This is a genomic window from Burkholderia sp. BCC0405 (assembly GCF_902833075.1).
Taxonomy (GTDB): Bacteria; Pseudomonadota; Gammaproteobacteria; order Burkholderiales; family Burkholderiaceae; genus Burkholderia.
Genome location: NZ_CADFEO010000001.1, coordinates 1 through 461,373, shown reverse-complemented (window position 1 = coordinate 461,373; position 461,373 = coordinate 1). Strand labels below are relative to the sequence as shown.

Annotated in this window: 395 protein-coding genes and 9 pseudogenes (1 of these 404 only partly in view); 207 read left to right on the top strand and 197 right to left on the bottom strand. The window is 66.6% G+C overall.

The features are described 5' to 3' along the window. The 7 genes from HWX36_RS02025 to HWX36_RS01995 all read left to right on the top strand — a co-directional run. Positions 1-576: the 3' portion of a hypothetical protein gene (locus HWX36_RS02025; RefSeq protein WP_175950608.1), read on the top strand. 6 nt of this gene lie to the left of the window's left edge; 576 of the gene's 582 nt are visible here — the last part of the coding sequence; its start codon lies beyond the left edge, outside the window; the stop codon is at positions 574-576. 32 nt (positions 577-608) lie between these two features. Then, complete coding sequence (locus tag HWX36_RS02020) at positions 609-1,568, top strand: chemotaxis protein CheX (RefSeq protein ID WP_175950607.1); 960 nt, start codon at positions 609-611, stop codon at positions 1,566-1,568. A gap of 40 nt (positions 1,569-1,608) precedes the next feature. Further along, entirely contained in the window at positions 1,609-1,974 is a 366-nt protein-coding gene (locus HWX36_RS02015) for a response regulator (RefSeq protein WP_011355572.1), read from the top strand. Positions 1,975-2,344: 370 nt separating this feature from the next. Further along, positions 2,345-2,929, top strand: coding sequence for a hypothetical protein (locus tag HWX36_RS02010; protein ID WP_175950606.1), 585 nt, complete (start codon positions 2,345-2,347; stop codon positions 2,927-2,929). Between the two features lie 10 nt (positions 2,930-2,939). Next, the gene (locus HWX36_RS02005) at positions 2,940-3,392 is read left to right on the top strand and encodes a DUF3592 domain-containing protein (RefSeq protein WP_175950605.1); all 453 of its coding nucleotides are present in this window, start codon (positions 2,940-2,942) and stop codon (positions 3,390-3,392) included. A 133-nt stretch (positions 3,393-3,525) separates the two neighbouring features. Beyond that, a complete protein-coding gene (locus HWX36_RS02000; protein WP_175950604.1) occupies positions 3,526-4,470 on the top strand; it encodes a hypothetical protein in 945 nt (314 codons plus the stop codon). A gap of 315 nt (positions 4,471-4,785) precedes the next feature. Further along, positions 4,786-5,580, top strand: a complete 795-nt coding sequence (locus HWX36_RS01995; protein WP_175950603.1) for an enoyl-CoA hydratase — start codon at positions 4,786-4,788, stop codon at positions 5,578-5,580. A 151-nt stretch (positions 5,581-5,731) separates the two neighbouring features. Here the strand turns inward: HWX36_RS01995 and alr are convergent, their stop codons facing one another. After that, positions 5,732-6,856, bottom strand: a complete 1,125-nt coding sequence (gene alr / locus HWX36_RS01990; protein WP_175950602.1) for an alanine racemase — start codon at positions 6,854-6,856, stop codon at positions 5,732-5,734. Between the two features lie 414 nt (positions 6,857-7,270). Here alr and HWX36_RS01985 point away from each other — a divergent pair, with 414 nt between their 5' ends. Both HWX36_RS01985 and HWX36_RS01980 read left to right on the top strand, forming a co-directional pair. After that, positions 7,271-8,584, top strand: a complete 1,314-nt coding sequence (locus HWX36_RS01985) for an acyltransferase (RefSeq protein ID WP_175950601.1) — start codon at positions 7,271-7,273, stop codon at positions 8,582-8,584. A gap of 463 nt (positions 8,585-9,047) precedes the next feature. Continuing rightward, positions 9,048-9,419: an MAPEG family protein gene (locus HWX36_RS01980; RefSeq protein ID WP_175001537.1), complete on the top strand. Its 372-nt coding sequence runs from the start codon at positions 9,048-9,050 to the stop codon at positions 9,417-9,419. 27 nt (positions 9,420-9,446) lie between these two features. Here the strand turns inward: HWX36_RS01980 and HWX36_RS01975 are convergent, their stop codons facing one another. After that, a complete protein-coding gene (locus HWX36_RS01975; RefSeq protein WP_175950600.1) occupies positions 9,447-10,403 on the bottom strand; it encodes a LysR family transcriptional regulator in 957 nt (318 codons plus the stop codon). 119 nt (positions 10,404-10,522) lie between these two features. On the opposite strand from HWX36_RS01975, the gene HWX36_RS01970 reads away from it, so the two are divergent. From HWX36_RS01970 to HWX36_RS01935, 8 genes are all read left to right on the top strand, one after another. After that, positions 10,523-14,062, top strand: coding sequence for an ABC transporter ATP-binding protein (locus HWX36_RS01970; RefSeq protein ID WP_175950599.1), 3,540 nt, complete (start codon positions 10,523-10,525; stop codon positions 14,060-14,062). Positions 14,063-14,713: 651 nt separating this feature from the next. Beyond that, positions 14,714-15,466: a glutamine ABC transporter substrate-binding protein GlnH gene (glnH, locus tag HWX36_RS01965; protein WP_175950598.1), complete on the top strand. Its 753-nt coding sequence runs from the start codon at positions 14,714-14,716 to the stop codon at positions 15,464-15,466. Positions 15,467-15,532: 66 nt separating this feature from the next. Continuing rightward, positions 15,533-16,189: a glutamine ABC transporter permease GlnP gene (glnP, locus tag HWX36_RS01960; protein ID WP_059607785.1), complete on the top strand. Its 657-nt coding sequence runs from the start codon at positions 15,533-15,535 to the stop codon at positions 16,187-16,189. Then, the gene (gene glnQ, locus HWX36_RS01955) at positions 16,186-16,914 is read left to right on the top strand and encodes a glutamine ABC transporter ATP-binding protein GlnQ (protein WP_059237091.1); all 729 of its coding nucleotides are present in this window, start codon (positions 16,186-16,188) and stop codon (positions 16,912-16,914) included. The genes glnP and glnQ overlap by 4 nt, the downstream gene beginning before the upstream one ends. Positions 16,915-16,934: 20 nt before the next feature. Then, a complete protein-coding gene (locus HWX36_RS01950) occupies positions 16,935-17,984 on the top strand; it encodes a C45 family peptidase (protein ID WP_175950597.1) in 1,050 nt (349 codons plus the stop codon). A 15-nt stretch (positions 17,985-17,999) separates the two neighbouring features. Beyond that, positions 18,000-19,334, top strand: coding sequence for an aspartate aminotransferase family protein (locus HWX36_RS01945; RefSeq protein WP_175950596.1), 1,335 nt, complete (start codon positions 18,000-18,002; stop codon positions 19,332-19,334). A gap of 32 nt (positions 19,335-19,366) precedes the next feature. Then, entirely contained in the window at positions 19,367-19,921 is a 555-nt protein-coding gene (locus HWX36_RS01940; protein ID WP_175950595.1) for a carboxymuconolactone decarboxylase family protein, read from the top strand. Positions 19,922-20,080: 159 nt separating this feature from the next. Then, positions 20,081-20,818 carry an extensin gene (locus tag HWX36_RS01935; protein ID WP_175950594.1) on the top strand — a complete coding sequence of 246 codons (738 nt, stop codon included), beginning with the start codon at positions 20,081-20,083 and terminating at the stop codon, positions 20,816-20,818. Between the two features lie 95 nt (positions 20,819-20,913). On the opposite strand, the gene ahpF is transcribed toward HWX36_RS01935, so the two are convergent. The 5 genes from ahpF to HWX36_RS01910 form a co-directional block, all read right to left on the bottom strand. Continuing rightward, positions 20,914-22,512, bottom strand: coding sequence for an alkyl hydroperoxide reductase subunit F (gene ahpF, locus HWX36_RS01930; RefSeq protein ID WP_175950593.1), 1,599 nt, complete (start codon positions 22,510-22,512; stop codon positions 20,914-20,916). 128 nt (positions 22,513-22,640) lie between these two features. After that, positions 22,641-23,204 (bottom strand): alkyl hydroperoxide reductase subunit C, encoded by a 564-nt coding sequence (gene ahpC, locus HWX36_RS01925; protein ID WP_175950592.1) that lies wholly within the window; start codon positions 23,202-23,204, stop codon positions 22,641-22,643. A 385-nt stretch (positions 23,205-23,589) separates the two neighbouring features. Continuing rightward, entirely contained in the window at positions 23,590-23,955 is a 366-nt protein-coding gene (locus HWX36_RS01920; RefSeq protein ID WP_175950591.1) for a type II toxin-antitoxin system VapC family toxin, read from the bottom strand. After that, the gene (locus HWX36_RS01915; RefSeq protein WP_175950590.1) at positions 23,949-24,167 is read right to left on the bottom strand and encodes a ribbon-helix-helix protein, CopG family; all 219 of its coding nucleotides are present in this window, start codon (positions 24,165-24,167) and stop codon (positions 23,949-23,951) included. Before HWX36_RS01915 ends, HWX36_RS01920 begins: the two co-directional genes overlap by 7 nt. Positions 24,168-24,284: 117 nt before the next feature. Further along, positions 24,285-25,181, bottom strand: a complete 897-nt coding sequence (locus HWX36_RS01910) for a LysR substrate-binding domain-containing protein (protein ID WP_175950589.1) — start codon at positions 25,179-25,181, stop codon at positions 24,285-24,287. Between the two features lie 181 nt (positions 25,182-25,362). Here HWX36_RS01910 and HWX36_RS01905 point away from each other — a divergent pair, with 181 nt between their 5' ends. Genes HWX36_RS01905 through HWX36_RS01895 form a run of 3 tightly spaced genes read left to right on the top strand, consistent with a single transcriptional unit; the run spans position 25,363 to position 28,363 of the window. After that, entirely contained in the window at positions 25,363-26,529 is a 1,167-nt protein-coding gene (locus HWX36_RS01905; protein ID WP_175950588.1) for a branched-chain amino acid ABC transporter substrate-binding protein, read from the top strand. A 54-nt stretch (positions 26,530-26,583) separates the two neighbouring features. Next, a complete protein-coding gene (locus HWX36_RS01900) occupies positions 26,584-27,105 on the top strand; it encodes an L-2-amino-thiazoline-4-carboxylic acid hydrolase (RefSeq protein WP_175950587.1) in 522 nt (173 codons plus the stop codon). After that, positions 27,098-28,363 (top strand): Zn-dependent hydrolase, encoded by a 1,266-nt coding sequence (locus HWX36_RS01895; protein WP_175950586.1) that lies wholly within the window; start codon positions 27,098-27,100, stop codon positions 28,361-28,363. Before HWX36_RS01900 ends, HWX36_RS01895 begins: the two co-directional genes overlap by 8 nt. A 91-nt stretch (positions 28,364-28,454) precedes the next feature. On the opposite strand, the gene HWX36_RS01890 is transcribed toward HWX36_RS01895, so the two are convergent. The 11 genes from HWX36_RS01890 to HWX36_RS01840 all read right to left on the bottom strand — a co-directional run bounded on the left by HWX36_RS01890 (position 28,455) and on the right by HWX36_RS01840 (position 42,919). Next, entirely contained in the window at positions 28,455-28,934 is a 480-nt protein-coding gene (locus HWX36_RS01890; protein WP_175950585.1) for a GNAT family N-acetyltransferase, read from the bottom strand. Positions 28,935-28,968: 34 nt separating this feature from the next. After that, positions 28,969-29,805: a cytochrome c gene (locus tag HWX36_RS01885; RefSeq protein ID WP_175950584.1), complete on the bottom strand. Its 837-nt coding sequence runs from the start codon at positions 29,803-29,805 to the stop codon at positions 28,969-28,971. 271 nt (positions 29,806-30,076) lie between these two features. Continuing rightward, entirely contained in the window at positions 30,077-31,345 is a 1,269-nt protein-coding gene (locus HWX36_RS01880; RefSeq protein ID WP_175950583.1) for a hypothetical protein, read from the bottom strand. Next, on the bottom strand, positions 31,342-33,165 hold the full coding sequence (gene glmS, locus HWX36_RS01875; RefSeq protein WP_175950582.1) for a glutamine--fructose-6-phosphate transaminase (isomerizing): 1,824 nt from the start codon (positions 33,163-33,165) through the stop codon (positions 31,342-31,344). Before glmS ends, HWX36_RS01880 begins: the two co-directional genes overlap by 4 nt. Before the next feature lie 115 nt (positions 33,166-33,280). Further along, complete coding sequence (locus HWX36_RS01870) at positions 33,281-33,769, bottom strand: Biofilm PGA synthesis auxiliary protein PgaD (RefSeq protein ID WP_175950581.1); 489 nt, start codon at positions 33,767-33,769, stop codon at positions 33,281-33,283. Continuing rightward, positions 33,747-35,018 (bottom strand): poly-beta-1,6-N-acetyl-D-glucosamine synthase, encoded by a 1,272-nt coding sequence (gene pgaC / locus HWX36_RS01865; protein WP_175950580.1) that lies wholly within the window; start codon positions 35,016-35,018, stop codon positions 33,747-33,749. Before pgaC ends, HWX36_RS01870 begins: the two co-directional genes overlap by 23 nt. Continuing rightward, complete coding sequence (gene pgaB / locus HWX36_RS01860) at positions 35,015-37,108, bottom strand: poly-beta-1,6-N-acetyl-D-glucosamine N-deacetylase PgaB (protein WP_175950579.1); 2,094 nt, start codon at positions 37,106-37,108, stop codon at positions 35,015-35,017. The genes pgaC and pgaB overlap by 4 nt, the downstream gene beginning before the upstream one ends. Before the next feature lie 15 nt (positions 37,109-37,123). Beyond that, entirely contained in the window at positions 37,124-39,820 is a 2,697-nt protein-coding gene (gene pgaA, locus HWX36_RS01855) for a poly-beta-1,6 N-acetyl-D-glucosamine export porin PgaA (RefSeq protein ID WP_175950578.1), read from the bottom strand. Between the two features lie 98 nt (positions 39,821-39,918). Further along, positions 39,919-40,719, bottom strand: coding sequence for a hypothetical protein (locus HWX36_RS01850; protein WP_175950577.1), 801 nt, complete (start codon positions 40,717-40,719; stop codon positions 39,919-39,921). A gap of 63 nt (positions 40,720-40,782) precedes the next feature. After that, the gene (locus HWX36_RS01845) at positions 40,783-41,220 is read right to left on the bottom strand and encodes a hypothetical protein (protein WP_175950807.1); all 438 of its coding nucleotides are present in this window, start codon (positions 41,218-41,220) and stop codon (positions 40,783-40,785) included. A gap of 700 nt (positions 41,221-41,920) precedes the next feature. Beyond that, complete coding sequence (locus HWX36_RS01840) at positions 41,921-42,919, bottom strand: LysR substrate-binding domain-containing protein (RefSeq protein WP_175950576.1); 999 nt, start codon at positions 42,917-42,919, stop codon at positions 41,921-41,923. Positions 42,920-43,518: 599 nt separating this feature from the next. Between HWX36_RS01840 and HWX36_RS01835 the strand changes: the two genes are divergently transcribed. The 8 genes from HWX36_RS01835 to HWX36_RS01800 all read left to right on the top strand — a co-directional run bounded on the left by HWX36_RS01835 (position 43,519) and on the right by HWX36_RS01800 (position 55,725). Further along, a complete protein-coding gene (locus HWX36_RS01835) occupies positions 43,519-44,934 on the top strand; it encodes a circularly permuted type 2 ATP-grasp protein (protein WP_175950575.1) in 1,416 nt (471 codons plus the stop codon). Positions 44,935-44,998: 64 nt separating this feature from the next. Beyond that, the gene (locus HWX36_RS01830; protein ID WP_175950574.1) at positions 44,999-45,940 is read left to right on the top strand and encodes an alpha-E domain-containing protein; all 942 of its coding nucleotides are present in this window, start codon (positions 44,999-45,001) and stop codon (positions 45,938-45,940) included. An 8-nt stretch (positions 45,941-45,948) separates the two neighbouring features. Then, on the top strand, positions 45,949-46,926 hold the full coding sequence (locus tag HWX36_RS01825; protein WP_175950573.1) for a transglutaminase family protein: 978 nt from the start codon (positions 45,949-45,951) through the stop codon (positions 46,924-46,926). Between the two features lie 96 nt (positions 46,927-47,022). After that, positions 47,023-50,439, top strand: a complete 3,417-nt coding sequence (locus HWX36_RS01820) for a transglutaminase family protein (RefSeq protein WP_175950572.1) — start codon at positions 47,023-47,025, stop codon at positions 50,437-50,439. A gap of 214 nt (positions 50,440-50,653) precedes the next feature. Then, positions 50,654-53,260, top strand: a complete 2,607-nt coding sequence (locus HWX36_RS01815; RefSeq protein WP_175950571.1) for a circularly permuted type 2 ATP-grasp protein — start codon at positions 50,654-50,656, stop codon at positions 53,258-53,260. Then, entirely contained in the window at positions 53,254-54,288 is a 1,035-nt protein-coding gene (locus HWX36_RS01810; RefSeq protein WP_175950570.1) for a transglutaminase family protein, read from the top strand. The genes HWX36_RS01815 and HWX36_RS01810 overlap by 7 nt, the downstream gene beginning before the upstream one ends. 178 nt (positions 54,289-54,466) lie before the next feature. Continuing rightward, complete coding sequence (locus HWX36_RS01805) at positions 54,467-54,739, top strand: hypothetical protein (RefSeq protein WP_175950569.1); 273 nt, start codon at positions 54,467-54,469, stop codon at positions 54,737-54,739. A gap of 83 nt (positions 54,740-54,822) precedes the next feature. Next, positions 54,823-55,725: a hypothetical protein gene (locus HWX36_RS01800; protein WP_244136287.1), complete on the top strand. Its 903-nt coding sequence runs from the start codon at positions 54,823-54,825 to the stop codon at positions 55,723-55,725. Between the two features lie 10 nt (positions 55,726-55,735). Here the strand turns inward: HWX36_RS01800 and pip are convergent, their stop codons facing one another. Then, entirely contained in the window at positions 55,736-56,668 is a 933-nt protein-coding gene (gene pip, locus HWX36_RS01795; protein ID WP_175950568.1) for a prolyl aminopeptidase, read from the bottom strand. Positions 56,669-56,812: 144 nt separating this feature from the next. Between pip and HWX36_RS01790 the strand changes: the two genes are divergently transcribed. Next, positions 56,813-60,070 carry an AAA domain-containing protein gene (locus HWX36_RS01790; protein ID WP_244136286.1) on the top strand — a complete coding sequence of 1,086 codons (3,258 nt, stop codon included), beginning with the start codon at positions 56,813-56,815 and terminating at the stop codon, positions 60,068-60,070. Positions 60,071-60,224: 154 nt separating this feature from the next. Next, on the top strand, positions 60,225-61,376 hold the full coding sequence (locus tag HWX36_RS01785) for an acyltransferase (RefSeq protein WP_175950567.1): 1,152 nt from the start codon (positions 60,225-60,227) through the stop codon (positions 61,374-61,376). Positions 61,377-61,411: 35 nt separating this feature from the next. Here the strand turns inward: HWX36_RS01785 and HWX36_RS01780 are convergent, their stop codons facing one another. Beyond that, entirely contained in the window at positions 61,412-62,236 is an 825-nt protein-coding gene (locus HWX36_RS01780; protein ID WP_175950566.1) for a multidrug ABC transporter ATPase, read from the bottom strand. Between the two features lie 259 nt (positions 62,237-62,495). After that, a complete protein-coding gene (fabF, locus tag HWX36_RS01775) occupies positions 62,496-63,764 on the bottom strand; it encodes a beta-ketoacyl-ACP synthase II (RefSeq protein WP_175950565.1) in 1,269 nt (422 codons plus the stop codon). A gap of 179 nt (positions 63,765-63,943) precedes the next feature. On the opposite strand from fabF, the gene HWX36_RS01770 reads away from it, so the two are divergent. Further along, entirely contained in the window at positions 63,944-64,975 is a 1,032-nt protein-coding gene (locus HWX36_RS01770) for an AraC family transcriptional regulator (protein ID WP_175950564.1), read from the top strand. Positions 64,976-65,125: 150 nt separating this feature from the next. Here HWX36_RS01770 and HWX36_RS01765 read toward each other — a convergent pair whose 3' ends face one another. Genes HWX36_RS01765 through HWX36_RS01735 form a run of 7 tightly spaced genes read right to left on the bottom strand, consistent with a single transcriptional unit; the run spans position 65,126 to position 72,338 of the window. Continuing rightward, complete coding sequence (locus tag HWX36_RS01765) at positions 65,126-66,190, bottom strand: 2-aminoethylphosphonate aminotransferase (protein WP_175950563.1); 1,065 nt, start codon at positions 66,188-66,190, stop codon at positions 65,126-65,128. After that, positions 66,190-67,371, bottom strand: coding sequence for a phosphonopyruvate decarboxylase (gene aepY, locus HWX36_RS01760; RefSeq protein WP_175950562.1), 1,182 nt, complete (start codon positions 67,369-67,371; stop codon positions 66,190-66,192). The genes HWX36_RS01765 and aepY overlap by 1 nt, the downstream gene beginning before the upstream one ends. Continuing rightward, a complete protein-coding gene (gene aepX, locus HWX36_RS01755; RefSeq protein WP_175950561.1) occupies positions 67,368-69,056 on the bottom strand; it encodes a phosphoenolpyruvate mutase in 1,689 nt (562 codons plus the stop codon). Before aepX ends, aepY begins: the two co-directional genes overlap by 4 nt. After that, entirely contained in the window at positions 69,053-69,820 is a 768-nt protein-coding gene (locus tag HWX36_RS01750; RefSeq protein ID WP_175950560.1) for a phosphocholine cytidylyltransferase family protein, read from the bottom strand. The genes aepX and HWX36_RS01750 overlap by 4 nt, the downstream gene beginning before the upstream one ends. A gap of 36 nt (positions 69,821-69,856) precedes the next feature. Further along, a complete protein-coding gene (locus tag HWX36_RS01745; protein WP_175950559.1) occupies positions 69,857-70,858 on the bottom strand; it encodes an HpnL family protein in 1,002 nt (333 codons plus the stop codon). Further along, entirely contained in the window at positions 70,855-71,661 is an 807-nt protein-coding gene (locus HWX36_RS01740; protein ID WP_175950558.1) for a 2OG-Fe(II) oxygenase, read from the bottom strand. The genes HWX36_RS01745 and HWX36_RS01740 overlap by 4 nt, the downstream gene beginning before the upstream one ends. Next, positions 71,658-72,338: a CDP-alcohol phosphatidyltransferase family protein gene (locus tag HWX36_RS01735; protein WP_175950557.1), complete on the bottom strand. Its 681-nt coding sequence runs from the start codon at positions 72,336-72,338 to the stop codon at positions 71,658-71,660. The genes HWX36_RS01740 and HWX36_RS01735 overlap by 4 nt, the downstream gene beginning before the upstream one ends. Positions 72,339-72,991: 653 nt before the next feature. Here HWX36_RS01735 and HWX36_RS01730 point away from each other — a divergent pair. Continuing rightward, on the top strand, positions 72,992-74,506 hold the full coding sequence (locus HWX36_RS01730) for an acetyl-CoA hydrolase/transferase family protein (protein WP_175950556.1): 1,515 nt from the start codon (positions 72,992-72,994) through the stop codon (positions 74,504-74,506). 79 nt (positions 74,507-74,585) lie between these two features. Here HWX36_RS01730 and HWX36_RS01725 read toward each other — a convergent pair whose 3' ends face one another. After that, entirely contained in the window at positions 74,586-76,115 is a 1,530-nt protein-coding gene (locus tag HWX36_RS01725) for a DHA2 family efflux MFS transporter permease subunit (RefSeq protein ID WP_175950555.1), read from the bottom strand. A gap of 135 nt (positions 76,116-76,250) precedes the next feature. Between HWX36_RS01725 and HWX36_RS01720 the strand changes: the two genes are divergently transcribed. Continuing rightward, the gene (locus HWX36_RS01720; RefSeq protein ID WP_124473897.1) at positions 76,251-76,691 is read left to right on the top strand and encodes a MarR family transcriptional regulator; all 441 of its coding nucleotides are present in this window, start codon (positions 76,251-76,253) and stop codon (positions 76,689-76,691) included. A 257-nt stretch (positions 76,692-76,948) separates the two neighbouring features. Here HWX36_RS01720 and HWX36_RS01715 read toward each other — a convergent pair whose 3' ends face one another. After that, the gene (locus HWX36_RS01715; protein WP_175950554.1) at positions 76,949-77,446 is read right to left on the bottom strand and encodes a DUF2938 domain-containing protein; all 498 of its coding nucleotides are present in this window, start codon (positions 77,444-77,446) and stop codon (positions 76,949-76,951) included. 140 nt (positions 77,447-77,586) lie between these two features. Here HWX36_RS01715 and HWX36_RS01710 point away from each other — a divergent pair, with 140 nt between their 5' ends. Continuing rightward, positions 77,587-78,012, top strand: a complete 426-nt coding sequence (locus HWX36_RS01710; protein ID WP_175950553.1) for a helix-turn-helix domain-containing protein — start codon at positions 77,587-77,589, stop codon at positions 78,010-78,012. A gap of 237 nt (positions 78,013-78,249) precedes the next feature. Here the strand turns inward: HWX36_RS01710 and HWX36_RS01705 are convergent, their stop codons facing one another. Then, positions 78,250-79,152, bottom strand: coding sequence for a helix-hairpin-helix domain-containing protein (locus tag HWX36_RS01705; RefSeq protein WP_175950552.1), 903 nt, complete (start codon positions 79,150-79,152; stop codon positions 78,250-78,252). A gap of 181 nt (positions 79,153-79,333) precedes the next feature. Continuing rightward, complete coding sequence (locus tag HWX36_RS01700; RefSeq protein WP_175950551.1) at positions 79,334-80,869, bottom strand: sigma-70 family RNA polymerase sigma factor; 1,536 nt, start codon at positions 80,867-80,869, stop codon at positions 79,334-79,336. Positions 80,870-81,164: 295 nt separating this feature from the next. On the opposite strand from HWX36_RS01700, the gene HWX36_RS01695 reads away from it, so the two are divergent. Beyond that, entirely contained in the window at positions 81,165-81,593 is a 429-nt protein-coding gene (locus HWX36_RS01695) for a hypothetical protein (protein ID WP_175950550.1), read from the top strand. A 39-nt stretch (positions 81,594-81,632) separates the two neighbouring features. Beyond that, a complete protein-coding gene (locus tag HWX36_RS01690) occupies positions 81,633-82,388 on the top strand; it encodes an SH3 domain-containing protein (RefSeq protein ID WP_175950804.1) in 756 nt (251 codons plus the stop codon). Between the two features lie 141 nt (positions 82,389-82,529). On the opposite strand, the gene ilvD is transcribed toward HWX36_RS01690, so the two are convergent. The 5 genes from ilvD to HWX36_RS01665 form a co-directional block, all read right to left on the bottom strand. Then, on the bottom strand, positions 82,530-84,389 hold the full coding sequence (gene ilvD, locus HWX36_RS01685; protein ID WP_175950549.1) for a dihydroxy-acid dehydratase: 1,860 nt from the start codon (positions 84,387-84,389) through the stop codon (positions 82,530-82,532). A gap of 266 nt (positions 84,390-84,655) precedes the next feature. Next, positions 84,656-85,678 carry an Ldh family oxidoreductase gene (locus HWX36_RS01680; protein WP_175950548.1) on the bottom strand — a complete coding sequence of 341 codons (1,023 nt, stop codon included), beginning with the start codon at positions 85,676-85,678 and terminating at the stop codon, positions 84,656-84,658. After that, positions 85,671-87,263: an aldehyde dehydrogenase (NADP(+)) gene (locus HWX36_RS01675; protein ID WP_175950547.1), complete on the bottom strand. Its 1,593-nt coding sequence runs from the start codon at positions 87,261-87,263 to the stop codon at positions 85,671-85,673. Before HWX36_RS01675 ends, HWX36_RS01680 begins: the two co-directional genes overlap by 8 nt. 75 nt (positions 87,264-87,338) lie before the next feature. Then, the gene (locus HWX36_RS01670) at positions 87,339-88,964 is read right to left on the bottom strand and encodes an APC family permease (RefSeq protein WP_175950546.1); all 1,626 of its coding nucleotides are present in this window, start codon (positions 88,962-88,964) and stop codon (positions 87,339-87,341) included. Between the two features lie 232 nt (positions 88,965-89,196). Continuing rightward, on the bottom strand, positions 89,197-90,117 hold the full coding sequence (locus HWX36_RS01665; protein ID WP_175950545.1) for a dihydrodipicolinate synthase family protein: 921 nt from the start codon (positions 90,115-90,117) through the stop codon (positions 89,197-89,199). A gap of 251 nt (positions 90,118-90,368) precedes the next feature. On the opposite strand from HWX36_RS01665, the gene HWX36_RS01660 reads away from it, so the two are divergent. The 4 genes from HWX36_RS01660 to HWX36_RS01645 are packed head-to-tail and all read left to right on the top strand — an operon-like array spanning position 90,369 to position 93,920. Beyond that, entirely contained in the window at positions 90,369-91,301 is a 933-nt protein-coding gene (locus tag HWX36_RS01660; RefSeq protein ID WP_175950803.1) for a 4-hydroxyproline epimerase, read from the top strand. After that, positions 91,298-92,425: an FAD-dependent oxidoreductase gene (locus HWX36_RS01655; RefSeq protein WP_175950544.1), complete on the top strand. Its 1,128-nt coding sequence runs from the start codon at positions 91,298-91,300 to the stop codon at positions 92,423-92,425. Before HWX36_RS01660 ends, HWX36_RS01655 begins: the two co-directional genes overlap by 4 nt. Further along, positions 92,422-92,655, top strand: coding sequence for a 2Fe-2S iron-sulfur cluster-binding protein (locus tag HWX36_RS01650; RefSeq protein ID WP_011355492.1), 234 nt, complete (start codon positions 92,422-92,424; stop codon positions 92,653-92,655). The genes HWX36_RS01655 and HWX36_RS01650 overlap by 4 nt, the downstream gene beginning before the upstream one ends. Further along, on the top strand, positions 92,652-93,920 hold the full coding sequence (locus tag HWX36_RS01645) for an FAD/NAD(P)-binding oxidoreductase (protein ID WP_175950543.1): 1,269 nt from the start codon (positions 92,652-92,654) through the stop codon (positions 93,918-93,920). Before HWX36_RS01650 ends, HWX36_RS01645 begins: the two co-directional genes overlap by 4 nt. A 162-nt stretch (positions 93,921-94,082) precedes the next feature. Here HWX36_RS01645 and HWX36_RS01640 read toward each other — a convergent pair whose 3' ends face one another. Then, entirely contained in the window at positions 94,083-95,027 is a 945-nt protein-coding gene (locus tag HWX36_RS01640; protein ID WP_175950542.1) for a LysR substrate-binding domain-containing protein, read from the bottom strand. A gap of 168 nt (positions 95,028-95,195) precedes the next feature. Here HWX36_RS01640 and gtdA point away from each other — a divergent pair, with 168 nt between their 5' ends. The 5 genes from gtdA to HWX36_RS01615 all read left to right on the top strand — a co-directional run bounded on the left by gtdA (position 95,196) and on the right by HWX36_RS01615 (position 100,364). Continuing rightward, entirely contained in the window at positions 95,196-96,242 is a 1,047-nt protein-coding gene (gene gtdA / locus HWX36_RS01635) for a gentisate 1,2-dioxygenase (protein ID WP_175950541.1), read from the top strand. An 88-nt stretch (positions 96,243-96,330) separates the two neighbouring features. After that, positions 96,331-97,029 (top strand): fumarylacetoacetate hydrolase family protein, encoded by a 699-nt coding sequence (locus HWX36_RS01630; protein WP_175950540.1) that lies wholly within the window; start codon positions 96,331-96,333, stop codon positions 97,027-97,029. Positions 97,030-97,054: 25 nt separating this feature from the next. Beyond that, positions 97,055-97,696: a maleylacetoacetate isomerase gene (gene maiA / locus HWX36_RS01625; protein ID WP_175950539.1), complete on the top strand. Its 642-nt coding sequence runs from the start codon at positions 97,055-97,057 to the stop codon at positions 97,694-97,696. 19 nt (positions 97,697-97,715) lie between these two features. Continuing rightward, complete coding sequence (locus HWX36_RS01620; protein WP_175950538.1) at positions 97,716-98,924, top strand: 3-hydroxybenzoate 6-monooxygenase; 1,209 nt, start codon at positions 97,716-97,718, stop codon at positions 98,922-98,924. Between the two features lie 78 nt (positions 98,925-99,002). After that, positions 99,003-100,364 carry an aromatic acid/H+ symport family MFS transporter gene (locus HWX36_RS01615; protein ID WP_175950537.1) on the top strand — a complete coding sequence of 454 codons (1,362 nt, stop codon included), beginning with the start codon at positions 99,003-99,005 and terminating at the stop codon, positions 100,362-100,364. A gap of 208 nt (positions 100,365-100,572) precedes the next feature. On the opposite strand, the gene HWX36_RS01610 is transcribed toward HWX36_RS01615, so the two are convergent. Next, positions 100,573-100,923 carry a hypothetical protein gene (locus HWX36_RS01610; protein ID WP_175950536.1) on the bottom strand — a complete coding sequence of 117 codons (351 nt, stop codon included), beginning with the start codon at positions 100,921-100,923 and terminating at the stop codon, positions 100,573-100,575. A 203-nt stretch (positions 100,924-101,126) separates the two neighbouring features. On the opposite strand from HWX36_RS01610, the gene HWX36_RS01605 reads away from it, so the two are divergent. Beyond that, positions 101,127-102,611 carry a PLP-dependent aminotransferase family protein gene (locus tag HWX36_RS01605; protein WP_175950535.1) on the top strand — a complete coding sequence of 495 codons (1,485 nt, stop codon included), beginning with the start codon at positions 101,127-101,129 and terminating at the stop codon, positions 102,609-102,611. An 81-nt stretch (positions 102,612-102,692) separates the two neighbouring features. Here the strand turns inward: HWX36_RS01605 and HWX36_RS01600 are convergent, their stop codons facing one another. The 3 genes from HWX36_RS01600 to HWX36_RS01590 form a co-directional block, all read right to left on the bottom strand. Then, positions 102,693-102,968, bottom strand: a complete 276-nt coding sequence (locus HWX36_RS01600) for a hypothetical protein (protein ID WP_175950534.1) — start codon at positions 102,966-102,968, stop codon at positions 102,693-102,695. A gap of 97 nt (positions 102,969-103,065) precedes the next feature. Then, positions 103,066-104,388, bottom strand: coding sequence for a cytochrome c peroxidase (locus HWX36_RS01595; RefSeq protein WP_244136312.1), 1,323 nt, complete (start codon positions 104,386-104,388; stop codon positions 103,066-103,068). A 68-nt stretch (positions 104,389-104,456) separates the two neighbouring features. Further along, positions 104,457-105,920: a metallophosphoesterase gene (locus HWX36_RS01590; RefSeq protein ID WP_175950532.1), complete on the bottom strand. Its 1,464-nt coding sequence runs from the start codon at positions 105,918-105,920 to the stop codon at positions 104,457-104,459. 199 nt (positions 105,921-106,119) lie between these two features. Between HWX36_RS01590 and HWX36_RS01585 the strand changes: the two genes are divergently transcribed. Beyond that, a complete protein-coding gene (locus HWX36_RS01585) occupies positions 106,120-106,968 on the top strand; it encodes a class I SAM-dependent methyltransferase (protein WP_175950531.1) in 849 nt (282 codons plus the stop codon). Between the two features lie 99 nt (positions 106,969-107,067). Here HWX36_RS01585 and HWX36_RS01580 read toward each other — a convergent pair whose 3' ends face one another. The 5 genes from HWX36_RS01580 to HWX36_RS01560 form a co-directional block, all read right to left on the bottom strand. Continuing rightward, positions 107,068-107,379 carry a hypothetical protein gene (locus HWX36_RS01580; protein ID WP_175950530.1) on the bottom strand — a complete coding sequence of 104 codons (312 nt, stop codon included), beginning with the start codon at positions 107,377-107,379 and terminating at the stop codon, positions 107,068-107,070. A gap of 61 nt (positions 107,380-107,440) precedes the next feature. Further along, on the bottom strand, positions 107,441-109,462 hold the full coding sequence (locus HWX36_RS01575; protein ID WP_175950529.1) for a BCCT family transporter: 2,022 nt from the start codon (positions 109,460-109,462) through the stop codon (positions 107,441-107,443). 314 nt (positions 109,463-109,776) lie between these two features. After that, entirely contained in the window at positions 109,777-110,964 is a 1,188-nt protein-coding gene (locus HWX36_RS01570; protein ID WP_175950528.1) for a porin, read from the bottom strand. Between the two features lie 112 nt (positions 110,965-111,076). Continuing rightward, positions 111,077-113,497, bottom strand: a complete 2,421-nt coding sequence (locus HWX36_RS01565; RefSeq protein ID WP_175950527.1) for a glycoside hydrolase family 31 protein — start codon at positions 113,495-113,497, stop codon at positions 111,077-111,079. Between the two features lie 27 nt (positions 113,498-113,524). Next, positions 113,525-114,796: an MFS transporter gene (locus tag HWX36_RS01560; protein ID WP_175950526.1), complete on the bottom strand. Its 1,272-nt coding sequence runs from the start codon at positions 114,794-114,796 to the stop codon at positions 113,525-113,527. 472 nt (positions 114,797-115,268) lie between these two features. Between HWX36_RS01560 and HWX36_RS01555 the strand changes: the two genes are divergently transcribed. The 8 genes from HWX36_RS01555 to HWX36_RS01520 all read left to right on the top strand — a co-directional run bounded on the left by HWX36_RS01555 (position 115,269) and on the right by HWX36_RS01520 (position 124,598). Then, positions 115,269-116,213 (top strand): MurR/RpiR family transcriptional regulator, encoded by a 945-nt coding sequence (locus tag HWX36_RS01555; protein ID WP_175950525.1) that lies wholly within the window; start codon positions 115,269-115,271, stop codon positions 116,211-116,213. Further along, the gene (locus tag HWX36_RS01550; RefSeq protein ID WP_175950524.1) at positions 116,210-117,205 is read left to right on the top strand and encodes an isoaspartyl peptidase/L-asparaginase; all 996 of its coding nucleotides are present in this window, start codon (positions 116,210-116,212) and stop codon (positions 117,203-117,205) included. Before HWX36_RS01555 ends, HWX36_RS01550 begins: the two co-directional genes overlap by 4 nt. A gap of 29 nt (positions 117,206-117,234) precedes the next feature. Continuing rightward, on the top strand, positions 117,235-119,142 hold the full coding sequence (locus tag HWX36_RS01545; RefSeq protein WP_175950523.1) for a dipeptide ABC transporter ATP-binding protein: 1,908 nt from the start codon (positions 117,235-117,237) through the stop codon (positions 119,140-119,142). Positions 119,143-119,237: 95 nt separating this feature from the next. Then, complete coding sequence (gene gsiB, locus HWX36_RS01540; RefSeq protein WP_175950522.1) at positions 119,238-120,800, top strand: glutathione ABC transporter substrate-binding protein GsiB; 1,563 nt, start codon at positions 119,238-119,240, stop codon at positions 120,798-120,800. Between the two features lie 79 nt (positions 120,801-120,879). Further along, positions 120,880-121,800, top strand: a complete 921-nt coding sequence (gene gsiC / locus HWX36_RS01535; RefSeq protein ID WP_175950521.1) for a glutathione ABC transporter permease GsiC — start codon at positions 120,880-120,882, stop codon at positions 121,798-121,800. 7 nt (positions 121,801-121,807) lie between these two features. Continuing rightward, the gene (gene gsiD / locus HWX36_RS01530) at positions 121,808-122,701 is read left to right on the top strand and encodes a glutathione ABC transporter permease GsiD (protein ID WP_175950520.1); all 894 of its coding nucleotides are present in this window, start codon (positions 121,808-121,810) and stop codon (positions 122,699-122,701) included. Next, entirely contained in the window at positions 122,701-123,774 is a 1,074-nt protein-coding gene (locus HWX36_RS01525; RefSeq protein ID WP_175950519.1) for a P1 family peptidase, read from the top strand. Before gsiD ends, HWX36_RS01525 begins: the two co-directional genes overlap by 1 nt. After that, positions 123,771-124,598: a M55 family metallopeptidase gene (locus HWX36_RS01520; RefSeq protein WP_175950518.1), complete on the top strand. Its 828-nt coding sequence runs from the start codon at positions 123,771-123,773 to the stop codon at positions 124,596-124,598. Before HWX36_RS01525 ends, HWX36_RS01520 begins: the two co-directional genes overlap by 4 nt. Positions 124,599-124,636: 38 nt before the next feature. Here HWX36_RS01520 and HWX36_RS01515 read toward each other — a convergent pair whose 3' ends face one another. After that, the gene (locus HWX36_RS01515; RefSeq protein ID WP_175950517.1) at positions 124,637-125,416 is read right to left on the bottom strand and encodes an alpha/beta hydrolase; all 780 of its coding nucleotides are present in this window, start codon (positions 125,414-125,416) and stop codon (positions 124,637-124,639) included. A gap of 139 nt (positions 125,417-125,555) precedes the next feature. Between HWX36_RS01515 and HWX36_RS01510 the strand changes: the two genes are divergently transcribed. Then, on the top strand, positions 125,556-126,335 hold the full coding sequence (locus HWX36_RS01510; RefSeq protein WP_175950516.1) for a helix-turn-helix transcriptional regulator: 780 nt from the start codon (positions 125,556-125,558) through the stop codon (positions 126,333-126,335). 458 nt (positions 126,336-126,793) lie between these two features. Here HWX36_RS01510 and pcaG read toward each other — a convergent pair whose 3' ends face one another. From pcaG to HWX36_RS01495, 3 genes are all read right to left on the bottom strand, one after another. Continuing rightward, positions 126,794-127,387 carry a protocatechuate 3,4-dioxygenase subunit alpha gene (gene pcaG / locus HWX36_RS01505; RefSeq protein WP_175950515.1) on the bottom strand — a complete coding sequence of 198 codons (594 nt, stop codon included), beginning with the start codon at positions 127,385-127,387 and terminating at the stop codon, positions 126,794-126,796. A gap of 3 nt (positions 127,388-127,390) precedes the next feature. Next, positions 127,391-128,098: a protocatechuate 3,4-dioxygenase subunit beta gene (pcaH, locus tag HWX36_RS01500; protein WP_175950514.1), complete on the bottom strand. Its 708-nt coding sequence runs from the start codon at positions 128,096-128,098 to the stop codon at positions 127,391-127,393. Positions 128,099-128,371: 273 nt separating this feature from the next. Then, positions 128,372-128,938, bottom strand: coding sequence for a YiiX/YebB-like N1pC/P60 family cysteine hydrolase (locus HWX36_RS01495; RefSeq protein ID WP_175950513.1), 567 nt, complete (start codon positions 128,936-128,938; stop codon positions 128,372-128,374). Positions 128,939-129,058: 120 nt separating this feature from the next. Between HWX36_RS01495 and HWX36_RS01490 the strand changes: the two genes are divergently transcribed. The 4 genes from HWX36_RS01490 to HWX36_RS01475 all read left to right on the top strand — a co-directional run bounded on the left by HWX36_RS01490 (position 129,059) and on the right by HWX36_RS01475 (position 131,716). After that, a complete protein-coding gene (locus HWX36_RS01490; RefSeq protein ID WP_175950512.1) occupies positions 129,059-129,796 on the top strand; it encodes a helix-turn-helix transcriptional regulator in 738 nt (245 codons plus the stop codon). 77 nt (positions 129,797-129,873) lie between these two features. Next, positions 129,874-130,860 carry a pca operon transcription factor PcaQ gene (gene pcaQ, locus HWX36_RS01485; RefSeq protein WP_175950511.1) on the top strand — a complete coding sequence of 329 codons (987 nt, stop codon included), beginning with the start codon at positions 129,874-129,876 and terminating at the stop codon, positions 130,858-130,860. Between the two features lie 127 nt (positions 130,861-130,987). Then, positions 130,988-131,347, top strand: coding sequence for a type II toxin-antitoxin system RelE/ParE family toxin (locus HWX36_RS01480; RefSeq protein ID WP_175950510.1), 360 nt, complete (start codon positions 130,988-130,990; stop codon positions 131,345-131,347). 72 nt (positions 131,348-131,419) lie between these two features. Next, positions 131,420-131,716 (top strand): XRE family transcriptional regulator, encoded by a 297-nt coding sequence (locus tag HWX36_RS01475; RefSeq protein WP_072436606.1) that lies wholly within the window; start codon positions 131,420-131,422, stop codon positions 131,714-131,716. A gap of 277 nt (positions 131,717-131,993) precedes the next feature. On the opposite strand, the gene HWX36_RS36935 is transcribed toward HWX36_RS01475, so the two are convergent. After that, on the bottom strand, positions 131,994-132,215 hold the full coding sequence (locus HWX36_RS36935) for a hypothetical protein (protein WP_244136285.1): 222 nt from the start codon (positions 132,213-132,215) through the stop codon (positions 131,994-131,996). A gap of 190 nt (positions 132,216-132,405) precedes the next feature. Here HWX36_RS36935 and HWX36_RS36930 point away from each other — a divergent pair, with 190 nt between their 5' ends. From HWX36_RS36930 to HWX36_RS01420, 11 genes are all read left to right on the top strand, one after another. Beyond that, entirely contained in the window at positions 132,406-133,329 is a 924-nt protein-coding gene (locus HWX36_RS36930; RefSeq protein ID WP_244136284.1) for a TolC family protein, read from the top strand. An 11-nt stretch (positions 133,330-133,340) separates the two neighbouring features. After that, a complete protein-coding gene (locus tag HWX36_RS36925) occupies positions 133,341-133,763 on the top strand; it encodes a TolC family protein (RefSeq protein WP_244136283.1) in 423 nt (140 codons plus the stop codon). Beyond that, a complete protein-coding gene (locus tag HWX36_RS01460; RefSeq protein WP_175950508.1) occupies positions 133,763-135,559 on the top strand; it encodes a type I secretion system permease/ATPase in 1,797 nt (598 codons plus the stop codon). The genes HWX36_RS36925 and HWX36_RS01460 overlap by 1 nt, the downstream gene beginning before the upstream one ends. Then, on the top strand, positions 135,556-136,935 hold the full coding sequence (locus HWX36_RS01455; RefSeq protein ID WP_175950507.1) for an HlyD family type I secretion periplasmic adaptor subunit: 1,380 nt from the start codon (positions 135,556-135,558) through the stop codon (positions 136,933-136,935). Before HWX36_RS01460 ends, HWX36_RS01455 begins: the two co-directional genes overlap by 4 nt. Positions 136,936-137,090: 155 nt before the next feature. Continuing rightward, the gene (locus tag HWX36_RS01450; protein WP_175950506.1) at positions 137,091-137,885 is read left to right on the top strand and encodes a hypothetical protein; all 795 of its coding nucleotides are present in this window, start codon (positions 137,091-137,093) and stop codon (positions 137,883-137,885) included. Positions 137,886-137,896: 11 nt separating this feature from the next. Continuing rightward, complete coding sequence (locus tag HWX36_RS01445) at positions 137,897-138,508, top strand: hypothetical protein (RefSeq protein ID WP_175950505.1); 612 nt, start codon at positions 137,897-137,899, stop codon at positions 138,506-138,508. A gap of 247 nt (positions 138,509-138,755) precedes the next feature. Beyond that, positions 138,756-139,544 (top strand): hypothetical protein, encoded by a 789-nt coding sequence (locus HWX36_RS01440; RefSeq protein ID WP_175950504.1) that lies wholly within the window; start codon positions 138,756-138,758, stop codon positions 139,542-139,544. A gap of 18 nt (positions 139,545-139,562) precedes the next feature. Next, on the top strand, positions 139,563-140,174 hold the full coding sequence (locus HWX36_RS01435) for a hypothetical protein (RefSeq protein WP_175950503.1): 612 nt from the start codon (positions 139,563-139,565) through the stop codon (positions 140,172-140,174). Positions 140,175-140,421: 247 nt separating this feature from the next. Then, on the top strand, positions 140,422-141,213 hold the full coding sequence (locus HWX36_RS01430; RefSeq protein ID WP_175950502.1) for a hypothetical protein: 792 nt from the start codon (positions 140,422-140,424) through the stop codon (positions 141,211-141,213). A gap of 11 nt (positions 141,214-141,224) precedes the next feature. Beyond that, on the top strand, positions 141,225-143,948 hold the full coding sequence (locus HWX36_RS01425) for a hypothetical protein (protein ID WP_175950501.1): 2,724 nt from the start codon (positions 141,225-141,227) through the stop codon (positions 143,946-143,948). A gap of 97 nt (positions 143,949-144,045) precedes the next feature. Then, on the top strand, positions 144,046-144,408 hold the full coding sequence (locus HWX36_RS01420) for a hypothetical protein (protein ID WP_175950500.1): 363 nt from the start codon (positions 144,046-144,048) through the stop codon (positions 144,406-144,408). 816 nt (positions 144,409-145,224) lie between these two features. Here the strand turns inward: HWX36_RS01420 and HWX36_RS01415 are convergent. The 3 genes from HWX36_RS01415 to HWX36_RS01405 form a co-directional block, all read right to left on the bottom strand. Further along, positions 145,225-146,496, bottom strand: coding sequence for an amino acid permease (locus tag HWX36_RS01415; protein WP_175950499.1), 1,272 nt, complete (start codon positions 146,494-146,496; stop codon positions 145,225-145,227). Between the two features lie 134 nt (positions 146,497-146,630). After that, positions 146,631-151,211 carry a DEAD/DEAH box helicase gene (locus HWX36_RS01410; RefSeq protein WP_175950498.1) on the bottom strand — a complete coding sequence of 1,527 codons (4,581 nt, stop codon included), beginning with the start codon at positions 151,209-151,211 and terminating at the stop codon, positions 146,631-146,633. A gap of 234 nt (positions 151,212-151,445) precedes the next feature. Further along, positions 151,446-151,970, bottom strand: coding sequence for a metal-dependent hydrolase (locus tag HWX36_RS01405; protein ID WP_175950497.1), 525 nt, complete (start codon positions 151,968-151,970; stop codon positions 151,446-151,448). 396 nt (positions 151,971-152,366) lie between these two features. Here HWX36_RS01405 and ggt point away from each other — a divergent pair, with 396 nt between their 5' ends. Further along, positions 152,367-154,088, top strand: a complete 1,722-nt coding sequence (ggt, locus tag HWX36_RS01400; RefSeq protein ID WP_175950496.1) for a gamma-glutamyltransferase — start codon at positions 152,367-152,369, stop codon at positions 154,086-154,088. 86 nt (positions 154,089-154,174) lie between these two features. Here ggt and HWX36_RS01395 read toward each other — a convergent pair whose 3' ends face one another. After that, complete coding sequence (locus tag HWX36_RS01395) at positions 154,175-155,098, bottom strand: alpha/beta fold hydrolase (protein ID WP_175950495.1); 924 nt, start codon at positions 155,096-155,098, stop codon at positions 154,175-154,177. Between the two features lie 353 nt (positions 155,099-155,451). On the opposite strand from HWX36_RS01395, the gene HWX36_RS01390 reads away from it, so the two are divergent. Next, on the top strand, positions 155,452-155,901 hold the full coding sequence (locus HWX36_RS01390) for a helix-turn-helix domain-containing protein (protein ID WP_069251376.1): 450 nt from the start codon (positions 155,452-155,454) through the stop codon (positions 155,899-155,901). A gap of 21 nt (positions 155,902-155,922) precedes the next feature. Here HWX36_RS01390 and HWX36_RS36920 read toward each other — a convergent pair whose 3' ends face one another. Beyond that, on the bottom strand, positions 155,923-156,036 hold the full coding sequence (locus tag HWX36_RS36920) for an ANTAR domain-containing protein (RefSeq protein ID WP_226195266.1): 114 nt from the start codon (positions 156,034-156,036) through the stop codon (positions 155,923-155,925). Between the two features lie 72 nt (positions 156,037-156,108). Next, positions 156,109-157,394: pseudogene (locus HWX36_RS01380) on the bottom strand (TolC family protein). A gap of 407 nt (positions 157,395-157,801) precedes the next feature. On the opposite strand from HWX36_RS01380, the gene HWX36_RS01375 reads away from it, so the two are divergent. The 7 genes from HWX36_RS01375 to ppk2 all read left to right on the top strand — a co-directional run bounded on the left by HWX36_RS01375 (position 157,802) and on the right by ppk2 (position 165,397). Next, positions 157,802-157,978 carry a hypothetical protein gene (locus tag HWX36_RS01375; RefSeq protein WP_006479216.1) on the top strand — a complete coding sequence of 59 codons (177 nt, stop codon included), beginning with the start codon at positions 157,802-157,804 and terminating at the stop codon, positions 157,976-157,978. Positions 157,979-158,202: 224 nt separating this feature from the next. Continuing rightward, a complete protein-coding gene (locus HWX36_RS01370) occupies positions 158,203-158,388 on the top strand; it encodes a hypothetical protein (RefSeq protein WP_021159490.1) in 186 nt (61 codons plus the stop codon). A gap of 144 nt (positions 158,389-158,532) precedes the next feature. Then, a complete protein-coding gene (locus HWX36_RS01365) occupies positions 158,533-160,653 on the top strand; it encodes a peptidase domain-containing ABC transporter (protein WP_175950494.1) in 2,121 nt (706 codons plus the stop codon). Further along, positions 160,650-161,654: a hypothetical protein gene (locus tag HWX36_RS01360; RefSeq protein WP_175950493.1), complete on the top strand. Its 1,005-nt coding sequence runs from the start codon at positions 160,650-160,652 to the stop codon at positions 161,652-161,654. Before HWX36_RS01365 ends, HWX36_RS01360 begins: the two co-directional genes overlap by 4 nt. A gap of 12 nt (positions 161,655-161,666) precedes the next feature. Then, entirely contained in the window at positions 161,667-162,962 is a 1,296-nt protein-coding gene (locus HWX36_RS01355; protein WP_175950492.1) for an HlyD family efflux transporter periplasmic adaptor subunit, read from the top strand. A 4-nt stretch (positions 162,963-162,966) separates the two neighbouring features. Further along, positions 162,967-164,358, top strand: coding sequence for an OmpW family outer membrane protein (locus HWX36_RS01350; protein WP_175950491.1), 1,392 nt, complete (start codon positions 162,967-162,969; stop codon positions 164,356-164,358). Between the two features lie 88 nt (positions 164,359-164,446). Beyond that, positions 164,447-165,397 (top strand): polyphosphate kinase 2, encoded by a 951-nt coding sequence (gene ppk2, locus HWX36_RS01345; protein WP_175950490.1) that lies wholly within the window; start codon positions 164,447-164,449, stop codon positions 165,395-165,397. Between the two features lie 63 nt (positions 165,398-165,460). Here ppk2 and HWX36_RS01340 read toward each other — a convergent pair whose 3' ends face one another. The 4 genes from HWX36_RS01340 to HWX36_RS01325 all read right to left on the bottom strand — a co-directional run bounded on the left by HWX36_RS01340 (position 165,461) and on the right by HWX36_RS01325 (position 170,827). Continuing rightward, positions 165,461-165,751, bottom strand: coding sequence for an H-NS histone family protein (locus tag HWX36_RS01340; protein ID WP_175950489.1), 291 nt, complete (start codon positions 165,749-165,751; stop codon positions 165,461-165,463). Positions 165,752-166,011: 260 nt separating this feature from the next. Beyond that, positions 166,012-166,599, bottom strand: coding sequence for a YigZ family protein (locus tag HWX36_RS01335; RefSeq protein ID WP_175950488.1), 588 nt, complete (start codon positions 166,597-166,599; stop codon positions 166,012-166,014). A 362-nt stretch (positions 166,600-166,961) separates the two neighbouring features. Continuing rightward, a complete protein-coding gene (locus tag HWX36_RS01330; RefSeq protein ID WP_175950487.1) occupies positions 166,962-169,163 on the bottom strand; it encodes a glycoside hydrolase family 3 C-terminal domain-containing protein in 2,202 nt (733 codons plus the stop codon). A 485-nt stretch (positions 169,164-169,648) separates the two neighbouring features. After that, complete coding sequence (locus HWX36_RS01325) at positions 169,649-170,827, bottom strand: polysaccharide biosynthesis/export family protein (RefSeq protein ID WP_175950486.1); 1,179 nt, start codon at positions 170,825-170,827, stop codon at positions 169,649-169,651. 653 nt (positions 170,828-171,480) lie between these two features. Here HWX36_RS01325 and HWX36_RS01320 point away from each other — a divergent pair. The 13 genes from HWX36_RS01320 to HWX36_RS01260 all read left to right on the top strand — a co-directional run bounded on the left by HWX36_RS01320 (position 171,481) and on the right by HWX36_RS01260 (position 188,103). Further along, positions 171,481-172,527, top strand: a complete 1,047-nt coding sequence (locus HWX36_RS01320; protein ID WP_175950802.1) for a dehydrogenase — start codon at positions 171,481-171,483, stop codon at positions 172,525-172,527. Continuing rightward, positions 172,524-173,105, top strand: a complete 582-nt coding sequence (locus HWX36_RS01315; protein WP_175950485.1) for a D-sedoheptulose 7-phosphate isomerase — start codon at positions 172,524-172,526, stop codon at positions 173,103-173,105. The genes HWX36_RS01320 and HWX36_RS01315 overlap by 4 nt, the downstream gene beginning before the upstream one ends. Beyond that, positions 173,102-173,833: a sugar phosphate nucleotidyltransferase gene (locus HWX36_RS01310; protein ID WP_244136281.1), complete on the top strand. Its 732-nt coding sequence runs from the start codon at positions 173,102-173,104 to the stop codon at positions 173,831-173,833. Before HWX36_RS01315 ends, HWX36_RS01310 begins: the two co-directional genes overlap by 4 nt. Then, a complete protein-coding gene (gmhB, locus tag HWX36_RS01305; protein WP_175950483.1) occupies positions 173,823-174,395 on the top strand; it encodes a D-glycero-beta-D-manno-heptose 1,7-bisphosphate 7-phosphatase in 573 nt (190 codons plus the stop codon). The genes HWX36_RS01310 and gmhB overlap by 11 nt, the downstream gene beginning before the upstream one ends. 235 nt (positions 174,396-174,630) lie before the next feature. Next, complete coding sequence (locus tag HWX36_RS01300; protein WP_175950482.1) at positions 174,631-176,853, top strand: GNVR domain-containing protein; 2,223 nt, start codon at positions 174,631-174,633, stop codon at positions 176,851-176,853. A 24-nt stretch (positions 176,854-176,877) separates the two neighbouring features. Beyond that, a complete protein-coding gene (locus tag HWX36_RS01295) occupies positions 176,878-178,059 on the top strand; it encodes a glycosyltransferase (RefSeq protein WP_175950481.1) in 1,182 nt (393 codons plus the stop codon). A gap of 11 nt (positions 178,060-178,070) precedes the next feature. Beyond that, positions 178,071-179,504, top strand: coding sequence for a DUF6418 domain-containing protein (locus HWX36_RS01290; RefSeq protein ID WP_175950480.1), 1,434 nt, complete (start codon positions 178,071-178,073; stop codon positions 179,502-179,504). Further along, positions 179,501-180,739, top strand: coding sequence for a hypothetical protein (locus HWX36_RS01285; RefSeq protein WP_175950479.1), 1,239 nt, complete (start codon positions 179,501-179,503; stop codon positions 180,737-180,739). The genes HWX36_RS01290 and HWX36_RS01285 overlap by 4 nt, the downstream gene beginning before the upstream one ends. A 118-nt stretch (positions 180,740-180,857) precedes the next feature. Continuing rightward, the gene (locus HWX36_RS01280) at positions 180,858-182,066 is read left to right on the top strand and encodes a glycosyltransferase (protein ID WP_175950478.1); all 1,209 of its coding nucleotides are present in this window, start codon (positions 180,858-180,860) and stop codon (positions 182,064-182,066) included. A 247-nt stretch (positions 182,067-182,313) separates the two neighbouring features. Next, positions 182,314-184,104: an alpha/beta fold hydrolase gene (locus tag HWX36_RS01275; protein ID WP_175950477.1), complete on the top strand. Its 1,791-nt coding sequence runs from the start codon at positions 182,314-182,316 to the stop codon at positions 184,102-184,104. Positions 184,105-184,274: 170 nt separating this feature from the next. Continuing rightward, complete coding sequence (locus HWX36_RS01270) at positions 184,275-185,441, top strand: acyltransferase (RefSeq protein WP_175950801.1); 1,167 nt, start codon at positions 184,275-184,277, stop codon at positions 185,439-185,441. Between the two features lie 150 nt (positions 185,442-185,591). After that, positions 185,592-186,806: a glycosyltransferase gene (locus HWX36_RS01265; protein ID WP_175950476.1), complete on the top strand. Its 1,215-nt coding sequence runs from the start codon at positions 185,592-185,594 to the stop codon at positions 186,804-186,806. Positions 186,807-186,819: 13 nt separating this feature from the next. Further along, the gene (locus HWX36_RS01260; RefSeq protein WP_175950475.1) at positions 186,820-188,103 is read left to right on the top strand and encodes a hypothetical protein; all 1,284 of its coding nucleotides are present in this window, start codon (positions 186,820-186,822) and stop codon (positions 188,101-188,103) included. Positions 188,104-188,127: 24 nt separating this feature from the next. Here the strand turns inward: HWX36_RS01260 and HWX36_RS01255 are convergent, their stop codons facing one another. Together HWX36_RS01255 and HWX36_RS01250 are read right to left on the bottom strand one after the other, a co-directional pair. After that, on the bottom strand, positions 188,128-189,684 hold the full coding sequence (locus HWX36_RS01255) for a mannose-1-phosphate guanylyltransferase/mannose-6-phosphate isomerase (RefSeq protein WP_244136279.1): 1,557 nt from the start codon (positions 189,682-189,684) through the stop codon (positions 188,128-188,130). Then, entirely contained in the window at positions 189,681-190,346 is a 666-nt protein-coding gene (locus HWX36_RS01250; protein ID WP_244136278.1) for a drug:proton antiporter, read from the bottom strand. Before HWX36_RS01250 ends, HWX36_RS01255 begins: the two co-directional genes overlap by 4 nt. Before the next feature lie 1,358 nt (positions 190,347-191,704). Between HWX36_RS01250 and HWX36_RS01245 the strand changes: the two genes are divergently transcribed. Further along, on the top strand, positions 191,705-193,096 hold the full coding sequence (locus HWX36_RS01245) for a sigma-54 dependent transcriptional regulator (protein ID WP_175950474.1): 1,392 nt from the start codon (positions 191,705-191,707) through the stop codon (positions 193,094-193,096). A gap of 46 nt (positions 193,097-193,142) precedes the next feature. On the opposite strand, the gene HWX36_RS01240 is transcribed toward HWX36_RS01245, so the two are convergent. The 6 genes from HWX36_RS01240 to HWX36_RS01215 form a co-directional block, all read right to left on the bottom strand. Then, positions 193,143-195,626 carry a glycoside hydrolase family 2 protein gene (locus HWX36_RS01240; protein WP_175950473.1) on the bottom strand — a complete coding sequence of 828 codons (2,484 nt, stop codon included), beginning with the start codon at positions 195,624-195,626 and terminating at the stop codon, positions 193,143-193,145. Then, positions 195,623-196,681 carry a DUF1839 family protein gene (locus HWX36_RS01235; protein ID WP_175950472.1) on the bottom strand — a complete coding sequence of 353 codons (1,059 nt, stop codon included), beginning with the start codon at positions 196,679-196,681 and terminating at the stop codon, positions 195,623-195,625. The genes HWX36_RS01240 and HWX36_RS01235 overlap by 4 nt, the downstream gene beginning before the upstream one ends. Continuing rightward, positions 196,678-197,643 carry an amino acid--[acyl-carrier-protein] ligase gene (locus tag HWX36_RS01230; RefSeq protein ID WP_175950471.1) on the bottom strand — a complete coding sequence of 322 codons (966 nt, stop codon included), beginning with the start codon at positions 197,641-197,643 and terminating at the stop codon, positions 196,678-196,680. Before HWX36_RS01230 ends, HWX36_RS01235 begins: the two co-directional genes overlap by 4 nt. Further along, positions 197,640-198,836: an acyl-CoA dehydrogenase family protein gene (locus tag HWX36_RS01225; RefSeq protein ID WP_175950470.1), complete on the bottom strand. Its 1,197-nt coding sequence runs from the start codon at positions 198,834-198,836 to the stop codon at positions 197,640-197,642. Before HWX36_RS01225 ends, HWX36_RS01230 begins: the two co-directional genes overlap by 4 nt. Continuing rightward, positions 198,833-199,084 carry an acyl carrier protein gene (locus HWX36_RS01220; protein WP_089497115.1) on the bottom strand — a complete coding sequence of 84 codons (252 nt, stop codon included), beginning with the start codon at positions 199,082-199,084 and terminating at the stop codon, positions 198,833-198,835. The genes HWX36_RS01225 and HWX36_RS01220 overlap by 4 nt, the downstream gene beginning before the upstream one ends. A 180-nt stretch (positions 199,085-199,264) precedes the next feature. Continuing rightward, the gene (locus HWX36_RS01215; protein WP_175950469.1) at positions 199,265-200,047 is read right to left on the bottom strand and encodes a Crp/Fnr family transcriptional regulator; all 783 of its coding nucleotides are present in this window, start codon (positions 200,045-200,047) and stop codon (positions 199,265-199,267) included. 922 nt (positions 200,048-200,969) lie between these two features. Between HWX36_RS01215 and HWX36_RS01210 the strand changes: the two genes are divergently transcribed. The 4 genes from HWX36_RS01210 (at position 200,970) to polX (ending at position 205,897) form a co-directional block, all read left to right on the top strand. Beyond that, positions 200,970-201,752 (top strand): Crp/Fnr family transcriptional regulator, encoded by a 783-nt coding sequence (locus HWX36_RS01210; RefSeq protein WP_175950468.1) that lies wholly within the window; start codon positions 200,970-200,972, stop codon positions 201,750-201,752. A 2-nt stretch (positions 201,753-201,754) separates the two neighbouring features. Further along, a complete protein-coding gene (locus HWX36_RS01205) occupies positions 201,755-203,170 on the top strand; it encodes an undecaprenyl-phosphate glucose phosphotransferase (protein WP_244136277.1) in 1,416 nt (471 codons plus the stop codon). A gap of 409 nt (positions 203,171-203,579) precedes the next feature. After that, positions 203,580-203,972: a TraR/DksA family transcriptional regulator gene (locus HWX36_RS01200; protein ID WP_175950467.1), complete on the top strand. Its 393-nt coding sequence runs from the start codon at positions 203,580-203,582 to the stop codon at positions 203,970-203,972. A gap of 155 nt (positions 203,973-204,127) precedes the next feature. Next, the gene (polX, locus tag HWX36_RS01195) at positions 204,128-205,897 is read left to right on the top strand and encodes a DNA polymerase/3'-5' exonuclease PolX (RefSeq protein WP_175950466.1); all 1,770 of its coding nucleotides are present in this window, start codon (positions 204,128-204,130) and stop codon (positions 205,895-205,897) included. 54 nt (positions 205,898-205,951) lie between these two features. Here the strand turns inward: polX and ald are convergent, their stop codons facing one another. Further along, positions 205,952-207,067 (bottom strand): alanine dehydrogenase, encoded by a 1,116-nt coding sequence (ald, locus tag HWX36_RS01190; RefSeq protein ID WP_046547648.1) that lies wholly within the window; start codon positions 207,065-207,067, stop codon positions 205,952-205,954. A gap of 338 nt (positions 207,068-207,405) precedes the next feature. Between ald and HWX36_RS01185 the strand changes: the two genes are divergently transcribed. Then, positions 207,406-207,819 (top strand): DUF3995 domain-containing protein, encoded by a 414-nt coding sequence (locus HWX36_RS01185; protein ID WP_175950465.1) that lies wholly within the window; start codon positions 207,406-207,408, stop codon positions 207,817-207,819. 12 nt (positions 207,820-207,831) lie between these two features. On the opposite strand, the gene HWX36_RS01180 is transcribed toward HWX36_RS01185, so the two are convergent. After that, positions 207,832-208,416: an RNA 2'-phosphotransferase gene (locus HWX36_RS01180; RefSeq protein ID WP_175950464.1), complete on the bottom strand. Its 585-nt coding sequence runs from the start codon at positions 208,414-208,416 to the stop codon at positions 207,832-207,834. 601 nt (positions 208,417-209,017) lie between these two features. On the opposite strand from HWX36_RS01180, the gene HWX36_RS01175 reads away from it, so the two are divergent. The 4 genes from HWX36_RS01175 to HWX36_RS01160 all read left to right on the top strand — a co-directional run bounded on the left by HWX36_RS01175 (position 209,018) and on the right by HWX36_RS01160 (position 214,880). Continuing rightward, entirely contained in the window at positions 209,018-209,755 is a 738-nt protein-coding gene (locus HWX36_RS01175) for a gluconate 2-dehydrogenase subunit 3 family protein (protein WP_175950463.1), read from the top strand. Beyond that, positions 209,755-211,533 carry a GMC family oxidoreductase gene (locus tag HWX36_RS01170; protein ID WP_175950462.1) on the top strand — a complete coding sequence of 593 codons (1,779 nt, stop codon included), beginning with the start codon at positions 209,755-209,757 and terminating at the stop codon, positions 211,531-211,533. Before HWX36_RS01175 ends, HWX36_RS01170 begins: the two co-directional genes overlap by 1 nt. Then, entirely contained in the window at positions 211,530-212,945 is a 1,416-nt protein-coding gene (locus tag HWX36_RS01165; protein ID WP_175950461.1) for a cytochrome c, read from the top strand. The genes HWX36_RS01170 and HWX36_RS01165 overlap by 4 nt, the downstream gene beginning before the upstream one ends. 216 nt (positions 212,946-213,161) lie before the next feature. Continuing rightward, entirely contained in the window at positions 213,162-214,880 is a 1,719-nt protein-coding gene (locus HWX36_RS01160; RefSeq protein ID WP_175950460.1) for a cation:proton antiporter, read from the top strand. Between the two features lie 78 nt (positions 214,881-214,958). Here HWX36_RS01160 and HWX36_RS01155 read toward each other — a convergent pair whose 3' ends face one another. From HWX36_RS01155 to HWX36_RS01140, 4 genes are all read right to left on the bottom strand, one after another. Continuing rightward, entirely contained in the window at positions 214,959-215,723 is a 765-nt protein-coding gene (locus HWX36_RS01155; protein WP_175950459.1) for an SDR family oxidoreductase, read from the bottom strand. A gap of 19 nt (positions 215,724-215,742) precedes the next feature. Next, positions 215,743-216,720 (bottom strand): arabinose ABC transporter substrate-binding protein, encoded by a 978-nt coding sequence (locus HWX36_RS01150; RefSeq protein WP_244136309.1) that lies wholly within the window; start codon positions 216,718-216,720, stop codon positions 215,743-215,745. 257 nt (positions 216,721-216,977) lie between these two features. Then, a complete protein-coding gene (locus tag HWX36_RS01145; protein ID WP_175950457.1) occupies positions 216,978-218,876 on the bottom strand; it encodes a penicillin-binding protein 2 in 1,899 nt (632 codons plus the stop codon). 421 nt (positions 218,877-219,297) lie between these two features. After that, a complete protein-coding gene (locus HWX36_RS01140) occupies positions 219,298-219,642 on the bottom strand; it encodes a DUF3564 family protein (RefSeq protein WP_175950456.1) in 345 nt (114 codons plus the stop codon). Between the two features lie 650 nt (positions 219,643-220,292). Between HWX36_RS01140 and HWX36_RS01135 the strand changes: the two genes are divergently transcribed. Next, the gene (locus HWX36_RS01135; RefSeq protein WP_175950455.1) at positions 220,293-221,504 is read left to right on the top strand and encodes an SDR family oxidoreductase; all 1,212 of its coding nucleotides are present in this window, start codon (positions 220,293-220,295) and stop codon (positions 221,502-221,504) included. 55 nt (positions 221,505-221,559) lie between these two features. Here HWX36_RS01135 and hpaR read toward each other — a convergent pair whose 3' ends face one another. Further along, positions 221,560-222,000 carry a homoprotocatechuate degradation operon regulator HpaR gene (gene hpaR, locus HWX36_RS01130; protein ID WP_175950454.1) on the bottom strand — a complete coding sequence of 147 codons (441 nt, stop codon included), beginning with the start codon at positions 221,998-222,000 and terminating at the stop codon, positions 221,560-221,562. Between the two features lie 152 nt (positions 222,001-222,152). Between hpaR and HWX36_RS01125 the strand changes: the two genes are divergently transcribed. From HWX36_RS01125 to HWX36_RS01080, 10 genes and pseudogenes are all read left to right on the top strand, one after another. Continuing rightward, positions 222,153-222,842: a fumarylacetoacetate hydrolase family protein gene (locus HWX36_RS01125; protein WP_175950453.1), complete on the top strand. Its 690-nt coding sequence runs from the start codon at positions 222,153-222,155 to the stop codon at positions 222,840-222,842. Beyond that, positions 222,839-223,603, top strand: coding sequence for a fumarylacetoacetate hydrolase family protein (locus HWX36_RS01120; protein WP_175950452.1), 765 nt, complete (start codon positions 222,839-222,841; stop codon positions 223,601-223,603). Before HWX36_RS01125 ends, HWX36_RS01120 begins: the two co-directional genes overlap by 4 nt. 22 nt (positions 223,604-223,625) lie before the next feature. Further along, the gene (gene hpaE / locus HWX36_RS01115; protein WP_175950451.1) at positions 223,626-225,089 is read left to right on the top strand and encodes a 5-carboxymethyl-2-hydroxymuconate semialdehyde dehydrogenase; all 1,464 of its coding nucleotides are present in this window, start codon (positions 223,626-223,628) and stop codon (positions 225,087-225,089) included. A gap of 161 nt (positions 225,090-225,250) precedes the next feature. Then, complete coding sequence (hpaD, locus tag HWX36_RS01110; RefSeq protein ID WP_175950450.1) at positions 225,251-226,099, top strand: 3,4-dihydroxyphenylacetate 2,3-dioxygenase; 849 nt, start codon at positions 225,251-225,253, stop codon at positions 226,097-226,099. A 33-nt stretch (positions 226,100-226,132) separates the two neighbouring features. Continuing rightward, positions 226,133-226,525, top strand: coding sequence for a 5-carboxymethyl-2-hydroxymuconate Delta-isomerase (locus HWX36_RS01105; RefSeq protein WP_175950449.1), 393 nt, complete (start codon positions 226,133-226,135; stop codon positions 226,523-226,525). 20 nt (positions 226,526-226,545) lie between these two features. Next, positions 226,546-227,349: a 2-oxo-hept-4-ene-1,7-dioate hydratase gene (gene hpaH / locus HWX36_RS01100; RefSeq protein WP_175950448.1), complete on the top strand. Its 804-nt coding sequence runs from the start codon at positions 226,546-226,548 to the stop codon at positions 227,347-227,349. Positions 227,350-227,361: 12 nt separating this feature from the next. Then, entirely contained in the window at positions 227,362-228,168 is an 807-nt protein-coding gene (gene hpaI / locus HWX36_RS01095; RefSeq protein ID WP_175950447.1) for a 4-hydroxy-2-oxoheptanedioate aldolase, read from the top strand. Then, positions 228,165-228,381 (top strand): annotated as a pseudogene (locus HWX36_RS01090) (excisionase family DNA-binding protein); the annotation flags it as partial. The gene hpaI and the pseudogene HWX36_RS01090, both read left to right, overlap by 4 nt. Before the next feature lie 204 nt (positions 228,382-228,585). Next, a pseudogene (locus HWX36_RS01085) lies at positions 228,586-229,775 on the top strand (DUF6402 family protein). Continuing rightward, positions 229,772-230,272, top strand: a complete 501-nt coding sequence (locus HWX36_RS01080) for a hypothetical protein (RefSeq protein ID WP_244136276.1) — start codon at positions 229,772-229,774, stop codon at positions 230,270-230,272. The pseudogene HWX36_RS01085 and the gene HWX36_RS01080 overlap by 4 nt, the downstream one beginning before the upstream one ends. Before the next feature lie 114 nt (positions 230,273-230,386). Here the strand turns inward: HWX36_RS01080 and HWX36_RS01075 are convergent, their stop codons facing one another. Then, complete coding sequence (locus tag HWX36_RS01075) at positions 230,387-231,184, bottom strand: helix-turn-helix transcriptional regulator (protein ID WP_175950446.1); 798 nt, start codon at positions 231,182-231,184, stop codon at positions 230,387-230,389. Positions 231,185-231,279: 95 nt separating this feature from the next. On the opposite strand from HWX36_RS01075, the gene HWX36_RS01070 reads away from it, so the two are divergent. Beyond that, positions 231,280-231,531 carry a hypothetical protein gene (locus HWX36_RS01070; protein ID WP_175950445.1) on the top strand — a complete coding sequence of 84 codons (252 nt, stop codon included), beginning with the start codon at positions 231,280-231,282 and terminating at the stop codon, positions 231,529-231,531. Between the two features lie 46 nt (positions 231,532-231,577). Next, a complete protein-coding gene (locus HWX36_RS01065) occupies positions 231,578-232,543 on the top strand; it encodes a zinc-binding alcohol dehydrogenase family protein (protein ID WP_175950444.1) in 966 nt (321 codons plus the stop codon). Positions 232,544-232,718: 175 nt separating this feature from the next. Here the strand turns inward: HWX36_RS01065 and HWX36_RS01060 are convergent, their stop codons facing one another. From HWX36_RS01060 to HWX36_RS01040, 5 genes are all read right to left on the bottom strand, one after another. Then, entirely contained in the window at positions 232,719-233,810 is a 1,092-nt protein-coding gene (locus HWX36_RS01060; RefSeq protein WP_175950443.1) for a porin, read from the bottom strand. A 158-nt stretch (positions 233,811-233,968) separates the two neighbouring features. Next, positions 233,969-235,036 carry an ABC transporter ATP-binding protein gene (locus HWX36_RS01055; protein ID WP_175950442.1) on the bottom strand — a complete coding sequence of 356 codons (1,068 nt, stop codon included), beginning with the start codon at positions 235,034-235,036 and terminating at the stop codon, positions 233,969-233,971. Continuing rightward, positions 235,029-236,801: an iron ABC transporter permease gene (locus HWX36_RS01050; protein ID WP_175950441.1), complete on the bottom strand. Its 1,773-nt coding sequence runs from the start codon at positions 236,799-236,801 to the stop codon at positions 235,029-235,031. Before HWX36_RS01050 ends, HWX36_RS01055 begins: the two co-directional genes overlap by 8 nt. Before the next feature lie 100 nt (positions 236,802-236,901). Further along, the gene (locus HWX36_RS01045) at positions 236,902-238,002 is read right to left on the bottom strand and encodes an ABC transporter substrate-binding protein (protein WP_175950440.1); all 1,101 of its coding nucleotides are present in this window, start codon (positions 238,000-238,002) and stop codon (positions 236,902-236,904) included. Positions 238,003-238,218: 216 nt separating this feature from the next. Next, positions 238,219-239,706, bottom strand: a complete 1,488-nt coding sequence (locus tag HWX36_RS01040) for a PLP-dependent aminotransferase family protein (protein ID WP_175950439.1) — start codon at positions 239,704-239,706, stop codon at positions 238,219-238,221. Between the two features lie 102 nt (positions 239,707-239,808). Between HWX36_RS01040 and HWX36_RS01035 the strand changes: the two genes are divergently transcribed. The 4 genes from HWX36_RS01035 to HWX36_RS01020 all read left to right on the top strand — a co-directional run bounded on the left by HWX36_RS01035 (position 239,809) and on the right by HWX36_RS01020 (position 244,137). Further along, the gene (locus HWX36_RS01035) at positions 239,809-241,047 is read left to right on the top strand and encodes a multidrug effflux MFS transporter (protein WP_175950438.1); all 1,239 of its coding nucleotides are present in this window, start codon (positions 239,809-239,811) and stop codon (positions 241,045-241,047) included. A gap of 124 nt (positions 241,048-241,171) precedes the next feature. Continuing rightward, positions 241,172-241,852, top strand: a complete 681-nt coding sequence (locus HWX36_RS01030; protein WP_175950437.1) for a response regulator — start codon at positions 241,172-241,174, stop codon at positions 241,850-241,852. A gap of 181 nt (positions 241,853-242,033) precedes the next feature. After that, on the top strand, positions 242,034-243,449 hold the full coding sequence (locus tag HWX36_RS01025) for a sensor histidine kinase (RefSeq protein WP_175950436.1): 1,416 nt from the start codon (positions 242,034-242,036) through the stop codon (positions 243,447-243,449). Between the two features lie 178 nt (positions 243,450-243,627). Beyond that, on the top strand, positions 243,628-244,137 hold the full coding sequence (locus HWX36_RS01020) for a hypothetical protein (protein WP_175950435.1): 510 nt from the start codon (positions 243,628-243,630) through the stop codon (positions 244,135-244,137). A gap of 378 nt (positions 244,138-244,515) precedes the next feature. Here HWX36_RS01020 and HWX36_RS01015 read toward each other — a convergent pair whose 3' ends face one another. The 8 genes from HWX36_RS01015 to HWX36_RS00980 form a co-directional block, all read right to left on the bottom strand. Next, positions 244,516-245,382 carry an MOSC N-terminal beta barrel domain-containing protein gene (locus tag HWX36_RS01015; RefSeq protein ID WP_175950434.1) on the bottom strand — a complete coding sequence of 289 codons (867 nt, stop codon included), beginning with the start codon at positions 245,380-245,382 and terminating at the stop codon, positions 244,516-244,518. 88 nt (positions 245,383-245,470) lie between these two features. Beyond that, positions 245,471-246,424, bottom strand: a complete 954-nt coding sequence (locus HWX36_RS01010; RefSeq protein ID WP_175950433.1) for an ABC transporter substrate-binding protein — start codon at positions 246,422-246,424, stop codon at positions 245,471-245,473. Positions 246,425-246,461: 37 nt separating this feature from the next. Further along, positions 246,462-247,646 carry a cytochrome c gene (locus HWX36_RS01005; RefSeq protein ID WP_175950432.1) on the bottom strand — a complete coding sequence of 395 codons (1,185 nt, stop codon included), beginning with the start codon at positions 247,644-247,646 and terminating at the stop codon, positions 246,462-246,464. Between the two features lie 50 nt (positions 247,647-247,696). After that, on the bottom strand, positions 247,697-248,521 hold the full coding sequence (locus tag HWX36_RS01000; RefSeq protein ID WP_175950431.1) for an ABC transporter ATP-binding protein: 825 nt from the start codon (positions 248,519-248,521) through the stop codon (positions 247,697-247,699). After that, on the bottom strand, positions 248,515-249,609 hold the full coding sequence (locus tag HWX36_RS00995) for an ABC transporter permease subunit (RefSeq protein ID WP_175950430.1): 1,095 nt from the start codon (positions 249,607-249,609) through the stop codon (positions 248,515-248,517). The genes HWX36_RS01000 and HWX36_RS00995 overlap by 7 nt, the downstream gene beginning before the upstream one ends. A 4-nt stretch (positions 249,610-249,613) precedes the next feature. Further along, positions 249,614-250,648: an ABC transporter substrate-binding protein gene (locus HWX36_RS00990; protein WP_175950429.1), complete on the bottom strand. Its 1,035-nt coding sequence runs from the start codon at positions 250,646-250,648 to the stop codon at positions 249,614-249,616. A gap of 33 nt (positions 250,649-250,681) precedes the next feature. Then, positions 250,682-251,521 carry a class II aldolase/adducin family protein gene (locus HWX36_RS00985; protein ID WP_175950428.1) on the bottom strand — a complete coding sequence of 280 codons (840 nt, stop codon included), beginning with the start codon at positions 251,519-251,521 and terminating at the stop codon, positions 250,682-250,684. Positions 251,522-251,544: 23 nt separating this feature from the next. Continuing rightward, positions 251,545-252,630 (bottom strand): LLM class flavin-dependent oxidoreductase, encoded by a 1,086-nt coding sequence (locus HWX36_RS00980; protein ID WP_175950427.1) that lies wholly within the window; start codon positions 252,628-252,630, stop codon positions 251,545-251,547. A gap of 295 nt (positions 252,631-252,925) precedes the next feature. On the opposite strand from HWX36_RS00980, the gene HWX36_RS00975 reads away from it, so the two are divergent. Then, entirely contained in the window at positions 252,926-254,314 is a 1,389-nt protein-coding gene (locus HWX36_RS00975; RefSeq protein ID WP_175950426.1) for an acyl-CoA dehydrogenase family protein, read from the top strand. 61 nt (positions 254,315-254,375) lie between these two features. Here HWX36_RS00975 and HWX36_RS00970 read toward each other — a convergent pair whose 3' ends face one another. Beyond that, positions 254,376-255,350 (bottom strand): LysR family transcriptional regulator, encoded by a 975-nt coding sequence (locus HWX36_RS00970; RefSeq protein WP_175950425.1) that lies wholly within the window; start codon positions 255,348-255,350, stop codon positions 254,376-254,378. 17 nt (positions 255,351-255,367) lie between these two features. Here HWX36_RS00970 and HWX36_RS00965 point away from each other — a divergent pair, with 17 nt between their 5' ends. Together HWX36_RS00965 and HWX36_RS00960 are read left to right on the top strand one after the other, a co-directional pair. Then, positions 255,368-255,934, top strand: coding sequence for a cysteine dioxygenase (locus tag HWX36_RS00965; RefSeq protein ID WP_175950424.1), 567 nt, complete (start codon positions 255,368-255,370; stop codon positions 255,932-255,934). A gap of 90 nt (positions 255,935-256,024) precedes the next feature. Further along, positions 256,025-257,653, top strand: coding sequence for a rhodanese-related sulfurtransferase (locus HWX36_RS00960; RefSeq protein WP_175950423.1), 1,629 nt, complete (start codon positions 256,025-256,027; stop codon positions 257,651-257,653). Positions 257,654-257,710: 57 nt separating this feature from the next. Here the strand turns inward: HWX36_RS00960 and HWX36_RS00955 are convergent, their stop codons facing one another. Further along, positions 257,711-258,853 (bottom strand): glycerophosphodiester phosphodiesterase, encoded by a 1,143-nt coding sequence (locus HWX36_RS00955; protein ID WP_175950422.1) that lies wholly within the window; start codon positions 258,851-258,853, stop codon positions 257,711-257,713. Between the two features lie 374 nt (positions 258,854-259,227). Between HWX36_RS00955 and HWX36_RS00950 the strand changes: the two genes are divergently transcribed. Together HWX36_RS00950 and HWX36_RS00945 are read left to right on the top strand one after the other, a co-directional pair. Further along, the gene (locus HWX36_RS00950; RefSeq protein WP_175950421.1) at positions 259,228-260,292 is read left to right on the top strand and encodes a phytoene/squalene synthase family protein; all 1,065 of its coding nucleotides are present in this window, start codon (positions 259,228-259,230) and stop codon (positions 260,290-260,292) included. A gap of 489 nt (positions 260,293-260,781) precedes the next feature. Then, positions 260,782-262,002 (top strand): porin, encoded by a 1,221-nt coding sequence (locus tag HWX36_RS00945; RefSeq protein ID WP_175950420.1) that lies wholly within the window; start codon positions 260,782-260,784, stop codon positions 262,000-262,002. A gap of 232 nt (positions 262,003-262,234) precedes the next feature. Here the strand turns inward: HWX36_RS00945 and HWX36_RS00940 are convergent, their stop codons facing one another. The 8 genes from HWX36_RS00940 to HWX36_RS00905 form a co-directional block, all read right to left on the bottom strand. Beyond that, the gene (locus HWX36_RS00940) at positions 262,235-263,734 is read right to left on the bottom strand and encodes an efflux transporter outer membrane subunit (RefSeq protein ID WP_175950419.1); all 1,500 of its coding nucleotides are present in this window, start codon (positions 263,732-263,734) and stop codon (positions 262,235-262,237) included. A gap of 10 nt (positions 263,735-263,744) precedes the next feature. After that, positions 263,745-264,899, bottom strand: a complete 1,155-nt coding sequence (locus HWX36_RS00935) for an ABC transporter permease (protein ID WP_175950418.1) — start codon at positions 264,897-264,899, stop codon at positions 263,745-263,747. Beyond that, on the bottom strand, positions 264,896-265,855 hold the full coding sequence (locus tag HWX36_RS00930; RefSeq protein ID WP_175950417.1) for an ABC transporter ATP-binding protein: 960 nt from the start codon (positions 265,853-265,855) through the stop codon (positions 264,896-264,898). Before HWX36_RS00930 ends, HWX36_RS00935 begins: the two co-directional genes overlap by 4 nt. After that, a complete protein-coding gene (locus HWX36_RS00925) occupies positions 265,852-266,817 on the bottom strand; it encodes an HlyD family efflux transporter periplasmic adaptor subunit (protein WP_175950416.1) in 966 nt (321 codons plus the stop codon). The genes HWX36_RS00930 and HWX36_RS00925 overlap by 4 nt, the downstream gene beginning before the upstream one ends. Continuing rightward, positions 266,814-267,512 carry a TetR/AcrR family transcriptional regulator gene (locus HWX36_RS00920; protein ID WP_175950415.1) on the bottom strand — a complete coding sequence of 233 codons (699 nt, stop codon included), beginning with the start codon at positions 267,510-267,512 and terminating at the stop codon, positions 266,814-266,816. Before HWX36_RS00920 ends, HWX36_RS00925 begins: the two co-directional genes overlap by 4 nt. A gap of 258 nt (positions 267,513-267,770) precedes the next feature. Further along, a complete protein-coding gene (locus HWX36_RS00915; protein ID WP_175950414.1) occupies positions 267,771-268,196 on the bottom strand; it encodes a cupin domain-containing protein in 426 nt (141 codons plus the stop codon). A gap of 10 nt (positions 268,197-268,206) precedes the next feature. Then, the gene (locus HWX36_RS00910; protein ID WP_175950413.1) at positions 268,207-268,644 is read right to left on the bottom strand and encodes a carboxymuconolactone decarboxylase family protein; all 438 of its coding nucleotides are present in this window, start codon (positions 268,642-268,644) and stop codon (positions 268,207-268,209) included. Between the two features lie 93 nt (positions 268,645-268,737). Next, positions 268,738-270,222: a PLP-dependent aminotransferase family protein gene (locus HWX36_RS00905; protein ID WP_175950412.1), complete on the bottom strand. Its 1,485-nt coding sequence runs from the start codon at positions 270,220-270,222 to the stop codon at positions 268,738-268,740. Between the two features lie 114 nt (positions 270,223-270,336). Between HWX36_RS00905 and HWX36_RS00900 the strand changes: the two are divergent. From HWX36_RS00900 to HWX36_RS00880, 5 genes and pseudogenes are all read left to right on the top strand, one after another. Then, positions 270,337-270,858: pseudogene (locus HWX36_RS00900) on the top strand (SDR family oxidoreductase); the annotation flags it as partial. Between the two features lie 482 nt (positions 270,859-271,340). Then, positions 271,341-272,027, top strand: coding sequence for a type 1 glutamine amidotransferase domain-containing protein (locus HWX36_RS00895; RefSeq protein ID WP_175950411.1), 687 nt, complete (start codon positions 271,341-271,343; stop codon positions 272,025-272,027). Positions 272,028-272,168: 141 nt separating this feature from the next. Continuing rightward, positions 272,169-273,278: an NADH:flavin oxidoreductase/NADH oxidase gene (locus HWX36_RS00890; protein ID WP_175950410.1), complete on the top strand. Its 1,110-nt coding sequence runs from the start codon at positions 272,169-272,171 to the stop codon at positions 273,276-273,278. 128 nt (positions 273,279-273,406) lie between these two features. Continuing rightward, positions 273,407-274,477 carry an AI-2E family transporter gene (locus HWX36_RS00885; protein WP_175950409.1) on the top strand — a complete coding sequence of 357 codons (1,071 nt, stop codon included), beginning with the start codon at positions 273,407-273,409 and terminating at the stop codon, positions 274,475-274,477. Positions 274,478-274,688: 211 nt separating this feature from the next. Beyond that, positions 274,689-275,063 carry a hypothetical protein gene (locus HWX36_RS00880; protein ID WP_175950408.1) on the top strand — a complete coding sequence of 125 codons (375 nt, stop codon included), beginning with the start codon at positions 274,689-274,691 and terminating at the stop codon, positions 275,061-275,063. 24 nt (positions 275,064-275,087) lie between these two features. Here HWX36_RS00880 and HWX36_RS00875 read toward each other — a convergent pair whose 3' ends face one another. Further along, the gene (locus tag HWX36_RS00875; RefSeq protein ID WP_175950407.1) at positions 275,088-275,882 is read right to left on the bottom strand and encodes an SDR family NAD(P)-dependent oxidoreductase; all 795 of its coding nucleotides are present in this window, start codon (positions 275,880-275,882) and stop codon (positions 275,088-275,090) included. 169 nt (positions 275,883-276,051) lie between these two features. Here HWX36_RS00875 and HWX36_RS00870 point away from each other — a divergent pair, with 169 nt between their 5' ends. Next, on the top strand, positions 276,052-276,897 hold the full coding sequence (locus tag HWX36_RS00870; RefSeq protein WP_175950406.1) for an AraC family transcriptional regulator: 846 nt from the start codon (positions 276,052-276,054) through the stop codon (positions 276,895-276,897). Positions 276,898-276,907: 10 nt separating this feature from the next. Here HWX36_RS00870 and HWX36_RS00865 read toward each other — a convergent pair whose 3' ends face one another. From HWX36_RS00865 to HWX36_RS00835, 7 genes are all read right to left on the bottom strand, one after another. After that, complete coding sequence (locus HWX36_RS00865; protein ID WP_089442578.1) at positions 276,908-277,495, bottom strand: LysE family translocator; 588 nt, start codon at positions 277,493-277,495, stop codon at positions 276,908-276,910. 96 nt (positions 277,496-277,591) lie between these two features. Beyond that, positions 277,592-279,031, bottom strand: a complete 1,440-nt coding sequence (locus HWX36_RS00860) for a heavy metal sensor histidine kinase (RefSeq protein ID WP_175950405.1) — start codon at positions 279,029-279,031, stop codon at positions 277,592-277,594. Then, entirely contained in the window at positions 279,028-279,723 is a 696-nt protein-coding gene (locus tag HWX36_RS00855) for a heavy metal response regulator transcription factor (RefSeq protein ID WP_175950404.1), read from the bottom strand. The genes HWX36_RS00860 and HWX36_RS00855 overlap by 4 nt, the downstream gene beginning before the upstream one ends. 28 nt (positions 279,724-279,751) lie before the next feature. Beyond that, positions 279,752-281,254: an efflux transporter outer membrane subunit gene (locus HWX36_RS00850; RefSeq protein ID WP_175950797.1), complete on the bottom strand. Its 1,503-nt coding sequence runs from the start codon at positions 281,252-281,254 to the stop codon at positions 279,752-279,754. Positions 281,255-281,259: 5 nt separating this feature from the next. Then, complete coding sequence (locus HWX36_RS00845) at positions 281,260-282,489, bottom strand: efflux RND transporter periplasmic adaptor subunit (protein WP_175950403.1); 1,230 nt, start codon at positions 282,487-282,489, stop codon at positions 281,260-281,262. Between the two features lie 36 nt (positions 282,490-282,525). Beyond that, positions 282,526-285,693, bottom strand: a complete 3,168-nt coding sequence (locus HWX36_RS00840) for an efflux RND transporter permease subunit (RefSeq protein ID WP_175950402.1) — start codon at positions 285,691-285,693, stop codon at positions 282,526-282,528. A gap of 228 nt (positions 285,694-285,921) precedes the next feature. Beyond that, the gene (locus HWX36_RS00835; protein ID WP_175950401.1) at positions 285,922-286,677 is read right to left on the bottom strand and encodes a Crp/Fnr family transcriptional regulator; all 756 of its coding nucleotides are present in this window, start codon (positions 286,675-286,677) and stop codon (positions 285,922-285,924) included. Positions 286,678-286,845: 168 nt separating this feature from the next. Between HWX36_RS00835 and HWX36_RS00830 the strand changes: the two genes are divergently transcribed. Continuing rightward, on the top strand, positions 286,846-288,501 hold the full coding sequence (locus tag HWX36_RS00830) for an acyl-CoA synthetase (protein WP_175950400.1): 1,656 nt from the start codon (positions 286,846-286,848) through the stop codon (positions 288,499-288,501). A 36-nt stretch (positions 288,502-288,537) separates the two neighbouring features. On the opposite strand, the gene HWX36_RS00825 is transcribed toward HWX36_RS00830, so the two are convergent. The 4 genes from HWX36_RS00825 to HWX36_RS00810 all read right to left on the bottom strand — a co-directional run bounded on the left by HWX36_RS00825 (position 288,538) and on the right by HWX36_RS00810 (position 293,116). Continuing rightward, positions 288,538-290,520: a methyl-accepting chemotaxis protein gene (locus HWX36_RS00825; protein WP_175950399.1), complete on the bottom strand. Its 1,983-nt coding sequence runs from the start codon at positions 290,518-290,520 to the stop codon at positions 288,538-288,540. 158 nt (positions 290,521-290,678) lie between these two features. Next, positions 290,679-291,110 (bottom strand): YqaA family protein, encoded by a 432-nt coding sequence (locus HWX36_RS00820; protein ID WP_175950398.1) that lies wholly within the window; start codon positions 291,108-291,110, stop codon positions 290,679-290,681. A 53-nt stretch (positions 291,111-291,163) separates the two neighbouring features. Continuing rightward, complete coding sequence (gene kch / locus HWX36_RS00815) at positions 291,164-292,339, bottom strand: voltage-gated potassium channel protein (protein WP_175950397.1); 1,176 nt, start codon at positions 292,337-292,339, stop codon at positions 291,164-291,166. Between the two features lie 120 nt (positions 292,340-292,459). Continuing rightward, positions 292,460-293,116, bottom strand: a complete 657-nt coding sequence (locus HWX36_RS00810) for a LysE family translocator (protein ID WP_175950396.1) — start codon at positions 293,114-293,116, stop codon at positions 292,460-292,462. A 281-nt stretch (positions 293,117-293,397) separates the two neighbouring features. On the opposite strand from HWX36_RS00810, the gene HWX36_RS00805 reads away from it, so the two are divergent. Further along, positions 293,398-293,880 (top strand): Lrp/AsnC family transcriptional regulator, encoded by a 483-nt coding sequence (locus tag HWX36_RS00805; protein WP_031402108.1) that lies wholly within the window; start codon positions 293,398-293,400, stop codon positions 293,878-293,880. 824 nt (positions 293,881-294,704) lie between these two features. Here the strand turns inward: HWX36_RS00805 and HWX36_RS00800 are convergent. Next, a complete protein-coding gene (locus HWX36_RS00800; RefSeq protein WP_175950395.1) occupies positions 294,705-296,354 on the bottom strand; it encodes an IclR family transcriptional regulator C-terminal domain-containing protein in 1,650 nt (549 codons plus the stop codon). A gap of 177 nt (positions 296,355-296,531) precedes the next feature. Between HWX36_RS00800 and HWX36_RS00795 the strand changes: the two genes are divergently transcribed. The 3 genes and pseudogenes from HWX36_RS00795 (at position 296,532) to HWX36_RS00785 (ending at position 299,175) form a co-directional block, all read left to right on the top strand. Next, positions 296,532-297,491, top strand: coding sequence for an MBL fold metallo-hydrolase (locus tag HWX36_RS00795; protein ID WP_089427583.1), 960 nt, complete (start codon positions 296,532-296,534; stop codon positions 297,489-297,491). Between the two features lie 178 nt (positions 297,492-297,669). Then, positions 297,670-297,942, top strand: a pseudogene (locus tag HWX36_RS00790) (MFS transporter); the annotation flags it as partial. Between the two features lie 222 nt (positions 297,943-298,164). Next, a complete protein-coding gene (locus tag HWX36_RS00785) occupies positions 298,165-299,175 on the top strand; it encodes a helix-turn-helix transcriptional regulator (RefSeq protein ID WP_175950394.1) in 1,011 nt (336 codons plus the stop codon). A 421-nt stretch (positions 299,176-299,596) separates the two neighbouring features. Here the strand turns inward: HWX36_RS00785 and HWX36_RS00780 are convergent, their stop codons facing one another. From HWX36_RS00780 to HWX36_RS00665, 22 genes are all read right to left on the bottom strand, one after another. Further along, entirely contained in the window at positions 299,597-300,151 is a 555-nt protein-coding gene (locus HWX36_RS00780; protein ID WP_175950393.1) for a hypothetical protein, read from the bottom strand. A gap of 16 nt (positions 300,152-300,167) precedes the next feature. After that, positions 300,168-300,632 (bottom strand): glycoside hydrolase family 19 protein, encoded by a 465-nt coding sequence (locus HWX36_RS00775; RefSeq protein ID WP_244136275.1) that lies wholly within the window; start codon positions 300,630-300,632, stop codon positions 300,168-300,170. A 245-nt stretch (positions 300,633-300,877) separates the two neighbouring features. Continuing rightward, positions 300,878-301,393, bottom strand: a complete 516-nt coding sequence (locus tag HWX36_RS00770; RefSeq protein WP_175950391.1) for a hypothetical protein — start codon at positions 301,391-301,393, stop codon at positions 300,878-300,880. A 3-nt stretch (positions 301,394-301,396) separates the two neighbouring features. After that, entirely contained in the window at positions 301,397-302,557 is a 1,161-nt protein-coding gene (locus HWX36_RS00765) for a hypothetical protein (RefSeq protein WP_175950390.1), read from the bottom strand. Between the two features lie 15 nt (positions 302,558-302,572). Further along, on the bottom strand, positions 302,573-303,112 hold the full coding sequence (locus HWX36_RS00760; protein ID WP_175950389.1) for a hypothetical protein: 540 nt from the start codon (positions 303,110-303,112) through the stop codon (positions 302,573-302,575). Positions 303,113-303,121: 9 nt separating this feature from the next. Then, positions 303,122-303,886, bottom strand: a complete 765-nt coding sequence (locus HWX36_RS00755) for a hypothetical protein (RefSeq protein ID WP_175950388.1) — start codon at positions 303,884-303,886, stop codon at positions 303,122-303,124. A gap of 8 nt (positions 303,887-303,894) precedes the next feature. Then, entirely contained in the window at positions 303,895-304,524 is a 630-nt protein-coding gene (locus HWX36_RS00750) for a putative phage tail protein (RefSeq protein WP_208457785.1), read from the bottom strand. Continuing rightward, complete coding sequence (locus tag HWX36_RS00745; RefSeq protein ID WP_175950386.1) at positions 304,515-305,627, bottom strand: baseplate J/gp47 family protein; 1,113 nt, start codon at positions 305,625-305,627, stop codon at positions 304,515-304,517. The genes HWX36_RS00750 and HWX36_RS00745 overlap by 10 nt, the downstream gene beginning before the upstream one ends. 10 nt (positions 305,628-305,637) lie before the next feature. Beyond that, positions 305,638-306,078 carry a phage GP46 family protein gene (locus HWX36_RS00740; RefSeq protein WP_175950385.1) on the bottom strand — a complete coding sequence of 147 codons (441 nt, stop codon included), beginning with the start codon at positions 306,076-306,078 and terminating at the stop codon, positions 305,638-305,640. Between the two features lie 3 nt (positions 306,079-306,081). Beyond that, positions 306,082-306,669: a phage baseplate assembly protein V gene (locus tag HWX36_RS00735; RefSeq protein WP_175950384.1), complete on the bottom strand. Its 588-nt coding sequence runs from the start codon at positions 306,667-306,669 to the stop codon at positions 306,082-306,084. A 2-nt stretch (positions 306,670-306,671) separates the two neighbouring features. Beyond that, entirely contained in the window at positions 306,672-307,736 is a 1,065-nt protein-coding gene (locus HWX36_RS00730) for a phage baseplate assembly protein (RefSeq protein WP_175950383.1), read from the bottom strand. Positions 307,737-307,750: 14 nt separating this feature from the next. Beyond that, positions 307,751-309,067, bottom strand: a complete 1,317-nt coding sequence (locus tag HWX36_RS00725; RefSeq protein ID WP_279613371.1) for a DNA circularization N-terminal domain-containing protein — start codon at positions 309,065-309,067, stop codon at positions 307,751-307,753. Continuing rightward, positions 309,064-311,094 carry a lytic transglycosylase domain-containing protein gene (locus tag HWX36_RS36805; protein ID WP_208457784.1) on the bottom strand — a complete coding sequence of 677 codons (2,031 nt, stop codon included), beginning with the start codon at positions 311,092-311,094 and terminating at the stop codon, positions 309,064-309,066. Before HWX36_RS36805 ends, HWX36_RS00725 begins: the two co-directional genes overlap by 4 nt. Before the next feature lie 128 nt (positions 311,095-311,222). Further along, on the bottom strand, positions 311,223-311,483 hold the full coding sequence (locus HWX36_RS00710) for a phage tail assembly protein (protein ID WP_175950380.1): 261 nt from the start codon (positions 311,481-311,483) through the stop codon (positions 311,223-311,225). 40 nt (positions 311,484-311,523) lie between these two features. Next, entirely contained in the window at positions 311,524-311,898 is a 375-nt protein-coding gene (locus HWX36_RS00705) for a phage tail tube protein (RefSeq protein ID WP_175950379.1), read from the bottom strand. A gap of 10 nt (positions 311,899-311,908) precedes the next feature. Continuing rightward, positions 311,909-313,387: a phage tail sheath subtilisin-like domain-containing protein gene (locus tag HWX36_RS00700; protein ID WP_175950378.1), complete on the bottom strand. Its 1,479-nt coding sequence runs from the start codon at positions 313,385-313,387 to the stop codon at positions 311,909-311,911. Between the two features lie 264 nt (positions 313,388-313,651). Next, positions 313,652-314,341, bottom strand: coding sequence for a hypothetical protein (locus tag HWX36_RS00690; protein WP_175950376.1), 690 nt, complete (start codon positions 314,339-314,341; stop codon positions 313,652-313,654). A 19-nt stretch (positions 314,342-314,360) separates the two neighbouring features. Beyond that, positions 314,361-314,696, bottom strand: a complete 336-nt coding sequence (locus HWX36_RS00685) for a hypothetical protein (protein ID WP_175950375.1) — start codon at positions 314,694-314,696, stop codon at positions 314,361-314,363. 1 nt (position 314,697) lies between these two features. Next, positions 314,698-315,888, bottom strand: coding sequence for a major capsid protein (locus HWX36_RS00680; RefSeq protein ID WP_244136274.1), 1,191 nt, complete (start codon positions 315,886-315,888; stop codon positions 314,698-314,700). After that, positions 315,810-316,481, bottom strand: a complete 672-nt coding sequence (locus HWX36_RS00675) for a head decoration protein (protein WP_175950374.1) — start codon at positions 316,479-316,481, stop codon at positions 315,810-315,812. Before HWX36_RS00675 ends, HWX36_RS00680 begins: the two co-directional genes overlap by 79 nt. A 15-nt stretch (positions 316,482-316,496) precedes the next feature. After that, the gene (locus tag HWX36_RS00670) at positions 316,497-317,159 is read right to left on the bottom strand and encodes a hypothetical protein (RefSeq protein WP_175950373.1); all 663 of its coding nucleotides are present in this window, start codon (positions 317,157-317,159) and stop codon (positions 316,497-316,499) included. Positions 317,160-317,172: 13 nt separating this feature from the next. After that, complete coding sequence (locus HWX36_RS00665) at positions 317,173-318,048, bottom strand: S49 family peptidase (RefSeq protein WP_244136273.1); 876 nt, start codon at positions 318,046-318,048, stop codon at positions 317,173-317,175. A gap of 90 nt (positions 318,049-318,138) precedes the next feature. Here HWX36_RS00665 and HWX36_RS00660 point away from each other — a divergent pair, with 90 nt between their 5' ends. Then, positions 318,139-319,029, top strand: coding sequence for a hypothetical protein (locus tag HWX36_RS00660; RefSeq protein WP_175950372.1), 891 nt, complete (start codon positions 318,139-318,141; stop codon positions 319,027-319,029). A 9-nt stretch (positions 319,030-319,038) separates the two neighbouring features. Here HWX36_RS00660 and HWX36_RS00655 read toward each other — a convergent pair whose 3' ends face one another. The 14 genes from HWX36_RS00655 to HWX36_RS00590 all read right to left on the bottom strand — a co-directional run bounded on the left by HWX36_RS00655 (position 319,039) and on the right by HWX36_RS00590 (position 330,539). Then, the gene (locus HWX36_RS00655; RefSeq protein ID WP_175950371.1) at positions 319,039-320,736 is read right to left on the bottom strand and encodes a phage portal protein; all 1,698 of its coding nucleotides are present in this window, start codon (positions 320,734-320,736) and stop codon (positions 319,039-319,041) included. Between the two features lie 9 nt (positions 320,737-320,745). Beyond that, positions 320,746-321,021, bottom strand: a complete 276-nt coding sequence (gpW, locus tag HWX36_RS00650) for a gpW family head-tail joining protein (protein WP_175950370.1) — start codon at positions 321,019-321,021, stop codon at positions 320,746-320,748. A 2-nt stretch (positions 321,022-321,023) separates the two neighbouring features. Continuing rightward, a complete protein-coding gene (locus tag HWX36_RS00645; protein WP_175950369.1) occupies positions 321,024-323,129 on the bottom strand; it encodes a terminase gpA endonuclease subunit in 2,106 nt (701 codons plus the stop codon). After that, positions 323,065-323,631, bottom strand: coding sequence for a hypothetical protein (locus tag HWX36_RS00640; RefSeq protein ID WP_175950368.1), 567 nt, complete (start codon positions 323,629-323,631; stop codon positions 323,065-323,067). Before HWX36_RS00640 ends, HWX36_RS00645 begins: the two co-directional genes overlap by 65 nt. Positions 323,632-323,839: 208 nt before the next feature. Beyond that, entirely contained in the window at positions 323,840-324,292 is a 453-nt protein-coding gene (locus HWX36_RS00635; RefSeq protein ID WP_244136272.1) for an antirestriction protein, read from the bottom strand. Between the two features lie 107 nt (positions 324,293-324,399). Beyond that, positions 324,400-324,741, bottom strand: a complete 342-nt coding sequence (locus HWX36_RS00630) for a hypothetical protein (RefSeq protein WP_175950367.1) — start codon at positions 324,739-324,741, stop codon at positions 324,400-324,402. Between the two features lie 19 nt (positions 324,742-324,760). Next, positions 324,761-325,444 (bottom strand): hypothetical protein, encoded by a 684-nt coding sequence (locus HWX36_RS00625; protein WP_175950366.1) that lies wholly within the window; start codon positions 325,442-325,444, stop codon positions 324,761-324,763. Positions 325,445-325,457: 13 nt separating this feature from the next. Next, the gene (locus HWX36_RS00620; protein ID WP_208457783.1) at positions 325,458-326,021 is read right to left on the bottom strand and encodes a ParB N-terminal domain-containing protein; all 564 of its coding nucleotides are present in this window, start codon (positions 326,019-326,021) and stop codon (positions 325,458-325,460) included. Beyond that, positions 326,002-327,213: a DUF3440 domain-containing protein gene (locus HWX36_RS00615; protein WP_175950365.1), complete on the bottom strand. Its 1,212-nt coding sequence runs from the start codon at positions 327,211-327,213 to the stop codon at positions 326,002-326,004. Before HWX36_RS00615 ends, HWX36_RS00620 begins: the two co-directional genes overlap by 20 nt. Continuing rightward, positions 327,210-327,968 carry a cupin domain-containing protein gene (locus HWX36_RS00610; RefSeq protein ID WP_175950364.1) on the bottom strand — a complete coding sequence of 253 codons (759 nt, stop codon included), beginning with the start codon at positions 327,966-327,968 and terminating at the stop codon, positions 327,210-327,212. Before HWX36_RS00610 ends, HWX36_RS00615 begins: the two co-directional genes overlap by 4 nt. Then, positions 327,950-328,549 carry a hypothetical protein gene (locus HWX36_RS00605; protein WP_175950363.1) on the bottom strand — a complete coding sequence of 200 codons (600 nt, stop codon included), beginning with the start codon at positions 328,547-328,549 and terminating at the stop codon, positions 327,950-327,952. Before HWX36_RS00605 ends, HWX36_RS00610 begins: the two co-directional genes overlap by 19 nt. Continuing rightward, positions 328,550-329,347, bottom strand: coding sequence for a phosphoadenosine phosphosulfate reductase family protein (locus HWX36_RS00600; RefSeq protein WP_175950362.1), 798 nt, complete (start codon positions 329,345-329,347; stop codon positions 328,550-328,552). It lies immediately after the preceding gene. Next, positions 329,320-330,054 carry a ParB/Srx family N-terminal domain-containing protein gene (locus HWX36_RS00595; protein ID WP_175950361.1) on the bottom strand — a complete coding sequence of 245 codons (735 nt, stop codon included), beginning with the start codon at positions 330,052-330,054 and terminating at the stop codon, positions 329,320-329,322. The genes HWX36_RS00600 and HWX36_RS00595 overlap by 28 nt, the downstream gene beginning before the upstream one ends. After that, positions 330,051-330,539, bottom strand: coding sequence for a hypothetical protein (locus HWX36_RS00590; RefSeq protein ID WP_175950360.1), 489 nt, complete (start codon positions 330,537-330,539; stop codon positions 330,051-330,053). Before HWX36_RS00590 ends, HWX36_RS00595 begins: the two co-directional genes overlap by 4 nt. Positions 330,540-331,123: 584 nt before the next feature. On the opposite strand from HWX36_RS00590, the gene HWX36_RS00585 reads away from it, so the two are divergent. From HWX36_RS00585 to HWX36_RS00550, 8 genes are all read left to right on the top strand, one after another. Then, positions 331,124-331,615 carry a hypothetical protein gene (locus tag HWX36_RS00585; protein ID WP_175950359.1) on the top strand — a complete coding sequence of 164 codons (492 nt, stop codon included), beginning with the start codon at positions 331,124-331,126 and terminating at the stop codon, positions 331,613-331,615. 7 nt (positions 331,616-331,622) lie between these two features. Further along, positions 331,623-331,949, top strand: a complete 327-nt coding sequence (locus HWX36_RS00580) for a hypothetical protein (RefSeq protein ID WP_175950358.1) — start codon at positions 331,623-331,625, stop codon at positions 331,947-331,949. A gap of 153 nt (positions 331,950-332,102) precedes the next feature. Next, positions 332,103-340,673 (top strand): filamentous hemagglutinin N-terminal domain-containing protein, encoded by an 8,571-nt coding sequence (locus HWX36_RS00575; protein ID WP_244136270.1) that lies wholly within the window; start codon positions 332,103-332,105, stop codon positions 340,671-340,673. Next, positions 340,670-341,236, top strand: a complete 567-nt coding sequence (locus HWX36_RS00570; protein WP_175950357.1) for a hypothetical protein — start codon at positions 340,670-340,672, stop codon at positions 341,234-341,236. The genes HWX36_RS00575 and HWX36_RS00570 overlap by 4 nt, the downstream gene beginning before the upstream one ends. A gap of 139 nt (positions 341,237-341,375) precedes the next feature. Then, positions 341,376-341,696 (top strand): hypothetical protein, encoded by a 321-nt coding sequence (locus HWX36_RS00565; protein ID WP_175950356.1) that lies wholly within the window; start codon positions 341,376-341,378, stop codon positions 341,694-341,696. A gap of 111 nt (positions 341,697-341,807) precedes the next feature. Continuing rightward, positions 341,808-343,886: a filamentous hemagglutinin N-terminal domain-containing protein gene (locus tag HWX36_RS00560; protein WP_175950355.1), complete on the top strand. Its 2,079-nt coding sequence runs from the start codon at positions 341,808-341,810 to the stop codon at positions 343,884-343,886. A gap of 169 nt (positions 343,887-344,055) precedes the next feature. Continuing rightward, positions 344,056-345,789 (top strand): ShlB/FhaC/HecB family hemolysin secretion/activation protein, encoded by a 1,734-nt coding sequence (locus tag HWX36_RS00555; protein WP_244136269.1) that lies wholly within the window; start codon positions 344,056-344,058, stop codon positions 345,787-345,789. A 101-nt stretch (positions 345,790-345,890) separates the two neighbouring features. Next, on the top strand, positions 345,891-346,727 hold the full coding sequence (locus HWX36_RS00550; RefSeq protein WP_175950354.1) for a peptidylprolyl isomerase: 837 nt from the start codon (positions 345,891-345,893) through the stop codon (positions 346,725-346,727). Positions 346,728-346,873: 146 nt separating this feature from the next. Here HWX36_RS00550 and HWX36_RS00545 read toward each other — a convergent pair whose 3' ends face one another. The 6 genes from HWX36_RS00545 to HWX36_RS00520 form a co-directional block, all read right to left on the bottom strand. Continuing rightward, positions 346,874-347,101 (bottom strand): hypothetical protein, encoded by a 228-nt coding sequence (locus HWX36_RS00545; RefSeq protein ID WP_175950353.1) that lies wholly within the window; start codon positions 347,099-347,101, stop codon positions 346,874-346,876. Between the two features lie 27 nt (positions 347,102-347,128). Next, the gene (locus tag HWX36_RS00540; protein WP_175950352.1) at positions 347,129-347,977 is read right to left on the bottom strand and encodes a hypothetical protein; all 849 of its coding nucleotides are present in this window, start codon (positions 347,975-347,977) and stop codon (positions 347,129-347,131) included. Between the two features lie 87 nt (positions 347,978-348,064). Beyond that, positions 348,065-348,442, bottom strand: a complete 378-nt coding sequence (locus HWX36_RS00535; RefSeq protein ID WP_175950351.1) for a DnaB-like helicase N-terminal domain-containing protein — start codon at positions 348,440-348,442, stop codon at positions 348,065-348,067. A 146-nt stretch (positions 348,443-348,588) separates the two neighbouring features. Then, positions 348,589-348,891 (bottom strand): hypothetical protein, encoded by a 303-nt coding sequence (locus HWX36_RS00530; protein WP_175950350.1) that lies wholly within the window; start codon positions 348,889-348,891, stop codon positions 348,589-348,591. Further along, on the bottom strand, positions 348,872-349,663 hold the full coding sequence (locus HWX36_RS00525) for a hypothetical protein (protein ID WP_175950349.1): 792 nt from the start codon (positions 349,661-349,663) through the stop codon (positions 348,872-348,874). The genes HWX36_RS00530 and HWX36_RS00525 overlap by 20 nt, the downstream gene beginning before the upstream one ends. A 7-nt stretch (positions 349,664-349,670) precedes the next feature. Continuing rightward, positions 349,671-350,576, bottom strand: coding sequence for a hypothetical protein (locus HWX36_RS00520; RefSeq protein WP_175950258.1), 906 nt, complete (start codon positions 350,574-350,576; stop codon positions 349,671-349,673). Between the two features lie 760 nt (positions 350,577-351,336). On the opposite strand from HWX36_RS00520, the gene HWX36_RS00515 reads away from it, so the two are divergent. The 3 genes from HWX36_RS00515 (at position 351,337) to HWX36_RS00500 (ending at position 353,270) form a co-directional block, all read left to right on the top strand. After that, a complete protein-coding gene (locus tag HWX36_RS00515; protein ID WP_175950348.1) occupies positions 351,337-352,368 on the top strand; it encodes a hypothetical protein in 1,032 nt (343 codons plus the stop codon). Positions 352,369-352,371: 3 nt separating this feature from the next. Beyond that, positions 352,372-352,626: a hypothetical protein gene (locus HWX36_RS00510; RefSeq protein ID WP_175950347.1), complete on the top strand. Its 255-nt coding sequence runs from the start codon at positions 352,372-352,374 to the stop codon at positions 352,624-352,626. A 365-nt stretch (positions 352,627-352,991) separates the two neighbouring features. Next, positions 352,992-353,270: a hypothetical protein gene (locus HWX36_RS00500; protein ID WP_175950345.1), complete on the top strand. Its 279-nt coding sequence runs from the start codon at positions 352,992-352,994 to the stop codon at positions 353,268-353,270. A gap of 3 nt (positions 353,271-353,273) precedes the next feature. Here the strand turns inward: HWX36_RS00500 and HWX36_RS00495 are convergent, their stop codons facing one another. Beyond that, on the bottom strand, positions 353,274-354,965 hold the full coding sequence (locus tag HWX36_RS00495) for a recombinase family protein (RefSeq protein WP_175950344.1): 1,692 nt from the start codon (positions 354,963-354,965) through the stop codon (positions 353,274-353,276). A gap of 30 nt (positions 354,966-354,995) precedes the next feature. Here HWX36_RS00495 and HWX36_RS00490 point away from each other — a divergent pair, with 30 nt between their 5' ends. Then, positions 354,996-356,111, top strand: coding sequence for an MFS transporter (locus tag HWX36_RS00490; protein ID WP_244136268.1), 1,116 nt, complete (start codon positions 354,996-354,998; stop codon positions 356,109-356,111). Positions 356,112-356,132: 21 nt separating this feature from the next. On the opposite strand, the gene HWX36_RS00485 is transcribed toward HWX36_RS00490, so the two are convergent. From HWX36_RS00485 to HWX36_RS00475, 3 genes are all read right to left on the bottom strand, one after another. Further along, positions 356,133-356,429, bottom strand: a complete 297-nt coding sequence (locus HWX36_RS00485; RefSeq protein ID WP_175950343.1) for a hypothetical protein — start codon at positions 356,427-356,429, stop codon at positions 356,133-356,135. A 115-nt stretch (positions 356,430-356,544) separates the two neighbouring features. Next, positions 356,545-358,365: a sensor domain-containing diguanylate cyclase gene (locus HWX36_RS00480; RefSeq protein WP_244136267.1), complete on the bottom strand. Its 1,821-nt coding sequence runs from the start codon at positions 358,363-358,365 to the stop codon at positions 356,545-356,547. Between the two features lie 327 nt (positions 358,366-358,692). Then, on the bottom strand, positions 358,693-359,493 hold the full coding sequence (locus tag HWX36_RS00475; RefSeq protein WP_175950342.1) for an SDR family oxidoreductase: 801 nt from the start codon (positions 359,491-359,493) through the stop codon (positions 358,693-358,695). Positions 359,494-359,629: 136 nt separating this feature from the next. Between HWX36_RS00475 and HWX36_RS00470 the strand changes: the two genes are divergently transcribed. Further along, positions 359,630-360,589: a GlxA family transcriptional regulator gene (locus HWX36_RS00470; protein ID WP_175950341.1), complete on the top strand. Its 960-nt coding sequence runs from the start codon at positions 359,630-359,632 to the stop codon at positions 360,587-360,589. Positions 360,590-360,676: 87 nt separating this feature from the next. On the opposite strand, the gene HWX36_RS00465 is transcribed toward HWX36_RS00470, so the two are convergent. Further along, the gene (locus tag HWX36_RS00465) at positions 360,677-361,168 is read right to left on the bottom strand and encodes a 2,4'-dihydroxyacetophenone dioxygenase family protein (RefSeq protein ID WP_175950340.1); all 492 of its coding nucleotides are present in this window, start codon (positions 361,166-361,168) and stop codon (positions 360,677-360,679) included. 168 nt (positions 361,169-361,336) lie between these two features. On the opposite strand from HWX36_RS00465, the gene HWX36_RS00460 reads away from it, so the two are divergent. Genes HWX36_RS00460 through HWX36_RS00450 form a run of 3 tightly spaced genes read left to right on the top strand, consistent with a single transcriptional unit; the run spans position 361,337 to position 363,415 of the window. Next, a complete protein-coding gene (locus tag HWX36_RS00460) occupies positions 361,337-361,807 on the top strand; it encodes a MarR family transcriptional regulator (protein ID WP_175950339.1) in 471 nt (156 codons plus the stop codon). 37 nt (positions 361,808-361,844) lie between these two features. After that, positions 361,845-362,180, top strand: a complete 336-nt coding sequence (locus HWX36_RS00455; protein ID WP_175950338.1) for a hypothetical protein — start codon at positions 361,845-361,847, stop codon at positions 362,178-362,180. Then, entirely contained in the window at positions 362,177-363,415 is a 1,239-nt protein-coding gene (locus tag HWX36_RS00450; protein ID WP_175950337.1) for an MFS transporter, read from the top strand. Before HWX36_RS00455 ends, HWX36_RS00450 begins: the two co-directional genes overlap by 4 nt. Positions 363,416-363,563: 148 nt before the next feature. On the opposite strand, the gene HWX36_RS00445 is transcribed toward HWX36_RS00450, so the two are convergent. Further along, on the bottom strand, positions 363,564-364,514 hold the full coding sequence (locus HWX36_RS00445; protein ID WP_175950336.1) for a LysR family transcriptional regulator: 951 nt from the start codon (positions 364,512-364,514) through the stop codon (positions 363,564-363,566). 105 nt (positions 364,515-364,619) lie between these two features. Between HWX36_RS00445 and HWX36_RS00440 the strand changes: the two genes are divergently transcribed. Beyond that, positions 364,620-365,978, top strand: a complete 1,359-nt coding sequence (locus HWX36_RS00440) for an aspartate aminotransferase family protein (RefSeq protein ID WP_175950335.1) — start codon at positions 364,620-364,622, stop codon at positions 365,976-365,978. 50 nt (positions 365,979-366,028) lie between these two features. Next, positions 366,029-367,546: a CoA-acylating methylmalonate-semialdehyde dehydrogenase gene (locus HWX36_RS00435; protein ID WP_175950334.1), complete on the top strand. Its 1,518-nt coding sequence runs from the start codon at positions 366,029-366,031 to the stop codon at positions 367,544-367,546. A 150-nt stretch (positions 367,547-367,696) separates the two neighbouring features. Here the strand turns inward: HWX36_RS00435 and HWX36_RS00430 are convergent, their stop codons facing one another. Both HWX36_RS00430 and HWX36_RS00420 read right to left on the bottom strand, forming a co-directional pair. Continuing rightward, positions 367,697-368,071, bottom strand: a complete 375-nt coding sequence (locus HWX36_RS00430) for a hypothetical protein (RefSeq protein ID WP_175950333.1) — start codon at positions 368,069-368,071, stop codon at positions 367,697-367,699. 453 nt (positions 368,072-368,524) lie between these two features. Then, a complete protein-coding gene (locus tag HWX36_RS00420) occupies positions 368,525-369,460 on the bottom strand; it encodes a helix-turn-helix domain-containing protein (RefSeq protein WP_175950332.1) in 936 nt (311 codons plus the stop codon). 87 nt (positions 369,461-369,547) lie between these two features. Between HWX36_RS00420 and HWX36_RS00415 the strand changes: the two genes are divergently transcribed. The 4 genes from HWX36_RS00415 (at position 369,548) to HWX36_RS00405 (ending at position 372,632) form a co-directional block, all read left to right on the top strand. Further along, a complete protein-coding gene (locus HWX36_RS00415) occupies positions 369,548-370,978 on the top strand; it encodes a cytochrome P450 (RefSeq protein ID WP_175950331.1) in 1,431 nt (476 codons plus the stop codon). A 61-nt stretch (positions 370,979-371,039) separates the two neighbouring features. Beyond that, complete coding sequence (locus HWX36_RS37555; protein ID WP_279613370.1) at positions 371,040-371,174, top strand: hypothetical protein; 135 nt, start codon at positions 371,040-371,042, stop codon at positions 371,172-371,174. A 35-nt stretch (positions 371,175-371,209) separates the two neighbouring features. Next, positions 371,210-371,515 (top strand): panthothenate synthetase, encoded by a 306-nt coding sequence (locus HWX36_RS00410; RefSeq protein ID WP_175950330.1) that lies wholly within the window; start codon positions 371,210-371,212, stop codon positions 371,513-371,515. Between the two features lie 265 nt (positions 371,516-371,780). Continuing rightward, complete coding sequence (locus HWX36_RS00405; RefSeq protein WP_175950329.1) at positions 371,781-372,632, top strand: dienelactone hydrolase family protein; 852 nt, start codon at positions 371,781-371,783, stop codon at positions 372,630-372,632. A gap of 29 nt (positions 372,633-372,661) precedes the next feature. Here HWX36_RS00405 and HWX36_RS00400 read toward each other — a convergent pair whose 3' ends face one another. Both HWX36_RS00400 and HWX36_RS00395 read right to left on the bottom strand, forming a co-directional pair. Then, on the bottom strand, positions 372,662-373,045 hold the full coding sequence (locus HWX36_RS00400; RefSeq protein WP_175950328.1) for a hypothetical protein: 384 nt from the start codon (positions 373,043-373,045) through the stop codon (positions 372,662-372,664). Positions 373,046-373,191: 146 nt separating this feature from the next. Next, positions 373,192-373,992, bottom strand: a complete 801-nt coding sequence (locus HWX36_RS00395) for a helix-turn-helix transcriptional regulator (protein WP_175950327.1) — start codon at positions 373,990-373,992, stop codon at positions 373,192-373,194. Between the two features lie 132 nt (positions 373,993-374,124). Between HWX36_RS00395 and HWX36_RS00390 the strand changes: the two genes are divergently transcribed. Then, positions 374,125-375,531, top strand: a complete 1,407-nt coding sequence (locus tag HWX36_RS00390) for an APC family permease (RefSeq protein ID WP_175950326.1) — start codon at positions 374,125-374,127, stop codon at positions 375,529-375,531. 60 nt (positions 375,532-375,591) lie between these two features. Then, positions 375,592-376,701, top strand: coding sequence for a P1 family peptidase (locus tag HWX36_RS00385; RefSeq protein WP_175950325.1), 1,110 nt, complete (start codon positions 375,592-375,594; stop codon positions 376,699-376,701). Between the two features lie 129 nt (positions 376,702-376,830). Here the strand turns inward: HWX36_RS00385 and HWX36_RS00380 are convergent, their stop codons facing one another. Both HWX36_RS00380 and HWX36_RS00375 read right to left on the bottom strand, forming a co-directional pair. Continuing rightward, on the bottom strand, positions 376,831-377,043 hold the full coding sequence (locus HWX36_RS00380; RefSeq protein WP_175950324.1) for a hypothetical protein: 213 nt from the start codon (positions 377,041-377,043) through the stop codon (positions 376,831-376,833). 137 nt (positions 377,044-377,180) lie between these two features. Continuing rightward, the gene (locus tag HWX36_RS00375) at positions 377,181-379,364 is read right to left on the bottom strand and encodes an FUSC family protein (protein ID WP_175950323.1); all 2,184 of its coding nucleotides are present in this window, start codon (positions 379,362-379,364) and stop codon (positions 377,181-377,183) included. A 200-nt stretch (positions 379,365-379,564) separates the two neighbouring features. Here HWX36_RS00375 and HWX36_RS00370 point away from each other — a divergent pair, with 200 nt between their 5' ends. Next, positions 379,565-380,512 (top strand): LysR family transcriptional regulator, encoded by a 948-nt coding sequence (locus tag HWX36_RS00370; RefSeq protein ID WP_175950322.1) that lies wholly within the window; start codon positions 379,565-379,567, stop codon positions 380,510-380,512. A 126-nt stretch (positions 380,513-380,638) separates the two neighbouring features. Here the strand turns inward: HWX36_RS00370 and HWX36_RS00365 are convergent, their stop codons facing one another. Together HWX36_RS00365 and HWX36_RS00360 are read right to left on the bottom strand one after the other, a co-directional pair. Next, entirely contained in the window at positions 380,639-380,941 is a 303-nt protein-coding gene (locus tag HWX36_RS00365) for a DUF4148 domain-containing protein (RefSeq protein ID WP_175950321.1), read from the bottom strand. Between the two features lie 214 nt (positions 380,942-381,155). Then, positions 381,156-382,298 carry a porin gene (locus HWX36_RS00360; RefSeq protein ID WP_175950320.1) on the bottom strand — a complete coding sequence of 381 codons (1,143 nt, stop codon included), beginning with the start codon at positions 382,296-382,298 and terminating at the stop codon, positions 381,156-381,158. Positions 382,299-382,721: 423 nt separating this feature from the next. On the opposite strand from HWX36_RS00360, the gene codA reads away from it, so the two are divergent. The 4 genes from codA (at position 382,722) to HWX36_RS00340 (ending at position 387,923) form a co-directional block, all read left to right on the top strand. After that, positions 382,722-383,963, top strand: a complete 1,242-nt coding sequence (gene codA, locus HWX36_RS00355) for a cytosine deaminase (protein ID WP_175950319.1) — start codon at positions 382,722-382,724, stop codon at positions 383,961-383,963. Positions 383,964-384,127: 164 nt separating this feature from the next. After that, positions 384,128-385,462, top strand: a complete 1,335-nt coding sequence (locus HWX36_RS00350; RefSeq protein ID WP_175950318.1) for a chloride channel protein — start codon at positions 384,128-384,130, stop codon at positions 385,460-385,462. Positions 385,463-385,746: 284 nt separating this feature from the next. After that, entirely contained in the window at positions 385,747-386,478 is a 732-nt protein-coding gene (locus HWX36_RS00345) for a class I SAM-dependent methyltransferase (protein ID WP_175950317.1), read from the top strand. A gap of 224 nt (positions 386,479-386,702) precedes the next feature. Continuing rightward, the gene (locus tag HWX36_RS00340; RefSeq protein ID WP_175950788.1) at positions 386,703-387,923 is read left to right on the top strand and encodes a glycosyltransferase; all 1,221 of its coding nucleotides are present in this window, start codon (positions 386,703-386,705) and stop codon (positions 387,921-387,923) included. A 28-nt stretch (positions 387,924-387,951) separates the two neighbouring features. On the opposite strand, the gene HWX36_RS00335 is transcribed toward HWX36_RS00340, so the two are convergent. Further along, positions 387,952-389,370: a cytochrome c peroxidase gene (locus tag HWX36_RS00335; RefSeq protein ID WP_175950316.1), complete on the bottom strand. Its 1,419-nt coding sequence runs from the start codon at positions 389,368-389,370 to the stop codon at positions 387,952-387,954. Positions 389,371-389,464: 94 nt separating this feature from the next. Next, on the bottom strand, positions 389,465-391,144 hold the full coding sequence (locus HWX36_RS00330; RefSeq protein WP_175950315.1) for an alkaline phosphatase family protein: 1,680 nt from the start codon (positions 391,142-391,144) through the stop codon (positions 389,465-389,467). Positions 391,145-391,492: 348 nt separating this feature from the next. Between HWX36_RS00330 and HWX36_RS00325 the strand changes: the two genes are divergently transcribed. Next, a complete protein-coding gene (locus tag HWX36_RS00325; protein WP_175950314.1) occupies positions 391,493-392,404 on the top strand; it encodes an EamA family transporter in 912 nt (303 codons plus the stop codon). Between the two features lie 179 nt (positions 392,405-392,583). Here the strand turns inward: HWX36_RS00325 and HWX36_RS00320 are convergent, their stop codons facing one another. From HWX36_RS00320 to HWX36_RS36915, 3 genes are read right to left on the bottom strand one after another with little or no spacing between them, the layout of a single operon-like run. Beyond that, complete coding sequence (locus HWX36_RS00320) at positions 392,584-392,919, bottom strand: hypothetical protein (protein WP_175950313.1); 336 nt, start codon at positions 392,917-392,919, stop codon at positions 392,584-392,586. Continuing rightward, complete coding sequence (locus HWX36_RS00315) at positions 392,916-393,548, bottom strand: type VI secretion system amidase effector protein Tae4 (protein WP_175950312.1); 633 nt, start codon at positions 393,546-393,548, stop codon at positions 392,916-392,918. Before HWX36_RS00315 ends, HWX36_RS00320 begins: the two co-directional genes overlap by 4 nt. A gap of 3 nt (positions 393,549-393,551) precedes the next feature. Further along, a complete protein-coding gene (locus HWX36_RS36915) occupies positions 393,552-394,130 on the bottom strand; it encodes a PAAR domain-containing protein (RefSeq protein ID WP_244136266.1) in 579 nt (192 codons plus the stop codon). Positions 394,131-394,273: 143 nt separating this feature from the next. Between HWX36_RS36915 and HWX36_RS00305 the strand changes: the two genes are divergently transcribed. Then, positions 394,274-394,429 (top strand): hypothetical protein, encoded by a 156-nt coding sequence (locus tag HWX36_RS00305; RefSeq protein ID WP_175950311.1) that lies wholly within the window; start codon positions 394,274-394,276, stop codon positions 394,427-394,429. 18 nt (positions 394,430-394,447) lie between these two features. Here the strand turns inward: HWX36_RS00305 and HWX36_RS00300 are convergent, their stop codons facing one another. Beyond that, positions 394,448-394,921 (bottom strand): Lrp/AsnC family transcriptional regulator, encoded by a 474-nt coding sequence (locus HWX36_RS00300; protein WP_039367332.1) that lies wholly within the window; start codon positions 394,919-394,921, stop codon positions 394,448-394,450. A gap of 318 nt (positions 394,922-395,239) precedes the next feature. On the opposite strand from HWX36_RS00300, the gene HWX36_RS00295 reads away from it, so the two are divergent. The 6 genes from HWX36_RS00295 (at position 395,240) to HWX36_RS00270 (ending at position 399,648) form a co-directional block, all read left to right on the top strand. Then, a complete protein-coding gene (locus tag HWX36_RS00295) occupies positions 395,240-396,625 on the top strand; it encodes an amino acid permease (protein ID WP_175950310.1) in 1,386 nt (461 codons plus the stop codon). Between the two features lie 46 nt (positions 396,626-396,671). Beyond that, the gene (locus HWX36_RS00290) at positions 396,672-397,874 is read left to right on the top strand and encodes an amino acid aminotransferase (protein WP_175950309.1); all 1,203 of its coding nucleotides are present in this window, start codon (positions 396,672-396,674) and stop codon (positions 397,872-397,874) included. A 161-nt stretch (positions 397,875-398,035) separates the two neighbouring features. After that, a complete protein-coding gene (locus tag HWX36_RS00285; protein ID WP_175950308.1) occupies positions 398,036-398,434 on the top strand; it encodes a DUF488 family protein in 399 nt (132 codons plus the stop codon). A gap of 161 nt (positions 398,435-398,595) precedes the next feature. Next, positions 398,596-398,886: a DUF1488 domain-containing protein gene (locus tag HWX36_RS00280; protein WP_175950307.1), complete on the top strand. Its 291-nt coding sequence runs from the start codon at positions 398,596-398,598 to the stop codon at positions 398,884-398,886. Positions 398,887-398,902: 16 nt separating this feature from the next. Continuing rightward, on the top strand, positions 398,903-399,142 hold the full coding sequence (locus HWX36_RS00275; RefSeq protein ID WP_175950306.1) for a UDP-glucose 4-epimerase: 240 nt from the start codon (positions 398,903-398,905) through the stop codon (positions 399,140-399,142). 155 nt (positions 399,143-399,297) lie between these two features. Continuing rightward, positions 399,298-399,648 (top strand): metal ABC transporter ATPase, encoded by a 351-nt coding sequence (locus tag HWX36_RS00270; protein WP_175950305.1) that lies wholly within the window; start codon positions 399,298-399,300, stop codon positions 399,646-399,648. A 53-nt stretch (positions 399,649-399,701) separates the two neighbouring features. Here HWX36_RS00270 and HWX36_RS00265 read toward each other — a convergent pair whose 3' ends face one another. The 3 genes from HWX36_RS00265 to lhpI form a co-directional block, all read right to left on the bottom strand. Next, positions 399,702-400,481, bottom strand: a complete 780-nt coding sequence (locus HWX36_RS00265) for a helix-turn-helix domain-containing protein (protein WP_175950304.1) — start codon at positions 400,479-400,481, stop codon at positions 399,702-399,704. 16 nt (positions 400,482-400,497) lie between these two features. Next, a complete protein-coding gene (locus tag HWX36_RS00260) occupies positions 400,498-400,902 on the bottom strand; it encodes a response regulator transcription factor (protein WP_175950303.1) in 405 nt (134 codons plus the stop codon). 151 nt (positions 400,903-401,053) lie between these two features. Further along, positions 401,054-401,989, bottom strand: coding sequence for a bifunctional Delta(1)-pyrroline-2-carboxylate/Delta(1)-piperideine-2-carboxylate reductase (gene lhpI / locus HWX36_RS00255; protein WP_175950302.1), 936 nt, complete (start codon positions 401,987-401,989; stop codon positions 401,054-401,056). A 263-nt stretch (positions 401,990-402,252) separates the two neighbouring features. On the opposite strand from lhpI, the gene HWX36_RS00250 reads away from it, so the two are divergent. From HWX36_RS00250 to HWX36_RS00225, 6 genes are all read left to right on the top strand, one after another. After that, positions 402,253-402,990 (top strand): GntR family transcriptional regulator, encoded by a 738-nt coding sequence (locus HWX36_RS00250; RefSeq protein WP_175950301.1) that lies wholly within the window; start codon positions 402,253-402,255, stop codon positions 402,988-402,990. A gap of 120 nt (positions 402,991-403,110) precedes the next feature. Next, positions 403,111-404,232 (top strand): branched-chain amino acid ABC transporter substrate-binding protein, encoded by a 1,122-nt coding sequence (locus tag HWX36_RS00245; RefSeq protein WP_175950300.1) that lies wholly within the window; start codon positions 403,111-403,113, stop codon positions 404,230-404,232. 65 nt (positions 404,233-404,297) lie between these two features. Continuing rightward, entirely contained in the window at positions 404,298-405,305 is a 1,008-nt protein-coding gene (gene lhpH / locus HWX36_RS00240; protein ID WP_175950299.1) for a trans-3-hydroxy-L-proline dehydratase, read from the top strand. Positions 405,306-405,481: 176 nt separating this feature from the next. Further along, on the top strand, positions 405,482-408,052 hold the full coding sequence (locus HWX36_RS00235) for a transglycosylase domain-containing protein (RefSeq protein ID WP_175950298.1): 2,571 nt from the start codon (positions 405,482-405,484) through the stop codon (positions 408,050-408,052). A 79-nt stretch (positions 408,053-408,131) separates the two neighbouring features. Then, a complete protein-coding gene (locus tag HWX36_RS00230; RefSeq protein WP_175950297.1) occupies positions 408,132-409,013 on the top strand; it encodes a PilZ domain-containing protein in 882 nt (293 codons plus the stop codon). Between the two features lie 224 nt (positions 409,014-409,237). Further along, positions 409,238-409,564 carry a DUF4148 domain-containing protein gene (locus HWX36_RS00225; protein WP_175950296.1) on the top strand — a complete coding sequence of 109 codons (327 nt, stop codon included), beginning with the start codon at positions 409,238-409,240 and terminating at the stop codon, positions 409,562-409,564. A gap of 131 nt (positions 409,565-409,695) precedes the next feature. Here the strand turns inward: HWX36_RS00225 and HWX36_RS00220 are convergent, their stop codons facing one another. From HWX36_RS00220 to HWX36_RS00210, 3 genes are read right to left on the bottom strand one after another with little or no spacing between them, the layout of a single operon-like run. Then, positions 409,696-410,589 carry a DMT family transporter gene (locus HWX36_RS00220; RefSeq protein ID WP_175950295.1) on the bottom strand — a complete coding sequence of 298 codons (894 nt, stop codon included), beginning with the start codon at positions 410,587-410,589 and terminating at the stop codon, positions 409,696-409,698. 8 nt (positions 410,590-410,597) lie between these two features. Further along, entirely contained in the window at positions 410,598-411,386 is a 789-nt protein-coding gene (locus tag HWX36_RS00215; RefSeq protein WP_175950294.1) for a DUF2182 domain-containing protein, read from the bottom strand. A gap of 23 nt (positions 411,387-411,409) precedes the next feature. Beyond that, positions 411,410-412,012, bottom strand: a complete 603-nt coding sequence (locus tag HWX36_RS00210) for a DUF1326 domain-containing protein (RefSeq protein WP_175950293.1) — start codon at positions 412,010-412,012, stop codon at positions 411,410-411,412. A 346-nt stretch (positions 412,013-412,358) separates the two neighbouring features. On the opposite strand from HWX36_RS00210, the gene HWX36_RS00205 reads away from it, so the two are divergent. Then, positions 412,359-412,763, top strand: a complete 405-nt coding sequence (locus HWX36_RS00205; RefSeq protein WP_175950292.1) for a lysozyme inhibitor LprI family protein — start codon at positions 412,359-412,361, stop codon at positions 412,761-412,763. A 75-nt stretch (positions 412,764-412,838) separates the two neighbouring features. On the opposite strand, the gene HWX36_RS00200 is transcribed toward HWX36_RS00205, so the two are convergent. Then, complete coding sequence (locus HWX36_RS00200; protein WP_006483707.1) at positions 412,839-413,486, bottom strand: response regulator transcription factor; 648 nt, start codon at positions 413,484-413,486, stop codon at positions 412,839-412,841. Then, entirely contained in the window at positions 413,483-415,594 is a 2,112-nt protein-coding gene (locus HWX36_RS00195) for a PAS domain-containing sensor histidine kinase (protein ID WP_175950291.1), read from the bottom strand. The genes HWX36_RS00200 and HWX36_RS00195 overlap by 4 nt, the downstream gene beginning before the upstream one ends. A 322-nt stretch (positions 415,595-415,916) precedes the next feature. On the opposite strand from HWX36_RS00195, the gene HWX36_RS00190 reads away from it, so the two are divergent. From HWX36_RS00190 to HWX36_RS00170, 5 genes are all read left to right on the top strand, one after another. Beyond that, positions 415,917-416,387, top strand: coding sequence for a universal stress protein (locus HWX36_RS00190; protein ID WP_175950290.1), 471 nt, complete (start codon positions 415,917-415,919; stop codon positions 416,385-416,387). 364 nt (positions 416,388-416,751) lie between these two features. After that, positions 416,752-417,264 (top strand): cupin domain-containing protein, encoded by a 513-nt coding sequence (locus HWX36_RS00185; protein ID WP_175950289.1) that lies wholly within the window; start codon positions 416,752-416,754, stop codon positions 417,262-417,264. A gap of 185 nt (positions 417,265-417,449) precedes the next feature. Then, entirely contained in the window at positions 417,450-418,475 is a 1,026-nt protein-coding gene (locus tag HWX36_RS00180; RefSeq protein WP_175950288.1) for a DedA family protein/thiosulfate sulfurtransferase GlpE, read from the top strand. A 428-nt stretch (positions 418,476-418,903) separates the two neighbouring features. Beyond that, on the top strand, positions 418,904-420,286 hold the full coding sequence (locus HWX36_RS00175; RefSeq protein ID WP_175950287.1) for an amino acid permease: 1,383 nt from the start codon (positions 418,904-418,906) through the stop codon (positions 420,284-420,286). Positions 420,287-420,504: 218 nt separating this feature from the next. Continuing rightward, a complete protein-coding gene (locus HWX36_RS00170) occupies positions 420,505-421,440 on the top strand; it encodes a universal stress protein (RefSeq protein ID WP_175950286.1) in 936 nt (311 codons plus the stop codon). A gap of 550 nt (positions 421,441-421,990) precedes the next feature. Here the strand turns inward: HWX36_RS00170 and HWX36_RS00165 are convergent. Continuing rightward, positions 421,991-422,425, bottom strand: coding sequence for a hypothetical protein (locus tag HWX36_RS00165; protein WP_175950787.1), 435 nt, complete (start codon positions 422,423-422,425; stop codon positions 421,991-421,993). A gap of 553 nt (positions 422,426-422,978) precedes the next feature. Here HWX36_RS00165 and HWX36_RS00160 point away from each other — a divergent pair. Further along, on the top strand, positions 422,979-423,233 hold the full coding sequence (locus HWX36_RS00160) for a DUF3562 domain-containing protein (protein WP_175950285.1): 255 nt from the start codon (positions 422,979-422,981) through the stop codon (positions 423,231-423,233). A gap of 364 nt (positions 423,234-423,597) precedes the next feature. After that, positions 423,598-425,397, top strand: a complete 1,800-nt coding sequence (locus HWX36_RS00155) for a methyl-accepting chemotaxis protein (protein WP_175950284.1) — start codon at positions 423,598-423,600, stop codon at positions 425,395-425,397. A 33-nt stretch (positions 425,398-425,430) separates the two neighbouring features. On the opposite strand, the pseudogene HWX36_RS00150 reads toward HWX36_RS00155, so the two are convergent. Beyond that, positions 425,431-426,468 (bottom strand): annotated as a pseudogene (locus tag HWX36_RS00150) (sigma-54 dependent transcriptional regulator). 361 nt (positions 426,469-426,829) lie between these two features. On the opposite strand from HWX36_RS00150, the gene HWX36_RS00140 reads away from it, so the two are divergent. Continuing rightward, positions 426,830-428,821: an ATP-binding protein gene (locus HWX36_RS00140; RefSeq protein WP_175950282.1), complete on the top strand. Its 1,992-nt coding sequence runs from the start codon at positions 426,830-426,832 to the stop codon at positions 428,819-428,821. A 99-nt stretch (positions 428,822-428,920) separates the two neighbouring features. Further along, positions 428,921-429,532 (top strand): DUF4142 domain-containing protein, encoded by a 612-nt coding sequence (locus HWX36_RS00135; protein ID WP_175950281.1) that lies wholly within the window; start codon positions 428,921-428,923, stop codon positions 429,530-429,532. Positions 429,533-429,544: 12 nt separating this feature from the next. Here the strand turns inward: HWX36_RS00135 and HWX36_RS00130 are convergent, their stop codons facing one another. From HWX36_RS00130 to HWX36_RS00120, 3 genes are all read right to left on the bottom strand, one after another. Further along, on the bottom strand, positions 429,545-430,060 hold the full coding sequence (locus tag HWX36_RS00130) for a PRC-barrel domain-containing protein (RefSeq protein WP_175950280.1): 516 nt from the start codon (positions 430,058-430,060) through the stop codon (positions 429,545-429,547). 59 nt (positions 430,061-430,119) lie between these two features. Beyond that, a complete protein-coding gene (locus HWX36_RS00125; RefSeq protein ID WP_175950279.1) occupies positions 430,120-430,551 on the bottom strand; it encodes a CBS domain-containing protein in 432 nt (143 codons plus the stop codon). A 332-nt stretch (positions 430,552-430,883) separates the two neighbouring features. Then, positions 430,884-431,132: a hypothetical protein gene (locus HWX36_RS00120; protein ID WP_175950278.1), complete on the bottom strand. Its 249-nt coding sequence runs from the start codon at positions 431,130-431,132 to the stop codon at positions 430,884-430,886. 142 nt (positions 431,133-431,274) lie between these two features. Between HWX36_RS00120 and HWX36_RS36910 the strand changes: the two are divergent. From HWX36_RS36910 to HWX36_RS00100, 5 genes and pseudogenes are all read left to right on the top strand, one after another. Continuing rightward, positions 431,275-431,578 (top strand): annotated as a pseudogene (locus tag HWX36_RS36910) (hypothetical protein); the annotation flags it as partial. 334 nt (positions 431,579-431,912) lie between these two features. Beyond that, positions 431,913-432,224 (top strand): hypothetical protein, encoded by a 312-nt coding sequence (locus tag HWX36_RS00115; protein ID WP_175950277.1) that lies wholly within the window; start codon positions 431,913-431,915, stop codon positions 432,222-432,224. Positions 432,225-432,430: 206 nt separating this feature from the next. After that, the gene (locus HWX36_RS00110) at positions 432,431-433,309 is read left to right on the top strand and encodes a MipA/OmpV family protein (protein WP_175950276.1); all 879 of its coding nucleotides are present in this window, start codon (positions 432,431-432,433) and stop codon (positions 433,307-433,309) included. Positions 433,310-433,404: 95 nt separating this feature from the next. After that, complete coding sequence (locus tag HWX36_RS00105; RefSeq protein ID WP_175950786.1) at positions 433,405-435,099, top strand: VRR-NUC domain-containing protein; 1,695 nt, start codon at positions 433,405-433,407, stop codon at positions 435,097-435,099. After that, entirely contained in the window at positions 435,096-437,396 is a 2,301-nt protein-coding gene (locus tag HWX36_RS00100) for an ATP-dependent DNA helicase (protein WP_175950275.1), read from the top strand. Before HWX36_RS00105 ends, HWX36_RS00100 begins: the two co-directional genes overlap by 4 nt. Before the next feature lie 283 nt (positions 437,397-437,679). Here HWX36_RS00100 and HWX36_RS00095 read toward each other — a convergent pair whose 3' ends face one another. Beyond that, positions 437,680-438,450 carry an IclR family transcriptional regulator C-terminal domain-containing protein gene (locus tag HWX36_RS00095; protein ID WP_175950274.1) on the bottom strand — a complete coding sequence of 257 codons (771 nt, stop codon included), beginning with the start codon at positions 438,448-438,450 and terminating at the stop codon, positions 437,680-437,682. A gap of 297 nt (positions 438,451-438,747) precedes the next feature. Here HWX36_RS00095 and HWX36_RS00090 point away from each other — a divergent pair, with 297 nt between their 5' ends. Beyond that, positions 438,748-439,359: a hypothetical protein gene (locus tag HWX36_RS00090; protein ID WP_175950273.1), complete on the top strand. Its 612-nt coding sequence runs from the start codon at positions 438,748-438,750 to the stop codon at positions 439,357-439,359. An 85-nt stretch (positions 439,360-439,444) separates the two neighbouring features. On the opposite strand, the gene HWX36_RS00085 is transcribed toward HWX36_RS00090, so the two are convergent. Both HWX36_RS00085 and shiA read right to left on the bottom strand, forming a co-directional pair. Then, positions 439,445-440,746: a UDP-N-acetylglucosamine 1-carboxyvinyltransferase gene (locus tag HWX36_RS00085; RefSeq protein ID WP_175950272.1), complete on the bottom strand. Its 1,302-nt coding sequence runs from the start codon at positions 440,744-440,746 to the stop codon at positions 439,445-439,447. Between the two features lie 220 nt (positions 440,747-440,966). Further along, the gene (gene shiA, locus HWX36_RS00080; protein WP_175950271.1) at positions 440,967-442,274 is read right to left on the bottom strand and encodes a shikimate transporter; all 1,308 of its coding nucleotides are present in this window, start codon (positions 442,272-442,274) and stop codon (positions 440,967-440,969) included. A 357-nt stretch (positions 442,275-442,631) separates the two neighbouring features. Here shiA and HWX36_RS00075 point away from each other — a divergent pair, with 357 nt between their 5' ends. After that, the gene (locus HWX36_RS00075) at positions 442,632-443,759 is read left to right on the top strand and encodes a VOC family protein (protein WP_175950270.1); all 1,128 of its coding nucleotides are present in this window, start codon (positions 442,632-442,634) and stop codon (positions 443,757-443,759) included. Positions 443,760-444,337: 578 nt separating this feature from the next. Beyond that, on the top strand, positions 444,338-445,555 hold the full coding sequence (locus HWX36_RS00070; protein WP_175950269.1) for a DUF2252 family protein: 1,218 nt from the start codon (positions 444,338-444,340) through the stop codon (positions 445,553-445,555). A 69-nt stretch (positions 445,556-445,624) separates the two neighbouring features. Here HWX36_RS00070 and HWX36_RS37550 read toward each other — a convergent pair whose 3' ends face one another. The 3 genes and pseudogenes from HWX36_RS37550 to HWX36_RS36905 form a co-directional block, all read right to left on the bottom strand. Next, positions 445,625-445,927, bottom strand: a complete 303-nt coding sequence (locus tag HWX36_RS37550) for a hypothetical protein (protein WP_279613369.1) — start codon at positions 445,925-445,927, stop codon at positions 445,625-445,627. Then, complete coding sequence (locus HWX36_RS00060) at positions 445,872-446,537, bottom strand: cation diffusion facilitator family transporter (protein WP_175950268.1); 666 nt, start codon at positions 446,535-446,537, stop codon at positions 445,872-445,874. The genes HWX36_RS37550 and HWX36_RS00060 overlap by 56 nt, the downstream gene beginning before the upstream one ends. A gap of 93 nt (positions 446,538-446,630) precedes the next feature. Beyond that, positions 446,631-446,744: pseudogene (locus tag HWX36_RS36905) on the bottom strand (LysR family transcriptional regulator); the annotation flags it as partial. Between the two features lie 387 nt (positions 446,745-447,131). Here HWX36_RS36905 and HWX36_RS00055 point away from each other — a divergent pair. Further along, positions 447,132-448,154, top strand: coding sequence for a DNA-binding protein (locus HWX36_RS00055; RefSeq protein ID WP_175950267.1), 1,023 nt, complete (start codon positions 447,132-447,134; stop codon positions 448,152-448,154). A 118-nt stretch (positions 448,155-448,272) separates the two neighbouring features. Here HWX36_RS00055 and HWX36_RS00050 read toward each other — a convergent pair whose 3' ends face one another. Beyond that, positions 448,273-449,844, bottom strand: a complete 1,572-nt coding sequence (locus HWX36_RS00050; protein WP_175950266.1) for a hypothetical protein — start codon at positions 449,842-449,844, stop codon at positions 448,273-448,275. Between the two features lie 306 nt (positions 449,845-450,150). Between HWX36_RS00050 and HWX36_RS00045 the strand changes: the two genes are divergently transcribed. The 8 genes from HWX36_RS00045 to HWX36_RS00010 all read left to right on the top strand — a co-directional run bounded on the left by HWX36_RS00045 (position 450,151) and on the right by HWX36_RS00010 (position 460,076). Then, a complete protein-coding gene (locus tag HWX36_RS00045) occupies positions 450,151-450,771 on the top strand; it encodes a TetR/AcrR family transcriptional regulator (protein ID WP_175950265.1) in 621 nt (206 codons plus the stop codon). 234 nt (positions 450,772-451,005) lie between these two features. After that, a complete protein-coding gene (locus HWX36_RS00040) occupies positions 451,006-452,064 on the top strand; it encodes an NADP-dependent oxidoreductase (RefSeq protein ID WP_175950264.1) in 1,059 nt (352 codons plus the stop codon). A gap of 93 nt (positions 452,065-452,157) precedes the next feature. Continuing rightward, positions 452,158-452,457: a putative quinol monooxygenase gene (locus HWX36_RS00035; protein WP_175950263.1), complete on the top strand. Its 300-nt coding sequence runs from the start codon at positions 452,158-452,160 to the stop codon at positions 452,455-452,457. A gap of 140 nt (positions 452,458-452,597) precedes the next feature. Further along, positions 452,598-453,053: a (2Fe-2S)-binding protein gene (locus tag HWX36_RS00030; protein WP_175950262.1), complete on the top strand. Its 456-nt coding sequence runs from the start codon at positions 452,598-452,600 to the stop codon at positions 453,051-453,053. A 1-nt stretch (position 453,054) separates the two neighbouring features. Next, on the top strand, positions 453,055-455,277 hold the full coding sequence (locus tag HWX36_RS00025) for a xanthine dehydrogenase family protein molybdopterin-binding subunit (RefSeq protein WP_175950261.1): 2,223 nt from the start codon (positions 453,055-453,057) through the stop codon (positions 455,275-455,277). A gap of 15 nt (positions 455,278-455,292) precedes the next feature. Then, complete coding sequence (locus HWX36_RS00020) at positions 455,293-456,591, top strand: cytochrome c (protein ID WP_175950260.1); 1,299 nt, start codon at positions 455,293-455,295, stop codon at positions 456,589-456,591. A gap of 163 nt (positions 456,592-456,754) precedes the next feature. After that, positions 456,755-458,200, top strand: a complete 1,446-nt coding sequence (locus tag HWX36_RS00015) for an NAD-dependent succinate-semialdehyde dehydrogenase (protein ID WP_069748211.1) — start codon at positions 456,755-456,757, stop codon at positions 458,198-458,200. Between the two features lie 397 nt (positions 458,201-458,597). Further along, the gene (locus HWX36_RS00010) at positions 458,598-460,076 is read left to right on the top strand and encodes a diguanylate cyclase (protein ID WP_175950785.1); all 1,479 of its coding nucleotides are present in this window, start codon (positions 458,598-458,600) and stop codon (positions 460,074-460,076) included. 54 nt (positions 460,077-460,130) lie between these two features. Here HWX36_RS00010 and tagH read toward each other — a convergent pair. Then, positions 460,131-461,138: pseudogene (gene tagH, locus HWX36_RS00005) on the bottom strand (type VI secretion system-associated FHA domain protein TagH); the annotation flags it as partial. Between the last annotated feature and the right edge of the window lie 235 nt (positions 461,139-461,373).

Here is a 461,373-nt window from a genome sequence, read left to right as displayed (position 1 = left end):
GGCGCGCAGGCGAAAGCCGGCTTCGAGCGGATCTTCTTCGATGCGGCGCGCACGCGGCTCGCATCCGGTGGGGCGTGCGACATCCGTCCGGCCGCGGGCCCCGCACGCGACGGGCGCGATCATGCGCACGGGAAGTCGCGTGCGAAGCCGAAGGTGACCGAGCATGTCGCGGTGCTGACGATCTCGGCGTTGCATTTCCGGCTGCTGCTCGCGCTGCGCTTCAGCGACGACGAGGCGACGCGCCGCCATTTCGCCGGCGCGACGGCGGGCACGAGCAGCCAGCGGCCGCTGCCCGAAGCGTTCATGGAAGTCGCGAACCTGTGCTGCGGCGCGATCAACCAGGCGCTGACCGCACCGTTTCCCGACCTCGGGATGTCGACGCCGTATCTGCTGAGCGGATCGAGCATCGACTACTTGCCAGCGCTGGCGCCCGACCACGTGGCCGCGTACGACCTGACGCTCGACGGCGGCGTGCGGGTCGGCGCGACGTTGTGCGTGTGTGCGAATGCGCCGGTCGATTTCCATGTGCCGGAGACGGCCACGGTGGATACCGGCGGCGAGCTCGAACTGTTCTGATCGACCTGGACCGACCATGAGGAATTCTTGAGATGACCCTGGACAAACCTGTCAGCAAGGTGCTCGTGCTCGATGACAGTCGCGCGCACGCCGACGCGATCAAGCGTTTCTGCGACGAGCACAACCTGATTGGCCTGACCGTGCGGCGCAACCGGCTGCTGAAGGTGCTGCGCTCGAACATCGATCTCGGCGCGATCCTGCTGGCCGAGGATTACGGCGGTTCGCCGGCCGAGAGCGCGATCGTCGCGACGCAAATCGATGCGCTGCGCCCCGAGCTGCCGATCATCCTGCGCCGCGAATCGCTCGCGTCGCGCGACGGGCTGCCGGCGGCGCTCGCGCGCGTCGCCTGCGCGGCCTACGTCGCCGACGACATGACGCCGCTCAAGCGCGCGATCGACGAATACCTGTTCGGCCGCGATTACCCGAACGCGCTCGTGCGCGGCATCTCGGAGATCACCGAGGCGCGCATCGACAGCCTGTTCCCGGGCATGACGATCGAGCACGAAACGCCGTGCATCGTGCGCGACCAGATCATCTTCGGCGAAGTGTTCAGCCTGATCGCGCTCGAAAGCGCATGGTGCCGCGGCTACATGCTGCTGCAGACGAGCGAGCAGCCGCTGCTCGACATGCTCGGCGGCACGCGCGACACCGGCCGCGCGCCGGATTTCCGCGACGTGAACAGCGTGCTCGGCGAGCTGACCAACCTCGTGTGGGGCGCGTTCAAGAACCGTTACCTCGGCGACGCCGAGGCGCTGGCGCGCCATCCGGTGCAGGTGCCGCTCGTCGTCAATCACAAGCAGAAGTTCATCTCGTTCGGCGGCGATTGCCCGCAGCTCTGCTTCAAGTACCGGATGACCGACCCGGCGTCGGGGCGCTCCGTCTGCCTCGATCAGCGCTTCGTGTTCAGCCTGAGCTGGTCGCCGGAGGACTTCCGCGAATCGGTGCAGGACGTGGGGCCGATGGTCGAATCGGGCGAGCTCGAACTGTTTTGACTATTGAAGTCAGCAACAACGAAAGGAAGGGGAATACGACATGGCAAAGATTCTGGTGGTCGACGATTCGGGCACGGTGCGCGACGAGGTCGCGGGCTTCCTGCGCAATCACGGGCTCGACGTCGCGACGGCCGTCGATGGCAAGGACGGCCTCGCGAAGCTCAAGGCGACGCCCGGCGTGCGCCTCGTGATCAGCGACGTGAACATGCCGAACATGGACGGCCTGACGATGGTCGAGAAGATTCGCGGCGAGCTGGCGAACTCGACGGTCAACGTCGTGATGCTGACGACCGAAAGCAGCCCGGCGATGAAGGAGCGCGGCAAGGCCGCCGGCGTGAAGGGCTGGATCGTGAAGCCGTTCAAGGGCGACGCGGTGCTCGACGCGCTGAAGAAGCTCGCGGGCTGACGTACACCGGGCGGCAGCGCGGCCGCTGCCGCCCGCGCATTCAGCGTTGCGGTTCGGGTTGTGCGGGCGCCGCGTCGCCGGTCGTGGCCGGCACGCGTGGCGCGGGCGCCTGCCATGCACACCGATCATCCCCGCGAAGATCCGCGCGACGCCCTCGATGCGGCCGGGTGTCGCGAGCCCCATCAGCCCGTAGTGGTCGATCGGCAGCGACGCGAGCGGCGAGTCGCCGCGCGGCGTGGCCGGCTGCGCGCGCAATTTACAGCGTGCCGCGATGTCCGTATCCTGCCGGATGCCGATGGCGGCGTGCCTGCGCGACCTGCGCAGCACGCACGGCATTCAGGACAAACATTCAGGAACGGGACACCATCCGATGAAAATCAAAATCGATCGGGCAGCGCTCATACGCGGCGCATGCGCGACGCTGGTGGCCGTGCTGGCAGGCGGGTGCGTCGGCACGGGGCAGCAGAATCCGCAACAGGCCGCCGTCGGCGACGGTTCGTCGTACACGTGCCACCCCGTGCAGGTCGACGGGCAGGCAACGGCCGGCAGGGGCGTCAACGGGTGCTACTTCGTGCTGCACGACCCCGCGACGAAGCAGCCGCTGCCGAACACGCGCTATGCGTTCGCGCTCTACACGAGCGGGGCCCAGGACAACCGGGAACTCGAAGTCGAAGGCACGACCGACGCGCAGGGGCGCACGATCTACCTGCGTTCCGCCGCGCCGATCGATGCGTCGCGCATGGTGCTCGTCCGCACGATCGGCGACGGCCCGACGGGGCGCATCCCCGTGCTGGTCCGGCCGCAGGACGGCAAGCGCGTTCCGTTCGCGGAGTACAAGGTCACCGGCTGCAACGGCCCGTACGAAGGCGTGACCGACGAAACGGGGCGCGGCGTGATGTATCGCTGCAAGACGCAGTCGAAGATCGACGTGTCGTTCTATCGGTCACGCTCCTAAGGTGAGCGGGATGGCATCCGGATCCGGCCGTACCGCCGCGCAGCAGACGGAGACGCTGATCGCGAAGGGCGTCGTCTTTACGGTCGCGGGCACGTGCCTGCTGATCGCCACCGCCCTGTACGCGCAGTCGACGCGCGAATTCCTGCGAACCTCGATCGTCGTGCCGGGGCGCGTCATCAAGCTGAACGCGGGTCCGCATCATCCGGAGATCGCGTTCACGACGCTCGCGGGCGAGCGGGTCGAATACGCGCAGGGCGGCGAGGTCAGCGTGCAGGACGGCGCGACCGTCGAGGTGCGCTATACGCCCGACGAGCCCAGGATGAGCGCGCGGATGAATACGTTCGGGGCGATCTGGGGTGGCGTGCTGACCTTTGGCGGAATGGGTGTCGCCTTTTTGCTGGGCGGCGTCGGTCAACTGCGGCTGGGCGTGCGCGCGTGGCGCAGCGGGCGCAAGCGCGCATGACCGCTTGCGCCGCACTGAATTCCGTCGAATCGTTTATCGCAGAACATCATGGAACTCATACACGAGACTGCCGGGCCGATCGCATGCGCGACGTCGCGGCAGGTTGTCTCGTCACTTCACAGGACCTTCCAGCATGACAATCCGCTTGATACCGTGGCTGATCACGATCAGCACTGCGTGCTCGGGCCTGGCCGCACACGCGGCGGGCACTGCACATTCGCTTGACCAGGTTCCCGGGAAATTCAGTTCGCCCGACGCACGCGCAGCGTACGCGCGCGACATGAGCGGCGGGCCCGAGCAGGACGGTTTTGGCGTGCGCCTGCCGCCCGGCTTCACGAAGGAGGCGCTGGTTGCGCAGCTTGCCCCGGGCCAGCCGCTTGAGCGCGTCGTGCTGGTCGGCGCGAAGCCGTGGCCGCAGCGCCCGGGTGCGTTTGTCGCGATTGTCTGCGCGGCCCCGGCCGACGGCCTTGCGCGCGAAGTGCTGAAATTCAATGCGCCCACCGATTGTGAAGGCTTCGACCGCCACCCCGATGCCGATGAAACGAAGGAACTGGTCTGGCTGGGCGTGTTCGAGCGTGGTCCGGACGGTGCGCCGCGCCTCGTCGCGCGTACCGAACAGCCGCTCGACCAGGGGATCGACTGGAGCCAGACGAATATCGAGAGTCCCGACTCCCGAAGGAAAGCGAACGATTTCTCAATACGGCCCGAACGGTGGTTGCGGTTTGACCTCGCGCCCTATGCGCTGCGGCCCGGAGATGCGGCATTCGGCGTGCGGGCGGGCTGGTCGATCGGTTATGCGGGCGGTGGCGCATCGTTCGAGGCGTTGTACCTGTTCCGGATCGACGGCAAGGTACTGCGCATCGTATTCGCGCAGCCGATGATGTCCTACCAGGATATCGCCGGCGACTGGCATCGTGACGGCACGCGCGATCACGACATCTCGGAGAGCAGCAATACGCTGAACGTGCTGTCGACGTCGACGGAGGGTTTCCACGATCTGCAGCTGCGCCAGCGCGGCGGCAAATGGCGCCAGACGTTTCGCTGGTCGGCTGCCGACGGCGAGTATCAGCCGCGCTGAAGCGGCACGGTGCTGCTGGTCTTCGCGGTCTTCGATTTCCAGTCGCCCCGGAATTTCACGCGTGAGTCGATCGTCGTGCCGGGGCGATGACGCTGGGTTTGGCGGGCCCGCGCTTCGTATTGGCCGGCCTGGGTGAAATCCGGCCGCCGAGGTCTCGCGCGAAGCGGGTCGGCGGGAAGCTGCGCGGATGACGCCTGGCGGTGGCGCACGATTCCTGCGGCCGATCCTCGGCAGCGCGCCGGCCGCCCCCGGTGCCCGGATTGGACTATATTGAACCGCGAGCGTATCGCGTTCCTGTTCTTTGGGTGAACCATCATGGATTCGAATGCCTCATCATCGGAACCCGTTTTGAAGCGTGACGACCGCGACGGCGTCGTCACGCTGCGGCTGAACCGCCCGCAGCAGTTCAACGCATTGTCCGAGGCGATGCTCGCGAGCCTGCACGATGCATTTGCGTCGCTCGCGGCCGATCCGGGCGTGCGCTGCGTCGTGCTGGCCGCCGAAGGCAAGGCGTTCTGCGCGGGCCACGACCTGCGGCAGATGCGCAGCAAGCCCGGGCTCGACTACTACCGCACGCTGTTCGCGCAATGCAGCCGCGTGATGCTCGCGATGCGCGCGTTGCCGGTGCCGGTCATCGCACGCGTGCACGGCATTGCGACGGCGGCCGGCTGCCAGCTCGTCGCCGCGTGCGACCTGGCGATCGCGGCCGATACCGCGCGCTTCGCGGTATCGGGCATCAACGTGGGGTTGTTCTGTTCGACGCCGGCCGTTGCGTTGAGCCGCAACGTCACGGCGAAGCGTGCGTTCGACATGCTGATGACCGGGCGCTTCGTCGATGCGGCGACGGCCGCCGCGTGGGGGCTCGTCAACGAGGCCGTGCCCGAGGACGCGCTCGATGCGGCCGTTGCACGCAAGGTTGCGGAGATCGTCGAGAAGAGCCCGGCCGCGGTGCGTTACGGCAAGCAGATGTTCTATCGCCAGCGCGAGTTGCCGCTCGACGAAGCCTACGCGTATGCGGGCGACGTGATGGCGCGCAACATGATGGAAGAGGATGCGGGCGAAGGCATCGATGCGTTCCTCGAGAAGCGCAAGCCGACGTGGCGTTCGTAGTGCTTCGCTGGATGGTGTCTGCCGAACGGAGCCGAAGGGCCATCACCCACGCCGTTCCCGCACACCGGAAAGCAAACGAGCCGCCCGAGGCGGCCCGCAACCGAAGTGGTATGCAAGGCAACGCGATAGCACGCCGCCCCATCGACGCCGGTCAGCGCCCGTAGCTTCCAGTCCGCAGCGTCGTCGGCTGTACGCTCGACGCACCGGGCGGCACGATCACGACCGGCACGCGGCGCGCGAGGGCGCACATCAGCTCGTAGCCGATCGTGCCGCTGGCTTCCGCCACGTCATCCACCTTCACCTGGTCGCCCCACAGCTCGACGCTCGACCCGATGCCCGCGTTCGGGCACGGCGTCAGGTCGACGGTCAGCATGTCCATCGACACGCGGCCGACGACGCGCGTCATCACGCCGTCCACCGCGATCGGCGTGCCGGTCGGTGCGTGGCGCGGATAGCCGTCCGCATAACCGCATGCGACCACGCCGATCCGCATCGGCCGGTCGGCCGTGAAGCGGCGGCCGTAGCCGACGGTTTCTTCCGGCGCGATCGTCTGCACGCCGATGATCTTGCTGGTGAGCGTCATCGCGGCCATCAGCGGCGTGTCGGCGATATCCCGCGCTACACCCGTCGGCGATGCGCCGTACAGGATCGTGCCGGGCCGCACCCAGTCGCGGTGCGCACGCGGATGCCACAGCACGGCGGCCGAATTCGACGTCGAGCGCTCGCCCGGAATCCCCGCCGTGGCCGCATCGAACTGGTCGAGCTGCCAGTCGACTTCGCCTTCGTCGGCGTTCGCGAAATGCATCATCAGCGTGATCTTGCCGATCGACGGCGCGTTGGCCGCGCGTTCCCACGCGGCACGGAAAGCGGCAGGCCGGTAGCCGAGCCGGTTCATCCCGGAGTTCATCTTGAGCTGGATGTCGATCGGCTGCCGCGGCTTCGCCGCGATCAGCAGGTCGAGTTGTTCGTCGCAGTGCACGGCGACCGTCAGGCGGTGGCGATCGGCGAGATCGATGTCGGCCGGCTCGAAGATCCCTTCGAGCAGCAGCACGGGCTTGTCCCAGCCGAGCTCGCGCACGCGCACGGCTTCGTCGAGATCGAGCAGCGCGATGCCGTCGGCGGCCGCGAGGCCCGGGTAGATCCGCTCGATGCCGTGGCCGTAGGCATCGGCCTTGACCACGCCCCACACGCGCGATTGCGCGGCGGTGCGGCGGATGAAGTCGAGGTTGTGGCGGACGGCGTCAGGGCGGATATGGGCGACGATGGGACGGGGCATGGCGATGTCTCGGATCGGATGTCGTTCGGCGCGCGCGGCGGCGCGAGTTCGGCAGCCTGGCGCGACAACGCGCCGGGCCAGTGTCGAACGCTATCTTATTGGTGTTCGACCAGTTTTATTTAACGTTTTTGTCGATGATTCGGTGGAAATTGTGGGGACAAGGCAGGCGCATTGCGGTCGTCTGTGGCCAACGCTTGTCTGAGCAATGGACAATTGTCCCGACACGCATCTCTGCAGATGCCGGACAATATTCGTCGAAGATGCCGAGCGAGCGGTACGTCGAACCCGGTGCACCAATGGAGGTGCCAGGATAGCGTGGCTCGGCGGTCCGATGATGGAGGGCGAGATCTGTTCAAGCGCGCGGACGGTGGCGGTCCAGTGTATCGAGGGAGGGACGTCGACAACTGACTCATAATGCGCGTGGGCGATGGACGGAGGATTCTGACTTCTTGGGCACCGAAGTCGCGCCTGGATAGTCGACCGGACGATATCGACTACTCCGACGGACCGTCGATCGAGCCTTGTCGGGTTCTGTTTTTTTTGCCTTGCATCGCTCACCCAAAGCGAAAAACAAGGCAAATCCAAACGATTTCGCTGAACTGCTTCCTTATGGCCTTTGCTAGCACGTCGCCTCAAAACAACGATATCCAGATCTTGCGAGCCGTGGCGATTACGCTCGTGGTGTTGCAGCACTACTGGCGACTTCCCGAGCCCGCTTTGCTCACGTCGATCAGGGCGCACCATGCATTGTGGGCGGGCGTCGACGTATTTCTGGCGATATCCGGATTTCTGATGTGCCAGGCGTGTCTCCGATATATTGATGGGCCGCTTTCGCCGCTGGCAGCTTTGCTGACATTTGCGACGCATCGGGCCCGGCGCTTGATACCGGCGCTGTTGGGCGCTTTGCTCTTTTCCGTTGTTGTTGCGGCAGCGCTGAATTCGTTCAATGTCCACGCAACCTGGTTGGCCTTGCGCGGAGCGATCGTCGCCCTATTGGGCGTTTCGAACTTCTACTGGCACGACTGTTTCAACAGCGCGATCAACACGTGCGGAAGTGGTGATTTCAACGGCGTTACCTGGTCCCTCTCTCTCGAGTGGCAACTCTATGCCGTACTTGCGATCGCAATGTTTTTTGCGGGCCGGCGTGTGGCAATGGGCGTTCTTGTCTTGGCTTCCATCGCGCTCTCGAGTTTTCCGCCAGTCATGTTTTCGCTGCCGTGGGTATTGCGCCCGGGCGCATTCACGCTCGGCTGCCTTGTTTATCTGGTTTATGCTCGACGCCCCACTGCGGTATTGCGGTATCCCAGGTGGGTTTGCCGCATCGCACTGATTGTCGGGGTTCTGATCTGCGTTGGCTCGACGCAGTGGTTGCCGCCCCATTGCGCCTTCCTGGGTATGGCTGCGGGTGCAGCGATCGCGCTCTGTGCCGCGCTTCGAGGGGATTGCTTCTCGGGAGGATGGCTTGGAAAGCTCGGATTGTGGATCGGGGCCCGATCCTACTCTATCTACCTGTTTCATCTGCCGGTGATGGTCGTCGTGCAGTCGGCAATTGCCCGGAGTGGCGCAGCGATGTCTCGCTACGACGTGATGATTGCCGCGACGCTTTGCTTCGCAGGTGTCACTGCGCTTCTATCGGATCGGTCCTACCGGTTCATCGAGGTGCGATTCAACCGGAAGAGCCCCCTGTCCGACCAGGCTGGTCGAATGACATCTGCCGAACCTACCTGATCGGCAGACCTCGCGGCCAAAGCTTGGCTCGGATTGTTCTGGGTAGGCAAGAAACTCAAAGTGACTCCCAGCCCGCGCGCTGACGGGGCCGGCCGGACATCGGCTGCCCCCGTTAAATTGGGCGAAGCATTTCACGACGCCTTGATGCCTGGCGGTTCCCGGCGGACTGCGCGACGGGCGTCGATGAGACGGGGCATGGCGGTGGTCCGTCCGACATTGCGCGGCGTGCGGTGGGCTGTAAAGACCGGCGAGAGCGACCACATCGGCATTTCCCGGGTTGCAATTGACGGACTTGCCGGCAAGCAGGCAGGCATGGGAGATGAAGCAGACGAACGACGAATGCTCGCGGCCCATGCAGCCGAGTCTCCCGTCTAGAAAACCGGTGCGCGAACGGCACGGCGCAATGCTAAGCTCTCGGCGATCTTGTCATTGATCAATGTAATCATAAAGGAGGAGACTTTTGATGACGACGTCCCAGCTGTGCCTGTTCATCGTGGCGCTGTTGCCGTTCCCGATGACGTTTCTCGCGAAGGCCCGCAAGGGCTACGACAACCGCACGCCGCGTGACTATCTTGCAAAACTCGAAGGCTGGCGCGCCCGCGCGCAAGCCGCGCACCAGAACGCGTGGGAGGCGCTCGCGCTGTTCACGGCCGCGCTGGTGGTGGCGTGGCACAACGGCGCGAACGTGCATCGCGTCGACCAGCTTGCGATGGCATTCGTCGCGATCCGCATCGTCTATATGCTGATGTACCTGCTGAACTGGGCGTCGCTGCGTTCGCTCGTGTGGTTCGGCGGGATGGCGTGCGTGGTCGCGCTGTTCTTCGCTGCGCCGTAAGCGGCGCATGCGTGCGTGGCCGGCGCGTTACTTGCCGGTCGCGCCGCCCGTGCCGCGCACGAGACTGTCGTTGGATGCGGGCGCAACGATCTGGCCCGCGATCGGCGCCGCTTCCGCTTCGCGGCGCAGGAACTCGATCAGCGGATCGAGCAACCGGTGCCGCGTCGACGGGTTGCGGCGCAGCACGAAGCGCCACGACGCAGCGCGTTCGATGCCCGGCTTCAACGGCACCAGGCGGCCGCTGCGCAACTCCGGCTCGATCAGCGGCATGCGGCCGAGCGCGATGCCCGCGCCGCCGACCGCCGCGCCGATCACCTGGCTGAAACTGCTGTAACGGACGATCTTCGTCTCGAAGTCGCCCGGCAAGCCGAATTCGGATGCCCAGTTGCGCCAGTCGATCTCGGGGCTGTCCTCGTGCATCTCCTGCAGCAGCCGCGAGCGGCACACGTGCCCCGATGCGTACGGAAACAGCTCGGGGCTGCATACCGGGAACACCGTCTCCCGTATCAGCACGTCGTCGTCGGCCTGCAGCCGGTGCGCGGGCACGTGCACGATCGCCAGATCGACGCCGCTGCGCGCGTAATCCGGTTCGTCGTCGAGCACGACGGCATGCAGCGGCGTTTCGGGATGAAGCGACGAGAATTCCGCGAGGCGGCGTGCGAGCCACATCGCCGAAAACGGCGCGTTGGCGGAGACGGTGAGCCGTTGCGCGGTGCCGCGAATCTCGGCACAGGCATCGGTCAGCCGCGACAGCGCATCGCTGACGGCCGGCAGCAGGCGTGCGCCGGCCGGCGTGAGGCTGATGCCGCCGAGCCCCGTGCTGCGTTCGAGCAGCCGCGCGCCAAGCGATTCCTCGAGCGTGCGGATCTGGTGACTGACCGCGCTCGTCGACACGTTCAGCTCGACCGCCGCGCGCGCGAACCCGCCGAGGCGGACGGCCGCCTCGAAAGCCCGCAATGCGCCGAGGGGAGGGAGGTGCGACATGCGGGGTATTGTAGTTGACTCAACACCCGTTGAAAAATCATCTTTTGCCGCGCGTGGGCCGCGCGGGTAGCCTCGATCCGGTCAAGAAAAAACGTCATCGGACACGACTGGAGGGCTTCATGTATTTCGACCGGCGACTATGGGCAATGATGGCGGGACTGCGCTGGCGGGTCGCCGCGGCCGTCGCGCTCGGCCTGCTCGCGATGGGTGTCGGGATCCTGCGCTTCGTCTTTCTCGGCCGCGTGCTGGCGCTGGTGTTTTCCGGCGCGCCGGCGCGCAGCATCGGCGAAGCCGTCGTTGCGACAGCGGCCTGCGTGCTGCTGCGTGCATGGCTCGACCATCGCCGCACGGTGCTCGCGCAGCACACGGCCGGGCGCGTGCAGGCCACGCTGCGCGCGCGGCTGTTCGACCGGATCGCGGCGCTCGGCCCCGCATGGTTCAGCGGTGAACGCACGGGCGGCGTGATGCTGGCCGTCGTCGACGGCGTCGAGCAGCTGCAGACCTTTTTCGGCACCTACCTGCCGCAGCTCGTGATCGCCGCCTGCGCGCCGGTGATGATCTTCGCGGTGCTCGCGTGGTGGGACGTGCCGACGGCCGCGATCCTGCTGGTCGCGGCGCTCGTCACGCTCGCGCTGCCGCAGCTCGTGCATCGCGCCGACAAGCGTGCGGCGCTCGCGCGTTCGGCCGCGTTCAAGGCTTTCGGCGAGGAGTTTCTCGACGCGGTGCAAGGCCTGCCGACGCTGAAGGCGTTCGGGCAAGGTACGGCATACGGCGCGAAGCTGGCCGCGAAGGCGCGCGCGCTGTCCGGCAGCACGTTCTGGGTGCTCGCACTCGGCCTGCTGACGCGGCTCTTTACCGATCTCGGCACCGGCCTCGGGGCGGCCGCTGCCATCGCGGTCGGCGCGTGGCGCGTGCGGCACGGCGACATGAGCCTCGAGGCGCTGCTGATCGTGCTGATGGCCGGCAGCGAAATCTTCCGGCCGCTGCGCGACCTGCGTTCCGTGCTGCACCAGGGGATGATCGGCCAGTCGGCGGCGAATGCGATCCACGCGCTGCTCGACGCCGGCAGCCATGCGCCGGCCGCCGATGCGCCGCGCGTGCCGGGCCTGCGGCCGGAGATCGGGTTCGACGCCGTCAGCTTCGCGTATCCGGGGCGCCGCGCCGGCGCGCATGCGGCGCTGAGCTTCTCGGTGCGCGAGGGCGAGACGGTGGCGATCGTCGGGCCGAGCGGCGCGGGCAAGTCGACCATCGTGCGCCTGTTGCTGCGCCAGCACGATGCGCAGGGCGGCGCGATCCGCATCGGCGGTCACGACGTGCGCACGCTCGATGCCGGCCAGGTGCGCGAGATGATCGCGGTCGTCGCGCAGGATGCGACGCTGTTCGACGGCAGCGTCGCCGACAACCTGCGGCTCGGCCGCCCCGATGCGAGCGACGCGGACATGATCGCCGCGGCGCGCGCCGCCAACGCGCACGATTTCATCTCGGCGCTGCCCGACGGCTACGCGACGCGCATCGGCGAACGCGGGCTCATGCTGTCGGGCGGCCAGCGCCAGCGCCTCGCGATTGCCCGCGCGCTGCTGCGCGATGCGCCGATCCTGCTGCTCGACGAGGCGCTGTCGTCGGTCGACGCGGAGAACGAAGCGCTGATCCAGCAGGCGCTCGACCGGCTCACGCGCGGGCGGACCACGCTCGTGCTCGCGCACCGGCTGTCCAGCGTGATCGGCGCCGACCGCATCCTGGTGCTCGACCAGGGGCAGGTGGTCGACGAGGGCACGCACGCGGCGCTGATCGCGCGTGACGGCCCGTATCGCCGGCTGATGGGGCCGCAACTGGAAGCGGCCGCCGAATCGGTCGGCGTGGCGACGACGGCCGGCGCGACCGCGCACGCGTCGTCGGGGCCGCAGGTGCGGCCGCTGAACGACGATGCGGCGGAGATCGGCTGGCCGGAAACCCTGCGGACGCTGCTGCGCTTCGTGCGGCCGTGGCCGGGCAAGGTCGTGCTGACGGTGTTGTTCGGGATCGGCCGCGTGCTCGCGTTCATCGGCGTCGGCGTGATCGGCGCGCGGGTGGTCGGCGCGGTGCCGGGCGGCCACGTGAGCCCGGCGCTCGTCACCGCGCTGCTCGTGATCGCGCCGGTGGCGGCCGTGCTGCACTGGCTCGAATCGTGGCTCGCGCACGACATGGCGTACCGGCTGCTCGCGGAAATGCGCATCGCGCTGTTCGGGACGCTCGAACGCCTCGCGCCGGCCGGGCTGCTGCGCCGCCGTTCCGGCGATCTCGTGTCGCTCGCGACGCAGGACGTCGAGACCGTCGAGTATTTCTATGCGCACACGCTGGCGCCCGCATTCGTCGCGGTGCTCGTGCCGGCCGCCGTGCTGGTGCTGCTCGCGTCGGTGGCCTGGCCGCTCGCGCTCGTGCTGCTGCCGTTCCTGTCGTGGGCCGGGCTCGCGCCGGTGCTGGCGCGGCGCGATGTCGACCGGCTCGGCACCGGCGCACGCGAAGCGCTTGGCCAGCTCGGCGCGCACCTGACCGAAACGATCCAGGGGCTCGCGGAGCTGACCGCGTTCCAGGCCGTCGCGCGCCGGCGCGCAGCGTTCGTGGCCGAAGTCGATGCGTACCGCAAGCAACGCGCGAAGCTGCTCGACGACCTGTCGGCGCAAAGCGCCGCGCTGGAGATCGCGAGCGGGCTCGGCGGGCTGGTCGTCGCGGCGCTCGGCGCGCTGCTGTGCGCACGCGGCTGGTTTCCGCGCGAGTCGTTGCCGCTGCTGGTGCTGGTGGCGGTGGCCGCCTTCATGCCGGTGGCCGAAATCGGCCAGGTCGCGCGCCAGCTTGCCGACACGATCGCGTCGACGCGCCGCTTGCGCGCGCTGGAAAAGGAGCCGGTGCCGGTGACGGACGGCACGCATGCGATGCCTGCCGATCCGGCGGTGCGCTTCGAGGCCGCGTCCTTCACGTACCCGGGCCGCAGCGTGCCCGCGATCGACCGCGTGAGCTTCGAGGTGCCGCCCGGCAGCACGATCGCGCTGGTCGGCGCGTCGGGCGCCGGCAAGTCGACGGTCGCGAGCCTGCTGCTGCGCTTCTGGGATCCGCAGCAGGGCCGCGTGACGCTCGGCGGCGTCGACCTGCGCGACTTGCGGCTCGACGACCTGCGGCAGCACATCGCGCTGGTTGCGCAGGATACCTACCTGTTCAACGACACGCTCGAAGCGAACATCCGGCTCGCCGCGAACGACGCGTCCGACGCGGACGTGCGGCGCGCGATCGACCATGCGGCGCTCGGCGAATTCGTCGCGAGGCTGCCGGACGGGCTCGCGACGCGCGTCGGCGAGCGCGGTGTGCAACTGTCGGGCGGCCAGCGCCAGCGTGTCGCGATTGCGCGCGCGTTCCTGAAGGATGCGCCGGTGCTGGTCCTCGACGAAGCGACGTCCCATCTGGACACGATCAGCGAGCAGCAGATCCGTGCGGCGCTGGAAGACCTGATGACGCAGCGCACGTCGATCATCATCGCGCACCGGCTGTCGACCGTGCGCAATGCCGACCTGATCCTCGTGATGGAGCACGGCAGCGTGATCGAAGCCGGACGGCATGCCGACCTGATCGCGCGGCAGGGCGCGTATGCGCGGCTCGTGTCGCATCAGGCGAGCGGGGTAGCGGCGTAAACGACGCTGCATCGGCGCTGTATCGGCGCGCGGCCGGCTGGGCCGCGCGCATTCCGCAACATTCGCTGAGCCGCACCGGCGATTGCCGGCATCGCGCGGGCGGCCGCCCGGCACGACGCCGCGCGTCGAAACGCTGACGATCCGCGCTGATAGACGGGCCGACAGACGGGCTGACAGACGGGCTGACAGACGGGCTGACAGACGGGCTGACAGACGGGCCGACAAGCAGGCCAACAAGCAGGCCAACAAGCAGGCCGACAAGCGCGCAGGCGGCGGCAATCGGCGTCGCGCGGTTGCGCCGCCATTCTCCTCTCGCGCGTGATGCCCGGCGCGGCAAACCTGCCCGTCCGGGCCAGTCACCGCCAACGGCTCGTCAGACATCGCCATCGGCCCGAGCGGCATGATTCGGCCCAGCCCGGCCGCTTCGCCCCCGGGCCGCAATCCCTTTCCCCCGATTTATCCGCCCCGCACGCCGCGGGTTTGTCTCGATGCATTTATCCGTTGCGGACTTTTTTGTTGTCGTAGTATCGCCGTTGACAACACATGTTGCACTAAGGTCTAATTCGACACCGCATGTTGCGGTGCGGCTTGATGTCGTCGTTCCGCCGGCCGCCCGGCCGGTCACATCGCTCAATCATGCGGAGAGAAACCATGAGTCGCCGTTCCTTCCTGAAAGCCGTCGCGGTCGTTGCCCCGCTCGGCGCAAGCCTCGCACACGCGGATACCAGGACGCTCGTCGTCGGCACCGACACGTCGTTCATGCCGTTCGAGTTCAAGCAGGGCGACAAGTACGTCGGCTTCGATCTCGACCTGTGGGCGGAGATCGCGAAGGACCAGGGCTGGAAATACTCGATCCAGCCGATGGATTTCGCGGGCCTGATCCCGGCGCTGCAGACGCAGAACATCGACGTCGCGCTGTCGGGGATGACGATCAAGGAAGAGCGCAAGAAGGCGATCGACTTCTCCGCGCCGTACTACGACAGCGGTCTCGCGGCGATGGTCCAGACCGGCAACACGACGATCAAGTCGATCGACGACCTGAACGGCAAGGTGATCGCCGCGAAAACCGGCACGGCGACGATCGACTGGATCAAGGCGCACCTGAAACCGAAGGAGATCCGCCAGTTCCCGAACATCGACCAGGCGTACCTCGCGCTCGAAGCCGGCCGCGTCGACGCGGCGATGCACGACACGCCGAACGTGCTGTTCTTCGTGAACAACGAAGGCAAGGGCAAGGTGAAGGTCGCGGGCCAGCCGGTCAGCGGCGACAAGTACGGGATCGGCTTCCCGAAGGGCAGCCCGCTCGTGCCGAAGGTCAACGCGTCGCTCATGAAGATCCGGGCCGACGGCCGCTACGCGCAGATCTACAAGAAGTGGTTCGGCGCCGAGCCGCCGAAGATGTGAGCGTGACGCCGCAACAGCGCGCGGCCGTGCGGCCGCGCCGGTCTTGAATCGAACGGGGAGCGACAAGTGAATTTCGATTGGTCGGCGATCTGGGCGGCGTTGCCGGACCTGATGGACGGGGTCCGGTTGACGGTGTTCATCGCATTTTTCGGGCTGGTGGGCGGCTTCGTCGTCGGGATGATCGCGGGCATGTTCCGCGCATACGGACCGAAGGCGATGAACGTGCTCGCACAGGTTTATATTGAATTGATCCGCGGCACGCCGATCGTCGTGCAGGTGATGTTCCTGTATTTCGCGCTGCCGTTGCTCGCGCATATCCGCATCGACGGCCTGACGGCCGCGATCATCGCGATCACGGTGAATTCCGGCGCGTATCTCGCGGAAGTGGTGCGCGGCGCGCTGCTGTCGATCCCGAAGGGGCTGACGGAAGCGGGGCTCGCGATGGGCTTGTCGATGCCGCGCGTGCTGCTGAAGGTGGTCGGGCCGCTGGCGTTCCGGCGGCTGATCCCGCCGCTCGGCAACCAGTGCATCGTGAGCCTGAAGGACACGTCGCTGTTCATCGTGATCGGCGTCGGCGAACTGACGCGCAAGGGGCAGGAAATCATCGCGGGCAATTTCCAGGCGGTCGAGATCTGGACGGCGGTGGCCGTCATCTATCTGCTGCTGACCGGCGCCATGACGCTGACGCTGCGGCTCGTCGAGAAGAGGATGCGCATCCTATGAGCATGATCGAATTCCAGAACGTGTCGAAGAGCTTCGGCCACGTGCCGGTGCTGAAGCACATCGACCTGAAGATCGACGCGGGCGAGGTGGTCGTCGTGATCGGCCCGTCCGGCTCGGGCAAGTCGACGATGCTGCGTTGTATCAACGCGCTCGAGAAAATCACCGGCGGCGAGTTGCTCGTCGACGGCCAAAGCGTGCGCGGCAACGCGACGACGATTCGCAACATCCGGCTCGAGGCCGGCATGGTGTTCCAGCAGTTCAACCTGTTTCCGCAGATGACCGCGCTCGAGAACGTGATGTTCGGGCCGATCCAGGTACGCGGCGCATCGCGTGCCGACGCGCGCGACCAGGCGATGGCGCTGCTCGACAAGGTCGGCCTCGAATCGCGCGCGAATCATTATCCGTCGGAGCTGTCGGGCGGCCAGCAGCAGCGTGTCGCGATTGCGCGCGCGCTCGCGATCCGGCCGCGGCTGATGCTGTTCGACGAGCCGACGTCGGCGCTCGATCCGGAATTGCGCCACGAAGTGCTGAAAGTGATGCAGGATCTGGCTACCGAAGGGATGACGATGATCGTCGTCACGCACGAGATCGGCTTTGCGAAACGGGTCGGCACGCGCCTGCTGTTCATGGATCAGGGCGGGATTGCCGAGGACGGCCATCCGGTCGACCTGATCGACCGGCCGCCGACGCCGCGCCTGAAGGAATTCCTGAAACACGTGTCCTGAACGATATCGAAACATCCGACATGCCGCTTTCCCTTTCTCCCGTCATCGCCGGCGCGCCGTTCGACATCGGCGTGCGCCTCGGCGAGCTCGCCCGCCCCGTGTTCGATGCATACATGCAGCAGAGCAGCGCGTGGCAGGCCGTGCGGCGCTGGCGCGGCCATCCGTTCGTCGCTGCGCTGCGGCAGGCCGCGCTGGCCGCGTACCCCGATCTCGTCGCGGAACTGGACGGGATCGCGGCAGGCATCGGCTGGCCGGCCGAGGACATCTTCCTCTGGAATTGCCGCGGCGAGCTGATCCACAACGCGCCGGACGGCTGCACGACGCTTGCCGCGCGCGGCGCTGACGGCACGCGCTGGATCGCGCACAACGAGGACGGCGATCCGTTCCTGCGCGAGCGCTGCCTGCTCGTCGACGTGCAGCCGGCGGGCAAGCCGGGCTTCGTCAGCTTCTACTACCCCGGCTCGCTGCCGGGCCATACCTTTGCGGCGAACCGGGCGGGCATTGCGCAGGCGATCAACAACCTGCGGATCCGCACGCCGGCAGCGGGCGTGCCGCGCATGATCCTCGCGCGCGCGGTGCTCGATGCGACGTCGCTCGACGCGGCGGCCGACGTGCTGCGCGGTCATGCGCGCGCAAGCGGCTTTCATCACACGATCGGTGCGATCGGCGATGAACGCTTGCTGAGCATCGAGGCGAGCGTTGCGCGCTGTTCGGTGATCGACGTCGCGCGGCTCGCGGGGCATGCGAACCATCTCGTGCATCCGGGCTGCGACGCGGAGGCGCAGGTCATCACGCAATCGTCGGCCGACCGCCAGCGCCGCGTCGATGCGCTGACGCCCGCCATCGACGCGATCGACGAAGCCGCGCTGCGGCGCGTGCTAGGCGATCGCGCGCCGGAAGGGTTGCCGATCTACCGCGACGATCCGGCCGACCCCGACGACGAGAACACGCTGGCCACGGCCGTGTTCGCGATCGGCGCGGCATCGATCGATTTCACCATTCACCAACACGGCACGCCGCGTTTCGCGACGCGCATCGTGCCGTCCGGGCGCGCGCACGACGCGTCCTGATCCATGAGGCAACGCATGACGACCGTTTTCCATCGCGCTCCGCGCGCCACCTTGCCCGTTGCCGTCGCAGGCGACGGCATCGAGATCATCGACTCGACCGGCAAACGCTATATCGACGCCTGCGGCGGCGCGGCCGTTTCGTGTCTCGGCCACAGCAACCAGCGCGTGATCGACGCGATCAAGCGGCAGGCGCAGCAACTGGCGTACGCGCATACGTCGTTCTTCACGACCGACGTGGCGGAGGAGCTGGCCGACCGGCTCGTCGACGCCGCGCCGGCCGGCCTCGAACACGTGTATTTCGTGTCGGGCGGCTCCGAGGCGGTCGAGGCCGCGCTGAAGCTCGCGCGCCAGTATTTCGTCGAGAAGGGCGAGCCGCAGCGCCGCCATTTCATCGCGCGGCGCCAGAGCTATCACGGCAACACGCTCGGCGCGCTCGCGATCGGCGGCAACGCATGGCGGCGCGAGCCGTTCCTGCCGCTGCTGATCGAGGCGCACCACGTGAGCCCGTGCTATGCGTATCGCGACCAGCAGGCGGGCGAAACCGACGAAGCGTATGCGCAGCGCCTGGCGGACGAGCTCGAGCAGAAGATCGTCGAGCTCGGCGCGGACAACGTCGCTGCGTTCGTCGCGGAGACGGTGGTGGGCGCAACGGCCGGCGCGGTGCCGCCGGTGCGCACGTACCTGAAGAAGATTCGCGCGGTGTGCGACAAGTACGGCGTGCTGCTGATCCTCGACGAGATCATGTCGGGGATGGGCCGCACGGGCTACCTGTACGCGTGCGACGAAGACGGCGTCGCGCCCGACCTGCTGACGATCGCGAAAGGGCTCGGCGCGGGCTACCAGCCGATCGGCGCGACGCTTGTCAGCGACCGGATCTACCGGACGATCGTCGACGGTTCGGGTTTCTTCCAGCACGGCCACACGTACCTCGGCCATGCGACCGCATGTGCGGCGGCGCTCGAAGTACAGCGCGTGATCGCCGAAGAGAAGCTGCTCGACAACGTGAAGGCGCGCGGCGAGCAGCTGCGCGCATCGCTGCGCGAGCATTACGGCGCGCATCCGCATATCGGCGACGTGCGCGGCCGCGGGCTGTTCGTCGGCGTCGAGCTCGTGCGCGATCGCGGCAGCAAGGCGACGTTCGATCCCGCGCTGAAGCTGCATGCGGCGGTCAAGCGCGAAGCGATGCAGCGCGGGTTGATGGTGTATCCGATGGGCGGCACGATCGATGGCGTTCACGGCGATCACATCCTGGTCGCGCCGCCGTTCATCTGCACCGCGCAGCAGATCGATACGATCGTCGAGCGGCTGTCGGGCGCGATCGGTGCGGCGCTTGCTGCGGCCGGGGCGTGAACGCATTCATCGAACCTTGTTCGGACATCGCCATGACCAACAGATTGCCTCCGTTCGATTCCGCGTCGGCCACCGATGAGCAGAAGGCCGTACTGGCCGACATTCTCAGCGGCCCGCGCGGCAACCTGAACGGGCCGTTTCTCGGCTGGATCGCAAGCCCCGAGCTGGCGCAGCATGCGCAGAAGCTCGGCGCGTTCTGCCGCTACCGTACGGGCCTGCCACTGCGCCTATCGGAACTCGCGATTCTCGTGACGGCCGCGCGCTGGCGCTCGCAGGCCGAGTGGCACATCCACCATCCGATCGCGCTCGACGCTGGCGTGCCGGCCGCGACTGCAGAGGCGATCCGGCGCGGCATCGAACCTTCATTCGAGTCGGACGACGATGCGCTGATCCATGCATTCGCGAGCGAACTGTACGACACGCGGCGCGTGAGCGACGCGACGTTTGCCCGGGCGCAAGCGCGCTTCGGCCACGAAACCGTCGTGAATCTCGTTGCGTTGCTCGGCTATTACGCGCTCGTCGCGATGACGCTGAACACGTTCGGCATGCGCGCGGAAGGGCAGACTGAATTGCCGTTTCCTGAGTAACGGCGGCGCGTCGAAGGTGCCGGAGCAGGGCGGCGATACGTCTGACGAACGCCGCGCCGACCTGTTCCGGCACAATGCAACCAAATGTATTCGCGCGGGATCGACGGCCGATCGCCGCGTATGATGGCTTGTTCACGTCGATATGAGCGGTGAGCAAGCATGACGAGTACCCGCAAAACCTTGATGATCGCCGGTGGGCTCCTGGTCGCCGCAGCCGGCACTGCCTACGTGATGCTCCTGCGTGCGGATCACCGCGCGATCGAAGAGGCCGGCATCGGCGATTCGGCCGCGCCGGTTGCCGCGGCACCCGCGAACAACGATCACGCGGTGCAGGGCGCCATCGCGCCGCCAGCCCCGGCAGCCCAGGCCGATACGGCATCGAAGCAGGCAGCCGTTCCGCCGCCTCCACCCGCACCCGTCCCGGCAGCACCCGCGCGTGTCAGCGCCGCACCGGCTCCCGTTCCCGTCGTCAGCGAGAAAGCGCAGCCGAGCGCGCCGCCGCCGAAGGTCAACGTCGTGACCGTCGATGCACAGGATTCGACCCCGCCGCCCGCACCCGCGCAGGTCACGCAACGCGCGCCGCGCAAGCGTGACGGCCTCGAACGCCACGCGGCCGCGGCACCCTCCGCAACGCAATCCGAAACGCCGGAGACGGCCGCCCTCGTCAGGGAATCGGCGAAGCTCGATCCGTCGCTGCCGCCGCCGTCGATGTCGTCGACGTCATCGATGCCGTCGATGTCGGCGGGCACCGGTTCATATCGGCAGGGAAGGGCGTCGTCCGGCGCGAATCCGGTGGCCGCCGCGATGACCGAGCAACTGGTCAGGCAGTCGAGTAGTTTCAAGCCGCAGGCGCCTGCGCCCGTGCCGGCGAACGACGGCCCGACCGCGCCCCAGTAAGCGCCGATGTCTTCCGCATAAAAAGGGCCCCGCACGCCGACCAAAGCATGCGGGGCCAAGAGAGACAAATTGTTGCGCCGACGGGCTGACGCGCATTACGCGGCGACCGCTTCCTCGGCCTGCGGCTGCGCGGCGGCAACCGGTGCAACGTCCTGCCGGATCAGGTGATCGAACGCGCCGAGCGATGCCTTCGCGCCTTCGCCCACGGCGATCACGATCTGCTTGAACGGCACCGTCGTGACGTCGCCGGCCGCGAACACGCCGGGCACCGACGTCGCGCCGCGCGCATCGACGACGATCTCGCCGTGCTTCGACAGTTCGACCGTGCCTTTCAGCCATTCGGTGTTCGGCACGAGGCCGATCTGCACGAACACGCCTTCGAGATCGATGCGCTGCGTTTCACCTGAGCGCAGATCCTTGTAGACGAGCCCGTTCAGCCTGCTGCCGTCGCCGGTCAACTCGATCGTTTGCGCCTGCGTGACGATCGTCACGTTCGGCAGGCTGCGCAGCTTGCGCTGCAGCACTTCGTCCGCACGCAGTTGCGCGCCGTATTCGATCAGCGTGACGGCCTTCACGATGCCGGCGAGGTCGATCGCGGCCTCGACACCCGAGTTGCCGCCGCCGACCACCGCGACGCGCTTGCCCTTGAACAGCGGGCCGTCGCAGTGCGGGCAGTACGCGACGCCGCGATTGCGGTATTCGCGCTCGCCCGGCACGTTGATTTCGCGCCAGCGCGCGCCGGTTGCGAGGACGATCGTCTTCGCCTTCAGCACCGCGCCGTTCGCGAGGCGGATCTGGTGCACATCGCCCGGAATCAGCGCGTCGGCGCGCTGCACGTCCATGATGTCGACGTCGTACTGCTTCACGTGCTGCTCGAGCGCGGTCGCGAATTTCGGCCCTTCGGTTTCCTGCACCGACACGAAGTTCTCGATGGCCATCGTGTCGAGCACCTGGCCGCCGAAACGCTCGGCGACGACGCCCGTCGCAATGCCCTTGCGCGCCGAGTAGATCGCCGCCGCCGCGCCTGCCGGGCCGCCGCCGACGATCAGCGTATCGAACACCGGCTTGTTCTCGAGCGACTTCGCGGCACGTGCGCTCGCGCCCGTATCGAGTTTCGCGAGGATTTCCTTCACGCTGCTGCGGCCCTGGCCGAACGATGCGCCGTTCAGGAACATCGTCGGCACGGCCATGATCTGGCGCGACTCGACTTCATCCTGGAACAGTGCGCCGTCGATCGCGACGTGACGGATGCGCGGGTTGATCAGCGACATCACGTTCAGCGCCTGCACGACTTCCGGGCAGTTCTGGCACGACAGCGAGAAGTACGTCTCGAACGCGTAGTCGCCGTCGAGCGCGCGAATCTGTTCGATCACGTCGTCGTCGAGCTTGATCGGATGGCCGCCCGTCTGCAGCAGCGCGAGCACGAGCGACGTGAATTCATGGCCCATCGGGATGCCGGCGAAGCGGATGCCGGCCGGCTTGCCGGGCTCGCCGATCGAGAACGACGGCTTGCGCTCGGCGTCGTCGCGGCGTTCGGTCACGGTCACGCGATCCGTCAGCGAAGCAATCTCGTTCAGCAGCGCCAGCAGTTCCTGCGATTTCGCGCTGTCGTCGAGCGAGGCGACGAGTTCGATCGGGCGCGTGATCTTTTCGAGGTACGCTTTGAGTTGGTTCTTGAGATTGGCGTCGAGCATGGCGTTTCGGATTCCGTATTGATGATTCTGGTCGGGCACGTCGTGCCGGAGGAGGGCGCGGGCCGCATGCCGCGGCGGCCCGGGATCGGGTGTCTCGCGCGCCTCGTGCGAGGCGCGCGGAGCGATCGTCAGATCTTGCCGATCAGGTCGAGCGACGGGGTCAGCGTTTGCGCACCCGGCGTCCACTTGGCCGGGCAGACTTCACCCGGGTGCGCCGCGATGTATTGCGCCGCCTGCACCTTGCGCAGCAGTTCGCCTGCGTCGCGGCCGATGCCGTTGTCGTGGATTTCGCACAGCTTGATCTCGCCTTCCGGGTTGATCACGAACGTGCCGCGCAGCGCCATCCCTTCTTCCTCGATCAGCACGTCGAAGTTGCGCGACAGCGTGAGCGTCGGGTCGCCGATCATCGGGTACTTGATCTTGCCGATCGTGTCCGACGTGTCGTGCCATGCCTTGTGCGTGAAGTGCGTGTCGGTCGACACGCCGTAGATTTCGACACCCAGCTTCTGGAATTCCGCGTAACGGTCGGCGAGGTCGCCCAGCTCGGTCGGGCAGACGAACGTGAAGTCGGCCGGGTAGAACACGACGACGGACCACTTGCCCTTGAAGTTCTCTTCCGAGACGGGCACGAAATCGCCATTGTGGTAAGCGGTTGCCTTGAACGGCTTGATTTGGGTGTTGATGATCGGCATCTGGAGAATTCCTTTGCTTCAGTGGTGAGTGGAGTGTTGCCAGTATCCGGGTTCACCCTGGCTTTGTGAAATTGCTTGTTTCAATCCGGGGCATCGGGAATTTCTATCTGCTTCCGGCCCTCGTTTGCGTGGGGTGCGCGGAGGGCGCTCGAGAAAGTGCGCGCGCGGGCGCTCGTTCGATGCAAGCGTGAGGGGAGAGGGGGCGCGGTCGCGAGGATCGATGCCTTTTCAATCCCGATGCGAAGTGGCGTGACGAGCGATTCGGTTACGCCGTGTTCGGCGAGCGGGCCGATCTTCTGGCGAGGCACACGCGACACTTCTTTCAGGAGAGGTTTGGGGCAAATGCGTCGCACGGCGCATTTGCATCGCCGCCGCGCACATCGGCTCAGACCTGATAGGGCACGCGAACGCCGGGTTCCGTGGCGGGAAAGTCTTTCGTGTTGCGCGACACGAGCAGCAGCCCGTTCACTTGCGCCGACGCCCAGACGATCGCGTCGGGCAGGCGTATGCGGCGTTCCTTGCGAATGATCACGGCGCGATTCGCCACCGTGCTGTCGAGCGCAATGACCTCGAATGACGAGAGCCATGCGCGGATCGGGGCTTCGTCGCGTGCGGACGCGCCGACCAGGACTTCCATCCACGAGATCGTGCTGATCGCACGATAGTCGTAGCGGCCCAGTTCCGCGCGGGCGGATTCCATGCCGCCCAGATAGTCGATCAGGATGTTGGTGTCGAAGAGCGCTTTTACCATTCCGAGCGCATTTCCTCCTGATACGCGAGCCCGTCGACCTTGCGATCTTTCCAGAGACCGAATACGTCGTCGGCGAGCGGGCGCTTGTGCAGGGCAATGTAGGCACTGATCGCGTCGCGAATGATGGCGGCGCGGGGACGATGTTCAGTCTCGACGATGGCGGCCAGCTCGTCGAGCTGGCCATCCGGCAGATCAACCAGAATCCGGCTCATGACAGCCTCCGATATATGATATGCATATCATATATATTTGATTGAGCGCATGCAACTCTCGGGCGGGCGCGGCGTCTTCGCGTAAGCCGCTGTCCGGCAACGCGGGAGGCGAGCCGCTCAAATCCCCGCCATCTTCCTCAACCACGCCGCCAGCCGCCTGGCTCCGTCCGGCATGTCCGCGTCGTCGCGCGTGCACAGGTAGTAATCGCGCCCGTCGTCGAGCGTGTGATCGAACAGCTTCACGAGCTCGCCATTCGCCAGCTCGCGTTCGACCAGCGGCGCGCGCAGCAATGCCGCGCCGAGATCGGCGCGCGCGGCGCTCAGCGTGAGCTGGCCATCCTCGAACATCGGCCCCACCGCGTGCGACACGTGCCGCACGCCGGCGCCTTGCAGCCAGTTGACCCACGTGCTGCGATCCTCGTCGTGCACGAGCGGTGCGCGCGCGAGATCGGCCGGCGTGCGAAACGGCCCGTGGCGCTTCAGGAACGACGGGCTGCACATCGGCACCATCGCGCCCGGCAGCAGCCGCTCGCAGCGGTAGCCGGGCCAGTCGCCGGTGCCGAAGCGGATCGACAGGTCCGATGCATCGCTGCGGTAGTTGCGGTGATGCGCGTACAGCACGGTCACGTCGACGTCCGTGTTGTCGGCCAGGAACGCGTGCAGCCGCGGAATGAACCAGCCGATGCCGAGCAGCGGAATCAGGCTGACGGTGATCTGCCGCAGCGACGAGCGGTCGCGCACGAAACGCGTCGCGCTGCGCAGCACCGAGAACGCGGCGCTGATCGAGCGGTAGTAGTCGCGGCCTTCGTCGGTGAGCGCGAGCAGCCGGCCCTCGCGCACCGTCAGCGGCGTCTGGATGAACGCCTCGAGCAGCTGCAGCTGATGGCTGACCGCCGACGGCGTGATGTCGAGCTCGCCTGCCGCCGCGGTGACCGACCCGAGACGCGCGAACGCTTCGAACGCACGCACCGCGCGCAGCGGCGGATCGTGCGGTAATTGTTCGATATTTTTCATGTATCGAATTTTATCGAAAAGTCAGGGTAAGCGACAACATGAAAATATCCTGTATTTACAGTGACATGGGCTAATGTGTTGGGAACGGCATAAGCATCCAACAATTGGGTATTTAGGGTTTGGGTGCGGAATATTTAATATTTTTCATGTTTTGATCCGATTCCCCGATCCATCCCCGCACATGAAAATCGCTTTTCTCCACGCCAGCCTCGCTTTCTCGGCGGCCGCCCTGGTCGCCTCCGTTCCCGCGTTCGCGCAATCCGCGCCGCAGACGATCCTGATCGGTCTTGCCGCGCCGCTCACCGGCCCGTCCGCGCGGATCGGCAAGGATCTGCAGAACGGCGCGCAACTCGCGATCGACGACGCGAACGCGAAGCATCCGGCCATCGGCGGCAAGCCGGTGGTCTACAAGCTCGTCGCGGCCGACGACCAGTCCGATCCGCGCACGGCCGTCGCGGTCGCGCAGCAACTCGTCGACAAGCACGTGATCGGCGTCGTCGGCCACTGGAACACGGGCTGCAGCGTGCCGGCGTCGCGCGTCTACCGCGATGCGGGCATCCCGCAGATCGCGCCGGCGTCCACCGGCCATCAATACACGCAGCAGGGCTATGCCACAGCCTTCCGGATCATGGGTCACGACGATGCGGGCGGCCATTTCACCGGCGCGTACGCGGTGAAGACGCTGAAAGCGAAGCGCATCGCGGTGATCGACGATCGCACGTCGTTCGGCTCGGGCCTGGCCGACCAGTTCATCAAGGGCGTGCAGGCGAACGGCGGCGCGATCGTCGATCGCCAGTATGTGAACGACAAGACGACCGACTTCAGCGGGGTGCTGACCGCGATCAAGGGCAAGCGCGCGGATCTCGTGTTCTTCGGCGGCCTCGATGCGCAGGCTGCGCCGATCGCGCGCCGGATGCGCCAGCTCGGCGTGAACGCGCCGCTGCTCGGCGCGGGCGGCTTCGTGAGCCAGACCTTCCTGTCGCTCGCGGGCAAGGACGGCGATGGCGTGACGGCGCTCGAACCGGGCCTGCCGCTCGACCGGATGCCGGGCGGCAAGGCGTTCGACACGCAATACCAGGCGCGCTTCCGCGCCCCGATCGAACTGCATGCGCCGTTCGCGTACGACGCGGCCGCCACGTTGATCGCGGCCGCACAGAAGGCCGGCACGACGCAACCGGCGAAGCTGGTCGCGGCAGTGCGTGCGATCGACCGGCCCGGCGTGACGGGGCGGATCGCGTTCGATGCCGAAGGCAACCTGAAGGACCCGGCCTTCACGATCTACCAGGTGCGCGGCGGCAAATGGGCCGTCGTCGACGTGCTCGGCGGCTCGCGCACCGCGACCAAGTAAACGACATAGCGCGATACAGCGCGACACAGCGACCAAGCGACCAAGACGATCCCCATGACCGACACCACCCATCCATCCGCCGCCGCCGAGGACTCGCGCCTCGGGATCCTCGCGCGGCGCCGCATCGAAGCGGAAATCATCAAGCCCATCTACGAGATCATGAAGCGCGAGTTCGGCGTCGAGCGCGCGCAGGCCGTGATCGCGGAAGCCGTGCGCGGCGCGGCGGTCGACGCCGGCCGCACGTTCGCCGCGCAGGAGCCTGGCGGCACGAGCGTGAAATCGTTCATCGCGCTGCAGGTGTTGTGGGAGAAGGACGATGCGCTCGACGTCGAGGTGCGGCGCGCGGACGACGCGCATTACGACTACGACGTGCATCGCTGCAGCTACGCGGAGATGTATCACGCGATGGGGCTCGGCGAGATCGGGCACCTGCTGAGCTGCGCGCGCGACAGCCATTTCATCCAGGGCTATGCGCCGGACATCGCGCTCACGCGTACGAGCACGATCATGCAGGGTGGCAAGCGCTGCGATTTCCGTTACGCGCGGCAAGCCGCGCCGGAGAACGGCGATGCGTGACGACAACGCAATGGCCGAGCGCGTGAGCGTGCCGCGCGTCGACGGCGACCGCCTGTGGGCGTCGCTCGACCGGATGGCGCAGATCGGCGCGACGCCGAAGGGCGGCGTCTGCCGTCTTGCGCTGACCGATCTCGATCGCGAATCGCGCGACCTGTTCGTGCAATGGGCGCAAGACGCCGGCTGCACGGTGCGCGTGGACCAGATGGGCAACGTGTTCGCGCGCCGCGCGGGGCGCAATCCCGACGCCGCGCCGGTCATGACCGGCTCGCACGCCGATTCGCAGCCGACGGGCGGCCGCTACGACGGCATCTACGGCGTGCTCGGCGGGCTCGAGGTCGTGCGCGCGCTGAACGACGCGGGCATCGAGACCGAGCGCCCGATCGACGTCGTGATCTGGACCAACGAGGAAGGCTCGCGCTTCGCGCCGGCGATGGTGTCGGCCGGCGTGTTTTCGGGCGTCTATACGCTCGAATACGGGCTGTCGCGCACCGACGGCGCGGGCCGGACGATCGGCGAGGAACTGGCGCGGATCGGCTATGCGGGCGCGGAGCCCGTCGGCGGCTATCCGGTGCATGCGGCGTACGAGTTGCATATCGAACAGGGCGCGATTCTCGAGCGGGCCGGCAAGACGATCGGCGTCGTGACGGCCGGGCAGGGGCAGCGCTGGTACGAGGTGACGCTCACCGGTGTCGATGCGCACGCGGGCACGACGCCGATGGAATTCCGTCGCGATGCGCTGGTTGGCGCCGCGCGGATGATCTCGTTTGTCGAGGTGCTCGGCCGCCGTTACGCGCCGTACGCGCGCGCGACGGTCGGGATGATCGAGGCGCGGCCGAACTCGCGCAATACCGTGCCGGGCGGCTGCTTCTTCACGGTCGAATTCCGTCATCCCGACGACGCGGTGCTCGACGAACTGGACGCGGCGCTGCGCGCGGAACTCGCGCGTGTGGCCGACGAAACGGGCCTCGGCGCGCAGATCGAGCAGATCTTTACGTATGCGCCGATCCCGTTCGCGCCGCGCTGCATCGACACCGTGCGTGATGCGGCACGGGCGCTCGGGCTGTCGCACATGGATATCGTGTCCGGCGCGGGTCATGACGCGTGCTATGTGGCGCGCGTCGCGCCGACGGGGATGATCTTCGTGCCGTGCGTCGACGGGCTGAGCCACAACGAGGCCGAAGCGATTACGCCCGAGTGGGCGGCGGCAGGCGCCGACGTGCTGTTGCGTGCGGTGCTGCAAAGCGCGCAGGAAACCTGAGCCTGGGTGCGGCGGCGGTGGTCCGGCGGAGGTGTGTTCTCCGGGCGGGCCGCGCCGGTTTGCGCCTGACGACGCGAGCGCGTGGTTCGGGTCACGCCCCGGGCGGTTGCCGATCGATATATCGCCGCATCACATGGAATGCCGTATCGGCGCGCCCCGGCATCGCCACCGTCGCACCGTCGGCTGCGAAGCCGAGCTTTTCATAGAACCGGTACGCGGCTTCGCGTGCCGTGCACCACACGAGCGCGGCCCCGCGTGCTTGCGCGTGCCGCACGCAAACCTGCACCAGCACGCGCCCGAAGCCCATTCCGCGAACGGCAGGATGGACGGCCATCCCCCGAAGCCGCCACGCCGGCCGCGCATGATCGTCGTCGCGCAACTCCTCGCAGAGCGACGCAACGGCGACGATGCCCGACGCGTCGCGTACGCCGACATGCAGTGTCGTCGGCGCATGGTCGCCGGCCAGTTCGCACGCGCCCAGATCGCCATTCAGCAGGATCGTCGCCCGGAGCGGGTGCGTCTGCGCGGCGTCGATCGGTGCGATGGTGAACAGCGTGTCGCCTGGCGTCATCAACGTTCCTTGAGTGATTCGATTCGGCCGCGCGTTACCGGCCGGCCTTGCGCCGCGCCATATACGCGAGATACGCGACGATCTGGTCGAGTTCGCGGTCGCTCAACTGGTCGGGCGGAAACGCCGGCATGCTGCGGCCGGGCCAGTCGCGCACCGATGCCGGGTTGCGGATATAGCGGCGCAGCGCGGCGGGCTGGAAGTAGTCGACCGGGTTCATCGGCGTATTCAGGTCGGGGCCGGCATGGCTGCTGCCCGCACCGTCGAGGCGGTGGCATGCGAGGCATTGCGTGACGAACAGGCGCTGGCCCGCGCGAGCCGGATCGTTCGCCGGCAACGCGGCATCGACGGCGAGCGACGGCCAGCGCGCGAGCGGCGACGACTCGATCGTGATGCGCACGATCTGGTATGGCCACTGCTCGCCGCGCACCGACGACGCGTCCGGCCCGAGCCAGACCAGATAGAACGGCCCGGCGCTGACCTGCTTGCCTGGCAGCTTCGGCCACGGATGCACGGGATCCTCGATCGCGAGCCACGGGACGGCGCCGGCCGGCGTGCGCCGGCGCACGAGATCCAGCGGCAGTTGCGCGGCGAAGCCGTCGGCCGCGCGGGTTTCGAGCACCCCGTCGGCCGGCAGCGGCGTGTCGCCGAGCAGTGCGGCGAACGGCACCGCGCGGAACGTCATCGGCCGGCCGTATGCGATGTCGCGCGGCACGTGGATGTCGGTGGCGTCGGGGCGCGCGAGCAGCGTCTGCCGGGTGAGGGCGCGGGCCGTGCCGTCCGTCTCGAGTTCAAGCGCGGACTGCGCCGACGCGCGTTGTCCGATCAGGCATACCGTCAGCAGCAAAAGCGAAAACCACCGGCGCTTCAGCATTCGTTCTCCGGAAAAGGGCGTTCCGGCCGCGACAGGAGGCGCACGCCGCGGCCGATGGAAGGAATCGGGCGACAGTCTATCCGGTACGCGCGGCGCTGGCGACTGCGGCGCGGGAAGGGGCGGCCGCGACCGGACGGATCGACCACCGCGTGCGCGGCGATCGGGGGGCGGGACGGATGGGGCGTCGCGCGGCGCGGCCCGGGCGCGACGGGGCGGATGAGCCGGGGCGCAGGCCCGCCGCGTTCACGGCGATCCCGTTACCGGGCCGCCGTCAATGGCTCGAACAACGCACTTCGCGCTTCGGCAACGGCGTTTCATGCTCCGGTTCGAAATCGGCTTCGCGCGTGCCCGACGGCGTCAGCGACACGAAATGCATCGCGGTGCCGGGTGTCGGGAAGCCGGCGATACCGGTCGAGCCCCACGGAATCGGCGAACGCTGCGCGCCGCTGACCGACATGTCCGCCGGCCCGAGCGCCAGCGTCAGCAGCCGCCCGTCGCGGAGCGGCACGTAGGCATGCGTGCCGGACACGCCGATGCCGGATTCGCGCACCGACGCCGGCAGGCAGTCGAGCGTCGCCGTGCGGCGGCCGTCCGGCGCGATCAGCATCGCGACGCCGCGATCGTCCGCCGTCGTCGTGACGACGATGAAGCGGTCGATCCCGGGCACATAAGCCGACGCGTACACGTAGTACTGGATCGCGTCGTTCAGCGTCCCCAGTTTGTCCAGCTTGGCCGTGACCGGGTCGAACATCGCGTATTCGAGCGTCGCGTTCGTGCTGCCGTCGATGTATTTCTGCCACACGAGCAGCGCGATATGCGGCGAGCCCGCGACGACGGGCCACCACTCGCGGCGGTGCGGCGCGACCGCCACCTGGTTCAGCACGCGTCCGGCCGCGTCGTAGGTTTTCACGTAGACGCCGTTGCCGGTGCCGAGATTGTCGACGCCGCCGCCGTCGATCCAGTCGGCGGAATAGAACACGACGAAACGGTCGGCCGCCGTGGCGACATGCCCCGAGTGGCCGCCCGATTCGACGTCGTTCGGGTAGGGCTTGATCGGCTTCAGGTCACGGCGATAGACGCCGTAGCGCTGGCTGACCTCCTGCGGCGCGTTCCAGCCGTCCTCGAACGTGACGAAGATATCGCCGCGCGCGTTCTGCGCGATCGATACGGGCTCCTGCGCTTCGGGGCGGCTGATGAACGTATGGACGTGCAGCAGGTGCGGCTTGCCAGGCAGCCATTCGCCGACGTACACATCGTGCGGCCAGTTGCCGTTGCGCATCGCGCCGTGCGGCACGATGCCCGAGCTGCTGAAGAACACCCAGCGCTTGCCGTTGCCGGCGTCGGCCACGCCGATGCCGTGCATGAAGCTGCGCGGATCGACGCTCGGGCGGGGCGACGGGGCGTCCTGCACGGTGACCGTATGCACGGCCTGCGTGGCGGCGCAGGCCGGCGGCGGCGCCGTGACGATGCCGCATGCGCCGCACAGCGCGGCCGCGACGCACCGCGCGACTACGCGCACCGGGCGCGCTCGGCCCATCATTCGACGGTCACCGATTTCGCGAGGTTGCGCGGCTTGTCGACGTCGGCGCCGCGCGCGCAGCCGACGTGATATGCGAGCAGTTGCAGCGGAATCACGTTGACGATCGGCGACAGCAGGTCGCCCGATTCGCGCACGCGGATCAGGTGCGTGTCGCGGTCGGCGTCGATCCCGAGACGGTCGCCGGCCAGCACGTAGAGCCGCCCGCCGCGCGCGCGTACCTCGGCCATGTTGGATTTCAGCTTCTGGAACAGGCGGTCGTCCGGTGCGATCGTGACGACCGGCATCGCGCTCGTGACGAGCGCGAGCGGGCCATGCTTCAGTTCGCCGGCCGCGTAGCCTTCCGCGTGGATGTACGACACTTCCTTGAGCTTCAGCGCACCTTCCATCGCGATCGGGAAATGAATGCCGCGCCCGAGGAACAGCGCGTTCTCGGTGCGCGCGAACTTCGCGGCCCAGCCCATGATCTGCGTTTCGAGGGCGAGCGCGTGGCCGATGCGCTCGGGCAGCGCACGCAGCTGCTTCAGGTGCTGTGCGACCTGCGCCGCATCGAGCCGGCCGCGCAGCTGCGCGAGCGTCAGGTTCAAGACGAACAGCGCGACGAGCTGCGTCGTGAACGCCTTGGTCGACGCGACGCCGAGCTCGATGCCGGCCCGCGTCAGGAAGCGCAGCGGCGCGTTGCGCGCGATCGTGCTGGTCGCCACGTTGCAGATCGCCATCGACAGCGCCTGGCCCCTGTCGCGCGCCCGCTCGATCGCGCCGATCGTGTCGGCCGTCTCGCCCGATTGCGAAATGCCGACGACGAGCGTGCGCGGATCGGCCACCGTATCGCGGTAGCGGAATTCGCTGGCGATCTCGACCTGGGCGGGCACGCCCGCGATGGCCTCCAGCCAGTACTTCGCAGTCAGGCCCGCGTAGTAGCTGGTGCCGCAGCCGAGCAGCAGCACGCTCCTCACTTTCGACAGCCGCGCGCGTGCGCCGTCGGTCGCGTCGAACAGCGCCGGCGAGATCGTGTCGATGCCGTCGAGCGTGCTGTCGATCGCCTTCGGCTGCTCGAAGATTTCCTTCTGCATGAAATGCTGGTACGGGCCGAGCGCGGCGTCGCCTTCGCGTGCCTTCACCTGGCACAGCGGGCGCTGGGCTTCGTGCCCGCCCGAGTCGACCACGGCGATGCGATCCGGCGTGATCAGCGCGACGTCGCCGTCTTCCAGGTAGACGAAGCGGTCGGTCAGGTCGCCGAGCGCCGCGCAGTCCGACGCGAGGTAGTTCTGTTCCGCGCCGATGCCGATCACGAGCGGCGAACCCGCGCGCGCGGCGACGAGGCGCTGCGGCTCGCGCGCGCTCAGCACCGCGATCGCGTACGCGCCGTGCAGCCGCTTGACGGCGCGCACGACCGCGTCGAACAGGTCGTCGCGATAGAGGCTGTGGATCAGGTGCGCGATCACCTCGGTGTCGGTCTGGCCGCGAAACGTATAGCCGCGCTCCCGCAACTCGACGCGCAGCGTGTCGTGGTTCTCGATGATGCCGTTGTGCACGACCGCGATCGTGTCGCCGGACATGATCGGATGCGCGTTCATTTCGGACGGTGCGCCGTGGGTCGCCCAGCGCGTATGCGCGATGCAGGTCTGCGCCTCGAGGCCCAGCGTCAGCACGCGAGCCTGCAGGTCGGTCACGCGCCGCAACGTGCGTTCGCTGCGCAGGCGGCCATCGTCCTGTACGGCAATGCCGCACGAATCGTAGCCGCGATACTCGAGCCGGCTCAGCGCATTGACCAGTTGCGGCACCTGGTTGTTCAGGCCGCTTGCTCCGACGATTCCGCACATGATTCACCTCGTCCATAAAAGGTTGCCGCGCTGCCCAGGCACGGCAGCACGGTGTCGGGAGCGGCGCCGCGCGGCACCGATGCGGTCCCGTGCGCGGCGGCGCGTCTGCGCCGACCTACTCGCGGGGCTGCGGCCCCGCGTGGGTTACCCATTCGATGCCGGATATCGAGCCGTTCGCGTCGTGCGACGCGACGAGAATGCGCGTGGTGCGCCGCGCGCCGCGCCGGTGGGCGCCGGCCAGCGCGTTCGCCGGCACCGAGCGCACCTTTGCGCTGGCCGAGCGGCGCAGCATCTTCGACACCCGCAGCCGGTACGCCAGCGGATGCACGACGCGCCCCGCGATCAGCCACGTGACGATGGTGCCGGCGATGATCGCGATGCCGGTCGCGTAGAACACGATCTGTTCGATCGGCATCTCGGCCGGGTTGAACGGCAGCAGGTAGCGGTACGTATAGATGCAGATCGATGCCCATACGGCGCCCACGAGCGCCGGCCGCAAGAGCCGGAACCAGATGATCAGCACGGACCCGACGATGCGGCCGCGCTCGGCGATCATTTCGCGCGGCGCGCGCAGGGAAAGGTCAATAATCGGCGCGTTCTTCATGTTGAATGCCTCGGTCGGGGCTGACCCATACGGCCCGCTTGCCGCGGCCCCGCAGCACGATGGCGGGCAGGGCGACGACGGTGGTGATCATGCTGATCAGCCAGAAGGCGACGGGATACCAGACGGTGTCAAGGAAATACATCAGGAGTTTTTCGTCGTAACGACGATCGATCATGCTGCCGATGATCAGTTGCATGATGCAGGTGGCGACCAGCAGCATGCCGTGCCAGTGCGGCACGACCGATACGTGCCAGCTTTGCGGCAGCGGGTACACGACACCGATGAGTGCGAGCAGCAGGATGAACGACATCGCGTAGGCCCACGCAATGCCGATCAGGTACTCCGCGAACAGCGGCCACATCATCATCTGCGTTGGCCGCGCGAGCGTGCCCGCGTACTTCATCAGCACCTGGATGCCGCCCTTCGACCAGCGCAACCGCTGCCGAAACAGGCCTTTCACCGTCTCCGGCATCAGGATCCAGCTCAGCGCGTGCGGCTCGTACACGACGCGCCAGTCGCGACACTGCAGCTTCCAGCTGATGTCGATGTCCTCGGTCAGCATGTCCGAACTCCAGTAGCCGACGTCGGCGAGCGCGGTCTTGCGGAACATCGTGATCACGCCGGATACCGTGAAGATGCGGCCGTACACCTGCTGTGTGCGCTTGATCAGCCCGACGATCGACGAGAATTCGCCGACCTGCATGCGGCCGAGCAGCGACGTGCGCGTGCGGATGCGCGGGTTGCCGGTCACGGCGCCGACGCCCGGATCGGTCAGGAAATGCTCGAGCATCCAGCCGATCGCGTCGTGCGCGAGCAGCGCATCGCCGTCGATGCACAGCAGGTATTCCGCGTTCGACACGGCCGCCGCGGTCGTGAGGCCGACCGCCTTGCCCTCGTTGCGCGCGTGATGGATCACGAGCAGCCTCGGGATCTCGACGGCGAGCTCGTTGAGGATCTCGCCGGTGCGATCCTGGCTGCCGTCGTTGACCGCGATGATGTCGTAGTTCGGATACTGCATCCGGTCCAGGTGGCGGATCACGCTGCGCGCGTTCGCGGCTTCGTTGAAGCAGGGCACGACGATCGAGATCTTCGGGATCCCGCTCGACGCGATCGTCCGCGTGGACAGCTCGCGGCCTTCCTCGAGGAGGAAGTAGTGCACGACGCCGCCGATCATCCACAGGTACGACATGAAGAACGGATAGTAGAAGACGAAATCCTGCAGGCGCTGGATGAGGCTGTGGGTGGTCATGGCGTCCTCGTCCCCGGTGTTTTCTGCATCTGCATCAGTGCGTTGATCGAGGTCGGGTCGAGGCGCGACTGCAACGACATCACGTCGCGCATCGCGTCGAGATCCGGCCGGTCGTTCAGGAAGTTGTCCGGGTAGTAGCCGAAATTCACCGCACCCTCGCTGCGCAGCCGCCGCATCTGGGCGAGCAGCGTGCCGGCCGCCACGTCCTTGTGCGCGTGCCAGTCGTACGACTGCAGTTCGAACACGGTGCGCTGCAGTCCGGGCTTCTTCGCACGGACGGCCTGCACGAGCTGGTCCATCCAGCCTTCGGGATCCTTCGCCTGCTCCATGTACGGCATCGCCATCAGCGCGACGTAGTCGTACGTGGCGAGGAAATCGTCGTAGTTCTGCGCATACCATGCTTCCGATTCGGGCTTGAGCACCGGCATCGCGAAGATGTTGCGCGCGGTCAGCACGTCGCCCGCGTTCTGGTGGGCCAGCACGATCTGTTCGAGCTGGCGGGTCAGGTCGATCAGGTAGCGCGACTTCTGCCGGGTCCAGCGTTTCATCAGGTCGGGGTTCTCGCGGATCTTGCCGACGTCGGCCGGCAGCCCCCACTGCGCGTAGGTGCGCAGCGCGTGCCGGCCCGCATCCTCGTAGTCGTCGAGCACGGCGTCGTCGCTGAACAGGATGCCGCTGAACGATGCGTGCTTGCTGAGATCCTCGTAGATCTGCTGGATCATCAGCCGCGCGTCCGGATCGAACGGGCTCAGGCGGAACGTGCGTGTGCCGTTCTCGCGGGCCGGCGCGCCGCCGTAGGCGCTCACGGCCTCGAGCCCGCGCTGCTTGTCGGCCGGCGGCCGGAACGCGAGCACCGGCATCCATGCGTACACCTGCACGTTGGAACGCGTGTTGAGCTGCCACGCGGCACGCGAGAACAGGTCGGCGCGCATCGGCAGGTGCCGGTTCGGGAAATACACGGATTCGGCCACGCCCGTGCCTTTCGGGTCCGCATACGCCTGCAGGTACACCGATTTGGGCTGCATCCGGTAGATGCGTTCGATCAGCTTGCCGAGATTCGCTTCCTGCCGCGCGGGGTCCGGATCGTAGACCTGGTCCAGGTCGACCTGCACGGTGCGCTCGGGCACGTCGACGTCGCCGCGGTTCGAAGCCGGCTCGCGCATCGAGCGCTCGAACCCGCCGATGTCGACGTCGTACATCATCAGAATCCGCCGCAGCCGGTCCAGCGGCACGTCCGGCGTATTCGGGCCGGCATCGAGGCTGAACTGGATGTCCATGCCGAGTGACGTCGATATCTGGCGCACGGGCTGGTTTTCCGCGCCGTATGGCCACACCATCGAGCGTGCGACGATGCCGGTATGTTCGTGGATCTGGCGCACGCATGTCTGCAGGTCGTCGTGCACGCGCGCTTCGAATTCGGCGTCGGTTTCATAGCGCTTCTCGTCTTGCAGGTAGAGGTGCGACGTGGTCGCCGGCAACTCGTTGCCTTGCGGATTCGCGACCGCGCCGTGATGGAGGTTGTGCGTGTGGCAGCCGAGCTCGACGAGCGGCGACTGGCCGACCTGCTTCACCTCGTCCCACGACATGAAGTAGTCGCGCGGCACCTGGACCGTGTCGCTGAGGCGGATCGGCGTATCCGGCGGTGTATCGATCCACGCGGTGACGATGCCCATCACGGCCGGATACTTGAACCGCTCGAGCAGCGGCAGCACCTTCGTGTAGTGGCTGCGAAAGCCGTCGTCGAACGTGAGGAGCACCGCGCGCGGCGGCAGCGGCTGGCCGCCGTGCCGCGACTCCTCGATCTGCCTGACCGTGACGGTGTGGTAGTTGTTGGTCTGCAGCCACGAGAAGATCGCGGTCAGCGTACCGGTATCGACCGCGAACGGGTCGACCAGCGACGACGCCGACGAAAACGACGCCATCAGGTTGTCGCGCACGTCATGCATGCAGATCACGCGAAACGTCTTGCCGTCGGCCGGATCGGAAGGCGGCAGCAGGTCGATCATCCTGGCGTTGGTCACGCCGGGAAACAGCGAACAGGCGGCAAACGTACCGAGGCATCCGCACATGAAGGTTCGTCTGGATTGCATGACTCGATCTCCTTGCTAGAACGGCAGGTTGACCGACATGAAGCCGGTTTCGGAGCGTTCGTGCTCGCCGTCGTACGCGTGGCTGCTGACCTCGACGCCATAGCTCAGCGTGATGTCGTGCCTGAACGTCCACGCATGCTCGAGGCGCGCGCTCCACAGGGGGCTGGTGCCGAAGCCGCGCTCGTTGTACACGCCGCCGGACACCGAGACGCGCTGCTGCAGCCCCATGTCGCCCTGCTTCCACAGGGTCAGCTGGTGCATGACGGTCGCCGCGGCCGCATAGTCGCGGCCCGGGTTGAAGTAGGGCGCGTCCTGGCGCGTGTTGCTGTCGGTGCCGAGATCCAGCGATACGTTGACCTGCTGGTTGGCGCTCGTGTACACGCGCTGCGTGGCGGTTGCCGAGATCTCCTGGTGCAGGTTCGAATCGCTGTAGCGGCTCACGCCGTAGCTCAGCTTGACCTCGCGACGGTCGTTCTGGCGATACACGACCGAGACGTTCGCCGAGCGGCCCCAGATGTGCGCGACATACGCCTTCCACGGCAGCGAGTTGTCGTTGGTGTCGAGCTCGCCGCTCACCGTCCAGTAATCGTTCAGCGCGTAAGCGACCGACCCGCGGCCGCCGGTTCGGCCGTCCGTGCCGAACGAGCGCGTGACTTCGCCCAGGACCGTGAGCGGCCCGTGCCGGTAGTCGCCGCCGACGCCCGTACGCGTGCGGCTGACGTTGCCGGAGTCGGTCTGCGCATAGCCGAAGAACGTGTGCGAGAAGACGCGCCAGTTGTCGCCGAACGGTTGCGAATACACATAGCTGTCCGACGTGAAGCTGTTGTCGGCCAGTGCGCTGTTGCCGTGCTCGTAGCTCAGGTCGGTCGTGAACACGGGGCTGCGATACGCGTTGTAGTCGCGCTTGAATCCGCGCACGGCGCCGCTGTCCGGGAACGTGTTGTCCAGGGTCTGGTCGACGCTCTTCGCGGTCGCGTAGTCGTCGGCCGTGAGCGCCGCGCGGCCGAGGCCCGCGAGCATCTCGACGCTGTCCGGGTGGTCGGTCAGCGACGCGCGATACATCGCGATCGCCTGGCGCGGATGCGACTGGCCGGACACCGCGTCGGCGTGCGCGGCACGGATCTCCGCGTTGAACGGCACCTGCTTCTCGAGCGCTTCGAGCGCGGCGATCCCCTGGTCGACGTGGCCCGTGTAGATCAGGTATTGCGCGCGCAGCCGGTAGTAGCGCAGATAGTCGCCTTCCTCCGGGCCGTAGGCGCGGACCTCCTTGACCGGCGGCAGCGACGCGCCCATTTCGTCGAGCACCTGCTTCGCGTCCGCCGCGCGCCCCTGGTCGACGTACGACCAGAACAGCCCTTCGCGCAGTTCGATCGGGCGCGTGCGTGCACCGTACTGGAAGCCGCGGGTCGCGCGGTCCGTCGGCGATGCGGTTGCCTGCTTCAGCGCGCGCTGGTACACGGCGTTCGCCTTGGCCGGTTCGCTCAGGTACAGGTAGGCGTCGCCGACGGCCGACAGCGCATCGATCGAGATCTCCGCGTTCGACGGAATGGTCTCGAACGTCGTGACGGCCGTCTCCATGTCGCCGCGCGCCGCGTAGGCGACCGTGCGGTCGCCCGCGAGCGCCGTCCGGACCGGCATGTACTCGGGCGTGGCCGGCATCCGCTTGTCGAGATCGTCGGCCGCGCGCAGCGCGTTGTCGATGCCGTCGAAACGGTCGGAACTCGTCATCGCGCGCGACTTGTCGCGTCCGCCGCGCACCTGCTGGCGAATCGACAGCTCCTCGAGTTGCGCGATGTCGACGGCCGAGAACGCATCGGGCCGCGCCTTCGCTTCGTCGAGCGCCTTGATCGCGCCGCCGCTCGCCGCGAGGCCGAACACGTCGTTGCGCACGGTCTCGACGTCGGCGGTACGGAGATTCGGCGCCTGGGCGTTCGGGGCCTCGACGTCGGGGCCTTGCGAGGGTTGTGTCGGTTCGCTGGGTAGCTGGGCGCCGGGTGTCCGGGCGTTCGGCGCCGGGGACGACGGCGGTGGCGAGCCCGGCATCCGGGGAACGGGCGCAGGCGAGGTCGGCATCGGGGTGCCGGAGGCCTGCGCGGTCTGCGTCGGCGCATTCGACGGCGCGGCGGGGGCGGCTTGCGCGACCTTCGCCGGGATGTCCGAAGCCGGCACGACCGGCGCCGGCGAAGCGGGGGCAGACGTGTCGGGCGTCGTCGAGGCGGGACGCGCCGATGCATCGGGCGGCCGGGCGATCTCGGCCTGCGCAAGCAGCATCGGCGCTTCCGGTGTTTGCGCGACCGGCGCCGGCGTATTCGGTGTATCCGGCGCTCGCGCGCCCGCCACCGGGGTGCTCGAGCGCGGCGCCTCCGGTTCCACCACGACCGTGGTCGGCACGGCCGGCTGCGGGTTCGACGCCTGCGCGATCTGCATCGACGCATCCGAAGCCTGCGCGATCGGCGTCGGCGCATGCGGGGGCGGGGCGCCCGCCGCGTCGGCGATCGGGATCGACACGACCGTTGGCTGCATGCCGGGCGGTGGCGCGTCCGGCGCGCCGTTGGCCCCGGCGATTTCGTTGACGCGGCCCGCTTCCGTATCGCCGTCGGCGGAGAAGCAGGGGCCGGACGCGACGAGCAGCAACACCAGCGGCGCATGCAGGAGGATCCGCCGGTTGGACGGCGTGACGGTGGTGCATTGTTGTTGACGATTGCTGTCCACGAGGGGTCCTCCTTTCGAAACGACCACATCGGTTGCTTGCCAGGCGACGCACGCCGTCGCGCGGCCGGGCTGCGAGTGCCCGGCGATGCGGGCCCGGCTCAGAGCCGGTTGCGGACCGCCTGACCCAGCAATGCCCGCGATTCGCTGTTCGTCGGGTCGATCGCGAGCGCCCGGCTCGCGTTGTGTTCCACGCAGCGCCATTCGTCGATCACCGCGCACGAGCGCGCCTTTGCCAGCGCTCGCGCGCTTTCCAGTTCCGCATGCGTGATGCTTGCCGTCTGCAGGTGCACGATGTCGGCGCCATACGGCCGGGGCTTGGGCGCGAAGTCCATGCGCCGGCTCGTGCCTGCCAGCGTTTCGGCACGCTGCGCACGATGCTCGGCACCGTGTCGCGTGGCGATACGACCGTAGGCCGATGTCGCATGCGTACCGGCCGCGAGCGTCACGGGCGGGGCAAGCGGTTGCTGCCGGTGTTGCGCGACGGCACGGGGCGCGGGCCGCGGCGCAGTTTCCTGCTCGGCCGCGAGCGTGACGGGGGGCGCCGTCGCGCTCGCGGGGGCTTCCGAAGCGGACGGCTGCGGTGTGAAGGAGGGCGCGGCCTTTGCGAGTGCCGGCGCCGGCTCGGGGGCAGCCGAAGCCATGGGGCCGCCGGACGCGCCCGTGGCGCGCGCGGTTGCGGCCACGATCGCCTTGCGGGTCTTCCCGACGGCGGTTCCGATCATCCCGGAGATGCCGTGCGCTACGCTCGCATGGCCGACCGTCGTGCCCCGTTCGGCGTAGGCGAAGATGCCGAAGATCGCGGCGAAGGCAACGAAGCTGAGCGCCGCGTTCTTTCCAGGGCCCCAGGTGGGTTTCGGCTGGCGGGCGGGCGAATCGTCCTGTCGTTCTGCACGAGTCATTCAAAGCTCCTCGATTCGATACGTTGCGGTGAAAGTCGCGATCCGGGCGGGGGCGGGTGGTGCTCACCATCGCAACTGCGTGGTCATCGCACCCGTTTCGACGATCGCGAACTGGGTGGCGCCCTGATAGGTGCCTTCGACCCGGTAGCTCGCATCCGGCACGCTGAACAGGCAACGCGACCCCGAGGCATTGAATTCGACGAGGACGCGACCATGTCGCCGCAGGCGCACCTGGACGTTGGCGAGTGGCTGCCCCGTTTTGGCCGACGCAAACGACACGCCCAGGTTGTACGGCCGGCCGTCGGGCGGAAGCGGTGCGGTACCGTCGATCCGCGCATCGCCGCAGATATACGAAATGACGTAGCGGCCCGCACCCGGATCGGGAGCGGGGGCAGGAGCCGGTGGCTGGGACGCGAGCGTCTGGGCGGTCGCGTTCATGCAGAGCACGGAGAGCGTGGCGCTCAGGAAGGGGCGAGCATGCTGTCGAAACGAGGAAGACATTGCAACCTCCCGTCCGGAATCAATGACGAGCATTTATTCGGAGTCAGATTTGCCAGCGTTCTTTTTGCGACATGCTATTGATACACGATGGACTTTTAACCAACAACCGCGTGTGGCCGGAATGGGACGTGGCTAAATATCCTATTTAAATAGGATAACGTCGGATTCGCGTGACTCTCTTAACGCTGAAGAAAGTCGATATTGCCGAATATGACTATTTCCGTCCGGTAGCGATGATCCAGTACGCATTGAATCACGTCGGATGTATCGACTTTCGTGCCGAAAAATAACGACTGATAAAAGAAATTTTTGCGGCTGTGTTCCAGTCGAATTGATTTGGATCCGGATACAGGTCGCGCGATATGAAATGGCCGTACGACGTTTTGGATTGTTAAATGAAAATCGAAAACGTTATTTTTTCTGTAACAGGGTGTTTCTTTCATGATAATCAGACGGAATATGCAGGCATGCCATGTTCGACGTAAAGAAACCATTCCGGAAACGCAAACGATTGCGATTCCTCTGGTAACGATGACGGGTCTGGCGTGGTGATTTCTCAGGCTATCGGGATCGCTGTTTGCTGCCGGGGAGAGGATCGCGTTCGCCGGGAAACGGCGCGACGCGCATGCATGCGCACACAGGATTGCCACGATCCGTACTCGCGTTCGCGTCGTCTGCGGGAGCGACGCGAACGCGAAGATCAGCGGCTGCCGCCCGCGCTGCGCCGCGCGATGCGCATCGCCGGCGCGGCCGCCGGTGCGGCCGCGTCAGCCGCGCCTTCGACCGCCGCGCGCGGCCGGTTCATGATGTAGGTCCACAGCTGCTCGGCCGCGAGCCCGCGCTTGCGGGCCGACCGGTACAGGCGGATCTCGAGCTCGGTGATCCAGTCGCCGGCACCCGCGCACACGAGCGTGCCTTCCGCGAGTTCCTTCGCGACGCAGCTTTCCGGCAGCCAGCCGATCCCGTGCCCGGCCACGACCATGCCCTTCAGGGCCTCGGACATGTGCGTCTCGAAGCACCGGTGCAGCACATACGGCTCGGTGGCGTTCAGCAGCAGCATCTCGACGATGTTGCCGAGAAACGCGCCCGACGAATACGCGAGCAGCGGCAGCGGCGCATCGGCGGTGCCCGGCAGCTGGAACACCGGCTTGCCGCGCGCATCCGGCGTCGATACGGGCAGGATCCGTTCGACGCCGAGGCTGACGAACGGGAAGTGGTTCGGGTCGAGCACGATCGGCAACTGCGGGTGGTGATAGCCGAGCAGCAGGTCGCATTCGCCTTCGACGAGCTGCTGCACGCCTTCCGGGACATTGACCGCATTGACGCGCGCGGTCACGTGGCCGACCTCGCCGTTGAGCTGCTTCAGCCATTCGGGAAACAGCGTGAAGACGAGCGTGTGGGCGACCGCGAAACGCACGACCTGATCGCTGGCCGCGAACTGGTCGTAGCCGTTCACGAGATTGCGCGCCGCATACATGCTGCGCAGGATGTCCGCGGCAAGCCCGCGGAACATCTGGCCGGCCGGCGTCAGCGTGATCGGGTTGATGCTCCGGTCGACCAGCTTCGCGTCCATCCAGGTTTCGAGTGCGGCAATTCGTCTGCTGAATGCCGACTGCGTGAGGTGCCGGTTACGCGCGGCCCGGGAAAAGCTCTTGGTATCCGCAAGGCTCAGGAAATCTTCCAGCCACTTTGCTTCCATGTCGATCTTCGCTTTTTATCGTCGGGCGCCTGAAAGGCGGCGGCACCGTTTGCTGCACGAACTTTCTAGCGTACCGCGCCTCGCGCCAGTCGGCCCGATGTTTTTTTTCGATGGGTGTCAGTCGAAATATGCATGGGCGTTGTCGGCGGGATTACGGCTGCATAGCGTTGAGGTGCCGGACCCGGCTAACCGGACAGTTCATCGCGTCGAACTGCCGGTGCGGCCGCAGACGGTACTTCCCCCAGGGCCGGTTGCGCCGTGCGCGTGCCGGCCCGCCTTCCGATCCTTTCGTTCCGGTGGTATGGCGCCCGGGCGGCCCGTTTTTTGTGCAGTGCAGATTGCACATTCGTGACACGCGGGGGAACTATGTTCGAAAGACGCGGCGCAGCATCGGCCGTGCGCGTTCGCGGCGCACCGCGGTCGCCCGTCGCGTCAGGGGTTGCACCGTTGTGGTGCGCAATGCCGCGCGGGCGGGCCCGGCGCGGCGCGAAAACGGGGGGATATCGAGGGATCGCGCAAGGCACGTTCCTTGCAAAGCATTCATTACGCCGGTCCGGCATGCGCAATGCCGGGGAAAACGATCGATGGAGAAAAGATCGATGAAGCCATTCGATGAAATGCTGCAATCCGGCGACATGGTAAGGGCGCCCTACGCGCGCCTGAAGCAGTGGCTCGACACGCAGAATCCCGCGAGCCTCGCCCAGAAAGCCCACGACGCGGAAGGCGTGTTCCGCAAGACGGGCATCACGTTCGCCGTCTACGGCGATGCGGAGGCCGCCGAGCGGCTGATTCCGTTCGACATCGTCCCGCGCATCATTTCGGGTGCCGAATGGAGCCGGCTGTCGCTCGGCATCGAGCAGCGCGTGATGGCGCTCAACGCCTTCCTCGACGACATCTATCATCGCCAGGAAATCGTGCGCGCGGGCATCGTGCCGAAGCACCTGATCGCGCACAACGAAGCGTTCATTCCGGAGATGATCGATTTCCGGCCGCCCGGCAACGTTTACACGCACATCATCGGCGTGGACATCGTGCGCACCGGCGAGAACGCGTTCTACGTGCTGGAGGACAACGCGCGCACGCCGTCCGGCGTGTCGTACATGCTGGAGAACCGCGAGACGATGATGCAGCTCTTCCCGGAGCTGTTCCAGCAGGTGAAGGTGCGCCCGGTCGAGACCTATCCGCAGATGCTGCGCCAGTCGCTCGCGGCCGTGTGCCCGCCGGGCGGCAACGCCGACAACCCGACCGTCGCCGTGCTCACGCCCGGCATCCACAATTCCGCGTACTACGAACATTCGTTCCTCGCCGACCAGATGGGCGTGCACCTCGTCGAGGGCAGCGACCTGCAGGTGATCGACGGCCGCGTCGCGATGCGCACGACCGAAGGCTTCCAGCCGATCGACGTGCTGTACCGCCGCGTCGACGACGCGTTCCTCGATCCGCTCACGTTCCGCCCCGATTCGGTGCTGGGCGTCGCGGGGATCATGGACGTGTACCGCGCGGGCAACATCACGATCGCGAACGCGCCCGGCACGGGCATCGCCGACGACAAGGCGATCTACTCGTACATGCCGGAGATCGTCGAGTTCTACACGGGCCGCAAGGCGCTGCTGGAGAACGTGCCGACCTGGCGCTGCGGCGAAGCCGACAGCCTGAAATACGTGCTCGACCATCTCGACGAACTGGTCGTGAAGGAAGTGCACGGCTCGGGCGGCTACGGGATGCTGGTCGGTCCGTGCGCGTCGAAGGCCGAGCTCGAGGCCTTTGCCGCGAAGCTGCGCGCGCGCCCCGCGAACTACATCGCGCAGCCGACGCTCGCGCTGTCCACGACGCCGATCCTGACCGAAGCCGGCCTCGCGCCGCGCCACGTCGACCTGCGGCCGTTCGTGCTGGTGTCGGACCGGATCCGCATCACGCCGGGCGGGCTCACGCGCGTCGCGCTGAAGGAGGGATCGCTCGTCGTCAACTCGAGCCAGGGTGGCGGCACCAAGGACACCTGGGTGCTGGCCGACTGAGCCGGACGCGACCCCGTGCGCCGGAGCCGGCGCGCGAACCGAATGAAGACGGAGTGGACACGAGATGCTTCTGGGACGTACTGCAAGCGGTCTCTACTGGATGTACCGCTATATCGAGCGCGCGGAGAACATCGCGCGCATCGTCGATGCCGGGCTGCGGATGGCGCTCACGCGCACGTCCGACGCGCCGGCCGAATGGTCGTCGGTGCTCGTCAGCTCGGGCACGGACGACGGCTACCGGCAGAAATACGACGCGTATGCGGCCGATACCGTAACCGACTACCTGCTGCGCGACCGCGACAACCCGTCGAGCGTGCTGTCGTGCATCGAGGCCGCGCGCTCGAATGCGCGGATGGTGCGCACGGCGCTCACGCGCGAGGCGTGGGAGAGCGTGAACGGCGCGTGGCTCGCGCTGCGCCGCGCGCTCGCCCAGCCGGTGCCGGAAAGCGAGGTGCCGGCCGTGCTCGACCAGGTGAAGCGCGAAACCGCGCTGATCCTCGGCAGCTTCTACAGCACGATGCTGCGCAACGAGATCTTCGATTTCGCGCAGATCGGCGCGTTCGTCGAGCGCGCGGACAACACCGCGCGGATCATCGACGTCAAATACCACCTGCTGCTGCCGTCGGTGTCGCACGTGGGCACGATCCTCGACAACTACCAGTGGGAGACGATCCTGCGCTGCGTCGCCGCGCACCGTTCGTACCGCTGGGTGTACGACGTGCAGTACAAGCCGATGAACATCGCCGACTACCTGATCCTGAACGGCCGCATGCCGCGTTCGCTGCGCTATTGCTACGGGCGCGTCGTGTCGAGCCTGAACCTGCTCGCGAAGGATTACGGCGTGACACATCCCTGTCACGACACGGCCACGAAGATCCTGCAAATGCTGTCCGATACCTCGGTCGAGCGGATCTTCAAGAGCGGCCTGCACGAGTTCCTGACCGACTTCATCGGCCGCAACAACAGCCTCGGGCTCGAAATCGCCCAGGCCTACAACTTCGACTGAGACTTGCCATGCGACTCGCCATCCGACACATCTCGCGTTATCAGTTCGACGATCAAGCCACCCATGCGCTGCAACGGCTGCGGTTGCGCCCGCAGTCGGGCCCCGGGCAGACGGTGCGCGCGTGGCAGGTCACGATCGACGGCGTCGAGCCGACGCTGTCCTATGCCGACGGGCTCGGCAACCGGATCGACCTCGTGCGGCACGACCGCGGCGCGAAGGCCGAGATCGTCGTCATCGCGGCCGGCGTCGTCGAGACGCAGGACCGCTCGGGCATTATCGGCAATCCCGAAGGCTATGCGCCGCCGTGGATCTTCGAGCGCGAGACCGCGCTCACGAAGGCGGGCGACACCGTGCGCGCGCTCACGCAGGCGCTGCCGATCGAGCCGCGCAGCCTCGATGCGCTGCACTGGCTGATGACGGAAGTGCACGACCGCATTGCGTATGCGCCGAACCTGGCCGCCGACGCGCCCGTCGATGCCGAAACGGCGCTGCAAAGCGGCGAGGGCACGAGCCGCGACCATGCGCATGCGTTCATCGCGGCCGCGCGCGTACTGAAGATTCCCGCACGCTATATCTCGGGCTACGTGCTGGCGGACAGCGCGATGCAGCGCATCGCCGACGCGAAGCAGAGCGCGGGCGACGTCGAGGAGGAAGAGGCGCTCGCGCTGCAGAGCGGCGAGGGCATGCAGCAGGCGCTCGGCGCGTCGCATGCCGCGCAGTCGCAGGGGCTGCCGCAGCCGGCGCTCGGCGCGCAGCAGCAAGCGGCCGGGCTGATGCAGCAACCGGCCGGCCATGCGTGGGCCGAGGCCTATGTCGAAGGGCTCGGCTGGGTCGGGTTCGATCCGTTCATGAATCGCTGCCCGGACGAGCGCTACGTGCGCATCGCGGTCGGCCTCGACTATCGCGACGCGCAACCGGTGACGGGGCTCGGCGCGACGGCCGTCGGCGTCGAGATCAGCGTCGTGCAGACGCCCGAGCTCGTCTGACCTCGCGCACGCTTTCGCCGAATCCGCCAGGCCGGGCCGCCGCGTCGCATCGAGCGCGACGCGGCGCGCGGCCGGCCCAACCCGAACCGAGCTCCCATGTCCATCCACGTCGCGCTGCATCACACCACCCGCTATCGCTACGACCGGCTCGTCAACCTCGGCCCGCAGGTCGTGCGTCTGCGTCCCGCGCCGCACTGCCGGACGCCGATCCTCGCGTATTCGATGACGGTCGAGCCCGCGCAGCACTTCATCAACTGGCAGCAGGACCCGTTCTCGAACTATCTCGCGCGGCTCGTATTCCCGGAGCGCACCGAGCACTTCGAGATCACGATCGACCTCGTCGCCGAGATGTCGGTGTACAACCCGTTCGACTTCTTCCTCGAAGCCAGCGCGGAGCAGTACCCGTTCCGCTATGACGACGCGCTGAAGACCGAACTCGCGCCGTATCTCGCGTGCGATCCGCAGACGAGCGCCGCGCCGCTGTTTCGCGCGTATGTCGACGGCGTCGACCGCACGCCGGCCGGCACCGTGAACTTCCTCGTCGCGCTGAACCAGCAGCTGCAGCGCGACATCGGTTATCTCGTGCGGATGGAGCCGGGCGTGCAGACGCCCGAGCAGACGCTCGAACTGGCCTCGGGCTCGTGCCGCGACAGCGCTTGGCTGCTCGTGCAGCTGTGCCGCCATCTCGGCATCGCCGCGCGTTTCGTGTCGGGCTACCTGATCCAGCTCACGCCCGACGTGAAGTCGCTCGACGGCCCGAGCGGCACGTCGGTCGACTTCACCGACCTGCACGCGTGGTGCGAGGTGTACCTGCCCGGCGCCGGCTGGATCGGCTTCGACCCGACCTCGGGCCTGCTTGCCGGCGAAGGCCACATTCCGCTGGCCTGCACGCCGCAGCCGACGAGCGCCGCGCCGGTCGAGGGGCTGATCGACGAGTGCGAGGTGTCGTTCGAGCACGAGATGGCCGTGACGCGCGTGTACGAATCGCCGCGCGTGACGAAGCCGTACACGGAATCGCAATGGGATGGCGTGCTGGCGCTCGGCGCGCAGGTCGACGGCGCGCTCGCGGCCGGTGACGTGCGGCTCACGCAAGGCGGCGAGCCGACCTTCGTGTCGATCGACGATCGCGACGGCGCCGAGTGGAATACCGACGCGCTCGGCCCGACCAAGCGCGGCTATGCGACCGAGCTCGTGCAGCGGCTGCGCGCCGAATACGGCGACGGCGGCTTCCTGCATTTCGGGCAGGGCAAGTGGTATCCGGGCGAGCAACTGCCGCGCTGGGCGCTGTCGATCTACTGGCGTGCCGACGGCCAGCCCGTGTGGCACGATCCGTCGCTGTTCGCCGACGAGCGCGAGCCGTCCGCCTATACGACAGACGACGCGAAGCGCTTCATCGACGCGCTGGCCGCGCGGCTGAACCTGACCGGCGAATTCATCCTGCCCGGCTACGAGGACGTCTGGTACTACCTGTGGCGCGAGCGTCGGCTGCCGGTCAACGTCGACCCGTTCGACTCACGTCTCGACGACGAGCTCGAACGCGCGCGGCTGCGCAAGGTGTTCGAGCAGCAGCTCGACAGCGTGGTCGGCTATGTGCTGCCGGTCAAGCGCGCGGAAGACGCGGCGGGCCTCGACGGGCCGCGCTGGCAGACGGGGCCGTGGTTCTTCCGCGACGAGCGGATGTACCTCGTGCCCGGCGATTCGCCGATGGGCTATCGGCTGCCGCTCGATTCGCTGCCGTGGGCGAGCCGCGCCGACTATCCGTATCTGGTCGAGCGCGATCCGTTCGCGCCGCGCACCGCGCTGCCGGACGCCGCCGCGATCCGCGCGCGCTACGCCGGCCCCGCCGATGCGCCGCGCTACCTGTCCGGCGTGCATCGAGAGGCAACCGCGCAGACCGTGATGCAGTGGCGCGACGACGGCGTGGCCGGCGGGCGGCATGCTGCGCATGCGCACGACCCGCAGCGCCAGCCCGAGCGCTTCGAATCCGCCGCGTGGATCACGCGCACGGCGCTGTGCGTCGAAGTGCGCAACGGCATCCTGTACCTGTTCATGCCGCCGCTGGCCGCGCTCGAGGATTATCTCGACCTGCTCGGCGCGATCGAGCTGACCGCGCACGCGCTCGGCGTGAAGCTGGTGCTCGAAGGCTATCCGCCGCCGCGCGACGCGCGGCTGAAGCTGCTGCAGGTGACGCCCGATCCCGGCGTGATCGAGGTGAACATCCATCCGGCGACCAACTTCGACGAGCTCGTCGACCACACTGAATTCCTGTACGACGCCGCATGGCAGTCGCGGCTGTGCAGCGAGAAGTTCATGGTCGACGGCCGCCACGTCGGCACGGGCGGCGGCAACCACTTCGTGCTCGGCGGCGCGACGCCGGCCGACAGCCCGTTCCTGCGCCGCCCGGACCTGCTGGCGAGCCTGATCGCGTACTGGCACAACCATCCGTCGCTGTCGTACCTGTTCTCCGGGCTCTTCATCGGGCCGACGAGCCAGGCGCCGCGCGTCGACGAGGCGCGCAACGACCAGCTCTACGAGCTCGACATCGCGTTCGCGGAGATCCAGCGCAACAAGCTGCTGTACGGGCAGGACATGCCGCCGTGGCTGGTCGACCGCGTGCTGCGCAACCTGCTGATCGACGTGACCGGCAACACGCACCGCAGCGAGTTCTGCATCGACAAGCTGTATTCGCCGGATGCGTCTACCGGCCGGCTCGGCCTGCTCGAGCTGCGCGCGTTCGAGATGCCGCCGCATGCGCGGATGAGCATCGTGCAGCAATTGCTGCTGCGCGCGCTGGTCGCGCGTTTCTGGGCCACGCCGTACACGACGCCGCTCACGCGCTGGGGCACCGCGCTGCATGACCGCTTCATGCTGCCCGCGTTTCTTCAGATGGATTTCGACGACGTGCTGACCGAACTGCGTGACGCCGGCTTCGCGTTCGATCCGGCGTGGTTCGCGCCGCACTTCGAATTCCGCTTCCCGCTGTTCGGCCAGATCGCGGTGAACGGCATGCAGCTGTCGCTGCGCGGCGCGCTGGAACCTTGGCACGTGATGGGCGAGGAGGGCGCGCCCGGCGGCACGGTGCGCTATGTCGATTCGTCGGTCGAACGGCTCGAAGTGCGCGTGACGGGGCTGAACGACAACCGGCACGTCGTGACCGTGAATGGCCGCGCGCTGCCGCTGCAGCCGACCGGCACCGTCGGCGAATACGTCGCGGGCGTGCGCTACAAGGCGTGGTCGCCGCCGTCCGCGCTGCATCCGACCCTCGGTGTGCACGCGCCGCTCACGTTCGACGTCGTCGATACGTGGCTGCAGCGCTCGCTCGGCGGCTGCCGCTATCACGTCGCGCATCCGGGCGGGCGCAACTACGCGACGTTCCCGGTCAATGCGTACGAAGCCGAAAGCCGCCGGCTCGCACGCTTCGTCGAGATGGGGCATACGCCGGGGCGGATGGATGTCGCGGCCGCCGCGCCGAGCCGCGAATTCCCGTTCACGCTCGACCTGCGGCGGCCGTGACCGGACGATGACAGGACGGACGACGATGCGCGGTTCGCGATACCCGGCGGCTCCGGTCGCTGGCGGCCCCGCCGGAATGCTAGGATGCGGGCAGATTGCGGCCGCGCGCCGCGGCTCGCCGCCCGGGTGGCGGTGCGCGTGCGCGGCCGGGCCCTGACGACGGAACGACACCGTGCCGCCCATAGACACAGATCATCTCGCCGCCCCCGACGCGATGCCCACGCTTTTCGATACCGGCGCGCAGCCGGATGCCGCCGAACTGGCCGCCGCGCTCGCGGCGCCGGCCGCCGCCGGCCGCTACGACGAACTGCGCGGCAGCGCGGCGGGCCTGAACGCGCCTGCGCTCGCGCCCGCGTGGCGCAGCTTCTTCACGTCGGTCGGCAGCGACGGCGTGGCCGACCTCGATCGCCGCGCCGACGCGCTGCACCGGCGCATGCGCGAGAACGGCCTGTTCTATCAACTGCACGAGCAGCGCGCCGGCGACGGCGCGGCCGGCCCGTGGTCGCTCGACCTGCTGCCGCTGATCGTCACGCCCGAGGACTGGGTCGCGATCGAGCGCGGCGTGCTGCAGCGCGTGCGGTTGCTGAACGCGACGCTGGCCGACCTGTATGGCCCGCAGACGATCCTCGAGCGCGGGCTGCTGCCGCCCGCGCTCGTCACCGGGCATCCGGGCTACCTGCGCGCGATGCGCGGTGCACGCGTGCCGGGCGATACCTGGCTGCACGTCGTCGCGTTCGATCTCGCGCGCGGCCCGGACGGGCAGTGGCGGATCGTCGCGCAGCACACGCAGGGCGCGGCCGGCCTCGGCTACCTCCTCGAAAACCGGCTGATCGTGTCGCGGCTCTTTCCGCGCGGGTTTCGCGGGCTGCGCGTGCAGCGGCTCGCGTCCGCGTACCGCGCGCTGCTGCAGAGCATGCAGGCGCTCAGCCCGGCCCGCAAGAATTCGCGGATCGTGCTGCTCACCCCGGGGCCGCACAGCGCGACGTATTTCGAACACGCCTACCTTGCGCGCTACCTCGGCCTCACGCTCGTCGAAGGCGGCGACCTGACCGCGCGCGACAACCGCGTATTCCTGAAGACGCTGGGCGGGCTCGAACCCGTGCACGGCATCCTGCGGCGCGTCGACGACGCGTGGCTCGATCCGCTCGAACTGCGGCCCGATTCGATGCTCGGCGTGCCGGGGCTGCTGCAGGCCGTGCGCGCGGGTAACGTGCTGCTCGCGAATGCGCCGGGCTCGGGCTTCCTCGAATCGCCGGCGATGCTCGGCTTCATGCCGCGTCTGGCGGAAGCGCTGCTCGGCGAAACGCTGACGCTGCCGGCCGTGCATTCGTGGTGGTGCGGTGAGGCGGCCGCGTGCGACGACGCACTGCCGCAGCTCGCGCGCGGCATCGTGAAGGCGTCCTATCCACCCGAGGTGCAGGCCGGCGGCCCGTTCGAGCCGGTGATCGGCGCGCGGCTCACCCAGGCGCAACTGGCCGAGTGGCGCGCGCGGATTCTCGCGCGGCCCGAGCACTACACGGTGCAGGCCGACCTGCCGCTGTCGCAGGCGCCGACCTGGCCCGGGCACGACGCGCCCGACGGCGACGGCGGCGCGCGCATCGTGCCGAAGCCGGTGCTGCTGCGCGTCTTCGCGCTCGCCGACGGCGCGCAGCGCTGGCGGCTCCTGCCGGGCGGCCTGTCGCGGGTCGGTACGCGCGACACGCTGTTCAACGCGCCGATGCCGCGCGGCGGCAGTACCGTCGATACGTGGGTGATGACCGAAGGCATCGTCGATTCGACGACGCTGCTGCAGACGCACCTCGGCCCCGACGACCTCGTCGAACGCCCGCGCGCGATCGCGAGCCGCGCGGCCGAAAACCTGTTCTGGCTCGGCCGGTATACCGAGCGCGCAACCAACCTGATGCGCCTCGCGCGCGCCGCGCTCGAACGGCTGCGAGGCGAGGACGACGTCGACAGCCCCGCGCACCTGGAACTGCTCGACACGTTGTGCCGCGACACGGGCCTGATCGCGGCCGATGCGCCGAACGCCGTCGATGCGCCGCGTGCGTTCCAGCACACGCTCGCGACGTCGCTGACGCGCGGCACGGATCGCACGTCGGGAATTGCGTCCTGCCTGTTCGGGATGCGTGGCGCGGCCGCCGCGATCCGCGAACGGCTGTCGAGCGATCAGTGGCGCTTGATCGACGACGCGACCCAGCTGTTCGCGGACAGCGCGGGCCAGCCGGAAGCCGAGGAGCAGATCGGCAACGAGGCGCTGCAATTGCTGGAGCGTCTCGGGCTGCTGCTCGGCGCGATCACGGGCGCGCAGACCGACAACATGACGCGCGACGACGGCTGGCGGTTGCTGTCGATCGGCCGGCAGATCGACCGGCTGGACTTCCTGTGCAGCGTGCTGAAGGTGGCGTTCGACGAAGGCGCGGTGCACCGGCAGGACGGCTTCGAGCTCGTGCTGGAGCTGTTCGACAGCACGATCACGTTCCGTTCGCGGTTTCAGCGCGGCTTCGACGTCGCGCCGCTGTTGTCGCTCGTCGTGCTCGATACCGACAACCCGCGGTCGCTCGGCTGGGTCGTGCAGGCGCTGCGCGGCCGGCTGACGAAGGTCGAGCGAAGCGAAGGCTATGCGCTGTCCGAGCTGGCCGAGACGATTCCCGACGTCCCCGCGTGGTCGCTGCACGAGCTGTGCGAGACCGCCGAAGGCGGCCGGCACGACAAACTGCTCGATGCGCTCGACACGACGGTGAAGGCGGTCTGGGAATTGTCGAACCGGATCGGCGAGCGCTATTTCAGCCACGTGCGCGAGGCGGGCAGGACGTTATGGTGACGACGAAAGGCGCGGGTAAAGTGCCGCCAGGCTCCGGCAATGCACGACAGGCAGCGTCACCGGCCGCACCGGCCGCCGTTGCTCCCGGCCGGTTGCTGCGCGTCACGCACGACACCGAATACCGCTACGCGGCGCGCGTCGAATCGGCGCAGCACCAGGCACGCCTGCAACCGCTCGTCACGCCGCGCCAGCAGGTGCTGTCGTTCGCGCTCGACATCGATCCCGCGCCGGAATCGGTCGGGACCGAGATCGATGCATTCGGCAACGCGCGCGCGTCGTTTGCGTTGAACCAGCCGCACGATGCGCTGCTCGTGCGCAGCCGCAGCACGGTACGCGTGACGCCGCCCGTCTGGTCGCGCGGTGCGCGCGGCGAGCCGCCGCCCGCCATCGCGAATCCCGACGGGAAACGGGCGATGGCGTGGGAAGCCGTGCGCGAGCGCTTGCGATTTCGCGCAGGGCAACCCTACGACGCGGCGAGCGAATTCGTGTTCACGTCGCCGCATGTCGCGTGCGATCCCGAACTCGCCGCGTATGCGGCTTCGAGCTTTACGCCGCACCGGCCGCTCGTGCAGGCCGCGTGGGAGCTGATGCGGCGTGTGCATGCCGATTTCGCGTATACGCCGAACAGCACCGACATCACGACGTCGGCGCTCGATGCGCTGCGCTTGCGCAAGGGCGTGTGCCAGGATTTCGCGCACGTGATGATCGGCGCGCTGCGCTCGCTCGGGCTGGCCGCGCGTTACGTGAGCGGCTACCTGCTTACGCAGCCGCCGCCCGGGCAGCCGCGCTTGATCGGCGCCGACGCGTCGCATGCATGGGTCGAGGTGTACGACCCGGCGTGGCCCGAGGACAATGGCTGGCTGCAGCTCGACCCGACCAACGATCGTGCGCCGGGCGACGACTACGTGATGCTGTCGATCGGCCGCGACTATGCGGACGTGACGCCGCTGCGCGGCGTGATTCGCGGCGGCGGCGCGGATCAGGAGCTGAAGGTCGGCGTGACGGTGGAGCCGCTCGATGCGCCGTGACGCATGCCGCGTACCTGCGCGCATGCCGTTTAAGTCTTCGTTAATACTGCACGCCTAGCATGGTCATGCCGGCGAACGGATCGGGCTCGATCCGGGGCGCCGGCGGCGCGCGCGGGTGCGTCGGCGTCACGGCGCCGCACCGTCGCGCATCGCCTTTCCCTTGCAACGGCGGCGGATCATGATCAAGACCTTCGACTACACGCTCGGCAGCGAGACGATTCCGCTCTGCGCGAGCTTCGGCGCAGGGCCGGCGTGGCGCCGTGTGCTCGTGAGCCGCGCGGATTCGATGGAGACGCTGGTGGTGCTCGACGCACGCGGCCTGTCGGGCTTGCTGAAGGTGGCGACCGAAGCGCCGGAAGGGCTGCTCGACGAGGCGATCCGCAAGGTCGGCGACGAGCAGCTCGTCGAGCGGGCGATCAGCGGCAAGGCGATCGTCGAAGCGGCACTGTGACGACACACGTGGCACACGGGCGGCGCGGCTGACCGGATCGAGGAGTATGCTCTCGGTCCGACCGACTCTTCGACGCATGCCTCATGCTCACGACAGGCGCTGCCATTCCCGCATCCCGCCGCTATACGACGATTCGCGTGATCGCGTATCACGGCATCCTGCAAAACTTCACGTCACTGCTGCAGTTCGTCCCGTTCATGCTGTTCGTCCAGCACGAGCGATCGCTGACTGCGTTTTCGGCGTGGTCGTGGCAGTTCCGGGCGTTGCAGGGCGCGTTGTTCGTGTCGGCGATTGCGGGGCTGGTCAGTCACGTCGCACTTGCGTTGCGTCGCCGCTGGGGACGCACGCTCGCTGTGGCGACCTGGGGCATATCGTGTGTCGTGTGGCTCCTGTTGTCGACGTGGGTCCCGGTGCTCGTCGCGTTGCCGTTCGGCATTGTCGGATTCGCGCTGATGTACAACCGGCTCGGCAACGATTACCTGAGCCTGCCGCAGGTCGCGGCGGGTTCGACGGTGCGGCGCTTCGTGTCTTCCGGTCTGCTGGCCGCGGCGTCGGCACTGTATTACTGGGCGATATCGTACGCGGCGGCCCACACCGGCGCTTTCGCCTACATCATTCCGAATATCCGGCCGAAGAACCTGCTGCAGGCGGCGGCAGTCCTGCTGGTTCTGGGCACCGCCATCGCGCCGCGCGGGCGGCGCATGTGGAACTGCGGCATGGCGCTGATGACGGCTGCGATCGCGATGCTGGGCATGCTGGCGGGCTACGTGTCGACCGCGACGCCGCTGGTTCGCCATATGCCGCAGGAATATCAACGCACGGCCGTTGCCATTCCGTGGCAGCCGGTCATGGTCTACGTGGCCGTGACGTTCTGTGTTGCGCTGGTGCTGATTCGCGTGACGAAGCCGCCGAAGCGTAGCGACTGGGAGCTGGCGGCGAACCCCGACGCGCCTGCGGATCCGGCGCGCCGGGAAACGAGTTCCTGACGTCGCGCGGCTAGTCCGCGAACCGGTCCGTTGCCGCGATCAGCGCTTCCAGGATTCCCGGCTCGTTGTATGCATGCCCGGCGCCGGGCACGATCTCGAACGTCGCATCCGGCCATGCCTTCGACAAATCCCATGCGGTACGCGCGGGTGTCGCGACGTCATAGCGACCCTGCACGATCACGCCCGGGATGCCGGCCAGGCGATGCGCGTCGCGCAGCAGCTGGCCTTCCTCGACGAAGCCCCGGTTCACGAAGTAGTGATTCTCGATCCGCGCGAACGCGAGTGCGTAGTGGCCGTCCCCGAAGTGCGCGGCGAGTTTGGGGTCGGGCAGCAGCGTGATCGTGCGGCCTTCCCAGATGCTCCACGCGCGCGCGGCTTCGAGCTTCGCGGCTTCGTCGTGGCCGGTCAGCCGGCGATGGTAGGCGGCCATCAGGTCGCCGCGCTCGGCTTCCGGAATCGGTGCAACGAATTCTTCCCACAGATCGGGGAACAGCCACGATGCGCCTTCCTGGTAGTACCACAGCAGTTCCGCGCGATGCATCGTGAAGATGCCGCGCACGACCAGCGCGCTCACGCGCTCGGGATGCGTTTCCGCGTACGCGATCGACAGCGCGCTGCCCCACGATCCGCCGAACACGAGCCACTTTTCGGCGCCGACCATCTCGCGCAGGCGCTCGATATCGGCGACCAGATGCCACGTCGTGTTGTTCTCGAGGCTGGCGTGCGGCGTCGAGCGCCCGCAGCCGCGCTGGTCGAACAGCAGGATGTCGTAGCGCTCCGGATCGAACAGGCGGCGATGGTCGGGGCTGCAGCCGGCGCCGGGGCCGCCATGCAGGAACACGGCGGGCTTGCCGGCCGGGTTGCCGCAGCGCTCCCAGTAGATGCGGTGGCCGTCGCCGGTGTCGAGATGGCCGTGGGCGTAGGGTTCGATCGGTGGGTACATGGGCGAGAGGAGCAGGAAGGTTGGATAGGCATTATGCGCGAAATACGTGGTCGGCATCGTGGCGTGCCGGCCGATACCGTGTTCGGAGCGGGGCGTTTGCGCTAACCTGCGAGTTCTTTCAAGAAAAAATACGACAGGGCCGCAATGAATCGCGATATGGAGGCGGTGCTCGACTATTGGCACTGTGTCGAATTCTTCAATAGCTATGATCTCGACGATCAACTCGAACAGGCTCGCAGGCGTCGACAAGACACAATCTGCTTGCGGGCCGACGCGACCGCGCGAGCAACCTGGGAAGGTGCGATCGGACAGCCGGGCGAACTGTACCTCGTCCCGTTCGATGTATCGCTCGCGACGCGCTTGATCGATGCACACGTGGCCGAGCGCACAACGGCGCGTACTGTCATCGAACGGATCCGCGACGAGGAGATGGCCCCCGAAGGATTGACGTGTTTCGCCAAGCTGTCGATCGGGGTGGGTGGTCGATCAAGCGGTGACGCGCTGAGCGTTTCCGCATTGCCGTGGGCGCTGGGACGACTACGCGACAGTGAACTGTCGGATCTGAACGCGGCCGCATTCGACGCGGACGCCGCGACGCTCAGACGTGATTTCGACATGCTGCTCGGTGGCGGTACGATCGCGATCGATTGCGACGTATTGATCGCGATGGTGCGGCGACTGCAAACCTGGGCCGGGCTGGAGCCGGGCGACGGATTGCTCGCCTGGATGGCGATCAAGGCGGCCAATAGTGGCAGGGTATATCAAGCGCCAAGTGCAGCGACTCGCTTGAACAGCGCGGCGCAACTGGTTGCCGCCGACGATCCGGGGGCGGCGGATGACGACGACGAGGATGCCGCCAGCGTCGATCTGCCGATACTGAACAGCTTTTACGTGCGCGATCTGGCGGACGCGCGCCGTATGCTCAACGCCGCATCACCGCCGCGTGCGCTTCTCAACTATCTGGCCGCGCAGGATGCATCGAAGACGGACCTCGATGCGTATCCCGCCGGTCAGCGGGAAATCGTCGATTCACTGGGTCCCACACATGGCATCGCAGGGCGTTGGCCGTCTCCGCCCAGTCAGGTGCAGTCGCTGATGCAGCAGTACTCGCTCACTAAGATGAAGGCGTTGCGCGTCGGCGAGATTCTTGCCGTCAATGGTCCGCCCGGAACGGGCAAGACGACGCTGTTACGTGACTTGATTGCGCATTTGGTTGTCGCGCGTGCCAGCGTGCTGGCTGAGTTGCCGGATTGGCAAGCGGGTTTGACGGGAGAAAGCGTCGAAGCCGATTTCGGGGGGAAAAGCTATCCGGTACCGGTGCTTTCACCTGCGTTGACCGGTTTTGAAATCGTCGTTGCTTCCACTAACAATGGCGCGGTCGAGAATCTGTCGCTCGAACTGCCACAGAGCCGTCACGTTGATGTGCGCCTGCGCGATCGGCTGTCCTATTTCGGGCCGCTTGCGACGAAATATGCCGGAAGTCACGCGTCGAAGCCATGGAAACTCAAGGAGCCGGTGTGGGGGCTGGTCGCGGCCGCACTTGGCAAGCGTGCCAATCGACGACTGTTCAGCAACATCTTCAACAACTATGCTGCGACGCCCAACGACAAGCCTGGGGACGCATTTCTGCAAAACGGCGACGTCGATTTTCGAAGCTGGGATGCGGTAGGTGCGATGACCTACTGGCGCTACTTGCATCACTGGCGCAAGGGTAGCGTCGCGCGCATTCCGTTCCAGACCGCTCAACGCAATTTCACCGCCGCGCAGGAGAAATTTGAGGCGGCGCGACGTGAACTCGAGCGACTGGACGCACGCCTGAACGCTATTGAAGCGGTGTGGCCACAGGTCGCCCGATCTTGCCCCGACATCGCACTGTTCAACCGATGCGAACTGGTGCAGCAGCGCGAGGTGCTCGATGCACGCATCGACCGGCTCAATCGGGACGTGTTGCAGTTTGAGCGTCGGCTCGGTCCGTCGTGGCTGCGCTGGGTCTCGAAGTGGCTCCGCCACGATGTATATCGCGATTGGCTCGGGGCGACTGACGCCGCGGCTTTGTTGAGTGGCGTTCGCGACGATTTCCGGGAAGCCGAGCGGATGCAGGGCAAATATGGCGTTCCACTCTGGAATGGCGAGGATCTGGCTCAGGGTGCCGAAGTCGAGCGGGCTGCCAGTCAGAAGCGTGCGTTCTGGCAAGCGGAAGCGCTTAACGAACTGCGAAACGAGCTTTTTGCTTCGGCAATGGAATTACACGAAGCGTTTTTTCTGAATGTCCATGCGCAACAGGCGCGCTTCAACGAACTCGTCTACGCATTGTCGAACCTGCTGTCGCGACCTCCAATCAGTGGCGTGAATGCGCTGTGGCAGTGGTTTTTTATGCTGACGCCCGTCGTATCGAGTACGTTCGCGTCGATTCGGCAGCAATTTTCCGGTGTCGTGCCCGAAGGGTTGGGCTGGTTGGTGATCGACGAAGCCGGGCAGGCCGTTCCGCAGGCGGCAGTCGGCGCGCTGATGCGTGCGCAACGCGTCGTGGTCGTCGGCGATCCGCAGCAGATTCCGCCGGTCGTCACGCAGTCGACGCTGTTGCTGGCGAATCTCGGCGATCACTGGCTTGGCAGGCAGCGTATGCGATACGCGGTTGACCACCATTCCGTTCAGACGCTGGCGGATCGTATCTGCGCGTTGGGCGTGAGAAACCCAATGATGCCCGAGCGGTTCATCGGTGTGCCGCTGATCATCCATCGGCGCTGCCACGATCCAATGTTCAAGATCGCGAACGCGATCGCATACGGCGGGCGCATGTTGCACGAAGAAAAGGAGCGGCTGGCTGACGCGTATTTGCCGGAACCGCATCCGGTGCTGGGCGCCAGCGACTGGTGGGACGTCGGGGGCGAGGCCGACGACGCGTCGAAATACATCGCGGAGCAGGGCGAGCGTGTGTTCGACGCGCTGGCGCTGCTTTTCCGGCAGGCGTTGGACGAGGTGGGCGCAAGCACGATGCCCGACGCCTTCGTCATCACACCGTTCAGGCAGGTCAAGCACGGCCTCGTCGACCTGTTGAGCGACCGTTCCCGCTGGGAGCGGGCGCTGGCCGGCACCGGAAAACGCTTGCCGACGGATCTCGCGGACTGGATCCGGACGCGCGTCGGGACGGTGCATACGTTTCAGGGCAAGGAGAGCGACGTGGTCTTTTTTGTGCTCGGCTGTGATTCGCGACACGAAGGAGCAATCAACTGGGCTTCAGCGGAGGCAAATCTGTTGAACGTCGCCGTCACGCGAGCGAAGAAATACCTTTACATCGTTGGCGATCGCGCGCTTTGGGGAGACAAGCGGCACTTTGAGGTGGCGCTGCCTTTACTGGCCCGGAATGCTAATTCCCCCAAACTTCGGGAAACGACCGACTAAGCGGGGGCGCGGTGGCACGGGGGCGTGCGGCTGAGCCGGATTTTTGAATTAATTTCATTCCGATATTTTTCATACAAAATCCCGGCGGCATATCGGCGTGCCGAAGCGGGGCGCCGGTCTGCCGCCCATCCACCGTGCCAACGGAAACCAGCCGATGAACCATCGCGTCACGCAATTGACCGGGTTGCGCGCCGTCGCGGTCGCGATGGTCGTGGTCGGACATGCCGAGCACGTGCTGCCCGGCGGCTACACGGGCTGGTACGCGCCGTTGCGGCTGATCGCCGACGGCCGGCTCGGCGTGCTGATCTTCTTCGTCCTCAGCGGCTTCCTGATCACCAACGTATTGCGCGCCGAGTTCGCGCGCACGGGCGGCATCGCGCTGACGTCGTTCTACGTGCGCCGCGCGCTGCGGATCTGGCCGGCCTGCTACGTGTATCTCGCGGCGGTCGCGATCGTGGCCTTCGCGGGCTGGTTCGACGTCGACCGCCGGCAGTGGCTGTATGCGGCGCTGCATCTGTGGAATTACTCGGCGTGGTTCGGGCTGACTGCCGACAACACGCTGCATCCGGACGGTGCGTGGTACCTCGGCCATTTCTGGTCGCTCGCGCTCGAGGAACAGTTCTACTGGTTCTGGCCGCTGCTGTTCGTGTATGGGATGCGTCGCGGCGGGACGCGTTGGCTGGCCGCGTTGATCTTGACCGTGCCGCTGGTGCGCGCGCTCACGTATTTCGTTGCGCCCGCGCTGCGCGGGCAGCTCGCGATGATGCTTCACACGGGCGTCGATTCGATTCTGATCGGCTGTTATGCGTCGCTCAACCGCGAACGGCTCGAAGCGTGGATTCGTACCTGGCGTGGCGAGACGCGCATCGCGACCGCGATCATCTTGATCGTGCTGATCGGCATGCCGCTCGCCGAACATCGGCTCGGCGGGTTCTGGAATGCGACGTACGGCGTGACGCTCGAAGCCGCGCTGATCGCGATCGTGATCGTCGTGCTGAATTTCCGCAGCGAGTTCTGGTGCGCGCGATGGTTGCGTGCCCGGCCGGTCGTGTTCGTTGGCACGATCTCGTTCAGTCTTTATCTTTGGCAGCAGCCGTTTGCAAATCCGGATCTGCAGGTTCCCCATGCGTTTCCGCTCGGCATCGCGTGGGCGTTGCTGGCCGCAACGGCCAGCTATTTCCTCGTCGAGAAGCCGTTCCTGCGGTTGAAGGATCGCTATGCGGCGCGCGAGATGCGGCGTGTGCGTGACGACGCGCGGCGGATGCCCGCGTCGGGCGAGGCGATCGGAGCGAAGGTGGCGGAGTAGGCGGGCGGGGCGGTGTTACTGCGGCCCGCTTACCGTCATTTGAATCGCTTCTTCGAGGCAGGCGAATACCAGAAGTCCCGGTACATATCGCTCCCGTATGATTTGCCGTCGTATTTGACGACCGTGCGCACGGTGCGTTTCCCCGCGTCCGGTTGTTTATCGTCGTTGCTTTCCGCGTTTTTCACGTGTGCCGTAATCGACAGGTCCGCAAAGCCGTTGTGCGACGTTTTCTCGACAGCAATCGTCATGCGGGCGGACTCGCTGCGCAGGTCGCTGGTATCGGGGCCGCACGCGGTGCCTGTGGTGGCGACCCAGCCATTGAGATTGGTACCAAACACGGGGCGGATGCGAGCACCGTCGCGAATCCACAGGGTCAGTTCGTTCTCCATGTAGGCATCAGGGCAACTCGGTCCGTGTGCGGTGCTGCTGAACACGACGCCGAACGCCCGCACATCGGGCGATAGCCGGTACGGCGCTGTATCGATGCGATAGCTGTTCTCGCCGATCTGTATCGCCGCATCCTCTTGGACGACCGACTTTTCGGCCGCCACGACCTTGCCGCCCTCGACGAGCGCGACGACCTGCAGCTTGGTGCTGTCGTCCGGGTTCTTGCTTTGGGGAAGCGAATCGAATGCGATGGCCGCGATCGTCGTGTCCGGCGCATTCGGCATGACCTTGCACGCCGCCGCGACGACGAGCCGGTCCGCGTCGCGTGTGGCGATGCGGGCGCTTGCGATACCGGCCCAGCGGGCGACGGCGGTGACGGTATCGTCGCCGCAAGGCTGATTGTCTGTCGCGTGAACGGCGGGGGCGGCGACGAGCGCCAGCAGCGGGACGAAGCGGAGAATTCTTGTGGTCACGATGGGAACAGGTTCTTCACGGGTTGTCGTGGATGTCGCTTACCGCTCCGAAGCGTACCCCAGCACGCGGAAAGACCGTCTAAGTACTTGACCGGATCTGTACCGCCACCTGCATCGGACCCGCTTCACGGGAGCGACACAGCCCCGATTTCATTCGGCAAACGCGGACGGATGCGCGCCGAACCTGCAGCCCGTCGCGTCCGTTGCAGATGATGGCGCCGGGCCGGTGTTCGAGCGTTTCCTTCGGCTCGAAGCCGGATCAAAGTCGACGGAATACCAGGCTGGCGTTGACACCGCCGAAGCCAAAGCCGTTGGAGATCGCATATTCCGTCGATATGCTGCGGGCCGAGCCGGTGACAATGTCGATGCCTTCCGCTGCCGAGTCTGGCTGGGTCAGGTTCAGCGTAGGCGGCGCGAGCTGGTCGCGTAGCGCGAGGATGGTGAAAATCGCTTCCACGCCGCCCGCAGCTCCGAGCAGATGGCCTGTCGACGCCTTGGTGGCGGATACGGCAGGGCCGCGACCCGTTCCAAATACAGTCTTGATGGCCGCGAGTTCGCTGATGTCGCCGACGGGCGTGGACGTCGCATGGGCGTTCAAATGCCCGATCAGCCCGGGTTCGAGATTCGCCTGCCGGATGGCGAGTTCCATCGCGCGTCGTCCCCCGGCGCCGTCCCCGGGCGGCGACGTCATATGGTATGCATCGGCGCTCGTGCCATAACCGAGTACTTCGGCGATGGGGGTGGCGCCTCGCCGCAGCGCGTGTTCCAGTTCCTCTATGACGAGCATGCCGGCGCCTTCTCCCATGACGAAGCCGTCTCGCCCGGCGTCGAACGGGCGGGATGCCTGCGCCGGATGAGCGTTGAAGCCCGTGGACAGGGTTCTTGCCGCGGCGAATGACCCCAGGCTGACGCGATCGATGCAGGCCTCCGCGCCACCGCACACGGCAATGTCGGCTTCGCCCGCCCGGATCAGGCGTGCTGCGTCGCCAATTGCCTGTGCGCTGGCGGCACAGGCCGTAACCGGTGCGCCCAGGGGGCCGCGAAGGCCGTGGCGGATGGAGATGTGGCCAGCGGCCATGTTGGCCAGGAAGCTGGGTACGGTGAAGGGAGACAGCCGTCTTGGCCCGCGTTCGTCAGTGATCCTGACGGCCTCTGCAATGGCGCCGAACCCGCCCACGCCGGACGCTACGATGGTTGCGGTTCTTTCGCGAGCGCTTTCGGTTTCAGGTTGCCACCCGGATTGATGCAAGGCCTCTTGCGCGGCGCCCAGCGCAAACAGGCTGAACCGGTCCATCTTCTTCTGGTCCTTGGGTTCCGCCGCGAGGGCAGGATCGAATCCCCATGGACAGTCGGGCGTCAGCATGGGCACGACGCCACCGACCTTCGACGCAATGCCGTCCGTGACATCGTCGGGCAAGCCGACCACGCCCGAATGACCCTTCAGGAGGCGGCTCCATACGGATTCGACTCCGCATCCCAATGGCGAAACCATACCCATGCCAGTCACGACAATGCGTCTCGTATTCAAACGGTGCTCCTCTTTTGACTGATGAAGACAGGCAGCCGGAAATTGGCGCAATGCGCCATCCGACACCTCTCACGAAGTTCAGAAATCACGAAGATAGCGCGTCAGTATAGGGAGGAGGCCGGTCAGGAATTCGCACATCGCGCCAATTAATATGCAAAATGCGCCATAATGATCCAGTCATGAATCTGTCCCGCCAACGTCCTCTCACTGTTTCGGCGCACTTCCTGCACGGGATGTTGCGTGCCGTTCGCGCGCGTCACGGAGAGGAAGCGGCGGCACAGGTCCTCGCGAGCGCAGCCATCCCGCTGTCTCTTCTCAATCAACCCGATGCACGCATCACTCGGCAGCAGTACGTCGCGTTGTATCGGACGGTCGCGGCGTCGCTCGATGACGAGATGCTGGGGCTATGGTCCAGGCCGATCAGGGGCGGCACGTTGAAGTACCTGATGCTCAGCCTGCTGGACGCGCCAACGGTATTGGTCGCGTTCAATCGTTTTGTTCGTTTCTGGAATTTGCTGCTGGATGACTACCGGTTGCAGATCTCGACGAAGAACGAGCGGGTGCGGCTGGCGCTGGTGGAGCGCACGCCTGGCACGCAGGTTACGCCCCTCGGACATGAGTTGATGATGAAGCTGGCTCACGGCATAGCGTCCTGGCTTCTGGGCAGGGAACTGGCGGTGCAACGGGTCGAGTTCAGCTTCGCCAGGCCCAGGTACGTGGAAGACTATGCATTCCTGTTTCCCGGGGCGGTGCAGTTCGATGCCGGGATGACGAGCATCCATTTCTCGTACCAGGATTGCGCCGAGCCGTTCAAGCGTGAAAAGCACGAACTATGGGCGTTCCTTAACGCCGCTCCTGGAGCCTGGACCTTCAGCGTGTTTCATCACGGTTCGATTGTTGCCAAAACACGCGAGCATCTCGAACGGAATATCGCGCAGCCGCTGACGATACGGGCGCTCGCGCAGGCGTTGCATACGTCAGTACGCACGCTCAATCGCAGATTTGCGGAAGAAGGCACTCATTTCCAGCAGGTGAAAGACGGGCTGAGACGGGATATCGCGGTCGATCGGCTGACAAACTCGAACACCAGTGTGGCAGTGCTGGCATTCGATCTTGGTTTTTCCGACGCCACCGGTTTTTGTCGCGCGTTCAAGCACTGGACCGGCAGTAGTCCTACGGATTATCGCAAGGATACGCGCCAGGATGAGTGACGAGAAGGCGTCGGGACTCGACAGCACGTGTCGCATGGCCGGAGATGGCCGAACGCCGACAACCGGGGCCCGTGTTTTCGAGAAATCCGCGAAGAATTAAAAAAGGCCCTTGCGGGCCTTTCTTCGACTACGGAACGGGCGGGCGAACGCTTACCGCGTCAGTGCCGTGAACTCCTCCAGCAACCGGTCGACGTCAGCCGCCTGGATCGCGCCCATCGTCGAGATGCGGAACAACTCCTTCGACAACCCGCCTTGCCCTGCGTAGATCACGAAGCCACGCGCCTTCAGCCCGTCGTGCAGCGTCTCGTACGTCACGCCTTGCGGCAACCGGTACGCACGCAGCACAACCGACGATTCGCCTTCCGGCAGGACCAGCGGCATCCCGCGCGCGGCAAGCCCGGCTTGCGCCTGATCGGCCAGCGCCTTGTAATGCGCATGCCGCGCACGCCAGCCACCGGCCTCGTCAAACTCGCGCAGCGCCTCGACAAGCGCGTAATAGGCATGCACGGACGGCGTAAACGGCGTGTTCCGCTGATCCTGCAGCTTCGCGAGACGGCCGAGGTCGAGGTAATACGTGCGGCTTGCCGCCTTCGCGAGCGCGCTGCGACGCACGATCACGAACGCGGCACCCGGCACGCCGTGCAGGCACTTGTTCGCGGTCGCGGCAACGGCATCGATATCGCCACCGGCGAAATCGACCGCTTCCGCGCCGAAGCTGCTCACACCATCGACGAGCATCTTCACGCCGCGCGAACGGCACACCTCGGCAATCGCACGGAGATCATTCAGCCGGCCCGTCGTCGTTTCGTGATGAATCACCGCAACATGCGAGTACCCGCCCGCATCGAGCCGTGCACCGATCTGCGCGAGATCGGGCGCCTGCATCCACTCATGCTTCAGCACGTCATGCGCGATCCCGTATTGCGTCGCGATCTGCGTAATCCGCTCGCCGTACACGCCGTTCTCGATCACGAGCAGCTTGCCGTCCTTCGGCACGAGCGCCGCGATCATGCTCTCGACGGCAGCCGTACCCGAACCGGTCATCAGCACCGCCGCCCACTCGGCCGGATCGAGCTCATACGCGGCGACGAGACGCGCCCGCGCCTCATCCTGCAGATCGAAGAATTCGCTTTCGCGATGGCACAGGTCGGGTTGCAGCAGGCTGCGGCGCACGCGTTCGGTGAGCGTGACCGGGCCGGGGTTCAGCAGCAGCATCAATGGGCTCCTTCAACGTGGGCTTCGGTCTGCGCGGCGCCGATGTGCCGCATCAGACGAGTCTTGACCTCGACCGGCGTCACGGTCGGGCGGGGCAGGCCGTCGGGCACGCCGGTGCGGATCGCCAGGCGCACGAACTGCGTACCGTCGGCCGGCGCGGCCAGCGCCGTATCGAGCACGTCGAGCGTGTCGCCTTCGACTGCCGACGCATACCCGCACGCGGCTGCGACACCCGCGAACGAAACGTGTTGCGACACGGTGGCCTGGCCGCCCGTCGATTCGTGCGCGCCGTTGTCGAGCAGCACGTGCGTCAGGTTCGCCGGGCCGTAGGTGCCGAGCGTCGCGAACACGCCCATGCGCATCAGCGCGGCGCCGTCGCCGTCGACTGCAACCACGCGCAAGTCGGGGCGCGCGAGCGCGAGGCCGAGCGCGAGCGGCGTCACGCAGCCCATCGAGCCGACCATGTACAGCTGGTTCGGGCGATCGTCGATCGCGTAGAGTTCGCGGCCGCAGAAGCCGGTCGATGCGAGCACGACCGTCGAATCGACCGGCGTGTGCGCGATCACGCGCTGCAGCGCGTCCTGGCGGGTCGGCCAGGCGTCGGCCGACGCGGCGCGCGACGACGCTTGCGCCGCGGCATGCGCGCGCGGCTTCGCCGCCGGGTTCGCTTTCAGTTCATACGGCGCGACGCTGCCTTTCTGCATCACGAGCGCGTACGGGCGGCCCGTCGCGTCCATGTGCGCGATCGCGCGGTCGAGTGCCGGGCCGACCTGTTCCGGGTCGGTCGGGAACGTCTCCCACGGGATCTCCATCGTGTCGAGCATCGCCGGCGTGATCGGGCCCATCAGCGCGTGCTGCGGCTCGTCGGCCACGCCCGGCTGGCCGCGCCACGTGACGATCAGCAACTGCGGCAGGCGGAACGTCCACGTGAGCGACGTGAGCGGGCTCACCGCGTTGCCGAGCCCCGAGTTCTGCATCATCGCGATGCCGCGCTTGCCGCCGAGCGTCGCGCCCGCGATCAGCGCGACCGCGTCGCCTTCGTTCGCGGCCGACACGTAATTCAGCGTCGGGTCCTGCAGCACGTAATTGATGAACGGCGTCAGGTACGAGCAGGGCACGCCCGCGTACCAGTCGAAACCGCGCTCGCGCGCGGCCTCGACGAACTGGGCCGCTTCGATCATTGCGCGCCCCCGTTGGCGGTGCCCGGTTCGGACAGCGGCGTCTGGCCGTGCGCGAAGTCGCCCGCGCGGCGGAAGTCCTCGAGATCGTTGACGCCGCGCCAGTGGCCATGCACGTACTGCACCTCGATCTTCTCGCCGGCGGCGATCAGTTCGTTGAGCAGCGTGGGGATGTCGAGCGTGTCGAAATCGTCGCGCGCCTGCAGCGTCGCGAGCATCGCCTTCAGGCGGTCGACACCGGCGCCGCGCACGTTCAGCAGGCCGATCCAGCGGCCGTGCAGCGTGCCTGCGGCGACGTCGCTCGACACACGCTGCAGATACGTCTTCTGGCCGAACAGGCCGCGATCGTCCTCGGCCGTGCAGAGTGCGAAATCGCGCACGCTCTGGTTGGTCGGCTCGGTCAGCGACGAATCGACCACCACGCTGAACTCGGCCTCGCTCTCCGCGAGGTCGCGCAGGATGTAGCTGCGGAACAGCAGGTCGCCGTACGAGATCACGGTGTCGCCGGTCAGTCGTTCGGCCGCGCATGCGAGCGATGCGAGTTCGCCCGTCTGCGCGTGGCGTTCGTTGACGACGAGCTTGATGCCCGACGTGTCGATCGCGTCGGCGCGATAGCCGCCGACCACGGTGATGTCGTTCACGCCGTGTTTCTTGAAGCCGTCGACGAGCCAGCGCAGCAGCGGCTTGCCGGCGACCGGCAGCATGACCTTGGGTTTGTCTTCGGTGACGGCTTCGAGGCCCTTGCCGCGGCTCGCGGCGAGCACGATCGCCGCGTTCGACGCGCGCGACGACGACGACAGGTAGATGCGCTCGGCTGCCGAGTATTCGTCGGCGTCCTGCAGACGGAAGATCTCGTTGACCGATGCGACGCGGTCTTCGACGTTGATCAGCGTTTCGTTCTCGTGGATTTCGCGTGCGGTCGCCTGCATCGCGGATGCCGACGCGCGGATCAGGTGGTTCGCCCAGATCACGGTGCTGATGCCGGCCTGGCGGAATACGTCGGTCGGCGTGCTGTAGTACTTGGTCGGCACGATCACGAGCGGCGCCTTGCCGCTCCATTCGCGCGCGAACTGCAGGATTTCGTCCGGGCGCGACAGCTTGCTGTGGATCAGGATCGCGTCGGCGCCGGCTTCCGCGTACGCGTTCGCGCGGCGCAGCGCCTCGTCCATCCCCCAGCCCGCGATCAGCGCTTCGACGCGCGCGACGATCGAGAAGTCGGGATCGGTCTGCGAATCCTTGCCGGCCTTGATCTTGCCGCAGAACTCGTCGATCTCGGCGAGCGGCTGGCGTTCGCCGTCGATGAAGCTGTTCGTCTTCGGGAACTGCTTGTCCTCGATACAGACGCCCGCGATGCCGCGCTGCTCGAGCTTCTTCACGAGGCGGCGCACGTTGTTGAAGTTGCCGTAGCCGGTATCGCCGTCGAGCAGGATCGGCAGGTCGCTCGCGTCGGCCATGAATTCCAGCACGTCGACGACCTGGGTCCAGCTGGCTTCGTTGTTGTCGCGCACGCCGAATTGCGCGGAAATCGCGAGGCCCGACGCCCAGATGCCCTTGAAGCCGGCTTCGCGGACGATCCGTGCGGACAGGCCGTTGTGCGCCTCCATCAGGAATTCGAGGTCGCTGCTGACGAGCATGCGGCGCAGGCGCGCGCTGCGCGATTCGGTGAAATTGGGTTCGCGTGCGTTCATCGTGCGACTCCTGCGGTGGTGCGTTGAATCAGGGGGAGGATTTCTTGCGTGGCGCGAGCGACGTCGTTCGGGAAGTCGATCTCGATCCACGGCGAGCCGGTGACGTCGGCGACGTCGAACGAATGACCGCCTTCGAGCAGCAGGTCGCGCACGGCTTCCTCGTGCGGCATGTTCGCGCGGCCGCTGTCGACGTAGCCCGCGACGATCGCCGCGAGGCGGCGCGCGGTGCCTTCGGTGAAGCGGAAGAAGCCGACCGATTCGCCGATCGTGTCGTAGTCGAGGTCGACCGCGAGCTGCTTGCGCAGCTCGACCGGCACGCTGTTCTTCAGGCACAGCTTGACGGGTTCGTCGCCGGCCTCGAAGTCGCGGTCGATCAGCAGGCGGTCGACCGCCTTGTCGGCATCGGCCACCAGCGCGTGCAGGATGTTCTCGTCATACAGCACGTCGGCGTCCATTAGCAGCACGTCGCCGCCGCGCGTCATCGCGTCGGCGACGGTATGCACGGTCAGCACGCTGCCGAGGTCGTAGCGGTCGTTGATCACGATCTCGGCCTGGCGGCCGAGGCGCTTCAATTCCTGCTCGACCTTCCCGGACTGGAAGCCCAGCCCGAGCACGATCTCGTCGACGCCCGCGGCATCGAGCACGCGCAAATGGCGCTCGAGCAGCGAAACGTCGTCGAAGCGCAGCAGGCACTTCGGGAACTGCGCCTCGGGCGGTTGTTGCAGGCGCAAGCCGAGGCCTGCCGCAAGAATGATGGCTCGCATGGGTTCTCCAACCAAAAAGCCGGCGGATCTGAACGATCAGTCGGCGAGCGGCTGCGGCGCACGGCGCCGCTGCCAGTTTCTTTCACTGAAATGCAGATAGAGCAGGCCGGGCAGGCCGAGCGCGAGTTCGCGCGCGCGTTTCGCAAGCGACAGCGCGAGCGCCGCGTCGGGCGGCAGTCCGACCAGCGGCGCGAGGAGCAGGTAGCCGCCTTCCTGCGCGCCGAGCGAGCCCGGGATCGCGAAGGCCGCGCCACGAATGGCCTGGCCGACGCTCTCGAGCAGCAGCGCGTCGAGCCAGCTCACCGGGTGCCCGAGGAAGTGCAGCGCGAGCCACACTTCCGCGGTGCCGACGATCCAGCCGACGAGACTCAATGCGAACGTCTTCGCGACCTTCGCACGATCGCGGTACAGCGTGCCGACCGCATCGTCGATCGCGTCGGCGCGGGTGGCCAGCGACGACCAGTCGCGCGGGCCGAGCAGCTTCGACGCGAGGCGCAGGCCGCGGCCGAACAGCCCGCGCCGCTGCGCCATGTAGAACAGCGCGGCGAGGGCGCCGAGCACGCCGGTGGCGATCAGTGCGGGCGTGCGCAGGTGCGCGACCGATTCGTGCGTCGCATACAGGCTGAACGCGGCGATGCCGATCAGCGCGAACGCCATTTGCGCGAGCGCCTGCATCGTCGTGCTGACGGTGACGGCCGCCGCCGCGTCGGCCATCCGCGTGCCGCGCTGCGCGAGGTGGCGCACCATCAGCACGGGGCCGCCGATCTGCCCGGCGGGCAGCAGGCTGTTCACCGATTCGCCGACCCAACGCGCGCGCAGCGCGTTGCCGAGCTCGGCGCCCGGCTGGCCGGGGCGGAACATCACGGTGATCGCCATCGCGTCGATCACGAGCGGCACGACGTGGAACGCCGCGACGAGCGCGAGCCCCCAGCCGGCCGCGAGGAACGTGGACGCGACCGCGCCGACGCCCTGCCATGCAAGGAGTGCAACGAAGAGTGCGGTCCCGAGGGACAGCAGGATGAGGCCGGCGCGCGTCATGACCCGGTCGTGCGTCGTGTCGCCAGTTGCTTGAACACCTGGCGGAAACCGAAATACGCGATCGCGTCCTTCATGTTCGAGATGAAGCGCTTCCACGGCCGCATGCCGGGGTTCGTCACGTATTCGAAGGTGAGCGACACGCGCATCTCGTTCTGGCCGAGCGGCGTGATGCGGTGGCGCAGCTTGTCGCCGTCGAACAGCACGATGCCGCCGTCGGCGATCTGGACGGAGCCCGGTTCGTCGGCCACGTCCGGATTGCGCGTGTGCAGCTCGTAGTCGAGCCGGCACGACGATTCGTCGATCACGCCGATCAGCAGCGTGTAGCGGCGGCCGTCGTAGTACGACGTGTCGTAGTGCCAGCCGATGTGGTCGCCGGGCTTCGTGTAGTAGTACAGCGCGTAGGCGTGCGGATCGTCGTCCGGCGACAGCATCAGCTTGTCGCCCGTGACCTTCTCGAGGAAGGCGATGAGCGCCTTCGAGCGATACAGTTCGGCGATGTACGGCGCCTGCTCGTCGATCGTATGGCGGCTCACGCTGCCGCCCTGCTTGTGGCCGGGCAGGTAATTGCGGTTCAGGCCGGCCTGCATCGCGCGGGCGGCATCGGCCAGCTTCGCGTGCGCGTCGGCCGGCAGGAATGCGTCGAGGTACAGGAACGAGCCCTGGCGCGTGTAGTCGCCGCGCAGGCGCTCGAGGTCGAGACGGCCGACACAGTCGGCCACGGTGCGATCGGGATCGGCTACGGCCGCGCGCACGGGCGCGGGGCGTGCCGGGCTCAGCACGGAGTCGTCGCGCGCGCTATTCATTTGGAAGCCTGGATTTCGGTTGGATTCTGAGCAACGTTGCCGCGCCGGACGATGCGCCACCAGTCGATCACGACCCAGGCGGCGAACAGCGGGGCGCCGATCGACGCCGCGAGCAGGAACGGCTCGACGCCGTCGAACAGCGTCACGAGCGGCAGCAGGTAAAGCACGTCTTCGGTTTCGAAGCCGCCGGCGAATGCCTGCTTGGTGCCGGCCTTGCCGGCGAACGATTCGATCCGCATGCGCAGGAAGAAGATCAGCGCGACGGCCGCACCGGCCACCGCACCGAGCAGCACCGGCGGCGCGGCCATCTGGCCGCCCTGGGCGACGATGCCGACGCCCATGCTGACGAACAGCGCGATCGTGACGAGCGCGTCTGCCGCGAGGTCGTAAAAATGACCGATCTTGCTCGACTTGCCGCTGATGCGTGCGAGCTCGCCATCGGTGTGGTCGACGAAGTTCGACAGCACGATCAGGAACGCGCCTGCGTTGCTCCAGCCGAAGCCGCCGTGCGCGAGGCACCAGGCGCCGGCGAGGCCGATCAGCAGACGGACGGTAGTGAGGTGATTCGGGGTGACGGGCGTGTCGACCAGCGGCCGGACAAGCGAGCGCGCGAGCCGCGCATCCCAGGTGCGTGGCAGGGGCGGTTCGGAACGTGTGGCGGTTTTTCTTTGGTCCATCGGCGAAATATATACGGAATTGTAATTTGTTGCTTTTTATTCGATCAATGTCCTGACATGAGGGAGTGTTACCGCGTCTTGCGGCGATAGGCCGGCCGAAAAGCGCGTACGCGAAAGGGCGGCCGAACGGGGCTGCGGGTTCCGTATTCCAGTGTGGTTCGCGCCGCGCGGCTGTCAAGGACGGACGGGCCTCGGAGGCCGGTGCGGCGGCGCCTTTCGCGTTTCCCGATGCGCGTCGCGCGGCGCGTGCGAGCTTGACGTGCGTCAGGCCGGGGCAATCCGCATCGGGTGACAATTGGCCGCGCCGGACCGATGTCGGTCATTGCTGGTCGGCGGGCGATAAATTGCAGGGGAAATCCGTCAATTGATGCACGCGGGTTGGCGATCGACGACCGGGCATTCTGCCGGTTGCTTTCGCGCACCTTTCGTGCGCATCCGATTTAAACGGTACGCCTGTCACAGAACGGCCGTTCGATACCCGGCAAATCCGGCAAGGATCTTTTTCATTTGGCGGACATTTCGCGGCGATCGCCTCTGCGATACTCCGATCGTGCCTGTGGTGCCGGCCGCCCCTGGCGGCCCCAAGGGCTTCATGTCGCTCAGGAGACACCCCCCGCGACGTCAACGACAGACCCAAGCGTCAGAAACCAGCCATGTCTTCATCACGCATCCTCGCTCCCGCCCTGCGTTCGCTCGTCCGCACCGCCGACGAAGCCGCCGCGCTGATCCGTCCCGGCATGACCGTCGCCATGAGCGGCTTCACGGGCTCGGGCTACCCGAAGGCCGTACCGGCCGCGCTTGCCGCCCACATCGACGCGGCGCACGCGCGCGGCGAGGACTTCCGGATCAACGTGCTGACGGGCGCGTCGACCGCGCCGGAACTCGACGGTGCGCTCGCCCGTACCAACGGCATCTCGATGCGCCTGCCGTACCAGTCGGACCCGACGTTGCGCGACAAGATCAACGGCGGCGAAGTCGACTACCAGGACGTTCACCTGAGCCACGTCGCGCAGTACGCATGGTTCGGGCTGTACGGTGATCTCGATGTCGCGATCGTCGAAGTCGCGGGCATCCGCGAGGACGGGCTGCTGATTCCGTCCGCGTCGATCGGTAACAACAAGACCTGGCTCGAACGCGCGAAGCACGTGATCCTCGAGGTCAACGCGCGCCAGCCGCTCGGCCTCGACGGGATGCACGACATCTATTACGGCACCGCGCTGCCGCCGCACCGCAAGCCGATTCCGCTGACGAAGAGCGACGACCGGATCGGCGAGCCGTACCTGCGTTGCCCGGCCGACAAGATCGTCGCGATCGTCGAGACCGACGCGCCGGATCGCAGCAATGCGTTTTCCGCGCCGGACGCGACGTCGAAGCAGATTGCGCTGCAACTGATCGACTTCCTGCGCCATGAAGTGAAGCGCGGCCGCCTGCCGGAAAACCTGCTGCCGCTGCAGTCGGGCGTCGGCAACATCACGAACGCGGTGCTCGCGGAGCTGAGCTCGGCCGGCTTCTCGAACCTGACCGCGTACACCGAGGTGATCCAGGACGGCATGCTCGACCTGCTCCAGGACGGCACGTTGAGCTTCGCGTCGGCCACCGCGCTGTCGCTGAGCCCGGCCGCCGTGCAGCGCTTCGCCGACGAAATCGCGACGTTCCGCGAGAAGATCGTGCTGCGCCCGCAGGAGATCAGCAACCATCCGGAACTCGTGCGCCGGCTCGGCTGCATCGCGATGAACGGGATGATCGAGGCCGACATCTACGGCAACGTGAACTCGACGCACGTGATGGGCACGAAGATCCAGAACGGCATCGGCGGCTCGGGCGACTTCGCGCGCAACGGCTACCTGTCGTGCTTCATGTCGGCGAGTACCGCGAAGGGCGGGGCGATCTCGCGGATCGTGCCGATGGCGAGCCACGTCGACCATACCGAGCACGACGTCGCGGTGGTCGTCACCGAGCAGGGCCTCGCGGACCTGCGCGGCCTGTCGCCGAAGCAGCGTGCACGCAAGGTCATCGCGAGCTGTGCGCATCCCGATTACCGGCCGATGCTCGAGGACTACTTCGAGCGCGCGTCGCGCGAGAGCTTCGGCAAGCACACGCCGCATTTGCTCGCCGAGGCGCTGTCGTGGCACGAGCGCTACGTGCGAACGGGCACGATGAAGGCCTGACGCACGCGCGGCGCTCCGCGTTCCGGATGCGGGGCGGGGAGCCGCCGGCCGGGCGAGAGGCGCCGCCCGCATCGGCGCGTCAATCCATCGCCGCGTGCGCGACATCCACGCTCGCCGCTTTCCGCGGCGGGCGGATCAGCAGCAACAGCGGGATCATCAGCAGCGTCGCGACGAACATCAGCTTGAAGTCGTTCAGGTAAGCAATCATCGACGCCTGCTGGTTGATCGTGCGGTCGAGCAGCGCGAGGTCGAGGCGGCTGCCGGCCATTGCCTGCACGGCCGGGTTGAACGGCGTGATGTGGGTCGCGAGGTCGGCATGCGCGACCTGCGTGTTGCGCGTCATCAGCGTCTGCACGATCGAGATGCCGATGCTGCTGCCGATGTTGCGCATCAGGCTGTAGGTGGCCGTGCCGTCCGCGCGCAGCTCGGGCGGCAGCGTCGAGAACGACAGCGCGCTCAGCGGCACGAACACGAGCCCCAGCCCGAAGCCCTGCACCACGCCGGGCCACACGATGTCCGCTTCGGACAGCACGACCGTGTACTGCATCATCTGCCATAGCGCCAGCGCGGAAATCGACAGCCCCGCGAGCAGCAGCATGCGCGCATCCACGTATTTCAGCAGCCTTCCGACGAACAGCATCGCGATCATCGTGCCGGCGCCGCTTGGCGCGGTGACGAGGCCCGTCGTCGCGACCGGGTAGCCCATCAGGTTCTGCAGCATCGGCGGCAGCAGCGCGCGTGTCGCGTACAGCACCGCGCCGACCACGAAGATGAACAGCGTACCCGTCGCGAAGTTCGGGTCGCGCAGCAATTCCGACTTGAAGAACGACGCCTTGCCGACGGTCGCCGTATGCACGAGGAAGAATGCGAAGCCGAGTGCCGCGACGAGCGCCTCGATGCGGATCTCGTACGAGCCGAACCAGTCGAGCTGTTCGCCGCGGTCGAGCATTGCCTGGAACGCGCCGATCGCGAGCGCGAGCGTCGCGAAGCCGAACGCGTCGAACCTCACGTGCGGGCGCGGCGCGCGTGCGGGCAGGAAGGTCATCACGCCGGCGAGCGCGAACGCGCCGATCGGCACGTTGATGAAGAACACCCAGCGCCAGTTGTAGCTGTCGGTGAGCCAGCCGCCGAGCGTCGGGCCGAGGATCGGGCCGACCATCACGCCCATCCCCCAGATCGCCATTGCCTGGCCTTGCTTCTCGCGCGGATTGATGTCGAGCAGGATCGATTGCGACAGCGGCACCAGCGCGGCGCCGAACACGCCCTGCAGCAGACGCGCGCCGACGATCTGCACGAGCGTCTCGGCGAGCCCGCACAGCGCCGAAGCCGCCGTGAAGCCCGCGATCGACACGATCAGCAGCCGTTTCACGCTGAGCCGGTCGGACAGCCAGCCGGTGAGCGGTGTCGCGATCGCCGCGGCGACGATATAGGAGGTCAGCACCCACGTGATCTCGTCCTGAGACGCGGACAGCGTGCCCTGCATGTGCGGCAGCGCGACGTTCGCGATCGTGCTGTCGAGGGTCTGGATCAGCGTGGCGAGCATGATCGACAGGGTCAGCATCGGCCGGTTCAGGGCGGGCGAGGCGGGGGCGTCGGCGGCGGGGTTCAAGCGGCTGTCTCCGTGGGGCGGTCGCCGTGGGCGGCGATCCGGTATCGCTGGATTTATAAGCACGCTTATTATATATCCGCTTATTGCTGGGCCGCGAGCCGCGGGCCGTTCCAGGCTTGACCCTATAATCGCCGCATGGACAAGACTTACGAGAACCGGATCGGCTATCTGATCGCCGACGTTGCCCGCCTGAACGGACGTCTGTTCGACCGGCGCGCGAAGCGCATCGGGCTGACGCGCGCGCAGAGCCGCGTGCTCGCGTACCTGACGTGGAAGGGCGAGATGAATCAGGCGCGGCTCGCCGAATGGCTCGAGATCGCGCCGATTTCGCTCACGCGGTTGCTCGACCGGATGGAGAGCTATGGCTGGATCGAGCGCATCGCGAACGACGACGATCGTCGTGCATTCGTGATCCGGCTGACCGACAAGTCGCGCGAGATCTTTCCGCAGATGCTCGAAGTGGGCGACACCGTCGCCGACGACGGGCTGCGCGGCTTCACGCCCGACGAGCGCGATACGCTGGTGCGGCTGCTCGGGCGCGTGCGCCGCAACCTGATCGACTGCGGCGGAGAGTGATCCGCGCCGCCGTTCGGGCGGCCCGGATGAATGACTTGAACACGCCGGGTGGCAGCGCGCGAGCATGCCGCGTTTGCCCCCTGCCGGCATGCGGCGTTGTCGTCGCCGTCGTGCCGATGCGGGTGCCCGGCGGGGCTTTCGTCCGACGGTACAGGACGATGCGCCCGTCATGCTCGACGAAGTGTTTGCGTGGGCGTCGACGTCGGCTCGATCGCGCCGACGCTACCTTCTACGGCTTTTTTGACGAAGCCGCATGTTCAACGCAGCAGCGCCGCGAGTGTGAACGCCGCCAGATAAAGCCCCGCGCCGTAAGACAAATGCGTGACGAGACTGCGCCTGCGCGCGACGCCCGGGTGCGGCGTGCGCGACGCCGCGACGCCGAAGCCGAACGCGGGCTGCATCACGAGGAACGGTGCGGCCACGCTGGCGAAGCCGGCGACGAGTGCGGGGAGCGGCGTCGGCGTGCCGATCCATTCCGTTCCGGCGATCGCGACGGGCAGCGCCGCGAACGCGATGCCGATCGCGTAATGCGCGATCCAGCCGAGCGTGCGTTCGCCCGGCACGGGCGCCGCGGCGCCGATCGACACGTGCCGGAACCGGCCGTGCATCATGTGACCGATCCAGCGGCCGACCAGCGCATAGTCGAGCGACGGAATGCCGAATGCGCGTCGCCGGAACAGCGTCCACAGATCCATCACGAACGTGGCGCCGATGCCGATCGGCACCAGGTTGAGCAGGACGTCGGTCGGGCTCATCGAGAGCCTCCGCGGAGAAGGGAAAAGGCAGGGCGGTACAGCGCAATACAGCGTGGTTTCAGCGGTTGCATGGCAGTCCCGGCTTGTCTTTACGGAGTCGAACGACTATCTTGCAACTTCAAGTTCACTTGAGGTCAAGCATGAGCCGGCTGGACATTGCGGATGTGGCGCGACGCTCGGGATTGCCCGCGTCGACGCTGCGTTACTACGAGGAAAAGGGGCTGATCGTCCCGACCGGCCGCCACGGGCTGCGGCGGCAATACGACGAGTCGGTGCTGGAGCGTCTGGCGCTGATCGCACTGGGCCGCGAGGCAGGTTTCTCGCTCGACGACATCCTCGCGATGGTCGGCACGGACGGCCCGCCCGCGATCGATCGCGCAAAGCTCGACGGCAAGGCCGACGAACTCGACCGCACAATCCGCCGTCTCGGCGCCGTGCGCGATGCGTTGCGGCATGCGGCCGTGTGCCCGGCACCGAACCATCTCGAATGCCCGTCGTTCCAGAAGCTGCTGCGCATTGCCGCGCATCGCCATCCGGCGCGCCGCGCGAAAACGGAAAGCGCGTAGGCGGCGAACGCGCATCGGCGGGTTGGCGTGGCGGCAGGGCGGCGCGCCGCACCATTCCATGCCGGGCTCGACGTGCCGGACCGGAAAAGCACCGCCGATTACGTGTCGGATTCGACCTGGTTCCCTCTCGGCGCGGGCCATTCCGGCGCCGCACACGCGCGCTCACTCATGCATGTCGCGAGATCGCGTCGGTGCTCGACGTCGCGTTCGACATCGACGAGGTCAGCGACGACTGACTCATCCGGCGTAATACACGCGGCATTCCTGCTCGCGCCCGCGCACGATGCGCTTGCCGATGAGCGAGCCATACGTTTCGGTGAAGACGGTGCGCTGGTGCTCGCACTGCCGGGCGTCGTAGAAATAGAGCGAAACCCAGTCCGTGGGGCGAGACGCCTCCGGCGTGCGCATCGCGGCATGCAGGCACAGCGCGGTGAAGTGCCAGCCGCCCTTGGTCATGTGCATCACGGGCGGCGGCACGTAGCCGTCCGCGTTCGGCCGCCGGTGCGCGGTGGCGCGTTGCGCAACGCCAGGCGTCGGCAACACGCCGGCGGCGGCCTTGTTGCGGTACAGGCGGTCGATGTAGAGCAGCAGCTCGACGGGCGGCTCCGTGCCGGGGCCGGCGTCCTGCACGTGGCCCTGCCAGCGCCGGCGGCGGCTCAGCACGTCGTCGAGCGCGGCGCGGATGCCGGCCGCGCGCCGCGGGCCGACGCCCGAGATCGTTTCGAGCTGGCCGTTGCAGGCCGCGCGTTCGAGCTCCTCGAGCGTATCGATGTGCAGCAGGTCGTGAATGCGCAGTGCGAGCGCGTGGCCGATGCCCGGCACGGCTTCGAACGCGGAGGTGCGTTCGGTGTCGCCGCACAGCCGGTCGAGCTGGCGCCAGCGCCCCGTCACCAGCAGCTCGGCAATCGCCTGGGCGACGCCCGTGCCGATCTCGGGCAGCATCCCGAGCGCATCGACGCCGCCGGACTCGAACAGCACGCGGATGTCGAGGCCGAGCGCATCGACCGTGTCGGCCGACGCGCGGTACGCGGCGACCCGGTACGGATTCGCGCCCTGGTCAGCCAGCCGCTGCGCCGCCTCGCGCAGGCAGGTCGCGATATGCCGGTTTTCCTCGTACGTCTGGCTGGCGGTCGTCTGCATGCCGAGGGACCCGGGGAAGCACAAACGGAATGGACACGGCGAACGATGCGCCGGTCGGCTTTGCACCATTGTTTCGACACGCGATCAAGAAAACTTGACGCAGGTCAATGGCAAACGTAGCACAGGTTCGCAGCGCACGGTCGTGCCGGAGAGCGGCACGACCGTGCGTCGCGTGACGCGATCACGCGTCGAGGAACGACTGCGCGTTCTCGGCCTCGGCGGCCGTGCGCAAGGCGGCGAGCGCCCGTTTCTCGATCTGCCGCACGCGTTCGCGCGACATGCCCGCGTCCTGCGCGATCGCGTCGTAGGTATCGGGCCCGGCGCCGCCGAGGCCGAACCGCCGGCGCAGCACGTCGGCCTCGGCCGGCGTGACCGACCGGAGCAGCGACCTCACGCACTCGCGCATGCGCGTGTCGGCCAGTTGCTCGAACGGGCTGGCCGACGCCTGGTCCTCGATCAGTTCCACGAGGCCGGTGTCCGCGTCGGGCAGCGGCGTGTCGAGCGACACGGGCTCGGCAGGGAGCGCGAGCACCGCGCGCAGCTTGTCCTCGTCGAGGCCGGTTTCGGCCGCGAGTTCGACCGGCGTCGCCCGGCGGCCCGTGCGCTGGTGAAAACGCAGCGCATGCCGCTGCACGCGCTGGTACTGGTCGCCGACGTGCACGGGCACGCGGATCGTGCGTGCGCGATCCGCGACCGCGCGCGCGATCGCCTGGCGGATCCACCAGGTCGCATAGGTCGAGAACTTGAACCCGCGCCGGTATTCGAATTTCTCGATCGCACGCATCAGGCCGAGGCTGCCGTCCTGCACGAGATCGGGCAGGTCGACGCCGCGGTTCATGTACTTGCGCGCGATCGACAGCACGAGCCGCAGGTTCGCCTCGAGCATCGCGCGCGTGGCGTCGCGCACTTTCTGCTGGCCGTCGGCGAGCGCTGCGGCGAGTGCCCGTCGCGCGACCGCGTCGAAGCAGGCGGCTTCGCCTGCCGCGGCGCCATGTGGCGCCGATGCGAGCGTGCGCACGACACCGCTCGCGTCGTCGACGGCCGGCGCGACCCAGGCGATCGAGCCGAGCAGGGCGGCTACGCGGTTGCGCGCGTCACGGTATTCGGCCGAACCGAAGCCATGCGCGCGCAACGCGCCGCGCAAGGCCGCGACGGCCGTCTGCAGTGCGTCATAGCTGGCCGGCGCGGGCGTGTCGCCTGCGTCGTCATCGTGCGATCCGGCGGCGCCGGCCGCGGCCGCTGCGCGATGACGCGCAAGCAGCGCGTCGACCGCCGCGGGATAGCCGGCGAGCGCGTGCAGGATCTGGTGGCGGCCCGTCTCGATCTCGCGCGCCAGCACGATTTCGCCTTCGCGCGTGAGCAGCGGCACCGCCTGCATGCGGCGCGTGTAGAGCGCGAGCGGATCGGTCGACGCGCTCGTGCCGCGTGCGAGGTCGCCAAGCATCGCGCGACCTTCGTCGAGCGCATCGCGATCGACGTCGACCGGCGCCGAACCGGCGAACGGCGCAGGCGCGGCCGGCTCGTCGAGCACGGCGATGCCGATGTCGGCGAGCGCGGCGCGCACGACGTCGAGCGCGTCGGGGCTGTCGCTTTCGGGCGGCAGCGCGTCGACGAGGTCGGCGTGGGTCAGATATCCCTGTTCGCCGGCGAGCGCCAGCAACTGGATGATCGGATCGAGCGGCGTGTCCGCCCGGGAAGTGGGGCGTGGCGTAGTCATGTCGATGGCGGCGCGAGCCGCGCTCCTGTCTGGGCGGGCCGAAGTCCGCTGGTTTCGGGCCGCCGGGTGGTCGCGAACCCCGTCCGCGCCGGCCAGCCTGACATCGTTCAAGTTGAGGGCATTTGCGCGAACTTCAACGTGAGTGCGGCAGACGTGCCAGCCCGCGGCGTGCCCGCGTCCGTCCGGTGCAGGAAACAAAAAGTAACCGATCATACCGCGCGGAAATCTGCAGGGGACGTAAGCTAGAGTCAGGCGCGCGCCTGGCGGCGACGCGCGGATTCTGCCGGAGCAAGACATGACCCCGATTCCTGCCGCGAGGTGTGCGGTATTCGCATTGACGACGCTGACCCTTGGCGGCTGTTATTACACGAGTCCGTATGGCTATGCTCCGTACTACGCGCCGGCGCCGGCCACGCTGACGCAGCGCGAGATCCCCGTCACACCGGCTGCACCGGCCGCCGCGGCGCCAGGCCCGACCTCGGCGGCGAGCGCGCCGCCCGTGGCCGACCTGCCTCCCGTCTACGTCGCGCCGGCCTATCCGTCGCCGTATCCCTATCCGTATCCGTATCCGTACTATGCCCCGGCGTATTACCCGGGCTGGTACGGCTGGGGCGCACCGGCGATCTCGGTCGGCTTCTGGGGCGGATGGGGCGGCTGGCGTGGACGCGGCGGGTACTGGCATCGTCCGTGGGGCGGTGGCGGCTGGGGCGGGCATCGGCATTGACCGGCGCGCGGCGGCGCTGCGCGGGAGAGCATCATGAGCATGAGGAATACGATCGTTCGCGGCCTGTGCGTCGCTTTGCTCGGCCTGGCGGCCGTGCCGGGTCTCGCGGACGCGCAGAGCACCGGCTACACGAACTCGCCGGCCGAACTGTTCGCCGGGCCGGCGCCCGACTATCCGGTCGTCGCGCAGATTCCGCCGGGCACCGCGCTGGACGTGTTCGGCTGCCTGAGCGACTACACGTGGTGCGACGTCGCGCTGCCGGGCGTGCGCGGCTGGATCGACGCGCAATTGATCGACTATCCGTACCAGGGCGGTTACGTGCCGCTGCTCGACTATGGCGCGATCATCGGCGTGCCGATCACCGGCTTCGCTATCGCGGCGTACTGGGATCGCTACTACCGCAACCGGCCGTGGTATCACGACCGCGATCGCTGGGCGCATCGACCGGAGCCGAGGCTCGGCCCCGGCGGCGTACCGCCGCAACCGGGACGCCCGCAACCGGGCGGTCCGCCGCCCGTGCATGACACGCGGCCGTCGGCTGCGCGTGGCGGCTGGAACGGCGCGATCCGCACGCCGCCGCCGGGGGCAGCCGGCAATGCGCGTCCGGCAGGGCCGCCACCGGCCGTCATGCGCCCGCCGCCCGCACCGGGCGGAGAGGTCCGCGCGATGCCGGCGCACCCGGGCGGCGGTGGGGGTTACGGCGGCGCGCGGCCGCAAGGCGGCGGGAACGGCGGAAGCCATGGTGGTGCTAGTAGCGGTGCTGGCGGCGGCGGTCCGGAAGACTTCCGTCACTGACGATGCCGGCGCTTTCGGCCGGCGCCGGACGAAAAAAAACCGCTCCGGAGAGCGGCTTCTGGATCGGGCGAGCGGGCGGTTGCGAGGCCCGCAGCCTTGACCGGCTGCGCGTTGCAGGCAGCCGGTCAGGGGCTGCCCCTGTCAGTCGTCGAGCAGCGACAGGTCGCGCACGGCGCCCTTGTCGGCAGACATGACCAGTTTCGCGTAGGCCTTCAGCGCCGCGGACACCTTGCGCGGACGCGGCTGCGCCGGCTTCCAGCCCTTCGCGTTCTGCGCTTCACGGCGGCGCGCCAGCTCCTCGTCCGACACCAGCACGTTGATCGTGCGGTTCGGGATGTCGATGCGGATCTGGTCGCCGTCGCGCACGAGGCCGATCGCGCCGCCCGCTGCCGCTTCCGGCGAGCAATGGCCGATCGACAAACCCGACGTGCCGCCCGAGAAACGGCCGTCCGTCAGCAGCGCGCACGCTTTGCCGAGGCCCTTCGACTTGATGTAGCTGGTCGGGTAGAGCATTTCCTGCATGCCGGGGCCGCCCTTCGGGCCTTCGTAGCGCACGATCACCACGTCGCCGGCCTTGACCTTGTCGTTCAGGATGTTTTCGACGGCTTCATCCTGCGATTCGGTCACGTGCGCCGTGCCCTCGAACACGAGGATGCTCTCGTCGACACCGGCTGTCTTGACCACGCAGCCGTCGAGCGCGATGTTGCCCGTCAGCACGGCGAGGCCGCCTTCCTTCGAGAACGCATGCTCGTACGAGCGGATGCAGCCTTCGGCGCGATCGAGGTCGAGGCTCGGCCAGCGCGTGTTCTGGCTGAACGCGACCTGCGTCGGGATGCCGGCCGGGCCGGCCTGGTAGAACGTGCGCACCGCTTCGTCCTGCGTGCGGACGATATCCCACTGGTCGAGGGCGTCCTTCAGCGACGGCGCGTGCACGGTCGGCACGTCGGTGTGCAGCTTGCCGGCGCGGTCGAGCTCGCCGAGGATCGCCATGATGCCGCCCGCGCGGTGCACGTCCTCGATGTGGTACTTGTTCGTGTTCGGCGCGACCTTGCACAGCTGCGGCACGACGCGCGACAGGCGGTCGATGTCCTTCATCGTGAAGTCGATGCCGGCTTCCTGCGCGATCGCCAGCAGGTGCAGGATCGTGTTGGTCGAGCCACCCATCGCGATGTCGAGCGTCATGGCGTTCTCGAATGCCTTGAAGCCTACCGAGCGCGGCAGCACGCGTTCGTCGTCCTGTTCGTAGTGCTGGCGGGTGAGCTCGACGATGCGACGGCCGGCGCGCTTGAACAGTTGCTCGCGATCGGCGTGCGTGGCCACCACCGTGCCGTTGCCGGGCAGCGACAGGCCAAGCGCTTCGGTCAGGCAGTTCATCGAGTTCGCGGTGAACATGCCCGAGCACGAGCCGCAGGTCGGGCAGGCCGAGCGTTCGACTTCGGCGACTTCGGCGTCGGAATACGACGGGTCGACCGCGATCACCATCGCGTCGACGAGGTCGAGCTTCTTCACTTCGATGGCCTTGGTGACCGGGTTCGCGAGGCGCGTCTTGCCCGCTTCCATCGGGCCGCCCGACACGAAGATCACCGGAATGTTGAGGCGCATCGCGGCCATCAGCATCCCCGGCGTGATCTTGTCGCAGTTCGAGATGCAGACCATCGCGTCCGCGCAGTGCGCGTTCACCATGTATTCGACCGAGTCCGCGATGATGTCGCGGCTCGGCAGCGAATACAGCATGCCGTCGTGGCCCATCGCGATGCCGTCGTCGACCGCGATCGTGTTGAATTCCTTCGCGACGCCGCCGGCAGCCTCGATCTCGCGCGCGACGAGCTGGCCGAGATCCTTCAGGTGCACGTGCCCCGGCACGAACTGGGTGAACGAGTTGACGACCGCGATGATCGGCTTCGAGAAATCGTCGTCTTTCATGCCGGTGGCGCGCCAGAGCGAGCGCGCACCTGCCATGTTGCGGCCGGCGGTGGAGGTTTTGGAACGGTAAGTGGGCATTGTCGTTGCTGAAGAAATATCGCGGGAAAAGGGTGGAGGCACGGGGAATAAAGGCCTCTCGCGCGCCCGTGCGAACAACCTCTTGAGCTGCGCCCAGGGCAAACCGGGCGATTATCCCACAGCCGCCGCGGGCGTGGCGCCCATGGGGCAGGCCACCGGCGCGGAACCCGCGCACGGCTGCGGGATGCCGGCGTGACCGTCCGCAGCGGTGGCCGGCTCGTGCACGGATCGGCGGCGAACACGCGATCCGGCCCCGCGCGTCGGCGTCAGTCGAGCAGCGTCAGGATCTCGTCGTACAGCGCCTTCGGAATCCGCACGCCGTTCGCGATGCTGCGCGCGCGAGCGTCGAAGCGGCGTTGCGACGGCAGCCGCGCACCCTGCGCGACGATCGATTCGAACATCCGTTCGCCGCGCGCGAGCCCCGTGTCGAGATCGTCGCCAAGAAACACCTTCGGGTCGAATGCGATCACGAGTTCGCCATGGCACGGCGTCGCGCCGACGCCTTCGTCGAAGTCCATCGACTCGCGGCTCGTCATGTCGCCGATCAGCGCGCCGCCGAGCAACTCGACCATCGCCGCGAGCGCCGAACCCTTGTGGCCGCCGAACGTGCGCATCGCGCCCTGCAGCGCGGCCTTCGGATCGGTGGTCGGCCGGCCGTCGGCGTCGATCGCCCATTCCGGCGGGATCGCCTTGCCTTGCTTCGCATGCAGCTCGATGTCGCCGCGCGCGATCGCGCTCGTCGCGAAATCGAACACGAACGGCACGCCGCCCGGGCGCGGCCACGCGAACGCGATCGGATTCGTGCCGAACACCGGCTCGCGGCCGCCCTCCGGCGCGACCCAGCTATGGCTCGGATTCATCGCGATGCCGACCAGCCCTTGCGCGGCGATTGCCTCGACCTCGGGCCACAGCGCGGAGAAGTGGTAGCAGCGGTTGATCGTCAGCGCGGCGATGCCGTGCTGCTTCGCCATCTCGACGAGCACCGGCAGGCCTGTCTCGAAGCTCAGCAGCGAGAAGCCGCGATGCGCGTCGACCGCAACGATCGACGACGACAGCCGGCGCAGCGTCGGCGCCGCTTGCGGATCGACCTTGCCCTTCTTCAGCGAACGCACGCAGACGAGCAGCCGGTACACGCCATGCGAATGGCATTCGTCGCGCTGGCCCTGCGTGATCACGTTGGCGATGGCCCGCGCATGGGCGTCGGACAATCCGTTGTGCGTCAGCACGCGCAGCGCGAGCGTGTGGACTTCATCGAGCGACAGGACGACTTCGGTGATCGGCTCAGACATGGTTCGCCTCCCGCGGCGCCGGCACGCCGTCGATGCGTTGCGGCACGTTCAGCGGATTGCCGTCGCGGATCGCATCGGGCAGCAGCGTGTCCGGCAGGTCCTGATACGACACGGGGCGCAGGAAGCGCTCGATCGCGCGCGCGCCGACGGACGTCGTGCGCGTGTCCGACGTGGCCGGGAACGGGCCGCCGTGCACCATCGCATGGCCGACCTCGACGCCCGTGCCGAAGCCGTTGACGAGAATGCGGCCGGCCTTGCGCTCGAGCAGCGGTCGCAGCGCGGCGAACAACGCGGCGTCGCCGTCGGCAAGGTGCGCGGCGATCGTCAGTTGGCCTTCGAGCGACTTCAGCACGCGATGCAGCGTGCCGGCGTCCGGGCAACGCACGATGAGCGAAGCGGGGCCGAACACTTCGTCGCGCAATTCGGGATGCGCGATGAACGCCTCGGCCGAGGTCGCGAACAGCGCCGCGCGGGCCTGCAGCCGATTGCCTTCGGCGCCCTGCGCGAGCAGCTCGACCGCAGCGTGATCGCGAAGCGCCGCGACACCTTGTTCGTAGCTGGCGTGGATGTGCGGCGTCAGCATCGTTTGCGCGGGCGCGGCACGCACCGCAGCGGCGGCCGTTTTCTCGAACGCGCGCAGTGCGGGGCCGTCGATCGCGAGCACGAGGCCCGGGTTCGTGCAGAACTGGCCGGCGCCGAGCGTGAGCGACGCGACGAACTGCGGCGCGATCGCTCCGTGGCGCGCGTCGAGCGCGGCGGGAAGCAGTAGCACGGGATTGATCGAGCTCATTTCCGCATAGACGGGAATCGGCTCGGGGCGGCCGGCCGCGATGTGCATCAGCGCGACGCCGCCGCGGCGCGAGCCGGTGAAGCCGACGGCCTTGATGCGCGGATCGGCGACGAGCGCCTGGCCGATTTCGCGCGACGCGTCGAACAGCAGCGAGAACACGCCGGCCGGCATCCCGCATTCGCGCGCGGCCTGCTGGATCGCACGGCCGACGAGCTCCGACGTGCCCGGGTGCGCCGAATGCGCCTTGACGATCACCGGGCAGCCGGCCGCGAGTGCCGAGGCCGTGTCGCCGCCGGCGACCGAGAACGCGAGCGGGAAATTCGATGCGCCGAACACGGCGACGGGCCCGAGCGCGATGTTGCGCAGGCGCAGGTCGACGCGCGGCAGCGGCTTGCGTTCGGGGCGCGCCGGATCGATTCGCGCGTCGAGAAACCCGCCGTCGCGCACGAGCGATGCGAACAGCGCGAGCTGGCCGACCGTGCGGCCGCGCTCGCCTTCGATGCGGGCGCGCGGCAGACCCGTTTCGGCGACGCAGCGCTCGATCAGGTCGTCGCCGAGCGCCATGATGTGGCGGCCGATCGCGTCGAGAAACGCGGCGCGCGCGTCGAGACTGGTTTCGCGGTACGTGTCGAACGCGTCGTCGGCGAGCGCGCAGGCCGTCTCCAGGTCGTGCAGGCTCGCGCCGCCGAAGGCGGGTTCGAGCGGCTCGCCGGTTGCGGCGGCGATCGCGTGGAGGGTGCCGTTCTGTCCGGCGACGGCCGATTGGCCGATCAGGAGCTGACCTGTGAGTTGCATGGTTTTCCTCGGAAAAAGCAGGGGCCGGGCATGGGGCGCCCGGCCGAAGGGATCATGGGAAAAGGAACGGGTGCGTCAGTCTTCGTCGTCGTCGAGTTGCAGCTTGTCGGCGCGCACACCGGTATTCGCGCCCCAGTAATAGATGACGAGCGCGACGGCCGCGACGACGACCGTGTCGTACGGATGCGCAAGCCGGCCCGTGCCGCCGAAGCCGCCGAGATAGGACAGCACGATCATCGCGGCATAGAACGCGATCAGCCATGCGGACGAACGCACTTGCTCGGCGAGGCTCAGATGCGCGGTCGCCACCCAGCGGCGGCATGCGAGATAGATCGCGAACATCACGATCTGCAGGCCGAGCAGCCAGGACACCGTGCTCCAGCCCGACCAGTAGACGATCAGCGCGGCGATCACGAACGACGCGGGGCCGGTGATGCCGAACGCGCTTGCGCGGAACGGCCGCGGCAGGTCGGGCGCGGTGCGGCGCAGCGCGGCGACCGATACCGGTGCGACCGCATAGCTCAGCACCAGCGCGGCCGACACGATGTTGATCAGCGCTTCCCACGACGGGAACGGCATCGTCCAGAAGATCGCGAGGCCGAACGTGAGCCACAGGCCCGCGCGCGGGATGCCCGACGCTTCGTCGACGCGCGTGAACACCTTGAAGAAGGTGCCCGTCTTCGCCCAGCCGTAGACGACGCGCGGCGTCGCGTTCATGTAGATGTTGCCGCAGCCGCTCGGCGAGATCATCGCGTCGGCGACGACCATCACCGCGAGCCAGCCGACGCCGAGCGCCAGCGCGATGTCGCGGTACGGCAGCGTGAATGCCTTGCTGATGTCGTGCCAGCCGCCGGCGAGCATCGCAGTCGGGATGCTGCCGATGAACGCGAGCTGCAGCAGCACGTAGATCAGTGTCGACAGCAGGATCGACAGGATCAGCGCGATCGGGATCGTGCGCTGCGGATTGCGCACCTCGCTCGCGACCGACACGATCGGCGTGAGCCCGAGGTACGCGAAGATGATGCCGCCCGCGGACACGGCCATCTCGATGCCCGGCATGCCGAACGGCGCGAAGCCGTGCATGGTCAGGTTTGCGGGCTTGAAGAACGTGAACAGCACTGCGATCACCGATAGCGGCACGATGAACTTGAAGATGCTGATGATGTTGTTCGCCTTCGCGAACGTCTTCACGCTCGAATAGTTCAGGTAAAAGAAGAAGCACAGCAGCGTGGCCTGCACGAGCCAGCCGAGCGTGGTCGGGTCGCTCGATCCGGCGACGGTCAGGCCCGGAAACCACGCGGCCGCATACTGGCGCGCGGCGACGACTTCGATCGCGATCAGGCTCGAAAAGGCGATCAGCGTGATGAAGCCCATCAGGTAGCCGAGCAGCGGGCCGTGCGAGAACACCGGGTAGCGGACCACGCCGCCCGCGCGCGGCAGCGCGGCGCCGAGTTCGCAGTAGACGATGCCGAGCAGCAGCACCGCGAAGCCGCCGAGCAGCCACGAGAAGATGCCGGCCGGGCCCGCGATCGTCGACACGTGACTCGCGGCGAACAGCCACCCCGAACCGAAAATGGCGCCGAGACCGATGAACGTGAGATCGGTCAGCGACAGCTGTTTCTTGAACTTGCCGTGACCCGCGTCGGGGTGCGCGGTACGGGAAAGCGGGACAGACGGGTGAGCGTTGCCTTGGCCTGGCATGGGCTTGTCTCCTGGGAGGAATATCGGCACAGGCTTGAGGTGCGCCGCGCTCCGACGGAGCAGCGGCGCATGCCTGCCGGCCGGCGTCGCCCGGTTCGAACGACCGGGGCGGGCCGCGGGCCGTTCACGCGCGGCGCAGGCAGGCGCCGGGGCGAACGATCCCGCAGGCCATGCCGGACCGAAGACGGCGGCGCGAGGGGGGAAAGCCTTGCGCCGCCGCAGGGGGAGTCGGTCAGAGACCGACGTCGGGCAGCGCCGGGCGCGTGTCGAGCGCCTTGGCGACGATGGCCTTCACTTCCGCGAGCGTGTCGCCCTGCAGCGCGAGGCGCGGCGGACGCGTGATCGCGCTGCCGCGGCCGACCAGCTCTTCGCACAGCTTGATGCACTGCACGAGATCGGGGCGCGCGTCGAGGTGCAGCAGCGGCATGAACCAGCGGTACAGCGCGAGCGCTTCGTCGAAACGCTTTTGCTTCGCGAGGCGGAACAGCGTCTCGCCTTCCTTCGGGAACGCGTTCGACATGCCCGACACCCAGCCTTCGGCGCCGACGGCAATGCTCTCGACCACGACGTCGTCGAGGCCCGCGAACAGCACGAAGCGATCGCCGACCGCGTTGCGCAGGTCGATGAAGCGGCGCGTATCGCCCGACGAATCCTTGAAGCAGACGATGTTCTCGCAATCCTGCAGCGCGATCAGCACGTCGGGCGTCACGTCGTTCTTGTAGATCGGCGGGTTGTTGTAGACCATCACCGGCAGGTCGGTGCTGGTGGCGACCGCGCGGAAGTGGGCAGCGGTTTCGTGCGGCTTTGCCGAGTAGACGAGCGCGGGCATCACCATCACGCCGTCGACGCCGACGCGCTGCGCTTCGCGCACCGTGTTGCGGGCGAATTCGGTCGTGAATTCGGCGATGCCGGCGATCACCGGAATCCTGCCGCCGGCCGCGTCGCGCGCAGCCTCGATCACCTGGAGCTTCTCGCTCGTCGACAGCGACGTGTTTTCGCCGACCGTGCCGCAGACCACGAGGCCCGATACGCCGTCGTTCACCAGGTTCTTCACCACCCGGTGCGTGGCGTCGATGTCGAGGGAAAAGTCCGGCTTGAACTGGGTGCTGACGGCCGGGAAAACCCCGGTCCACTGAATGGCGTTTCGGCTCACTTCAATCTCCTACGTGTTTGTATCGGTCGGCCGACAGGTGTCGGTGTGGCAACCAGTATCGCCGCGCAAATGCCCATCACGCTTGAGTCGTATCGCGGAGCAAAATGACGAAATCGGCACAGCGCCCGGACGGCGCGGGAAGGGCGCATCGCACTATGCCGATTTCGTCGTCGTCCTCATCGAAAAGCCACAAGCGGGCGGACGCGCGACGGAGGAAGCTGTGCTCCTTTCCCCACTTCGGACGGCTCATGATGAAGCGCATCCAGATCATCGATTCGCACACGGGCGGCGAACCCACTCGGCTCGTCGTGTCCGGTTTCCCCGCGCTCGGCAGCGGCACCATGGCCGAGCGCCGCGACGTGCTCGCGCGCGAGCACGACCGCTACCGCACCGCATGCATTCTCGAACCGCGCGGCAGCGACGTGCTGGTCGGCGCGCTGCTGTGCGAGCCCGTGTCGCCCGATGCGGCGGCCGGCGTGATCTTCTTCAACAACAGCGGCTATCTCGGGATGTGCGGGCACGGCACGATCGGCGTCGTGCGCACGCTGCACCATATGGGGCGCATCGCGCCCGGCGTGCACCGGATCGAAACGCCGGTCGGCACCGTCGAGGCGACGCTGCACGACGACCTGTCGGTCAGCGTGCGCAACGTGCCCGCGTATCGCCATGCGAAGGGCGTTGCGCTCGACGTGCCGGGTTACGGCCCTGTAAAAGGCGACATCGCGTGGGGCGGCAACTGGTTCTTCCTGATCAGCGACCACGGGCAGCGCGTCGCCGGCAACAACGTCGCGGCGCTCACCGCGTATGCGTTGGCCGTGCGCGAAGGGCTCGAACGCGCGGGCATCACCGGCGCGAACGGCGGCGAGATCGACCATATCGAGCTGTTCGCCGACGATCCCGAGCACGACAGCCGCAGCTTCGTGCTGTGCCCGGGCCTCGCGTACGACCGTTCGCCTTGCGGCACCGGCACGAGCGCGAAGCTCGCGTGCCTCGCGGCCGACGGCAAGCTCGCGCCGGGCGCCGTGTGGCGGCAGGCGAGCGTGATCGGCAGCGTGTTCCAGGCGAGCTACGAGCAGGCCGAAGGCGGCATCGTGCCGACGATCCGCGGCAGCGCGCACCTGAGCGCGGAAGCGACGCTGCTGATCGAGGAAGACGATCCATTCGGTTGGGGTATCGCGCCGTGAGCGACACGAAGGCGGATGTCGTCGTGATCGGCGCCGGCATCGTCGGCGCGGCGTGCGCGCACGAACTCGCGCAGCGCGGGCTGCGCGTGCTCGTCGTCGACGACGCGAGCGGCGGCGCGACCGGCGCGGGGATGGGCCACCTCGTCGCGATGGACGACAACGCGGCCGAACTCGCGCTCAGCCATTACTCGATCGAACTGTGGCGCGCGCTGAGCGGCGAGATGCCCGACAGTTGCGCGTACCGCAACTGCGGCACGCTGTGGCTCGCCGCCGATGCGCACGAAATGGATCTGGCGCGTGCGAAGCAGGCGACGCTGGCCGCGCACGGCGTGGCGGGCGAGCTGATCGATGCGGCGACGCTCGCGCAACTGGAGCCGATGCTGCGCGCGGGCCTGGGCGGTGCGCTGAAGATTCCCGGCGATGCGATCCTCTATGCGCCCGTCGCCGCGAACTGGCTGCTGCAACGCGCGTCGCGCATCACGTTGCGGCGCGACCGCGCCGTCGCGGTCGACGGCCGGAGCGTGGCGCTCGCGAGCGGCGACACGTTGCGTGCGGAACGGGTGGTCGTCGCGAACGGCGTCGCGGCGCGCACGCTGCTGCCCGAACTGCCGCTGCGCCCGAAAAAGGGCCATCTGCTGATTACCGACCGCTACCCGGGCCAGGTGTCGCACCAGCTCGTCGAGCTGGGCTATGCGGCAAGCGCGCATGCGAGCGACGGCACGTCGGTCGCGTTCAACGTGCAGCCGCGGCCGACCGGCCAGTTGCTGATCGGTTCGTCGCGCCAGTTCGACACCGAGGACGCGCGTGTCGAGCCGCCGGTGCTCGCGCGGATGCTGCGCCGCGCAGTGGGCTATCTGCCCGGCCTGGCCGACCTGAACGGCATCCGCGCGTGGACGGGGTTCCGTTCCGCGAGCCCCGACGGGCTGCCGCTGCTCGGCGAGCATCCGGCGCGGCCGGGCGTGTGGCTCGCGGTCGGGCATGAAGGGCTCGGCGTGACGACCGCGCCGGGTAGCGCGCGGCTCGTCGCTGCGCGGATGGCCGGCGAACGGCCGCCCATCGATATCGAACCGTATTTGCCGGGACGCTTCCTGACCGCGTCCCGCGTAGCCGGAGCGCTGACATGATCATTCATCTGGACGGCCGCGCGCTGACGGTGGCCGACGGCGCGACCGTCGCGGCCGCTGTCGCGGCGAGCGGCGACGACACGACGCGCGTGTCGTGCACGGGCGCGGCGCGCGCGCCGTTTTGCGGGATGGGCGTTTGCCAGGAGTGCAGGATGACGATCGATGGCCGGCGCCGGCTGGCCTGCCAGACGCTGTGCCGTGACGGGATGCAGGTGGAGCGCACGCGATGAAACAGGAACGACTGAGCGTCGACGTCGCGATCGTCGGCGCGGGCCCGGCCGGGCTGTCGGCCGCACGGGCCGCCGCGCGAAGCGGTGCGACGGTTGCGATCGTCGACGACAACCCGCGGGCGGGCGGGCAGATCTGGCGGCAAGGTGCGGCGGCGACGCCGACGCCGGCCGCCGCCGAGCGGTTCGCCGTGTTGAGGCAGCCGAACGTCACGCATCTCGCGGCGACGCGCATCGTCGCCGAAACGCAGCCGGGCACACTGCTGCTCGAAGACGACGAACGCGGGCTGCTGCTCGATTTCCGGACGCTGATTCTCTGTTGCGGCGCGCGCGAACTGCTGCTGCCGTTTCCGGGCTGGACGCTGCCGGGTGTGACCGGCGCGGGCGGCTTGCAGGCGTTGATCAAGTACGGCCTCGACGTGCGTGCGCAGCGCACGGTGATCGCGGGCAGCGGGCCGCTGCTGCTGGCGAGCGCCGCGACGGCCCGTCAGGCCGGCGCACGCGTGTCGCATGTGCTCGAACAGGCCGCGTGGGGCGACGTGGCCGGTTTCGGGGCGGGGCTGTGGCGCTGGCCGTCGAAGCTCGCGCAGGCCGCGAAGCTCGTCACCGCCGCCTATCGGCCCGATGCGCATGTCGTCGAAGCGTTCGGCGACAAGCGGCTCGAGCGCGTGCGGATTCGTCAGGGCGATCGTGAGTTCGACGTCGACTGCGACCGGCTCGCATGCGGCTTCGGCCTCGTGCCGAATACCGTGCTGCCGAGCCATCTCGGCTGCCGGATCGACAACGGCGCGGTGGCGATCGATGCGCACCAGCACACGAGCCGCGACAGGGTATTCGCGGCGGGCGAGTGTACGGGCGTCGGCGGCAGCGAACTGGCGATGGTCGAAGGCGAAATCGCCGGCTATGCGGCGACCGGGCAGGCCGCGCCGTTGGCCACGCTCGTCGCGCGGCGCGCGCATTGGCAGGCGTTTGCCGATGCCGTACGCGAGCGCTTCGCGATTCGCGAACCGATCCGCCGGCTCGCGCGGCCCGATACGCTGCTGTGCCGCTGCGAGGACGTGCGCTTCGACGCGGTCGCGCAGGAGCCGGGCTGGACGACCGCGAAGCTGCAGTCGCGCTGCGGGATGGGCGCGTGCCAGGGCCGGGTGTGCGGCGCGGCCGCGCAGGCGCTGTTCGGCTGGACACCGCCCGTGCCGCGCACGCCGCTCGTGCCCGCGCGGGTCGGCACGCTGATGCTGGATGGCACGGCGTCCTGCGACGGCGCGTGACGTGATGCGTCGCGGCACCGCGGCAACGCGGCAACGCGGCACCGCGGCAACGCGGCAACGCGGCAACGCGGCAACGCGGTACCGCGGCAACGCGGCAACGCAGCAACGCAGCAACGCAGCAACGCAGCAACGCGGCCCGGTTGACGCCGGGCCGCGCCACATTCAATCCGCCTGCACGTTCCCCCATCCGCCGACCTGCGGAGCCGCACAGGCGCGCAGGCACTCGATCGTCGCGGCCACGGCCGCGCGATTCGCGCTGTCGGGGTGCCAGTACATCGACACCGCGCCCTGGCCCTCGAGCTGCATCGGCAGGATCCGGATCGCGTTCAATTGAGCGAAGCGCTGCGCGGCACGGTGCGACGCGACACCGAGCAGGTCGGTGTTGTTCAGCAGCGTGAGGTTGAGGATCGACGAATTCGATTCGACGCAGTGCGGTGGCCGCACGCGGCCGGCGGCCGTCAGCGCGGCCTCCAGCGCGTTGTGCACGGGCGTGCCCGACGGCCACACGATCCACGAATAGGCGAGCACGTCGTCCCAGCCGACCGACGCCGCACCGGCGAGCGCGTGGCCCGGCCGCGCGACGAACACGACCGGATCGACATACAGCGCTTCGGCATGCAGCAGCGGGTCGACGGAGGCCGACCCGGAGCGGCCCACGACGATATCCAGTTCGCTGCGCGCGAGCTGCGGCATCAGCAGGTTCATCGTGCTTTCGGTCATCCGAACTTGCGCGCGCGGCATCCGTTTCAGCAGTTGCGACACCGCGAGCGGCACCGTGTCGGCCGCCGCCACGCCCGACGTGCCGATCGTCACGAGGCCGCTGCCGCCTTCCCGCAATGCGGCCATGTCGTCGCGCGCGATGTCGAGCTGCGCTTCGACGCGCCGCGCATGCTCGATCAGCGCTTCGCCGTAGGGCGTCGGCCGCAGGCCGCGTGCATGCCGCTCGAACAGCGGCAGCCCGACATCCTCTTCCAGTTCCTTCAGCCATTTCGACAGCGCGGGCTGCGTGGTCGCGAGCGCGACCGCCGACTGGCTCAGATTGCCGGTGCCGGCAAGGCTCAACAGTACCTGCAGGTGCCGCAGTCGCAGCCGGTGGGTCCAGTCCATCGCATGCCTCGTCGCGAGTAGGTATATCCAGAAATATATGGATCAGATGATTTGACCATTTTACCGGGTATGTCTGGGTCGAATATAAATCGGCTGACGGACTGCAGCACGGTCCCCGACCCGACAGACACAGCGCCGACGCCGATCGGCCGACGCCAAGGAGACAACATGACGACCCGCCATCCGGACGTGCCGCGCGCCACCTACTACGCACGGATCGCCGAGCAACGCCTGGCGCCGCTGTGGGAATCGCTGCACAACCTCGTGCCGACATCCCCGCAGCCCGCCGCGCAGGCCGCGATCTGGAAGTACGCTCAGGTGCGCGACCTCGTGATGCAGGCCGGCAGCGTGATCAGCGCGGAAGAAGCCGTGCGCCGCGTGCTCGTGCTGGAGAACCCGGGGCTGCCCGGCAAGTCGAGCATGACGCCGACCCTGTACGCGGGCTTGCAGCTGATCCTGCCGGGCGAGATCGCGCCGAGCCACCGGCATACGCAGTCGGCGCTGCGCTTCATCGTCGAAGGGCGTGGCGCGTGGACGGCCGTGAACGGCGAGCGCACGACGATGCATCCGGGCGACTTCATCATCACGCCGTCGTGGGCATGGCATGACCACGGCAACCTGTCGGAGGAAGCGGGCGGCGAGCCGGTCGTGTGGCTCGACGGGCTCGACATCCCGCTCGTCGCGAGCCTCGACGCGGGCTTCGCGGAGAACTACCCGGAAGCCGTGCAGCCCGTGAATCGCCTGGAAGGCGACAGCTTTGCGCGCTTCGGTCACAACATGGCGCCGGTGCGGCATCGCGTGACCGATCCGACGTCGCCGGTATTCAGCTACCCGTATGCACGCACCCGCGAAGCGCTCGACGCGCTGTACCGGAATGGCGAACTCGACGCATGGGATGGCGTGAAGCTGCGCTATGTGAACCCCGCGACGGGCGGCTGGCCGATGCCGACGATCGCCACCTTCATGCAGTTCCTGCCTGCCGGTTTCGACGGTCGCACGTATCGCGGCACCGACGCGACGATCTACTGCGTCGTCGAAGGCAGCGGCACCGCGCACATCGGCGGCAACGCATTCGCATTCGAGCCGCACGACATCTTCGTCGCGCCGTCGTGGGCGCCCGTGCGGCTGTCGGCATCGTCCGACAGCGTGCTGTTCAGCTATTCCGACCGGCCCGTGCTGTCTGCGTTGAACCTGCTGCGCGAAGCGCGCGACTGACGCCGGCCGCTTTCGACGATTCATTTCCCGTTTCCCGTGCGCCGTCGCGGCGGCGCCCCGTTCATTCGTATTTACGCTGGAGCCACTCATGACTTTCGTTTTCCCGCCCGAAGCGCCTGTGGCGCTCCCCGTCGCCGGCAGCGACGCGCAGTTCGCGGTACGCCGCGTCTATTGCGTCGGTCGCAACTACGCGGCCCATGCGCGCGAAATGGGCTTCGATCCCGATCGCGAGCCGCCGTTCTTCTTCTGCAAGCCGGCCGATTCGATCGTGCCGGTCGCGTACGGCGAAACGCTCGATCTCGCGTATCCGTCGCAGACGCAGAACTATCACTACGAAGCCGAACTCGTCGCGGTGATCGGCAAGGGCGGTTCGGACATTCCGCTCGAGCGCGCGCTCGAACACGTATGGGGCTACGCGGTCGGCCTCGACATGACGCGCCGCGACCTGCAGATGAAGATGCGCGAGATGGGCCGGCCGTGGGAGATCGGCAAGGCGTTCGACCGCTCGGCGCCGATCGGGCCCGTGCATCCGGCAAGCGACGTCGGTCATTTCGAGCAGGGCGGCCTGTGGTTGACCGTCAATGGCGCGACGAAGCAGCAGAGCGACGTGTCGCACCTGATCTGGTCGGTTGCGGAAACGGTGGCCGACCTGTCGAAGTTCTTCCGCCTCGAACCGGGCGACGTGATCTTCACGGGCACGCCCGAAGGCGTCGGCGCGGTCGTCGCGGGCGACGTGATGAGGGTCGGCGTCGAACGGCTCGGCGAGCTGACCGTGCGCGTGGTCTGACGCATCTTCCTCGAAAGGCGACATCGTGCAACTGCATAGCTTCTTCAATAGTTCGACATCCTACCGGGTGCGCATCGCGCTCGCGCTGAAAGGGCTGCCGTACGACACGCTGCCGGTGAACATCCGTACCGGCGAGCATCGCGAGGCGGCCTACGTCGCGAACGTGAACCCGTCGGCAGCCGTGCCGGCGCTGGTCGACGGCGATTTTCGTCTCGGCCAGTCGCTCGCGATCCTCGATTACCTCGACCAGATCCAGCCGGAGCCGCGGCTGATTCCGCTCGAACCGCACCGTCGTGCGCGCGTGCTGGAACTGGCGACGCTGATCGCATGCGACATCCATCCGGTCAACAACCTGCGCGTGCTGCGCTATCTCGACAGCGAGCTGAAGGTCACGCCGCAGCAGAAGACCGCGTGGTACCGGCACTGGATCGCGGAAGGGCTGGCCGGCGTCGAGCGGCTGCTCGCGCGCGCGGACGCGGGGCCGTGGTGCTTCGGCGACACGCCGACGCTCGCCGACCTATGCCTCGTGCCGCAGGTCGCGAATGCGTTGCGGATGGATTGCGACCTGAGTGCGTATCCGCGCAGCCTCGCGGTGGTTGAACACGCGCGGCGCGAGCCGGCGTTCGACGCGGCACAGCCGCAGCGACAACCGGATTACGTCGCATAACACGAAGCAGGAGACAGACATGGGCGAGACAAAAGACAAGGGCCGGCGCGTGCTGGTGATCGGCGGCGGCATCGGCGGGCTCGCGGCGGCGCTTGCGCTCGCGCGCCAGGGCATTCGCGTGAAGCTGCTCGAACAGGCAGGCCAGATCGGCGAGATCGGCGCGGGGATCCAGCTCGCGGCGAATGCATTCAACGCGCTCGACGCGCTGGGTGCCGGCGAGGCTGCGCGCCGCCGGGCGGTGTTCACCGACCGGCTGCAACTGATGGATGCGGTCGACGCGCGCGAGGTGGCGCGCATCGATACGGGCGCCGCGTACCGCGAGCGCTTCGGCAATCCGTATGCGGTGATTCATCGCGCCGACATTCACCTGTCGATCTACGAGGCGGTCAAGGATCATCCGCTGATCGAATTCCGGACGAGCACGCAGGTGTGCGGCTTCGAGCAGGACGGCAACGGCGTGACCGTGACCGACCAGCACGGCGAACGTTTTCGCGCGGATGCGGTGATCGGCTGCGACGGCGTGAAATCCGCGATCCGTCATGCGCTGATCGGCGACGCCCATCGCGTGACGGGTCACGTCGTGTATCGCGCGGTGGTGGACGTCGACAACATGCCGCAGGATCTGCGGATCAATGCGCCGGTGGTGTGGGCCGGCCCGCATTGCCATCTCGTCCACTATCCGCTGCGCGGCGGACGGCAGTACAACCTCGTCGTCACGTTCCACAGCCGCGAACAGGAAACCTGGGGCGTGCGCGAGGGCAGCAAGGAGGAAGTGCTGTCGTACTTCGACGGCATCCATCCACTGCCGAGGCAGATGCTCGACCGGCCGACGTCGTGGAAGCGCTGGGCGACCGCCGACCGCGATCCGGTCGAACGCTGGAGCGAGGGCCGTGCGACGGTACTCGGCGACGCCGCGCATCCGATGACGCAATACCTCGCGCAGGGCGCGTGCCAGGCGCTCGAGGATGCCGTGACGCTCGGCGCGGCCGTGGCACGGACCGACGGCGATTTCGAAGCGGCGTTTTCGCTGTACGAGCGCGTGCGGATTCCGCGCACCGCGCGCGTGCTGTATTCGGCGCGCGAGATGGGGCGGATCTATCACGCGAAGGGTGTCGAGCGGCAGGTGCGCAACGGGCTTTGGGCCGGACGCACGCAGGCGCAGTTCTACGACGCGCTCGACTGGCTGCACGGCTGGCGTGCGGAGGATTGCCTGAAACCCGTCGCGTAACACGTGTTTTCAGCCCGATTCCGGCGGCGCGCATTTCAACGACATGACGCGCGACCGCCTTCCTGGAGGAGACCCCTCATGGCCGATACGCTGTCCATCGACGTCAGCGAATGGATCGACCGGCATCGCGTTGCGCCGTTTCAGGCCGCGATCGTCGTCCTGTGCTTTCTGATCGTCGCGATCGACGGTTTCGATACCGCATCGATCGGTTTCATTGCCCCCGTCATCCGCGCCGAATGGGGCCTGTCGCCCGCGCAGCTCGCGCCTGTGTTCGGCGCGGGGCTCGCCGGGCTGATGGCCGGTGCGATCGTGTTCGGGCCGTTCGGCGACCGGTTCGGCCGCAAGCGCCTGCTGCTCGCCTGCGTGGCGTGCTTCGGCATCGCAAGCGCCGCGTCGGCGAGCGCCGGCGGCCTGACCGAGCTGATCGCGTGGCGCTTCGTGACCGGGCTCGGGCTCGGCGGCGCAATGCCCAATGCGATCACGCTGACGTCCGAATACTGCCCGGCGCGGCGCCGGTCGCTGCTGGTGACGACGATGTTCTGCGGCTTTACGATCGGCTCCGCGCTCGGCGGGCTCGCGGCGGCGTCGCTGATCGAGCATTGCGGCTGGCGCTCGGTGCTCGTCGTCGGCGGCGCGGCGCCGCTGCTTCTGCTGCCGGTGCTCGCGTGGCGGCTGCCGGAATCGGTGCGCTATCTCGTCAACACCGGCGCGGCTCGCGAGCGGATCGCGGCGATGCTCGGTCGTATCGCACCTGATCCGCATCTTCCGAGCGCGTCGTTCATCGCGCCGGCCGGCAAGCCGGCCGGATCGCCGCTCGGCCGCCTGTTCGGCGCCGACCTGCTGCGCGGCACGCTGCTGCTGTGGCTCACGTTCTTCATGAGCCTGCTCGTCATCTACTTGCTGTCGAGCTGGCTGCCGACGCTGCTGCGCACGACCGGCGCGACGCTGCAGACGGCCGCGCGCGTGACCGCGATGTTCCAGGTCGGCGGCACGCTCGGCGCGATCGTCCTCGGCGGGTTGATGGACCGTTTCGACCCGCATCGCGTACTGGCCTGCAGCTATGCCGCGGCCGGCGTGTTCGTCGCCGCGATCGGCGTGTTGGCCGCATCGCCGTGGGGCGCCGCGCTCGCCGTGTTCGCGGCCGGTTTCTGCGTGTCGGGTTCGCAGGTCGGCGCAAACGCGCTATCGGCCGCGTTCTATCCGACCGAGTGCCGCACCACCGGCGTGAGCTGGGCGAACGGGATCGGCCGTGGCGGCTCGGTGGTCGGATCGATGGCGGGCGGCGCGATGCTGGCGATGGGCGTGCCGTTGCCGACGGCGTTTGCCGTCGTCGCGGCGCCGTGCGTGATCGCGGGGATGGCGGTGCTGGCGCTCGGCGTGGTTCGTGCCGATGCGGCGCGCCTCCCTGCGGCGAAAGCGATTGCGGGCGAGCAGGCCTGAGCGAAGGAGGGGGCAAGGCAGCTTGTCGGCAAGCGGCGCAGGAGCGTGCGGTGATGTCGTGACCGCCGCGTGCCGAACAGGCTGCGGCGGTTGGAGCGTTCAAGGTTGGTCGATCTGCATGAGGGCGGTCGAACCGGATCGCGCCAGATCCCCGCCAGATGATGCAGGGTCAGCCAGACGCCGCTTGGTGACGCGGCAAGCCGCCATTTCAGGAATGCTCGCGCACATGATGGCCGCCGCGTATCCGTCCGGACAGCCGGCGCAGGATCATGCGCCATGCAACGCGCAAGCGTCTCGGGCGTGCCGGCTCCACGACCGTCGCACTGGCCGCTCCCGCGCCGTCGGCCGACAGCGCCACGTGGCCGGCCGTCTCGAGCGTCAGGCATTCGCCCTCGTCGAGCAGGCGGCGAATGTGCTGCGGCTCGTCGGGCAGCCAGTCGAGCCCTCCGTGACGCAGCGTGACCGCAAGCGCGCCGTCCAGCGCGATCACCTGGCTGCCCTTGTCGAACCACGCAAAGTGGCTTTGCCCGGCGTCGAGCCGGATGTGATGCGTTTGCATGGCGATTCCCTTTCCCGGATGCGCGGCCTCGCGACGGCGAGGCGACAGCGTGCGATCAGGTTAGGGAAACGGCCACCGGCGCGACAGATTCAGGGGCCGGGAATCTGTTGCGGTGCAAACGACGATTTCGCGACGCTGTATCGGTGGGTTTCCCCGGAATCTGTATCTGGCGTGCGATCGGCCGCGCGGGCACGATCGCCTGCATGACGCCTTTCACCGATTCATCCCGCCCGCCCTTGCCGATGGACGGCGAACCGCTTTACGAACGGCTCGCCGAGCATTACCGCCGCATCATCGCGGCCGGCACGCTGTCGCCCGGCGACCGGATGCCGTCGGTACGCGCATTCATGGCACAGCACGGCGTGAGCCTGTCGACCGCGATCCAGGCGTTCCGACGGCTCGAGGATACCGGCTGGTGCGAAGCGAAGCCGCGCTCCGGCTACTTCGTGCGGCGCCGCGCGGCGGTCGCGCTCGAAACGCTGCCGGAAAGCGATGGGCCACCGCTGAGCGTCGAGCCGCCGTTCGCGGGCCTGCACGAACGCGTATCGCGCGTGATCGATCGCGCGAACGCGGCGCCCGATGCGCTGAATCTCGGCGGCGCGTCCGCGCTGGCCACGCTGTATCCGGCCGAGCGCCTGCAGGCGCTCGCGATCCGGCTGTTGCGGCGCAAGCCCACCTTGCTGACCGATGCGGGGCCCGTTGGCGGTTCGCCCGAATTCCGGCAGACGATGGCCAAGCGCGCGCTGTCGTACGGCGTGACGGTGACGCCGGACGACGTGATGTCGACGAGCGGCGGCGTCGATGCCGTGAATCTCGCATTGCGCGCGGTGGCACGCCCCGGCGACACGATCGCGATCGAATCGCCGGCCTTCTTCGGCTTGATCCAGTTGCTCGAAAGCCTCGGCTTGTGCGCGCTCGAAATCCCGGCCAGCCCGACGACCGGCCTGTCGATCGAGGCGCTGGAAGTGGCGCTGACCGCGTATCCGGACATTCGGGCCGTGGTCGTCGTGCCGAACCTGCAGAACCCGCTCGGCTGCGTGATGCCCGACGAGCGCAAGGCCGCGCTGGTCTCGCTGTGTTCGCGCCATGGCGTGGCCGTGATCGAGGACGAGCCTTATCGCGAGCTCGTCGAGGCGCCGCAGCCGGTCAAGCCGGTGAAGGCATGGGATCGCGACGGCACGGTGATCTACTGCCCGTCGTTCAACAAGGTGCTGGCCCCCGGAATGCGGCTTGGCTGGATCAGCGCGGGGCGCTGGCACGCACGCGTGAAGATGCTGAAGTTCGCGCACAGCCGGCACAACGCCGCGTTGCTGCAGGCCGTTGCGGCCGAATTCGTCGGCTCGGGCGCGTTCGATCGCCATCTGCACCGGTTCCGCGAACAGTTGCGCGTGCAGCGCGACGTGACGATCGATGCGATTGCGCGGCATTTCCCGGCTGGAACCCGGATGAACCAGCCGCCGGGCGGAATGCTGCTGTGGATCGCGTTGCCGGAGGGCGTGCGCTCCGAAGCGCTGTTCGACGCTGCGCTGGCGCACGGGGTCAGAATCGCGCCCGGTTCGATCTTCTCGAATTCCGACCGCTTCGACGGCTATATCCGGCTCGCTTGCACGCGCGTGTTCGATGCGGCGCACGAAGCGGCATTCGAAACGCTCGGCCGCCTGGTACGGGAAGCCACGGCAGCCATGTAAGCGGGGTGTCGGCCGGCCGGGCTTGCGAATAGGCAAGCCCCGCGGCTTTTCGCGCGACCGACGCCGCCAGCCGCCGCCATTTCATCGGCTGGCCGAATGCATGGCGAGGTGCTGGCGGATCAGCGACAGGTAACGATCGCCGACCGAGAAATCACGCGCGGCGCGGGGCCGTTCGGCCTGGCGCAGCGTGGCCGGTGCGCTCATGCCCAGATACCGGCATACGGCGGACGGGAAGGGCTTGCGCGTATGCCCGAGCTGGCGAGCCGCGCGCTCGACGCGGGCATCACCGACCTGGGCACGGAGCCACGCCAGCACTTGGCGATCGGCTTCGTTGACGATACGGATTAGGTGTTCCATCGCGCACCTCACTGTTCATAAATACAGTACTGTAAATATAACCAGTGTTTGCGGCGACCGCAAGCGGGTGCGCGTGCGGCTGGCCGTTCGGCCAGGGTCAGCGAGCCGGCACGGCGGTTCGCGCGATCCGGCCAGCAGCGGCAGCGGGCGCCACGGGGGGAGCGACCTTCGTATAGCGCGCGTCCGTCAGCGTGCCGAGGAACGCGACGATGTCGTCGATTTCCGCATCGGTCAGCGCGGGCGGCGTGCCGGGCCGGCGGTTCATCGGCGTCGAGTTGACGTTGATGTTGCCGCGATAGGCGGCCGGCACGTCGTCGAACGTTCTGGCTCCGTGATACCAGAAGCCCGGGTCGGTCGAGCGCGTGTTGTAGAACACGACCGCGTCGCGCAGCGTCGTGAACACGCCGTTGTGCATGAACGTCTGCTTGACCGCGACGTTGCGCAGCCCCGGCGTGCGCAGGTAGCCGCACCATTGTGTCGGCTCGGGCCAGCGCAGCCGCCGTGCGGTGTCGCACAACCCGTTGTCGAAATGGCGCGGATCGCGGTTCGACGGCAGCGCGCGGTTGCGCGGCACCGCGATTGCGTCGTAGCCGAAATCGGTGAAGAGCGAACGCTCCGGGCGGCTCGACGTCTCCGACAACGTATGGCAGCTCATGCAGTTGCCCTTGTCCGGATTCCGGAACAGCGCGAGCCCGCGCATCTCGGCCGGTGCGAGCGGCTTGCGGGTGCGCAGGAACGTGTCGAAGCGCGACGTGAACGGCGCCATCTCGTCGCTCTGCAGATAGGCCTCGACGGCCAGGCCCAGCGCGCGCAGTAGTTGCTCGGGATCGCGCCGCACCGTCGCGCCGAAGCGTGCGGCGAGATCGGGCGCGAGTTCGGTCGCGTCGACCTTGCGCAGCAGCGCGGCCGGCGACCGGTTGTTCATCTCGTTCGGGTCGAACAGCGGCCCGCGAATCTGCTCGGCGAGCGTATCCGCGCGGCCGTCGCTGAACAGGCCGCCGAACGGCGACGGCGCGGGTGCGTCGTCGTCCTGGTAGAAGTGGCGGCGCGGCACATAGCGCACATAGAGCAGCGACGGTGCGTTGCGCTGGCTGAAGTGCCCGGGCCGGCTGCCTTCCGGCACGCCGGGCCCCGCGAGCGAGGCGGCCGACAGCGTCGGCGCGAACGCGCGGCCGGGGTCGTGGCAGCCCGCGCACGACATGCCGCGTGGCTCGGACAACCTCGGATCGAAGAAGATCCGGCGGCCGAGCGCGACGAGCGTCGGGTCGGGCGCGAAGCGCGCGGTGGCTGCATCGATCTTGCCGGTTACCTGCGGCGTGCCGTTGCCGATCGTGCCGACGACTCGCGAAGGCGGAGCACCGGGAAGCAGGACCGTTTCGGCCGGCGCGGCGCGAGCCGCGAGCGCCAGGCCGGCGAGCACGGCAGCGGCGAGGGTGCGCCGCGTCTGCCGGCCGCGTGCATGGCGGCCGTCACATCGAACTCCTTCACTCACGGCGCAATGAACCCCGTCTTGTCGCAGGCGAGCGTCGTGCCCGACTGGTTGCACGATGCGAGCAGCTTGCCGGCCGCCGAATATGCGTGGAACACCCAGCCGGTCGCCGGGGCGGCGCGGCGCTCCATGATCAGGAAGCCGAAGCTGTTGTTGTGCGACAGCCGCTCGATCACGGCGCCCGGTGCGGGCGTCAGGCCGGCCGGGAACGGGTCGGGCAGCGCGACGTCGAGATTGTCGCCGCCGTTGCCTGACACGATTGTCGCCGGATGCCCGGACGAGAAGTTGATCGCCTGGAAATCGTGCACGTGGCCGTGCAGCGCGACATGCACGCCGGGCGGGTAGTACGCCTGCGCGTTGAGGCTCGACATCACCGACTGCAGCGCGAGATTGCCCGGCGCGGGGGTGCTGCCGGCGATCGGCGCGAACGCGAGGATCGGATGGTGGTTCGTGAAGATCGTCGTCGTCATGCCGGCCTTCGACGCGAGCGCGGCGACCGTCTGGAACTGCTTCTGGTAGATGCCGAATTGCGCGTCGGTCGTCTTGAGCGGCGTGCGGCCGACCTTCGCGGTGTCGAACACGATCACCTGCGAGCCGCCGCCGAGCGACACCGCATAGGGTTCCGAATAGTTCGCGTTGTTGTCGTTGGCCGGATCGTCGCACGAGCGCGCGGCCGAATACGGACGCGGATCGAGGAAGCGGAACCAGCCCTGGCCTGCCCGCGCGCATTCCTCGTGGTTGCCACGCACGACGACCCACGGCGCCTTCGCGAGCAGCGGGGCGGCCGGGCGGAACAGGTCGGCCTGCCACGTATCCCAGCCATAACCCCACGGGCTGTCCTTGCAGCCGGCGATGTCCGGCGGGCACGCGTTCTCGCGATAGTGGTAGTCGCCGATGTGCATCACGAGGTCGGGCGACAGTTTCGCGACGCTGGCCGCGATCGTGTCGAGCGGCCAGACGGTCGGGTCGTTGCACGCCTGCCAGGCGTTGTCGGCCTTCTTCATGCGGCAGCCGGTGTCGGCGATGATCGCGATGCGTTGCGGCTGCGCCTTCGGCAGCGGCAGCGTGCGGCCCGCGACGCTCGCCGCCTGCGCGCCGGCCGGCAGCGTCATCTCGCAGACGGACACCGGGAAGCTCGACGGCTTCGAATCGGACGGATCGCTGGCGGTCGGCCGCTGGGCGACGGTCGCGGCGCCTGCGCGCACGGACATGCGCGACAGCTTGCCGTCGACGGTCAGTTGCGGGCACAACGGATCGCTGGCCGAAGCGGGCGTGTAGTTCGTGATGACGCGCGTGATTGCCTGGTTCGTATCGCCGATTTCGACCCACGCGGCTTGGATGTTGGCCGACGCACTTGCCGGATCGGCCGGCGAATCGATGTGGTTCGAGCACGCGGACAGCGCGGCGAGGGCAACAAGGGGAGCGCAGCGCGCGAGCAGCGCGCGCGGGAAGAGTCGTCGCATGGGAGGCCCCGTAGGAAAGTCGTCAACGATACGCAGCGCGAATGTAAGAAATATGAAAAAAACGGGGGGCGACGGGGCGCGCACGCGGGCCGGGCGTCGACATCGCGGCGGCAGGTCGCGGCCGGAAGGCCTTGACCTCAAGCCGGCTTGAAGCAGCACAGTGCGAGGCACGATCAACGAACCAGAAGGGGAATCGACGATGGAAACCAGCCGGCCCAACGATGAACAATCCGCGTTATGGAACGGCCCGTCGGGGCGTGCCTGGGTCGATACGCAGGCGCCGATCGACCGGATGCTCGAACCGCTGGAGAACTTGCTGGTGGATGCGGCGGCCACGTCGTCCGCGCGCAGCGTGCTCGACGTCGGTTGCGGCACGGGCGCGGTCACGCTTGCGATCGCGCGGCGGCTCGGTGCGGGCGCGCAATGTACGGGCATCGATATCTCGGCCCGGATGATCGACGCCGCGCAGGCGCGTGCCGAACGCAGCGGCGTTCACGCCCGCTTCGTGCGCGCGGACGTGCAGACGCACGCGTTCGAGCCTGCGAGCGTCGACCTGATCGTGTCGCGCCTCGGCGTGATGTTCTTCGACGATCCGGTCCGGGCCTTCGCGAATCTGCGGCACGCGGCGCGGCCGGATGCGCAGATGCGGTTCGTCGCATGGCGCAGCGCGGCCGACAATCCGTTCATGACGACGGCCGAGCGGGCCGCCGCACCGTTGCTGCCGAACTTGCCCGCGCGGCGGCCTGGCGCGCCGGGGCAGTTCGCGTTCGGCGACCGGAAGCGAATCGCGTCGGTGCTGTCCGACAGCGGCTGGGCGGACATCGCGATCGAGCCGGTCGATCTGGCGTGCGCGTTGCCCGAATCCGCGCTGGACGACTACATCGCACGGCTGGGCCCGGTCGGGCTCGCGCTGCTGGAGACGGACGATGCGACGCGACGGCGTGTGGTCGACACGGTGCGTGCGGCGTTCGAGCGCTACGTGCACGGCGCGGAGGTGCGCTTCGACGCGGCATGCTGGCTCGTGACGGCGCGGGCACCGTCCGCGTAACGCGTCGCGGTAAAGCGGTGGATCGCGGAAGGGGCGGCCGGTTCGCCCCGCGCGTTGTCGTTCGCGCGGGATGAAGCGGGGCCGCGTGACGTCTGCGCGTCAGCGTCGCCGCGTGCGCAGCATCAGCCACGCGCAACCGCCGGCAACCAGCACGAGACCGAGCAGGACGGACTCGACGCCGAGCGCGAAGCCGGGCGGCATTTCCCCGCTGTTCGGCGCGGGCGACAGATTGCCGCCCATCGCGACGGCCCCGCCGGCCAGCAGCGCCATGCAGACGATCCAGTAGAGCTTGCCGCGCGGCGCCGCGGCCCGGATCCGCCACAGCGCGATGCCGGCCCCGCCGAGATAAAGCGCGGCGAGCGTGCCGAGCGCGACGAGGTCGGCGGAGCGGCTTTGCAGAAACCCGCTCATCGCGTGGCTCCGTCGATCGCGCCGGGCCGGCGCCGCGCGGTCAAGACTCCGGCGTACGCGTTCATTCGGCCTCCGTCGCGTGCCCCGGCGCGCGGCTCAGCAGATGCGTGCGCGTGTCGGCCGCGAGCGACACATAGCGTTCGTACTGGCGCAGCACGTCGGCAATCACTTCGTCGCTGCGCAGGTATTCGACGTCGTAGCCGAGCCGCCCGTCCTCGAAGAACGTGACGATCCCGTACACGTGGGCCCGCTCCGCTTCCGGCTCGACCGCCTCGCGCACGAGGAACGCCGCCGCGGATTTCACCGTCACGCGCACGCCGTACACGAAATCGCGGTGGTCGGCGGTCGGCACGGTGAGGCGCACGGCATCGTCGCTGTCGCGTTGCACGTTCGCATCGACGCCGCTCGCGCGCAGCTCGTCGGCGACCTTGCGCAACGCGGGCTCGACCGTCTCGGCGACGAACTGGCGCGCTTCGGCTTCGGTCGTCTGCCGCAGGATGTGGGTCAGGCGGTGGCGCCAGTGCTGGCCGGTCCAGAAGCTCGTCGCGGGCGCGACGTCCTGCGAGTAGTGCGCACGGTCGGCAGCGAGCCCGCGCCACAGCCCGTAGCAGAGCGCGATCATGATGATCGCGACCGGCAGCGCGGCGATCAGCGTCATTGCCTGCAATGCGCCGAGCCCGCCCGCGACCAGCAGCACCGCGGCCGTCACGCCCAGCAGCGCGGCCCAGAACAGCCGTTGCCAGACGGGCGAGTGCGCGTTGCCGCGCGTCGCGATCTGGTCGATCACGAACGCGCCCGAATCGGCGGACGTCACGAAGAACACCGCGATCAGCACGATCGCGACGATCGACAGCAGCTGCGGCATCGGCAGGAAGTCGAAGAAGCGGAACAGCAGCGCGTCGACATTGGTGGCCGTTTGCGCGAGCGCGCCGGCCGCGCCGTGCGTATCGAGCCAGATCGCGCTGTTGCCGAACACGGTCATCCACACGAGGTTGAACGCGGTCGGCACGAGCAGCACGCCGATCACGAACTGGCGGATCGTGCGGCCGCGCGAGATGCGCGCGATGAACATGCCGACGAACGGCGACCACGACACCCACCATGCCCAGTAGAGGATCGTCCAGCCGCCGAACCAGCCTTCCTCGCGCGGCGGTGCGTACGCGTACGTCCTGAAAGACAGGTCGACGAGGCTCGACAGATACTGGCCGATGTTGTCGCCGAGCGCGCGCAGCAGGAACGCCGTCGGGCCTGCGACGACCACGAACGCGAGCAGCAGGAACGCCAGCAGCAGGTTCAGCTCGGACAGTCGCCGCACGCCCTTGTCGAGGCCGGTTGCGGCCGATACGCCCGCGAGGATCACGACGACCGCGACGAGCCCGATGCGAAACAGGTTGCTGCCGGTGTCCCAGCCGGCGACGGTATGCAGGCCCGCGCTCAGCTGCATCACGCCGTAGCCGAGCGTCGTCGCGATGCCGGCGACCGTGCCGACCAGCGCGAACGCGTCGACCGTGTGGCCGATCCACCCGTTGATACGCTCGCGCAGTACCGGATACAACCCGGAACGCAGCGTCAGCGGCAGGTTGTAGCGGAAGCCGAAGTACGCGAGCACGAGCCCCATCAGCCCGTAGATCGCCCACGCATGGAAGCCCCAGTGGAAGAAGGTCATCAGCATCGCCTCGCGCGCGGCGGCTGGCGTGCCGGGGTCGACGGTCGGCGGTTTCAGGAAGTGCTGCATCGGCTCGCCGACGCCGAAGTACATGAGCCCGATGCCCATGCCGGCTGCGAACAGCATGGCTGTCCACGACACGAAGCTGAATTCGGGCTCGGCATCATCGGGGCCGAGCCGGATGTTGCCGAAGTCGCTCGCGGCGATCAGCACGAGAAACACGAGGAAGCCGGTGACGGCGAGTACGTAGAACCAGTCGAAGCGCGCGATGACCCATTGCTGGCCGGCGGAGAACAGCGCGCCGGCTTCGCTTGGGCGCAACGCGCACACGACGAGCAGCGCGCCGATGACCGCGAGCGCGGGCAGGACGACCTGCGGCTTGAATGTCGTGCGGGGCGAGGGACGGGAATCTGGCATGGCGGGCATCCAGTTGTGGGCGCAACAAGGCGCGACGCCGCCCGGCGCGCGGGTGCGCGTCGGACCCTGATACGGCGTGCGTCGAGTGTACCGCGGTGTCAGGACTGCAAGAAAGGGTATGCAGAAAGGGAAGCCTGGCGAATTGTAAGGTATTGAGGGGATCGAGAAAACCCGCGGGGTTCGCCCGGCGGGCGGACCGGGCGCTGAAAGCGCCGTGACGGACGTGTGTCGGGCGCCCGGACGGCACGCGTGGAATGCGGAAAAGCGTGTCGCCCGGGGCAGGGGCAGCGCGCCGAAGGCGCTGCCATGGAGGTTCAGAACGTGACGGCGATGCCGGCCATGCCGACGAACTGGCCGCGCGTCGTCGACGGCGTGAGCTGCTGCGAATCGCCGACGATTGGTGCCGCGTCGATGACGTGGCCGGCGCCTTGCGCACCGAGCGTCTGTCCGCTCGAATGCGTGTATGCCTGCAGGGCATACAGTGTCGTGCGCTTCGACAGGCTGTACGACTCCTTCAGCGAATACTGCTGGTAGCGGGCCGCACTGTCGATGCCGTTCGCCTTCGACGCGAGCGTGTATGCGAACGCGCCGGCCACCGAGAACGCCGGCGTGAAGCGGTACGCGGCGAGCGCGCCGTAGGTGTTGAACACGGCTGTGTCCGTGAACGCGGAGCCGTTGCCGGGCAGGTACTTCACGTTCGAATAATTGACGCCCATCGTCAGGTCGCCGAGCGTATAGTTGCCGGCTGCCGCGACCTGCTCGACGGCCTTCGCGGTCAGGTAGCCCTGGTTCAATACGGACACCGCGAAGCTGCCCGATGCGGCGGTCGCCGGATTCAGGAAGCCGGCCGTCGAGCCCGAGCTGTTGATGCGCAGGTAGCCGGCCGCGACGCCGATCGGCCCGTTCGCATAACGCAGCGCGGCGCTGAACGTGTTGCCCTTGCCGGTCGCGCCCGCAATGCCGCCGAATGCGTACATCGCGCTTGCGGTCAGCCCCGCGAAGGTCGGCGACGTATAGGTGACCGAGTTGTTCACGCGGATCGTCGTGTCGAGGCCGTCGATGTCGCCCGGATGCGCGCCCGTTGCGCCGGTCAGCCAGCTGCTCGACGCGTACGGGCCGACGAACAGGAAGTAGGGCGTGTACTGGCGGCCGGCCGTCATCGTGCCGTAATGATCGTTGCGCAGGCCGACGAACGCCTGGCGATTGAAGATCGTGCCGGCGGCGGATTGCGCGCCGGTGTTCAGGTTGAAGCCGGACTGCAGGTCGAAGATCGCATGCGTGCCGCCGCCGAGATCCTCGTCGCCGCGCAGCCCGAACTTCGACGCATACAGGTTGCCGTCGCGCATGTAGATGTTCGAGTGGCCCTGCTGGTTGTTCACGTACGCGAGCGAATCGTCGACGACGCCGTACAGCGTCACGCTGCTTTGCGCGTGGGCGGCGGTCGTGCCGAGCGACGCGGCCGATAAAATCAGGATTGCATAGCGGTTGACGGGTGCTTTCATCGTCGAATCTCCAGATCGCTTCATCTTTTCAAGGTGGAAGGGAGGCTCGGTCGCCTCCTCTGTGACGGGCGGCGGGCCGCATGAACGGCCCGCCTTGCCAGGGTTATGCGGTTCAGCTGTCGAATGCGACGACGAGGCGGCGCCATGCGCCATCCTGCGCATCGTGTTCGACGCGCGCGCCGCGCGCGGCGACCGGGCCTTGCAGCGACGCGGGCAGCAGAATCTCGACGCGATCGGCCGGGCGCGCCGGGCAGCCGTTCCAGCGCACCGATACGCCGAGCGCGCCCGACGCCTCGCGGCCGGTCTCGATGCGCCACAGCCCGTATTCGCCGTCGCGCCATGCTTCCGTCTCGCCGTCGTCCTCGACGCATTCGCCCTGTGCGACGCCGTCCTCGATGCGCGGCGCGACGAGGAAGCCGCGCGTGTCGGCACGCGCGCCGAAATGCTGTTCCGCGACGTTCAGCGGCAGCACGCGGCCCTCGCGCAGCAACATCACCGGCGTGTCGAACGGCGCGGGCAGCGTCACGCTCGTGCCGCCGTCGAACGACTGCGCGCTCGCGCAGCACATCCAGCGCGCGCCCGACGGCAGGTAGACGGTGCGCGCCGTCAGGCCGGGATCGACGACCGGGGCGACGAGCAGCGCGTCGCCGAGCATCATCTCGTCACATTCGTCGTAGCAGCGCGCATCGCCGGGGAAATCGGCGAAGGTCGGCCGCAGCACGGGCTCGTAGCGCGTCGTCGACAGCCACAGCAGGTGATAGAGGTAGGGCAGCAGCCGGTAGCGCTGCTTGATCAGCGACGCAATCTGCGCGGTGATCTCCGGGTACATCCACGGCTCGTTGACGGTGCCGTCGTCGTTCCACGAATGGATGCTGAAGCGCGGCATGAAGATGCCGAACTGCACCCAGCGCAGCAGCAGTTCCGGCGACGGTGCGGGCCCGGAGAAGCCGCCGATGTCGTGACCGATGTTCGACACGCCCGACAGCGCGAGCCCCAGGCCCATTTTCAGGTTGTAGCGCAAGGTTTCCCACGACGTGTAGTTGTCGCCGGACCAGGTCTGGACATAACGCTGCATGCCGGCGCCGCCGGAGCGCGACACCAGGTACGGCCGCTGCCCCGGCGCATGCGCGCGCTGCGCGTCGCGCGACGCGCGCATCATCAGCATCGTCTGCAGGACTTTCGCGTCGCGCGCGGGAAACGGCTGGCCGAAGCCGTGCGCGATCGCGTCGGGCGACCAGATCTCGTATTCGTTGTTGTCGTTCCAGGTCGACTCGATCCCGTATTCGAGCAGCGCCGACGTGACCTGCTCGCGCCACCAGCGGTACGCGTCAGGCTGCGTAAAGTCGAGATAGGCGCCGACCTCGTCCCAGAACTGCACCCACGCAGGCTCGCCGGACGCCGAGCGGATCAGCAGCCCGCGCTTTGCGGCGTCATCGAATGCGGGATGGTCGCGCAGCAGGCACGGCTTGATGTTCGCGCACAGGCGAATGCCGTGGTCGCGGTAATGCTTCACGAAGCCCTTCGCGTCGGGAAACTTGTCGCGGTTCCAGTTGAACACGTAGCGCTTCGCGCCGATCGACGTATAGCCCGACGACAGGTGGAACGAATCGCACAGGATGTCGTGCGTGTCGCACTGTTCGACGAACTGGTTCATCTGCTGCTGCGCGTCCGGCGCATCGGTATAGCTCATCGTCGAGCCCGAATAGCCGAGCCCCCATTTCGGCGTGCGCGCGGGGCGCCCGGTGAGCCACGTGAAGCGCCGCGCGGCCGCGAGCGGCGTGTCGGGCGATGCGATGAAGTAGTAGTCGAGATCGCCGTGCTCGGCGACGAAATAACGGTACGGGCCGTGATAGTTGTCGAGCTCGCGGCCCATGTCGAACGCGCAGTCCGACAGCGTGTCGTAGAACAGCCCGAACCCCTGGCATGCATCGGGCGACCACGTGATGTAAAACGGAATGTGCTTGTACAGCGGATCGGTGTGCTTCGCGCTGTAGCCCATCGCGTCGATGTTGCGCATCTCGAAGCGCGCGCCGGTGCGGTCGAGGTCGCCCGCGCGTTCGCCGAGGCCGAACACCTTGTCGCCCCGCTCGCGGGCGACGTAGTGATACGCGCGATCGTCCCACCAGCCGAAGTTGTACGCCTGCGTCGCGCGGTCGGCGAGTGCAACGCGCCACGTGCCGTCCGCGCCGCGCATCGACCACGTGCAATGGCCGCCTTGCCGGCGCACCACGACGCGGATCTGCGCGGTCTCGATGCGCACGCCGTCGTCGTCTTCGTCGAGCGTATAGGCGGGCAGGGCAAAGCCGTCGAGGTCGAGGCGGTCGCGCCCGTCGAGCGGCACGTCGTCGAGGCCCGGTGCGATCGACCAGGTGCGCGGGTTGCGCGCCGTCGCGTCGGGCAGCACGCGCACGCGCACGATGTCGTCCTCGAGCACGAAGATCTCGATGGTCGCGCCCGCGTCGGACGCGAGCAGCACACGGTTCGCGTGCCGGCCGGCGACGCGGAACACGGGCGGATGAAGAAGCGAAGTCATGAATGCGATTTCCTGTGAAAGCGAAGGTCAGGCGTGCCGTGCGAGCAGGCGTTCCTGCTTCGACTGCCCGCGGATCAGCACCGCGAGCAGCGTGACGCCGATGATGTCGAACAGGCCGAGGCATGCGAACAGCGGCGCATAGCCGATCTTGTCCGCGAGCGCGCCGACCAGCAGCGAGAAACCGAGCCCGCCGATCCACGCGGCCATCCCGGCGAAGCCGCTCGCGGTGCCGACTTCCTCGGAGTCGAACACGTCGGCCGACAGCGTGTTGACGAGCGCGGAGATCATCTGGTGCGCGAAGCCGCCGACGCAGAACAATGCGATGGCCGTGTACGGCGACGCCACGAGGCCGATCATCGCGGGCCCGAGCATCAGCACCGCGCCGAGCGCGACGCCGGCGACGCGCGACCACACGAGCGGCAGTTTGAAGCGGTTGGCGAGAAACGGCGACAGGTAGCCGCCCGCGATGCCGCCGGCGTCGGCCGCGAGAAACGGCATCCACGCGAAGATCGCGATCTGCGTGAGCGGCATGTGGCGCTCGGTCGCGAGGTACAGCGGAATCCAGAAGCTGAAGGTCTGCCACGCGGGCTCGGCGAAGAAGCGCGGCAGCGCGATGGCCCAGAAGCGCCGCGCGGTGACCACGTCGCGGATGCGGCGCTTCGACACCGGCGGCATCGTCGCCTGGCCGTCGCGGATCAGTGCGCGCTCCTGCGGCGTGATGCGCGGATGATCGGCCGGCGACCGGTACTGCGTGTACCAGAGCGCAGCCCACACGAAGCCGAGCGCGCCGGTGACCATGAATGCCGCCTGCCAGCCGAACCGCATCGAGATGAACACGACGAGCGGCGGCGCGATCGCGGCGCCGAGCGACGTGCCCGCGTTGAAGTAGCCGACCGCGACGGATTTTTCGCGATCGGGAAACCATTCGGCAACCGCCTTCATCCCCGACGGAATCGCGGCGGCTTCGAACAGGCCGAGAAAGCCGCGCAGGATGCCGAGCGACAGCCAGCCCGACGCGAAGCCGTGCGCAACGCCGACCACCGACCACAGCATCGCGAACAGCGCGAACCCGAGCCGCAGCCCGATCAGGTCGACGACGAAGCCGCACACGGGCTGCATGATCGTGTAACCGATCTGGAACGCGCCGACGATGTACGAATACTGCTGCGTCGAGATCGCGAACACCTGCTTCAGCTCGGGGGCGAGCACCGCGAGGGAATTCCGTGCGAGGTAATTGAGGATCGTGCCCAGACACACGAGCACGATGATCCACCAGCGCAACGCCTTGACTGTCTTCACTGCTGTCTCCTGTCGGGCAGGGCCGGCGCGCGGCGCCGGCCCGATCCATGACGACCATCCGTTCGGGATGGCCTGTTTCGCTTTATTTGTACGATGTCCGATCTTGATGGGCGCCAGTTTTCCCGGCTCGAGCCGGAATAGGGGTGTTCAAGCGAACATTTCGGCGTCGTCGAAGGCCAATGTTATCTGACGACTGATCATTTGCGAACATCCTATGTTCGAATTCGAATCGGGTCAACGTGAAAATGCATTCGAACGAACTTGGTCGGGGTTTTCCCCGACTCGCGAGGGCAGTCAGCAGGCGCGGCGCCGCACGGCGATCACGTGCCAAAGGCCCGTGCGGCGGGGCTGTGCGGGCGTCGGGCGATCGCAAGGCGTGGGATGGGGCGCGACAATCCGGATGAAAATTTATTTCTTTTCAGGATGGGAGTTGTGTAAATTCATTTTCATCATCCTTGCAACCACCCTTCGCATGACGCCTCTCGTTCTGCACGACGCCAGTCAAGACGAATCCGCGATTGCCGAGCGGATCGCGTCGGCGATGCCGTTGATGACGCCGATCCACCGGCGCATGGGGGAGTTCGTGCTCGCGAATCCGTTCCGCGCGGCGACGATGCGCATCGACGAACTCGCGCAGGCCGTGAACGCGTCGATCGCGACCGCGAACCGCTTCGCGAAGGCACTCGGTTTCGACGGCTATCCGGCGATGCGCGCGGCGCTGGTGCGTGGCTTCGAGGCGACGCTCGGGCCGGTCGAGCGGCTGCGTTCCGCGCAGGAGCAGGAGCCCGGCGTACGCGGCGCCGCGTGGATCGATGCGGTATTCGACCAGGCCGTCGCGAACATCGAGAACACCCGCGCGCAACTGGATGCGGCCGATGTCGAGGCCGCGGTCGAGGCGATCGTCGGCGCGCGTCGCGTGCTGATCCTCGGCGCGGGGTCGAGCGCGTTTCTCACCGGGCTGATGGAGCACGGGCTGTCCGTCTGCCATGACAACGTGCAGTCGCTCGCGCTGCTCGGCGGCCCGTCGCACGCGGCGCGGCGGCTGTATACGGCCGACTCGCGCGATCTCGTGATCGCGCTCGCGTTTCCGCGCTACGTGAAGGACACGATCGAACTCGCCCGTCGCGCGGCCGCACGCGGCGCACGCGTACTGGGTATTTCCGACGGCCCGCAATCGCCGCTTGCGCCGATCGCGTCGCTGAACCTGTACGTCAAGGCCGAACGGCGCTTCGCGGCCACGTCGGAAGCGGCCGTGCTCGCGATGATCGAGGCGCTGATAGACGCGGTCGCGCTGCGCACGCACCGGTCCGCGAAATCCGCGGCCGAGATGACCGAATTCCTGCTGCCGTGGCTCGTCCAGCCGCAAGCGACGCTGCCGGCCGCCAACCCTCCTTCTCACCGTCCGAAAAAAACATGACTTCATCCGCGATCGTTGCGATTCACGGCGGCGCAGGCACGATCCTGCGCGAGGCGATGGATTCCGACACCGAACGTCAATACCGTGCCGAACTGACCGCGATCCTGACGGCCGCGCAGCAGGTGCTGGCCGATGGCGGCAGCGCGCTCGACGCCGTCACCGTCGCGGTGCGGATGCTCGAGGACTGTCCGCTGTTCAACGCCGGGCGTGGCGCCGTCTATACGGCCGACGGCAAGCACGAACTCGACGCGGCGGTCATGGACGGCGCGACGCTCGGCGCCGGCGCGATCTGCTGCGCGACGCGCGTGCGCAATCCCGTGCTTGCCGCGCGGCGTGTAATGGAAGCGAGCGAGCACGTGCTGTTCGCGGGTGAGGGCGCCGATGCGTTCGCGGCCGCGCAGGGGCTCGAACTCGCGGAACCGGGCTACTTCGACACCGAGGCGCGTCACGCGCAGTGGCTCAAGGCGTGCGCAGCGGCGGGCACCATGCTCGACCACGACGCGGCGAGTCTCGCGTTCGGCAAATCGCGGCAGCAGCCGGCCGAACCGCTCGATCCGGACCGCAAGCACGGCACGGTCGGCGCGGTCGCGTGCGACCGGCACGGCCACATCGCGGCGGCGACGTCGACGGGCGGCATCACGAACAAGCAGCCGGGGCGTGTTGGCGATTCGCCGATCATCGGCGCGGGCTGCTATGCGGACGACGCAACCTGCGCGGTGTCGGCCACCGGCACCGGCGAGATGTTCATCCGGCTCGCGACCGCGCATGACGTGGCCGCGCAGATCGCATATCGCGGCGCATCGCTCGCCGATGCCGCGCACGACGTCGTGATGAACAAGCTGCCGCGCCTCGCGGGCCGCGGCGGGATCATCGCGGTCGACGCGCAGGGCAACGTCGCGATGCCGTTCAACACCGAAGGGATGTACCGCGGCTACGCGCGCGTCGGTGAAGCGCCGGTGGTCGGCATCTATCGCGACGACGACACGGCCTGATCGTAGACCGCACGAGGAGGAGAGCCACGATGACTTCGAGCCGTAACCCGTCCGGCCTGGTGCTGCCCGAGCAGCGCGTGGTGGCCGTCGACGACCTGTCGGTCACGTTCCGCCGCGAAGGCGCGACGTTCGACGCGGTGCGCAACGTGTCGTTTCACGTCGATCGCGGCGAGACGCTCGCGATCGTCGGCGAATCGGGTTCGGGCAAGTCGGTCACCTCGCTCGCGCTGATGCGGCTCGTCGAGCATGGCGGCGGCGCGATCACGAACGGCCGGATCGCGTTCCGCCGGCGCGGCGGTGCGCTCGTCGATCTTGCGCAGGCCAGCGGCGCGACGATGCGCGGCATTCGCGGCGCGGACATCGCGATGATCTTCCAGGAGCCGATGACGTCGCTGAACCCGGTGTTCACCGTCGGTGACCAGATCAGCGAGGCGATCGCGCTGCATCAGTCGAAAAACATGTCGGAAGCGCGCGCGGAGACGCTGCGGCTGCTCGAACTCGTGCGCATCCCGGAGGCGCGCCGCGTGTTCGCGCGCTATCCGCACCAGCTGTCGGGCGGGATGCGGCAGCGCGTGATGATCGCGATGGCGTTGTCGTGCCGGCCCTCGCTGCTGATCGCCGACGAGCCGACGACCGCGCTCGACGTGACGATCCAGGCGCAGATCCTGCAACTGGTGCGCGGGCTGCAGGACGAAATGAACATGGGCGTGATCTTCATCACGCACGACATGGGCGTGGTGGCCGAAGTGGCCGACCGCGTGCTCGTGATGTATCGCGGCGAGAAGGTCGAGGAGGGCGAATCGGAGCGCATCTTCGCCGCGCCCGAGCATCGCTACACGCGTGCGCTGCTCGCGGCCGTGCCGAAACTCGGCTCGATGCGGGGCACCGATGCGCCCGGGAAATTCCCGCTGCTGAAGGTGGAGGGCGCGAGCGCGGCAGCGCCGGCGGCGTCGCCCGCCACCGCCGCGAACGACGAGGCGCAGCCGCCTGTCGATCGGTCTGCGGCGCCGATCCTGCGCGTGCGCGATCTCGTGACGCGCTTCCCGGTGAAGAGCGGCGTGTTCGGCCGTGTGTCGCAATACGTGCATGCGGTCGAGCGCGTGAGCTTCGAACTGCGCGCGGGCGAGACGCTCGCGCTGGTCGGCGAATCGGGCTGCGGCAAGTCGACCACCGGCCGTTCGCTGCTGCGCCTCGTCGAATCGCAGAGCGGCTCGATCGAGTTCGACGGCCGCGACATCAGCGCGCTGAAGGGCCCGGACCTGCAGGCGCTGCGCCGCAACATCCAGTTCATCTTCCAGGATCCGTTCGCGTCGCTGAACCCGCGCCTGACGGTCGGCTTCTCGATCATGGAGCCGCTGCTCGTGCATGGCGTCGCGAGCGGCCGCGAAGCGCAGGCGCGCGTCGACTGGCTGCTCGACAAGGTCGGCCTGCCGCCGGAGGCCGCGCGCCGCTATCCGCATGAATTCTCGGGTGGCCAGCGCCAGCGGATCGCGATCGCGCGTGCGCTCGCGCTGAACCCGAAGGTCGTGATCGCCGACGAATCGGTGTCGGCACTCGACGTGTCGGTGCAGGCGCAGATCGTCAACCTGATGCTCGACCTGCAGCGCGAGCTCGGCGTCGCGTACCTGTTCATCTCGCACGACATGGCCGTGGTCGAGCGCATCAGCCATCGCGTCGCGGTGATGTATCTCGGCCAGATCGTCGAGATCGGCCCGCGCCGCGCGGTCTTCGAGGCGCCGCAACATCCGTATACGAAGAAGCTGATGAGCGCTGTGCCGGTGGCCGACCCCGCGCGCCGGCATGCGCCGCGCCAGCTTGCGGCGGACGAGATTCCGAGCCCGATCCGCGCGGTCGGCGACGAGCCGGTCGTCGCGCCGCTCGTCGCGGTCGGCCCCGATCATTACGTCGCGACGCACCGCGTTGGCGGCGCGTACTGAAGGCATGCATCGCCACGCCGATGCGCGAGCTTGCAGGAAGTCGAAACCGAAACGCCCGTGAGGCGTCACCGATTCACCGATAGGAGCCCAGCAACATGACCAAGCAGCATTCGTTCCCGATGTTTCGTCCGCGCGCGTGTTTCGTTGCGCTCGCCGGCGCGTTCGCGCTGTCGGCCGCAGTGCCGGCGTTCGCGCAGCAGACCGCGGTGATGGCGGTGGATTCGACGTTCACGACGATGGATCCGTACGACGCGAACGACACGGTGTCGCAGGCCGTCGTCAAGTCGTTCTACCAGGGGCTGTTCGGCTTCGACAAGGACATGAAGCTCGTCAACGTGCTGGCGACTAGCTACGACGCGAGCCCCGATGCGAAGGTCTACACGATCAAGCTGCGCCAGGGCGTGAAGTTCCACGACGGCACCGATTTCAACGCGGCGGCCGTGAAGGCGAACTTCGACCGCGTGACCGATCCCGCGAACCACCTGAAGCGCTACAACATGTTCCGCGTGATCGAGAAGACCGAAGTGGTCGATCCGTACACGGTGAAGATCACGCTGCGCGAGCCGTTCTCGGCGCTGATCAACACGCTTGCGCACCCGTCGGCCGTGATGATCTCGCCGGCTGCGCTGAAGAAGTGGGGCCGCGACATCGCGCTGCATCCGGTCGGCACGGGCCCGTTCGAGTTCGTCGAATGGAAGCAGACCGACGACCTGAAGGTGAAGAAGTTCGCCGGCTACTGGAAGAAGGGCTATCCGAAGATCGACGCGATCGACTGGAAGCCGGTGGTCGACAACAACACGCGCGCCGCGCTGATCAAGACGGGCGAAGCCGATTTCGCGTTCCGCATCCCGTTCGAGCAGGCGGTCGACCTGAAGGGCAACCCGAAGGTCGACATCGTGGAGCGGCCGTCGATCGTGCAGCGCTACGTGTCGCTGAACATGCTGCAGAAGCCGTTCGACAATCCGAAGGTGCGGCAGGCGCTGAACTACGCGGTGAACAAGGAGGCGCTCGCGAAGGTCGCTTTCTCCGGCTTCGCGACGCCGTCGACCGGCGTGGTGCCGCAGGGTGTCGACTACGCGACGAAGCTGGGCCCGTGGCCGTACGACCCGGCGAAGGCGCGCGCGCTGCTGAAGGAAGCCGGCTATCCGAACGGCTTCGAGACGACGCTGTGGTCCGCCTATAACAACTCGACGTCGCAGAAGGCGATCCAGTTCGTGCAGCAGCAGCTCGCGCAGGTCGGCGTGAAGGTGCAGGTGCAGGCGCTGGAAGCCGGCGAGCGCGTCGCGAAGGTCGAGAGCGCGCCGGATCCGGCGAAGGCGCCGGTGCGGATGTACTACATCGGCTGGTCGTCGTCGACGGGTGAAGCGAACTGGGCGATCACGCCGCTGCTCGCCGGCGCGTCGGCGCCGCCGAAGCTCGTCAACACCGCGTACTACAAGAACGACACGGTCGACGGCGACCTGACGAAGGCGCTCGAGACGGTCGATCGCGCGAAGAAGACCGACCTCTACGCGGATGCGCAGAAGCAGATCTGGACCGATGCGCCGTGGATCTTCCTCGTGCAGGAGAAGATCGTGTATGCACGCAGCAAGCGGTTGCAGGGCGCATACGTGATGCCGGACGGCTCGTTCAATTTCGACGAAATCTCGCTGAAATGACAGTGGTGATGACGGCGGTTCGTCCGCCATGCGGTGCCGGCGGCGCAAGCCGCCGGCACGCTGATTCGATCGGTGCCCCATGCTGAATTTTCTCGTCAAACGCCTGTTCGGCCTGCTGCCCACGCTCGCGATCGTCGCGGTGCTGGTGTTCCTGTTCGTCCACCTGCTGCCGGGCGATCCGGCGCGGCTCGCGGCCGGCCCCGAAGCCGACGACGCGACGGTCGCGCTGGTGCGTGCCGATCTCGGGCTCGACCGGCCGCTGCCCGCGCAGTTCATGACCTTCTTCACGAAGATCGCGCACGGCGACTTCGGCATGTCGACGCGCAGCAAGCGGCCGGTCTCGACCGAGATCGGCGAACGCTTCATGCCGACGCTGATGCTGACGCTCGTCAGCATGGTGTGGGCGACGGCGTTCGGGATGGCGATCGGGATCGCGTCGGCGGTGTGGCGCAACCGCTGGCCGGACCGCCTCGGCATGACGCTGGCGGTGTCGGGCATCTCGTTTCCCGCGTTCGCGCTCGGCATGCTGCTGATGGAAATCTTCTCGGTGAAGCTCGGCTGGCTGCCGGTCGTGCCGGACGGCTCGTGGAAAAGCTACGTGCTGCCGTCGCTGACGCTCGGCGCCGCGGTCGCGGCCGTGATGGCGCGCTTCACGCGTGCGTCGTTCGTCGAGGTGCTGAACGAGGATTTCGTGCGCACCGCGCGCGCGAAGGGCGTGCACGAGCCGATGGTGGTGCTCAAGCACTGCCTGCGCAACGCGATGATCCCGGTCGTCACGATGATGGGGCTGCAGTTCGGCTTCCTGCTCGGCGGCTCGATCGTCGTCGAGGTCGTGTTCAACTGGCCGGGGCTCGGGCGCCTGCTCGTCGACGCGGTGACGATGCGCGACTACCCCGTGATCCAGGCGATCGTGCTGCTGTTTTCGCTCGAGTTCATCCTGATCAACCTGACCGTCGACGTGCTGTACGCGGTCATCAACCCGACCATCCGGTTCAAGTGAGGCGCGCATGAACGCGACAGTCCAGACCGCGGCGCCGGCCGCATCGACCGCGATCCGCACGCCGTGGCGCGAATTCTGGCGCAAGTTCCGCAAGCAGACCGTTGCGCTCGTCGCGGGCGGCTTCGTGCTGGCGCTCGTCGTGCTGGCGTTCGTCGGCCCGCACATCGTGCCGTTCGATCCGGAGAACTATTTCGACTACGACGCGCTGAATGCGGGGCCGTCGGCCGTGCACTGGTTCGGCGTCGATTCGCTCGGCCGCGACATCTTCAGCCGGATCGTCGCCGGCACGCGCATCTCGCTCGCGGCCGGCTTCTTCTCGGTCGCGCTCGGCGCGGTGATCGGCACGTTCTTCGGGCTGCTCGCCGGTTACTACGAAGGCTGGTGGGACCGCATCACGATGCGTGTGGCCGACGTGCTGTTCGCGTTCCCGGGCATCCTGCTCGCGATCGGCGTGGTCGCGATCCTCGGCAACGGGATGGTCAACGTGATCTGCGCGGTCGCGATCTTCAGCATCCCGGCGTTCGCACGGCTGGTGCGCGGCAACACGCTGATGCTCAAGCACATGACCTATGTCGAAGCCGCGCGCAGCATCGGCGCGTCGGACTGGACGATCATCATGCGGCACATCCTGCCGGGGACCGTGTCGTCGGTCGTCGTCTACTTCACGATGCGGATCGGCACGTCGATCATCACGGCCGCGAGCCTGTCGTTCCTCGGGCTCGGCGCGCAGCCGCCGACGCCGGAGTGGGGCGCGATGCTCAACGAGGCGCGTGCGGACATGGTGACGGCGCCGCACATCGCGATCTTCCCGAGCCTCGCGATCTTCCTGACCGTGCTCGCGTTCAACCTGCTCGGCGACGGGTTGCGCGACGCGCTCGATCCGAAGCTGGAGCGCCGTTGATGCGCAATTCACCGATGTGGACGGCGACGCTGCCGGCCGGGCCGCGCGGCACGATCGCCGACGTGGCGGGCGTGACGGTAGGCCATTGCACGCTCGATGCCGGCAACGTGCAGACGGGCGTGACCGTCGTGAAGCCGCATCCGGGCGACGTGTACCGCTGCAAGGTGCCGGCGGGGGTTGCCGTGATCAATGGGTTCGGCAAGAGTGTCGGGCTCGTGCAGGTCGAGGAACTCGGCATGCTCGATACGCCGATCGCGCTGACCAATACGTTCGGCGTCGGCGCGGTCGCGCAGGCGCAGATTCGCGCGGCGATCGCGGCGAATCCGCAGATCGGCCGCGACTGGTCGACCGTCAACCCGCTGGTGTTCGAGTGCAACGACGGCTATCTGAACGATATCCAGGCGTTCGCGGTCACGGCCGCGCATTACGACGACGCGTGCCGCACGGCGTCGCGTGACGTCGCACGCGGCGCGGTGGGTGCCGGGCGCGGGATGTCGAGCTTCGACCTGAAGGGCGGGCTCGGTTCGGCATCGCGCGTCGCCGTCGCGGCCGGGCGGCCTTATACGGTCGGCGCGCTCGTGCTCGCGAATTTCGGCCGGCTGCCGATGCTGACGCTCGGCGGCGTGCCGCTCGGGCGCATCGTCGCGCAACGGCGTGCGGTCGAGGCTGCGCACGCGGCACCGCCCGAGCAGGGCTCGATCATCCTGTTGCTGGCCACCGATGCGCCGCTCGATGCGCGGCAACTATCGCGGCTCGCGCGCCGCGCGGGCGCCGGGTTGGCTCGCACGGGCTCGGTTTACGGGCACGGCAGCGGCGACATCGCGCTCGCCTTCTCCACCGCTTACACGATCGCGCACGACGCGTCGACGGTCGCGCTGCCGGCCCTCGTCGCCGATGCGGCGCTCGATCCGCTGTTCATGGCCGCGGCCGAAAGCGTCGAGCACGCCATCGCCGATGCATTGCTGCAGGCCGTGACGGTCGCCGGGCGCGACGGCCACGTGCGGCAATCGCTGCGCGACGCGGTGCCCGATCTCGACTCTCTGCTCAACGCACACCGTCCCAACCATTCATGAAGATCCTGATTTCGACCGACATCGAGGGCGTCGCCGGCGTGTTCGCCACCGAGCAGACGCGCGCCGGCAATCCGGAATACGAGCGTGCGCGTCGCTGGATGACCGCCGAGGCGAACGCGGCGATCGAAGGCGCGTTCATGGGCGGTGCGCAGGCGGTGTGGGTCAACGATTCGCATGGCGGCTTCCGCAACCTGCTGCCCGACGGGCTCGATGCGCGTGCGCGTGTCGTGCTCGGCAAGCCGCGCACGCTCGGGATGATGGCGGGCCTCGAACAGCAGCCCGACCTCGTGTTCATGATCGGCTATCACGCGAAATCGCAGACGCGCGGCGTACTCGCGCACACGATCAACAGCTTTGCGTTCACGCAGGTATGGCTGAACGGCGTCGAACTCGGCGAAGCCGGGCTGTACGGCGCGCTGGCGCGGGAATACGGCGCGCACGTCGCGCTGGCCACGGGCGACGACGTATTCGCCGAGGAAACGCAGCCGCTGTTTCCGGATGCGCATTTCGAGACGGTCAAGACGGCCGGCGGCGCATCGAGCGGCGATACGCTCACGCCCGCCGCGTCGTGTGCGCGGATCGCGACGGCTGCGCGCGAAGCGGTCGCGCACGCGCTGTCGGCAGGTGTGCGCGCCGGCGCCCATCGGCCCGCGCCGGCCGCTTGCACGCTGCGCGTGCAGACGGCGGCGCTGGCCGACCTGTTCTGCGTGCTGCCGTCGCTGGCGCGCGTCGATGCAGTGACGCTGCGCTTCGACGGGCCTTCGGTCGAGCACGCGGTGCGCACGCTGAACAGTCTGTCGGCGATGTCGTTCATGCTGCGGTGATGCGGGTCAACGCCATGCTGCCTGCGCGCCGTGCGTCGTCAGTGGTCGCTGGCAGGGCGCGCGTTCGCGGCGAGCAGGAACGCTTCCATCGCCGCGACCAGCGCGAGCGGCGTCTCGTTCATCGGGTAGTGGCCCGCATTGCGCAGCACGTCGACGGTGGCGAGCGGATAGCGCCGCAGATAGGTGCGGGCCATCAGCGCCGCGTCGAACGCCGGATCGTGCTCGCCGATCAGCACTTTCACCGGATGGATGCCGGCGATCTCGTCGCTGAAATCCGTGTCGGCCCACGCGCTGAAGTACGCGCCGAACGCCGTCGGCGACGAACGGGCTGCCGAATACGCGGCTTTCCACTCGACCCAGGCGGCGGGCAGCCGGCCGCCGGTGCTGCGATCGATGATGGTCCGGCGATCGGCGACGTGGTTGGCGGCGCGTTCGAATAGCGCGCGCTTCTCCGCGTCGAACGGCAGGCCGCCGCACGGCACGGGCGTGATCGGCACCAGCGCGCGCACGCGCCCGGGCGCGATGACGGCGATTTTCTCGGCCGCCATCGCGCCCATCGAGTGACCGACGACGCTGAAGGTCGCGAAATCGAGCGCGTCGGCCAGCGCGAGCGCGTCGGCAGCGATCTCGTCGATCGTGTAGCGGCCCGCCGAGTCGCGCATGTGGCCGTAACCTCGGTAGTCCATGAATACATAGCTGAAGTGGTCACGCGACAGCCATGCTTCGACGGGTTCGAACGCATGGGCGTCGCCGAACCAGCCGGGCAGTACAAGAACAGGGTGGGGGCCGCTCCCCACGCGATGAAACGTATTCGGCATGTCCGCTCCGATGCAGTAAACCGGCCGATCAGGCCGACGGGTCTTGCGGCCGTCAGGTCGCGCAAGGGTGGAGCGGATCGTAAATCGCGCGAAGGAGACCCGCCTTCGATATCGGGTCATTGATGATGGAATTCGGGCCGTGAGAAATACGTTGCTAGATCCCTACGAAAACATTCCCCGGAGCGTGGTCGTGACCGCCAACGACTATGCGGCGGGCACGACGTTTCCGGAGCACGCGCACGGGCGCGGGCAATTCGCGTTCGCGTCGCGCGGCACGATCAGCGTGTCGACGCCGCACGGGCGCTGGCTGGTGCCGCCGCAGCGCGCGTGTTGGGTGCCGGCCAGCGTGCGACACGAAATGACGATGACCGGGCCGGTCACGATGCTCAACACGTTCGTGTCGGTCGACGCTGCGCAGGAGGCGGGCCTGCCCGAACAGTGCGGTGTCTATGGCGTGTCCGCGCTGCTGCGGCAACTGATCGACGATGCGATCGACCTGCCGGCCCTGTACGACGTCGACGGGCGCGCGGGCAAGCTGATGGCGCTGCTGGTCGCGGAAATCGCGACGATGCCGCGCCTGTCGCTGCATGCGCCGCTGCCGGCCGACGCACGGCTGGCGAAGGTGTGCCGGCATCTGTTCGCGTCGCCGTCGATCGCGGCCGATCTCGACCAGGTGGCCGCCGATGCAGGCGTGAGCCGTCGCACGTTCACGCGGCAGTTTCGTGCGCAGACGGGTGTGAGTTTTGCCGCATGGCGCCAGCAGGTGTGCATGCTCGCGGCGATCGCGCGCTTGAGCGACGGGCAGCCGGTGACGCGCGTCGCGCTCGATCTCGGGTACGCGAGCGCCAGCGCGTTCACGTCGGCGTTTCGCCGCATTCTGGGCGATACGCCAAGCCGCTATCTGGAGATTCGGCGCTAACCGGAGGGAGTCGGCGCACGCCAGGCCGGTGCGCCGGCTGCCGCAAAAAATACGCGCCTGCCAACTTCGGTCAGACGCGTTTAAAGGCACTCGGTCAGAAAAAATGCGCGTCCAGCCTGCGGGGCGGTGTCGCGCATTACAGGCGTAATTGTTGCTGATCGTGATTCAATTGCATGGTCGCGTTGTGGATAACGAAGAATACGCCGCATAACGCGCAAACGATATCCTGCCGAATCGACAAGTTGTGTGCAGTCGCAGCATGCGTTTCAATCGCGCGTTCGCTACAGGGGGCGGAAGCTCGCGATAACGGGCATCGGCACACATGGCCCGGCGCGATGCGCCGCAGCATCGAATGATGACGGCGGAACACGAAAAACGCCGCGTGGCGCGATGCCTGTCGGTATCGCGCCACGCGGCGGTGAGGTAGCGGGCGAAGCCGGCGTGCGGCGGCACGCGCGTCACACGTCGAAGAACACGGTTTCGTCCGGCCCCTGCATGCGGATGTCGAAGCGGTAGACGACCGGGCGGCCCGGCTGCGCGTCGCGTTTCGCGACGAGCGTCGTGCGGCGCTCGGCCGGCACGGCGTTCAGCACGGGGTCGGCTGCGTTCGCGGCGGCTTCGTCGTCGAAGTACACGCGCGTGAACGCGTGGGTGAGGATCCCGCGCATCATCACGGTCACGTTGATGTGCGGCGCTTCGTCGGCGGCGATGCGGCCCGGCTTCACCGTCTCGACGACGAAGCGCTGCTGCGCATCGGTGCCGGTGCCGACTCGCGCGAAGCCGGTGAAGCCGGATTTCGCGATGTCGTCGCGCGACGCGGGGTAGCGGCCCGCGCCGTCCACCTGCGTGAATTCGAGCACCGCGTCGCCGACGACGTTGCCGTCACCGTCGAACACCTGGCCGACGAGCAGCACGTGCTCGCCTTCGGCGTGTGCCGCAGCGATCGTCGGCGTGAACAGGCTCTTCAGGTCGTAGTCGTATTGCTGGGGGCACAGGCCGTATGCGAAGTACGGGCCGACCGTCTGCGAAGGGGTTTGCTTCAGCGTTGTCATGGTTCAGCGCTCCATCGGGGTGGCGTCGCGGCCGCGCAGCACGATGTCGAATTCGTAGCCGAGCGCATAGCCTTCTTCGGTGATGTCCATCGAGAAGCGCGAGATCAGGCGATCGCGCGCGGCCTCGGGCGTGCCCTGGAAGATCGGGTCGTACGCGAGCAGCGGGTCGCCGGGGAAATACATCTGCGTGACGAGACGCGAGCCGAAGTAATCGCCGAACAGCGAGAAGTGGATGTGATTCGGGCGCCACGCGTTCGGATGGTTGCCCCACGGGTATGCGCCGGGCTTGATCGTCAGGAAGCGGTAGCGGCCTTCGCTGTCGGTCAGGCAGCGGCCCGCGCCGAGGAAGTTCGGGTCGAGCGGCGCGTCGTGCTGGTCGACCTTGTGCACGTAGCGGCCGGCCGCGTTCGCCTGCCACACCTCGACGAGCGTGTTGCGCACGGGCTTGCCGCCTTCGTCGAGCACGCGGCCCGTGACGACCATGCGTTCGCCGAGCGGCTCGCCGTTCTTCACCGCGTTCTTCGTCAGGTCGTGGTCGAGCGCGCCGAGATCTTCGGCGCCGTAGACGGGCGCGTACTGGTCGCGGAGCTTCTCCTTCAGCGGGATCAGCGGGCGCGTCGGGCCGCGCTTCACGGACGAACGGTACTCGGGGTGGACATAGGCCGGATGCGACGGCCAGTCGCGCGGCGTGAGGATCGTGGGGGAATCCATCGGGTGTCTCCTGATAGGTATTTCGCGAAGGGGATGGCAGGACTTTAGCTAATCCGGAAAGTTATGCAAAATGACCTTTTTTCGCGAATCGCATAACTGTTCGTTATGTTCGACGCGCCAATGAAAATTCCGCCGGACAAGATGCCTGTCCGGCGGAAAAAGCGATCGGGCTTCGCGTCGTCGGTGACGACCCCGTGCACGGCCCTCCAGCCAGCCCGTCGCTGCTTTTTTGTGTTGTCGTTCTTGTTGTTGTCGGGTCTCCCTGAGCGCCTGTTATGACTGGCGGCCGGGATCGAACACGATCCCGTCGAATTCGAGTGCCAGCGTGCCGCTGCGCAGCAGTGCGGCCGGCGTCGCATCCCGGTCGGCGCCGAGCACGTCGCTCACGTAGTTCGCGCAGAACCCGCGCCGCGTCCGCAGGTTGAAGCGGTTGCCGAGCAGCGCGTCGATCCGCCGTTCAGCCGTTGAATGAATCCGGCGCTGCGCATCGGTGGTCGGTGCCGCGACGCGACGGGCCAGCGCGATGCGTCCGCCGTCGGTCCGGGCGACGAAGCGCGACAGCGGCGTGAGCTTCGTCCACGCAAACGCCGATTCGGCGATCACGGGCTCGTCGCCCGATGTGTCGACGACGATGCCGAAGCGATTGGCCCACGCACCCGTCGCGCCTGCCGCGTCGCGCGGCGCATTCGCCGGCACGCGGATGAACACGAGATCCCCGACGTGCGCGCTGGCGGCCAGCGTGCGGAGCGTGGCGAGCGGGATCGTGCGATCCGTGTCGCGGGCATCGCGCGGGGCGGTGTGATGCGATTCGTAGGCAGCGGTTTCGGTTCGGGTGGTCATTTCGGCTCCGTCGTTGAGTGACAGCACGGAGCGGATTATGCAGACAAGTATCTGAAAGTGTTCGTCTGCGTGCTCAGGTAGCCTAATATCTGACCTGTAGCATCATTTTTCGATACCAAAATGACCGAAACCGCCCAACTTATCGACATGCTGAAGCGCCAGTTGAAGGCGCAGGGCATGACCTACCGCGACGTCGCACGTGCGCTCGACGTCTCCGAGACAAGCGTGAAGCGGCTGTTCGCCAGCGGCCGCTTTACGCTGGAGCGGGTCGTGGAGATCGCCCAACTGCTCGGCTATACGCTGGCCGAGCTCGTGCAGGAGGCGTCCGCGTCGGCGCCGAGGCTGCACGTGCTGACCGAGCAGCAGGAGGCGCTGCTCGTGTCGGACGACAAGCTGCTGCTCGTCGCCGTGTGCGCGATCAATTACTGGACCGTGGAGGACATCGTGTCGGCCTATCAGGTGACGAAGGCCGAGTGCGTGAAATACCTGCTGATGCTCGACCGGATGAACGTCGTCGCGCTGTTGCCGGGCGACCGGATTCGCGTGCGCGTCGCGCGCGATTTCGACTGGCTGCCCGGCGGGCCGATCCGCCGTTACTTCCATGCGCACGCACTCGGCGATTTCCTCGACAGCCGCTTCGACGGGGAGGGCGAGACGATGACGTTCTCGCAGGGGATGCTGACGGAGGCTGCTTCCGCGGAGCTCGAACTGGAGCTGCGCCGGCTGCGCAGCAAGGCGGCCGCGCTCCATGCGGAATCGTCGTCCGCACCGCTCGCGCAAAAGCACGGCACCAGCTTGCTGATCGCGAAGCGGATGTGGGAACCGGCCGGTTTCCAGGCACTGCGGCGCCACGCGTGATGCAGTGTCGAGCGCTTGGGACTATCCGGAAAGTTATGCAAAATGGCACTTCATCGTCAATCCCATAACGACCCGTTATGAATAACCGTATCGCCGACGGCCGCGTCAAGTTCCGGCACCTGCAGTGCTTTCTCGCGGTCGCGCAGTTGGGCGGCGTGCAGAAGGCGGCCGAAAGCCTGTCGATCACGCAGCCGGCCGTCTCGAAGACGATTGCCGAACTGGAGGCGATCCTCGGCGTGAAGCTGTTCGAGCGTGGCCGTCAGGGGGCGCAGCCGACCCGCGAGGCGCAGCTGTTCATGCCGCACGCGAATGCGTGCGTGCTGGCGCTGCGGCAGGGCGTCGGGTTGCTCGCACGCGAAGGCGGGGCCGCCGCGGCGACGCTGGAAATCGGCATGCTGCCGACCGTCGCGGCATCGCTCGCGCCCGCGTTGATGAAGGCGCTCGCCGAGCGCTGGCCGCGCGTCGTCGTGCGGATCGCGACGGCCGCGAACGCCGATCTGCTCGAACGCCTGAAGTCCGGTGCGATCGAGTGCGCGATCGGGCGGCTGTCGGAGCCGGAGCGGATGATCGGGCTCGCGTTCGAGCAGTTGTACAACGAGCCGCTCGTCGCCGTCGTGCGCGCCGGGCATCCGCTGCTGTCGAGCGCGGCGCCGGCGGCCGAGCTTGCGCGCTATCCGGTCGTGCTGCCGCCGTACGGCACGCTGATCCGCCAGTCGGCCGAGCAGTTGCTCGGCGCTTGCGGCGCGCCGCCGCTGGATTCGTTCATCGAGGTGCTGTCGGTATCGGTCGCGCGCGCGCTGGCGCTCGAGAACGACGCGGTGTGGTTCGTGCCGCTCTATGCGGCCGAATACGATCTGTCGGCCGGTGCGCTGGCGCGCCTGCCGCTGCCGTCCGCGGGTACCGACGAGCCGGTCGGGCTCATTCTGCGCACCGATGCGCAGCCGTCGCCGGTCGCACGGACGCTGATCGATGCCGTGCGCGAGATCGCACGATCACGGTTCGGCGACAAGCGCCCGCACCGGACGCCACGCGCCGCGCGCAAGCCGGGTCGCGGCAATCCCTGATCCTTCGGGCCGGGCGGCAAGCCTGGCCCGGTTCCTGTCTCCGCTTCCGGACCGGCCATCCGGCCAGTAGCCGTCCTCGCGGTGCTTGGCATATCGTATCGTTTTTGGTACGATTGGTGTCAAGACGATGACGAGACAGCAGATCCAGGTCACGCTCGGCGTGCGGTTCTTTCGCACGGCCCGAGGCAACGAGCCGGTGCGCGAATGGCTCAAGGCGCTCGGGCAAGCGGAGCGAAGAGCGATCGGCGAAGAGATCAAGACCGTTCAACTCGGCTGGCCGCTCGGCATGCCGCTGGTCCGGAAGATGGCGCGGGATCTGTGGGAGATCCGCGTGATGCTGCCGGGGCGGAGCGCCCGCGTGCTGTTTACGGTCGTCGGCGACACGATGGTCCTGCTGCATGGCTTCTTCAAGCAGTCGCGGGCCACGCCGTCGGACGACCTCGACGTCACCGTCGCGCGCCTGAAGGCGCTGACGCACGCCATTTGAATTTCCGGTTGCGCCTGAACGCACCGTCTCCGACGGTCGGGCAGCCGGCAACGCCATGCACTGGAGTACGACTTGACGACCACGAATAATCCGCATATCGGCAGCGACTTCGATACCTTCCTCGAGGAGGATGGCCATCTCGAAGCGGCCACGGCCACCGCGATCAAGCGAGTGATCGCCTGGCAGATCGGGCAGGAAATGAAGGCGCAGCACATCACGAAAACCGCGATGGCCGCGCGGATGAAAACCAGCCGCGCCGCGCTCAATCGTCTACTCGACGAAACCGACACGAGCCTCACGCTGGCCACGCTCGCGAGTGCGGCCGCCGCACTCGGCAAACGGCTCAGCTTCGAGCTGGTGCCCGCCTGACGGGCGTGAAGAATGATGTGCAGCGGGGGGCGGTGAACGCCTGCGCGATGTGCCTGCGGATCCTTAGCGGTCGAAGGTTCGGCGGCGCGCGGCCACGAGTTCATCCATCGAGTATCGCTTAAGCCTCGTCGCAAACCGCTCGTTCAAACTGGGACGATTGCTGGTGAAACCTTAACTCTCGTTTTGGTCGCGGATTTCCAGGGCAGGCCATCTCAGGTCACGACATCCACGATGACGCGCGCAAATGCACGTGCGTCGCAGGATCGAGCAATCGGCTTCACAAGTGATGTAAGCGCGCTTGTCGCGCACGCATGGCTTGTTTCCGCACGAAACGACCATCGTCGACGAAGCGCGACTCGAACCCATCGACGACCGGACTGACCGACTCGTGATGATGATCGTTGCCGCGAATGCTGCGAGCTTGATTCATTTTTATTCCGATTTTCGAGGCTTTTCTAGCGATATTCAGGACGAATTTTCGAATTCGTCCGATTTTCATTGAGCCATCTTCTTTTTACACTCCGACAGCACTGTGAATAACACTTAGTTGGGCAAACGTTTGCGCGGAACGTCAGCTGCAGCGGATGTGCGAATAGAGGAAAACAATGAGCAGCTGCAGTAGGCACGGTCGAACAGCAGGACCCATCGCGTGGAGGTTCAATCGAAAGGTGGCGCTTCGTCGGCATGTCGTGAAGGCGATTTCCTGCCTTTTCGTTATTGGATCAACGACGACAACCTATGCTTCCAGTCTCGAGAATCTGGCAAGCGCGGCGCTTGCCGCCGATGCGGCATTCAGAAGTGCGGAGGCCGCTTGGCGCGCGGGTATCGAAAAGGCCCCGCAAGGGCGGGCGGGACTACTACCGCAGGTTGGCATACAGCAGGTGATTTATCGCAACGGAGTAAGGATTCCTGGGCAGACCATACCCGGCTATTCGACCAATGGTTTCACCCTGACGCTGAACCAGCCGCTCTTCAATTGGGCTGCCTGGGAAAACTGGCAGCAGGGGAAGCTTCTTGCGATGGATGCCGATCTCGCATTAGCGCAAGCGAAGCAGGATTTGCTGCTTCGTGTTTCTCTAGCCTATCTTGCTGCATTAAACGCGCAGGACGATCTTGTACTCGCCATTGGCCACCGCAAGGCCGTCGCGGAACAACTGGCCCTCGCGAAGCGCCGCTTTGCATTGGGCGATGCGACCATTGTTGATACGAACGAGGCGTTGGCCGGCTTCGACGCCGCACGGGCCGATGAGGTCGTGGCGCAAACGCAGCTCGATACAAGCTACGCCGCGCTCCGGAAGATTGTCGGCCGTCCTGTCGGCAGGGTAAACGGCTGGCGCGATGATGCACGGTTACCGTCCGTGGAGCCTGCAGACCTGGAACAGTGGATGAACACGGCCGCCACCGCAGATTACGGTGTGCGTAGAAAGATGATCGCGATCCAGCTTGCCGGTCGCGAGCGCAGCAAGGCACGCGCCGGCGACGCCCCCACTGTCGCCCTGGTCAGCAACATCAGCAATGGAAATGCGGCGTTTATCAACGGTCAGACGAACTTCTACACCGGCGCGAGTCGGGGCAGCTCTGGCTATGTCGGTATCCAGAATCGTTGCCGCTGACCGATGGCCTGATGACCCGCAGCAAGCTTCGTGAAGCGCTCGCACTGGAAGATAAGGCTCGCGAAGATTTGGACGATGCACAGCGCAGTGCCCGACTCACGGCCCACGACGCTTACTTGGGCGTCACGCGAGGATTGGCACAGACTGATGCGCTTGCTAGCGCGGTGCGGTCCGCCAAGGTCGCGTGGCGGTCGAATCAAACCGGCTACCGAGTCGGCGTTCGAGTGAACGCAGATGTACTCGACGCAGGAGACAAACTCTACCGGGCACAGCGCGATCTGGCGCGCGCTCGTACGGAAACGCTTGCACAAGCGCTGAAGCTGAAAGCGAGTACCGCCGATCTGGGCGAGGCCGACCTCGCTGCCCTCGACACGATGCTGGTTGAGAACATTTCCGCCCATGCACCGACCTCCGGCGCAGCGGGAGGGCACTAATGCATCAACTCATCAGGCGGCATCTGCTTATCGCAGCCGCGTTCGGTATCGCGTCAAATTTGCTTCTGCTTATGCCAACCATCTATCTGCTCCAGGTTTATGACCGCGTGCTGCCAAGCCAGAGCATTCAGACCCTGCTGATGCTCATGGCCTTCATGGCGATTGCAATCGGGATGAATCTGGGCGTCGATATCGCCCGCAGCCGAATTTTGTCCGACTTGGGCGTGCAGATTGGTAACCGGGTCGAGCGACTCGCCCTGCAGGCACAAATTTCTGCTCACGCCCATCGAGCACCTTCACGAGCGATCGCGAGTCAGGGCGATATCAATACGCTTCGGGCGTTCCTTGCGGGTTCCGGCGTGATAGCGTTTTTCGACGCCCCGTGGTTGGTGGTCTACGTGGTCGTCATCGGCCTTTTCCATTGGGCCCTGGCGCTGATTGCGGTGATCAGCGCACTGCTGTTGATTGGCGTTGCACTGGTCAACGATCGACTCACGCGGAAGGGTATCGAGTCTTACCTTGCGCGACAGCGAGAAGGAGATTCGTTGTACCAGCACATCATTCGCAATGCCGAAGTCGTGACCGCGCTAGGCATGGTGGATAACTTGGTGGGTGCGTGGGATGCACGCAAGCGCGACTACACTGACGCGCAGCGTGATGTGTCGGATCGCAGCGCGTTCTATCGCGATGTGACCAAGGGGCTGCGGCAGGCGATCCAGGTGATCATGATGGCCGCCGGCGCATGGCTCGTGATATCGGGCCATGCGACGCCCGGCGTGATGCTCGCCACGACAATCTTGCTCGGTAAGGCGCTGGCTCCCATTGAACAATTGATCGGTAACTGGAAGCAGGCAGGCGAGTTGCGCGAGGCATGGCCTCGTCTGGACGCACTGCTCGCCGCTCAGAGCGAGGCCGAGCCGATCGCCCTGCCACCGCCGACCGGTGAAATCCGTGTCGAACAGATTGCCTTCAGCGTGCCATCGCGAACGCCGGGGCTGGGGCGCCTACTGCTGCGTGGCATCAATTTCACGCTGGCCGCGGGCCAGACGTTGGTGATCACGGGGCCCAGTGCATCCGGCAAGTCAACTTTGCTGCGGGTCATTGCCGGGCTCTGGCGTCCGCAGGCAGGCACGGTGCGGCTCGACGGTGCCGATGTGGCGCAGTGGCCCAGACAATCTCTTGGTCGGTATCTCGGGTATGTGCCGCAGGATGTCGAACTGTTCGCGGGCACCGTGGCAGAAAACATTGCACGTACCGCGAAGCCCCTTCCGCTCGATTCGGTCGCGATCGTGCAGGCTGCACAGCGCGCGGGGGTTCACGAGATGATCTTGAATTTACCTGATGGTTACGAGACGCTGATCGGGGATGCCGGTGAGTTGTTGTCCGGCGGACAGCGTCAGCGGATCGCCCTCGCACGCGCATTGTACGGGGAGCCCGCTGTGCTGCTACTGGATGAACCTAACGCCAGTCTCGACACGCTGGGCGAAGCGGTGCTCGACCGCATACTGCGCCAACTGAAAGCCGATGGTGTGACCATCATCGCGGTTACCCACCGGCCATCGCTGCTCGCACTGGCTGACCGAATATTGCGGCTGAGAGACGGTCAAATGGAACAGCTTGAAATGCCGTCCGGACCGCAGCAGGCCGACTGCGGCCAGCACTCAGGGACCGGACAGGCCGACGATACAAGCGGAATGCCACTCGGTATAGATCTGGCTGCGCTGCAGGCGGGACGGTCCTCACTTCAGGCGGCCAAAGTGCCGACGGTCGAACCGGCCATGGAAGGAAACCGATGAGAACGTTCATGTCGTTGCATCGCATGAGCGAAGCCGTGAAACGCTTGTGGCCTGATTCCGTGACGTCCGGCACCAACACATTGCCGCTGCCGCGCCGGTTGATCGGCGTTAGTGTCGCAGGTGTTGTCGTGGGGCTGGGTTTGATGTGGGGTTGGGCTGTGCTCGCGCCTCTTTCCGGTGCTGTCGTCGCAGAAGGCGCAGTGCGCACCGAAGGCGAACGCAAGACAGTGCAGCATCTAGAAGGCGGGATCGTGAAGGAAATCCTGATCCGAGATGGTGATCGGGTGAAAGCAGGCCAGGTGTTGATTGTGCTGGACAACGTGGGTCCGGCGGCGGAACTGTCCGCATTGCAGGCGCAGTCTGACTCAGAACAGGCAAGGATCGCGCGACTTTCCGCCGAGCGCGAACTGAAGGAAACACTGTCGTTTCCGGCAACGCTTGAAAGTCGGCGCAACGATCCGCGCGTTGCCGAATTGCTGGCGCGCGAGTCCTCGCTTTTCATCGCACGCCGGCGTGCGTTCGTCGACCAGAGCGCGATGCTGCGCACTGAGCTTGCGCAGACACGACAGGAAATCGCCATCAGTGCGCAGTTGATCCAGACGATGAGTCGCAGTTACGACTTGGCGCGCCAACAGCGGCGGACCAACGAAACCTTGCATCAGGAGGGTTTCGTCTCTGAAACGAAGGTGCTCGATTTACAGCGGACCGAGGCCGACGCACTGTCGCGTGTCCAGTCTGGTTCGGCCGATCTAAGCCGCGCGAAACAGCGGCAAACCGATCTTGAACTTCGAATCGCGGGACTGCGTCACGAATATGTGAAGACGGCCGACGATGAGCTCAAGGAGGCCGCCACGCGCGCGATCCAGATCGGTGAGCGGCTTCGTCCGGCCCGCGATCAGTCGGCCCGGACCCGCGTGACAGCGCCGGTGGCGGGTGTGATCGTAGGACTGAAGGTGCACACGATTGGCGCGGTGGTCGCGCCTCGAGAGCCGATCGTCGACGTCGTCCCCGAAAATGCGCCGTTGATCGTCGAAGCGAACATCCGGCCGGACGATGTGCGGGAGATTGCGCCGGGAAGTCACGCTGACGTTCGATTGACGGCCTACAACTCGCGCACCACGCCAATGCTCGACGGCAAGGTCACTTACATTTCGGCTGATGCACTGATCGACAGCGATAAGCGCACGCGTTTTTACGTGGTAAGGGTCGAGGTACCGGCGCAAGCACTGGCGAAGGCCAACCGCCTTGCCAAGGAACCGGTCGCACTCGGGCCCGGGCTCCGGACCGAGGTGTACATCCGCACGCATGCGCGTTCAGCCTTCGATTACCTGCTCGAGCCGGTCAGGGACGGGATTCGTAAATCGATGAGGGATTAATTTGGCAACGCGATGCTGGAAACCGGACTAGCTAATTGCCGCGTAGCGACCGAGATTTAAGCCGTTAAGCACGATATATTTTAATGAATTCGGAGTGTGTCAGATCAACTCCGTAATCTGGTTGTTAGGCGCATTTTTTGACAGGAGTAGTACTGGTGAAAGCTGTAATAGCCGCCGCAGTGGTGACCGCCACCGTGGCAAGCAACATAAGTTATGGGCAGCCAGTACCGGCGTTCGACGCACCGGCTACGTTGCCGGGAAGTCTGCATTATGTGCAACCGGAGGCGGCGCCGCAGTTCCATCCCGCACTGAAAAGCAATTTGAGCTTCGCACAACAGGCTGGTTCGCTGAAAGCACAGTCCGTTTACCGGCAATTGGGTGAAGAGGTGACGCAAATGATATCTCGACCGAAAACGCCTATTGAGTTCGTTAATAATCTCAAGGTAATTTTTGGCGACGATATCCTGCTGAAAGATGCGTTCTATACCGGAGTCAATCTGAAGGATATTTTCAATCTCGAAGAGGTTAGCGTATTTGATGACGTCAGAGGCACGGATCGTCAGATTTCGATTTCTGGGAACGTGTCGGATTCAGTATTTCCGAGAATAAAGACATCGGAGTTTTTAGGGGGATCGGTGCCGGGTGCACGATTTGGGGGCGGGAAAACGATTCATCAATCAGGCATGGTCGCAGCGGCCTTGAACTTTGGAATGTACAAAGGCGGCCCGGATTTTGACGCTGCGATGAAAATTTTCGCGAACAAATTTGTACGTCTTCCATCTGAGCCTTTTCCTCACGGGGGGCCAGGTGCACCCACAGCACCTCATGGAAATGAAACATGGAGGTGCCAGCAGATAGATAGTCAATATGAGAAGACTATTACTATTGGATTCAATTCGGCTGGCAAGCTCTCAAATATTCTTATTGGAATAAAAAAGAATTGGGAGTGAGGAAGATAAAAATGAAAGCCTCTCTCAATCGAGATGCTCTTAAGGAGCTGGCTGATTTTTTTGGCCTGAACTCGCCTCCGTATAATGCAATTGTCGCCGCGGCAGAAAGATCCTCATTTCTGGCTGCCGAGTTGAATGCCTTTGCTAAATTGAAGGGTTGGGAGTTCGCCCGCGCAGAAGAAGGTAAAGGGGTTTGCGCCGATCCTAAAAATAAGATCATTGCCTTCGATCCTTCATGGAGCGAACCCGCAAACATTTTCGCCACTACACTAGCGCACGAACTCGGGCATGCGCTGCTGCTTGGGGGGACGGGCGGTTCGTTAGTACTGGACCCGGATCAGGCTGTCGCAAATGGTTTGACGAACGAAGGGGTGGCGCTACTTTCCGAATACATCGTCGCCATCCAGTTGGGGTTGACTGGTGGCGCGGCTGGCCACATGCACTCTGACTTATCCGACAGTCGGCTGACGCTGCAATTGAACCAATTGGCGCTGTCAGCGGGCATCGGTGTCAAAAATGTGACGTGGGGGGGCGCCGTCGCTCAGGTGCTTGCCAATCCAGGCAGGGCGTTTGTCGATGCTGCGGGGAAATACTATGGCACCCTCGCTCCGTCCGTTACTTAATGCGCGAACGACACTCAATATTATGCAAATTGGTGGATTATTAGGAACTCCAATATGAATCCGAATCTCGTAGGCAGGCAGAAGGTCCAGGGCCAAATGATCACATACACAAGTTTCTCGTCGATGATCAGCAGATATTCACGATTGATACGAAAAGTATTCCACTATTGAGCGGCGTATTCTGAGTGTATCAGATTAATTCCGTAACCTCGTTGTTAAACCTAGTTTTTTGAGAGGAGCAATACTGATGAAAGCCGTGACAGCTGCTGCGGTGGCAACCGCCACCGTGGCAAGCAACATAAGTTATGCGCAGCCAGTACCGGCGTCCGACGCACCGGCTACGTTGCCGGGAAGGCTGCAATATGCGCAACCGGAGGATGCGCCGCAGCTCCATCCCGCACTGAAGAGCAATTTGAGTTCCACACAACAGGCGGGTTCGCCAAAAGCACAGTCCGTTTCCCCGCAAGCGGGTGAAGAGGTGAAGCAAATGATATCTCGACCGAAAACGCCTATTGAGTTCGTTAAGAACCTCAAGGTAATTTTTGACGACGACCTTCTGCTGAAAGATGCGTTCTATACCGAAGCCAATCTGAAAGATATTTTCAATCTCGAAGAGGTTAGAGTATTTGATGACGTCAGAGGCACGGATCGTCAGATTTCGATTATGGCGAACGTGCCGGGTTCGGTAATTCCAAGAAGAAAAGTACCAGAAGATTTTGGTGGATCGGCTCCAGGTGCCCAGTTTGGGGGCGGAAAAACGATTCACCAATCTGGAGTGGTTACGGCTGTCATAAACTTTGGAATTTATAAAGGTGGTCCGGGTTTTGATGCAACCGAGAAAATATTCTCGAGGAAATTTGTTCGCGTCCCATCGATGCCATCTCCCCACGGCGGTTCGCTTACGGCTACAGCACCCCATGGAAACGAAACGTGGCGGTACGAGCGGGTAGACGGTCAAATGGAAAAGACTGTTACCGTTGGTTTTAACTCAGCCGGTGAGCTTTCTCGCGTTCTTATTGAATTTAAAAATAATTAAAGATAGGAGCGGTCAAAAATGACGGTGACACTGGAAGAAAAAGCACTTGAAAAGCTGGCTGACGGGTTCGGCTTGAATTCTGCGAAGTACAATGCGATTGTCGCGGCAGCAGGGAAGTCCCCATTTCTGGCTAACGAACTGAACGCATTTGGTAATTTTGAAGGCTGGGGTTTTGTGATTGGAGAGGAAGGCAAAGGGGTTTATGCCGATCCATCTGAAAGGGTCATTGCCTTCGATCCTTCATGGAGCGAACCGGAAACCATTTTTGCCACCACACTGGCGCACGAACTCGGACACGTGCTGTTGCCGGGCGGCATGGGTGGTTCGCCAGCACTAAATCCCGATCAAGCTGTCGCGAATGGTTTGTCGAACGAAGGAGTGGCGCTGCTATCCGAATACATCGTTGCCATCCAGTTGGGACTAACCGGCGGCTCGGCTGGCCATATGCACTCGGATTCATACGATAGCCGGCTGACGCTGCAATTGAACCAATTGGCGCTGTCAGCAGGCATCGATGTCAAAAATGTGACGTGGGGGGCCGCCGTCGCTCAGGTGCTTGCCAATCCAGGCACGTCGTTTGTCGATGCTGCGGGGAAGTACTATGGCACCCTCGCTCCGTCCATTGCTTAATGCGCGAACGACACTCAATATTATGCAAATTGGTGGATTATTAGGAACTCCAATATGAATCCGAATCTCGTGGGCAGGCGGAAGGTTCAGGGCCAAATGATCGCGTACACAAGCTTCTCGTCGATGATTGGCGGATATTTGTGATTGATGCGAAAAGTATTCCGCTTTTGAGTGGCGTATTCTGGGGGTATCGGATTTATTCCGTAACCTCGTTGTTGAACCTAGTTTTTTGAGAGGAGAAATACTGATGAAAGCCGTGACAGCCGCCGCGGTTGCAACCACCACTGTGGCAAGCAACATAAGTTATGCGCAGCCAGTACCGGCGTCCGCCGCACCGGCTATGTTGCCGGGAAGTCTGCATTATGTGCAACCGGGGGATGCGCCGAAAATGGCTCCTGTATTGACGAGCCATTTGAATTCCGCACAACAAGTTGGTTCGCCGACAAACCAGTCCGTTTCCCCGCAAGGCGGAGAAGAGGTTATGCAGATGATATCCATGCCTAAAACTCCCGTCGAGTTTGCTCAGAACCTCAAGGTCATTTTTGACGGAGATCTCCTGCTGCAAGATGCGTTCTATACCGAGGTCAATCTAAGAGATATATTCAGCCTCGAAAATGTCAATATTGACAACAGTATCGAAGAATCTGAGCAAAATATATCGATTTCGGGGAGTGTGTCCAGTTCGATCTTTCCGAGAATAAAGACGTCTGAATTATTTGGTGGATCGACTGCGGGGGCGCAGTTTGTTGGTGGAAAGATTGAACAATCAGGGGCAATCAGGGCCGGCTTGAACTTTGGAATGTACGAAGGCGGTCCGGATTTTTATGTTGCCACGAAAATATTCGAGAAGAAGTTTGTTCGCGTGCCGCCTGCACCGTCTCCCCATGGCGGCCCGGGTGCAGCAACAGCCCCTCATGGAAACGAAACGTGGAAATTCGAGCAAGTAGACGATAAAGCGGAAAGGGCAATTACCATCGGCTTCAACTCTGCTGGCAGTCTTTCTAGTGTTCTTATTCAAATAAAGAAAATTAATAAATAAGAGGGGTGAAAATGGCGGTTGCTCTCGAAAAAAAAGCGCTGGATAAGCTGGCTGAAATTTTCGGTCGACATTCTTCGTCGTATAACGAAATTATCGCTGCAGCAGAAAAATCTCCATTTCTGGCCGGCGAACTGAACGACTTTGGCCGTGACCCCGACTGGAGGTTCGTAAAGGGGGAGGCAAACAAGGGGATTTTTACCAATTTGTCCGACAAGGTGATCGCTCTTGACCCTACGTGGAGCGAATCAGCAGCCTTGTTCGCCACCACACTGGCGCACGAACTCGGGCATGCGCTACTGCTTGGGGGGACGGGCGGTTCGTTAGCACTGGACCCGGATCAGGCTGTCGCGAATGGTTTGTCGAACGAAGGGGTGGCGCTGCTATCCGAATACATCGTTGCCATCCAGTTGGGACTAACCGGCGGCTCGGCTGGCCATATGCACTCGGATTCATCCGATAGCCGGCTGACGCTGCAATTGAACCAATTGGCGCTGTCAGCGGGCATCGATGTCAAAAATGTGACGTGGGGGTCCGCCGTCGCTCAGGTGCTTGCCGATCCAGGCGCGGCGTTCGTCGATGCTGCGGGGAAGTACTATGGCACGCTCCCGCCGTCCATTGCCTTACAATTGACCTATACCCAATATTATGCGGCTTGGTGGATTCTTCAGCATTCCGGTATGGATCCGAATCTCGTGGACTGGCAGAAGGTCCAGGGTTCAACGATCACATACACAAGCTTCGTCGTCGATGGTCAGCAGGTATTCACGATTGATACGAAAGGTATTCCCCTATTGAACGGCGCATGGGTGATGGTGAATGGCGACCTTTCGTTGAAAGGTGCTGTGACGACGACCCTTTTTGGTTCCAATGGTCAGATCCAGGAACAAGCGAAATTCGACTATACGGGATTCAAGTTCCAAGACGTGTTTTTTGGTGCCGACGGCAAGGCAGCCCAGCGGTACGACTTCAGGCTCGACACGAGCTATACGAAGTACGATTTCAGCGCGGATGGCTCGCAGACCGCGACGTTGTATGGCGCGAGCGGAAAGATAACCGAGTACGCGAAGTTCAATGCCAACGGCTTCAAGACGCTGGCCATCTTCTACGGAGGCGATGGCAAGGCCACGCAGCAGTACATCTTCAATCTGGATAAGAGCTACACGAAGTACGACTTTGCCGCCGATGGCTCCCAGACCGCGACGCTGTACGGCACGACCGGCCAGATGACCGAGTATGCGAAGTTCAACGCCAATGGCAACAAGACGTTGGACATCTTCTACGGTGCTGACGGGAAGGTCACGCAGCAGTACAACTTCAACCTCGACAAGAGCTACACGAAGTACGACTTCGCCGCCGACGGCTCCCAGACCGCGACGCTGTACGGAGCGACCGGCCAGATAACCGAGTACGCGAAGTTCAACGCCAATGGCAACAAGACGCTGGACATCTTCTACGGTGCTGACGGGAAGGCCACGCAGCAGTACAACTTCAACCTCGACAAGAGCTACACGAAGTACGACTTTGCCGCCGATGGCTCCCAGACCGCGACGCTGTACGGCGCGACCGGCCAGATAACCGAGTACGCGAAGTTCAACGCCAATGGCAACAAGACGCTGGACATCTTCTACGGTGCTGACGGCAAGGCCACGCAGCAGTACATCTTTAATCTGGATAAGAGCTACACGAAGTACGACTTTGCCGCCGACGGCTCCCAGACCGCGACGCTGTACGGCGCGACCGGCCAGATAACCGAGTACGCGAAGTTCAACGCCAATGGCAACAAGACGCTGGACATCTTCTACGGTGCTGACGGCAAGGCCACGCAGCAGTACAGCTTCAACTTGGACAAGAGCTACACGAAGTACGACTTCGCCGCCGATGGCTCCCAGACCGCGACGCTGTACGGCACGACTGGCCAGGTTACCGAGTACGCGAAGTTCAACGCCAACGGCAACAAGACACTGGGCATCTTCTATGGTGATAACGGCAAGGCTACGCAACAGTACAACTTCAACCTGGATAAGAGCTACACAAAGTACGACTTCAATGCCGACGGCTCGCAAACGGCGACGTTTTTCGGCGTCAATGGTCAAGTGAGCGAGTATGCGAAATTCAATGCAGCCGGTGTCAAGACGCAGGATATCTTCTTTGGCGCAGACGGGAAGGCAACGAAGCAGATTGATTTCAATCTCGACGGAAGCTATGCCTCTCACGTCTTTAATAGCGATGGCTCACAGTTCGCGGCGCTGTTCGGCACCAAGGGCCAGATGATCGAATATGCGACCTTTAATGCCGGCGGATTCAAGACGCAGGATATATTTTATTCCAACGGAAAGGCGACAAATCTTTACAATTTCGCCGTTGACAATAGTTTCGTCGCTCACACGTTCGACGGATCAGATGAAATGGTCGCGCTTTTTGGTGTCAACCATATCATCTACGACTATTACAAATACACGTCCGGCAAGCTCTTTGAACGTGATCTTTTCGATAGTCTCGGGCGTCAGATCGAAGCCGATCGTTTTAGTACTTCAACAGGCAAGCTTACTGGATTCTCGAAATTCTCATACAACAGCGATGGTACGTACAACGCTAACAGTTATGATTTATCGGGGCACTTGACTGCGAGTTCAAAATACTCCGGTGACGGAAACCTGATTCAAAACAATACCATCTACATTCCCGGTAGTAGTGGCTTCCCCTTTGCTCAATTGATCGGGGGTTTCCAGATTTGATTGATTCAATGTATGCGCAGGTGTGTTTTGTCCAGGGTATACCTGCGCGTCTCTTGACGAAATTAACCGACATTCACCATTCGGAGTTTGGATTCTCATGAAGGCGAGAAAATTAGCCGGTTTGTTCTTCGCGGTTATGTTGTCGACGGGCTTCGAATCGATCACGTTAGGTTATGCTGAAGAAGCTCCGCGTCCTGAACTTGGGTGCCAGATACGTCAGGCTGACGGGTACCCGCTTGACATTGCGGATCTGACGTTTCAGCAACGACTTTTGAACGCCCGTTGCATAAATGCATCCGCGCGCGCGAAGCAAATAGAGTTGAGGCAATTAAGAAGTGAGCGACAAACCATCGAAAATATTAAAAATACCCGTCGAGCGGAAGAGGATTTTTCGAGATTAGGTTTTGGCATGCCAAGGAACCCTTATCTGCCCCCATCGCGCGCAATGTCGATTCCCTGAGGCAGAGGGGTATGAGTGACATGCAACTACAAGGTGGAAGGGAAGTGGTGAATCCAATTTTTACTGCAATCGTGTTCTTTTGACACACGCTGAGTGTGCCGGAGCGATTCCGGAGTTTTGATGTTAAATATGGTTTTTTAGAGGAGAAAGACAAATGAAGCCTGTAACAACAACTGCTGATGTGACCGCCGCGGTGGCAAGAAGTTTGAGTATCGCGGAACGGCAGGTTCCACAGGAGTTATCTGGGGAAATCGCCAGTAACCTGGGTTATGCGAAGCCGATAACCCCATCAGAAGTGCCTCCAGCAATGACGAGCAGTTTGAGCTACGTGCGCCCTGTGACTCCGGTAATTTCATCTATCACTTCGGGGCTTGATGAGTAGGGGGCGATATTGTGACCCTGCCGAAGTGCACGATGGAATTTGCAGCGTCATTCATCGGGTTTTGTATCAAATGAAAAAATTGCACTTTGCATAGCTGTTGAGAGCACTGCGCTGCAAGTGACCTGTGCGAATTTGGCATTTGATCAGATGCCACTTCGCACGTCCCGAGTTGCCGCATATCGTCGATAAACTGGTGATCCGCGCGACGTGTGACCGTAGCGGTGGGTGTGGCAACGACGCGCCGTGGAGTTGACGTCGGGCTTCGCCGCGTCGAAGTCTGTGACAACATCCGTACGTTTCGTACAAGCTGAGAAATGATGGGAATTTTTTTCGTTGCAGCCCATCCTGTTTTTCGAAGACTCGAAAGTCCGGCGCAAAGGGGGGCGTTCATGTAGACAGCTTTCGTTTGCAAACGGTGACGACTGCATTTTGCTCTACGACTCGCGAGCCATCCGTAGATAGAGCAGCGCACCGCCCGCGAGCAGCAACGGGCACAGGATGTACCAGCCGGTCGCCAGGAACAGCCCGGCGACCGCGACCAGCGAAATCCATGCGCAGCGGTAAGCGATGCCGCCGCGCGGCAGCAGTTTCAGCGCGGCGGCTGCGCCGAGCCCATACACCATCACGAAACATCCGGACGTGACGAGCACGAGCGGCTTCGGCCCGACGTCCGTCAGCGTCGTCGCAGCCAGTGCGACAACTGCGAGCGTGGCGATCACGCCGAGACTGCGGCGCGGCACGCCGCCGACCTGGCTGCCTTGCGCGAGCCACGCGGGCAATGCGCCGTCTCGCCCGAGCGCCGCGCCGAGCTTGGCCGCGCCCGCGAAATAGGCGTTCATCGTGCCGAGCGTGAGCAGCACCGCGGCCGTGGCCGCCAGCACCTGCGCATGACCGCCGATGCCGCCCGCGATCAGTTCCGCGAGCGGCGCGCCCGATGCGCCCGCGGAAGGCCCGAGCACCGTCACGCTCGCGGCAGCAACCGACAGATACAGGAACCCGACCACCACGACCGCGATACCGGCCGAGCGCGGCATGTCGTGCGCGGGCCGGCGGAATTCGGCCGCGAGATGCGTGATCGCTTCCCAGCCGGCGAAACTCCACACGAGCAGCGCCGCAGCCTGGCCGACCGCCAGCCAGCCGTGCGGCGCGAACGGATGCAGGTTCTCGGTGCGCGCATGCGGCGCGGAGGCGAGCACCGCGGCGAGCAACAGCGTGACGAGCAGTGCCGACAACACGAGCTGCATGCGGCCTGACACGGTGACGCCGAATGCATTCGCGGCCGACACGATCGCGATCAGCGCGGCAGCCGTGACGACCACGGTCGTGTGCCCGCCGCCCGTGACGGCCGCGACGTATGCGCCGCCGAACATCGCGGCAGCCGGCGCGCCGGCCGGTACCGCGAAGTAGAAGCACCAGCCGACGATGGCCGCGGCCTTCGGGCCGAATGCACGCCGGGCGTAGGTCGAGACGCCGCCTGCGTCGGGATAGCGCGCGCCGAGTGCGGCGAAGGTGGCCGCGAGCGGCCCGGACAGCACGACCAGCGCGGCCCATGCGAGCAGCGAGGAGGGGCCCGCGACTTCGGCGGCCAGCGCGGGCAGTGCGATCACGCCAGTGCCGAGCACCGCGCCGATATAGAGCGCGGCGCCCTGGAAAATTGTCAGTGAGCCCGCGCGATGAGCGGCGAGCGAATCGGCATGCGAGGGCATGGACAGCAGTCTCCGGAAGTCTTGTCGTGTTCGAGCGCGAGCGTCCGCGCGGAAAATCGTTCGATGCTACCCGAACGCAGGCGGTAGCGCGGCCCGGCGATCAGTAGTCCGTGCGGGCCGCGTGTCAGCCAATGTCAGTGGTGGCGTGCGAGCCGCAAGCGGGCATCCTCGCGCGCCGCGGGCGACAGTTCGGGCGCGTAGTGGAATGCCCCCGACACCAGCGATGCGACCGGCACGCCGTCACGGAACAGCACGCGATTGCCTGCCAGCGCCGGCACCTTGTCGCCGGGCAGCAGCGTGCCGGCAAGATTCAGCGGATCGGCGCCCGTCACGCACACGGTCTGTCCGTCGCCCGGTTGCCGCCGCAGTTCGCGCAGGATCGGAATCGCTTCGGGCAGCGCGAACTGCTCGCCCGCGAGCCCGGCGACGAAGCGTCCGCCGCGAATCTCGCCGCGCGCCTCGAGGCGCTGCAGGACACGCACGAGTTCGCGCCAGCTCGGCAGCCAGTCGGCTTCGCGTTCGAGCAGCCGCCAGAACACGACGCCGTAACGGCGCAGCAGCGTCCATGCGATGTGTTCGAGCGCATCGGGGTCGGTTGCGACCTGGCCGCGTTTCGGCACGGGCGCCTCGTCCGGCGGCGCGTGACGTTGCACGAGCGCCCAGCGGCCCGCGTCGTCCATCCCGCCGATCAGCGCGCCGCCGCGCCGTGTGCGTGGCGCATAGGTCGCGCTGCGCTTGACGGCGGGCTTCAACAGCGCGCGCAAGCCCGCGTAGCTGTCCGCATTCACGAGGCCGGCGGACACGAGTTCGCCGAGCGCCTGTTCGAGTTCGACCGGCAGCATGTGCAGTTCGTCGAGCAGCGCGTCGAAGAACATCGCGCCGTGCGCGACGAGCGCGTCGCGCACCTGGGTGGCCCGCGCGGACAGTGCCGGTTGCGCATCGGGGTCGCGCAGCGCCTGCCACGCGGAAAGGTGACGGCGCGGCAGCAGTACGATCGGTGTCGTCTTCACGGGCGTGCCGGCCGCGCGCGCCGGCGCGCCGATGCGCGTCCACACGAGCTTGCCGGAGCGGCACAGCTCGTCGAGCCCGCCTGCCATGTAGTCGGTGAGCCGCGCGGGCAGCAGCGCGTCTTCCCAAGCGCTTGCCGCGGCCTCGTAGCCTTCGAGCTGTTCGACCACGGCCGCGAGTGCGTCGCGGCCCGTGCCGCGCGTGTCGGGCGTCAGGTGCTGCCAGTGGAACAGGAAGCGCATGAAATCGGCGCGCTCGACCGGCTCGATCTCGCGGCGCAGCCGCTTCACCGTATAGCGATGAATGCGCGCAAGCAGATGGCGTTCGCACCATTCGTCCGTCGTCGCGCCCGGCGTGAACCGGCCGCGCATCACATAGCCTTCGCGCTCCAGCGCCGCGAGTGCCGTCGCAATCGACGCAGGCGGCAAGCCGAGCGGTGTCGCGATCGCGTCGAGCGCAAGCGGGCCGAAACCGGTGAGCCGCGCGCGGATCACGTCGACGAGTGCGGCATCCGCTTCCCACGGTTGCGCGCAGGCAGCCGGCACCTTGAGCGCCGGCTCGGTGTGCGCGTCGGGATGCAGCGCACGCAGGCACACGAGCCGTTCGACCGGCACCCACAGGGCGGCACCGTTCGGCGCGACGAGTTTTGTTGCGCGGCGGCGTTCGGCGAGCGTCGCGAGCCGGTCGGGCCAGCCTTCGTGTATGCGTGCTTCGCTATCGGCGATGCACGCGAGCGTGAGCAGCGCGTCGTGCATTTCGTCGGCATCGCGCACGAGCGGCCATGCTTCGTCGCGCACTGCGTCGATTGCGTCGGCGTCGAGCGCGCCGAGATCGTCGGCCGATTCGGGATCGCTCCAGCGGCGCGACTGCACGGCCTGCGTGCGGCGTTCCTCGAGCGGTGCATCGTCGAGGAACGCATAGGGTTTCGCGTTCAGGATCTCGGCCGCGAGCGGCGACGGCGCAGGCAGGTCGCGCGCGACGAGCTCGATCGCGCCGCTTTCGATCCGGCGCAGCAGCGCAAGCCAGCCATCGGAGTCCATCGCGTCGTGCAGGCAGTCGTCGAGCGTCTGGTCGACGAGCGGGTGATGCGGTATCTCGCGCTCGCCGACAATGTTCTCGAGGCACGCGACCTGATCGGGGAACACGGTCGCGAGCAGGTCCTCGCTCTTCATCCGCTGCAGTTGCGGCGCGGTGCGCTTGCCGCCGGTGAAGCGCGGCAGCGCGAGCGCGGTCGTCGCGTTCCAGCGCCAGCGCACACCGAACATCGGCGCGTCGAGCAGGGCCTGGACCAGCACGTGCTCGGCGCTCGCCGGACGCAGGTAGCGCCACACTTCGTCGAGTGCGAAGCTGTGCGCGAGCGACAGCGACAGGATGATCGCGTCGTCGGTCGCGGCCGCCTGCAGCTCGAAGTTGAAACTGCGGCAGAAGCGCTTGCGCAGCGCGAGCCCCCACGCGCGGTTGATGCGGCTGCCGAACGGCGAATGGATGACGAGCTGGGTGCCGCCCGATTCGTCGAAGAAGCGCTCCATCACGAGCGTGTCCTGCGTCGGCAGTGCGCCGAGCGCGGCACGCGTGCGGGCGAGATAGTCGGTGATCTGGCGGGCGGCGTCGGGCGACAGGTGGAGATCGTCGACGAGCCAGCGCAACGCCGGTGCGAGGCGGCTGTCGGCCGGGCAGGCAGGGGCGGCACGGGCGCCGTCGTTTCGTACACTGATCGCGGCTTCGGCTTCGGCTTCGGCTTCGGCTTCGGCTTCGGCTTCGGCTTCGGCTTCAACACGTCGCGTCGATTTTGCACCGCCCTTGGTCCTGGCTTGGGTCGTCGCCTTGACTCCAGCCGCCGTCTTCCCGCCAATGTCGACGTCAGTGCGCTTGCCGCCTCCGGCATGCCCTTGCCGGTCGCCTTCGGCGAGCAGTCCGTCGAGCCGCGCGCGCAGCCGGCCGACCGCCGCCGACAGCTCGTCGCTGCGCCCCGGCGCCTCGCCGAGCCAGAACGGGATGTTCGGCGACTGCCCCTGCGCGTCCTCGACGCGCACGCGGCCCGTTTCCACGCGAATGATCCGGTACGACTGGTTGCCCAGCTGGAACACGTCGCCCGCGAGGCTCTCGATCGCGAAATCCTCGTTGACCGTGCCGACCTGGATGCCCTGCGGTTCGAGCAGCACCGCGTAGTCGGCCATGTCGGGGATCGTGCCGCCCGACGTGGTGGCGGTCATCATCGCGTTGCGGCGCCCGCGCACGGTGCCGCCGACAATATCGCGATGCAGGTAGGCACCGCGCACGCCGCGCCGGCTCGTGAAGCCTTCGGCGAGCATCTTCATCACTTCGTCGAAGCGCTCGCGCGTCAGCCGTGCGTACGGCGCCGCGCGTGTGAAGCTCGCATACAGCGCGTCTTCCTGCCACTCCGTGCACGCCGCTTCGGCAACGATCTGTTGCGCGAGCACGTCGAGCGGCGCTTCGGGAATGCGCAGCGTGTCGAGTTCGCCGCGCTGCACGCAATCGAGCAGCGCGGCGCACTCGACGAGTTCGTCGCGCGACAGCGGGAACAGCCGGCCTTTCGGTACGCCGCCGACATGGTGCCCGGAGCGGCCGACGCGCTGGAGGAACGGTGCGATCCCGCGCGGCGAGCCGACCTGGCAGACGAGATCGACGTCGCCGATATCGATGCCGAGTTCGAGCGATGCGGTGGCGACGAGCAGCTTCAGTTCGCCTCGCTTCAGGCGCTGCTCGGCGTCGAAGCGGTGTTCCTTCGCGAGGCTGCCGTGATGGGCGGCGATCGCTTCCTTGCCCAGCCGGTCGGCGAGATGGCGCGCCATGCGCTCGGCGGTGCGCCGTGTGTTGACGAACACCAGCGTCGTGCGATGCGCGGCCGCGAGCCCGGCGATGCGGTCGTACACCTGTTCCCACACGTCGGTTGCCATCACGGGCTCGAGCGGCACGTTCGGCAGTTCGAGCGCGAGGTCGCGCTCGCGCGTGTGGCCGGTGTCGACGATCGTGCAATCGCGCGGCGCATCGGTCGGGCCACCTACCAGGAAGCGCGCGACCGCGTCGATCGGCTTTTGCGTGGCCGACAGCCCGATCCGCGGCAGCGCACGTCCGGCCAGCGCGTCGAGACGCTCGAGCGACAACGCGAGATGGCTGCCGCGCTTCGACGACGCGAGCGCATGGATTTCATCGACGATGACCGAGCGCACGCTCGACAGCATCTGCCGCCCCGACGTGGACGACAGCAGCACGTACAGCGACTCGGGCGTCGTGACGAGGATGTGCGGCGCGCGCTTGCGCAGCGCGGCGCGCTCGGCCTGCGTCGTGTCGCCGGTGCGCACGGCGGTGCGGATCGCCGGCACCGGCAGGCCGAGTTGCGCGAGCGATTCGGCGATGCCGGCAAGCGGCGCATCGAGGTTCACGTGGATGTCGTTCGACAGCGCTTTCAGCGGCGACACGTACACGACGAGCGTCGCGTCGGGCAGCGTGCCGTCGTGCGCCAGCGCATCGCGCACCAGATCGTCGAGCGCGCACAGGAACGCGGTGAGCGTCTTGCCGGAACCGGTCGGCGCGGCGACCAGCGTCGAGCGCCCGGCCTTGATGTGCGGCCACGCGAGCACCTGCGCGCCGGTGGGCGCGGCGAACGTGCGCCGGAACCACGCGGCGACGGCCGGGTGGAACACGTCGAGCGCACTAGCGGCAGGGCGGGTAGCGGTGACGTTCATCGGAGCGTTGAAATGGGGTGCAAGCGGGGTGCAAGCGGGGTGCAAGCGCGCGGAGGGCGCGCGCACGAATCGAATCGTCAGTGTGCCAGACGCCGCGCGGGCGTGCCGGGCACGCGTGTCTACGATTCGAATTCAGGTGGGGGGCCGTCACCGCACTTTCAACGAACGGAAAGTTGCATGTGCGCTGGCACGCCGATCGCGCGCCGAATTGCGTCAAATTGTGTCAAATCGCAACTAAACGCGATTCAGCCAGCCGAGCCAGTGCTCGAGCAGCGGCGCGCGCGACCACAGCGACTGCGCGAGCCACAGCGTGCCGCCCCATGCGGCGGCCACGACGATCAGGTCGCAATGCCCGCTGTTCCACAGGTTGAGCGAGTGACGCCGCCAGATCCACGGCACGCCGAGCGGGTTCGGCCAGTCGGCGAGCAGGTGCATCAGGCCGCCGCATGCGAAGCCGAACAGCGGCGCGGCCCACAGTGGATGCGGATGATGGATGAGCCCGTGCCACCCGAGCGCAAGCAGGGCGATCCAGCCGATGCCCCAGTGCGTGATGGTGCGATGCGTGACCCACAGGCGGCGCTTGCGGCTCCACCATGCGACTTCGAGCCAGTCGGGCGCGGTGCCGCCCGCGACGCCCGCCGCGAATGCGGCGAACAGACCCGAGTGCCACGGGCCGGTCGCACCGGTTTGTGCGACGAGGACGGCGGCGGCGACGCCGGCCGCGATGCCGGACGCATGATGCGCATTGTGTGATGCCATACGAAGCGAGACGAAGAAACGTGAAGCGGGGCGTGCAAGAAAAATGATGCAGCGCGAAAGCGGGGCGCTATCTTCGCAGATCGGCCCGTGCCGCGGGAGGGACGTTTGCAGATTTTTTTGCGAGCGCCACGTGGCCCGCTGCGCGGTTCGCAACTTTCGGTTTTGTGCGCCGCGTGATGACGCGCATCGGACGCCATTTCGGCCGATCCACATGCATGTTCGGAAGCCGCAGTGTGACCGGGCGCACACAACGGATGTGCTTTCGTTGCACGCGCCGTGTTCGACCCTTTTTGTCCCCGTATACTACGAAACCGGATGTGGCCGTCGGCGCGCCAGCGGCCATGAGCGGAACAGGTGCTTTTTTTGTCTGAAGGAGATCCACATGGGGGACATGCAATGACTACGCTGAATCGCTTCAAATCATCCGCTGTCGCGCTCGCGACGGTGGCCGGCATCGGTTTCCTGCCGAACGCGCCCGTCTATGCGAAGGGGCCGCAGCCCGCGGTCCTGACGAGCTCGGCGGTCGCGGTGGCCGACAAGTACAGCGCGGATGCCGCGGAGCGGATCTTCAAGGAAGGCGGCAACGCGATCGACGCGGCCGTCGCGATCGCATTCACGCTCGCCGTCACGTATCCGGAAGCCGGCAACATCGGCGGTGGCGGCTTCATGACGATCTACAAGGACGGCAAGCCGTACTTCATCGACTACCGCGAGCGTGCGCCGCTCGCCGCGACGAAGGACATGTATCTCGACAAGGACGGCAACGTCGTCAAGGGCATGAGCCTGTACGGCCCGCGTGCGGTCGGCGTGCCGGGTACGGTCGCGGGCATGTGGGAAGCGCAGAAGCGCTTCGGCAAGCTGAAGTGGAAGCAGGTGCTCGCGCCGGCGATCCACTACGCGCGCGATGGCTTCGTCGTCGACGAACAGCTCGCGCAGCGCGGCGTCGACGCATCGAAGGAGTTCGGCGGCAAGACCAACTTCGACAAGTATTTCTCCGGGCTGAAGGCCGGCGTGAACTTCAAGCAGCCAGATCTCGCCGATGTGCTGACGCGAATTTCGAACGACGGCGCGGAAGGTTTCTACAAGGGCAAGACGGCCGAGCTGATCGCCGCGTCGATGAAGACCGGCGACGGCAACGGGCTGATCACCACCGAGGATCTCGCGCAGTACCGCGCGGTGTGGCGCCAGCCGGTGCAGGCGAAGTGGAACGGCTATGACGTGATCACCGCGCCGCCTCCGAGCTCGGGCGGCATCGGCCTCGTGCAGCTGCTGAAGATGAAGGCCGACCTCAAGCAGGACTTCGAGGGCGTGAAGCTCAACTCGCCGCAGTACATCCACCTCGTCGCGGAAATCGAGAAGCGCGTGTTCGCCGATCGTGCGCAGTATCTCGGCGATCCGGATTTCTACAAGGTGCCGATCGCGCAGCTGACCGACGACGCCTACATCGCGAAGCGGGCGGGTGAAGTCAACCCGAAGGAGCCGTCGGATACGAAGAGCGTGCAGCCGGGCCTCGGCACGACGATGCCGGAGAAGGCCGAAACGACGCACTTCTCGGTGGTCGACAAGTGGGGCAACGCGGTGTCGAACACGTACACGATCAACGGCTATTTCGGCTCGGGCGTGATCGCAGACGGCACGGGCATCGTGCTGAACGACGAGATGGACGACTTCTCCGCGAAGCCGGGCGTCGCGAACATGTTTGGCGTGGTCGGCAGCGACGCGAACGCGATCGAACCGAAGAAGCGCCCGCTGTCGTCGATGTCGCCGACGATCATGACCAAGGACGGCAAGGTGTCGCTCGTGATCGGCACGCCGGGCGGTTCGCGGATCTTCACGTCGATCTTCCAGGTGATCAACAACATCTACGACTTCAAGATGCCGTTGAAGGAGGCCGTCGGCGCGATGCGCTTCCATCACCAGCTGCTGCCGCCGAACACGATCTTCTGGGAGCCGTACCACCCGATCGAAGGCGAACTCGCGAAGCAGATCGAGGCACGCGGCTACACGCTGAAGGGGCAGGATTTCAGCGGCGACATCCAGGTGATCAAGATCGACGGCAAGACGCCGGAAGCGATGGCCGACCCGCGCGGGCGGGGGGTGACGCGGGTGATTCACTGACGTGAAGGAGGCGTGCGCGGTTGCGAAGGCGGCCGCGCACGTCGTGCTCCATAGCCGGGTGCCGTACCGCCGGCTGTGGAACACACTCAGCCGGTGGTCCGGATGAATCGTGCGATGCGTGTCGCGATGGCGTCGGGCGCATCTTCGAGACAGTAGTGCCCGACGCCCGCCAGCCGCTCGACGGGCGCGGACGGAAACAGCGCCGTGAAGAGCGGCAGGAAGTGTTCGGCGCCGAGCGTTCGGTCGGCGTCTCCCCAGATCGCGAGCGCGGGTTTTTCTCGTATCGCGCGCAGCGCCGCCGCATCGGGCTCCTCGAACCGGTGCGCACCGGCGGCAAACCCGCGGGCCCATCCGATCGCGCCGAGACAATCGGCCGGTTGCGCGAACGGCGCACCGTATGCGGCGATCCAGGTGTCGTTGATGATCGCGTGGTTTTCGAACCCGTTCAGCTTCAGCGTGCTCAGGATGTTGAAGCCGAGCTGACCGAGCACCGTCTCGAGCGTATCGTCCGCCGCCGCGCGCATGATCCACTGGAACCACGGCGCGTCGCGACCGTTCGCGTTCAGGCGCTCGGCAAGATCGGGCTGGCCGAACGGCGTCGGCCCGTTCACGGACACGATCCGCCGGATGCGATCCGGATGCCGCGCGGCAAGCCCCATGCCGACCGGGCCGCCGAAGTCGTGCATCACGAGCGTGATGCGATCGAGGCCGCGCGCGAGTACGAAACGTTCCAGGTTGTCGATGTGGTCCTGCAACCAGTAGCTGCGGTCCTGCGGCGTCGCGCTTTTGCCAAAGCCCATGTGATCGGGGACGACGACGCGGTGTGTCGGACTCAGCGCGGCAACCAGATGGCGGAACAGATAGCCCCACGTGGGTTCGCCATGCAGGCACAGGATGGTTTCGCCATCGGGCGGGCCTTCGTCCACGTAGTGCATCCGGAAGCCGGATGCGTCGTCGAAATGCGGGGCGAATGGAAAGGTGCCGTCGAACGTGGCATCGGACCGGATCATCGAGCGCTCCTTCGGATAGTCGGATAATTTGGTTTCAAGTTGAAACCAAAATGAAGCGTAGGTTATCGGGTTTCAAGTTGCAACCAGAAAGATGTCCGGGCCAACCGCGGATCGACCCGGCCATGGGTGCATGACGACGCGTCGGAAAGGAACGGCACCGTAATTTATCCGCTGGACGCAGGAGTTGGCGTGCCAATCAGGCCCGAATCGACCCTGCCATTCGTCGATCGCGAACAGTCGGGTTCCGAGCGATTGATTTTTCGCGTAGTGAGTTTTATATTGCAACCATTCATTTCAACGGAAACGACCGCCGCTCCGCCCGCATTCCGGGAACGGAGGCGCCCCATGCATCGATGAACAGACGAACCACGCACGAGGATTCCCCCTGCGGCGTTGCCCGTCCGCTGGACGCGATCGGCGACTGGTGGTCGCTGCTGATCGTGCGCGACGCGTTCGACGGGCTGCGCCGTTTCGGCGAATTCCAGAAGAACCTCGGGCTGGCCAAGAACATCCTGGCCGCGCGTCTGCGCAACCTGGTCGCGCACGGGATCATGGACATCGTGCCGGCCGCGGATGGCGGCGCGCATCACGAATACGTGCTGACCGAGAAAGGGCGCGGCCTGTTTCCGCTGCTCGTCGCGCTGCGGCAGTGGGGCGAGGATTTCTTCTTCGAACCGGACGAGGCGCACGTGCTGCTCGTCGACCGGAAGAGCGGGTTGCCGGTCAGGAAACTGGAGTTGCGTTCGCAGGACGGGCGCGTGCTCGGGCCGGAGGACACGGTCGTGTTGCCGCCGCCGGACTGACGTGCGGCGATCGCGCCCGCGTTACCGTTTCAGCAGCCCATGCGCCTGCACGATCTGCTCGGCGAGCTGGTTGATGGAAATGCGCCGCTCCATCGCCTGCGAGCGGATCTGCTGGTAGGCCTCTTCCTCGCCGATTGCGCATCGGCAATACCGAATAAGGTTGCGTGTACAGCCTTGTGTGGAACGCCGACGCGCATCGATGCGCGCTCAACTTCGATCGTTCGCCGCGTTGCTTTCGAGGAAGCTATCCACCGCGATCAGCGACTGTTCGTCGAGCGTACCCAGCACGCTTTTCAGTTTCAGCTGCAGCTTCAGCGCGTCGAGATAGCTGTCGAACAGCTTCTGCCGGATGCCCGAGATGTCGCGCCGCAGGTTCAGCGTCTCGTACGTCGTGCTGTAGCCGACCTGATGCGCCTTCATCGACGAATCGTAGGCGAGACGCGCGGCCTGCAGCGACTGCTGCAGCGCGCGGATGCGCTTGCCGACCGACTCGAGCGCGGACAGCGCCTCGCGATGATCGGTACTCAGTTGCTCCTCGACCTCGCGCAGCCGGTTGCGGTACTGCTCGGTCACGTGTTCGGCCTCCACCTGCCGGTAGTACACGCTGCCGCCGGAGAAGATCGGGATCGTCACCTGCACGCCGACCGCGCTCTGGTGGAAGTCGGAGCGATCGGTGAGTCCGCGCAGGTTCGGGTTGAGCCCGCGCGAATACGACGCGAACAGGTCGACGGTCGGCAAGTGCTCGGCGCTGACGCGCTTCGCGGCGAGCCGCGCGACCTGGACGTCGCGATACGCCTGCCGGTACGCGGGGTTGTCCTGCGGCGCGTATTCGCCCGATGGAATGCGCGGCGACGACCCGCGCATCGCGAGCCGCGGCCAGCGCGAGAAATCGATCGTCGAACCGAGCAGTGTCTCGTAGCGCGCGCGGCGTGCGTCGACGTCGGTTTGCGCGAGCGCTTCGTCGGATTGCGCGAGGCTGCGGCGCGCCTCGATTTCGGCCGTATCGCCGATCGTCTTCATCCCGAGCTGCGCCATGCGGCGCGTATCGCTTTCGAGCCGGGTGAGCGCGCTCACTTCGTCGTCGGCCGACTGCAGTTTCTCGCGCGCGCTCAGCAGGTCGAAGCATGCGTTCGCGACGCGCAGGATCAGGTCCTGCCTCGCCACCTCGAGCTTCTGTCTTGCCGATTCCTCATACTCGGTCGCGCGCCGCTGTCGTACAGGTAGGGCACGTTGAACAGCGCCTGGGTGACCTGCGCGGAACCGTATGCGGCATTGCTCGATCCGCTGACGTCGATGCCGAACAGGTTCGCGTGCGTACCGTAGCGTCCCCATTCGAGTTGCGCGGCGGCCTGCGGCAGCATCTGCGCACGCGCTTCGGGGAATTTCTGGCGGGCCGCATCGTATTCGCTGCGCGCCTGCAGGTAGCGCGGATCGTGCACGACCGCGTACTGGAAGGCGGTGTCGAGGCAGAACGCACGCGCGTTCGCAGACATGCCGACTATCGTTACAGCGAACAATGTCACAGTTGCAAGTCGGGGATTCCACCTAGTCGGAAAACTTGATAGGGAATTACCCGTATTCCGCGTCGCCGATCCGCGATTCGCACGCCTCGTTTCAAACATGGCCGTCTCCGTCTCCTGCCCGTGCCGCAACGTATTGCGGCGGGATTTAAACGTATTGAAATTGAAATTCAAACTGCGTGAATGCCTGCTGCCAGTGGCGCATCGGAAAACGCGCCTGTAAGAGTGTGTCCTCCATTGAATTCCGATGCGCTCGCATGATAGCCTGATTTCGGCTCGCAATCGCAGTGATTATTAGATTAACAAGTCGCTAGGGATTAAAAGCCGTTTGTCTTTCAATGAAGGTTCTTTGCATCATCTTTATTTTTTACGAGGAGAGAATGATGAAGGTCATGACGACGGAACAGGTCAGGAATGTGCATGGCGGCGGTGCGATCAGCTCGCTGGGTAGCCTCGCCGTTGACGCCGCGCCGGTGGTGACCGCGCTCGGCCAGTTCCTGCCGAGCCTCGGCAATTACCTGCAGAACCCGAAGACGTTCAATAACACCGGCAAGTAACCGCCGTGCGCGGGGAGGCGCCCCCCGCGCGAAATGCTGCGCAACAGAAGGAAAAGAATCGATCGCCGCAGTGGAAATAAAGCGAATCCGAAATGCATTTCTTTCGGTTCGGGCGATTATCAGGAGGCAGGAGTGCCGGATTATCCACGTAATAAAGTAAAGGCCATCGAGATTGCGATTGGCTGACGGTGGCGGGCATTCCGACAATATAAAGGCCACAGCAAATGCGAGACATCACGGAAGAACAGGCCCGCCAGATTCGCGGCGGCGCGTCGCTTTACTCCAATTCGGCCGCCTATACGGTCGATCTCGTCAACCAGTCGATCGGCACCACGCTCCAGGGCCTGATGACCCAGTACCAGGCCCGCGCCGTCGAACAGTTCCGGATGTCGCTCGGCTCGTCGCGCTGAGCGGCCCGCCCGACAGCCGGAACACCGATCTTCCGTCGCAGCCGGCAGCGTGCCGGCTGCGCCCATGCGTATCGCGCACGACCCGCCACGGGCCCGCTACCGGCAGGCCCGGGCGGCGCGTCGTCGCGCCCCGGGTGCCCGACCATGCTCTTCAATACGCGTAAAGTCCGTCCGGTCCTGCAGGACGAGGTGACGGAGTGCGGCCTGGCCTGCCTCGCGATGATCGCGTCGTGGCACGGGCGCGAAACGACGTTGCGCACGCTGCGCAACCGCTATCCGGTCCGGATCGATTCCGGGCTGTCGTTCTTCGACCTGATGGAGATCGCGAACGATCTCGGCCTGCGCGCACGCGGGCTGCAGTTCGACGCGGGCGAGCTCGATGCGTTGAAGACGCCGTGCATCCTGCATTGGGGGATGAACCACTATGTCGTGCTGACGAAGGTCGGCTACGGCAGCGTGCACATCGTCGATCCCGCGCTCGGCGAAACGAAGCTGCCGCTCGCGCAGGCGCTCACGCACATCACCGGCTATGCGCTCGAACTGAATCCGGACATCGGCTTCACGCGGGCGGGGCAGGCCGACCGGATCCGGCTGCGCGACTACCTCGAAGGGCTGACCGGCATTCGCAAGAGCCTCGCGATCGGCATCGCGGGCGGCGTCGCCGCGCAGCTCCTGCTGCTGCTCGGCCCGTCGTACGTGCAGCTGACGATCGACGAGGCGCTGAAGAAGACCGACGTCGACATCCTGTACCTGCTGACGATCCTGTTCGCGATCGTGTTCCTGTTCGACACGCTCTACGCGAACCTCGTCGGCAACATCAAGAGCTACCTGCGCAACATCGTGTCGCAGCAGTTGTCGGCGAACATGGTCGGGCATCTCGCGCGGCTGCCGATCGGCTATTTCCTGTTCCACAACACCGGCGATTCGATCTCGCGCGTGTCGTCGGTGTCGGAAGTCGGGCGCTTTCTCGTCGATGGCCTCGTCGGCGGGCTGCTCAATATCGTCACCTGCACGCTGACGCTCGTGCTGATGCTGTACTACAGCCCGGTGCTGGCCGGTATCAGCCTGGCCGGGATGGTGCTGTTCGCGCTGAGCCGGCTCGCGATCCAGCCGCAACTGCAGGACGCGATGTCGCAGATCCTCACGCGCGGCGCCGAAGCCGACGCGCTGCTGATCGAGAACATCCGCTCCGCGCACTCGATCAAGCTGCTGTCGGCCGAGACCGCGCGCAGCAGCCTGTGGGTAAACGCGTTCACGCAGAAGCTGCAGGCGATGCGCCAGCAGGAGCGGTTGCAGCTGCTGTTCGATGCGATCTCGAAAGGCATCGTGCACGTCGAGCAGCTTGTGATCGTCACGTACGGCGCGTGGCTCGTGATGCACGGCCGGAGCACGATCGGCGTGATCTACGCGTTCATCCAGTACAAGAACCTGTTCGCCGACAAGTTCATCGATTCGATCCAGCTCTACGTGCGCCGCAAGGTGCTGCAGGTGCACATGGACCGTGTCGCGGACGTGCTGCAGACCGAGACCGAGGAGCCCGCGCCGGACGCCGTCGTGCGTCCGGTCGACGGTTTCGACGGCGCGCTGTCGATTCGCGCGCTGTCGTATACGCCGAAAGGCGGCCACCGCCCGATCCTGCGCGACATCGCGCTCGATGTGCCGGCGGGCGGCAAGATCGCGATCGTCGGCCGCACCGGCAGCGGCAAGACGACGCTGCTGAACCTGATCTGCGGCCTCGTGCGGCCCGAGCCCGGCACGCTGTTCGTCGGCGGCGTCGATCTCGCGGAAGTGAACCTGCGGCAGTACCGCAAGCATCTCGCCGCCGTCACGCAGTCCGACCAGCTGTTTCGCGGGACGATCCGCGACAACATCACGAACTTCGCGCCCGCGCCGCGGATCGGCGCGATGTTCGACGCGGCGAAGCTCGCATGCATCCACGACGAGATCGAGCGGCTCGACCATCGCTACGACACGCCGCTCGGCGATACGCAGAAATTCCTGTCGGCCGGCCAGATGCAGCGGCTGCTGATCGCGCGGGCGCTGTATTGCGAGCCGCGCCTGCTGATCCTCGACGAATTCTCGTCGAACCTCGACCAGGCGACGACGCACGAGATCTGCCGCAACGTGCTGACGCTGCCGTGCACGATCGTGCTCGTCACGCACGATGCGTCGATCCTGTCGATGGTCGACCGGATCTACGAGATGCAGGACGGCGTATTGACCGATGCGACCGATGCATGGCGTGCGGCCGAGGAGGCGCGGTGATGCTCGGCCGGCTCTTTCTGCTCAACCCGTTCTCGTATGCGTTCCTGGTGCGGCGCGCGGTGCGCGCCGTCGCGCTGCGCACGTCACCCGCGCGCGGGCTGCGGCTGATGCGCTGGTGCTCGGGCGCATGCCTGAGCTGCTTTCCGTGCATTCGCGAGTCGATCGAGCGCGCGGTCGCATACATGCTGAGCGCGCACCTGAACGACGATCCGCGACGGGTGCGGGAAGTGTCGGCGGCGATCGTGCGCGAGCTGTTCGAGGCCGAGTTCGCGGGGCTCAAGCTGCGTACGCACAGCCTCGAATCGATGAAGTCGATGATCGACGGCATGGCGTGCGAAGGCGACGAGCAGTTGCGCACGGCGCTCGCGCGCGGCGGCCCGCTGATGCTCGCGGGGCTGCACTTCGGCAACCTGATGCTGTTCGTCACGAAGCTGCGCTTCATGATTCCCGACGACCGCAAGCTGATGGTGATCCTGCACCGCGATGCGCCGGGCGCGTTCTTCGACGATGCGCTGCGGCTCGTCGCCGAATACGGCGCCGGCGAAGTGGAGTTCATCGACATCGAGGAGCGCGTGCACCTGCGGCGGCTGATCACGAGCCTGCGGCGCGAGGCGCCCGTCTTCCTGCTGTTCTCCGACCTGCACGGCAGGTTCGGCAAGACCAACCGCTGCCGGCTCGGCGGCCGCTGGGTGCGGATGGCCGGCGGCGGCGTGAAGCTCGCGGTCGAGCAGGGGATTCCGCTGCTCGTCGCGTATGCGACGGGCGTGCCGTTCCGCGATCGCTGCGCGGTGCATTTCACCGAGCTCGCGGCCAGCCCGCTCGCGCCGATGCTCGGCGCGGACGACGACGCGTCGCCCGTGCGCGCGACGCACCAGCGCATCGTCGACCGGCTCGAGCAGGCGCTGGTACGCCAGCCCGAGCAGTGGCATTTCTGGGAACACTTCACGCCTTACCTGATGCCGACGCCGCTGCTCGATGCGGCCGCGCGGCGTCGCTCCTGACGAGCCCGCCCCATGCCGACCTGGAACGCCACCCTCCGAGAACAGAAGCCGTCGCGCAAGCTTGCGCGCGGCACGACCTTCGGCACCGTGATCCACGGCGTCGTCGACGTGCCGGTGTCGCTGCGGTTCTTCTGCTACCTGTCACTTGCGATGTTCGCGATGTTCGTGACCGCGCTCGTCGAACTGAGCTACGCGAATACCGAGAGCGTGTCGGGGATGCTGACGCCGCGCTCGGGGCTGATCGGCGTCGGCGCGCCGCCGGGCTGGGCCGTGCGCGACATCTACGTCGGCAAGGACCAGCACGTGAAGGCCGGCCAGCGGCTGCTGGCGGTGACGCGCGACACGAGCTTCGTGAGCCAGGCCAACAACGTGCAGGGGATGCGCGCGGCGCTCGACCGGCAGCGTGTCGAGGTGACGCAGCAGATCGATGCCGCGCGCCTCGAATACAAGTCGTCGGTGCAGCAGATCAACCAGCAGATCGCCGCGCAGGGCGAGAGCCGCGGGCTGATCGACCGGCAGATCCAGGACCAGAAGCGCATCGTTGACGAATACGGCGAGCGGCGTGCGCGCGTGAAGCAGTTGCTCGACGAACAGGTCGTGACGCTCGAGCAGTACAACCAGGTCAACACGCAGTACCTGCAGGCCGGGCAGGCGTACCAGGACCTGCTGCTGCGCCGCGCCGAGCTGATGAAGAACGCGATGAAGCTGCGCGGCGACCTCGACACGATGCAGAGCAAGTACGACGGCGCGAACGCGGAACTGAAGATCAAGCAGGAGGAACTGAACGCGAAGGAATACAACATCGACGAGAACGTGAACCAGGTGCTGTACGCGCCGGCCGACGGGCAGATCGTGCGGCTCGACGTCGTGCAGGGCGGCGTGATCGACCCGCCGGGCACGCGCGTCGTCGAGATCCTGCCCGCGACGGCCGACGGGCTGATCGCCGAGGTCTACATTCCGTCGTCGAAGGCCGGCTTCGTGAAGAAGGGGCAGGAAGTGAAGGTGGCGTACGCCAGCTATCCGGTCGAGAAGTTCGGCACCTATCGCGGCAAGGTGTTGTCGATCTCGCCCGTCGCGTTTTCCGCGAAGGAGCTGAACCTGCCGGGCGATGCCGCTACGCCGCAAACCTACTTCAAGACCTGGGTCGAGCTGGCCGACCGCACGCCGGCGTTCGAAGGGCGGCCACTGTCGCTGCGGGCCGGGATGATGCTGAAGGCCGATATCGTGCTGGAACGGCGCAGCCTGCTCGAATGGCTGTTCGAGCCGTTGTACCGCATCCGTCAACGCCTGTTCGGCGTGCCGGCCTGAGCCGATGGCGAGCCGGGACAAGGATCGCCGCCGCGCGCGGCCGGGCGCCGTGCGCCCGCTGTCGCGCTGGCTCGCTGCGGCGCTGTGCGCTTGCGCGGCCGCCGCGCATGGCGCGCCGCAGCCGGACGGCGGCGCCGAACCGGGTTGGCAGGCCGGCGCCGACGGAATCGGCTTCTGGCCGGGCGGCGACGCGGACGGATTCGATGCGAGCGCGTGGGCGACCGATGCAGGGCCGGGCCGCCGCGAGCGTGACGACTCGGGCGACGTGCCGCAACCCGACACCGTACCGTTGACGGCGCGCAAGATCACGCTCGGCCAGCGAACCAGCGGGGCGGGGCGCGCATGCGTGGCCGCGCGCGACGATGGCGCGGACGGTATCGGCTTCGACGACAACGGCGCAACTGGCGGCTGCGAGCCGGCCGCGCCCCGCGATGCGACGGCGGATCGCGCACCGGCCAGCGGCGTCGTCCACGCCGACCGGATGCCGTACGAACTGCATCCGATCGACCCGTCGCGGCTGCCGGATCTGCCGGCCGCCCAGGCGCCGCCGCTGCTGACGCAGCTGATGGGCGACGACCGCAACATGGTCGGCCTCGGCTGGCACTTCATCGGCACGACCGGCCGATCGACACCCGTGACGACGCACACGGACGCCCTCGGGCTGAACAGCTTTCAGAACCAGGGTTCGAGCCTGTCGCTCAGCAATACGAACACGCTGGCGTTCACGTTGACCCACTTCGTCTCGGAGCACTGGGCGGCCGAACTCGGCGCGGGCATTCCGCCGGTGCTGACCCTGCGCGGGCACGGCAGCATCGCGCTGCCGCTCGACCGGATTTTTTCCGGCGTCCAGGGGCGCTTTCCGCTGATCGATCTCGCGAACACGCAAAGCAATCCGCTCGCGACCACGCGCGCGTGGCTCGGCTCCGTCGTGTTCAAGTATTACCTCGGCGAGCGCGACGATCGTTTCCGCCCGTTCGCGGGTATCGGCGTCAGCTATACGCGCTTCACGAACACGAACCTGAATCCCGTATTCCAGCGCAAGCTCGCGTCGCTCGGCGGGCTGCTCGCGGCGGGCGCGGACATCGGCAGCCTGCAGTCGCTGCTGCTCGACCCGTCGCTGTTCCAGCGTATCTGGGATGCCGGCGGCGACCTGCTGCTGTCGGGCAAGACCAACGTGTCGGCCAAGGTGAAGAGCGTGTGGGAGCCGGTGTTTACCGTCGGCGCGAGCTACCAGATCACGCGCCGGTTCTGGGTCACCGGCATGGTGACCTATATCCCGTTACGTACGAGGATTACGCTGGACATCGACCAGCCGAACCGGCAGCTCGCGTCGAACACGTTCGATATTTCCGCGAACCCCGTGCTGGCGAGCGTACTGCTCGCATTCCGCTTCTGACCGGCGCGCCGGCCCTTTTTCATGAATTTGACGCGCGACACTGGGATAATGTCGGAGTTTGGCTGCGTCAATGATGGAAGGAGGCCCCATGGGCGACAACGATACCCGTAACGAGACCGACGACCGCACCGATATGGAATCGATGGAGGTGCGCCAGCGCCGTTTCGAGGAAGATCTGGTCGACGCCTACGACGAAGAGCTCGAGATGGAGCTCGACGATCGCCGCTTCGACGACAGCGACGACTTGCCGTTTTCGCAGGAACGTCGCGAAGCGCGCAAGCAGTATTTCCGCGAACTGTTCCGGCTGCAGGGTGAGCTCGTGAAGCTGCAGGACTGGGTCGTGAGCACGGGGCACCGGCTCGTCGTCATTTTCGAGGGGCGCGACGCGGCCGGCAAGGGGGGGGCGATCAAGCGCATCACGCAGCGGCTGAACCCGCGCGTATGCCGCGTGGCGGCGCTGCCGGCGCCGAACAACCGCGAACGCACGCAATGGTATTTCCAGCGCTATGTCGCGCATCTGCCGGCCGGTGGCGAGATCGTGCTGTTCGACCGCAGCTGGTACAACCGCGCGGGCGTCGAGCGCGTGATGAACTTCTGTACCGACGAGGAATACGAGGAGTTTTTCCGTTCGGTGCCCGAGTTCGAGAAGATGCTGGTGCGTAGCGGGATCCAGATCGTCAAGTACTGGTTCTCGATCACCGATCACGAGCAGGAAGTGCGATTCCAGAGCCGGATCCAGGATCCGCTCAAGCAGTGGAAGCTGAGCCCGATGGATCTCGAGAGCCGCCGCCGCTGGGAAGCCTACACGGCCGCGAAGGAAGAGATGCTGCAGCGCACGCACATCGAGGAAGCGCCGTGGTGGGTCGTGCAGGCCGTCGACAAGAAGCGCGCGCGGCTGAACTGCATTCACCATCTGCTGCAGCAGGTGCCGTATCACGAGGTGCCGCACGCACCGATCGACCTGCCGCCGCGCGAGCATCACGAGGATTACATCCGCCGGCCGGTGCCGGACACCATGATCGTGCCGGATATTTACTGAGTTACTGAGTGGCCGCGGCGGGTTCGATGCGATGAAGGGGCGCGCCGTGCAACGCGGCGCGCGTTACTCCCGGATCAGGAATGCGTCGCGGTCGCGCCCGACGATCCATGCAGGTGCGCGGCCGCGCCCGCTCCATGTCGCGCCGGTTGCCGGGTCGCGATACTTCACGCCGACGGTGAACAGCTTCGCGCGATCGCTGTAACCCTGCCCGAAGATTTCCCGTGCGGTCAGCGCGTAGTTCGTGACGAGTTCGCGTACCTGCGCCAGCACCGCGTTGCGTTCGCGGCTTCGCGCCGCCTTGATGCGCCGATCGAGTTCCGCAAGCTGGGCTTGCAGTGCCTTCACTTGATGCATGCGTCCGTTATCCCGTAGTCGAGTTTTGATTATTGGCGACGCGTGGTGAGCTATACGCCGGCGCGCCTGGCCCAGGCGCGCCGCCTCGGCCGGTGGCGGTTGCGTGCTGCTTGCGCCGGCCTGCGGGAAACGTATGCGGCGCGAGTCGCCGGGAACCCGGTGAGATTAAGTGGCGGCGTGCGGTTTTTCTATCGGACGTATCTGATTTTTCGGCGGAATTTGCCGGCAGCGGGGGCGACGGGGCGCGCGGTTGCCGCTCGTCACAGATCGGGAAAGCCTGATCGCCCTTGCGTCAGGTCGAACAACTCGGTCCGCGCGTTCGCGTCGGCGGTCTCGGGCAGCTTGATCACGAGCCTGACCGTCATTCCGTACGCGCTGTCCACCAGTTCATAACCCGCCTGTTCGATCCAGCGGCGCACGCGCGCCTCCTCGGGATAGCCGATCTCGATCGCGAGCCGCGTGTAGCGGATGCGCTCGACGCGCTCGGCATCGAGCAGCGCCGATGCGATTGCATCGGTGTACGCGCGCACCAATCCGCCCGCGCCGAGCTTCACGCCGCCGTAGTAACGCACGACCGCACCCAGCACGCCGTCGAGATCGTGATGGCGCAGCACTTCCAGGATCGGGCGGCCCGCGGTGCCCGATGGCTCGCCGTCGTCCGACATTCCCGATTGGCCGCCAGCCAGCAGCGCCCAGCACACATGCGTGGCCGCCGGATGTGCTTCGCGCAGGCGTTGCAGTGCCTGCATCGCGGCGTCGCGGTCGTCGACGGGAATCGCGTACGCGATGAAGCGGCTCTTGCGGATCTCGAGTTCGCGGATGTAAGTGGTGGCGAGCGAGTACATCATGCGTCGCGGCGGGGAAAGTTTAATGAAATCAAGGTGATGACGGCGTGTCGACTCTTTCGATGCTGACCCGGGCAGGCATGGGCCGGCTGCATGGGCGGGATGGAAGCCGGATTTTACCGTGGTGCGCATCGAAGCATGTCGATGCCGGCAGGATCCGGCCTGGTTGATCTGCCGGATACGGACTGGCGAAGCGCGCCGATGTGAATGGTGCGGCAGCGGCCGTTCACCTGTTGAGGCTTGGTCAAGATCGAAGCGCTCGCGACCTTGCTGGCGCTGTCGCTCCGGTAAGGCCCGTCAGCGGATGGGGGAATACGGAAGAGCCCGGCACGACATGCACGGCTCTTCCGTCGGGTTATCGCCGCTCAGTGCCCTTGCAACCGGATATCCCGCGACGACGCACCGACATACACCGTCCCGCCCGGCACCACGCGCCAGCCGTTACGCGACGTATCCCACACGCTCTGCATGCGCGGCGACACGGTAACGCGCACACGCCGTGTCTCGCCCGGATTCAGCCGGATCTTCTCCCAGCCGACCAACCGCTTCGGCGGTTCGTCCTTATACGGCACGCCGAGATAGACCTGCGGCGTTTCCGCGCCCGCAACGCGCCCGTCGTTGCGCACCGTGAACGCGACGCTCAGCGACCCGTCCCATTGCTTCGACACCGACAGCCCCGAGTACGCGAAGTGCGTGTACGACAGCCCGTAGCCGAACTCGAACATCGGCTTGATGTTGTGCGCGTCATACCAGCGATAGCCCATGTTCAGCTTTTCCGCATAGACGGGATCGTTGTCGAACGCGCCGTTTTGCCCCCAGGTCGGCGAATCCTGATCGCGCGCGGGGAACGTGACGGGCAGCTTGCCGGACGGATTGACCGCGCCGAACAGCACGTTCGCGATCGCCTTGCCGCCGGCTTCGCCCGGATACCACGCCTCGACGATCGCGGATACCTGGTCCTTCCACGGCATCAGCACCGGGTTGCCGCTCTGGACGACGACGATCGTGTGCGGATTCGCGCGCGCGACCGCTTCGACGAGCGTATCCTGGTTCGACGGGTTCGCGAGGCTCAGGCTCTGGAGATCGCCGAAATCCTCGCCGGCCGGCTGTGCGACCACGACGATCGCGACGTCCGAACGGCCCGCGAGTGCCGCGGCCTGGTCGATCTCCTGCTGCGTGTACACGCGGAACGGCGACTGCTGATCGCTGTTGCCGGCATACGTGACCTGCGCGGCCGGCGCAAGCGCGCGGATCGCGGCGACGATCGGCACGTCGACCTTCAGCCACGGATTGCGCCACCAGCTGCATCCCGTCGATGACCCGAACGTGAGGCCGCCGCAGCCCGCGAACGATCCCGATACGGGGTCGCGCGTGTTGCCCGAGCCGCCGCCGGACAGCACGGCCGCATCGGCATGGCCGCCGATCACGGCGATATGCGACAGTGCGGACGCGGCAAGCGGCAACTGGTTGCCGTCGTTCTTCAGCAGCACGATCGACTGCTCGGAAGCGGCCTGCGCGAACCGGCTCGCGGCCGCGAAATCGATCGTGCCGCCGCCCTTGGCCGGATCGTCCATCACGCCGACGCGAATCATCACCGCGAGCTTGCGCCGCACCATGTCGTCGAGTCGCGCAGTCGACACCGAGCCGTTCGCAATGGCCTGCTTGACGGCCGCCGGCGTCAGGTACACGGTCGATCCGACGTCTTCTTCCTCGTCGAGCCCGGCGTTGATCGCGGCGGCGGTGCTGTGCGTCGCCCCCCAGTCGGACTGCACCTGGCCCTGGAAGCCCCATTCGTTCTTGAGCACGTCGTTCAGCAGGTGAGGGTTCTCGCATGCATACGTGCCGTTCAGGCGGTTGTAGCTGCACATCACGCTGCCGGGCCGCCCGCGCTTCGCGGCGATCTCGAACGGCAGCAGGTAGAGTTCGCGCAGCGTGCGCTCGTCGATCTGCGTGTTGCCGCCCATCCGGCCGTGCTCCTGCTCGTTGCCTGCATAGTGCTTGATGGTCGCGATGACCTTCTGCCGCTGCGTGGCGAGCGTGCGTTCGGCGAGCAGGTCGCCGGCGAGCAGCGGATCCTCGCCGAGATACTCGAACAGGCGCCCGCCGCGCGGTTCGCGCGCGAGATTGGTGCCGCCGCCGAGACCCATGCCGAACCCTTGCGCGCGCAACTGGATCGCGACCTGCTTGCCGTAGTCGTACGACAGGCGGCGATCCCAACTCGCGGCGACCGCGATCGTCGCGGGGAACGTCGTGCTGGCCTGCGACGTGCTGCCGGAACCCGTCGCCGAGTCGACCATGTTCAGGTCGGGAATGCCGAGCCGCGGCACGCCCTGGATGTAGCCGGCGCCGCCGCCCGGCACCTTTGACATTTCGTATTGCGAATGAATGAGTTGAAGTTTTTCGTCGAGTGTCATCTTGCGCACGAGCAGGTCGGCGCGCCGTTGCGCGGCGGCCGACGCGAACGCATCGGTGGCGTCGCCCTGCGCGTTGAAATCGGCTTCGCCTGCGTAGGCGGTGGTGCAGAGGGTCGCTGCCAGCACGACGGCCGGCCAGAATGTGTCCCGCATGTTGCTCTCCATGATCGTATTGCCGGTTGTTCGAATGATGTCTGGAGCTGCGCACGTCCGGTGGATTCGCACCGGACGCATTCGGCTGGCAATGGTGGGTGGTTGCGCGTCGCATGCCAGGCCAGGCGGGGAATCGTTACGGCCGGTTGGGCTCGACCGGCGCATGCGGGCGGCGACGCACGGGCCGCCCGACGCTGCCAAATCGGATGTAGCGATTCTCTGCAGCGACTAATGGTATGAATGTAGTTTGACTACAGCATCGGTGTTTGTACCGATACGTACGATCTTTATTCGACACGGCCGTGAGACGCGATGAAAAGACGGTCATCGTTCCCGATTGCGGTGGCGGCGCGGAGTAAGAAGTACCTGCGAACGGGCGTTTGCGCGGGGGAATGCGCCGATGAATACGGTACGGCTCGTTGCGTGCGCATCGAACCTGGCCGGGTGCGCGGAAGACCCGCTCGACCCGGCCGGCATGTGGAGCGTTACTTGGTGACGAGTGCGCCGGTCAAGCCGGCGCTGATCGCCGGCAGCAGCAGGTTCAGCACGCGGCTCGCGCGGACGAGCCCGGTGTTGTCGACATAGACGATGTCCTTCGACGCCAGCGGGAACTGGTTCGCGAGCAGCATCGAAACCGGCGACGCCATGTCGAGGTGATAGATGACGGGCGCGCTGTCGGCGTCCTTGCGCAGCACGAACACCTGCTTCGCATTCGAGGTCTGCTGGTTGAGCTGGCCGGCCTGCGTGAGCGCCTCGCTCAGCGTGAGCGAACCGTCGCGAAGCGGGGCAACGGCTTGCGGCCTGACCACTTCGCCCATCACGTACACGGGATTGTCGTCGCGCGCGCCGACATGCACGATGTCGCCAGGCTTCAGCATGATGTCCGCCGGATTCTTCCCCGTCTTCATCATCCGCGCGACGTTCAGCGGATAGATCGTGCCATTGCGGGAGATCGTGACGCGGCTCTGATCCGCGGTCGGCGCAAAACCGCCCGCACGGCTGACGGCTTCGATCAGCGTCATCGGAATGTCGTTGATCGCCTGTGCGCCCGGGTTGCGCACTTCGCCGTCGATATAGACCTGCGTGGCGCGGAACGACGCCACGCGCACGGTGACCTGCGGCTTGACGAATACCTTGCTGAGTTCGGTCGTGACCTCGTGCTGAATCTGCGCGGCGGTTTTCCCGACTGCGTGGATCGGGCGCGGCACGTACGGAAACTGCACATTGCCGTTGTTGTCGACGACGAAACCAGGCGCGGCGTCCGCGGCCTTCGTGTTCTGCACCGGTTGCCCCGCGGCCGTGGCGAATTCCGGGTGATCCCATACCGTGATCTGCAGCACGTCGCCGGCGCCGATCCGGTAGATGTCCGGCTTCGCGAACAGGTTCGGCGGGAGGGAGGTGGCGGGCGCATTTTTCTGTTCGGCCCGGATCCGCTCGATCTGCGTCAGGTCGATCTGCTTGACCGGCACCTGCATGTCGCTGGTCACGTCGCCGTTGTCGGCGGTCGTGACCGGCAACGCGGTCGAGCTCATGTGCTGCCCCGGCACCACCGTGCAAGCGGAAAGCATCGCGACGGTCGCGAAGGAGAGGGCCATGCACACGCGGCGCACGGCAGTGCGATGGTGACCCGGCGTCACGGCATCGAACGGTCGATCGTTGTTCATTTTTTTATCCAGCATCGTTGAATCAGGAAATTCGGGGCAGTCATGTCGATGTCGGGGTATCGGGCTGCCGGCCGGCAGATTGCGAAGCAACGACTGCCCGGCGCAGTCGTTGCCGCAACGCGTCGGCGGCCGTTCATTTGATACGGTATCCGGATCGAATTCGGGCCTGCTGTCGCGAGACCGCTTCGCTCTGCACATCGTCGTGACGCTCCTCAATGACATTCGAACCCACGGCAATCGGTCCGTTCTTCATGGCGACGTCGCTTCCGGAATCGATTGTCAAAAATTGGCAATGACGGATTGACGTTTGCATGCCCGGCCGGGGGACGTGGCGGCGATTCCGATACCGATTCGCACGTTGCGATTGCCGATCGTGAACAGAGCGTAACGCAGGTTGGCTGCTTCGATTTCGCGGAGGCGGCTTAATGTAAGCCATCGCACGCAGCGTGTTGCGCATCTATCGCATAGTTGCGCCAACGAACATGGTCGCGCATTCCCGGCGGCAAGGCAGCAGCTTCCTGGTCATGCGCATTCGTGGTCCGGCACCGGTGCCCGGCGCGATGCGTCAGGCGTGCGGCCCGGCATGTACGACGGACGCGCGGGTCGGGCACGGCATCGCGCCGGCTTCCGACTCATTGTCTGCGAGAAATTTCATGACACGCTTCATTGCCCGTTCGAGGGCTCCTTTGCGGTTGGGTTTGGGCGGCGGCGGAACCGATGTGCCGCCTTATTCGGACCGGTTCGGCGGTCTGGCGCTCAATGTGACGATCGAAAAATTCGCATATGCATCGATCGCGCCGCGCGACGACGCGAAGGTCGAACTGGTGGCGGCCGATACTGACACACGGTGGATCGGCCCCGTCTCGCCGGTGCTCGAGGTGCAGAACGGACTCGGCTTGCACGTCGGTGTCTACAACCGGATCGTCAGGGATTTTCATGACGGCCACCCGTTGGCCGTCACGATCACGACGTGCTCCGAAGCACCGCCGGGATCGGGGCTTGGATCGTCGTCGACGATCGTCGTCGCGCTGGTCAGGGCGTTCTGCGAACTGCTGTCGTTGCCGCTCGGCGAATACGACATCGCACACCTTGCGCACGACATCGAACGAGAGGATCTCGGGCTTGCCGGCGGCAAGCAGGATCAGTATGCGGCGACCTTCGGCGGGCTGAACTTCATGGAGTTCTACGGCGACCGCGTGATCGTCAATCCGTTGCGGATCAAGCAGGAAATCAAGGCCGAGATGGAGGCGTCGCTGGTGCTGTATTACACCGGCGTCTCGCGCGAGTCGGCGAACATCATCAAGGAACAGAGCAGCAACGTGACGGAAGGCGTCGTCGATTCGCTGGCCGCGCTGCACGAAGTGAAGGATGAAGCCGTCCGGATGAAAGAGGCCGTGCTGCGCGCCGATTTCGACGCGTTCGCCGCGTCGATGCGCGATGCATGGGAATCGAAGAAGCGGATGGCGAAAAACATCTCGAACTCGATGATCGACGACCTGTACAAGGTCGCGGTCCGCGCCGGTGCGAAGGCCGGCAAGGTGTCCGGCGCCGGCGGCGGCGGTTTCATGATGTTCTTCGTCGATCCGGTCGAACGGTCGGCCGTGATGCGTGCGCTGGATACGTACAAAGGAATCAACGGCCAGGTGCTCAACTGCACGTTCACGGATATCGGCGCGCAGTCGTGGAGAAAGAATCAATGACGATCGGAGTAGAGAGCGAAATTCGCCAGACGCTGTCGGTTTTGACGGCGCTCGTGTCCGACCGCGAGCAACTGGCGCGGATCGAACAGGTGGCGGATCGGGTGACGGAGGCGCTGCGCAGGGGCAACAAGATCCTGCTCGCGGGCAATGGCGGCAGCGCGGCGGATGCACAGCATATCGCCGGCGAATTCGTCAGCCGTTTCAACTTCGATCGACCGGGGCTCGCGGCCTTTGCACTGACCGTGGACAGCTCGGTCATGACCGCGATCGGCAACGACTACGGATACGAGAAGCTGTTCGAGCGCCAGATTCAGGCGACGGGGCGTCCCGGCGACATCTTCTGGGCTTATTCGACGTCCGGGCGTTCGCCGAACATTCTCCGTGCGCTGGAAGTGGCCAAGGCGGCCGGCATGTTTTCGGTCGGGTTCACCGGCAACGGGCCCGGTGCGGCCGAGATGCGTCAGCGTGCGGACATCAGCATCGAGATTCCGTCCGCGTCGACCCCGAAGATCCAGGAAGGGCATCTCGTGTGCGGCCACATCATTTGCGGCATCGTCGAAGAGCGGATCTTCGGATGAGCGCGATGTTGCCATGCCTGATCCTGGCGGGCGGCCTCGGCACGCGGCTGCGCCCGGTGTTGGGCGACGCGATGCCGAAGGCACTCGCCTCGATCGACGGCGAGCCGTTTCTGTGCTGGATGCTACGAGGGCTCCAGCAGCAGGGCGTGACGGACGTGGTGCTGTCGCTCGGCTACGGCAGCGGCCCGATCAAGGCACTGGTGACGTCCCGCGACTTCGGGCTCGCGATTTCCGTGATCGAGGAAGACGAGCCGCTCGGCACCGGCGGCGCGATCGTTCACGCGATGAAGGCACACGGTGCGCCCGACATGATCGTGATGAATGGCGATACGTTGTCGAATCTGGATCTGAGGTCGTTGTCGGCGTTCTATCGCGCGACGGGGCCCGATCTCGTCGTGGCGGCGGCGCAGGTCGACGATGCTTCGCGCTACGGCACGCTCGACTTCGATGCGGCGTCGCGCCGGTTGGCGGCGTTCCGCGAGAAGCGTCCGGGGCAGGGCTGCATCAACGCGGGCACGTATGTCGTCAATGCGGGCAAGCTGCTTGGTTTCGATCTCCCGGCGAAATTCTCGTTCGAACAGGATTTCCTGGGCGAGCGGGTCGCCGCGCTCGACATCCGCGTGTTCCCCGAGGTCACGGCGTTCATCGATATCGGGGTGCCGGCGGATTATGCGCGTGCGCAAACCGTCATTCCGCTGATGCTGGAGACCGGGACTCGTGAAGCGTAAAGCCCTCTTCCTGGATCGCGACGGCGTGATCAACGTCGACTACGGCTACGTCCATCGGCAGCAGGACTGCGTGTTCGTCGACGGGATCTTCGATCTCGTGCGGTTGGCCAATGCGACCGGCCATCTGGTGGTCGTCGTGACGAATCAGGCCGGAATCGGCCGCGGGTATTTTTCGGAGTGGCAGTTCGTCGCGTTCATGAACTGGATGCGCCGGAGTTTCGAGGAGCGCGGCGCGAGAATCGACCGCGTCTATTTCTGCCCGCATCACCCGGAGGCCGGCATCGGTCGCTACCGGCAGGCATGCGCGTGCAGGAAACCGCAGCCCGGGATGCTGAACGACGCACGGCGCGATCTCGACCTGGATATGTCCGCCTCGATCCTGGTCGGCGACAAGCCATCCGATCTCGATGCCGGCGCACGCGCCGGCGTGGGGCGCCGCTTCCTGTTCGTCGGCGACCGGCCCGGCCGCGCGGAAGCCGAATCAGGCATCGACGTCGTGACGCGGCTGTCCGACATCGGCGCGGCGCTGGAAGAGACCGGCATCGCTGCCGCGCGTGTTTAGGCGTGGCGGCAGGATCGACGAGCGCATGCCGGAGTGAAGCGAACGAGGCCGTGACAACGGCTTGTCGGCCGTCGTGCCGATTCGAGTGGAAACACACGGGGAATTCAGGTTTTCGGCGCGGTGGATCCCCGGTCGGCGCTGAAGGGTTTTCAGCCGGATTTTCAAAGAAATGAATGTGAACAACAACGCGCGTAAAGCGGCGAAGCCAGCCGGATCTTCGATTCTGGAGTTCAGCATGAAGATGGACCGACCTGCATTGACCGGGCACCAAAACGAAACGAAACCTGTTTCCCGGCATGTGACGCGGTTGTCGCCGATCGACTTGCTGGAGAACGTGCTCGACAACGGGCGCCTCTTCGCGGCCGTCTTCGCGGCCTGCCTGCTGCTGGCGATCGTCTATGCGATCGCGGCAACGCCGGTGTATTCGGCCGACACGCTGATCCAGATCGAGGAAAACAAGGCCAGCGCGCTGGGTTCGCTGTCGTCGATCTCGAAGGCGCTGGATATCCAGAATTCGGCCGTGGTCGGCGAAATCGACATCGTCCGCTCGCGCTCGGTCGTGATGGAAGCGATCAAGGCGACGGGTGCCCAGGCCGAGGTGTCGGTCGAGAACCGCTTCCCGCTGGTCGGCGGCCTCATCGGCGCGTTCCTGTCGAAGGACGCCGATGGTCTCGCCGAGCCGCCGCTCGGGATGTCGTCGTGGGCGTGGGGCGGCGAGCGTCTTGAATTCAGGACGTTCGAGGTGCCGTCCGCGCAGATCGGCAAGGCACTGACGTTCGATTATCTCGACGGCAACCGGTTTCGGCTGAAGGATCGCAGCGGTCGGGAAGTGCTGAGCGGCGTGGTCGGCGTGCCGAGCGCGAGCAACGGCTATCAGGTCGACGTGGCGCGGATCGTCGCGCGCCCCGGTACCGAATTCCGCGTGCGGTGCGTGGCCGCCGACGTTCGCCTTGACGCGATCTTGAAGAAACTGGGCGTGACCGAGACGAAACGGCAGTCGGGCATCATGCAGCTGAGTTTCGAGGATGCGGATCCGATCTTCGCGGCCCGCATGCTCAATGCGATCGCCGCGGCCTATCTGAGCTTCAACGCGCGACGCCGTGCCGACGATGCCGAGCGCAGCCTCACGTTCCTCAACGCACAAATGCCGATCGTCAGGGCCCGGCTGCAGCAGGCCGAGCAGGCGTTGAACGCGTTCCGCAATCAGCAGGGGTCGATCGACGCGCAGGGCGACGTCAGCCTGCTGGTCGATCAGCTCGCGTTCGTCGACAAATCGCGGCTCGAGACCAAGCTCGAATACCAGGACCTGTTGTCGAAATACGTTCCGGGGCAACCGCAGGTCGTCGCGGCGGCCAACAAGCTGAAGGAGCTCGACAAGCAGGCCGCCGTGCTGAAGGACAAGGCGGCGCGCCTGCCGTCGCAACAACAGACGTACCTGCGCCTGGCGCGCGACGTCGAGGTCAACAATCAGCTCTATGTCGGGCTGCTGAACAACGCGCAGCAGTTGCAGATCGCGGAAGCCGGGACGGTCGGCAACGCATCGATCGTCGACAAGGCGGTCGTCAGCGACAAGCCGGTCCGGCCGAAGCGCCTGATCGCGATCCTGGCCGGCGCCCTGATCGGGCTGATGCTGGGCTTCCTGGCCGCGCAGTGCCGTGCATTGCTGTCCGGGCGCATTCGCGATCCGCACGACCTGGAAGCGGCGCTCGGCATTCCGATGCTCGGCATCCTGCCGAATTCGCGACGCCAGGCCGACGCGGACGCGAACCGCACGCCGGCCTTCGTCGCGACGAAGGAGCCGGCCGACGTGCCGCTGGCCGATGCGATGGACAGCCTCGCGCTGACGTTGCGGCACCGGCTGGCCCCCTATGGCGGCGACGCGAAGATCGTGCTGGTGTCGTCCGCGGCGCCCGCGCAGGGCAAGTCGATGATTGCCGCCAATCTCGCCTGCCTGTTTTCCGAGAGCGGGCTCAAGACGGTGATCGTGGACGCCAACGTGCGCGCACCGGGGCTGCATCGCTACTTTCCGGTGACCGCGACGAAGGGGCTGTCCGAGGTGTTGAAGGGTTCGCTGCCGGCCGAGGAGGCGATCACCCGCGCGACCGAACACCTCGATGCGCTGTCTGCCGGAAAGCCCAGCGCGTCGACGCGCAATCTGTTCGACATGGCCCGCCTCGACAAGCTGGCCGCGTGGTTGCGAGGCCGGTACGACATGATCGTCGTGGATGCACCGTCGGCGCTGCCGGTGGGCGATATCGCGGCATTGTCGCGCATCTCCGACATGACCCTGCTGGTGGCGCGCCAGGGTTCGGCCAGTTCGGCCGGCATGACGGATGCGCTCGAGAGCCTGCGCAAGGTCGGCGTGCGCGTCGACGGGCTGGTGTTCAACGGCTTCGAGCCGTCGCCGTTGCATGGCGTTCGCCGAATCGGCGCCGGCTTCGCCGCGGCACGCACGTGATCGCGCGGGCGAGGAGCGCATCGCATGAGTGAATCGATGGCAAGCAAGGATGGGCTGCGACGCGCGTCGCAAGCGATGCGGGTCGTGTGGTTTCTCGGGCCGCGGCCGGTGAGCTGGAACGGCGTGATGCGGTACAGCCTCAAATGCATCGACTTCATCCCGGCATTTGCGGGGTTCGAGGTCGAGCCGATCGACATTCCGGCCGAGCCGCGTTCGTTGCGGCGCTACTGGACGCAGTTCGTGCTGTATCCGCTGCGTGCGATGGCGGCCGCGCGTGCGGGGCACTTCGTGATGCTCTATCAGGAGGACCTGGCCTTCATGATTCCGCTGATCCAGCGGGTCGGCGGGCGGGTCGGCATCGTGCTTCATCACGTGCAGCGTCCCGGCCAGGTGCGCGGCGTGGTCGAGAAGCTGAAGAACGCGTATATGCGGTTGACGCAGTCGCTGATCGCGACGGCGGACGTGGTGCTCGCGCCGTCGGAAGTGACGGCGCAAGAGGCGCGGGCGGAGCTTCGTATTGGGGCCGACCGCATGCAGGTCGTACCCAATGCGTTCGACGATCGCTATGCGCCGATCGACGCCGGCGTACGCGAACAGGCGCGCGCGGCGCTGCTGGCACGCTTCGGCATCCGGATCGGCGAAGCGCTGGTCGTGCTGAACGTCGGCTCGGATGAAACGCGCAAGAACAACGCGACGCTGTTTCGTGCGCTGGCGTCGCTCGGGCGCAAGGACGTCGTGGTGCTGCGCGTGGGCAGCGCGCAAAACCAGGCCAACCGCGACGAGTGCCGGGCCATCGCCGCGCAGGCAGGCATTGCCGCCCATTTCGTCGAGAACGTCGGCGACGACGAGCTCGGTCATTTCTTCCAGGCGTCGGACCTGTACGTGTCGCCGACGCTGCACGAAGGTTTCGGCCGCACGGTGATCGAGGCGCAATTCGTCGGCGTGCCGGTCATCGCATCGGATCTGCCGGTGTATCGCTACACGATGGGGGATTCGTTCGTGGCCGTTGCCGATGCGATGGATGCGGCCGAATGGGGCCGGCAGATCGATCGCGTCGCGGGCGACCCGACCCTCCGCGCGAGACTGGTGCGCGACGGGCGGGCGAACGCACGGCGTTTTTCGTCTCGCGCGGTCAGCGCGCAGCTGCACGACGTGCTGGACCGGGCCGTGCATGACGGTTCGCGCGCAACCCGGGCCGAAGCGTGAAAGAGGCGGTGATGCGAACGATTCGAGCCGACGGCAGGGTCGAAGCGGCGTGGGGGCTGACCGTCTCGACGTTGTTCGTGCTCGCGTTGACGGTCAACGCGATGCTGCCGGCGCTCGGCGTGATGGAACCGAGCGCGACCTGGACGTTGCTGTTGGCGGTGGCGGGGGTAATCGCGCTGATCGTCGCGCTTCCGGTGTTCGCCGTGTCGATGCTTTACCCGCTGGTGATCGGGTTGACCGCTTTCGTGGCCGGCGTGGGGATCGAATCCGGCGGGTTTCTCCGGGAAACGGACATCTTCGGCGTCGCGAACGGCGCGTTCAGCCGGTTGCTGTCGTTCTACGTGATTTTCGTTGCGTGCGCGCTGCTCGGGTTCAGCCGGTTTCTGAAGGTGCGTACCGCGCACGAGCCGATCCGCGCGCGGCTGACGCTCCAGCCGATCAGCGTCGCACTCGGCCTGGGGCTGGTTGCCGCGATCCTTGCCACGGGCGTGCTGGCTGGCTTGTCGGGCGGCTTTGCGGTGCTGAGCGGCATCAACCGCTACGCGCTGCGCAACGACGCGTCGAACAGTACGCTGTTCAACCTGTTCCTGAACAACCAGACCTTCGTTGCCGTGCTGCTCAGTACCTTCGGCACGAGTTCGAACAAGACCGTGCGGTGGGTGTCCGTCTTCATGATGGTCGCCGATCTGGTGCTCGAGGCGTTGCACGGCGAGCAGTTCATGGCCGTATTGCATGTGTGCCTGACCTTCCTGACCCCGCTCGTCGCGATTCAGGCGATGAACGGCAAGCCGGTGATGCGCTATCTGGGGATCGGCTCGGCCATCGCGCTCGTGATCGGCGGCGTGTCCGTGTTCTACGCGTACAAGGGGCAGGGGCTGGACATCGTCGAGACGATGATGTCGCGTTTTCTCGAGCAGGGGCAGGCGTGGTACGTGGTGGACGGCGACGCGCATCTGTTCGGCGCGCCGCCGCTCGGCGGGATGGCGGCGTTCGGGCGTTTCGTGGCATCGCTCGGCTCCTTCACGGAACCGACGTTCTTCAGCGATGCGCCGGTGAGCGGCTTGCGCGACCTGATGCTGTCATACGGCACGCCGGAGATCCTGAAGGCCTACGTGTTCGACGACGTCACGTTCACGATGGGAAACATGGCGGTGCCGGTCTACTGGTTCGGCTATGCGGGCGGCGCGCTCTTCGTTGCATTGACCGGCGCGATATACGGAGCGGTGAGCGCGATGCTGATTCAGGTCGCGATGCGCGGCGGTGTCGTGATGCTGTGGCTGATCACGAAGATCTTTGCCTACGCAACCTACTCGGTCCAGCAAGGCGACTACTGGACGCTGTTCGGGGCGCGCACGCTCTTCTACATGCTGATCGCGCTGATCTGGTGGGTCTGCATCGATGCGAGGCGCCCGAACGCCGATGCGACGCGGACGGGGATATCTTGAACGCGTTCGTCAGGCTTCTGTTTTCGTCGTTCGCGGGCGTGGTGTGCGAAAAGATCATCGGGGCACTCGCCGCGATCGCGAGCAATCACCTGTTCGCGAACATCTACGGCGCGCGCCTGTTCGGCGAACTGCAGTTCGCGCTGTCGCTCGCCTATGTGATCGGCAGCGTCGCGCTGATCTTCGGCGCGCAGGTGATCCAGCCGATCCTCGGCAAGCACCCGCGTTTGCGGCACATGGTCGTCTACCGCGCGTTTCGTCTGCGGCTGGCACTGACGCTGGCCGTCATGCTGCTGTTCATGGGTATCGTGCTGATCGTCATGCGCCCGTCGAGCGTGTCCGAGCTGACGTTGATCGCGGCCTTCGCGTTGATCGTGGAGCCGATCGCGCTCGGCTCGCTGATGGCCTATGCCGAATCCAAGCCGTGGGTCATCACGCGGGCGAGAGCCTATGCGAGCTGTGTCCGGGTGCTGTGGCTGTACGTCGCGGCACACGCGTCGATGGGTGTGATCGTGGCCGCGTTCGCGTGGCCGCTCGAGGCGTGCGTGGCCGCCGCCGCGCCGTTCAGTCGTTATCGCTCGCTGGCGCTGAAGTCGCCCAGGCCGTTTCGCGGCAATGCAGCCGTGACGAAAGCGCTGGTCGTGCGCGGGCTGAGGATCTGGCCGGCCATCGCGGCCAGTGTCCTGGTATTGCGGATGGACCGGCTGCTGCTCGGCGTGCTGGTCTCCAAGGCGGATCTCGGCATCTACGCGTCGGCGGCCTCGCTGGTCGAGCAGTGGAATTCGGTCGGCACGACGCTGGCACTGGCGTTGGCGCCGAGCATGGTCTTTGCGGCGCGGACCGAGTCGCTCGTGCGCACCAAGGCGTTCAGGCTCGGCCTGTATCTCGGCCTGGTCGGCTGTGTCGCGTGGGTGGGCAGCTGTTTCATCGGCCAAAAAGTGTTCCTGACGATCTACGGGCCCGCGTTCGTCCAGGGCGTGCCGATCATGATCTACGCGACCGGATGCTCGATCGCCACGTTCGTCGATGCGGGGTTGAGCACGTGGCTGCTGGCCGTGCGCCGTTACCGGCTCATCATGATCAAGCAGGTGCTGATCGTCGCGGCCATCGTCGCCGCGCCGTTCGTCATGCCGCGCTCGCTGGTGATGTATGCGCCGTCGACGGGCATCGCCGTATCGCTGCTCGTCTTCTGGTGCGTCGTTCTCGGGAATCTTGCGTACAACCGGGAGCGCTCGTGAACGGCCGCTTTCGTGCGGCCGGTGGGTCGCCGCGCCGGCAACCGGCCGAACGCGAGCGCCGGGATGCGCATGCAGTGAATGGAATGAAAACGGTTTTGGATCGATGGAGGGGCCGCTCGTGAAGAATCGGGTGCTGATGGTGATGACGAGGGACATTCCGCAGGAAGTGACGAACGGGCGGGAGCGTACGCTGAGCTTCATCCGGAAGGCGCTTGGCGACCAGACGGAAGTGGCCGAATTCAAGATCCGGTCCGTGTTCGAGGATGGAGGCTTGCGCGCGAAGATCGGCGCGGCGGTGCGCGTCGGATGGAGTGTGTTGCGCGGCGCGCCGTGCGCGCTTCAGGTGGCGATGTTCTCGCACCCGGGCAAGCGGACGGCGCTGTTGCACGCCGTCGATGCATTCAAGCCGGATGTGATCTATTTCGACGGCATCCGGCTGGTGGATTACGCGATCCTGGTTCGGCGCAACGTGCCCGCATGCCGGATCGTCGTGGATTTCGACGATCTCATGTCGCGCCGCGCGAACATCCTGCGCGAGCAGGATGTTCCGCTGTCGGCCGGGTATCTGGAAAAGTCGATCCCGGGGCCGTTCGTCAGGCTCGCCAACGCGAAGATGATCCGCAACGCATTCCTGGGTTATGAAGCGTTCGCGCTCAAGCGGCAGGAGCGCGCGGCGATCGGGTCGTCGAATGCGGTCACGCTCGTTTCCGCGGAAGACGCGCATTCGTTGCGGATGTCGCTCACCGACGACGAGGCGATCAAGACGCATGTAATTGCCCCGCCGATGAATTCGCTGAAACCGGTGCGTCATCCGTCGGCACCGTTGCGGTTCGTGTTCATCGGTTCGGACCGCCAGTTGCAGAACCGGCTCGCCATCGAGTACCTGGTGGCGTTATGGGCGCGCGTCAGGCCCGCCAGGCCGCTGGTGATTTTCGGGCGCATGACCGGTCGATACGATCCCGTTCCGAACGTCGAATTCGCCGGATTTGCGCCGACGCAGGCGGACGTCTATACCGGATCCTCCATCGCGCTGTGTCCCGCGTTCCTTCGCGGCGGCATCAAATCGAAGGTGCTGGAGGCCATTTCGTACGGGTGCGTGCCGGTCGGAAACGAAGCCGCGTACGAGGGCCTCGGATTCCACGACGACGCGCTTGCGATGAGCGAAGCGCGGCTGGAGCGGTTCGTCGTCGAACCGTCCGCGGATCTGGTTGAGGTCGTCGAAGCGGCGACGCGATTCGCCGCCTATTGCGAGCAGCACTTCAGCATGTCGGTATTCGATCGGCGCTGGCGCGAGCTGATTGCGCCAGCGCCGGGCAGCCCGTCGTGACGGGCCGGGCAGTGCGCCGCGCCCGATCCAACCGGAAAGTCGGCGCAATGGAACGGAGGGCCTTGATGTCGTGATCTGAAGGGTTCGCGGATGGCCGGCTTCCGGATCCTTGCATGGGGATGCCTGACTATCGGAATATCGGAAAGGGGAAAGCCTTCCGCGAGCAAATTGCCGTCCTTCGGCCGATCGACTCGGCACCTCGGCCGAACGACGCGATATCGCATTCTTCACCGATACCTAATTAAAAATGAGACCGATCATATTTGGCGGGCGGTTCGGATGGCTGCATCCGGGCGAAGGGACGAGGGGTGTTGTCCTGTGCAACGCTTACGGGCACGAATCCGTCTGGAGTCACGGCGGCATGCGGAACCTGGCGGACCGTCTGTCCGCCAGCGGGATTCCGGTGCTGCGTTTCGATTACCGCGGAACGGGCGATTCCGACGGGGCCGATGGCGCGAGCGACCAGTTCGAGACGGCCGTCGACGACGTGCACGCGGCCATCGCGCGGCTTCGCGAAGAAACGGGCATTGCCCGGGTGACGCTGTGCGGCCTGCGGCTGGGCGCGGCACTCGCGCTGCTCGCGGCGAGCCGATGCGACGTGGATGCGCTCGTGCTGCTGGCTCCGGTGGCGAGCGGGCGCAGCTACGTGCGCGAGTTGTCGATCATGCGCAATATCTGGCTCGACCAGCTGCCGGCGCCATTGCGTGAGGCCCAACCGAAAGACGCGCCATTCAATGTGCTCGGGCAGGTCTACAGTCCGGTGTTCCGTGCGCGGCTCAATGCGTTCGACGCGGTCGATGCGTTGAAGGATTGCGTACGCGCGCCGGCGCCGGACACGCTGATCGTCGACGTGAATGCCGGCGGCAGCGAACCGCTGAAGAAGAACCTGGAAGCGCTGGGTGGTGAAGTCGAGTCGAGGTTGTTCGAAGGCTACGCCGCGTTCATGCAGGAAACGACGTTCTCGAGCATGCCGACGCGTGTATTCGACGCGGTGGTCGACTGGATCGCGGCCAGGGAGGCCGGGCAGGCGCCGTCGCCCGGCGTCGCGTTGAAAGCGGATTGGGATTCCGGCCTGATGCTCCGGACGCCGGAAGCCTGCGAACAACCGGTCAGGTTCGGCGTTGCCGGCTTGTTCGGCATCCTGTGCCTGCCGCCGGCCATGCGCGATCGCGGCCCGGTTCTGCTGATCACGAACACGTCGGCCAGCGCGCATGTCGGCGACAGCCGGCTATCGGTGCGCATCGCCCGGGAACTGGCGCGTCGCGGCATCGCATCGCTGCGGTTCGACGGACGCGGGATCGGCGACAGTGTATCCGGGTGTGGTGCTCGCGCGCCGGTCTATTCGAGCGCCGTCGTCGAGGATGTCGCGACGGCTGCCCATTGGTTGAAGGAACAAGGATATCGCCATGTCGTGTCCTTCGGCATCTGCTCGGGCGCGTACAGCGCGTTGCGTGCGGCGCTCGTGGGGTGCGCGCTGTCGGGTGTCATATCGGTGAACCTGCAGAGTTTCCATATGCCCGACGATATGCCGACCGACGCGTTGCGCAGGCATCGACCCAATTCGATCGCCGGTTACCGGTCGTCGTTCTTCGAGCTGAAGAAATGGAAGCAGGTGCTGAGCGGCGATCGAAAGATCATGCCGTTCGTCCGGCTCGTCATGAAGCGCATGGCGACGCTTGCGGCGGTCCGGATCGGCGCGTGGCGACGCCGGATCGCCGGATGGTCGTGTGCGGAGACGATGCCGGTCGATCCTCATGAAATCCTGCGTACGTTGCAGCGCAAGGAGGTGAGGACCCTGTTCATATGCGGTGCATACGACAGCAGCCTGGACCTGATGACGATGTATTTCGGCCCGCGCGGCAAGCGGCTGTCGCGCTTCTCGGGCGCGCGCACGGTTGTGCTCGACGATCTCGATCACAGTCTGTTCGGTTCGCATGCGGCCGAACAGGTGGTCGGCTTGTGCAGCGAATTCGTCAAGGGTCTCGATTCCCGCCGCGCGCCGCTCGGCAGGATCGTCGAGGCCGGATCGCCCGCGTGATGCGAGGCCGGCGCCGGTTTTTGCCATGTGCGCCGGCCTCATCGTTGCCTGGCGGAACGCGATGTCGCCACGGGGCTATGTCAGATGTCGCACAGTCGGCGGGCGGGTGCGGTGATACGGTAACTCGCCTGTCCTTGGCCACGCTGCCTGCCCGCTATACGACCCCAACGATGAATTCCAACAGCTCCGGACGTCTGGATCATATCGACGCGATGCGCGCCGTCGCGGTCCTGCTTGTCATCTGGACGCACTACGCCGAGCGGTTCGTCGCGCTGGCGGGCGCTCAACAATGGCTCGACACGCTGCAACGCGCCGTCAATTTCGGGCGGATCGGCGTAGTGGTGTTCTTCGGCATCAGCGGCCTGCTGATTCCGAGCAGCCTGCGCGGCGCCCGTGGACAAGGCACGCGGCGCTTCCTGATCCGCCGCTTCCTGCGGTTGTATCCGGCGTTCTGGTTGTCCATTCCGATCGGCTGCCTCGTCTTCTGGACGTTGTTCGGAAAACCGGTAAGCGCGTCGCTGCTCGTTGCCAACGCAACGATGATTCCGACCGCGTTCGGGCAGGAGCCGGTCATGGGACATTACTGGACGCTCGAAACGGAGCTGTATTTCTACGCGCTGTGTCTCGTGTTGTTCTGGTGGGGCGGGTTGCACCGGATGCGCGATCTCGCGCTCGTCTGCATCGCGCTGTGCACGATATTCGTGATCACCCTCGGGTTGCGCATCATTCCCGAGCATGCGCTGGGCCAGTACAAGGCCATGCCGTATCACCTCGCGATCATGTTCTGGGGCGCCTGTTTTCGTCAGGCGTACGACCATCCGCTCGACGTGTTGCGTGTGAGATGGGGGCGCGGCGAGCACGCCGGAATCACGTTGACGTACCGATCCGTGGTTGGCCTGCTGGCGGCGATGATCGTGGGCGTCGCACTGGTTGGCGCCGCCAATGATTGGCGGCATCACAACCTGGTTCATCTGCCGTCGTCGCTCGCTTACGTGATCGGCATCGTGATATTCACGGCGATGGCGACGGTATTGAAGGTCCGCGCGCGGTCTTTCGCGAAGCTGGGCGAAGTCAGCTACTCGATTTACCTGTTTCATGCGATCCCGCTGTTCGGGTTTTACTGGCTGTGCGAGCGCTATCAATGGGCCGGGTGGCCGCTGGGCGTCTACATGATCGTGCCCGTTGCGCCGTTGATTGCGTTGTCGTACGCAAGCTACCGGTATTGCGAGGCGCCATGTGTCCGGCTTGCGCACCGCCTGACCGCGTCGCGGCGACGCGGCGATCTGCCGGTCGGCAATCGTCAGGTCAACGCAGCGCAGGATCCGGTTCGAAACTGACCGGGCGCGGAAGCGTCGCGGCTGACAGGGGCGACCTCGTGTCGCCGACGTGAATGGAATGGGCTGCATGGAGTGGGAGATGAAGGTGGCGAGTGATGAAGGCGGCGTGCCGCGATATCGAATGTTTCAACCGATGTCCGGGAAGTCCAATTGAACAGCTTCCCGTCGGTTGGCTTCCGCGCGGAAACGACGCGCATTGTCGTGATCAACGACTACGCACGAAAGGGCGGCGCGGAAGAGGTCTACCGGACCTCCATCGAAATGCTGCGAAAGATTCCGGGCGTCGACGTGTACTCGTTCGACGAGACGAATTTCCCGCCGGGCGAAGGCTCGCTTGCGCGCGGCTGGAACCGCGCCGCGGCGAGCGCCCTTGCGGCGCTGCTCGACGAGGTGCGCCCGCATCGCGTGCTCGTGCACAACTATCACAATCTGCTGACGCAATCGATCCTGCCGGTACTCGCGCGTTGCCGCCGAGAACAGGGATTCCGCACGTATCTCACGTGCCACGACTACCACCTGGTCTTTTACAACCCGAATCTGCTGGCCTATCGCAACGGGCGCCCGGTGCCGGTGCCGGTCGATGCGCTGTCGAAGCCGGCGCGCCTGTTCAGGCTCGCGAGCCCTCGGGGCCGTATTCACGACACGGTGAAGAAACTGCACTGGCATGCGGTGTACGCCTATTGCAATCCGCAACACGTATTTGACCTGTTCCTGTGCCCGAGCCCGTATATGCGCACCGCGCTGGCACAGCGCGGCATCACGCGAAGCGCATTGCTGCCGAACCCGGTGAGCACGCTGGCGGAGCCGTTTCCGCCGCGCGTGTGTCATCGTGATCGGTTCGATCTCGCCTATGTGGGACGCCTCGATGCGGAGAAGGGCATTCACGAGTTCATCGAACTGGCGCGCCAGACCGGTTTTCATCGTATCGGCAGCCTGACGCTTTACGGCGACGGGGCGATGCGGGCGCAGCTCGAAACGCGCCACCAGGATCTGGTTGAGGCGCAACGGCTGCGCTTTGCCGGGCGGCTTGACCACGGCGAGCTGTTTCACGCATTGCGCGCACATGACGCGCTGGTGTTGCCGTCCGTCTGGGCCGAGAACGCGCCGCTCGTGCTGGTCGAGGCGGCCACGCTCGGCTTGCCGGTTCTCGCGCACGAGATCGGCAGCCTGTCGACGTTCGGCAGCGAGATCGGCAACAAGATCCTGTACCGGAATTCGCCGGCCGGCCTGACGAGCGCACTCGATGAGTTGAACCGTCACTTGCGTACCGACGATCGACACTACGATTGCTCGGCATACACGCCGTCGCGCTACGCGGCGCAGCTTGCGTCGTGGATGGAAATTGGCGGGCAACAGAACGTCTAGGAAGAAGAACATCATGCGGGCACTTCGACGCAACGCGGCAGCCGTGCTCGGCGCACTGGCCTTGTCGGCAGGGCACGGTTACGGCGACGAGCGGGTGGCGACGCTCGCGCCCGCCAATACATCCGGCAGCCGCGATTTCAAGGGTTCGTCGAACGGGCTGCTCGCCGGCACGTCTTCGATATCGAAAATCGACGTGCATACGTTGCTGTATCCGGGCAGCACGACCCGGGTGCTGGCCCACTACCTGCCGTGGTGGGGCCCCGACCCGCGCGGCGTGGACGTCGGCTATCGATCCGACGATCCTCGCCAGGCCTATCGCACCTTCGCCGACATGCAGTCGCGCGGTATCGACGGCGTGATCGTCGACTGGTACGGCCAGGGCCATTTCGTCGACACGGCGTGGCAGGCATCCATGCCCGAGCTGGCGAGGTTTCCCGGGATGACGTTCTCGATCATGATCGACAGCGGCAGCTTCAAGTTCAATGCATGTCACGGGTGCGACCTGACCGAAACGATCCTGAACAACCTCGCGTATATCAGCCGCGAATACTTCACGTCGACGCAGTATCTGCGTTACGACGGCCATCCGGTCGTGTCCGAGTTCGGGATGGATGCGGTCGGGACGGCGGACTGGGCGCGTATTCATGCCGCGTACCCGGACGTCTACTGGATCCATACGCTTGCGCCGGGTTTCGATCTGCCGTACAGCAAGGGGGCGTATGTCTGGGAGCAGCCGTCGCCGTGGTCCGAGCCGCAACCGGCCGGCACGCGGCACGACCTGCTGTATCGCGAGCGCTTCTACAACATTGCCCGGAACCAGCCGCCGGGGATGATCGCGGTCGGTGGCGTGTGGAGCGGGTTCGACGACAGGAAGGCGTCGTGGGGCGCCGCCGCGCCGCGCTTTCTTGCGCCTGCGTGCGGCCGCACCTGGCTCGACACGTTCAAGAGCATCAACGAGCGCTACAGCGCGCGGCAGCAGATCCCGTTCGTTCAACTGATTACGTGGAACGACTACGAGGAGGGGAGCGCGCTCGAAACCGGCATTGCCAGTTGCACGGAGATCGACGCGCAGCCGTTGGGCGCGAGCGTGACCGTCCGGATCACCCATCCGGACACCGTCGATCATCTGGAGCTCTACGAGCAGCTTGGTCCGTCGTCGTTCAGGCTGGTCGGACGCTATCCCACCGATGCGACGAGCATTTCGCTGCCTGATACGCGGGCGGGCACGTATTTCGTCAAGGCGGTCGGCAAGCCGTTCATCCAGAACGTCGTTTCGGCGGCCATCGTCGTGCGCTGACGTGCGGGGATGCCGGCTGCGCAGCTATTCTGCCGTCGATCGAGCGAGCGGCACCGCCATCGCCGCTTCGAGTTCCGCCGGCGGGCACGTCGGCCGGCCGTATTGATCGTCGAAGCGGACGATGTCGTCCTCGCCGAGATAGTCGCCCGATTGCACCTCGATGATTTCGAGCGGAATCCGGCCGGGATTCTCGAGGCGATGCACTTCGCCGACCGCGATATACGTCGACTCGTTCTCGCAGAGCAGGAAGGTCTCGTTGCCGCGCGTCACCTTCGCGGTGCCGCGCACGACGATCCAGTGCTCGGCGCGGTGATAGTGCATTTGCAACGACAGCTGCTTGCCGGGCTCGACGACGATCCGTTTCACCTGGAAGCGCTCGCCGAGATCGATCGAGTCGTAATGGCCCCACGGCCGCTGCACCTTGCGGTGCTCGCTCGCCTGCGGGCGCCTGTCGGTCTTCAGCCGCGCGACGACGTTCTTCACACGCTGCACGTCGTGCTTGTTCGCGACCAGCACGGCATCGGGCGTCTCGATCACGACGACGTCCTTCATCCCGACGCACGCGATCAGGCGGCCCTCCGAGCGCACGAAGCTGTCCTGCGTATCCTCGAACACGATCGGGCCGCGCGCGACGTTGCCGTGATCGTCCTTCGGCATGATTTCCCAGATCGCATCCCAGGTGCCGACGTCCGACCAGCCGGCCGCGAGCGGCACGACGATGCCTTCGATGCCGAGTTCGCCGTGTTCCGCGAGGCGCTCCATCACCGCGTAGTCGATCGAGTCCGACGGGCACGCTTCGAAGGCCGCCGCATCGATCCGGAAGAACGGATCCTCGGCGATGCCCGCACGCCATGCGGTCTCGCAGGCCGCGTGGATGTCAGGCGCGAGCGCGGCGATCGCCTTCAGCCAGACCGAGGCGCGCGTGACGTAAATCCCGCTGTTCCACCAGTAGTCGCCCGATTGCAGATAGCGCTCGGCGAGCGCCGCGTCGGGCTTTTCGACGAAACGCCCGATCGCGTAGCCGCCCTGGCCGCCGAGACGGCCCGTGCGCGGCTCGCCGACCTGGATGTAGCCGTAGCCCGTTTCGGCGCGGCGTGGCAGCACGCCGAGCGTGACGATTGCGCCTTCCTGTGCGTAGCGCGCCGCACGCGAGATCGCATCCTGGAAGGCGCCGACGTCGGCGATCACGTGGTCGGCCGGCATCACCGCGAGCACGGGATCGTCCGCGAGCTGGCTTGCGTCGAGTGCCGCCAGCGTCAGTGCCGGTGCGGTATTGCGTGCGGCCGGCTCGAGCAGGATGCGGGCGGGTGCCGCGCGGCCGAGGACCTGTGCGGCACTCATGACACGATGCTGCTCGCCGCAGACCAGCAGCAGCGTGTCGCCGAGCGCGGCATTCGCGATGCCGTTCAGGCGGCGCGCCGTCGCCGACAACGGCGATTCGTTCGAGGTGAGCTCGATCAACTGCTTGGGATACTGCTCGCGCGACAGCGGCCACAGCCGCGTGCCGGAGCCGCCTGCGAGAATCACCGGCAGGATGCACGGCAGGTCGGGCTCGGGAACCGGACGAAGGGTGCGGGTCATCGATTGGCTCCGGTGTCGGCGGGCTGCCGGTTGTGTGTGCGGCTGTCGGCTCGCGCGTCGTCGTTGCGCGGCCGGTGTGCCGACACGGCTCGCGACAGCAGGTTGCGCAGCGCGCCTGCAGCGCGCTCGGACGATCGCACCAGGCCGACGAATGGCGCACCCTGTTCGAGATACGGGCCATAGGCCTTGCGGAAGCCGAAACGCTTGTAGAACGCCTGGCGCGGCGCCGGGACGTGCATGCGCACCGCGGCCGCGGGCCATGCGGCCTGCGCGGCGGTGAGGGCGCGCTCGATCAGCCGCTCGAGCGTATCGTCGTCGCGGCGGCTCTCGCTCGTGAGCACCTTGTCGATCACGACGTCCGGGTCGATGTCGTCGCCGGGCAGGATGCGTGCGTAGGCCGCGACTTCCATCGCGTCGCCGTCGCGCAGGGTTGCATAGACATGCAGCGCGCCAGCGTCCTTGCCGTCGATGTCGAGATGCGTGTGCGCGTCTTCGACCACCAGCACGGCGTTGCGGGCGCGCAGGATTGCATAGAGGTCGACGGCGCCCAGGTGTTCGAATTCACAACAATGCCATTCCATGATGCTGTCCTCGCGTGATGCCTTCGGCATGCCGTGCCGCACGGACGCGATCGTCCCGTGCAGCGCGGCGATCCTCATCATCCGGGTGGGCGGTGCGTCGGTCTGTTCGAAAGCGTACTCACGATCCGGATTCGCCTGGCCGGTGCGGCTTGCGCAGCCGGGAAGCGCCGCACGAGCGCCGCACGAGCGCCGCAAGGTGCGGTAGCACACACCGGGATGGCCGGTGCCTTTTCATAATTGCCTCATCCTGACGGGCCGCCTCGATGCGAGGCCAGTCAACATCGAATGTCAATGAAGAACCGGGGGCCGGACTTGAAGATTGCGGGCGTTCACGACGGGCCGGCCGTGCATGGCGGCGCCGGGCACGCACTCACGCACGGGGTCGGCTGTATCGCGCAGGCCGACCGTGTGCCGCGTCGTCGAATCCCTTCTGGAGAGGGCGTGCCGGTGCGGCGTACACGTCCTTCATCCGCATGCCGTTGGTGCGGCTTGGGATCAGGCGCCGCAGCCTGGCCGATGGCGACGACGGGCGGCCCGCATCCGTGCCGACGGAACGCCGGATCCGGTCCCGACGAGCCTGAGCGTCGCGTGGCGGACCGCCATGCTGCATTGCGGGAGGCGCGCGCCGGCGCGACCGACTTCACATGTGGCCGCGACGACTCGCCGGAGAGCGATCGGCGTGCGCGGCACGCGTCTCGCCGTGCCCCGATGCCGCGAAACGGGATGCGTGACGCGGTGCGGTTGATTACGGCATGTAACGGACGAGCGCAGAGCGAGCGGGCCGGGCGTCGCCGCGATACGATTCGGCTGTCCGGCGGCGCGCGCGATTATGTGGCGGGTGGAATGCGGTATCGGCCATTCCCGGGGATTTCGGTGAAAATCACTGGCAATCAACCGTCCCCATCTTGGGGAAAAGTAGTATTTGCCACTGATTGACCGGAATACTCGTAGATAATCAAATCTCAGTATTCAAACGCGCGTGGTGCGGGGCGACCGGTTGCATGGCCGGTCGCGTAACCGGTTGATTCAGGTTTATCTTTTGGTAACAAGACCATCTCGAAACGGGGTGTAAATTCAGGAGCGGATGAAATGCGGCGGTCATTCCGGAAACGGGTTGGCGGCCATCCGGTTCAGCATCGGGCGCACCTGTCGTGTACGACGTGACGCACATGCCGACGGCATTCCCGTCTGCCGACGCGCTCCGCCTGGATGGCGGGTCGCCTCAAAGCGGGAACGTCGTGGCTCCCGCAGCCGCGCGTTCCCTTCGAGTTCGATGACAACGAGGCCGGATGACATCCGGCTCGACCTCCGGGGGCTCTCGCCGTGTGCGGTTTCGATCTTCGCCAAAGCTGCGGGAACGCGGCGCGGAAAAGTGGCCATGCGCCGCCGGCTGCAGCGCACGCGAACGGTTCGCGGAGTGGAGAAAGTGATGGTTCGTTATGAATATGCCAATAACGCGCGATAAGAGCGCCGGCGCGGGGAGTGGTAACGGGCAGCGTCCGCTGATTTACTGGACGCAGTCGCCGTCCGTCATGCTGCGAAAGGAACTGGCGCGACGCGACTGGAAAGTGTCGATCGTTGCGCAGGCGAGCGAACTGCGCGACACGTCCGGTGAAATCACCTGCGGCATCCTCGACCTGAGCGGCGGCCATGCCGACGCGATCGGGAGCATCGCGTCGACCTGCGCGTCGATGCGCGACGTCGTCTGGGTCGCACTCGTCGACGTCGGCCAGACCGCTTCGCCGAACGTGCGCGCGCTGTTGCGCGACTATTGCTTCGACTACGTCACGTTGCCCGCCTCGCATCAGCGGATCGCCGATACGGTCGGCCATGCGTACGGCATGGAGTGCCTGTTCGCGCGCGATCGCGAACGGCTCGAATCGGAGGAGAAAGGCATCGTCGGCACCTGCAGCGCGATGCTGCGGCTGTTCGATACGGTGCGGCGCTTCGCGCGCACGGACGCACCGGTGTTCGTGTTCGGCGAAACGGGGACCGGCAAGGAGTTGACGGCGGTCGCGATCCATCGCCATTCGGAGCGCCGCAACGGCCCGTTCGTCGCGGTCAACTGCGGCGCCATTCCGCCGCATCTGCTGCAATCCGAACTGTTCGGCTATGAGCGCGGTGCGTTTACGGGCGCGAACGCACGCAAGATCGGCTATGTCGAAGCGGCGAGCGGCGGCACGCTGCTGCTCGACGAGATCGGCGACCTGCCGCACGAGAGTCAGGCGAGCCTGCTGCGTTTTCTGCAGGAGCGCGCAATTCATCGCCTGGGCGGCAGCGATCCGGTGCCGGTCGATGTCCGGATCGTGTCGGCGACGCACGTCGACCTGCGGGACGCGATGGCGGAAGGGCGCTTCCGGCCGGACCTGTTCCACCGTCTGTGCGTGATGCGCATCGACCAGCCGCCGCTGCGCGCGCGCGGCAAGGACATCGAGCTGCTCGCGCATCACATGCTCGAACGCTTCCGTGGCGACGCGCGCCATCGCGTGCGCGGCTTCTCGACGGATGCGATCACGGCACTCTACAAGCACGACTGGCCCGGCAATGTCCGCGAACTGATCAACCGCGTGCGCCGCGCGGTCGTGATGACGGAAGGGCGCCTGATTACCGCGCAGGATCTCGAACTCGAATACTGCCTCGATGCCGCGTCGCCGTCGGTGGCCGACATCCGCAAGTCGATCGAGCGCGAGGCGATCGAAACCGCCTTGCTGCGCACGCGCGGACGCGTCGCGGCGTCGGCCCGCGAGCTCGGCGTGTCGCGCGCGACGCTGTATCGCTGGATGGAGGCGTACGGGATCGAGCGGCCGCGCGGCACGGGCTCGTCCGACTGAGATTCGACAGCGGCGCTCGCGGCTTTCAGCCGCCGCGAGCGCCGCGTCAACGGGCCTGCGTGGCGCGCACCGTGCGCGCGGCGTTGACTGCCCGGACTTCCACGACCGGCGGCCCATCGGCCGCGGCTCCATGCTTGCCGATCATGTCGAGCGGAACGAGGGCGACGCGCGCCGGCGTGCCGGGCGCGAGATGGAACCAGTCGTCGCGCGGCAGGTAGCCCGGCGCATCGATCTGCACATGACACGCAACGTGCCGTGTGTCGATGTCGACGTGCCACGTGTCGCCAGTGTGCGACACGCACGCTTCCAGCCCGAGTTCACGGCGCGCCAGGACGGCCGCACGTGTGCGGGACGGGAAATGGAACGCCTGCGACAACAGCGTGCCGTCGTCCGTGCGTAGTGTCGCGACGACGGTGTCGTGTTCGCAGGGCCCGAAGCGGTACGCGTAGGTCCAGTCGAAGAACCGGCCGAGCAGTTCGGCCGAGCCGATCCGCACGGCGTCGTGCGCTGCGATTCGCACCGGGCAGCCGGCCTGCGCGACCGGTGTGCGGCCGTCGCGCAGCGCGACGAGCTCGAGCGCGGCCGACAGCGGCGCGGGGCGCTCGTTGACCACATGCACGTCGAGCCCGTTCAAGCCTTCGTCGACGAGCAGCACCTGCACGGGTTGCAGGACCTGGCGCAACGCATGCCACGCCGATTTCGGCCGGTGTGCGGCGTCGATCACCCCCCAGCCGGCGCCGGGCATCACGTCCAGGAACTGCCAGACGAGCGCGCCGGCGCAGCGCGAGCCGGTGCGCCGCCATTCGGAAAACGTGTCGCGCATCAGGTCCGCAATGACCGCGCGCGACAGCTCGAAGTAGCGCGACGGATCCTCGCGCCGCAGCCGGTCGGGCACGACGTCGTAGAGCGTCTGCAGATAGTGGTCGCGTATGTCCTCGAAATCCCACGACGTGCCGGGGTCGCGCGGCACGGCCGCCTTCCAGCGCGGCTCGTGCACGCCGGGCCAGCCGAGCTCGGCGAGCGTCGCGTCGCACGGCACGTTCGAGAACGCGAGGCATTCGCTCGCGAAGCGCACGTCCGCGCGGCGCGCGTCGTCGAGCGGGCGCAGGTAGGCACCGACCCCGTAGTAGTGCGACACGCGTTCGCGCGGTGCGAACGGCAGCACGCCGCCGTCGGGCGAATCGGGCACATACGGGACGTCGGGCCGGCATGCGGCCGCGTGGCCGGCCAGCCGGTCGGCGGTCAGCTCGAGGAAGCGCTGCTTCGGGCCGAGCCCGGACATCGCGGCCTGTTGCGCGATCTCGCTGCCGCCGCACAGTACGGCGAGCGACGGCGATGCGCCGTGACGCGAGAGGAACTGCCGGGCTTCGCGATCGACGTTGTCCGCGAACGCGGGATCGTCGAATGCATAGTCGAAGTTCGCGAACATGAAATCCTGCCAGACCAGCAGCCCGAGCCGGTCGCACCACGCGTGAAAGGCATCGGCCTCGTAGGTCATCGTGCCGCCGACGCGGATCATGTTGAAGCCGGCGTCGCGCGCGAGCCCGAGCAGGCGGGCGTAGGTGGTGGCGTCCGCGTGCAGCGCGAGCGGCGCGGCACTGCTCCAGCACGCGCCGCGCGCGAACACGGGCACGCCGTTGATGCGCAGCCCGAAGCCTTTGCCGTCGGCGCCGGCGTCGACTTCGATCGTGCGGAAACCCGTTGCACCGAGCGGCCGCACCTCGTCGCAGAGATGCAGCGCAACGTCGTACAGCACCGGCTCGCCGTGCGTATGCGGCCACCAGCGGCACACGTTGGGTACCGCAACGCTGGCGCGCAGACGGTCGGCGCCGGCACGTTCGAGCGTGGCGTGGTGCTGGCCGCACGACAGCCGCGCCGCGATCGCGTCGGGCAGCGGCGCGGCGAACGTCAGTTCCGCATCGAGCCAGCCCGTGTCACCTTCGATGCGCGCGTGCAGGTCGCAATCGACGAGAACGGGCCCGTCGGCCGGATCGAGCACGTCCACGGGCCGCCACGGGCCGGTCGGTACATGCGGCGGAAACCAGCCCGGCATGTGGCCGAACAGCGACGTGCGGATCGTGCGCAGCGCCGCCGGCTCGGCGAGCCGCGTGCGCCAGCGTGCCCGGCGCGGCGCGCGCGTGTCGCGCAGGTGCGGGGCGAGCGCCCGGAAACACAGGGTCAGCCGGTGCGCGCCGTCGAGCGACACGGATACGTCATGCGCGACGAACATGCTGTCGGAGCGGAGGATCGGCGTGTCGTCGAGCCACGCTTGCGCGAGCGTCGCGAGGCCGTGAAAGCGCAGTATGCGCGGCCCGTGTCCGCGCAGTTCGATCCGGTACCAGTGGTCGCGCTCGTCGAGCGATTCGGCTTCGTCGAGCCGGCCCGCCAGCGCGAGCGACTGCGCGACCGTGCCGGGCACGGTCGCCGGGATCCAGCCGTCGCCGGCGGCCGGGAGGTCGCGCGGTTCCCGTGCGACCCCCGCGGCCGTCGCCAGCATCGACCACGCGGGCAGGGCACGCGTGCGCGTCACCGCATGACCGGCACGGCTGCCGCGGTGTCGCTGCGCACGGGCGTCGCGTGCCGCAGCGGCAAGGCGATTTGCCGCGCGCAGGCAACCACATCCGCGTAAGCGGCCTCGATCGCTTCGAGCGTCGACTCGCCGCGCTCCTCCTTGCCGCGCGCGCAGGCGCGCGCGAGCCGGAATTCGAGCACCATCGCTTCGGACGCGATGCGGTCGCACGCGGCGCGGATCTCGGCGAACGGCCCGACGCAGCCGCTGGCCTGCAGCCAGCGCGCGTAATGGCCGAACAGCTCGAAATTCGCGCCGAGCTGCCGTACCGAGTTGAACGAGTACGCATGGAAACGCTCGAGCGGCGAATCGGCGAGCGTCCGCGCATCGGCCTGCAACTGCCGCCGGAATGCGGCGATCGGGTCGACGACCGGCAGGCGCCGCAGGTGGCGCTGCAGCGCGGCGAGCGACGTTTCGCACAGCGCACGCTCGTCGAGCGGCGCAAACCGCCGCTTCGCGCATTCGACGTACGGCGGCAGCGTCATCGGCGAGCTGCCGCCGACGAGCCCGTCGTAGTCGAAATCCTCGGCCACGTAATAGCCGCTGTTGTGGAAGTAGCCGATCTGTCGCTTTGCGCGGTCGATCGCATCGATGCCGATCGTCGTCTTCGTGTGCTGCGTGCGGTAGCTGCTGCCGCGCGTATCGGGCAGGAACCACGCGTCGACCTCGACGATCATCAGGTGGCCGCGCGCAACCTGCGTCTCGATGTGCTGGTCGAGCGGCTCGTAGATCGAGTGCTCCTGCACGACGATGCCGTACAGCCGCTCCAGTTCGTCGTGCGGAAACTTGAAGAACGTGAACTGGTCACCCTCGAAATCGAGCGCGATCGTAAACGGCAGCGCCGCGTACGGATTGAAGCCCCACCACCGGAGCACCTCGAGCCACATGTCGACGTAGCAGTTGGTCTGTTTCCAGACCATCTCCTGGCCATGCAGCGGATGCGGCCGGTAGTGGCGCGCGCGGTGGCGCACATCCTCGAACGACGTGGCGTCGCCGTCGCGGGACACGAATCTCATGGCGTGCCCCACAGCACGTCGCGGACTGCGTGCGGCCATGCATCGATGTCGAGGCCGTGATGGCGGAACAGCGCGAGCGTGAGCCGTTCGAGGCCGAAGCCGACGCAGCCCGTGTGCGCGACGTCGCCCGTGGCGGTGCGGATGTCCCACAGCAGCCCGAAATGGTCCATGTGGTAGTTGAAGCTCAGGCAGGCGGTCTGGCGGTCATCGTGCTCGATCGGGATCAGCAGCTCGAACTTCAGGTTCTGCTCGCGCTGGCTGTGCGCGACGATCTTGCCGCCGCGCCCGAAGAACGGATCGTTCGCGAGGTCGATCGCGTTGGGCAGGCGCAGCATCTCGATCATCCGCGTGCCGCGCTCGATCCAGGTCTCGCGGAACGCAACGATCTGCTCGGGCGTGCCGATCCGCACGTACTCGCGCATCCGGAACAGCTGCATGCGGGTCGGATCGAGCGACGGCTCGTGGCGGAAGCAGTACGAGAAGACGTCGACGATCCGGCCGTCGGCCGGCAGCGCGCCTGCGCGTGCGACGACCGGGTAGACCGGGTAGCACGCGGCCGGCGTCATCACGACGTAGGTCGGCTTCTGGCTTTCCGTCCAGTCGTCGCCGCGATCGAGGCACTGCAAGACGCGCTGGTGCTGGTGTTCGTCGCCGCAGAACGCATGCACGCTGCCCGCGAGCTGCGGGAAGCTCTTCATGTATTCGCTGCGCTCGAACTCGGTGCGGCTCATCGCCGGCGGGAAGCGCAGCACTTCGGCCTGCTGGTCGGCGCCGATGCGCGTGACGAACGCGTCGAGCGCTTCCACGACGCGCTCGAACCGTTCGCTGCGGCCGAACAGGCCCTGGATGCCGGTGGACACCAGCAGGCCCGCGTCGATCAGTTCGTCGCGCAGCGGGTTGACGCCCGCGCGGTCGATCGGTGCATCGGAGGCGGCGGAGGGCACGGCAAGGCGATCGTTCACGTATGTTTCTCCAGCGTCGCAGGACGCAGCGCGAGCAGCAGGTTCGAGGTGTTGACGGCAATGCGGTCGTTGCTGATCATCAGCGGCGCCGCATGCAGGTCGCGAATGTGGCGGCCGATGCTGAACGGCGTGCCCTGCTTGTAGCCGGCCATCCCGCAGATCATCATGGCCTGGTGCGCGACTTCCAGCGCGGTCGTCGACACGTAGGTCTTCAGCGTGTTGATCTCGGCGGCCCGGGCCATGCCGGCCGACCACGAGCGGGACGCCGGATTCGCATGAAGGCGCAGCACGTTGTCGACGCGGGCCTGCATCGCCTGCATCAGCGCGAGCGATTCGGCGATGCGCCGCGACGCGGGCGACGGCGCGCCATCGGTCTGGCGTGCCTGTGCGCGGAAGAACTGGTGCGCGCGGTGGAACGCGTCGCCGGCCACGCCGATCCATACCGCGGCCCACAGGATGTGCGACACCGGCACCATCGTTTCCTCGGCGATCTTCGCGAACGGCACCGGCAGGCACTGGACGGCGGCGCCTCGCGCATCGAGCTCGAAGCCGTTGCTGCAGGTGCCGCGCATCCCGAGCGTGTCCCATTCGCCGCGGCGCGTGAGCGTGTAGCCGTCGCGCAGCAGCGTGACGAGCACCTGCTCGGAAGCCGGCGCGTCCGTATCGCGTCGTGCGGTCGCGAGGATGCCGTCCGCATAGTCGCCATACGAGATCGTCGGCGCGGACTTGCGCAGCCGGAACTCGCCGCCGTCGGTTTCGAGCGCACACTGGCTCGCACGCAGGTTGCCGCCGACGCCGTCTTCCGACGTGGCCGATGCAAGCAGCCACTGGTGACGCACGAGCTGCTGCAGGAACAGCTTGTGCCAGCCCTGGTCGAGCGCGTGGTCGACGATGCAGGCGACCTGGATCTGGTGCATCGCGAACACCATCGCCGACGACGCGCAGGCCTGGCCGAGAATCGAGCAGGCCGACGCGATGTCTTCCAGCGACGCGCCAGCGCCGCCGAGATGGGGCGGCACCATCGCGCCGAGCAGGCGGCGCGCGCGCATGGCCTCGATCGCCTCGACGGGGCAGCGCGCGTCTCGGTCGACCGCGTCCGCGTGCTGCGCGGCAATCTGAGCGACGGCATGCGCGGCCTCGTCGAGCCGACGCGAATCGCTGTCGGCCGCGAGTTCGGGAAGCAGCGCGCTCATGCTGAATGCTCGGTGCGTTGCAGCGTGGTGATCGTGTCCGCGAGCGCGTCGATGCTGCGGAACAGGTTGCGGTTCAGCATCTCGTCGGGAATCTCGATGTTGAATTGCTTCTCGATCGCGAGCATCAGCTGGATCGTATCGAGCGACGAAAGGCCCGCTTCGTAGAGATCGTCCCCGTCGCCGATCGAGTCGATCGCGGCTTCGAGATGGGCGACGTGCTTCAGGATGGTTCTGATTTCTTTTTTCACGTGCTGCTCCGGCGTGCGTGGTGTCGTCCGCTCGGGCAGACGCGCGACACGCGCTGACGTCCCCCCGGCAGTCCGGCATCAGTAGACCATTGGCAGACACGGCGTTCTGTTCGCCACCCTACAAACAGCTGACCCGGCACGCAGGCGGCGCGCCAGCGCCGTCCCGATGCGGCACGCCAATCAGGCGCGCGCCGCGGCCGGCACGCCCGAATCGGCCGACAGGATGCGCTTCATCTCGTCGCGCACGATCGCGCGGCAGCCGCACGACATTTTTTCGAGGCCGGCGAGGTCGGCGAGCTCGATCGAGCTGCGGTATTGCCGGATCAGGCCCAGCTTCTGGATTTCGCCGGCGGCATCGGTGACCGTTTCGCGCCGCACGCCGAGCATCTGCGCCAGCATGCTGTGCGTCACCTGGATCTCGATGCTGCGCGTCCGGTCGTACGCGAGCAGGAACCATCTGCATAACTGATGTTTGAGCACGTGATGACGGCTGCAGAACGTGATCTGGGAGACCTGCGCCATCAGCAGCCGCACGCACATGAACACGAGATGGCGGATGACCGGCGATGTGTCGAACGCCGCGGCGAACATGCGCCGGTCGAGCCGGTAGACGAAGCCGTCGCGGCAGGCCACGGCACGGCAGGGCATCCGGCCGCTGCCGCCGATCACGTCGTCGCACACCACGCTTTCGCTGCCGATCTCGGCGACTTCCAGCGTCATGCCGCCGGACGACACGTACTGCAACGAAATCGCGGTCGTGACGGGCAGGTAGACCGCGGCGAGCATGTCGCCGGGCTCGCAGAGCACTTGCCCGGATTTCAGGTGGACGAGTTGAAGGTGGGGGGCCAGCGTCGCGAGCTCGTCGCGGTCGATGGCCGCGAGAAAGCGGTTCGCATCGAAGCTGTGGGAAAGCTCGATCATGCCGTTCGCATACGCGACGGCGTCAGGGGCCTGATGAGTCACGGCGCATCCTCGTAGGGTGGCGGTCACGCGTCGTCGTGGCGATACCCCGAAAATGGGGAATTCGCACGATCGTGCGGAATTGTGTTTGTCAAAAATGGAGTGACGATACTGGCGAAAAGGCTAGCACGCCATTGAAATCGAACAATTGCATATTGCGTCATTTCACAAAGTTTGACGATTTTGGTTGGGTTAAAACGTCATCCGGAATTAATGATTCATTTCGGTGAAATTAATCATCCGGAATTTGAATGCGACTTCGGGAATTCATTCCGTGTCGGCCGGGAATCAATCGATCGGGGGCGTGCATCGCATGGGGAAAGTGCTTGGCGGGTATTGAACATTATTTGACAAACCAATGTCTGGCGCGAGAAATTGTATAAAAATCAATGGCTTGATGTCGAATTGTGCGGTGGGTTACAGAGCTGGAAATTAGTGTGGCGATTCAAATTTGAGACAGTTTCAAACGACCGTGTGAGGCGTGATGCAGCAGCGGAGTGCTATCCGCCACATCATGGAAACAATTGAAAATCGACTGTAAGTATATGAGCGACAAGCCTCGCGGCGCCGGTGCGGCCGCCCCGGTCGGATGCACGAGAAATGATCAGTCAAATGGCGTGCAGTGTCCATCGCTCGGAAGAGTGTCCGGAAATGAGACGCTTTTTTTGTTTTTGAACGGGATATTCGGGTGATCTAAATCCGGCGTGATTCATATATTAAGGATGGGCATGTATTGGCACGTAAATCGCTTATTCGGGATGGCGTGTCGAAACGGAACGGCCGACTCGATCCGGCGGAGAACAAGCCGATGGTCAGTCGGAATCAGGGTTGTGGCCGCAACCCCTGCAACGTCCGGGCGCGCATCGCGATAACGAGTTCCATGCACGCGGCTGCAGGCGGCACGGACGATAAAAGGGATACAGACATGCTTCATCTTCACTCGAGCTACTCGGCGAATGCCATCCTCGATGCCCTCCCCGAGGACAGCATCCGCACCATCGCACCGCATCTCGAACTGGTCAGGATCAAGGCCGGGCTGCTCGGCCGGGTCGGCGAGCCGATGCGCCACGTGCATTTCCCGACGACGTCGATGATGTCGGTGCAGCACCTGATGGAGGACGGTGCGATGGTCGAGGTGGCGCAGGTCGGCCGCGAGGGGGTGGTCGGGCTGGCGGCGATGGTCGGTGGCGCGGCGGCGTCGCACCGGGTCGAGGTCCGCATCGGCGGGATGGCCTATCGTGTGCCGAGCTGCGTGATGCGCGCCGAATTCGAGCGCTCGCCGCAGACCTACCGGCTGCTGCTCAACTACTGCCAGGCGGCGATGGCGCAGATCTCGCGCAGCGCGCTGTGCAACCGGCATCACTCGGTCAGCGAGCAGCTCAGCCGCTGGCTGCTGCTTGCGCATGACCGCATCGACGGCGACGAACTGGCTGTCACGCAACAGACGATCGCGAACATGCTCGGCGTGCGGCGCGAAGGCGTGACGGAGGCGGCGGGCAACCTGCAGGAAGCCGGGTTGATCCGGCAGCGCCGCGGCCGCATCACGGTGCTCGACCGCGTCGGCCTCGAACATCACGCGTGCGAATGCTACGACCTGATTCGCGCGGACTATCGCAGGCTGCTCGGCACGCGCGGGACGGCGCGGCCGACACCGGTTCGGCCCCGCATGCCGGAGGCGCATCGCGGGTTCCCGGCCCGTGGTGCGTGACGATGCAGTCGAAGCCCGGTGGAACGAATGCGATGCGGCGTGCTGCGATCGCAGCGACCGACGTCGTGTTCGTGCTGGCAGGCGCGCTCGCCGCGCAGGCGGCGTCGGGCCTCGCGTGGCGCGGGCTGTCCGACGCGCAGCGCGGCGCGATCGCGCTGCTGTGCGTGCTGACCGCGGCATTGCTGCCGCGCTATCTGCGCACCGTGCGCGGCAGCGTGGCGCCGCACGGCGGCACGCATGCGCTGACGCAAACGCTGGTGGCGCTCGTCTGCGCGAGCGTGCTGACGGTGGCCGCCGCGTTGTGGATCATGAACCGCGGCGGCACGATCACGACACGCTGGATCGTGCGCACGGTGCTGGCCGGCGACGCCGCGTTGCTGCTCGGCCGTGCCGCGCTGCTGGCGCTCGCGCTGACGCGTGACGACCCGCGCGCGCGGCAGCGCCGCGTCGCGGTGGTCGGCGCAACGGCCTACGGGCGTGTCGCGGTCGAGCGGATGCAGCTCGCGCCGCAGGGCCCTTTCGTGGCGGCGTGCGTATTCGATGATGACGCACCGGCTGCCTCCGGCGGGATCGGCGGCGTGCCGGTGATCGACGACTGGAACGCGTTGCGCGACCTGATTCGCGGCGGCGGGATCGACGAGGTATGGCTCACGCTGCCGATGTCGCACGAGTGGCGGATCCAGCGCATCGTCCGCGAGTTGCGCGACGAGTTCGTGGAATTGCGGCTGCTGCCCGACGTGCGGCAGATGGCGCTGGTCGATCGCTCGGCGACCGACGTGCTCGGCATGCCGGCTATCAACCTCGCGACCACGCCACGCTCGGCGCCGGAGCTGTGGGCGAAGTTCGCGTTCGACCGGCTGTTCGCATTCGGCGTGCTGATTCCGTTGCTGCCGCTGCTGTCGATGCTGGCGATCGCGGTCAAGCTGTCGTCGCCGGGCCCCGTGCTGTTCAGGCAGCGCCGCAAGGGCGTCGATGGCCGGGAGTTCGACATTCTGAAGTTCCGGACGATGCGCGTGCATCGCGCACAACCGGGGGTCGTGCGGCAGGCGTCGCGCAACGATTCGCGCATCACGCGCGTCGGCGCGTTCCTGCGGCGCACATCGCTCGACGAGCTGCCGCAGTTCTTCAACGTGCTGTTCGGGCAGATGTCGGTCGTCGGCCCACGCCCCCATGCGATCGAACATGACGACTTCTACCGGCAACTGATCGACTGCTACATGTATCGCTACCGCGTGCGGCCCGGCATCACCGGATGGGCGCAGGTGAACGGCTATCGCGGCGAGACGCGCAAGGTCGAGGCGATGGAAGCGCGTGTGAAGTTCGATCTGTTCTACATGCAGAACTGGAGCTTCTGGTTCGACATGAAGATCATCCTGTTGACGGTCGTGCGGGGATTCATCGGGCGCAACGCGTTCTGACGAAGCGTGGCCCGGAATATTGCGTGGCCGGCGGCGAATTCGAGTGCGGCGTGCCGTTGCACGCGCATGCCGAGCCCGCAATTCGCCCCGGGCGGCAGCCTGTCGGCGGCGGGCGCGGCGTTTGAGTCTGCGCCTGCCATCGGAGATGTCGCTTCGTTTTGCGATCGTGTCGCGATTTTGCGTCCGTCCCCAGTTTGGGACGGCATAGGGCGAGCGCTGCGGTGCACGCTGATTCCGGTCAACACACGCGTGTTCAATGGGTTTATCCTGCGTCGAATGCGTCCGGCGCTTCGTGTCCCCGGGCGCATATCCGGACACGGTGACAGGCGGTGACGCCTGCCCGCCGCGCACCGGCGCGACACCGCGCGCCGCAATGCTCCGCGCGGAACCCGGAACAGGAGAGACGGCCATGTCGCTCGACCCACTACAACGGCAGACGCTGAAACAACGGCTGAACGAGATCGAGCAGACGTTGCGTGCGGAGATCCGCGCCAGCGAAGGCCAGCGCGCGTCGGAATCCTACGCAGACCTCGCCGGCGCGTCGCCGGACGAGGGCGACGAGGCCAATGCGGATCTCTTCGTCGACGTCGATCATGCGTTGATCGCCATGAAACTGACCGAGCTGCGCGCGATCGGCCGCGCCCAGCAGCGGATGCGCGACGGCAGCTACGGCGAATGCATCGACTGCGACGGCTCGGTTGGCTACGAGCGCCTGCTGGCACGCCCGGCCGCCGAGCGCTGCACGCATTGCCAGTCGATCTACGAGCGGCACTACGCCACGACGCCGCGCGCCACCCTCTGACTCCGGCGTCCGAGCCATATTGGCGCTGCGCGCGTGGCGCGGCCGGCGTACGATGATGAACGGGCGCCCGGCGGCGTCAGCATGCGGCGCCGGGCGGGCAGACGCCGTTGCGCACGCGCGCGGCGTCATCCACGTGGAAGGGAGCCACGCCGATCATGCCGATCCACAATGCCGGGTGTGCGGCCGTGTTCGCCGAGATTGCCGACATGCTCGAGATCCAGGGCGCCAATCCGTTCCGGGTGCGCGCCTATCGCAACGCCGCACGGACGATCGCGGACTACGGGCGCGATATCGCGACGATGATCGCGAACGGCGACGATCTCGGGAAGATTCCGTCGATCGGGCCCGATCTCGCGTCGAAGCTGCGCGAGATCGCCGCGACCGGCACCTGCGAATTGCAGCAAACGCTGCGTCACGCGTTGCCGGGCGCGATCGTCGAGCTGCTCGACGTGCCGGGGCTCGGCGCGAAGCGCGTGAAGGCGCTCCATGACGCGCTGCACGTCGATTCGCTCGAGCAGCTTCGCGCGGAAGCGAAGAGCGGGCACGTGCGCGAGTTGCCGGGCTTCGGTGCGAAAACCGAAGCGCATCTGCTCGAAGCGATCGACGACCGGCTCAAGCGCGAACCCCAACGTTTCCTGCTGCCGGATGCGGCGCACGTGCTGCTGCCGCTGCTCGAACGCCTGCGCGCGATTGCCGGCGTCGGCAAGGCCGTGCCGGCCGGCAGTTTCCGCCGCCGCCGCGAGACGGTCGGCGATCTCGACATCCTCGTCACCGCACGCGATCCGACGGCCGTCGCCGAAGCGTTCGTCGGCTATGGCGAGGTGGTGCGCGTGCTGGCGCACGGCAAGACGAAGTCGAGCGTGGTGCTCGCCAGCGGGTTGCAGGTGGACCTGCGCGTCGTCGATGCCGATGCGTTCGGCGCGGCGCTCGTCTACTTCACGGGATCGAAGGCGCACAACATCGCGTTGCGCAGGATCGCGCAGGCCGGCGGGCTGAAGATCAACGAGTATGGGGTGTTTCGCGGCGACGAACGGATTGCCGGCGCGACCGAGGCGTCGGTCTATGCCGCGATTGGCCTGCACGACGTGCCGCCCGAATTGCGCGAGGATCGCGGCGAGATCGACGCAGCGCGCGCGGGCACGCTGCCGGCGCTGGTCGAGCGCAAGCACGTCCACGGCGACCTGCATGCGCATACCGACGCATCGGCCGGTCGCGACAGCCTGCGCGCGATGGCCGATGCGGCGCGCGCACACGGCTTCGCGTACCTGGCCATCACCGACCGGGCACCGCATGCCGGCGGCGGCCGCCACCCCTTCGACTGGCTTGCCCGGCAGCTCGACGAGATCGATCGCCTCAACGCGTCGTTCGACGATTTCGTGCTGCTCAAGGGCGTGGAGGCCGGCATTCGCGAGGACGGCAGCCTCGACGCGCCCGACGCAATGCTCGGCCGGCTCGATCTCGTGGTCGGTGCGGTACGCGACGGCTTCGAACTGTCGCGCGACGCACAGACCGCGCGCATGCTGCGCGCGATGGATCATCCGTATTTCACGATCCTCGCGCACCCGACGGGCCGCGTGCTCGGCGAGCGGGACGCATGCGAACTCGACGTGCCGCGCGTGATCGAGCACGCCGCGGCGCGCGGCTGCTTCGTCGAACTCGATGCGCAGCCGCGGCGGCTCGACCTGCCGGACATCTGGTGCCGCGCGGCCGCGCAGGCCGGCGTGCCGGTGGCGATCGGCTCGGATGCGTGCAGTGCGGACGAACTCGACAATCTTGCGTACGGCGTCGATCAGGCGCGACGTGGCTGGCTCACCCGGGCCGACGTGCTGAACACGCGCACGCTCGCGCAATTAAGGCCGCTGCTGGCGCGCACGATGGGCGCGGGCGGCGCGTCGAAACGCAGCGGCGGCGCGAAGGGCGCGTGAGCGCGGCTGACGGCGCGTGCCGCCAGCGGCTGGCCATGCATGAACGCGGTCACGTCATGCCAGTACGCCGGCCGCGGGCACATAGGGCAGGCCGAGCGCCAGCGCGACCGCTTCGTACGTGATGTGTCCGTCGCACACGTTCAGGCCCGCGCGCAGATGCGGATCGTCGGTCATCGCTTGCTTCCAGCCCTTGTCGGCGAGCGCGAGCGCATGGGTGAGCGTTGCGTTGTTCAGCGCGAAGGTCGACGTGCGCGCGACTGCGCCGGGCATGTTTGCGACGCAGTAGTGCACGACGCCGTCGACGACGAAGGTCGGGGCCGCGTGCGTGGTCGCATGCGAGGTCTCGAAGCAGCCGCCCTGGTCGATCGCGACGTCGACGACGACGGCCCCCGTGCGCATCGTCGCGATCATGTCGCGCGTGACGAGCCGCGGCGCCGATGCGCCCGGTACGAGCACCGCGCCGATCACGACGTCGGCATCGCGCACGGCTTCGTCGATCGTGTGCGCATTCGAGCAGACGGTCGTGATCCGGTTGGCGAAGACGAGGTCGAGCTGGCGCAGCCGGTTCACGTTGGTGTCGAGCACGGTGACGCGTGCGCCGAGGCCGACCGCCATCTGCAGCGCGCCGGTGCCCACCACACCGGCGCCGAGCACGACGACATGCGCGGCCGGCACGCCGGGCACACCGGCCATCAGCAAGCCACGCCCGCCGCGCGGGCTCTCGAGGTGGGTCGCCGCGACCTGGATCGACATGCGCCCGGCCACCTCGCTCATCGGTGCGAGCAGCGGCAGGCCGCCGCCGGGGCCCGTCACGGTTTCGTATGCGATGCAGACGGCGCCGGACTTCACGAGCGCGGCCGCCTGGTCGGGATCGGGCGCGAGATGCAGGTACGTGTAGAGAATCTGGCCGCGTCGCAACATGGCGCATTCCGCCGGTTGCGGCTCCTTGACCTTGATGATCATGTCGGCGCGCGCGAAGACTTCGTCGGCGCCGTCGCAAAGCGATGCGCCCGCGGCGGTGTAGTCGTTGTCGAGCAGGCCGATCGCCGTACCCGCGCCGCGCTGTACCAGTACGCGATGGCCGTGCCGCGTCAGTTCGCGCGCGCCGGCCGGCGTGAGGCCGACACGGTATTCGTGGTTCTTGATCTCTTTCGGCACACCGATCAGCATGAGTTGCCTCCATGGCCTTCGTTATCGTTGTCGTGCAGGTGCGCAATGTGGCGAACGATGCACGTGCGGCCGATCGCGCGGGGGCGTATCGACCGCAGTACTGGAATAACAGGGTAGTGGTGCGCGAAGGGAAGTCAAGCGGCCGGCCCGCGCCCGCCTGCTTGCGCACTGCATCGCAACATGCGCTGTCGCGGACGGCGGGTTGCGACCGGACGTCGCAATGCGGGTGTCGCCGGGTTTCGGTATCGTCACGTGTGGCGCGGACCGAGGCCGCGTGCCGGAACCTTGCCGGCAACATATCGCGATAGCGAGACAACGAGACGAGGATATCGACCGACATGACCGGAGCGTATTTCAGCGTGCCGACGCTTTGCGCGATCGCGCTCATTCACGTCTACTGGGCGTTGGGCGGGCGGCGCGGCAAGGGGGCGGCCATTCCGGAGCAGGACGGCGAGCCGCTGCTGCGGCCGACCGCCATCGGCACGCTCGCGGTCGCGGCGGCATTGCTGGGCGGCGCGTGCGTGGTTGCCGCGCGTGCCGGGTGGCTGGGGCAGCACGCGAATCACGGCACGATCTCGTTCGCGGTCGTTGCGCTCGCACTCATCTTCGCGGTGCGGGCCGTCGGTGATTTCCGTTACGTCGGCTTCTTCAAGCGGATTCGCGGGTCGCGTTTCGCACGCATGGACACGCGCTACTACTCGCCGCTTTGCGCGGCGCTGGCGCTTGCCATCGCGTCGATGTTCTGGCCGTGATGAGCGCGCGTCTCAGCGCGCGGGCCTCTCCATCTCCTTAAGGAATTCCGCCGGCACGGTGTCGGTCAGCCATACGCCGTTTTCCGCGACGAAGAACGTGTGGCCTTGCCGATGCATGCGCTGCGCATCGACCTCGAGGATCACCGGTACGCCGTAGCGCTTGCCGACGGCCAGCGCCGTCCGGATGTCCGGCGACAGATGCACGTGATGACGGGCGCCCGGTTTCAGCCCTTGCGCCCGAATCGAATCCAGGAAGCGCGTCGCGGTGCCGTGATAGAGGCGCTCGGGCGGCTGCGCGGCCGGATAGCGGCGCTGCACGGCGGGCGTCGAATGGCCTTGTACTGCCCGGATGCGACGGCCGTCGTCGGAGAGGGCGAAGCGTTGCTTGTCGCTGGTCGCACAGACGGTTTCGATCGTCGCGCGATCGAGAGGGTGCCCCTGGCGGGCGGCACCGGTGATCAGTTCGTCGATGTCGGCCCAGCCTTCCGGGTCGAGTTGCAGCCCGATCGTCTCCGGCGCGTGGCGCAGCAGGTAGCTGAGGGTTCGGCTGATGCGGGTCGCGTCGGGCGCCGGCAGTTTTTTCTTCGATGTATTCATGAGTCGCGGAGGCTACCAGAACGCCACGCACATCGGCTCCCTCGGGTGCGCTGCGTGGCTGGAAAGAGACAGCCTTCGACGCAGCCCACCACACAACAATCCGCTCCCTGACGCCTGCATCAGCCGGTAATCGAACGATCCTTGCGCGTTCCGGTTTCCGGATTTTTCAATTGTTGCGATTTTCGATTCATTGAATTGCATTGGCGCGATTTTTAATGGAACCGGTTCCATTTATAATTCGCGGCACTTGTCGCCGGGCCCGAAAGAGGGCCGCGCACGTCGCGCTTGCTGTCGGCAAACGCGACGTCTAAGTTGAATGAGGGTCATGAGCGATGAGGGGCAGATGCGGGCAGATGCCGGTATTTGTCAGACGATAGGGCTCATCAAGAAGCCGATCCGTGCGGCGCAGCCTGACTTGGCGCGATGCACGGCTGCATGAACGCGCTGCCGCGCATTGCGCGGATGGCGCCTGCATCGTGGTTGTTCGCAACAAACGAAAGAACAGGACGGCCAGCCGCGTGCGGCATGGCTGCCAAGCCGGACACGACGCATGCGGAGTGCGCGCGTCCGAGCCCCGATCCCCAACGATCAACATCCGACCATGTCCACGCCACCAGACAAACCCAACTCGCGCCGCCGTTTCCTGCGCACGTCGGTCGCGCTCGTTCCGATCGCGTCGGTCGCCGGCTGCGACCTGCGCTCGTCGTCGCCTTCGGCGACGACCGGCAACGCGCCCGGTGCATCGGCCAACGCCGAGCGTGCCCCGTACAAGCCGACCTTTTTCGACGCAAAGGAATGGGCGTTCGTCCAGGCCGCCGTCGACCGGCTGATTCCGGCCGACGCCGAAGGCCCCGGCGCGCTCGAATCGGGCGTGCCCGAATTCATCGACCGCCAGATGGAGACGCCGTATGCGCACGGCGCCACCTGGTACATGCAGGGGCCGTTCCAGCAAGGCGTGCCCGAGCTCGGCTATCAGCTGAAGCTGGTGCCGCGCGACATCTACCGGCTCGGCATCGCGGCGGTCAACCGCTATTGCGAGAAGACCCACGGCAAGGCGTTCGCGGATCTCGACGCGCCGACGCGCGACACCGTGCTCGGCGCGCTGGAGAAGGGCGGCGCGCAGATCGACGACGTGCCGCCGGGCGTGTTCTTCGGCCAGTTGCTGCAGAACACGCGCGAAGGCTACTTCTGCGATCCGGTGCATGGCGGCAATCGCGACATGGCTGCATGGAAGATGATCGGCTTTCCCGGCGCGCGCGCGGACTTCATGGATTTCGTCAATCAGAACGGCAAGCCGTATCCGTACGGCCCCGTCTCGATCAACGGGGAGCGCAGCTGATGGCCGCAGAGAAAAAACCGCATGTCGATGCGGTGATCGTCGGCTTCGGCTGGACCGGCGCGATTCTCGCGAAGGAACTGACCGAAGCGGGCCTGAACGTCGTCGCGCTCGAGCGCGGCGAGTATCGCGACACCTACCCGGACGGCGCGTATCCGAACACGATCGACGAGCTGACCTACAACATCCGCAAGAAGCTGTTCCTCGACCTGTCGAAGACGACCGTGTCGATCCGCCACGGCCTGCAGGACACCGCGCTGCCGTACCGGCAGCTCGCCGCGTTCCTGCCGGGCGAGGGCGTGGGCGGCGCGGGGCTGCACTGGTCGGGCGTGCATTTCCGGATCACGCCGGAAGAGCTGCGCCTACGCAGCCACTATGAAGAGCGCTACGGCAAGAAGTTCATCCCCGAAGGGATGACGATCCAGGACACGGGCGTGACCTACGACGAGCTCGAGCCGCATTTCGACTTCGCCGAGAAGGTGTTCGGCACGTCGGGGCAGGCGTACAAGGTCGGCGGCAAGGTGGTCGGTGACGGCAACGTGTTCGACGCGAATCGCAGCGACCACTTCCCGCTGCCCGCACAGCTCAACACCTATTCGGCACAGCGCTTCTTCGACGCGGCCAAATCGCTCGGCCTGCATCCGTACCGGCTGCCGTCGGCGAACACGTCGGGCCCGTACACGAACCCGTACGGCGTGCAGATGGGCCCGTGCAACTTCTGCGGCTACTGCAGCGGCTACGCGTGCTACATGTACTCGAAGGCGTCGCCGAACCTGAACATCCTGCCCGCGCTGAAGCAGGCGCCGAACTTCGAGCTGCGCTCGAAGTGCCACGTGCTGCGCGTCGACCTCGACGATACGAAGAAGCGCGCGACGGGCGTGACCTACGTCGACCCGGCCGGACGTGAAGTGCACCAGCCGGCCGATCTCGTGATCGTGGCCGCGTTCCAGTACCACAACGTGCACCTGCTGCTGCTGTCGGGTATCGGCAAGCCGTACGACCCGATCTCGGGCGAAGGCGTCGTGGGCCGCAATTTCGCGTACCAGAACCTGTCGACGATCAAGGCGTTCTTCGACAAGGACACCTACACGAATCCGTTCATCGGCGCGGGCGGCAACGGCGTCGCGGTGGACGATTTCAACGCGGACAATTTCGACCACGGCCCGCTCGGCTTCGTCGGCGGCTCGCCGCTGTGGGTGAACCAGGCCGGCGTGAAGCCGATCAGCGGCATCGCGACGCCGCCCGGTACGCCGCAGTGGGGCTCGGCGTGGAAGAAGGCGGTCAAGGACAACTACGCGCACACGATCTCGATGGACGCGCACGGCACCAACATGTCGTACCGCGACGTGTATCTCGACCTCGATCCGACCTATCGCGATTCGTACGGCCAGCCGCTGTTGCGGATGACCTTCGACTGGAAGGACAACGACATCAGGATGGCGCAGTACGTGACCGGGCAGATGAAGAAGATCGCGGAGGCGATGGGGCCGAAGGCGATCGGCGTGTCGACGCGCGAGTTCGGCAAGCACTTCGATTCGCGTGCGTACCAGACGACTCACCTCGTCGGCGGCGCGATCATGGGCACCGACCCGAAGACGAGCGTGCTGAACCGCTACCTGCAGTGCTGGGACGTGCACAACGTGTTCGTGATGGGCGCATCGGCGCTGCCGCAGGGCATCGGCTACAACCCGACCGGGATCGTCGCGGCGCTGGCCTACTGGTCGGCACGTGCGATCCGCGAGCAATACCTGAAAAATCCCGCCCCGCTGGTGACTGCATGAAGAGGACGATGAACCACAACGTTGCGCGCCGGATGTCGCGCGCGCTGGCGGCCGGTGCGGCCTGGGCCGCGTTCGGCTTCGCCGGCTCGACGGCGTTCGCGCAACCGGCCGCGGCGCCCGCGGCGGCTTCCGGCGCGGCGGCCGCACCCGCGGCCCGATCCGCCGACGCGGCCCTGATCCAGCGCGGCGAATACCTCGCGCGGGCGGGCGACTGTATCGCGTGCCACACCGCGAGCGGCGGCAAGCCGTTCGCGGGCGGGCTGAAATTCGACACGCCGATCGGCGGGATCTACTCGACGAACATCACGCCGGACCCGAAAACGGGCCTGGGCGGCTGGACGGTCGAGGATTTCACGCGCGCGGTGCGCGAAGGCGTGCGCAAGGACGGCGACACGATGTATCCGGCCATGCCGTTCCCGTCCTACGCGCGCCTGAGCGACGACGACATGAAGGCGCTGTACGCGTACTTCATGCACGGCGTCGCGCCGGTCGAGCACGAGAACCGCGCGGTCGACATCGTGTGGCCGCTGTCGATGCGCTGGCCGCTCGGGATCTGGCGCAAGATGTTCGCGCCGACGCCGAAGCCGTTCGACGCGGCGCCGTACAGCGATCCGGTGGTCGCGCGCGGGGCGTATCTCGTGCAGGGTCTCGGCCACTGCGGCGCGTGCCATACGCCGCGCGCGCCGACCCTGCAGGAGCGCGGGCTGACCGACGCGGACGGCCCGGACTTCCTGGCCGGCGGCGCGGCGATCGACGGCTGGGTGCCGACGAGCCTGCGCGGCGAGGCGCGCACGGGCCTCGGCACGTGGACGGAAGCCGAGATCGTGCAGTTCCTGAAGACGGGCCGCACGCTGCGCACGGCCGCGTTCGGCGGGATGACGGACGTGGTCGGCCACAGCATGCAGCACATGACCGACGACGACCTGAACGCGATCGCGCGCTACCTGAAGACGCTGCCGCCGCGCGTGCAGGGCGAGCAGCCCCACGTGTACGACGCGGCCGCCGCGAAGGCGCTGCAGACCGGCGATGCGAGCAAGCCGGGTGCCGCCGTCTATCGCGACAACTGCACGGCCTGCCACCGCAGCGACGGCCACGGCTACACGCGCGTGTTCCCGGCGCTCGCCGGCAACCCGGTCGTGCAGGGCGACGATCCGACCTCGCTGATCCACGTCGTGCTGGAAGGCAGCGCCCTCCAGGGCACGCGCACCGCGCCGTCGACGTTCACGATGCCGCCGTTCGGCTGGCGTCTGTCGGACCAGGAAGTCGCGGACGTGTCCAACTTCGTGCGCACGAGCTGGGGCAATACGGGGGCGCCGGTGACGGCTGCTCAGGTCGCGAAGGTGCGCAAGAGCGTGCCGTCGCCCCGGCCCGAACCGCCGCCGGGCGCGCGGTTTCCGCAAGCGTCGCGCTGACGGGGCGGCGGGGCGCCCGCCCCGCCTGTCCCGTTTGTCCGAGGTGTTTCAGGGTGCCGCCGCACCCGCGCGGCGCCTTTCGTTTCGCCGGGGTTGCACCCCGCGGGAGCGCGCCGCCGCGTGAATTTTTCGCGGGGGCACGCCATTTTTCCGCCTCATCCCTTATCCTTCCATCCTTGAACCTTACTAAATAGTTACAAGAACTCGGGAGGGGGGATGCCTCATGACGTCAGCCTGATTGCATTGCTCGCGGCCGGTTTCGGTCTCGCGATGGTCTTCGGTTATTTCGCGTCGCTGCTGAAAATGCCGCCGCTCGTCGGCTATCTGCTCGCCGGGATCGTGATCGGCCCCGGCACGCCCGGCTTTGTCGGCGACCTGTCGCTCGCGCAGCAGCTCGCCGAAGTCGGCGTGATGCTGCTGATGTTCGGCGTTGGCCTGCATTTCTCGCTCGGCGACCTGCTCGCGGTGCGCAAGATCGCGCTGCCGGGCGCGATCGTCCAGATTACGGTGGCCACGCTGCTCGGCGGCGGGCTCGCGCTCACCTGGGGCTGGAGCGTCGGGGCGGCGCTCGTGTTCGGGCTCGCGCTGTCGGTCGCGAGTACCGTCGTGCTGCTGCGTGCGCTCGAAGGGCGCGGGCTGGTCGAGACGGTCAACGGGCGCATCGCGGTCGGCTGGCTCGTCGTCGAGGATCTCGTGATGGTGCTCGTGCTGGTGCTGCTGCCGCCCGTCGCGGGGCTGCTCGGCGGCACGCCGCCCGGCGACGCGCACGCGGCCGGCGGCAGCGTGTGGGGCACGCTCGGCGTCACGATGCTGAAGGTCGCGGCGTTCATCGCGCTGATGCTGGTGGTCGGCAAGCGCGTGTTTCCGCGCATTCTGTGGCTCGTCGCGCGCACGGGCTCGCGCGAGCTGTTCACGCTGTGCATGATCGCGGCCGCGGTGGGCATCGCGTTCGGTGCGGCGAAGCTGTTCGACGTGTCGTTCGCGCTCGGCGCGTTCTTCGCCGGCATGATGATGCGCGAGTCGGAGTTCAGCCGGCGCGCAGCCGACGAGACGCTGCCGCTGCGCGACGCGTTCTCGGTGCTGTTCTTCATCTCGGTCGGGATGCTGTTCGATCCGAAGATCCTGCTCGCGGAGCCGCTGCACGTGATCGAGGTCGCGGCGATCGTGGTGATCGGCAAGACGCTCGCGGCGGTCGCGCTCGTGATCGCGTTCCGCTATCCGCTGAATACCGCGCTGACGGTCGGCGCGGGTCTCGCGCAGATCGGCGAGTTCTCGTTCATTCTTGCCGGGCTCGGCCGCGCGCTCGGGCTGCTGTCGGCCGAGGGGCAGAGCCTGATTCTGGCGGTCGCGCTGATCTCGATCGCGATGAACACGCTGCTGTTCGCGATGATCGATCCGGCGCTCGCGTGGATCCGCAAGCATTCGGCGTTCGCGCGCAAGCTCGAGGCGCGCGACGATCCGCTCGCCGCGCTGCCGATGTCGACGCCGCAGACGCACCTCACCGGGCAGGTCGTGATCGTCGGCTACGGCAAGGTTGGCACGCGGATCGCGCATGCGCTGGACGAGCGCGGCATCGCGTACGTCGTCGTCGAGCAGAATCGCGAGCTCGTCGAGAAGCTGCGCGCGGAAGGCGTGGCCGCCGTGTCGGGCGACGCGATCGAGCCGATCGTGCTCGTGCAGGCGCATATCGCGCGCGCCGGGATGCTGGTCGTCACGCTGCCCGACGTGTTCGACGTGCGGCAGATCGTAGAGATCTCGCGCACGCTGAACCCCACGCTCGAGGTCGTGCTGTGCACGAACAGCGGCGACGAGGCCGAACTGCTGTCGAACGAGGGCGTCGGCACCGTGTTCATGGGCGAGACCGAACTCGCGCGCGGGATGACCGAGCACGTGCTCGGCAGGATGACGAAGCCGGCTACGGCCGCTGCGCATTGACGGCGCGCGGCGTCGCGCCGCGCACCGGTTGGGGCGCGACGCCGCGGGCGGCCGCCGGCCCCGCGCACCGCTTCACGATCAGTAGAACGTCTCGAGCGTCAGTTCCTGCGCCATCACGCGGTTGCCGGCCAGCAGGCCGCCATCGACGGGCAGCGCGACACCGGTGATGATCCGCGCGGCCGGCGAGCACAGGAACAGCGCAGCCTGCGCGACGTCGTCGGGCGTCGCGAAATCGTCGAGCGGATACCACTTCCTCAATGCCTCGAACACCTGCGGGTTGCGCTCCACGCGCGCTTCCCAAGCGGGTGTCTTCACGGTGCCCGGCAGCACGATGTTCGCGCGCACGCCGTCGCGGCCGAACTCGATCGCGAGCGATTTCGTGTAGCTGATCAGCCCGGCCTTCGCCGCGCTGTACGCCGGATGCCCGAGGGCATGCACGCCGTTGACCGAACCGATGATCGCGATCGCGCCGCGCCCGCGTGCGCGCATGCCGGGCAGCACGGCTTCGACGCTCATGTAGGTGGCCGTCAGGTTCGCGTCGAGATCCGTGCGCCAGGTGGCGGGCGTCGTGTCGCGCAGCGTGGTCGACGCCGCCGTGCCCGCGTTCGCGACGAGCACGTCGACTGGCGGATGCGCTTCGAGCAGCGAACGCAGCCGCTCGGCGTCGGTGAGATCGTCGACGACCGGTGCCGCGTGCGCGTCGCCGAGCGTATCGAGGAAGCGGTCGAGCGCCGCGCGGTCGCGATCGAGCGCGAGCACGCGGTCGCCGGCCGCGAGGAAGGTGCGGCACAGCGCCTGGCCGATGCCGGCGGCGGCGCCTGTTACGAGCGTGGTGCGTGTCATGTCGGCTCCTTGGGCGGGCTCACAGACCGAGCGCGGCGCGCGCCTGCTTTTCATTGTCGCGCGTGATCAGCGTGCCGGACGTCAGCACGAGCGGCGGCGGCGCCTGGTTCTTCGTGATCCAGTCATACATGTTGACGCTCGTCTGGTAGCCGTGCTGGCGCGGATTCAGCAGGATCGAGCCGTAGAAGCCCGTCGGCTTCGGCTTCGCGAATTCGTTGAGCGCGACCTGGCTGCCGTTGATGCCGACCGCGACCATCGCGTCGGCGCCGATGCCGCGCCCCTCGGCGGCGCGTACCGCGCCGACCGTCGTGTCGTCGTTCGAGCCGAACGCCACCCAGCGCTTGAAATTCGCATGCTTGGTGAGCGCGATGTTCGCCGCATTGAACGCGCCTTCGGTGTCGGCCGTCATTTCGGGGGCGTCGATCACGTTCGCGGCCGGGAAACCGGCGGCCTTGAGCGCGTCCACCGCGCCGGTCGTGCGTTCCTTCGCGGTCGGCAACTGGTCGTACGCGATCCGGATGATGCCGACCTCGGCCGGATTCCAGCCGCGCCGCTTCGTCTCGTCCGCGATCGCCTGGCCGACCTGCTGGCCGATCTTGTACGCGGAGATGCCCATGTGCGGCACGCCCTGGAGCGGCGCGCCCTGGAGCGGCGCGCCGCGGCCGTCGACGAGCTGGTCGTCGACCGACATCAGCTTGATCCCCGCGCGCTTCGCCTTCGCCGCGATGCCGGGGCCGAGCTTCACGTCGGGCGCGCAGATGATCACGCCCTGTGCCTTTTGCGCGGCGAGGCTGTCGAGCGCGGTCGATACCTTTTCACCGCTCGGCGTCGCGATCTTGATCAGCGTGAAGTGCTTTTCCTTCGCCGCCTGGTCGGCGAAGCGCCATTCGTCCTGGAACCACGGATCGTCCGGCTGTTTGACGAGGAAGCCGATTTTCACGTCGGCGGGGTCGGCTGCATGGGCGGGCACCCCGCCGACCAGCGCCGCGCTCGCCATGGCCAGTGCGAGCGTCTTCCAGTGGAATCGCATGCGTCTCTCTCCTTTGTCGTCGTCGCGCATGCGGGCCGGGCTGCCCGACGCACGGAAAAATTGTAGGAGGAGGCAGCGGGAACGCTCAAATGATGCGCGGCGTTCCTAGAAAGTGGGACGGTGCCCGATGGCGGGAGGGACGAGGAGGCGACGAGGCCGTCGGGGCGTGACGCGCGCGCCGGGGGCGGGGCGGGCGAGGCGGCGCGCCGCGCGGGCTGCGTCGATCACCCCGTGGCCGTGTTGGCTTGCGCCGGCCCTCTCGACGGCGCGGCGGTATTCAGCGGCGCGGCGGTTTTCGGCGCAGCCGCCGTCTTTGCCTGCGTCGCCGCCGCTTTCGGCGCGGCCACCGTCTTCTGCGGCGCAAGGGCCTTCGCCGGCGGCGCCTTCTCGGGCTCGACCGGCGCATCAGGCGGCACGCCGAGCAACTGCAGCGAACCGCTCGTGACCGACGCGAACACCGGGCCGGCCACCGTGCCGCCGTAATAGCCCTTGCCGCGCGGCTCGTCGATCATCACCGCGACGATCAGGCGCGGGTTGCTCATCGGCGCCATCCCCGCGAACAGCGCGCGGTACTTGCCCTTCGCATAGGTCGCGCCGACCTGCTTGCGCGCGGTGCCCGTCTTGCCGCCGATCCGGTAGCCGTCGACGCGCGCGCGGCGCCCCGTGCCGCCTTCGCCGACCGCCATCTCGAGCATCGATCGGATCGCTGCGGCCGTCTGCGGCGACGTCACGCGGTGGCCGCGATGCGCGTCGATCGTCTGCTGGTCGGTGCCGTTCTTCAGCAGCGACACCGGGTGCAGCGTGCCGTCGCCCGCATAGGCCGTGTAGGTTTGCGCGATCTGCAGCAGCGACATCGACAGGCCGTAGCCGTATGCCATCGTCGCCTGCTCGATCGGCCGCCAGCGCTTGTAGCCGCGCAGCCGGCCCGACGCGACGCCGGGGAACGTCAGTTCCGGCGCGCGGCCGATCCCGTATTCCTGGTATTTGTTCCAGATCGTTTCGGCGGGCAGGTTCAGTGCGAGCTTCGCGAGCGCGACGTTGCTCGACTTCTGCAGCGCCTGCGCGACCGTCAGCGAGCCATGGTTCGACGTGTCGTGGATCACGGCCGGGCCGATCTTGTAGCTGCCCGGCGACGTGTTGATGATCGTGTTCGGCGTGACCTTGCGCTCGTCGATCGACAGTGCGACGACGAGCGGCTTGATCGTCGAGCCCGGTTCGAAGGTGTCGATCACCGCGCGGTTGCGCAACTGCTGGCCGGTGAGGCGCGCGCGGTCGTTCGGGTCGAAGGTCGGGTAGTTCGCCAGCGCGAGGATTTCGCCGTTCTGCGCATCGAGCACCACGACGCTGCCGGCTACCGCGTTGTTGTCGATCACGGCCGCCTTGAGCTGGCTGAACGCGAGCTGCTGGATGCGGCGGTCGATCGTCAGTTCGATCGTCGCGCCGTGCTGCGCCGGGACGAGCGGGCGCGTGTCCGACACGATGCGGCCGAGCCGGTCGCGGATCACCTCGCGCTGCCCGGACGTACCCACCAGGCGCGCATTTGCCGCGAGTTCGACGCCTTCCTGGCCCTTGTCCTCGACGTTCGTGAAGCCGACCACGTGCGCGGCCGATTCGCCTTCCGGGTAGAAGCGCTTCGAATCGGCGATCTGCGTGATGCCGTCGATCGCGAGCTTGTCGAGCTTGCCCGCGGTGTCCGCGTCGACCTGCCGCTTGAGCAGCACGAACGTCTTGTCGTTGCCGAGGCGCCGCTTGACCTCGACGAGCGGCATGTCGAGCAGCTTCGAGATCTGCGGGTAGTCGGTGTCGGCGACCTGTTTCGGGTTCGCCCAGATTTCATAGGTCAACAGGCTGACGGCGAGCATCGCGCCGTTGCGGTCGACGATGCGCCCACGCGTCGCATCGAGCTCGATCGTGCGCTGGTAGCGTTTCTGGCCCTGGCCGACGTAGAACGCCTTGTTCGCGACCTGCACCCAGAAGGCGCGGCCGATCAGCGCGGCGAACGCGAGGAACACGACGATCACGATCAGCTTCGAGCGCCACATCGGCAGGCGCGACGCAAGCATCGGATTCTTGGTCGCGGCCGCGTACGGATCGGCGGGGTGGGTCTTCTTTTTCACGCTCATGCAATGGCCGGGTCGGGCCGCCGAAAGGCGGCTGGTCAGTCTGAATAATGCGATTGTAATAAACGGGTAATCGCCGTGTGGGGAAACTGTGTTCCGGCCCCGAGAAATACCGGGCCTTGGCCCTCCGGCTCGGGGCAACAAGGGAGGAAGGAAAGGCGGGGCGGAAGCGGAACCTCATCGGTGCGGCAGGCGATGAAGAGCGGGGCGATTCGCTGCGTGTCGATCCGGGAGGCGCAATGTTCAGGACGGTCGATGCCGACCATCCACGGTGTGCGATCAATTGACCGGCCCGCGGTTATTTCTTTAAGCCGGAAAATGAAAAACGCCCCGAAACGGGGCGCCGTTAATGCTGAATATCGAAATGAATATCACTGAAGCCGGAATAAACCCGAAAACCGCAGACGAATTAAATCGATTATTTCTATCGGGCGACAGAAATGAATTCCCGGTATTCCGGCTCGCTCGTGCAGCGATCGACGGCCTGCAGCCGCCACGCGCCGGGGTGATTGCCGGCGAGCACCGCGGGACCTTGTTCGCGCTGCGTCGCATCGAACGACAGTCCCTTCAACTGGCACAAGGCATTCCCGCCGTCGGCCGCGCAGAGCGCCATTGCGCCCTCGACGTCGCGGACCTTGCCCCAGGTCGGCAGATCCAGGCCCTGATGTGCCTCGCGCGACCACAGTCCCTCGTCGGTATCGACCCACAGTACCGCGAAGGATTGCCGGGTTGCCGATTCGCTGCCATTAATCCGAATGGTGAGGCGCATTGTGATCGTCTCCTAAAAAATGACACATTCGACCGTTTTGACTTGATCAGTCTAGATAGACTGGTGTGAAACGCAAGTGATAAACCGCAATAAATCGGTATCGAGTTCATTGCGGTTTCAGATGGAACGACGTCTGACGATTCGTGATTATTCCGGCGGCGCGCGCAAACACGCGCGTACCGGCGATCGCGGCGCCGACGGGGGCCGGGCCGATCATCACGACATGGGATGACCGGGCCGCGAGGTGCGTCGATCTGTCGCGCGTGCCCGGCTGCGCAAACCGGGCCGATCCGGCGCGGCGCCGCACCGTCGGAAGGCGTCCCGGCCGGATGTCGCAGGGATTTGACGGCGCGGCCAGTACGACAGACTCAGACAATCCCATACAAATCGGCACACTTTCACGAAACTTTCGGGACAGACTTGCCTGCGGTCGGCCCCCACACTGGGACCTTTCCGATCCCGTGCCGCGGACGCCCGTCCTCGGCGGCTACCGCCGCCTCGAGCCAGAGACGCGATCGACGCGATCGCGGGCCGCACGCCCGATCGGGACTGCCGGGGCGCGCGTCAGGCCCCGGCCCGGCCGGCGAGCCGTGCGCAGCCTGCAACCGCGGGCGGCGCGACGCCCGGCCGACTCTTCGAAGGAGACTATCGTGCTGATCTGGAAAACCGCGCTGTCGCTCAACTGGCGGACGAGCCTCGTGTCGCCCGCCAGCGCACCGGTCGCGGCGGCGAACGTCGGGCGCCTGGTGCTGACCGGCGCAACCGGCTTCATCGGCAGTACCGTACTGACGGCGCTGGTCAACGCGGGGCTGCTCGACCGCGTCGTCTGCGTCGTACGGGCGCAGGACCGCGGCCACGCCGTCGCGCGGCTGCGCGAAGCGGCGCTGCGCGCAGGGCTGGCGCCGTACTGGGCGTCGCGCCTGACCGATGCGAACGTGATCGTCGGCGCGCTCGGCGACGTGTGGCAGGGCGCCGACGCGCCGCGCCTCGCCGCCGCGACGCACGTGATTCATTGCGCGGGCCATGCGTCGCCCGCTCACGGCGCGCACCTGCGGGCCGACATCGCCGATGCGGTGCGCTTCGCCGAACGCTTCGCCCGAGCCCCGCGACTGCAGCGCTTCGTGTATGTCGGCACGGCCTACGCGCATGCGGGCCGCGGCGGGATCGTGCAGGAAGCGGCCGCGGGCGACGTGACGAACGACGTCGCGGGCGACGAGGAAGGCTTGCCGGGCGCCGTGCTGGCGGCGGACTACCTGCACGCGAAGGCGGAGACCGAGCATCGTCTGCGCGCGCTCGGGCTGCCGCTCGTCGTGGTGCGGCCGTCGCATGTGGTCGGCCACACGGTGCTCGGCACGCGGCCCGCGCCGAACTCGTTCTGGATGTTCCGGCTGGCGCATGCCGCGCGCCGCTTCACGGCGCGGCCGATGACGCGCATCGACATCGTGTCGGTGGACGACGTGGCGCGTGCGACGATGCTGCTGGCCGTCAAGCCGACGCTCGCGCACGACCTGTATCACGTGTCGGCCGGCGACGAGGCGCCGCAGGTCGCACAGATCGTGCGTGCGATGGACGAGGCGGCGGGGATGACGGGCGCGCCGCGCTACGCGGCGTGCGCGCCAGCCGAGTTGCCGCTCGTGGTGCGCGATGTGCTCGGGCGGACCGATCCGGCGCTCGAACGCGTGATCGGCCGCGCACTGAAGCGCTGCGGCGAATTCGCGACGGTCGATCGCGTGTTCGACAACCGCCGCGTGCGCGACGAAATCGATTTCGAACCGTTGCCGTTCATCGATTACGTCGAGGAATGCATGCGCACGTCGCGCGGCATGGCCGTGACCGAGCTGATGCGCGGCGCGGTGCACTGATTGCCCGCACTGCACCGGCTCCCGTTCCCGCGCCTGGCGGGAGCGGGAGCCGTCGTCACGTGGCGCCGCCGAGCGCGATGAGCCGGTCGAGCGCGCGATAGATGTCTTCGAGGCCGTCCTGGCCGAACCGCGATTCGAGCTGCCGGTACTGCTCGTCGATCCGCGGGCCGATTTCCGTGACCAGTTTCCTGCTTTGCGGCGTCAGGCTGACCAGCAGCCGGCGCTGATCTTCCTGCGCGCGCGTGCGCGTGATCAGCCCGTCGCGCTCCATCCGTTCCAGCACGCCCGTGAGGCTCGGGCTCAGGATGCAGCAGCGCCGCGCGATCTGTCCCGCTTCGAGCGCTTGCGACGGTTCGCCGTCGAGCACGCGGATGATCCGCCATTGCTGTTCGGTCAGCGCGAATTCCTTGAGAATGGGGCGGAACAGACCCATCAGCGTTTCGCGAGCCTCGAGCAGGAGCATGGCCAGGTTGCGATGGTCGAGCGTACGGTTCATCGGGTTGGGCAGTGGACGGGGACGCATCAATCTTAACAGCCGCGGGGAGTGAATTTCGCGTATCAGGGTAATCGAGGTTGCCCGCGCGAGATTGTTTACTTAAGATATTAACTATTGACGATGCGCCGCGACGCGCGGCAGGGGAATGACGCATGGAGCTGTCTTGCACGACCGCCGCGGCGCCGCCGTTGCCGGTCGCCATCGGTACCGTCTACGGTGCGCTGCTCAACGAGCGCGCGGCGCTCGACGCGCTCGGCGATGCCGTGAATGCGCCGCCATACGGCCGCCCGCCGCAGGCGCCGATCCTGTACATCAAGCCCGCCAACACGCATGCGGGCGACGGCGCGGCCGTCGTCGTGCCGGCCGGCGTCGACGCGCTGGAGATCGGCGCGTCGGTGGCCGTCGTGTTCGCCCGCCGCGCGACGCGCGTGCCGGCCGCGCAGGCGCTCGACTACCTTCACGGCTTCACGCTCGCGAGCGACGTGTCGGTGCCGCATCCCGATTACTACCGTCCGGCCGTGCGCTTCAAGTGCCGCGATGGTTTCTGCCCGCTGGGCCCGGCCATCGTGCCGGCCGCCGCGCTGGGCGAGGTCGACGCGATCGCCCTGACCGTGCGGATCGACGGCGAGGTGGTCGTGTCCGCCTCGACGGCCACGCTGATTCGCTCCGTGCGCGAGTTGATCGCCGACGTGACGGCCTTCATGTCGTTCGACGCGGGCGATGTCCTGCTGCTCGGCGTCGCGGGCGGCGCACCGCGCGCCCGCGCGGGCAGCACGATCGAGATCGCCGCCGCCGGCATCGGCACGTTGCGGCACACGCTGATTGCGGAGGAAACACGATGAAGACGGCGCGCGTGATCTACAACGGCGCACTGCATGCGGCCGAACCGGCCGGCGACGGCGCGATCCGCCTCGATACGGGGCGAGTCGTCGCCGAGGACGTGGTTGCGTGGCTGCCGCCCGTCGCGCCGCGCACGACGTTCGCGCTCGGCCTCAACTACGCCGACCACGCGAAGGAACTCGCGTTCAAGGCGCCGAGCGAGCCGCTGATCTTCCTGAAGGGGCCGAACACGTTCATCGGCCACCGGTCGCGCACCGTGCGCCCGGCGGATGCCACTTACATGCACTACGAGTGCGAGCTGGCCGTCGTGATCGGCCGGCCCGCGCGCAACGTGAGCCGTGCGCGGGCGCTCGACTACGTGGCCGGCTATACGGTCGCGAACGACTACGCGATCCGCGACTATCTCGAGAACTACTACCGCCCGAACCTGCGCGTGAAGAACCGCGACACCTGTACGCCGCTCGGGCCGTGGTTCGTCAGCCGCGACGAGATCGGCGATGCCGGCGACCTGACGCTGCGCACGACGGTAAACGGCCGGGAGACGCAGCGCGGCAGCACGCGCGACCTGATCTTCGACGTACCGGCGTTGATCGAGCACATCAGCGGCTTCATGACGCTCGCGCCGGGCGACCTGATCCTGACCGGCACGCCCGAGGGGCTGGCGGACACGAAGCCGGGCGACGAGGTCGTGACCGAGATCGAAGGGATTGGCCGGCTCGTGAACACGATCGTCGGCGAAGCAGACTACTATCGCGCCGGCTGAGCCCGTCGCCCAAGGAGAGAGCATGACCATCAAGCACTGGATCGACGGCCGCGAAGTCGAAAGCCGCGAGACGTTCACGACGCTGAATCCCGCGACGGGCGATGTCATCACCGACGTCGCATCGGGCGGCGAGGCCGAGGTCGACGCGGCCGTGCGCGCCGCGAAGGCAGCGTTCCCGAAATGGGCGAACACGCCCGCCAAGGAGCGCGCGAAGCTGATGCGCAAGCTCGGCGAGCTGATCGAGAAGAACGTGCCGATGCTCGCGGCGCTGGAGACGCAGGACACCGGCCTGCCGATCGCGCAGACGAGCAAGCAGTTGATTCCGCGCGCATCCGAGAACTTCAACTTCTTTGCGGAAGTGTGCGTGCAGATGAACGGCCGCACCTATCCGGTCGACGACCAGATGCTGAACTACACGCTGTACCAGCCGGTCGGCGTGTGCGCGCTGGTGTCGCCGTGGAACGTGCCGTTCATGACCGCGACGTGGAAGACGGCGCCGTGCCTCGCGCTCGGCAACACGGCCGTGCTGAAGATGTCGGAGCTGTCGCCGCTGACGGCCGACCAGCTCGGCCGCCTCGCGCTCGAAGCCGGCATTCCGCCGGGCGTGCTCAACGTCGTGCAGGGCTATGGCGCGACGGCCGGCGATGCGCTGGTGCGCCATCCGGATGTGCGCGCGGTGTCGTTCACCGGCGGCACCGTCACCGGCAAGCGGATCATGGAGCGTGCCGGTCTCAAGAAGTATTCGATGGAGTTGGGCGGCAAGTCGCCGGTGCTGATCTTCGACGACGCCGATTTCGACCGCGCGCTCGATGCCTCGCTGTTCACGATCTTCTCGATCAATGGCGAACGCTGCACGGCCGGCTCGCGGATCTTCGTGCAGCGCACGATCTACGACCGTTTCGTGCGGGAATTCGCGCGCCGCGCGAACAACCTGGTGGTCGGCGATCCGTCCGATCCGGCCACGAACCTCGGCGCGATGATCACGCGCCAGCACTGGGAGAAAGTGACGGGCTATATCCGCATCGGCGAGCAGGAAGGCGCGCGCGTGGTCGCAGGCGGCGCGGACAAGCCGGCGGGCCTGCCCGACCATCTGCGCAACGGCAACTTCGTGCGGCCGACCGTGTTGGCCGACGTCGACAACCGGATGCGCGTCGCGCAGGAGGAGATCTTCGGGCCGGTCGCATGCCTGATTCCGTTCGAGGACGAGGAAGAAGGGCTGCGGCTCGCGAACGACACGTCGTACGGGCTGGCGTCGTACATCTGGACGCAGGACGTCGGCAAGGTGCATCGCCTCGCGCGCGGCATCGAGGCCGGGATGGTGTTCGTGAACAGCCAGAACGTGCGCGACCTGCGTCAGCCGTTCGGCGGCGTGAAGGAATCGGGCACCGGACGCGAGGGCGGCGAGTACAGTTTCGAGGTGTTCGCGGAGATCAAGAACGTGTGCATCTCGATGGGTTCGCACCACATTCCGCGCTGGGGCGTGTAACGGGCGCGGGTCGTCTGGCCGCACGAAATGATTCCCTGGCCGGCACGCCGGCCACGCATGGGGCTGGAGTAACCGCTAAAGCGCTAACTCCAGCCGACCGCGAAGCATGGGGCCGGAGTAACCGCTAAAGCGGTAACTCCGGCCGACAGGAGACTTGAACGATGGGCAAACTGTCCCTCGCCGCGAAAATCACGCACGTGCCGTCGATGTACCTGTCGGAGTTGCCCGGCAGGCATCACGGCTGCCGCGAGGCGGCGATCCGCGGCCATCGACTGATCGGCGAGCGCTGCCGCGCGCTCGGCGTCGACACGATCGTCGTGTCGGACGTGCACTGGCTCGTCAACGCCGGCTATCACGTGAACTGCAATGCCCGGTTCTCGGGCACGTACACGAGCAACGAACTGCCGCATTTCATCCGCGACATGCAGTACGCGTATCCGGGCAACCCGGCGCTCGGCCGGCTGATCGCCGAGACGGCCACCGCGCGCGGGATCGCGACGCGCGCGCACGAGATCGACAGCCTCGAACTCGAATACGGCACGCTTGTGCCGATGCGCTACATGAACGCCGACCAGCACTTCAAGGTCGTATCGATCGCCGGCTGGTGCATGTGGCACCAGCTCGACGAAAGCCGGCGCTTCGGCGAGGCGCTGCTCGAAGCGATCGAGAAGAGCGATGCGAACGTCGCGTTTCTCGCGAGCGGTTCGCTGTCGCACCGCTTCAACGACAACGGCAGCCCCGAGGACTCGATCCACGAGATCAGCCGCGAATTCTTCCGGCAGGTCGACCTGCGCGTGGTCGAGCTGTGGAAGCAGGGCGATTTCAAGACCTTCTGCGCGATGCTGCCCGAGTACAACACGCATTGCCACGGCGAAGGCGGGATGCACGATACGGCGATGCTGCTCGGCTTGCTCGGCTGGGATCGCTACGACAAGCCCGTCGAGATCGTCACCGACTATTTCGCGAGTTCGGGAACCGGGCAGATCAATGCGATCTTTCCGTTGTCCTGAGCACCGCGCCACGCATTCGACAGGAGACTGGCCATGCCCCATATCGTCGTCGAGTACACCGCGAACATTCGCGACGACGCGCGCATTCCCGCGCTGCTGCGCACGATCAACGCCACGCTGATCGCGCAGGGCGGCGTGTTCCCGACGGGCGGCATCCGCTCGCGCGCGATCGAACTGCAGGACTATTGCGTGGCCGACGGCACGGAGGACGATGCGTTCGTTCACGTCACACTCAAGATCGGCTCGGGCCGCACCGACGCGCAGAAACAGGCCGCGTGCGACGCGCTGTTCGGCGCAATCAAGACGCATTTCGCGGAGCTGTACGCGAAACGCTACCTTGCGCTGTCGCTGGAACTGACCGAGTTCAGCGAAAGCGGCTCGTACAAGCACAACAACATTCACGCCCGCTACAAGCGGGCCGGCTGAACCCCATTCCCGATCCGACCATGCTCGAACCCGCCATCATCGACCAGCTCGCCCGGCGTCTGCACGACGCGGAGCGCGAGCGCACGCAGATCCGCCAGATCTCGCTCGACCATCCCGACATCACGATCGACGACGCGTATGCGATCCAGCGCACGTGGGTGGCCATGAAGCTCGCGGAAGGCCGCACGCTGAAGGGCCACAAGATCGGCCTCACGTCGAAGGCGATGCAGAACACGTCGCAGATCGACGAGCCCGACTACGGCGCGCTGCTCGACGACATGTTCTTCGACGACGGCGGCACGATACCCACCGGCCGCTTCATCGTGCCGCGCGTCGAGGTCGAACTCGCGTTCGTGCTCGGCAAGCGGCTCACGGGCCCGCACTGCACGATCTTCGACGTGTACGACGCGGTCGACTACGTGGTGCCGGCGCTCGAGATCATCGATGCGCGCAGCCAGTCGATCGATCCTGATACGAAGCGGCCGCGCAAGGTGTTCGACACGATCGCCGACAACGCGGCGAACGCAGGCGTCGTGATCGGCGGGCGGCCCGTGAAGCCGCAGGACGTCGACCTGCGCTGGGTCGCGGCGATCATGTCGCGCAACGGCGTGGTCGAGGAAACGGGCGTCGCGGCCGGCGTGCTGAACCATCCGGCGAATGGCGTCGCGTGGCTCGCGAACCGGCTGGCGCGCTTCGACGTTGCGCTGGAGCCAGGGCAGATCGTGCTCGGCGGCTCGTTCACGCGGCCGTGCGCGGCGCGTCCGGGCGACACGTTCAGCGTCGACTACGGTCCGCTCGGGACGATCCAGTGCTACTTCGAATAAGGTGAGCGGACGATGCAGATTCCTTCGAATGTGTTCAAGGCCGCGCTTGCGCGCGCAGACGCGCAGGTCGGGCTGTGGCTCGGGCTCGCGAATCCGTACAGCGCCGAGGTGGTCGCGGGTGCCGGTTTCGACTGGCTGCTGATCGACGGAGAGCATGCGCCGAACACGGTGCCGACGATCCTCGCGCAACTGCAGGCGATCGCGCCGTATCCGTCGCATCCGGTCGTGCGCGTGCCGTGGAACGATCCGGTGATCGTCAAGCAGGTGCTCGACCTTGGCGTGCAGACGTTGCTCGTGCCGATGGTGCAAAGCGCGAATGAAGCGCGCGCGGCGGTGGCTGCAACGCGTTATCCGCCGCACGGGATTCGCGGCGTGGGCAGTGCGCTGGCGCGTGCGTCGCGCTGGAATCGCGTCGGTGACTACCTGCATCGCGCGAACGACGAGATGGCCGTGCTCGTGCAGGTCGAGACGCGGGCGGGGCTCGATGCGATCGAGGCGATTGCGCGGGTCGAGGGTGTCGACGGCGTGTTCATCGGGCCGGCTGATCTGGCCGCTGACCTCGGGCACCTCGGCAATCCGGGGCATCCGGATGTGCAGGCGGCAATCGACGGCGCGATCCGGACGATCAAGGCGGCCGGCAAGGCGCCGGGCATTCTGAGCGCGGATGAGGCGGCCGCGCGGCGCTATCTGGAGGCGGGGGCGTTGTTCGTTGCGGTCGGTGTGGACACGACGCTGCTGGCGAGAAGTGCGGAGCGGTTGGCTGCGCAGTTCAAGGGGAAGGGGGGCGAGGCCGCGAAGAAGGGGGACGGGACGTATTGAGCAATCAGGTAGCGGCAGATTTGCTCAATTTTTCTCGCCCGCACTTGATCAAGCTGCTTGAATCGAATGCGCTGCCGTATCACCGGACGGGTAAGCATCGGCGTGTGCGTTGTTCCGATCCGACGCATTACAAGGCAGCGCGATCAAGCGAGTGCCGACGCAATGAATGAGTTGAGCAGGCAGGCTCAGGCGTTGCGGATGGGTTACGAATGACGAGTTCGCCGTTTGCAGTTGTTTACAATGGTCGGCAAAGATTTCGTTCGACGCGTTGGGACGCGACGGGCAAGCGCGACAAGTGCTTCTACAAGTTTGTCGTGAGTCGTTCGATGAGATGCTGTCGATAAGTGACGAGTGCGCGGTATTGTTGGGCTTTGTTCGGCATTGTAAGGTCGATGATTCTACAATCCGAGTGAGAGCATGGCGCGCTGCAACGATAGGATTCCGTATTTAAAGATCAACAAGCTAGTTTGGAAATGGAAGCTATGTGAGGGGGACGACGCGGGCATCCCGGTGTGCGATGTCGGTTTATCAATGGCAATGGCTCCCCCAGTGAAGGCGTCCCCAGTAAAGCCAGCTACGCCCGTCGTGCGGGCCGACCAGCGGGACGCGCTCGACAAGATGGCGGACGACATTGAAAGAATCGCCGGCGCATTTTCGCGTTTCAAGAGATGGCTGGACACGCCTGATCAACCCAAGAAGCCGAAGCCAGCTGAGAAGGAAAAAGAAGTTCCGGCTTTCGATATTCAGAAAATTCCTGATGCTATGCGCAAAGAGCACATGCCGGTTTCGGCGAAGCTGATGGAGCGATGGTTTGCAGGCGAGCTTAATTATTCGACTACATTGGACGATCAGAGGAGCGAAATCAATCAGAATGGCGAGCTCTACCCTGAGTCAATGATTGACGAGTCACCATAAAGCTGGACTGGGTCCTCAAGCATGCGAGAGCAAAGAGGCAATACGATAATCTCATAAATATCGATATATATAATTCGAGAGCATATGAGGTCCTTAAGGATATTCTTGGCCGATATCGTAATCGCGTGGACGTATCACCTTGGACGGAGAGCGGCAACGATATCCGCAAGCTACACAAGGACTTCCAGTTTCAGCGTGCAGCAGTAGAAAGCTCATTTGAACAGAAGGCTTTACAGGCCGTGCGGCGGCTTCCCGACGCCGGTGTCCCCGACGACCTGACCGGCGCGTTGGGGGCATTCAACTTCTATGCGGCGGTAGCACGTGCCACTTTCGACGCCGAAAATGAGAAAGCGACGGTGACACACATTGTCGTGTACGTAAGGGATGGTTATTCATTTGAGGGTGCTACAGATTCGCGGTCCCAATATCTGGGCCACTGGAGCAAAAACGGCGTAGTTATCGTGCCGAGCTACACGGCAGCGAATCTTGCAGATCAGCCGTGGTTTGATTTTCCCGTGGTGGCTGGCAGTACGATCGCAAATCTCCATGAGCCGGGGAAGGTTTACTACCCGGTCCGGAATCGCTCGTTCCGAGAGTGGCAAGCCAGGCACCATCGAGGCGGCGACTTCATCATATTCTCCGACTATAGGCCAATCATGCTGGCTAAACCCATAACGGTGTATTTCGAATGAACGGACTGGCAACTGGCATGCAGGGGGCTGGAATAGTTGTGCTCGCGGAAATCATGATTTTCGGTATCGCTGCATGCCTTCTGATGGCTGTCTTATATGGCCTCTCGCACAAAGAGGGGCGCGCCGCGCGAATGAAATCGGGAATGAAAGTCCTAGGTTCCGGTTTGGTAATGATCACTTTGCTGGGCTACGCCACTTCTTACTACAAGGATGCTCGTGTACGCGCATATGCGACGCGGTTTGATACCGAGCTCTCGAAGAACGATGGCGGGCGCTACACGGCGCAATACGCCTATCTGGCAGGGGATCGAGTTCTTCTGCGACTCTACCGGACATCTGACATGCGATTGCTTGCCGAGCGGACTTACGAGTACCCGGATGCTGTTCGCTTGGTATGGACCAGGGAATCCTTGATATTCGATACTGCCGTTGATAGCGATGGAGAAATCGAGCTACCACCGACACGGCTCGATCGATTGAAGGCCATGCTGCCGTAGCTGTCGGTGATCCGAGGATCACCTCCCACGCACCGTGAAGCTGCTTTGTGATTTCCTGGGCCGGCCCGTGCTGCGGGGATGTTTCCGGGCACGCTGGATCACGCGAATGACGTGCTAAGACGCGCTTCGCGGCTCCCGTCCATTCTCCATATACCTCCCCGGCGTCGTCCCCAACGCACGCCGGAACATGTCGATGAACGCGCTCACATTGTCGTACCCGAGATCGAGCGCGATCGTCGTGACCGGCACGCCGTCGGCGATTCTCTCCAGCGCCCGCAGCAACCTGGCCTGCTGACGCCACTGCGCGAACGTCAGCCCCGTCTGAGCGACGAAGCGGCGGCTCATGGTCCGGGCGCCGATGCCGGCCCATTCGGCCCATTCCTCCAGCCGCCGGTTGTCCGCGAGATCCGCGGCAAGCGCATCGGTGATCCTCATCAGCCGCGGGTCCTGCGGCCGCACCAGCCCCAGCGCCTCGACTTCCGATGACGCGATTTCATCGAGGATCACATCGGCGATCCGCGTCCGCGCGGCATCCAGCGCCGCATCCCCCCAACTGGCCGCGCGCTGCACGGCCTCGCGCAGCAGCGGCGTCGTGCGGATCGCACGTGGCGTATCCGGCAGCGCCGCGCAGCGCGCTTCGGCAACGAACGCCGACCAGCCGGAAATCGGCCCGAACGAGCGCAGCGAATGCCGGCAATGCGGCGGAATCCAGATCGCGTGGATCGCTGGCACGACCCAGTCCTGGTCGTCGAGCCCGATCGTCAGCAGTCCGCTCAGCGCGCCGACGAGTTGGCCGCGCGCATGCGAATGGGGTGGCGTCACGCGCGGGTCGCGTTGCGACAGGACCGCAGCGACGACGAACGGGCCGTCGTCGGACGTGACGAATCGGGCGGGCAGGAGTGGATCGGACATGGCCGGATATCGGTATCGAATGGCCGTTATACCGGAGATCGGCCGAATTGGCACGCCTACACTGCATCCATCGATGACAACCGGAGTACGACACGATGCGAGCCGAACAGATGCTTCCCGACCATGCCGACCGGATCGAGGCCGACGGAACGACGATCCGCAAGGGCACCGTCGGCGCGTTCCTGGTCAACGCGCGGGTGCTGACCGACACGAACGCCGCGCCGGCCGACCGGGCGCGCGCGGAAGCCGACACGATCGACGCGTTGCCCGCGTTGCGCGCACTTGGCCTGTTCGACGTGCTGGAGGTGCGCGATCCCGCGCTGCGCGCGTGGCTCGATGCGCGATGACGCGCATCGGAGCCGTCGACCGAGACCCCTGATTCAAGGAGCAATCATGAAAGCAGCAGTCGTGACGGGCGCCGGCAGGCGTCCCGTCCAGATGGCATTCGACGCACCGCGTGAGATGCCGGGTCACCGCCTGATCGACGTGACGGCGTCCGCGCTGAGCCGGATCGCGCAGGGGCGTGCGTCCGGTACGCATTACTCGTCGGACGGGCGCTATCCATTCGTCGTCGGGGTCGACGGCGTGGGCCGTCGCGACGACGGGCAACGCGTCTATTTCTTCGGCCCGCCCGCACCGTTCGGCGCGATGGCCGAGCGCACGGTCGTACCCGATACGCGATGCGTGCCGTTGCCCGACGCGCTCGACGACGTGACGGCCGCGGCGATCGCGATTCCCGGCATGTCGTCGTGGGCTGCGTTGACCGAGCGTGCGCGGCTCGTCGCGGGCGAGACGGTGCTCGTCAACGGTGCGACCGGTACGTCGGGGCGGCTGGCGGTGCGAATCGCGAAGTATCTCGGCGCCGCGAAGGTGATCGCGACCGGCCGCAACGCGGCCGCGCTGCAGGCCTTGCTCGGCGCGGGTGCGGATGCCGTCGTGTCGCTGCAACAGGACGATGCACATCTGGCGCGGGCGCTCGAGCCGCATTTCCGCGCGGGCGTGGATGTCGTGCTCGACTATCTGTGGGGGAGCAGCGCGCAGGCATTGCTGGTTGCCGCGGCGAAGGCGACGCCCGATGGGCGTCGGCTGCGCTTCGTGCAGATCGGCTCGATCGGCGGCGCGGACGTGCTGTTGCCGGGAGCGGTGCTGCGGGCGACGGCCATCGAGCTGATGGGCAGCGGCCTCGGCAGTGTGCCGCTGCCGCGCCTGCTGGCCTCGGTGCGTGGCGTATTCGACGCGGCCGGGCCGGCGGCCTTGGCAATCGAGACGCGGGCCGTGCCGCTGGCGGACGTCGGCACGCATTGGGACGACACGAGCAGCTTGGTGCGAACGGTGTTCACGACGCGCGAGGGCGGATGATGAAGCGGCGGCGCGCCGCCTGGCCGCATGCACGGCTGGCGCCGTTTGGGCGTGCGATCTCTTCAGGATGCCGTTCGATCCGGCGAACCGCTTCGTGCCGCCATCGAGGGCGGGGCGGCAAGCCGCGGGCCGGCGACGCGGCGCGCGACGTGCGCGCCGCTACCCGCCGTCACGCCTAGAACCGCTGCTGAATCCCTGCCGTCACCCCGACCTGGGTCGTGCCATAGCCGTTGACATCGCGCGATACGCCGGCCTTCTGCCCGTGCTGCCCGATCGCGAATGCGCCTGCCGCGTACAGTACCGTGCGCTTCGACAGCGCGTATTGCGCGCGCATCGACACGAGCGTCGGATCGGCATCCGTGCCGCCCTTGATGTTCTGGTGATATACGGCGCCGATCAACGAGAACGTCGGCGTGAACTGGTACGAGCCGCCGACCCAAACCATGTCGCTCAACTGGTTCGCGGCGCTCGTGCGATACGCGCGCTTGTAGTTGCGGTAGCCGGCCATCGTCTTCAGGTTGCCGAAGTCGTAGCTCAGGCCCGCATGAATCCCCTGGATGTAGTCGACCGGATCGGCCGGCGTCACGCTGTCGGCTGCGCCGTTCTGCCGGTCGAACGCGACCACCGCGGCGAACGGGCCGCCCTCGTAGCCGATCGCCGCGTCGTACTTCGAGCTGGTTTTGACACTGCCCGGCACGTTGCCGAAGCCGTACATCGCGCCGAACTTGAAGCCGCTGAATTCGCCGTCGTAGCGCACGGCATTCGACGAACGCGTGAACATGCCGTCCTTGCGGCCGCCGGTCGCCATCGACGACGACGCCCACGAATAGTTCTGCGAGTAGCCCATCGGGTCGAACTGCAGCATGTAGTCGTAGGTGACGGTGAAGTTGCGGCCGAGCGAGATCTCGCCCCACTTGCCCTTCAGGCCGACGGTTGCGCGGCGCCCGAAGATCGAGTCGGGGCCGTCGTCGGACGCGCCGTTTGCAAGATCGATCCCGCTTTCGAGACGGAACACGGCCTTCAGCCCGCCGCCGAGATCCTCGACGCCGCGCAGGCCCCAGCGCGAGGTGTTCTTGTTGCCGGACTTGAGCTTGTACGAATTGCCGCCTTCCGGCGCGGCGTGGTTGGCGAATTCGATGCCGGCATCCATGATCCCGTACATCGTGACCGACGACTGCGCGTGCACGGCGCCGGCGGCGAGGCCGGCGACGGCGGCCGATCCGGTCAGGACGGCGGCGCGAAGGGAACGTTCTGCGCGTGACTTCATTGACGGTGTCTCCTTGGTTCTTGTGAGGGGGTGAAGCGGGATCAGGCGAATGCGGCGCGCGGCACGCCGCGGCGGACGTCCGAAGACGTCCGCCGGAGCTGCCTGTGATGACACGACGGAACGCGCGCAGGTGGCGGGCGGAGCGCCCGCCGCGTGGGTCAGCCCGCTTTCGCGAACGCCCAGCAGTCGTTGGTCGGGAATTCGATCCAGTGCTTGCCTGCCGCGCGCGGTACGTGGCCGAACGCGCGCAGGCGCATGTCGCCGCAATGGAACAGGTATTCCCAGCGGTCGCCGAGATACATCGACGTAACGAGGTCAACCTGCAGCCGGTTCGCGCCCGGGCCGTCGGCGACCTGCACGCGCTCGAGGCGGATCACGGCCTGCGCGTCCTGGCCCGGCGCGAACGTGTCGCGGGCAAGCGCCTGCAGTTCCCAGCCGTCGCCGGCGAGCGTCACGCGTTCACCGTCGATCGACGCGACGCGCGCGTCGATCCGGTTGTTGCTGCCCATGAACTCGGCCGTGTACAGCGAACGCGGCGCGCCGTACAGCTCGGCCGGCGTGCCTTCCTGCTCGATGCGGCCGTTGCGCAGCAGCAGGATGCGGTCGGACATCGCCATTGCCTCGGTCTGGTCGTGTGTCACGCACAGGGCCGACAGCCCAAGCGACACGATCAGTTCGCGCAGCCATGCGCGCGCTTCCTCGCGCAGCTTGGCGTCGAGGTTCGACAGCGGCTCGTCGAGCAGGATCACCGGCGGGTTGTAGACGAGCGCGCGCGCAATCGCGACGCGCTGCTGCTGGCCGCCCGAGAGTTGATGCGGGAAGCGTTCCGCGAGATGGCCAAGGCCAAGCTGGTCGAGCGCGCTCTGCACGCGGCGTTTCTGTTCGGCCGGTGCGACGCGGCGCAGCTTCAGCCCGTAGCCGACGTTGTCGGCGACGGTGCGGTGCGGCCACAGCGCGTACGACTGGAACACGAGGCCGAGCGAGCGCTGCTCGACGGGCAGGTCGACGCGCTGCGCGCCGTCGAAGAACACGCGGCCGTCGAGCTGGATGCGGCCGTCGGACGGCTGTTCGAGGCCGGCCACCGCGCGCAGCAGCGTGGTCTTGCCGCTGCCCGACGCGCCGAGCAGGCAGACGACTTCGCCGGCCTTCAGTTCGAACGACACGCCCTTGAGAATCGGATTGGCGCCGTAGCTGAGATGCAGGTCGTCGACGATGAGCTTATCCATGAAGTTTCACTCCGAAACGCAGGGCCACGCCGAGACCGGCACCGACCATCGCGATGTTGATGACAGAAAGCGCGGCGACCTGGTCGACGGCGCCGGTCGCCCACAGCGACACGAGCAGCGCGCCGATCACTTCGGTGCCGGGCGACAGCAGGTAGACGGCCGTCGAGTATTCGCGCTCGAAGATCATGAAGATCAGGAGCCACGCGGCGAGGAGACCGAAGCGCACGAGCGGCAGCGTCACGTCGAGCGACACGCGGCTGCGCGTCGCGCCGACGCTGCGGCCGGCTTCCTCGAGCTCGGGGCCGACCTGCAGCAGCGCGCTCTGGATGAGCCGCATCCCGTACGCGAGCCACACGACCGTGTACGCGATCCAGATGCTCCACATCGAGTTCTTCAGCTCGCGCAGGCCGGGGACGAACAGGAAGATCCACAGGAATGCGAGACCGGCGAGCAGGCCCGGCACCGCGCGCGGCAGCAGCACGATGTAGTCGAGCAGCTTGGTCGCCCAGTCGGGGCGGCGATGGCCGGCGAACGCGACGAGCGAGTAGAAGCCGACCGCGAGCGCGCCGCCGATCACGCCGATGCCGAGCGTGTTGACGATCGCGCGCACCAGGTTGTCCTGCTCGAACAGCTCGGTGAAGTTCGCCAGCGTCAGCACTTCGGCGAGCGCGACGCCTTCGCCCCAGTTGGTCACGAACGCGCGCAGCACGATGCCCGAGAGCGGCACGATCACCGTCAGCATCAGCCACAGCGCGACGATCGCGAGCGCGACCCAGCGCCACACGCCGAGCGGCAGCACCGTCGCGCGGCCAGCCTTGCCCTTCACGGTGACGAAGCGGTTCGCCGTTTTCAGCAGGCGGCGCTGCAGCAGCACGAGCGGGAACGTGATCGCGACGATGCACACCGCGACCGCGGCCATCAGGTGATACGACGGCACGCCGAGCTTGTTGGTCAGCTTGTACAGGTAGGTTGCGAGCACGAGGTGGCCTTCCGGATCGCCCAGCACGAGCGGCAGCCCGAACACTTCGAAGCCGAGGAAGAACACCAGCACGCCGGCGAACAGCAGCGCGGGCATCGTCATCGGCAGGCTCACGTCAAGCGCGACCCGGAACGGGCGGGCGCCCGTCACGCGGGCGGCTTCCTCGACGTCCGAGCCGAGGTTGCGCAGCGCGGCCGACGAGTACAGGTACACGTGCGGCACGTGCGTGAGGCCGACGATCACCGTGATCGCGAAGATCGAATACACGTTCCAGGGGACGTTCTGCACCCCGAACAGTTCCTTGAACCACACCGAGTAGAAGCCGACCGGGCCGGCCGCGACCACGTAGCCGAACGCGAGCACCATCGGCGACACGAACACCGGCGTGAGCAGCAGCGGTTCGAGCCAGCGGCGGCCGGGCAGGTCGGTGCGCACCATCAGGAACGCAAGGACGCCGCCGAGCGGAATCGAGATGAACAGCATCCCGCCGGCGATGATGAACGAGTTCTTCACGGCCGACCAGAAATCGGGATCGCTGAAGATGAAGCGGAAGCCTTCGATGCCGAGCGTCTTGTTCGCGTCGAAGAACGGCGCGGACAGCAGGCTCTGGAACAGGATGAAGCCGAGCGGCAGCGCGACCGCGACGGTCAGCACCGCGACGACGATCCAGCGCAGCATGCCGGCGAGCGGCTGCAGGCTGTTGACCGGCAGCGCGGGAATCGCATCGCGCGGGCCGGTGGTGGGCGGAACGGCCGGCGCCGTTCCGGGTGTGCTGGTTGAAAGCATGAGTTCGCCCCTGCGGCCATCCGGATGGCCGCCGCCAGGAAATCGGTGAGGGAAAGGGGCCGCCCGCGCGATGCGCGGCGGGCGGCAGTCGGTCAGCGGATCAGCGCTTGATCGCCTGCTGCCATTGCTTCAGGAAAGCGAGGCGCTTCGACTGGTCGAGATAGACGAGCAGGCCGGTGCCGATCTGGATCGGCTTCAGCGAATCGCCGAGTTCCTTCGTGAGGCTCGCGGCCGACGTTTCGCCGGTCACGTCCGTGCGGATCGCATACAGGTTCGCCTGGTCCGCGATCAGCGTCTGGCCGCGCTTCGACAGCAGGTAGTCGACCCACAGCTTCGCGGCGTTCGGGTTCTTCGACTTCTTCGACACCATGGCGAGGCGGCTCACGATCTGCGTGTAGTCCTTCGGAAACACGTAGCCGATCGACTTGTCCTTCTTCGCTTTCGCGTACGCGTACGAACCGATGATGTTGTAGCCGATCAGGTTCTCGCCCGACGAGATCCGCTCCATCATCGCGCCCGTGCTCGACTGCAGCTTCGGGCCGGTCGCGCCGATCGCCTTCACGAGCTCCCACGTGACCTTCTCGTTCAGGTGCGCGTCCTGCGTCAGCGCGTTGAAGCCGACACCCGATTTCTCGACGTCGTACGTCGTGACCTTGCCCTTGAACTTGTCGGGTTGCGACGTGAGCAGCCTGATCAGGTCGGCGCGCGTCTTCGGCACTTCGTTCTCGGGAATCAAGCGCTTGTTGTAGACGATCGCGAGCGGCTCGAACGTCGTGCCGTACGCCTGCTTCTGGTACTGCGCCCATTGCGGCACGTTCGGGCTTTCGGGCGAATCGTAGGACGCCATCAGGCCGTCGTTGACGAGCTTGACCTGCAGGTCCATCGCCGAGCTCCACAGCACGTCGGCGCTGGTGCTGCTCGCCGCGTTCTCGCTGATGTAGCGGTTGTACAGCTCGGTGCTGTTCATGTCGTTGTACTCGACCTTCACGCCGTACAGGCTTTCGAAGTCCTTGATCAGCGGGCGCACGAGGCCCGTGTCGGTCGTCGAATAGACGATCAGCTTGCCTTCCTTCTTCGCGGCGTCGATCACGCCCTGGTAACTCCCCGGATATCCGGCGGGAACCTGCGCGGCGGCGGCGCCGGCGGCAGTGCCCAGAACGACCGCCAGCGTGGCGGCGAGGTGCTTCGGTGCAAACGGCATGTCTTCCTCCAGTTACTTCCAGGTGTTGTTCGAGTGGAGCGGATGTTAATTGCGGCGCACTTTCAGCCTGCTTTCATTTCCGTTCACAATCGTGTCCTTTGTGTCATGGATTTCCCGAGGTCGAAGCGGCGGCGGCCGCGCGTTTTGCGGCGCGCGGCACGGTCAGGCACGGGCGGGAAGCGGCTGCCGCGGGACGCGGCAACGATGGCGGGGCGGCTATGCGGGTTGCGCGAGCAGTTTGCCGAGCAGCCGGCCGCCATGCCGCGCATGCGCGGCCGTCAGCGCGGAGTACCCGACGACGACCCCCGCTTCGCACCGGGCGCTTCGACAGAATCCGCGGATCGGCTGCAATTCGATCCCGTCCGCATGGGCTTGGGCGACATACGTGGCGTCGTCCATCCCGGGCGGCAGCCACAGCACGAAATGAAAGCCCGCGTGTTCGCCGGACACCGCGTACCGCCCGCCGGCGTGTTTCGCCAGCTGGTCGAGCACGATGTCGCGCCGCTGGCGGTACGCGTGGCGCGCGGCGCGCAGGTGCTTCGCAAAATCGCCGTGCGCGATGAAGCGGGCCAGCGCCAGCTGGGGCGCCACGCCGACCGAGCGTGCGGTTGCATGCCACACGGCCGACAGGGCCTGCCGCAGTTCCGCCGGCACGACCATGAAGCCGATGCGCAGCCCCGAGAACAGCGTCTTGTTGAACGAGCCGCAGTAGATCACGCGATCACACGCGTCGAGCGATTTCAGCGCGGGCAGCGGGGCGGTCTGGTAGCTGAATTCCCCGTCGTAGTCGTCCTCGATGATCCACGCGCGGTTGCGCTGCGCCCAGTCGAGCAGTTCGAGCCGGCGCGACACCGACATCGTGATGCCGAGCGGCGCCTGATGGGCCGGCGTCACATAGGCCGCGCGCGCATCGGGATGCCGTTCCAGCGACGCCGTGTCGATGCCTTCCCGATCGACCGGCACGTCGATCACGGTCGCACCCGCGATCGTGAAGATCTGCCACGCCGACGCATAGCCGGGGTCCTCCATCAGCACCGTCGAGCCGCGCGTGAGCAGCGTGCGCGCGACGAGATCGATCGAATGCCGGATGCCGGTCGTGATGAAAATGTCGCTGGCGCTGCACGGGATGCCGCGGTATTCCCGCAGGTATGCCGCGATTTCATTGCGCAGGCTCTCGACGCCTTGCGCGGGCGTGGCCCCGAGGTCGTTCGCCGTCGCGGCCAGCAGGCTGGCGCCGAGCGCCTTCTTCCATTGCTGCATCGGCAGCAGGCCGGGATCGGCGAGCCGCGCGACGAACGGGACGCCCGGGCGCACGCCTTGTTCCGGCGCGGTGGCGTCGGTCGTGCGTGCTGTCGCGGAGTGGGCGTCGGAGGGGGGAAGGCCGGTGTCGCGTGACTGCGCGGCCGCGCGCAGATAGCTGTCCGGCACCACCGCGCAGACCCGCGACCCGGATCCTTGCGTGCGGGCGATATAGCCCTCGGAGCACAGCCGGTCGTACGCCGCTTCGACGGTTCCCCGGGCGACGCCCCAGCGCGCGGCGAGGGTGCGGCTGGACGGCAGCGGGCTGTCGCCGGGCAGCAGGCGCTTCAGGATCGCGTCGCGCAGTGCGTCGGCAATGCACTCCTGCTTCGACTGCGGACTGCCCGAGGACAGCCCGGCAGGGCACGGCAGATCGAGCGGCATCGCGGCTTTGCCTCGCGGCATAGTGGTCCAGTCAGTGGCGGATTTAATGGTCCTTCAGCTTATATCACTTTGACCTTAGATTGCTGTCGACCACATCGATCCGACCGGAGACGGGCTCACCGCATGAAAACGCGTTCATTACCCCAGTGGGGCTGGCTGTTCCTGTTGATGCTCGTCGTGTGCCTGCCGCGGGTCACGATCGACGCGTACCTGCCGTCGTTGCCGGCGATGGCGGACGCGCTGCACGGCACCGACGCCCAGTTGCAGCTCACGCTGACCCTCTACATGGTCGGCTATGCGCTGTCGATGCTGGTGTCGGGGCCGTTGTCCGACCGTTACGGCCGCCGTCCCGTTTTGCTCGGCGGCCTGTGCCTCTATGTAGTCGCGAGCGTCGCCTGCGCGGGGTCGGCCAGCATCACGGCGATCGTCGCCGCGCGCATCTTCCAGGCGTTGGGCGGCTGCAGCGGAACGGTGATCGGCAGGGTGATCGTGCGCGAGCGCTTCCCGAGCGCGATGCAGGCCACGATGCTGGGGCGGATTTCGGCCGGCATGGCGCTGTCGCCGGTGATTGCGCCGCTGGCCGGCAGCGCAGTGGCCGAGTGGCTCGGCTGGCGCGGTGTGTTTGGATTGCTGGCGGCAGGCGGGCTCGTCGCGACGGCGATGGTGCTGCGCTACCTGCCGGAGACCCGCGAACGCGACGCGCGGCCGGCGCCGGGCAAGGGGCTCCTGCGGATCTACGCGGGCCTGCTCGGCGAGCGTCGTTTCCTGCGCTACTCGCTCGCCATCAGTTTCGCGTACTGCACGTACTACCCGTTCATCGCGGAATCGTCGACGCTGTTCCAGCGGCAACGGGGCGTATCCGGCCCGGCGTATGCCGCGATTTTCGGCCTGACCGTGCTCGGTTACCTGATCGGCTCGAACGTGTTTGCGCGGACCGGCGCCAGCTGGAAGGCCGATACCGTCATCGCGGCTGCTGCGGGCGTCAATCTGGCCGGCGCCGCCGTGCTGTGGATCGGCGGTGCGATCGCGCCGACGGCGGTGGCGGCGCTCGTCGTCCCGATGTTCTTCGTGATGATCGCCGTCGGGATCGCGATCCCGGCCTGCCAGTTCGCGGTGATGCAGCCGTACACGACGATCGCCGGGACGGCGTCCGGGTTGTTCTTCTTTATCCAGATGGCGATGACGGCCGCGTGCGGCGGCGTGCTGGCGTGGCTGTCGGATGGCACCGCGCGCCCGATGATCGTCGTCACGGCCGGTGCGAGCGTCGCGTTCGTGGCGGTGGCCGTCGGCCTGCGCGAGCGGCGGCGGGCAAGCGACGGTTCGCGCGTCGCGACGCGGAACCGGCCCGCCGCCGAGCGCTGAGGGACGGTCGGCGAAAAGGCCGGCGTGCGCCCGCGCCGGTGGCGCAACCCGTGTTTGCGCGAGGCGTCGCCGTGGAAAGGATCATGTAATGTAGCGGCCTGTCGCTGATCTTGCCGGAATCCCCATGCGTGTGCTGCTCGTCGAAGACAATCCGAACCTCGCCCAGTCGTTGCACGACGCGCTGAGCGCGGCGCGCTTCGCGGTCGATCACATGGCGGACGGCGAGGCGGCCGACCACGTGCTGCGCACGCAGGATTACGCGCTGGTGATTCTCGATCTCGGGCTGCCGAAGCTCGACGGGCTGGAAGTGCTGCGGCGGTTGCGTGCGCGGCGCAATCCGGTGCCGGTGCTGATCCTGACCGCGCACGGGTCGGTCGAGGATCGCGTGAAGGGGCTCGATCTCGGCGCCGACGACTATCTGGCGAAGCCGTTCGAACTGACCGAACTGGAGGCGCGCGCCCGCGCGCTGATCCGCCGCAGCCTCGGCCACGAGCATTCGCGGGTCGAATGCGGGCCGCTTTCGTATGACAGTATCGACCGCAGCTTCCATCTCGCGGGCGAGCCGCTGTCGCTCACGCCGCGCGAGCGTTCGGTGCTCGAGGTGCTGATCCTGCGCAACGGCCGCGCGATCAACAAGGAAACGCTGTCGGAGAAGATTTTCGGGCTGGACGAGTCGGTCAACGCCGATGCGATCGAGATCTACGTGTACCGGCTGCGCAAGAAGCTCGAGAACACGGGCGTCGCGATCGTCACGCTGCGCGGGCTCGGCTATCTGCTGGAAGCGAAGGCGGAGACGGCTGAATGAACTGCCGCCGCGCTCGCGACCTTTGCACGGGACCGGTGTACGCGTTGACGCGCGACGCAGGATCGACACGTTCGCGGCCTGCCAGCCGCACGCATGCCATTCACGGCCGGCGGCGCGGGCGCGGAGCGGTGCGCGATGCATGCCCTGCCATGTCCCATGGCGCGGCCAGGCGGGGGGGCGAGTGACCCGCCCGAACCTGCGCATCCAGGTCGCGCTGTGGCTGCTGCTGCCGCTGCTCGGCCTGCTCGCGCTCGACTCGTGGCTCACGTACCAGCGCGCGATGAGCGCCGCGCACGTCGCGTTCGACCGCACGCTGTCGTCGTCGCTGAAGTCGATCCGCGAAGGCGTGCGGCTCAACGACGGCGAGATCGAGGTCGACCTGCCGTATCTCGCGCTGGAAATGCTCGAATCGAGCGACGGCGGCAAGATCTACTACCTGATCCGCGAGGACAACGGCCACACGATCACCGGCTACCCGGACCTGCCGCTGCCACAGGGGCGCGACGCGGGCGACGGCGCGCTGTTCGTCACGCGTCACTACGACGTCGTCTATCGCGGCGAGCCGTTGCGGATGGCAGCGCTGCGCATCCCGGTGCACGACGTGCCGACCGCGCAGTCGCGCATCGTATGGGTGATGGTCGGCGAGACGATCGAGGCGCGCCAGGCGCTCGCGCGCGAGATCCTGGTGGGATCGCTGCTGCAGGAAGGGCTGCTCGTCGTGCTCGCGCTCGGCATCGTGTGGCTCGGCGTCGGGCGTGGGCTGCGGCCGCTGAACCGGCTGTCGGCGACGGTCGCCGCGCGCAGCGAGGACGACCCGACGCCGCTCGATACCGGCGCGATGCCGAGCGAACTCGCGCCGCTCGTCGAGTCGATCAACCAGTACATCGGCCGCACGCAGCGGATGCAGGTCGCGCGGCGCCGTTTCTTCGCGGACGCGGCCCATCAACTGAAGACGCCGCTCGCGGCCGTGCAGGCCGGCGTCGAGCTCGCGCTGCGGCCCGACGAGCAGCCGCGCGTGACTGGGCACCTGCGGCGCGCGAACGGCGCGGTGCGGCAGGCCGCGAAGATCGTGCAGCAACTGCTGTCGTTGTCGCGGCTCGATTCGGACAGCGGTCATGCGGTCGCGCACAAGCCGGTCGCGCTGCACCGGCTCGCGCGCAGCGTGACGCTCGACTGGTCGCCGGTCGCACGTGCGCGCGACATCGATCTGGGCTTCGAGCACGAGGCCGATATCGACGTGCACGGGCAGTCCGACCTGCTTGGCGAGATGATCGGCAACCTGATCGACAACGCGATCCGCTACGCGGGCGACCGCGCGGTGATTACGGTGCGCGTATCGCGCGATGGCGAGCACGCGCGGCTCGACGTCATCGACAACGGGCCGGGCATTCCGGCGGCCGAGCGCGACGCGGTGTTCGAGCGCTTCCATCGCGGCAGCAAGACGCAGACGGTCGAAGGGACGGGGCTCGGGCTGTCGATCGTGCGCGAGATCGCGCGCGTGCATCAGGGCAGGGTGACGCTGGGCGATGCGGCCGGGGGCGGATTGGTCGTGACGGCGTGGCTGCCGGTGGCGCTCGATGCAGAGCTGCAGAAATAGGAACAGTTAAATCGACAATTCATTGATTATTTTAATGTCGTCGTAACACGCTGCTATTTTTGACAGCTACAAAATCAGAATCTTTATACCTACGATAAATTGGCCGTCTAATGCGCGGCCTCGTCTTGATGATTTAGGGGTGAATCGAAATTTCAGATTATTGAAAGGGAACCACATCATGGCTACAGTACTCGATGAAGACGTCCTGCCGGAAATTGTTGTCGTGAAATTCAAGGTGAGCGGAGGGCAGGTCACGTCCGGGAACGGAAAGGCACCGCTCATCACCTTCGCCGCTGCTTTCAATACAGAAGGCGTGCAAGCCTCGCTGCCGGAGGGGAGCGGCTCCGTGGAAGGTGCGGGTGTGGTTGTCTGGAGCCAACGGCCAGCACCGACAAAAATCGCGATTCGCGGGAATTACTGGAATTTTCCGTCAAAGGAAGGCGTAGGACACAGCAATCTGGTGCGGACCTTCTGGATGCACTTGCACGGTTACATCGGATTGGTTTCCGTCGCCAACTGGCATGGCATTCCGCCGGCGCCATTCCCATTGCTGGATTTGAGCTCGGTTACGCCGCGGAATTCGAAAACCGGAACGGCGAACTATACGATCTATCTCGATCCGAAAATTCCGGATGAAACAATCACGGTGAGCGATGCAGTACTCACCGAATTGGAGATTCAAAAATAAATGATCGATATTGTTTATAAAAAAGCATTGGTTGAATTTCAGGGCTGAATCATTTCGTCCCGGTGACGCATTGCGGAAAATTACCGCGTGCGTCACTTTTTAAATCGACGGCTGGCCCCGTCATACTGCGGCACAGGGGGCAGCACACCGACCGTCGACGATGATCGCGCCCCGGCCCGCCAAGCCCCGGAACGTACCGGCAGAGGGTTCCCGACAGGCGCGGCACGTCGAGCGATCCCGAAAAGGTCTTCGGCCCCGAGTCGTCGTAGACGACGTGCACGCTTTCGCCCTTGGTCAGGCACTGGGTCGATGGCGAGCGGCAGGCTCGATCTGCCGGCGCGTGTGCGCGCAGGCCCGGCAGTCTGCATGGCAGGTCTATCAGTCGCCGAAGCCGATTTCCGCGTCGAGTGCCTGCCCGATTTCCAGGAAGCTGCCCGCGCCGCGTACGACGATCGCATTGATGCCGAACGTCAGCTCGCCGTTGAAGTTCGGGTTCGCGCGATAGGTCTGCATCGTGTCGGTCGGCTCGTGCGGCCACGCGGGATCGGGCGCGCCGGTGGCCTGGTCGATCGTCGGCATCGGGCAGCGGGTGCACGGCTTCACGAGGCGCAGCCGCACGGGCGTCGCGCCTTCCGTGTCGAGATGTTCGACGAAATCCTCCTCGTATGCAGCGAGATCCGACACGACGATGTTCGGGCGGAAACGGTTCATCGGAATCGCCGGTGCGCCTTTTGCGGCGAGCCGTGCGTTCAGGTCGTCGAGCGACGCCTGCCCGATCACGAGCAGCGGGTAGCCGTCAGCGAATTGCGTGTGCGTATCGATCTCGCCGGTCCATTTGCGGTTGCAGCCGCGGCGCGCGTCGGGGCCGAAGCGCGCGAGCTTCGTGGGCACGCCGAGGAATTCGGTGAGCCACGCGGCCGTTTCGGCGCCCGTGTCGATCGCGTCGACGGTGTCGCGCCACACGGTCGCGGCCATTTTCGGCGTGGTGGGCGAACCGTTGCCGTCGAGCGGCGTGCGGATCTCGCGCATGCCCGGCGCGTTCAGCACGAGCGCATCGCTGCGAAGCGCGGTGTGGATCAGCGCGAGGCGCGGGTGCGTGCGCTGCGTGATCATCTGCCCGGCGGGGTCGGTGATCAGCCAGTGGCGATCGTAGGCCAGGCCCGTTTCGAGCAGTTGCGCGCGCGACAGCGCGATGCCGGCGCAGGATTTGATCGGGTAGACGAAGAGTTCGGCGATGGCTGGCATGACGCTGGCTGAAGGCGGATGACGAGACTGCGATTGTGCCAGATCGTGCCGACGCCGTTCGGGCGGCTGCGCGCCGTCGCGCGGCCGGTCATGCGAGCGGGAAGCCGGGGTCGAACGTCGCGCGCACGTCGAGCGGCTGGCGCAGCAGTCCGGCCTTCAGGTAGAAGTCGGCCGTGCGTTGTTGCTCGGCGATGATCGTCGCGTCGATCGGCAGCCAGCGCGTGTTCCGGCGCTCGAACTGCAGCCTCGCGGCCGCCGGCGGGATGCCGATGATGCGCGCGAGCGCGGCGGAATACGCGTCGACATGCCGGTACGACCACGTCTGCGCGCGCACGACGCGCCGCAGGAAATCGTGCAGCGCGTCGCGCTTCGACGCGATCGCCGCGTCGGTCGCCGCGATGTAGCTGAGGCCCGACCACAGCCCGCGGCCATTGACGAGTACGCGCGCGCGACCGCTCGTTTCGGCAAGCGCGGTATAGGGTTCCCAGGTCGCCCAGGCGTCGATTGAACCGGTTGCAAGCGCAAGCATCGTATCGGCGGGCGGCAGGAAGCGGAACGAGACGGCGTCGGGCGGCAGGCCGGCCGCGTCGAGCGCCTTCAGCGTGACGAAATGGCCGATCGAGCCGCGCGTGGTGCCGATGCGCTTGCCCTTCAGGTCGGCCGCGCCTTTCAGCGCCGCATCGGGCCGCACGAGAACGGCCGTGCCGTACGGGTCGGAGCGGTTCGCGCCGATCACCTTGATGCGTGCCCCCGACGCGAGCGCGAAAATCACCGGCGCATCGCCGATCGGCCCGCAGTCGACGGCGGCCGCGTTCAGCGCCTCGGCGAGCGGCGCGGCGGCCGGGAACTCGGTCCACGCGATGTCGTACGCCAGGCCGTTCAGTTCGCCGGCGGCTTCGAGCAGCGCACGCAGCCCGCCTTTCTGGTCGCCGGCGCGCAGCAGCGGCCGTGCGCCCGATTGCGCGCGCAGCGCGGCCGGTGCCGCGGCGATGGTGGCGAGGGCGCTCGCCTGTGCGAGGAAATGGCGTCGGGTCGGATTCATCGTGAAGTTCGGTCGGAAGAGACGTTCAGGGATTCAATCAATGCGGAAGTCCGGCCTGTACATCGCGCACGGGCTCCGCGTCGACGCGCACCAGCAGCGCGGTTAGCGGATCGCCGGTCGCTGCCGGTACGGCCGGTCGTGCGGTGCTGTCCGAGCGGCACAGCAGGTCCGCATCCGACCAGCCGGCGCTGCCCGGCAACGCGCGTGCCCGCAGCCAGCCGCGGCGATCGGCGAGGAGCTGCGTGCCGCCGAGCGCGTCGGGCGCCACGCCGGCGATCGTCGCGAATGTGAGCCACGCACCGGGCGTCGACGCGACGCAATCGGCTTGCGCGGTGCCGCTCGCCTGCGCGACGGGCGCGCCGCGCGCCGTGACGAGCAGCGTTTGCCAGCGCGCGTCTTCCGGCGGGGGCGTCGCGCCCGGCGCGAGCGCGACGACGCGCACGCGCTGGCCTTCGCGCCAGCGCTCGAGCGGTTGCGGCGCGGCGGCGCCGCAGCGCACGTCGAGCGCCGGCAGCGGGACCGGTACGGGCCACGCGCCTTGCGCTTGCGCGCCGCTGCCCGCGGCGAGCGCTTTCAGGTAGTCGAGCACGGCCCAGGTATCCTGCGCGCCGAGCGTCGCGGCGAAGCCGGGCATTGTCGACGCGCCGTGTTCGTCGCGCATGCCGTGGCGCACGCGCCAGAACAGCTCGCCGTCGAGACGGCGGGCGAGCAGCGCGCCGGCGAAGGTCGGCGGCCAGCGCGAGAGCGTGGCCGCGAGCGGCCCTTCGCCGCGGCCGTCCGTGCCGTGGCAGGCCGCGCAGTGTCGTGCATACAGGTGCGCGCCGCGCATCACGTTCGATACCGAAAACGGCGCGGGATCGCGCTGGAAGCTCGTCGGCACGGCGGGCGAGAGCCACAGCGAAGACGGCGGCCACGGCGCGCACCATGCTGCGGCCAGCGCGGCGAGCGCCGTGGCGACACGCCACTTGCGTGAAGCGAGCGCGATGCCCGCGAGCACGACGGCCAGCGCCGTCGCCGCCGCGGCGAATGCGAGTTGCCGCGTGAGCCCCGCGTCGATGCGCAGCGTTTCGAGCGCGATGCGATGGGCCCAGGGCCAGGCGGCTTGACCGTCGGCGTCGCACGTCAGCCCGATCGCATGCAGCACGCGCGCCAGCGCGATTTGCGCGCGATACAGCCCTTGCAGAAACATGAGCGCCCAGTCGGCGAACGTCGGCGGGTTCATCGGCGCCATTCCCGCCGCGCGGCGGCCCAGCGTCGAGCGGCACCGCGCATCTACCAGCTCGCATCGAGCCCGAGATGCCGCAACGCATCGTGGCGCAGTTCGGCGAGGCGCGGGTCGCCGCGATGGCGCGGGTAGGGCAGGTCGACGTGCAGTTCGGCGACGATGCGTGCCGGACGCGGCCCGAACACGATCACGCGCTGCGCAAGGAACAGCGCCTCCTCGACATCGTGCGTGACGAGCAGCGCGGAGAAGCCGTCGCGTTGCCACAGCGCGGCGAGCTCGGCCTGCATCGTGAGCCGCGTGAGCGAATCGAGCTTGCCGAGCGGCTCGTCGAGAATGAGCAGGCGCGGATCGTTGACGAGTGCGCGGGCCAGTGCGACCCGCTGCGCCATCCCGCCGGACAACTGATGCGGGAATGCGTTCGAGAATTCCTGCAGCCCGACGCGCGCGAGCGCCTCGTCGACACGATGCTGCGACACGCGCGCCACGCCGCGCGCCTCGAGGCCAAGCGCAACGTTCGCGCGCACGCGCCGCCACGGGTACAGCGTCGGGTCCTGGAACACGACGATGCGCGATGGATCGGGGTGTTCGATCGGCACGCCGTCCTGTGCGATCGTGCCTTGCCGCGCGGCATCGAGGCCCGCGACGAGGCGCAGCAGCGTCGACTTCCCGCAGCCGCTCGGGCCGAGCAGCGCGACGAATTCGCCGGCCGCGACCGACAGCGTGACGTCGTCGAGTACCGGCAGCGCGCCGCCGGGGCCGTCGAACGCATGGCTCACGCGGCGGATGTCGATGCGCGCACCGCGCGGCGCCGTGACGGCGGGCGCTGCGGCAACGAAAGAGGCAACGGACGATTCGAGACCGGCGCTCACCATTTGACGGTTCCTTTCTGCCAGGCGAGCGCGCGATCGCGCACCGCGAACAGCAGCGCAATGAGCCCGGAAAACAGCAGCGCCATCACGATCAGCGCCGCATACATGTTCACGTACGATGCCCAGCCCTGCGCCCAGCTCAGGTACCAGCCGAGCCCCGACTTCACGCCCATCATCTCGGCGACGACCAGCACCGTGAACGACGCGCTGAGCCCCATGAAGATGCCGACGAACACGTGCGGCAGCGCGGCCGGGATCGCGACGCGCAGCACGAGGAAGCGCGCATTCGCACCGAGCGTGCGCGCGACGTCGTAATACTGCTTGTTGACGCTCGCGACGCCCGACCACGTCAGCACGGCCACCGGGAAGCCAGTTGCGAGCGCGATCAGGAACGCGGCCGCCGAATAGCTCGACGGGAAGAAGTAGAACGTGAGCGGCAGCAGCGCGGTGGCCGGCACGGGGCCGAGCACGCGCAGCACCGGATGTACCCAGTAGCCGATCCGGCGCGACCAGCCGATCGACACGCCCACGGCGAAACCGACCGCGACGCCGTACGCGAAGCCGAGCGCGAGCAGCTTCAGCGTGTTGCCTGCGCTGCCGAGGAGGCGCGGCCAGTCGTCGACGTAGACTTCGATCAGCGCCTGCGGCGGCGCGAAGAACGGGGTCGGCAGCCAGCCGGTTTTCGCGGTGACGATTTCCCACGCGGCGAGCACGAGCGGCAGCGCGACGAGCCATGGGCCGGCCGGGCGCACGCGCGCGAGCCGCGTGCGTGTCGCGGGTGCGAGATGGCCGAGCGTCGCGGCGATGAGCAACAGCGCGGCGATCGTCCACGCGCCGACGGCGAATTCGTCGGTGTACGCCCAGTCGGTGAAGCCGACGACGCGGTTCGGCCACAGCCGCGTGAGCGCGCCGAGCGCGGCCCACGCGAGCGCGGCGGCGATGCCGGTCGGCCAGGTGCGCGCATGGCGGGCTTCGGCGGCCAGCGTCGCTTCGCACGCCGTGCAGGCGATGCGCGCCGCGGTCACGGTGGCACTGCCGCCGGAGGGGGCGGACGCGGTATGCGCGGAGGGCGCGCGTTCGATCGTCGACATCGCGTCACCCCAGCACGTTCGCATAGACCTGCTGCGCGAAGCGCTGCGGGTCGGTGCTCTTCTTCAGCACGCTGATGCGGCGGAAGTCGTCCGCGTAGAACGCGATTTCCTGCTGCAGGTCGACGTTGGTCGGGTGATGATCGTAGGTGAGCGTCGCGTAGAGCTTGCGCAGGTCCTCGGGGCTGATCTTCGGCGAATACTTCGCGAACACCTTCGCGGCTTCGTTCGGGTTGTCGTGCGTGAACTCGGTGGCCTGCACGATCGAGCGTGCGAGTGCGGCGGCCGACGGCCGGTCGTTGCGCACGAGGTCGCCGCGCGCGCCGATCACGCAGCACACCTTGCGCGCGTATTCGCCGGACAGGTTCGTCGCCAGTTCGGTGTACGCACCGTTGCTGCGCTTCTCGAGCAGATAGAGATTCGGGTCGCCGTCGGCGATCGCGTGGATCTCGCCCTTGTCGACCGCCACGCCGAGCAGGTCGGCCGGATACTGCCGCCACGTGATGTCGCGCTCGGGATCGATCCCGTTCTTCGCGAGCAGGATCGAGAAGAAATGCTTGCCGGGTGCGGCCAGGTCGCTGACGCCGACCGTCTTGCCCTTCAGCGCCTGCAGCGTCGTCACGCCGGCGGCCTTCGCGCCGAGCAGCCGCACGCAGCCGCCGTGCGAGCTGCCGATGATCTTCACGTCGAAACCGGCTTCGAGCGGCTTGAGCCAACGATGGATCATCCCGACCGCCGCATCGGCCTTGCCGGTCGCGATCGATTCGAGCAACTGGTCGGTCGATCCGCTGTAGTTGATCAGCTCGACCTTCAGGCCATTCTTCTCGAAGAAGCCGCGCTCCTGCGCGACGACGATCGGCGTCAGGCAGAACGCGTTCTGGTTCCACGCGAACGTGAGCTTCTTCAGCGGCGGCGCGGACCAGGCCTTGCGGCCCAGCGTGATCGCGGGCGCGGCGAGCGCGACGGCGCCGGCGGCGCGCAGCAGCGTGCGGCGTTTGCCGTCGTGCGCGTCGGCGAGCGCGGGTGCGGTGGTTCGGGACATGTTGGTCTGGTCTCCGGTCGTGCGGAAAGGCGCTCAGTCGAGCAGGTCGGGTTCGTCGGCGACGACGCGCGCGAACAGGCTGTCGAATGCATGCAGCGCGCCCTCGGGGCCGCCGATCTGGCCGTGCGTGTGGCGTGCGGTCGCGTGATCGATCGGTTGCGGCGTGCCGGCTGCCTCGGCCAGCAACTGCGTGTGCGCGGCGTTGTCGAGCGCGATGTACCACCATGCGGCGGCCTCGACCGTCGGGCCGGCGGTCAGGATGCCGTGGTTCTTCAGGATCACGCCCTTGTGCGTGGTGCGGTCCGGCTTCACGAGCGCCGCCGCGATCCGCGCGCCTTCGCTTGTGTCGACGACCATTCCCGTGAAGTCGTCGAACAGCGCGTGGTCTTCATGGAACACGCAGGCGTCCTGCGTGAGCGGATCGAGCAGGCGGCCGAGCGTCGACCACGCCTTGCCGTATGTCGAATGCGTATGCGCGGCGGCGACGATATGCGGATGCGCGTCGTGGATCGCCGCGTGGATCGCGAACGCGGCCTTGTTCAGCGGCCGCGTGCCGATCGCGGTTTCGCCGCGTGCGTTGACGAGCAGCAGGTCGGACACCTTGATCTGCGAGAAATGCACGCCGAGCGGATTCACCCAGAAGTGGTCGGGCAGCTCGGGGTCGCGTGCGGTGATGTGGCCGGCGAGCCCCTGTGCGAAGCCGAAGCGGGCGAACAGGCGGAACGCGCCTGCGAGCCGTTCCTGGCGGTGACGGCGCTCGGCGGCCACGTCGATGCGCGGTGCCGGCGGATCGAACCAGAAATGCTGGCGCGGCGCTTCGGCGAGTTCGAGGCCCGATGCGGTACGGACGGGCGAGGAAAGGATGGCGGACATGATGGCGTATGGCTCCGTTGGGCTCAGGCCGCGCGGCGCGCCGCGTCGCGTGCGGCGACGGCGCTGCGCACGCGCGGAATCAGTTCGCGGCCGTAGTCGATCGCGTCGTCCAGCGGATCGAAGCCGCGGATCAGGAACGTCGTGACGCCGAGGTCGTAGTAGTCGAGCAGCGCGTCGGCGACCTGTTCGGGTGTGCCGACCAGCGCCGTCGAATTCGAGCGCGCGCCGGTGAGCTTCGCGATCTCGGTCCACAGCCGCTTGTCGACGCGCGAGCCGCGATCGGCCGCGGCGAGCAGGCGCCGTGCCCCTTCGCTCTGCTGCGGCCCGCCGGCGCCGAGGCCGGCCGCGTCGCGCAGCCGGCGCGTTTCGTCGAGGATGCGATGCGCGCGCGCCCATGCCGCGTCTTCGGTCGCGGCGAGGATCGGGCGGAACGACACGGAGAAGCGCACCTGCCGGCCGTGCTTCGCGGCTTCGGCACGCACGCGCGCCGTCAGGTCGCGCACCTGGTCGAGCGATTCGCCCCACAGCGCGTAGACGTCCGCATGCTTGCCGGCTACCGCGAGCGCGGCTTCCGATGCGCCGCCGAAATAGATCGGCACATGCGGCTGCTGGAACGGCTTCACTTCCGAAAAACCCTGCTTGAACCGGTAGTGCGCACCGTCGTGATCGAACGGCTGCGCTTCGGTCCAGATCCGCCGCAGGATGCCGAGGTATTCGTCGGTGCGCGCATAGCGCGCATCGTGATCGAGGAAGTCGCCGTCGCGCTGCTGCTCGCTGTCCGAGCCGCCGGAGATGAAGTGCACGGCGAGCCGGCCACCGCTGAACTGGTCGAGCGTCGCGATCTGCCGCGCGGCGAGCGTCGGCGCGGTGAAGCCCGGGCGATGCGCGAGCATGAAGTGGATGCGCCCGGTCGCGGCCGCGGCGAACGCGATCGTCAGCGTCGCCGACGGGCCGGTCGAGTGGTGCGGCACGAGGATCCGGTCGAAGCCGGCCGTCTCGTGGGCGCGCGCAAAGTCGCGCACGTAATCGGGATCGACGACAGGGCCGGACGGCGGGTGGATTTCCGACTGCTTCTGGCTCTGGATCATGCCGATGAATTCGACGCTCATCTGGGTCTCCGGTGCAGGGACGTCCCGGCGCGTGGCCGGGCAGGAATGGAGCGCAGGTTAACGCCGGGATCATGCGAAACGGAAATAATCAATCCCGATTTGAATATCAGATTTGCATGGTTTGGGCGGAGGTGGGCTGCGCATACGCTGTGGGCTCACGAACGATCGGGCGCGCGGGTGCCGGCGAATCCGGCGCCGTGCGTGCCGGACCGCCCGCTTCATGAGACACCGCGCCGCGCGGCGATCGATTGCCGCGATTGCCGCCTGTCCGTATTACCCCAGGGAATCCGTTTCGATGTCCGCCAGCCTTGCCGCTTCCTCGCCGTCGCCGCAGCCGCGTTCGCTGCGCCTCCTGTGCACCGACGATGCCGACGCCCACGACACACGTGTCGCCGCGCTGCTCGACCGCCTCGCGCCGGAACTGGCCGCCGACGCGGCCCGCAACGACGTCGACGGCCGCTTTCCGCACGAGAACCTCGCGCGGCTGCATCGCGCGGGGCTGATCGCGCAGGTCGTGCCGCGCGAGCACGGCGGCGCCGGTGCGACGCTCGCGCAGGCGAGCCGGATCGTGGCCGCCGTTGCCCGGGCCGATCCGGCGACCGCGCTGGTGCTGACGATGACGTACCTGCAGCATCGCGCGCTCGGCCGTGCCGACAACCGCTGGCCGTCGCGGCTCCGGCGGGCGGTGTTCGACAGCGCGGTTACCCAGGGCGCGTTGATCAACGCGCTGCGCGTCGAGCCTTCGCTCGGTTCGCCGTCGCGCGGCGGCTTGCCCGAAACCGTTGCGCGTCGCGACGGCGACGGCTGGCGGTTGTCCGGCCACAAGCTGTACAGCACCGGGATTCCCGCGCTGCGCTGGCTGGCCGTGTGGGCGCGCACCGATGAACCGGCGCCGCGGGTCGGCGTATTTCTCGTGCCGTACGACCGCGATGCGGATGGCGACCGCATCCGCGTGATCGAAAGCTGGAATCACCTCGGCCTGCGTGCGTCAGGCAGCCATGAGGTCGTGTTCGACGACGTCCGTCTGCCGGCCGATCACGCGGTCGACATACGCGCACCGGACGCATGGGCCGTGTCGGCCGCGACCCATGCGGATGCCGACGCGCAGGCCGACCAACAGGCGTGGATGGTCGCGCTGCTCGGCGGCCTGTACGACGCGGTGGCGCGCGCGTCGCGCGACTGGCTGGTCGGGTTCGCAACGACGCGTGCGCCGAGCGGGCTGGGCGCGCCGCTCGCGACGCTGCCGCGCGTGCAGGAGGCGGTCGGCGAAATCGAAGGCTGGCTGCATGCGAACCGCGTGCTGCTCGACGATCACATCGCGCGCACCGACGCGGGCGACGCACCGCCGGTCACGACGAGCGGCCTCGTCAAGCGAGCCGTGACCGAGCACGCGATCCGCGTGGTCGAGCACGCGTTGAAGCTGTCGGGCAATCACGGGCTGAGCCGCGCCAATCCGCTCGAACGCCACTATCGCGACGTGCTGTGCAGCCGCGTGCATACGCCGCAGGACGATGCGATCGCGGTGGCGGCGGGGCGTGCGGTACTCGAAGCGGTGAGCCGGGGCGAAACGAAGGACGAAACGAAAGACGGAACAAAGGGCGAAACGAAGGACGAAACGAAGGGCGCGGCGGAGACGGGCGGGGCGCCGGTCAACGAGACCGGACGCGGCCGCGCCGATGCGTGAGCGGAGCAGGGCGGGCGCGTACCTCGATCGGGCTGCACGATGCGGTCGTCGCCCGGCACGCTCACGCAGCCTTGCCGTGCGCCTGCTCGGGCAACGCGAACGCCGTGCGCGCATGCGCGGCAACGGCGGCGAGCGGCGCGTCGAAGCGGGCCGCATCGTGCCGGCGCAGCAACCACAGATCGATCTGAGGCTTGAAATCGGTGAGCGGCACGATGTCGAGCGCATCGCGCAGCGGGCTGCCTTCGACGAGCGGCAACGGCATCAGACCGATGCCGAAACCGTTCGCGACGCTCTGCAGCTGCAGGTCGCGGCCGTAGGTGTCGAGCGTGACCGGCATCGGCAGGCCCTGCGCATCGAGCGCGCGCCGCAAGCCCGCGCGAAAACCGCAGCCGTCCGGATTGAGCACCCAGCCACGCGCATGGCAATCGGCGAGCCGATAGCTGCGGCGCGGCCAGTCACCCTTGCGGCCGACCGCGACGAGCCGCGTGGCCAGCAGCCGTTCGCCCTCGACCTGTGCGGGCAGCACCATTTCGCGCGCGAGGAAGACGAGCGCCGCATCGAGGTCGCGGCGGGCGACGCGCTCGACGAGCATGCCGCCCCAAGCGGTCGTGACCTGCGTCGCGAGCGCGGGCCACTGCGCGGCGAGTTCGACGATCAACGCGGGCAGCATCAGCTCGCCGAGGCCCTGCGTGAGCCCGATCCGGAATTCGCCGGCGGGCGGCTGCTTGCCGGCCGTCAGCTCCCGCAGCGCATCGACTTCGCGCAGGATCGCGCGACACTGCTCGAAGACCTGCCGGCCGATGTCGGTCGGGCGCGGCGGCTTCGTGTTGCGATCGAGCAGGATCACGCCGAGCGCTTCCTCGAGATTCTGGACGCGCCGCGTGATCGCGGGCTGCGTCATCCCGAGCTCGGCCGCGGCCTGGCTCAGGGTCTGGCAGCGGACGACCGCTGCAAAAGCGTCGATATCGCTAATTTTCATGTTTGTTCTGCATGGTCTTTCGGGTGCATCATGACGATCCATCATATTCGGCATCATATTCGAGGAGTCGGCCGATGAGTACGCTTTCGTTGCATCGGACGCCGCTGCGGCCGTTCGTCGACGGTCTGGGCGCGCTGCTTGCGTCCGGCGCGAACGAGGCGCGCATCCTCGACGAGGGCGGCGTGCTGCTCGCCGCCCTCGTCGAACACGACGACTGGCTGCCCGACGCATTCGCGCAGCCCGACCCCGCACGCTATCGGCAGTACCTGCTGCATCTCGACCCGGACGAGCGGTTTTCGGTCGTCAGCTTCGTGTGGGGGCCCGGCCAGACGACGCCGATCCACAACCACACGGTGTGGGGGCTGATCGGGATGCTGCGCGGCGGCGAGTTCTCGCAGCCGTACCGGTTCGACGCAGCGGGCAAGCCCGTGCCGGCGGGCGACGCCGTGCGGCTGCAGCCGGGCGAAATCGAGGCCGTGTCGCCGCGCATTGGCGACGTCCACCGCGTGACCAACGCGTTCGCGGATCGGGTATCGATCAGCATCCACGTGTACGGCGCGAACATCGGCAAGGTCGAGCGCGCGGTGTTCCTGGACGACGGCACCGTGAAGCCTTTCGTGTCCGGCTATTCGAACGCCTGATGCAGTTGCCCGCCGGCACGCGCCGGCGGGCCCGAGATTCATCCGTACCGTTTTCTTCACCGACTTCAACGCATTCGAGACAGAGACACCGTGACGCAATCCGCCGATTCCACCTTCCGCTTTCCCGTCGCGTCGTACCAGGACGTGCGCGCGCGCCTGCTTGCCCGCGACGAGATCGCGCTGATCGACGTACGCGAGGAAGATCCGTACGCGCAGGGCCACCCGCTGTGGGCCGCCAACTTTCCGCTGTCGAAACTCGAACTCGACGCGTGGACGCGGATTCCGCGCCGCGACACGCCGATCGTCGTGTTCGGCGAAGCGGGCGGCGAGGATCTCGCGCCGCGCGCGGCGGCCAAACTCGCGCAACTCGGCTACTCCGACGTGCGGCTGCTCGACGGCGGCCTCGCGGGCTGGCTCGCCGCGGGCGGCGAACTGTTCATCGACGTGAACGTGCCGAGCAAGTCGTTCGGCGAATGGGTCGAGGCCGAGCGGCACATGCCGTCGCTGTCCGCGCAGGAAGTGCAGGCGCTGATCGACGCGAAGGCCGATGTCGTGATCGTCGACGCGCGCCGTTTCGATGAATACCAGACGATGAACATCCCGACGTCGACGAGCGTGCCGGGAGCGGAGCTCGTGCTGCGCGTGCGCGCGCTCGCGCCGAACCCGGCGACGCAGGTGATCGTCAACTGCGCGGGCCGCACGCGCAGCATCATCGGCACGCAGTCGCTCGTGAACGCGGGGCTGCCGAATCCGGTCGCCGCGCTGCGCAACGGCACGATCGGCTGGACGCTCGCGGGCCAGACGCTCGAACGCGGCGCCGCGCGACGATTTCCGGAGCACATCGACGCGACGCAGCGTGCCGACGCACGTCGGGCGGCGCGTGCGGTGGCCGAACGCGCGGGCGTGCCGCGCGTTGCACTCGCGGACGTCGCCGCGCTCGGCGAGCCGGGCCGCACGCTGTATCGCTTCGACGTGCGCACGCCCGAAGAATACGAAGCCGGCCACCTGCCGGGTTTTCTGAGCGCGCCGGGCGGCCAGCTCGTGCAGGAGACCGACCATCACGCGGCCGTGCGCGGCGCGCGGATCGTGCTCGCCGACGACGACGGCGTGCGCGCCGACATGACCGCGTCGTGGCTCGCGCAGATGGGCTGGGACGTGCGCGTCGTCGAACCGGAGCACGGTACGGCGAAGTTCGGCGAGCGCGGCCAGCCGCCGCGCGACGTGCCGGCAACGCCGCCCGCGACCGACGTGTCGCCAGCGACGCTCGCGGGCTGGCTGAAGGAGGCGGCACCCGGCGAGCTGGCGATCGTCGACGTGACGGCCAGCGCGAACTACGTGAAGCGCCATATCCCGGGTGCGTGGTTCGCCGTGCGTGCGCAGTTGCGTGATGCGTTCGCGGCGATTCCGCCCGCCAGGCGCTATGTGTTCACCTGCGGATCGAGCCTGCTGGCGCGTTTCGCGGCGGACGATGCCCGCGCGCTGCTGCCGGCTTCGGCTGAAATCGCGGTGCTCGCCGGCGGCACGGCAGCATGGATCGAGGCCGGGCTGCCGCTCGAAAGCGGCGAGACGCATCTGGCGTCACCGCGCATCGACCGCTACCGGCGCCCGTACGAAGGCACCGACAACGCGGCGGCCGCGATGCAGGCCTATCTCGACTGGGAGTACGGGCTGGTCGATCAGTTGAAGCGGGACGGCACGCATCACTTCCACGTGATCTGACCGGTGCGGTACAGCCGGGCGCGGCGTGTCATGCGTCGCGCCCGGTCAGGGCGCATCTCAGCGCTTGAACGTATCGACGGCCGTGCGGCCGACGGCCGGATCGTCGGTGAAGAAGCCGTCGATGCCCGCACGCAGGTAAGCCTGGATCTCCCGCACCGAGCCGGCGGTGTTGCGCGTGGCGGGCGTGCCGCCATCCTTCAACGAGGCGGGCAGGAAGTTGTTCTCCGGGCGGAACGTGTACGGATGCACGACGAGGCCGGCCTCGTGCGCATAGCGCACGTACGGCGTCGGCTGCTGCAGCGTGCCGTCCGCGGCGACCGCGATGATTGACGTCTTGTACGGGCCGACGCCGTTCGCATAGGTCGCGATCTCGCGCATGCCGTCGCGCGTCGACAGGTCGCCGTAGGTGCGCTTGTCGTTCGCCTTCACGAAGTCGTACGGGCGCTGGCCGGCTTCGTCCATCAGTTGCACGAGCTTCCAGTTCGGCTGGCTCGCCTTGATCCGGTTGCGGATCGTCTTCAGGTTCGCGACCTCGAACGACTGGATGTAGACGGTCGCCGTGCGCGCCGTGTACGAATCCTTCAGCAGCGCATCGACGAGACGGTCTTCGAGCGGCAGGCCGATCGACTGGAAGTAGGTCGGATGCTTGGTTTCCGGATACAGGTGAATCGTGCGGCCGGTCTGCGCGGACATCTGCTTCGCGAGCGCGACGATCTCGTCGAACGTCGGAATCTCGAACTGGTCGTTGTATGCGGTGTTCGCGGGGCGGACCTGCGGAATGCGCTCGCGGGCGCGCAGCGTCTTCAGCTCGGCGAGCGTGAAATCCTCGGTGAACCAGCCCGTCAGCTCCGCGCCGTCGATCGTCTTGGTCGCCTTGCGGCTCGCGAACTGCGGCAGCGTCGACACGTTCGTCGTGCCCGAGATCTCGTTCTCGTGACGCGCGACGAGTACGCCGTCGCGGGTCGACACGAGATCGGGCTCGATCACGTCCGCGCCGTCCTCGACCGCCTTGCGGTACGACGCGAGCGTGTGTTCGGGGCGCAGCGCGCTCGCGCCGCGATGGCCGACCACCTGGACCTTCGCGGAAATCGGCTGGGTGGGATCGGACGCGACGTCGTCGCCGCCGCACGCGGCGAGCAGGAACGCGGCGGCACAGGCGAACGGGACGTAGCGCAGGGAGGTCGGGCGCTTGAGGAGCATGTCGATGAACCTTCGAAACGAGAGTCGGAAAGGGGCGATCGCTCCGGCGTGCGGCTGTCGCGGCGTGTCGCACGGAGTCGAATGGGACGCGATCGTCGCACCGGATAATTACATATGTATTACTCTCGCCTTTCTTTTTAGTGTTTTTGGGGCGCGATACCAGCGGCAGAGTGGTTGACTGCGGCCCGATGTGGGGCGCATCCCGGCCGTCTCGGGCAGGCCGCGCGCCGGATGCACTAAACTTGCGGGAATTTTGCATCGCCGCGCCGGGGCCGACGCCCGCCTGGCGCGACGATGCGGCGACTCGCGGGCCGGCGCGGGCGCCCGGCGCCCGTGTGCGTCCGGGGCCCGCGCCGGCCGATTTTTCCCGACCCATGACGACTCGAACCGATTCCGCCTACCTGCTCGGCGACCTGCTGAAGAACGTTTCCCGCTCCTTCTACCTGACGCTGCGCGTGCTGCCCGACGGCATGCGCGACCCGGTCGGCCTTGCGTACCTGCTCGCGCGCGCAGCCGATACGATCGCCGACACGGCGCTCGTCGCTCCCGATCGCCGCGCGGCGTTGCTGACCGACCTGCGCGACGAGGTCGAACGGCTCGGCGACGGCGTTGCGCTGTCGCGTGCACTCGAGGACGTGACGCGGATGCAGACCGATTCGCACGAACACGTGCTGCTCGGCTCGATGGAGCCCATGCTCGCGCTGCTGCGCGCGCAGCCGGAGGCCGACCGCGCCTCGATCCGCAAGGTCGTCGCGACGCTGACGGCGGGGATGGTATTCGACCTGCGCACGTTCCCCGACGAGCAATCGGGGCGGGTCGCGTCGTTGCCGACGCGTGACGAACTCGACCGCTACACGTATCTCGTCGCCGGCTGCGTGGGCGAGTTCTGGACCGACATGACGGGCATGCACACGCCGGCGGCACGCGGCTGGAACCTGCCGGACATGTGCGAGAAGGGCATCCGTTTCGGCAAGGCGCTGCAGATGACCAACATCCTGCGCGACTGCGGGAAGGACCTGCGCATCGGCCGCTGCTACCTGCCCGACGACGTGCTGGGCGCACACGGGCTCGGCGTCGCCGACTTGACGGCGCCCGATGCGTCGGCGCGCGCGCGCGGCGTACTCGTCGACCTGTTGCGCGTGACGCTCGACCAGTATCGCGACGCGTGCCTGTATACGCTCGCGATCCCGCGCCGCTTCGTGCGACTGCGGCTCGCGTGCCTGTGGCCGATCATGATCGGCCTCGAAACGCTCGAGTTGCTGGCCGGCCACGCAGCGTGGCTCGATCCGGCGAAGCCGGCCAAGGTGCCGAGAAAGCGCATCTACCGGATCATGGCGTCGTCGCTCGCGCTGATCGGCTCGAACACCGCGATTCGTGCGCGCATGACCGCGCTCGCCGATGCCGTGAGCGCGCATCTCGTGCCGCCGGCCACGCGCTGAATCGCACTGAACGATGCCGGCCCGACGGGTGCCGGCGTCGCCCCTCGGCCCGCGTTCGCCGGGCCGCTCCCGCCCATCTCCCGCGTGTCGACTAAAAACGTTTTCATTATTTCGTTTCGCGAAACGTGGGTGTCATGAACGTCAGCGATCCTTCGCGGCGGCGTGAATCGTGGCGTCAACCACGGTCGCGCATTTGTAAGACGTATCTTGCCGAAGGCATCTGATGACATCCGACGGTCGCGTTGCACCCGTAAAAATGTAAAGCTAGGGTTTTCACCGGGAAATGCCGGAAAGGCCTGCCGCGTAAGCGTTTTCAGGTGTTATGTAACTGCTTGGTGAACCCGCGCGTTGCGTCGATCATACGATGACCGACCGCGCATGTTGGGAAATAGTCGGTAATCCGTCAGAATTGCGCCGGCATGTACTCGCACATGTGTCAGGTCATAAACCACACCACAAAAGAAATCATTTTTTGAGGACGGAGAATCAATGAAAAAGCGCGTCGCTTTCGCCATGACGGCAGCTGGCCTTGCAGCCGCTACCGCCGCCCACGCTCAAAGCAGCGTGACCCTGTACGGTATCGTCGATAACGGCCTGGCTTACCAGAACAACTCGTCGGGTGTCGGTGCGACCTCGGGCGGCCACTCGAAGGTGCAGATGTCCACCGGCGTGTGGGCAGGCAGCCGCTTCGGCCTGAAGGGCAGCGAAGATCTCGGCGGCGGCACGAAGGCGATTTTCCAGTTGGAAGCCGGCGTCAGCACGGCTAACGGCACGTCGCAGTGGAACAACGGCATCTTCACGCGTCAGGCGTGGGTTGGCATGACCAACGACACGTACGGTACGCTGACGGCCGGCCGCCAGTACACCGCGTACTACACGCTGCTGTCGCCGTACAGCCCGACGACCTGGCTGACCGGTTACTACGGCGCGCACCCGGGCGATATCGACTCGCTGGATACCAGCTACCGCGCGAACAACTCGCTCGTCTACATGTCGCCGAAGTTCTACGGCTTCACGGTCGGCGGTTCGTACTCGCTCGGCGGCGTGGCAGGCAGCTTCAACCGCGGCTCGACCTGGAGCGCGGCGATCCAGTACCTGAATGGCCCGGCAGGCATCGCAGTCGGTTACCAGAAGGTCAACAACTCGACGCTCGGCGGCGGCCTTTGGGGCGCGAACTCGACGGTGCAAAACGGTTTGAACACGGCAGGCACCAATGGCGTCGAGCCGGCAGTGTCGTCGATCAACAACGGTTACCAGTACGCACAGTCGCAACAGCGCGTGGCCGTTACGGCTGGCTACCAGTTCACGCCGGCGTGGGACATTTCGGCGTCGTACTCGAACGTCCAGTACATTCCGGGCGTAGGTTCGGGCTTCAAGAACACGGCGATCTTCAACACGGCTGGTGCCGTGCTGCACTGGAAGGCAGCTGCGCAGTGGGACTTCGCGGCGGGCTACTCGTACACGGCGGCAACGCAGTCGAACGGCATCACGAGCTCGGCCAAGTACCACCAGGTCACGCTGTCGCAGTACTACAGCCTGTCGAAGCGCACGGGCCTGTACGCAGTCGAGGCTTACCAGCACGCCAGCGGCAACACGCTGACCCCGACGGGCGGCATCGTCGCTGCCACGACGTCGATCGGCGACGGCGTGGGCGCCGGTTCGAAGCAGAACCAGATCGGCCTCGGCGTTGGCCTGATCCACCGCTTCTGATGTCGCGCGGCGCGCGAGCGCCGCTTGCGGCATGCGGTATGAAAACCGGCCTTCGGGCCGGTTTTTTTATTGGCGTGACTCGTTGCGCGTATCGCGGGTTTGGTCATTGGCGAGGGCGGGTATCGAATGGAAGCGGGCCGCGACGGCGGCCGAACCTGATACGTGCGCCGTTCGTACGATGCATGGCGTGTAGACCGGCAGTGTCCGGCCAGCGTCAGTGTCGTCGGGTGGTTTACTCCGCTGGATCGTCATCCGTCCAGCTCCCCGCCAGCGCCTGAAACAGCGCCGCCGTATCGGCAAGCCGGTCGGCCTGCGCGCGCGTACGGTCGAGCGCCGTCTGCAGCGTCTGCCGCTGCGCATCGAGCAGGTCGAACGTGCTGATCCCGCCCGCCGCATAACGTTGGCCGGCAATCGCGTTGCTTGCCGCCGCCTCCCGCGCGGCCGTATCTTTCGCCTGCAGTTCGGCCGCGTCGTGTTCGACCGCGCGCATTGCGTCGGCCACCTGCTGCAGCGCCTCGAGCACGGTTTCCCGGTAACTCGCGAACGCGGCGTCGTACGCCGCTTCGGCCGCACGTTTCTTTGCGCGCAGCTCACCACCGTGAAAGATCGGTTGCGTCAGGCCGAGGCCGACATTCCACACATTGAGCCCGCTCACGAGATCCGCGATGCGCGTGCGCTCCGAGCCGATTCCCGCCGAAATCGACAAGCGCGGATACAGGTTCGCGGTGGCCACGCCGACGTTCGCGCTCGCCTGGTGCAGCACGGCTTCGGCCGCGCGGATGTCGGGTCGTTCGCGCGCGAGCGTCGACGGCAACGCGACGGGCAGCGTGCGCGGCAGCGCGAGCGCATCGAGCGTGAGGTCGGGCAGCATGGCATCGGACGGCGGCACGCCGAGCAGGATCGCGAGCCGGTGGCCGGCCTGCGCGAGGCGGGCCTCGAGCGGCGGCAGCGACGCCTGCGTCTGCGCGAGCAGTGCGCGTTGCGCATGCACGTCGGCCTGCGAAACACCCCCCGCGGCGAAACGCATTTCGACGATGCGCAACTGCCGCGCCTGCGCGTCGATCAGCTGCTGCGTGAGCGTGACCTGTTGCGCGAGCGACGCACGCAGGATCGCGGTCGCGACGACGTTGCCCGCGAGCGTCAGGCGCGCCGCGTCGAGCGTGTACGACTGGTAGTCGACCTGCGCGCGTAGCGCTTCGAGCGCACGCCGGTTGCCGCCGAATACGTCGAGCACGTACGACACGTTCACCGACGCGTCGTACAGCGAGAATGGCCCTGGAGCCGGCACGTTAGACGGCAACCCGAACGCGGCGATGTCGACCTTCTCGCGCGTGGCGGACACGTTCGCGTCGATGCTCGGCACCATCGTCGCGCCGGCTTCGGCCGCGTGGTTCTGCCGCGCTTCGTCGAGCCGCGCGCGCGCCGCGGCAAGCGTCGGGCTGTTGTGCCACGCGGTATCGACGAGCCGGTTCAGCGGTTCGGAGCCGAACTGCGTCCACCAGCGTTGCGGTGTGTGCGCGGCCGATGCGAACGTCTGCGGGTCGCCGGCCGCGCCGGCTGCGGCGGCCGTCGTCGCGGGCGGCGCGCCGAGCGTGTAGTGCCGCGTGGCCGGCGCGTCAGGTGCGTGGAAATCCGGGCCGACCGCGCATCCGGCGACGAGCAGCGCGGCGGCCAGCGCACAGCCGTGAGCAGTGTGGGCAACGTGGAAGGGGCGACGCGAAGCCGGTTTCATGGTGCCGTGCCTAGTCGAGCGTACGCCGGTAGAAGCGCAGCGCGACGCCCATCACGACGATGGTGAACAGCGCGACCGGCCACACCGACGGCCACAGGTCGCTCCAGCCGTTGCCTTTCAGCAGGATGCCGCGCACGAGGCGGTTGAAGTAGGTGAGCGGCAGCAGGTTGCCGATGAATTGCGCCCACTTCGGCATCCCGGCGAACGGGAACATGAAGCCCGACAGCAGGATGTTCGGCAGGAAGTAGAACACCGCGAGCTGCATCGCCTGCAACTGGTTCTGCGCGAGCGACGACAGCGTGATGCCGACGGTCAGGTTCGCGGCGATGAACAGCAGCGCGGACAGGTAGATCGCGAACACGCCGCCGACGAACGGCACGTCGAACACGAACCGCGCCGCGGCAACGATGATCGACACCTGGATCAGCCCGATCAGCACGTACGGGACGATCTTGCCCGTCATCACCTCGAGCGGCCGCACCGGTGTTGCGAGCAGGTTCTCCATCGTGCCGCGCTCGCGTTCGCGGGTGATCGCGAGGCCCGTCATCATCACCATCGTCATCGTCAGGATCACGCCCATCAGGCCCGGCACGACGTTGTACTGCGTGATGCCCTCGGGGTTGTACAGCCGGTGCAGCACGACGTCGAACGCGGCCGGGCGGCCGTTCAGGTAGGCGAGCGGGCCCGTCAGGTCCTTGTCCGCGACGGGCTGCACGAGGCCCGGCAGCGCGCCGATCGCCGACGCGGTCGCGACGGGATCGGTCGCGTCCGCCTCGACGAGCAGCGACGGACGCTCGCCACGCAGCAGCCGCCGCGAGAAATCGGCCGGCACGGTCAGCACGAACTGCACGTTGCCGCGTGCAAGCGCATGCCGGCCGGCCGCCTCGTCGGGCAGTGTCTCGACGATGTCGAAGTACGCGGAGTTGCGCATCGCGGCGACGAAGCTGCGCGCGAACGGGCTCGCATCGGCGACGATCACGGCCGTGGGCAGGTGCTTCGGATCGGTGTTGATCGCGAAGCCGAACAGCGTGAGCTGGATGATCGGCACGCCGACGATCATCGCGAACGTCACGCGGTCGCGCCGCAGCTGCAGGAATTCCTTCAGCACGATGCTCCACCAGCGGGCGACCGAGAACGCGTCGCGCAGGCGCGCCCACGCGTTCATGACGACGCTCCGCCGGGTTGCCCGGACGCGCGGCCCATCATGTAGATGAAGACGTCCTCGAGCCCGGTGTCGATCGGCGCGACCTGCAGCGCGGCAGGGCCGCCGGCTTGCGCCGCGACCTGCGCGAGCGTCGCGTCGAGCCGCGCGCGATCGCGGCCGCTCACATGCAGCGCCGAGCCGAATACGACCGTCTGGTCGACGCCCGGCATCGTGCGCAGCCGCGCGGACAGTTCGCTCAGGTGCGCACCGGTGATCGCGCGGGTCGCGAGCCCCTGCGACGCGACGATCTCCGCCGACGTGCCCTGCGCGAGCAGCTCGCCATACGCGATGTACGCGAGCTTGTGGCAGCGCTCGGCCTCGTCCATGTAGTGCGTGCTGACGAGCACCGAGATCCCTTGTGCGGCCAGTCGGTGCAGTTCTTCCCAGAAGTCGCGACGCGCGGCTGGATCGACGCCGGCCGTCGGTTCGTCGAGCAGCAGCAGCGCCGGCTCGTGCAGCATGCAGGCGGCCAGCGCGAGGCGCTGCTTCCAGCCGCCCGACAGCGCGCCCGTGAGCTGGTCCGCGCGGCTCGCGAGGCCGAGCCCGTCGAGCGCGCGCGCGACGGCCGCCTTGCGGTCGGGCATCCCGTACACGCGCGCGACGAAGTCGAGGTTCTCGCGGATCGACAGGTCTTCCCAGTACGAGAAGCGCTGCGTCATGTAGCCGACGTGCCGCTTGATCTGCGCGCTGTCGCGCACGATGTCGTAGCCGAGGCAGGTGCCGCTGCCCGAGTCGGGCGTGAGCAGCCCGCACATCATCCGGATCGACGTGGTCTTGCCGCTGCCGTTCGGCCCGAGAAAGCCGAAGATCTCGCCGCGCGCGACGCGCAGCGACACGTCCTTCACGACATGCTTGTCGCCGAAATGCTTGTTCAGGCGATCGACGTCGATCGCATACGGTGCGGGCGGCACGTTCATGGCACCCTCACGGCGACGGGCTGGCCCGGGTGCAGCTTCGGCGCGTCGGCGACGGCCGGGCGCGCCTCGATCATGAACACGAGCTTGGTCCGGCTCTCGTTGCTGTAGATCACGGGCGGCGTGTATTCGGCCTCGCTCGACACATAGGTGATGCGCGCGGGCACGTCGGCCGCGCAGCCGTCGCAATGGATCGCGACCGTGCGCCCCGGCGCGAGCGAGGCGATGGCGGCTTCCGGCACGAAGAAGCGCACCTTCAGGTTTTGCGGCGGCAGCATCTGCACGACCGGATTGCCGGCCTGCACCCATTCGCCGACGCGGTACAACGTGTCGTACACGCGTCCGGCGGCGGGCGCGGCGACGCGTTTCTGGTCGAGCTTCCATTGCGCCTCGGCGACCGCCGCCTGCGCGGCGTCGACCTGCGCGGCCTGCGCGGCGACCTGCTGCGCGCGGCCGGGCAGGCGCGCGACGTCCACCTGTTGCTGCAGTTCGCGCATCTGCGCGGCGGTCGTTTGCGCCGCCGTGCGCGAATCGTCGAGCTGCTGTTTCGACAGGCCGCCGGCAGCGTACTGGCTTTCATCGCGCACGCGTTGCGCGGCGGCCCGCGCGGCCTGCGCGGTGGCTTGTGCGAGCTGCGCCTGCGTGACCGCGATTTCGGGCGGGCGCTTGCCCGTCTGCAGGTCGGCAAGCTGCGCGCGGGCGGCCGCGAGCTGGTGCTGCGCCTGCAGCAGCGCGGCTGTTTCGCTGACGGCTTCGAGCGAGAAGGCCGGTGCGCCGGCGGCGAGGGTCTGGCCGCGCGCGACCGACAACTGCGCAAGCGTGCCCGATTGCGACGACGACAGGTACACGAATTCGCCTTCGACGTAGCCCTGGTAGGTCGCGCCATTGCTCGCCTGCCGTTCGCAACCGGCGAGGAGCGCGACGGTGGCGGCCAGTGCGACTGACAGCGCGCGGGCCGTGTTCACGACGGGCTCCGTGGCGAGCGGGCCTGCGTGCGCGGCGCGGCGGCCGGCGGCTGCAGGCCGGAACCGAGCAGCGCGCGGACGTGGCGGTGCAGCACGTCGCGGTCGATCGGCGGCAGGCCGCGCGCGCTTTGCCACAGTTTCGCGGTCGCGAGCGGCAGCATCACCAGCGCGATGATCGAATGGAACAGGAACGCCGGTTCGAGCGCGGGGTTCAGCGTGCCGGCCTGCTGCGCGCCGCGGATGCGCTCGGCGAAGCGCCCGACATGGTCGAGCGGAATGCGGCGGACCATCCGCTCGCGCAGCAACCCGCCTTCGTGGACGATCTCGCGCAGCCAGATCGACGGCAGCCACGGCATGCGGCGCGTGACGTCGAAGAAGCGGTCGACGAGTTCGGCGACGAGCGCGAACGGGTCGCTTTCGATCCGCGGCTCGGTCGGCCGCCACACGAACGCGATGACCTGCGCGAGCCGTTCCTCGACGATCGCGTCGAGCAGTTGCTCGCGATTCGTGAAGTAGTAGTGGACCATCGCCGACGTGACGCCGGCCGCGGCGGCGATCTGCGCGACCGTGGTCGCGGCGATGCCGCGCTCGGCGAACAACTGCATCGCGACGTCGAGCATGTGGTCGCGCAGGTCGAAATCGTCGACCGACGGGCGGCGCCCGCGCGGCCTGGCGACGGTGGATTTCGCGTTCATGAAATCGACGCTAATTGATGAGTTAGTTAATTTCAAGGAAGGGTTTTCGCCCGGGTTGATCGAGATCAGGCGAGCGTCGAACGGGGACGCGGGCGGGCGAGGCGGCGACGTGACGCGGCGCGGCGCGGCACGCCGGCGGCGGAGTGTAGGGAACAGCTAATGGAGAAGCGGCGGGAGAAACGAGCGGGGCTACGGCATGGACCCGGACGCGAAGCGAGGGCGCGTGCCTGGGCAATGGCGCGCGCCCCCGAAAGGCGGCTACTGGTCGATCGGCGACGTCAGCGGCACGTGATCGCCGGTCAGCCCGAACACGACGAGCTGCGCAGGCTCGGTCGCGCTTGCGTTGCGCGACACCTGGTGGCGCGAGCCGGGTGGCTCGTACCAGCCTTCGCCGGCACGGTAGCGGCGCAGCGGGCCGCCGTTCACCTGCGACAGCACCTCGCCTTTCGACACGACCGCGAACACCGAGCCGAGGTGCCGGTGGGCTTCGGAAGCCTGGCCGGGCGCATAGTCGACGGTCGCGACGACGGCAAGCTTGCCGGGCGCTTCGGGCACGGCCTGCTGCATGATCGTGTGCACGTTGTCGCCGGCGTCGTGCGCCCGGGCGGCGGCCGGCAGCAGCGCGGCGCCGGCCGCGAGCCACGCGTACAGGGCGGCGCGACGCAGGTGCGTAGCGTGAGTCATCGTCGTCTCCTTATTCGGGCATCTTGCGGAACGCGATCGCGAAGCGGTTCCACGAGTTGATCGTCGCGATCAGCATCGACAGGTCGAACAGTTCCTCGTCGGTGAAGTGCGGCTTCACGGCCTCCCACACGGCGTCGGGCACGTGGTTGCTGGCGACCAGCGTCAGCGCCTCGGTCCATTCCAGCGCCGCGCGTTCGCGCTCGGTGAAGAACGGCGTTTCGCGCCACGTGACGACGGTGGCCAGGCGGCGCTCGGTTTCGCCGCCCTTGCGCGCATCGGTCGTGTGCATGTCGATGCAGAACGCGCAGCCGTTGATCTGCGACGCGCGCAGGCGGACGAGTTCGGCGAGCGGCTTCTCGATCGAGCTCTTCGCGAGGAATTCCTCGGCGTTGCGCATCACCTTGATCGCATTCGGGCTGGCGGCATAGAAGTTCAGGCGCGGTTGCATGGCAGGTCCTTTTTCGGTTGGAGCGCACGGTGGCGCGACAGGACTACTTTAGGACGCATGCTGGCCTGCTTGAATGGCCAATTTCTGGGAAATTCAGGTAACCAGTGCCGTGGCGCCGACGGTGTCCGAACCCAGCAGGCCGGCCAGCTTCGCAAGCGCCGTGTCGATGCGCAGCGCGTCGATCCCGCCATAGCCGAACAGCAGCCCCGCGCGCACCGGCACGCCGACGTGGAACGTCGAGATGCCGTACAGGCCGATGTCCTGCGCGCGAGCCGCGCGGACCAGCGCCGCTTCGTCGCGCCCCGGCTTCAGGTAGGCGGCGAGGTGGATGCCGGCGGTGGGAACGATCGCATCGAACCACGGCGCGAGTTCGCCGCGCAGATGGGCGATCAGCATCTTGCGGCGGGCATCGTAGTGCTTCTGCACGCGCTTCAGGTGCCGCGCGAAATCGCCTTCGAGCATGAAGCGGGCAAGCGCCGCCTGCGTCAGCGTGCAGGTGTGCCAGTCGACGATCTGCTTCGCCTTGGCCAGCGCGCCGCGCAGCGCGCGCGGCGGAATCGCGTAGCCGATCCGCAGTTCCGGAAAGATCGTCTTCGAGAACGTGCCGACATAGGCGACGAGGCCGGTGCGGTCGAGGCTCTTCAGCGACTCCACCGGCCGGCCCTCGAAGCGGAACTCGCCGTCATAGTCGTCCTCGATGATCACCGCGCGGCGGCGCTGCGCCCACTCGAGCAGCGCGACGCGCCGGTCCAGCGTCATCGGCATGCCGAGCGGGAACTGATGCGACGGCGTCACGTAGACGAGGCGTGCGTCGTCGGGCAGCCGTTCGGTCAGCAGCCCGTGCGCGTCGACCGGCACGCCGATCACCGTCGCGCCGAGCGACGCGAACGCGGCGCGCGCGGGCGGATAGCCGGGATCCTCGACCGCGACCACGTCGCCGGGCCGCACGACGACGCGGGCGATCAGGTCGAGCGCCTGTTGCGCGCCTTGCGTGACGAGCACGTCGTCCCAGCCGCACGCGACCGCGCGGCTGAATGCGACATAGCGCGCGATCGCGCCGCGCAGTTGAGGATCGCCGGCCGGGTCGTGATACTGGGCGGGGCCGCGCATCTGCTGGCGCAGCGCGTGATGCAGGCAGCGCCGCCACGCGTCGAACGGGAACAGCGCCTTGTCGGTCACGCCGCCACGGAAGTCGAAGCCGGGCGAATCGTGCGGCATCGGCATCGCGAGCGCATCGGGCAGGTCGTTCCACAGCGCGCGCGCATCGACCGCGTCGACGCGCGGCGTATCCTCGACGAGCGACGGCGCCGACATGGCGGCAGCGTGCGGCACGCGCGCGAGGCCGTCGGCGACGAACGTGCCGTCGCCCGCGCGGGTAGTCAGGTAGCCCTCGGCGACGAGGCGCTCGAACGCGTCGAGCGTCGTCTTGCGCGAGACGCCCAGCTGTTTCGCAAGGTCGCGCGTCGACGGCAGCCGCGCGCCGCCGGCGAGCCGCCCGTCGACGATCGCGGTGCGCAGTTGCCGGAAGATCTGCCCCGTCAGGTCGTGACGGCCTTCGATGCGGATGGCGATGTCCATCGCGGTGGTTACCTCGATTGCCGTGATTTCGTGCCGATCAGCATACCGGAAGTCCGCCGCGGCGGTCGCTTGGCGGTGGCGGGGCGCCCGCACCGGTCGCCAAGCCGCAGGCAATCGGGGGCGCGGCTCGACGCCGTGTTCGTCAACGCCGGTGTCGCGAAACTCGCGCCGTTCGCCGACAGCGACGAGGCCATGTGGGATCTCGTGTTCGACACCAACGTGAAGGGCGCGTATTTCCAGATCCAGTCGCTGGTGCCGCTGCTGAATCGCGGCGCGTCGATCGTGATCAACGGCTCGATCAACGCGCACATCGGGATGCCCGGCTCGTCGGTGTACGCGGCGAGCAAGGCGGCCGTCAATTCGTTCGCGAAGACGCTGTCGGCGGAGTTGCTGCCGCAGGGTGTGCGCGTGAACGTCGTGAGCCCCGGGCCCGTGCAGACGCCGCTCTACGGCAAGCTCGGGCTCGACGCGGCGACGCTCGACGAAACCGCCGGCAAGATCAAGGGCCTCGTGCCGGTCGGCCGGTTCGGCACGCCGGAGGAGATCGCGTCGACGGTGCTGCACCTCAGCGCGCCGGAATCCGCGTTCATCGTCGGCGCGGAGATCATCGCGTCGGGCGGGATGGGGTTGCTCTGACCCGGTCGTGACACAGACGGAGCCGCACCGCCCGGCGCAATGCCGGGCGGGCGGTTCCGCGAACCGCCTTTGCCGCGCTGCCGGCTCCGGGTGACGGCAGGCGCTGGCGGATCGGGCTCCACCGAAAAGGCCATGATCGCGGCAGGGGCGATTATCCGTTTACTAGACGACCGGTCTAATCAGGGGCTATCATCCGTCGTCATGAATGCGACGACGTCCGCGGCGCATGCAACGAAGACGCGAAATGCCATTTGAGTGCCATTCCGCGCTGCGATGCTGGTGGTGCTGCGAGACGCCGTCGTTTTATTTCGAATCATCCTAGACGACTGGTCTAATAGTCGTAGGCGAGTGCCGCATTCGGATACGCGGGTCGCACGTTGACGCGTCTCAGCTGACTAACCGACAGGCGCGCCGCGCCGACCGGCCGGATTGCCCGGTTGCGCGGCCCCGTTCCCTCATCCATTTCGAAGGAGTATCCGATCATGAAGATCCTGGTTGTCCTGACCTCGCACGACACGCTCGGCGACACCGGCAAGAAGACCGGCTTCTGGCTCGAGGAACTGGCCGCGCCGTACTACACGTTCAAGGATGCGGGCGTCGAGCTGACGCTTGCGTCGCCGAAGGGCGGCCAGCCGCCGCTCGATCCGAAAAGCAGCGATCCGGCGGCCCAGACCGACGCGACGCGCCGCTTCGACGCCGATCCGGCGGCCAAGGCCGAACTCGCGTCGACGCGCAAGCTGGCCGACGTGTCCGTGGACGACTACGACGCCGTGTTCTACCCGGGCGGCCATGGCCCGCTGTGGGATCTCGCCGAGGATCTGCATTCGATCGGCCTGATCGAGCGTGCGCTGGCGGCCGGCAAGCCAGTCGCGGCCGTGTGCCACGCGCCGGGCGTGCTGCGTCACGTGAAGAACCCGCAGACCGGCGAATCGGTCGTGCGCGGCAAGCGTGCCACGGGCTTCACCAACAGCGAGGAAGCGGCCGTCGAGCTGACGGAAGTCGTGCCGTTCCTCGTCGAGGACATGTTGAAGACCAACGGCGCGCAATTCGAGCGCAGCGCCGACTGGGCGCCGCACGTCGTCACCGACGGGCTGCTGATCACGGGGCAGAACCCCGCGTCGTCGGAGCCCGCCGCCGAGGCGCTGCTCGCGCAGCTCGGCCACCGTTGAGCCGAGGGCGCCGGCCGGGCCGGCGCCGTACCGTATCCGTCGCCGGGCGCGGGCCGGCCCGTCGACGGCCTGATCGTTCCGTCGTGCGTATTGCGCGACGCGTTTCCAGTCGTTTTGCAGAACCAAGCAAAGGAGCCGTGGATGTCTGCCCTGTTCGAACCGTTCAAACTCAAGGATGTCACGTTGCGTAACCGCATCGCGGTGCCGCCGATGTGCCAGTACGTCGCCGAGGACGGCGTCGTCAACGATTGGCATCACGTGCATCTGGCCGGCATCGCGCGGGGCGGCGCGGGCCTCGTGATCGCCGAGGCGACGGCCGTCGCGCCGGAAGGGCGCATCACGCCGGGCTGCGCGGGGCTGTGGAACGATGCGCAGGCCGAAGCGTTCGCACCATCGGTGGCGGCGATCAAGGCGGCCGGCGCGGTACCGGGCATCCAGATCGCGCACGCGGGCCGCAAGGCGAGCGCGAACCGTCCGTGGGAAGGTGACGATCATATCGCCGATGGCGATCCGCGCGGCTGGCAGACCATCGCGCCGTCGGCCGTGCCGTTCGGCGCGCATCTGCCGAAGACGCCGCGCGCGATGACGCGCGACGACATCGCACGCGTGCAGGCCGACTTCGTGGCGTCGGCGAAGCGCGCGCGCGACCTGGGCTTCGAATGGCTCGAACTGCACTTCGCGCACGGCTATCTCGCCCAGAGCTTCTTCTCGGTGCATGCGAACCAGCGTGACGACGAATACGGCGGCTCGGCCGAGAACCGCGGCCGCTTCCTCGTCGAGACGCTCGCGGCCGTGCGCAAGGTGTGGCCGGAGCATCTGCCGCTGACCGCGCGCTTCGGCGTGATCGAGTACGACGGGCGCGACGAAGAGACGCTCGCCGAGTCGATCGCGCTCACGCAGCGGCTGAAGCGGGAAGGGCTCGACATGCTGAGCGTGTCGGTCGGTTTCTCGACGCCCGACGCGCAGATTCCGTGGGGTCCGGCATTCCTCGCGCCGATCGCCGAGCGTGTGCGCCGCGAGGCCGGGCTGCCGGTGTCGTCCGCGTGGGGGATCGACACGCCGCAACTCGCGAACCGCGTGGTGGCGGAAGAACAGCTCGATCTCGTGATGGTCGGCCGCGCGCATCTGGCCGACCCGCACTGGCCGTACTACGCGGCCAAGCAACTCGGCGTCGAGCGTCCGTCGTGGACGCTGCCCGCGCCGTATGCGCACTGGCTCGAGCGTTACCGGAGCGCCGACAAGGTGGCCTGAGCGGGCGGGGCGCCAGGGCGGCGCATGCATGACATGCACCGCCGATCCGGCGCCGATGGATAGAATGGCGGTTCGCGCAGGCCGGTTGCCTGCGCGAACCGTCATTTTCTCATTTCGACAGAGGTGCCATGGGCGTACATGTCCCGTCGTCTCCCGATCCTGCCGCACGGCCGCGCACGCAGCAGGTCTCCCGCGCCGTGCTGTATGCGGCGCTGCTGGTCATCGCGCTGTGGGTGATCCGCGATTTCATTCCCGCCATCGCGTGGGCCTGCGTGATCGCCATCGCGATGTGGCCGATGCTGAAGCGCGTCGAATCGCACCGGCTGTTCCGCAATCGCCCGACGCTCATCGCGCTCGTCATCACGGCGGCGATCTCGTTGCTGGTCGTGCTGCCGGTGGCTGTTGCGGCAACCCAGGCGATCGGGCAGGCGCATGACCTGCGCGAGTGGCTGCGCACGATCCAGGACAACGGCATCCCGGTGCCCGACGTGGTCGGCCGGCTGCCTTACGGCGCGGCGCAGGTCACCGAATGGTGGCAGGCCAACCTCGGCCATCCGCTGCATGCGGCCAGCGCGATGCATGGCGTCAACGGCGAAAAATTCCTCGCGTTCGGGCGGCAGTTCGGCACGAAGCTCGCGCACGGGCTGCTCGAATTCGGCTTCATGCTCGTCACGCTGTTCGTGATCCTGCGCGCCGGCCACAAGCTGTCGGGGGCGTTGCTGCAGGGCGCGCGGCGTGCGTTCGGGCGCAGCGGCGCGGCGCTGATCGAGCGGATGGTCTCGGCCGTGTTCGGCACGGTGACGGGGCTCGTCGTCGTCGGGCTCGGCGAGGGCGCGCTGCTCGGCATCGCGTATGCGCTGGCCGGCGTCCCGCATGCGGCGCTGCTCGGCCTCGTCACGGCGATCGCCGCGATGCTGCCGTTCTGCGCGCCCGTCGTGTTCTGCGGGGCGGCGCTCTGGCTGTTCGTGCAGGGCGCGACCGTGTGGGCCGTCGTGGTGGCGGTGCTCGGGTTCGTCGTCGTGTTCGTCGCCGAGCACTTCGTGCGGCCGGTGCTGATCGGCAGTTCCGCGCGGCTGCCGTTCCTGCTCGTGCTGTTCGGCATCCTCGGCGGCGCCGAGACGTTCGGCCTGATCGGGCTGTTCGTCGGCCCCGCGCTGATGACGGTGCTGACGATGCTGTGGGCCGAATGGATTGCATGACGATGTGCGCCGAGGCGGCGTGACGCGGCGGTACGGTTGCGCGTTCGAGCGTGCATCGGCCGCCGCGACGGGCGACGATCCGGCTGGTGCCGAGGCAGGCAATGCAGGGATCCGGATAAAGTTCTCTACATTTCTTTTCGATCCGGACCCAAAGGTCTAGTAGCATGGGGCTTTCGATCGCGCCGGCGCGGCGCAGCAGATTTTCCCAAGCATGCGATTGATTCCGATGGCCCGTCCCGCAGCCACGCTGTCCCTGGCCGCCAGTTGCCTGATGTTGCACGGCTGCGCGTGGTTCGACGCGTGGCTGCCGTTCTCGTATTCGCGTACGCCGCTCGCGAGAGCCGCGTCGCGACATGGCGCGACGCGCGCCGATGTCGTCCGCGCCGGCGGCAATCCGCGCAGCGTATGGATGGTCCGCAACGGCAGCGGCGTCTGCTACAACTATTTCATCGAGCACGGCAACGATCACCGCGAATATTTCGTCGTGTTCGACAAGGCCGGCGTCGTCACGCAACACGGCTTCGATTCCTGCATGAGCGCCGATCGCAAGGGCACGCTCCGGCCGGACAAGGCCGCGTCGCGCTAGCGCGGCGGCCTTGTTCGTTCGCCGTCACGCGATCGTGTCGACCACGCCGCCGTCCACCCGCAATGCCGCGCCCGTCGTCGCCGAAGCGAGCGGCGAGCACACGTAGACCACCAGGTTCGCGACTTCCTCGGGCGTCGCGGGCCGCTGGATGATCGAGCTCGAGCGGTGGTTGCGCACGAAATCCACGGCCACGTCCTCGACGCTGCGGCCGGTTTCGTCGGCCGTTTCCTTCAGCAGCGCCCGCACGCCGTCCGACATCGTCGGCCCCGGCAGCACCGAGTTGACGGTGACGCGGGTGCCGGCCGCGAGTTTCGCGAGCCCGCGTGCGATCGACAGCTGCGCGGTTTTCGTGAATCCGTAATGAATCATGTCGACCGGGATGTTCAGGCCGGATTCCGACGAAATGAACACGATGCGCCCGGCATTGCGTTCGATCATCCCCTTCAGGTAATGCCGCGCGAGGCGCACGCCGGACATCACGTTGGTCTGGAAGTAATGCTCCCATTCGGCGTCGTCGATGTCGAAGAACGCCTTCAGGCCGTAGATGCCCGCGTTGTTGACGAGGATGTCGGCCGCGGGCGTGTGCTGCACGATGCGCGCAGCGCCGGCGGCATCGGACAGGTCGGCCGCGACGCCGTCGAAGTTCGCATCGGGGACGGCGGCGCGCAGGTGCGCGAGCGCGGACTGCACCGATGCATCGCTGCGGCCGTTGACGACGACGCGCGCGCCGGCGCGCGCGAGCCCTTCGGCGATTGCGAGCCCGATACCGGCGGTGGAGGCGGTGACGACCGCGGTCTTGCCTTTCAGATCGATATGCATGTGCGTGACGGGGGAGGAGTGAACGGGATCTGCCGCGGGTGCGGCGGCGGACAGCATTCAAAGCTTAGGCGAAACGGCGCGATCCGGCGTCGAAGCCGCCGATCCGGTTGCGCGGCGCCGCACAGTCTTGTACGGTGAGCGCTCGCCGTCCGAACCGGGAGCCCGCTGCGTGAGCCGTACCGCCAACCGATCCGTCGTTCCGTCGCCGTTCTGGCGCGATGCCGCGCTGCCGTTCATCGAGGCGCGCACCGTCGACGACGGCCGCGCGATCTGCTATGCGAAGCACACGCACGACACGTTTTCGGTGGGGGCGATCGTCGGCGGCACGAGCACCTACGTGAACGGCGCGACGAACGAGCACGTCGGGCGCGGCGTGCTCGTGATCATCGATCCGGAACAGGTGCACGCGTGCAATCCGTATGGCCCCGACGCATGGGCGTACCGGATGGTCTATGTCGACGTGCCGTGGCTCGCGCGGCTTCAGCATTCGCTGGGCCACGATTCAAGCAGCGATTTTCGCGGCTTTTCGGCGAAGTTGACGGAGCGCCGCGACCTGTTCGCGCAATTTGGCGGCTTCTACCGCACGCTCGTCGCACCCGGCATCGATCCGCTCGGCAAGGAGAGCGCGGCGGTCGAGTTCTTCACGGCGCTGCACGGCGCGCTCGATCGGGAACTGCCCGGCCCGCGCGCCGGGGACGACAACGCCCGGCTCGCGCGCGCGGCCGACTACATCGCCGCCCATTGCCGCGAGGGCGTCACGCTCGATGCGATCTGTGCGGCGGCCGATCTGTCGCCGTCGTACCTGATCCGAGCGTTCAACGCCCGCTACGGGATGACGCCGCATGCCTTCCTGATCGATCGCCGCGTGCAGTACGGCCGCACGGAGCTGCGCCGTGGGCGGCCAATCGCCGAAGTCGCGCTGGACGCGGGCTTTGCCGACCAGGCGCATTTCCAGCGCGCGTTCCGGCGGATCGCGGCCGCGACGCCCGGCCAGTACCGCAGCGCGACGAGCTGAACGGCGCGCGCTACACGTCGAGCAGGAACAGTGCGCTGCCCGCGAGCAGCAGCGCCATCAGCCGGTTGAACACGCGCATGTGCCGCGCGTTCGCCAGCCGGTGCCGCAGCGACGCGCCCGCATACGACCAGCACGCGATCGACGCAAAACAGATCACCAGATACAGCGCGGCGAACTGCCAGACCTGCGTGCGGTCGCCATCGGCCGCATAGGCGCCCATCGCGGCCACGCACGCGAGCCAGGCCTTCGGATTCAGCCACTGCATCGCCGCGCCGGCCGCCGCCGACGGGCCGGCCACGTCCGGGTCCGCGGACAGCCGGCCGTCATCGAGCGCGAGCCGCAACGCCATGTACAGCAGGAACGCGATTCCCGACCACTGCGTGGCGGTCGTCAGCACGGGCCAGCGCGCGAGCGCCGCGTGCAGCCCGAGGCCGATCAGCAGGAACAGCGCGACGAAGCCGAGCGTCGCGCCGGCCGCATAGCGCAGGCTCGCGCCGAGGCCGTGCCGTGCGCCGGCACTGAGCGCGACGATGTTGACCGGACCAGGGGTGATCGACGAGGCGAGCGCGAACGCGGCCATCGAAACCAGCATGCTCATTGGATGTCTCCATGCGAAATGTCGAAAGTCGCATCGAGACTACGGGAGCCGCGCGGGCCGGTATTGAAGAAAACTGCCCTCGGCGGGCAGCTGCCGTCAGTGCAATGCGCGCGGCGCGTGCGCCGGCCGCGCATCGCGCGCGTCGGCCGGGTGCAGCGGTGGGGCTGCGCAGAGTTGCGTCGACACCGAGAACCCGAACGTGTTGATGCCGCCCGAGCAGGCGACGAAGACGCTGCCGCCGTGCATCTCGGCGACGGCCTTGACGATCGACAGCCCGAGCCCGTGGTTCTCCTTGCTGTTCACGCGGGCTTCCTCGAGCCGGTAGAAGCGCTCGAACACGTGCGAGCGCCGTGCGGGATCGATCGGCTCACCCGGGTTCGCGACGGACACTTCGACGAGCGTGTCGCGGCGCACGATCGCCACGCTGACCGTCGCGCCGGGCGCCGAATGCTGGATCGCGTTGATCAGCAGGTTCGTCATCGCGCGGCGGAACAGCGACGGATCGACGGCCGCGCGCGCATCGCCGTGCAGCTCGGCGCGCAACTGCGCCTCGTCGAGCGGGATTTCGAGGAAGTCGAGCATGCGCCGCACCTCGTCGGCGAGCGACACGTCCTTCAGGTCGGTCGCACGTTCGCCGCGGTCGCTGCGAGACAGGAACAGCATGTCGTTGATGATCACGCGCAGCCGCTCGAATTCCTCGAGGTTCGACTGCAGCGTCTGCTGCATCCGGTCGACCGTGCGGTCGCGGCTGGTCAGCGCGACCTGGGTCTGGCCGATCAGGATGCTGATCGGCGTGCGCAGTTCGTGCGCGACGTCCGCGTTGAACGCCTCGAGCCGCGCGTAGGTTTGCTGGATGCGGTCGAGCGCACCGTTGAACGATGTGGCGAGATCGCGCAGCTCGGCCGGCAACGCGTCGGTCTGCAGCCGCTGGCGGCGGTTCGCGAGGCTGATCGCCGATGCGTCCTGCGATAGCCGGTCGAGCGGCGCGAGCCCGAAGCGGGCCACCGCGCGGCTCAGCAGCAGCGTAATGATCGTCGCGATCGTGATCAGCCCGGCGAGCGTCCAGCCGAAGTGGCGCAGCATCCGCTGCGTGCGCTCGCACGAGCTGGCGACGACCAGCTTCAGCGTCGGCCGCTCGCCGCTGCCGGCCACCGTGACGGTCTTCGTCATCACGTCGTAGGTGCTGTGGTTCAGCGCGTAGCGCTGGAACGCGCCGAACGGCGCGCCGACGGGTACGCCGTCGACGGGCGTGCCGAAGCGGAAGTCCGGATTCGCGCTGTCGACCTGGTAGCGCGTCGAGCCGTCGGGCGGTTCGAGATCGGCGAGTTTTTCCTGCATGAGCCGCCCGCGCGCGGCCGTGGTCGCATGCGACACGATCATCTCGGCGACCTTGGCGCGCGTGTCGAGCGTCGCGCGCAGCTCGGCGAACAGCTGGCGCTCCATCATCACGAACAGCCCGCAGCCCACCAGCGTGAACACGAGCAGCGACACGATGCCGAACATCGCCGAGAGCCGCCGGACGATCGAGCGTTTCATGCGGGCCTCTCGGTGTCGCCGTCCTCGCGCGCCTCGAGCACGTAGCCCATGCCGCGGATCGTGTGCAGCAGCTTGTCCGCGAACGGGCCGTCGAGTTTCGCGCGCAGGCGCTTGATCGCCGTCTCGACGACGTTCGCGTTGCTGTCGAAGTTCACGTCCCACACGAGTTCGGCGATGGTCGTCTTCGACAACACTTCGCCGCTGCGCCGCGCGAGCACGCCGAGCAGCTGGAATTCCTGCGCGGTCAGGTCGAGGCGCGTGCCGTCGCGCGTGGCGCGGCGGCCGATCAGGTCGACGCGCAGGTCGCCGATCGAGATCAGCGTCGATTCCTGCACGCGAGCGCGGCGCGTCAGCGCGCGCAGCCGCTCGATCAGCTCGAGGAACGAGAACGGCTTGGTGAGGTAATCGTCGGCGCCGCCGCGCAGCCCGCGCACGCGGTCATCGACGCGGTCGCGCGCGGTCAGCATGATGACGGGCGTCTGCTTCTGCGCACGCAACGCGCGCAGCACGCCGAAGCCGTCCAGCTTCGGCAGCATCACGTCGAGCACGACCACGTCGTACTCGAATTCGACGGCTTTCCACGCGCCGTCCTCGCCGTCGAGCGCGGTGTCGACGACCCAGCCTTCCTCGGTCAGGCCGCTCTTCAGGTATTCGACGACTTTCGGTTCGTCTTCGACGATCAGGACTTTCATGTTCGAATCCGTTGTCCGGGGAATCCGGTTAAGGGCTCGGGCGCGCCGGGGCCGCCGCGGCGACCTCGGCCGGCGCGGGGCCGCCCGCGGCATGGCCATCCCAGCCGCCGCCCAGCGCCTTCGCGAGAAACACGACGAGCGCCGCGCGCTGGCCCTGGATCTGCACGGCCTGCCGCTCGCTCGCCAGCAATTGCTGCTCGGCCGTCAGCACGTCGATGAACGGCGTCAGGCCGCCCGCGTAGCGATCCTGCGCGAGCGACACGAGCTTGCGCGCGTCGTCGACGGCCGCGGCGGCCTGCCGCGCGGCGTCGGCGAGCACCGACAATCCCGTGACCGCATTCTGCACCTCCTGGAAGGCGGTGAGCACGGCCTGCCGGTAGCTGGCCTGCGCGGCGACGTAACCGGCCTGCGCGAAATCGACGCCGGCCTTCAGCTTGCCGCCTTCGAACAGCGGCTGGCTGAGCGACCCGCCGACCGACCACAGCAGCGCCGGCACGGTGAACAGGCCCGCAAAGCGCGTCGCGTCCCAGCCGATATCGGGCGACAGCATGATGCGCGGGAAATAGGCGGCGCGCGCGACGCCGATCTGCGCATTCGCGGCGGCCATCGCGCGTTCGGCCGACGCGACGTCGGGGCGCCGCTGCAGCACGTCGCTCGGCAGGCCGGTCGGCAGCGCCGGCGCGTTGATCGGCACGACGCGCGGCGCGATCGAGAAGGCGGGGGCCGGCGTGCCGACCAGCGTCGCGATCGCGGTTTCGACCTGCACGCGCTGCTGGAGCAGCAACTGCGCCTGCGTGCGCGTCGCGTCGAGCTGCGCGCGCTGCTGCAGCAGGTCGAGGCCCGACACCGCGCCGAGGTCGTGGCGCGCGCTCACGTAGTCGAGCGCCTTCTGCTGCAAGTCGATCGAGCGCCTGACGACGTCGATCTCGGTATCGAATTCGCGCAGCGCGAAATAGCTGGACGCGAGATCGGCGGTCAGCACCAGGCGCGCGTTCGCGAAATCGTCGCGGGCCTGCTCGGTGGTCGCCTGCGCGGACTCGACGCTGCGCCGCACGCGGCCGAACAGGTCGAGTTCGTAGCTGACGCTCGCGCCGACCTGGATGTCGTTCTGCACGGTCGACGCGTTCGGCGTCGCGTAGTTGGTCTGCGGCCGGTCGGCCGAGATCTTGAAGCGCTGGCCGCTCGCGTTCAGGCCGACGGCCGGATACTGCGCCGAGGCGACCGACGCGAGCGTCGCCTTCGCTTGGTCGTAGCGCGCGGCGACGGCCTTCAGGTTCTGGTTGTTGCGCAGTGCTTCGGTTTCCAGCGCATCGAGCTGCGGATCGCCGAATGCGGTCCACCATGCCGGATCGAGCGGCGCGCGGGCTGGCGCGGCCGGATGCCAGTAGGAATCCGCCGGGTCGAGCCGCCACGCGGCCGGCGTGTCGACGTCGGGCCGCTTGTAATCGGGGCCGACCGTACAGCCGGCGACGGCCGCCGCGAGCGCAACGGCGGTGGCGGAGACGGCGGCAGGCCGCCGGCGGAGGCGCATCGCGATCACGACTTCGCCTCCGCGGCGCCGGATGCCGGTTTCGCGGCCGGCGCCGCGACGATCACCGGGTCGCCGTTGGCGAGCGCGTCGCTCGGGTTCGTGACGAGGCGGTCGTTCGGCGTGAGCGGGCCGTCGACTTCGAGCGTCTGCCCTATCGTGCGCACGACCGTCACCTGTTTCAGGCGCACCTGGCCATTCGCGTCGACGGTCGCGACCGTCGGGCCTTCGGCGCGGAACAGCAACGTATTGGCCGGCACCTGCAGGCGGCCGACCGGCGTCATCGGTAGCGTGGCCTGCACATACGCGCCGGGCAGCAACCTGCCGTCCGGGTTCGGCAGCGTGATCTCGATCTGCAGCGAGCGCGTCGCGACGTCGATCGCCTCCGACGTGCGCGTGATCGTCCCGTCGAAGGTCCGGCCCGGCAGCTCGGCCTGCGCGACGCTCACGTGCTGGCCGACCTTGACCTGCTGTGCATACGCCTGCGGCACCTGCACGTAGAGGCGCAGCCGGTCGGCCTGCACGACCGTGAACAGCGAGCGGCCGGCGTTGCCGGAGCTGACGAGATCGCCCACGTCGACGTTGCGCTGCGTGACGATCCCGTCGATCGGCGCGACGATCCGCTGGAAGCCTTTCAGCTCGGTGAGGCGGCGCATGTTCGCATCGGCCGCGGCGAGGTTCGCGGTGCCCTGGTTGAACGCGCCTTGCCGGTCGTCGAGCTCCTGCTGCGAGACGGCATCGCGCTGGCGCAACTGCTGCGCACGGTCGAACGATGTCTTCGCGAGCGCGAGTGCGGCTTGCGCCTGCTGGCGCTGTGCGGTGGCCTGCGCGAGTTCCTGGTTCAGCTCGGGCGTGTCGAGTTCGGCGAGCAATTGCCCCTGCTTCACGTGCGCGCCGATGTCGGCCTGCCAGCGCAGCACGTAGCCGCTCGCGCGGGCATAGATCGGCGCCTCGACGAAGCCGCGCAGCGTGCCGGGCAGCGTCAGTTTGCCGCCGGTGGCCGCATCGACCGGATGCGCGACGCTCACGTACTGGCGCGTGTTCTGCTCGGCAACCGCGTCGAGCCGGTTGCGGTTCAGCACGTTGACGACCACCGTGCGCGCGGCGCCGGCGGCCAGCAGCACGCCGATCGCGATCAGGACGATCTTCCCGCGTCGCGACACCGACGTGCGCGTCGGCAGGTGCATGCCGCGTTCGTCCACCTGGATGCCGACGGAGCTGTGATGTTTCTCTTCCATGAATTCAACCAAATCAACCGGGTAGTGGGACGAAAGTCAGTGTCCGGCCTGGCGCGCACGCCGGCGGGCCAGCCGCGCATGCACGCCGCCGAACACGAGCGGCACGAACAGCAAGGTCGAAACGGTCGCGAACAGCAGGCCGCCGATCACCGCGCGGCCGAGCGGCGCATTCTGCTCGGCGCCTTCGCCGAGACCGAGCGCCATCGGCACCATCCCGATGATCATCGCGAGCGCCGTCATCAGCACCGGCCGGATCCGCGTCGCGCCTGCTTCCAGCGCGGCCGTGAGCGGCGGCGCGCCGGCCTCGAGGCGCTGCCGCGCGAACGACACGACCAGGATGCTGTTCGCGGTCGCGACACCCACCGTCATGATCGCGCCCGTCAGTGCCGGCACGCTCAGGTGCGTGCCGGTGATGAACAGCATCCAGACGATGCCGGCGAGCGCGGCCGGCATCGCGCTGACGATGATCAGCGGGTCGAGCCACGACTGGAAATTGACGACGATCAGCAGGTAGACGAGCACGATCGCCATCGCGACGCCCGCGCCGAGGCCGAGATACGACGTACGCATCGTCTCGATCTGGCCGCGCATCGTCAGCTCGGTGCCGCGCGGCAGCGTCGCGCGCGCGTCGGACACGATGCGGTCGATCTCGCCCGCGACCGCGCCGAGGTCGCGGCCTTCGACGCTGACGTACACGTCGATCGCCGGGCGGATGTTGTAGTGCGTGATCACGGCCGGGTTCGCGGTGCTGCGCACCTGCACGAGGTTGCCGAGCAGTTGCAGCGGCGCGCCCGCGCGGCCGCTCGCCGAGATCGGCGTGCCGAGCAGGTCGTCGACCGACGAGATGCTGTATTGCGGGGTCTGGATCTGCAGCGGGTACTGGACACCGGTGCGCGGGTTGATCCAGAACGACGGCGTCGTCTGCGAACTGCCGGACAGCGAGATCAGCATGTTCTGCGCGACGTTCTGCGCGGAGAGGTTGAGCTGCTGCATGCGCGTACGGTCCATGTCGGCCAGCAGGGTCGGCTCGTCGTTGCGTTGCAGCACGTGCACGTCGACGGCGCCGGGGATTTGCCTGAACTTTTTCATCAGGCTGCTCGCGATAGTCATGTTACTCGCGAGATCGTTGCCGAGCACCTGCAGGTCGATCGCGGCCGGTTGGCCGAAGTTGAGGATCTGCGTGATGATGTCCGACGGCTGGAAGAAGAACTCGACGCCCGGGAAACGTTCGGGCAGCACCGTGCGCAGCGCCTGCACGTAGTGCTGGGTCGCGCGGTGGCCGGGCTTCAGCGCGATCAGCAGCTCGCCGTCGAGCGTGCCGATCGTGCCGGCGTTGCTGTACGACAGGTTGATGCCGCTCGCCGGCAGGCCGAGGTTGTCGACGATCGCGCCGAGTTCGTCGGGCGGCACGGTTTCGCGGATCACGCGCTCGACCTGGTCGGCGAGGCGCGCGGTTTCCTCGATCCGGTAGCCGGTCGGCGCGCGCATGTGCAGCCGGATGTTGCCCGAATCGGCATTCGGGAAGAAATCGCGGCCGAGCACGAACACGAGGCCCGTCGACAGCACGCAGAAGCCGAGGAAGCACATCGCGTAGAAGCGGCGGCGCACCAGCAGGATGCTGAGCAGCACGATGTACCACGCGCGCAGCCGCTCGAACGCATCGTTGAACGCGTGATGGAGGCGTGCGAAGCGCGACGTCGAATGGTCGGGGCCGGTGCTCGCCTGCTGCGGGCGGAACAGCAGCATCGCGAGCGTCGGCACCAGCGTGCGTGACAGCACGTACGACGCGAGCATCGCGAACACGACGGCTTCCGCGAGCGGCACGAACAGGTAGCGCGCGACGCCCGTCAGGAAGAACATCGGCACGAACACGATGCAGATGCACAGCGTCGACACGAACGCGGGCACCGCGATTTCGCCCGCGCCTTCAAGAATCGCGTCGTGCAGGTTCGTACCGAGATGCAGGTGCCGCTCGATGTTCTCGATCGTGACGGTTGCATCGTCCACCAGAATCCCGACCGCGAGCGCGAGCCCGCCGAGCGTCATGATGTTGATGGTTTCGCCGAGCGCGGAGAGCACGATCAGCGACGTGAAGATCGACAGCGGGATCGAGATCGCGATGATCAGCGTGCTGCGCCAGTTGCCGAGGAACAGCAGGATCATCATCGCGGTCAGCACGGCGGCGATCAGCGCCTCGTGGATCACGCCCTGGACGGCCGCGTTGACGAACACCGACTGGTCGAACAGCGGCGTGATCGTGAGCCCTTCGGGCAGCGTCGGGATCACCTTCGGCAGCAGCGCCTTCAGGTCCGACACGACCTTGAGCGTCGACGCATCGCCGCTTTTCAGGATCGAGATGAGCACGCCGCGCTGGCCGTTCTGGCGCACGACGTTGGTCTGCGGCGCGAAGCCGTCGCGGACCGACGCCACCTCGCGCAGGTAGGTCGTCGCGCCGTTGACGGTCTGGATCGGCAGGTTGTTGATGTCGGCGATGGTGTCGGCCGACGCGTTCGTGTCGATCCGGTATTCGGTCTGGCCCATCTTCGCGGTGCCGGTCGGCAGCACGAGGTTCTGCGCGTTCACCGCGTTGACGATGTCGGCGGGCGTGAGCCCCTTCGCGAGCAGCGCCTGCGGATCGAGGTCGATCGCGACCACGCGTGTGCGGCCGCCGTACGGGAACGGAATCTGCACGCCCGGCACCGTGATCAGCTGCGGGCGCAGGAAGTTGAGCGCGATGTCGGCGAGAGACTGTTCGCTGAGCGTCTTGCTCGACAGCCCGAGCTGGATCACCGGAATGCTCGACGCCGAGTAGGTGATCACGAGCGGCGGCGTCGCGCCCTGCGGCATCTGCCGCACGATCGCCTGCGCGGACGAGACCGTCTGCGCGATCGCCGTCTGCACGTTGGCGCCCGGTTGCAGGAACACTTTCACGACCGCGATGCCGGGCAGTGACGTCGATTCGACGTGCTGGATGTTGTTGACGGTCGTCGTCAGGATCCGCTCATGCACGGACGTGATGCGGTTCGTCATCTCGGTCGCGGAGAAGCCGCTGTAATTCCAGATGACGCTGATCACGGGAATGTTGATCGCGGGCAGCACGTCGACCGGCGTGCGCATCAGCGCAAGCGGGGTGGCCAGCACGATCATGATGGCCATGACGATGAACGTGTAGGGGCGCCTGAGCGCGAGATTGACGATCCACATGGAGGCGGCGGGACAGGCGGTGGTCAGGCGTGGGTAAATGGAACCCGAATGATAGGCGTCGGCGTGGAACGGGGTACTGTCGCGAAACTGGCGAAATTGTCAGTTTGGGGCGCGGCGGCCGATTGCCGATTCGGCAGAGGAAACGCAGCGCGGCGCGACGGCCGGAAAACGGCCGCGATACCGGACGGGCGAGCGGCGTCGGCGGCGATTCCGTTCATCGGTCCGCGCTCAGATCTGCTCGATCCCGACGCGCGCGAGCGCACCGAGATCGACGACGTCGATCTGGTTGTACGCGAGCCGCAGCGCGCCGAGCTTCTCGAGCTGCTGCAGCGCCTGGTTGATCCGCTGCCGCGATACGCCGACGAGCATCCCCAGTTCCTCTTGCGAGATCGACAGCGACGGGCCGGTGTCCGGGTACAGGTCCGGGTTGAAAAGCTGCGCGAGCGACTGCGCGACGCGTGCGTCGACGTCCAGCAGCCGGCTGTTCTGGATCGACGCGATGAATTCGCCCATCCGGTTGTTCAACTGGTGGATCACGAAGCGCGTGAACGGCAGGCTCGTGTCGAGCAGCGCATGGAACGTGTCGGCCGGCACGAACAGCACGGTCGAGCGCTGGATCGCGACGACCTCGTACTTGCGCAGCTCGCGCTTGATCACGCTGCCTTCGCCGAACCAGCCGCCCGACGGCACGCCGGAGAACGTGCAGCCGCGCCCCGACGCATTGAAGATGGCGAGCTTCAGCAGCCCGCGGTGCACGCCGATCCAGTATTCGGACGGCGCAAGCCGATGGGCGATCACGTCGCCGGCCTCGCACTGCTCGACGTGCGACTGCGCGAGCACGAGCGCCTGGTGCTCGGGCGCGAGCGTGCGGAACCACGCGCACTGGCCGAACAGTGTGGCGAGCGCCGGCAGCCGGCCCGGTTCGGGAAGGGCATCGGCCGGGTCGGCGGGCGCGTCGGGCGGTGCAGCGAGTGGGTCGTGCATGGGTGCGGGTTTGCGAGGTTAGGGATAACGCGCAGCGCGTGAAGGGCACTCTGTCGTTTCGATGACAGACGGCTCACAATAGCGCCCGTTAGGCTGTCGGCAATTGAACCACATCAAGACGATCCGGGGTGGATAGGCCCCGGTCGACAGGACACGGGAGACAGGATCATGACGCAGATGTTCGAGGCCGGACTCGGCCGCCGCGACGCGAATTACGTGCCGCTCACCCCGATCGACTTCCTGGTCAGGACGGCCGAAGTCTACGGCGAGCGCCTCGCGATCGTGCACGGCGACGTGCGGCGCACCTGGGGCGAGACCTGCACGCGCGCGAAGCAACTGGCGAGCGCGCTCGCGCGGCTCGGCGTCGAACGCGGCGACACGGTCGCGGCGATGCTGCCGAACATCCCGGCGATGGTCGAGGCGCACTTCGGCGTGCCGATGGCCGGCGCCGTGCTGAACACGATCAACACGCGGCTCGACGTGTCGTCGGTGCTGTTCATGCTGCGTCATGGCGAGGCGAAGGTGCTGATCGTCGACACCGAATACGCCGAATTCGCCCATCGCGCGGCGCTCGAGGTGCCGGGCCTGAAGATCGTCAGCGTGGCCGACGCGATGCCGGCCGATCCCGCGCGCTTCGCGGGCGCGACCGACTACGAGGCGCTCGTCGCAAGCGGCGATGCCGACTACGCATGGACGCCGCCCGCCGACGAATGGGATGCGATCGCGCTGAACTACACGTCCGGCACGACCGGCGACCCGAAGGGCGTGGTCTACCACCATCGCGGCGCGTATCTCGCGGCGATCAGCAACCTCCTCGAATGGGACATGCCGAAGCATGCCGTCTACCTGTGGACGCTGCCGATGTTCCACTGCAACGGCTGGTGTTTCCCGTGGGCCGTCGCGGCGCGCGCGGGCGTGAACGTCTGCCTGCGCAAGTTCGACGCGAAAACGGTGTTCGACCTGATCCGCCGCGAACGCATCACGCACTATTGCGGCGCGCCGATCGTACAGAGCGCGATCGCGAACGCGCCGGCCGAATTCCGCGAAGGGATCGACCACACGGTGCACGCGATGGTCGCGGGCGCGGCGCCCGCGCCGGCCGTGATCGCGAAGATGAAGGAAATCGGCTTCGACTTGCTGCACGTGTACGGGCTGACCGAGGTCTACGGCCCGGCGACGGTGTGCGCGAAGCAGTCGCGTTGGGAGGCGTTGGGCGACGAGGAGCGCGCGCGGCTCAATGCGCGCCAGGGCGTGCGCTATCACCTGGAAGCGGGCGCGACGGTGCTCGATCCCGACACGATGGCGCCGGTGCCGGCCGACGGCGAGACGCTCGGCGAGATCATGTTCCGCGGCAACATCTGCATGAAGGGCTACCTGAAGAACCCGAAGGCGACCGACGAGGCGTTTCACGGCGGGTGGTTCCATACCGGCGATCTCGCCGTGCTGATGCCGGACGGCTATATCCGGATCAAGGATCGCAAGAAGGACATCATCATCTCGGGCGGCGAGAACATCTCGAGCATCGAGGTCGAGGATGCGCTGTACCGGCACCCGGCGGTGGCGGTCGCGGCCGTCGTCGCGATGCCCGACCCGAAGTGGGGCGAGGTGCCGTGCGCGTTCGTCGAGCTGCGCGAAGGCGCGAGCGCGACCGAGGAGGAGATCGTCGCGCATTGCAAGGCGCTGCTCGCGGGCTTCAAGGTGCCGAAGGCCGTGCGGTTCGGCGAGCTGCCGAAGACATCGACCGGGAAGATCCAGAAGTTCCAGCTGCGCAACGCGGTGGGATCGGACAAGGCGATCGACCTGGCGGGCGGCGACAAGAAGTAGGCGATGCGCCGGCCGTAGCCGGCCATCCGTTCTCCGTCACGCATTCCGTTCGAGCCGGAACACGCTGACCGCGTCCGACAGGTGCGCGGCCTGGTCGCGCAGCGCGACGGCCGCGCGTTCGGCGCCCGAGATCAGCAACGCGTTCTGCTGGGTCGCGTCGCCGATCTGCGTGACGGCCAGGTTCACTTGCTCGATGCCGGTCGATTGTTCGCGCGACGCGGCGCTGATCTCGCCGATCAGCGTGCGGACCTGGTCGACTCGCGCGACGATGTCGCGCATCGTGCCGCGTGCGGCCTCCGCGATCCGGTAACCCTGCTCGACGGTCGTCGACGATTCGGCGCTCAGCGCGTCGATCTCCTTGACCGCGGCCGCGCTGCGCTGCGCGAGCGCGCGCACTTCGGCCGCGACCACCGCGAAGCCCTTGCCGTGTTCGCCGGCACGGGCGGCCTCGACGGCCGCATTCAGCGCCAGGATGTTGGTCTGGAACGCGATGCCTTCGATCGCGCCCGTGATCTCGGCGATCCGGCGGGTCGCGCGGCCGATGTCGTCCATCGTCGCGACCACGCGCTGCACCGCGGCGTCGCCGTTCGTCGCGGCGGCCGATGCGTCCGCGACCAGCGCGTTGGCTTGCGCCGCGTGCTCGGCGCTCTGCTGCACGGCGGCGGTGATCTGTTCCATGCTGGCTGCCGTCTGTTCGACGCTGCTCGCTTGCGTCGCGATCCGAGCGGCGATGTCGCCGCTGCCGGCCGCGATGTCGACCGTGCCGCGCGCGATGTCGGCGGAGCTGTTGCGCACCTGCGCGACGATCCGCGCGAGGCCGTCGCCGATCCCGTCGACCGCCTGCACGAGCCGGCCGATCTCGTCGTCGCCCGGCTTGCCGCGCGTGGCCGCGCCATCACGGATGCGCACGCTGAGATCGCCCGCCGCATAGCGCTCGGAGGCCCGTGCCGCCGCATCGAGCGGCCGGCTCACGACGCGGCGCACCACGATGACGAACAGCGTCGCGAACGCCGCCACGAGCACGGCGCCGATCATCAGGAAGCGGTTGCGGGTGGCGCGCATGGTGGCCAGCAGTTCGTCGTCGAGCGCGATGCCGCCGACGAGCCACTGCCACTGCGGAATCGTCGTGAACGACACGAATTTTGCGGTCGGCCCGCCGTCGTGCGCGGCCGGGTCGGTCGACGTGTACGCGAGCCGCCCCTGGCCGGCCGCGAGCATCTGTGCGTACGGCGCGCGGGTCTCGTCGGCAGGCTGGCCGTCGGCATCCGGATGCACGACGAAGGTGCCGCGCGACGGGCCCTGTGATGCGTCGAGCACGAAGTAGTAGCCGTTGTCGCCGATCTTCAGCGACCGGATGCCGTCCTCGACGAGCTTGAGCTCCGCGCCGATGTCGAGGCCGACGAACAGCGCGCCGATCACGCGGCCGGTCGCATCGGTCACCGGCTTGTACTGCGTGATGTACGGCCGGCCGAACAGCTTCGCGAGGCCCGTGTAGCTGCGTCCGGCGACGAGCGGTGCGTACGCGGGGCCGGCACGGTCGAGCCTGGTGCCGACGGCGCGTGCGCCGTCCTGCTTCTTCAGCGACGTCGTGATGCGCACGAAATCGTCGCCGTCGCGCGCGAAGATCGTCGCGATCGCACCGCTTTTCTTCAGGAACTGGTCGGGTATCGAATAGTCGAGGTCGAGCGGCTGGCCGCCCGCGGACAGGGTTGGCGCGGCGACGCCGCCGATGTCGACGGTGCGCGCCGGGTCGAGCGTGAAATCAGGCGGCAGGAAGCTCGCGAACAGCGACATCGAGCGGTTGGCTTCGGCCGACAGCGCCTTGTCGAACAGGTCGACCATCCCGCGGATCGACTGTTCCTTGTCGACGATCCGCATGTGCGCTTCTTCAGCCAGCTGCTGGCCGGCGAAATGCGCGAGCGTCCACGCGAAAACGGTAAACAGCAGGGCGACGAGCGCGCACGCAAGCGCCGCAAGACGCGCGCCGACGCTCACCCGGCCCAATTGAGTCAATCTCATGCGACATCCTGAGTGGGGAGGGAGAGGAGGCGGAACGCACGCGTCACCGCTAGTTGCCCGGTTAATACGGCAACTTCGGCGAAATCTTTAGCGGCGCGTCGTCGATGGCGGTGCCGGCAGGTGCGGCCTTCGCGCGGGGCTGCGGCGAGAAGCGGGTGTCAATGCGTCATGAGCCACGCGACGGCCAGATAACGGCCGACTTTCGCGATCGTCACGATGGCGAGGAAGGTCGGCAGCGGCTCGCGCAGCACGCCCGCGATCATCGTCAGCGGATCGCCGATCACGGGCGCCCAGCTCAGCAGCAGCGACCAGCGGCCGTAGCGTGCATACCAGCGCTCGGCGCGCGCCAGTGCGGCGGGCTTGACGGGAAACCAGCGGCGCTCGCGGAAGTGCTCGATGCCGCGCCCGAGCGCCCAGTTGATCACGGAGCCGGCGACGTTGCCGATGCTCGCGACGAGCACCAGCGCCCACACGGGTTCGCGCCCGGCGAGCAGCAGGCCGGCGAGCACGGCTTCGGACTGGAGCGGCAACAGGGTCGCGGCGACCATCGACACGGCGAACAGGCCGCCGTAAGTGAGCAATTCGGACATCGCGCGATTGTAGCGGGCGCGTGCCGGCCGAACTTGGGCGCAGGGTCACACGGTCATGCGGCGTCGGCCGTGCCGAACAGCAGGTGCGAGATCACCGACTTGTCGACGGGTTCGTCGTTGAGCGTGCTGGCCAGCAGTTCGCCGGCGAGCTGCTGCGGCGAGAACACCATGTCGGGTTTCAGCAGGCGCAGCCGTTCGAGGTTGCGCTGGTGGTTCACGAGCGCAACGGTGCGAACCGTTGCTGCGATCTCGCGGATCGCGAGGATGATGAAGGCGTTCTCGGCGTCGTCGGAGCGCAGCGCGAGCACCGCACGCGCGGTTGCCGCGCCGGCGCTTTCCAGTACCGCGTGGTCGGTCGCATCGCCGACGATCAGGTCGGTCGTTGCCGGATAGTTGTGCTCGACGCCGGCCGGCACGACGACGGTCACCGCGTAGCCGCGCTTGCGCAGCCCGTCGTGCACCGCATGCGCGACGGGTGTCGCGCCGACGATCAGGTAATGATGCTTGCGGATCACGTTCGAAATGCCTCCCTTGACGATCCGTTTCAGATTGCCGCCGATCACGGGGCCGACGACCGCGCTGATCGACGTCGCGAACACCGTGATGCCGAGCACGATCACCGACGCGGTGAACAGGCGCGCGGTCGGCGCGTGCGGAACGATGTCGCCGTAACCCACCGTCGACATCGATACGATCGAGAAATAGACGGCCGTGGCGAGATCGTGGACGGGCGGCGTGAATTGGTCGCCGAGATACAGCACGCCGAAGGTTGCGTAGATCAGCAGCGACACGATGCTCAGCAACGCGAACAGGCTGCTCGCGGCAACGCTCGCGCGGTCGAAGTGCCGCCAGTAGTACAGCAGCGCGACGGCCAGCACGGCCGTGTAGACGAACACGGCGTGGCTGCGATAGCCGCCGAGCACGCTGATCGCGGCCGCCGCGACCAGCAGCAGGATCGACAGCACCCACGCGACGCGGGCGCGCAGCACGATGCCGATGGCCATCGTCGCGAGGCCGGCCGCAACGACCACTTGCGGCAACACGACGAGCCCGGCGTTGTCGACGAGGTTCAGCGCATCGGCGAGCCACGCATGATGCACGCCGAGCTTTGCATGCTCGACGACGGGGCGCAGCACCATGAGCGCGTCGAGCGCGAGGAGGAGAGCGAGATACCAGTGCAGGCCGATCGGCGCGAACACGCGCCGCAGGCGGGTAGTGAGGGGCTTCATCCAGTCGCCCGGCTGGCCGGGCATGTCCAACGAAACAGCCGCTACCCTAAAGCATTCGGCGATCGGCTGCTTTTTCGAGGGGCCTTGATGGTGGCCGCGAGGAAGCCGCCGCCCGGCCGTTCAGTTCCAGCCGGCCATGATCGCGCCCATCCCGACGAGCAGCCCGCCCGTCACGCGGTTCATCGCGCGCATCCGCGCGGGCCGCTGCAGCGCGCGGCTCAGCCGGTGCGAGAACAGCGCCATCGACGCGACGCCGCCCGCGAACAGCACCGCGAACGTCGCCGCGAGCAGCAGGTACTGCTGGTTCAGGCTCCAGTCGGCGCTCGGGCTGATGAATTGCGGAAAGAACGACGGGAAGAACAGCAGCGTCTTCGGATTCAGGCCGGAGGTCGCCAGGCCGCGCCAGAACAGCGCGCGATGCGAGTCGGTCTCGGGTGTTGCCGCTCCGGTCGCCGCAACCGCCGCGGGGGAGCCGGCGGGCGTTGCCGCCGGCGCACGGCTGAGCCATTGCTTGCAGCCGAGCCAGACGAGGTAGGCCGCGCCGGCCCAGCGCAGCACGGTCAGCGCGCGCTCGTCGAGATGCACGAGCGAATTCAGGCACAGCGCGGTCAGCGCGAGTTGCAGCAGCACGGCGAGCGTACCGCCCCAGACGCACGGCAGCGCGCGGCGCCAGCCGGCGCGTAGCGCCTGGTTCATGGTGAGGAGGTTGACGGGGCCGGGAGCGTAGACGAGAACGGCGGAAGCAGCGAGAAACGAGAGGTAAAGCCTGAACGACATGACGGGTAGCGCGGGAACAGGAACATGGGCGCCGATGCCGCGCGGCCGGATAGGCGCGCGGGCGGCGGGGAGTTGCATGCCTGCTGGCCGGCGCCGCAACTCGTGATTGCGGCCGTGCGTCCCGGTGCGAAGGGTGTCGCGTGGAGCGTGCCGGACAGCAGGCATGGGTAAAAATATATCAAGGGGCCGGAAAAAGGCTTCCGCTTTTCCACACAAACCGACACAAATCCGGAATGTCGTTCAGATAGAATTACGTTTTTCAGGAGAAGATTCTTTTCGCCATGGCCACACGTGAACGCTCACCGAAAACGCTCGACAGCCAGGATCGCAAAATCCTTGGTGCACTGCAGAAAAATGCGCGTCTGTCGAACGCCGAACTGGCCGAACAGATCGGCATGTCGACCACCGCGTGCTGGAACCGCACGCGGCAGCTCGAGATGGACGGCTACATCGACGGTTACGTCGCGCTCGTCAATCAGCGGAAGCTGGGCTACGCGGACATCGTGATCCTTGAAGTCACGCTCGATCGTCACGAGGACGACGCGCTCGCGCGCTTCGGCGAGGAACTCGCCGCACTGCCCGAGGTGCTCGAGGCCTATCTCGTATCGGGCGAGTACGACTACTGGATCAAGGTCGCGGTGGACGGCACGGCCGGCTACGAGCGTTTCCTGCGCGAGAAGCTGTACAAGATTTCGAGCATCCGTCACAGCCGCTCGATGTTCGCGCTGCGCTGCATGAAGGACGTGCCGTCGATTCAGGTGTGACGAGAATGGGGACGAGCATGCGGCCGTGGGTGAAACGACGGCGCATGGGGTTGCGCGTTTGCGCGGAGAAAGCCGGCAAGCGGGCGAGGGGGCAAGGCGGACGGCGCGATTCGGTACCTAAGCCGGCGACGCGGATGAATCTTCCGTCCGCGGCGATCCGGCGTACCCGCGCGCAGGCTGGATAACGGCAGCGGGCCAGGACAACCATCAGACAAAACCGCGCCGGCGCCGATCGGCGCCGGAATCGACTTTAAAGCAACTTCAGAGCGACTTCGACGCGCCCCTGATACGGAGCTGTTCGACAGGACTATCCGGCCCGTTTCCAGCGACTGGCCTTGCACGCCGTTGCCCGACGCAGCGGCCTCATGGCGCGCGTCCGGGCAAGCGGATCAGGCAAGACAACGTGCGGACGGCCTGCAGGCGGCCGGTCGTTCCGTTCAGCGCGGCAGGCGTGCGTGTGCTTCGGCGATAACTTCGCAGTTCTCGAGGTGGAGTGCCCATGCTTCTGCAATCAGCTCGCCCATACGTGCGAGCCAGCCAGCGGATTCGGTGGAACGGTCGGAGAGGTTAGACGTTTGCATGACGAAGCCCCGTATAGGTGGCGAGTTAGGGATAACCCTAATCATAGCGAAACACCTCCGCTTTGTGAAATGCGATTTCGTTATATGAGAATTACTGACAATTCATGTTGCGGTTTCGCAACATGAATATCGGCTGCCTGCGCGTGGCCCACCGGCGCGACAAGGCCGCGCCGGCACGGCCTCGCATGGGGCAACAGAGGGGATTCGGGCGGTGAGCGGCGATCGGTCGCGGCGGGCGGCGGCTTACCCGCCGATCCACCCGAACCGCCACGACAGCCGTCGCGTCGCGGCGAGCAGCGCCTGCGCGAGGTCGCTGTCCGGCCCGCGCGGGAAGCCGCGCGACGAGCCGATGATCGCGATCACGAGCCGGATGCTGCCGGTATGATCGAACACGGGCGCGGCGACTGTCCCGATGCCCGGCACCGGCGCGTCGAACGCGAAATCGAGTCCGGTCGCGCGGATCGTCGCGAGCCGAGCGCGGAACGCATCGTCGACCGGCGCGGCGGCGTTGCCCGCGAGGCGCACGGGTTCGTCCGCGAGCAGGTCGGCCAGCACGTCGTCGGACATGCCGGCCGCGAAGATCCGTCCGATCGCCGTATTGACGAGCGACATCACCGTGCCGACCTGCAGGCTCACGTGCTGCGGCCGCGCCGATTCCTCGAGTCGGATCACGGTCGGGCCGAGCGGCCCGAGCGTCGCGGCCGCGACGCTCATGTCGGTCGCGCCGGCCAGCGCGACGATCTCGGCTTCCGCGTCGCGCGTCGGCGACACGCGCTGCATCGCGATCAGGCCGAGCGCCTGCCCGAGCGGGCCGCCGCCGAAGCAGCCGGCGTCGTCGCGGCTCAGCAAGCCGATCTTCTGCAGGCTCACGAGATGCGGAAAGGCCTTCGCGGCCGGCATGCCGGCGGCCGCCGCGAGATCGCGCAGCGGCAGCGCGCGGCCCGCCGACACCAGCGCAAGCAGCAGCTCGCCGGTGCTGTCGAGCGCATGGATGCCGCGCTGCGCCTTCGCATCGTCCGCCAGGGCAGGCGGCACGCGCGGGGCGGCCGGGGCCGGGCCGGAAGCCGGCAGGGGGGCGTCGTGCGCCGCGCCGAGCAAGGCGGTGGCCTGCCGTGCCGCGTCGCGCAATGCCGCCGCGATCGGGCCGTCCCAATCGACGTCGATCGAGCCCGTCGAACCGATCACCGTCAACGCGAGCTGCAGCGCGCCCGTCGCGTCGAATACCGGCACGCACATCGCGCTGACGCCGGGGCTCGGCAGGTCGACGCCGCGCTCGATACCGCGTTCGCGGATTGCATCGAGTTCGGCCCGCGGCACGCCGGCGTCCGGCACGGGCTGCTCCGCGCCCGCGAGCGTGGCGCCCGCGCCGGCCTGGCTGGCCGCCATCGCGTCGAGTTGCGCGGGATCGCCGAACGCGCGGAACACGCGGCCGGTGGCCGTGGTGTCGAGCGACATCACCGAACCGACGTGCAGGTTCACATGCAGCGGATAGCCGCCGTGCTCGATGCGCACGATCGTCGGGCCGAGCACGCCCGGCACCGACAGCGCGACGCTCAGGCCGACCGCTTCCGCGAGTCGCGCCGCGTGCGGCAGCGCCGCGCGATAGGCCGGCTGGCGCTCGATCGACATCAGCCCGAGCCGCAGCGACAACGGCCCCGGCTCGTAATTGCCGGTGATCGCATCGCGCTTCACGAGCGCAAGCCGCGTCAGGCTGACGAGATAGGTGTGCGCCTGCGCGGTCGACAGGTCGGCCGCCGCGGCCAGCTCGGACAGGCCGAGTGGCTTGCGCCGGCGCGCGAGCGCGTCGAGCAGCCGGCCGCCGACCTCGACACTCTGGATCCCGCGCTGCGCCTTGGGCGGCGCGTCGTCTGCGCTGGCTTCGTGGTTCTGCACGCGATGAATCTTCCGTTGACGAAACCCCGCATGGTATCCGACGCCATTTATCGCGCCAGCCCGCAGGTTTACCCATATTGGACAATAACAAGCGCATTTGTCATTGACAAACATTCGACGCGGGAAGATGATCCGCTCACTCCCCTCAACACATGGCTCGCAGCCACGGAACGCAACATGGCCAAAGCATTCGCCTCCCAAGCCGATCTGGAAGAGAAGAAAGTCACCTGGACGAAGCTGTCCGAGAACGCCTACGCGTACACCGCCGAAGGCGACCCGAACTCGGGCGTGATCATCGGCGACGACAGCGTGCTGATCGTCGACACGACCGCGACGCCGGCGATGGCCCAGGACCTGATCGCGAAGATCCGCAGCGTGACCGACAAGCCGATCAAGCACGTCGTGCTGTCGCACTACCACGCGGTGCGCGTGCTCGGCGCGTCCGCGTATTTCGACGAAGGCGCGCAGCACGTGATCGCGAGCCGCGGCACCTACGAGATGATCGTCGAGCGCGGCGAGGCCGACATGAAGTCGGAGATCGAACGCTTCCCGCGCCTGTTCGCCGGTGTCGAGACGGTGCCGGGCCTGACCTGGCCGACGCTCGTGTTCGAGCGCGAGATCACGCTGTTCCTCGGCAAGCTCGAAGTGAAGATCATGCACGTCGGCTCGGGCCACACGAAGGGCGACACGATCGTCTGGATCCCGTCGCAGAAGGTGCTGTTCTCGGGCGACCTCGTCGAATACGACGCCGCGTGCTACTGCGGCGACGCCCAGCTCGAGCAATGGCCGGCCACGCTCGAGGCGCTGCGCGCGCTCGGCGCCGAGAAGCTCGTGCCGGGCCGCGGCCCCGCGCTGCTGAACCCGGCCGACGTGAACAAGGGCCTTGACTACACGAAGGATTTCGTCACGACGCTGCTCGCACAGGGCCGCAAGGCCGTCGAGCAGAAGCTCGACCTGAAGGCGTCGATGGCGCTCACCCGCGAAGCGATGGACCCGAAGTTCGGCCACGTGTTCATCTACGAGCACTGTCTGCCGTTCGACGTGTCGCGTGCGTTCGACGAAGCGAGCGGCATCACGCATCCGCGCATCTGGACGGCGCAGCGCGACAAGGAAATGTGGGCCGCGCTGCAGGATTGAGCGGCTTGCACAGGCGGGGTGTCCGACAGGGCGCTCCGCCTTTTTTCTGAAGCGGCGACTGGCCACGGCTTCCTGCCGCCTGTCCGTCCGCCGATCCGTTCTCACAAGAAAGCAGGGCGCACGTACGCCTCGGGAGACGGCTGCGCGCTCGAATCGCGCAGCCTGTTTGGAGAGAGACATGCCTCAATCGCTTCCCGCCGAAGCGACGCTCGCGCACGCGAGCGCTTCGGCTTCCGCCGCCACGAACGACGCGCTGCTGTTCCGCAAGATCGCGTGGCGGATCGTGCCGTTCCTGTTCCTCTGCTACATCGTGTCGATCCTCGATCGCAGCAATATCGGCTTCGCGCAGTTGCAGATGCGGCAGGACCTCGGCCTGACCGACGCGATGTACAGCCTCGGCGCGGTGCTGTTCTTCGTCGGCTACGTGCTGTTCGAGGTCACGAAGAATATTCCAAATATACCGGCGTGCGCCACGCCCTGTTGTGCGTCGCCCCGCGCCGCCCCGTCACTTTTACCGCCTGTCGACACGCTCGGAAGCGCTTGCCGATCGTGCACGACGTAACGAGTTGTTACGCGTGACTTGTTACGCCACTTGCATCGTTCCCAATTCGTCCTAGTCTGATTTTTTAGCGTGTCATCGTGCAGACAGTTTACTTGGTTGGGGGGGGACGTCATGGCGTATGGGCTCGACATGTCGCAGGTGCATTACGAAACCGATGAGGTCGGCAATCGCGTTCGCGCGATCGTGCCGATGAAGATTTTCACGACTTTGACGAGTTTCTGGCACGAGACGAGACGTGCGCAGACGGCGCGCGAGGAACGCGCGACCAGACCGGGTTTATATCGATCTTCGCTCGGCTCGGCCGTCGAGCGCGCGCACCCGCCGCCGGACACATCACCGAGCACGCTGGCCTTCGAATCTGGCGGCCCGTTTGATCGCAAATGGGCTGCACTGCTGGAGCGCATGCCGGGCACCGATGAAGTGCACGACGCGGCACCGCCTGGTCCGCCTGTTACGTCGACACCAGCTTTACCTATCCTCACCGACTCACAACGCGTCGCCAGCCCGGATGGCGTGCCTACTCCGGACGTGGCGACACAAATGACCAATGGCGGTCACTTCTTGCGGGCGTGGCGCAAGTATCGCGGCTGGACCTTGAGGGAGTTGTCAGAACTGATGGGGATCAGTATGTCGAGCCTGAGCCGCTACGAGCGCAACCGCACGCGGTTTCCAACGCACATGCTGCCGTGCCTCGCGCACGCGCTCGATTGCTCGATCGAGCAACTGACGGCGAAGCCGGGCAGCACGCCGCCGCGCTTGTCGGCGGTTGCGCCGCAGGACATGCTTCCCGCCGTACAGGCATCGAACGGTGTATCGTTCCCGGCGCAGGTTCGTCAACACTTGGCGTCCGGCAAATCTCCGGTGACAGCGTGGCGCTTGTATCGCCAGTTGAGCATGACGGATCTGGCCGAGCAATACGGGTGCGCAAAGCAAGGTGTCGAGATGATGGAGCACGCCGAGCACTTGCGCGCCGCCACCCTCGAAAAGCTCGCGCGCGTGCTCCGCTGCGAGCCACAACAACTTTTGCGTCCCGCGTTCATGTCGATGAACGGTACAACGTCGTGTGTGAAGCAGACGCATCACGGTACGCACGTGCGCCATCGCAAGCGGACGACGAATTAGCGGGCAGGATCAGATGTGGGACTGCATGACCGATTGACGGCGGATCAGTGCAGGGGAGATTCCGGTGCGAATCATTCTCCCCCTTGAATTGGACGCGAGGGTGGAGCAGCAAGAACAGTGCTCCCATGGTTCAGCGGTTGACGTCGGACGCCGAAGTACGAGACGGCGGAGCCGGTCGACTTCGGTATCGGGTCGACCAAGGACAGCTTGTGTCTGATCTTTGGGCGATGAGGCAGGGAGAAATTCTGTTCCGGCTCGAAAGCCGAGGCATGCGCAATGCGCTCAACGCCGCGATACGCGTGGTCAAGAGAATGGCCCCGGAACGCGTCTACGAAATGAGCCTCTGGCATGCGAGGCACTATTCCGGTTACGGCGATTTGCAGCGATTGCTGGAGGTTGAGCGAACAGTGTAGGAGGAGGGTTAGCGATGGGAGGGGGCGGTGCTCTGGTCGTCACGATCTTTTGTTGCACCGAAGTAGAAGGCGAGTGATGCTTTGACTTCGTTGAACCACTGCGCGATGAGCGCGCCGACCGTCAGGCTCGCCGTCGGGTTTTTCAGCAGATCGGTTGATATACCCGTGAGCACGCAGAACACGATGCCGCCCGCGCCGCCCAGCAACAATAGCGTCATCGTCGGCCGCACCCAATCATGCGGTTGTTGCGCGGCAAGATGAGGCACGCTGTCGCGATCGGCGGCTTCTGCCACGAACGGCGCATTCGACGCGTGCAGGCGACTCAGTTCCGCCGCGACGACCAACTGTTGAAGCTGCACCTTTGCGTTGGTCTGTAATTCCTGAATCTTGGCGATCGCATCGGGATCGGCGGCAAGCGCGCTCGATACGGCTTGCGGCGTGTTATCGGTGCCGAGCGCCGACGAAATCAGCCCGCCTACGGCTGCCCTTGCCGGGCCACCCAACAACGTGCCGACGACCGGCGCGGCCTTGCCGATGACACCGGCGATATCAGACCAGTCCATGACAGCCTCCGTTCATTCACAGGCCGAAGGCCGTGCACGCGACGCGATAACGCGCGTCACGATCGGCCTGACCGGCCATTGCGGGATTGATGGCGCGCGTGATCGCGTCGAAATCCCCCGCGTCCGCCCGCGCATTGCAGTTGTGCGACGACCAGAACCACGCCGCCGCGCGCGCAGCAATCGCGTCGACGGTGAGTTGATCGGGATTCGAAACGAGGTCGAGTCCCAAATCGTCCCCGGCGGCCACATAGTTGCCGCGCAGTGTAATCATGATGAGACCCCGCCCCCGGTAGCGCCAGCCGTCGCCGGACGATGCAGGACCGTTGCCGCCTCGATTTGCGTAGGCGAGATTGGCGATCTGCATCTGACGGTCGAGCGGTACCGACACCTCGCCCGGCTGACGGCCGAGTTGCGCGCGCATCCAGGCGGGAATCTGCGAGAAGATTGCGAGCGCGTCGATCCGATAGTTGAACGACTCCACGAGCTGCGAGAAGCCTGCCGATTCGTGCGCGACCTGCGCGATAAAGGCCGCCTGCCGCGCAGGCGAACTGATATCGAATTCATCGGTCGCGTCGCTGACAGGTCGAAACCAGCGAGCGGCAAGCGCATCGGATAGCGCAGTTGCCTGCTGAAAGATAGACGGGTCCATGACGGCTCCCCCAAAATGACGAATGGCCGCGCGAGGCGGCCATTCAGCGTGGTGACAGCAAGGTCGGTATCGGACTGCTAGGTCCAGGCGATCGCGTTCACTGCATCGATCGTCGGAGCGGCCTGAATTTGCGCAGTGAGCGCGATGCGCTTGCCGATCACGGCGCCCGACGCGGCTTGATAAGCAGCAGATTTTCTGAGCACGTCGGCGGCAAGAATCGCGACGCTTCTCCCCGAGGCGGTGGCGATCGCGGACAGGATCGGTGTCGATGCCGAGTTGTTCGCCGTATAGGCGTTCGCGTCGGTAAGCTGCTGCGGCCATGTCGCGACTTCGAGGTCGGGATAGGCCGCCGTGATGGCAGCGAGCGCAACTCCACACGCCGCATTGATCGTCACGATCTGCGAGTCTTGAGCAGCAGCCAGCTCGGCGGCCGTTTCAGCGCGCGACACCCAGACCCCATTCACGGGGTCTGCGGTGATGACCATGCCGGCTGCCGCCGCAGGCGGTGCGACATTCAGGCAATACGGAACTGAGATATCGTCCGGCGTAGTACCTGCGTAACGCAGCGTGTCGGGGAAATAAAGGTATTTCACAGGTCACCCGATCTTGACGATGGATAGCATGCCTTGCATGACCAGCGGTTGTTGGTTGGCCGAGCCGAGCACTTTCGAGAACCCGACGAAGATCGTGAATCCCGGCCCCCATTGCTGTGCTCCGCTCAGGCAAATCGTGCCGAGTACACCACTCACCGAGGCGGTGCTAATCGGCGCATCCGGGAAACGCTGAACGTTGTACTGATAGACGCCCGGATAGCCGTAGCCGTTCCATCCGACCGATACGATCATCTGAACCGGCAGTTGATATGTGTCGGTACCGGATGCGATGGCTTTCAGCTCACCCAGCGCGAGATAGGTGCCGCCCTGACCGATTGCGATCGTACCGTCGGCATTGACGGTGTACTGAAAGCCGTTGAATGCATTGAAACCAACGTGCCCATCGAGTTGATACCAACTACCCTGATCGATGCCACGGCCGCCGTTGGCTTGTCCCGAGTTACCGAACTCGATGCTCAACACGGGCAGTATCGCCGGTATGCTGGTTGGCTTGTTCAGGATTTGCGCGAGTCCGGATGTGGCGTTCCAGTCGGCGTTGACCTGTGCGCCGGGAATTGTCGGCTTGTTCAGAATCTGCGCGACACCCGATGCGGCGTTCCAATCCGCGCTGACCTGAGGGGCCGGGATGGCCGGCTTATTCAGAATCTGCGCGACGCCGGATGCGGCGTTCCAGTCCGCATTGACCTGCGCGGGCGGAATCGCCGGTGGGTTGCTCAGATCGGTATAGCTGCCGCTGGTGGCGACGGCTGCGAGCGTCGGGCGGTTCAGAATCTGCGCGATGCCCGATGCCGCATTCCAATCCGAATTGACCTGCGCAGCGGGGATGGTTGGTGTGCCGCTCAGGTCGGCATAGTTCCCACTCGTCGCGACCTTCGCGAGCCGCGCCATGATCGACTGCGTAGACGCCGCAAAGGTCTGCATCAGCGCATTGGCGAGCTGGTTGACCTGCGCGTAATCCGGCGTGCCGCCAAGCGCCACGATTGTATTGCGAATTTCTTCGGTGATCGCGTGGTACCACCATTCGCCCGGGACGGTGCCATTGAGGCCAACAGCAGGGTTGCCGTTGGCCGGGTAGCCGCCTGTATTACTCGTCGGCGGCGTCGGCGCAGCGCTCGCCGTGTTGGCTTGCCAATAGCGATCCATGACGGGCCTCTGTTGTTACAGCGCAGCGGTGTTTGACGGAAACGTGGTCGACGTGCCCGCTTGCAGGGCAATGAGCGCCTGATTGCAGCCTGACACGTATTTCGCCGCAGCCTTCGCGAATGCCATGAAGGTCGCCGTATCCGGGAAGCTGTGCGCCTGTCCGCTCGTATCGAGCCACGAAAGTGTCGCGGCACCGCTGGTGAATTCCGAATAGAGCGAGATGAACTGCGCTTCCGAATTGATAGCCGACAGGTCGAGGTCAAACACGCTATAGGTGCCGTTCAACGCGGGCGTTGCCGCGCAGGTCACGACGAGCCCGGCCGAGATTGCGGCCGTGAATTGCTGGGCGGGCGTAGGGGGCGATGGCGGGGCGGGCGCGAATGACACCGTGCCGTCCGCTGCGTGCGTGACGATCCAGCCGGGTTGCGCGTCGTCGGGCACGCAGTAGGCATTCGCGGGCGGCGAGGCCGGATCGAAATGCGGCACCATCGACAAGTCGAGCACGACAGTCAGCGTTTCGACGTCGTTGAAGGTGGCCGAGCATCCGTATTTCATGAGACGGGCCTAGAAATTGAAGGACGTGTAGTTGTGCGGGCGGTACCACTGTCCCTGTTGCTGCGAATTGGTCGCGATCATGCGCGACTCACCGTTCGCGAACACGATGGTGATAAAGCAGTCGACGACGTTGTTTCCCGTGCTCGGATCGACATAGACACCCGTGGTTGAGTACGACATCGCGGCGATACCATTCGGGGCGAGCGTCGGCGCGTTCGCGATATTCTGTACCTGATTGGAGAGCGATTGCACCGCGCCATTCGTGGCATTGATGTTGTTTTGCAGGTTTGCAACGTTCGCCTGTAGCTCGCCCTCGAACACGACGTTACCCTGGTCAGTCCGGTCGACCGTGACAGCTACGCCGCCGCTCGTTCGCCAACCGACGTAAACCTTGTTGCCCCCCTGATTGACACCGCCGCCTTGCTGCACAGGCGTGAACCCAAGCGGCGCTTGAATCGCGGGTTTGTTCGATAGATCGTTGTAGCTGCCGGAGGTGGCGACCTTCGCCAACTGCTGCGTCACGCTGCTGACTGCCGACGCGATCGAGGCGACGAGCGCATTGCCGAGCTGATTGACCTGCGTAAAATCCGGCGTGCCGCCCAGCCGGATAATTGCGTTACGGATTTCCTCGGTGATCTGGTGATACCACCACGCGCCCGGCGTTGACGGCGCAACAGCGGCCGGCAGGTTCCCATCCGTGGGATATGTGCCCTGCGTGGCGGTCGGCACCGGGGGTGGCTGCGGCACGCCAGCGTTTTCCCAATAGTGATCCATGATCTGCCCTACGTGCTGTAGTGGAACACCAACAATGTCTGCGCGGGCGCGTAACGACGCAGCAGGCAGGCCAGCGCGGTTTCGTTCGGTGTCGAGATATAGGACGACAACGGATCTTCGACAGGATCATCGACCGCGTGCCAGTGCGGCGGCGGCGTGCCGGTCACGGTGACGAGCCACGTATAAGGCCAATCTTCCCCATAAATGGGAACCGTCACGTCGCGGATGACGGTATGCCGGTAGAACTCGGTGATGGTGATCGTGTAGCCCAGCGTCGCGACCAGCGCGATAAAGTAGGGAATGGATTGGCCCCCCGTGCCGATCAGCTTCGCCACAACTTGCTGGCGATTCTGCACGTCGTTCGCGAACGGCCCAAAGCACGGATCGGGCAAGCCCAGGGTTTGATCCCACTCCGGCAGCAATTGGTCGGCGGTCGCGGGGAATGCGGCCGCGATCAGCGTAAGCGCGTCGCTATCGAGTTGTTCGCTGGTGCCGGCAAGTCCGTCAAGTACGGCCGCCTGTGTGCCGTCATCCTCGCGTGTCCAGACCCGACCACGCGGCAACAGCTTTCGCAGGACATGCGCGTAGTCGTGGGCGGTGTTGCGCGCGTCAATCCGAATCGGCACGTTCAACTCCACGTCACGGTGCCGACTACCGGCAAGGTGCCGACCGGCAGACTGATATCGCGCGTCGGAGACAGGATCAGGAAGTCATTGACGCCCGGCACGGCGGCCACGGCCGACCACAGGTGCGCAATGATGACTTCGCCTCCCGGCGCACCGTCCGCCTTGAGTTGCGTATCGAGCGCGGACAGTACGGCCGACTGGCGGTCGACCGAAACGCCCTGAATGCTCAAATCGACCGCCTGCGAGCGCGGCGACACGACATAGACCAGCGCCGTTACAGGGCGAAGCGGATAGATCGCATTCGCGATCGTGAGCTGATCGCCGCTGGCGGTTGGCCCACGCGATTCCGCCTCCGCACAACCATCCACCCCCTGTGGAAACCCGTTATAGGCCGCGTTGACCTCATCGAGCATCGCATAGACAATGACCGTGCCGAGTCCATATCCGCAGCCGACGCACCATGCGCGTGTCACGCCCGGCACCGACAGCGCCCATTCCACATAGTCTTGTGCATCCCCGCCTTGCGGTGGGTTCTGGTAGACGAACAGAACACGTGCGCGGTAGTCGTCGTTCGATTCCACGTCCGCGCCGCCGACGAAGGCTGTCACGGCGATTCCAGTCGAGTCGATGCCGGCGATCGCGTTCGCGAGCGTGAATTGCGTACCGGCCGCACAGTTGCCATTCGCGCCCGTCAGTCCCTGCGGGTCCGGGTTGGCGCTCGCCGCGACCGTCGCGCTGTCGTTCCCGACGACGGCGGCCGCGCTCGTCGTGTAGGCCAGGCCATCGCTACGCGTGATCGCCGTACCGGCAGGGATCGGCGTGCCGTTCGTGTCGGCGAACGCAATCGTTCCCGAGGCCGGTGCGGCGGGTTTTCGCGTCACCCCCTTGAGTGCACCCCATGCTTCGAGGTGTTCATCGGTTGCCGTGAATGGTGTCGCCTGAAGTGCGATCCAGTCGAGATAGCCGTACAGCATGCAGGCGAGCGCCGCCTCGATATCCCCAATGACGCGCAGATTTGAGAACCGTAGCAGCGCGTCCGCGCCGGGCAGTTCGGCGTTGAGCTGCTGCGCGACCTGATTGCGCAACTGCGTCAGGGTGGGACGCAGGAACGGCATGGCGAATCAGTTAGCTGGCGGAACTCGTCCAGGCTTGCGGAAACTTCATCGCCACACGTGAGCCGTCGCGACGATTGGCAATCACCGACAGGTCGACGCGGTTCGGGGTGATCCACTGCGCATCGATATCGATGCGCGCGACGACACCATCATCGAGCAGCCATTGCAGTGCTTCGGTCGCGTAGTCACGCACGCGCTGCGGCACGTCGAGCGGCCCCTTCACGCGGTCGAGCAACCACAGGCGCGAGCCGATCGGGTGCAACGGATCATCGCCCCACCAGCCGCGCCGATCGCCATCCGGTGTTGGGTCAGTCGGCCGCGCGAGCCGGTCGGTGAACAAGGAAATGAGCACGGCGGTATGCAGGTCGTTACCGGACAGCAGCGATGGGCCGGCCAATACCCAATCGCCCAGCAGGCGCGGCACCTGCCAGACGGTTGTGATATCGCTCATCGCTTATTCCTGCTGCGTCGGGGGATTGCTCGTCGCGGTGCCGTCGCCGCCCTGTATATTCGGAACCGTGTGCGTATGCCCGTCGTAGACCTCGCGCATACCGGCCATCGTGTGCGCGTTGGTGCCGCTGTTGTCGAGAATGTCGCGCGCCGCCCGAATGTTGCCGTTGCAGTCGATATCGCCGGTGCAGTGCAATAGCGGCGTGTCGGCGGTGACTTCGGGGGTGTGCGTGATCGTCACCGGCAGGCCGCCGCCATTGACGACGATGCCCGCTGCTGACAGGTAGACCGACTGTCCCTTGTCGTCGCTCACGCACACTTCGCCAGCCGCCAGATTGCGCACGCGAAATCGCTGGTTGCCGCACGCGATCACGACACCGTTGGTGCGGTTACCACCGATGAATAACGCGACTGCATCCGAGCCCGCAGGCGGATTTGACTGAAAGCCGTATTCGGACAGTCGCGGGGTTTTGTCACGCGTCTCGTTCTGCGAAAGCTGCATTTGCACGAGCTGCACCGGGCCGCTGTCGTCCACACGGGTGAGCCGTCCGCGCCCGAGCGATCGCACGAGGCTCCAGAACAGCGATTCCATGTTCAGGTTTGGCCGAGTGCGGCGGCCGCATCGGCGGGCAGCGGCAAATACAAGATCGGTTCAGGTTGAAACGCCTGGGGTGGCATGAGCGTCAGGTCGCAACCGGTGCCGCCCATGTCGCGCCGATAGGTCACTTCGCCGATCGTGAACTTCTGGCCGTCGATCAGCTTCAGGCGCGACAGCGACAACGCGGCCAGCGTGTTCGGCGTGTACAGTGCACCTGCGCTGTCGCGCCACGACGACGCGGTAGCCGTGACGACGTTGCCGCGGCCAATTCTCCGGTTGCACTCCCAAAGGGCATGCGCGTTCGATACGTTCGCGCCTGCGTCGCCCGTCTCGGCGATGAATGCCTTGGGGCGATAGCGCGGCGTCAGATCGTCGGCCACCACGTATTCCGCCAACGGCTGCTGACCAATATCCGTCATGATGCCGGTGCCGACGAGATAGACGCGATACTCGCTGAAGCGCTGCGACATATCGCGCACGTAGCCGACGCGCTCAACGTTCACGCCCAGCGCAAAACCGCCGGCCGCTTCGTCGGTCGACAACGGGCCGATGACCAGATCGCCATCCGCATCCTCGTAGCAGAGCACTTGCGCAACCTTGCAGAGCCGGTCGATCACCGCATACGGCGTTTCGCCTACGTTCAGGCAGACCTGCGGATGAATCATCCCGGGCACGCGCGCTTTCACGTGAATACCGAACGGCGCGCAGAGCGCGGCGGCGATATCGGACGTGCTGATATCCTGAAACTGGAACGAATCGAACTGCGCCGAGCAATCCACGATGTCCGCGCACTTGCCACGCCCGGAGACAGACAGCGCGTGCTGCCGAGCGTCGACTTGCTCGGTTACGCGATCCACGTAGCCGGTGATGACGGTATCGTCATCGATCGACAGGATGCACGGGTCGCCTTCGTTCACGCTTACGTCAGCGGTGTTTGGATATCGCTGCGTGAGGCCGATATCGAAATCAGCCGGGATGCGTTCCATGCCGCGCGTGATGCGAATGGCCGTCCAGCCGGCCACGCGCTGACCGCCAATCGTCAGGGTCACGTCGTCGGACATGGGGCCGGCACGAATCAGGAGAGTGGCGCACTAAGCGAAGTTGGGGCAAATGCCGGATTGATCGGCGCAACTTGCTGCAACAGTGCGCCGTATCGCGACACGTCCTGATAGAACCGATACGCCAGCACAATCAGCGGCATCGACTGCGCCATCGATACCGTACGCATACTCGCGAGCGATTCGCCACGCGTGGTTAGGTCCTGCACGACAGCGGTTTCGAGCGCCTGCAACGCGGCGTAGGTGGCATCGTTGCGCGCATCGGCCGCTGCCGTGATCTCGATATCGAGCGCGTCGCAAACCGTGGTGCGCAGGGTCTGCGCGTCATCGTAAGACGTGAGCGCGTAGGTGGTCGTGCTGCTGGCGAGCGCGACGACAGCGCAGCGGCGAAACAAGGTCACAACCTGGCTGTTCGCCGCCGTCAGTGTCGAGGTCGCACGCATTTGCGAGCGTGTTCCTTGCTGGAGTGCGAGCAGCGCTTGAACGGCCTGATGCGGATCGGGATTTGCGTCTCGAATCTCAGTGACGAGCCCTTGTGCGGCCTCCGTCATGCCGGTGTAGTTCGCCACCGATGCCGCAGTGCCAAGCGCAACGCCGTTTTCACGTACCGCCTCGCGTGCATGCGCGCCCGCACCGATCAATTGAGCGATCGTCGTGGACGGGATTTTGACGCTCGCGGTGAACTGGCCGACAAAACGGCCATATTCGCCTTTGAGTGTCGCAACAAGCGCAACCAGACTCGTCGCGCGCTGCGCGATGGCTTGCGCGTCCACGACGAACGCCTGGACGGTGCGCATCACTTCGCCGACGAGCGCGGGTGTCTGCATCATCGACAGGATGCCGTTGACGAAATCTTGCGCGCTTGCGGCGAAGGCCGCGACCACCGACAGCGCCGTTTGCGCCTGCGTGGCGATCGTGAGCGACGGAAACTGCTGTTGCCCTGATTGGATGAAACTGAATTGCAGCTCGAACGTGCGGCCGAGTTCGGTTTCTTCGCATTCGAAATCGAGCAACGAAACCGTGATGCGGCCGAGCGATGGGTGAACCAGTTCGCCGTCGTTCTCATCTTCGGTTTCGCATGCGGCAATCATCGCCGCGCGCTGCGCGATCACGTCGCCGCCCCCATAGGCGGCGTCCTGCACGAGAAAGCCGGTCAGCGAGAAGCGCCGACCCGCGCGCCCGAGGTCCTCGACCCATACGTCGTCGCGGTATGGATATTCGTGAACGGCGACGCGCCGCCCGACTTTCAACGAACCGCGCCGCACGGCGAACGGCACGCCGCGCCACGATGCCGGTTGCAGTTCATTGAAAAACGGCAGATCGATTGTGTTCATGCCGGTTCCGGCGTCATCGAGCGCGCGATTTTCAGGCCCGACGGCGTATCGGTGCGCACCGATGTGCGCCCGTCGCGATCCACGTGGATCTGGTTGCTCACGTGTACGATGGGCGGCGCAGCTTGGGGCGCGACGGCGGCGGGCGGCACGTTCAGCGGCGGCATGTCGGGTCCTGCCCCCGCGCCGCCCATATGCGCGAGAATGGCCGGCGCATAGGCGCGCGTCTCGGCCGGCGCGTTTGCGAGCCCCTTACGCTCCAGATTGCCTTCGCCCCAGTTGTAGGCCGACAGCGCCGCCGTCAGATTGCCGTGATAGCGCGAGAGCAGGCCGCTGAGTTTCTTTGCGGCCGCGTTCGCGGATTGCGCCGGGTCGAGCGCATTGATACCGTATTCGCGCGCGGTCGATGGCATGAACTGAAACAGGCCCGCCGCGCCTGCGCGGCTCACGGCCGACGCATTGCCGCGGGATTCCTGCTGCGCGACGGCGGACAGCAGCCCGGCGGGCAGCTTATATCGTGCTTCCAGCCCCGCGAAATCCAGTTGCTTCGCCCACGTCTGCACATTCTGCGCGATGCCGGCTCCGGCCGCCGCGCTTCCCGCCGTACCTGTCGGCGCATTGGGCGAACCCGGCCACTGTCCGCCTGCCGCGGCCTCGGCGGCACGGATACGGGTCAACTCTTTATCCTCGCCGGTGTTCAGCCCTTCGCTATGCGCCATCAAGGCTGCGCCGACCGTGACGGGATTGACGAGCCAGGGGAATGCGCGGGCCAGCAAGCCGCGACCGGCTGTTCCGGCTGCGGCACCACCGGCACTTTCGGCGGCAGTGGTGGCGCCTGCGATCGCTTCTGCGGCAGTGCTCGCCGCTGCGCTCGCGCCCGACCATGCACGGGCGAGCGCGCCGATTTTCCCGATGAACGTCGCGATACCGACGCCGGCCGACACGAGCGAGCCGATAAACCCGCCCGTCATGTAGAGGCCGAAGGCGATCGCCACACCTTTCGCGCCGCCCAAGGCCGACACGACTTTCGCGATCCAGCCGATGAAGTCGATGATGCTGGTAACGGTCTTGGTCAGGCTATCGGAAAACGCGTCCCAATCGACTTTCTGTAACGCGTCCGCGATGCGCTCAACGACGGCCGCGACCTTCTGCGAAATCAGTTCGCGGTTCTTCGCAATCCATTCGGTAAAGCGGTCAATGAGCGGTTGCAGGACCGGCACGAGCCGATCCGCGATCGTCTGTTTCAGCCCGTCGGCAGCAAGCCCCATTTTTGAGAGCGACAGTGCGAAGGCCTGTGCGCGCTGCGCCATGTCGGGCGTCATTTCGCCGCGCAGCCGCCGCGCTTCCGCTTCATAGGCCTGCATGCCTTGCCGGCCCTGCACGAGTACCGGTAGCAGTTGTTCGACGCCGAGCGAGCGGGCGAGATTGCGCGCCGCCGCCGGGTCGCGTCGCTGGATACGCTGGATGCGGTCCGCAAGGTCGTACATCGCGGCTTGCGTGTCGACGGTACCCGTGCGGGTCTGCTTGAGCGTGACACCCAGTGCCTGCAAGGTCGCGAACGCAGCCTGATTACGGCCCCAGCGAGCATCCTGCAACGTGTCTTGCAGGGACTGAAAGCCGCTGGTCATCGTTTCGGCGGATACCCCCACTAGCGACGCCGCACCGCGCATCTGCGTGAGCTGGTTGGCGGTGATGCCAAGCAGGCGCGAAGTGCGTTCAGTCTCCGCCCCGATCCGCTCCCAATGCGTGACCATCTCCGACAGGCCCGCGAGCGTGCCGCCGCCGACGATAGCGAGCAGCGGCGCACCCATTTTCGTCACCGCCTTCGCGGCCTTCTCGGCACGCTGAGCGACGTTGCCGAGACGCTTGCCAACTTCCGCGAGGCCGGACGCCTTCGAAAACCGCTGTGCGCTTTTCGCGAGATTCTGATACGGGCGCGTCATCCGCGCGATGTTGGTATTGATCTTGTTGATCGTCGCGGTCGCACGATCGACCGTCGATATCGTGAACTGGATCGTGCGGTCAGCCATGATTCTGTTCCTGCTGAATGCGGATGATGCGTAGCGCCTGCGCGCGCCATTGCGCAAGCTCAGGCCACGTCAACCCGAGCGCATCACGCGGCCCCCAATGGAAGAACCACGTCACGTCGGCAACCACGTCATGCAGATTCGGCGGGGCTTTTGGAGGAAAACGAATCGAGGTAGTCGGTACAGGCGTTGAAATCGCGCGTTCCCATCTTGCCGACGGTGGCCGCCTCGATGCCGGCCATCGCACTGATCAGGTTCTTCATCGCACGGATCGGGCCGAATTTCTGCGATTCGTCGCGCAGCTTCGCAATTTCATCGACGGTCATTTCGCGTAGCGTCACTTGGGTGATGCCGTCGACGGGGGAGACAAGCGGAATCGTGAGCGGCGTCACGAGCGGTTCGCTATCGGACATGGTATACCTCACTGCTCGCTTATTGCTCAGTCACGGAGCCGCTGAATCCCTCGAACTTCACTTCGAAGGTGGCCTCCGGTGTCTTGACTTCTTGCGCCTCGACGGTCCACATGTTCCGGCCGATAACGGTCTTGCCGTTCGCCAGTTCCAGCGTGACCGTTACGTTCGTCATCGCGTTGAAGTCGGCCACGGTGAGCGTGCCCGCGTCGCGGAAGCTGCCCGAGATGAAGGGCGCGCGCGGCTTCTCTGCGTAGCCGTGCACGCGATCCTGTCCGACCAGCGATTCGCGCTCGATCGTGCCGGGCGAGTACGCGAGTTCGCCCGCGAGCATGTAGTTCTGTCCGCCCAGCGCGATATAGGCGATACCGGCGAGCCGGTTGGTGTTGTCGGCCATGGCTGCCTCCCTAGCTCAATCGGAATTGCGCGAGCAGCGCGAAGATGCGTAACTGGTCGATCAACACGCCCGGCCAGAGCACATCGACGCGGTTTGGGTTGCCGCTGTTGCGCTGGACGATCAGCCCTTGCGCGAATACGGCGCTGTTTTGAACGAGGCCGTTCGCTTCGTCCTCTTGGTAGGCGGCGATCAGGTCGGCGCGGATGATGTTGGGCGTGACGACGTTCGAACCCGACGCGAAGCGCGTGCCGTCGTCGGCCAACTTCACGCGCGCATAGCGGCTCGTGACCACGGCCTTCAGGTGACGCAGCACGGCGGCGAGGGTGAACAGCGTTTCGACCTCCAGATAGCTGTCGTCGGGTTGCCCGAATGCGTTTTTCTGGTAGGTCGAAATCAGGTTTTCGATGGCGACGGTGCCGTCGTCCGCGACCGTGAACGTGCTGATGCCGTCGTAGAGCAGGGCATTGCGATCCGAGAGCGCGAAGCGAGACGGCACGGGCGGCGGCAATACGCCTTGCAACGGCAGCGTTTGCAGGGGCGTGGCCGGATCGGCGCGCAGACTGACGGCCGATGCCCCGGCAATCGCCGTCGCCCATAGCCATGCCGGGGTCGGGCTGTCGTTGAAGCCCATGAGGGTGCCGTGCTGATCGTTACGCGCGGTGCCGGTCGCGATCAGGCTGCCGAGCGTGCCGCGCGCCGCGGCGAAGGTGTGCCCGTAGAGCATGTGCTGCCACGACCAGCGGCCGTTCACGTCGTCCAGAAAGACCTTGAGCGCATCGAGCGATGCGGTATCGGTGTACGGGCAGACGATGAAATCGAACGGCGCATCGGCCAGGGCATCGAGCGCGGCAGTCAGACTCGGCGCGACCGCGCCGCCCGCCATCGGTGTTACCGTGACGCCCAGACCTGCGGGAAGCACTTCGCCACCGGGCGTACCGAGATAGTTCAGGCGCAGGTCAATTTCGTTACCGCATGGGCCAGCATTGCGGGCGGCGAATGTGAGCACGCCGCCCGACACGACGACGATGACTGGAATACCGGGTGTTGCGTCAATCGTTGCGGCCAGCGCCATCGCGATATCGCTCACGGCCTGTGTCGGCAAGACAGGCAGTGCGATGCGCGTGCCCGCGATGTACAGATAGAGCGTACCGGCGGCGGTCGGGGGCGTGGTGATCGTCACGTTACCGATGGCGGTAGAAGCGTTAGGGTCATCGGCCAGCGGCAGATACCAGACCTCCCCGAATGCGTCGTTGGCGCGGTACTTCGCCAGCATCAGCGCGAGCATTGAACCCGCGCCGCCTGCCAGAATCGCGTCGTCGCTTCCTTGACTGACGGCCGGCACGTTGGGCGGCGCGGTGCCGTCCTTGGTGATCTGCGCGATCACCAGCGCGCGCTGCGTCGTCTGCGCGGTATTCGCCTGCGAGTTGTCGACCTCGGCATAGAACAGTGGGACGCGGATGTTCTGCGGAATCTGATGAAAGGGAATCATGGCGTGGTCCCTCCGGTCGAGGCGGGCGGCGTCGATGGCGCTGCCGCTTGAGGAGCGGGCGCAGGTGCCGATGCCGGCGGCGGATCGAGGCTCACGTCGCCGTCACGAATCCGGCGTCGCCAGAACGGCTTATCGGGGACGGTGCGCGATGAGGTGATGAGGTCGTGCAGATCGGGATCGCGCACGACGCGGCCCGCAACCGGGCGGATGCGTAGCGTTTGCATGGCGAAGGGAAAACGAGAGCGGGAGCGGAGACGGGGGCGCTCAGACGTTGAGGTTGAGCGTCACCACGAGATAGCCTTCTGCGCGGCCGTCCGGCCCCTGGGTGCGGGGCGCGGGTGTGACGGCCTGCGGGAACGGGGCATCCGGATAGATGCCGGTCGCATCGGCCACGTTGACGGGATCAACCGTGACCGTGATTTGCTCGATGAAGTTCGGCTGAACGGGAACGAGCGGCCAAGCGGCATCGAGCGGCGGCTCGACCGTTGGGTCGAAGGTTTCCGCGTACTCGCAGGCGAACGAGCCGGCGATACCAGCGATGTGTTGCGCGCCTTCGGCGCGAATCTCCAGCACGGTTTCGACGGTCGCGAACTGCTGCGTCATGCGCACGAGCGACCAATCGAGCAACAGCGCGTTTTCGATCGCGTACCACAGCGTTTCGATATCGTCCTGCGCTTGGGCGGCAGTAGACGCGGCAACGACTGCCTTCACTTCCAGCGCGCAGACTGTCGTGAACTGTGGCTCGCCGCGCTGGAATGACGTTTTCGTTTCGTGTGCCGTGCGCACGACGAGAGCGGGCAGAGTGTCGACCGGGATATTCCAATCCCCCGGCGACAAGATGCCGACCGGTACGTTGCGCACGTTTAGCGTCGCGCGAACGAGCGCGCCGACGGCGGCCAGACGCAACTGTCGTCGTCCCAGCATCGGCAGGGCGATCGGAATCGGGCGCGGCATGGCAGTGACGGAATAGCAGTTACGGCGCGAGGTTGAGCAGCAGCAGACCCCAACCGTGGCCGTCGATGCGAACTTCGCGGATCACGTAGGTGGTGTCGGTCAACGGTGCGCCGGGTGCGGCGAGAATCGTGAGCGTGTCGCCCTGATGTGCGGGCACGGGCAGAGCGATGACGCGATAGCCGAATACGGGGTGAACGGTGGTAACGGGTGGTGAGCTGGTCACATCCACGTCCGTCACCGCTTCATCGAACACGCCGGACAGCGGATACGCGACGCCCGCGCGTGTGGTGTACGTTGCTGACTGCGCGAAGATCGCCTCAATCGGCGCGAGCAGCAGAGCGTCCCACTCGATCACGCTAGGCCTCCATGCGTCCCGAGAGCAGCACTTCGGGGCGCGTGCAGACAAAGAGCGGATACGCGTAGGTTTCCATCTTCCACCACATGCGCCGCATGATGTCGAACACCGGTAGCACGTAGACGGGCCGCCCCGGCGTGTTGATCCAGTCGACCGTTTCGCCGGGGGCCATTGCTTCGCGGAAAATCCCCGGCGCACCGACGGGGAAGAATTTCACCTTGTCGTCGGGAATCTTGATGGTGACGTTATCGTCGCTGCCGCGATAGTTGAACCACGTGATACCGGCGAACTGGAACGAGTCGAACGCCGCGCCTTGCGAGTCGTCGCGCAGCGAGCGGGCATCGCTCCAGTTCAGGAACACGCGGATCACGTCTACGTGGTTCACGAAGGCGTCATAGAACGCATCGCCGCACATGCCGAAGATGCGCGTCGACGCGGTGAATGCCCCCTGACTCTTGCGCGCCATCGTACGGCGCAGTGCGTTGCAGATCGGCCGGATCGTGTTGACCTGCTGCGCGATCAGATTGAACGGCGTTTCCTGTGCCTGCGCGATGCCGAATTGATCGAACCAGTTGTATTTGACGGAGCCGTCTTTTGGGTCGAGCACTAAACCCTGGAGCGCCGCGAGTCGAAGGTATTCCTTCGTGTACTCGACGGACGCCAATAGCCCGGTCGGCCCGGACAACCGCCGAGCCACTTCCGTTTCGACTTGCATCAGAATGCTTTCGGTGCCGAACTCGCGGATGCCCTGCAATTCTTCCGCATACAGGGTGTCGTCGTGCATCAGGCGCGGCACCTCGAAGTAGCGCATATCGCGCTTCTCGGTGGTGCGCTGCGTGCCTTCCGCGCCACGCTGGCTGAACGGGATCAGGATCAGTTTGCCGGTGCGTTCCTCGATGCCGAGCGCCTTGGTGCGAATCGGATTCGGCTCGAAGATGTTGAGCGCGCCCAAGCCCTGCGGCTGGTACGGGTTGCGCTGGACAGCATCGGACAGCGAAATTGCCGTGAACGGGTCCTGATGGAAGATATCGAGAATTTCGCCGGCCATGATCGTGGTCCCCCAAAAGCAAAAAGCCGCTTCGAGGAAGCGGCTTGTCAGGCGAGGTGCAGAAATTAGCGCACGAGAATCCCGAGCGCCTGAAGTTGCGCGGTGGCCGTCGCGATCTGTGCGGGTGTCGCATCGGGCGGCCAAATCAGTTCTGTCGTGTTGACTTCGGCGGCGCGCGTGATGGCGACAGCGGCCACGTCCGCGAGTGTCGCGTCGCGCGTGGCGAACAGAATGCCGGTCGCGTTTTGCGCGCCGTTCGTCGCGGCCGGGTCCCACGCGCACCAGCCGCCCGGTGTGCCGGCCGCGCCAACGATGATCTCGAAGCTGTCGCCTGCGGCGAACTTGGTCGAACCCGGCGTGACGGTAAAGGTGAGGCCGGCGACGCTGACCGCCGAACCGGTTTGCAAGCCTGTCTCCGACAAGCCCGGGCCGGTCACGCTAAACGCGGTTGCCGACGTGAGCGTGGCGAGATAGGTGCCCGGCGGCGTGCCCGCTGCCGGGCTACCGGACAGCGCGAGCGTGCCGTTACCGGTGTTCTTCGCGCCGGGTACGACGGTGGGGGCGCTCGGTGCGGAGGATGCAGTGCTGCTGACGACGCCCAGCACGGTACCCGCCAGCACGCGCGCGCCGCCCGTCAGGGTGATCGTGTCGCGGGACTGGTGCCCGTTGGCTTCGGAGACGAGAAAACCGCCGTCGTGCCAGATTTCGAACAGCGGCGGGACAGTCGGCATGTTCATGTGATTCTCCCGGAATTAGTGAGGGCGGCGCGGGTTGACCTGCTCAAAGGCGCGGTCCCAGCCGGCCGCGATGGCCTGACGCGACAGTGCCTCGGGCGAGCCGCCAGGGCCAACGCGTGGGTTGCGTGCGGCGCGATCCGGTACGGTGGGCGGTGTTGGTGCAGCCTCGAGCAGCGCAATCGCCTCATCGCGCGGCAGGCGCGTCGTGAATGCCAACTGAGCGGCGAGCTGCGGATTGCGGGCGGCGGCGCGCGTGTTGAAGATCGCCGCACACCGGGCCTGTTCGCGACGGCGCGCGGCGGCGATGGCCGATGCGCCGCGCATTTCCGACTCGTCGTCGTCATCTGCGGCGTCGTCCTCGTCGTCCTGCGCGCGTGCCCGACGTGCTCGACGGCTGCGCTTGCCTTTGCCGCTGTCGTCGTCATCATCCGGCTTGTCGTCGTCCTCGGCGTCGGGCTTGTCATCGTCGGGGTCGTCGTCCGCTGCCTTGGCATCGGGCTTATCGTCTCGGTCGTCGTCGTGCTCGTCATCCTGAGCGCGGCGCGCTTTACCGCGCTTCGCGGTGTCGTCCTCGCGGTCGCGCTCGCCGGGCTTGTCGTCATCTTCGGCCGCGCGCGCAGAACGCGCGCCGAGATGCGAAAACGACAACGCCCGCGACATGGTGGTAGCGATTCCCATGATGAAACTCCGGTCAGGGTGAAAGGTCGTCAATCAACGCGAACAGTGCGGCGTCGGGGGCCATCACGGCGTCAGCTAACCCCATGTCGACGCCCGCGCCGCCCAGGTAAGTCAGTCCCTGCGTGGCGCGAACTTTTGCAGGCGACAGGTTGCGATTGCGCGCGACCGTCGCGACGAACAGTTCGCCCACGGTGTTCACGTCTTGCTGGATGCGTTCACGCGCGCCGTCCGACAGTGGTTGCACGTCGTTCGCGTCGGCCTTGTGCTCGCCGTAGGCGATGAGCGTGACCGTGATGCCGGCCGCACTCAGCGCCTTGGAAAAATCCACGTGCGCGACGATGACGCCAATGCTGCCGGTGCCGCCCGTGCGCGGTACCGTGATCGAGTCGCATGCCGAGGCGAGCGCGTAGGCGGCGCTATAGGCGTTTTCGGTCAGAATCGCGTGGATCGGCTTGATGCCGCGCGCGGCGTAGATCGCATCAACCAGATCGAAGCATCCGGCCACCTCGCCGCCGGGCGAGTCGATATCGAGCGCGATCGCGCGCACGGTGTCGTCGGTGAGCGCCATCGCGAGGTTCGTGCGGATGCCGTCATAGCCTGTCATGCCCGAATACGGGTGCAGGGTGCCGAGCTTCGCGACCAAGGTGCCCTGTACGGGGATCACGGCCACGCCCTCGATGACTTCATAGGGGCGCTCGATCGCTGGTTCGCCCGATTCTGACGCGTCGAATGCGCCCTCGAACAATAGAACGCTGCCATCGGCGCGCATCAGGCGCGTGAGGCCGAAGCGGTCGGCCAGCGCCGCCATGACGATTTCGATTTTGTCGGGCGTGATCGCGAGCGGCACATTAAACAGGCGCGTCGCAAGATGCGGGTAATTGGCTTGCACTGCGCACCGGTACGAGTAGGCCTTTCTCGCTGATAAACTGAAGACGCCTGATTGGGCCTGTCGGACTGTTATCAACAAGAAGGAAACAATATGCTTAACGAACTGTTTGACGTATTCGGAAATTCACATTTCGAGGGTTGGGTTGCGAGTCCATTGATGGGGATTCTTTACGCAGCCATCCTGTTTGCATTCGGACGACGACCCAGCGATACAGACAAGTCCAAGTCACCGGACGACGTGCAAGGCGAGGTCGACAGGGCAACCAAAGACGTGCAGAAGGAAACTGACGCACGTGCGCCGCAAAAGGAAATTCATCACCATCACTACCACAACGGAAGTGGTGGATCGACAGACGATCGTTCCGCAGTGTTGGTGATCTTCACTGTGCTTGCGGTGGTTGGCCTATTTTTCTTGACCGCGTATCTCCCCAAAATCTCGATTGCGCTGCATGTCTTCAATGCAACCACCGCCGTTTTCTGCCTCGTCACGATTGGCCTGATGATCGTCAGCGGCCGATTCAACTCGCCGGACTGGTGGCTGCGTGTGATATTCCCGGTCATCGCGTCGATCGCATGCTTCTGGCTGACGATCCAGGCGCGCGACGGTGTACGACCGGACATCGTGGCATATGCGGGTAGTCTGCTCGCGAGGGGGCCGCTCAGTTTGTCGCTGGTTATCCAATCCGTTATTACCTTCTTCAAGGCTATTGGAAACGAATATTTCCTTTGGATCGAATTCATCGGCGCCGCGTTTGTCTGCATTGCGCTTTGTTCGCTGATTACCTTGTTGCAGGTCGTGCATTTCGTTTCGCTCTCGAATCTGCGAGCTGGTCGAACCCGCGGCTGGCTGTGGCTTGCCGTTAAGACTGAGCGGTTCGGAGGCTTGAAAAGTATCGTGGCCGCATCGGTGTTGCTCATCGCCGGCTACTTGCTGGCGACCGGGACTGCATACGGATGGATTCACCCGAATCTGCCTGTCTGACACGCATGGCTATTGCGGTTGTGGTGCTTCGGGCGCGCTCGCGAGCGACGCGGCCGCAGCCGCACCGGTCCAGTCTGGCAGTTCGAGGCCCAACTCTTTCATCAACCGGATTTCGGCCGCGCGCTGGTGCAACACTTCCTCGTAGTCGAGGCCTTGTTCGGCACATTCGCGCTTGAGCGTGGACAGCGCCGCGTCCATTCCCATCACTGCGCCCGCACGTTCCTTGGTCGGATCGATCCAGCCGCGCGCGACACCGGTCCAGGCACAGCGCGCGTAGGCGGCGCGTGCTTCGATAAACGGCGGTGCGCCGGCCGGTAGCGGCAACTCGCCCCGGTCCATCACTTCCCACAGCCACGCGCCGTAGAAGGGGCTGGCAAAGTTCAAACAAAACTCGTCGCGCCGCCGCTGGAGGGTTTTCCAGGCTTCGAGCAACGCGGCCCGCGCGCTGCTGTAGTTGGTCTTGCTCCAGTCCTGCGTGACCTGTTCGGCCGACAGCCCGAGCGCGGCGGCGATCACGCGCTGCATCTCGTGCGCGAACGCCTCGAAACTGCCGTGCGGGTGCGCGGTCGACACGCTGTCGAGCGATTCGCCGGGCGCGAGCGTTGGAATACGCACGCCGTTCAGGTAGGCGGGTCGCTCGTTCGCCCACTGCGCCCGTAGTGCCTGATACAGCGGCAGTTCTTCGCCTTCGCCCGCGCCCAATGCGTCCTGCACGAGCGCGGGGTCGTAGGGGCTCGTGATGTACGTGCCGAAGATCGACGCGACGGTGGCCGCCTGCAACTCGACGCCGTAATAGCGTGCGAGCATGCGCGCGTGCGTCAGCACGGGCGTAAAGATGCCAAGCCCGCGATGCTGGCCGGCGCGGTCCCGATCAAAATCATGGATGACGCGCAACCAGCCGTCGTCGTCGTAGCGCTCGATGCGCTCCCACGTGTTCGCTTCGAGCGCCAGATACCAGTCGTTTGGTTCTGCCTTGCGAATCCAGTACGCGACCGGAACGCCGTTATCATCTATTTCGACACCGCCGCGCATGTTCGCGGTGTCGATCATCGCCCACGGATTGCAGAGCCGATCGGGGTCAACCAGCAGCAGCGCTGTGGCGTAGTCCGCACGGCCGCGCCCGATTCGCTCAGGCATCCAGTAGACGAGGCCAAGCCCTTCGCCGTCGATCAGCTTGTGACGCATCGCGAGCCGGAATTGCTGGCCGAGCGTCAATTGACAGGTCACATCGTTATGGTGGCCGGGATCGTCCGTATAGCCGCGCCAGAGCGCTTCGGCCGTGCGCCGGAAGTCGTCCGCCCATTCGGCGTCGAACGCGGTGATGCCGCTTTTGAGTGCGAGGGCGCGATAGTCGGGATTCGCCGACAATCGCAGGTTCGTCCCGATGGTGTTATCGAGAATCCGGTTGATACCGCCGACGATCCAGCCGTCGTTGCGCGCCAGATCGCGCGAGCGCGCGACCATCTGGTCGCGGAACAGGTTGATTTCGGCATCGGGCGACCGTATCCACGGTAGCCAGTTTCCCATCTCCTGCGTCAGCCACGACGCGGCCTCGTACGGGAACCGGTAGGGCGCGAGGCCGAGCGGCGTGCCGGGGCGCGCATTCAGCACGCCGCTATCCGTCTGCGCCTTCGGTACCGCCGGCCCAAGCGGCGCGGGCAGGGCGTCCGTCATCGGCTGGCCGGACGGATCGACAATCAGGCCCATGACGAAGGTTCAGAAGAACGGCGTAACGGGCGGGCGGCGGTTGCAGCACTGGCCCGAGAGTTTGGCGATCTGCGATTGCAGCGCGAGCATGGCTTGTACGAGGTCGCCCAGGTTCGCGCGCGTGTACGTGATCGAGCGACTACCATCCGCCTGCGAATACGAGGCGGCTTCGATTTTGAAGCCCGACAGCAGATCGAGATAGGTTTGCTGCATTTGCGCGAGGCGCGTGCGTAGCGTCTCGATCGGCACGCCATCGAGCACGCTTGTGCAGCCGCAGGTCGCCATGATTACGCCAGTCGTTGGATAAGCGATTTACGAACGGTCGGATGGGCGGCTGGGGCAGGTACTGCGCCCGCAGGATTCGACGGCGGCGAGGGCGGTGTGACCCACGCGCCGATTGCGTCCGCGCGCCGATTTAACTGCATGCCGAAGTGCAGCAGGCCGCACATCGCGCCATACGCGTACACACGACAATCGAGCGCTTCGTTCGCGCGGCCGGACGGCAATTCCCACACGCGATAGCGGCGGCCGCCAGACTCTTTCACGACGAGCCGTTCGGCGGTGAGCTGCGCGTAATAGCCGATATCGCGGTCGGCGGGAAAGTGCATATAGCCGGGGCCGGGTTCGCTCAACAACAACCGTTGCCGGATCGTGTCTTTTGCCGCATTCACGCCGAGAATCACGGGCCGATAGGTTTTCTTGGTGCGCGAGGTCGGCCGCTTGCTCGGCCACACCGGGTTACGTTCGCCGCCGCGTGCGGCTTCACCTTTGATCGCCCACACACGCCGCCCGATGCGCGCCTTACAGAATTCGTAGACAGCTTGCGTGTGGTGGCCGCCTGAGTCGATGCAGGCCGCCATCACGTCAAAAGGCCGCCCGTCCGCACGTGTCCAAATCCGCTTCAGGTAGGTGTCGATCGCAGCGGTGATATCGGGAAACTCGCCCTCAATGATCGTGTAATCGATCGACCAGCTTTCCTCATTGCGGCCGAAGCCGACCGTTTCGGCCTCGATCCGGTAATCCTGCACGTCGATCCCGGCGACGATGACCGCCACGCCGTCCGGCACGTCGGCCGCCCATACCTCGCCACGTGAAGCGAGCACGTCGGCCTGGACGCGCCGCCCGGCGTGCGGTCGGTATGGCAGCCCCATCTGCGTGTTCCACCATGCCTGGAGCTTTTCCTCATCACCCTGCGCGTCCAGCCATTTCGAGGCGATCGCGGGCGGCCGATCGCGTGGCCACGGCGAAAACAGCTTCGACGCCTGAAACCCGGCGTGTTCGTTGGGGATGCCCCACCGGCCGCACGTCGGGCACTTTGCCCGGTAGACCGCGTGCCGATCCGACGCCCACCAGTCCCACACGGACGCGAGCGCCGCGTCGCCGTCGAGGGTGGCGTCACGCCACGCACGCGCGTAGTTGTCGAGCGGCGTATGACGCGCGCCGCAGCACTCGAACGGCCGGGTCTGATGCCAGCGAGCGCTTTGCAATGCCTTCAGGCGGTCGGCTTCGCTCCAGCCGGCACCGCACGCTTCGCAATAGATGCGGGCCGTCTGCGGCCGATGGGCGACGACATTACCAGCCTCGTCGCGCGTCTTGTCCCATTCGACGTGCGAGAAGAATTCAGGAAACAGCCGATGTCCGCAGTGCGGACACGCGAGCGATGCCCGGCGCTGGTCGGATGTGGCATAGCTCGCCTCGATCCGGCTATCTTCTGCGACAGTGGGTGAACAGGCCCGCACGCTCAACCAGCCCGCGAAGGTCGCCGTGCGTTCCTCGGCGAGCGTGATCGGGTCGCCCTCGCGCGTGACCGGGTATTTGTCGATCTCGTCGGCCAGCACGATCCGCACCGGGCGGCGCGCAAGGTTGTCAGGGCTGCCCGCGCCGGCCAGCGCCAGAAACCCGCCCGGAAACGCCTTGTAGAGCAACGTATCGTCGGCGCTGCGCGTGCGTGCCGGGCCGAACAGCTCGCGCAGAACGGGCGTCGCGCGAATCAGCGGCGTCAAGCGCTCTTTGCTGAATTGCTCGGCTGCGTCATCCTTCGGTTGCAATAACAGCATCGGGCACGGGTCCAGGTGCGCGTGGTAGCCCGCGACGTTCTCCAGCAGCGCCGTTTTCAGAAGCTGCGTGCAGACCATCATCGTCAGCACGTGGACGCCCGGTTCCGTCACGGCGAGCATGGCCCCGCGTGCGATTTCGACGGTCGACGTGCGCCAGTGCCCGGAGAGGCTACCGGCTGCCCGTGCGAGACGCCGGTACTTGTCGGCCCATGCAGGCAGCGACAGCCGCGGCGGCGGACTCCATCCGCGCCGCCCGATCTGCGCGATCAGTTCATGCGGCGGCTGCTTCGAATCGTGGATTGGGTTCCCCGAGTTCGGCCAGTTGCTGGTAGACATGCTCATTCAGGAACGCGACCAGTCGTTCCAGATCGGGTACCGCGAACTCGGCGGCCAGAAAGGGCGCGATGCGGGCGGGCCACGCCAGCCACGCGTCGCGCTGCTCGCGGCAAAGGTCGAACACGACGCGTTGCGCCGCGCTCAGTTCGATGAGCGCGCCCGACTTGTGCTCGTATTCGAGCCGGCGCAGCAGGGCGATCCAGTTCTCTTTGAGGCGCAGGGCTTCGCCGTAGGCGACTCCCTTGGGCGGATTGCCGCCGGCCAAGGTCGCGGTCGTCCCCGGGGCGGCCGGGGTGTTTGCACTGTTTGCAGCGGTGTTTGCACTTGCTTTAGCTACGTCGCCGCGCTTGGGGTTCGCGTGCCACGCCGAGCCGACGAGGGTTCGATCAATCCCGCCATCGGGCGCACGGACAAGCCTGCCGGCCTTCAGCGCGCGATGCACGAGCGTGTCGGATACACCTTCGAGACGCGCGAATTCGCGAATGGAAACCGTGTTGTTCATGGGGACAGTGCAAACTGCAAACACCTTTCATGGGTCGCAGCTAGCCGAACATCGCGCCGCGCAATTGCCCCCGGTTTTCGCAAGGGCCGCAAAGGACCCGGCCGGGCCCATCCGAACGGGTCGACAGACCCCGACCATGGCGTCGCGCGGCGCGCGCGCAAAAAAAGCCCGCACAAAGCGGGCTGACGGCATCGCGCGATTGATGCGTTCAATCGATCGCACGCAATATCTCAACCCTTTCGTCATGCAGCTTCGCGTAAGCAACCAGCGCGTGATATCGATCCGCCAACGCGTCGCAACTGATCCGTCGTTGTGCAACATCGAATGCCAGTCCGTTGAGCACATACGACGTAACGATGATGCCGAACGCGTCCGCACTCACAGCGCCTTCGTAGCCGTTACTCGGAATACATACATTGAATGTCCCGGATGCGGGTGGAACTTCCGGCGCGAGATAGCCGCCCCCGTTCGACAACCGATAGAAATTCCAGTATCCGCCCGTATAGTCGACCGATAGCCGCCGTGCGCAACCGAACGTGCGCGATTCACCGACGATCGATAACCGGGTGCCGAACAGGTCGAGCAGAAAGCGACTCCGCTGCGACGTGCCGACAAGCCTTGCACTGATATCACCGCTTTCTACCGACTTCGCTGCGATCATCTGACACTCCATTTGGTTAGGGTTCCAAATGAAGCCTACGGTATGCACCAGCGAAGCAGGGCGCGTTTGTGTCAAAGATCGCAAGATCAAAGCAGCCGACGCGACGCCTACGAAACACTGACCGACACCGATTGCGGCGCATCGTAGGTCACGGGACCGGATGCGGGCGTCGCTGTGACGGTGAACGCTTGCTGAACCGGCGAGCCGATGACCGCACCCGACGAATCGAGCGCGGCGGCCACGGCGATATAGCTGCCGGCCGGGACGCTTGCGAACGACGCCGAATAAGGTCCGCTCGTGAGCGTGACCGGTGCGATCGGCGTGCCGTCCGAATCGTTCACGGGATTGTTGGCTGCGTCGGTGAGTGAAACCTTGATTCCCGCGAGTTGTACGCCCGCAAGCAGGGTCGCGGCGGTCGGCGCGGTGACGACATTGACCACAACGTTCATGATGATCTCCATTCAGGAATTAGCGTGCGCTCGCGATGGCCTTCGCCAACTGCGCACTCAATACGCGATCTGCGTTCGCGGTGACGACGGCACGCGCACGCGTGCCGAATTGCAGGCGCTTCTTGGTCTGCACGGGCGCATGAAATGCGACCAGTAGTTTGAGCTTGCTCGACGTGTTCGCGCGCTTTGCTGCACGCGTTGCGCGCGAGCCTCGGCCTTTCGTATGCGCCGTCTCGGCCGGTTGCCGAACCGGACGTTGCCACAAGCCGTATACGTCGCCGTGCGACGTTCGCACCGGGCCGAGAAACACGTCGGGACGATTCAGGTATTGGCGGATCGTGTTGCGCGGCAGGTTGCCGTAGCGGTTCGCTGGCGTGTTGACCGGCACGAGGTCGGCGGGTTTCGCACCCAGGTACTGCATCCCACCGAATTCATACGGCGCGAGGTAGCGCGCCGCCTGTTCGCGGATGTAGACGCGCGCTACCGGCATATCCTTGCGTGCAGCAAGCACTGCGACCGAATTGACGGTGAAGGGCGTCGGGTGCTCGAATACTTCGAGCATCGCCGCTTTCTCGCTCGCGGCGGCGAGCTTCGCCAGTTCGGTTGCGGCGCGCGCTTCGGCGAACGGCAACTGTTGATAGGCGAGCGCAGTCAGGCGGCGCGAGGCAGCGTCGACCGTCGCTTTGATGGAAATGTCGAACATGGCGCTGTTTGCGTTAGTCGGGTACCCACGCATGGCCAAACTGGTGATGGGCGGCGCGCTCGCCGATGCGGCGCGGCATACCGGAGCGATCGGCCAGACGATCGATTTCTTCGGCCTCCATGCCGAGCCGTCGCCCGGTTTCGTCAGCAGACACGCCGGATTCGAGAATCGAGCGCACGATATCGGCCATCGGAATCACGGCGTGCGTGCCCCGAGCGCGGTTGTGGCGAATCGTGGACATCATCCGGTGAATGGGATCGGCATCGAGCAGCGCGATCGGCACGTAGCCGCCATAGCGGGCGACGAGTCGGGGATCGTCGGAAACCTGCCAGCGATGGAATCCGTCGACCAGCTCGAAAGCATCGCCGTCCTGTCGCACTACCAGCGGCTGAGTAAAGCCATCCTCGAGGATCGACAGAATCAGCAGTTCCAGCTCTGGCGGCGCGACCCGGTTCGGGTTGTAGTCGTTCGCGCGAATGCGATCACGATGCACCCAGGCGATGCGCGATACCGGCGCACGATCGAGCGCCTGACGGATCGCGTCCGGAGGGGCGGGATCAATAGCGCGTGCCATCATGATCCGCTTCCATCGCGACAAGCTGTTCGAGCGTCAAATGCTGGCGACGCTGAGACTTGCCGGCGAGGGTGACGAGATTACCGATCTTGCGATTCTTGAAGTCGCCCTTGAGGGCGATTTGCGCGAGCGTGCGCCAGCACACGCCGCTCATTGGGTCTGGCTCGGCGTCAGCAATGGGGCGATGGGTTTTCGCCTGATGCACGTCGATTGCGCGGCGCAATGACAGCGCGACACGTGAGCGCCACGGCTCGCCGTATAGATCGATGATGCGCCACGTCCAATCTCGCCACGTCAGGCCGTCGGGCGGCGCGTGCAGCCGGTGGCCGTAGAGTTCGGTGAGCGCATAGCGCGCCGCCGTCGCCGCGCCCGGGACACGGGCAATCATGCGGTGCCACAAGTCGGGATAGCAGATCGCCCAGGTGTGCAGTAACGCGAGCGGTTCCTCACCGAACGGCGGACACACGCGCTGATGACGATGAGCCAGGCCCATCGCTTCGAAGCGATCATAGGTCAGGTTGTAGTCCCATCCGAAGCGCGACGGCGCGACCCATACGTCCTCAAAGGTCCAGTCATAGATGGGATCGCACAACCAGACATGGTGAGCGTGCTTGTTGGCGTGGATGTAATTGTCGACGGCGCGCACGGTTGTCATGCGCAGGCGCCGGAGCGATTCCTCGGTGCGAATGCCGCGCAGGATCGCGACGGTTTCGGGCGAGCCGATGAACGGAAGGTGATCGCAGTCGGGAATCATCATCCCGGGCACGAAGCCGGGCATGGCCGATACGGCACCGGTCGGCATGGGGCGCACCCATTTGTCGCGCTCGTCGGGATTCCAGCAGGTCCAATAGGGCTGCGCTCGCGAACACGCGTTTCGATGCTTGATCGGCACGCAGTACCACGTCAGCACAATATCTGGGCGTGCGCGAATGCGTTCGACATACGCCTCGGTGTCCGGCGAAATGCATTCCTCGTCGTAGAAGTGCGCGTAAAGCGGCAGGCGGCCCAGCTCGCGCGCGACTTGTAACGCGAGGTTGAGCACGACGGTCGAATCCTTGCCGCCGGAAAACGATACGTCGATCCGGTCGAACCGCGCATAGAGGGTACGGATGCGTGTGAGCGCTTCTTCGTAGACGCTGCGCTCGATGTAACGCCGATCGTGCGTGCGCCGCTTGAGTCGGTCGACGGCTTTCATGCGTCACGCTCCAGCGATGCGGTGCCTGTCGTGCGGATCGATGCCAGTTCGCGCGCCGATACGCCGTCGACCATCGTGCGGTTAATCATCGGATGATCGTCATCGGTCGGCCCGCAGTCCGAGTCCGGATGGTAGGCCAACACGCGCAGCTCCGCCCCCGGGCCGGTCGAAAATCGATGACGGCCGCTCGCACGAATGCAGAAGATCATGCCAGGTTCAAGCGGGATGGTGTGGTCCGCGCCGCCGTTGCGTGCGATGCACGTGCCGTGACCGGACAACACGAGGCCGAGTCGATCGGACGGATGCGTGTGGGCGGTCTGCAAGACGCCCGGCGGGAAATACAGCAGGTTCAAGCAGGGATCGCCACGCCGCACCGGTTGCACGAGCGCGGTATCGCTGCACTGGTCGATATAGCGCAGCCGCCCGCGATGTTCGACCGGGCCGCCGACCATGAACAGGCCATGCCAGCCGCTACGATGCATTACGACGCCGCGGCCGTCCTGCGCGCGGATCGAACAGCGACCCGGTACGCAGAAGTAATCGCCTGCGCGTAGCAGCCACGCCCGCTCGTCTCGCAACAGTACGGTCATGCCCTCGTAGACATAACCAAAATGGGTGGCATTCGCCTCGCAGTCGAGTTGCAGCTCGTCATCGGTCCACGCGGACAGCGATGGCGCGAGCGATCCATGTCGCCAGCCATAGGCGGTAAATGCGTCGCGGGGCGTGCTTGGCTCGTTCATGAGACGGTTTCCCAATCGTAGACTTGCGTACCCGATACCGGCCGCCAGCGCGCGTCAGGTCGCATGCTGCACCAGTACACGCTGCGCGATTCGTTCAGGGTGTAGAGCGATTGGCCGCTCGCGGCCAGCAGCAGGCTTTCGCCCACGTGCAGCAGCGCGAGCGCGAAGTGATCGCCCAGGTCGACGTGACGACGGACGGCGCTGAAACGGGCCGTGAGTGGGCCGGCTTGCGCGTCGAGGCATACCGCGAGGATTTCGCTATCACAGCGGGTGCGCAGTGAGAGGGCGGCGCGCAAGGTCCGTTCGTTCCAAATGCTGCCGTTGTGGGCGATGACGATATCGCCGCGCTGGATCGGCTGGTTGTGTTCGGGCTGTTTTGAGTCGAGCACAGTCGCGAGCCGCGCATGGCCGACGATCACGGCGGCGGAACAATCGACCGAATCGAGCGCCGCAGTACCGGCGCCGTGTGTGAGCACGCCGTCGCACCACAGCCCGAACCCATCGGGGCCGCGTCGGCTGGCAAGCGTCAGGATTTCGTCAAGCGTATCCGCGCTGGCGGCGCAGGCGTCGCCGGCATATCCCCACAAGCCGCACATTCAACGCATATTCAGAAAGCGGTGCGCGCCCGGCAGGCGTTGCGCCGCCCACGTGACGATGTCCGGATCGATGCTATCGATCTCGCGCCAGCCGTGCGCTTCGCTCTCGCACCATTGGCGCGCGGGCCAGCAGTGCGTACCCGTACGAAAGCCGCGCGGCCAGTCGTAGAACGGCGGCAGCGGCAAGCGGTGGCGGTCGATGAGTGCGAAAATTTCCTCGTGCGTCCAGTCTGCGAGCGGCGACACGTAGGTCACGTCCTGTTTGACGTAGGCGCAATGTCCATCGTGCCCGATGAAATTCCCGTCATCGCGGCGGCGGCCGAGTAGCAGCACGTCGATATGTCGGGCGCGACAGAATACCTGTTGCGCGCGATGCTGGATGCGCTGAAACCATTGTGCTGCCGTCTCGGCCGTTTGCGGAAAGAGCATCGTTTCGTGCGCGGCGAGCCAATCCAGATCCAGTCCGGTATTGATGACGTGCAGGCGTTCGGGCATGTGGTCCGTGACCCAGCGCAGGAACGCCGGATATTCCAGGTCACACATGCCGAGCACACATTCCTCTACGCCCGCACGGTCGGCCACGAAGCGCAGCGCCTGCGAATCCTTGCCGCCGGACCATGCGTAGGCGGCACTGTGGCCTGCGCACGCCGCGCGAATCAGGGCGACCGCGCGTGCGATTTTGTCGTTCAGCCAGTCGTCGGGCAGCGCGTGCGCCAGCTCCCGCAGTTTCACGAAATCGTCGTGGCTCAGGTGCTGCTTACGTGTCGGGCCTACGCGGCTTCCCGTGTCTCTAACCATGCTCGTGCAATCGCGACCAGCGCCGCGCCGCTATCGGGTGCGCCGTGCGCTTTGGCCTGCGCGATCGCGTCGAATACGACGGGCCGATCGGCCAGAGCGAGCATGCAGGAAAAGGGCACATAGACGGGATCGGCGTGCGCGGTGCTTGGCTCCGCATGCGTCGACGTGTCCATTGCCACAATCGGCGGCGCTGTTCCGGGGACGCTCGCAGGTGTCGCCGGGCCGGCAGTCGGATCGTGCGCAATGGCGGTCTGCGCCTGAAAATCCAGCGCGAGCCGGTCGGTGTCGTCCGTCAGCCGCGCCATGTCGTCCGCAGAGAAGCCCAGCAGGTCCGCATCGAACCCAACGCCCGCCAGCGCGGAGAGTTCGGCCGACAGTAGCGCGCTATCCCAGCCGGCATTGATCGTCAGCTTGTTGTCGGCGATCCGGTATGCGCGCTTTTGTGCATCGCTCCAGCCCTGCGCGACGATCACGGGCGCGTCGGTCATGCCGAGCACGCGCGCCGCCGCCACGCGTCCGTGACCGGCAATCAGTTCGCCCGATTCATCTACCAGGACGGGAATTGTCCAGCCGAACTCGCGCATCGAGGCGGCAATCGCCTCGATCTGTGCCTCGGAATGCGTGCGAGGATTGTTGGCGGCCTCGTGGATGCGATCGAGCGGCCAGCGCTCGATGCGCTCGGCAGGCCACGACGGTAGGTGATTCATGCGGCGCTCGCGGTTTCAGGGGCGGCTGTGGCCGCTTCGCCCACGACGATGCCGGCGATGCGCAGCAACGTATCGATCCGCGCAAAGGCTACGTCGAATTCGCCTTCGCGATGGCGCGAGCCGAGTAGGGCGGTTTCGAGGATCGCGACGTGATCTGCGACAGTCTGCCGGTGAACGCCGCAGCGCTGCGCGACGCTGACCGCCGTTTCGTGCGTGTGCGTCAGCAGATTGGCGATGAGCGCGCCGCGTAGTCGCGGGTTCGGCGTGTGACCGGGCAGCAGCGGCCGCGTGTGCGCGACGAGGGTGGTCAGGGCGTCCTGCCATTCGGGATTGGGGAAATGCCCTGAGCAGCATGGCGCGCGGCACGCGCACGAGATGTCGCGCGGGGCGTAAGCGACGACGAGCAGCGCTCGCGGGATACGCGGCAAGCGATCGAGTTGGCGGCGAATGCGCCCGGCCTGTGCTGTGGCGTCCTGGCCGATCAACGTGTCGGCCGACGCGACGCCCTGATGCAGCACGCCGAGCGATGACGGGCCGCCGCGCTCAACCGCATGGCGCAAAGCGTCGCGTAACGCGGCGGCGGTGCCGGTGTAGCGATCGCGCATGATGGAGAAATACGGGGCGGAAAACAAAAAAGCCCGCGCAAGCGGGCTTCGAATCGGGTCAAGGCACTATACCGAACCATCCGATATAACGGCCATAATAGGCAGAATTTGTCGATTGTCAATTAAACCGAAAGAATGAGAGGTGGCGGGGGCAAGCCGTGCGGGGTTTGGCCCCGGAAAATTTCGCCGCGAGGTTGGTTTAAATTGGCGTGTGGTATCCTCAAGGCGCCACCAAAACAGCGGTGGCCTGAGCTTGGCAGCTCAGAAACTGACGGACCCGCGAGCCTGCTTTTCAGCGCAGGCGAGCGGCTATCTCTGCACGTCTATTCGTTTTCAATGGGCGGGCCGTGATAGGGAGACCTTTCGAGGTCTGCCGGTTCTGTTCGTCAATTCCGGTCTGCCAACCCTGTTACTGTGCCCGCCCCCCTTTATTGGGTAGACGGGCCTTCCTACTCGACAGGAAAATGGCCCGTCCCGCACGCCAAAAGCATCGCACCCGTCGCGAACTGTTGCCGCTTCCCGAGGCAAACGTTCGCGCGTTGTCGCTTGAGCATCATGCGGCACTTGCGGCCCTGTGCCGGGATGGCGCTCACGCCATGCAGGTTTGGGTATTGCTGCGCACGATCTGCCTTTCATATTTGATGGATGGCGGTACCCGTGCCCGGCTCGATCCAGCGCCATTCCGCGCTGCCGCGACGATACTCGAGGCGTGTATAACACGCGGAAAATCGGAGGGCGTCTGGCGGCTTGATGCCGGCGCGACACTTCCGATCGCTACGCTGCTGATTCGCCATGATGCTCAGCTCACCCATTGCCGTGCACATGTCTACGCTCACGCGTGGGAGCAGATGATGGCGGCCGCGCGTATTAAAACGTCCCCTCTGGCGGACGGTTACCTTTTCCCAATCGACGGCGTGCCGTTACTGCGCCTCAATTTGCTTGCGCTAAGCAATTAGGATAACGATGAGAAAAAGCGACAACATGATCGAACTCGGTACACGCATGGCTGACTTGGTGCACGAGGTCGCGATGCTCGAAAGTCTGATGGAGCACGCGTTGGAAACCTCACGACATAGCGTGACCTTCTTTGCTCGACTCGCGGCGATCGCGCGTTATGCAACGACATCAGATCATTCGAAAAACGATCTCGACGTGATGCTGGCGTCGATTCGCGACTTAGCCGAGCAATATGAGCGCGATACACGGGAACATCATGAAGCCCTGCGTTCGGCCTATGCGATACACCAACACCAAAGTCACGAGTCGTCGTCATCGACGCTTCGGCATTGACACGGGGACGGCCGGGGGCGGGACAGTAAGAAAAATGTAATCTACTGCTAACAATGGTTGAAGGTCGCGAGAAAATGGGCCTGCTAGCATCTGACCCTGACCAAAATGCAGTAGCTGTGCCATCGATTTTTCGATTGCCAGACGCACGCTTCGATGGAAGTGGAGACCATGCATTACAAATCAAATAATCGGGCGCTGTTGGCTCGCGCTGGACAACAGGCGCTGACTCGTGAAACGGCCGTAGCGGCGCATCGCTTTGCAGTGCAAATGGATGCGCAACGAGATCGGCCGCTGTGGATGCGTGTCACTGCGCTCGTGATGACCGTGGTGATGTACTTCGGCCCCGCTGTGCTGCTGGCCGATCAGACCGCGCATGCTGCGCCGATTGTCGATCCGCGTGCGCCGATCCAGTCTCAGCCGACTATCACGCAGACGAGCGCGGGCGTAAGCGCTGTCAATATCACTGCGCCTAATTCCAATGGAATTAGCCTAAATCAATACCAATCGTTTGGAATTGATCCGACGGGTTTGGTGCTGAACAACAGCACTCAAGCGGGCGTCCCCCTGTTGGGCGGCTCGCTCGGTGCGAACCCGAATCTGGGCGGTCGTTCAGCGTCGCTGATTATCAATCAGGTGACGTCGAACGTCGCGGCGACATTGAACGGGCCGCTCGAAATTATGGGGCCAGCCGCGCCCGTCGTGATCGCAGCCCCGGGCGGAATCAGCGTCTCGGGAATGGCGCTCACGAATATTCCGAATCTGACGCTTACCACGGGCGTTCCGCAGTTTATTTCGGGGGTCGGGGGAACGCCCACCGATTTTGCGCATGCCGGCGCCGTCGCGTACAACGTTTCGTCCGGCAATATTTCAGTGAATGGCCCGGGAACGGGGATAGACGGTACCGTTTCAAATATTGACTTGATCGGCCAAACGGTGACGCTGGCCGCGCCTGTTCGTGGCGATCAAAAAGTCAACGTCATCACCGGCAATCAACTGGTTAGCCCGACGGCATCGAGCAACACGGGCATGACGTACGGCACAGCGGGGAACGGCTTGCCGAACTCCGTTACGGGCATTCCGACCACGAGCGGGCTGGCGATCGACGCGAGCCAATTGGGTTCGATCACGTCGGGGCAGGTCTACATCATGGCCACCTCGGCCGGGATGGGCGTCAAGATGGCCGGGCCGATTGTGGGGACGGCCGGCAATGTCTCCGTCAATTCGAGCGGCGACGTGATCGTCGGCCAGACCTTCGCGAACCAAAACGTCAACCTCGTCAGTGCGGGCAGCACGACGATGACGGATACGGGACTCGCGAACCAGAATTACAGTGTTTCGGCCAATGGCGACATTAACGCCACTGCGCCCGTGTCGGCCGGGCAGAACGTGTCGATGACCGCTGGCAATGATCTCAATGCGGCGTCGGTGGCAGCAAACGGTAGCGCGAATCTCACGGCCGGCCAGTCGATGACGATTGGTTCGCTGTCCGCGCACGATGTGGCGTTGCAGACGACGAACGGCGATCTGACGGTGGGCGGCTTGAGCGCGCCGGGAACGATTTCGGCGCAGGCCGGGCGCGATCTGACCGTGAACGGCGCGGTGCAAGGCGGCGCGTCCGTGGCGCTGACGGGCGCGCGAAACGCGACGGTCAATGGTGCAGTCACGTCGGTGGGTAATGCGAGCCTGGCCGCGACCACGGGGACTGCAACGGTCAACGGCAACCTGCAATCGAACGGCGCGGCGACCGTGCTGGCGGGACAGAACGCCACCATCGGCGGCACGACTCAGGCACAAGGTCCGGTATCGATCACCGCACAGGCTGGCTCGATCACGGGCCAAGGCAGCGTCATGTCTTCGCAGGGCGCGATCAACCTGAATGCGGGTCAGACGATCGCGCTGAACGGTGCCGTGCAGAGCGGCAGCACGGTCAATGCGACAGCAGGTACGAACGCAAGTTTGGGTGGCACGGTTTCCGCGCCGGGCGCGGTGACGATTCAGGCGGGGCAGGACACGACGCTTGGCGGGAACGTCACGAGCGGCGGGAACCTGAGCGTGACATCGGGCGGCAACACCAGCGTGCAGGGAACGGCTGCGTCGATCGGTGACATGACGCTGGCGTCGAACGGCGGAGCGCTGAACACCACCGGCAATGTTGTGTCGCTCGGCGCATTGAACGCTCGTGGCAAGCAGGGCGTGAGTTTGGGTGGCACGGTCTACAGTGGTGGCAACGTATCGATCGGATCGAGTGCGGGGAGTGTCGCAATCGCGGGGGCGGTGTCGACGCCGGGCACGGTCAATATCAACGCGGGGCAGGACGCAACCATCGCCGGTACGGTGCAGACCGGCCAGAGCACGACGATCTCGGCGAGTCGCGATGCGACCTTGAACGGTGGCCTGTCGGTGAACGGCACCGGCAATGCAAGCGTGACGGCCGGACGCGACATCAACGGTGCGGGTGCGGTCAATGTCGCGAACGACACGACGCTGAGTGCGGGCAACAATATCGGCATCAGCGGCGCGATCCAGACCGGCAACAACCTGTCGGCGACGGCGGCGAACAACCTGAACGTAGGCGCGACAACGGCGGTCGGCAATAGCACGCTGACCGCGACGCATGGTAGTGCGACGCTCGGGGGTGACGCTTTGTCGGGCGGGGCGACGACGATCGCGGCCGGTACGGACGTTGCGACGCAGGGCAGCGTGACGAGTCTCGGCGATCTGAGCATCAACGCGAAAGGTGGCAGCGTCACGGCCTCGGGGCCGGTATCGACTGCTGGCAATGCGACGATGAACGCGGGCCAAAATCTGGCCTTGAACGGCCAGACGACGGCGAGCCAGAACGCGACCCTGACGGCGACGAACATCACCACGCAAGGGCTGGCAGTCGGTGGCAACCTGAGCGCAGCCGCGTCGAACACGTTGGACACATCGGCGGCCCAGCTCAACCAGACTTTCAGCGCGAGCGCCCCGGCTCTGTCGGTGAACGGCAACGCGACTTTGAGCGGGGCGAACGTCACGACCGCGAATGCAGTCGTGGGCGGCACGACGCAGATCACCGGGACGCAGAGCGTCACGACGGGCGGTACTGCCGCGTTCAAGGGCGATGCGACGATCGTAGGCGGCACGGTTGATAACGTCGGCACGCAGATGGCGGCTGGCAACTTGAACGTGTCCGGCTCGACGGTCACGAACGCAGGTAGCCTGTCGTCGTTGCAAACGGCGACCATCGACGCCGCGAATTTGAGCAACAGCGGCTCGATCTACGCGCCGACCGCGAATGTCAACATCGGGAATGCGACGACCAATTCGGGTTGGTTGACCGCGACCCATGCACTGAATTTGACGACGGGGAGCTTGAGCAACGACGGGACGATTTTTTCGGGCGACGTCAGTAACCCGAACGCGACAACGGGCAACACCACCGTGACGGTCACGGGCGGCAATGGCTCGTTCGACAATAGTTCAGGAAAAATTCTCGCGCAAAACATCGCGACGCTGGCCCTGCCGAATCAGACGCTTGATCTGTCGGCGTCGACCTTCGGAACCGTCAACGGCGGCTATGGCCTGAACCTGTCGGCGCTGTCGGTGAACAACTCCGGGACGTGGACGTTGCCTGGAACCGCCGTCACGGTTTCGGCGGCCAACGGCATCAACAACGCCGGCACGATCAACCAGGGCACGGGCTCGCTGAGCCTGAACGGTGCGGTCAGCAACTCGGGAACCGTCAACGGCAACGACCTGACGATCAATGGTTCGCTGGCAAACCAGGCAGGCAGTACGGTTTCGGCCAACGATGCGCTGACGCTGAACGGATCGGGAACGAATGCAGGCACGGTACAAGCCGCGAATACGCTGACGATCTCGGGCACGAGCTATGACAATTCAGGCGGGGTGACGCGGGCTGGAAACAGCAACAGCCCGACCGGCAGCGGTAACGCGACGATCGCGTTGTCGGGCGATCTCGGAAATGCGGCCGGTAGCCTGACCGCCACAAACAACCTGTCGATCACCGCGAACAACGTGAACAACTCGGCGGCGGCCAATGTTGCGACGACGACGAGCACGTCGACCGTCATTAATTCGCCGCTGCTGATGTCGACCGTGATCGGTACGGAGACGTTCTATTACATTGATTCCGGCGCGGACGGGACACTCGGTTGGTACGCTTACGAGCTAACGTCGACATTGGGCGGATTGCTGTCGCCCGCCGGCAATTCTACGTTCGTGCCGGACCCGCACCCGTCGTTCTACGACCTGATGCAACATGCATTGGCCGGGGTTCCGATTCCGACGGTCAATCTCGCGACGTATTATGGCCCAGCGCCGAATGCCAACCATATCGCGTCCGGGCCGAATGCATATCAACCGGTCGCGACCTCGGGGACGGTGACGTTCGTGCGCCTCCCGTACGCCGTTAATAGTGGTGGCGGTAGTGGGCCGGCCTATACGTGGGTCGTGCAGGACGGTACTGTCCCGACGGGCAACACGGACGGCCCGTATCTGACGCAGACGTTCACCATTCCGACCGTCACTGAGACCCGTACGAGTGTATCGGGGAGCAATACGCCGTCGGTGATTGCAGCAGGCAATGACCTGAGCCTGACCGCGAATACGCTGAACAATCAGGGAGGGACGCTCAGCGCCGGTCACGATGCCAATGTCAATGTGCAGACGCTGAATAACGGCGGCGTCAGCTATACGTCGAGCATCATTGATACGGTCGACAGCGCATCGTTGCAGACGTTCATGAGCGGCGTAGCCGCGCTGTCGCCTCCCGCTACCACGCTGAGCGGGATATTTCTTCAGCAACCGGTTTCGGTGCGCGGCAGCGGCAATATGTTTGGGACGTATTGCGACAGCTCGGGTTGTGACGTCGGTTCACCGAATCCGCCCGCGAAGTTTAACTTCCTCGCACCGAGTGCCGTAACGGTGCAATCGGTGTCATCGAGCACGACGCTTCAAACGCCGGTCGGGCTGGTGCTGGCGGGCCATGACCTGAATCTGTCGGGTGGCGATCTCGTCAACGCAGGCTCGTTGACGGCTGGTAACAACGTCAACGTCAGTGCGTCGAGTTTTACGAATCAGGGCGTCAACAACGGCTCGAAGACCGTCACGGCTGGATGTGCGTCGGGCTTCTCTGGATGCGGCACGACTACGACGACGAACCCGAACTCGGAGACGTATAGCTACGAGCAGACCAACAGCAACGTCACAGCGGGCAACAACATCGTCATCGCGGCGAATCAGGTTTCGAACACCTACGGCAATCTGGTTGCGAGGAACGACGTTGTGATCGGCGGGGCCGGCACGAGCGCGACCAACGCGACGCAGGCGGCGAGTGTCACGAATACGTCGGGCGCAATCGAGGCAGGTAACGATGTCAACATCAACGCTGCGACGCTCACCAACACGATCGCGGCACCGGCTCAGATCCACCAGAATTACGGGACGGCAACGCCGTTCACGGGTTGCACGAGCAACTGCGAAGCGTATGTCGATGTGAAATCGGCCGATCCGGGTACGATCACGGCGAACCACAACGTCAATCTGACGGCGGGTACCTTCAGCAACACCGGGAGCCTGGTGACGGCGGTGAACACCGTCACCATCAATGCGACGAACGCGGCCAGCTCGAATAACCAGTATCTCAGTGCTTACTGGGCCAGCAATCTGAATCACGACGGCTCATCGTACCCGGCGTGGGGGTGCGCGAATAATCCGGCACTCTGCCAGCAGTTGTACGGAAGCGCCTACAGCGGCGGCACCGCACAAGACCCGGCAGGTCTGCCGTCGTCCGTCGGGTTGTCGGATTTTGTGCCGGCGACGATTCAGGCCGGCAGTACGCTGGTTGTCAACTCGCCGACCCTGACGACTACGGGGAACGTGATTGGACCGACCATCGCGTTGACGGGGGCCACGCTGGTCAACGGCATCACGAATCCGAACGTCTATACGCCGCCACCGGCCGTGTCGGGGCAGGTGATTTCGCTCGGGCCGCTGACCACGCCTTCGAATGCCGCCACGATCGTGGACAGCGCAGGGTTCGTGACCAACGCCACTGGACAACGCACGTCGGTGACGGGCGCTGCCGGACTGCCGTCGAATTCGCCGGTCGGGGTGCAGACGGTCGGCAAGCCGACGATGCCGGCGATCAGTCTGGTAAGTGCGCCGCAGACCACGACCGTCAAGACGATCTCTGGTCAGTCGGTGCCGGTCAGCTACCTGACCAGCAATCCGGCGGCGCAGATCACACAACCGCTGTCGTCCGCGGCCCTGATTGCTGCGTTGCCGTCGAACCTGCAACCGGGCAGTGTCCCGTTTTACTACGACCCGTACACGGAAAATCAGCAGATCGAACAGGCCGCGTTGCAGGCGACCGGCAAGAGCAGCTTCTACAGCACACCGAGCGCGACGGATAGCACGAGCCAGGCATCGATCAATAATCTGGACAAGGCGGCGCTGTACGGTGCAGCGCTTGCGTATGCAGAGAAAAACAACGTCGCGCTGGGCACGCAACTAAGCCAGGCGCAACTCGCGCAGGTTAACGCACCGATGCTCTGGTATGTCGAGCAGACGGTGCCTGAGCCGGGGTGTAGCTCGACGGGTAATGGTTCTTGCCCGACCGTGCAAGCACTGATGCCTGAAGTGCTACTGCCGCAGAACTACGCCGTGGTCAGTGCGGATGGCGAGATCGCGGGTAAGGATGTCACGCTTAATTTTGCGAACAGCATTCTTAATACGGGTACGGTTTCAGCCGAAACCTTGCATATCAACACCAGTAGCCTGACGAGCGAGCAGCGTTCAACGAACGTCGGAACCATCTATACCAATCTTGGTGATGGGGTAGGTGTTACCACCGGCACAGTCGTACAGCAGGGTGGATTCATATCCGCTGCGAATTACGACATGAACGTGCAGGCGCTCAACCAGGTGGGCGGCGCGCTGCAAAAGCTTAATGCGGACGGCAGCGTCGATACGGCCGGTACGCAGGCCATGCTGGCGAGCCTGAAGAACCAACTCGGCAGCAACTTTACCCAATCCACCGTTAGCAACAATTTGCACACCGACTTCATCGCCGATAGCGGTGGGATTGGTGCGCAAATCATGGGGGCGATCGCGGCAGTGTTTGCTGCCGTCATTATGCAGCCCGAGCTTTCGGCAGGAATCATGTCGATGACCGGCGCAGCGGATGCGGCGGCTGAAGGGGCCTTTGCAGCTGCAGCGGCCGGGGCTGAAGGTACCGCGATCACAACAGCAGCGACCGTAGCGGGAGGTACGTTCGCCGTCGGGGGAGTTGCCAATACGATGATCTCGGTCGGCTTGACGAGCTTCATGTCGAGCATCGTGGGACAGGGCGTCGGAACCGGACAGATCGATTTCGGTAGCGCGTTGCAGAACGGCTTGATCGGTGCAGTGACAGCGGGACTGACGAACGGCATCACCTTCGACGCAAGTGGGCCGAACTGGTCGTGGACCGCATCTCCGAACAGTCTTGCATCGTTGGCCGGCGTCCAGAACGTTGGTAACACGCTGGTGCCGCAGGCGGGTGCTTCCGCTGCTGGAACATTGCCGGAGCAAGCGCTGGCTATCGCGGGTGAGGCGGCTATCCAAGCCACTGTCCAGACTGGCATCGGTGGTGGAAGTTTCCTGACGAATCTGCGTAACAGTGCGGTGAACGATGTTGCTGCCGTAGGTGCCTATGCAATTGGCAACGCGTTTAATGACACGGCAGGATTCTGGACGACCAGTAATCCGCTCTATGCTGTCGAGCACGCAGTTCTAGGGTGTGGAGCCTCTGCTGCAAGCGGAGCCGGATGCGCAAGCGGTGCGATTGGCGGGGCCACGAGTGCGGTGCTGTCGCCGTGGGTCATTGGCCAGATTGATCCGAGTGGTGCGCCCCTTGATCCGGGGCAGCAGGCGGCATTGGCAGCGTTGGCGATGCTTGCTGGCGGTGGTCTTGCTGGACTGGCGGGTCAGAACGCGCTGGCCGGTGCGACGGCGGCGCAAAATGAAGCGCTGAACAATAGCGGTGCGTCGGCACACATCAAACCGTCATCTTCCTTCGACACGAACGGTGGCGAGCCGGGAATGCATGTCGATGCCGGAAAGGAAACGGTCAGCATACTTCCGCAGGGTGGCGGGGCAATCGATGAAGAGCAAGCCGGTGAAACAATCGTTGCTGGAAAGGGTACGCCTCCTGCTGGAAACCCTGGCAGTAAGGTCGGAGCGCTTCCCCCCGGTTATACGATGAATTCGACTGGTACAGTTACGGGACCGGGCGGCGGTCAGCTATCTATCGTTGGTACGGGCGCGAATGGAACCCCCATTTTTCAGCGTCTTGATAGTAACGGTTCGCCCACGGGTACCTTCATTGGCTTGAACTCAGCGGGTAATCAGGTATCTGTGCCGTCACCGTTCGCTAATGGGAATTCCTATTCGAGTGGTCCGACTACTCTTTATGGGCTTTACGATGCAGAAAATAATTTACTGAAATGGGGTATTAGCAATACTCCGGGAACGCGATACACTGAAGCGCAGATTGGCGGCGGAAATCTTGCATCAGTTAGCCGATTTGATTTGCGTGAATTGGCAGCGAGGGTTGAGCGATACCTCACTGAAACTCAACCGGGACCGCTGAATATGGAGCCTTGGGCTGGAAAGGCAAATCCTGCTCATCCGAACTATGATCCGAATTATGTTCCGAAGGGTGTGCCTCCAAAATGAATGAAGACTATCTTTTAAAGATTTTTGGTGTCCGTGGTGGAATTGGTGAAAAGGCAGATAGGTATACCAATAAAAAATTGGATATCTCTGATCCAACCGTGGCTTTTAATTCTGGGTTGCTAAATGTGTTTAGCTATGGTGGTTTGCGCCTGACACCTTACGTTAAAACATTGAAACATTTCTTTATTGTTTTGAAAATGAGTGGTGACGTTTTTGATTATGCAGTGATGCATAATGCCACGGGTCCGTATGACTTGAGAAAGGAACGAGGTAAACCAGTTCTCTCGATCGATCTGGTTGTACCCAGGGCAATAGTGGAGGTGAGAAAATTTGAAGAGTACCGGGATTGGGTTGTCGGTGCATTAAGAGAATGTTTCGAAGTATTAATTGCAAGTGCGAAGAAGCGAGGTGAGCTTCTCGACGAAGCTGGGTTGCGCGCCGAGATTGCGATTGGCTTGGCAAAGCTTTCCAGTACGCCAGAGGGAGATGTGCTTTGGTCGCCAGAGGGACGTGGCACATGGAGAAAGCCGGAAGCACATCGCACCGAAAAGATGGATGAGTAACGACCGATGAATGGGGGCAGTGATGAATTCAAAATCTGTCTTATTTTTGTCGCTATTCAGTAGCGCCTGCACGGGTCTATCTGCATACGTCAATCTCGCTGACATGGGGCCCTCCGTTGCATTGGCGCAGCCGAGATGGATGATTGAGCTTCATATTGGTGCGGCGGCGGTAGGTTCGTTGCTATTTGCGTGGTTTGTGCTGGGGACTCCGGCAGCACTCAAAGGCCCCGTATCAGAGTCCAGTTACGCGATTGGAATGGTTCCACGCATCGGTGCAGTTCGATTTTTTATACCCGCTAATGGTGCATTTTTTTCGGCGTTTAGGATTGTTCAACTCCTCGGTGTGATTGTTTGCTTGATGATTCAATTCGTCTCAGTCGCACCGCTGGATGCCACGAACGGTCCTCAACCTAATGAAAGTCGACCAGGAAAGCTGCTGCGAGGAAAGCTTACGGCATAATAGTTGTTTTCACTTCGTGTCGACAAAATAGCGGTCCTAAATTTTTGATTGTATTTAGTATTTGGTGATTTACAAAAATCTATATATGGCCGTGATCATTGGGTTGGAGAAATGCAGCTAAAAAGGCTCCTTCAATATTTGATGTTTTCTTGGGCGAGTTTTGCGGGGCAAGCCTACGCGGCTGGTATCGTCGCTGACGGGAGCACGGCAACGTCCGTGTCGGTTGGTACGGGCGGACACCAGACTATCGGCATTGCTCCTGCTATTGGCGGCGTCTCGAACAACACCTATTCGTCGTTCAACGTGTCGAAGGCTGGTGCTGATCTGAACAACATCGGCATCAACGCGCGCACGATCGTCAATCAGGTCACGAGCACGAACCCATCGTTGATTCAGGGGAACATCAACGTGCTTGGCTCGCGCGCGAATGTGATCCTCGCAAATCCGAACGGCATCACGATCGACGGCGGAAGCTTTCAGAATACAGGTCACGTGGTGCTGTCGACGGGGCAGGTGAGTTTCACCGACGTGACGATCGCACCAAGCGTCATTCAGCGAAACGTCGTACTGAACACGGATCGCGGCGCAATCACGATCGGCGCAGGTGGTCTGACGGGCAACCTGCTCGGCCTCGATCTGGTCGCGAAGCAGCTTGCAGTTAATGGGCCTGTATCCAGTAGCTACGTGAACCCAATCGGCGTGCCGAGCTTTATTCGCGGCACGATCGGCAGCAGCACGACGACGTGGAATGGTGCATTGTCGGCGGGCGATAACGGCCACGACTGGCGCATCGGCATGTCGTCGCCGGGAGCAACCAGCAAGGCACTCGCCGTTGATATTACGGCAGCGGGTGGCCTCACGGCTGGACGCGTTGAACTGGTTGTCACGGATCAGGGCGCGGGCGTGCATAGCGTGGGTTCGCTTTACGCGAGTGCGGGCGACGCCGTGATCACCTCGAACGGCGACGTTGTGATCGGCCGGGCACCTTCATCGAATTTCGCGATCCAGGCAGCAAACGACGTATCGATCACGACGAGCGGCGCAGTTTCGCTGCAAGGCGCACGGGTGAGCGCCGGCAACAATGCGACGGTACAGGCCGGATCGATTGCGCTGTCGGACGATGCGACGGGGGCGGCGGCGCTCAGTGCGGGTAATGCAGTAAGCCTGACAAGCGGCGGCGCGATCACGAACACCGGTAGTCTCATTCAGGCAGGCACGGTGACGAACGGCCAGCCATCCGGTGGTGATCTGACGCTGACGGCGGCGGGCGACATTTTCAACGGTTCGAGCGCGAGCAATCAGGGCATTCTGTACGCGGCCAATGGCAAGGCATCATTGACCGCAGGCGGCAACATCGTCAACGACAATGCGCGCATCGTATCGAACAACGGTATGAGTCTGAGCGCGACCGGCGATGTGTTGAACGTGATCGACCATACGGGCGGTACGAATGGCGGCCAACCGACTGCCTACTCGGATACAGGCGGCAGTTTCCTGTTCTTCACGCATTCAACCAGCGGCGTGAACGTCGACTACGGTACTGTCGCCCGTCCCGATCAGCTTTCGTTGATCGAGGCTGGTGTCGGGCCGGTGACGATCAACGGGCGCAACGTCACGAATTCCGGCGGAATTATCAAGGCCGATGAGGGCGATGTGTCGATCACGGCGCAAAACGCATTCACGAACGCGGCCGTTTTCTCGGGGCAGGCGAGCTATTCACGAAGCTGCTGGATTTTCTGTCACGCCGATGCATCGAGCAACGTGACACCCTACGGCGGCACGATTCAGGCAGGCACGATTCACCCGTCGAGCATCAATAACGTCACGATCAAGGCCGGCACCGTTGCGCGCAACATCGGCGGCAACGTCTATGCAACCGGAGACATCAAGGTCGATGCGCCGATCACCTACGCGCAAGGCGTGACGGGCTATTCAGCCATCAATCAGCATCACGGCTTCAAGGCGTTCTTTGGCAGCACGTGGGCCGAGTTGATCGCGATGGACGTCGGTGGCGGCTTCTCTGCGGACGGGCAGGTGCGGTTGACGGGCGATGGCGTGATCGACGGCGGTTCATTCAGTGGTGGTAAGGGCGTCACGGCCGCAGGTGGCATCACGACCGTGCGCGCACCGTCGCGCACGCCGGTATCGATCGATCAGCATTTAGGCCTTACGACGTGGTGGTGGCGATGAACGTGAAGCAAACAACCGCATGGATGGCGGTGGCCGCTCTTGCGTGCGCATGTCTTATCGTGATCGTTGGCGCTGTGATGATGGTGACACAAGCATCCTGCTTCCCCGTTGAGGCAGGGCAAAGCCGATGAAGCGAATGAGATTGCGGCCGTGCTACCTCGCGGTAGCGATGATCGTCTCGACTACGGAGGTCGATGCGCAAGTTCCGCCGGTCCAGGACCCTGCGCAAACCATCATTGACCAGCAGCGACGGCAGGCGCAAGAACGCCAGCTCGAACAGCCGCCTGCCTCGGTGACGGTACAGCAAGCGGCCGAAGCAACGCTCGACATTCCGGCCGGTACGCCGGTCGACTCGATCGTTGAAAGCGGCCCGACGTTTCGAATCAGCCGCATCGAACTGCAAGCCGTCGATAGCAAGTCGCTCGTGCTACCGAGCGGGGTTTCTCGGGACAAACTTGATGCGATTGTGAACGTGTTCGCGAATCACGAACTCGGCACCCATCGCATCAATGTACTGCTCAAACGCCTGACCGATGCCTTTGTCGAGGCGGGGTATGTGACGACTCGCGCGTTGCTTGGCCCGCAAAACCTTGCGTCGGGTACGCTCAAGATCACGATTCAGGTGGGGCGTATCGAGGGCTTCACCGTCAACGGCCAGCCGATACACCGGCTCAAACCCGGCGAAGCATCGGCGGGCGGCGGCTGGTTGACCGATGCGGGCTACGCGAACGCATTCCCCGCCTCACCCGGCGATCCACTACGGCTGTCCGATATCGATCAAGGCGTCGCGCAAATCAACCGCCTGCGTCGCAATCAGGCGGCCGTGCAGATTCTGCCTGGACAGGACGTAGGGGATTCGGTTGTCGCCATCAACAACAAGTCCGGCGACCGGTTGAACTTCAATCTTGGTATCGACAACTACGGGAGCGCGGCAACAGGCGTTACCCGCTATCGGGCCGGCGTCGAAGCGGATAACCTGCTCGGATTGCAAGAGTCGTTGAATTTCACGTTTCTCGATAGCCAGGATAGCAACGCGCTGGTCGGATCGTTCGCGATTCCGTTCGGGCGCAATACGTTCAGCTATACGATCGCGGATTCCGAATATCAACAGTTGATTGGTACTACCGCACTACTGTACGGCCGCACGCTGTCGCACATTTTCGGGTGGAACTATCTGGTCAGCCGCAGCGCGAGCGATATCGTGAGCACTGACACGACACTATCGTGGCGACGTACCGATCGAGTGATTAACGGCGTCGATCTTGATCCGCAGCGCGTGGCTGTGTTACGCGTTGGCGGGAACTGGCTGCACAAGTTCGTGATGAACGACGCGCAGGGCAATTTCACCCTCAACGGTGGGGTGTCGCAGGGGCTGCCGTGGTTCGGTGCGGATCATGATCCGCACGGCATCACGCGCGACGAAGCGCATAGCCAATTCACGAAGCTCGATGCGACGGCGACGGTCACGTTACCCCTGCCAAAGTTGAAGGGGGCGACGCTCGTATATCGGGGCGCGCTCGGCGGGCAGTACACGAACATGGCGTTGTTCGGGTCGGAACAGCTCTATCTCGGCGGCATGGACACGATTCGAGGATTCCGGTCGGGAGAGATTGCCGGCGACCGTGGGTTCTACGCGCGCAATGAACTCGCATGGGTGGATGTGCCGACGTGGAAGGGCGGCCGAATCGAACCTTACGTGTTCCTCGACGCAGGCAAGACGAGTTTGGTCGGCACGGCGGGTTTTCCGACTTTGGCGGGAGTCGGCGCAGGATTGCGCGCACAATGGCAATGGCACACGCAATCGCTGTCGGGTGAGTTGCTGATCGGTCGCGCAGTGACGCAGCCCGCCGCGCTCGGCAACAGGGCGACGCTGGTGCTCGGGACATTGAATTGGTATTACTGAATGTGACTTTGGTCGTGTCCGGCCCCCCCCCCCGTAGCCGGGCACTTTTGCGCCGCGGCTTCGGTCGCGGCGCCTTTTCTATTTCAAAGAGAATTTTCACGATGCAGACGACTTTCAATCGCATTCTGATTGCTACGGCACTGACGTGGCAACTTGTGCTGCCGGCACACGCGCAATCCTCGTCGCTGTCTACGGGCGAGGTCGCGACGGTCAACGGCACGCCGATCACGAAGGCGGAGGTCGATGCCGTCTTGCAGGCATCGCGCCAGCCGGATACGCCGCAGCTTCGCCAAGCGATCAAGAACCAGTTGATCGCACAGGTATTGATTCGGCAGGCGGCTGAGAAGGCCGGCTACAACAACAAGCCGGAAGTGCTGACGGCGATGCAGGTTGCAGAGACGCAACTGTTTCTGCGCGACAACGTGAAGCCGGAGCCGGTGACGGATGCGCAGGTGAAGGCCCGTTACGACGAGATCGTCGCGTCGCTTGGCAAGGAGGAGGTCAAGCCACGCATCATCGTAACGAAGGACGCGGCGACTGCCGTGACGGTGCTGTCCGGCCTCAAGTCGGGCCAGTCGTTTGACGCACTCGCGCGTCGGTACAGTCAGCTATCGTCAGCTGCGTCCGGTGGCGAATTGCCGTGGGTGAGCTTCCAGACGCCTGTAACGGAAGGCAAGACACAGGGGCTGCCGCTCGCTGTCGCGCAGGCGATGACGCAATTGCCTGCCGGTGGTGTGACGCCGCAGCCTATCGCGCTCAATAATGATGTGAACGGCCCGCGTGCGATTGTGAAGGTTGACGCGAAACGGCCAACGCAGGTACCGACCTTCGATGCCGTGAAGGGGACGATCCGGCAGCAGTTACAGGCACTGGCAATCGAGAAGGCGTCGGCGAGTTTTGTTCGCGGACTGATGAGCAGCGCGTCGATCAAGCAATAAGCCATGCCGTACATGATGGATCAAAGCCGCGCCCGACGCACTGTAGGCGGCGAATCGCGCGGCCTATTATGTTGAGCCGCAAGACTGTTTCAATCGACGCAAAATTGCGTCGGTTGAATTTGAGACCCTGATGCAGCGTCCACGCGCTACGCATGATCGGTATCGGTGCCCTCATGTGGATCTGGCGGTGCGCACGCGACGAGCGCGCTACGTGCGAGGCGCGCAATCTCGGGCAGTGTCTGCGCGCCGCCCGGCGCCTCGGCCATGTCTGCAATGAGGGCGAGCGCTTCACGCAAACGCGATACGTCATGCAGGCCGTGCGCACGAAGACCATCGGCGTATGTCAACCGCAGGTCACGGCGCTTCGCATTCATGGCATGCCTCCGTTCAATTCGATCCGATTACGAGGCGGCCCCGCCCGATTTACGGGGCGACTTCGCGCGTTTGCGCGAAGCGGGCGGCGTGTCCGTGCATGGGGCACTGCGCACCGTCGGCACGCACTTCTGATGGATTACGTGCTCGATCTGTTGCAACAGGTTGCTTTCGTCGTTGCTGAACGCGTCGCGAGTCTGGAGCACCGATAGCAACAGGCGGGCATATTGGCCCAACAGTGAGGGATTCAGCATGTTCACCTCGCGCAGTTCGGCGCGCAGCGCGTCGGCCTTCGCACCTTTGATCGGGCGGGTGTAGGGTGCGACCTTCGCTTGCGACTTCGAAGCGCTTTTGCTATTGACGGCCTTCACAGCCTGCGGCAATCCGATTTCTCCCCGCGCAACGCGCTGCGCGAGTTCGGGGTCGGCCTTCGCTACCTTGTCGGCTTTCAACTGCGTTCTCCGGCTAACGCCTGCGGCGGCGGCGCGATCATCGACGGTGGCAAAGTGCACCGATTCACTTTGCCTCGGCTTGCCATGCTGATTGCCGTGATTTCCGCCGCGTCCGTGCGCCTGAGCCCAATCCTGAGCGGCCGCGACAATCATGGCCTGCTGCCCCGGCGTCAGGTGGCGGCGATGCAGGTTGCACGACAGTACGAACGGCAGCGGATCATCGCCGTCGAAGGTCTTGTAGACCGGTTCGACGCTCGCGTCGATGCACGCACGATAGCGATTTGCGCCGTCGAGAATCTGATTCTCGTAGAGCACGATCGGCACGCGCAGGCCGTGAGCGGCGATGTCCTGCTTCAACGCGTCGAACTCGGCCTGCGGCAGCGACGGGAAAAGCTGGCAGAGCGGATGTAGCGAATACGTATCCATGTTTCTCCTTGGGGTCTGTTGACCGCCCGTGCGATCATCAAGACGTTGATCGCAGAGGCGGCGAGCAAGGTTGGAAGCGTCGAACCGTCATTCGGCGCGATCACCGGTCAACGCGTGGAGGCGGCGAGAGACGGCCGACTGCATGAAGGCGTGAAACGCGTGCTGCGTGGCCGCGATCGGCAACGGCAGGCCATCCGCGAGCCATTCGACGTATTCGCGCACGGCGGGCGTCACGCGCGAGCGGCGATCGGTGAGCATCGAGTCGAGCACGGTCGCGACGTTGTGTTCGGTGCCTTCGACGGCGAGCTTGCGGATATGCCGGTAGAGCCGGCCATGCAGGTCATGCGAGAAGTCCGCAGGACGCAGCCAGGTCCAGTCGTTGTCGGCGCGGGCCATGCGGCACAGGTAGGCGTTCAGCACGATCTGTTCGCCAAAGGTGTATTCGTCCCTTTCGTCAATCAACATCGCGATTTCTCCTTTCACATCGGTGGGTGATGCCCCCTCATCGAAGGGGCGAACGGCTCAACTTCCACGAGGCGCGTGTACTTGCAAAACAGCCGTTGGCAGCCCCAGCATGTGTGTTGATATGGACCGGGGGCTACCAGCGGTTTCTAGGCGTCTCTGCTTGACCTAGAATCGGCATTCAGAACGTCGAAGGTCCTCCCGTCCGCGCGCTTCGCTGTCATCCAGAACCCGGCCTTGTTCAAGGTCATACCCTTCGCGCGCATTTCATCGGCGCTCAGGCAGCGGCGGCGCGCAGGCTTTCCGTTCGCGCCGCCAAACGGGCCGGTACGGTGTGCATCGAACGCATGAGTCGAGTTGAAAAACTCGCCGCACGTCGGGCACTGGTTGCGATCGCCGGTCAGGCGGCGTCGCGTTTGCCCTGCGCGTGCGTCAGCATCGGGGTTCGTCATCGCAGGCGTCCTCCGTCAAGGGTTCGTCGTCCTCGCCCGGTTCGCGCGAGGGCAGCAGGTTCGCCGCCTTGCCGCCGATCGCGGCGAGCCCGGCCCGCCAGCGCATCCGTTCGGCATCGGTCGCAGCAGCGATCACCGCGCGTCCGGCACGCGAGCCGATCGCGTCGAGCGCGGCGCGTACCGGCTCGATCGCGGGAATGTCGTGCGGATGGGCGGCGAGGTGATCGAGCAGCACGAACGCCCACCGCGCGGAAGGCGTGCGCCGATCGAGCGGCGCGAGCCGTGCGCGCATCCGGGTCATGCATGCGCGGCTCGTCGGCGGCGCGGGTAACGCGCCATCACGCGCCGCCGATTGCGGTGCCGCCAAGGCTTCGTCGCGCAGAAAGCGTTCGAGGCGCGTGAGCCACTGCGGGAGGATCGTCCGGCTCGCGCCGAGCAGCGACGCATCGCGACCGTCCGGCAGCAGCTCGGCATAGCCCGCGTCCAGTAGGCGCTGCTGCGCTGCGCGGTACGCGAGCGCCCAATCGGCCGAGCCGGCCGACCCGCGCACGTCGAGCGTCGCCGCGTGAACGGCCTGATGGCGGCGGATGCCATGCGTGATCGCGTCGTTCGCCTCAACGCTGGCCTCGGCATGGCAGCAGCACCACCAGCGCCCGCCGCGCCCGACCGTGCCAAGCAGCGGGCAGCCATAGGCGGCGCAGTAGCCCCAATGCGCATCGCGCTTCGACACGGCGGCGTTGCGCTCGTCGTCGTCCTCGTCGTCGGGTTTCATGGCGCGCTCAGTGCAGGTCGCGCCGGCTCTGCGCGGCCTGAATGCGTCCAATGAACGCCTGCATGCTTTCGCCGGGACGTGCTGGCGACACGCCTAGCTCGCGTGCGAGCGCATCGAGTGCCGTGCTGTCGAGCGCGGTGAGCGGCACGCCGTCATGCGCGCCGCCAGCGCGCGAGATGCGCCGCCGGGCCGGCCGCTCACGTCGGCACCAGTTGCGCCACGTCGCGAACCAGTCGCGCTTGCGGGCCTTCGCACCCGCCTCGGCGTGCCAGTAGTCGGCGAAGCTCGCGGCGATCTCGCGCACCTGCGGCGGCGTGAAGCCGCACGTCGTCGCCGCCCATGTCGCCCATTCGGCGGGCAGCGTCCAGCCGTCAGGCAGGCGCGCGCCGCGCGAATCGATTTTTTCGCGCGGCTCTACGCTTAAAGCTGGCGATAACTTTTCTTCTCCAGCAATCAGACAATCAGAGAATCCATCAATCAGAGAATCAGAGATACAAGGGCCAAGTGCGTGTCGCCTTGGTAGCAAGCCCTTGTCACCAAGGTCAGCAGCGCTTGCTACCTTGGTCGCAAGTTTCGCCATCACCTCGTCGGGGACAGGCGGAATTTCGCTGGGTGCTTCGTTGCTGTGCGGTTTCTGGTGCTTGGAAAAGTTGACGACCTGGATGTAGCCCTGCGCACCGACCGCGTAGCGCACGATGAACCCGGTTTGATGCAGCTCGTCCAGCGCGGCGTTCACATCGGCGTCGTCGTAGGGCAGTGCCTTTGCCTTGATGCGGACGGGCCGATCCTCGAGACGCCCTTCACGGTCGGCCAGCATCCACAGAAAAATCCACAGCAGCCTGTGCAGCGGTTGGAGTCGAGCCAAGTCCTCGTTCACCATGACACCGGGCTTGATGTTGCGTGCTCTTGGCATGTTCATTCCTCACTCACCGTTTATTCGCATTGCAGATGGATGGGAAAGATACGACGGTGAGAAATGAATTCAAGGAATTTAATTCAAGACAAGACCCCGAAAAATTCGACCATCTGTTAAAGAGAATTCCGAAATTCGGTTGATTTTTTGGGACGCTCAATATCCCGAATCCCTTGTCGCTATTCGCTTCCCATGACCTCGACCGGGACACGTCGCCCCGGGTGGCCGCCTGTGTCGCGATTAGGTGATTACCCTGAGCAAAAAATTGTTGCAGTGCGAGTTGTGCATCACCTTTTCGCCGGTTCCTGATGCATGAGATGTTACAAATTGCCAATTGCTCTCAGGCTTTATGGGAGGGAGAGACAGCGATTAAAAAAGCTGTCCCTGTTACAAATTAATACACACCCCATTTATTCGTTTGTAACTTGCGCACCGCGTCATAAATACTCTGCATGACCATGCATAAGCGTCCAAACATGGACTCGATCGGCTCAGTGGCTATGATCCAGTCCATCGCGTCGGGCATCGACGCACGTCCCGGTTACGCCTCAGAATTCAAGTCGACCGATATGTCGGCTTGCGATTTTATTTTCGTAAATTCATCGATCGTGGTTGAAAGCGATTGAACCTAGTTAATGGGTAATGATTTGAATATTGCCAATTGATTAATTGGCGAGTGAGCACCTGTGCGTGCCGAAGCTGAATGAATAGCCGACAGGCTGGCGAACGCGCTGCGGGAGGCGGCGCGCCAGGAGGAGCGATGAAGAAAGCAACGATGGCAGGTTCACTGAGCGGCTACGCGCCGCCGACCGGCACAGTGATGGCGGCCGAGCAAGCGAAGGCCGTGACCGAAGTTCAGGCGGCGCTGGTGATCGCGCAGGCGCGTCCGCGCGATCGGAAGCGTGTCGAGGAACGCATTCTTGCCGACTGTGCGCGGCTGTCGTTCGCGGAGGAAGCAACCTTCGAGTATCCGCGCGGAAAGATGCTGGTCACGGGGCCGTCGATCCGGTTGGCCGAGGCGATCGCGAAACGATGGGGAAACATGGAGGCTGGCGTCAAGGAACTATCGCGCGAGAACGGCCAATCCGAAGCGATTTCGTATGCGTGGGACTACGAGTCAAATTATCGCGACGTGCGCACGTTCACGGTGGCGCATTGGCGCGATACGCGCGGCGGCGGTTACGCCGTCACCGACGAGCGGCAAATCTACGAGATGGTCGCGAACGCCGGGGCGCGGCGCAAGCGTGCGTGCATTCTCGCGGTGGTCGATGGTGACATTGTTGACGCGGCCCTGAAGGCGTGCGAGGCCACGTTGCTTGAAAACGTGGTGGTCAACAAAGAGTCGATTAACCACATGCTGGAGCGGTTTGCGGAATTCAACGTGACACCCGAGCAGATCAGAGCCCGCCTGCAATGGCCCATTGATGCGCTCACGCCCAAGATGTTTCTGTCGCTGCGGCGCATTTTTAACTCACTGGCAGACGGGATGTGCGCCCCGTCCGAGTGGTTCGACGTGTCGGCGGAAACACGCGCCGCCAACGTGGCCGGGCGCTCGTCCAGCGGGAAGGCGAGCAAGCGGCCGCAGCCGAAACCGAAGCCTGCGGCCGAGCCTGAACATACGTCCGTCGAGTTGACTGCGGCGGATATCCGGGACGCGCTCAAACACGCGATGACCCGCGCGGCACTGGACGAGGCGGCGGACCTGATTCGCAGCCTGGCTGATGAAGCCGAACGGGACGAGCTTGAGCAGTTCTACAACGTCCGCGTGGCGGACTTTGATGAAGGAGAATGATCGATGGGCTATCTGAACGATACCATCACGGCTCTGGACCAGTTGCTGGAGCACTACGATGCAGGTGAGCAGCGACGGGAATTCGTGCGTTCGGGCTTCTATCTGGGCGTCAAGGCCATGTTTGAAGTGTTCGAGCAAGCCACGACGCTCAATGCGAGCGAGCGCCAAGCGCTGTACGACGGTTGCGAGCACGATTTTCGTCGGTTCCAGCGGGAGGCGGCCGAGAAGATGATGGCGATACTGGAGGTGCGGAAATGATCGCGCCCGCTCGTCACGCCGTGGCCCTCTGGCTCGGCTTGCGAGACGCGAAGCATCCGCTGCGTTTGCGATCCGCGCCGCCTAGGGTCACGCTACGGGAGGCTCGACATGTCCTCGCGTAGCGTCAAACAGCATGAAAAGCTGCGGTGGCCGCCTGCGCCGCTACCGGACGACGACGAGGCCGATCCGACGCTTGAATGGCGGCTAGACTGGAATCAGTGCTGCGAAATATGCGGACATCGACCGTGTACGGTCGCGTTCCGCGATGGCGTTGCCGTGATGGACGCGTCGCGGTGCCTCGACTGCATCATCGGCGACGAGGCGGCGCGCTTTGCAATCGGCGGCCAAGCGTAGGAGGGTGAGAGATGGCTTCAACAACGCAACAAGTCGGTATCGCGCTACTCGATCACGCGGTCGTGACGGCGCACGCTTGGGAGGGATTTACGATCGCGATGCCGGATGGGCGTCGCGTCACGCTGGCCGTGATCGATGATACGGGGCGCGTGCTCGAAAGCGGTCCCGTGCTGGTGAACGAACTGTGGCTGGTCGCCATCATGGCCTACCGGCGCTTTTTGGTCGGAGAAAAGGCCGTGACGGCCTGTTCATCGCCGGAAGGGCTGTTCCTGGATACCCCCGAAGCCTGACATTCAACGGCGCCGCGGCGGCCGGAGCGCCGCGTGTGCCGCATCTTCGACCGTCAGTTGGTCACGGCGTGCACCGCTCTTGCGGTCGATCCACAAAATCCGCACGACGCCGCGCTTCGAGATAAGGCGCAGGCCGATCTGGTCGGGCACGTAGAGACTGACCTCGATGCGGGAAAACGTATCCATGATCAACTGGCGCGCGCGGGTGCGCGCCGTCTCGTCCAGCACTTCGACACCTTCGCGCAGCGCCGCCCAGACCTCGACGGCGGCCGGATGCGAATGGCGATCGAGTGCGCCAATCTCGTGTTCGAGTTCCGCGACCTTACGCTTGTCCGTCGTGAGCTGATTGTCGAGGTCGCGCATATGCGAGAGCAATGAGGCGGGCGCTTCGCCGGAATCCGCCGTCGCGATCGCGTAGAAGCGCTTGATCTGCCCCTCGGTGTCGATGACTGCTTGTCGTGCGAGCGCAAGATTGTCACGCAGCTGTCGGCCCTGACTGTCGCTGTTCTCAAACAGCGAAGCAAGATTCATTTGATCGCTACAGTAGGCCATGAGTGCGCGCTCGATCGGCACAATCGAGCATGACCCTGCGACGCAGCGTACATCGGCGGCTTTCTGCCGGCCGACACATACCAAACGGCGGTGACCGTCTTGCGGCCGGCCGTTTGCCTGCTTGGGGCGACTCATGATGTTCTGATTGACCATTGCCGCGCCGCAGTGTGCGCAAACCGTGATGCCGATACCGGTCAAGATGCTCACGAGGGTGGACTGGCCTGGCCGTCGGCCGCGCTGGCTACGCAGGTGCTGGAGCGAGGCAAACTCCGCGTCGCTCATCAGGGGCGGATAGTAGTCTTTGAGCGTGAACGTGGTGAGCTTGTCGTCAAATTTCACGTCGACAATGCGCTCGCCAACCAGACTACGGTTGCGAAGGGTTGCATGCAGGCGGGAGGTGTTGCCGATTCCCTTGGGCATGGGTATCCCGCGTTCGTGCATCAGCTTGAACGCGGCCAACGGCGCGTGTCCCTCGCAATACAGGCCAATCAGCGCGCGCATGCGCTCGGCTTCGTGCGGGTCCAGTTCGAACGCACGACGGTCCTTGTTGTAGCGCACCCATGACGGATCGTTACCCGCGTTCAATTGGCCGCGCCACGTGCCTTCGGTCCAGCCCACGCACTGGTTGTACAGCGCAGACGCGACGCGCTCGCCCTTACTTGCGCTTTCCTGATGCGCGCGAATCATGGTCGCGAGCGCGAGGAACAGCGGGGACGGATCGTGCTTGAGCCGTTCGCGGCTGTACTCCAAACCGTCGTTCGCGGTCACGATCGTGACGCCTGCGCGCACGATTGCACCGAACTGCTCTTGCGCGTCCATCGGCTCGGCGCGGGAGAGGCGATCGAGCGATTCGACCACAAGCACCGATCCGGGTAGCACGCGCCCGGATTCGATTGCCTTGAGGAACACGCCGAGCGCGCCGCGCTTCACGTGATCGCCTTTGTAGGCACTCAGGCCATGGTCGAACATCGTCAGCGATTCATCGATCACGAAGCCATGTTGGTCGGCCCAATGACGGGCGTAATCCATCTGACGTTGGAGGCTGTCGCCCTTGGCTTGCTTGACGCTGGAGAAGCGGCCATAGACGTACAAGTGGGCGGGGGCAGAAGGTGCGACAGGGCGGGCTTTGACGGCGGCTTTCATGGGTACGGATCGATACGGTCACGGTGAGTCTTGAGTATATACAGAGTATCGGCCGTCGTGCCGAGCAACACGCTGCTGCGCCGCTTCGGTGCGCGCCGCACGTTTGCGCGGATCATGTTCCTGTGGGGCGCGGTGTCGGTCGCGATGATCACCGTCGACAGCGCGAAGCATTTCTACGTGCTGCGCTTCCTGCTCGGCGTATTCGAAGCGGGGTTCTTTCCGGGCGTGGTGTTCTACCTGACGTACTGGTATCCGGCGCGGCGGCGCGCGTCGGTGCTGTCGATCTTCTACGCGGGCGTCGCGGTGGCCGGGATGGTCGGCGGGCTGCTGTCGGGCTGGCTGATGCGCGGGATGTCGGGCGTGCTCGGGTTGCACGGCTGGCAATGGATGTTCGCGATCGAAGGCGCGCCCGCGATCGTGCTCGGCGTGATCGCGTGGTTCTGGCTGTGCGATCGTCCGGAGCACGCGCGCTGGTTGTCCGACGCCGACCGCCAGCGGCTCGCGGCCGACCTGGCCGCCGACCGCGCCGGTGCCGATACGCCGGCGCCGCACTCGCTGCGCCAGGTGCTGGCCGAACCACGCACGTACCTGTTCGCATTCATCTATTTCTCGCTGACCACCGCGCTCCTGATGCTGTTGTTCTGGATGCCGCTGATGATTCGCGAATTCGGCATCCACGATGTCGTGCAGATCAGCCTGTTGTCGGTCGTCCCGAACGCGATCGGCGCGGCCGGCCTGATCGCGATCGCACGGCGCTCCGATCGCAAGCGCGAACGGCGCCGGCACTTCGCGGCATGCGCGTTCGGGGGTGCGGTTGCGCTCGCCTTGCTGACGCTGCACCTGCCGAGCATCGTCGCGATGATGGCGCTGCTGTCGGTCGCGGCGATGCTGATCTTTGCCGCGCATCCGGTGTTCTGGGCCGTGCCGTCCGCGTATTTCTCCGGTGCGGGCGCGGCGGGCGGGATCGCGCTGATCAGCAGCATCGGCGTATCGAGCGGCATGATCACGCCGTGGCTCGTCGGGCTGATCCGCACGCGAACCGGCAGCATGGATCCGGCGATGCTGATGATCGCGGCGCTGCTGGCCGCGTGCGCGGTCGCGATGCTGCTGGGCGTGCGGGCGGTGCCGCGTGAAGGGGCGGTGTGACGCGGGCGGCGACGGTGCGCTTCAGTGGAGGGACAGAAACAGCCCGGGCAGGACGAGCAGGCCATGCAGCACCAGCGCTCCGTAGAGCGTGCCGCCGCGCGCCTGCAGGTCGATCGACAGGCAGGCGACGGCTGCGACGACCCCGATGGCCGATAGGCCCGCCGCCCAGAAGAGCGCGGTGATGAGCACGCGCACGCCGGTGTACGGATCGTCCAGCGAACTGGCGAACACATAGCCGATCAGAAGCGCCAGCAGCTCGATGAGCGCGACGACGAGAAGACCTGACGCGATTCGCGCGGTGCGTTCGGCATTGTCCATGGCAAGTCGGAGTGGGTAGGGGCGGGGGCGCTAGCCTACACGATCGGTCCCGAATCGGTCGCGCAACGGGGGCGGCAGGACGCCAGGCGAGGAGCGAGCGTCACCTGGCCGAAACCTACGCCCGATACACCTCGATCCGGTTGCGGCCGCGCTCCTTCGCGAGATAGAGCGCCTTGTCGGCGCGCGACAGCGGCTGGTATGCGCCGAAATCCGACGCCCGCATCGCGTCGATGCCGATGCTGACGGTCAGCGTGACCTGCTGATCCTCGTGCGTGAGCCGCGCCTGCCTCGCGCGTTGCTGCACGCGCTGCGCGAATGCCAGCGCGCGGTCGAGATCCGCGCCCGGCAGCACGATCGCGAATTCCTCGCCGCCGACCCGCCCGACGATGCCGTCCGGCCCGGTTTCCGCGAGCAGCAGCCGCGCAAAATGCCGCAGCGCGCGGTCGCCGACCGGGTGGCCCCAGCGATCGTTCAGCGCCTTGAAGTGATCGAGATCGAGCATCAGCACCGCGGCGGCCTGGCCGGTCGTGCGCACGGCGCGCAGCGCGGCTTCGCTTTGCCGCATGAATGCATGGCGGTTCGACAACTGCGTCAGGTGGTCGGTGGTCGCCATCCGGTGCAGTTCGGCCTCGATGTGCTTGCGGTCGGTCGCGTCGGTGATGAAGCCGTGCCACACGGTGCCGCCATCGGCCGTGCGCTGCGGGCGCGCGTCGCCTTCGCGCCAGCGCAGGCCCTGGCCGGGCAGCAGCACGCGATATTCTAGGCGCCACGGCGTCAGTCGCACCGACGAATCGTGCAGCGACTGCCGATAGGCGACCAGGTCGGCCGGATGGATGCGCGTCTCGACCGCCTCGGCGCTGCGGGCGATCTGCTCGGGCGTCAGTTCGTAGATGTCGCGGACACCCGCGCTCGCGTAGGAAAAGAAGCGGCGCCCGTCGGGCGCCTGCCGCAGCTGGAACACCAGCCCGGGAACCTGGTCGGTGAGATCCGTGACGAGCGCGGCCGAGTCGCGCAATCGCACGGCGAGCTCGCGCAGCGCGGTGATGTCCGTGGTCGTCCCGACCATCCGGAGCGCGCGGCCGTTGCCGTCGCGGGCAATCACCTTGCCGCGGCTGCAGATCCATTTGTACGAGCCGTCCTTGCAGCGGATGCGGTGCTCGACCGCATAGTAGTCGGTGCGCTGCTCGAAGTGCGCGAGCATCGCGGCCTTCACGTCGGCGGCGTCGTCCGGATGCAGCCGTTCGTACGCGTCCTCGATCCGGGTGCTGAGCTCGTGCGGCGCGTAGCCGAGCATGGCCTTCCAGGCCGGCGAGTAATGGATCTCGCCGGTTCCCACGTTGCGATCCCACACGCCGGTGCCGCTTTCGGTCAGCGCGAGCGTGGTCAGCGCGCTGTGTTCCTCGACGATGCCGAGCCGTTCGCGCAACGCGGTTGCTTCGGTCGCGCGGGCAAGCGTGCCGGCGGCGAGCGTGGCGAGATCGCACAGCAGCGCGTATTGCGTGGCGTCGAGCGCCGGGCGTTTGTCGTCAACGACGCACAGCGTGCCCAGGGTCACGCCATCGGGTGCGGCCAGCTTGCAGGCCGCGACGATCCGCAGCGCAAGAGGCGAGCCTTCGTTGCGTTGCCCGGTGGCGTTCGCGCCGTGCAGGGCGAACCGGGTCTCGGCAGCGGGGGGCGGCCCGGCTTGGGGCGGCAAGCCGTCGGCGGGAAGTGAATCGGGAAGCCCGTCGGGCAGTTCGCCGTCGACGGCCAGCACGCGCTGCGCACCGGCGTCGGCGCGCGCGATGAACGCGCCGGCGGCGCTGAAATGCGCACGCGCGACACGGCAGACGGTGTCGAGTTCCGGCAGGGGTGGGAGCGTGGGCTGACGGTTGGCCGAACCGCGTGCGGAGGCCGGCGCGTCACCCGTCTCGGTGATGAACATACGGACCCGCATGGTCGAATTCCGCAACGGACGATGGCCCTCGTGATCGGACGAATACCGGTCGAACGAGGTCGCTTGGGGACTGCAGTCGCAGAGCTTACTGTTGCGCGGAATACGTGGCAAGCGAACCGGAATCGTCTGTCTTTTTGCGATATTTGTGCAGGCCAGGAAAGAATCCGATGCGTGTTTCCGCAGACGAATCCCCCGGTCGGCACATGCCCGGAAACGGGCCACGGAACCTCGGATGATGACGGACGATTCGCCACGCATCACCGTGTTCCGCGGCACGTCCCGGGGTTCGACGCGCTCGTTGCTTATGACCTGCGGGATGCCGCGTGCTCAGCTTGCGGTCGCGTAGCGCGGCGCGGGCGTGTCGGCCGACAGGTGCGGCGCCATCGTGCGGCGCGCGGCCTCGTACGCGGCCCATTCGTCGCCCGCGTGCAGCGACGGGATCGTCACGAGTTCGCCGCGATCGAAACCGACCAGCGCCGCATCGACCATGTCCGGCGCCGGCATCACGATTTCCTTCGGCAGATGTTCGAGCGGCAGGCCGCCCGTCTGCCAGAAATCGGTGGCGGTCGCGCCGGGCAGCACGGCCTGCACCTGCACGCCCTTGCCGGCGAGCTCGTGATGCAGCGACTGGCTGAACGCGAGCACGAACGCCTTGCTGCCGCCGTACACGCCGTTCAGCGTTTCCGGCGAGATCGCGACGATCGACGACATGTTGATCACCGCGCCGTGGCCGCGGGCGACGAAGCCGGGCACCGCCGCATAGGTGAGGCGCGTGAGCGCGGTCACGTTGAGGTCGATCATTCGCGTCATCGCGTCGACGTCGCTGTCGAGCAGCGGCGCGTGCGTGCCGACGCCCGCGTTGTTCACGAGCAGCGTGATGCTCGCATCCTGTTTCAGCTTCGCTTCGACGGCGGCGAGTGCGGCGCGGTCGTTGAGGTCGGCGTCGATGATCTCGACGCCGCGCCGCGTGTCGTTCGTGATGCGCTCGGCGAGGGCGGCCAGCCGCTCACGGCTGCGCGCGACCAGGATCAGGTCGTAGCCGCGGCGCGCGAGGCGGTCCGCGTAGATGGCGCCGATGCCCGACGAGGCGCCAGTAATGAGGGCGGTACCGCGATGTGCTTGCGTCATGATGTGCTCCGTTTCGATGGGAATGGCCGGATGGCGTGAAGCCATTCTGGCCGCGAATCGCTGCGACACAAATGACGTAGATGGGTATGATTCAGGACATCGGGCCGACCCACGCGCCCGGGACGGGAGAACGCACATGCACCGCATCGGCTTCTTGATCAGCGACGGCTTCCAGATCATGGCGCTCGCCGCGCAATCGGTGTTCGAGTACGCGAACATGGGCATGAGCGAGCCGTTCTACGCGATGGACAACTATTCGGTCGACGGCGGCGACGTGCGTTCGTCGCTCGGGCTGCCGGTTGCCACGCGCGCGCTGCACGGGCGGATCGCCGTCGATACGTGGATCGTCGCGGGCGTCAACGATCCGATCGCTTCGCCGGCGCCGGCCGGTGTCGTCGCGTTCCTGCGCCGCGCCAACGTACGCGCGCAGCGGATCGCCGGCATCTGCACGGGCGCGTTCGTGCTGGCCGAGGCCGGGCTGCTCGCGCAGCGCCGCGCGACGACGCACTGGGCGTTCGGCCGCGACATGCGGCGGTGCTATCCGGAGATACGCGTCGAGGAAGACCGGATCTACATCGTCGACGGCCCGATCTGGACGTCGGCCGGGATGACGGCCGGCCTCGACCTCGCGCTTGCAATGGTGGAAAAGGATCTCGGCGCCGATGCCGCCCGATCGGTCGCGCACAAGCTCGTGATGCACCAGCGGCGGGCCGGCGGCCAGTCGCAGCATTCGGAAATGCTGAAGCTCGCGCCGAAATCCGACCGGATCCAGAACGCGCTGAACTACGCGCGGCAGCATCTCGGCCGCGCGCTGACGGTCGAGGATCTCGCCGAAGCCGTGCACCTGAGCCCGCGCCAGTTCAGCCGCGTGTTCACGCTCGAAACGGGGCAGTCGCCCGCGAAGGCGATCGAGCGGCTGCGGCTGGAGAATGCGCGGCTGATGATCGAGCAGAGCCGCCACCCGCTCGACGTGATTGCGAAGGAAAACGGCTTTCGCGACCGCCGGCACATGCGCGAGGCGTTCGTGCGCGGGTTCGGCGTACCGCCGCAGGCGATACGGCGCGAGGCGCGGGCGGGCGAGCGGGAAACGGCCTGAACCGTCATCGGCATCCGCCGGTTCTTCCTGTCCGGGCGACGATCAAGGCGGCGAGCGGCGCGTTCGATCGCCGCTGCCGTCGGGCATTCAACGCGTGACGAACGGTGCGGCGGCGTCCGGCGCCGTGCGCGCATGCTTGCGCTGGCGCAGCAGCGCGACGCGGCAGTTCTCGCGCGCGGTCTCGCGGCCGTCATCGTCGAGCAGCACGAGATCGCCGCGCATCACGTTGAGCGTGATCACGTCCTCGCCCGGCGCGCCGAGCGTTTCCGGCGTGTGCACCGAGCCGGCCGGTTCGAGCACCGTCGAGCCGGCGTGCGCCACCCAGTCGTATTCGCGGTAGCGCCACGCACCCTGCAGCGTATGGACGAACACCTCGCCGTCGTGACGGTGGCGCGGTAGCGTGCCGCCGGCCGGCATCTTCAGCAGTGCGGTCAGTGTGTCCTCGGCCGCATTGATGTGCAGGTACTTGATCGCCAGCCCCGGCAGGTCGGCGCTCATCGGCAGCCACGGCAGCGCGTCGCCGGGCAGGCACGAAATCGGCGGCAGGTCGGTGGAGAGCGGGGCGGGCGGCTGCGTCATGGCGGGAGGCGGAGCGGAAATGGGGAGCCCGCATTATCGCAGAGCCGGCTCGTGCGGCCGAACGGGACACTTTGCATCGGCTTGAGCGCATGCGACGAGGCGATCCTTACAGTCTGAAATACACAGCTAAACTGTACAGTTTTTCTGTATATCGGCTATCCTGAATGCATGAACACGCCATTGCCTCCCTCCGAAGCGCTCCCGCTGGCCGGCCTTGCCGGCGAACTCCGCATCTCGGTCGGCAAGCTGATGCGGCGGATGCGGGAGCAGATCCACCCGAACGATCTCACGTCATCGCAGAAGTCGGTGCTGTTGCGGCTCGACCGCGACGGCCCCGCGACCGTGTCGGCGCTCGCGCGCGCCGAGAGCGTGCGGCCGCAGTCGATGCGCGTGACGGTCGCGACGCTCGAGACGCTGGGCGCCGTCAGCGGCGAGCCCGATCCCACCGACGGCCGGCAGACGCTGATCGCGCTCACGCCCGGTTTCCGCAAGGTGCTGCAAGCCAACCGCGCGGCCAAGGACGACTGGCTGTTCCGCGCGCTGCACGCGCAACTGTCGGAGGCAGAGCAGGCCGAGCTCGCGTCGGCCGTGAAGCTGCTGCAGCGGCTCGCCGAATTCCAGGAACCGCCGCGTTCGTAAACCGCCTCGCCCCGCTCGCAGAAAGGACAACCCAATCATGAACCTCCCGCATCTCGTGTCGTATTGCTTCGGCGGCGCGTTTCTCGCGAATGGGGTGCCGCACCTCGTCAGCGGGTTGCGCGGCGAGCCATTCCAGACCCCGTTCGCGAATCCGCCCGGGCGCGGTTTGTCGTCGTCCACCGTGAATGTCGTGTGGGCCGTCGCGAACCTCGTGATGGCGTATGGGCTGGTGTGCCGGGTCGGCGATTTCGACCTCCGGGTCACGGCCGACGCGGCGGCGTTCGGCCTCGGCATCCTCCTGCTCGGCCTGTTCCTCGCGCGGCGCTTCGGCGAGCTGCACGGCGGCAACGAGCCCGACAGGGAGCGGCCATGAGCGTGCCGGCGGCGGGCGTGTTCCGCTCGCTTCGCGGCTTCAACTATCGCGTGTGGGCGATCGGCGCGCTGGTGTCGAACATCGGCACGTGGATCCAGCGCACCGCGCAGGACTGGCTCGTCCTCACGCAGCTCACGCATCACGACGCGTCGGCCGTCGGCATCGTGATGTCGCTGCAGTTCGGCCCGCAGCTTCTGCTGCTGCCGTGGACGGGGTACGCGGCCGACCGTTTCGACCAGCGCAAGCTGCTGATGGCGACGCAGGCGCTGATGGGCGGCCTCGCGCTCTTGCTGGGGCTGCTGACGGTGACCGGCGTCGCGCAGCTGTGGCACGTGTATCTGTTCGCGTTCCTGTTCGGCTGCGCGTCGGCGTTCGATGCGCCGGTGCGGCAGACCTTCGTCGCGGAACTGGTCGCCGACCGGGAGCTGGCGAACGCCGTCGCGCTCAATTCGACGTCGTTCAACGCGGCGCGGATGATCGGGCCGGCGGCGGCCGGCTTCATCATCGCGTCGATCGGCACCGGCTGGGCGTTCCTGCTCAACGGGCTCAGCTTCGTCGCGGTGCTGGCGTCGCTGTCGATGCTGCGTGCCGACGAGCTGCGCGCGCACGCGCGGGCCGGCCGCACGCGCGGCAGCCTGCTCGACGGGTTCCGTTACGTGTGGCAGCGCCCGGACCTGAAGGCGATCCTCGTGATGCTGTTCCTGATCGGCACGTTCGGGCTCAATTTCCAGCTGTTCATCTCGACGATGGCGGCCAGCGTGTTTCACGTCGACGCACGCGGCTTCGGCGTGCTGTCGTCGATGATGGCCGTCGGCACGATTACCGGTGCGCTGCTCGCGGCGCGCCGGGACCGGCCGCGCTTCCGGCATCTGTGGATCGGCGCGGCGCTGTTCGGGCTCGGCTGCATGCTGGCGGCGCTGGCGCCGGGCTACTGGCTGTTCGGCGCCGCGCTCGTGCTGACCGGGGTCGCCGCGATCACCTTCATGAACTCGACCAACAGCCTGATGCAGCTGTCGACCGAGCCGGCGATGCGCGGCCGCGTGATGGCGCTGCGTCTCGCCGTGGCGCTCGGCGGCACGCCGATCGGCGCGCCGGTGGCCGGCTGGGTCGCGAACCACCTCGGTCCTCGCTGGGCGCTCGGGGTCGGCGCGATGTCGGGTTTTGCCGCGGCGCTCGTCGCGACGCATTTTCTGAAGCGCATGCGCGCGCAGGACGGTGCGGGCGATGGTGTTTGATCGACTGTGAAACGGGCGTAGGTTGTTCAGTTGTTCGGCCGGACAGCGCTCGGTCGTTCGACATTCGGCCGATCGGCATTCGGACGTTCGGCACCCGGTTGCTCAGCGCTCAGCCGTTCAGCACCCAGCCGCCCAGCCACGCCAACGATCACGCCCCCGGCCGATCTGCCGCATGCGCAGCTTCGAGACACGACTGAAACAGCAGCGCGGCCCGCGACGGCCGCGGCGAGCGGCGCAGCAGGCTCACGAACCGGCACCGGTAGTTGAATCGGTGCGGCGCGATCGGCTGCATCAGCCCCTTGGTTTCGAAACTTTCCGCGTAGTGGTCGGGCAGGAAGCCGAGATAACGGCCGGACAGGATCAGCGTCGCGATCGACTCCTGGTCCGACGCGGTCGCGCTCCGTGTGAGCTTCGCGCGATGGCTCAGCTCCATGTTCGGCGAATGGAAGCCGAGCCCCGCGAACGCGTGGTTACGGATCGTCGTCCACGTGAGCTTGCCGTGCGGCGCATCGTAAAGCGGATGCTGGCGGCCGCAATAGAGCAGCATCCGTTCGTCGAACAGCTCCGAATACACGAGGCTGCCCGAATTGCGGTGCGCGGGAATGATCCCGACCTGATAGCTGCCGTCGATGATCCCGCGCTCGACCTCGTTGATCGACGCGACATGCAGGTTCAGCGCGACATCGGGGGCCTCGTCCGTGAACTGGCGGATCGCGTCGCCGAGCCGCGCGTTCGCGTTGGTGGCCGTCTTGTCGAACACCGCGACGTGCAGTTCTCCGCCCATCCGCTCGTGAATACCGTCTATCCTGCTGCGAAAGGCCTCCATCGATGCGAGCAGCCGCAGCGTCTCCTCGTACACCGTCTGTCCCTCGGGCGTCAGCGTGAAGCCCGCTCGGCCGCGCCGGCACAGCACAAGGCCGACGCGCGTTTCCAGATCCTTCACGTGCCGGCTGATCGTCGAGATGCCGATATTCAGTTCCAGTTCGGCCGCCGCCATCCCGCCGCACTGCACGACGCCCTTGAAGACCCGCAGCAGGCGGAGATCCATGTCGCTGAGCTGCCCGAGCAGCGCGCGGCTCTTCGGTTTCTTTGCTTGCATAGTTGCGCAAGTGAACATTGATATTGCGATATTGAAGAGACTAATTGGCCTCCCGACAATGCGCAACATCATCACAAGAAGGAGGGGCGCGCCGCGCCGACCGACATGACCGACATCACCACCGCCGCGCAGCAGGACGACACGACCATCCGTACCGACGCCGCCTGGCTCGACGCGCACTGGATGCCGTTCACCGCCAACCGCCAGTTCAAGGCCGATCCGCGCATGATCGTGTCGGGCCAGGGCGCGTATTACACGGACGCCGAAGGCCGCAAGATCTTCGACGGCCTGTCGGGTCTCTGGTGCACGGGCCTCGGTCACGGCCGCACGGAAATCGTCGAAGCCGTGAGCCGCCAGGTCGCGCAGCTCGACTACGCGCCGGCGTTCCAGTTCGGTCATCCGAAATCGTTCGAGCTTGCGAACAAGATCAAGGACCTGACGCCGGCCGGCCTCGACTACGTGTTCTTCACGGGTTCGGGCTCGGAAGCGGCCGATACCTCGCTGAAGCTGGCCCGCGCGTACTGGCGCGCGAAGGGCAAGGGCACGAAGACGCGCCTGATCGGCCGCGAGAAGGGCTACCACGGCGTGAACTTCGGCGGTATCTCGGTCGGCGGGATCGGGCCGAACCGCAAGCTGTTCGGCCAGGGCCTCGACGCCGACTTCCTGCCGCATACGCAACTCGCCGAGAACAAGTTTTCGCGCGGGATGCCCGAGCACGGCGCCGAACTGGCCGACCGCCTGCTCGAGCTGATCGCGCTGCACGACGCATCGAACATCGCGGCCGTGATCGTCGAGCCGTTTTCCGGTTCGGCGGGCGTGGTCGTGCCGCCGAAGGGCTATCTGAAGCGCCTGCGCGACATCTGTACCGCGCACGACATCCTGCTGATCTTCGACGAGGTCATCACGGGCTTCGGCCGTGCCGGCGCAATGACGGGGGCCGACGCGTTCGGCGTGGTGCCGGACATCCTGAACTTCGCGAAGCAGGTGACGAACGGCGCGCAGCCGCTCGGCGGCGTGATCGCGACGAAGGAAATCTACGACACGTTCATGGCCGCGGGCGGCCCCGAGTACATGCTCGAGTTCCCGCACGGCTACACGTATTCGGCGCACCCGGTCGCGTGCGCGGCCGGCATCGCGGCGCTCGACCTGCTGGTGAAGGAAGACGCGGTGGCCCGCGTGCGCGATCTCGCGCCGCATTTCGAGGCGGCCGTGCACGGGCTGAAGGGCCAGCGCCACGTCGCGGACATCCGCAACTACGGGCTCGCGGCCGGCCTGACGATCGCGGCGCTGCCGGGCGAGCCGGCACGGCGCCCGTACGAGATCGCGATGCGCTGCTGGGCGAAGGGCTTCTACGTGCGCTACGGCGGCGACACGATCCAGCTGGCGCCCCCGTTCATCTCGGAGAAGCGCGAGATCGACAACCTGGTCAACGCGCTGTCCGACGCATTGAACGAAGTGGACTGAGCCGCGGCTTGCCCTCAAGCGACAACCGAATTCACGAAAGAGCCTGAACGATGAAACACGACAGCAATGTGACCTCCACCGTCGGCCACCTGATCGACGGCAAGCGCGTCGACGGCGGCAGCCGCGTCCAGCCGGTGTTCGACCCGGCCACCGGCGAATCGAAAAAGAGCGTCGCGCTCGCCGACAAGCCGACCGTCGAAGCGGCGATCGCGTCCGCGCAGGCCGCGTTTCCGGCCTGGCGCAACACGCCGCCGCTGAAGCGCGCCCGTGTGATGAGCCGCTTCAAGACGCTGCTCGAGGAGCATGCCGACGAGCTGTGCGCGCTGATCACGGCCGAGCACGGCAAGGTGCTCGCCGATGCGATGGGCGAACTGCAGCGCGGGATCGAGAACGTCGAATACGCAACCTACGTGCCGGAGTTGCTGAAGGGCGAGCACAGCAAGAACGTCGGCCCCGCGATCGATTCGTGGAGCGAGTTCCAGGCGCTCGGCGTCGCGGCCGGCATCACGCCGTTCAACTTCCCGGTGATGGTGCCGCTGTGGATGTGGCCGATGGCCGTCGCGTGCGGCAACACGTTCGTGCTGAAGCCGTCGGAGCGCACGCCGTCGTCTACGTTGCGGATGGCCGAGCTCGCGCTCGAAGCCGGCCTGCCGCCGGGCGTGCTGAACGTCGTGAACGGCGACAAGGAAGCGGTCGACACGCTGCTGACCGACCCGCGCGTGAAGGCCGTGAGCTTCGTCGGCTCGACGCCGATCGCCGAATACATCTACTCGACCGGCTGCGCGCACGGCAAGCGCGTGCAGGCGCTCGGCGGCGCGAAGAACTTCGCGGTCGTGATGCCGGACGCCGACATCGGCAACGCGGTGAACGCGCTGATGGGCGCCGCGTACGGCTCGTGCGGCGAACGCTGCATGGCGATTCCGCTGGTCGTCGCGATCGGCGACGATACGGGCGACCAGGTCGTCGCGGGCCTGAAGGCCGAGATCGAAAAGATGAAGGTCGGCCCGGGCAACGGCGCGGGTGTCGACATGGGCCCGCTCGTCACGCAGCAGCATTTCGACAAGGTGACGGGTTTCGTCGAAGCCGGTGTGGCAGCGGGCGCGACGCTCGTCGTCGACGGCCGCGGCGTGAAGGTCGACGGCCACGACGGCGGCTATTACCTCGGCCCGTGCCTGTTCGACAACGTGAAGCCCGGCATGCCGATCTACCAGCACGAGATCTTCGGGCCCGTGCTCGGCGTGATCCGGCTGAAGTCGCTCGACGAGGCGATGGCGCTGATCGACGCGCACGAATATGGCAACGGCACGTGCCTGTTCACGCGCGACGGCGAGGCCGCGCGCTACTTCAGCGACAACATCCAGATCGGCATGGTCGGCATCAACGTGCCGCTGCCGGTGCCGGTTGCGTACCACTCGTTCGGCGGCTGGAAGCGTTCGCTGTTCGGCGACCTGCACGCGTACGGTCCGGACGCCGTGCGTTTCTACACGAAGCGCAAGACGATCACGCAGCGTTGGCCGTCGGCCGGCGTGCGCGAAGGGACGGTGTTCAGCTTCCCGTCGAACCGCTGACGCGCCACCCGGCCGCATGCGTCGCCCGCCCGCATGACGGCGGACGACGCAGCGTGGCCGGCGCGATCGCGAGAAGGTCCGCCCGGATCGACGATCCGCGCGAGCTTTTTGACGCACGAGCAGCGTGCGCGGAAGACGGCGGACGAGCGCCTACGGCGCAACCACGTGCCACATGTCCTTGAAGTTGTCGCCGTTGCGGTCGCCCTGTTTCATGTCCTTCGAGTAGAAGTACAGCGGCTTGCCCTTGTATGCCCATTGCGGGCTGCCGTCGTCGCGCTTGACGATCGTGTAGGGCCCGACCGGAACGTCGGTCGCGCTGGCCTTGTACGGCGGCCAGAAGGATTCGCACTGGCCCGTGCACGCGCTGGTGCCGGCGTTGGCCTTGTCCTTGTCGAACGTATAGACGGTCATTCCGTTCGCGGCGACGAGCGAACCGTTTTCGACTTTGGTGATCGAGCCTTGAGCCGACGCCGAAGCGGATGCAATGGCGAGCAGGGCGGAGCTGACGAGCAGCGCGGCTTTCATGAGGGCCTCCTGTAATCCGGTGGGCGGCCGCGATCGTGCGCACGGTCGAGCGGGCTCGACGATCGCGATGAATGGTGCCGGAACGCGGCGCCGTAGCCGCCGGTGCGAGCGACGCAGGGTCGGATGGCGGCAGACGGAGCGCTTCATTCACGATAGGCGGTTTTTGGCAGGGCTGCGAGAAAGTCCGGACGGGGACCGGCGTCGCGCAACGATGCAGCGAGTGCCGTCGCGATCCGGTATTCGGGATCCGTCCCCGAGCCTGCATGGCGCGTGCGCCGATGCGTCAGCGCCGTGCGCGATTGGTGAGCGCGACGCCCGCGATCACGAGCGCGCCGCTGGCCAGCATCGATGGCGACAGCGGTTCGCCGAACAGCGGCACCAGGTTGGTGAACACAGCCGCGCGGGCCGTGCATGGCGAAACGGCTCACCCATGCGGGATCGGCCGCCGCCGCGTCACACCCACAGCCGATACATCCAGAACGATTCGTCCTCGATGAAGCGTTGCGTGAATTCGCTCGGCGAGAAACCGGTGATCCGCTTGACCTCGCGGCTCAGGTGCGCCTGGTCGGCGAACCCTTCGTCCAGCGCCAGCGTGGCCCAATTGAACGCGGTGCCGGCTTCGAACCGGTCGCGCGCCGCGAAAAACGCGCTTTCCGTCCTGACGAGCGCCTGCCATTCGCGCAGCGATCGGCCGCTGTAGGTCTTGATGCGCCGTTCGACCTGACGCGGGCTGTGCGTGCCGCGCCATTCGCGTGCCTGCAGCGCGAGGCGCTCGACCCAGTTGCGCCCCGCGTGGCGGAGCGACGACAGCGGTGTAGCGGGCCGAAGCGCCTGCCAGCGCGGCGCGAGATGACGTTCGATGGCCGCCAGCACGTCGGCATCGCGCTCCGCGCCGAGCAGGCCGTCGAGCAGCGGGCGCCAGTCGTGGCCGAGACACGCGTGCGCGTCGAGCACGCGGTCGTGGATGTCCGGCAGCACGACGCCGAACAGCGCCCGCGCCGCATCGGCGGTGAAGCAGATCAGGCCGATCCTTCCACCCGTCGGCGCCCAGGCGACGGTGGGGGCCGAATGGCTGCCCGACAGCGTCGCCGCGGCCCCGAAGGGGCGCCACCGGGACCCGTCGGCCGCGGGTTCGACGAAGCCCACGTCGAGATCCCGATACCACGACACGCACACCAGCGGCGTGGCCGGAAAATGCGAGAGCCGCTGCGCGTCGCTCAACGCGAACCCGCGCGTGTCGTGCAACACGATCGCGACCACCGCGCCCTGCAGGGCAGCCGGCGCGGGGTACAGCCGCCCGTGCGGCGACCGCCCGTCCCTCAGCACGCGAGGTGCGCGTGCCAGCGGATCGGGGCATGACGGCGAGATCGATAACGGATCGGAAAACATGACGCCGGAGTATAGGGACAGGCCAGACGCGTGTCGATGTCGTTTGCGTTCAAGACCGCCGGCCCGCCGATGCGGACAATCCGGCCCATGAATACGCGATCCACTTCCCAATGTCCATTCCATGCGGGCGCCCCGGCTTCGGCGCCCGTGCTTCACCCGCCCGGCGTGTGGCCGCCGGGGCCGCGTGCCGGCCTGACGGGTTGGGGGCTGCTGCGCACGATGTCGCGCGACCTGCTCGGCACGCTGGCCGGCTGGCAGCGCGCATACGGTGACGTCGTGCACTTGCGAATGTGGCCCGAGCATGCGGTGGTCGTGACCGATCCCGCGCTCGTGCGCGAACTCCTGGTGACGCATCACGATGCGCTCGGGCGCTGGGAGCGAGCCGTCCGGGTGTTTGAGGAGGTTCACGGCCATGGCGTGCTGATCGCCGAAGGCGACGCGTGGCGCGACAAGCGGCACGCGTTGCAGCCGAATTTCATGCCGAAGCCGGTTCAGGCGTTCGTCCCGTCGATCGCGGCGACGGCCGGGCACGCGCTTGCGCAGTGGCCCGCACGCGATCCGGAATGGCCGATCGAAAGCGCGCTGACGTCGCTGGCGATGGACGTGATCATGCGCACGATGTTTTCGGAAACGATCGGCGACGATGCGCGCACGGCCGAGGAGGCGGTGCGCGTGGTGAGCGCGGCGGCCAACGCGGCGTTCTACGTGCCGGCGAGCACGCCGGACTGGGTGCCGTGGAAGCGCGGCAAGGTGCGGGCGATGGCAGTGCTGAACGCGCTGATCGACCGGCAACTGCATGCGCGCCTCGACCGGCCCGAGCATGCGTGGCCCGACGATCTGCTGTCGCGCCTGTTGTGGCTGCATCGGACGGATGCGCGGAAATGGCCGCTGCAGGCCGTGCACGACGAATGCGTGACGGCGTTCTTGGCCGGCCACGAGACGACGGCCGGCGCACTGACCTGGTGGGCATGGTGCATGGCCACGAATCCGGCGATGCAAGCCGCCGCGCGCGACGAGGTGTCCCGCGTGCTGGGCGGTCGCGCGCCGTCCGCCGAGACGCGCGCTTCGTTGCGCTACCTGACGCAGACGCTCGACGAAACACTGCGGCTGTATCCGTCAGCGCCGATCCTGATCAGCCGTCGCGCAGCGCGGCCGATCACGCTGGGCGCATGGCAGTTTCCAGCGCGCACGCTGTTCATGCTGCCGCTGCAACTGATGCAGCGCGATCCGCGATGGTTTCCGGCGCCCGATGCGTTTCGTCCGGAGCGCTTCGCCGACGATGCGCCGGCGTTGCCGCGCGGCGCGTACATGCCGTTCGGTACCGGCCCGCGCGTGTGCCTCGGGCAACATCTGGCGATGACGGAAATGACGGTTGTGGCCGCAATGATCCTGCAGCGTTACGTGTTGTCGGTGCCGCCCGGCATGGCACCGCCGCGCGAGGTGTTGAACGTGACGCTGCGGCCGGAGCGGACGTTGCATTTGGCGATCGCGCCCGCCGCGGCCGGCAGTGCCGAGTGACGCGTGCGGCACGGCCGGGCGAGCGGGGCGCCGATGCGACGGGGGCATCGAACGCGACGACATGCTCGCCGGGCTCGCGTGTCGTGAACGATTGCCGTTCGCGCAATGCGGCGTCATCGAATCGTCGGAATGTGAATGCCTGCCGGCCGCGCCTTTCGGCGCCGCTGGCGCGGCGTCGCGCAGCACCTATGCTTGAAGGGCCCACGCCGGGCGGAGCCCAAGGAGGCGGTCATGCGCATGCTACTCAACATACGAATCCCTCACGAGCCGTTCAATACGCTGGTGCGCGACGGCAGCGTCGGCGACGTGATCTCGCGAATACTCGAAGCGGTCAAGCCGGAGGCCGTGTATTTCACGGAGCAGAACGGCGGGCGCGGGGCGGTCGTGATCGTCGATCTGGATGACCCGTCGCAGATCCCGGCGCTCGCGGAGCCATGGTTCCTGATGTTGAATGCGGACTGCGAGTTCCGCGTGGTGATGTTGCCGGACGATCTCCGGAATGCCGGGCTCGCGCAGATCGGCGCGAAATGGCAGTAGCAGGACGCTGCGCGAGGGTCTGAACGTGACGTCGCGGCCGGAGCGGGCGTTGCACCTGGCGTTCGCACCGACGGGGCTGACGGGAAGCGGCGGCAGTAGCATCGCGCGAACGCGTCGCGCGCAGCGGCGGCAAACGGGGCGCCGCGCCCCGCGAAGCTGACGTTTGACTGTCGCCGACAGCGCGCGGAACGCCACCCGCCCGAGCATGTCAACCGGCACCTCCCCGATTGCGTTGTCGTGCCATCCGACCAATCGGGAGCGTCCGATGCGCAAGCTGCTGTTGTCCGTGGTGCTGGGTTGCGCGTGCGCGATCGCGAGTGCGCAGACGGTGGTTCACTTTCCGTCGACGGACGGCCCGCCATCGACGATGCTCGACGGCTACCTGTTCCCCGCGCCCGGCGCCGGCCGTCATCCCGCACTCGTGTTCCTGCACGGCTGTTCGGGCATGTTCGCGAAATCCGGCAAGATCTATTCGCGCGAGCGCGACTGGGCGTCTCGCTTCAACGCCGCCGGCATCACGGTGCTCGAAGTCGACAGCTTCAATCCGCGCCATCACGGCGAGATGTGCGCGCCTGGGCATTTCGTCGGTGAGATTTATCGCGCGCGGCCGTTCGACGCGTATGGCGCGCTGAAGTATCTGCAGTCGCTCGATACCGTGCGGCCCGATCGCATCGGCGTCGTCGGGTGGTCGCTGGGCGGCGGGACGGTGTTGAACGCGATCCGTGCGTCGAGCCCGGCGCGGCCCGCCTCGCTGCCGGATGGCGATTTCCGCGCGGCGGTGGCGTTTTATCCGGCAAGCTGCAACGTGAAGGCACAGGGTGCCGTGTGGCAAAGCGCCGTGCCGTTGCTGGTGCTGATCGGCGAAGACGATGTCTGGACGCCGTACGCCCCGTGCAAAACGCTATTCGACTCGGTTGCACCCGGTACGGAAGCAACGTTTCATGCGTATCCCGCCGCGTACCACGACTTCGACTGGCCGGACATGCCCGTGCATGCGATGCCCGCCTTTACGACGAAGGCCGGCGTGGTGCCGATCGAAGGGACGGAGCCGGTGGCGCGGGCGGATGCGCAGCAACGGGTGGTCGAATTCGTCAGCGCGCACCTGCTCGCGAACTGAGCGGGTTGGCCGGCGCGCTTGCCCCTCGACTATTGCGCCGGCCGGGACGGCTCGACGTTCACGGGGGGCCTGCTCCTGGGCCGCAGCAACAGCAGCAGCCCGCACAGCGCGGCCGCGCCGACGAAAATGAAGAACGCTCTTTCGTTCCACGCTTTCAACGCGTCGGACGCGGAGCCGCCGGCACTCCCGGCCGCGGCGCCGGCTTCCAGCAGGAACGTGAAGACCGCCGGCACCGGTGCGGAACCCAGGTAGGCCAGGAACGCGAACTGCAGCCGGCCACGCGTGAGAATCGACCAGACATCTTTCCCCATCAGGTAAGCGGCCAGCAGCAGCGGTGGCGCGAGCACGATCGACGCGGCGCCGATGGCACACAGAAGCAACCAGCCAAGTCCGACGAGCGGAATGAGCGACATGAATCGGGATTCCTGTTACGAGGCAGTCTCGTTGTCGACGGATCGTCCGTATGTGTTTCAACGGACAACCAGGGAAGGCGGCGATTCACGGATATTGCACGATTCCGCGCCCGCTGCCATCCGCCTTTATCGATGTGTCGACGTGTTCATCCCGCCGCATCTTCCCCCAACGCCTGGATGAAGCGCGAAAACAGCTCGGGCTGCGACGAGATGCCAAGCTTCGCGTAAAGATGCCGCCGGTGCACCTTCACCGTTTCGGGCGATATCGCCAGCCGCTCGGCGATCGCCTTCGACGAATTGCCGCGCAGCACCATTCTCGCGATCGACATCTCGCGATCGGTCAGCACGCCCGCGCCGAAGCGGGCAAGCGCCTGCTCGACCCGCGCACCGAGATCGGCATCGGGCGTCGCGCGTGCCGCGTCACCCACCAGCCGCCAGTGCTGCCGGATCGCCGCGAGCACCCATGGCATCGCGGCCGTCAGCTTGCCGAGCGGCTCCACGTCGAACCGCGTGCCCGCGCCGAGCGACAGCGACAACAGCAGGTCGGCGTTTGGCCGCACGAGGATCTGGATCTCGTCTTCGCCAACCGCATCGCGGAAGTAGCTCTGAAAATACTCACTCTGCCGGAACAGGTCGGGCGCGACTTCCTCGAGCCGGTAGCAGCCGTCGGCGAGCCCGTCGTGAGCGGCCTGCAGGAACGGATCGAGCAGATATAACCCATTCAGGTAAAGCGGCACCGGCGACGCGGCATCGGTGCCGCCCGTGTCGTATTCGTCGAGCACGAGCGGCACGCCGTCGCGGCCGATCGCGGTCGCGAGCGCGTTGTCGAACGGCGCCATTTCGTTGAGCAGCAGCACCAGAAACCGCCAGAAGCGCGGCTGGCCGAGATGATCGATTGCGCGGCCGAGCGCCTGGTGCATCGCGATTTCGGAAAAGATACGATCCATACCACCACCGGAAGGGCGTAACACGAAGGGGGAATAGCGGTCCTGAAATTGGCTTCCTAGACTGCCACGCAATCAGTCGGGCCCGAGTATGGGTGTTCAAAAAACGTTGGCAAAGCAGGACAGGAGAACGAAATGGCGATGATGTCGGAATCGACGGGCACGCTGCAAGCGGCGCCTGCAACGGAAGACGCGCCGCGCGCGCTGTCGCAGACGCTCAGCGTGCGCGATGCGGTGATGATCACCGTATCCGGCGTGACGCCCGCGAGCTCGATCTTCGTGATCGCGCCGTTCGCGATCCAGCAGGCCGGCAGCGGCGCGGTGCTGTCGTTCCTGCTCGGCGGCGTGCTCGCGCTGGCGTTCGCGCTCTGTTACGCGGAGCTCAGCGCCGCGCACCGCAGTGCGGGCGGCGAATACGTCATGGCCAAGCGCGTGTTCGGCACGCTGCCCGGCTACCTGACCTTCATCACGGTGCTGTCCGTCAGCGTGTTCATCCCGGCCGTGCTCGCGAGCGGCGCCGCGCCCTACCTGAACAACGCGCTCGGCACGCATTTCGGCAACCAGTCGGTCGCGCTGACGATCGTGCTGCTCAGCTACCTGCTCGGCATGCTGAACATCAAGACGAACGCGTGGATCACGGGCGCGTTCCTGGTCGTCGAGATCGGCGTGCTGATGCTGATCGCGGGCCTCGGCTTCGGTTCGCCGCATCGCGGCGCCGACGCGCTGATCGCGCCGGTCGTCGCGAGCGGCAACGCGCTCGTGCCGGCGACACTGGCCGCGATCGTCCCGGCGATCGGCACGGCGATCTTCTGCTACAACGGCTTCGGCTCGGCCGCCTATCTCGCGGAAGACCTGCGTGGCGGCAACCGCAATGTCGCGAAGGCGGTGATCTACTCGCTGCTCGTGATCCTCGTCGTCGAACTGATTCCGCTCACCGCGATCGTGCTCGGCGCCCCGTCGCTGACCGAGCTGACGAAGAGCGCCGACCCGATCGGCTACGTCGTGCGTTCGCTGAGCAGCCCGGCCGTGTCGCGCGTGGTCAGCGGCGGGATCTTCCTGTCGGTGTTCAACGCGATCATCGCGATCGTGATCACGATGGGCCGGCTGCTGTACAGCAGTGGCCGGCACGCGCTCTGGTCGCGTACCTGCAACCGTGCGTTCTCGACGATCCATCCGCGCCTCGAATCGCCGTGGCTCGCCACCCTGGCGCTTGCGGTGCCGTCGGCCGGGCTCGTGTTCGTGTCGAGCCTCGACGAACTGACCGCGTTCACGGTCGACCTGCTGCTGCTGATCTATCTGGTCGTCGGGCTGGCCGCACTCGCGAGCCGCTTCGTGCGCCGTGACGTCGAACATCACTACCGGATGCCGTTGTGGCCCGTGACGCCGCTCGTCGCGGTAGCCGGCGCAGCCTATACGCTCTACACGACGCTGGCGACGGCCACGAAACCGACCGACCTGATCATCATCGCGGGGCTGCTGATCGCCGCGCTCGTGATGTATGGGGTCTGGGCGCGCCACAGCGAAGCGTTCCGCACGCTCTGAGCGCTGGCCCTGCCGAAGCACTGAAACACCGAACCATTGAGAGACTGGAGGAATTGCATCATGCGCACGAGGGATCTCGGCATCCGCATCGGACTCGGCACACCGGGCCGCTTCAACGCGATCACGGACGTACCCGGTGTGCGGGTCGGGCATTGCACGCTGAACGTCGAGAACGGCGACGCATCGATCCGCACCGGCGTCACCGTCATCGAGCCGCGTGCGGGCGCCGCGCACGATTCGCCGTGTTTCGCGGGCGTGCACGTGCTGAACGGCAACGGCGACGCGACGGGGCTCGAATGGATCCGCGAGGCCGGCCTGTTGACCACGCCGATCGCCTATACGAACACGCACAGCGTCGGCGCGGTGCGCGACGCACTCGTCGCGAACGAGCGCGAAGCGGCGGCCGGCCGCGTGTACTGGTGCATGCCGGTCGTGATGGAAACCTACGATGGCTTGCTGAACGACATCTGGGGGCAGCACGTGAGCGCCGCGCATGTGCAGCGCGCGCTGGCCGCCGCGCAGCCGGGGCCGGTTGCCGAAGGCGGCGTGGGCGGCGGCACGGGGATGATCTGCCACGAGTTCAAGGGCGGCATCGGCACCGCGTCGCGCGTGCTCGCGGCCGATGCAGGCGGCTGGACCGTCGGCGCGCTCGTGCAGGCGAACTACGGCGTGCGCGAGATGCTGCGCGTGGCCGGCTACCCGGTCGGCGAAGTGCTGCGGCATGTGCCTTCGCCGTTCCGCGCGCCGGACGCGCAAGGCGAGGCCGGGATGGGATCGATCGTCGTGACGATCGCGACCGACGCGCCGTTGCTGCCGCATCAATGCACGCGCCTTGCGCAGCGTGCGAGCGTCGGGCTGGCGCGCGTCGGCGGGGGCACCGAGGATTCGAGCGGCGACATCTTCCTGGCGTTCGCAACGGGCAACGACGGCCTGCCGGCGGCGAACTACGGCAGCAAGGGCGCGCCGACCACCGGCGTGCAGATGGTCAACAACGACCATATTTCCGCGCTGTTCGTCGCCGCGGCGGAAGCGGTGGAGGAAGCGATCGTGAACGCGCTCGTCGCGGGCGGCGACGTCGAGTCGCGCGGTGCACGGGTCGAAGGGCTGGGGCAGGCGCGCTTGCTGGATGCGTTGCGCGAGGTGGGCTGGCGGCCGGGGCGCGGCGCCTGAAACGGCATGCGCCGCTTCAATCGAAGCGGCGTAGGCGGGAGCGTCGATGCGGCGAGCGGCCGGGCCGCCGCTCGCCCGCGCATGCAAGGCGGACGGTGCGGGCGTGGCCGTGACGACGCGGCGTCATGCTCAGCTGCCGAAGTAGATGTTGCAGAAGCTGACGGGGCCGACACAGGCGTTCGGGTCTTCCTGCTTCGATTGCGAACGATCGGCGCGGCCTGCGGTTGCGACGGCTTCGGCGCGGTTCGCCTGCTGCTGTGCGACGTCTGCCGGAGCCGGCTGTGCGTGAGCAACGGCAGCGGTGAGCGACAGGGCAACGAGGGCGAGGTGCAGCGGCTTCATGTTGGTTTCTCCTGGGTGAGTGCCAGTCTCGCTGGCAGTGAGGAAACTATAGGCTCGCACTGCTTAAAGATTAATCACCGCGGCTGTAGAGCTTATTTCCATCCGGAACAAGGATCCGGTTGCGCGCGCATCGATCGTCAATGGCGGAGCCGGTTGAACGGCGCGTCCTTGTCCAGCAGCGCGCTGCGCATGAAGTGCAGGCAGCCGACGATCCGCTGCATGCGGTGCCGCTCGTCGGGCACCGCGTACCACGCCTGCAGCGTGTGCTGCGCCGCGCGGATCGCGAGGTTCACCGATTTCAGCGTGCGCGCGTGATGGCCGGGTGTCGGGTCGTCGAAGAAGCGCGGCAGCTCGCGCAGCACCGCGTCGATCGAGCCGGTCCAGCGCAGCGTTTGCGGCGGCTTCGATGCGCGGAACGTGTTCAACTCGTCGCGCAGGTCGATCACCGCGTGGCCGACCTCGAGCGTCGACAGCATCCAGCGCAGCGCGTCGCGATGCTGCCGCGTGCGCTTCACGAGCAGCGTGCGCAGCTGCGCCATCAGGTCGTGCGTACTCGACTGGAAGCGCTGGGCGAGGCCATCCGGCGCGCCTTCGCACGCCAGCGTGACCTGCCGGCGCAGGTCGTGCGCGATGCGGCCCGTGAGCCACGGCATGTGAGTCGGGAACACGACGGCGAACACGAGCGCGCACGCGAGCATCGCGACGACGATCGCCAGGCCGTTGTTGATCAGCACCTCGGGGGTATACGCGATCGCGTTGTCGGGCCCCGCGAGCAGGCAGAAAAACACCGCGAAGCCGATCCCGTAGCCGGACAATCCCGGCCGCATCGCGAGAAACGCGCCGAGACCGAGCACCGGCGCGAGCGCGGCGCACAGCAGCGGGAAGCCGTCGATGTTCGGATACACGTAGCACAGGAACAGGTAGCCGACGGCGGTCGCGAACGCCGCGCCGACGCTCATCTGCGCAACGAACTTCGGCGCGCGCGGCGACGTCGAACTGAGCGCGCACGCGATCGCGGTGGCGATCACGGCGAGCGGGCCGCTCGGCCATTCGGAGGCAAGCCAGAACGCACTCATTGCACCGACGGCGACGATCGTGCGCAGGAACGCGAACCCGACGAAGAACGCGTTGGTCTTCACCGCGTAATGCGTGACCGAGCGCTCGAATGCGTGATCGTCCTGGTCGAGCGACGCATAGGTGTCGGCGTAGCCGAGATATTCGCCGATGAAGCGGTACAGCAACTCGATCGCGGTATCGAAGTCGAGCAGGCCGCCGGCCGCATGATCCTCGATGTTTCGCCGCGACGCGCGCGCGGCTTTCGGCAGCGCGCTGTGGAAGCGGCGCAGTTCGAGCAGCGCGCCGGTGGCCGGCGAGACGCCGCGCGGCCGCTCGTCGCGCAGCGCGGCGAAGCGCTGCGCGAGCGCGTCGACGTGCGGCGCCAGCGCATCGAGCACCGCGTCCGCGCCGTTCGCGCGCAGCCGCTTGACGAGCTGGTGCAGCGCATGCAGCCGCGTGCACGCGTTCATGAATTCGCTGTTCAGCCGCGCGAGGCGGCGGCTGCGCGCGCGAATGTGCGGATCCTCGAACGACGCGAAGGCGCGATTGGCCTCGAAGCCGACGATGTCGTCGACGAAATCGGCGAAGCGCCGCTCGAAATCGCCGCGTGCGACGTCGCCCGCGAGCGCGCCGGCCGTGAACGCCGCGAACGTCGCATGGCGCGTGCCCAGCGAGCGCATCAGCGCCTTCGCGGAGCTGAGCGGCAGGATCAGCGCGCTGACCGCACCGGAGCACGCGATGCCGAGCGCGACTTCCGCGGCGCGCGTGAGCGCGGACTGGAACAGTGTCTGCGGGGTCGTCACGGCCGGCAGGCCGATCAGCGCGGCCGTGTAGCCGGCGAGCACGAAGCCGTACCAGCGGAAGTGGCGATTGCGCACCGCGAGCGCGATGCAGGTGCCGATCCACAGCGTGATGCCGGCCATGTACAGCTCGGGCTGCTGCGCGAACAGCCCGCCGAGCGCGAGTGCGGCAACGAGGCCGGCCGCCGTGCCGAGCACGCGGTAGAAGCTCTTCGCGAACACCATCCCCGACAGCGGCTGCATCAGCACGAACACGGTCGTCATCGCCGTGCGCGGCTGCGACATCTCCAGGCGCATCGCGATGCCCATCGCAAGGAGCGCCGCGAACACCGTTTTCGCGAGGTGCAGCCAGATCAGCCCGTCGCTCGCGGCCCAGTCGCGTGCCGCGTCGCCGAGTGGATCGAGCCATGTGCTCCATCGTGCCGGTTCGATGGAAGGTCGCTCGATCGCAGGTTGTGGCTTCATGAAAAGAGGGGGCTGGCACGGGGCCGGGCGAGATGCGCGGCGCGTCCGAACGGGTCCGTTCGACTGTTGAGGCGCCGATTGTAGGAGTGCGGCGCCCGCGCATTAACGCAGTTGCGGGGAAACGATAGTTGCAGCCGGAGTAACAATCTGTCGCATCCGGTGGAGGAAAATGGCGGCTCCGCTACAGGTTGCTCACAGGAATGGATACCCTACAAAACATGCGGGTGTTTTCGCGCGTCGTCGAGACGGGCAGTTTCACCGCCGCCGCGCAATCGCTGAATTCGACGACGGGCGCGATGTCGCGCGCGGTGTCGGAGCTCGAGGCGCGCCTGCGCACCCGTCTGATGAATCGTTCGACGCGCCGTCTCGCGCTCACGTCGGCCGGCGAAAACTATCTGCGGCGTTGCCGCCAGATCCTCGCCGACGTCGACCGCGCGGAAGAAGAGGCGAGCTGCGCGCACGAACGGCCGGCCGGCGTGCTGCGCATGCACAGCTTCGCGAGCGTCGGTCATCACTATGTATTGCCCGCGCTGACGCGCTATCACGCGCAGTTTCCCGACGTATCGATCGAGCTGTCGCTGTCGCAGCGCATGCCCGACCTGTTCGACGGCACGAGCGACATGGCCGTCGTGACCGCGTCGTCGCTGCCCGATTCGGAACTCGTGTCGCACCTGCTCGGCTCGACCTTCAGCATCCTGTGCGCGTCGCCCGACTATGTGAAACGGCACGGCGCGCCGGCTCGCCCGCAGGATCTCTCTGCGCACGCGTGCCTGACGCTGTGCACGCCGGCGTTCCCGACGCACGAATGGGTGCTCGAGGGGCCGGAAGGCGTCGAACAGATCCACGTCACCGGGCCGGTGCAGACCAATACGGCCGAATCGCTCGCCCTCGCGATCCGCGACGGCATCGGGATCGGCATGCTGCCGCTGTACTCGGCGATCGACGCACTGCGCGACGGCACGCTCGTCCGCGTGCTGCCCGCGCATATCCTGCAGAAGATGAACGTCTACGCGCTGTATCCGTCGCGCCGCTTCATCGATGCGAAGGTGCGGACCTGGGTCGAGATGCTGCGTGCCCAGGTGCCGGGGATGATCGCGCGCGACGTCGAGATGCTGAGCGCGATCGATCGCGAACCGCAGGCCGCCTGAGCGGCGCACGCGCGTCGGCGGATTGCCCGCGCGGCCGGCGTTTTCTCGTCAAGCCAACCAGGCGAACGCAAATCGCGCCATGCCCGCGGTACGTGGTTCACGCGGGCGGGGCGCTTCGTCGTGCCGTTACCGCGCGGGCCTGGCGGCCGCACCCGATTCCGTTGCCGGTTCGCCGGCCGGGCCGTATGCGGCGTGTGCCGCTTTCTGTTCCGCGAGACGCTTTTCGTGGAGTCGTTCCTGCGCCGCCATGATGTCGTCCGGATAGTTGTTGACTTCGCCGCGCGCCGGGTTGTAGCCGACCGACTCGAGATCGATCAGCTCCTGCAGCACTTGCGCGCGCGTGACGGGCGATGGGGCCGACTGGGCGAAAGACAGGGCCGGCGCAGCAAGCAGGACGGCAGCGGCGGCAGCGGCGACGAGCGATTTCACGAGGTTCTCCTGGGTACGGGGTGGGCGGCCGGATCGACGCGATGCGTGACCCTGACCTTTGCTGGCAGTCTACGCAGCCCCCTCGCGCGTAAAAACCCCGATTCCAGGCAGGCTGCCTTCCAGATGGAACAACATTGGTGCAAGCCGCCCGCGGGCAGCGAACCCGTGTGCGAATGCAGGTCCGTGGCCGTCGGGCGGCGATGCATCGTGCCGGTCAGAAGCGCGTGCGCATGCCGATCGTGCCGACGATCTGGTTCGCCGTGCTCGATGCGCCGCCCGAGCCGTCGATGAACGCCTGGTAGCCGCGGCCCGCTGCGTGCTGATACATCGCTTCCGCATAGACGTCCGTGCGGCGCGACAGCTTGTAGACGGCCTGCAGGTCGACCTGGTGCCACTTCGGATCGGCGCCGTGCCTGCTGTCGGGGTTCGACACGCTGGCGTCCGTATACACGTAGGCCGCGCCGAGGCTGACGGCGGGCGTCACCGCATAGCGCACGTTCACGTCGTAGTTGTTGAACGCGACCTGGCCGGTCGAGCCGAACGAGCCCGTGTTGTCGTACTGCGAGCGCGTATAGACGAAGCCGACGGTGGCCGGGCCGAATCCGTAGCCGATGCCGCCGCCGTAAGAACGCATGCGGTCCGAGCCGATCGACCAGCCGCCCTGGTTCAGGCTTTTCGCTTCGGCCGCATCGGTCGCGCCCGGGCTCGCGCTCGTCGAGCCCTTCGTGCCGTTCATCTGCAGGTACGCGCCGGCCAGCTTCAGCGGGCCGTTCGTGTAGCTTGCCGCGACGCTGTACGCGCGGTTCGCGCCGAAGCCGGTCGCGTTCGAGAACGCATACATCGCGCCGGCCTTGAAGCCCGCATGGGTCTCGCTCGTGTACTTGACCGCGTTGTTGATGCGCAGCGAGTGGTTCAGGTTGTCGTTGTCGAACGGATGCGCGAAGCTCGTGTCGCCGAAGTCGCCGGCGGTGGCCGACAGCGGCGCGACGAAGTCGACCATCGTGTCGTACTGGCGGCCGAGCGTCAGCGTGCCATAGCCGCTCTGGCTCAGGCCGGCGTACGCATGGCGGCCGAACAGCTTGCCGTCCTGCCCGAGCCCGCCGTTGTTCACGTTGAAGCCGTTCTCGAGCACGAACAGCGCCTTCAGGCCGCCGCCGAGATCCTCGGTGCCGCGAAACCCGACGCGGCTGCCGTTGACGGTGCCGCTGTTCAGGCGCCACAGCGACGCCCCGTTGGCGTTGTTGGTGTAGACGATGCCGGCATCGATCAGGCCATACAGCGTGACCGAGCTCTGTGCGTGTGCGAGCGGGGCGAACAGCGCGGCGGCGCATGCGCCGGCGATGAGGTTTTTTTTCATATAAGGGCTCCTGCGTGTGGGACCGGGAACGAAAATTCGGCGCAAGTATAGGAACGCACCGTGCGCGCAAAGCCGCCGGGGGCCGCGAGCGCACCTTTCCGGATCCGGCAAGAGTCCTTCACAAAACCGACATGACGTGCCGCGTGCCCCTGACGCCGGCGGCTTTTGCGCGATCGCGTGCGCGTGGCATCCGCGCCTCGGTGGCCGGCTGTCGCAGCGTTGCAACATGCGCGGCGCGCGGCACGGCGGTTGATCGTCGTGACCGGTGCGCGGAGAATGGGGCGTTCGCGCCGAAGCGGGGCGTCACACGCGTGCGAAGACGCGCGCGCATCGACGCGTTTCATCGATACGCGTCAACTGGATCGCACGGCCGCCCGCGCCACGCGTGCGGCCGTTTTCATGGATGCCACGGGGAGACTTCTCATGAATCTGTTCAACGTACGCCTGCGGGGCCGCGAAGGCCTGTTCACGATCGGCATCGACGGCGGCAGGATCGCGCGGGTCGACGCACAGTCGGCGCCGGTCGCGCCCACGGGCGCAGCGGATGTCGACGCGGGCGGCCGCCTTGCGATTCCGCCGCTCGTCGAGCCGCATATTCACCTCGACGCGGTGCTGACGGCCGGCGAGCCCGCGTGGAACATGAGCGGCACGCTGTTCGAGGGCATCGAGCGCTGGGCTGAACGCAAGGCGACGATCACGCACGAGGACACGAAGACGCGCGCGCATGCGGCGATCGGCATGCTGCGCGATCACGGGATTCAGCACGTGCGCACGCACGTCGACGTCACCGATCCGACGCTTGCCGCGCTGAAGGCGATGCTGGAAGTGAAGGACGAAGCACGCGGGCTGATCGACCTGCAGATCGTCGCGTTTCCGCAGGAAGGCATCGAATCGTTCGACGGCGGCCGCGCTCTGATGGCGCAGGCGATCGAACTCGGCGCGGACGTCGTCGGCGGGATTCCGCATTTCGAGAACACGCGCGAGCAGGGCGTCAGCTCGATCCGCTTCCTGATGGATCTCGCGGAGCGCACCGGCTGCCTCGTCGACGTGCATTGCGACGAGACCGACGATCCGCATTCGCGTTTTCTCGAAGTGCTCGCGGAAGAAGCGCGCGTGCGCGGGATGGGGGCGCGCGTGACGGCGAGCCACACGACCGCGATGGGCTCGTACGACAACGCGTACTGCTCGAAGCTGTTCCGCCTGCTGAAGCGCGCAGGCCTGAACTTCATCTCGTGCCCGACCGAGAGCATCCACCTGCAAGGGCGCTTCGACACGTTTCCGAAGCGGCGCGGCGTCACGCGTGTCGCGGAACTCGATCGCGCGGGCATCAACGTGTGCTTCGGTCAGGATTCGATCAAGGACCCGTGGTACCCGCTCGGCAACGGCAACATCCTGCGCGTGCTCGATGCGGGCCTCCATATCTGCCACATGATGGGCTACCAGGACTTGCAGCGCTGCCTCGACTTCGTGACCGACCACAGCGCGACGACGATGCATCTCGGCGACCGCTACGGGATCGCGGTCGGGCGTCCGGCGAATCTCGTCGTGCTCGACGCGGACGGCGATTACGAAGCGGTGCGCCGGCAGGCCAAGGCCGTGCTGTCGATCCGACACGGGAAGGTGATCCTGCGGCGCGAACCGGAGCGCGTCACGTATCCGGATTGACGCGCGCGGCGGGCGGTCAAGGCCCGCCAGGCTTCATGTATTCACCAAATACATGAGTCGATTCGAAAAATACGTTTGCCTCATGATTGGCGCGGGCCTACGATGCGGTCCTGACAACGGCGTGCGGGTTGCGCGCCGTCTTTTCGATCCCATTCGCCGACCCCATGCGCCTCGATCTCCCGTCCGCTCCCGCATCCTCTTCGCCGTCCGCCAGCCCGTTCGCGCGCTTGGCGGTCGTCACGATCCTGACCGGCGTCGGCGCGGGCCTCGGCGGCATGCTGCTCGCGCTGCTGCTGCATGCGATCCAGCACGTCGCGTACGGCTACGGCATCGCGCACGCGATCGGCACCGAGAGCTTCCTCACCGGCGTGACCGGCGCCGATCCGCTGCGCCGGCTCGCGGTGCTGATCGTCTGCGGGATCGTCGCCGGCGGCGGCTGGTGGGCGCTGTACCGGTATGGCCGGCCGCTCGTCGGCATCCGCCGCGCGGTGCGTGCGGCCGATCCGCGGATGCCGGTCGTCAGCACGACCGTTCACGCGATGCTGCAGATCGTCACCGTCGCGCTCGGCTCGCCGCTCGGCCGCGAAGTCGCCCCGCGCGAGATCGGCTCGCTGCTTGCCGGGCGGCTTGCGCATGCGGCGGGGCTCACGCCCGACGATTGCCGGCTGATGGTCGCGTGCGGTGCGGGCGCGGGCCTCGCGGCCGTCTATAACGTGCCGCTCGGCGGGGCGATCTTCGTGCTCGAAGTGCTGCTCGGCACGTTCGAGCTGCGTGCGCTGGTCCTGGCGGTCGCGACGTCGGCGATCGCCGCGGCCGTTGCGTGGATCGGCCTCGGCAACGAACACCAGTACACGGTGCCGCCGTTCGTGCTGAGCACGCCGCTGGTCGTGTGGTCGATCGTCTGCGGGCCGCTGTTCGGCTTTGCCGCGTACGGCTTCGTGCGGCTCACGACGCGTGCGCGGGCAGACGCGCCGAAAGATGGGCGGTTGCCCATGCTCGCATTGGTCAACTTCGCGGTGATCGGCGTGCTCGCGATGCGGTTCCCGCAACTGCTCGGCAACGGCAAGGGCCCGGCGTCGCTGGGTTTCGACGGCACGCTGACGATCGGCCTCGCCGCGACGCTGCTCGTGCTGAAGGTGCTGATCGAGGCCGGCAGCCTGCGCGTCGGCGCGGAAGGCGGCCTGCTGACACCGGGCCTCGCGAACGGCGCGCTGCTCGGCGTCGTGCTCGGCGGGCTGTGGAGCCTCGTGTGGCCGGGCGCGTCGATCGGCGGGTGTGCGCTCATCGGCGCGACCGCGTTTCTCGCCGCGTCGATGCAGATGCCGATCACGGCGGTCGTGTTGCTGCTCGAGTTCACGCGCGCGGATCACGACAGCCTCGTGCCGATGCTGCTTGCCGTGGCCGGCTCGCTGGTCGCGTACCGGTTCGCGCAGCGGCTGGCCGAGCAGCGGGCGAATCCGGTTGCAACCGTGAGCGCACCTGCGACCGCCGGTCGATAACGCACCCGCATCCGACCTTTTCACCGGCGGCGCCGGTCGCACCGCCGGTCGTCGCTTTGCTCCCCGTTTCCACGATGGCGATTGCCGGACCCGGCGTGCGCGACATCATGGGATAGTGCGTGACGACGCAGCTGTTCCCGGGCGTCGTGTTCGTCGCGGGGATGTACTGTTCCGACGCGGCTGGGCGCGAGGCGGGCGGCATGGCCTGATGTCGGCGGCCCGGACGCAGGTCGCCATCCGTCGGTGGATAATCGGCTCCCCCTGTTTGCGCCGAGGGAGGCTGCATGACCGATCCGAACGAACCGCCCGGCCGCCGGGCGTACGCGAGCTTCGCGCAACGTTACGCCGACATCGCGCCGACGAAGGCGCACAACGCGCTCTACGAACGTCCGGCAACGATGGCGCTGCTGGGCGACGTCGACGGCCTGACGGTGCTCGACGCCGCCTGCGGGCCCGGCATCTGCAGCGCGCACCTCGCACGCCACGGCGCGACGGTGCATGCGTTCGACGTCACGCCGGAGATGGTCGCGCTGGCGAGAACGCGCTGCGCGGGCCTCCCGGTCGACATCGTGGAGGGCGATCTGGAGGGGGCGCTCGCCTGGTTGCCCGACGATGCGTTCGACAAGATCGTCTGTTCGCTCGCGTTCGACTACGTGCGCGATCTTGCGCCGACGCTGCGCGAATTCCGGCGCGTCGCGCGGCCGGGCGCCACGCTCGTGTTTTCGATGGCGCATCCGATGCGGGACTGGATGGACGAACGCACGCGCGGCGAGGGCACCTATTTCGATACGTCCCGCTTCGGCTTTCGCTGGTCGGGTTTCGGTGAACCGAAACCCTATGTCGAAGCGTGGCGGCGGCCGCTCGCCGACATCCTGAACGCAGTGGCCGACGGCGGCTGGCGGCTCGACCGGTTCGTCGAGCCGAAGCCGCTGCCCGAGATGAAGGCCGCGTCGGAGCGGCTCCATGCGGAGCTGTCGCTGGCCCCGGCCTTCCTTTGCATCCGCGCGCGCTGCTGATCAGTGTCGTGGTGGACCGGCGCGCGTCGTTCAGCGTGCCGCGTAACGTTTCGATCTCCTGGAAACGGCGCTGCCCCGCCGTTGGCTGGATATTGGAAGGCCCCTATGTTATAAAGGGCCGCGCCCGGGCCGGGCGCCCATTCCTACAAAACATCACCTACGCAGTATCTATAAAAATCATGGCCGAACGGGTTAATACCGACGATCAGGACGCACGCGTGCGCGTGCTGTTTCATGTGACCGATTTCGGGAACGGCGGGATCGAGTCGTCGCTGATCCAGTGGCTGCGGATTCTCGACCGCAAGCGTTTCCGGGCCGTATTGTCCGTCACGTATGCATCGCCGATGCTGGCACAGCGCTTTCGCGCGCTGATCCCGGCCGACATCCCGATCGAGATCCTGGTGCGTCCGCAGTGGCTCCGATACTTCCAGGACCGTCGCCATGCGAGCAAGCTCGGCAAGGCGGGGCGGATCGCGCGCGATCTTCACGGGGCGCTCGCGGTGCGTCCGCACATCGGGCGACGCGTGGCCGAACTGGCGCGTGACGTCGACGTCATCGTCGATTACGACCTGTCGCTTCGACGCCTTGCCGGCCGGTTCGGGGTGGCCTGGATCGGCGTCAATCACTTCAGCTTCGTCGCGCGGCTCGGTGGCCAGGGCCGGCGCGTGCTCCGCCTGCTCGACCAGTACAGCCGCTACGACAGCATTGCCGCGCTGAACCCGCAAATGGGCGACGAAGCCGACCGAATGTTCGGCGACCGCCTGCAGCAGGTGACGGTCCTGCCCAATGCGATCGATATCGATGCCATTCGCGCGAACGCGACGGCGTGTCGCCCGGTGCTGCCGGGCGGCGTGCCGTATATCGTCTCCGTCGCCCGTCTCGACGAACTCCAAAAGGATCACCGCACACTGCTGCGCGCGTATGCGCAACTCGTCGCGCAGCGCGGCGTGGCGGAGCATCTCGTGCTGGCCGGCGACGGCGCGTACCGCGACGAGCTCACGCGTCTCGCGGATGAGCTCGGCATCGGCGCGCGGGTGCATTTCATGGGGCAAATGGACAATCCGCATCCGCTGATGGCGGACGCGTCGATTGTCGTGCTGAGCTCGAAGAACGAAGGGATGCCGATGGTGCTGATCGAGGCGCTCGCGCTCGGCAAGGCGATCGTGTCGACCGATTGCCCGACCGGCCCGCGCGAGATTCTCGATCACGGCCGCGCGGGATTGCTGGTGCCGGTCGGCGACGTCGATGCACTGGCCGATGCGATGGCGCAACTGCTGACCGACGACGTGCTGCGCGCGAACATGGCCGCGCGTGCGTTCGAACGCGCGTCCTGCTTCGGCATCGCGGAAAGCAACCGGCGGCTCGATGCGTGCATCGATGCAATTCGCGTGAAGCGCGCGAGCCGGCCTCGCGCGCAACCGCATGCGGGCAGGCGCGCCGGCTGACCGACACCGGGGGCGCCGGTGCGAGGGGTTACCGCGCCGGCTCGTCGTTCAGCGTACCCAGGAACGCTTCGATATCCTTGATGTCCTGCGCCGTCATCGCGGGCTTGTCGCCCGGCTTGCGATCGAACGGCGCATCGGTCACGTCGACGTTCGCGCGATACTTCGGCGGGATGTCGTCGTACTCGTCGACCTTGCCGTCCGCGCCGCGCGAATAGAACTTCTGCGGCGAGATGCTGCGTTCGTTGTAGAACGCCATCACCTGGTCGAGCGTGTGGAACACGCCGTTGTGGAAGAACACGTGGCGCGTCGCCGAGTTGCGCAGCGTCGGCGTGAGGAACATCGCGCAATACTGCGTCTGGTCCTTCAGGTCGTCGCGGAACGGCCCGCACACGCCGAGATCGTAGAACGCCGGGTTGCGGTTCTGCGCCAGTTCCTTGTTGCGCGGCGCGCCGAGCGCCTCGTACTGGTAGTCGGTAAACATCGGCGGCAGCCCGTCCTTGCCGGGCTTCGACAAATGGCAGCCCGCGCAATTCGCCTTGTCCGGATCGTTGAACAGGCGCAGCCCGCGCAGTTCGGCTTGCGTGAGCCGTGCACGGCCTTCGAGCCAGCGGTCGTACTTGCTGTTGTACGGGTGGAACGACGGATCCTCCACCTGGTAGCGCGCGATCGCGAACATCGCCTCCGATACCGCGAGCTGCGGGCTGTCGAACACGCGTGCGCCGAACAGTTGCTCGAGTTGCGCGCGGTGCGACGACTGCGCGAGCTTGCGCGCGACGTCGTCGATGCTCGCGTTCGCCATCTCGACCGGATTCAGCAACGGGCCGAACGCCTGCTGCTGCAGCGTATCGGCGCGGCCATCCCAGAACATCCCGCCCTGCGGCACGAGTTGCGGCGCGGCCGATGTGCCGGCCACCTTCTGTGCCTTGACGACGCCGGCCGCCGACGCGGCCTGCTGCGCGACGGTCGGCGCGGCGTCGTTTTCACCGGCGTCGGGGCCGATGCTGAAGTTCGGCTGGCGATACAGGTACATCAGTGACGGCGGCGGGCGATAGCCCTGCTGCGTCATTGCGAGGCCGCCCGGCTGCACGTCGAGCGCGTTCGGCGGGCCGTACGCATGATCGGGGCTGTGGCACGACGCGCACGACTGCTTGCCCGACGCGGACAGCGACGGATCGGCGAACAGCGCCCGGCCGAGTTGCGCGACCGCCGACAGCGGCTGCGCGGCGGGCCGCTGCAGCACGACCGGATGCGGGTTCGCACCCGTCCAGTCGGCGACGACGGTGCCGATCGCCGCGGGCACCTGCGACGGAAATGCGATCGCGAACGCGCCGTAGCCGAGCACGGCGGCGCCGATCGCGAATGCCGCGCGGCGCAGGAGGCGGGACGGCGTGCGCGGCGCGCGGGTGTCGGTGGTGTCGGGAGACGGGAACGCAGGGCGAGCTGTCATGCTGTCGGTCGGAAATCGGGCGCCGCACGAAGCGGCGCGTTAAACGGAAACGGCCGACGCACCATGCGCCGGCCATGCGGTCAGGAAGTGCCGGTCAGATCGCCGGGGCCGAGCTCAATGCGGTGCCGAGCGTCGGGTCGAGATACAGCGGCGTCGTGTTCGGCTTCGACGTGAAGTCGAACAGGTTGCGCAGGTCGCCCGCCGTCGCATCGAACGAGCCGCCGCCGATGCGCTGGCCGCCGAGCCAGTTGTCCTCGATGAAGCGCACGACGGACGACTGGTCGAGCATCGTGTGATCGACGTAGTTCTGCTTCGCGTACGGCGAGATCACGATCAGCGGAATGCGCACGCCCGGGCCGCAGCGGCCGTTCACGGTGCCGCCGTTCACGCCGGTCGTGCCGCCTGAGCCGCACTTGCCGTTGCCGCTCACCTGGTCGACCGGATCCGACGAGCCGCGCGTCGGCGGCGTGTACACGTGGTCGTACCAGCCGTCCGAGTCGTCATAGGTGACGATCACGGCCGTGTTCTGCCAGTCCGGCTGCTGCTGCAGGAAGTTGACGACCTTCGTCACGAACGCCTGCTCGTCGAGCGGATCCGAATAGCCCGCGTGCGCATCCTGTGCGGCCGGGGCCTTCAGGTAGCTGACCGACGGGAAGTTGCCGGCCTTCACGGCGGCGAAGAAGTCGTCCGTGTCGTATTGGTGGTTCGCCGGTTCGGCGGTCTTGCCGTCGGTCTGGAAGCTCGAACCGATCGCCGCGACCGAGCTCGGGCGCGTGTGCTGCGGGTTCGCGGTCGACGCGTAGTACTGGAACCAGTTGTGGTGCGGGATGTAGTCGGACGTCGCGGCGTTCACGGCGGTGGCGACCGTGCTGCGGGCGCAGCCCGTGGTGCCGTTGCTGTTCGTCGTCGACAGGTTGAAGCCGCCCATGAAGCCGCCCCACGTGATCTGCGCGCCGTTCAGCAGGTCGCCGATGTTCTTGCCCGTCATCATCGCCTGGTCGGTCGTGCTCGAGCACACGTCATAGCCCGGGTCGACGTCGTTGATCATCGTGTAGCCGGTCTGGCCGTCGTTGATGTAGTACGAGCTCTTTGCGAGCGTCGACGGTTGCGCCGACGTCTTGACGATCTGCATCCCGTTGGTCTGGCCCGACACGACGTTCAGCGCGCCCGGCGTCGACGGGCCGTACGACGTCGTGTACATGTTGTCGCTCATCGCGAAGCGCTGCGCGTAGTTCCACAGCGCGGTCACGGTGTTGCCGTCGAAGTAGCCCATCACCTGGCCCTTCGTGCCGAACGCGCCGGCGCCGCCGGACGAGCCCCTGCCGGTGTATTTCGGGAACAGGTCGGCCGCGCCGAGATCTTCCGCTTGCTGCTCGGCCGTGTACGCGTGGTTCTGGTCGGCGGTCGCGGCCTGCGTGCGGTCGAGGCGGAACGGGTTCGCGGCGTCGGTGCCGTTGGCCGTGTTCGTGAAGTTCGGGTTCGCGGTGAGCAGCGTGCCCGTCAGGCCGTTCGGCGTCGGCGTGCCGGACTTGGCGGTGAACGCCGGTTCGCCCGACGGGTTCGTCGCGTTCGGGTAGGTGCCGAAGTAGTGGTCGAACGAAATGTTTTCACCGTAGATCACGACGACGTGCTTGATCGGCGTGGCGGTCTGCAGCGCGTCCTGCGACAACACGACGGGTGCCGGCGGCGTCGACGTCGGATCGCTGCCGCCGCAGGCGAACAGCGCAAGCGCCGCGGCAGCGCAGGCGGTGACAAGCAAGGCTTGACGGAACATCGGGAAACTCCAGGTAAGGTCTTCGATGGTGGAGAGCGGCCCTGTCGCCGTGTGGGTTCGACACGGAGCTCGTGAGAGAGCACGCGCATTGAAACAGTCCCGTATGAAGATATGGGGACGGAGTGATTTCGCGACGGTTGCGCTGCGGTATCGATTTCATTACGGCGCGACGCAATCCGAAAGAAAGTGGAAAGGAATGGACCACGTGCCACCTTTGCGTCACATTCCGCGGCGCCGGGGGCCGCTGCCGCGGATGCCGCGCGGGGCGGGCGAGAGGAGGTTGCTGCCCGATTTGCGGAGGGGGCGCGCGGCGCAGGTATTTTGACAATCGGATGACGTATTCATACGATGAACGCCCTGCGGCGACGATTTCGCGTGGCCGACCGTCAGCGAGTATTCAGCGTGCCGATCCCCGTTCTGTTTGCCGTGCTGTGCGCGGCGTTCCTGCATGCGTCATGGAACGCGCTCGTGCGCAGCAGCGGCGACCGGCTGCGGTCGGCCACCGTGCTGCAGATCGCGATCGGGCTGTTCGCGCTGCTGTTCCTGCCGGCCGCGGCGCCGATCGCGCCGGCGAGCTGGCTCTGTGTCGTCGCGTCGGCCGTGCTGCACGTCGTCTATACGCTGCTGTTGGTGCGCGCGTACGAGCACGGCGACCTGACCGTCGCGTATCCGGTCGCGCGCGGCACCGCGCCGCTGCTCGTCACGCTCGGTGCGGCGGTGTTCGCGGGCGAGCACCTGAACGTCGGCGCGCAATGCGGGCTCGTGCTGATCTGCGCGGGCATCCTGGCGATCGGCCTGGAGCGTGGGCGCGGCGCGAAGCACCGGATGATGCAGGTGCTGCCGACCGCGTTCGCGACCGGCGTGTCGATCGCGGCCTACAGCGTGGTCGACGGGATCGGCGTGCGGGAAAGCGGCAACACGGTCGGCTATACCGCGTGGATGTTCGTGCTGACGGGGGCGATGATGGCCGCGTACTACCGCCTGCGGGCGGGGCCGCTGCGGCTGACGCAGGATGTCGGCGAAACGGCGAAGGCCGCCTGCGGCGGCGTGTTCGCGGCGCTCGCGTACGGCATCGTGATCTGGGCGATGGATCGCGCGCCGATGGGGCCGGTGTCGGCGCTGCGGGAAACGAGCGTGGTGTTCGCGGCGCTGATCGCACGGGTGTACCTCGGCGAGCGGCTGACGCCGCGCCGGGCGGCCGGTTGCGTGGTGATCGCGGCGGGGGCGTTGCTGATCAGTGCGTTTGAAGCGGTGAGGTGAAGGCGTCCCAGGATGCGCAGTACGAATATGGCTGGGTGCTGATTTTCAGAACCGAAATCCGAAAGCCGACGTGTGAGCTTAATCGTTGCTTACGCAAAAAATCACACCGTATCTGGAGAGAGCCGTGGAGGGAGGCGAAGCGGCGCACAAACTCCGTCAGGCCGCTTCGGTAGGCCGATTTAGCCGAAAAAAACTAGCGCGGGGAGTGCGTAGGTCGCAAGATGAAAGAGAACAACAAATAGCGTAGCTGCAATAAACGTGATACCCCACTTGCGCGACGACCAACGTCGGTAAGCGAAGGCATTGAGCGCGGCAAAGACGACCGAAGGCCACAAGGTCAGGGCGAACAGGCCAATGATGAATACTGCGTGTGGAGCGCAGTGTTCCATATCGTTGCAGCCGGTCGAATGCGACGGCGGAGCCGGCCAATGAATACGGCTGAACGTATAAAGGGACGCCCATGTGATGAGCAAACCCCATAGGAACCCCGGAACGGCAACTGCCAATCGCTTCATTTGACTTCCCAGAAAAGGATTTCTTTCGAGTCGCCCAGATCTGAATACCAATTCCCGCGTCGGCCCCGAAGGTAATCAAGTGGGTTAATCATGCTCGGCACGCCTATGCGAAACCTCCAGAACGAAGCAGTAGATGGCGTAAGGGTATCCTTGTTCCATAGGTCAATATGGCCGCCGCTCAACGCGTCGCCAGTATCCCCTTCTTGCCGCCAGTAGCCAAAAAAATAGATGATACCGGTTCGACCTTTAATCTTGCGCTGCCAGTCCTTGCCGGTGATGTTCTCCGGCTTGCCCAGACCGAGGAACGGGTGAAGCTTCAACCATTCGGCCAACTCGTAGGCACGCGTCGCTGTCGCTTTCCCGTCGAGTATCAGACGACCCAACGACTTCTTCCCAGGCATCGGTTTCAACACCTTCTGCGAAAACGACTTCATGTTGCTTCCGACGTGGTGAAACGTAACGCTCATGCGAATGGCGCACTGGTTCTCATACTGGCCGGTGGGATCGTCGTATGGACCCTTCTTTGGATAGGCGCTCCAAAGTTCCCGAAATGACAACGTCTGAAGCGTTACCGGCTTGATGGGCCCTTTAGTGTCGTTCGAGCGAACCTTCGTAGGCTTGTTTGGCATCAGTCAACTCTCGTATTGTTTTTCAATGGCTTCGTCGCCCCAATAAACTGTGTACTCATCGGGCTTTTTGCCGGTATCGATGCGGGGCAACTCTCCGCTTGGATCGAGTCGGCCGTTGTACGTGCGGCCATCCGCCGTTTCGATGTGGTACGGATATCCGACAAGTACCGACTCGCGCGTCGTACACACCAGCTTTTCGTCGTAGCCGGAAGGTGCGGCAGATTGGGTTGGCGATACAGGTGACCGAGCTTCACGAGTGGCTGCTACTTGCCTGGACGTGCTGCTGTCAGCTTCGTAGAAAATCCGGCTGTCATCGCCTGCGACGACCTTGTTTTGTCCACACGGACAGAGCACGGGGTCTCCATTCAAAACGACTCTACGACCGTGGCAACTCATGCGCGTGGCGCTGCCGAAAATCTTGAAAGCCCCTTTGCAATTGCCACACGTTGCTTCGTCGCCATCCAGCGCAACGCGTTTACCGTTATCGAATATCGTTGACGTGACGGCAATGACGAATCCGCCGGTAGTGGTCGAGTCCCTGTCTCTTGCTGCTGTTCTGCGCATCGTCGTTTCCTTTTGCATTAAGGAATCGACGACAGTCATCGATAAGGGGAAATTTGTCTATGGGACTAATTCGAATTTGCGTGTGACTGATTCGACGGTTTGTATGCGTTAACGCATCGTCGATGTGACGTGAGGCAATCAACAACGCGCTCGAGTTGCCGATGATCGCAGCCCGCGTATTGCTGATCAACCGTCTGAAGTCGTGCGCCGAACGTCGGTTGAGAGACGGTGGCGTGGTCGACGCGAACTCGCTGTCGACGCCGGCCCACGTGGCGGCTACGCCGCCGTCGATCGCGCAGGCGCCCGTCTGCGAATGACCGCCGGCACGTCGGCTGTCACGCTTCCACCGGCATCGCACTCGTGCACTTGATCTCGTCGAGGCACACGCTCGAATGCACGCCGCTCACGCCGGGGATTCGCATCAGCGTCTCGAGCAGGAACCGCGACAAGCCTTTCAGATCGTGTGCGACGACCTTCAACACATAGTCGATGTCGCCCGTCACCGAGAAACACTCCTGGATCTGCGCGAGGTCGGACACCAGTTTCTGGAACTTCGACAGGTCGCGGATATGCCCGCGCTCCATCGTCACGTGCACGAAAGCGGTGACGCCGAAACCGAGCGTGTCGGGGCACAGCCGGGTTTCGTAGCGGCGGATCGCGCCGATCTCTTCCAGCCGCCGGTGGCGGCGCAGCGTCTGCGCGGGCGACAGTCCGACGGCCTTCGCCAGATCGAGGTTCGACGCGCGGCCGTTCTCCTGCAGGATCGCGAGCAAGTGCCGATCGAGGCGATCCAGAACCGGTTCATGCATTTTTGTTTCCTCATTCGTCTCCTGGATGCAATCTTATCTCATAATGTAGGGTTTGCATGAACGGGTTACGAAACCCGATTTCCCCGTCGCGACGCTAAACTGACGCCGGATTTTCGTGTGCGAACGCAGCCATGCGGGCGCGGCGACAGTCGGTGGCCGGTCTGGCGGGCACGCCGACGCGAATCGGGCGCCGCCACGCGAAGATTGCAGTCCCCAACCCGGCGGCTCCACGAACGGCCCCGGCACAGCAAAAACAGCGCCCGGCACACCGAGGCGCGCCGCGCCGCTTCAGGCGGAGGCGGACAGAGTGGAGAAGACATGGTTTCTGGAAACGAGAGCGACGGCCTGAAGCGCGGGCTGAAGAACCGGCACATCCAGCTGATTGCGCTCGGCGGCGCGCTCGGCACGGGGCTGTTCCTCGGCATCGCGCAGACGATCAAGATGGCGGGCCCGTCCGTGTTGCTCGGTTACGCGGTGGCGGGCGTCGTCGCGTTCTTCATCATGCGCCAGCTCGGCGAGATGGTCGTCGACGAGCCCGTCGCCGGCTCGTTCAGCTATTTCGCCAACAAGTACGTCGGCCACTTCACCGGCTTCCTGTCGGGCTGGAACTACTGGGTGCTGTACATCCTCGTCAGCATGGCCGAGCTGTCCGCCGTCGGGATCTACGTGCAGTACTGGTGGCCGGGCGCGCCGACCTGGGTGTCGGCGCTGGTGTTCTTCGTCGCGATCAACCTGCTCAACCTGGCAAGCGTGAAGTCGTATGGCGAGACGGAATTCTGGTTCTCGATCATCAAGGTCGCCGCGATCGTCGGGATGATCGGCTTCGGCGGCTGGCTGCTCGTGAGCGGCCATGCGGGGCCGGAGGCGAGTGTCCGGAACCTGTGGCAGCACGGCGGCTTCTTCCCGAACGGCGTGTCGGGGCTCGTGATGTCGATGGCCGCGATCATGTTCTCGTTCGGCGGGCTGGAGCTGATCGGCATCACCGCGGCCGAGGCCGACGATCCGAAGCGCAGCATTCCGCGTGCGACCAACCAGGTGATCTACCGCATCCTGATTTTCTACATCGGCGCGCTCGCCGTGCTGCTGTCGCTGTATCCGTGGGAAAAGGTCGTCACCGGCGGCAGCCCGTTCGTGCTGATCTTCCATGCGCTGAGCAGCAACGTGGTGGCCAATGTGCTGAACGTGGTCGTGCTGACGGCCGCGCTGTCGGTCTACAACAGCGGCGTGTACAGCAACAGCCGGATGCTGTTCGGCCTCGCGAAACAGGGCAACGCGCCGAAGGTGCTGTGCTCGGTGAACAAGCGCGGCATTCCGCTCGCCGCGCTCGGCGCGTCGGCGCTCGCGACCGGCGTGTGCGTGCTGGTCAACTACTTCATGCCGGGCAAGGCGTTCGAGGTGCTGATGGGCCTCGTCGTGTCGGCGCTGATCATCAACTGGGCGATGATCACGCTGATCCACCTGAAGTTCCGCCAGGCGAAGCGCGCGGCCGGGGAGGAGACTTCCTTCCGCAGTCTGGGCTATCCTTTCACGAATTACCTGTGCCTGGCATTCATGGCCGGCATTCTCGTCGTGATGTACCTGACGCCGGATCTCCGCCTGTCGGTGTACCTGATCCCGGTATGGCTCGCGGTGCTCGCGGTCGGGTATCGCTTCCGTCAGAAGAATGCAGGCTATGCGGTGCACGACGGCGCATCCGCGCGCTGACGCAGGCCACGACCGATCATTCTTCCAAACGAGACCGACTCAAGCCATGTTCGAACACATCGACGCGTACCCGGGCGATCCGATCCTGACGCTCAACGAGAACTTCCAGAAGGATCCGCGCGACCAGAAGGTCAACCTGAGCATCGGCATCTACTTCGATGCCGAAGGCCGGATTCCGGTGATGGGCGCCGTGCGCGAAGCCGAAGCCGCGCTGCAGCGCGAGAGCGGCCCGAAGCCGTACCTGCCGATGGTCGGCCTGCCTGCGTATCGCGACGCCGTCCAGGCGCTCGTGTTCGGCGCCGATCACCCGGCCCGCGCGGCCGGCCGCATCGCGACCCTGCAGACGCTCGGCGGCTCGGGCGCACTGAAGGTGGGCGCCGATTTCCTGAAGCGCTACTTCCCGGATGCGCAGGTGTGGCTCAGCGATCCGAGCTGGGAAAACCACCGCTTCATCTTCGAGCGCGCCGGTTTCACGGTGAACACGTATCCGTACTACGACGAAGCGACGGGCGGCCTGAAGTTCGACGCGATGCTCGCGGCGATCGACGCGCTGCCGGCGCGCAGCATCGTGCTGCTGCACGCGTGCTGCCATAACCCGACCGGTGTCGACCTCGACGAAGGCCAGTGGGAGAAGCTGATCGACGTGATCGAGGCGCGCGGGCTGCTGCCGTTCGTCGACATGGCGTACCAGGGCTTCGGCGCGGGCCTCGACGCGGACGCCTTCGCGGTGCGCGAACTCGCCCGCCGCGGCGTGCCGACGCTGGTTGCGAACTCGTTCTCGAAGAACTTCTCGCTGTACGGCGAGCGCGTGGGCGGCCTGAGCGTCGTCTGCGAGGATGCCGCCGCGGCCGACCGCGTGCTCGGCCAGCTGGCCGGCGCCGTGCGCTCGAACTACAGCAACCCGCAAACCTTCGGCGCGAAGGTCGTGGCGGCCGTGCTCGGCACGCCTGCGCTGCGCAAGCAGTGGGAAGAGGAACTGGCGGCGATGTGCCGCCGCATCGCGCGGATGCGCCAGTCGATCCATGACGGCCTGCGCGACCACGTCAGCGGCGAGGCACTCACGCGCTATGTGAAGCAGCGCGGGATGTTCACGTACACGGGCCTGACCGAATCGCAGGTCGATGCGCTGCGCGAAGTGCACGGCGTGTACATCCTGCGTTCGGGCCGGATGTGCGTGGCGGGCCTGAACGACTCGAACGTCGCCATCGTCGCCGACGCCATCGGCAAGGTGCTGAAGAGCGGCGTCTGAGCGCGGCGCGCTCCGGCGCGCCACGCGGCTGGCCGAACCGGCTGTCTCCCGCGAGGGGGCAGCCGGTTTTTTTGTGCGGCCGCAATGTGCGCCACCGGGCTGACGCGGGCGCAGGCGCGGCGGTACGATCACGGAATCGAACGCAACTCGGAAGGAGCGACATGGGCATCCGGATCATCCAGCTCGGCACGCCGCGCGCGGCCGGCGAGGGCCTGCGGATCGGAACGGTGCGGCGGCCGCCGCGCGGCGTGCCGAAGGCGGAATTCGCGTCGCGCAACTACTATGATGTATGGTTGCCGACACTCTCGCCGAGCCCGGAACTCGTCGCGCAGGCGCAGGCCGCCGAAACCGATGCCGAATGGAACGCGTTCCGGCGCCGCTTCCGCGCGGAAATGGCGCAGGGCGATGCGGCGAAGGTGCTGGACCTGCTGGCGGCGCTGTCGGCGACCACCGCGTTCTCGGTCGGCTGCTACTGCGACGACGAACGCCATTGCCACCGCAGCGTGCTGCGCGAATTGCTCGCGGAACGCGGTGCGGCGATCGAGCCGGACGCGGGCTGAAAGCGGACTGAAACGGGCTCAAGCCGGGCTTCGAGCGGCATCGCGCAGCCGCGCCGGGTAAGCCGCCGCGCCGTTATCGTGCGGCGCAGCGAACCCGTTGACGTGGGTCAAGCGTGCGGGCGCGCGCGCCACTATGCTCTTGTCATGGAGCCATCACGACGATGACAGGCGGACAGATGCAGATTGCCTTCCCGCCGGAACCACCCGAATATTGCGCACGCGACCTGGTCGTGGCGTTTTCGGCGCTGGTCGACGGGCGTTGCGTACAGTGCGCGGTCACGGCCGAGGCGCTGGAAGATCATTTCGGGGCGCCGTCGCTGCTCGAACGCGACCTGCTGACCGCATTCGACGCGCACCGGCCGGCGATCGAAGCGATGGCGCGACGCATGCTCGAGGAAATCGGCGGCCGGCCGGTGCTGCTGCACAGCGGCCACTTCCGGCTCGAAGACTGATACCGCAGGAGGGCGCATGACATTGCAGGGCAACATTCACGAACGCGACTGGTCCGTCGAGGTCGAGACGCGACCGTGCGAATCGGGCGAATTCCGCTGCCGCGTGACGGTCGAGCATGGCACCGGCGCCGCGCGTTTTCATCACACGTTCGAGCACAGCCATGCGTATCCGACCGAACGCGAGGCGATGATCGAAGGGCTGCGGGCCGGCATGACGTGGATCGAGATGAAGACGTCGCAGACCTTCAACGTATGAACGGTCCCGCGCCGGCGAAGGCGCGGGCAGGCTATCGGCCGGGCAGCGATCGAAGAAATCGCGCCGTGCCACGGGTAACACGTGCCGCCGCTTTTTGGTGCGGGCGGCACTTGCAAGGCGGTCGACGAGCGGGCGGCCCCGTCAGGAGACACGACATGGGCGTGGGCATGCAGATCGCCTGCCACGGATTCGCGGGTTCCGCCGCGGTCGAGGCCGAAGCCGGCGCGCAGCTGGTGCGGCTCGAACGGTTCCGCGCGCTGATCGGCGGTTGCCATCTCGCCATCGAATTGCGTGCCGCCGCCGATGGCGCACGCCGGTACGACGTGCGGCTCGACCTCGTGATGCGTGACACGGCGCTCTGGACGCTACCGCCGTGCGTCGGCGACGATCTGGACGACGTGCTGCGCCGCGCGTTCATGCAGGCCGAGCAGGCGCTGATCGCGCGCCAGGCGGGCGATGCAAGGGCGGAGCTGCGCAACGCGGCGGGCGGCGGCGCGGTGCAATGATGCATCGCGCGCGAAACCGCGCCGGCGGCCGGGCGTCGTCCTGACTTGTTCCATCAGACCCGTGCGAGCGCTTGCGAGTCGATGATGCGCACGCGCTTGCCGCGCGTTTCGACCAGCGCTTCGCGATGGAACCGCGAGAACATCCGGCTCACGGTTTCGAGCTTCATCCCGAGATAGCAGCCGATTTCCTCGCGCGTCATCCGCAGGTTGAATTCCGTCGCCGAATAGCCGCGCGCCTCGAAGCGCGACGACAGGTTCAGCAGGAAATGCGCGACGCGCTGCTCGGCCGACATCGTGCCGAGCAGCAGCATCTGGCTCGATTCGCGCACGATCTCGCTGCTCAGCATCTGGTAGAGGAAGTGCTGCATCGGCTTGATCTCGCGGCACGCCGCTTCGAGCGCGCCGAACGGGATGATGCACACGACACTGTCCTCGAGCGCGATCGCGTCGCAGCAGTGCTGGCCGCTGCCGATGCCGTCCATCCCGAGCGTTTCGCCGGCAATCTGGAAGCCCGTCACGTGTTCCCGGCCGTCGCGGTGCATCATCACCGTCTTGAACGAACCCGCGCGCACCGCATAGATGCTCTGGAACGGATCGTCGGTGCGGAACAGCGCGTCGCCCTGGCGAACCTGCCGGGTCGTGCAGATGATCGCATCGAGGCGGCCGTATTCGGCCGCGGTCAGGTGGGGCGGCAGGCACATCGAACGCATCGCGCATACCGAGCAGCGCGCGGCGGGATGCTTGGCGGCGTCGGCGCGCGTGACCGCGCGAAGCGGAATCGTCGGCCGAGGCACGATGGATACGTCGGCGGCACAGGGGGTGGCTGTGGACATGAGTCACTCCGGCTCGTCAGGGGCGGTGCGCGCGAGCGTGCACCAGGGATTCGATAACACGGCATGCGGCGTCGAATTCGACGGTCTTGTCGAAGAAGTAGTCGGCTCCGACCGACGCGCATGCCACTCTGAATGCCGGCCCCGAGTGATTCGTCAGCACGATCGTGACGATGCGCGGCGCGGCCTTCGACAGCATCCCGATCAGGTCGAGGCCGCTGCCGTCCGCCAGCCGCAGGTCGACGATCACCACATCCGCCTGGCTGCTTCGGATCTGCGTCCACGCGTCCTGGCCGTCCTCCGCCTCGCCGACGATGGCGACACCGGGGATCGCGCCGACGAGCAGCGCGATCCGCTGCCGGACGGCGATGGCGTGATCGACGAGAAACACCCGGAGCGCTGGGGGTAACTGGCTGGCATTCATGCCGGCAGTATCGTGTTGCGCCGCCGAAAATGAAATCGGCCGAATTGGAAGTTGATGTAGGCCGCTGCGGCGCGTTGTAGGGTAATTCCTACAACGCGTACGGGAAACCGCCGGTGCGGCCGCTTCGTGACGTACCGCGTGTGCAGCCGACTCAGCCGGCCCGGTGCGCAGCCAGCGTATCGCGCGCCGTGCGGCACGCGGCGAGATCCCACGCGGCACAGCCGACGCTCTTGAGCAGCAGCGGCCCCGTGCGGTCGAATGCGCCGGCCAGCACGTCGGCGAGCGACGCGACGTGCCGCCAGTCGACCTGCGCGACGATCAGGTCGCCGGCTTCGTGGCGTGCGCCGGCCGGGTCGTCGACGACCAGCCGGCTGGCGCGCACCGTGTTCGCGTCGATCTCGGCCGCGTCCGCGGTGAATGCGCCGACGCCGACCACGAGCCGGCCTTCGCGCGCGGCTTCGCGATAGACGGGGGTGCGGCTCGTCGTCAGCGTGACGACGACGTCGATCGCATCGGGAATCGCGTCGCCGTCGAGCGGCACGAGACGCGGTGCGTGCGCGCGGTGCGCGGCACAGAACGCAGCCGCGCTGTCGGCGCTCGTGCCGCGCACGTGGAGGCGCGCTTCGGGAAAGATCGCGGCGAGCGCTTCCGCGTGATTGGCCGCCTGTTTCCCGGTGCCGATCAGCAGGATGTCGCGCGGCGCGGCGCCATGCAGCGCCTGGATGCCGAGTGCGGTGATGGCCGCCGTGCGGCGTCCGGTGACCGTCGGGCCGTCGAGCGTGAAGCGCATTTCGCCGGTGGTCGCGTCGTATGCCGTGACCTGCCCGTGGATCGTCGGCAGCCCGCGCGCGCCGTTGCCCGGGCACACGTTCACGAGCTTGTGGGTCGCGAGGTCGCGCGCGCTCGACGGCATCGACAGCATCACGCCGCCGGCCTGCAGCGGCACGACCAGGCGTTCGGGGCTGACGATCTCGCCCGCCGCATAGTCGGCGACGGCCTGCCTGAGCGTGGCGAGCAGCGCCGGGTAGTCGAGCAGCGCGGCCGTGTCGGCTGCATCGAGAACGGGAATCGGGGAAAGAGCGGTCATTGTGTACGTCGTATGCGTCGGTGAGCGTGGACGACGGGCGCATGCCGCGCCCGCCACAGGGCTGCCGGATACCGTGACACAGGGCAGTGTGGATCGAATCTATACCACTTGCTGGCCCATCCGCAACCCAGAAAATAAAGCGGCGCGCCTGTTTTGGTTCTAATATCTATCCAGAAGGGCCGTCATGGCCTCGCTGCCGGCGCGCTCCGGTATAGTGCGAACCCATTCCAGATTCACGCCCGCGACCGGGCAGGAGCTACACGATGATGTCCGCGCGTCCCGACACACTCGAAGGCGGTTTCAGGCCGCTGCAGATCTACGAGCAGGTGGCCGAGAAGATCCGCGACGAGATCCGCGCGGGACGCTATGCCGCCGAGTCGCGGCTGCCGTCCGAGCGCGAGCTCGCGGGGCTGTTCCAGGTCGGCCGGCCGGCCGTGCGCGAGGCGCTCGGCGCGCTGCAGAACGAAGGGCTCGTGTTCACGAAGCGCAATTCGGGCACCTACGTCGTGGCGTCGCCGCTCGACGTGCTCGCGCAGCGCGGCGAGATGCACCGGGCGTCCGAAGCCGATTTCAGCCCGACGTCGACGCTCGACGTGCGGCTGATCCTGGAGCCCGCGATCGCACGCCTCGCGGCCGCGCACGGTCGCGCCGACCCCGGCGCGGAGCGCTATCTGGCCCAGATGGAGACCATTACCGACGTCGACGATCCGCATCAGCGCGCGCTGTGGAACGAGAGCGACCGGCTGTTCCACCGGCAACTCGCGTTGATGACCGGCGACGCGCTGATCGTGAAGATAGCGGACGAAGTCGCGAAGACGATGGACCAGCCGCTGTGGAAACGGCTGAAGGACGACGGCATCTACGATGCGGGCCGGATCCGGCTCTACGTGTCCGAACACCGGCTGATCTACGAGGCGATCGTGTCCGGCGACGCCGATGCGGCGGCGTTCTATGTCGAGCAGCACATCCGCCGCGTGCGGCGCGACATCGCGCCGAAGTGACCGCGCGGGCTTGCTCTGGTCTGAAAAATGACCAGAATCGAAGTTTTTATTTTTGAATTGCTTGCATGGTGACCACGCGTGTCCTACATTGGTTTCACACAAAACCAATCAGGAGACATCATGCGACACCTCGTTACCGCGCTCTCGGTGGCCATCGCCGCCGGCGCGCTGACTTCCGCGCATGCGCAGGAAGTCGTGATGATCGGCCATTCGGCGCCGCTGACCGGCCCGCAGGCCGCGAACGGCAAGGACAATGAAAACGGCGCGCGCCTGGCCGTCGACGAACTCAACAAGGCCGGCATCAAGGTCGCCGGCAAGACCGTCACCTTCAAACTGGTTTCCGACGACGACCAGGCCGATCCAAAAGCCGGCGTGCAGGTTGCCCAGAATCTCGTCGACAAGGGCGTCGTCGCGGTGCTCGGGCCATACAACTCGGGCGTCGCGATTCCCGCCTCGCGCGTGTACTCGACTGCCGGCGTGCCGATGCTGCCGGTGGCGTCGAATCCGGCGCTGACCAGGCAGGGCTTCAAGAACATCTTCCGGATCGGCGCGAGCGACGAACAGCTCGGCGGCACGATGGCCACCTTCGCCGCGAAGACGCTGAACGCGAAGACCGCAGCCGTGATCGACGATCGCACCGCGTACGGGCAGGGCGTTGCCGAGCAGTTCATGAACGTCGCGAAGGCGAACGGGATCAAGATCGTCGACCAGGAATTCACGAATTCGTCGGCCACCGATTTCCTCGGCATTCTCACCAAGATCAAGGCCAGCAACCCCGACGTGATCTTCTTCGGCGGCTATGCCGCACAGGGCGCGCCGATGGCCAAGCAGATGAAGCAGCGCGGCCTGCGCGCGAAACTGCTCGGCGGCGACGGCATCTGCTCGGCGGACATGGGCAAGGTCGCGGGCGACGCGGCGTCGATCGTCTACTGCGCGCAGGGCGGTGTCGCGCTCGAGAAGACGGCGGCCGGCCGCGAATTCCTGAAGAAGTACCACGACACGTATCACACCGATACGCAGGTCTACGGCGTGAACTACTACGACGGGATGAAGTTGCTCGCCGACGCGATGGTCAAGGCCGGCACGACCACCGACAAGGCGAAGCTGATCGCGCAACTCGCGAAGTCGAACTATGCGGGCGTCGCGGGCACCTATTCGTTCGACGCGAACGGCGACCTGAAGGGCGCGCCGACCACCGTCTACGTGATCCGCAACGGCTTGCCCGAACCGTACGCGAAGTAACCGGCCAGCCTGCCATCGGACGGCGGCGCGGCCGCCGTCTTTCGTTTCAACGCATTCGATCGACCATGAAAATTTCCCGATCCCTTTCCACCGTCGAAGTCCATACCGGCGGCGAAGCGTTTCGTATCGTCACCAGCGGGCTGCCGCGCCTGCCGGGCGACACGATCGTCCAGCGTCGCGCGTGGCTCAAGGAGAACGCCGACGAGATCCGCCGCGCGCTGATGTTCGAACCGCGCGGCCACGCCGACATGTACGGCGGCTACCTGACCGAGCCCGTGTCGCCGAACGCGGATTTCGGCGTGATCTTCCTGCACAACGAAGGCTACAGCGACCATTGCGGGCACGGCGTGATCGCGCTGTCGACCGCGGCCGTCGAGCTCGGCTGGGTGCAGCGCACGGTGCCGGAAACACGGGTCGGCATCGACGCGCCGTGCGGCTTCATCGAGGCGTTCGTCAGGTGGGACGGCGAGCACGCGGGGCCGGTGCGCTTCGTCAACGTGCCGTCGTTCATCTGGCAACGCGACGTGTCGGTCGAGACGCCGTCGTTCGGCACGGTGACGGGCGACATCGCATACGGCGGCGCGTTCTATTTCTACGTCGACGGCGCGCCGTTCGACCTGCCGGTGCGCGAAGCGGCGGTGGAAAGGCTGATCCGCTTCGGCGCGGAAGTGAAGGCCGCCGCGAACGCGAAGTACCCGGTCGTGCATCCGGAGATTCCGGAAATCAACCACATCTACGGCACGATCATCGCGAACGCGCCGCGCCACCCGGGCTCGACGCAGGCGAACTGCTGCGTGTTCGCGGATCGCGAGGTCGACCGCTCGCCGACCGGCTCCGGCACCGGCGGCCGGGTCGCGCAGCTCTACCAGCGCGGCCTGCTCGCGGCCGGCGACACGCTCGTCAACGAATCGATCGTCGGCACGGTCTTCAAGGGCCGCGTGCTGCGCGAGACGACGGTCGGGGCCATCCCCGCCGTGATTCCGGAAGTGGAGGGCAGCGCGCATATCTGCGGGTTCGCGAACTGGATCGTCGACGAACGCGATCCGCTGACCTACGGTTTTCTCGTGCGCTGAGGCGCCGCGCCGATTGGCCGCGCCTAGCGCGGCCGCCCGTTTGTAGTACCAGGCTTGGCGCGTCGTTCCCGTTGCGGGGCGCGCGCCTTTTTTTGCATGTGAACCGCCGCGCAGCCGCTCCGTATGGGCCGCCGCCACGCCATTGCCGCCCGGCGGTCCGCGCGAGTTTTGGTACGATGCAGCCTTTTCAGCCGAGCTCCACCCGCGTGAATCGCCGAAACGTGTCGTCAGTGCGTGACTTCTGTGCCAGATGGGTCGCGCGCGCCCAACCCGTCGCGACCGCCGCCGCCGCGAGGGTCAAGCCTCTCTCCGCCGCCGCGTGGCACCATCTGCGTCATCCGACGCGCCGCGGCGTGCTGCTCGCGGCCGCCGCCGTGCCGGCGCTGTTCGTGCTGTACGTGGTCGTGCTGATCCCGTTCACGCCGGGCATCGGCGATATCCGCAAGGCGCGCGTCGACCAGCCCGCGCAGGTGCTGTCCGCCGACGGCAAGCTGCTCGCCGAATTCAAGCCGTCGAACCGAGAGTGGGTGCCGCTCAAGCAGATCTCGCCGCACATGGTCGACGCGCTGATCGCGACCGAGGACCACCGCTTCTACGAGCACCACGGCCTCGACTGGAAGCGCACCGCGTCGGCCGCGCTCCATACGTTCTCGGGCAGCCGCCAGGGCGGCTCGACGATCACGCAGCAGCTTGCGCGCAACCTGTATCCGGACGAGATCGGCCGCGCGCCGACGCTCACGCGCAAGGTGAAGGAGGCGATCACCGCGCTGAAGATCGAGGCCGTCTACAGCAAGGACCAGATCCTCGAGACCTACCTGAACACGGTGCCGTTCCTGTACAACGCGTACGGCGTCGAGATGGCCGCGCGTACCTATTTCGACAAGTCGGCCGACGAGCTCGACGTGCTCGACAGCGCGACGCTCGTCGGGATGCTGAAGGGCAACAGCTACTACAACCCGGTGCTGAATCCCGAGCGGGCGCTGCAGCGACGCAATACGGTGCTCGGCCAGATGGTGAAGTACGGCAAGCTGTCCCCGGCGCAGTTCGCGCAGTTGCAGCGCCGGCCGCTGCGCGTCGACTTCGAGCGCCAGAAGGAGCCGCCGGGGCCGGCGCCGCATTTTGCGCAGCAGTTGCGCAAATGGCTGATCGCATGGGCCGACCGCAACGACTACAACATCTACTCGGACGGGCTGATCGTGCGCACGACGATCGACTCGCGGCTGCAGCAGATGGCGACGCAGGCGCTCATGCTGCAGGGCAACCAGTTGCAGGGCATCGCGAACAACGCATGGAGCGGCCGCGACGGCTGCGGCACCGACAACGAGGTGTTCCGCACCTTCATGCGCGAGTCGCCCGAGTACAAGGCCGAGCAGGACGCCGGCAAGGACGACGCGGCCGCGATGAAGCTGCTCGCGGCCGACCGCGGCTTCATGCGCGCGCTGTGCAAGACGAAGACCGACGTGCAGGCCGGCTTCCTCGCGATCGATCCGCGCAACGGGCAGATCCGCGCGTGGGTCGGCAGCCGCGACTTCGCCAGCGAGCCGTTCGACCACGTCGCGCAGGCGCGGCGCCAGCCGGGCTCGACGTTCAAGCCGTTCGTCTATGGCGTCGCGTTCGCGAGCGGGATGAAGCCGGACGACACCTTCATCGACCAGCCGGTCGAGATCCCGTTGAAGGGCGGCGAGATCTGGCGGCCGAACGACGACGTGCCGCCGACCGGCAAGCCGATGACGCTGCGCGACGCGCTCGCGCTGTCGCGCAACCGGATCACCGCGCAGGTGATGGAGAAGGTCGGGCCGGCTGCCGTGGCCAGGCTCGCACGCGACATGGGCGTGCGCGAAAGCCCGCTCGAACGCGTGCCGTCGCTCGCGCTCGGCACGAGCCCGGTCACGTTGAAGGAGATGGTCGCGTCTTACGCGACGATCGCGAACGGCGGGCTGTATGTCGAGCCGCAGATGGTGACGCGCATCGAGAACCGCCAGGGCGACGTGCTCGCCGAATACGCGCCGGCGCCGCCCGAGCGCGCGCTCGACGCCGAAACCGACAAGACGTTGCTCAGCGTGATGCGCGATGTCGTGACGCGGGGCACGGGCGGCAGCATCCGCACGCGCTTCGGGATCCGCGGCGACGTGGCCGGCAAGACGGGCACGACGCAGGACAACGCGGACGGCTGGTTCATCCTGATGCAGCCCGGCCTCGTCGCCGGTGCGTGGGTCGGTTTCGACGACGGGCGCGTGACGCTGCGCAGCGACTACTGGGGGCAGGGCGCACACAGTGCGCTGCCGATCGTCGGCGATTTCTTCCAGCGTGCGCAGCGCGCCCGGATCGTCGACACGAAGGCGAAATTCGATACCGAGCCGTCGCCGGGCTGGTTCGCGTCGCTGCGCGAGCGTGCGACGGACCTGTTCGACACGTGGTTCCCGCCCGAGGCGAAGAAAGCGCCTGCGCCGGTCAGGACGCAGCGGGTGGAGCGTGCGCCCGAGGCTGACACCGGCGCGGCCTCGGCGCCCGATGCGGCATCGGGCGGCATCGTCGAGGAATGGGTGCCGGCGTCCGAAGTGGCCGCGTCGGCCGCCGCGCTGTCGGCGGGCGCATCGCAGCCGCAACCCGCGCAGCCGCCAGCGGGGGCGAGCGCGGCGGGCGGAGGCAGCGCGGGCCTCGGCGCCGCACCGGCTGCCGCCCCTTCGGCCGCACCGTCCCAAGCGCCCGTGCCGGCCGCACCCGACGCGACCGGCGCGTCGCAGTAACGGAGCCGTTCAGATTTCGCGCGAAGCTGCCGTAATCCTGTTGTCATGACAGCTCGCGCGGTCGTTCCGCGCCGCTCCGATGAGGCTATCTACCGACTACGTCGCGCTCACGTGCGACGATCTCGCCGCCGGCGTCCCGCTCGGCTTCGATCTCTACGATGCCGACGGCGCCGCGCTGCTGCCGGCCGGCACGACGCTGCGCGATGCCGCGCAGCATGCATTCCTGTTCGATCATTTCCGGCCGGTACGGCGGCGCGACGACGCCGAAGCCGAAACCGAGCCGCGCGTGCCTGACGCGGTGCCTCACGCGCCGCGGATGGGGTTGTCGGCGGGGGCTTCGATCGGCATCCGCCGCCGGGTCGGCACGACACGCGGGCTGCAGCGCTATCGTCTGATCGGCATTGCCGCATCGGGCGCGCTGTTCGTCGAGCCGCAACCGGCGACCGCGATCGACTTCACGCCTGGCGACGATATCGAGGCCGTGGCGATCGGCCGTGCCGCGGTGTCGCGTTTCGGCGCGACGGTCGAGTCGGTGCATGCGGCGGGTGCCGCGCGGTTCCTGATGCTGTCGCCGCCCGGCTTCGTCGACCGGCTGCGTACGCGCGCGGAGCCGCGCGTGGCGGTGCGGATCGCGGCCTGTTGCGCGGGCGGGCCGGAGGGCGCGGAAGGCATCGGGATGGTGCACGACATCAGTGTCAGCGGGTTGTCGATTGCCGTCGACCGGCCGATCGCCGCAATCGGCGAACCCTTGCGCGTGCAGCTTCCGTACGCGACCGGCGGCCGGGTCGAACTGCTGGCGCTCGACAGCACGGTGCGGGCCGTCCATGCCGATCCGGCGGCGCTCGCGCTGACGCTGCATCACGCGGCGTTCGGCGAGACCGGCGCCGACGACCTGATCCGCCTCAAGGCGCTGCTGTTCGACCGGCTGATGGCGTCGTCGGATACCGATCGGCGGCGCTGATGCGCGGCCAGGCGCGCCGGGCGCCGTGTCGGGGTATTCGGTGCGCGAATGCCGACAATCGTCTGATGGTTTGAGCGATTCCGTGGCGATTGTATGTTTTTCCGTCAACAGTGAATTCGCGATTTAAGTATTTACCCTGATAGCGTGACCTCCTAAACTTCACCTCATGCGCAACGACCCCGAGTCCGAAGCGCCTGACAAAACAATCCTGGAGGTAACGCATCATGAAATCGCTGATCAAGGCAGTTGCACTGGCCGCCCTGGTGGCCGCACCGGTTGTCTCGTTTGCACAGAGCCAGCAGCCGCTGACGCGCGCGCAAGTGCGCGCCGAGCTGGTCCAGCTCGAAAAGGCCGGCTACAACCCGAACGACTGGATGAACTACCCGGAAAACATCCAGGCCGCACAGGCAAAGATCGCCGCCGCGCAAAACACGGGCGCGCAAGCTGATGCAACGGGCTACGGTGCGAACGCCGCCGCGACGTCGCAATCGGGTCAGCGCGTGGTCGTGCCGGCCGCAACCGACCGTTCGTCGGTGTTCTTCGGCCACTAAGCCAGGCAGCGTCCGCGAGGGCGCACGGTTTGCCGTTTCATCTGAAACCCGTGCACGGTATCCGTGTACGGGTTTTGCATTTTTGCCGCCTGAACGGGTGGGGCCGCGTGCGCACTGCAACTTGATGCGCATCACCGCATGCTGCCCGCCTGCCGTGCCCGCGTCGCGAGCACGGCCGCGACGCCGCCGAGGATCGCGGCCGATGCGAGCGCGAGCCGCCATGTCGGCTGTTCCGACAGGAACAGCACGGCGCCGCAAGCGGCGACGGGCGGAACGGAGAGCTGAACCGCCGCGGCGCGCATCGCCGTGAGGTGCCGCAGCGCGGCATACCAGACCACGTAACCAAGGCCCGACGTGATCGCGCCGGAAAGCGCGGCGAGTGCGACGCCGGCCAGCGTGACGTGAAAGCGGGAGGCGAGCGCGACGCTTAGCGCGAGTGCCAGCGGCGCGGCACGCAGGAAATTGCCGGCGGTTGCCGCGACCGGATCGACGGGCCGACGGCCACGTATCGAATAGATGCCCCATGCAATGCCGGCGGCCGTCATCAGCGCGGCGCCTTGCGGCGTCGGCGCGGCGAGCCCGGGTGACACGAGATACACCAGTCCGCCGAGCGCCGCGCCGAACCCGGCCCATCCGGTCGCGGCAAACCGTTCGCCGGCGTGCCATCCCGCCGCGAACATCGTCAGCTGCACCGCGCCGAACAGGATCAGCGCGCCGGTGGCCGCGCTGACGGTCAGATACGCAAACGAGAAGCACGTGACGTAGATGAACAGCATCGCCGCGGCGGGCCAGTCGGCTCGCGGGGCGGGCTGTCGTGCCCCCGCACGCGCGACGATCGCGAGCAGCAGCGCGCCGGATACGAGGCGCAGACTGCCGAAGCTGGCCGCGTCGATCCGTCCGGCCTGCAGCGCGAGCCGGCACAGCAGCGAATTCGACGCGAAGGCGAGCATCGCGATCGACGTCAGCGCGGCGACGCGCACGCCCGGCCGGACATGCCGCGCGAAGGCGGAGGCGGGCGGTCGCATCGCGGGCCTCAGGCGTGGCTGGCGACGATCAGCACGGCCGCGCCGAACAACGCGGCGCCGAGCGGCGCGGTGAGCGCCCGCCCCCACGACGCATTCTTCTCGAGGGCCATCAACGCGGCGAGCGCCAGCATCCAGCCGAGACTGCCGGCGCCGACGACGAACATCAGCAACATCAGCGCCCAGCAGCAGCCGACGCAGAAGAGCCCATGGCTGACGCCGAGCGCAAACGCGTGACGCATCGGCGCGCGGCCGCGCCAGCGGCTGATCACGAAACTGTAGGGCGTGCGGCAACGGTCGAGGCAGTGCGTCTTCAGTCCGCTGAACTGGAACGCGCCGGCGAGCGCGAAAACGGCCGCGCCGATCAGCCAGCCGCGCCACGCGAGCGCCGGCACCCGCGCGACACCGGCCAGCAGCAGCCCGTGCAGGCCATGCGCGACGAGGCCAAAGCCGCTCCACGTGGCGACGTAGCCGACGCCGACGAGCGCCAGCAGGCGCGCCTGATCGGGGCGGCTTGCGACGACGCGGGCGAACGCATCGAACAGCGACAGCGTCGTCGGCAGCATCATGGCGAGGATCATCAGCGTCCAGCCGGCCGCGGCGAACGCGGCCGGCAGCCACAGCGTGCCGCCGGGCAGCGCGCGGCACAGCGCGCTGAACGGTTCGGCCAACGCGCTGCCGCCGTGGTCGAGGTAGCGCCCGTAAGGGCTGCGCGTCCACGCCCACAGAGTGAGCCAGGCGAACGCGACGAGACTCGCGAGCACAAGCGGGAACACGCGCCGATGCAGCGACGCAGCCATGACCGTTGGCGCGCGATCGCGCTTCACGCGTCGAACAGGAACGTGCTCTGCAGCGCGTTGTGATTCTTCAGATCGACGTCGATCCCGATCGCCGCATTCTTCGACCGGTAGACGGGCGCCTTGCCGACGAACACCGGTGCGCCGGGCACCGTCGAGAACACGGTGTCGGTCAGGGTCGTCTGCGCGCCGCTCGGGCCGAGGTACGGCTCGAGTTCCGCGCGGTAGTCGGTGCCGATCGACAGCGTGCCGCGCGCCCCTTCGACATTGAACGTGATCGGGGCGCGTTCGATCGACACGACCGTGCCGATCAGTTTCGCGAGCTCGGCGATCGGGCCGCCGGCCTGGCCCGTGTAGACCTTGAGCAGCGCCTGCTCCTGCGCGTCGGACGCCGTGTCGCTGAGATAGATCGCAGCGGTCCAGTTGCCTTGCAGGATGTTGCCCGGCACGCGGCACACCGCGGCGATCGTGTTGCCGCCCACATCGAGGCCGTCGACGGTGCCCTTGTCGACATGCCAGGCGACGATCGTGTCGCAGACGCCGAAATCCGGATCCTCGCCGATCCAGCACGGGCAGAGTACGCGACAGTTGCAGACCTCGAGCAGACGGCCTTCAAGGTGATAGCTCATGATTCCCTCCAGGGAGCGACGGCGATGGCACGTTGGGCTGGGGGGAGGAAGCCGACAGACGAATCGTCACCCCGCTCGGCGATGCGAACGCGAAATGCGCTGAGGAATGCGCGGAAGCGAAGACGGGATGGATGCGATAGCGCGGGCCTGAAGCGGCGTATCGACTTTCAAGTGTAGGTGCGAAGGGCCGATATGCAAGCCGTCGCATGCTGCGGCGCCGGCTGACAAGCCGGCGCGCGTGCGCTAGCATCGCGATCGGTGTCGCCGCGGGACGGCGGCCGATGCGCGACAGCGCGGCAGGCCCGGCACCGGGTTCCACGACTTCAACGAACAACAAGGAGCATCCATGCGTGTCTTGACCGGTCTGCTGTGCTCGCTGGCGCTGGCGGCGAACGTCGCCCATGCACAGGCGAATTGTGCCGACGCGACGGATCAGGCGGCGATGACGGCATGCGCCGATCGCGCGTACAAGAAATCCGACGGGGAACTGAACCGGACCTACCAGGCCGTCACCGCGCGCCTGCGCGATGCGCGGCCGTTGGCCGACAAACTCGTGAATGCGCAGCGCGCGTGGATCGCGTACCGCGATGCGGAATGTAACTTCTCCAGCGCGAACGCCGAGGGCGGCAGTGTGTATCCGATGGTCGTGTCGACCTGTCTGGACGATCTGACGAAAGCGCGCACCGAAACGCTGAAGGGTTATCTGTCGTGCGAGGAAGGCGATCTCGCGTGCCCCGTGCCGGCCAGGTAAGCCTCGTGCGCCGCCCGGCCCAACGCGTGCCGCGCGGCCGGACGACACACGCGATCCGCTGCCGGACGTCGTCCGTTACACGTCGTCCGTTTCGTCGAGCAGCTTGTGCCGCATCGCGTAACGCACCAGCGCCGCTTCGTGCGGCATCTGCATCTTTTCCAGAATCCGCGTCTTGTATGTGCTGACCGTCTTCGCGCTCACGCATAGCGCGTTCGCGATCTCGGTCAGCGTCTGGCCGGCGGCGATCCGCCGGAACACGTCGAATTCGCGGTCGGACAGCCGCTGGTGCGGCAGCGTCTCGGCCGGCTCGTTCAGGCTCTGCGCGAACTGCTCGGCCATCGCGAGGCTCACGTAGACGCCGCCCGACGCCACCTTCGTGACCGCGCCGACCAGCTCGGCGCTCGCGCTTTCCTTCGTCAGATACCCCGACGCGCCGGCGCGGAACGCGCGCACCGCGTATTGCTGCTCCGCGTGCATGGTCAGCACGAGGACGCGCAGCGCGGGCTTCTCGTCCTTGATCTGCTTGATCAGTTCGACGCCGTTGCGGCCCGGCATTGACAGGTCGAGCACGAGCACCTGCGCGGGCGTGGCGCGCACGAGCGCGATCGTCGACGGGCCGTCGCAGGCTTCGCCGGCCACCTCGAATCCGGTGGCGTTCTGGAGAATGTGCCGAAGACCGTCGCGTACGAGCGTATGGTCGTCGGCGATGAGCACCTTGATCATGTGATGAGCGTGTCCTGTTGTACGGTACTGAGCGGGAAGGCGACGGTGATCGAGAAGCCGCGCGCGAGCGCGGTGTCGATCGTCACGGTGCCGCCCAGCATGTGGGCGCGTTCGCGAATGCCGATCAGGCCGAACGATTTGTCTTCGTGGGCCAGGCCGCCGGGCGCCGAGCCGCGGCCGTTGTCCGCGACGCGCAATACGCAGAAGCCGTCCTCGACGTCGAGCCGCAGCGCGACGCGCGTCGCATCCGCGTGGCGCGCGACGTTCGTCAGCGCTTCCTGGACGATCCGGAACAACGTGGTCGCGCCCGCGCTGGTGAACGTGAGGCCGCCGGTTTCGATGTGCCGTTCGACATCGATCCCGTAGCGGTTCGTGAAATCGTTCGCGAGCCATTCGATCGCGGGCACGAGGCCGAGATCGTCGAGCATCACGGGCCGCAGGTCGGCCGCGATGCGCCGCACCGACGCGACCGTCGCGTCGATCAGCCGCCGCATGCCCTGCAGGTGCGACTGCAAGCCTTCGTCGGGTTGCGTGCGGCCGGGCACGCGCAGTTGCCGCTCGACCACCGACAGATCCATCTTCAGCGCGGTGAGCTGCTGGCCGAGGTCGTCGTGCAGCTCGCGCGCAATGCGGGTCTTTTCCTCTTCGCGCACGTTCTGCAGGTTCGCCGACAGTTCGCGCAATTCCTCGCGCGACTGCTTCAGTGCCGTGTCGGCACGCTGCCGCTCGGTGATGTCGCGCAGCATCACCGTATAGAGCTTGCCGGACGCGTCGCGGATCTGCGAGATCGACGCCTCGATCGGAAACTCCTCGCCGTTGGCGCGCAGCCCGAACAGCACCCGCTGGTGGCCCATCTGCCGCTCGGACACCCCCGTCACGCCGAACTGGTCGACGTGCTTCGCGTGTGCCGCGCGGAACCGCTCGGGGATGAAGCGCGACAGCGGCGCACCGATCGCCTCCATCGCGGACACGCCGAACACCTGCTCGGCCATCGGATTGAAGATCACGACCGTCTGCTTTTCGTCGATCGTGATGATCGCTTCCATCGACGAACGGATGATGCCCATCATCCTCGCCTCGTTGAGGATGCCGCGGCTGCTCGCGCCGGAATCGGCGGCGCCGGAACGGCCGCGCAGCAGCGCATGGACGAGCACCGCGAACGCGATCGACGCGATCAGCCCTGCCGCGAGCACGGTGCCGGCCGCGCGTTGCGCGCCGGTCGCGCTCGGGCGGCCGTCCGCGGAATACGCGAGCGTCAGCACGGTGCCGCCGAAATTCAGCTCGTCGGTGCGACGCATCAGGGCGGGCGATGCCGAGGCCTCGTCGGTCGTCGTTTCGACGCTGGCGATCGCGCGCCGATCGCCGCCGGCGATGATCCACACGTCGATCCCGCGCTCCGCGTCGAGCGCGCGCTCGACCAGGCGCTGCGGGCTCAACGCCGCGAACAGCACGCCGTCGGCGCCGGTTTCGCGCAGGCCGGGCGGCGTGGCGGCCGCATGCGGCGACACGGCAACCGGCAGGAACAGCGTGAAGGTGCGGGCGTCGCGGGACGCGTCGTCGTCGGCAGGGTGGACGCCGAGCGCGACGTCGCCGGTTTGCAGCGCGTGCGCAAGCGGCGCGGCGTCGGACACGCCGAAGCGCACGACGGGCGAATTCGACGCCGGCGCGCTGAGCGCGGCGGTCGCGAGCGTGCCGGCCGGCATCGGCTTCGCGCCGGCGAGGGCGATGCGCGTCGTGGGCGGCAGCGGCGCATAGCCGATCTGGCGGACCGGCGAGCGGCCGCTGTCGAGGTCGAGCGTGTCCGCATACCGGCGCCATTGCTCGGGCGTCATGCCCGGGACGAGGCTGAACGCACCGCGCGCGCCTTCGAGCACGGCCGCGCCGGATTGCAGCTCGTGGCGAAGCATCGCCGTCACGTGCGTCGTGCGGCGTTCGAAACGCGTATGGACGGCGCCTTGCCACTGCTCGCGCACGAGCAGCGCGACGCCGAGCGACAGCGCGGCGCCGGCGCACAGTGCAGCGACACCGGCCGCGAGCGGCTGGCGTAACATGATCTGGAGGCGTGTGGGCCCTCGGGCGTCACGCGTCGGGGTTCCACTTGCGGTCATTCGATGGTCATTCAGTTGTCGGGGGCCGCCCCGTGGCACGAGGGCAGCGCAGCAGAACCGGGCAAAACTCGCACCGGCCGCACGGAACGTCTATTTTCAAGATGAAATTGTGCGCGATTTACATGTTTTTTGTAATGGGGTCACCGGAATTTGCGGCAACCGGCGTGAAGCGGCGGGCGCGCCTGCCGCGCTTGACGCGCATCAACGGGCGCGTCGGCACGTGGGGCAGACTGTTCGGCAGGCCACCGGGCACCGGGCCGGGTGGCGATAACGGGCCGCCGTCGCGCAACGCGCGATGCGTGCCCGGTCGGAGGGAAGGAACATGTACAAGCGGATTTTCGTCGGGCTCGACGGCAGCCCGAGTGCGCGTCTCGCGCTGAACGAGGCGATCCGGATCGCGGCGGCGTCCGGCGGCGAAGTGACCTGCGCGTATGTCGTCGAGCACCGGCCGCAGCTCGTCGACGTCGATGCGGGCTTCGCGGCCGAGCGCGATGGCGATGCGGCCGCGACCGAAGCCGCGACACCGGTGCTCGACGATGCGAAAGCGGCGCTCGCGCAGGAGCATGTGTCGGGCACCGTGCGCGCGCTCGACGCCTACGGCGAGGATGTCGCCACGGTGCTGATGCGCACGGCGGCCGAAGGCGACGCCGACCTGATCGTGATGGGCACGAGCGGGCGGCATGGCCTGCGCCGGCTGCTGCTCGGCAGTGTCGCCGAATCGCTGCTGCGCGCGGCCGACCGGCCCGTGCTGCTGGTGCGGCACAGCGAGCCTGGCGCGCCGGCGGCCGCGTGACGCGCGTGGCAGGGCGCTGATGCACGGGCGGTCGCGGGCGGCGACGGTCTCGCACATTCGCCGGACGACGTCCTGACGAAACAGCCCCCCGGCGCGCGGCGCGTGAGCACGACTGTCGCGTGTGTCACACCGGCCGGGCGAGGGCGGCACGCCCGATGCACCCGACGGGCGCGTTTCGCGTGCCCGCGGTTGCATCGCGGCACGCAGTTCTGGCAGCATCGGACGGTGTCCGCTTGTTCGCCGCGCGCATGGCCGCGGCGATCGACGCAGCAGCATCCGGCGGCATGCGGCGCGCGTTCGCGATGAGCGAAGCGTGGCCGTTGCGCCGGGTGCCCGGCTCCTTACCTTACCGACGTCATCCGCCATGCCGATCTCCGCCACCGACCTGATTCGCCAGTTCGACCTGCAGCCGCACCCCGAAGGCGGCTATTTCTGCGAAACCTACCGCGCGGCCGATTCGGTCGTGCGTCCGGCCGACGGCGCGCCACGTGCCGCGTCGACCGCGATCTACTACCTGTTGTGCGACGGCGCGTATTCGTCGTGGCACCGGATCCGTTCCGACGAAGTCTGGCATTTCTACGTGGGCGACCCGATCGAAGTGTGGGTGCTCGACGAGCGTGACGGGCTGACGATCCATCGGCTCGGCAATCCGCTCACGCATCCGGGCACCGTGTTTCAGGCGGTCGTGCCGGCCGGGCGCTGGTTCGGCGCACGCTGCGCGGCGCCGGAGCACGTCGCGCTCGTCGGCTGCACGGTGGCGCCGGGCTTCGAGTTCGCGGAATTCGAACTGGCCGACGCAACCGCGCTGGCCGCCGCGTTTCCCGACTACGCGGAACACGTCGTGCAGCTTGCTCAGCGTCAGCGCACGGATAGGTGACTGTCACGGCGCTGCAACCCGTGGCGCGAAGCCGGTGCCGATGGCGGGTGTTCCGCGCGATCGCGGCCAAACCCGTTTAGAATGCCGTGGTGCATCAGGTCGGCTGCGGGCGTGCCGCGGCGCCCGTTGCGCAGCCGTACCGGCGGCCACCGTCGCGCGGCTGCATGCCTTCCAGGAGCGCCGCCGTGTGGCACTTTCCCATCGCAATTCCGTCGTCGCTCGGCCCATGGGCCGTGTTCGCGAGCGTGCTGATCACGCAGCTCGGCGTGCCGGTGCCGGCCGTCCCGATGCTGATTCTCGGTGGTACGATGGCGGCAATGGGGCAGGCGTCCTGGGTCAGCATGTTCGCGGCGGCGATCGGCGCGACGATGCTGGCCGATTCGCTGTGGTTCTTCATGGGCCGCACGCGCGGCCGTCGCCTGCTGAACGGCCTCGTGCGCTTCTCGCTGTCGCTCGACACGACGCTGCGTTTCGCACGTAACGTATTCGAAAGATACGGCGCACCGCTGCTCGTGCTGTCCAAATTCCTGCCGGGCCTCGGCCTCGTGTCGGCGCCGCTGCTCGGCACGACCGCCATCGGCGTCGGCGTGTTCCTGTTCTGGGATCTGGCCGGCGCGTCGCTGTGGGCCGCGTTCTGGCTGGTCGGCGGCGCGGCCGTTCACGATCAGATCGTCCAGTTCGTGCTGTGGGTGCGCGCGAGCGGCGGCACGATCCTCGATGCGTTCCTCGCGATCTTCATCACGTTCCTGCTGTACCGCTGGGTGCGTCGCGTGCAGTTCCGCCGCTATCTCGCGCAGGTGCGTATCTCGCCGCCGCAGCTCGTCGAGATGATGACGTCGGACGAGCCGCCGCTGATCTTCGACGCGCGGCCGAAAGCGATCCGCGAGCGCGAACCGTACCGGATCGCCGGCGCGGTGCCGGTCGATCTCGATTCGCCGGACTTGCTCGACCCGGAAATGCTGAAACGGCCGATCGTCGTCTATTGCGTGTGCCCGAACGAGGCCACCGCGAAACGCCTGATCGCGAAGATGCAGCGCAAGAAGATGATCCACAACATCCGCGCGCTGAAGGGCGGGCTCGACTCATGGGAAAAGCACGGCTATCCCGTCGAGCCGCTGCCGGCCGATCTCGATGCCTCGCGGTATTTCGTGCGGCCTGAGCACGGGGCGCTCGAAGGCGAATATACGGTGAGGGCGACGTTGTCCAAGTAAATGCGCCCGCTATCTCGCGCGCATCCGAATTCCACCTCTGGTTTCACGCACCGCGATTTTTACGAAAATCGGCTGGCGCGAAACGTCTGATCATTCTTATAATCCCGCCTGCCTATTGCGTGCGCCTGATCGCGCACACTCGACGCGCGTTCGTTCGCGCTGAAAGCGACTGATCCCGTCGCCGTCCGTCACGCGCACAGCCGCGTCGCACCGGCCGCACGGGCGTATTCCGAGAAAGTCCCGATCCGTTTTCCGGATTGTTCCGGAAAATATCGATAATCCGCGGCGATTCCAATCGGATTGACGCAGCATCCGTGTCGTTTCTTATTCAGGAAGCGACGGCGGAGATTATTTCGTTTTCGGCATGAACGGTCGCGCATTGATATCGACAATGACGGCGGCCCGTTCGCGGCTGCCAGGAGACGGACTTGAAACAACCAGAAGACCAGTTACACCGCGGGCTGGAAGAGCGGCACATCAACCTGATGGCGCTCGGCGCGACGATCGGCGTCGGCCTGTTCCTCGGCTCGGCCACCGCGATCCGCGTCGCCGGCCCGGCCATCCTGCTGACCTACCTGCTGGGCGGCATCGCGATTTTCCTGATCATGCGCGCACTCGGCGAGATGGCGATCGCCAATCCCGTCGCCGGCGCGTTCAGCCGCTACGCGCGCGACTACCTCGGCCCGCTGGCCGGCTACCTGACCGGCTGGACCTACTGGTTCGTGTGGATCGTCACCTGCATGGCGGAAATCACGGCGGTCGGCGTCTACATGCACATGTGGGTCCCCGGCGTGCCGAACTGGATCTGGGCGCTCGCGGCGCTCATGGCGATGGGCTCGGTGAACTTCATCGCGGTCAGGCTGTACGGTGAATTCGAATTCTGGTTCGCGCTGATCAAGATCGTCACGATCGTGCTGATGATCATCGGCGGCGGGTTGATGATCGCGTTCGGCATCGGCAACGGCGGTGTCGCGATCGGCCTGTCGAACCTGTGGGCGCACGGCGGTTTCATGCCGAACGGCCTCAACGGCGTGATCGCCGCGTTGCCGATCGTGATGTTCGCGTATCTCGGCGTCGAGATGCTCGGCCTCACCGCCGGCGAGGCGCGCAACCCGGAGAAGTCGCTGACGAAGGCGGTGAACTCGGTGTTCTGGCGCGTGCTGATCTTCTACATCGGCGCGTTGTTCGTGATCATGTCGCTGTATCCGTGGGACCAGATCGGCACGCAGGGCAGCCCGTTCGTGATGACGTTCTCGCGGCTCGGCATCCCGGCGGCTGCCGGCATCATCAACTTCGTCGTGCTGACCGCAGCGCTGTCGTCGTGCAACAGCGGCCTGTTCAGCACCGCGCGGATGCTCTACAACCTCGCGCAGCAGGGCCAGGCGCCGAGCACGCTCGGCAAGGTCAATCGCAACGGCGTGCCGGTGTACGGCGTGATCGTGTCGGTCGCGCTGCTGCTGATCGGCGTGCTGCTCAACTATCTCGCGCCGCAGCACGTGTTCACGTGGCTCACGTCGGTGTCGACGTTCGGTGCGATCTGGACGTGGTGCGTGATCCTGATCGCGCAGATGCGCTTTCGCCGCACGCTGTCGGCTGACAAGGTCGCGCGCCTGCCGATCCGCGTGCCGTTCTATCCGCTCGGTTCGTTCGTCGCGCTCGGCTTTCTCGTGCTGGTCGTCGTGCTGATGGCGTTCACGCCCGACACGCGCGTCGCGCTCGTGATCGGGCCGGTATGGATCGTGCTGCTCGGCATCGCGTATGCACTGTTCTACGCGAACCGTCCGGCGGTATCGGCGCCGACGAAGTCGTAAGCAGCACGGGCAGGCGCCCGAGCGCCCCTTGATCGCGATCATGCACGCGCGGGCCGGACGACCTATGCTGAACAAATCGATTGTCCGCGCTTCGCGTGGCAACCCGCCGATCCCAGTAACCGTCGCGATCACGGTGGCCGTCCGGCCGCCGTGCGCCACTTCAGCGCGAAGCTCCCGTCGTCGTTCCGCGACGACGCGCACGCACGGAGGCCTTCGCCATGCAGCCTGCCCAGCCCATCCCGACGCTTGCGCGAATCGCGCTGGCCGTCGATCCGACGCCCGAATCGCTGTCCGCCGCGCGCTATGCGCGCACGCTGCTGCGTCCCGGCATGCGATTGCGCATCGTCTGCGCGATCGACAACCCGCGCCTCGTATTGCCCGACATCCCGCGCATCGACGCACTGCTGACGTCCGCGCGCGAGGACCTGATGCGCGAGGCGCAAGCCATCAACGAACGGATCGCGACGTTGTTCGCCGATAGCGGCGTCGAGGTCGAGCAGGCGATCGTCGATACGTCGGTGACGGGCGGCTCGGTGGCCGATGCACTGGTGAGCGACACGTCGGCATGGGGCGCGGACGTGCTGGTGGTCGGCGCGAATCCGCATCACGGGCTGCTGCGGCTGGTCGAAGGCGCGATGTCGGATACGCTGACGTCGCGCGCGCGCTGCGCGCTGCTGATCGTGCCGGCCGCCTATGCGCGGCCGTCGGACGGCGGCCTGCAGCGGCTGATGTTCGCGGTCGACGGCAGCGAGCCGTCGCTGCACGCGGTGCGCGTCGGGCTCGGCTTCGCGGTGCCGACGACGTTGCTGTACGCGGTCTATGTGATCGATCGTGCGGTTCGCCTCACGGATATCGTGCCGGTGCGCGCGCTGGAGGATGCCTATCGCGCGGAGGGCGAGGACGCGCTCGCAAAGGTCGGCCCGCTGTTCCATGCGACCGGCAACCCGACCAAGCGCGGTGTCGTCGAGACCCGCCCGACCAGCGACGACGTGGCCCATGCGCTGATGCGCGACGCCGTGTACTGGCGTGCGGAATTGCTGGTGGTCGGCACGCACGGCCGGCGCGGTATCGCCGCCTGGCTGATCGGCAGCGTCGCGCGCCGCGTTGCGCATCTTGCCCAGGTGCCCGTGCTCCTCGTGCGCGGTGCCGAATAAATCGTGCGATATCGAGAGCGAAGCAGGGTTCGGTTGACCTGCATCAGAAACGGCGCACGCATCGCGTGAGAGATTGACGGAACAACCGGCAACGCGGCCGGTCTGTCGTGCATGGTCCGTGCGGCCCCGCAGCAATGCGAGTGTCAAAGGCTGCGATCGACGGCGCATTCACAGCCGTGACATCCATTTCCGGAGCCGCAACGTGCAATGCACGGCGCGTCACCTGACCGAGAACTCTCTGGCACGAGGGTAGGCAGCCGATGGCTGCCTTGGAGGACGGGCGGGGTGCAAGTCACCCCGTCCGCTTTCCTCGTTCGTATTGTCGTTGGCCCCGTCTGGTTTGCTTTCCCCGCAGGAATCGTTGTCGTTGCGGCCGTGTGGAACGGCGCGTCATGATGCGTGACGGCGCGCGGCAGCGCCGATGCGGATCGTCGATGATCGCGGCATGCGCGCCGCTGCCGTACAGGCACCGCATGTGGCAGGCGCTGCCGGCGTTGCGTGGTGCACTGCCGTTGCACGTGCCCAGTGCCATGCAACGGCTGCCTGGCGCTCAGGTGGTGCGAAGCGTCGAGCGCAGGTCGTGCCGTCGGCCTGCGCCGCGGCACACCCGCGAGCGCTGGCGCGCGACATGCAGCGGCGCGCATGCGCTGCACGTGCGGTTGCGCAGGCGGTTCGCGTGCGGCCAGCCAGGGCGCGCCTTGCGGCGTGGCTCCGCAATGGCCGGCGCGTCGGGTGCGGCCCGCGCGCAGAGTGCCGCGGCGAACCGTTGCAACGCGAGAACCGAGCCCGCGACGCTCTGGTACTTTTCGCGGCCGATCTGCCCGTCGAGGGTGACGAGCAATCCGGCTTCGCGGGCGAGCGCAAGCAAGGTGTCGATATTGTCGGACGGACGGTTGCCGGCCGGCACGGCCTTGGCGGGCAGGGCGCGCGCGTTGCCCGACGCGCGCCGCTGGCCGTCCCGGCCCGGTAAGTTGCGATGTCCCATGGCTGGTCTCCTGCGCCAGGCCCCGCGTGCCGGCTCGACGGCCGGCTGAGCGATGACCCGTATGAACGTTTCGTCCATGTCACCAGTATCGTGTGGCGCCCGTGCGCTGCCAAGCAGCGCGCGCTGAAGTCGCTGTCAGGTATTGCGCGGCGCCTATCGGAATCCGCTGACACGCAGGGCGGCCGATCGGCCGTCCCGGCGGCGATCCGGCCTGATCGTTCCGACGAATGGGCCGCGCCTGGCAGACGTCGCTTGACGCATGTTTTCGGCCGGTCTAAGTTCGCCGGTGCATCGGCGTCGAGCGGCGTTCCATCGTTTGCCAGGTCGACCGGTGCCGCGCCCCGGGGTGGCGTGGCAGGGCTTCCAGTCTCGTTCGCGGGCAGTTTGCGCCGCGGATATGGCGCGGCCGGTTCGGGGACGGACCGGCACGGCGGCACGCAACGTGTCGTTGATCGCGCGCAAACACGCGCCGGCGCATCGCACGCCGCGCTGCCGTTCAATCTTTAAGCTTCCGGTACCTTCTTTTCGTTCCTCGACCGTCAGGAGTCCGTCGATGTCCAAGGACAATTTGCTCGATTCACTCAAGGAAGCCGCCAAACGGCGCGCGATCGGTTCGGATCAGTTGCGTGCGATGCTCGACGACGAAGTACGCATACTGTCGTCCGACGCGCGGGTGCACGACTACATTCACGTGTTCGCGATCCGGCACCTCCGCGACCGGATGCGCCGGCAGGACGATCTCGATGACGACACGCGAGCCGATGCGCCGCCCGCGGACGCCGATCCGCGTCCGAGCCATCGCCTGTGACGGGCGAGCGCCGCGGCTGACGCCGCGGACGTGACACGATCCGTCGCAAGGCCAGGGCCGGATCCTGGTCGACATTCGTGCATCCGTCGACAGCAAACCGGCCTGTTCAAACCTCGCTTCGATCGCCGCGCCCAGGATCGCCGGTGCCGCCGTTGCGCTGTCGTCGCGTCCGGTGGCGGTGCGGCCGATGCGCCGGCCGGCGCAGTCATCCCGACAATCTCCCGACAATTTCCTGACAGGCGGCACGGTCTTTTGTCATATGTTTCACTGAATTGTCACGGCGGCCTCAAGTAAGCGGCGCGATTGCCGTTTACCCGGTGAATTCGTCCACCGGGCGTTCGCGCTCCCTTACCGAGTCGTTGCCATGTTCTCCTCCATCCGCGCCCGCATTCTCGCCGCGTGCGTCGCCATCGTCGTGTTCGCGCTCGTCGCCACCACGCTCATCAACTACTTCATCGCGCGCTCGTACAACGACGACGCGATCGACCGCAACCTGACCTCCGTCGCCAGCGGCCACGTGGTCGGGATCGCCGACTGGGTCGCCACCCGGAGCCGGATGATCTCGTCGCTGCAGGATGCCGCGCTGACGCCCGATCCGCTGCCGGTGTTCAAACAGATGGCAGCGGCCGGCGGTTTCACGAACGTCTACGCGGGCTACGCCGACAAGGTGTTCCATTTCTCCGACCCGACCGGCATTCCGCCCGACTACGATCCGACCGGCCGCCCGTGGTACAAGCAGGCCGCGCAGGCCGGCAAGCCGGTCGTCACGCCGCCGTACGTCGATGCCGGTACGGGCAACCTCGTCGTCACGTTCGCGGTGCCGATCCTGCGCGACGGCGCGCTCAAGGGCGTCGTCGCAGCGGACGTCTCGATGGACACCGTGATCGCGAACGTGAAGACGATCCACCCGACGCCCGCGAGCTTCGGGATGTTGATCGACAGCAACGGCCGCGTGGTTGCACACCCGGACGCAAAGCTCACGCTGAAGCCGGTCGCCGACGTGTCGCCCGAACTCGGCGCGACGAACGGCGCGACGATCGCGGCCGCGACCGCGCCCGTCGAGGTGACGGTCGGCGGCGACGCGAAGCTGGTGCGCGCGCGCCCCGTGCCGGGCACCGACTGGTATGCGCTGGTGCTGCTCGACAAGAACGAAGCGACGGCCGGGATGCGCTCGCTGCTGACCGCTTCGCTGATCACGCTGCTCGTGATCGTCGGTGTGGCTTCGCTGATCATCGGCGCGATCACCGCGACCGCGTTCCGCCGCCTGTCGCAAGTGCGCCAGGCGATGGCCGCGATCGGCTCGGGTGCTGGCGACCTGACGCAGCGCCTGCCGGCCGAGGGCCGTGACGAAGTGGCCGACATCGCCCGCTCGTTCAACAGCTTCGTCGACAAGCTGAACGACGTGATGCGCCAGATCCGCGATGCGAGCGAATCGGTGCGCACGGCCGCGAACGAGATCGCGGCAGGCAACCAGGACCTGTCGTCGCGCACCGAATCGGCGGCGGCAAGCCTCGAGGAAACGGCCGCATCGATGGAAGAGATCACCGCGACCGTCGGCCAGTCGGCGGCGGCGGCCGGACAGGCCGACGAACGCGCGGCGGCCGCGTCGCGGATCGCGTCGCACGGCGGCGTGGTCGTGTCGGACGTCGTCGCGACGATGGAGAAGATCGAGGAAGCATCGGGCCGGATCGGCGACATCATCGGCGTGATCGACGGGATCGCGTTCCAGACCAACATCCTTGCGCTGAACGCGGCCGTCGAAGCGGCGCGCGCGGGCGAGCAGGGCCGCGGCTTCGCGGTCGTCGCGCAGGAAGTGCGCAGCCTCGCGCAACGCAGCGCGCAGGCCGCACGCGAAGTGAAGGTGCTGGTCGAATCGACGGTCGCGAGCGTGTCGGCCGGATCCGGGCAGGTGCGTCAGGCGGGCGAGACGATGCGCGAGATCGTGTCCAACGTGTCGAACGTGACGACGATCATCTCCGAGATCACGCACGCGGCGAACGAGCAGACCCGCGGCATCCAGGAAGTGAATCGCGCGGTCACGCAGCTCGACGAGATGGTGCAGCAGAACGCGGCACTCGTCGAACAGTCGACCGCCGCCGCGACCGCGCTGCAATCGCAGGCGAACGCGCTGGCGACCACGGTCGGGCGCTTCAAGGTCGCTTGACGCGGCTTGTTGTGGAAAAGACGGCCGCGCCGCTCAGGAGCGGCCGTTGTCGCGCATCAGCGCGAGCCGGTTGTAGAGCGTTTTCAGGCTGATCCCGAGCGCTTTCGCGGCGCGCGGCTTGTTGCCGTCGAAGTGGTGCAGCGTCGCCGCGATGAAGCGCTGCTGTGCATGATGCAACGTCGCGCCGAGCGGCAGCGCCATCGTGTTCTCCGACAGGCGTTCGGGCGGTATCACCGGCTTCGGCAGCGTGACGTCGATGCCTTCGTCCGCCAGGATGTACGCGCGCTCGATCGTGTTGTGCAGCTCGCGGACGTTGCCGGGCCACGAATACGCGCGCAGCGCCGCGACCGCCGCCCCGGTCAGCCGCTTGTGCGCATGATGGCGTGCGTTGAGGGCTTCGACGAACTCCAGTGCGATCGTCTCGATGTCGCTGTCGCGCTGGCGCAGCGGCGGGACGTACAGCGCAAACGCGGCGAGGCGGTAGAACAGATCCTCGCGCAACCGGCCGTCGCGCACGGCTTCGGCCGGGTTGTGGCGCGTGGCCGACACGATCCGCACGTCGAGCGGAATCGGCTCGGTGCCGCCCACCCGCACAATCACATTCGATTCGATCGCCCGCAGCAGCTTCACCTGCAGCGGCGCGGGCATTTCGGCGATCTCGTCGAGCAGCAGCGTGCCGCCGCGCGCGGCTTCGAAGAAACCTTCCCGTTGCGCGATCGCGCCGGTAAAGCTGCCTTTCTCGTGCCCGAACAATTGCGATTCCGCGATATCGGGCGGAATCGCGCCGCAGTTCACGGGGACGAACGGGCCGTCCCGCCGGGCGCTGAGATCGTGCAGCCGGCGTGCGACGATATCCTTCCCGACCCCGCTTTCGCCGGCAATCATCACGCTGGCGCGGGTCGGGGCAATTTTCTCGATGCGACCGAGCAGCGTGCGCATCGCAGAGGACCGGCCGGACAACCGGCGCCCGTCGGCCCGCTGCTTCATACGGTTTGCGATTTCTCCCATGTGCGTTTCGCGGGCCGTTTTGAAAATCGGCATCACGCGTTCCGGTGATTGCAATATTTTCATCGACTGCGAAACGGCCGTGAAGGTGCCGCAAAATAGAAATTTCCAATGTGCGCAGCGGGGACGGAAGAATCAGGCCATCGCGGCTCCTGACACGAATCGCGGTATCGGGTCGGTGCTTTTTTACATCATTCCGCTGAAAAAACCGGTCGCGGCCATGGTGCACTGACGCGGCCCGCGACACCGGCCGCTGCAGCCCGGCCCGCAGGGCTGCCAGGCAGCCAGGCAGTCAAGCATGGCGCACCCTCCCAGGTATGCCGCTTGCTGACCCCACCACGCTCGCCCGGCACGCTGCACGGCAGGCCGGATGGTCGACCCGCGGCGTGACGCCGTGCGACCGGAGCCGGCGCGAGGCAAGGATGCAATGAGAACCCTGACCCGTGAGCTGTTACGGCAGGGTGCATGGATCGTGCTGGCCGTCGGGCTGGCGTCCGCGCTGCAGGCGTGGGCGGTTCGCGTCGGCGGCGAGCACGCGCCATTTGCGCCGCTGCCTTTTTACGCAGGCGTTGCGGCTGCCGCATGGCTGACGTCGTTCGGCGGCGGCCTGGTTGCCGCCGCGTTCAGCGTGGCCGTGATCGGTGCGCTCGGGTGGCGTGATGCGTCGCTGGCCACGCTGCTCGCGCAGGCCGGCGCATTCGCCGCGATCAGCTTCGTCGAGTGCGTGCTCGTGAGGGCGGTGAAGCCGCTGCTCGCGAACGATCGTCTGCGCGAACCCGATAACGACGGCGACGCCGATGCGCACGAGCCGCATCGCGAGCCGACGCCCGGCCCGCGCATGGCCGCACCGGACGACGGCCTGCTGCGCCGCGTGGTCGATGCGTCGCCTGACGCGATCGTCGGGGTCGATGCCGCACGCCGGGTCACGAGCTGGAATCCGGCGGCGCGAAGGATCTTCGGCCTCGACGCAACGCAGGCCGCCGGCCGCGACATCATCGCGATGATCGCGCCGCGCTGGCTGCGACGCCATCCGTTGCCTGCGTCGTTCGCGAATCTGCCTGCGCCGGTCGGTCCGTTCGACGTGCTGTGCGTGCGACGCGACGGCGGCCGTTTTCGCGCGACCGTCGCCGCGTCGCCGATCGTCGACGCGCAGGGCAACTGCACGGGTCTGTCGATGACGCTGCGCGACGCGCACGCACGACGCCGCGACGAGCGGCGCAACATGCGCTCGCTGCGCGGCGCGCGCGACGCCCGCGTGCAGGCGGACACGTCGAACCGGCTGAAGGACGAACTGCTGGCCACCGTGTCGCACGAACTGCGCACGCCGCTGAACGTGATCTACGGCTGGGTCGAGGTACTGCGCAACGTCGACGGACAAGGGCTCGCGCAACAGGCGGTCGACGCGATCGATCGCAGCGCGCGGTCGCTGTCGCACATGGTTGCCGACCTGCTCGACGCATCGTCGCTCGCGACGGGCCGGTTGCGCCTCGAGCGTGTGCCGGTCGATCTCGTGCGGGTCGTGCGCGATGCCACGCGTGAACTCGATGCGACCGCACAGGCGAGCGGGCTCGAGCTGTCGACCCGTTACGAGATGCCCACCTGCGTGATTCCGGCGGACCGCGAGCGCGTGCGCCAGGTCCTGTCGAACCTGTTGTCGAATGCGATCAAGTTCACGCCGCCGGGCGGCCGTATCGTCGTGTCGCTGGCGCCGGCGGGCGAGCGCGTGCGGCTGTCGGTCGCCGATACCGGGCAGGGTATTGCGCCGGAATACCTGCCGCATCTGTTCGAGACGTTCAGCCGGCCCGAACGCGCCTTTGCGTCGCCGAAGCGCGGCCTCGGGCTCGGCCTGTGGATCGTGCGCAACCTCACCCAACTGCTTGGCGGCGAAGTCGTCGCGACGAGCGCCGGCACCGGACGCGGGACGACCGTCACGGTCACGCTGCCGGCCGGCTGGGACGTCGACGAACCCGCCGAAAATCTGCCGCACACGGCGGGCACGCCGGATACGTCGACCCTCGACGGCCAGCGCGTGCTCGTCGTCGACGACGATGCGACATCGCGCGCGAGCCTCGCCGCGGCACTCGAAACGATGGGCGCGCAAGTGTCGACCGCGCAATCGGGGCATGACGCGCTCGACTTGGTGGAACGGCAGGCGCCGAACGTCGTGCTGTCGGATCTCGCGATGCCGGACGGTGACGGCTTCTGGCTGCTCGACCGTATCCGACATTTGCCCGGCGGCAGTGCGCGCCTGCCCGTCGTCGCGATCACGGCGCACGCCGGCAACGCCGACCGGCACCGCGTGATGGCGGCCGGTTTCGACGCGTATCTGCGCAAGCCGGTGGACATGCCAACGCTCGCGAGCGTGATCGCCGATGTCGCGCCGGACGCTGCGCGCGATCGGAAAGGGCGCGGCCGGTAGACGGATGGCCGCCCGGTCATCGGCGAGGAAAGGCGGCGCGACGGACGCAACGGCAACCCGCGCGGCCAGCCCGCGCCGTCGCGACATACGGAGGTCCGGATGAAAACGCATCGAACCGGCCGGCCGGCGGCGCTCGCGCTGGCCGCGACCGTCGGCGCATTGAACGTCGCGTTCGCGCAGGGGCCGGCGTCGCCCGCTGCGTCGGCGCAAGTCGCGCCGGGCGTCATCCGCCCCGGCGCGACGGCCGACGAGGCCGGCATGACGCAGCGGCCGACCGGTATCGATGTTGAATTCGTCGACAAGGCAGGCATGATCGGCGAGGCAGAGCGGCAGGCCAGCAAGCTCGCGCTCGACCGCTCGTCAAACCCGGACGTGAAGGCGTTCGCGCGCCGGATGGTCAACGATCACGAACGGATCGCCGCCGAATTGCGGCAGCTTGGCGTGGCCAAGGGCGTACCGGTCCAGTCGCGGATGCTCGTTGATCCAGCCGTGACCGCGATGCGGACCCAGGCGGGCCATGCGTTCGACACGGCCTATGTCGCGCTGGCGGGCCCGCGCGCGCATGAAGCGGCGATCCGGCTCTACGAAGCCGAGGCGCGGAACGGCCGCGATCCGCAGCTTCGCGCGTTCGCGGCCAACGCGTTGCCGATGCTGAACGCGCACCTGGCCGCCGCCCGGCAACTCGCGCAGGCGGTGGCCGCCGCGCACTGAGCGGCGATCGCGCTACCGCTCGTCGCCTTCGGGGCTTGCAGGGGCGTCGGGGCCGCCCGGCGACGCCTCGTACGGCGGCGAGTCGAGCGCCGTTTCACCTTCCTCGATCAGCCAGTACGGCGAACTGCCGTAGTACGCATGCAGCGCCTCGGCCCACTCCGGATCGGCCATTGCGGGCCAGCGGTTCCTGTCGAAGCCGGGGGCTTCGCGCACGCGTTCGACGGCGACGGGCAGCACGAAGCATTGGCGCTCGACGTCGAGCACGAGGACGTTCCACGGCACCGCGAGCAGCTTTTCGCCGATCCCGGGCAGGCCGCCCGACGCCACGACCGCATACGCGATCCGGCCGGAGCGCACGTCGAGCATGATGTCGGCGACCTGGCCGACGTCGTCGCCGTCCATCGTCAGGACGCGATCGCCTTCGAGCGTGCGGGCGGCCATCACGTCGGGCCCCGGCCCGCCGCCGGCCGTGCGGCGCTTGCCGCCGACGATGCGCGTGTCGTCGCGCGACGGTCTGTCCGTTGTCATCGAACACCTCCTGGTCGAAGCGGCGCCCGGGCGGGCCACGCGGCATGAATGGGCGCCGGTCAGCGCCGGCGCGGCAGCGACACGTCCTCGAGCGTATTGGCCAGCTCGTCCCGCTCGGGGCCGCCCGCGCGGGTCGCGATGTCGCCGAGCGACACGATGCCGACCAGCCGCCGGTTGCGGTCGAGCACCGGCAACCGATGCAACTGCACGTCGGCCATCCGCTGCTGGACGTCGCCGATACCGTCGTCCTCGACGCACCACTGCACGGGCCTGGACGCGACCGCCTGCACGGGCGTATCGGACGAATGGCCGTGCGACAGTCCGCGCACCGCGAGGTCGCGGTCAGTCACGATCGCGACGAGTTCGGGGCCGTCGCAAACGGGCAGCACGCCGATATCGAAGCGCCGCATCAGTTCGGCCGCGTGGCGAATCGTGTCGGTCGGCGCGACGCACACCACGTCGCGCGACATGATCTCGGTGACGCGAAACATGAATGCCTCCTTCGTGAGCGAGACGATCCAGGAGCAGATGGCGTGCCGCGCGCGGGCCGCACACGCCGGGCCTCGACGGCCAGGCGACGGAGAAATTTGCCAGCCCGCTTGTACATCTTCCACGGCGGCAGCCGCGAACGGGCGGGGCGGGACGTCAGTGCCCGATGCCCGTCATCGTGACGATCGCGAGCACTACCGCGCTTTCGATCGCCGCCAGCGCTGCGACGCCGGCGGCGCCGCTGATTTCATGCCATCTGCGTTCAAGGCGTTTCATCGGATCGACTCCGGATTGCTCCGGCGCATCGCTGCGCAGCGCGAGCCGGTTGCCGCCGTCAGCCGTGATCGGGGGGCGGGGAAGGAACGTGCGGCGCGCGGCGTTCGCGCTCGCCGGACGGCTTCGCAGGATCGATACGGGTCGCGCCGCCAACGGCGGGCGGATCGCTGGCCGGAAACGTTTCCTCGAGTCCCTCGTCGATGCGTTCCTCCGTCTTGTCTTTGGACGGCGGGCGCGACGTGGCGAGCCAGAGCAGTCCGGCAGCCGGTGACACGGCGTCGTGGCGGCCGGGGGCGTGAGCGGTCATGGTCGTACCTCCTGGGTCATGGATGGGGGGCGCAAGCGCGATGCCTGCGCGGGACCGACGGCACGACGCTTGCGCGCCGGCGAAACCGCACGGGGTGCGGCGCAGCCACGCACGCCGTCGGCGTGGACGAGAGGACATCGTGATGAAGGCATCCACTGAAAGGATACGTTACGTCGCGAACGGTTGCGGCCGCGATTTCTGCCACGTGCACGAGCGTTTCGACACGTGGCAGCGCGAGTCGCCGGTCTATCGGCCCGAGGCCCGAGCGGCGCACGTTCGACGGCAAGGGAGAGGCACGCGATCTGAACGACACCGTCTACGACGGCCCCGAGCACGCGCAGCAGGCGCTCGTCGCGGCATGCGCGCCGTCCGACCGGTTCGCGCTCGCGGTACGGCTGACCGCCGAGGGGCGCACGTTGTGGTTCGTGATGACGGCCCATGAGGACTCTGGGCACGCGACAGCGTCCGACCGGGGCGGCCAACCGGAGCACATGCCGCGGCAACGGGCACACCGCTTGCGCAAGGTTGCGGCGCCATCGAGACGCGCGCGCCGTCGCGCAGGAGAGACATGAATACGCCATTCACGCTGCACCGCCCCGAACCGACGACGCCCGACGTCGACCCGGACCCGACGCCCGGGCACGACGATCCTGTCGATCCGCCCGTGCCCGACGGGCTGCCGCAGGGTGACCCGCCGTCGCACCCGTCACCGATGCGGATGCCGGGAGGAAGCGGTGCATCACACGCGTCCGCGCGAACACTGAAAAAGGGAGGACCCTCATGGACATTCACGTGCAATCGCCAGACAAGCGCGCGATCGCCCAGGTGCTGGGCCGCTATTTCGAATCGCGCTCGTTGCGCTATCACATCGAGGAACTGCCGGGCGGCGTGCTGCAGATCGGCTTTCGCGCCAGCGGCCGCCCGGTCGCCGTCACTGTCTCGTTCGACGATGCCGCGTACGACGCCTATACGCATTGGGACGCGAGCCAGAAGCAGCTCGCGCTCGGACGGCTCGCCGACGGCTTCTCGCAGATGATGTCGACGCGCAGTCCGGCCGCGCTGGCCGGCGGCTATCACGTCGAGCGATTCTGATTCCACCACGCTTCACCGGACGATCCCCGCGGATGGCAAAGTGCCCGCCCGCAGCGGGCGCTTTGCGTCGGCGCGCGCGTCGCGTAGGATGTCCGTTAATTCAGCGCACGCTACGTTCGCGCCGCAGGCTGCCAGCCGCTGCAGCCGAAGAAGCGCAATGCGCTTTCCTTCAGGTTCGTTTCGCGCAACTGCCAGGGACCGCCGTGATGACTGTTGCTCGCCCTTTGCTGTCACCCGGCGCACGCCGGTTCGTTTCCGGTGTGTCGGCCTGCGCGGCGCTCGCCGCGGCCGGCGCCCGCGATGCGTCGGCCCAGACGCCTTCGCCGCTCGGCGAGTGGCAATACTCGGCAGGTGTGCCGCTCGAAAAACTCTACGACCCGAACATCCCCACCTGGGATATCAGCATGGGCGCCGCGATGACGCTGCAGCCGCGCTACGCGGGCTCGGACCGCTATCGCGTGATGGGCGGCCCGAATGTCGACATCCGCTATCGCGACCTGTTCTTCCTGTCAACGGGCGAGGGGCTCGGCGCGAACGTGCTGCGCGGGCCGAACTGGCGCGTGAGCCTGTCCGTCGGTTACGACCTCGGGCGCCGCTCGGCCGACGATATCCAGCACCTGAACGGCCTCGACAACATCAACGCGGCCCCGGTGATGAAACTGGCGGCCGATTACGTGATCTCGAAGGAATTTCCGCTCGTGCTGCGCACGGATATCCGGCGCAGCATCGGCGGCTCGAATGGCTGGGTCGGCGATTTCTCCGCGTACATGCCGCTGCCGGGCAGCAACGAGCATTTCTTCTGGTTCGCGGGGCCGACCGTGTCGTTCGCGGATTCGCGCTACATGAACAGCTGGTTCGGCGTGAACCCGGGCGCCGCCGCGCGTTCCGGGTTGCCGGCCTATTCGTCGGGTGCCGGGTTCAAGTCGTTCGGCGCGGGCGTGACGATGGCCTGGTTCGTGAACAAGCACTGGTTCGTCACGATCGACGGCGCGATCGAGCAACTTGTCGGCCGCGCCGCGCGCAGCCCGATCACGCAGCAGTCGACCAACGGCGTATTCGACATGTCGGTGAATTACCAGTTCTGAGCGGGGCCGGGCAGCAGCGGGCCGATGGGGCGTGCGGCATCTGCCGTCACATTTGATATGATTCCGACCTGTACGAATGTACAGTGATCAATCCCGTGACGCCTGCATCGCCGACGCCCCCGGCGTTTTACTACCTGACCAATTTCGAACGCGCGCTGGCCTGGCTCGGCGAGCGTTACGACGACCTGTTCGACGCGCACGAGCACGCGTTCGTCCGCCGGTTCGCGACGCTGCCGCAGGCGTCGCGCGCGCTGCTCGTGCGGATGCTGATGCGCAACGGGTGCGACTTCCGGGCAAGCAAGCTCGTGTACGACGAAATCGGCTGCGCACTCGCCGCGGCCGCGCCGCTCGTCGAACTCGGCTGGGTCGACCCGGCGCCCGCGCTGACGCTCGACGAACTGTTCGCGCTGTCGACCAAGGCCGATCTGCTGCGCATCTTCCCGGCCCTCGCCGCGCATGCGGGCGAACGCAAGCCCGAATGGCTCGAACGGCTGCGGCCCGCGCACGACGTCGCGCAACCGCTCGACGCATGGGGCGCACACGACGGCGATCGTGTGCTGCGCGTGACGGTCGGCGCGCTGTGCGACCGGCTGCGCCTGATGTTCTTCGGCAATCTCCATCAGGACTGGAGCGAGTTCGTGCTCGCCGATCTCGGCGTGTTCCAGTACGAAAGCGTGCCGATCGCGCCGTCGTCGCGTGCGCTCCAGCAGCGCGGCGACGTCGATGCGTATCTCGCGCTGCAGGTGTGCCGCGATGCGCTCGACGCGTGGCCCGGCGATCTGCCGTTCGACGACCTGATGCGCGCGATCGACGCGGTCGACTGCGGGCAGCCGTGGCTCGCGACGCGTCGCGCGAAGCTGCTGTTCGCGCTCGGGCAGGCCTGCGAACGCCGGGCCGACTGGGCCGCCGCGCTCGATGCGTATGCGCGCAGCGCATGGCCCGGCAGCCGCCATCGGCGCATCCGCGTGCTCGAACGCTGCGGGCGCGACGACGATGCGCTCGCGCTGGCGCTCGATGCGCGCGGCGGCTTCGAGAGCGACGAGGAGCGGCAGCGCGTCGAGCGCATGCTGCCGCGTCTGCAGCGCCGGCTCGGGCAGCGCGTCGAACGGGCGGCCGCGGCGGCGGACGTGCCGCGCGAAACGCTCGTGCTTGCGCGCCCCGATGCGTTCGTCAGCGTCGAATTTGCGGTGCGCGATCATCTCGCGCAACCCGCTTCGCCAGTCCACTACGTCGAAAACACGCTGATCAATTCGCTGTTCGGGCTGCTGTGCTGGGAGCCCGTGTTCGCCGCGGTGCCCGGTGCGTTCTTTCACCCGTTCCAGCGCGGCCCGGCCGACCTGCACGCGCCCGATTTCGTCGCGCGCCGCGCCGATGCATTTGCCACGTGCTTCGCGCAACTCGATTCGGGCGCCTATCGCGACACGATCCGCCGGCATTTCACGACGAAGGCGGGGCTGCAATCGCCGTTCGTGTTCTGGGGCGTGCTGAGCGACGAACTGCTTGACGCGGCGCTCGCGTGCCTGCCGCCCGAGCACTTGCGGCTGTGGTTCACGCGCCTCCTCGCGGATATCCGCAGCAACCGGTCGGGGCTGCCCGATCTCGTCCGCTTCTGGCCCGGCGAGCGCCGCTACGAACTGATCGAGGTGAAAGGCCCCGGCGACCGCCTTCAGGACAACCAGACGCGCTGGCTCGCGTACTGCGTCGCGCACGGCATCCCGGTGCGCGTGATCGACGTCGAGTGGGTGGGCGAAGACGTCGCGCACGCCGAAGCGGCGGCCCTGTCGGCATGAGCTACGTCGTCGCGGTGCGGGCGATGTGCGAGTTCACCGCGCGGCGCGGCGATCTCGACCTGCGCTTCACGCCCGCGCCGACCGCGCTGGAAGGCATTGCCGGCCACGGTGCGGTCACGTCGAACCGCGGCGCCCGCTACGAAACCGAGATCGCGCTTGCGGGCACGTGGGGCACGCTCACCGTGCGCGGCCGCGCGGACGGCTACGACCCGGTGGCAAACCGTCTCGAGGAGATCAAGACCTATCGCGGCAGCCTCGATGCGATGCCGGCCAACCACCGCGTGCTGCACTGGGCGCAGGCGAAGGTCTACGCGCACCTGATGTGCGACGCGCGCGGTTTCCAGGAAATCGACGTCGCGCTCGTCTATTTCGACATCGTGTCCGAGCGCGAAACGGTGCTGACGCAAACGCTGGGGGCGGCCGAGCTCGCGACGTTCTTCGCCGAGCAGTGCGCGTGCTTCGTCGGCTGGGCCGAGCGCGAGACGGCACACCGCGCGGCGCGTGATGCGGCGCTGCGTGCGCTTGCGTTTCCGCACGGGCAGTTCCGCAGCGGCCAGCGCGAGCTGGCGGTGGCCGTCTATCGCGCGGCACGCGACGAGCGTTGCCTGATGGCGCAGGCGCCGACCGGCATCGGCAAGACGCTGGGCACCGTGTTTCCGCTGCTGAAGGCCTGTGGTGAGGGCGAGCTCGACCATGTTTACTTCCTGACCGCGAAAACGCCCGGCCGCGCGCTCGCGCTCGAGGCCGCGACGACGCTCGGCGCCGGCTCGCCGGCGCTGCCGCTGCGCGTGCTTGAACTCGTCGCGCGCGACAAGGCATGCGAGCATCCGGACAGCGCATGCCACGGCGAATCGTGTCCGCTCGCGAAAGGCTTCTACGACCGGCTGCCGGCCGCGCGCGATGCGGCAATCGAGGCCGGGCTGCTCGACCGCGACACGGTGCGCGCGGCCGCGCTCGCGCACGACGTCTGTCCGTACTACCTCTCGCAGGAACTCGCGCGCTGGTCCGACATGGTGATCGGCGACTACAACTACTACTACGACGGCAGCGCGATGCTGTACACGCTCGCGCAGCAGAACCAGTGGCGTGTCGGCGTGCTCGTCGACGAAGCGCATAACCTGCTCGATCGCGCGCGCAAGATGTACAGCGCATCGCTCGATCCGTTCGCATTCGCGGCGGCCCGCGAGGCTGCGCCCGCGGCGCTGCGCAAGGCGTTCGACCGGCTCGCCCGCGCCTGGGGCACGGTCAGTCGCGCACAGGCCGGGCGCTATGCCGCGTACCCGGAAATACCGGGCCCGATCGTGTCGGCCGTGCAGAATCTGGTCGCGGCGCTCGGCGAGCACGTGGCCGACGCGCCGCGCGCGAACGGCGACGCACTGCTGCGGTTTCATTTCGAGGCGATCCAGTTCGGCGTGCTTGCCGCAGCGTTCGACAGTGCGTCGATCTTCGACGCGACGCTGCACGGCGAACCGATGCCGCGCCAGCCGGCGCTCGACGGCGTTGCGTCGGCGAGCCGCCGGCGCCGCGTGCAGTCGACGCTGTGCGTGCGCAACGTGATCCCGGCCGGCTTTCTCGCGCCGCGCTACGAAGCCGCATGCGCGACCGTGCTGTTCTCGGGCACGTTGAGCCCGTTTCACTTCTACCGCGACACACTCGGGTTGCCCGGCGACACGGGCTGGCTCGACGTCGACGGGCCGTTCCGCGCCGAGCAACTGACGGTGCGCGTCGCGAGCCACGTGTCGACGCGCTGGCGCGACCGCGACCGTTCGCTCGAACCGATCGTCGACCTGATCGCCGAGCAATACGCGACGCGGCCCGGCAACTACCTCGGGTTCCTGAGCAGCTTCGACTACCTGGGGCGCGTGGTCGCGCTGATGCAGACGCGGCATCCGGACGTGCCGGTCTGGGCACAGGCGCCGGGCATGGCCGAAAGCGAGCGCGACGCTTTTCTTGCGCGCTTCGACGCGGGTGGGCGCGGCGTCGGCTTCGCGGTGCTGGGCGGCGCGTTCTCGGAAGGCGTGGACCTGGTCGGCGAGCGGCTGATCGGCGCGTTCATCGCGACGCTCGGGCTCCCGCAGGTCAACGACGTCAATGAACAGATGCGGCAGGCGATGGACGCGCGCTTCGGTAACGGCTACGACTACATGTACCTGTACCCGGGCTTGCAGAAGGTCGTGCAGGCGGCCGGGCGCGTGATCCGCACCGAGCGCGACGAGGGCGTCGTGCATCTGATCGACGATCGTTACCGTCGGCGTGAAGTGCGCGACCTGCTGCCGCGGTGGTGGCGGATCGGGTAAGGCAAGGGCCGCCTGACCGTCGTGTAAGCGAACCTGCCGGTGGCCGTTGCCGCGCATCTTCCGCGTGATCGATCACGGGCGTTTCCGCCCGAGTCGCTTCGTGGATTAAAAAGGTCGAAGCGCTCGCGCGATGCAATGCGGTGAAGCGGCGACGGCGTTTTGATGCGCTTGCCATGGCGCGTCGCGAGCGGCGTGGTTTTCTTATCCGATCGATGACGGTATCGAGATCGTCGGCGATTTGCCGAAAAGAGCAGACGGGAGGCGGGGCAATCGGCGGACTTCCCTAGAGCACGTTCAGCATCGCGAGCGCGGCTTCCTGCAGATGCGGCAGCACGCGCCGCACGGCCGCGTCGGTCGTCTCCGCGCCGATCGGCATGTTCGTGCTCAACGCGGCAACCACTTCCCCATGACGGTTCTTCAGCGGCACCGCGATCCCGCGCACGCCGACCTGCAGTTGCTGCTCGATCGCCGCGAAACCGGCGTCGCGTGCGTGGTCGACCTGTTCGAGCAGGCGAGCCTTGTTGGTGATGGTGTGCGGTGTGAACGGCGGCAGTTCGGTGTCGTCGAGCCACGCGCGCACGGCTTCGCGATCGGGATAATGGGCGAGCAGCACGACGCCCGGCGACGTGAGCGGCGCCGGCACGCGCGCGCCGAGCACGAAGCCGGTCGTCATCACGCGCGACACGCCGTTGCGCGCGATGAACACGAGTTCCCAGCCGTCGAGCACGCTCACGTAGGCCGACTCGTTCAACGACGCGCTCAATTGCTGCAGATAGGGCTGAACCGTGCGCGGCAGGCGCGCCGAATCGAAGTACGACCAGCCGACCCGCAGCACGCGCGGCGTGAGGCCGTACAGCTTGCCGTCGGTGTACACGTAGCCGAGCGATTCGAGCGTCAGCAGGTAGCGCCGCGCGGCCGTGCGCGTAAGACCGGTGCGCGCGGCGGCCTGGGTGGGCGTCATGCGCGCATGCTGGCTGTCGAACGCCTCGAGGATCGCCAGGCCTTTTTCGAGGCCGGCAATCCAGTCGCGTCGGTCGAGTTCGGGCTTTTTCATCGTCGGAAGGTGGCGTCTGCGTGCGCGGTAATCGCGCGCGAATGGGCGATTATCGCGCAGATCGGATCTGCCGGGATGCATCGCCGAGGCTGGTCCGATTCGACGCTGGATGCGTGCCGCGAGCCCGGAACATGACCGTCGACGATAATCGGCGGCGCGCCGAACTACCGGATCGGCCTGGCGTGCGCGACCTCGGGGGCAGACATGCGGAAAGCCTCGCCGCCGTTGCGCAGCATTCCAAGGGGGATTTCGCCAGCGAAGCCGCGCTAGAATCGCCGCCTCGACTGGAACAGAACAATGAAAATTCGCGAATCCGTGTTGGCCGTGCTCGTCGCGGCCGTGCCGCTGCTTGCCGCGGCGAATCCTTCGTCCGGCACGCCCCTCCCGAAGCCGACCGTCGATGTGCGTGCGTGGCCGCGCATAACGTCGCCGAAATTCGGCTGCTATGTCGAAACAGCCTTCGGCTACCGTGACAAGCGCTTCAATTGCGCGTTGAAGCAGTACAGGAACGCCGGTGACGCGTGCAAGAACACGAAGGCCTACTACGAAGGCCCGGCGTTCCCCGACCGGCTCGCGGCCAGCGTGCATCCGCTCGCGACGAAGGTCGAGCTGGACTGGGAGCACGGCGACCTGCAGATGGTCACCGTCACGTTGAAGGGGACGTGGAACGAAGCGGATGTGCGCAAGGCGTTCGGGCTGCCCCGCGCGGAAGGGAGCAAGCTGACCGAAGCGGAGTTGCGGTCGGCGCCGGGCAACCTGATGGACACGAGTGTCCAGTATCCGTCGGCCCCGCTCGACGAGAGCCTGGCGAAGCGCCCGAGCAACCCCGCGCACGGCACGACGGCCGTGATGCTCTACGGGTTCGACCACATGGGCGCAGGCGACGCCGATTGCGGGGGCGGCGAGTAACGCGCGAGGAGGCGGCCGGCGCAGCCACCGACCGGGTGAGGAGGCGGTACGGCGCCCGGATGGCGTGCGCCGTACCGTCAGGGTCTTACTCGCTGCTCGTCCACTCGACGTTCGCGCCGACCGAGCGCAGGTTCTCGACGAAATGCGGGTGCGCGCGGCGGATCGGCAGCGCGTTCATGATTTCCGAGCGGCCTTCGATGCTCGCGGCCACCATCAGCAGCGCGATCGCGACGCGGATGATGTACGGGCTCTCGACGCGCGCCGGCGTCAGTTGCAGCCCGCCGAACGTGATCAGACGATGCGGATCGGACAGCAGCACGTGCGCGCCGAACTTCGACAGCTCGCCGGACCAGCCGAGCGCGCCGTCGTACACCTTGTTCCAGAACATCGCGCTGCCTTCCGCGCGCACGCCGAGCGCGATGAAGATCGGCAGCAGGTCGACCGGCAGGTACGGCCAAGGCGCGGCTTCGACCTTGGTGAGGATGTTCTGCGTGAACGGCCGGCGCACGCGCAGCGGGCCGTCGCGTTCCGCGCGCGACCAGCCGTCGCGGTGCGTGACGTTGACGCCGAATTTCGCGAAGGTGCGGTCGATCAGCGGGAAATGCTCGGGTGACGAGTTGCGCACCGTGATGTCGCCGCCCGTGATCGCGCCGAGCGCGAGGAACGTCGCGATCTCGTGGAAATCCTCGGCGAAGCGGAATTCGCCGCCGCCGAGCTTGCGGCCGCCCGTCACGCAGAGCCGCGACGTGCCGATGCCCTCGATCGCGACGCCGATCATCGCCAGGAACTGGCAGAACTCCTGCACGTGCGGCTCGGACGCGGCGTTCATCAGCGTCGACGTGCCGTTCGCGGCGGTCGCGCATAGCGCGAAGTTTTCGGTGGTCGTTACCGACGCATAGTCGAACCAGTGGTCGTTGGCCGTCAGCGGGCCTTCCGTGCGGACGATCAGCGAATCGGGCGTGCGCTCGATGTGCGCGCCGAAGCGCTCGAACACCTCGACGTGCGGATCGATCTCGCGCACGCCGAGCGTGCAGCCTTTCACGTCGTTCTCGAGGCGCGCGACGCCGAAGCGCGCGAGCAGCGGCGGGATCAGCATGATCGACGAGCGCATCGCTTCCGGCAGCCGATGGACGGCCGGATCGAATGTCGTGTTCCGATGGTGGAGTTCGAGCAGGCCCGTCGTGAAGTCGACCGACACGTCGCTGCCGAGCGTGCGGAAGATGTCGAGGATCTTGCGCACGTCGGTGATATCCGGCACGCCGACGAGGCGCAGCGGCTGATCGGTCAACAGGGTGGCGCACAGAATCGGCAGGACGGCGTTCTTGTTTGCAGACGGCTTGATGTCCCCGCGCAGCGGAGTGCCGCCGTGGACGATGAGATTCGACATGATATGGGGGCGTATCGGTGACTGACGTAGGCCCATATGATGCCATTGGTCGGCAGGCGGCGTGGAATGTTCGGAGGCGAAAAAGGGGAATCGGGGCGGGCAACTGACAGTGTTTGACGTCGCGCGCACGAACAAGGGGCAGCGGTGCCGTTGCCGGTCGACGTCGAGCAGTGCTGCGTGATGGCCGGCCATGTGGCGGGCCGGCCATTCGGTCAGGTTGTTACTGCGCCGCCCGCATCCGCGCGGCGACCACCAGCGAGATCAGGCAACCCGCCGCGAGGTAACCGGCGACGAGGTGCCACGAGCCGCCGCCCACGCTGACGAGGCCGACCGCGATGAACGGCGTGAACCCGCCGCCGACCACGCTCGCGAACTGGTAGCCGACGCCTGCGCCGCTATAGCGGTATTCGGCGCCGAACAACTCGGTGAACAGCGGCTGCTGGACGCTCACGACCATGTCGTGCGCGGCGTTCGCCAGCAGGATCGAGAAGATCACGATCCACGCGATCGACCGTGCCTCCAGCGCGACGAAGAACGGCACCGCGGACGCAAGGCCGATCAGCGCGCCGATCAGGTAGATGCGGCGCAGGCCGTAGCGGTCGGCCAGCCACGCGAAACACGGGATCGTCACGCAGCTCACCGCGCCCACCAGCAAGCCGATGTTCAGGAACAGGTCGCGCGACATGCCGAGGTTCGTCGTCGAATAGCTGAGCGCGAACGCGGTGACGATATACATCGTGAACAGTTCGGCAAGCCGCAGCGCGATGATCAGCAGGAATGCCTTCGGATGGCGCGTCAGCGCTTCCAGCACCGGCAGGCGCAGCTTGCGGTTGCCGTGTTCGACCTTCTCGACGAACTCCTGCGACTCGTCCATGTTCTTGCGCACCCACAGCCCGATCAGCACGAGCACGATGCTGAACACGAAGGGCAGGCGCCAGCCCCACGACTTGAACGCGGCCTCGCCCAGCGTGTGGCTCAGGATCGACACGATGCCCGTGGCGAGCACGAGGCCGACGCCGTAGCCGACCTGCACGCCGCTGCTGTAGAACGCCTTCTTCTGCTTCGGCGCGCTCTCGACGGCCATCAGTGCCGCGCCGCCCCATTCGCCGCCGACCGCGAAACCCTGGATCGCGCGCATCAGCACCAGCAGCACCGGCGCCCACCAGCCGATCGACGCGAAAGTCGGCAGCAGGCCGATCGCGACCGTCGACAGCCCCATCAGCATCACGGTCAGCACCAGCATCCGCTTGCGGCCGAGCCGGTCGCCGTAGTGGCCGAACACGACGCCGCCGAGCGGCCGGAACAGGAAGCCGACGCCGAACGTCGCGAAAGCCGCGAGCGTGCCCATCGTCGGGCTGACTTTCGGGAAGAATTCGGAATTGAATACCAGCGCGGCGACGATCCCGTACAGCAGGAAGTCGTACCAGTCGACAACGGCGCCGACGAAGCTGCCGATCGCGGCCTTGCGGGCCTGGCTGCGTATGCGGGCGCTGGCGGCGGCGTCGAGGGTGTCGAAGGTTGGGGTCATGGCGATGTCTCCTGGCACGGCGCATCGTGGAATCGTGGCGGCGCCGCGTCCGATGCTGCATTGAAGTCGATGGGTGAACGGAGAATAGGGCGCGCGCCGCATGGCGGCAATTGGCCAATCGGACAATGTGCGCGATTATCGTTCAAATCCGTGCGATTATCGAACGATTTCCGGGTTTGCACTGAGCGACGTAACGATATCCCGTTTGGCCAGGGTGTGCCGCCGTGAACGATCTGGTTAAAATTGGCAGCATTGAATATTTGCCCGTTCGGGGCGGATGCGCGGCCGCCACCCTGGCCGCGCATACCGCACGCGACGGGCGCCATCCCCATCGACCGCATGCCTCCGGAGACTGGAATGCCCGGCAATTCCCACCCCCTGTCCAGCGATACGCCGCCCGTTACCGATCCGGCTGCCAATCCGCTCGGGATGGCCGGCCTCGAATTCGTCGAATTCGCGGCGCCCGTGCCGGAAGCGCTCGCGCAACGCTTCGAGCAACTCGGGTTCAAGGCGATCGCGCGGCACGTCAGCAAGAACGTCACGCTGTACCGGCAAGGGCAGATGCATTTCCTGATCAACGCCGAGCCCGATTCGTTCGCCGCGCGCTACGCGGAGGAGTACGGGATGGGCGTCTGCGCGATCGGGCTGCGGGTGGCCAGCGCCCGGCGCGCGTTCGAGCGGGCGATCGAGCTCGGCGCGTGGGCGTTCGAGGGCGAGAAGGTCGGGGTCGGCGAGTTGAAGATTCCGGCGATCCAGGGCATCGGCGATTCGCACCTCTATTTCGTCGACCGCTGGCGCGGGCGTGACGGCCAGCGCGGTGGCGTCGGCGACATCTCGATCTTCGACATCGATTTCCGGCCGATCGACATCGCAACCGCGCATACCGATCTCGACTGCGTGGGCGTCGGGCTGCAGCAGGTCGATCATTTCACGCAGACCATCGGTGCGGGGCGCATGCAGGAGTGGCTGGATTTCTACCACGACCTGCTGCATTTTCGCGAGATCCACGAAATCGACGCGCACTGGCATGTGTCGGAGGAATCGCGCGTGATGGTGTCGCCGTGCGGCGCGGTGCGGATTCCGGTCTATGAAGAAGGCACGCGGCGCACCGAGCTGATGCATGCGTATCTGCCCGACCATCCGGGCGAGGGCGTGCAGCACGTCGCGCTGGCCACCGACGACATCCTGTCCTGCGTCGACGCGCTGCGTACGAACGGCGTCGAATTCATCGAGCCGCCGGCCCGCTATTACGACGATGTCGACGTGCGGCTGCCGGGGCATGGTGTCGATCTCGACGCGCTGCGCCGTCGCGCGGTGCTGGTCGACGGCGAGATCGGCAGCGACGGCGTGCCGCGCCTGTTCTTCCAGACCTTCGTCAAGCGCCGGCCCGGCGAGATCTTCTTCGAGGTCGTGCAGCGCAAGGGGCACCACGGGTTCGGGGAAGGGAATCTCTCGGCGCTCGCCCGCGCGCGCGACGCCGGCTAGGTGGCACCGGCGCCCGCCTCGGGCGCCACACGTTGCACGTCGAGCCTCACGCGCCGGCGGCCGGCACGCGGTTCGGCGTCATGCCCTCATTGGTGGCGGACTTGATCAGGCGGTTGCGCGCGTCAGCGGGCCGATCTGCAGTGGGCTGAACGCGGTGGACAGTTCGGCGGGTTCCATGTCGGGCAGAAGTCGGGAATGAGCTTGGCGGTCATTGTGCGTAACCCGCACCGGCGCGCATCGTCCAGGTGGATGGCCCGCACGCCACGCATGTCGCCGGCTGCGCGGCGCGGGCCTTGACGATCACGTCCGTCGCCATGTCACACTGCGGCCACGAGCGAAGATCTTGACCCGCCGATCGATCCGTTCACCTCCGGGCTCCTTGCGGTCGCGTACGGGAACCGAATCGATCGGGAGCTTGCCGGCAACCGGGGCGGGAAGCCCGCACCGTACCTGCACGCGACGGCGGCCCGTGCCATTCGTGTGCAGGCGCCGTTGCTGGTTTGCAGGCAGGCATCGTTCAATGGCGCCGTGACGAAGCGGCATGCCGCGCACGACTCGAACGACATCAGGAGAACCGCATGAGCAGCCAGTCGCAGCAGAAGCATAAGCGCCTGCCGAAACCTGCAGGGCGCCAGGCGATCCTGACCGAGCAACGTCGCCGGAAGATGGCGCGCTCGCCGCACGCGTATGTGCGCGGCAACACGGCCCGGTTCTACGAATGGCTCGTCGAAACCAACGGCAGCGCACTGCCGCACGGCCCGTCGATCTGGATCTGCGGCGATTGTCATACCGGCAATCTCGGCCCGGTTGCAAACCGCGAAGGAAAGGTCGACGTGCAGATCCGGGATCTCGACCAGACGGTCATCGGCAATCCCGTTCATGACCTGATCCGCCTCGGGCTTTCGCTGGCGACGGCCGCGCGCGGGTCGGCGCTGGCGGGCCTGACGATCGTGCACATGATGGAGGCGATGACGGCCGGTTATGCATCGGCGTTCGGCAACCGCAAAGCGAAGCTGCCCGAGCGCCCCGAACCGGTCCACCTCGTGATGAAGCAGGCCGTGCGCCGCTCATGGCGGCAACTTGCCGTCGAACGGATCCAAGGGCTCGCGCCGACGATTCCGCTCGGCCGTCGCTTCTGGCCGCTGAGCGCGAAGGAATCGCGTGCGATCGGCGAGCTGTTCCGCGACGAAGCGATCGCGGCGCTCGCCACGAGCCTCAAGGGCCGCAACGACGCGGGCAAGGTCGACGTGCTCGACGCGGCTTACTGGGTGAAGGGCTGCAGTTCGCTCGGACGGCTGCGCTACGCGGTACTGCTCGACATTGACGGGGACGTCAGCGACGGCGACGACCTGTGCCTGATGGACATCAAGGAGGGCGTGACAGCCGCCGCACCGCGCGACGAAACGGCCGCGATGCCGCGCGACAACGCCGAGCGCGTCGTGGAGGGCGCGCGGCATCTGTCGCCGGCCCTCGGGGAGCGGATGCGGGCGGCGCGCCTGCTCGATCGCGCGGTCGTGATCCGCGAACTGCTGCCGCAGGACCTGAAGCTCGACATCGATTTGCTTGCCGAGGACGATGCGTGCGAAGTCGCGCGCTATCTCGGCGCGGTGGTCGGCGCAGCCCACGCGCGCCAGATGGGCAAGCCGACGCGCGCGGCGTGGCGCACGGAGCTCGGCCGCAACCGCGCGAAGACGATCGATGCGCCGATGTGGCTGTGGAACAGCATCGTCCAGCTCGTGAGCAACCACGAAGCGGGGTATCTGGAGCATTGCCGGCGCTTCGCCGCAGGGGAGTAGCGTATCGCCGCGCGCAACAAACGATAGCCTGTCAAGCGAAGAGCCGCCCCGTCATCCCGCGTCAACGCGTTACGCTGCTCGCAACGGATGAGGGTGCGCACCCGGTGCGCTTTCCGGAGCGTCGTCGCCGAGCGGAATGAACGCCATGATCTCGAGGTCGTGTTCCGACAGCGCAGGCAGCCGGAACGGGCTCGACAGCACGTTCAGCCTCCGTACGCCAAGCTCGCGCAGGATCTGGGAGCCGATCCCCGTCACGCGTCCGTCACGGCGCGCATGGCTGGCCGGCGCCCGCGATGCGTGGCGATGCCCGCTGCGCTCACGAGCCGCGCGTCGACCGATCGGCCCATGCCGACAGCACCGGCCACTGCGCACAGCCGCGCCGGATGAAACCGGCACCCGTGCGGATCACAAGCGCACCGATCGCGAGGGCGGCCAGATCATCGAGACGGCCGAAGCCGACCAGTGCCGCGCTCATCGCGAGCGCTGCCAGCAGCGACGACAGCGCATCGGTCCGCACATGCCAGCCGCTCGCCTCGAGCAGCGCGGAGCCCGTCTCGCCCGCCTTGCGCAGCATCCAGTGCGACAGCACGGCCTTGCCGGCGAGCGTCACGACGACGAGCGAGAGCGTCATCGCGCCCGGCTGCACGACGGGCGGCGTCGCGAACCGGTTCGTCGCATGCCAGATCATTTGCACGCCGGTCGCAAAGAGCAACGCGCCGAGGCCCGCGAGCGCGAGCGGTTCGTACGTCGGGCGCCGCTCCGGCGGCAAGCGCGCGTCGAGCCGGCACGCAACGAGGATCAGTGCATCGGCCGCAAGATCGATTGCCGCGTGGGCGACGTCCGCGAGCAGCCCGGACGAATGCGCGGACCACGCCGCGACCGTCTCGACGGCGAGCAGCAGCAGGTTGATCGCGAGGCTGGCGGCGAGGGCGCGGGAGGTGGCCGCGTAAACATGGGGCGTGGCGCGCGACGTGCGCTGCATGGCGGATTCGTTTGTCGAGAGCGTGGGTCAGACCCGAACGCTACTGGTCAACGGTGGCAGCGCCATGACAGGCGCCAGGCGCGGCCCGGCCGGTCAGCGTTGCTCGTCCGCCGACGGCGGCAGCGCGGCGAAGCGAGCCGCGAGCGTCGGGCACGACCGCGCGGGCCAGATCGGGCCGAGGTCGAGCAGTGGCAGCGCGGCGCCATCGCCACGAACCCCACGACGATGAACGTCGGCACGCGCTTGGCGAACAAGCCTCGAAAGCCGGTCCGGAATGTGCGGGCTCCTTGTTCTCGCGCATTTCATTGACGCACCGGATGGATGCCGACGGCGCCGTGAAGCAGGGCGGTCGGCCTTTAATCGCGCAATGTTGACGGTCTTTTGCGCTGATTGAAGAGGCATTCTGGTGTGCGGGCGGGTTGGGAGGAGTCGGGGCGACGTATTGTGCCCAGCGATTTTGTACTCGATATAGGCCCGATACCGAATCCGCTCATCTCGACATTATAGAAATAATGTCAAATATAGACGATCGATAGATTGGATATTTAACGGTTTACGTTATATTATTTACGAAATCATCCGCCCACCCCTACCATGTCCGATTTCGCCGCCGACGAATCCCGCCTGACCGCCGAAATCGAGCGCCTCAAGGCCGACTTCCCGAAAACCCGCGAGTTGTATCGCGAAGCCTGCGCGCTGCTGTTCTTCCGCTTCGGTATCACGCCCACCGCGAACCGCCTGTACCAGCTCGTGCGCAAGGGCAGCATGAGCACGCCGACGGCCGTCCTCGGCGAGTTCTGGGCGGAGCTGAGGGAAAAGAGTCGCGTCCGTATCGAGCATCCCGATCTGCCCGCCGATCTGCAGGCGGCCGCCGGCGAACTGGTTGCAGCGCTGTGGAATCGGTCGAGCGCCGCCGCGGCCGCCGCGCTCGACGCCCTGCGCGCGGAAGTCGAAGCCGAACGAATGGCGGCGAAGGCGGAAGTCGCGGCACTGCAGGCCGAACTGGCCCGTACCGAAACCGCGCTGGAACAACGCACCGCGGCACTCCTGGCCGCGCAGGTGCGGATTCAGGAACTGGAACAGGCGAGGGCGGCGGACGACGCATCGCGACAAGCGCTGCAAGCGGATATCGAACGCCTCACGGCCGACAACGCGGAAGGCGACCGCGCACTTGCGCAGGCACGCGCGGATTTCACCACCCAACTCGACCGGCTGCGCGACGACGCCGGCCGGGCCGAGGAACGCTTGCGCGCGTCGGAGAAGCGAGCGCTGCAGGAGATCGATCGCGAGCGGCTCGCCGCCGCGCGGCTGCAGAAGGAACTCGATGCTGTGGCATTGCGCGCGGAGCAGCGCGATACGCAGCAGCGCAAGGAGGTGGCCGCGCTGCAGGCGCAACTCGGCGAGGCGCTGCATCGATGCGGCGTGCTTCAAGGGCAGCTCGACGGCGCGCAGGCGACCAATGCGGCGCGAGCCAACGAACTCGACGCGCTGCGGCGCGAAATGACAGTGCTCTCGCGCCGGTCAGCGTTGCGTGGCGCCAAGGCGGCACCGGCCGCGCAACGCGACGAGCGGAGGGCGCGCACACGAAAGCGCGCAGCCGACGCGCAGCCGCGCTAACGGGCGGGGCCCGCAAGCTAGTGTCAGCCCAAGGCGGCGCACGCCTGAAGCCTGAAGCCTGCACGCAAGCGACCGCGCCCCCTAAACCCCCGATCGCCCGCCCATCTACCGATACCAATCAACTCGACACGTACCGCGACGGCAGCGCCGGCGCGTCCGCCGGAATCGTGACGAGCGACGTATTCAGCCAGCCCTGCGGCGAGCCGTTCGACTGCGCATAGGCGCCGACGTACGGCATCATCCGCGTCGTCTGATAGACCTGCGGCGTCCACCCGGCGGGCGCGAGGAAAATCGACGTCGCGCGCTTTTCGCTATACGCGGACGCGCCGTACGTCGAGATGTTCCACAGCGTCTGCTGATACGTCGCATAGTCGGCGTTGTGCCGCGAACCGCCAGCCTGCCAGCCTTCGAGCTGGACGAACGTGTTGTACGTGCCCGCGCCCGCGAGCAGGTTGTTCACCGTGCGCCCGTACAGGAACGACAGAATCAGCCCGCAGCCTGCCGGCGCGAAATCGCTGCCGACGCTCAGGTAATAGCGGCCCGTCGTGTTCAAAACCGACGCGTAGTGCGAGTTGCCGATATCCGTCGACGTCGTCAGCCCGCTCGCGCCCATGAAGCTGTCGAACGCCTGCATCGTGACACCCGCCGGCAGGTCGCTCGTCGCGCTGATCGCGACGATATGCGAGCCGGCCGCCAGCTGCGTCAGGAACGCGGACAGCGTGCCCGCGATCCAGTTGCCCTGCGCATCGACGAACGGAAACGCGCGATAGCCCGTCAACGCGAACACCGCCGGATCCGAGCCGGCTTGCCACGCGATCTGCGGCACCCACATCGTCAGTGGGCCCGCGTTCGATGCGGTGGATACGTACTGCTTCAACGCGTCGATCAGTTGCGCATCGGCGGCGGGCAGTGCGCCATAAGCTGCGCCGTTCTGCCAGCGCTGCACCCATTGCGCGACGAAGCCCGCGAGCTGACCGCCGGTGAAGTCGGCCGGCGGCACGTAGCCGAGCGGGCCGGTACTTTGGTACGCGGACTGGATCGCCGCGGCCGTGCGCACGTTGCTGCCGAACATGCTGTTCGCGAAATCCTGGCAGTTGTTGGCCGGCGGCGTCGCGAGCTGCGCGAGCGGGACGACCCACGCGCCGTTCGCGGTCGCGACGCCGCGATACAGCGTGAGATTCGCGACCGAGTCGTGACCGGGAAACGTGGCGGCGTCGGCGCCCGACACGTAGCCGGCCGACGGTGTGACGCTGACGGTGGTCGGTTGCGACCCGAACGGATGCGTGTACGAGATCGCAAACGATGCGTCCCCGCCGGCCAGGCTGAACGATCCCGTGCAGTCGCCCCAGCTGTTCGACGCGCTGACGGCGGTCGATTGCCCGGTTGCGACCTGCGCTTGCGACGCCTGCGGCAGCGAGCCGCTCTGGCTCGCCGCGTTGCCGTACGCGAGTGTCGTCGACGGGATCGCATTGACGACGTTGATCGTGATCGAGCGGTCGGCGATGCCGTACTGGCGGGTGGACGCATCCGCGGCGCCGGTGGCGGCGAACGACGACGCGGACGTCGGGTTGCCGTCGCCGCCGCAGGCAGCCAGCGTGCCGACGAGCGGCGACAGGGTCAGCGCGGCGCCGCGCTGGATGAAGCGCCGGCGGTTCGGCGCGGACGGACGTTCGGGTTTCGAAGCGGTCATGGGCGTTCCTGGTCACGGGTTCGGGAGGCGACAACGGCGATCCGGCGCATTGCACACGTGTGCAATGCCGGTCGAAATGACTCGATTGCCGGCACATGCGCCGCGCGTATTTATGCGGGAGATCGATGAAACGCCCGCGACGAAACCGAGTCGTGCATGTGACGCCGCGCACGCGGCAGGGGGAAACGGAGCGAGGAATGCCGGCGCGACGTTTGGGCGCCCGGCGGGGATCGGGTAAAGTGCCGCTCAACATGCCGGTTCGAGGTTGCTAGACGACCGGTCTAATCGTTGCTAATATACGCCATCATGAATGCATCTTCAGGCGCGGAAGTCCGCCAGCACATCCTGAATATCGCCAAGCCGATCATGCTCCACAAGGGGTTTTCGGCGGTCGGTCTGAACGAGATTCTCGCTGCGGCGGGCATCCCGAAGGGCTCGTTCTACCATTACTTCGGCTCGAAAGAGGCATTCGGCGAAGCGCTGCTCGAATCGTATTTCGACGGCTATCTCGCGCATCTCGACAACCTGTTCAAGCATCAGGCCGGCACGGGCGCCGAGCGCCTGATGACGTACTGGAACAACTGGCTGCACACGCAATGCGCGGACGATCCGGAAGGCAAGTGCCTCGCGGTGAAGCTCGGCGCGGAAGTGTCCGACCTGTCGGAAGCGATGCGCACGGTGCTGCGGCACGGCACGAGCCAGATCATCGAGCGGCTCGCGGGCGGCATCGAGGCCGGGCTGGCCGACGGTTCGCTGAGCGGGGTCGCCGATCCGTCGTACACGGCCGCGATCCTCTACGAGCTGTGGCTGGGCGCAACGCTGCTGGAAAAGATTCACCGCAACCGCCAGCCGCTCGAAAGGGCGATGGTCGAAACGCGGCGCATGCTGAACCTGCCGCCGCTCGAGCCGAGCGGAGCGCAGTCGTAACCCGGGCGCGCACTGGCGCGCCTTGTTTTTGCCCTGATTCTAGACGACTGGTCTACTTAAGCACGCATGACGAACGCATCGCTCCGCGTTACGCTGTCCCGATTGTTCCAACCGCACGCGTGCGACCGCGACGGCCTGACCGTCGGCGCTGCCACGCGTGCGCGCTTTCTGCTGGCCCATCCCTGATCCGATCGTGCCCACGAAGCACGTTTATTCCTGTTGACGGAGACTCACATGCCGCAAACCAAGACCGCAAACCGCCAGATCATCCTGAATTCGCGCCCGGTCGGCGCGCCGACGCCGGACAACTTCCGCACCGAATCCGCTGACGTGCCGACGCCCGGCGCCGGCCAGGTGCTGCTGCGCACGGTCTGGTTGTCGCTCGACCCGTACATGCGCGGCCGGATGAGCGACGCACCGTCCTATGCGCCGCCGGCCGAACTCGGCCAGCCGATGGTCGGCGGCACCGTCAGCCAGGTCGTCTCGTCGAACCTGCCCGCGTTCCGCGAAGGCGACCTCGTGGTAGCGGGCGCCGGCTGGCAGGACTATGCGTTGTCCGACGGCCGCGACCTGATTCCGCTCGGCCGCGACCTCACGCATCCGTCATACGCGCTCGGCGTGCTCGGCATGCCGGGCTTCACCGCCTACACCGGGTTGCTGAAGATCGGCGAGCCGAAGGCCGGCGAAACCGTGGTGGTCGCGGCGGCAAGCGGGGCGGTCGGCGCGGTGGTCGGCCAGATTGCCAAGTTGAAGGGCTGCCGCGTGGTCGGCGTCGCGGGCGGCGCCGACAAGTGCACGTACGTGACCGACACGCTCGGCTTCGACGCGTGCGTCGACCATCGCGATCCGGCGTTTGCCACGAAGCTGAAGGACGCTTGCCCGAACGGCATCGACGTCTATTTCGAGAACGTCGGCGGGGCCGTGTTCGACGCGGTGTGGCCGCTGCTCAACGAGCATGCGCGCGTGCCCGTGTGCGGAATCATTGCGCATTACAACGACGCGGCATACGACGACACCGCGGTGTCGACCGGCCGTGATCGCGTGCCGGCGCTGATGGGTACGATCCTGCGCAAGCGCATCCGCGTGCAGGGTTTCATCATCCTCGATCACTATGCGACCGGTTATGCGCCGTTCCTGAAGGAGATGAGCGAATGGGTCGCGCAGGGCAAGGTGAAGACGCTGGAAGACGTCGTCCCCGATCTCACCGATGCGCCGCAAGCGCTGATCGGCCTGCTGGCCGGCAAGAACTTCGGCAAGGTCGTCGTGCGCGTGGGCCCGGACGAGTTGGCCTGATGCCGCGGCACGGCGACACACCACAGTTGCACGCTGGCGTCGCGCGACGCCGGCTTGTGGCATGCTCGATTCCGTTTCGATAGGAGTGACAAGATGGCGCTTCACGTGATTGCTTCGCTGTTCCTGAAACCCGAACACGCGGAGGCCGCCGAGGCCGTCCTGCGCAGCATGGTCGCGAAGACGCGCACCGAGCCGGGCAACCGGCGCTACGACCTGTTCCGCGAGCAGGACGGCTCGCCGAACCTGCATCTGTACGAGATCTACGACGACCAGGCTGCGTTCGACGCGCACCTCGCGAGCCCGTATTTCGTTGAATTCCGCACGAAGTCGGCCGACTGGTTCACGGCACCGCCGGTCATCAATGTGCTGTCGGGCATCGACGTGGCCGAGTAACGACGTCGGATCACCGCCGCGGCTCGTCCCACCCGGGCCGCGCGGCACCCGTCGCGCACCGCGCGACGGCGATGACAACGACGACACAGCGCGGCGCGCCATGCGCGCTGCTTCCCCAATACACCGGCCCCGGAGGCTGAATGGTCACCCTCAACATCAACGGCGAAACCCGCTCGGTCGACGCCCCCGACGACATGCCCTTGCTCTGGGTGTTGCGCGACGTCGTCGGCCTCACCGGTACGAAGTTCGGCTGCGGGATCGCGCAATGCGGCGCGTGCACGGTACATCTCGACGGCGTCGCCGCGCGCTCGTGCGTGCTGCCGGTTGCGGCCGTCGCGGGCCGCAAGATCACGACGATCGAAGCCGTCGGCGCAACGCCGGCCGGCCACAAGGTCCAGCAGGCATGGCGCGAGCTCGACGTCGTCCAGTGCGGCTACTGTCAGTCGGGGCAGGTGATGGCCGCCACCGCGCTGATCGCGTCGAACCCGAACCCGAGCGACGCCGACATCGACGCGGCGATGGCCGGCAACATCTGCCGCTGCGGCACGTACAACCGGATTCGCGCGGCCGTGAAGCAAGCCGCGAAGGAGGCCTGACATGTCGCGAGGACTGATCGAAGCCGGCCGGGCCGGTACGGGCGTATCGCGCCGTTCGTTCCTCAGGCTCGGCATGTCGCTGGGCGCGGCGGCCGGTGGCGGCCTGTTGCTCGGCTTCAGCCTGCCGGCCGCGGGCGACGATGCACGCCGGTCGGTGATCGGCGGCGACGGCGACGAAACCCCGCGCGCCGGCGTGTTCGCACCGAACGCGTTCGTGCAGATCGACCGCGCCGGCAAGGTCACGCTGGTGATGCCGAAGGTCGAGATGGGGCAGGGCGTCTATACGGCGCTGCCGATGCTGATCGCCGAGGAACTCGAAGTGCCGCTGTCGAGCGTGACGCTCGACCATGCGCCGCCGAACGAGAAGCTGTTCCTCGATCCGCTGCTCGGCGGCCAGCTCACCGGCGGCTCGACGTCGGTGCGCTATGCATGGGAACCGCTGCGCCGCGCTGGCGCGACCGCCCGTACGCTGCTGGTCTCGGCCGCCGCGAAGCAATGGAACGTCGATCCCGCATCCTGCCGCGCCGCGAACGGCGAAGTGCAGCATTCGCCGAGCGGCCGACGCGCGTCGTACGGCCAGCTCGCCGATGCGGCGGCGAAGCTGCCGGTGCCGAAGGACGTCGCGCTGAAAAAACCGGCCGATTTCAAGCTGATCGGCACGCCCGCGAAGCGGCTCGATTCGCCGGAAAAAGTCGACGGCACGGCCCAGTTCGGGCTCGACGTGCGCCTGCCCGGCATGCTGTACGCGGTGATCGTGAACAGCCCGGTGTTCGGCGGCACGGTGGCGAGCGTCGACGACACGGCAGCGAAGAAGATCCCCGGCGTGCGCCAGGTCGTGCGCATCGACAACGCGGTGGCGGTGGTCGGCGATCACACGTGGGCCGCGAAGCGCGGCGCATCGGCGCTCGTCGTGAAGTGGAACGAGGGCGCGGGCGCGAAGGTCTCGACGAAGGATCTGTTCGCGGATCTCGCGCGGGCGGCGGCGAACGGCAAGGGCGCGGTCGCACGCAAGGACGGTGACGTCGACAAGGCATTCGCGAATGCGAAGACGCGCGTCGACGCCGTCTACGAACAGCCGTTGCTCGCGCACGCGACGATGGAACCGGTGAACTGCACGGTGCACGTGCGCGGCGACGGCTGCGAGATCTGGGTCGGCACGCAGGTGCCGACGCGCGCGGTCGACACCGTGCAGCAGCTCACGAGCTTTCCGCCGGAGAAGATCGTCGTGCACAACCACCTGCTCGGCGGCGGTTTCGGCCGGCGGCTCGAAACGGACATGATCGGTCAGGCGGTGAAGATCGCCAAACAAGTCAACGCGCCCGTGAAGGTGATCTGGACGCGCGAGGAAGACGTGCAGCACGACATGTACCGGCCGTGCTACTACGACAGGATTTCGGCCGGCCTCGACGCGAACGGCAAGCCGGTCGCGTGGCAGCACCGCATCGTCGGCTCGTCGATCATCGCGCGCTTCGCGCCGCCGGCGTTCCAGCACGGTGTCGATCCCGATGCGGTCGAGGTCGCGGCCGAGTTGCCGTACGACCTGCCGAACCAGCTGGTCGACTACGTGCGCCAGGAGCCGCGCCACGTGCCGACCGCGTTCTGGCGCGGCGTCGGCCCGACGCGCGGCACGTTCGTGGTCGAGAGCTTCATCGACGAACTGGCCGCGCAGACCAAGACCGACCCGGTGCAATACCGCCGCGCGCTGCTCGGCAAGACGCCGCGCGCGCTCAACGTGCTCGACGTCGCGACGAAGGCGGCCGGCTGGGGCGGCCCGGCGCTGCCGACGGGGCAAGGGCGCGGCGTCTCGGTGATGCACGCGTTCGGCAGCTTCTTCTCGATCGTCGTCGATGTCGCGGTGGATAACGGCGAGGTGCAGGTGAAGCGTGTCGTGTGCGCGGTCGATTGCGGCATGGTCGTCAACCCGAACACGATCGAGGCGCAGGTGCAGGGCGGCATCGTCTTCGGGATCACGGGCGCGCTGTACGGCGAGATCACGATCGAGGACGGACGCGTCATGCAGAGCAACTTCACCGACTACCGGATGCTGCGGATCAACGAGACGCCGCCGATCGACGTGCATCTGGTGAAAAGCGGTGAAGCGCCGGGCGGGATCGGCGAGCCGGGCACGGCCGCGACGGCCGCGGCGCTGTCGAACGCGATCTTCGCGGCGACCGGCAAGCGGCTGCGCAAGCTGCCGGTCGGCGACCAGTTGAAGACGGCGTAAGGGGAGGCGACGACCATGCGAAACCTCACCCTGAAGATGCTCGGCGCGTCGTTGTTTGCCGTGTCTGCGCTGCTGGCCGGCACGGCCGCCCATGCCGCTCAGACGGCACCGGCCGACAGCGCGCTCGTCGCCCGCGGCGCGTATCTCGCGAAAGCGGGCGACTGCGTCGCGTGCCACACCGCGCCGCGCGGCACGCCGTTCGCCGGCGGCCTGAAAATGGTCACGCCGATGGGCGCGATCTACACGACCAACATCACGCCCGATCCGGAAACGGGCATCGGCGGCTATACGGAAGCCGAGTTCGCGAGTGCGCTCCGCGCGGGCGTCGCGAAGGACGGCCATCACCTGTATCCGGCGATGCCGTACCCGTCGTACGCGAAGCTGAAGGACGACGACGTGACGGCGCTGTACGCGTATTTCATGCACGGCGTCGAGCCGGTGAAGCAGGCGAACCGGCCGTCGGACATCCCGTGGCCGCTCAACATGCGCTGGCCGCTCGCGTTGTGGAACATGGCGTTCCTCGACACGACGCCCTATGCCGACAAGCCGGCCAAGGACGCGATGTGGAACCGCGGCGCGTATCTGGTGCAGGGGCTCGGGCACTGCGGGTCGTGCCACACGCCGCGCGGCGTCGGCTTCCAGGAGAAGGCGCTCGACGAAGGCGGCGCGGCGTTCCTGTCGGGCGCGCCGATCGACAACTGGTTCGCGTCGAACCTGACCGGCGAGCCGAACACGGGGCTGGGCCGCTGGAACGAGGCCGAGGTCGCGCAATTCCTGAAGACCGGCGCGAACCGTCATGCGACCGCGTTCGGCTCGATGGTCAGCGTGATCAACCACAGCACGCAGGCGCTCTCCGACGACGATCTGGCGGCGATTTCGCGTTACCTGAAATCGCTGCCGGCGGCGGGCGGTACGGGCGCGCCGCCGTACAGCTACGATCCGAAAGCGACGCAGGCAGCACTGGGCCGGCCGGCAGCCGATCCGGGCGCGAAGGTGTATAACGCTTACTGCCTGCATTGCCACGGCGCGGACGGGCGCGGCTACGCGCCGCTGCTCGCGCCGCTCGCCGGCAATCCGAACGTGCTCGAAGCCGATGCCGCGTCGCTGATCAACGTGACGCTGAACGGCAGCGACACGCTCGTGATCGATGGTGTGCCGTCCGCGTATCCGATGCCGGCGTTCTCGAACCAGTTGAACGACCGGCAGATCGCCGACGTGCTGACGTTCATGCGCGCCGGCTGGAACAACGGCGCGCCGGCCGTGCAGGCGGCGGACGTCGCGAAACTTCGCAAGGCGACGGCGGCCGCGCGCTGAGCGCGGCCCCATGCGGAACGATGGCGGGCCGGTGTGCCTGCCGTCACTGCCGCCGGGTGCGTGCCTGCCCCGGCGGCGTGGCTTTTTTCTGTCTTTTCCTGTCAACCGGCGCGTGGCCGTTCGCGGCAGCGCGCGTTTATCGACGCAATGTAGGGGTGTCTGGATGGCTAACGTGACTTATACGGATACGCAACTGCTGATCGACGGCGAGTGGGTTGACGCCGCGAGCGGCAAGACGATCGACGTCGTGAACCCGGCGACCGGCAAGCCGATCGGCAAGGTGGCTCACGCGGGCATCGCCGATCTCGACCGTGCGCTCGCCGCCGCGCAACGCGGCTTCGAGGCATGGCGCAAGGTGCCCGCGCACGAGCGCGCGGCGACGATGCGCAAGGCGGCCGCGCTGGTGCGTGAACGCGCCGACGCGATCGCGCAGTTGATGACGCAGGAGCAGGGCAAGCCGCTCACCGAAGCGCGCGTCGAAGTGCTGTCGGCAGCGGACATCATCGAATGGTTCGCGGACGAAGGCCGCCGCGTGTACGGCCGGATCGTGCCGCCGCGCAACCTTGCCGCACAGCAGACCGTCGTGAAGGAGCCGGTCGGCCCGGTCGCCGCTTTCACGCCGTGGAATTTCCCGGTCAACCAGGTCGTGCGCAAGCTGAGCGCCGCACTGGCAACCGGCTGCTCGTTCCTCGTGAAAGCGCCGGAAGAAACCCCCGCCTCGCCGGCCGCGCTGCTGCGCGCATTCGTCGACGCGGGTGTGCCGGCCGGCGTGATCGGCCTCGTGTACGGCGATCCGGCTGAAATCTCGTCGTACCTGATCCCGCACCCGGTGATCCGCAAGGTGACGTTCACAGGTTCGACGCCGGTCGGCAAGCAACTCGCCGCGATGGCGGGCCTGCACATGAAGCGCGCGACGATGGAGCTGGGCGGCCACGCGCCGGTGATCGTCGCCGAGGACGCCGACGTCGCGCTGGCGGTGAAAGCCGCCGGCGGCGCGAAATTCCGCAACGCGGGGCAGGTCTGCATTTCGCCGACGCGCTTTCTCGTGCACAACAGCATTCGCGACGAATTCACACGCGCGCTGGTCAAGCATGCCGAAGGGCTGAAGGTCGGCAACGGCCTCGAGGAGGGCACGACGCTCGGCGCGCTCGCGAACCCGCGACGGCTCACCGCGATGGCGTCGGTCGTCGACAACGCGCGCAAGGTCGGCGCGAGCATCGAAACCGGCGGTGAACGGATCGGCTCGGAAGGCAACTTCTTCGCGCCGACCGTGATCGCGAACGTGCCGCTCGAAGCGGACGTGTTCAACAACGAGCCGTTCGGCCCGGTCGCGGCGATCCGCGGTTTCGACAAGCTCGAGGACGCGATCGCGGAAGCGAACCGCCTGCCGTTCGGTCTCGCCGGCTACGCGTTCACGCGTTCGTTCGCGAACGTGCACCTGCTCACGCAGCGCCTCGAAGTCGGCATGCTGTGGATCAACCAGCCGGCAACGCCGTGGCCGGAAATGCCGTTCGGCGGCGTGAAGGACTCCGGCTACGGGTCGGAAGGCGGGCCGGAAGCGCTGGAGCCGTATCTCGTCACGAAATCGGTGACAGTGATGGCCGTCTGACGGTCGTCAATCGATCGCGTGCGCGGCGCTGTCGGCGTTGCGCACGCGATCGGCGCAGGTCGGGCGGTACGCCCGGCTTTCGTCAGTTCTCCTGCCAGCCGCATTCGAACGGCAACCACCCTGGTATTTCAATACGCGCGTCACTGCGGGTCGATTGTTTCGATTCAGTCACCAGCCACGACATACGCGACACCACGCCCCTCGGTGAATGGCACCGGCACCCGGTGCCTGCCCGATCGGAACCCGATCCGCTCGACACCGCTCAGGTCAAGTCGTCAGCCACCTGGCAAGTACGGACTGCACCTCGTACCCGAGTGCCACGCTTTTTGGTATAGGTTATCCAGAAGAAACCATAACAACCGGTGCGTCAGCGTCGGCCCAACCTGAGAGGAAACGGATGCATCCGCGGTCGGCAGCGCCGTACTACGTTGTGCTGGCGGGGATCTTGATAGCGTGCGCGCTGATGGGCCTCTGCGTGTTGCAGTTGTTTCAAAGCCGTCACGACGCGCTCGATCGCGCACGCGATACGTCGCGGAACCTGGCGCTCGTCGCCGAGCGCGACATCGAACGCAATATCGAGCTGTACGGCCTGTCGCTGGACGCGGTGATTCAGGGCTTGCAGCAGCCGGACGTCATGGCGGCCTCGCCGGCATTGCGGCGCGGCGTCCTGTTCGATCACGCGATGACGGCGAAATTTCTCGGCTCGATGCTCGTGCTGGACGCGGCCGGCAACATCGTCCTGGATTCGGCGAACGACATACCGCGACAGGGCAATTTCGGCGACCGCAAGTACTTTACGGTTCACCGGGACAATCCGGACGTCGGGCTTTACATCAGCGATCCCTATGCGTCCCGCCTGCGCGGCGGCTCGCTCAGCGTGGCGCTGACGCGCCGCGTATCGAATCCGGACGGCTCATTCGGCGGCATCGTGATGATCGCGGTCAATCTCGAGTATTTCCACACGCTGTTCGCCGGCCTCGCGCTCGGCTCGCACGGCGCGATTTCGCTGATCGGTACGGACGGCATCATGTTCATGCGCCAGCCGTACGACGTGCACACCGTCGGCCGCGACCTCAGCAAGGCGGCGACGTTTCGCCACTTCCTGAGCGCGCCGGAAGGCTCGTTCCTCGACACCTCGACGATCGACAAAGTGCGCCGCCTCTACTACTTCAAGACGCTGCCGCATCTGCCGCTGATCATCATGGTCGCCGAAGCGGAGCAGGACATCTACGCCGCATGGCGGCGCCGGGCGATCATGATCGGGGTGCTGGTGGCGACCTTCGGCGCGGCGTTCATCGTGCTGTCCTGCATGCTGGGCGTCCAGCTGCGGCGCAGGATGCGGGCCGAATCCGAGCTGGTCATGCTCGCACGCACCGACGGCCTCACCGGGCTCAACAATCGGCGCTCGTTCGGGGAAGTGCTGGACCTCGAATGGCGTCGCGCACGCCGTGCCCGCTCGGTGTTTTCGCTGCTGTTCGTCGACGTCGACCGCTTCAAGGCCTACAACGACACGTATGGTCACCAGGCCGGCGACGACGCGCTGGCGGCGGTGGCACGGTGCATCGGCGACAACATCCGGCGACCCGCGGACACCGCGGCCCGCTATGGCGGCGAGGAATTCGTCGTGATCCTGCCCGATACGCCGGCCACGGGCGCTACGGAGATCGCCGAGCGGATTCGTGCGGCCATCGACGGGCTTGCGATCGAACATGCGGAAAGCGAATTCGGGCGCGTCACCGCGAGTATCGGCGTGGCAAGCTGGGCCCCCGAGCAGGAAGGGGAGGTCGAGTCGGTGATCAAGGCGGCCGACGAGGCGTTGTATCACGCGAAGGAAACGGGGCGAAACAAGGTTGCCTCGCATGAAACGGGCACCTGAGACCACCGCCGGCACGCATCGCCCATTGCCGATGGCGGGCGTGCCGTTCGACGCTCAATGCCGGCCGCTGCCGCGATAGCTTTCCACTTCCGCGTCGTACGCCGCCAGAAACGCCTTGCCGAACACCGACGCGAAATCGTCCTCGATCGCGAACACCGTGTCGCGATGGGTCGCCGCGTAGCGATCCCACATCCTCGCCTTGTACAGCACGGGCACGCGCTTCTCGTACCAGCGCATCGCGTCGTCACGCTCGCGCAGGCGTTGCGGCGAAAAGCGCGTCAGCAGGTCCATCAACGCGGCGCGCATGCCGGCAACCATGCCGATCTGGTGTGCATGCAGATCCTGGAACGCGTCGCTGACCGCGCTCTGCGGCGACATGAAGCCCGGCAGCGGCAACCCGAACATCTGCCGCAGCATGGCGCCGCCGTCCGGCAGCAGCTTCAGCGGGTTGTTCTCGCGATCGAGCAGCATCGTCATGTGCGCCTTCACCTCGCGCTTCAGGATGCTGCGCGACGACAGCAGCTCGACCGTGCCGTTCGCGAACAGCGCCAGCAACTGGCCCGCGATGAACAGTTGTTCGGCCGACCACTGATGCGACTCGGCGGCCGTATCCAGCCCCGCGCCTTCGAAGAACGCGCTCAGCAGTTCATCGGGCATCGGCGCGCGCGCGGCAGCTGGCTGAACACGCACGTGGTGCGTCCACTCGGGCGCATGGTCGGCCTGTGTCGTGGACGGTGCTTCGCGATCCGCATTGCCGCGATCGACCTGCGGCGCGACGCCCGTTGTGCCGATATCGCCCGATGATTGCGCGAACAGGTCGAGCGGATCGATCGACAACTGGTTGAGGTCGCGCTGCGATGGTGCGGGCGGTACGGTCTGCGCTGCGCGATTCGCCGGCTGGGTTGCGTCCGCCCGTGCGGGGCCGCCTGGTCGTGCGCTGGCGTCCGCCGCCTTGCCGCGCGGCGCGAGACGATCCTGGAGAAGCCCCCACAGCCGGTTGCCGGCGCCTTTCGTGTCGACCCGCGAAGACGATGCTTGCATGGGGGCCGCTGAAGCGCGTGCCGGGCACACATTTCATCATCGACGATCAAGGATACGAAGATGTGTGGCAGGAGCCGGCCTGAAATCGTCGCGGCAGTCGACCGCCGGGTCAATGATCGTCGCAACTCGGTTTGCGTGCAATTTTTATTTTACATAACGTGAATTATCGATAGCTTGTGTTGTAGTAGCTTTTTAGAAATGTCGTGTTCTAGCCATTTAGAAATGTCGCGTTTGGACCTCGGTAAGCTTGCCGGCT

Excerpts from the sequence above, each read along its gene's own strand:
- HWX36_RS01885 (WP_175950584.1), bottom strand. The coding sequence starts at position 29,805 with ATGCTGAAGCGCCGGTGGTTTTCGCTTTTGCTGCTGACGGTATGCCTG.
- HWX36_RS00085 (WP_175950272.1), bottom strand. The coding sequence starts at position 440,746 with ATGTCGAATCTCATCGTCCACGGCGGCACTCCGCTGCGCGGGGACATC.
- alr (WP_175950602.1), bottom strand. The coding sequence starts at position 6,856 with ATGCCCCGTCCCATCGTCGCCCATATCCGCCCTGACGCCGTCCGCCAC.
- HWX36_RS00495 (WP_175950344.1), bottom strand. The coding sequence starts at position 354,965 with ATGAAAGCCGCCGTCAAAGCCCGCCCTGTCGCACCTTCTGCCCCCGCC.
- HWX36_RS00360 (WP_175950320.1), bottom strand. The coding sequence starts at position 382,298 with ATGAAAAAAAACCTCATCGCCGGCGCATGCGCCGCCGCGCTGTTCGCC.
- HWX36_RS00090 (WP_175950273.1), top strand. The coding sequence starts at position 438,748 with ATGAAAATTCGCGAATCCGTGTTGGCCGTGCTCGTCGCGGCCGTGCCG.
- HWX36_RS00265 (WP_175950304.1), bottom strand. The coding sequence starts at position 400,481 with ATGTCCACAGCCACCCCCTGTGCCGCCGACGTATCCATCGTGCCTCGG.
- HWX36_RS01040 (WP_175950439.1), bottom strand. The coding sequence starts at position 239,706 with ATGCCGCGAGGCAAAGCCGCGATGCCGCTCGATCTGCCGTGCCCTGCC.
- HWX36_RS01455 (WP_175950507.1), top strand. The coding sequence starts at position 135,556 with ATGAGAACGTTCATGTCGTTGCATCGCATGAGCGAAGCCGTGAAACGC.
- HWX36_RS01295 (WP_175950481.1), top strand. The coding sequence starts at position 176,878 with ATGAGTGAATCGATGGCAAGCAAGGATGGGCTGCGACGCGCGTCGCAA.
- HWX36_RS01325 (WP_175950486.1), bottom strand. The coding sequence starts at position 170,827 with ATGAACAACGATCGACCGTTCGATGCCGTGACGCCGGGTCACCATCGC.
- HWX36_RS01745 (WP_175950559.1), bottom strand. The coding sequence starts at position 70,858 with ATGACGCGCGCCGGCCTCATCCTGCTGTCCCTCGGGACCGCACTCTTC.
- HWX36_RS01015 (WP_175950434.1), bottom strand. The coding sequence starts at position 245,382 with ATGCCAGCCATCGCCGAACTCTTCGTCTACCCGATCAAATCCTGCGCC.
- HWX36_RS01185 (WP_175950465.1), top strand. The coding sequence starts at position 207,406 with ATGACCGGAGCGTATTTCAGCGTGCCGACGCTTTGCGCGATCGCGCTC.
- HWX36_RS00350 (WP_175950318.1), top strand. The coding sequence starts at position 384,128 with ATGCGCCTCGATCTCCCGTCCGCTCCCGCATCCTCTTCGCCGTCCGCC.
- HWX36_RS00535 (WP_175950351.1), bottom strand. The coding sequence starts at position 348,442 with ATGTTGATTGACGAAAGGGACGAATACACCTTTGGCGAACAGATCGTG.
- HWX36_RS00820 (WP_175950398.1), bottom strand. The coding sequence starts at position 291,110 with ATGTCCGAATTGCTCACTTACGGCGGCCTGTTCGCCGTGTCGATGGTC.
- HWX36_RS02005 (WP_175950605.1), top strand. The coding sequence starts at position 2,940 with ATGGCATCCGGATCCGGCCGTACCGCCGCGCAGCAGACGGAGACGCTG.
- HWX36_RS01390 (WP_069251376.1), top strand. The coding sequence starts at position 155,452 with ATGAACAGACGAACCACGCACGAGGATTCCCCCTGCGGCGTTGCCCGT.
- HWX36_RS01310 (WP_244136281.1), top strand. The coding sequence starts at position 173,102 with ATGAGCGCGATGTTGCCATGCCTGATCCTGGCGGGCGGCCTCGGCACG.
- HWX36_RS01425 (WP_175950501.1), top strand. The coding sequence starts at position 141,225 with ATGGCGGTTGCTCTCGAAAAAAAAGCGCTGGATAAGCTGGCTGAAATT.
- HWX36_RS00975 (WP_175950426.1), top strand. The coding sequence starts at position 252,926 with ATGTCCGCCAGCCTTGCCGCTTCCTCGCCGTCGCCGCAGCCGCGTTCG.
- HWX36_RS01370 (WP_021159490.1), top strand. The coding sequence starts at position 158,203 with ATGCGAGACATCACGGAAGAACAGGCCCGCCAGATTCGCGGCGGCGCG.
- HWX36_RS00445 (WP_175950336.1), bottom strand. The coding sequence starts at position 364,514 with ATGCAAGCAAAGAAACCGAAGAGCCGCGCGCTGCTCGGGCAGCTCAGC.
- HWX36_RS01050 (WP_175950441.1), bottom strand. The coding sequence starts at position 236,801 with ATGCTTTCAACCAGCACACCCGGAACGGCGCCGGCCGTTCCGCCCACC.
- HWX36_RS00290 (WP_175950309.1), top strand. The coding sequence starts at position 396,672 with ATGTTCGAACACATCGACGCGTACCCGGGCGATCCGATCCTGACGCTC.
- HWX36_RS00595 (WP_175950361.1), bottom strand. The coding sequence starts at position 330,054 with ATGAATCACCTACCGTCGTGGCCTGCCGAGCGCATCGAGCGCTGGCCG.
- HWX36_RS00245 (WP_175950300.1), top strand. The coding sequence starts at position 403,111 with ATGCGACACCTCGTTACCGCGCTCTCGGTGGCCATCGCCGCCGGCGCG.
- HWX36_RS01915 (WP_175950590.1), bottom strand. The coding sequence starts at position 24,167 with ATGAGCCGGATTCTGGTTGATCTGCCGGATGGCCAGCTCGACGAGCTG.
- HWX36_RS02010 (WP_175950606.1), top strand. The coding sequence starts at position 2,345 with ATGAAAATCAAAATCGATCGGGCAGCGCTCATACGCGGCGCATGCGCG.
- HWX36_RS00155 (WP_175950284.1), top strand. The coding sequence starts at position 423,598 with ATGTTCTCCTCCATCCGCGCCCGCATTCTCGCCGCGTGCGTCGCCATC.
- HWX36_RS00100 (WP_175950275.1), top strand. The coding sequence starts at position 435,096 with ATGAGCTACGTCGTCGCGGTGCGGGCGATGTGCGAGTTCACCGCGCGG.
- HWX36_RS01420 (WP_175950500.1), top strand. The coding sequence starts at position 144,046 with ATGAAGGCGAGAAAATTAGCCGGTTTGTTCTTCGCGGTTATGTTGTCG.
- HWX36_RS01715 (WP_175950554.1), bottom strand. The coding sequence starts at position 77,446 with ATGAGCCCGACCGACGTCCTGCTCAACCTGGTGCCGATCGGCATCGGC.
- HWX36_RS01235 (WP_175950472.1), bottom strand. The coding sequence starts at position 196,681 with ATGAGATTCGTGTCCCGCGACGGCGACGCCACGTCGTTCGAGGATGTG.
- HWX36_RS00735 (WP_175950384.1), bottom strand. The coding sequence starts at position 306,669 with ATGGAATCGCTGTTCTGGAGCCTCGTGCGATCGCTCGGGCGCGGACGG.
- HWX36_RS01150 (WP_244136309.1), bottom strand. The coding sequence starts at position 216,720 with ATGGCGAGCGCGGCGCTGGTCGGCGGGGTGCCCGCCCATGCAGCCGAC.
- HWX36_RS01030 (WP_175950437.1), top strand. The coding sequence starts at position 241,172 with ATGCGTGTGCTGCTCGTCGAAGACAATCCGAACCTCGCCCAGTCGTTG.
- ald (WP_046547648.1), bottom strand. The coding sequence starts at position 207,067 with ATGCTGATCGGTGTGCCGAAAGAGATCAAGAACCACGAATACCGTGTC.
- HWX36_RS00830 (WP_175950400.1), top strand. The coding sequence starts at position 286,846 with ATGACGCAGATGTTCGAGGCCGGACTCGGCCGCCGCGACGCGAATTAC.
- HWX36_RS01275 (WP_175950477.1), top strand. The coding sequence starts at position 182,314 with ATGAGACCGATCATATTTGGCGGGCGGTTCGGATGGCTGCATCCGGGC.
- pcaH (WP_175950514.1), bottom strand. The coding sequence starts at position 128,098 with ATGGATTCCCCCACGATCCTCACGCCGCGCGACTGGCCGTCGCATCCG.
- HWX36_RS00560 (WP_175950355.1), top strand. The coding sequence starts at position 341,808 with ATGCAGCTAAAAAGGCTCCTTCAATATTTGATGTTTTCTTGGGCGAGT.
- HWX36_RS01880 (WP_175950583.1), bottom strand. The coding sequence starts at position 31,345 with ATGATGGGCCGAGCGCGCCCGGTGCGCGTAGTCGCGCGGTGCGTCGCG.
- HWX36_RS01200 (WP_175950467.1), top strand. The coding sequence starts at position 203,580 with ATGTCGCTCGACCCACTACAACGGCAGACGCTGAAACAACGGCTGAAC.
- HWX36_RS00765 (WP_175950390.1), bottom strand. The coding sequence starts at position 302,557 with ATGGATCGCTATTGGCAAGCCAACACGGCGAGCGCTGCGCCGACGCCG.
- glnQ (WP_059237091.1), top strand. The coding sequence starts at position 16,186 with ATGAGCATGATCGAATTCCAGAACGTGTCGAAGAGCTTCGGCCACGTG.
- HWX36_RS00855 (WP_175950404.1), bottom strand. The coding sequence starts at position 279,723 with ATGAAAGTCCTGATCGTCGAAGACGAACCGAAAGTCGTCGAATACCTG.
- HWX36_RS00530 (WP_175950350.1), bottom strand. The coding sequence starts at position 348,891 with ATGACGAACCCCGATGCTGACGCACGCGCAGGGCAAACGCGACGCCGC.
- HWX36_RS00550 (WP_175950354.1), top strand. The coding sequence starts at position 345,891 with ATGCAGACGACTTTCAATCGCATTCTGATTGCTACGGCACTGACGTGG.
- HWX36_RS00165 (WP_175950787.1), bottom strand. The coding sequence starts at position 422,425 with ATGGGACATCGCAACTTACCGGGCCGGGACGGCCAGCGGCGCGCGTCG.
- HWX36_RS01495 (WP_175950513.1), bottom strand. The coding sequence starts at position 128,938 with ATGACCACCCGAACCGAAACCGCTGCCTACGAATCGCATCACACCGCC.
- hpaR (WP_175950454.1), bottom strand. The coding sequence starts at position 222,000 with ATGAACCGTACGCTCGACCATCGCAACCTGGCCATGCTCCTGCTCGAG.
- HWX36_RS00630 (WP_175950367.1), bottom strand. The coding sequence starts at position 324,741 with ATGAACGTTGTGGTCAATGTCGTCACCGCGCCGACCGCCGCGACCCTG.
- HWX36_RS00185 (WP_175950289.1), top strand. The coding sequence starts at position 416,752 with ATGCCGATCTCCGCCACCGACCTGATTCGCCAGTTCGACCTGCAGCCG.
- HWX36_RS00920 (WP_175950415.1), bottom strand. The coding sequence starts at position 267,512 with ATGAACGCGAAATCCACCGTCGCCAGGCCGCGCGGGCGCCGCCCGTCG.
- aepY (WP_175950562.1), bottom strand. The coding sequence starts at position 67,371 with ATGATCGAAGCGGCCCAGTTCGTCGAGGCCGCGCGCGAGCGCGGTTTC.
- HWX36_RS00620 (WP_208457783.1), bottom strand. The coding sequence starts at position 326,021 with ATGATGGCACGCGCTATTGATCCCGCCCCTCCGGACGCGATCCGTCAG.
- HWX36_RS00405 (WP_175950329.1), top strand. The coding sequence starts at position 371,781 with ATGCGCAAGCTGCTGTTGTCCGTGGTGCTGGGTTGCGCGTGCGCGATC.
- HWX36_RS01670 (WP_175950546.1), bottom strand. The coding sequence starts at position 88,964 with ATGCCAGGCCAAGGCAACGCTCACCCGTCTGTCCCGCTTTCCCGTACC.
- HWX36_RS01035 (WP_175950438.1), top strand. The coding sequence starts at position 239,809 with ATGAAAACGCGTTCATTACCCCAGTGGGGCTGGCTGTTCCTGTTGATG.
- HWX36_RS02015 (WP_011355572.1), top strand. The coding sequence starts at position 1,609 with ATGGCAAAGATTCTGGTGGTCGACGATTCGGGCACGGTGCGCGACGAG.
- HWX36_RS01000 (WP_175950431.1), bottom strand. The coding sequence starts at position 248,521 with ATGGTGAGCGCCGGTCTCGAATCGTCCGTTGCCTCTTTCGTTGCCGCA.
- HWX36_RS00475 (WP_175950342.1), bottom strand. The coding sequence starts at position 359,493 with ATGACGCAAGCACATCGCGGTACCGCCCTCATTACTGGCGCCTCGTCG.
- gsiB (WP_175950522.1), top strand. The coding sequence starts at position 119,238 with ATGACCAAGCAGCATTCGTTCCCGATGTTTCGTCCGCGCGCGTGTTTC.
- HWX36_RS00160 (WP_175950285.1), top strand. The coding sequence starts at position 422,979 with ATGTCCAAGGACAATTTGCTCGATTCACTCAAGGAAGCCGCCAAACGG.
- HWX36_RS01020 (WP_175950435.1), top strand. The coding sequence starts at position 243,628 with ATGGCTACAGTACTCGATGAAGACGTCCTGCCGGAAATTGTTGTCGTG.
- HWX36_RS01165 (WP_175950461.1), top strand. The coding sequence starts at position 211,530 with ATGAAGAGGACGATGAACCACAACGTTGCGCGCCGGATGTCGCGCGCG.
- HWX36_RS01080 (WP_244136276.1), top strand. The coding sequence starts at position 229,772 with ATGAACGGACTGGCAACTGGCATGCAGGGGGCTGGAATAGTTGTGCTC.
- HWX36_RS01730 (WP_175950556.1), top strand. The coding sequence starts at position 72,992 with ATGTCTTCATCACGCATCCTCGCTCCCGCCCTGCGTTCGCTCGTCCGC.
- HWX36_RS00020 (WP_175950260.1), top strand. The coding sequence starts at position 455,293 with ATGCGAAACCTCACCCTGAAGATGCTCGGCGCGTCGTTGTTTGCCGTG.
- lhpI (WP_175950302.1), bottom strand. The coding sequence starts at position 401,989 with ATGACCGCTCTTTCCCCGATTCCCGTTCTCGATGCAGCCGACACGGCC.
- HWX36_RS00120 (WP_175950278.1), bottom strand. The coding sequence starts at position 431,132 with ATGACCGCTCACGCCCCCGGCCGCCACGACGCCGTGTCACCGGCTGCC.
- HWX36_RS00540 (WP_175950352.1), bottom strand. The coding sequence starts at position 347,977 with ATGGATACGTATTCGCTACATCCGCTCTGCCAGCTTTTCCCGTCGCTG.
- HWX36_RS00050 (WP_175950266.1), bottom strand. The coding sequence starts at position 449,844 with ATGACCGCTTCGAAACCCGAACGTCCGTCCGCGCCGAACCGCCGGCGC.
- HWX36_RS01900 (WP_175950587.1), top strand. The coding sequence starts at position 26,584 with ATGACCGACACCACCCATCCATCCGCCGCCGCCGAGGACTCGCGCCTC.
- HWX36_RS01995 (WP_175950603.1), top strand. The coding sequence starts at position 4,786 with ATGGATTCGAATGCCTCATCATCGGAACCCGTTTTGAAGCGTGACGAC.
- HWX36_RS00320 (WP_175950313.1), bottom strand. The coding sequence starts at position 392,919 with ATGAAGCGATTGGCAGTTGCCGTTCCGGGGTTCCTATGGGGTTTGCTC.
- HWX36_RS00995 (WP_175950430.1), bottom strand. The coding sequence starts at position 249,609 with ATGTCGACGATCGAACGCGCGCCCTCCGCGCATACCGCGTCCGCCCCC.
- HWX36_RS01910 (WP_175950589.1), bottom strand. The coding sequence starts at position 25,181 with ATGAAAAATATCGAACAATTACCGCACGATCCGCCGCTGCGCGCGGTG.
- HWX36_RS00575 (WP_244136270.1), top strand. The coding sequence starts at position 332,103 with ATGGAAGTGGAGACCATGCATTACAAATCAAATAATCGGGCGCTGTTG.
- HWX36_RS01545 (WP_175950523.1), top strand. The coding sequence starts at position 117,235 with ATGACTTCGAGCCGTAACCCGTCCGGCCTGGTGCTGCCCGAGCAGCGC.
- HWX36_RS01660 (WP_175950803.1), top strand. The coding sequence starts at position 90,369 with ATGAAGCGCATCCAGATCATCGATTCGCACACGGGCGGCGAACCCACT.
- HWX36_RS00865 (WP_089442578.1), bottom strand. The coding sequence starts at position 277,495 with ATGAGCATGCTGGTTTCGATGGCCGCGTTCGCGCTCGCCTCGTCGATC.
- HWX36_RS01070 (WP_175950445.1), top strand. The coding sequence starts at position 231,280 with ATGCGAGCCGAACAGATGCTTCCCGACCATGCCGACCGGATCGAGGCC.
- HWX36_RS01945 (WP_175950596.1), top strand. The coding sequence starts at position 18,000 with ATGACGACCGTTTTCCATCGCGCTCCGCGCGCCACCTTGCCCGTTGCC.
- HWX36_RS01950 (WP_175950597.1), top strand. The coding sequence starts at position 16,935 with ATGCCGCTTTCCCTTTCTCCCGTCATCGCCGGCGCGCCGTTCGACATC.
- HWX36_RS01350 (WP_175950491.1), top strand. The coding sequence starts at position 162,967 with ATGGCGAGCCGGGACAAGGATCGCCGCCGCGCGCGGCCGGGCGCCGTG.
- HWX36_RS00280 (WP_175950307.1), top strand. The coding sequence starts at position 398,596 with ATGACAGGCGGACAGATGCAGATTGCCTTCCCGCCGGAACCACCCGAA.
- HWX36_RS00435 (WP_175950334.1), top strand. The coding sequence starts at position 366,029 with ATGAAACACGACAGCAATGTGACCTCCACCGTCGGCCACCTGATCGAC.
- HWX36_RS01690 (WP_175950804.1), top strand. The coding sequence starts at position 81,633 with ATGAGGAATACGATCGTTCGCGGCCTGTGCGTCGCTTTGCTCGGCCTG.
- HWX36_RS00285 (WP_175950308.1), top strand. The coding sequence starts at position 398,036 with ATGGGCATCCGGATCATCCAGCTCGGCACGCCGCGCGCGGCCGGCGAG.
- HWX36_RS00885 (WP_175950409.1), top strand. The coding sequence starts at position 273,407 with ATGGGCGTACATGTCCCGTCGTCTCCCGATCCTGCCGCACGGCCGCGC.
- HWX36_RS00200 (WP_006483707.1), bottom strand. The coding sequence starts at position 413,486 with ATGATCAAGGTGCTCATCGCCGACGACCATACGCTCGTACGCGACGGT.
- HWX36_RS01830 (WP_175950574.1), top strand. The coding sequence starts at position 44,999 with ATGCTTCTGGGACGTACTGCAAGCGGTCTCTACTGGATGTACCGCTAT.
- HWX36_RS00890 (WP_175950410.1), top strand. The coding sequence starts at position 272,169 with ATGTCTGCCCTGTTCGAACCGTTCAAACTCAAGGATGTCACGTTGCGT.
- HWX36_RS00335 (WP_175950316.1), bottom strand. The coding sequence starts at position 389,370 with ATGACAGCTCGCCCTGCGTTCCCGTCTCCCGACACCACCGACACCCGC.
- HWX36_RS36915 (WP_244136266.1), bottom strand. The coding sequence starts at position 394,130 with ATGCAAAAGGAAACGACGATGCGCAGAACAGCAGCAAGAGACAGGGAC.
- HWX36_RS01145 (WP_175950457.1), bottom strand. The coding sequence starts at position 218,876 with ATGAGCGTGAAAAAGAAGACCCACCCCGCCGATCCGTACGCGGCCGCG.
- HWX36_RS01680 (WP_175950548.1), bottom strand. The coding sequence starts at position 85,678 with ATGTCTGAGCCGATCACCGAAGTCGTCCTGTCGCTCGATGAAGTCCAC.
- HWX36_RS01405 (WP_175950497.1), bottom strand. The coding sequence starts at position 151,970 with ATGGCATCACACAATGCGCATCATGCGTCCGGCATCGCGGCCGGCGTC.
- HWX36_RS01520 (WP_175950518.1), top strand. The coding sequence starts at position 123,771 with ATGAAGATCCTGATTTCGACCGACATCGAGGGCGTCGCCGGCGTGTTC.
- HWX36_RS01210 (WP_175950468.1), top strand. The coding sequence starts at position 200,970 with ATGCTTCATCTTCACTCGAGCTACTCGGCGAATGCCATCCTCGATGCC.
- HWX36_RS01790 (WP_244136286.1), top strand. The coding sequence starts at position 56,813 with ATGAATCGCGATATGGAGGCGGTGCTCGACTATTGGCACTGTGTCGAA.
- hpaI (WP_175950447.1), top strand. The coding sequence starts at position 227,362 with ATGCAGATTCCTTCGAATGTGTTCAAGGCCGCGCTTGCGCGCGCAGAC.
- HWX36_RS01525 (WP_175950519.1), top strand. The coding sequence starts at position 122,701 with ATGCGCAATTCACCGATGTGGACGGCGACGCTGCCGGCCGGGCCGCGC.
- HWX36_RS01065 (WP_175950444.1), top strand. The coding sequence starts at position 231,578 with ATGAAAGCAGCAGTCGTGACGGGCGCCGGCAGGCGTCCCGTCCAGATG.
- HWX36_RS01870 (WP_175950581.1), bottom strand. The coding sequence starts at position 33,769 with ATGAAGAACGCGCCGATTATTGACCTTTCCCTGCGCGCGCCGCGCGAA.
- HWX36_RS01770 (WP_175950564.1), top strand. The coding sequence starts at position 63,944 with ATGAATCTGTCCCGCCAACGTCCTCTCACTGTTTCGGCGCACTTCCTG.
- ggt (WP_175950496.1), top strand. The coding sequence starts at position 152,367 with ATGACTACGCTGAATCGCTTCAAATCATCCGCTGTCGCGCTCGCGACG.
- HWX36_RS00440 (WP_175950335.1), top strand. The coding sequence starts at position 364,620 with ATGACCGACATCACCACCGCCGCGCAGCAGGACGACACGACCATCCGT.
- HWX36_RS01255 (WP_244136279.1), bottom strand. The coding sequence starts at position 189,684 with ATGACCCGCACCCTTCGTCCGGTTCCCGAGCCCGACCTGCCGTGCATC.
- HWX36_RS00570 (WP_175950357.1), top strand. The coding sequence starts at position 340,670 with ATGAATGAAGACTATCTTTTAAAGATTTTTGGTGTCCGTGGTGGAATT.
- HWX36_RS01075 (WP_175950446.1), bottom strand. The coding sequence starts at position 231,184 with ATGTCCGATCCACTCCTGCCCGCCCGATTCGTCACGTCCGACGACGGC.
- HWX36_RS00725 (WP_279613371.1), bottom strand. The coding sequence starts at position 309,067 with ATGAACACAATCGATCTGCCGTTTTTCAATGAACTGCAACCGGCATCG.
- HWX36_RS01060 (WP_175950443.1), bottom strand. The coding sequence starts at position 233,810 with ATGAAGTCACGCGCAGAACGTTCCCTTCGCGCCGCCGTCCTGACCGGA.
- HWX36_RS00230 (WP_175950297.1), top strand. The coding sequence starts at position 408,132 with ATGAGGCTATCTACCGACTACGTCGCGCTCACGTGCGACGATCTCGCC.
- HWX36_RS00480 (WP_244136267.1), bottom strand. The coding sequence starts at position 358,365 with ATGCGGGTCCGTATGTTCATCACCGAGACGGGTGACGCGCCGGCCTCC.
- HWX36_RS01630 (WP_175950540.1), top strand. The coding sequence starts at position 96,331 with ATGACTTTCGTTTTCCCGCCCGAAGCGCCTGTGGCGCTCCCCGTCGCC.
- HWX36_RS01825 (WP_175950573.1), top strand. The coding sequence starts at position 45,949 with ATGCGACTCGCCATCCGACACATCTCGCGTTATCAGTTCGACGATCAA.
- HWX36_RS01985 (WP_175950601.1), top strand. The coding sequence starts at position 7,271 with ATGCGCGTGGGCGATGGACGGAGGATTCTGACTTCTTGGGCACCGAAG.
- HWX36_RS00875 (WP_175950407.1), bottom strand. The coding sequence starts at position 275,882 with ATGCATATCGATCTGAAAGGCAAGACCGCGGTCGTCACCGCCTCCACC.
- HWX36_RS00225 (WP_175950296.1), top strand. The coding sequence starts at position 409,238 with ATGAAATCGCTGATCAAGGCAGTTGCACTGGCCGCCCTGGTGGCCGCA.
- HWX36_RS01515 (WP_175950517.1), bottom strand. The coding sequence starts at position 125,416 with ATGCCGAATACGTTTCATCGCGTGGGGAGCGGCCCCCACCCTGTTCTT.
- HWX36_RS00635 (WP_244136272.1), bottom strand. The coding sequence starts at position 324,292 with ATGATCGCAGCGAAGTCGGTAGAAAGCGGTGATATCAGTGCAAGGCTT.
- HWX36_RS01340 (WP_175950489.1), bottom strand. The coding sequence starts at position 165,751 with ATGCATCAAGTGAAGGCACTGCAAGCCCAGCTTGCGGAACTCGATCGG.
- HWX36_RS01160 (WP_175950460.1), top strand. The coding sequence starts at position 213,162 with ATGCCTCATGACGTCAGCCTGATTGCATTGCTCGCGGCCGGTTTCGGT.
- HWX36_RS00170 (WP_175950286.1), top strand. The coding sequence starts at position 420,505 with ATGCAGCCTGCCCAGCCCATCCCGACGCTTGCGCGAATCGCGCTGGCC.
- HWX36_RS00780 (WP_175950393.1), bottom strand. The coding sequence starts at position 300,151 with ATGGACTGGTCTGATATCGCCGGTGTCATCGGCAAGGCCGCGCCGGTC.
- HWX36_RS01610 (WP_175950536.1), bottom strand. The coding sequence starts at position 100,923 with ATGCAAACGCATCACATCCGGCTCGACGCCGGGCAAAGCCACTTTGCG.
- HWX36_RS00690 (WP_175950376.1), bottom strand. The coding sequence starts at position 314,341 with ATGCCGCGCCCGATTCCGATCGCCCTGCCGATGCTGGGACGACGACAG.
- HWX36_RS00860 (WP_175950405.1), bottom strand. The coding sequence starts at position 279,031 with ATGAAACGCTCGATCGTCCGGCGGCTCTCGGCGATGTTCGGCATCGTG.
- HWX36_RS01170 (WP_175950462.1), top strand. The coding sequence starts at position 209,755 with ATGGCCGCAGAGAAAAAACCGCATGTCGATGCGGTGATCGTCGGCTTC.
- HWX36_RS00060 (WP_175950268.1), bottom strand. The coding sequence starts at position 446,537 with ATGCAGCGCACGTCGCGCGCCACGCCCCATGTTTACGCGGCCACCTCC.
- HWX36_RS01010 (WP_175950433.1), bottom strand. The coding sequence starts at position 246,424 with ATGAATCCGACCCGACGCCATTTCCTCGCACAGGCGAGCGCCCTCGCC.
- HWX36_RS00850 (WP_175950797.1), bottom strand. The coding sequence starts at position 281,254 with ATGCGCCTCCGCCGGCGGCCTGCCGCCGTCTCCGCCACCGCCGTTGCG.
- HWX36_RS02000 (WP_175950604.1), top strand. The coding sequence starts at position 3,526 with ATGACAATCCGCTTGATACCGTGGCTGATCACGATCAGCACTGCGTGC.
- HWX36_RS01620 (WP_175950538.1), top strand. The coding sequence starts at position 97,716 with ATGGGCGAGACAAAAGACAAGGGCCGGCGCGTGCTGGTGATCGGCGGC.
- HWX36_RS00295 (WP_175950310.1), top strand. The coding sequence starts at position 395,240 with ATGGTTTCTGGAAACGAGAGCGACGGCCTGAAGCGCGGGCTGAAGAAC.
- HWX36_RS00195 (WP_175950291.1), bottom strand. The coding sequence starts at position 415,594 with ATGACCGCAAGTGGAACCCCGACGCGTGACGCCCGAGGGCCCACACGC.
- HWX36_RS01740 (WP_175950558.1), bottom strand. The coding sequence starts at position 71,661 with ATGAATAGCGCGCGCGACGACTCCGTGCTGAGCCCGGCACGCCCCGCG.
- HWX36_RS00700 (WP_175950378.1), bottom strand. The coding sequence starts at position 313,387 with ATGATTCCCTTTCATCAGATTCCGCAGAACATCCGCGTCCCACTGTTC.
- codA (WP_175950319.1), top strand. The coding sequence starts at position 382,722 with ATGAATCTGTTCAACGTACGCCTGCGGGGCCGCGAAGGCCTGTTCACG.
- HWX36_RS01365 (WP_175950494.1), top strand. The coding sequence starts at position 158,533 with ATGCTCTTCAATACGCGTAAAGTCCGTCCGGTCCTGCAGGACGAGGTG.
- HWX36_RS01045 (WP_175950440.1), bottom strand. The coding sequence starts at position 238,002 with ATGCCGTTTGCACCGAAGCACCTCGCCGCCACGCTGGCGGTCGTTCTG.
- HWX36_RS00025 (WP_175950261.1), top strand. The coding sequence starts at position 453,055 with ATGTCGCGAGGACTGATCGAAGCCGGCCGGGCCGGTACGGGCGTATCG.
- HWX36_RS00955 (WP_175950422.1), bottom strand. The coding sequence starts at position 258,853 with ATGCTCCTCAAGCGCCCGACCTCCCTGCGCTACGTCCCGTTCGCCTGT.
- HWX36_RS01700 (WP_175950551.1), bottom strand. The coding sequence starts at position 80,869 with ATGACTACGCCACGCCCCACTTCCCGGGCGGACACGCCGCTCGATCCG.
- HWX36_RS00950 (WP_175950421.1), top strand. The coding sequence starts at position 259,228 with ATGACGACTCGAACCGATTCCGCCTACCTGCTCGGCGACCTGCTGAAG.
- HWX36_RS00130 (WP_175950280.1), bottom strand. The coding sequence starts at position 430,060 with ATGACAACGGACAGACCGTCGCGCGACGACACGCGCATCGTCGGCGGC.
- HWX36_RS00420 (WP_175950332.1), bottom strand. The coding sequence starts at position 369,460 with ATGTTTTCCGATCCGTTATCGATCTCGCCGTCATGCCCCGATCCGCTG.
- HWX36_RS00235 (WP_175950298.1), top strand. The coding sequence starts at position 405,482 with ATGCAGCCTTTTCAGCCGAGCTCCACCCGCGTGAATCGCCGAAACGTG.
- HWX36_RS00135 (WP_175950281.1), top strand. The coding sequence starts at position 428,921 with ATGAAAACGCATCGAACCGGCCGGCCGGCGGCGCTCGCGCTGGCCGCG.
- HWX36_RS01645 (WP_175950543.1), top strand. The coding sequence starts at position 92,652 with ATGAAACAGGAACGACTGAGCGTCGACGTCGCGATCGTCGGCGCGGGC.
- HWX36_RS00455 (WP_175950338.1), top strand. The coding sequence starts at position 361,845 with ATGAACCTCCCGCATCTCGTGTCGTATTGCTTCGGCGGCGCGTTTCTC.
- HWX36_RS01940 (WP_175950595.1), top strand. The coding sequence starts at position 19,367 with ATGACCAACAGATTGCCTCCGTTCGATTCCGCGTCGGCCACCGATGAG.
- HWX36_RS00030 (WP_175950262.1), top strand. The coding sequence starts at position 452,598 with ATGGTCACCCTCAACATCAACGGCGAAACCCGCTCGGTCGACGCCCCC.
- HWX36_RS01375 (WP_006479216.1), top strand. The coding sequence starts at position 157,802 with ATGATGAAGGTCATGACGACGGAACAGGTCAGGAATGTGCATGGCGGC.
- HWX36_RS00845 (WP_175950403.1), bottom strand. The coding sequence starts at position 282,489 with ATGGAAGAGAAACATCACAGCTCCGTCGGCATCCAGGTGGACGAACGC.
- HWX36_RS01905 (WP_175950588.1), top strand. The coding sequence starts at position 25,363 with ATGAAAATCGCTTTTCTCCACGCCAGCCTCGCTTTCTCGGCGGCCGCC.
- polX (WP_175950466.1), top strand. The coding sequence starts at position 204,128 with ATGCCGATCCACAATGCCGGGTGTGCGGCCGTGTTCGCCGAGATTGCC.
- HWX36_RS01460 (WP_175950508.1), top strand. The coding sequence starts at position 133,763 with ATGCATCAACTCATCAGGCGGCATCTGCTTATCGCAGCCGCGTTCGGT.
- HWX36_RS00565 (WP_175950356.1), top strand. The coding sequence starts at position 341,376 with ATGATTGAGCTTCATATTGGTGCGGCGGCGGTAGGTTCGTTGCTATTT.
- HWX36_RS00940 (WP_175950419.1), bottom strand. The coding sequence starts at position 263,734 with ATGAAACCGGCTTCGCGTCGCCCCTTCCACGTTGCCCACACTGCTCAC.
- HWX36_RS01175 (WP_175950463.1), top strand. The coding sequence starts at position 209,018 with ATGTCCACGCCACCAGACAAACCCAACTCGCGCCGCCGTTTCCTGCGC.
- HWX36_RS00655 (WP_175950371.1), bottom strand. The coding sequence starts at position 320,736 with ATGGGCCTGATTGTCGATCCGTCCGGCCAGCCGATGACGGACGCCCTG.
- HWX36_RS36935 (WP_244136285.1), bottom strand. The coding sequence starts at position 132,215 with ATGAAAATCGGACGAATTCGAAAATTCGTCCTGAATATCGCTAGAAAA.
- HWX36_RS00840 (WP_175950402.1), bottom strand. The coding sequence starts at position 285,693 with ATGTGGATCGTCAATCTCGCGCTCAGGCGCCCCTACACGTTCATCGTC.
- HWX36_RS01705 (WP_175950552.1), bottom strand. The coding sequence starts at position 79,152 with ATGCAGACGACCGCCAGCCAGACGTACGAGGAAAACCGGCATATCGCG.
- HWX36_RS00250 (WP_175950301.1), top strand. The coding sequence starts at position 402,253 with ATGATGTCCGCGCGTCCCGACACACTCGAAGGCGGTTTCAGGCCGCTG.
- pcaQ (WP_175950511.1), top strand. The coding sequence starts at position 129,874 with ATGAATAACCGTATCGCCGACGGCCGCGTCAAGTTCCGGCACCTGCAG.
- HWX36_RS00600 (WP_175950362.1), bottom strand. The coding sequence starts at position 329,347 with ATGGTTAGAGACACGGGAAGCCGCGTAGGCCCGACACGTAAGCAGCAC.
- HWX36_RS00370 (WP_175950322.1), top strand. The coding sequence starts at position 379,565 with ATGGATACCCTACAAAACATGCGGGTGTTTTCGCGCGTCGTCGAGACG.
- shiA (WP_175950271.1), bottom strand. The coding sequence starts at position 442,274 with ATGACCCCAACCTTCGACACCCTCGACGCCGCCGCCAGCGCCCGCATA.
- hpaH (WP_175950448.1), top strand. The coding sequence starts at position 226,546 with ATGCTCGAACCCGCCATCATCGACCAGCTCGCCCGGCGTCTGCACGAC.
- HWX36_RS01800 (WP_244136287.1), top strand. The coding sequence starts at position 54,823 with ATGCTCACGACAGGCGCTGCCATTCCCGCATCCCGCCGCTATACGACG.
- HWX36_RS00270 (WP_175950305.1), top strand. The coding sequence starts at position 399,298 with ATGGGCGTGGGCATGCAGATCGCCTGCCACGGATTCGCGGGTTCCGCC.
- HWX36_RS01395 (WP_175950495.1), bottom strand. The coding sequence starts at position 155,098 with ATGATCCGGTCCGATGCCACGTTCGACGGCACCTTTCCATTCGCCCCG.
- HWX36_RS00450 (WP_175950337.1), top strand. The coding sequence starts at position 362,177 with ATGAGCGTGCCGGCGGCGGGCGTGTTCCGCTCGCTTCGCGGCTTCAAC.
- HWX36_RS01315 (WP_175950485.1), top strand. The coding sequence starts at position 172,524 with ATGACGATCGGAGTAGAGAGCGAAATTCGCCAGACGCTGTCGGTTTTG.
- HWX36_RS00055 (WP_175950267.1), top strand. The coding sequence starts at position 447,132 with ATGTCCGATTTCGCCGCCGACGAATCCCGCCTGACCGCCGAAATCGAG.
- HWX36_RS01155 (WP_175950459.1), bottom strand. The coding sequence starts at position 215,723 with ATGACACGCACCACGCTCGTAACAGGCGCCGCCGCCGGCATCGGCCAG.
- HWX36_RS01850 (WP_175950577.1), bottom strand. The coding sequence starts at position 40,719 with ATGACTCGTGCAGAACGACAGGACGATTCGCCCGCCCGCCAGCCGAAA.
- HWX36_RS00125 (WP_175950279.1), bottom strand. The coding sequence starts at position 430,551 with ATGTTTCGCGTCACCGAGATCATGTCGCGCGACGTGGTGTGCGTCGCG.
- HWX36_RS00880 (WP_175950408.1), top strand. The coding sequence starts at position 274,689 with ATGCGATTGATTCCGATGGCCCGTCCCGCAGCCACGCTGTCCCTGGCC.
- hpaE (WP_175950451.1), top strand. The coding sequence starts at position 223,626 with ATGACCATCAAGCACTGGATCGACGGCCGCGAAGTCGAAAGCCGCGAG.
- HWX36_RS00915 (WP_175950414.1), bottom strand. The coding sequence starts at position 268,196 with ATGACTCACGCTACGCACCTGCGTCGCGCCGCCCTGTACGCGTGGCTC.
- HWX36_RS00580 (WP_175950358.1), top strand. The coding sequence starts at position 331,623 with ATGAGAAAAAGCGACAACATGATCGAACTCGGTACACGCATGGCTGAC.
- HWX36_RS00460 (WP_175950339.1), top strand. The coding sequence starts at position 361,337 with ATGAACACGCCATTGCCTCCCTCCGAAGCGCTCCCGCTGGCCGGCCTT.
- HWX36_RS00485 (WP_175950343.1), bottom strand. The coding sequence starts at position 356,429 with ATGGACAATGCCGAACGCACCGCGCGAATCGCGTCAGGTCTTCTCGTC.
- HWX36_RS00300 (WP_039367332.1), bottom strand. The coding sequence starts at position 394,921 with ATGCATGAACCGGTTCTGGATCGCCTCGATCGGCACTTGCTCGCGATC.
- HWX36_RS00990 (WP_175950429.1), bottom strand. The coding sequence starts at position 250,648 with ATGTCCCGAACCACCGCACCCGCGCTCGCCGACGCGCACGACGGCAAA.
- HWX36_RS01640 (WP_175950542.1), bottom strand. The coding sequence starts at position 95,027 with ATGGACTGGACCCACCGGCTGCGACTGCGGCACCTGCAGGTACTGTTG.
- HWX36_RS00935 (WP_175950418.1), bottom strand. The coding sequence starts at position 264,899 with ATGAACGCGTGGGCGCGCCTGCGCGACGCGTTCTCGGTCGCCCGCTGG.
- HWX36_RS00795 (WP_089427583.1), top strand. The coding sequence starts at position 296,532 with ATGGCCAAAGCATTCGCCTCCCAAGCCGATCTGGAAGAGAAGAAAGTC.
- HWX36_RS36805 (WP_208457784.1), bottom strand. The coding sequence starts at position 311,094 with ATGGCTGACCGCACGATCCAGTTCACGATATCGACGGTCGATCGTGCG.
- HWX36_RS00215 (WP_175950294.1), bottom strand. The coding sequence starts at position 411,386 with ATGGCTGCGTCGCTGCATCGGCGCGTGTTCCCGCTTGTGCTCGCGAGT.
- HWX36_RS01675 (WP_175950547.1), bottom strand. The coding sequence starts at position 87,263 with ATGCAACTCACAGGTCAGCTCCTGATCGGCCAATCGGCCGTCGCCGGA.
- glmS (WP_175950582.1), bottom strand. The coding sequence starts at position 33,165 with ATGTGCGGAATCGTCGGAGCAAGCGGCCTGAACAACCAGGTGCCGCAA.
- HWX36_RS01005 (WP_175950432.1), bottom strand. The coding sequence starts at position 247,646 with ATGAACCCGCCGACGTTCGCCGACTGGGCGCTCATGTTTCTGCAAGGG.
- HWX36_RS00140 (WP_175950282.1), top strand. The coding sequence starts at position 426,830 with ATGAGAACCCTGACCCGTGAGCTGTTACGGCAGGGTGCATGGATCGTG.
- HWX36_RS01615 (WP_175950537.1), top strand. The coding sequence starts at position 99,003 with ATGGCCGATACGCTGTCCATCGACGTCAGCGAATGGATCGACCGGCAT.
- HWX36_RS00625 (WP_175950366.1), bottom strand. The coding sequence starts at position 325,444 with ATGTTCGACATTTCCATCAAAGCGACGGTCGACGCTGCCTCGCGCCGC.
- HWX36_RS00075 (WP_175950270.1), top strand. The coding sequence starts at position 442,632 with ATGCCCGGCAATTCCCACCCCCTGTCCAGCGATACGCCGCCCGTTACC.
- HWX36_RS01785 (WP_175950567.1), top strand. The coding sequence starts at position 60,225 with ATGAACCATCGCGTCACGCAATTGACCGGGTTGCGCGCCGTCGCGGTC.
- HWX36_RS01845 (WP_175950807.1), bottom strand. The coding sequence starts at position 41,220 with ATGTCTTCCTCGTTTCGACAGCATGCTCGCCCCTTCCTGAGCGCCACG.
- HWX36_RS00410 (WP_175950330.1), top strand. The coding sequence starts at position 371,210 with ATGCGCATGCTACTCAACATACGAATCCCTCACGAGCCGTTCAATACG.
- HWX36_RS00945 (WP_175950420.1), top strand. The coding sequence starts at position 260,782 with ATGAAAAAGCGCGTCGCTTTCGCCATGACGGCAGCTGGCCTTGCAGCC.
- HWX36_RS00745 (WP_175950386.1), bottom strand. The coding sequence starts at position 305,627 with ATGCCGTTCCTGCGTCCCACCCTGACGCAGTTGCGCAATCAGGTCGCG.
- HWX36_RS01335 (WP_175950488.1), bottom strand. The coding sequence starts at position 166,599 with ATGATGTACTCGCTCGCCACCACTTACATCCGCGAACTCGAGATCCGC.
- HWX36_RS01140 (WP_175950456.1), bottom strand. The coding sequence starts at position 219,642 with ATGCGCCTCACCATTCGGATTAATGGCAGCGAATCGGCAACCCGGCAA.
- pgaB (WP_175950579.1), bottom strand. The coding sequence starts at position 37,108 with ATGCAATCCAGACGAACCTTCATGTGCGGATGCCTCGGTACGTTTGCC.
- HWX36_RS00205 (WP_175950292.1), top strand. The coding sequence starts at position 412,359 with ATGCGTGTCTTGACCGGTCTGCTGTGCTCGCTGGCGCTGGCGGCGAAC.
- HWX36_RS00805 (WP_031402108.1), top strand. The coding sequence starts at position 293,398 with ATGGCCACACGTGAACGCTCACCGAAAACGCTCGACAGCCAGGATCGC.
- ahpF (WP_175950593.1), bottom strand. The coding sequence starts at position 22,512 with ATGCTCGACGCCAATCTCAAGAACCAACTCAAAGCGTACCTCGAAAAG.
- HWX36_RS00525 (WP_175950349.1), bottom strand. The coding sequence starts at position 349,663 with ATGAAACCCGACGACGAGGACGACGACGAGCGCAACGCCGCCGTGTCG.
- gtdA (WP_175950541.1), top strand. The coding sequence starts at position 95,196 with ATGACGACCCGCCATCCGGACGTGCCGCGCGCCACCTACTACGCACGG.
- HWX36_RS00740 (WP_175950385.1), bottom strand. The coding sequence starts at position 306,078 with ATGAGCGATATCACAACCGTCTGGCAGGTGCCGCGCCTGCTGGGCGAT.
- HWX36_RS00520 (WP_175950258.1), bottom strand. The coding sequence starts at position 350,576 with ATGCCAAGAGCACGCAACATCAAGCCCGGTGTCATGGTGAACGAGGAC.
- HWX36_RS01480 (WP_175950510.1), top strand. The coding sequence starts at position 130,988 with ATGACGAGACAGCAGATCCAGGTCACGCTCGGCGTGCGGTTCTTTCGC.
- HWX36_RS01975 (WP_175950600.1), bottom strand. The coding sequence starts at position 10,403 with ATGTCGCACCTCCCTCCCCTCGGCGCATTGCGGGCTTTCGAGGCGGCC.
- HWX36_RS01555 (WP_175950525.1), top strand. The coding sequence starts at position 115,269 with ATGACGCCTCTCGTTCTGCACGACGCCAGTCAAGACGAATCCGCGATT.
- HWX36_RS00965 (WP_175950424.1), top strand. The coding sequence starts at position 255,368 with ATGAGTACGCTTTCGTTGCATCGGACGCCGCTGCGGCCGTTCGTCGAC.
- HWX36_RS37555 (WP_279613370.1), top strand. The coding sequence starts at position 371,040 with ATGCTCGCCGGGCTCGCGTGTCGTGAACGATTGCCGTTCGCGCAATGC.
- HWX36_RS00015 (WP_069748211.1), top strand. The coding sequence starts at position 456,755 with ATGGCTAACGTGACTTATACGGATACGCAACTGCTGATCGACGGCGAG.
- pcaG (WP_175950515.1), bottom strand. The coding sequence starts at position 127,387 with ATGACAACGCTGAAGCAAACCCCTTCGCAGACGGTCGGCCCGTACTTC.
- HWX36_RS00095 (WP_175950274.1), bottom strand. The coding sequence starts at position 438,450 with ATGAAAAAGCCCGAACTCGACCGACGCGACTGGATTGCCGGCCTCGAA.
- HWX36_RS00325 (WP_175950314.1), top strand. The coding sequence starts at position 391,493 with ATGAACGCCCTGCGGCGACGATTTCGCGTGGCCGACCGTCAGCGAGTA.
- HWX36_RS00555 (WP_244136269.1), top strand. The coding sequence starts at position 344,056 with ATGATCGTCTCGACTACGGAGGTCGATGCGCAAGTTCCGCCGGTCCAG.
- HWX36_RS01895 (WP_175950586.1), top strand. The coding sequence starts at position 27,098 with ATGCGTGACGACAACGCAATGGCCGAGCGCGTGAGCGTGCCGCGCGTC.
- HWX36_RS01810 (WP_175950570.1), top strand. The coding sequence starts at position 53,254 with ATGGTGACGACGAAAGGCGCGGGTAAAGTGCCGCCAGGCTCCGGCAAT.
- HWX36_RS01260 (WP_175950475.1), top strand. The coding sequence starts at position 186,820 with ATGCGGGCACTTCGACGCAACGCGGCAGCCGTGCTCGGCGCACTGGCC.
- HWX36_RS00330 (WP_175950315.1), bottom strand. The coding sequence starts at position 391,144 with ATGTTCCGTCAAGCCTTGCTTGTCACCGCCTGCGCTGCCGCGGCGCTT.
- HWX36_RS00985 (WP_175950428.1), bottom strand. The coding sequence starts at position 251,521 with ATGTCCGCCATCCTTTCCTCGCCCGTCCGTACCGCATCGGGCCTCGAA.
- HWX36_RS01935 (WP_175950594.1), top strand. The coding sequence starts at position 20,081 with ATGACGAGTACCCGCAAAACCTTGATGATCGCCGGTGGGCTCCTGGTC.
- HWX36_RS00395 (WP_175950327.1), bottom strand. The coding sequence starts at position 373,992 with ATGGATCGTATCTTTTCCGAAATCGCGATGCACCAGGCGCTCGGCCGC.
- HWX36_RS01585 (WP_175950531.1), top strand. The coding sequence starts at position 106,120 with ATGGAAACCAGCCGGCCCAACGATGAACAATCCGCGTTATGGAACGGC.
- HWX36_RS01765 (WP_175950563.1), bottom strand. The coding sequence starts at position 66,190 with ATGCTGCTGCTGAACCCCGGCCCGGTCACGCTCACCGAACGCGTGCGC.
- HWX36_RS01650 (WP_011355492.1), top strand. The coding sequence starts at position 92,422 with ATGATCATTCATCTGGACGGCCGCGCGCTGACGGTGGCCGACGGCGCG.
- HWX36_RS00110 (WP_175950276.1), top strand. The coding sequence starts at position 432,431 with ATGACTGTTGCTCGCCCTTTGCTGTCACCCGGCGCACGCCGGTTCGTT.
- HWX36_RS00910 (WP_175950413.1), bottom strand. The coding sequence starts at position 268,644 with ATGCAACCGCGCCTGAACTTCTATGCCGCCAGCCCGAATGCGATCAAG.
- HWX36_RS01920 (WP_175950591.1), bottom strand. The coding sequence starts at position 23,955 with ATGGTAAAAGCGCTCTTCGACACCAACATCCTGATCGACTATCTGGGC.
- HWX36_RS01575 (WP_175950529.1), bottom strand. The coding sequence starts at position 109,462 with ATGCCAGATTCCCGTCCCTCGCCCCGCACGACATTCAAGCCGCAGGTC.
- HWX36_RS00895 (WP_175950411.1), top strand. The coding sequence starts at position 271,341 with ATGAAGATCCTGGTTGTCCTGACCTCGCACGACACGCTCGGCGACACC.
- HWX36_RS01735 (WP_175950557.1), bottom strand. The coding sequence starts at position 72,338 with ATGGACCAAAGAAAAACCGCCACACGTTCCGAACCGCCCCTGCCACGC.
- HWX36_RS00190 (WP_175950290.1), top strand. The coding sequence starts at position 415,917 with ATGTACAAGCGGATTTTCGTCGGGCTCGACGGCAGCCCGAGTGCGCGT.
- HWX36_RS00730 (WP_175950383.1), bottom strand. The coding sequence starts at position 307,736 with ATGTCCGACGACGTGACCCTGACGATTGGCGGTCAGCGCGTGGCCGGC.
- HWX36_RS01300 (WP_175950482.1), top strand. The coding sequence starts at position 174,631 with ATGAAGATGGACCGACCTGCATTGACCGGGCACCAAAACGAAACGAAA.
- HWX36_RS01445 (WP_175950505.1), top strand. The coding sequence starts at position 137,897 with ATGAAAGCCTCTCTCAATCGAGATGCTCTTAAGGAGCTGGCTGATTTT.
- HWX36_RS01970 (WP_175950599.1), top strand. The coding sequence starts at position 10,523 with ATGTATTTCGACCGGCGACTATGGGCAATGATGGCGGGACTGCGCTGG.
- HWX36_RS01120 (WP_175950452.1), top strand. The coding sequence starts at position 222,839 with ATGAAGACGGCGCGCGTGATCTACAACGGCGCACTGCATGCGGCCGAA.
- gsiD (WP_175950520.1), top strand. The coding sequence starts at position 121,808 with ATGAACGCGACAGTCCAGACCGCGGCGCCGGCCGCATCGACCGCGATC.
- HWX36_RS01815 (WP_175950571.1), top strand. The coding sequence starts at position 50,654 with ATGCCCACGCTTTTCGATACCGGCGCGCAGCCGGATGCCGCCGAACTG.
- HWX36_RS00275 (WP_175950306.1), top strand. The coding sequence starts at position 398,903 with ATGACATTGCAGGGCAACATTCACGAACGCGACTGGTCCGTCGAGGTC.
- HWX36_RS01435 (WP_175950503.1), top strand. The coding sequence starts at position 139,563 with ATGACGGTGACACTGGAAGAAAAAGCACTTGAAAAGCTGGCTGACGGG.
- HWX36_RS01205 (WP_244136277.1), top strand. The coding sequence starts at position 201,755 with ATGCAGTCGAAGCCCGGTGGAACGAATGCGATGCGGCGTGCTGCGATC.
- HWX36_RS00465 (WP_175950340.1), bottom strand. The coding sequence starts at position 361,168 with ATGACGCAGCCGCCCGCCCCGCTCTCCACCGACCTGCCGCCGATTTCG.
- HWX36_RS00785 (WP_175950394.1), top strand. The coding sequence starts at position 298,165 with ATGGCGTATGGGCTCGACATGTCGCAGGTGCATTACGAAACCGATGAG.
- HWX36_RS00670 (WP_175950373.1), bottom strand. The coding sequence starts at position 317,159 with ATGGGAATCGCTACCACCATGTCGCGGGCGTTGTCGTTTTCGCATCTC.
- HWX36_RS01720 (WP_124473897.1), top strand. The coding sequence starts at position 76,251 with ATGGACAAGACTTACGAGAACCGGATCGGCTATCTGATCGCCGACGTT.
- HWX36_RS00640 (WP_175950368.1), bottom strand. The coding sequence starts at position 323,631 with ATGAACAACACGGTTTCCATTCGCGAATTCGCGCGTCTCGAAGGTGTA.
- HWX36_RS00980 (WP_175950427.1), bottom strand. The coding sequence starts at position 252,630 with ATGAGCGTCGAATTCATCGGCATGATCCAGAGCCAGAAGCAGTCGGAA.
- HWX36_RS01270 (WP_175950801.1), top strand. The coding sequence starts at position 184,275 with ATGAATTCCAACAGCTCCGGACGTCTGGATCATATCGACGCGATGCGC.
- HWX36_RS00375 (WP_175950323.1), bottom strand. The coding sequence starts at position 379,364 with ATGAAGCCACAACCTGCGATCGAGCGACCTTCCATCGAACCGGCACGA.
- glnH (WP_175950598.1), top strand. The coding sequence starts at position 14,714 with ATGAGTCGCCGTTCCTTCCTGAAAGCCGTCGCGGTCGTTGCCCCGCTC.
- ahpC (WP_175950592.1), bottom strand. The coding sequence starts at position 23,204 with ATGCCGATCATCAACACCCAAATCAAGCCGTTCAAGGCAACCGCTTAC.
- HWX36_RS01490 (WP_175950512.1), top strand. The coding sequence starts at position 129,059 with ATGACCGAAACCGCCCAACTTATCGACATGCTGAAGCGCCAGTTGAAG.
- HWX36_RS01980 (WP_175001537.1), top strand. The coding sequence starts at position 9,048 with ATGACGACGTCCCAGCTGTGCCTGTTCATCGTGGCGCTGTTGCCGTTC.
- HWX36_RS00115 (WP_175950277.1), top strand. The coding sequence starts at position 431,913 with ATGGACATTCACGTGCAATCGCCAGACAAGCGCGCGATCGCCCAGGTG.
- HWX36_RS01055 (WP_175950442.1), bottom strand. The coding sequence starts at position 235,036 with ATGGATAAGCTCATCGTCGACGACCTGCATCTCAGCTACGGCGCCAAT.
- HWX36_RS01550 (WP_175950524.1), top strand. The coding sequence starts at position 116,210 with ATGACTTCATCCGCGATCGTTGCGATTCACGGCGGCGCAGGCACGATC.
- hpaD (WP_175950450.1), top strand. The coding sequence starts at position 225,251 with ATGGGCAAACTGTCCCTCGCCGCGAAAATCACGCACGTGCCGTCGATG.
- HWX36_RS00315 (WP_175950312.1), bottom strand. The coding sequence starts at position 393,548 with ATGCCAAACAAGCCTACGAAGGTTCGCTCGAACGACACTAAAGGGCCC.
- HWX36_RS00705 (WP_175950379.1), bottom strand. The coding sequence starts at position 311,898 with ATGGCCGACAACACCAACCGGCTCGCCGGTATCGCCTATATCGCGCTG.
- HWX36_RS00930 (WP_175950417.1), bottom strand. The coding sequence starts at position 265,855 with ATGAACGTGCCGCCCGCACCGTATGCGATCGACGTCGATCGCCTGAAC.
- HWX36_RS00210 (WP_175950293.1), bottom strand. The coding sequence starts at position 412,012 with ATGAGCTATCACCTTGAAGGCCGTCTGCTCGAGGTCTGCAACTGTCGC.
- HWX36_RS00970 (WP_175950425.1), bottom strand. The coding sequence starts at position 255,350 with ATGATGCCGAATATGATGGATCGTCATGATGCACCCGAAAGACCATGC.
- HWX36_RS01320 (WP_175950802.1), top strand. The coding sequence starts at position 171,481 with ATGACACGCTTCATTGCCCGTTCGAGGGCTCCTTTGCGGTTGGGTTTG.
- HWX36_RS01580 (WP_175950530.1), bottom strand. The coding sequence starts at position 107,379 with ATGAGCGGGTTTCTGCAAAGCCGCTCCGCCGACCTCGTCGCGCTCGGC.
- HWX36_RS01570 (WP_175950528.1), bottom strand. The coding sequence starts at position 110,964 with ATGAAAGCACCCGTCAACCGCTATGCAATCCTGATTTTATCGGCCGCG.
- HWX36_RS01605 (WP_175950535.1), top strand. The coding sequence starts at position 101,127 with ATGACGCCTTTCACCGATTCATCCCGCCCGCCCTTGCCGATGGACGGC.
- HWX36_RS00515 (WP_175950348.1), top strand. The coding sequence starts at position 351,337 with ATGAAGAAAGCAACGATGGCAGGTTCACTGAGCGGCTACGCGCCGCCG.
- HWX36_RS00345 (WP_175950317.1), top strand. The coding sequence starts at position 385,747 with ATGACCGATCCGAACGAACCGCCCGGCCGCCGGGCGTACGCGAGCTTC.
- HWX36_RS00010 (WP_175950785.1), top strand. The coding sequence starts at position 458,598 with ATGCATCCGCGGTCGGCAGCGCCGTACTACGTTGTGCTGGCGGGGATC.
- HWX36_RS01225 (WP_175950470.1), bottom strand. The coding sequence starts at position 198,836 with ATGAGCGCGCTGCTTCCCGAACTCGCGGCCGACAGCGATTCGCGTCGG.
- HWX36_RS00385 (WP_175950325.1), top strand. The coding sequence starts at position 375,592 with ATGCGCACGAGGGATCTCGGCATCCGCATCGGACTCGGCACACCGGGC.
- HWX36_RS00040 (WP_175950264.1), top strand. The coding sequence starts at position 451,006 with ATGCCGCAAACCAAGACCGCAAACCGCCAGATCATCCTGAATTCGCGC.
- HWX36_RS00825 (WP_175950399.1), bottom strand. The coding sequence starts at position 290,520 with ATGAGATTGACTCAATTGGGCCGGGTGAGCGTCGGCGCGCGTCTTGCG.
- gsiC (WP_175950521.1), top strand. The coding sequence starts at position 120,880 with ATGCTGAATTTTCTCGTCAAACGCCTGTTCGGCCTGCTGCCCACGCTC.
- HWX36_RS00045 (WP_175950265.1), top strand. The coding sequence starts at position 450,151 with ATGAATGCATCTTCAGGCGCGGAAGTCCGCCAGCACATCCTGAATATC.
- HWX36_RS01840 (WP_175950576.1), bottom strand. The coding sequence starts at position 42,919 with ATGGAAGCAAAGTGGCTGGAAGATTTCCTGAGCCTTGCGGATACCAAG.
- HWX36_RS01805 (WP_175950569.1), top strand. The coding sequence starts at position 54,467 with ATGATCAAGACCTTCGACTACACGCTCGGCAGCGAGACGATTCCGCTC.
- HWX36_RS01430 (WP_175950502.1), top strand. The coding sequence starts at position 140,422 with ATGAAAGCCGTGACAGCCGCCGCGGTTGCAACCACCACTGTGGCAAGC.
- HWX36_RS00760 (WP_175950389.1), bottom strand. The coding sequence starts at position 303,112 with ATGAAATACGGATGCTCGGCCACCTTCAACGACGTCGAAACGCTGACT.
- HWX36_RS01105 (WP_175950449.1), top strand. The coding sequence starts at position 226,133 with ATGCCCCATATCGTCGTCGAGTACACCGCGAACATTCGCGACGACGCG.
- HWX36_RS01835 (WP_175950575.1), top strand. The coding sequence starts at position 43,519 with ATGAAGCCATTCGATGAAATGCTGCAATCCGGCGACATGGTAAGGGCG.
- HWX36_RS01820 (WP_175950572.1), top strand. The coding sequence starts at position 47,023 with ATGTCCATCCACGTCGCGCTGCATCACACCACCCGCTATCGCTACGAC.
- HWX36_RS00645 (WP_175950369.1), bottom strand. The coding sequence starts at position 323,129 with ATGTCTACCAGCAACTGGCCGAACTCGGGGAACCCAATCCACGATTCG.
- pip (WP_175950568.1), bottom strand. The coding sequence starts at position 56,668 with ATGTACCCACCGATCGAACCCTACGCCCACGGCCATCTCGACACCGGC.
- HWX36_RS00905 (WP_175950412.1), bottom strand. The coding sequence starts at position 270,222 with ATGGACATCGCCATCCGCATCGAAGGCCGTCACGACCTGACGGGGCAG.
- lhpH (WP_175950299.1), top strand. The coding sequence starts at position 404,298 with ATGAAAATTTCCCGATCCCTTTCCACCGTCGAAGTCCATACCGGCGGC.
- ilvD (WP_175950549.1), bottom strand. The coding sequence starts at position 84,389 with ATGCCCACTTACCGTTCCAAAACCTCCACCGCCGGCCGCAACATGGCA.
- HWX36_RS01410 (WP_175950498.1), bottom strand. The coding sequence starts at position 151,211 with ATGAACGTCACCGCTACCCGCCCTGCCGCTAGTGCGCTCGACGTGTTC.
- HWX36_RS00305 (WP_175950311.1), top strand. The coding sequence starts at position 394,274 with ATGATCGCAGCCCGCGTATTGCTGATCAACCGTCTGAAGTCGTGCGCC.
- HWX36_RS01565 (WP_175950527.1), bottom strand. The coding sequence starts at position 113,497 with ATGACTTCGCTTCTTCATCCGCCCGTGTTCCGCGTCGCCGGCCGGCAC.
- gpW (WP_175950370.1), bottom strand. The coding sequence starts at position 321,021 with ATGGCGACCTGCGGCTGCACAAGCGTGCTCGATGGCGTGCCGATCGAG.
- kch (WP_175950397.1), bottom strand. The coding sequence starts at position 292,339 with ATGAAGCCCCTCACTACCCGCCTGCGGCGCGTGTTCGCGCCGATCGGC.
- HWX36_RS00470 (WP_175950341.1), top strand. The coding sequence starts at position 359,630 with ATGCACCGCATCGGCTTCTTGATCAGCGACGGCTTCCAGATCATGGCG.
- HWX36_RS01290 (WP_175950480.1), top strand. The coding sequence starts at position 178,071 with ATGCGAACGATTCGAGCCGACGGCAGGGTCGAAGCGGCGTGGGGGCTG.
- HWX36_RS00755 (WP_175950388.1), bottom strand. The coding sequence starts at position 303,886 with ATGGATCACTATTGGGAAAACGCTGGCGTGCCGCAGCCACCCCCGGTG.
- HWX36_RS01415 (WP_175950499.1), bottom strand. The coding sequence starts at position 146,496 with ATGCCCTCGCATGCCGATTCGCTCGCCGCTCATCGCGCGGGCTCACTG.
- HWX36_RS01330 (WP_175950487.1), bottom strand. The coding sequence starts at position 169,163 with ATGCGGGACACATTCTGGCCGGCCGTCGTGCTGGCAGCGACCCTCTGC.
- HWX36_RS00500 (WP_175950345.1), top strand. The coding sequence starts at position 352,992 with ATGGCTTCAACAACGCAACAAGTCGGTATCGCGCTACTCGATCACGCG.
- HWX36_RS00390 (WP_175950326.1), top strand. The coding sequence starts at position 374,125 with ATGGCGATGATGTCGGAATCGACGGGCACGCTGCAAGCGGCGCCTGCA.
- HWX36_RS00070 (WP_175950269.1), top strand. The coding sequence starts at position 444,338 with ATGAGCAGCCAGTCGCAGCAGAAGCATAAGCGCCTGCCGAAACCTGCA.
- HWX36_RS00675 (WP_175950374.1), bottom strand. The coding sequence starts at position 316,481 with ATGAACATGCCGACTGTCCCGCCGCTGTTCGAAATCTGGCACGACGGC.
- HWX36_RS00035 (WP_175950263.1), top strand. The coding sequence starts at position 452,158 with ATGGCGCTTCACGTGATTGCTTCGCTGTTCCTGAAACCCGAACACGCG.
- HWX36_RS02020 (WP_175950607.1), top strand. The coding sequence starts at position 609 with ATGACCCTGGACAAACCTGTCAGCAAGGTGCTCGTGCTCGATGACAGT.
- HWX36_RS01180 (WP_175950464.1), bottom strand. The coding sequence starts at position 208,416 with ATGAATACATCGAAGAAAAAACTGCCGGCGCCCGACGCGACCCGCATC.
- HWX36_RS01355 (WP_175950492.1), top strand. The coding sequence starts at position 161,667 with ATGCCGACCTGGAACGCCACCCTCCGAGAACAGAAGCCGTCGCGCAAG.
- HWX36_RS00660 (WP_175950372.1), top strand. The coding sequence starts at position 318,139 with ATGCTTAACGAACTGTTTGACGTATTCGGAAATTCACATTTCGAGGGT.
- HWX36_RS01590 (WP_175950532.1), bottom strand. The coding sequence starts at position 105,920 with ATGCGACGACTCTTCCCGCGCGCGCTGCTCGCGCGCTGCGCTCCCCTT.
- HWX36_RS01695 (WP_175950550.1), top strand. The coding sequence starts at position 81,165 with ATGACCCCGATTCCTGCCGCGAGGTGTGCGGTATTCGCATTGACGACG.
- HWX36_RS00810 (WP_175950396.1), bottom strand. The coding sequence starts at position 293,116 with ATGTCGTTCAGGCTTTACCTCTCGTTTCTCGCTGCTTCCGCCGTTCTC.
- HWX36_RS00615 (WP_175950365.1), bottom strand. The coding sequence starts at position 327,213 with ATGAAAGCCGTCGACCGACTCAAGCGGCGCACGCACGATCGGCGTTAC.
- HWX36_RS01890 (WP_175950585.1), bottom strand. The coding sequence starts at position 28,934 with ATGACGCCAGGCGACACGCTGTTCACCATCGCACCGATCGACGCCGCG.
- HWX36_RS00415 (WP_175950331.1), top strand. The coding sequence starts at position 369,548 with ATGAATACGCGATCCACTTCCCAATGTCCATTCCATGCGGGCGCCCCG.
- HWX36_RS00260 (WP_175950303.1), bottom strand. The coding sequence starts at position 400,902 with ATGAATGCCAGCCAGTTACCCCCAGCGCTCCGGGTGTTTCTCGTCGAT.
- HWX36_RS00605 (WP_175950363.1), bottom strand. The coding sequence starts at position 328,549 with ATGTGCGGCTTGTGGGGATATGCCGGCGACGCCTGCGCCGCCAGCGCG.
- HWX36_RS00545 (WP_175950353.1), bottom strand. The coding sequence starts at position 347,101 with ATGAATGCGAAGCGCCGTGACCTGCGGTTGACATACGCCGATGGTCTT.
- HWX36_RS01250 (WP_244136278.1), bottom strand. The coding sequence starts at position 190,346 with ATGATGAGGATCGCCGCGCTGCACGGGACGATCGCGTCCGTGCGGCAC.
- HWX36_RS01245 (WP_175950474.1), top strand. The coding sequence starts at position 191,705 with ATGAATATGCCAATAACGCGCGATAAGAGCGCCGGCGCGGGGAGTGGT.
- ppk2 (WP_175950490.1), top strand. The coding sequence starts at position 164,447 with ATGGGCGACAACGATACCCGTAACGAGACCGACGACCGCACCGATATG.
- HWX36_RS01440 (WP_175950504.1), top strand. The coding sequence starts at position 138,756 with ATGAAAGCCGTGACAGCTGCTGCGGTGGCAACCGCCACCGTGGCAAGC.
- HWX36_RS01710 (WP_175950553.1), top strand. The coding sequence starts at position 77,587 with ATGAGCCGGCTGGACATTGCGGATGTGGCGCGACGCTCGGGATTGCCC.
- HWX36_RS01750 (WP_175950560.1), bottom strand. The coding sequence starts at position 69,820 with ATGCGAGCCATCATTCTTGCGGCAGGCCTCGGCTTGCGCCTGCAACAA.
- HWX36_RS00430 (WP_175950333.1), bottom strand. The coding sequence starts at position 368,071 with ATGAAAGCCGCGCTGCTCGTCAGCTCCGCCCTGCTCGCCATTGCATCC.
- HWX36_RS00400 (WP_175950328.1), bottom strand. The coding sequence starts at position 373,045 with ATGTCGCTCATTCCGCTCGTCGGACTTGGCTGGTTGCTTCTGTGTGCC.
- aepX (WP_175950561.1), bottom strand. The coding sequence starts at position 69,056 with ATGAACGCACGCGAACCCAATTTCACCGAATCGCGCAGCGCGCGCCTG.
- HWX36_RS36925 (WP_244136283.1), top strand. The coding sequence starts at position 133,341 with ATGACCCGCAGCAAGCTTCGTGAAGCGCTCGCACTGGAAGATAAGGCT.
- HWX36_RS00510 (WP_175950347.1), top strand. The coding sequence starts at position 352,372 with ATGGGCTATCTGAACGATACCATCACGGCTCTGGACCAGTTGCTGGAG.
- HWX36_RS00220 (WP_175950295.1), bottom strand. The coding sequence starts at position 410,589 with ATGCGACCGCCCGCCTCCGCCTTCGCGCGGCATGTCCGGCCGGGCGTG.
- HWX36_RS00380 (WP_175950324.1), bottom strand. The coding sequence starts at position 377,043 with ATGAAGCCGCTGCACCTCGCCCTCGTTGCCCTGTCGCTCACCGCTGCC.
- HWX36_RS01125 (WP_175950453.1), top strand. The coding sequence starts at position 222,153 with ATGGAGCTGTCTTGCACGACCGCCGCGGCGCCGCCGTTGCCGGTCGCC.
- HWX36_RS00585 (WP_175950359.1), top strand. The coding sequence starts at position 331,124 with ATGGCCCGTCCCGCACGCCAAAAGCATCGCACCCGTCGCGAACTGTTG.
- HWX36_RS01600 (WP_175950534.1), bottom strand. The coding sequence starts at position 102,968 with ATGGAACACCTAATCCGTATCGTCAACGAAGCCGATCGCCAAGTGCTG.
- HWX36_RS00835 (WP_175950401.1), bottom strand. The coding sequence starts at position 286,677 with ATGCACGACCCACTCGCTGCACCGCCCGACGCGCCCGCCGACCCGGCC.
- pgaC (WP_175950580.1), bottom strand. The coding sequence starts at position 35,018 with ATGACCACCCACAGCCTCATCCAGCGCCTGCAGGATTTCGTCTTCTAC.